The organism is Bremerella alba (assembly GCF_013618625.1).
Lineage (GTDB): Bacteria > Planctomycetota > Planctomycetia > Pirellulales > Pirellulaceae > Bremerella > Bremerella alba.
This window is the reverse complement of record NZ_JABRWO010000007.1, coordinates 1-385478: the sequence shown is the minus strand read 5'-3', so window position 1 is coordinate 385478 and position 385478 is coordinate 1. Positions and strand designations below refer to the sequence as shown.

300 protein-coding genes, 4 tRNA genes and 2 pseudogenes are annotated in these 385478 nt (G+C 54.0%); 150 read left to right on the top strand and 156 right to left on the bottom strand.

The window, feature by feature from the left end:
* Positions 1–572: 572 nt before the first annotated feature.
* From HOV93_RS14245 to HOV93_RS14235, 3 genes are all read left to right on the top strand, one after another.
* Positions 573–950, top strand: a complete 378-nt coding sequence (locus HOV93_RS14245) for a thioredoxin family protein (RefSeq protein WP_207397168.1) — start codon at positions 573–575, stop codon at positions 948–950.
* 388 nt (positions 951–1338) lie between these two features.
* Positions 1339–1758, top strand: coding sequence for a DUF2314 domain-containing protein (locus tag HOV93_RS14240; RefSeq protein ID WP_207397167.1), 420 nt, complete (start codon positions 1339–1341; stop codon positions 1756–1758).
* A 91-nt stretch (positions 1759–1849) separates the two neighbouring features.
* Entirely contained in the window at positions 1850–2830 is a 981-nt protein-coding gene (locus HOV93_RS14235; protein WP_207397166.1) for a sugar phosphate isomerase/epimerase family protein, read from the top strand.
* A 55-nt stretch (positions 2831–2885) separates the two neighbouring features.
* Here HOV93_RS14235 and HOV93_RS14230 read toward each other — a convergent pair whose 3' ends face one another.
* Positions 2886–4082, bottom strand: coding sequence for a helix-turn-helix domain-containing protein (locus HOV93_RS14230; protein WP_207397165.1), 1197 nt, complete (start codon positions 4080–4082; stop codon positions 2886–2888).
* A 235-nt stretch (positions 4083–4317) separates the two neighbouring features.
* On the opposite strand from HOV93_RS14230, the gene HOV93_RS14225 reads away from it, so the two are divergent.
* From HOV93_RS14225 to HOV93_RS14195, 7 genes are all read left to right on the top strand, one after another.
* A complete protein-coding gene (locus tag HOV93_RS14225) occupies positions 4318–5337 on the top strand; it encodes a DUF1559 domain-containing protein (RefSeq protein ID WP_315853412.1) in 1020 nt (339 codons plus the stop codon).
* The gene (locus HOV93_RS14220) at positions 5327–5668 is read left to right on the top strand and encodes a hypothetical protein (protein WP_207397164.1); all 342 of its coding nucleotides are present in this window, start codon (positions 5327–5329) and stop codon (positions 5666–5668) included. The genes HOV93_RS14225 and HOV93_RS14220 overlap by 11 nt, the downstream gene beginning before the upstream one ends.
* A gap of 124 nt (positions 5669–5792) precedes the next feature.
* Positions 5793–6782, top strand: coding sequence for a DUF1559 domain-containing protein (locus tag HOV93_RS14215; protein ID WP_207397163.1), 990 nt, complete (start codon positions 5793–5795; stop codon positions 6780–6782).
* Between the two features lie 210 nt (positions 6783–6992).
* Positions 6993–7208, top strand: coding sequence for a hypothetical protein (locus HOV93_RS14210; RefSeq protein WP_207397162.1), 216 nt, complete (start codon positions 6993–6995; stop codon positions 7206–7208).
* A 349-nt stretch (positions 7209–7557) separates the two neighbouring features.
* Positions 7558–8475 carry a DUF1559 family PulG-like putative transporter gene (locus HOV93_RS14205; RefSeq protein WP_207397161.1) on the top strand — a complete coding sequence of 306 codons (918 nt, stop codon included), beginning with the start codon at positions 7558–7560 and terminating at the stop codon, positions 8473–8475.
* A 172-nt stretch (positions 8476–8647) separates the two neighbouring features.
* Positions 8648–9031 (top strand): hypothetical protein, encoded by a 384-nt coding sequence (locus HOV93_RS14200; RefSeq protein ID WP_207397160.1) that lies wholly within the window; start codon positions 8648–8650, stop codon positions 9029–9031.
* Between the two features lie 68 nt (positions 9032–9099).
* Positions 9100–9594 carry a DUF423 domain-containing protein gene (locus HOV93_RS14195; RefSeq protein WP_207397159.1) on the top strand — a complete coding sequence of 165 codons (495 nt, stop codon included), beginning with the start codon at positions 9100–9102 and terminating at the stop codon, positions 9592–9594.
* A gap of 48 nt (positions 9595–9642) precedes the next feature.
* Here the strand turns inward: HOV93_RS14195 and glmS are convergent, their stop codons facing one another.
* Positions 9643–11508 (bottom strand): glutamine--fructose-6-phosphate transaminase (isomerizing), encoded by a 1866-nt coding sequence (gene glmS / locus HOV93_RS14190; protein WP_207397158.1) that lies wholly within the window; start codon positions 11506–11508, stop codon positions 9643–9645.
* 229 nt (positions 11509–11737) lie between these two features.
* On the opposite strand from glmS, the gene kdsB reads away from it, so the two are divergent.
* From kdsB to HOV93_RS14175, 3 genes are all read left to right on the top strand, one after another.
* Positions 11738–12487 carry a 3-deoxy-manno-octulosonate cytidylyltransferase gene (gene kdsB / locus HOV93_RS14185; protein WP_207397187.1) on the top strand — a complete coding sequence of 250 codons (750 nt, stop codon included), beginning with the start codon at positions 11738–11740 and terminating at the stop codon, positions 12485–12487.
* A 185-nt stretch (positions 12488–12672) separates the two neighbouring features.
* Positions 12673–14334: a CTP synthase gene (locus HOV93_RS14180; protein WP_207397157.1), complete on the top strand. Its 1662-nt coding sequence runs from the start codon at positions 12673–12675 to the stop codon at positions 14332–14334.
* 79 nt (positions 14335–14413) lie between these two features.
* Complete coding sequence (locus HOV93_RS14175) at positions 14414–14827, top strand: DUF1844 domain-containing protein (protein WP_207397156.1); 414 nt, start codon at positions 14414–14416, stop codon at positions 14825–14827.
* A 232-nt stretch (positions 14828–15059) separates the two neighbouring features.
* Here the strand turns inward: HOV93_RS14175 and HOV93_RS14170 are convergent, their stop codons facing one another.
* A complete protein-coding gene (locus tag HOV93_RS14170) occupies positions 15060–15542 on the bottom strand; it encodes a division/cell wall cluster transcriptional repressor MraZ (RefSeq protein WP_207397155.1) in 483 nt (160 codons plus the stop codon).
* A 335-nt stretch (positions 15543–15877) separates the two neighbouring features.
* Between HOV93_RS14170 and HOV93_RS14165 the strand changes: the two genes are divergently transcribed.
* The gene (locus HOV93_RS14165; protein ID WP_207397154.1) at positions 15878–17158 is read left to right on the top strand and encodes a beta-ketoacyl-[acyl-carrier-protein] synthase family protein; all 1281 of its coding nucleotides are present in this window, start codon (positions 15878–15880) and stop codon (positions 17156–17158) included.
* 93 nt (positions 17159–17251) lie between these two features.
* Positions 17252–17527, top strand: a complete 276-nt coding sequence (locus tag HOV93_RS14160) for a hypothetical protein (RefSeq protein ID WP_207397153.1) — start codon at positions 17252–17254, stop codon at positions 17525–17527.
* 70 nt (positions 17528–17597) lie between these two features.
* Here the strand turns inward: HOV93_RS14160 and HOV93_RS14155 are convergent.
* Positions 17598–17682 (bottom strand) — tRNA-Leu (locus tag HOV93_RS14155).
* A gap of 93 nt (positions 17683–17775) precedes the next feature.
* Positions 17776–19173 carry a PP2C family protein-serine/threonine phosphatase gene (locus HOV93_RS14150; protein WP_207397152.1) on the bottom strand — a complete coding sequence of 466 codons (1398 nt, stop codon included), beginning with the start codon at positions 19171–19173 and terminating at the stop codon, positions 17776–17778.
* Positions 19174–19695: 522 nt separating this feature from the next.
* Between HOV93_RS14150 and HOV93_RS14145 the strand changes: the two genes are divergently transcribed.
* Complete coding sequence (locus tag HOV93_RS14145; RefSeq protein WP_207397151.1) at positions 19696–20196, top strand: hypothetical protein; 501 nt, start codon at positions 19696–19698, stop codon at positions 20194–20196.
* Between the two features lie 8 nt (positions 20197–20204).
* Here HOV93_RS14145 and HOV93_RS14140 read toward each other — a convergent pair whose 3' ends face one another.
* The 3 genes from HOV93_RS14140 to HOV93_RS14130 all read right to left on the bottom strand — a co-directional run bounded on the left by HOV93_RS14140 (position 20205) and on the right by HOV93_RS14130 (position 23423).
* The gene (locus HOV93_RS14140) at positions 20205–21611 is read right to left on the bottom strand and encodes an NAD(P)(+) transhydrogenase (Re/Si-specific) subunit beta (protein ID WP_207397150.1); all 1407 of its coding nucleotides are present in this window, start codon (positions 21609–21611) and stop codon (positions 20205–20207) included.
* Between the two features lie 80 nt (positions 21612–21691).
* A complete protein-coding gene (locus HOV93_RS26710; protein WP_315853411.1) occupies positions 21692–22204 on the bottom strand; it encodes an NAD(P) transhydrogenase subunit alpha in 513 nt (170 codons plus the stop codon).
* Positions 22194–23423, bottom strand: coding sequence for an NAD(P) transhydrogenase subunit alpha (locus HOV93_RS14130; RefSeq protein WP_207397149.1), 1230 nt, complete (start codon positions 23421–23423; stop codon positions 22194–22196). Before HOV93_RS14130 ends, HOV93_RS26710 begins: the two co-directional genes overlap by 11 nt.
* 485 nt (positions 23424–23908) lie before the next feature.
* Here HOV93_RS14130 and rplM point away from each other — a divergent pair, with 485 nt between their 5' ends.
* Positions 23909–24370 carry a 50S ribosomal protein L13 gene (gene rplM, locus HOV93_RS14125; protein ID WP_207397148.1) on the top strand — a complete coding sequence of 154 codons (462 nt, stop codon included), beginning with the start codon at positions 23909–23911 and terminating at the stop codon, positions 24368–24370.
* 79 nt (positions 24371–24449) lie between these two features.
* Positions 24450–24992, top strand: a complete 543-nt coding sequence (gene rpsI, locus HOV93_RS14120; protein ID WP_207397147.1) for a 30S ribosomal protein S9 — start codon at positions 24450–24452, stop codon at positions 24990–24992.
* 237 nt (positions 24993–25229) lie between these two features.
* Here rpsI and HOV93_RS14115 read toward each other — a convergent pair whose 3' ends face one another.
* The 4 genes from HOV93_RS14115 to HOV93_RS14100 are packed head-to-tail and all read right to left on the bottom strand — an operon-like array spanning position 25230 to position 30216.
* A complete protein-coding gene (locus tag HOV93_RS14115; RefSeq protein WP_207397146.1) occupies positions 25230–26297 on the bottom strand; it encodes a DNA polymerase III subunit in 1068 nt (355 codons plus the stop codon).
* A complete protein-coding gene (gene tmk, locus HOV93_RS14110) occupies positions 26294–26935 on the bottom strand; it encodes a dTMP kinase (RefSeq protein ID WP_207397145.1) in 642 nt (213 codons plus the stop codon). Before tmk ends, HOV93_RS14115 begins: the two co-directional genes overlap by 4 nt.
* A 55-nt stretch (positions 26936–26990) precedes the next feature.
* The gene (locus tag HOV93_RS14105) at positions 26991–27992 is read right to left on the bottom strand and encodes a helix-turn-helix transcriptional regulator (RefSeq protein WP_207397144.1); all 1002 of its coding nucleotides are present in this window, start codon (positions 27990–27992) and stop codon (positions 26991–26993) included.
* Positions 27919–30216 carry a TolC family protein gene (locus HOV93_RS14100; protein WP_207397143.1) on the bottom strand — a complete coding sequence of 766 codons (2298 nt, stop codon included), beginning with the start codon at positions 30214–30216 and terminating at the stop codon, positions 27919–27921. The genes HOV93_RS14105 and HOV93_RS14100 overlap by 74 nt, the downstream gene beginning before the upstream one ends.
* A gap of 234 nt (positions 30217–30450) precedes the next feature.
* Here HOV93_RS14100 and HOV93_RS14095 point away from each other — a divergent pair, with 234 nt between their 5' ends.
* Positions 30451–30798 carry a hypothetical protein gene (locus HOV93_RS14095; RefSeq protein ID WP_207397142.1) on the top strand — a complete coding sequence of 116 codons (348 nt, stop codon included), beginning with the start codon at positions 30451–30453 and terminating at the stop codon, positions 30796–30798.
* An 86-nt stretch (positions 30799–30884) separates the two neighbouring features.
* Here the strand turns inward: HOV93_RS14095 and HOV93_RS14090 are convergent, their stop codons facing one another.
* Positions 30885–31376, bottom strand: coding sequence for a YciE/YciF ferroxidase family protein (locus HOV93_RS14090; RefSeq protein ID WP_207397141.1), 492 nt, complete (start codon positions 31374–31376; stop codon positions 30885–30887).
* A 162-nt stretch (positions 31377–31538) separates the two neighbouring features.
* Positions 31539–34352: a glycoside hydrolase family 38 N-terminal domain-containing protein gene (locus tag HOV93_RS14085; protein ID WP_207397140.1), complete on the bottom strand. Its 2814-nt coding sequence runs from the start codon at positions 34350–34352 to the stop codon at positions 31539–31541.
* Positions 34353–34831: 479 nt separating this feature from the next.
* On the opposite strand from HOV93_RS14085, the gene pilM reads away from it, so the two are divergent.
* The 6 genes from pilM (at position 34832) to HOV93_RS14055 (ending at position 47493) form a co-directional block, all read left to right on the top strand.
* Complete coding sequence (gene pilM / locus HOV93_RS14080; protein WP_207397139.1) at positions 34832–37138, top strand: pilus assembly protein PilM; 2307 nt, start codon at positions 34832–34834, stop codon at positions 37136–37138.
* Between the two features lie 3 nt (positions 37139–37141).
* Positions 37142–38773: a hypothetical protein gene (locus tag HOV93_RS14075; protein WP_207397138.1), complete on the top strand. Its 1632-nt coding sequence runs from the start codon at positions 37142–37144 to the stop codon at positions 38771–38773.
* 71 nt (positions 38774–38844) lie between these two features.
* Positions 38845–41046, top strand: coding sequence for a hypothetical protein (locus HOV93_RS14070; RefSeq protein ID WP_207397137.1), 2202 nt, complete (start codon positions 38845–38847; stop codon positions 41044–41046).
* 377 nt (positions 41047–41423) lie between these two features.
* Positions 41424–45578, top strand: a complete 4155-nt coding sequence (locus HOV93_RS14065; protein ID WP_207397136.1) for a hypothetical protein — start codon at positions 41424–41426, stop codon at positions 45576–45578.
* A gap of 189 nt (positions 45579–45767) precedes the next feature.
* On the top strand, positions 45768–46241 hold the full coding sequence (locus HOV93_RS26165) for a DUF423 domain-containing protein (protein ID WP_207397135.1): 474 nt from the start codon (positions 45768–45770) through the stop codon (positions 46239–46241).
* 28 nt (positions 46242–46269) lie between these two features.
* Complete coding sequence (locus HOV93_RS14055) at positions 46270–47493, top strand: AI-2E family transporter (protein WP_207397134.1); 1224 nt, start codon at positions 46270–46272, stop codon at positions 47491–47493.
* Between the two features lie 124 nt (positions 47494–47617).
* On the opposite strand, the gene HOV93_RS14050 is transcribed toward HOV93_RS14055, so the two are convergent.
* The 3 genes from HOV93_RS14050 to HOV93_RS14040 form a co-directional block, all read right to left on the bottom strand.
* On the bottom strand, positions 47618–47809 hold the full coding sequence (locus tag HOV93_RS14050) for a hypothetical protein (RefSeq protein WP_207397133.1): 192 nt from the start codon (positions 47807–47809) through the stop codon (positions 47618–47620).
* A gap of 431 nt (positions 47810–48240) precedes the next feature.
* The gene (locus HOV93_RS14045) at positions 48241–49383 is read right to left on the bottom strand and encodes a cysteine desulfurase family protein (RefSeq protein WP_207397132.1); all 1143 of its coding nucleotides are present in this window, start codon (positions 49381–49383) and stop codon (positions 48241–48243) included.
* Positions 49383–49664, bottom strand: a complete 282-nt coding sequence (locus tag HOV93_RS14040) for a hypothetical protein (RefSeq protein ID WP_207397131.1) — start codon at positions 49662–49664, stop codon at positions 49383–49385. Before HOV93_RS14040 ends, HOV93_RS14045 begins: the two co-directional genes overlap by 1 nt.
* Before the next feature lie 275 nt (positions 49665–49939).
* On the opposite strand from HOV93_RS14040, the gene HOV93_RS14035 reads away from it, so the two are divergent.
* Entirely contained in the window at positions 49940–50956 is a 1017-nt protein-coding gene (locus tag HOV93_RS14035) for a DUF1559 family PulG-like putative transporter (protein ID WP_235990322.1), read from the top strand.
* 144 nt (positions 50957–51100) lie between these two features.
* Positions 51101–51550: a tRNA adenosine(34) deaminase TadA gene (gene tadA, locus HOV93_RS14030; protein WP_235990372.1), complete on the top strand. Its 450-nt coding sequence runs from the start codon at positions 51101–51103 to the stop codon at positions 51548–51550.
* 3 nt (positions 51551–51553) lie between these two features.
* On the opposite strand, the gene HOV93_RS14025 is transcribed toward tadA, so the two are convergent.
* The 3 genes from HOV93_RS14025 to HOV93_RS14015 form a co-directional block, all read right to left on the bottom strand.
* Positions 51554–53065: an FHA domain-containing protein gene (locus HOV93_RS14025; protein ID WP_207397130.1), complete on the bottom strand. Its 1512-nt coding sequence runs from the start codon at positions 53063–53065 to the stop codon at positions 51554–51556.
* A 309-nt stretch (positions 53066–53374) separates the two neighbouring features.
* Entirely contained in the window at positions 53375–54829 is a 1455-nt protein-coding gene (locus HOV93_RS14020) for an oxidoreductase (protein WP_207397129.1), read from the bottom strand.
* Positions 54830–54838: 9 nt separating this feature from the next.
* Entirely contained in the window at positions 54839–57130 is a 2292-nt protein-coding gene (locus HOV93_RS14015; protein ID WP_207397128.1) for an ATP-dependent helicase, read from the bottom strand.
* Between the two features lie 252 nt (positions 57131–57382).
* Here HOV93_RS14015 and HOV93_RS14010 point away from each other — a divergent pair, with 252 nt between their 5' ends.
* On the top strand, positions 57383–57667 hold the full coding sequence (locus HOV93_RS14010) for a DNA-directed RNA polymerase subunit alpha C-terminal domain-containing protein (RefSeq protein ID WP_207397127.1): 285 nt from the start codon (positions 57383–57385) through the stop codon (positions 57665–57667).
* Between the two features lie 54 nt (positions 57668–57721).
* Here the strand turns inward: HOV93_RS14010 and HOV93_RS14005 are convergent, their stop codons facing one another.
* On the bottom strand, positions 57722–58984 hold the full coding sequence (locus tag HOV93_RS14005; protein ID WP_207397126.1) for an outer membrane protein assembly factor BamB family protein: 1263 nt from the start codon (positions 58982–58984) through the stop codon (positions 57722–57724).
* Positions 58985–59133: 149 nt separating this feature from the next.
* Between HOV93_RS14005 and HOV93_RS14000 the strand changes: the two genes are divergently transcribed.
* From HOV93_RS14000 to polX, 5 genes are all read left to right on the top strand, one after another.
* Positions 59134–60447: a hypothetical protein gene (locus HOV93_RS14000; RefSeq protein ID WP_207397125.1), complete on the top strand. Its 1314-nt coding sequence runs from the start codon at positions 59134–59136 to the stop codon at positions 60445–60447.
* Entirely contained in the window at positions 60444–60884 is a 441-nt protein-coding gene (locus tag HOV93_RS13995; RefSeq protein WP_207397124.1) for a hypothetical protein, read from the top strand. The genes HOV93_RS14000 and HOV93_RS13995 overlap by 4 nt, the downstream gene beginning before the upstream one ends.
* The gene (locus HOV93_RS13990; RefSeq protein WP_207397123.1) at positions 60871–61488 is read left to right on the top strand and encodes a hypothetical protein; all 618 of its coding nucleotides are present in this window, start codon (positions 60871–60873) and stop codon (positions 61486–61488) included. Before HOV93_RS13995 ends, HOV93_RS13990 begins: the two co-directional genes overlap by 14 nt.
* 235 nt (positions 61489–61723) lie before the next feature.
* Positions 61724–62893, top strand: coding sequence for a hypothetical protein (locus HOV93_RS13985; protein WP_207397122.1), 1170 nt, complete (start codon positions 61724–61726; stop codon positions 62891–62893).
* Positions 62894–63035: 142 nt separating this feature from the next.
* The gene (polX, locus tag HOV93_RS13980) at positions 63036–64769 is read left to right on the top strand and encodes a DNA polymerase/3'-5' exonuclease PolX (protein WP_207397121.1); all 1734 of its coding nucleotides are present in this window, start codon (positions 63036–63038) and stop codon (positions 64767–64769) included.
* Here polX and HOV93_RS13975 read toward each other — a convergent pair.
* The 7 genes from HOV93_RS13975 to HOV93_RS13945 all read right to left on the bottom strand — a co-directional run bounded on the left by HOV93_RS13975 (position 64766) and on the right by HOV93_RS13945 (position 71700).
* Positions 64766–65674 carry a sugar phosphate isomerase/epimerase family protein gene (locus HOV93_RS13975; RefSeq protein WP_207397120.1) on the bottom strand — a complete coding sequence of 303 codons (909 nt, stop codon included), beginning with the start codon at positions 65672–65674 and terminating at the stop codon, positions 64766–64768. The two genes, polX and HOV93_RS13975, sit on opposite strands and share 4 nt — an antisense overlap.
* A gap of 42 nt (positions 65675–65716) precedes the next feature.
* Positions 65717–66715 (bottom strand): hypothetical protein, encoded by a 999-nt coding sequence (locus HOV93_RS13970; RefSeq protein WP_207397119.1) that lies wholly within the window; start codon positions 66713–66715, stop codon positions 65717–65719.
* Positions 66716–66731: 16 nt separating this feature from the next.
* Positions 66732–67400 (bottom strand): hypothetical protein, encoded by a 669-nt coding sequence (locus tag HOV93_RS13965; protein WP_207397118.1) that lies wholly within the window; start codon positions 67398–67400, stop codon positions 66732–66734.
* Positions 67401–67664: 264 nt separating this feature from the next.
* Positions 67665–68201, bottom strand: coding sequence for a hypothetical protein (locus HOV93_RS13960; protein ID WP_207397117.1), 537 nt, complete (start codon positions 68199–68201; stop codon positions 67665–67667).
* Between the two features lie 441 nt (positions 68202–68642).
* Positions 68643–69284 carry a hypothetical protein gene (locus HOV93_RS13955; protein ID WP_207397116.1) on the bottom strand — a complete coding sequence of 214 codons (642 nt, stop codon included), beginning with the start codon at positions 69282–69284 and terminating at the stop codon, positions 68643–68645.
* Positions 69285–69406: 122 nt separating this feature from the next.
* Positions 69407–70906, bottom strand: a complete 1500-nt coding sequence (locus HOV93_RS13950) for a hypothetical protein (RefSeq protein ID WP_207397115.1) — start codon at positions 70904–70906, stop codon at positions 69407–69409.
* Positions 70907–71142: 236 nt separating this feature from the next.
* Positions 71143–71700 (bottom strand): hypothetical protein, encoded by a 558-nt coding sequence (locus tag HOV93_RS13945; RefSeq protein WP_207397114.1) that lies wholly within the window; start codon positions 71698–71700, stop codon positions 71143–71145.
* A 265-nt stretch (positions 71701–71965) separates the two neighbouring features.
* Here HOV93_RS13945 and HOV93_RS13940 point away from each other — a divergent pair, with 265 nt between their 5' ends.
* Both HOV93_RS13940 and HOV93_RS13935 read left to right on the top strand, forming a co-directional pair.
* Positions 71966–72514, top strand: a complete 549-nt coding sequence (locus HOV93_RS13940; protein WP_207397113.1) for an ATP-dependent Clp protease proteolytic subunit — start codon at positions 71966–71968, stop codon at positions 72512–72514.
* A gap of 70 nt (positions 72515–72584) precedes the next feature.
* Entirely contained in the window at positions 72585–73910 is a 1326-nt protein-coding gene (locus HOV93_RS13935; protein ID WP_207397112.1) for a hypothetical protein, read from the top strand.
* Here the strand turns inward: HOV93_RS13935 and HOV93_RS13930 are convergent.
* Positions 73901–74866, bottom strand: coding sequence for a cytochrome c (locus tag HOV93_RS13930; RefSeq protein WP_207397111.1), 966 nt, complete (start codon positions 74864–74866; stop codon positions 73901–73903). The two genes, HOV93_RS13935 and HOV93_RS13930, sit on opposite strands and share 10 nt — an antisense overlap.
* A gap of 110 nt (positions 74867–74976) precedes the next feature.
* Here HOV93_RS13930 and HOV93_RS13925 point away from each other — a divergent pair, with 110 nt between their 5' ends.
* Positions 74977–76080, top strand: a complete 1104-nt coding sequence (locus tag HOV93_RS13925; RefSeq protein ID WP_207397110.1) for an FAD:protein FMN transferase — start codon at positions 74977–74979, stop codon at positions 76078–76080.
* Positions 76081–76087: 7 nt separating this feature from the next.
* On the opposite strand, the gene HOV93_RS26425 is transcribed toward HOV93_RS13925, so the two are convergent.
* Positions 76088–77839 carry a DUF1598 domain-containing protein gene (locus HOV93_RS26425; RefSeq protein WP_207397109.1) on the bottom strand — a complete coding sequence of 584 codons (1752 nt, stop codon included), beginning with the start codon at positions 77837–77839 and terminating at the stop codon, positions 76088–76090.
* 224 nt (positions 77840–78063) lie between these two features.
* A complete protein-coding gene (locus HOV93_RS13915) occupies positions 78064–78546 on the bottom strand; it encodes a hypothetical protein (RefSeq protein ID WP_207397108.1) in 483 nt (160 codons plus the stop codon).
* Between the two features lie 412 nt (positions 78547–78958).
* Between HOV93_RS13915 and HOV93_RS13910 the strand changes: the two genes are divergently transcribed.
* The 3 genes from HOV93_RS13910 to ygfZ all read left to right on the top strand — a co-directional run bounded on the left by HOV93_RS13910 (position 78959) and on the right by ygfZ (position 81529).
* Entirely contained in the window at positions 78959–79285 is a 327-nt protein-coding gene (locus tag HOV93_RS13910) for an Hpt domain-containing protein (RefSeq protein WP_207397107.1), read from the top strand.
* 82 nt (positions 79286–79367) lie between these two features.
* Complete coding sequence (locus tag HOV93_RS13905; RefSeq protein ID WP_207397106.1) at positions 79368–80600, top strand: lactate racemase domain-containing protein; 1233 nt, start codon at positions 79368–79370, stop codon at positions 80598–80600.
* Positions 80601–80620: 20 nt separating this feature from the next.
* The gene (gene ygfZ / locus HOV93_RS13900; protein WP_207397105.1) at positions 80621–81529 is read left to right on the top strand and encodes a CAF17-like 4Fe-4S cluster assembly/insertion protein YgfZ; all 909 of its coding nucleotides are present in this window, start codon (positions 80621–80623) and stop codon (positions 81527–81529) included.
* Here ygfZ and HOV93_RS13895 read toward each other — a convergent pair.
* On the bottom strand, positions 81517–83205 hold the full coding sequence (locus HOV93_RS13895; RefSeq protein WP_207397104.1) for an HD-GYP domain-containing protein: 1689 nt from the start codon (positions 83203–83205) through the stop codon (positions 81517–81519). The genes ygfZ and HOV93_RS13895 overlap by 13 nt on opposite strands.
* Before the next feature lie 372 nt (positions 83206–83577).
* On the opposite strand from HOV93_RS13895, the gene HOV93_RS13890 reads away from it, so the two are divergent.
* Positions 83578–84594, top strand: a complete 1017-nt coding sequence (locus tag HOV93_RS13890) for an SDR family oxidoreductase (RefSeq protein WP_207397103.1) — start codon at positions 83578–83580, stop codon at positions 84592–84594.
* 6 nt (positions 84595–84600) lie between these two features.
* Here HOV93_RS13890 and HOV93_RS13885 read toward each other — a convergent pair whose 3' ends face one another.
* From HOV93_RS13885 to HOV93_RS13875, 3 genes are all read right to left on the bottom strand, one after another.
* The gene (locus tag HOV93_RS13885; RefSeq protein ID WP_207397102.1) at positions 84601–85728 is read right to left on the bottom strand and encodes an aminopeptidase; all 1128 of its coding nucleotides are present in this window, start codon (positions 85726–85728) and stop codon (positions 84601–84603) included.
* A 76-nt stretch (positions 85729–85804) separates the two neighbouring features.
* Positions 85805–86185, bottom strand: a complete 381-nt coding sequence (locus HOV93_RS13880) for a hypothetical protein (RefSeq protein ID WP_207397101.1) — start codon at positions 86183–86185, stop codon at positions 85805–85807.
* 186 nt (positions 86186–86371) lie between these two features.
* Entirely contained in the window at positions 86372–86797 is a 426-nt protein-coding gene (locus HOV93_RS13875; protein ID WP_207397100.1) for a hypothetical protein, read from the bottom strand.
* A 408-nt stretch (positions 86798–87205) separates the two neighbouring features.
* Here HOV93_RS13875 and HOV93_RS13870 point away from each other — a divergent pair, with 408 nt between their 5' ends.
* The 4 genes from HOV93_RS13870 to HOV93_RS13855 are packed head-to-tail and all read left to right on the top strand — an operon-like array spanning position 87206 to position 91519.
* Positions 87206–88093 (top strand): hypothetical protein, encoded by an 888-nt coding sequence (locus tag HOV93_RS13870; protein WP_207397099.1) that lies wholly within the window; start codon positions 87206–87208, stop codon positions 88091–88093.
* Between the two features lie 42 nt (positions 88094–88135).
* Complete coding sequence (locus HOV93_RS13865; RefSeq protein ID WP_207397098.1) at positions 88136–89353, top strand: formylglycine-generating enzyme family protein; 1218 nt, start codon at positions 88136–88138, stop codon at positions 89351–89353.
* On the top strand, positions 89350–90255 hold the full coding sequence (locus tag HOV93_RS13860; protein WP_207397097.1) for a TRAFAC clade GTPase domain-containing protein: 906 nt from the start codon (positions 89350–89352) through the stop codon (positions 90253–90255). Before HOV93_RS13865 ends, HOV93_RS13860 begins: the two co-directional genes overlap by 4 nt.
* A 13-nt stretch (positions 90256–90268) precedes the next feature.
* Positions 90269–91519, top strand: a complete 1251-nt coding sequence (locus HOV93_RS13855) for a GAP1-N2 domain-containing protein (RefSeq protein ID WP_207397096.1) — start codon at positions 90269–90271, stop codon at positions 91517–91519.
* A gap of 4 nt (positions 91520–91523) precedes the next feature.
* On the opposite strand, the gene fliM is transcribed toward HOV93_RS13855, so the two are convergent.
* From fliM to HOV93_RS13790, 13 genes are all read right to left on the bottom strand, one after another.
* A complete protein-coding gene (gene fliM, locus HOV93_RS13850; protein ID WP_207397095.1) occupies positions 91524–92555 on the bottom strand; it encodes a flagellar motor switch protein FliM in 1032 nt (343 codons plus the stop codon).
* 42 nt (positions 92556–92597) lie between these two features.
* Positions 92598–93872, bottom strand: coding sequence for a glutamate-5-semialdehyde dehydrogenase (locus HOV93_RS13845; RefSeq protein WP_207397094.1), 1275 nt, complete (start codon positions 93870–93872; stop codon positions 92598–92600).
* A gap of 153 nt (positions 93873–94025) precedes the next feature.
* A complete protein-coding gene (gene folP, locus HOV93_RS13840) occupies positions 94026–94943 on the bottom strand; it encodes a dihydropteroate synthase (RefSeq protein ID WP_235990320.1) in 918 nt (305 codons plus the stop codon).
* Between the two features lie 44 nt (positions 94944–94987).
* On the bottom strand, positions 94988–95539 hold the full coding sequence (gene lptE, locus HOV93_RS13835; protein ID WP_207397093.1) for an LPS assembly lipoprotein LptE: 552 nt from the start codon (positions 95537–95539) through the stop codon (positions 94988–94990).
* A 23-nt stretch (positions 95540–95562) separates the two neighbouring features.
* The gene (locus tag HOV93_RS13830; protein ID WP_207397092.1) at positions 95563–96849 is read right to left on the bottom strand and encodes a tetratricopeptide repeat protein; all 1287 of its coding nucleotides are present in this window, start codon (positions 96847–96849) and stop codon (positions 95563–95565) included.
* 38 nt (positions 96850–96887) lie between these two features.
* Entirely contained in the window at positions 96888–97640 is a 753-nt protein-coding gene (recO, locus tag HOV93_RS13825; RefSeq protein ID WP_207397091.1) for a DNA repair protein RecO, read from the bottom strand.
* Between the two features lie 54 nt (positions 97641–97694).
* Entirely contained in the window at positions 97695–98990 is a 1296-nt protein-coding gene (locus tag HOV93_RS13820; protein WP_207397090.1) for a hemolysin family protein, read from the bottom strand.
* Between the two features lie 3 nt (positions 98991–98993).
* On the bottom strand, positions 98994–99476 hold the full coding sequence (gene ybeY, locus HOV93_RS13815; protein WP_207397089.1) for an rRNA maturation RNase YbeY: 483 nt from the start codon (positions 99474–99476) through the stop codon (positions 98994–98996).
* Between the two features lie 10 nt (positions 99477–99486).
* Entirely contained in the window at positions 99487–101772 is a 2286-nt protein-coding gene (locus HOV93_RS13810) for an HD family phosphohydrolase (protein WP_207397088.1), read from the bottom strand.
* Positions 101773–101775: 3 nt separating this feature from the next.
* Positions 101776–102738, bottom strand: coding sequence for a PhoH family protein (locus tag HOV93_RS13805; protein WP_207397087.1), 963 nt, complete (start codon positions 102736–102738; stop codon positions 101776–101778).
* Positions 102739–102922: 184 nt separating this feature from the next.
* Positions 102923–103840 carry a phosphatidate cytidylyltransferase gene (locus HOV93_RS13800; RefSeq protein ID WP_207397086.1) on the bottom strand — a complete coding sequence of 306 codons (918 nt, stop codon included), beginning with the start codon at positions 103838–103840 and terminating at the stop codon, positions 102923–102925.
* Positions 103822–104616, bottom strand: a complete 795-nt coding sequence (locus HOV93_RS13795; protein WP_315853410.1) for an isoprenyl transferase — start codon at positions 104614–104616, stop codon at positions 103822–103824. The genes HOV93_RS13800 and HOV93_RS13795 overlap by 19 nt, the downstream gene beginning before the upstream one ends.
* A gap of 105 nt (positions 104617–104721) precedes the next feature.
* Positions 104722–106032, bottom strand: a complete 1311-nt coding sequence (locus HOV93_RS13790; protein WP_207397085.1) for an adenylosuccinate synthase — start codon at positions 106030–106032, stop codon at positions 104722–104724.
* An 84-nt stretch (positions 106033–106116) separates the two neighbouring features.
* Here HOV93_RS13790 and HOV93_RS13785 point away from each other — a divergent pair, with 84 nt between their 5' ends.
* The 3 genes from HOV93_RS13785 to HOV93_RS13775 all read left to right on the top strand — a co-directional run bounded on the left by HOV93_RS13785 (position 106117) and on the right by HOV93_RS13775 (position 112677).
* Positions 106117–107862, top strand: a complete 1746-nt coding sequence (locus HOV93_RS13785) for a C25 family cysteine peptidase (protein ID WP_207397084.1) — start codon at positions 106117–106119, stop codon at positions 107860–107862.
* A 218-nt stretch (positions 107863–108080) separates the two neighbouring features.
* Positions 108081–111176, top strand: coding sequence for a PSD1 and planctomycete cytochrome C domain-containing protein (locus HOV93_RS13780; RefSeq protein ID WP_207397083.1), 3096 nt, complete (start codon positions 108081–108083; stop codon positions 111174–111176).
* Positions 111177–111213: 37 nt separating this feature from the next.
* Positions 111214–112677: a DUF1501 domain-containing protein gene (locus tag HOV93_RS13775; protein WP_207397082.1), complete on the top strand. Its 1464-nt coding sequence runs from the start codon at positions 111214–111216 to the stop codon at positions 112675–112677.
* 168 nt (positions 112678–112845) lie between these two features.
* On the opposite strand, the gene HOV93_RS13770 is transcribed toward HOV93_RS13775, so the two are convergent.
* A complete protein-coding gene (locus HOV93_RS13770; protein WP_207397081.1) occupies positions 112846–114129 on the bottom strand; it encodes a hypothetical protein in 1284 nt (427 codons plus the stop codon).
* Positions 114130–114505: 376 nt separating this feature from the next.
* Here HOV93_RS13770 and HOV93_RS13765 point away from each other — a divergent pair, with 376 nt between their 5' ends.
* Positions 114506–115213 (top strand): alpha/beta hydrolase family esterase, encoded by a 708-nt coding sequence (locus tag HOV93_RS13765; protein WP_207397080.1) that lies wholly within the window; start codon positions 114506–114508, stop codon positions 115211–115213.
* Position 115214: 1 nt separating this feature from the next.
* Here HOV93_RS13765 and HOV93_RS13760 read toward each other — a convergent pair whose 3' ends face one another.
* The gene (locus HOV93_RS13760) at positions 115215–115988 is read right to left on the bottom strand and encodes a VOC family protein (protein WP_207397079.1); all 774 of its coding nucleotides are present in this window, start codon (positions 115986–115988) and stop codon (positions 115215–115217) included.
* Between the two features lie 204 nt (positions 115989–116192).
* Here HOV93_RS13760 and HOV93_RS13755 point away from each other — a divergent pair, with 204 nt between their 5' ends.
* Together HOV93_RS13755 and HOV93_RS13750 are read left to right on the top strand one after the other, a co-directional pair.
* Complete coding sequence (locus HOV93_RS13755; protein WP_207397078.1) at positions 116193–116687, top strand: FKBP-type peptidyl-prolyl cis-trans isomerase; 495 nt, start codon at positions 116193–116195, stop codon at positions 116685–116687.
* A gap of 122 nt (positions 116688–116809) precedes the next feature.
* Positions 116810–118651, top strand: coding sequence for a UbiD family decarboxylase (locus HOV93_RS13750; RefSeq protein ID WP_207397077.1), 1842 nt, complete (start codon positions 116810–116812; stop codon positions 118649–118651).
* 63 nt (positions 118652–118714) lie between these two features.
* Here the strand turns inward: HOV93_RS13750 and HOV93_RS13745 are convergent, their stop codons facing one another.
* On the bottom strand, positions 118715–119866 hold the full coding sequence (locus HOV93_RS13745; RefSeq protein ID WP_207397076.1) for an FG-GAP repeat domain-containing protein: 1152 nt from the start codon (positions 119864–119866) through the stop codon (positions 118715–118717).
* Positions 119867–120146: 280 nt separating this feature from the next.
* Between HOV93_RS13745 and HOV93_RS13740 the strand changes: the two genes are divergently transcribed.
* The 4 genes from HOV93_RS13740 (at position 120147) to HOV93_RS26420 (ending at position 126979) form a co-directional block, all read left to right on the top strand.
* Positions 120147–121553: a sensor histidine kinase gene (locus tag HOV93_RS13740; RefSeq protein ID WP_207397075.1), complete on the top strand. Its 1407-nt coding sequence runs from the start codon at positions 120147–120149 to the stop codon at positions 121551–121553.
* Positions 121554–121558: 5 nt separating this feature from the next.
* Entirely contained in the window at positions 121559–122977 is a 1419-nt protein-coding gene (locus HOV93_RS13735) for a sigma-54-dependent transcriptional regulator (protein WP_207397074.1), read from the top strand.
* Positions 122978–123082: 105 nt separating this feature from the next.
* Positions 123083–125725, top strand: a complete 2643-nt coding sequence (locus tag HOV93_RS13730) for a M1 family aminopeptidase (protein ID WP_207397073.1) — start codon at positions 123083–123085, stop codon at positions 125723–125725.
* A 261-nt stretch (positions 125726–125986) separates the two neighbouring features.
* A complete protein-coding gene (locus HOV93_RS26420) occupies positions 125987–126979 on the top strand; it encodes a hypothetical protein (protein WP_207397072.1) in 993 nt (330 codons plus the stop codon).
* A gap of 221 nt (positions 126980–127200) precedes the next feature.
* On the opposite strand, the gene HOV93_RS13720 is transcribed toward HOV93_RS26420, so the two are convergent.
* A complete protein-coding gene (locus HOV93_RS13720; RefSeq protein WP_207397071.1) occupies positions 127201–127443 on the bottom strand; it encodes a hypothetical protein in 243 nt (80 codons plus the stop codon).
* A gap of 17 nt (positions 127444–127460) precedes the next feature.
* On the opposite strand from HOV93_RS13720, the gene HOV93_RS13715 reads away from it, so the two are divergent.
* On the top strand, positions 127461–127919 hold the full coding sequence (locus HOV93_RS13715; RefSeq protein ID WP_207397070.1) for a hypothetical protein: 459 nt from the start codon (positions 127461–127463) through the stop codon (positions 127917–127919).
* 32 nt (positions 127920–127951) lie between these two features.
* Here the strand turns inward: HOV93_RS13715 and HOV93_RS13710 are convergent, their stop codons facing one another.
* The gene (locus HOV93_RS13710) at positions 127952–128221 is read right to left on the bottom strand and encodes a VF530 family protein (RefSeq protein ID WP_207397069.1); all 270 of its coding nucleotides are present in this window, start codon (positions 128219–128221) and stop codon (positions 127952–127954) included.
* A gap of 242 nt (positions 128222–128463) precedes the next feature.
* Positions 128464–129882 (bottom strand): ABC transporter substrate-binding protein, encoded by a 1419-nt coding sequence (locus HOV93_RS13705; protein WP_207397068.1) that lies wholly within the window; start codon positions 129880–129882, stop codon positions 128464–128466.
* Here HOV93_RS13705 and HOV93_RS13700 point away from each other — a divergent pair.
* The gene (locus HOV93_RS13700; RefSeq protein ID WP_207397067.1) at positions 129881–130021 is read left to right on the top strand and encodes a hypothetical protein; all 141 of its coding nucleotides are present in this window, start codon (positions 129881–129883) and stop codon (positions 130019–130021) included. The genes HOV93_RS13705 and HOV93_RS13700 overlap by 2 nt on opposite strands.
* A 29-nt stretch (positions 130022–130050) precedes the next feature.
* Here the strand turns inward: HOV93_RS13700 and HOV93_RS13695 are convergent, their stop codons facing one another.
* Complete coding sequence (locus HOV93_RS13695; protein WP_207397066.1) at positions 130051–130554, bottom strand: TrmH family RNA methyltransferase; 504 nt, start codon at positions 130552–130554, stop codon at positions 130051–130053.
* Positions 130555–130643: 89 nt separating this feature from the next.
* Between HOV93_RS13695 and HOV93_RS13690 the strand changes: the two genes are divergently transcribed.
* A complete protein-coding gene (locus HOV93_RS13690; protein WP_207397065.1) occupies positions 130644–131276 on the top strand; it encodes a TlpA disulfide reductase family protein in 633 nt (210 codons plus the stop codon).
* A gap of 78 nt (positions 131277–131354) precedes the next feature.
* On the opposite strand, the gene HOV93_RS13685 is transcribed toward HOV93_RS13690, so the two are convergent.
* Positions 131355–133172, bottom strand: a complete 1818-nt coding sequence (locus tag HOV93_RS13685; protein ID WP_207397064.1) for a phospho-sugar mutase — start codon at positions 133170–133172, stop codon at positions 131355–131357.
* 209 nt (positions 133173–133381) lie between these two features.
* On the opposite strand from HOV93_RS13685, the gene glmM reads away from it, so the two are divergent.
* Positions 133382–134728, top strand: coding sequence for a phosphoglucosamine mutase (gene glmM / locus HOV93_RS13680; RefSeq protein WP_315853408.1), 1347 nt, complete (start codon positions 133382–133384; stop codon positions 134726–134728).
* 318 nt (positions 134729–135046) lie between these two features.
* Here glmM and HOV93_RS13675 read toward each other — a convergent pair whose 3' ends face one another.
* The gene (locus tag HOV93_RS13675) at positions 135047–135889 is read right to left on the bottom strand and encodes a formylglycine-generating enzyme family protein (protein ID WP_207397063.1); all 843 of its coding nucleotides are present in this window, start codon (positions 135887–135889) and stop codon (positions 135047–135049) included.
* 226 nt (positions 135890–136115) lie between these two features.
* Here HOV93_RS13675 and HOV93_RS13670 point away from each other — a divergent pair, with 226 nt between their 5' ends.
* Positions 136116–136535 carry a hypothetical protein gene (locus HOV93_RS13670; RefSeq protein WP_207397062.1) on the top strand — a complete coding sequence of 140 codons (420 nt, stop codon included), beginning with the start codon at positions 136116–136118 and terminating at the stop codon, positions 136533–136535.
* A 192-nt stretch (positions 136536–136727) separates the two neighbouring features.
* On the opposite strand, the gene serS is transcribed toward HOV93_RS13670, so the two are convergent.
* Both serS and HOV93_RS13660 read right to left on the bottom strand, forming a co-directional pair.
* Positions 136728–138008 (bottom strand): serine--tRNA ligase, encoded by a 1281-nt coding sequence (serS, locus tag HOV93_RS13665; protein WP_207397061.1) that lies wholly within the window; start codon positions 138006–138008, stop codon positions 136728–136730.
* Positions 138009–138163: 155 nt separating this feature from the next.
* Positions 138164–139534 carry a dipeptidase gene (locus HOV93_RS13660; RefSeq protein ID WP_207397060.1) on the bottom strand — a complete coding sequence of 457 codons (1371 nt, stop codon included), beginning with the start codon at positions 139532–139534 and terminating at the stop codon, positions 138164–138166.
* Between the two features lie 102 nt (positions 139535–139636).
* On the opposite strand from HOV93_RS13660, the gene HOV93_RS13655 reads away from it, so the two are divergent.
* The 8 genes from HOV93_RS13655 (at position 139637) to HOV93_RS13620 (ending at position 147107) form a co-directional block, all read left to right on the top strand.
* Positions 139637–140080: an ATP-dependent Clp protease adaptor ClpS gene (locus tag HOV93_RS13655; protein ID WP_235990318.1), complete on the top strand. Its 444-nt coding sequence runs from the start codon at positions 139637–139639 to the stop codon at positions 140078–140080.
* Between the two features lie 148 nt (positions 140081–140228).
* Positions 140229–141509, top strand: coding sequence for a tRNA (N(6)-L-threonylcarbamoyladenosine(37)-C(2))-methylthiotransferase MtaB (mtaB, locus tag HOV93_RS13650; RefSeq protein WP_207397059.1), 1281 nt, complete (start codon positions 140229–140231; stop codon positions 141507–141509).
* A gap of 128 nt (positions 141510–141637) precedes the next feature.
* The gene (locus tag HOV93_RS13645) at positions 141638–142591 is read left to right on the top strand and encodes a chemotaxis protein (RefSeq protein ID WP_207397058.1); all 954 of its coding nucleotides are present in this window, start codon (positions 141638–141640) and stop codon (positions 142589–142591) included.
* A gap of 189 nt (positions 142592–142780) precedes the next feature.
* Positions 142781–143908, top strand: a complete 1128-nt coding sequence (locus HOV93_RS13640; RefSeq protein WP_207397057.1) for a hypothetical protein — start codon at positions 142781–142783, stop codon at positions 143906–143908.
* Between the two features lie 135 nt (positions 143909–144043).
* The gene (gene rdgB / locus HOV93_RS13635; RefSeq protein ID WP_207397056.1) at positions 144044–144685 is read left to right on the top strand and encodes an RdgB/HAM1 family non-canonical purine NTP pyrophosphatase; all 642 of its coding nucleotides are present in this window, start codon (positions 144044–144046) and stop codon (positions 144683–144685) included.
* A 134-nt stretch (positions 144686–144819) separates the two neighbouring features.
* Positions 144820–146175 (top strand): M20 metallopeptidase family protein, encoded by a 1356-nt coding sequence (locus HOV93_RS13630; RefSeq protein WP_207397055.1) that lies wholly within the window; start codon positions 144820–144822, stop codon positions 146173–146175.
* Entirely contained in the window at positions 146172–146555 is a 384-nt protein-coding gene (locus tag HOV93_RS13625) for a hypothetical protein (protein WP_207397054.1), read from the top strand. The genes HOV93_RS13630 and HOV93_RS13625 overlap by 4 nt, the downstream gene beginning before the upstream one ends.
* A 96-nt stretch (positions 146556–146651) precedes the next feature.
* Complete coding sequence (locus HOV93_RS13620) at positions 146652–147107, top strand: hypothetical protein (protein WP_207397053.1); 456 nt, start codon at positions 146652–146654, stop codon at positions 147105–147107.
* Here HOV93_RS13620 and HOV93_RS13615 read toward each other — a convergent pair.
* Genes HOV93_RS13615 through HOV93_RS13595 form a run of 5 tightly spaced genes read right to left on the bottom strand, consistent with a single transcriptional unit; the run spans position 147104 to position 153250 of the window.
* Positions 147104–148123, bottom strand: coding sequence for an ABC transporter ATP-binding protein (locus HOV93_RS13615; RefSeq protein WP_207397052.1), 1020 nt, complete (start codon positions 148121–148123; stop codon positions 147104–147106). The genes HOV93_RS13620 and HOV93_RS13615 overlap by 4 nt on opposite strands.
* Positions 148124–148147: 24 nt before the next feature.
* Positions 148148–149206, bottom strand: coding sequence for an ABC transporter ATP-binding protein (locus HOV93_RS13610; protein ID WP_207397051.1), 1059 nt, complete (start codon positions 149204–149206; stop codon positions 148148–148150).
* Between the two features lie 10 nt (positions 149207–149216).
* Entirely contained in the window at positions 149217–150389 is a 1173-nt protein-coding gene (locus tag HOV93_RS13605; RefSeq protein WP_235990316.1) for an ABC transporter permease, read from the bottom strand.
* 24 nt (positions 150390–150413) lie between these two features.
* The gene (locus HOV93_RS13600) at positions 150414–151337 is read right to left on the bottom strand and encodes an ABC transporter permease (RefSeq protein WP_315853407.1); all 924 of its coding nucleotides are present in this window, start codon (positions 151335–151337) and stop codon (positions 150414–150416) included.
* A complete protein-coding gene (locus HOV93_RS13595; protein WP_207397050.1) occupies positions 151334–153250 on the bottom strand; it encodes a peptide ABC transporter substrate-binding protein in 1917 nt (638 codons plus the stop codon). The genes HOV93_RS13600 and HOV93_RS13595 overlap by 4 nt, the downstream gene beginning before the upstream one ends.
* Before the next feature lie 573 nt (positions 153251–153823).
* Here HOV93_RS13595 and HOV93_RS13590 point away from each other — a divergent pair.
* The 3 genes from HOV93_RS13590 (at position 153824) to HOV93_RS13580 (ending at position 157121) form a co-directional block, all read left to right on the top strand.
* Entirely contained in the window at positions 153824–154312 is a 489-nt protein-coding gene (locus HOV93_RS13590) for an ArsR/SmtB family transcription factor (RefSeq protein WP_235990314.1), read from the top strand.
* A 212-nt stretch (positions 154313–154524) separates the two neighbouring features.
* Positions 154525–155910 (top strand): excinuclease ABC subunit UvrC, encoded by a 1386-nt coding sequence (locus HOV93_RS13585; RefSeq protein WP_207397049.1) that lies wholly within the window; start codon positions 154525–154527, stop codon positions 155908–155910.
* A 188-nt stretch (positions 155911–156098) separates the two neighbouring features.
* Positions 156099–157121, top strand: coding sequence for a helix-turn-helix transcriptional regulator (locus tag HOV93_RS13580; RefSeq protein WP_207397048.1), 1023 nt, complete (start codon positions 156099–156101; stop codon positions 157119–157121).
* Here the strand turns inward: HOV93_RS13580 and HOV93_RS13575 are convergent.
* The 10 genes from HOV93_RS13575 to HOV93_RS13530 all read right to left on the bottom strand — a co-directional run bounded on the left by HOV93_RS13575 (position 157106) and on the right by HOV93_RS13530 (position 173794).
* Complete coding sequence (locus tag HOV93_RS13575) at positions 157106–157519, bottom strand: gamma-glutamylcyclotransferase family protein (RefSeq protein WP_207397047.1); 414 nt, start codon at positions 157517–157519, stop codon at positions 157106–157108. The two genes, HOV93_RS13580 and HOV93_RS13575, sit on opposite strands and share 16 nt — an antisense overlap.
* A 1-nt stretch (position 157520) precedes the next feature.
* Positions 157521–161066, bottom strand: coding sequence for an AAA family ATPase (locus HOV93_RS13570; RefSeq protein ID WP_207397046.1), 3546 nt, complete (start codon positions 161064–161066; stop codon positions 157521–157523).
* On the bottom strand, positions 161063–162322 hold the full coding sequence (locus tag HOV93_RS13565) for a metallophosphoesterase family protein (RefSeq protein ID WP_207397045.1): 1260 nt from the start codon (positions 162320–162322) through the stop codon (positions 161063–161065). Before HOV93_RS13565 ends, HOV93_RS13570 begins: the two co-directional genes overlap by 4 nt.
* Positions 162319–165483, bottom strand: coding sequence for a UvrD-helicase domain-containing protein (locus tag HOV93_RS13560; RefSeq protein WP_207397044.1), 3165 nt, complete (start codon positions 165481–165483; stop codon positions 162319–162321). The genes HOV93_RS13565 and HOV93_RS13560 overlap by 4 nt, the downstream gene beginning before the upstream one ends.
* On the bottom strand, positions 165480–168308 hold the full coding sequence (locus tag HOV93_RS26415) for a PD-(D/E)XK nuclease family protein (protein ID WP_207397043.1): 2829 nt from the start codon (positions 168306–168308) through the stop codon (positions 165480–165482). Before HOV93_RS26415 ends, HOV93_RS13560 begins: the two co-directional genes overlap by 4 nt.
* A 113-nt stretch (positions 168309–168421) precedes the next feature.
* Positions 168422–169594, bottom strand: a complete 1173-nt coding sequence (locus HOV93_RS13550; protein ID WP_207397042.1) for a glycosyltransferase family 4 protein — start codon at positions 169592–169594, stop codon at positions 168422–168424.
* 146 nt (positions 169595–169740) lie between these two features.
* On the bottom strand, positions 169741–171504 hold the full coding sequence (locus tag HOV93_RS13545) for an Nramp family divalent metal transporter (protein ID WP_207397041.1): 1764 nt from the start codon (positions 171502–171504) through the stop codon (positions 169741–169743).
* A 276-nt stretch (positions 171505–171780) separates the two neighbouring features.
* Positions 171781–172014 (bottom strand): hypothetical protein, encoded by a 234-nt coding sequence (locus HOV93_RS13540; protein ID WP_207397040.1) that lies wholly within the window; start codon positions 172012–172014, stop codon positions 171781–171783.
* 195 nt (positions 172015–172209) lie between these two features.
* The gene (locus tag HOV93_RS13535; RefSeq protein WP_207397039.1) at positions 172210–172983 is read right to left on the bottom strand and encodes a cytidylyltransferase domain-containing protein; all 774 of its coding nucleotides are present in this window, start codon (positions 172981–172983) and stop codon (positions 172210–172212) included.
* A 145-nt stretch (positions 172984–173128) separates the two neighbouring features.
* Positions 173129–173794, bottom strand: a complete 666-nt coding sequence (locus tag HOV93_RS13530; protein ID WP_207397038.1) for an HAD family hydrolase — start codon at positions 173792–173794, stop codon at positions 173129–173131.
* 179 nt (positions 173795–173973) lie between these two features.
* On the opposite strand from HOV93_RS13530, the gene HOV93_RS13525 reads away from it, so the two are divergent.
* A tRNA-Leu gene (locus HOV93_RS13525) sits at positions 173974–174055 on the top strand.
* 463 nt (positions 174056–174518) lie between these two features.
* On the top strand, positions 174519–174842 hold the full coding sequence (locus tag HOV93_RS13520) for a hypothetical protein (RefSeq protein ID WP_207397037.1): 324 nt from the start codon (positions 174519–174521) through the stop codon (positions 174840–174842).
* Between the two features lie 27 nt (positions 174843–174869).
* Here HOV93_RS13520 and HOV93_RS13515 read toward each other — a convergent pair whose 3' ends face one another.
* Entirely contained in the window at positions 174870–176075 is a 1206-nt protein-coding gene (locus HOV93_RS13515) for a HEAT repeat domain-containing protein (protein WP_207397036.1), read from the bottom strand.
* 278 nt (positions 176076–176353) lie between these two features.
* Here HOV93_RS13515 and HOV93_RS13510 point away from each other — a divergent pair, with 278 nt between their 5' ends.
* Positions 176354–177301 carry a hypothetical protein gene (locus HOV93_RS13510; RefSeq protein WP_207397035.1) on the top strand — a complete coding sequence of 316 codons (948 nt, stop codon included), beginning with the start codon at positions 176354–176356 and terminating at the stop codon, positions 177299–177301.
* Here HOV93_RS13510 and HOV93_RS13505 read toward each other — a convergent pair.
* Complete coding sequence (locus HOV93_RS13505; protein ID WP_207397034.1) at positions 177298–181146, bottom strand: MFS transporter; 3849 nt, start codon at positions 181144–181146, stop codon at positions 177298–177300. The two genes, HOV93_RS13510 and HOV93_RS13505, sit on opposite strands and share 4 nt — an antisense overlap.
* 205 nt (positions 181147–181351) lie before the next feature.
* The gene (locus HOV93_RS13500; protein ID WP_207397033.1) at positions 181352–181747 is read right to left on the bottom strand and encodes a response regulator; all 396 of its coding nucleotides are present in this window, start codon (positions 181745–181747) and stop codon (positions 181352–181354) included.
* Between the two features lie 323 nt (positions 181748–182070).
* On the opposite strand from HOV93_RS13500, the gene HOV93_RS13495 reads away from it, so the two are divergent.
* Both HOV93_RS13495 and HOV93_RS13490 read left to right on the top strand, forming a co-directional pair.
* Positions 182071–182373, top strand: a complete 303-nt coding sequence (locus HOV93_RS13495) for a hypothetical protein (RefSeq protein ID WP_207397032.1) — start codon at positions 182071–182073, stop codon at positions 182371–182373.
* A gap of 397 nt (positions 182374–182770) precedes the next feature.
* Positions 182771–183163 (top strand): hypothetical protein, encoded by a 393-nt coding sequence (locus HOV93_RS13490; RefSeq protein ID WP_207397031.1) that lies wholly within the window; start codon positions 182771–182773, stop codon positions 183161–183163.
* A gap of 487 nt (positions 183164–183650) precedes the next feature.
* On the opposite strand, the gene HOV93_RS13485 is transcribed toward HOV93_RS13490, so the two are convergent.
* Complete coding sequence (locus tag HOV93_RS13485; RefSeq protein WP_207397030.1) at positions 183651–184568, bottom strand: hypothetical protein; 918 nt, start codon at positions 184566–184568, stop codon at positions 183651–183653.
* 283 nt (positions 184569–184851) lie between these two features.
* On the opposite strand from HOV93_RS13485, the gene HOV93_RS13480 reads away from it, so the two are divergent.
* The 4 genes from HOV93_RS13480 to HOV93_RS13465 all read left to right on the top strand — a co-directional run bounded on the left by HOV93_RS13480 (position 184852) and on the right by HOV93_RS13465 (position 186672).
* On the top strand, positions 184852–185268 hold the full coding sequence (locus HOV93_RS13480; RefSeq protein WP_207397029.1) for a hypothetical protein: 417 nt from the start codon (positions 184852–184854) through the stop codon (positions 185266–185268).
* A gap of 221 nt (positions 185269–185489) precedes the next feature.
* Complete coding sequence (locus tag HOV93_RS13475) at positions 185490–185849, top strand: STAS domain-containing protein (RefSeq protein ID WP_207397028.1); 360 nt, start codon at positions 185490–185492, stop codon at positions 185847–185849.
* Between the two features lie 162 nt (positions 185850–186011).
* The gene (locus tag HOV93_RS13470; protein ID WP_207397027.1) at positions 186012–186437 is read left to right on the top strand and encodes an ATP-binding protein; all 426 of its coding nucleotides are present in this window, start codon (positions 186012–186014) and stop codon (positions 186435–186437) included.
* Between the two features lie 162 nt (positions 186438–186599).
* Positions 186600–186672, top strand: a tRNA-Asn gene (locus HOV93_RS13465).
* A gap of 146 nt (positions 186673–186818) precedes the next feature.
* Here HOV93_RS13465 and HOV93_RS13460 read toward each other — a convergent pair.
* Together HOV93_RS13460 and HOV93_RS13455 are read right to left on the bottom strand one after the other, a co-directional pair.
* Positions 186819–188339 carry a DUF1254 domain-containing protein gene (locus tag HOV93_RS13460; protein WP_207397026.1) on the bottom strand — a complete coding sequence of 507 codons (1521 nt, stop codon included), beginning with the start codon at positions 188337–188339 and terminating at the stop codon, positions 186819–186821.
* A gap of 116 nt (positions 188340–188455) precedes the next feature.
* Complete coding sequence (locus HOV93_RS13455; RefSeq protein WP_207397025.1) at positions 188456–190792, bottom strand: arylsulfatase; 2337 nt, start codon at positions 190790–190792, stop codon at positions 188456–188458.
* Positions 190793–191009: 217 nt separating this feature from the next.
* Between HOV93_RS13455 and HOV93_RS13450 the strand changes: the two genes are divergently transcribed.
* The 8 genes from HOV93_RS13450 (at position 191010) to HOV93_RS13415 (ending at position 203325) form a co-directional block, all read left to right on the top strand.
* Positions 191010–191978, top strand: a complete 969-nt coding sequence (locus HOV93_RS13450; RefSeq protein ID WP_207397024.1) for an AraC family transcriptional regulator — start codon at positions 191010–191012, stop codon at positions 191976–191978.
* Between the two features lie 317 nt (positions 191979–192295).
* The gene (locus HOV93_RS13445) at positions 192296–193873 is read left to right on the top strand and encodes an arylsulfatase (RefSeq protein ID WP_207397023.1); all 1578 of its coding nucleotides are present in this window, start codon (positions 192296–192298) and stop codon (positions 193871–193873) included.
* 1169 nt (positions 193874–195042) lie between these two features.
* Positions 195043–195582 (top strand): response regulator transcription factor, encoded by a 540-nt coding sequence (locus HOV93_RS13440; RefSeq protein ID WP_207397022.1) that lies wholly within the window; start codon positions 195043–195045, stop codon positions 195580–195582.
* Positions 195583–195609: 27 nt separating this feature from the next.
* Complete coding sequence (locus HOV93_RS26615; protein ID WP_390814341.1) at positions 195610–195720, top strand: winged helix-turn-helix domain-containing protein; 111 nt, start codon at positions 195610–195612, stop codon at positions 195718–195720.
* Complete coding sequence (locus tag HOV93_RS13430; protein ID WP_207397020.1) at positions 195714–197189, top strand: sensor histidine kinase; 1476 nt, start codon at positions 195714–195716, stop codon at positions 197187–197189. Before HOV93_RS26615 ends, HOV93_RS13430 begins: the two co-directional genes overlap by 7 nt.
* An 8-nt stretch (positions 197190–197197) precedes the next feature.
* The gene (locus HOV93_RS13425) at positions 197198–198481 is read left to right on the top strand and encodes an efflux RND transporter periplasmic adaptor subunit (RefSeq protein WP_207397019.1); all 1284 of its coding nucleotides are present in this window, start codon (positions 197198–197200) and stop codon (positions 198479–198481) included.
* 65 nt (positions 198482–198546) lie between these two features.
* A complete protein-coding gene (locus tag HOV93_RS13420) occupies positions 198547–201624 on the top strand; it encodes an efflux RND transporter permease subunit (protein WP_207397018.1) in 3078 nt (1025 codons plus the stop codon).
* Positions 201625–201825: 201 nt separating this feature from the next.
* Positions 201826–203325, top strand: a complete 1500-nt coding sequence (locus tag HOV93_RS13415; protein WP_235990312.1) for a TolC family protein — start codon at positions 201826–201828, stop codon at positions 203323–203325.
* Positions 203326–204067: 742 nt separating this feature from the next.
* On the opposite strand, the gene HOV93_RS13410 is transcribed toward HOV93_RS13415, so the two are convergent.
* Positions 204068–205132: an integrase core domain-containing protein gene (locus HOV93_RS13410; RefSeq protein WP_207397017.1), complete on the bottom strand. Its 1065-nt coding sequence runs from the start codon at positions 205130–205132 to the stop codon at positions 204068–204070.
* Between the two features lie 355 nt (positions 205133–205487).
* Between HOV93_RS13410 and HOV93_RS13405 the strand changes: the two genes are divergently transcribed.
* Positions 205488–206462 (top strand): terminase large subunit, encoded by a 975-nt coding sequence (locus HOV93_RS13405; protein ID WP_207397016.1) that lies wholly within the window; start codon positions 205488–205490, stop codon positions 206460–206462.
* 266 nt (positions 206463–206728) lie between these two features.
* Here the strand turns inward: HOV93_RS13405 and HOV93_RS13400 are convergent, their stop codons facing one another.
* A complete protein-coding gene (locus HOV93_RS13400; protein WP_207397015.1) occupies positions 206729–207352 on the bottom strand; it encodes a sigma-70 family RNA polymerase sigma factor in 624 nt (207 codons plus the stop codon).
* Between the two features lie 139 nt (positions 207353–207491).
* Between HOV93_RS13400 and HOV93_RS13395 the strand changes: the two genes are divergently transcribed.
* Positions 207492–209819 carry a hypothetical protein gene (locus tag HOV93_RS13395; RefSeq protein ID WP_207397014.1) on the top strand — a complete coding sequence of 776 codons (2328 nt, stop codon included), beginning with the start codon at positions 207492–207494 and terminating at the stop codon, positions 209817–209819.
* A 195-nt stretch (positions 209820–210014) separates the two neighbouring features.
* On the opposite strand, the gene HOV93_RS25810 is transcribed toward HOV93_RS13395, so the two are convergent.
* The gene (locus HOV93_RS25810; protein WP_235990383.1) at positions 210015–210299 is read right to left on the bottom strand and encodes a hypothetical protein; all 285 of its coding nucleotides are present in this window, start codon (positions 210297–210299) and stop codon (positions 210015–210017) included.
* Here HOV93_RS25810 and HOV93_RS13390 point away from each other — a divergent pair.
* The 12 genes and pseudogenes from HOV93_RS13390 (at position 210180) to HOV93_RS13335 (ending at position 227458) form a co-directional block, all read left to right on the top strand.
* Entirely contained in the window at positions 210180–213443 is a 3264-nt protein-coding gene (locus HOV93_RS13390) for a WD40 repeat domain-containing serine/threonine protein kinase (protein WP_235990349.1), read from the top strand. The genes HOV93_RS25810 and HOV93_RS13390 overlap by 120 nt on opposite strands.
* Positions 213444–214460: 1017 nt before the next feature.
* Positions 214461–214862 carry a recombinase family protein gene (locus tag HOV93_RS26610; protein WP_207397175.1) on the top strand — a complete coding sequence of 134 codons (402 nt, stop codon included), beginning with the start codon at positions 214461–214463 and terminating at the stop codon, positions 214860–214862.
* 336 nt (positions 214863–215198) lie between these two features.
* Positions 215199–216494, top strand: coding sequence for an FG-GAP repeat domain-containing protein (locus HOV93_RS13380; protein ID WP_207397012.1), 1296 nt, complete (start codon positions 215199–215201; stop codon positions 216492–216494).
* Positions 216491–217861 carry a tetratricopeptide repeat protein gene (locus HOV93_RS13375; protein WP_207397011.1) on the top strand — a complete coding sequence of 457 codons (1371 nt, stop codon included), beginning with the start codon at positions 216491–216493 and terminating at the stop codon, positions 217859–217861. The genes HOV93_RS13380 and HOV93_RS13375 overlap by 4 nt, the downstream gene beginning before the upstream one ends.
* A gap of 175 nt (positions 217862–218036) precedes the next feature.
* Positions 218037–218441 (top strand): carboxypeptidase-like regulatory domain-containing protein, encoded by a 405-nt coding sequence (locus tag HOV93_RS13370; protein ID WP_207397010.1) that lies wholly within the window; start codon positions 218037–218039, stop codon positions 218439–218441.
* Between the two features lie 125 nt (positions 218442–218566).
* Positions 218567–218908, top strand: a pseudogene (locus tag HOV93_RS13365) (DUF1559 family PulG-like putative transporter); the annotation flags it as partial.
* 121 nt (positions 218909–219029) lie between these two features.
* Positions 219030–219539: a DUF1559 family PulG-like putative transporter gene (locus tag HOV93_RS13360; RefSeq protein WP_207397008.1), complete on the top strand. Its 510-nt coding sequence runs from the start codon at positions 219030–219032 to the stop codon at positions 219537–219539.
* 420 nt (positions 219540–219959) lie between these two features.
* Entirely contained in the window at positions 219960–221591 is a 1632-nt protein-coding gene (locus HOV93_RS13355) for a type I restriction-modification system subunit M (protein WP_207397007.1), read from the top strand.
* Complete coding sequence (locus HOV93_RS13350) at positions 221581–222891, top strand: restriction endonuclease subunit S (RefSeq protein WP_207397006.1); 1311 nt, start codon at positions 221581–221583, stop codon at positions 222889–222891. Before HOV93_RS13355 ends, HOV93_RS13350 begins: the two co-directional genes overlap by 11 nt.
* On the top strand, positions 222888–226049 hold the full coding sequence (locus HOV93_RS13345; protein ID WP_207397005.1) for a type I restriction endonuclease subunit R: 3162 nt from the start codon (positions 222888–222890) through the stop codon (positions 226047–226049). Before HOV93_RS13350 ends, HOV93_RS13345 begins: the two co-directional genes overlap by 4 nt.
* Positions 226050–226383: 334 nt before the next feature.
* Positions 226384–227001: a hypothetical protein gene (locus HOV93_RS13340; RefSeq protein ID WP_207397004.1), complete on the top strand. Its 618-nt coding sequence runs from the start codon at positions 226384–226386 to the stop codon at positions 226999–227001.
* Entirely contained in the window at positions 226976–227458 is a 483-nt protein-coding gene (locus tag HOV93_RS13335; RefSeq protein ID WP_207397003.1) for a hypothetical protein, read from the top strand. Before HOV93_RS13340 ends, HOV93_RS13335 begins: the two co-directional genes overlap by 26 nt.
* 61 nt (positions 227459–227519) lie before the next feature.
* Here the strand turns inward: HOV93_RS13335 and HOV93_RS13330 are convergent, their stop codons facing one another.
* The 4 genes from HOV93_RS13330 to HOV93_RS13315 form a co-directional block, all read right to left on the bottom strand.
* Entirely contained in the window at positions 227520–229532 is a 2013-nt protein-coding gene (locus tag HOV93_RS13330) for a sialate O-acetylesterase (RefSeq protein ID WP_207397002.1), read from the bottom strand.
* Between the two features lie 297 nt (positions 229533–229829).
* On the bottom strand, positions 229830–231014 hold the full coding sequence (locus HOV93_RS13325) for a sialidase family protein (protein WP_207397001.1): 1185 nt from the start codon (positions 231012–231014) through the stop codon (positions 229830–229832).
* Between the two features lie 190 nt (positions 231015–231204).
* Positions 231205–231618, bottom strand: a complete 414-nt coding sequence (locus tag HOV93_RS13320; RefSeq protein ID WP_207397000.1) for a hypothetical protein — start codon at positions 231616–231618, stop codon at positions 231205–231207.
* A 21-nt stretch (positions 231619–231639) separates the two neighbouring features.
* A complete protein-coding gene (locus HOV93_RS13315; protein ID WP_207396999.1) occupies positions 231640–232629 on the bottom strand; it encodes a DUF1559 domain-containing protein in 990 nt (329 codons plus the stop codon).
* Positions 232630–232921: 292 nt separating this feature from the next.
* Between HOV93_RS13315 and HOV93_RS13310 the strand changes: the two genes are divergently transcribed.
* On the top strand, positions 232922–234091 hold the full coding sequence (locus HOV93_RS13310) for an AraC family transcriptional regulator (RefSeq protein WP_207396998.1): 1170 nt from the start codon (positions 232922–232924) through the stop codon (positions 234089–234091).
* Between the two features lie 127 nt (positions 234092–234218).
* Here the strand turns inward: HOV93_RS13310 and HOV93_RS13305 are convergent, their stop codons facing one another.
* The 4 genes and pseudogenes from HOV93_RS13305 to HOV93_RS13290 form a co-directional block, all read right to left on the bottom strand.
* On the bottom strand, positions 234219–234986 hold the full coding sequence (locus tag HOV93_RS13305; protein WP_207396997.1) for an SGNH/GDSL hydrolase family protein: 768 nt from the start codon (positions 234984–234986) through the stop codon (positions 234219–234221).
* A gap of 229 nt (positions 234987–235215) precedes the next feature.
* Positions 235216–235626 (bottom strand): annotated as a pseudogene (locus HOV93_RS13300) (transposase); the annotation flags it as partial.
* A 263-nt stretch (positions 235627–235889) separates the two neighbouring features.
* Positions 235890–236630, bottom strand: a complete 741-nt coding sequence (locus HOV93_RS13295; protein WP_207396995.1) for an integrase core domain-containing protein — start codon at positions 236628–236630, stop codon at positions 235890–235892.
* 559 nt (positions 236631–237189) lie between these two features.
* Complete coding sequence (locus HOV93_RS13290) at positions 237190–238677, bottom strand: metallophosphoesterase (RefSeq protein WP_207396994.1); 1488 nt, start codon at positions 238675–238677, stop codon at positions 237190–237192.
* A gap of 335 nt (positions 238678–239012) precedes the next feature.
* Here HOV93_RS13290 and HOV93_RS13285 point away from each other — a divergent pair, with 335 nt between their 5' ends.
* Complete coding sequence (locus tag HOV93_RS13285) at positions 239013–239897, top strand: alpha/beta hydrolase (RefSeq protein ID WP_207396993.1); 885 nt, start codon at positions 239013–239015, stop codon at positions 239895–239897.
* A gap of 81 nt (positions 239898–239978) precedes the next feature.
* Here the strand turns inward: HOV93_RS13285 and HOV93_RS13280 are convergent, their stop codons facing one another.
* From HOV93_RS13280 to HOV93_RS13270, 3 genes are read right to left on the bottom strand one after another with little or no spacing between them, the layout of a single operon-like run.
* Positions 239979–241115 carry a hypothetical protein gene (locus HOV93_RS13280; protein WP_207396992.1) on the bottom strand — a complete coding sequence of 379 codons (1137 nt, stop codon included), beginning with the start codon at positions 241113–241115 and terminating at the stop codon, positions 239979–239981.
* A gap of 6 nt (positions 241116–241121) precedes the next feature.
* A complete protein-coding gene (locus HOV93_RS13275) occupies positions 241122–242516 on the bottom strand; it encodes a DUF1552 domain-containing protein (protein ID WP_207396991.1) in 1395 nt (464 codons plus the stop codon).
* A gap of 3 nt (positions 242517–242519) precedes the next feature.
* Positions 242520–244841 carry a DUF1592 domain-containing protein gene (locus tag HOV93_RS13270; RefSeq protein ID WP_315853406.1) on the bottom strand — a complete coding sequence of 774 codons (2322 nt, stop codon included), beginning with the start codon at positions 244839–244841 and terminating at the stop codon, positions 242520–242522.
* Positions 244842–245227: 386 nt separating this feature from the next.
* Here HOV93_RS13270 and HOV93_RS13265 point away from each other — a divergent pair, with 386 nt between their 5' ends.
* Positions 245228–246676, top strand: a complete 1449-nt coding sequence (locus HOV93_RS13265) for a Gfo/Idh/MocA family protein (RefSeq protein ID WP_207396990.1) — start codon at positions 245228–245230, stop codon at positions 246674–246676.
* A gap of 230 nt (positions 246677–246906) precedes the next feature.
* Here HOV93_RS13265 and HOV93_RS13260 read toward each other — a convergent pair whose 3' ends face one another.
* The 3 genes from HOV93_RS13260 to HOV93_RS13250 form a co-directional block, all read right to left on the bottom strand.
* Positions 246907–251829 (bottom strand): DUF7133 domain-containing protein, encoded by a 4923-nt coding sequence (locus tag HOV93_RS13260; RefSeq protein ID WP_207396989.1) that lies wholly within the window; start codon positions 251827–251829, stop codon positions 246907–246909.
* Positions 251830–252012: 183 nt separating this feature from the next.
* Positions 252013–253563 carry a LamG-like jellyroll fold domain-containing protein gene (locus HOV93_RS13255; RefSeq protein ID WP_207396988.1) on the bottom strand — a complete coding sequence of 517 codons (1551 nt, stop codon included), beginning with the start codon at positions 253561–253563 and terminating at the stop codon, positions 252013–252015.
* Positions 253560–254072, bottom strand: coding sequence for a sigma-70 family RNA polymerase sigma factor (locus HOV93_RS13250; RefSeq protein WP_207396987.1), 513 nt, complete (start codon positions 254070–254072; stop codon positions 253560–253562). Before HOV93_RS13250 ends, HOV93_RS13255 begins: the two co-directional genes overlap by 4 nt.
* A 178-nt stretch (positions 254073–254250) precedes the next feature.
* Between HOV93_RS13250 and HOV93_RS13245 the strand changes: the two genes are divergently transcribed.
* The 5 genes from HOV93_RS13245 to HOV93_RS13225 all read left to right on the top strand — a co-directional run bounded on the left by HOV93_RS13245 (position 254251) and on the right by HOV93_RS13225 (position 264366).
* The gene (locus HOV93_RS13245; protein ID WP_207396986.1) at positions 254251–257379 is read left to right on the top strand and encodes a PSD1 and planctomycete cytochrome C domain-containing protein; all 3129 of its coding nucleotides are present in this window, start codon (positions 254251–254253) and stop codon (positions 257377–257379) included.
* 51 nt (positions 257380–257430) lie between these two features.
* Entirely contained in the window at positions 257431–258909 is a 1479-nt protein-coding gene (locus tag HOV93_RS13240) for a DUF1501 domain-containing protein (protein ID WP_207396985.1), read from the top strand.
* Between the two features lie 145 nt (positions 258910–259054).
* Positions 259055–260491: an L-serine ammonia-lyase gene (locus tag HOV93_RS13235; protein WP_315853405.1), complete on the top strand. Its 1437-nt coding sequence runs from the start codon at positions 259055–259057 to the stop codon at positions 260489–260491.
* Positions 260492–260752: 261 nt separating this feature from the next.
* Positions 260753–263053 (top strand): DUF1592 domain-containing protein, encoded by a 2301-nt coding sequence (locus HOV93_RS13230; RefSeq protein ID WP_207396984.1) that lies wholly within the window; start codon positions 260753–260755, stop codon positions 263051–263053.
* Positions 263054–263088: 35 nt separating this feature from the next.
* Positions 263089–264366, top strand: coding sequence for a DUF1552 domain-containing protein (locus tag HOV93_RS13225; RefSeq protein ID WP_207396983.1), 1278 nt, complete (start codon positions 263089–263091; stop codon positions 264364–264366).
* Here the strand turns inward: HOV93_RS13225 and HOV93_RS13220 are convergent.
* Positions 264363–266126 carry an AAA family ATPase gene (locus HOV93_RS13220; protein WP_207396982.1) on the bottom strand — a complete coding sequence of 588 codons (1764 nt, stop codon included), beginning with the start codon at positions 266124–266126 and terminating at the stop codon, positions 264363–264365. The genes HOV93_RS13225 and HOV93_RS13220 overlap by 4 nt on opposite strands.
* A 304-nt stretch (positions 266127–266430) precedes the next feature.
* On the opposite strand from HOV93_RS13220, the gene HOV93_RS13215 reads away from it, so the two are divergent.
* A complete protein-coding gene (locus HOV93_RS13215) occupies positions 266431–271269 on the top strand; it encodes a PVC-type heme-binding CxxCH protein (RefSeq protein ID WP_207396981.1) in 4839 nt (1612 codons plus the stop codon).
* Positions 271270–271361: 92 nt separating this feature from the next.
* On the opposite strand, the gene HOV93_RS13210 is transcribed toward HOV93_RS13215, so the two are convergent.
* The 3 genes from HOV93_RS13210 to HOV93_RS13200 all read right to left on the bottom strand — a co-directional run bounded on the left by HOV93_RS13210 (position 271362) and on the right by HOV93_RS13200 (position 275502).
* Positions 271362–272801, bottom strand: coding sequence for a DJ-1/PfpI family protein (locus HOV93_RS13210; protein WP_207396980.1), 1440 nt, complete (start codon positions 272799–272801; stop codon positions 271362–271364).
* 143 nt (positions 272802–272944) lie between these two features.
* Positions 272945–274894, bottom strand: coding sequence for a serine/threonine protein kinase (locus HOV93_RS13205; RefSeq protein ID WP_207396979.1), 1950 nt, complete (start codon positions 274892–274894; stop codon positions 272945–272947).
* Between the two features lie 26 nt (positions 274895–274920).
* Complete coding sequence (locus HOV93_RS13200; protein ID WP_207396978.1) at positions 274921–275502, bottom strand: RNA polymerase sigma factor; 582 nt, start codon at positions 275500–275502, stop codon at positions 274921–274923.
* A 206-nt stretch (positions 275503–275708) separates the two neighbouring features.
* On the opposite strand from HOV93_RS13200, the gene HOV93_RS13195 reads away from it, so the two are divergent.
* The gene (locus tag HOV93_RS13195; RefSeq protein WP_207396977.1) at positions 275709–277568 is read left to right on the top strand and encodes a DUF5060 domain-containing protein; all 1860 of its coding nucleotides are present in this window, start codon (positions 275709–275711) and stop codon (positions 277566–277568) included.
* A gap of 69 nt (positions 277569–277637) precedes the next feature.
* Positions 277638–277934 (top strand): Rho termination factor N-terminal domain-containing protein, encoded by a 297-nt coding sequence (locus HOV93_RS13190; RefSeq protein WP_207396976.1) that lies wholly within the window; start codon positions 277638–277640, stop codon positions 277932–277934.
* Here HOV93_RS13190 and HOV93_RS13185 read toward each other — a convergent pair.
* Positions 277931–278887, bottom strand: a complete 957-nt coding sequence (locus tag HOV93_RS13185) for an outer membrane protein assembly factor BamB family protein (RefSeq protein ID WP_235990310.1) — start codon at positions 278885–278887, stop codon at positions 277931–277933. The two genes, HOV93_RS13190 and HOV93_RS13185, sit on opposite strands and share 4 nt — an antisense overlap.
* A 452-nt stretch (positions 278888–279339) precedes the next feature.
* Here HOV93_RS13185 and HOV93_RS13180 point away from each other — a divergent pair, with 452 nt between their 5' ends.
* Positions 279340–283782 carry a chemotaxis protein CheB gene (locus tag HOV93_RS13180; protein WP_207396974.1) on the top strand — a complete coding sequence of 1481 codons (4443 nt, stop codon included), beginning with the start codon at positions 279340–279342 and terminating at the stop codon, positions 283780–283782.
* 213 nt (positions 283783–283995) lie between these two features.
* Here the strand turns inward: HOV93_RS13180 and HOV93_RS13175 are convergent, their stop codons facing one another.
* Together HOV93_RS13175 and HOV93_RS13170 are read right to left on the bottom strand one after the other, a co-directional pair.
* Positions 283996–284838 carry a TIGR01457 family HAD-type hydrolase gene (locus HOV93_RS13175; protein WP_207396973.1) on the bottom strand — a complete coding sequence of 281 codons (843 nt, stop codon included), beginning with the start codon at positions 284836–284838 and terminating at the stop codon, positions 283996–283998.
* A 475-nt stretch (positions 284839–285313) separates the two neighbouring features.
* Entirely contained in the window at positions 285314–285697 is a 384-nt protein-coding gene (locus HOV93_RS13170; RefSeq protein WP_207396972.1) for a hypothetical protein, read from the bottom strand.
* Positions 285698–286080: 383 nt separating this feature from the next.
* Here HOV93_RS13170 and HOV93_RS13165 point away from each other — a divergent pair, with 383 nt between their 5' ends.
* The gene (locus HOV93_RS13165; protein ID WP_207396971.1) at positions 286081–288006 is read left to right on the top strand and encodes an ATP-binding cassette domain-containing protein; all 1926 of its coding nucleotides are present in this window, start codon (positions 286081–286083) and stop codon (positions 288004–288006) included.
* Here the strand turns inward: HOV93_RS13165 and HOV93_RS13160 are convergent.
* The 14 genes from HOV93_RS13160 to HOV93_RS13095 all read right to left on the bottom strand — a co-directional run bounded on the left by HOV93_RS13160 (position 288003) and on the right by HOV93_RS13095 (position 304499).
* Positions 288003–288566 carry a cytochrome c oxidase subunit 3 gene (locus HOV93_RS13160; RefSeq protein ID WP_207396970.1) on the bottom strand — a complete coding sequence of 188 codons (564 nt, stop codon included), beginning with the start codon at positions 288564–288566 and terminating at the stop codon, positions 288003–288005. The genes HOV93_RS13165 and HOV93_RS13160 overlap by 4 nt on opposite strands.
* A 78-nt stretch (positions 288567–288644) precedes the next feature.
* Entirely contained in the window at positions 288645–289031 is a 387-nt protein-coding gene (locus HOV93_RS13155; RefSeq protein WP_207396969.1) for a cytochrome C oxidase subunit IV family protein, read from the bottom strand.
* 20 nt (positions 289032–289051) lie between these two features.
* Positions 289052–289960 (bottom strand): cytochrome c oxidase subunit 3 family protein, encoded by a 909-nt coding sequence (locus tag HOV93_RS13150; RefSeq protein WP_207396968.1) that lies wholly within the window; start codon positions 289958–289960, stop codon positions 289052–289054.
* A gap of 61 nt (positions 289961–290021) precedes the next feature.
* Positions 290022–291728, bottom strand: a complete 1707-nt coding sequence (locus tag HOV93_RS13145; RefSeq protein ID WP_207396967.1) for a cytochrome c oxidase subunit I — start codon at positions 291726–291728, stop codon at positions 290022–290024.
* A gap of 22 nt (positions 291729–291750) precedes the next feature.
* Complete coding sequence (gene coxB / locus HOV93_RS13140) at positions 291751–292752, bottom strand: cytochrome c oxidase subunit II (RefSeq protein ID WP_235990308.1); 1002 nt, start codon at positions 292750–292752, stop codon at positions 291751–291753.
* Positions 292753–292799: 47 nt separating this feature from the next.
* Positions 292800–293672, bottom strand: coding sequence for an SCO family protein (locus HOV93_RS13135; protein ID WP_207396966.1), 873 nt, complete (start codon positions 293670–293672; stop codon positions 292800–292802).
* 27 nt (positions 293673–293699) lie between these two features.
* Positions 293700–294083: a hypothetical protein gene (locus HOV93_RS13130; RefSeq protein WP_207396965.1), complete on the bottom strand. Its 384-nt coding sequence runs from the start codon at positions 294081–294083 to the stop codon at positions 293700–293702.
* Between the two features lie 12 nt (positions 294084–294095).
* Complete coding sequence (locus HOV93_RS13125) at positions 294096–295349, bottom strand: quinol:cytochrome C oxidoreductase (RefSeq protein WP_207396964.1); 1254 nt, start codon at positions 295347–295349, stop codon at positions 294096–294098.
* A gap of 5 nt (positions 295350–295354) precedes the next feature.
* Positions 295355–296812: a quinol:electron acceptor oxidoreductase subunit ActD gene (locus HOV93_RS13120; RefSeq protein ID WP_207396963.1), complete on the bottom strand. Its 1458-nt coding sequence runs from the start codon at positions 296810–296812 to the stop codon at positions 295355–295357.
* A 40-nt stretch (positions 296813–296852) separates the two neighbouring features.
* Complete coding sequence (nrfD, locus tag HOV93_RS13115) at positions 296853–298274, bottom strand: NrfD/PsrC family molybdoenzyme membrane anchor subunit (protein WP_207396962.1); 1422 nt, start codon at positions 298272–298274, stop codon at positions 296853–296855.
* Between the two features lie 66 nt (positions 298275–298340).
* Positions 298341–301526 (bottom strand): TAT-variant-translocated molybdopterin oxidoreductase, encoded by a 3186-nt coding sequence (locus HOV93_RS13110; protein ID WP_235990306.1) that lies wholly within the window; start codon positions 301524–301526, stop codon positions 298341–298343.
* Positions 301514–302221, bottom strand: coding sequence for a cytochrome c3 family protein (locus HOV93_RS13105; protein ID WP_207396961.1), 708 nt, complete (start codon positions 302219–302221; stop codon positions 301514–301516). Before HOV93_RS13105 ends, HOV93_RS13110 begins: the two co-directional genes overlap by 13 nt.
* A 261-nt stretch (positions 302222–302482) precedes the next feature.
* Entirely contained in the window at positions 302483–303016 is a 534-nt protein-coding gene (locus HOV93_RS13100) for a response regulator transcription factor (protein WP_207396960.1), read from the bottom strand.
* Positions 303017–303113: 97 nt separating this feature from the next.
* Positions 303114–304499 carry an ATP-binding protein gene (locus tag HOV93_RS13095; RefSeq protein WP_207396959.1) on the bottom strand — a complete coding sequence of 462 codons (1386 nt, stop codon included), beginning with the start codon at positions 304497–304499 and terminating at the stop codon, positions 303114–303116.
* A gap of 80 nt (positions 304500–304579) precedes the next feature.
* Between HOV93_RS13095 and HOV93_RS13090 the strand changes: the two genes are divergently transcribed.
* From HOV93_RS13090 to HOV93_RS13080, 3 genes are all read left to right on the top strand, one after another.
* Positions 304580–305071, top strand: coding sequence for a hypothetical protein (locus tag HOV93_RS13090; protein WP_207396958.1), 492 nt, complete (start codon positions 304580–304582; stop codon positions 305069–305071).
* 146 nt (positions 305072–305217) lie between these two features.
* The gene (locus HOV93_RS13085) at positions 305218–306276 is read left to right on the top strand and encodes a 3-deoxy-7-phosphoheptulonate synthase (protein WP_235990304.1); all 1059 of its coding nucleotides are present in this window, start codon (positions 305218–305220) and stop codon (positions 306274–306276) included.
* A gap of 15 nt (positions 306277–306291) precedes the next feature.
* Complete coding sequence (locus tag HOV93_RS13080) at positions 306292–306633, top strand: Rieske (2Fe-2S) protein (protein ID WP_207396957.1); 342 nt, start codon at positions 306292–306294, stop codon at positions 306631–306633.
* Positions 306634–306657: 24 nt separating this feature from the next.
* Here HOV93_RS13080 and HOV93_RS13075 read toward each other — a convergent pair whose 3' ends face one another.
* Complete coding sequence (locus HOV93_RS13075; RefSeq protein ID WP_207396956.1) at positions 306658–307641, bottom strand: 3'(2'),5'-bisphosphate nucleotidase; 984 nt, start codon at positions 307639–307641, stop codon at positions 306658–306660.
* Positions 307642–307794: 153 nt separating this feature from the next.
* Between HOV93_RS13075 and HOV93_RS13070 the strand changes: the two genes are divergently transcribed.
* The 6 genes from HOV93_RS13070 to HOV93_RS13045 all read left to right on the top strand — a co-directional run bounded on the left by HOV93_RS13070 (position 307795) and on the right by HOV93_RS13045 (position 312881).
* Positions 307795–308682: an SMP-30/gluconolactonase/LRE family protein gene (locus tag HOV93_RS13070; protein ID WP_207396955.1), complete on the top strand. Its 888-nt coding sequence runs from the start codon at positions 307795–307797 to the stop codon at positions 308680–308682.
* Positions 308683–308708: 26 nt separating this feature from the next.
* Positions 308709–309842, top strand: coding sequence for a PA0069 family radical SAM protein (locus tag HOV93_RS13065; protein ID WP_235990302.1), 1134 nt, complete (start codon positions 308709–308711; stop codon positions 309840–309842).
* A gap of 73 nt (positions 309843–309915) precedes the next feature.
* The gene (locus tag HOV93_RS13060) at positions 309916–310293 is read left to right on the top strand and encodes a hypothetical protein (protein ID WP_207396954.1); all 378 of its coding nucleotides are present in this window, start codon (positions 309916–309918) and stop codon (positions 310291–310293) included.
* 115 nt (positions 310294–310408) lie between these two features.
* Entirely contained in the window at positions 310409–310633 is a 225-nt protein-coding gene (locus HOV93_RS13055; protein ID WP_207396953.1) for a hypothetical protein, read from the top strand.
* 178 nt (positions 310634–310811) lie between these two features.
* Positions 310812–311462: a 3-keto-disaccharide hydrolase gene (locus tag HOV93_RS13050; protein WP_207396952.1), complete on the top strand. Its 651-nt coding sequence runs from the start codon at positions 310812–310814 to the stop codon at positions 311460–311462.
* A 375-nt stretch (positions 311463–311837) separates the two neighbouring features.
* The gene (locus HOV93_RS13045; RefSeq protein ID WP_207396951.1) at positions 311838–312881 is read left to right on the top strand and encodes a hypothetical protein; all 1044 of its coding nucleotides are present in this window, start codon (positions 311838–311840) and stop codon (positions 312879–312881) included.
* An 82-nt stretch (positions 312882–312963) separates the two neighbouring features.
* Here HOV93_RS13045 and HOV93_RS13040 read toward each other — a convergent pair whose 3' ends face one another.
* Both HOV93_RS13040 and HOV93_RS13035 read right to left on the bottom strand, forming a co-directional pair.
* A complete protein-coding gene (locus HOV93_RS13040) occupies positions 312964–314322 on the bottom strand; it encodes a Trx7/PDZ domain-containing (seleno)protein (protein ID WP_207396950.1) in 1359 nt (452 codons plus the stop codon).
* Between the two features lie 53 nt (positions 314323–314375).
* Positions 314376–315632 carry a PQQ-binding-like beta-propeller repeat protein gene (locus tag HOV93_RS13035; protein ID WP_207396949.1) on the bottom strand — a complete coding sequence of 419 codons (1257 nt, stop codon included), beginning with the start codon at positions 315630–315632 and terminating at the stop codon, positions 314376–314378.
* Between the two features lie 179 nt (positions 315633–315811).
* Here HOV93_RS13035 and HOV93_RS13030 point away from each other — a divergent pair, with 179 nt between their 5' ends.
* The 4 genes from HOV93_RS13030 (at position 315812) to HOV93_RS26410 (ending at position 319808) form a co-directional block, all read left to right on the top strand.
* A complete protein-coding gene (locus tag HOV93_RS13030) occupies positions 315812–316402 on the top strand; it encodes an HAD family hydrolase (RefSeq protein WP_207396948.1) in 591 nt (196 codons plus the stop codon).
* 15 nt (positions 316403–316417) lie between these two features.
* Positions 316418–316846, top strand: a complete 429-nt coding sequence (locus HOV93_RS13025) for an acyl-CoA thioesterase (RefSeq protein WP_207396947.1) — start codon at positions 316418–316420, stop codon at positions 316844–316846.
* A gap of 485 nt (positions 316847–317331) precedes the next feature.
* On the top strand, positions 317332–318162 hold the full coding sequence (locus tag HOV93_RS13020; RefSeq protein WP_207396946.1) for a hypothetical protein: 831 nt from the start codon (positions 317332–317334) through the stop codon (positions 318160–318162).
* A 416-nt stretch (positions 318163–318578) separates the two neighbouring features.
* Positions 318579–319808, top strand: coding sequence for a HEAT repeat domain-containing protein (locus HOV93_RS26410; RefSeq protein WP_207396945.1), 1230 nt, complete (start codon positions 318579–318581; stop codon positions 319806–319808).
* A gap of 11 nt (positions 319809–319819) precedes the next feature.
* Here the strand turns inward: HOV93_RS26410 and HOV93_RS13010 are convergent, their stop codons facing one another.
* From HOV93_RS13010 to HOV93_RS12990, 5 genes are all read right to left on the bottom strand, one after another.
* On the bottom strand, positions 319820–320725 hold the full coding sequence (locus HOV93_RS13010) for an aminotransferase class IV (RefSeq protein WP_207396944.1): 906 nt from the start codon (positions 320723–320725) through the stop codon (positions 319820–319822).
* Between the two features lie 42 nt (positions 320726–320767).
* Positions 320768–321007 carry a FeoB-associated Cys-rich membrane protein gene (locus tag HOV93_RS13005; protein WP_207396943.1) on the bottom strand — a complete coding sequence of 80 codons (240 nt, stop codon included), beginning with the start codon at positions 321005–321007 and terminating at the stop codon, positions 320768–320770.
* Positions 321008–321141: 134 nt separating this feature from the next.
* The gene (feoB, locus tag HOV93_RS13000; protein ID WP_207396942.1) at positions 321142–323358 is read right to left on the bottom strand and encodes a ferrous iron transport protein B; all 2217 of its coding nucleotides are present in this window, start codon (positions 323356–323358) and stop codon (positions 321142–321144) included.
* A gap of 93 nt (positions 323359–323451) precedes the next feature.
* Positions 323452–323676 carry a FeoA family protein gene (locus tag HOV93_RS12995; protein WP_207396941.1) on the bottom strand — a complete coding sequence of 75 codons (225 nt, stop codon included), beginning with the start codon at positions 323674–323676 and terminating at the stop codon, positions 323452–323454.
* Positions 323676–323909, bottom strand: a complete 234-nt coding sequence (locus HOV93_RS12990; protein WP_207396940.1) for a FeoA family protein — start codon at positions 323907–323909, stop codon at positions 323676–323678. The genes HOV93_RS12995 and HOV93_RS12990 overlap by 1 nt, the downstream gene beginning before the upstream one ends.
* 186 nt (positions 323910–324095) lie before the next feature.
* Between HOV93_RS12990 and HOV93_RS12985 the strand changes: the two genes are divergently transcribed.
* Positions 324096–325355 carry a HEAT repeat domain-containing protein gene (locus HOV93_RS12985; RefSeq protein ID WP_207396939.1) on the top strand — a complete coding sequence of 420 codons (1260 nt, stop codon included), beginning with the start codon at positions 324096–324098 and terminating at the stop codon, positions 325353–325355.
* Between the two features lie 190 nt (positions 325356–325545).
* Entirely contained in the window at positions 325546–326370 is an 825-nt protein-coding gene (locus tag HOV93_RS12980; protein WP_207396938.1) for an SHOCT domain-containing protein, read from the top strand.
* A gap of 35 nt (positions 326371–326405) precedes the next feature.
* Here the strand turns inward: HOV93_RS12980 and HOV93_RS12975 are convergent, their stop codons facing one another.
* From HOV93_RS12975 to HOV93_RS12945, 7 genes are all read right to left on the bottom strand, one after another.
* The gene (locus HOV93_RS12975) at positions 326406–327383 is read right to left on the bottom strand and encodes a sialate O-acetylesterase (protein ID WP_207396937.1); all 978 of its coding nucleotides are present in this window, start codon (positions 327381–327383) and stop codon (positions 326406–326408) included.
* A gap of 102 nt (positions 327384–327485) precedes the next feature.
* Positions 327486–328292, bottom strand: coding sequence for a transglutaminase-like domain-containing protein (locus tag HOV93_RS12970; RefSeq protein ID WP_207396936.1), 807 nt, complete (start codon positions 328290–328292; stop codon positions 327486–327488).
* Positions 328293–328391: 99 nt separating this feature from the next.
* Positions 328392–330071 (bottom strand): FAD-dependent oxidoreductase, encoded by a 1680-nt coding sequence (locus HOV93_RS12965; RefSeq protein WP_207396935.1) that lies wholly within the window; start codon positions 330069–330071, stop codon positions 328392–328394.
* Between the two features lie 318 nt (positions 330072–330389).
* On the bottom strand, positions 330390–332141 hold the full coding sequence (locus HOV93_RS12960) for an arylsulfatase (RefSeq protein WP_207396934.1): 1752 nt from the start codon (positions 332139–332141) through the stop codon (positions 330390–330392).
* A 155-nt stretch (positions 332142–332296) separates the two neighbouring features.
* Positions 332297–332440, bottom strand: a complete 144-nt coding sequence (locus tag HOV93_RS12955; RefSeq protein WP_207396933.1) for a hypothetical protein — start codon at positions 332438–332440, stop codon at positions 332297–332299.
* Positions 332441–332536: 96 nt separating this feature from the next.
* Positions 332537–333532, bottom strand: a complete 996-nt coding sequence (locus HOV93_RS12950) for a bestrophin family protein (RefSeq protein WP_207396932.1) — start codon at positions 333530–333532, stop codon at positions 332537–332539.
* Positions 333533–333607: 75 nt separating this feature from the next.
* Complete coding sequence (locus HOV93_RS12945; protein WP_207396931.1) at positions 333608–334426, bottom strand: universal stress protein; 819 nt, start codon at positions 334424–334426, stop codon at positions 333608–333610.
* A 373-nt stretch (positions 334427–334799) separates the two neighbouring features.
* Here HOV93_RS12945 and HOV93_RS12940 point away from each other — a divergent pair, with 373 nt between their 5' ends.
* Positions 334800–335783, top strand: coding sequence for a LysR family transcriptional regulator (locus HOV93_RS12940; RefSeq protein WP_207396930.1), 984 nt, complete (start codon positions 334800–334802; stop codon positions 335781–335783).
* Between the two features lie 169 nt (positions 335784–335952).
* Positions 335953–336867, top strand: coding sequence for a polyphosphate kinase 2 (gene ppk2 / locus HOV93_RS12935; protein WP_207396929.1), 915 nt, complete (start codon positions 335953–335955; stop codon positions 336865–336867).
* Between the two features lie 267 nt (positions 336868–337134).
* On the opposite strand, the gene HOV93_RS12930 is transcribed toward ppk2, so the two are convergent.
* From HOV93_RS12930 to HOV93_RS12895, 8 genes are all read right to left on the bottom strand, one after another.
* The gene (locus HOV93_RS12930) at positions 337135–337569 is read right to left on the bottom strand and encodes a DUF6985 domain-containing protein (RefSeq protein ID WP_207396928.1); all 435 of its coding nucleotides are present in this window, start codon (positions 337567–337569) and stop codon (positions 337135–337137) included.
* 126 nt (positions 337570–337695) lie between these two features.
* Positions 337696–339309 carry a chaperonin GroEL gene (gene groL, locus HOV93_RS12925; RefSeq protein ID WP_207396927.1) on the bottom strand — a complete coding sequence of 538 codons (1614 nt, stop codon included), beginning with the start codon at positions 339307–339309 and terminating at the stop codon, positions 337696–337698.
* Positions 339310–339379: 70 nt separating this feature from the next.
* Positions 339380–339712, bottom strand: coding sequence for a co-chaperone GroES (locus HOV93_RS12920; protein WP_207396926.1), 333 nt, complete (start codon positions 339710–339712; stop codon positions 339380–339382).
* Positions 339713–340054: 342 nt separating this feature from the next.
* Positions 340055–340342 (bottom strand): hypothetical protein, encoded by a 288-nt coding sequence (locus HOV93_RS12915; protein ID WP_207396925.1) that lies wholly within the window; start codon positions 340340–340342, stop codon positions 340055–340057.
* 392 nt (positions 340343–340734) lie between these two features.
* Positions 340735–341043: a hypothetical protein gene (locus HOV93_RS12910; protein WP_207396924.1), complete on the bottom strand. Its 309-nt coding sequence runs from the start codon at positions 341041–341043 to the stop codon at positions 340735–340737.
* A gap of 132 nt (positions 341044–341175) precedes the next feature.
* Positions 341176–341577: a hypothetical protein gene (locus HOV93_RS12905; RefSeq protein ID WP_207396923.1), complete on the bottom strand. Its 402-nt coding sequence runs from the start codon at positions 341575–341577 to the stop codon at positions 341176–341178.
* Between the two features lie 42 nt (positions 341578–341619).
* Positions 341620–342663 carry a Gfo/Idh/MocA family protein gene (locus HOV93_RS12900; protein WP_207396922.1) on the bottom strand — a complete coding sequence of 348 codons (1044 nt, stop codon included), beginning with the start codon at positions 342661–342663 and terminating at the stop codon, positions 341620–341622.
* A 352-nt stretch (positions 342664–343015) separates the two neighbouring features.
* Complete coding sequence (locus tag HOV93_RS12895) at positions 343016–344509, bottom strand: rhamnulokinase (protein WP_207396921.1); 1494 nt, start codon at positions 344507–344509, stop codon at positions 343016–343018.
* A 267-nt stretch (positions 344510–344776) separates the two neighbouring features.
* On the opposite strand from HOV93_RS12895, the gene HOV93_RS12890 reads away from it, so the two are divergent.
* From HOV93_RS12890 to HOV93_RS12875, 4 genes are all read left to right on the top strand, one after another.
* Positions 344777–346411 carry a cation:proton antiporter gene (locus HOV93_RS12890; protein ID WP_207396920.1) on the top strand — a complete coding sequence of 545 codons (1635 nt, stop codon included), beginning with the start codon at positions 344777–344779 and terminating at the stop codon, positions 346409–346411.
* A gap of 245 nt (positions 346412–346656) precedes the next feature.
* The gene (locus HOV93_RS12885; protein WP_207396919.1) at positions 346657–347475 is read left to right on the top strand and encodes a phosphoadenylyl-sulfate reductase; all 819 of its coding nucleotides are present in this window, start codon (positions 346657–346659) and stop codon (positions 347473–347475) included.
* Positions 347476–347481: 6 nt separating this feature from the next.
* Positions 347482–347910, top strand: a complete 429-nt coding sequence (locus HOV93_RS12880; RefSeq protein WP_207396918.1) for an RrF2 family transcriptional regulator — start codon at positions 347482–347484, stop codon at positions 347908–347910.
* Positions 347911–347921: 11 nt separating this feature from the next.
* Positions 347922–348197 carry a hypothetical protein gene (locus HOV93_RS12875; protein WP_207396917.1) on the top strand — a complete coding sequence of 92 codons (276 nt, stop codon included), beginning with the start codon at positions 347922–347924 and terminating at the stop codon, positions 348195–348197.
* Positions 348198–348216: 19 nt separating this feature from the next.
* On the opposite strand, the gene ribA is transcribed toward HOV93_RS12875, so the two are convergent.
* Complete coding sequence (gene ribA / locus HOV93_RS12870; RefSeq protein ID WP_207396916.1) at positions 348217–349422, bottom strand: GTP cyclohydrolase II; 1206 nt, start codon at positions 349420–349422, stop codon at positions 348217–348219.
* Positions 349423–349573: 151 nt separating this feature from the next.
* Between ribA and HOV93_RS12865 the strand changes: the two genes are divergently transcribed.
* From HOV93_RS12865 to HOV93_RS12845, 5 genes are all read left to right on the top strand, one after another.
* On the top strand, positions 349574–350413 hold the full coding sequence (locus HOV93_RS12865) for an alpha/beta hydrolase (RefSeq protein WP_207396915.1): 840 nt from the start codon (positions 349574–349576) through the stop codon (positions 350411–350413).
* Between the two features lie 58 nt (positions 350414–350471).
* Positions 350472–351353: a hypothetical protein gene (locus HOV93_RS12860; RefSeq protein ID WP_207396914.1), complete on the top strand. Its 882-nt coding sequence runs from the start codon at positions 350472–350474 to the stop codon at positions 351351–351353.
* Positions 351354–352273: 920 nt separating this feature from the next.
* On the top strand, positions 352274–354139 hold the full coding sequence (locus tag HOV93_RS12855; RefSeq protein ID WP_207396913.1) for a 2-oxoacid:acceptor oxidoreductase subunit alpha: 1866 nt from the start codon (positions 352274–352276) through the stop codon (positions 354137–354139).
* Between the two features lie 98 nt (positions 354140–354237).
* Complete coding sequence (locus HOV93_RS12850) at positions 354238–355257, top strand: 2-oxoacid:ferredoxin oxidoreductase subunit beta (RefSeq protein WP_207396912.1); 1020 nt, start codon at positions 354238–354240, stop codon at positions 355255–355257.
* Positions 355258–355624: 367 nt separating this feature from the next.
* Entirely contained in the window at positions 355625–355828 is a 204-nt protein-coding gene (locus tag HOV93_RS12845; protein WP_207396911.1) for a hypothetical protein, read from the top strand.
* Positions 355829–356141: 313 nt separating this feature from the next.
* On the opposite strand, the gene HOV93_RS12840 is transcribed toward HOV93_RS12845, so the two are convergent.
* The gene (locus HOV93_RS12840) at positions 356142–357806 is read right to left on the bottom strand and encodes a hypothetical protein (RefSeq protein WP_207396910.1); all 1665 of its coding nucleotides are present in this window, start codon (positions 357804–357806) and stop codon (positions 356142–356144) included.
* A 281-nt stretch (positions 357807–358087) separates the two neighbouring features.
* On the opposite strand from HOV93_RS12840, the gene HOV93_RS12835 reads away from it, so the two are divergent.
* Positions 358088–358567, top strand: coding sequence for a thiol-disulfide oxidoreductase DCC family protein (locus HOV93_RS12835; RefSeq protein ID WP_207396909.1), 480 nt, complete (start codon positions 358088–358090; stop codon positions 358565–358567).
* 45 nt (positions 358568–358612) lie between these two features.
* Entirely contained in the window at positions 358613–358981 is a 369-nt protein-coding gene (locus HOV93_RS12830) for a hypothetical protein (protein ID WP_207396908.1), read from the top strand.
* A 116-nt stretch (positions 358982–359097) separates the two neighbouring features.
* Here the strand turns inward: HOV93_RS12830 and HOV93_RS12825 are convergent, their stop codons facing one another.
* The 3 genes from HOV93_RS12825 to HOV93_RS12815 form a co-directional block, all read right to left on the bottom strand.
* Positions 359098–361128, bottom strand: coding sequence for an ABC transporter ATP-binding protein (locus tag HOV93_RS12825; RefSeq protein ID WP_207396907.1), 2031 nt, complete (start codon positions 361126–361128; stop codon positions 359098–359100).
* Between the two features lie 207 nt (positions 361129–361335).
* Positions 361336–362256: a sialate O-acetylesterase gene (locus HOV93_RS12820; protein WP_207396906.1), complete on the bottom strand. Its 921-nt coding sequence runs from the start codon at positions 362254–362256 to the stop codon at positions 361336–361338.
* Positions 362257–362383: 127 nt separating this feature from the next.
* Positions 362384–362454 (bottom strand) — tRNA-Gly (locus HOV93_RS12815).
* Between the two features lie 253 nt (positions 362455–362707).
* Between HOV93_RS12815 and HOV93_RS12810 the strand changes: the two genes are divergently transcribed.
* Both HOV93_RS12810 and HOV93_RS12805 read left to right on the top strand, forming a co-directional pair.
* The gene (locus HOV93_RS12810) at positions 362708–363817 is read left to right on the top strand and encodes a tetratricopeptide repeat protein (RefSeq protein WP_207396905.1); all 1110 of its coding nucleotides are present in this window, start codon (positions 362708–362710) and stop codon (positions 363815–363817) included.
* Positions 363818–364287: 470 nt separating this feature from the next.
* Entirely contained in the window at positions 364288–364728 is a 441-nt protein-coding gene (locus HOV93_RS12805) for a hypothetical protein (protein ID WP_207396904.1), read from the top strand.
* A 248-nt stretch (positions 364729–364976) separates the two neighbouring features.
* Here HOV93_RS12805 and HOV93_RS12800 read toward each other — a convergent pair whose 3' ends face one another.
* From HOV93_RS12800 to HOV93_RS12790, 3 genes are all read right to left on the bottom strand, one after another.
* The gene (locus HOV93_RS12800) at positions 364977–366971 is read right to left on the bottom strand and encodes a redoxin domain-containing protein (protein WP_207396903.1); all 1995 of its coding nucleotides are present in this window, start codon (positions 366969–366971) and stop codon (positions 364977–364979) included.
* A 112-nt stretch (positions 366972–367083) separates the two neighbouring features.
* A complete protein-coding gene (locus HOV93_RS12795) occupies positions 367084–368214 on the bottom strand; it encodes a polysaccharide biosynthesis/export family protein (RefSeq protein ID WP_207396902.1) in 1131 nt (376 codons plus the stop codon).
* 21 nt (positions 368215–368235) lie between these two features.
* Entirely contained in the window at positions 368236–370161 is a 1926-nt protein-coding gene (locus HOV93_RS12790; protein WP_207396901.1) for a tetratricopeptide repeat protein, read from the bottom strand.
* A 352-nt stretch (positions 370162–370513) separates the two neighbouring features.
* On the opposite strand from HOV93_RS12790, the gene HOV93_RS12785 reads away from it, so the two are divergent.
* Positions 370514–372145 carry a diguanylate cyclase gene (locus HOV93_RS12785; protein ID WP_207396900.1) on the top strand — a complete coding sequence of 544 codons (1632 nt, stop codon included), beginning with the start codon at positions 370514–370516 and terminating at the stop codon, positions 372143–372145.
* A gap of 23 nt (positions 372146–372168) precedes the next feature.
* Here HOV93_RS12785 and HOV93_RS12780 read toward each other — a convergent pair whose 3' ends face one another.
* The 4 genes from HOV93_RS12780 to hisI form a co-directional block, all read right to left on the bottom strand.
* Positions 372169–372762, bottom strand: coding sequence for a hypothetical protein (locus HOV93_RS12780; protein WP_207396899.1), 594 nt, complete (start codon positions 372760–372762; stop codon positions 372169–372171).
* Positions 372763–372780: 18 nt separating this feature from the next.
* A protein-coding gene (gene prfB / locus HOV93_RS12775; protein WP_390814340.1) for a peptide chain release factor 2 occupies positions 372781–373891 on the bottom strand; the annotation gives its coding sequence in 2 pieces (ribosomal slippage) (positions 372781–373821 and positions 373823–373891; 1110 coding nt in all).
* A 90-nt stretch (positions 373892–373981) separates the two neighbouring features.
* Entirely contained in the window at positions 373982–374446 is a 465-nt protein-coding gene (locus HOV93_RS12770) for a RidA family protein (RefSeq protein ID WP_207396898.1), read from the bottom strand.
* 69 nt (positions 374447–374515) lie between these two features.
* Positions 374516–374905 carry a phosphoribosyl-AMP cyclohydrolase gene (gene hisI, locus HOV93_RS12765; protein ID WP_207396897.1) on the bottom strand — a complete coding sequence of 130 codons (390 nt, stop codon included), beginning with the start codon at positions 374903–374905 and terminating at the stop codon, positions 374516–374518.
* A 607-nt stretch (positions 374906–375512) separates the two neighbouring features.
* Between hisI and HOV93_RS12760 the strand changes: the two genes are divergently transcribed.
* Both HOV93_RS12760 and HOV93_RS12755 read left to right on the top strand, forming a co-directional pair.
* Entirely contained in the window at positions 375513–376142 is a 630-nt protein-coding gene (locus tag HOV93_RS12760; protein ID WP_207396896.1) for a glycosyltransferase family 2 protein, read from the top strand.
* A gap of 672 nt (positions 376143–376814) precedes the next feature.
* Positions 376815–377198 (top strand): hypothetical protein, encoded by a 384-nt coding sequence (locus HOV93_RS12755; protein ID WP_207396895.1) that lies wholly within the window; start codon positions 376815–376817, stop codon positions 377196–377198.
* A gap of 111 nt (positions 377199–377309) precedes the next feature.
* Here HOV93_RS12755 and fhcD read toward each other — a convergent pair whose 3' ends face one another.
* On the bottom strand, positions 377310–378194 hold the full coding sequence (gene fhcD, locus HOV93_RS12750) for a formylmethanofuran--tetrahydromethanopterin N-formyltransferase (protein ID WP_207396894.1): 885 nt from the start codon (positions 378192–378194) through the stop codon (positions 377310–377312).
* A 216-nt stretch (positions 378195–378410) separates the two neighbouring features.
* Here fhcD and hemG point away from each other — a divergent pair, with 216 nt between their 5' ends.
* Positions 378411–379823, top strand: coding sequence for a protoporphyrinogen oxidase (gene hemG, locus HOV93_RS12745; protein ID WP_207396893.1), 1413 nt, complete (start codon positions 378411–378413; stop codon positions 379821–379823).
* On the opposite strand, the gene HOV93_RS12740 is transcribed toward hemG, so the two are convergent.
* Positions 379809–380393, bottom strand: coding sequence for a hypothetical protein (locus HOV93_RS12740; RefSeq protein ID WP_207396892.1), 585 nt, complete (start codon positions 380391–380393; stop codon positions 379809–379811). The two genes, hemG and HOV93_RS12740, sit on opposite strands and share 15 nt — an antisense overlap.
* A 442-nt stretch (positions 380394–380835) precedes the next feature.
* Positions 380836–381972, bottom strand: coding sequence for a glycosyltransferase family 4 protein (locus HOV93_RS12735; RefSeq protein ID WP_207396891.1), 1137 nt, complete (start codon positions 381970–381972; stop codon positions 380836–380838).
* A 392-nt stretch (positions 381973–382364) separates the two neighbouring features.
* Here HOV93_RS12735 and xylB point away from each other — a divergent pair, with 392 nt between their 5' ends.
* Together xylB and HOV93_RS12725 are read left to right on the top strand one after the other, a co-directional pair.
* Positions 382365–383891: a xylulokinase gene (gene xylB / locus HOV93_RS12730; protein WP_207396890.1), complete on the top strand. Its 1527-nt coding sequence runs from the start codon at positions 382365–382367 to the stop codon at positions 383889–383891.
* A gap of 24 nt (positions 383892–383915) precedes the next feature.
* Entirely contained in the window at positions 383916–384875 is a 960-nt protein-coding gene (locus HOV93_RS12725; protein WP_207396889.1) for an ornithine cyclodeaminase family protein, read from the top strand.
* The last annotated feature ends 603 nt before the right edge of the window (positions 384876–385478 follow it).

Below are 385478 nucleotides of genomic sequence, written 5' to 3'. Positions count from 1 at the left end.
ATTTCAAAAAAATTGAACTAGTTTAAGTTCAAAAATGATCGCCTCTCCAAGATTGCGTAAACAATCTCAAAGAAGCACAACCACCTTCGTTCTCAAACAGAGGTCACTACCAAATTGTCAAAGATCATTGTGGTGCTTTCACACCGGCAAAAGCGATTTGCTTTTGTCCCTGGGAGCAATGTTGCCCCCTTGGGAAGAGATAAATACTACCAGAACCATCTGGGGTGTCAACGGGCAGGAGCGTTTCGGCGAAGGAAATTTGCAAATCGTGTGTTTTACTCGGGAAAATACGGGGAAAGAATCTTTTGATAGTCTTTGGTTTCCTCGTCGTTTGTTCTGGTTTCGATGAGAAATCCCTCGCTCTTGGCTGGTGATTAACGTTCGTGGAAGTCGCTTTTTGTCTCGAACATGTCAGTGGATGGGTTCTGACGATCATTTCGATTCCCATAATCAAGGAAGTGTCGGGGTTCGCGAATCTCAGAGAACCTGTAGGTATGGACCGAGCGATAAGCTTTATTTGAATAGGCAATGGCAGCTTATGGGCTGAAAAGCTATTTCAGAGGAAGAGTTTCATGCAGAAGGCAATCGTCGTCATCGTGGCAATGCTCAGCTTTGCCGCCCCGGTCTTGTTAACGGTGGCCTCTTATTCATCTGGTGGGTTTACTCCGGCCGATGATGTGAAACCTCGCGATCTGTCTGGGAAGATCTTGTTCTTTTCGGCGAGTTGGTGTCCCGCCTGCCGTCACGCTGAACCGGCCTACCAAGAACTGCGAAATGCCGGCTACCCGATCCGAAAAGTCGACGTCGATTCGAATTCTTCATTGGCCCAGAAATACGGCATTCGTTCGATTCCACAGTTTGTCTACGTTGTCGATGGCAACGAGAAACGCCGGGTGAGCGGTTCGGCGTCTGCCTCTCGTTTGAAACGAATGTATCAAGGTGGATGGTAGCTGTAACCTACTTCACTTGCATGGCTTAGGGGAATGCGGCGAAGTCTTTCTAAAGAGCGTTATAGCTGTTCAGAAGACAGCGTAACGGTTATCTCCTTCGCATCTCTCGAATTGAAGTGAACGACGAGAGACTCCTTACTCAGACTAGTTCGGACGAAACAAATTCGCCGGTTACATGTTGTAAGAGGGGCCCCCGCATGCGTTTCCATGGGATATGCCGTAGGCGAATGTGCTTGAGCTACTGGAGAGCACAGGGGAAGGGATGGGGGGGCTAGGTTCTGCGTAAGTTTATACGTCTATCGAATTGCGATCATCCTCCTGGGGTTCTATGCTGACTGGAGTGCATCTCAAGTCGTTCGTTCTCATCAGTTCCCTGGGATGAAATTTCATGCGTGCCCTGTTTCCTATCATGCTTCTGTTTTTGCTTATCCTTGGCTGTTCAGCACAGTCAGGAACGCCATCTCCGCACGACCGCGACCAGCAAGGCTCCGCAAATTCGGCGGAAGAGGCCACGTCGACAATTGATCAATTCATTGCCGCACTGGATAGCGATGACGGTCAGGACTTTGCCGTCAAGACTTCGATCGATGACGACGGACGCACAGAGAGCTTCTGGGTGACTGGTGTAACTTTCGATAGTGGCCAGTTCACAGGAACCGTGGAAGGCGATGCAGCCCTAGTCTCCAGCATTCAAACTGGTCAGGCGTGGACGGTCTCTGAAGGGGACGTCCTTGACTGGAAGTATCTACGTAACGGCAAAATCTACGGCAACTATTCCGAACCAGCGCAGAATGGGTCGTCCCCATAAGAATCGTTTTGGCAAGGGCGATTGCCACTTTTGCAGACGCACTTTGGACGGTCGTTTCTCACTTATTGGCTTCTCCAGGATTACTGCTTCGATGAATGCTTCCGCTGTTAAACCGAAATCTTCACGACGAAACTTTCTGGGACTTGCCGCAGCTGCGTCCATGATTCCACTTAGCCAGGTCTGTCAGGCTCAAGAGGCCAAGCCGAATGATGAAAGCGGCGCTCGGAAGACCTCGCCGATCGTCCTTTCGACGTACTCTCTGTGGCGATTTCGCAATGATGAGTTTCGTGATTTCCACAAGTGCATCGACCTTGCGGACGAGTACGGTTTCGATGGCGTTGAACTGCTGCTTTATCAACTGCAGCAAAATGAAATGCTGAGTCACTCGAAAATGATGTCGTACAAACGCCATGCTTTGCGGCTCGGGCAGCCGTTGGTTGGGCTCTCGACGCATCAAGGCTTCGTGACGCCGGACCGCGAAAAGCGAAAAGAAAATATCGATCGAACGATTGGTCAAATCGAGATTGCCTACCAATTCGGCATTCCTGTCATGCGAGTAAATACGGGCACCTGGGGAACGTCGGCCAACTTTGACGAATTGATGGCCAACCGCGGGATTGAATCGCCGTTAAAGGGATACACGGATGAAGACGCTTTTCCGTGGGTGATTGAATCCTTGGAGAAGTGCCTGCCAACAGCCGAGAAGTGCGGTGTTGTTCTGGCGTTAGAGAATCACTGGGGCTTAGGGCTGACGCCGGAGGGTATCTTGAGAATCGTTAACGCGATCGATTCCCCCTGGCTGCAAATATGCACCGATACAGGAAACTTCCTGGACGATCCTTATGACCGTCTGGAGAAGATCGCCCCTCAAACGATCTTCGTTCAAGCAAAAACGTACTACGGAGGAGGGCAGTGGTACACACTAGACCTCGACTACAACCGCATCGGAGAGATCCTGCGTAAGCATAACTATCGAGGCTATATTTCCCTCGAGTTCGAAGGCATGGAAGACTATCAAACGGCAATACCACAAAGTCTAGCATTGCTGCGCAAGGCGTTTGCTCGAGCCTAGCTGCTTCGTAGGGTGGGAACGACTCATATCACCTTGTCGTCGTTTGTCTGCGTGCCTAATCCCCGGTTTGCTTCGCCTTATTGCGGTACTCGTTAGGGGTTTGCCCTACTTCGCGGCGGAAGAAGTTGACGAAGTTCGCAGGCTCTGGAAAACCGCAAAGCTCGGCTACTTTTGTGACACTATGGTCAGAAGTGACCAGGATTTGCTTCGCTTGTTGAACTCGCATGGCCCGGATCTTCTTGCCAGGGGTGATGCCGTACTCTTGTTGGAAACGGCGATTGAGCGTGTTTCGAGAAACGCCCAGCCGCCGAGCAAGTTCGTCGACGTTGATGCCCTGACATGCTTCGCGTTCGATAATACGATTCACCTGGGCGACAACAGCGTCTTTCACTAACTCAAATCGAAACGTATCGCGTTCGATGAATTCAAGACGCACCTGCTGCACCTGAGGGAATTCCGCCTGGGGTGACTCTAGTCGCTGCCGAACCATCTGGAAAGCTTGCCGACCTATCATTTGGCCGTGAATTTCAATCGAAGAGATCGCCGGTGAAGCAACCCGTGAGATGGTGAAGTTGCCAAAGCCCATGACGGCCACATCCTGAGGAATGCGCAAGTTCAGGTCTCGGGCAACGCGGCATACCAGCGCCGCGAGATAGTCGTCGTCGCAATAAATGGCTGACGGGTGGGGGAGGTTTTCCAGGAATTTAATGATCTCGGCTTCACGAGTCGGCTTAAACATTCGCTGACGTTCTTCGCTAGGAATTCCCGGGGCAACGAAGAACTGGGTTGTGATGTTGTTCTCATTAAGGCGCTCAATCAGACGGTCGAGCCAAACGGTCTTGAAGGGGTCGTTGCCAAGATTGTGGGAAACGATGGCCGCGTGTTCTCTTCCCAAGGAAGCAAACTTCTCCACCAGATCGTCCTGCAGCTTTTCCCAGTCGAACGCTACCGAAGGAACCCCCTGGCGTATCCAGTTGCTTCCGCAATTAACCACCGGAATGCCCATTTGCAGTAGACGTTTGGCCCAAGAAGACTCGTTATAAGCCCAGATAATTGCGCCGTCGAATTCGATCTCGGTGAAATCGTAATCGAATTCTGGCTGAGAATCGTCGTAGGGCCATTCTAAGAGCGTGATATGCGGATGCTCGCCCGCACTCATGGCCGCTCCGGCGGTAATTCGAGCCGACTGCTCGTGCCCATGAGGCAGAAACAAGGCAATCGTTTTCGTTACGAGATTCGTGTGATCAATCATCCCTAGTTGCCCCGAGGCAGGTTTTTCCCGCGTGCAACAAATTGAAAATCTCAATAAACGGAATTAGCAATGATTCATATATCTAAACAATACACAATAATTCTCAGTAATCCACTCCATCATGCACCGTGGGCACTAAAGAAGTTGGCTACCAAAACGAGTTTCATTTTGGGATGTCCGACCTCTTTGAGGGCCAGAAATCATCTATTCATTACGATCATGGAGTGGCTACTATATGTCAATGACGAGAAAGAGGGGGTTTACCCTCGTGGAACTCTTGGTGGTGATCGCCATCATAGGTGTGCTAATAGCATTGCTTTTACCGGCCGTACAGCAGGCTCGGGAGGCCGCAAGACGCTCTCAATGTTCGAATAATTTCAAGCAATTAGGCTTGGCTCTCCACAATTACCACGACACCAACGAAGCTTTTCCATCTCGTGCCCAAGGTGGGGGCGGCTGCGATTCCTGGTATGGCGGGGTCAGTGCATTTGTTCCGCTAACGCCGTATCTAGAGCAAAATGCCGTTTATGAACTGTGGGCACCTCGCCTCAGTGGCAACGGCGACTGTTACATCAATACCGAGTTTGAAGGATCTCGGGCTCAAATTCCAGGTCTGCTCTGTCCTTCGGATAACGATCTCAGAACTCATCGCGAATTAGGACTAACCAACTACGCTACGGTCGTTTCCGATCACTGGATGGAGACCACCGGTTCGCAAGGGGAAGATAAACAGCCACGGGGGATGTTCGGTTGGAATTCTTTCTTCAACATCGCGGACTTGAAGGATGGATCGAGCAACACAATTGCGATAGCTGAGATTATTCGCCTGGCATCAGAAGGGGCTCGGGGGGATACCGCAATTATCAATTTCTCGAAGCCTAGTGACTGTTCGGCAAGCACTGTCTGGCTGGGGAATAAATTCGCCGATGGTTTGACGTTTCAGCCGTTGGTCGACAAGCACGGCTATAGTTGGCACCCCGGCAATATAATCTACACCGGTGTGACCACGATTATTCCTCCCAATGGCCCTTCATGTGCCCGGGAACAAAACTTCTGGACAGAAGCCATGATGACATCGAACAGTCGTCATCCTGGCGGGGTTCAGGTTGTCTTTGCAGATGGATCGGCTCAGTTCATCAACGAAACGATTGATGCGGGCAATCAGGACGCAACACCCAATTGGAATGGCGAATCAGCCTACGGTGTGTGGGGTGCGTTGGGGACTCGTTCCGGAGGGGAAATTCATGATTTCTAGATCACGTTCCCTATCGGTCCTCAGCGTTTTGGTGCTGGTTGTAGCCGGCTGCAGCATGTCTAGCAGGTTTCCTTCCGATGCTGGAAAAGCTGGTGACGATGGGACAGGTATGTTGAAGGCGTTTCTGACTCAGATTGCCGATCCGAATTCACCTATGCCAGAGATGTTTGGCGCGGAACCGGCTTTCGAGAGTGCGCTACGAAGCTCGCCCGATAAAGTCACTCCGCTTCGACCTCTCTATCTCAAACTAAAATCCGCCAGCGGCAATACGCAGCGTCGTAAGGTCGCGGAAGAAATGCTGCAGAAGCTTTCTGAGTCGAGCACTGGCTAAGACTGCCGGATTCGCAGGCGCAGAGAAACGCTCTTCGATCGTCGCATCGCGTGACCGTCGAATTGATCTATCTATTTTCGTTGCCAGCTATTCTCAATAGACCATAACGAACAAGGAAATAATCATGATCTCGAAGCGGTACTCAGGTTTTACCCTAGTCGAACTTTTGGTTGTCATTGCCATTATTGGCGTGTTGATTGCACTTCTTTTGCCGGCTGTTCAGCAAGCCCGTGAGGCCGCACGCCGCATGGAATGTAAGAACAACATGAAGCAAATTGGCTTGGCGATGCACAACTATCACGACTCGTTGGGCTCATTCCCGCCCGGAGCGATCTCTACAACCCCGATCGCAGACAACAACCTTGGAAATAGCGGGAGTTGGAGTGCGGATATGTCGCGGGCTCCGTGGACCGTATTGATTCTGCCCTATGTGGAAGAGTCCGCTCTGCACGATTCGTTTGACTTCGGTAAGACGTTTGCGTGGGCATTCAACCAGAACCTTTCCGTTCACGGTGCTTCCAGCTACGACACGCCGACGAACGACAATCACATTTACCAGGCCAAATCGATGCCGAAGTATATCTGTCCATCTTTTACCACTGGTCGGTTTCCAACGCTGAGCTACCACGCCGTATGCGGAGGAGGGCCAACGCCCACCGATCAGGATCAGTACAACGGACACAACGGTTACAGCGGTCGCGTTTACTTCAATAACGGGGTGTTCTGGAGAAACTCTAAGACACGTTTCGCAGACATTACCGATGGAACCACCAACGTGCTTATCCTGGGGGAAACAATCTACTCTATGAAGGGAAACACCTGTTGCGAAATGACCACGTGGGCTTCGGGATATCGTCACTCAGCCAATGATCCGCTGCTTGTTGGTACCTCTGCGGCCGTTCTTCAAATCAACAGTGGTCCGGATGTCAATGGAAACCAGGTGAATACGTTTAACTATGTGACATCGACCTTCGGTAGCGAGCACCCCGGTGGAGCGCAGTTTGTACTTGGAGATGGGTCGGTCCAGTTTCTCAGTGAAGTAATCGACATCAATGCGTATCGCCAATTAGCCGTTCGGGGAGATGGGCTTCCGATCGGCGGACCGCAGCTTTAAGGATGCCTGGCTGCAAGTGATATTCAGTGCGAAAGGTGTGACATGCGGTATTTGATTGTGATAGCTCTATGCTTAAGCGGATGTGCCGAATCTCCTTCGGATGGGCCGTCGAGATATCAGATTTCAGGCGAAGTTCTTTTGGATGGAAAGCCCGTGGTGGTGGGGACTATTCAATTCGAGCCGGACGCGTCAAAAGGGAATAAAGGCCCGATGACGATCGCAGAAATTCATGAAGGACGCTACGAAACGGACTACGGAAAAGGGGTCGTGGGGGGGCCGCAGAAGATTCTCATCGAGGCCTTCGATGGTAACGGAGAACCTGGAACCTCGTTAATGCTGGGACGTCCCATCCCCGGTGGGCCGTTCCGTACGCAAGCGGACATCCCTAAGGAAAATGGGAGCTTCGATATCAGCGTTCAATCGTAAGCAGAAGAGTCCTGAGAAAACTAGGGGCGGGCGATCGATACTAAGGGATCGATCGTCCGCCCCTATCTCGTTTGCAGGGGTGGAAAATGTTGCAATCGCAGCAATCTGGAAAAGTACTATTCAAAGTGGAACAAATTGAAAATGGGAAAAATATGAATTAGCAATGAATTTTGATGCGTGTGTTGTCACAATAAGTCTCAATCTAACCACCACTCCTTCATGCATCCGGTGGGCAAGACGATTCACACGCATTGGAAGCAACGACTCCCCCAGTCGTTTTCTGTTGGATAGCGTTGAGTTCGACATGCTCGATATTTCTTCTTCGATACTTCCTACATTGGAAAGAGACATGTCTAGAACCAAGGCAAAAGGATTTACGTTAGTCGAGCTATTGGTGGTGATCGCCATTATTGGGGTGCTGGTCTCGCTGCTGCTTCCCGCGGTGCAACAAGCTCGAGAGGCCGCTCGACGTATTCAATGCACCAACCACCTGAAGCAACTCGGGCTGGCGATGCATAACTATCACGATACGTTTCAGAGTTTTCCGGTTGGCCAGTTTAACGGTCAGCAAGAAGAAGACACCTCTCAAAATCCCAATCGTTCGACCTGGTTTATTGCTTTGCTTCCCTTTGTGGAGCAATCAGCAATGTATGACACGGTAAAGCCGAGCATGGGGACATCCTCAGCAAATACATGGGATGCCAATGTACGTAATACGGTTGTCTCTGGTTTTGTTTGCCCGTCTGATCCGTGGGGCGGCAAAGTTGGTGTCGACGGATTCCAGGGGAATTACCTGGCCAACGCTACACACGAGGTCATGGGACGTTGGAACTCGAAAGAGGCGTCGATGATGAGTGGGCTCTTCTTTGCCGGTTCGCACATCAATTTGAAGGACATCCTTGATGGTACGAGCAATACGCTAATGTTCGGCGAAATCCGTCAGAGCCCGCAAGAGAATTGCACGATTGGCAATTATTGGAACGGATGGGCGATGGAATCGATGTTCTGCACTGTCTTCGGTGTGAATTCGCCGGCTTTCGACTTCGTGCCCTCCGGAGCAATGGCAGATAATGCCTGGAGATTGACGCAAGAGATACCCGTGAGTCCTGGGGCAATGACTGCCTATCCATTACGAAGTGCTCACCCCGGCGGCGCGATGGTTACGCGTGCCGATGGGTCTGTATCTTTCCTTCCAGAGACGATCAACACGGCCAATCTGCAGAATCTCTCCAATCGTGCGGACGGCAACGTGATTACCTCCTTCTAGGTAATAAAGCATACTAGGTTTGCCAAAACGGCAGGCGAATACGCCTGCCGTTTTGGTGGACTCTGCTTCATCGCGCGCAAATGTTCTTGGGGCAAAATAGTCAGTGAAGACTACGCCAAATAGTAATTCGATTTTTCATTCATACCGCGAAATATTCGCAAGGATTGAACCCATGAATTCAAGCAGCTTGGTAGGGCGATGCGGAATCGTCTTTTTAGTCGTTGGTGCCATGATGACATTCGGGTGCTCGAGCGAACCATTGAAATTCACCATCAACGGGCAGGTCACTCTCGATGGAGTTCCCGTTCATGATGGGAGCGTGATTTTCTCCCCATCGGACGGAAGCAATTTGGTGGCTACGGGCAAAGTGATTGATGGAAATTACGAGTTGGAATGTATCCCGGGCGAAAAGAACGTAAAGATCGCCGGCTTCACATCAGAGAATAAGGTCATTCCTTGGACCTACGTCACCGATCCCACGGGATTATCGGCTTCTGTGAACGAAGACGCACAGGTCAACTTCGAGCTGTCAAGCAAGATGAAGCGGCGTCGGTAGTTCTTCTCGATTGGACGAGCCTCGTTGCTTTTCACATTCATAACGATCGATTTCGAAAATTCGATAATATGGCGAAATACAACCTTATCGCGGGGGCACTGTTCGGAATGGTGCTCGTAATTGGCGGTCCCATTGGGGAGCCTTATGCAAAGATTAAATTCAGCGACGCCCTGAAAGAGAAAGCCGTCATGGTTCCAGGTCCGCTGCAAGCTAATGGGACGCCAGGGCAACCGGTAATGGAAATTAGCAACGTCGACCGGCAGGAAAGCGCAGAACGCTGGCAGCGGTACCAAGATGGTCTGCGATATATAGCCATTCATGCTCTCGCGTTAGCGGTTTTAGGCCTTTCTGCCACTGCCGGCTGGGGGCAGATTATGGGAGGCATTGGCTTTACCGGCGGGACCCTGCTGTTTGGATGCGGAACGGCTATAGCTGCTTTAGTGGACGCGCCGACTTTTGCGATCTTTGCGTCTGTGGGCGCGATGTTTTTATTGCTTGGCTGGCTTGGGCTGCTCGTAAGTGCGATTTCAAGCAGTCCGTTGGCCAAGACTGCAGAGGTTTAGTAGATCTGCCAGACTAGGTTCTGCTTCCTGAATAATGGATGCCGTAAACTATTCCACGGTCACACTCTTGGCCAAATTCCGCGGCTTGTCGACATCACAGCCACGCAAGAGGGCAATGTGATACGCAATAAATTGCAGCGGAATTATCGAGACGATCGGCTGTAGGAACTCTTCCACCGTCGGAATGCGAATCACGTCGTCGGCGTAGTTGTCGATCTCGTGATCGTCTTCGCTGGCGATGGCAATCACCGGGCCGCCGCGAGCTTTGATCTCTTGCAAGTTGCTCATTACTTTATCGTAAACGACCCCCTGCGGCATGATGAACACGCTGGGGGTATTCTCGTCGACCAAAGCAATCGGTCCGTGTTTGAGTTCCGCGGCTGGGTACCCTTCCGCGTGGATATAGCTGATTTCTTTCAGCTTGAGCGCCCCTTCCAGGGCCGTGGGGAAATTGAAATAGCGGCCTAAGTACAAGAAGTTATTGGCGGCCTGATATTTTTCAGCGACCTTTCGGGCCTGATCTTGGGTGGTCAAAGCTTTGCGAATCACATCCGGAAGGGCCTGTAATGCGCGGATGATGCGGTAACCCTGGTCAAAGCTCAGGTGATTGAGTCGGCCGAAGTAAAGCCCGAGCATCGCTAGAACAACGAGTTGGGACGTATAGGCTTTGGTCGAAGCCACGCCGACTTCCGGGCCTGCGTGCAGATAGATCCCACCGTCAGATTCTTGGGCGATGCTGCTGCCCACTACGTTGCAAATGGCCAGCGTTGGATGGCCTTTGCGTTTCATTTCTCGCAGGGCGGCAAGCGTATCGGCTGTCTCGCCACTTTGGGTAATGCCAAATACCAACGTGCGACGCGGTACCGGTGGATTGCGATAGCGAAGTTCCGAAGCATATTCCACTTCCACGGGAATTCTGGCCAGCTCTTCAATGAGGTATTCCCCAACCATTGCCGAGTGCCAACTGGTTCCACATGCGGTAAGAAGAATTCGATCAACTCCGCGTAGCTCTTGGGACGATAGGTTCAGTCCTCCGAACACGGCCGTCGCGTTGTCGAGATTCAAGCGACCCCGCATGGCGTTTTCAATCGACTGCGGCTGCTCGAAGATTTCCTTAAGCATGTAGTGCTCGAAGTCGCCGAGTTCGACATCTCCGGATGCGATCTCGAGCTTCTCGACGCTGTGTGTGATTTCGCCCAGATCTCGGTGAGCGATCTGCAGAGAGTCGGCTTTGATAATCGCGAGTTGATGATCGGTCAGGTAGACGATCTTATCGGTAAAGCCCACCAGGGGAGAGGCATCACTGGCCAGAAAGTGGGCGTCTTCCGATACGCCGATCACAAGAGGACTGCCCAGTCGTGCGGCGATAATTAGGTCGGGGCGACTTCGGAAGAGGATACCAACACCGTAAGTCCCGCGAAGTTTGGCCAGGACTTTCTGGACCAACCCCACGAGGGCCTCATCGGTGGCGGCTTGGCCTGGTGGGATCGAAAGTTGCTTGAAGCCATCTTCGAGCATGAAAACGATCACTTCTGTGTCGGTTTCGCTTTTGAACTGATATCCCTTTTGTTGCAATTGATTCTTGAGCGACGCATAGTTTTCGATAACCCCATTATGAACCACAACGATTTCGCCATGCGGCCCGGCATGAGGATGGGCATTGGTTTGTGTGGCGGGACCATGCGTGGCCCAGCGGGTATGACCGATGCCGGTGGTTCCTACTGGCATCTCTTCAGCCAGTCGGTTGGCAAGAGAATCGATCCGGCCAGCCGTTTTCACGATGTGAATATGGGAATTACGATCTACCGACGCAATGCCTGCACTATCGTATCCGCGGTACTCCAGACGCCGCAGTCCTTCCAACAGGAAGTCTGCTGCTCGGTGATCTCCGACGTATCCGACAATGCCACACATGGCCCGTTTCCCTTCGGCTTGGTGAGATAAATTCGTCAATGCTATCGCCGGAAAGCATAGCAAAGTCGAGGGGTAATACGAAGATCGATTGAAGTTGGCGGCGGGAACTGCCCTTCATCTTTTCAGGCCAAACCGCTTATGCTGAAGAAACGTTCGCGTGCCGATCACGCAACATACATCTATAGAATGGATTCGACCGATGGCCATGGAACGTGCCGTAGCTCTTGCTCTGAACAGTCTCGTAGTAATCCCTGCTCGGCTGCAATCAACACGACTGCCCAAAAAGCTTTTATTATCTCAGACCGGCAAGCCGCTCATTCAGCACACCTACGAAGCTGCCTGCCAGGCCCAGGGAACGTGCGGAGTGATCGTGGCCACAGATCATCAATCCATTGAAAATGCTGTCGGCGCGTTCGGCGGCGACGTGGTGATGACCAGTGAATCATGTGCGAGCGGTACCGATCGAGTGGCGGAAGTCGCCAGGGCTCGGCCTGATGTCGACATATTCATCAATGTCCAAGGGGACGAACCCGAAATCACTGCCGAGGCGATCGAACGGGTCCGCTTTCTGCTGGAGGTAAACCCGGATGTCTCGATGGCAACCCTCGCGACCCCCATCCGATCGCTAGAAAAGTTGCGGGATCCCGCGTGCGTGAAGGTCGTATGCGGGGATAACGGTCGTGCCCTGTATTTCAGCCGCAGTCCTATCCCCCATGTGCGTGATGGTTACGAAAGTGTGCTACATGCCGAAAAGCCTGCCTTTTTGCAACATTTGGGCATCTATGCCTACCGTCGCGACTTTCTACTGAGATTGGCGACCGCTCCGCCGTCAGATCTCGAACAGCTGGAAAAGCTCGAACAACTGCGTGTTCTTGAAATGGGGGAGACCATTTTGGTGGGGACCATCGCCGAACCAAGCATCGGAATCGATACCCCCGAGGATTATGCGGCGTTTGTCAAAAAGATGTGCAATCGCTAGGATAGTGGTTTCACGCTAGCGGCACTTCTTTGGTTTCTATGAGGTTTCATTTAATTCCCGGTGGTCGGGCGTTAAGTGGCTTTAGTGGCTCGGATTTTTAAATTCAGAGCAAGCCTGGGGGGTTGTATCGCGGCATGTTTCTTTCTGCTCCGATGCATGGAAGGTCTCTGGGCCCAAGCAACTTCATGGCAAAACATATTTTCGTTACCGGCGGTGTTGTTAGTTCACTTGGTAAAGGTCTGACCAGTGCCTCGGTCGGGATGCTCCTTGAGCAGCGCGGTCTTAAGGTCAAGATGCAGAAGCTTGATCCTTATATCAACGTCGACCCAGGAACCATGAGTCCGTATCAGCACGGCGAAGTCTATGTGCTGGATGACGGAAGCGAGACCGACCTCGACCTGGGTCATTACGAGCGTTTCACCAACAGCCCGTTGACGCGTGACTCGAATTACACGACCGGCCAGATCTACATGTCGGTCATCAATAAAGAGCGTCGCGGCGAATTTCTCGGTAAGACAGTCCAGGTCATCCCGCACATTACCGACGAAATCAAATCGGTGATTCGCAAGCTAGGTGACGACGATGCCGACGTGATTATCACCGAAATTGGTGGTACGGTGGGTGACATTGAAAGTCAGCCGTTTCTCGAGGCGATCCGCCAATTTCCCCAGACGGTTGGTCGTGAAAACTGTTTGTTCATTCACCTTACGCTCGTTCCTTACCTGAAAGCGGCCGGGGAACTGAAGACCAAGCCGACTCAGCACTCTGTCGGCCAGCTTCGCGAAATCGGTATCCAGCCAGATATTTTGATCTGCCGTACCGAGCGTAATTTGAGCCGGGACGATCGTGAGAAGATCGCTTTGTTCTGCAACGTGCCGATCGAGGCCGTGATCGAAGAGAAGGACAAGGATTTCTCGATCTACGAAGTGCCGATCAGTCTGCACGACAACAACTTGGATGATCTCATTGCCGGCAAGCTAGGGCTTCCGCAGGTTTCCTCGATCGACCTGACGCCTTGGCAAGAGATTCTGCATACGCTGCGTTATCCCGACCACGAGATCAGTATCGCGGTCGTGGGCAAGTACGCCGAGCACAAAGACGCCTACAAGTCGATCTACGAAGCGATCGATCATGCTGGCATCGGGCACCGGTCGCAGATTCGTGTGGGTCGCATTCAAAGCGAAACGCTCGAAACCGAAGGTGCCGAGCGGATGCTGGCTGGGTTTGACGGAGTCTTGGTGCCTGGTGGCTTCGGCGAACGTGGTATCGAAGGGAAAGTTGACGCGATTCGATATGCGCGTGAGCGAGGGATTCCATTCCTAGGGATCTGTCTCGGGATGCAGTGTGCCGCCATCGAATTTGCCCGTAACGTCGTGAAACTAGAAGGGGCGCATTCGACCGAGTTCGACAAGCACACGCCTCACCCGGTGATTTGTTTGCTGGACGAGCAAAAGAATATCACCGACAAAGGTGGCACCATGCGACTGGGCACGCAGCCTTGTTCCTTAGCGGAAGGCACCTATGCCCACGAAGCGTACGGGGAAGCGGAGATCAACGAACGGCATCGTCATCGCTACGAGTTCAATAACGTGTATCGCGACCAGTTCAAGAGTCACGGTCTGCGGTTTTCGGGGCTTAAGCCTGATAATTCGCTCGTTGAAATTCTTGAAATCGAAGAGCATCCGTGGTTCGTCGCGGTTCAGTTCCATCCGGAATTCAAGAGCAAGCCGATCCAGGCTCACCCACTGTTTGCAGGCTTCGTTGGGGCTGCCATTGCCCGTCGACGACGTGAAGCGAATAAGGACAATCAATCAACGAAGCCTTCTTCCGAGCCGGCGGACGCTTAGTGGCAATTAGCCTAAGCATTAAGTTTGAATCCCCCATCCAAGCTTTTCCCCTTGAGTGGGAGAGGCCCGAGGTCAAGCGATGACTGACGAGCAAGATCCAGAAAAGAAAATCGTAATCGATAGCGATTGGAAAGACCAAGTTCGCCAAGAGAAGGAGAAGCTTCAAGGGGAATCCGAGGCGGAAGCCCCTGTGAAATCGCCAGAACCAGAGCCGGAATCGCCTGCTTCCGCTGATATGGGGCAGTTTCCACCGGCTGATTTCACGCTCTTGATTTCTATGCTTGCTACCCAGGCCTTCTCGGCCATGGGGCATATCCCCGATCCGGCGACTGGGAAAGCGGCCAAGCAGCCTGAGGTCGCCAAGCACATGATCGATTTCTTGTCGGTGCTGGAAGAAAAGACCAAGGGAAATCTTGATCCCCAAGAGAAGGCTGCGCTCGAAAGCGTTTTGCACCAGCTGCGGATGGCCTACGTGGCTGTGAATCAAGACTAGAGTTCTTCGCCGGTAATCTCGCCAAGTCTGCGCACAAAAAAAGCCCCGCGGTTGAGTGGACTATTCTCAACCGCGGGGCCGTAGTTTGCTTGGGAATCTAAAAGGTAGGCATCCATGCCTGAAAGGCCATCCCTGGTATCTTGTGATTGATCCGAGTCGTCGACGGAACAAAACAGGGTTAACGACGGTCGATCAATTCCCTAGCAAACAAGTGACTCCATGTGATTTGGTGTTAGCCGCTGAGTTGATCCAGTAGCGATCGGAACTCGGGCATTTTTTCTTCGAGATTGTTGAGCCAAGCCTCGGGCTTCCAGATTTCGACACACACGGCGGCCCCGACGATTAAGACTTCTCCGCCGGCTTCGACCCCCAAGAATTCCCGAAATCCCTCCGGTATCAGCAATCTCCCTTTGCCAGCCAGCGTGACGTTGCGTTGTCGTGTGGAAAGTAGTCGACCCAAAAGTTGGACATCCGCAATTTTGTTCTCCAGTTTGCCGGCGGCGATCTTCGCGTGAACCAGGTTCACTCCGGCATCCAGCTTTCCTTGCCACTGCGGCCCATTCCATAAGCTCAAACATCCCGGTCGTTCTTTGACCAGGATCAGGTCGTCCCCATTCGGCGAAATAAGGTCGGTTATCTGCGTAGGAATCGACAACCGAAATCGGTCATCCAGCGTTCGGCTGTATTCCCCGAGAATGAACTCGTCCGACCCCATGCGTTTTCGTTTTCATTCAGGAAAACCACCAAACGCAGTTTTGGGTTAGTTTCCCACATCAGTTATGTGTTTTAATCTTCAGTGGGTCAAATTCCCACAGCAAAGAGTTTACCCGGCGCTCGCCGTTTGGCAACCTTTCTTGAGTGAAATTTGGCAATTCTTTCCAGATATGCGTTTTCCTCGGGCATTTCCTCGATATCGCCTTCTCAAGAAACTGAGCTGGAACTGAAAACCGGGATTGGGTAACTTTCCCACACGATGGCTTCGACAGCCCGCTCGATAGGGAGATCAAGCGGCGGAGCGGCTATGGCACTCAAGCGGTTGGACTACGCAACGTGACCAAAGAAGACGCAAAAGATCCGGTGGTAATTACCGGAATTGGACTGATCACCTCGGTCGGAAAGGACCGAGAGTCGACCTGGGCGTCGATTCAGCGCGGAACGTGCGGAATTCGCCGAATGACCGGCATTTCTCCCATTGAAGACAATCTAGTTCTGGGGGCCCCGGTCGATCTGCCTGAAGGCTATGAGCCCCGGTTGAAGATTCTCACGCTCAACGAGATCGCCGCCGCTGAAGCACTCAAGGACGCTCAAGTTGACTTGAGTAACACGGATCGAACACGTTTCGGTTGTGCAGTAAGTGCCGGCATGGGGGATGCTCGGTCGATTTTCAATGTCCTCGATCTTCCCGGTGCAACTTGGCCGGTTGCCGGCGGGCTCCCTCACGAGCAGTTTTTTCCCTGCACGCCGTCCTATCATGTAGCCCATACATTTGGTCTCGAAGGTCCGCGTCTTTCGCACTCGACAGCTTGTGCCAGCGGTTTGGTCGAACTCGGCTGTGCGGTACGTGCGATTCGTGACCGTCAATGCGATATCGCCTTGGCTGGCAGTGCAGAAGCCATCGATCCATTGTTTGTCGCCGGCTTTCGTAAGATGCGCGTCTTGTCAGACGACGCCGATCCGACACGGGCATGCCGCCCATTTGATAAAACCCGCAACGGTTTTGTCATCGGGGAAGGGGCCGCAATGTTTGTGGTCGAGCGGCTCAGCCACGCCCTTTCTCGTGGAGCGAAGATTTATTCGGAAGTCCTTGGTTGTCGCATGTTAGCCGAGGCGCACCATATGACTGGTATCGATATGAAGAGCGACGCTTTGGAGCGTCTCTTGCGGATCACCTTGAAGTCGAGCGACTTGGGTCCGCGTGATGTCGACTACATTAACTGCCACGGTACCGGCACGCAGCAAAACGATGTCAACGAAGCTCGCGGGATTCGCGCCGCGTTTGGTCCTTTTACCAATCGGCTTTGTGCCAGCAGCATAAAGTCTATGGTCGGCCACTCGTTAAACGCGTCAGGCAGCATCGAATTGGCAATGACGGCGCTAGCACTTCGTGATGGCTTCGTCCCGCCGACGTCCAATCTTAGAAGTATCGACCCCGAGGTCGATATGGATTGCGTGCCTCTGGTCGGGCGTGAGCAGAAAATCCAGCACGCATTGAAGCTTTCCGTAGCATTTGGCGGGCACTTGGTAGCCGTGGCTTTACGCCGCTGGAACGATTCGCAAACTGGGTTTGCCTATCCAGAACGCCGTGCGGACGATGTTCGCCGGGCAGCTTAACGAAAATGTCGCCGCGTCAGCTGATTTCTTAAGTCGGCCATGTTACGATAGAAGTTCTAGGTTATCACCATTTCTGTCGACGGCGAATCTACTATGTCAGAGTTCAAACTCCCCCCGCTCAAGAAGCCGAAGAGGGGGGAAGCTCCAAAGCTGAACGATACGGGTCTGCTGAGCAAGCGGACTGTGAAGCAGGTCGAATCGTATTTGCCGATTATTCTGACTCGGGTCAAAGCTGGACAAGACATGGAGAAGGTCGTCCGCGATATCGGCACGCATGCAGGTGTCGAGCCGGACATGGTGGCCAAATACGTTCAAGCCGTGATTAAAGCCGGGTCGACACAAGCCGCGTCTGGCGGATCGTTGCTCTGATTCGTGACTTAAAAGGGATTCGCGCATAAAAAAGGGCTTGCAGTACATTGTACGCAAACCCTTGTTTAAGTGGGCCCGACTGGAGTCGAACCAGCACGTCCTAAGCGGACACTAGGCCCTCAACCTAGCGCGTCTGCCAATTCCGCCACGAGCCCACAATTTTGGCTTTTCACCAAAGAAAGCAGTCTACGCAAAAGCTTCGAAAGGTCAAGTAGGGGACACCTGAGACCTTGCGAAGTTCGCGCGAACTAGTTGTCCTCTTTGCGTTTAACGAAAACCAGCGTTTTATCGAGCGAGATTGATATGGCCGCTCGATTGAGTCGCTCTTGAACTGCCCGCAGGATCCGATCAGAAGGCAGGTCAAGGTGGCGTACCACCAGATCGCAGAACTTCGTCTGCCAGTTATTGCCATCAAGTTCCCGGAATGTTTCAATCAGTCCGGAAGAGAGCAGGGCCATGACCTCGCCGGGTTGAAGCATCGAAGTTGCCAGTTCTGGTTCGACTTCAGGGCCACTTCCCAAGGGCCACGAGTTATTCCATAGCGGCCTAACCGAGTTTTGCTTAAAGGCAAATCCCTGTACGTGACCACACGAGCCGGCTTCCATCGTGCCGAGCATTGGGTCGAAGATGGCGTAGGCAAGCGAAGCGAAATGATCGCCAGCCGATGCCGCCCAAAAGGTTCGATTCACCCGATCGAGCATGACCTCGGCCGTGTGGGCAATCCGGCAATTGGCTTTCACGGCAGTCGCCAGACTGGTGGACGTCATCACCGCGTCGAAGTTGTCGTCCATCGCATCACCGACGAAAATTGCCAGCTTGCCGTCCTCGATGACCGCCCAGTCGTGGAAGTCACCTCCCATTTCTTTGCCCTGCTGAGTCCAGGCCGAAACGTCCCAGCCTTCGACTAAGGGTTTCACATTGGGAAGTTGGGCCTTTTGGCGATCGGCGATTTGATTCTTCTGTCGAGCGAGCTTCTGCGTCGAGCGACGTTCGGCGATCAGCTGATCGCGTTCCAGGTCAACGGCCAGTTTGCCAGCGATGATCTCCAGAAGATTGGTTTCACGATCGCTGAAATCACGAGAGTCGTCTGCAAAGATCCACAGCGTACCCAAGGGGGTCGTCGACGTAGCCACGGGAATGCAAGCAGCAGACGGGAAGTCTTCGGGGCATGGCCAGTGAGGAAGTAGCTTCGTGTCTTCCAAGACGACCGCGTTGCCAGACAAGGCTTCCAGGTCGGCCAGGCTTCCTTCAAGTGACCGCGGTGGATCTAGGAGCCTGCTTTGCGGAAGGTTGTGGGCGGCGCGAAGTTTGAGTTCGCTCGTCGCATCGTCCAGCACGTAAAGTCCTGCTGCACATGCGCCGGTTACATCTACGGCGGATGCTAGAGCTGCCTCGAGTCGATCGGCCAGGTGGTCGACATCTGGGTGCGCCACGACCGGAATGTGTGTGGCCAATTCGGCTTCTTGCTGGCGGACTGCAACCCGAAGTCGGTCGATTTCGGCCAGCAGGAATTCTAGCCCGCCAGCCACTCCGCCGAGATTCTCCAGCATCGCGGGATCATCGGCGGTGCTTGTCTTGGCACCCTCGTGCGAATGAAGTTCAAGCCGGGCCATTTTTCCGCCCCGAGTCACATGTTGCTGCGACATGCGTTTCCCCTTTTGGGAGGAAGGATCTTCGCGAAGGGCTAGTCCGAATCCCGTGAGGCCTTTCAGCGCTTGTGAGATATTTGACAACCCAGGGTAGGCTTCTTGCCTATCAGAGCTACGGGCTTGCGTTTCTTCGCGGTGAACTCGCAAATATTTGGGAATCTGTCGGGGCATTGATTGGGCCACGTACTGAAGTAATGGGAATCGTTTCTTCATCCGTGACCAGGGTGACAAATGCTTAACCATCCTCCTCGATGGCACACATTTGTCGCGGTGGTATCCATCGCCACCTAGGTTTCGAATCGTCACCCTTGCCGCTACACATTAGCTAGTCTTCGCAGTTTCTCGTACTCGCGCTCCGATTATGCAACCTGGGGGAAGAGTGCCGTTGATACGGTCGAGTAGCGGCCAAACGCTTCACCATTGTTTAACGCGTCTCGGTCTATCGAGTGACCTAACGTGTCCGGAAGGTCACTGAACATCAGAACAGTAGTCTTGGTGAACCTTCTAAGGAGTAAGGACATGTTTTGGCACTACACGACCGGGCGACATATCGACGCCATATTTGAAAGCGGAAGATTAAAAGCGCAAACTCCCCGGTGGGCGCCTGGCGGAATGCCTGCGGTCTGGTTTTCGACTAGCGATCAATGGGAGCCTAGCGCGAACTGCGCGTTCGAACGGCTCTCGACGCGGCATCGATTGCTCGGCACACGTGAAATGACGGACGTGCTTTGCGATGGGCTGTTCCGGATTTCGGTTCGCGCCAGCGTGGGGGTCATTACCTGGGGGCAGTACTGCAGTGAAGGGGAGCTTTCGGCCCGCAGTATGGAGGGTTGCCGAAGTGTCGCCGCGATCGAAGGGTCGCACCCTGGAAGATGGTTGGCCTGCCTGCGCGAGATACCGTCGGAGGATTGGCTGCAAGTCGAACGCTGGTACGGCAGTCAGTGGGGTGTAATTGAAGGGATGAAAGAGGTGCTTCCAAGTTGGAATGAATCGGAGTTTCAGTTGCAAGCAGCAGGGTAAGCCTGGCTTTAAAGCTCCTTCACTGCCGTCACGATATCGAGCACCGCCTTCTTTCCGTCTGAAAAGAACATGAGCGTGTTTTCAGCTGCGAATAGGGGGTTGGGGATTTTGGCGAAGCCAGGGCTCAGGCTGCGTTTAATGACGATCACGGTGCGAGCCTTGCCGACTTCAATAATTGGCATGCCGGCAATTGGGCTGTTGGGATCGGTATTGGCCAGCGGATTTACGACATCGTTCGCCCCAATGACAATCGCTACGTCGACCTGCCCCAAGGTTGGATTGATGTCATCCATTTCTTGAAGCTGGTCGTAGGGCACATCTGCTTCAGCCAGCAGGACGTTCATATGTCCTGGCATGCGACCAGCGACAGGGTGAATTGCATATTCAACAGCAACGCCCTTTTCTTGCAACAGATTAGCCAGGTCACGTACGGCATGTTGGGCCTGGGCAACGGCAAGCCCATAGCCGGGAACAAATACGACCCGCTGAGCGTTATCGAGGATCATGGCGACATCGTCCGCTGAAGTAGATCGTACGGTAGCGTAGAGTTCGTCGTCCGAGCCCGCCGGTCCGCCGCCCGGCTGCATGGTACCGAACAAGACGTTGACCAGCGAACGATTCATCGCCTTGCACATGATTTGCGTCAGGATAATACCAGATGCCCCGACCAGCGAACCGGAGATGATCAGCACGTTGTTATCGATCACGAAACCAGTCGCTGCGGCAGCCAATCCGGAGTAACTATTAAGTAGGGCAATCACTACCGGCATGTCGGCCCCGCCGATTGGCATGACAAGCGTAAAGCCCAGGGCTGTGGCGCAAAGAATAATGAGAAGAAAGGGCCAGCCCATGCCAGTCGTTGCCATGATGGCAACGAGAACCAAAAGCACGACCCCTAAAACGGCGTTAAATGCCTGAGGTGCGGGAATGGGAAGCGGCTTCTCAAAGAGGTCGATCTCTTGCAGCTTTCCGAAGGCCACTAGCGATCCCCAGAACGTGACGGTTCCGATCAAACCCGAGATGCCGATCGCCAGCATGACATCGGGAGTTGCTTCTGCATCGGTGAGCCCGAGAAGCTCAGCACTCGCCACAAAGACGGAGGCACCACCACCTAATCCATTGAATAGGGCCACAAGTTGCGGCATCTGGGTCATCTCGACCTTCACCGCCAGGAAGACTCCGATTGCTCCTCCGATTGTCAGTCCGATACCAATGAGCAGCCATCCCGCCCACGTGGCGTTTCCATCGGCAAAAACAAGATAGGCCGTGACGACGACCGCAATCAGCATAGCAATGCTGCTGATCATATTGCCGCGAACGGCCGTGCGTGGATGGGCAAGCATCTTCAGGCCGAAGATGAACATGACGGCGGCGACCAAGTAAACCAAGTTCACGATGATGTGGGAGTCGAGCACGGCTGCTCCTTCTTGTTGCTAAAGTCCGACCACATTGGCACGAGCCGATCTATAAAGGCCGTGCACTCCGACATCTCTTTTTATCGCTTTTGGAACATCGACAGCATGCGGTGAGTCACCATGTAGCCGCCCACGACATTGACCGTTGCCATAATAATGGCCAATAGGCCTAAAAGCGACGCGAACCAGTTCGCGCCCAAAGCCGTTGATAACAGCGCCCCGACAATGGAAATCCCTGAGATCGCGTTCGAGCCTGACATTAAAGGTGTATGCAGGGTCGGTGGTACTTTGGTGATAATCTCGAAACCGATAAATATGGCCAGCACGAAGATAGTGATACTGGCAACTAACGCAGTCCACTTGGTGTACTTGGGGCCTATGGCCGCAGTTTCTTCTGGGCTCTCTACTTCGGTTGGCGTGACCGACGTTGAATCATCTTTTGCGTTTTCTTTTGGGGATGCTTGGTCGGCGTTGTCCTGATCGGTCTCCGTCACGTTGATCGCGTCTTGATTATCTTGTGCGATTGAACGATTCAGGCCTAGGCTGCCCGCTAACGAGATCACGATTGCGAGAATCAGCAGTTTACGAATCACCTGGGCTCTCCTGTTCGGGGGACTCACGGTCCGGTTCAGCTTCGGGCAGGGAAGGCGGAGCAAGAGGAGGCAACTCCATCATTTCACGCAAGCGACTATTCACGACGTCCCCTTCGTTTGTTGCGATGGTTCCCGCGATGATATCGTCATCCATGTTTAGGTGAAGCTGTTTTTCTTTCACCATATTGAGTAGGAATTTCGTGATGTTATGCGAGAACATCTGGCTCGCATGATTGGGGATTTCACTCGCCAGGTTTGTCGGTCCTAGGATTGTGATTCCGTCGAGTTGAACGGTTTGGTCTGGTTCGCTCGCTTCGATGTTTCCGCCACGCTCGGCCGCCAGGTCGATAGCGACGCTGCCGGGGGGCATTCGCCGGATGCCGTAGGTCGTAACTAGTAGCGGGGACTTACGTCCCGGGATTGCCGCAGTTGTAATGACGACATCGCTTTCCGAGCAGATCTCGCCCATGAAGTCGCGTTGCTTGGTATAGAACTCTTCGCCGAGATCTTTCGCGTAGCCCCCTTTGTCTTGGGCTCCTTCTGCGTCGAGCTGAAGCTGAGCGCACTTGGCTCCCAGGCTTTCGATTTGCTCCTTGGCCTCGGGGCGAACGTCGTAGGCTGTGACTACCGCGCCCAATCGTTTCGCCGTGGCGATTGCTTGAAGTCCGGCCACGCCGGCCCCAATCACAAAAACTCGGGCGGGAGAGAGGGTCCCAGCCGCCGTCATTAACATGGGGTACATCTTCGGCAAATGAATGGCAGCCAGCAGGGCCGCTCGGTAGCCAGCAATGGTTGCTTGAGAGGATAGCACGTCCATGCTCTGAGCACGGGTGATTCGCGGAATCATCTCTAGAGCGAAGAGTTTTGCCTGTCGCGAGGCGACTTCCTGGATTGCCGCCAAATTACCCAGCGGGTCTGCCATGCCGATGACAATTTGCCCAGGATTCATGTAGTCGAGGTCGGCTTTGCCCGCTTCGGGATTGGTTCCAAAACTACGGACCTGGAAGATAACGTCGGCCTTTTCAAAGGCTTCCTGACGGCTCTCGACGAACTCAGCACCTTTATCGGCGTATTGCTGGTCAGGGAAACCGGCAGCTGCGCCGGCGCCTTTTTCAATCAGAACGATCGCTCCGGCCTTCGTAAGATTAGGGACGGAGCCTGGTACCAAGGCAACCCGCTGTTCACCTGGGAAGTTTTCGCGGACGACGGCAACAATCATGGTCGGCCTTTCAGGGGAGCACATGGTGTCAATCAACGATCCAACATTCTCATGCCGGGATCATTATTAATATCATCCCAGGCTGGCGGTATTCCGCTAGGCGCGAGCGTCATTGTCGAATTGTCCCACACCGTTGGGGCGTTGTGAACCCGGAGATTCACTCAGTGAGTGCCCTTAAGTCGCTGGGTGGGAAACTGTTAGCATTAGGGAAAATAAACGAACCGATCGCCTTAGCCCTACGCTGGAAGCACTGGACCTGCCTTGGTGTTCTATTTGTCATCCGCACCATTTTCTTAATCCGGTCCCTTGTAGGGTTTCATTGGTCGCGGTAAGATACGTGTTTCTAATTCTCCCAATGTTGCCGACAGTAAGTGTAAGGCCTTTTGGGGACTTAGGTTACGAAAGCCACGCGGTTTTTGTGGTTCGAGCCACCCGGCGAGTTGCAGGATGCCGGCTTGAGCCCCAGTAGTGAAATTAGCAAAACGATGACGACCAAAACTTTTCAAGCCAAAACAGGCCAAGTCGAGCAGAAATGGTGGCTCGTCGACGGCGAAGATCAAATCGTCGGGCGTTTGGCCAGCGACATCGCTGTGCGTCTGATGGGCAAGCATCGCCCGATCTATACTCCGCACGTTGATACCGGCGACTTCGTCATTGTTGTCAATGCTGAAAAGGTGAAATTCACCGGCAGCAAGTGGGAAAAGAAGCGTTACACCTGGTACACCGGCTACACAGGTCAGCGTAGCGAATCTGCGGAAGAACGATTGGAAGCCCATCCCGATCAAATTCTTCGTGAAGCAGTTCGCCGTATGCTTCCTAAAAACAAGCTTGCCACCAAGATGCTCGATAAACTGAAGGTCTTCGTAGGCCCCGAGCACAATCACCAAGCTCAAAACCCGGAAAAGCTGGAAGGCCTAGGTCAGGTCCGCCAGAAGAAGCGTAAGTAGTTCCAGCAGCCGACGGTGTTATTCGCCAAGGCCTTTTTCCGATTTTCCCCCAATCCATCTGGTCAAGAGTTAGCAAGTTATGTCGACTGCGGATCCTCAAACCGAAGACGTGCAAAACGAAGGCACCGAAGCTGAAGCCACTGGTGTAGAAACCACGGACGTAGAAACCACTACGACCGATACGGTAGAGGCCACGCCAGCGCCGGTTTTGCATATTGTAAAGACTGACCCCAAAACGGGCGAACATCTCGGCACCGGTCGTCGCAAGTCGAGTGTTGCTCGCGTCCGCATTAAAGCCGGCAGCGGCAAGATCGTCATCAACGATCGCGAACTGAACGAATACTTCCCGCACGAACAAGATCAGAACGCCGTCATGGCTCCGATCCGCGATAGCGGTTACGAGGGCAAGATTGACGTCCGTATTTTGGTTACCGGTGGTGGTCCAACTGGTCAGTCCGGTGCTTGCCGCATGGGCCTTGGTCGTTCGCTGTTGAGCATGGACGCAGACGTCGGGCACCAGTTGAAAGACAATGGTCACCTGACACGCGACAGCCGTATGAAGGAACGTAAGAAGTACGGTCTGCACGGTGCCCGTCGTGGTACTCAGTTCTCGAAGCGTTAATCGCCGAGATCACATTCAGAACAATTGGAAAGAGCCTTCGTCTTCGGACGGAGGCTCTTTTTTTGGTTTCATTGCCTCACATGTAGTACGAAGGTGGGCATGCACAAGCTCTGCCTGAACGCGATTTTATATCGGTAAATGGTTGACGTCGTGCGAAGCGATGGGCTCGAATTCCGTCGAGTAGAAAAAGTTTAGTCCCATCTTCCTGGCCCCACCCATGCGAGAGGTGAAAGCGTCTTAGAGCGTCTCCACGAAGCCTGTCCGTGATGCCGTGGCTAAGTCGTCCAGCCAGGCCTCGACCAGAGTGGCAATATTGGCGTTTGCATTGAGCTGGATTTCTGCCTCGGCGCATCTCTCTAGACAGGCCGCGACTCCGTCTAGGCCGGCAGGGATGGCCATGACTGCCGAGCGAATCGCTGGTTCAGTCGATGCTTCTTCGGTCCCCAGCTTCGTCAGATAGACTAGTTGATTCCGATAGAAGTCGGCGGCCAGTTCAATCAGGTGAGACAGTGCCTCGCGTTTCTTGGGGGCGTCGTCTCCCATCTTGGTGAGATAGTCGGAAACGTCTTTGGCCATTTGAATGCTGTGGAAATCACGCTTCGCGAGCGTCGAAAGTAAGACTTCCGCTATTCCCTGCAGACCTTCGTCGCGTAGTTGATCTGCCCGGGCCAGGCTTCCTTTGCTTTGCTTGGCAAGCTTGTCAGCTTCAGACTTGTCGGCCACCCATTGTAGCTCTAGCAATAGATTCGAGACGATTTCATCGGGCAGAGGCGCGAAGCGAATGATCTGGCTACGGGAGCGAATGGTGGGCAATTGCCGCTGTTCGCTTTGGCTGATCAGGATGATCACGCTATCGACCGGTGGTTCTTCGAGTGTTTTCAGCAGGCAATTAGCTCCTTCCTGGTTCAAGTCGTCGGCATCGTCCAGGATGGCCACTTTACGTTGTCCCCGGAATGGCCGCATGGCGATGTCGTGGCAGAGGCCTGACTCCATTCGATGTTGCCCATCGCCAATCAAGAGTTCAATCGGAATGCGGGTCTTATCTTTCGGCTTAGAAACCGTCAGAAGGTCGGGGTGTGTCTGCGCATCGACCTGTTTGCAGTCCTCGCAATTGCCACAGGGACGCATGTGATAGGCCGGCACATTTTGGCAAAGTAGCGTCTTGGCCAGCATCAAGGCTAATTTGCGTTTGCCGATGGAGGCCGGTCCGACAAATAAAAACGTACTAGCCAGACGGTTTTTGGTAAGGGCCGTCGCGAACATCTCTCGGATGCGATCGTGCCCTAGCACGTCGTCCCAGTTCATTTCGCTAACTCCTTGAGTCGCTCGGCAACGGCCTCGCGAATGGCGGCCTGGATTGTGTCGATTTCCTGGGTTGCGTCGATGACCGAGACGTGTGGGTAGATGTCGGACTCCTTAAGGAATCCTTCCCTCACACGATGCATGAACGCGACCCCCTTGGCCTCCATACGATCCAGATTCTTGCCGAGTCGTGGGAAGGCGACATCTTCAGGCAAGTCGAGCAAGATCGTCAGATCTGGCATCACGCGATCGACCGTCACTTTGCCCACGTTTCGCACGTCGTCCAGCTCGATCCCGGATGCATAGCCTTGGTAGGCGATGTTGGCCAACAGAAAACGATCGCACAGGACCGTTTTGCCGGATGCGATTGCGGGACGAATGACGTCGTCTACTAACTGAGCCCGAGCCGCCATGTACAGCAGCATTTCCGTCCGCGGGTGAAGGTCGAGTTCCTTGCGGTGCAGTAGAAGGTCACGAACTCGCTCGCCAACTTCCGTGGTGCCTGGGTCGCGGCATAAGACGACTTCGTGCCCCTGTTGCGTGAGCCACTCGGTCAATAAGTCCCGCTGCGTTGATTTCCCGGCCCCGTCGATACCATCGAAAGAGATGAAAAGGGGGCGAATTGTTTGCGAATTGGTCATGGCTAGGATTGTACGGGACGGTCCCCACTCGGCAAAGCACAGCGAAGTAAGTCCCCTAGTTCTCTCCCTGCGAGTGCGAGGGGACTGGATTGTTGTAATTTTCGAGGATCTTGCGGGCATGGCTGGCGATCAACTCTTTCAGGGATTCCGGCTGAATGACCTTGGCGCGGCTGCCATAGCCTAAAATCCACCAGCTGATCTCGCGAATGCCGCTGACTTTCACCTCGAAATCAATGCTGCCGTCCTCGTTCCAGTGAATCTCTTGCGACTTGTGCCATTGAACTTCGGCCACATTCTGGGCGACCAGTGGATCGAAGCGGATGATGATCTGCTGATCGGGGCCAGGCTCGGGGATCATGTGCCAGGCATTTCGGAGAAAGCGGTCGACCTGGAAATTCTGGGGGATCTCAAAGGGCTCGTCGAGTGTTTCGATTTGCTCGATCCGGTTGACCTTGAACGTTCGCACGGCGCGATGGATCGAACTTCTGCCGATGACGTACCAACTGTGTCGGCTGAAGAGCAGCTTGTAGGGGGAGATCTTGGTCTGGATGACGTCGCCATCGAAGATACTACGATATTTGATTCGCACGTTCTGACGATGCCCCGAAGCATCGACCAGTGATTGGTAAGCCGACTGGGCCTCTTCTGGTTGAAGGACGGGGTTAAGCTTGATTTCAACCGAGCTAGACATCTCACGAAGCTGTCGCTTCATGTGTTCGGGAAGGCTGTTCTCGAGCTTGGTGGCTGCCCGGCGAGCCGAAGAATAATAGGGAAGTCCCGTGCCGTCCCCCAGTTCGTGGCAAAGCACCATAACCGAGAGGGCTTCTTCCGAACTGAGATTGGTGGGGGCCAGGAAGTAGGTTTCCGGGATATGAAAACGCTGCCCATTCGAATCGAAAGCGAGCGGCACGCCGGCCGCTCGCAATGTTTCCAGATCTCGAAAGATGGTGCGACGACTCACGCCGCACGCATCGGACATCGAGTTAACGTTTTGCGGCCTGCCACCCTGAAGCAGTTGCAGTAGTTTTAGCAGGCGTTGGATTTTGGCCAGATTCATGTGAGACCGACTTTAGGGCCCGGCTCGACGTAGGCTTGGTAGCTGGCGTCGGTTGTGGGACACTTTTCGATTGGCGAACTTCCGAAACCAGTTCGTTCAGTCCCAGTTTATTCCAATCGAGTTCGCTTTTCGATTGGGCTGGTTTGCTGGCAACCCGGGTTGGGGTAGGTGGCTCTAGGCTGACTGCGTCGAGCGAGGTAGGCATCTTGGCCGGGGTTGGCGTCCCGATCATTTCACCTTCGACAGGGGCATCTCCTTCGTAGATAATTGTGCCTTCTTCGACGTGACCGTGGCTGATGCTGCCTTGCGGCACGCTGCCCCGGCTGATCACACCTGGTCGGGTGTAGCCGTAGTCGACGTAGTGGCTGGCCGAGCGGCGTCGGGCATGGCCTTTAGCGTCGAAGTATGCTTTTTCTGGCCATGGTCCTTCAGCAAGGTACACGCCGTTGTAGTCGAGCAGGCTACCCTTTCGCAGGTGAACGTCTTTGATCGCGATGTTGTATTCAATCAGGGCCTGGAAGTAGGCGATCTGAGCATCGCTGCGACGTCGCTGGGCGTCGAGCAAGAGGTCGAGCGTAACGGTTCCAGCGTCGTAGGCTGCTTGTACCGAGTCGACTTCCTTATCAGCGGCGATCAAACGGTTCAGGTTTGTCTGGACCAAGCTGTAGTTTGAGTCCAGGTCGCGGATGGTATCGGTCAGTAAGTGGGAGACTTCTAGTTCCATATCTTCCATAACCGCTTTCTCGCGAGCGATCTGTAATTGGACATTTCGCACACCGGCGAGTTCTTGACGGAAGCCAATCGGCATCGAGAATTCCACGCCTAGCGTATATTCCTGGTAGTTGCCTTCGGTCAGCACGTCCCAGGCCTTACTGTCGATTTCGTTGAAGTTCTTGCCATCACGGTTTCCACTGATCAACTCGTCACCAAGGCCAAGGAAGCGATACAGAGCGACGGCATCCAATTGTGGCAGGAGTTGATTGCGAGCAGTGATCATTTCAATCTCACGCTGTTTGATACGCCAAGACTGACGACGCAGTTCCGGGGTTCGTGACAGGGCTTCGTTGTGGATCTCGAACCAGTCGAAAGCTACCCATGCGTCGGTAGGCTCGGAGGTTGGACGAATCAGGCGGCCATCGGTGGCGGACAGGCCCATGAAGTAGCGAAGGCTGCCTTCAGCTTTGTACAGGTCACGCAAGGCACCCTCGGTGCGACTGCGGAACTCGAAGTATTGTTGTCGAGCCTGGGCTTCCTTTTCGGCTTCACCCCCTTCGGCACCGTTAACCATCAACGCGTGAACGCGTCGCCAGGTGACCAGGGCACTGTCGCGACCGGTTTTGGCGGCCTCAAGGTTGTGGTAGGCGAAGTAAAGCTGCCAGTAGGCTTCTTCCACGTCGGAAACGAGGTTACGAACGTTGGTTTCAAAGTCGGCCAGGCTGACGTCTTCCCGGATACGGGCCAACATCACGTTGACACGGTTGACCTGGACTCCACTTCCGCGAAGCAGCGGATGACGGGCTTCCATTTCTACATTGGCCAACCACGAACTCGGGTAGAGCAAGCTACCGCGGTTGTTGTAATCGTAGGTGTTGTTCTGCCGCAAAGACCACTGTGTACCGGTTGCCGCAAGTTTGGTCAGTTCGACATTGGCGGTTGCCAGGTTCTGTCCGAATTCGGAAAGAAAGAACGGGTTGCCGCTGGCAAAGTTTTGAGGTCGATCGACGCGATCCCAGTTGAAGTTGGCGTTCAACTGTGCATCGAATTCGCTCAAAGCGGCCTCGACGCCGAATTGAGGATCGGATGACACAAGAGCCGGATCGTAGATTGTCGGGATGGCATCGTTACGCGTCGTCAGGTTGGTCGGAATTGCCTGGGAGGTCAGCGTGGTGCCAGGAATAACCCGGAACACAGCGTTACCACCAGCGGTGCGTATCGCCTTGCTGTTCTTCATCGAGTTGGCGACAGCTTCCTCAAGACTGAGGTTCCAGATTCGCGACTCATCCATTTCAAATGGATCGGAGATCGTGAACGGTGCTTCGGTATTATCTACCTCGTAGAGTCGGCTGTGATCGACATCGGGGTATTCGATGTCGGTTGCCTTATCGAGGTAAAGGCTCAAATCGCCTGACTCTTTGAAGTAAAACGGTTGAGTCGGCTGACAACCGGTGAAAATCACCGTGCCGATGAGCACGAGCATCCAGGCTTGATGGAACTGGGTTTTCATGGGATACCGAGTCCTGATGCGTAGCGTGCACGTCCTTGTGCACGACACTTCGGAAGAAGTAAATCGCTGTTAGTTAGGATGACCAGCCAACGGATTAAGGTCAGCTTGGTCGATTCGTTTGTCTCGGCCCCCCCGGGCCTGAATCTTCACCTCCCGGAACGCAGACGCACCGGCATGAGAAAATTCAGTACTAGGGTTATCGTCGTCCTAACCGGCAAACTTTGAGAAAATTGCGTGACCCGCAAAGTTTTACTTCTTGGGGCTATCACTGACAGCGGTTTTCAGGCGACGAATTCAATGGATACGGCGGAAGAATTGATGCTTCATGCAGGCCAATTGCTGGAAATTCTCGAGAAAGGAGAGCCTTTTGCCCCAGAGGACCTTACCGACTTGGTCCATCACGTTGAGGTGTTCTGCGAGCACTTTCCTGCTAGCGAGGAAGTTCCTCGAAAGGTCGCTCGCATGCTTACCGAGCTAGTGCCAGCACTGGATGCAGCAGGCCAAAACTATGGAGAAGCGGACGAAAATCGTATTCAAGACGCAGCTGGAGCCTTGTTTGTTGTGATGCTGGAGAAGCTATAGCATCGAAAAAGCCTCGGCAGAAAAGACTTCCACCGAGGCAATGTTGATGATTCACGGGGTCGAGAAACTCTCCAAGCATGATCCAACTAGGCCATCGCGGCGGCGTTGATCTTCTTCTTGGCAAGCTTCGTCAGTTTTTTGTCGGCTTGCTCCTCATCGTTTAGGTTTTCACCAAGCAGCGAGTGGGCACTGGTGTAGCCGAGTTTCTTAGCCCAGGTGCAAAGCGTTCCGTAAGTGGCAATTTCATAGTGCTCGACCTTCTGAGCCAAAGCGATCAGCATCGCGTCCATCACATCGGGATCGGCGTCTTCCTTCATCTCTTGGGAAGCTTCTTCGATTAGGCCAGCCATCGCTTCGCACTTCTTTGCACGAGCGGCCTTGCCGGTCTCTTCAAATGCTTTTTCCGCGCGCTCAACGTGTTGCTTGGTTTCCTCTAGGTGTTCTTTAAACGCGTTCGCAAGGTCTTCGCTGCTAGCCTTCTTGGCCATCTTGGGAAGTGCTTTGAGAAGCTGCTTTTCCGCATGATAGATATCACGAAGTTCATCGTAGAAAGCGTCTGCAAGACTATTCATGGACATATCGAGTCCTCCTCGGCTTGAATGGGTTGATAGAGCTACACCCATTCCCTTTGCAAGCAATGTGCCAGTGCGTAAATGACCCGAAAAGACTTAAAATGGGGGAGCACTGTTGTCTGACGAAAGACCAGAGTGATAGCACGCCGTCCATTCATGCCGAGGGCATTAGGCCCACTGCACTTCCAGCGGATACCACTGCCCTGGCGCGAGTTGGAAGATGATGCGATCTCCGTCAACCTTGCATTTCGAGATACGATTGCCATGAAAGTCACATAGATGAGCTTCGCGTACTTGGCGAAAACATCGCAGGGCCCCTTTGGCATTACGCCCTTCGGTTTCCAGGATCTTGGTATGACAGCCAATCACGTTGTCGTTCTCGTCAGTTAATGACTGTAGACTGGTCAGGGCGACGTTCTTGGCTTCCAAATGAAACAGCCAAGAGGAGTTGCCTGGGGCAGGCATTGAAGCGGATTCAAAGACAGGTTGCGGTTGATACATGAATTCGCGCGCAGCTGGCAGGGAGTATGGTAGATCGAGCCCAATTCCAAGACGGAACTTTCGCCGAGTTTCGCCATGCGGAATCAGGATGGTATCGAGCATGTGCCCGTGATTGCGCAGGTGAAATGGGATGCCGGCTGTTAGTAACGTGGTTTTCCCATGCGACGCGTTGATCTCAACATAGTTGGATGCTTCGATACGCCGACCGCTACATCGTGTGCGGACCCACTGTACATCGTGATACGCAATCGCCGTTTCATCCCCCCAGGCCAAGCGGCAACAATAGTGCGAGTCCCATGGGAGCGATTTGGGATCTACCTGAGGTTCAATTTCGATATCTATTTCTAGCACGCGAGATGCTCGCCACAAGCGGTATGTTTGCTTGTAAGTAGCCATGATCTCGTTTTCTTCACCCATTAGGTTGCCCTGGGTGTGAATCTCGCCCATCGCCGGAGAATTGGTCGCCGGATCGATTTGCGTTACTTGCATTTGACTATAAAAGGCCGTCGCATCGGGACCGAGGTACCGTTCTCCGGTTGCTTGTTTTTTGCCAGGCATTCTCAGCGATAGCTGCTGCGATAGGCGGTTGCCCCGCGTTTTGTAGTCGTAGATCGACTTGATGCCGCCTGTTTCTGGATGAATGTGCACCTCCATGAACTCGTTGCGCAAGACGTGGCCATCGAGCAGTGATTTTTGCTTACTGGCGATCGTCTTGGCGTCTCCTGTGATCCAGGCATATCCACATCCAGGCAGATCGACTGCGGCAAATTTTCGTTTGCTATCATGGCCGCTTGCAATTACCGGTTCGCCTGCGGTTGGAAGGTCGGCTAATTCTGAAACAAACACGCCGCGCGTACTAACCGAGTTCAGCGTGTTCAGGCTGAGATAGGCGTGTTGAGGTGATTGCTCCAGGCGTGGGAGAGCGGCAGCAAGATTTCGGCTCGCCGCACGGACCAACGCATCAGCCTCTTCCGATTGGCTGATGCTGGGGTTGGCTGGATCTTGAAGAGAACGCTCTAGGCGCTGCTGTGTTTCAGGATCGGCCTTTCCCGACATTAACTCAGCAAATGCACGAAGTTTCTCGCCGGCTTCCAGTTGAGCGTTGAATCGCTCACGCTCGGCATGTTGCGAGACTGGCCCTTCTTGCCGACGAACAATCGACTGCTTGAGCCAAGGCGTACGATAATCTTCCGGCTTGAAGTTGCCGTGGTAGGTCGCGGTGTCGGTTTCTTCGAAGTAATGTTCTACCGTGACGAATTCACCCAAGCTATTTCCATAGCGGGCAATCGTCTTCAAATCTTCGTACCAGGGTGATGTCATCTGCGGCCAATGGGCGAAAGCGAGCGTTGCGACGTGCTCGCCATCCATGGCTTCGCCAAGTTTGGAAAAGAGAGAGAGGAAGGTCTCAGGCTTAGTGGCATCAAGCGGAAACTTCGCCAAAGTATCAATCGTGGAACCATCCATTCCTTCCCAGCGTGCTTTCCCTTGATTGCTGACCGGAAGCTTTCCCTCGTCGAGGGTTGCATGAATCGCTCCGACGTACCCCAGTCCGCGAAGGATTTGCGGTAGAAAGGCTGTCATCCCAAATCTTCGGCGGCCAAATACTTTGGGAGAATCGCCGAATGCTTGCTGATATGCCTCGTGACCGCGCCGGAAATTAGCTAGCAGCGATTCTGGATCGAGCAGGTTCAGGGGGCCCTCCACCCACTCTCCGCCGACGATACCCAACTGCTTGGCCACGATTTTCACGGCAATCGCTTCCTTTAACTCGGGATGGCTATCCGCAATCTTCGTCGCCAGTTCGCCTGAGATCCAAAGGTTCGTGGGAAGTGGGCTTTTGACATCCGCTAGCAGTGCTTCGTTGAGCGTCGAATCTGCGACCAGTGTGAAGTCGAGCAAGCTTGCGTCGACCGAATAATACTGATTTCGCTCTTCCATCAGGACGTCGAAGCATGCTTGAAGGCATTCCGTAGCTACTTCTTCGTTGCCCTCTATGGCTGCTTTCGCCGCTTCAATGGTCTTATTTTCGAAGTAGATTTCGTCCAGGCTACTTGAGTAACGCATCTGCCGCGTCAAAAGCTCTACCTGCAGATAGCAATATCCTAGCGCATAGAAATCGGACGCCAGTTTCGCCGCCACCTCGTGGATATCTCCTACGCGGTCAAGCAGTCGGGTCACAATTTCCTGGCGATCGGTCAAACCTTTGACTAAGGTCGCTCCCGATTCCTTTGCGCGTTGTGAGAAGCCTGCGGGAAGTTCTGATTTGCAAATGGAAGGAATAAGCAGTGCGAGCCCATCCAGGCTCTCCGGCGGAGAGTCTACCCGATGCCACTGAGGATTTTTCCCTGCCGAGGCCAAAAAAGCCGGGTGCCACATCGCTGTCCAATTGGCCAGGATGCTTTGGGCTTCGTCTCCGGTGTGGTAGGTGGGAAAGTCTTCGAAGCTATGGCAAGGAAGCAGAATCGCGATTTCCTGAATCATTGTCCGTGGGCCTGAAAGGAGGAGAGGGGCGATTGAACGCAAGTAATTACCCAATAATAAGTTATAGGGTATACTCTAGAGGCATCCGAGGGCCAGGGTGGACCTTGTTATGGGGGGCCTGACCACATATTAGCAACAGGAATGGTGGACAACAGCGAACTCTGATGCGGATTCAGATCCCCATGGCGGGGAGGTTGATTGCGCCCTATCTTGTTATGATATAGTGGTTTACATAAATACGTGTAAATTGCAAATTCGTTGACATTCTGGAGAAGTTCACACTAGAATGAGGATGTTGGCTAATTGTTGTGAGCGAATTTCACGGCATTGGCAACACACCCTTTTCGATTAGTTTGCTTGTCTTAAACCTGCGATCTGCGGAGCGTGCTTCTTCGTTGGCTGAAATTGCCGGATAATTTCTAGCTGTTTGGTGCCAAACTAGATGAAACGCAACGTGGTGATTGCTGTGAGGAACAGAGATGGCTGTTGGTAAAGCCGTTTGGGGCATCGACATCGGTCAAAGTGCGCTCAAGGCCCTAAAATGCCGAATGCACGAAGACGGATTCTGGATGGTCGCCGAAGCATTCGACTTCATCGAGTATCCCAATCCGTTGAATCAGGCTGGGGCGGGCTCGGAAGGTTTGATTAAGGACGCGTTGCGTGAGTTCCTTTCGCGGAACGATATTCGTAACGACACGATCAGTATTTCCGTTCCAGGCCAGGCTGGGCTTGCGCGTTTCTTCAAAGCACCTCCGGTCGAAGCCAAACGCATTGCGGACATCGTTAAATACGAAGCGAAGCAGCAAATCCCCTTCCCGTTGGAAGACGTGATCTGGGATTATCAGCCGATGCCTGGTTCGCACGAAGAAGAAGGCATCTCGCTCGAAACCGAGATCGGTATCTTTGCGATGAAACGAGATCAGATCTTCCGATCTCTTCAGCCTTACCTGGATACAGGTATCGATGTTGATTTTGTCCAGCTGACTCCGATCAGTTTGTACAATTTCGTTGCGAATGATCAGTTGACGATCAACCCACTCAAAGAAGAGTACGATCCCGCGAATCAGCCCAATTCGTACGTGATTGTTTCGATGGGGACCGAAACGACCGATCTGGTGATTACCAATGGTTTCCGTGTTTGGCAGCGCAGTCTGCCCATCGGCGGCAATCACTTCACAAAGCAGTTGACCAAAGACCTTAAGCTGACCTTTGCCAAGGCCGAACATCTCAAACGCCACGCTTCCGAGGCGGAGAATGCGAAGCTTGTTTTCCAGGCGATGCGTCCGGTGTTTAACGATCTGGTCACGGAAATTCAACGTTCGATCGGGTTCTTTCAGACCTTAGACCGCAAGGCAAAGATTTCTCGAATCATTCCGATTGGTAACGGGATGAAATTGCCTGGTCTGGTCCCTTACCTGGGTAAGAACCTGGGTTACGACGTTGTCGAGCTTGATGGCTATCAAAAACTAACTGGAACAGAAGTCACTTCGGCTCCTAGCTTCCGCGAGAACATGCTCTCGTTTGCAACGTGCTACGGCTTGTGTCTGCAAGGGCTCAAAAAATCGGCGTTGCGAACCAATCTGCTGCCGCAGGAAATTCTGGTTGATCGAATTGTCCGACAAAAGAAACCTTGGGCGGTTGCTGCTTTAGCAAGTCTATTACTCGCTTGTGCTTTGAACTTTGGCTTCCACTGGCAGGCCTATAATTCCGCTCATATCCCGGAATTTGAGGACGCGATTCGCAAGGTCACTGCGGTCGAATCGACTAGCCAAAGTTATAACTCGACTGATACCCAGTTGATGACGGAAAAAGAAAATCTAGAGATGATTGGGCGTTACGTCGTTGGTAACGAAGAAAACCGTCGACTATGGCCCGAGTTGATGAAAGCAATCACGGTTTCGTTACCCACGGATCCAGAATTAGCGCTCGGTCGGGTTTCAGATAAGCCCATTGATCAGCGGCCTGACCTGCAGATCGAGGCGATCGAGTCGCAGTATTTTCCTGACCTTTCGATGTGGTACACCGAAGCTGTCAAAATGAAATACGCGGTCACCCTGGAAACGCGTAAAGTCATTCTGCGACGTCTAGAGGAAGGGAAAGAAGCCTCACCTTCGATCGATAAAGAACTCGCAGAAGAAGTAGCCGCAGAAGCCGCAGCTGCAGGGGAAACTGCTCCTGTGGAAGAAGAAACAGGCTCGACCGAAGGGACGGCGGCCGAAGAGGAAGCAGACGTCGATCTAACCGAAGTCGAGGGAGAAGCCGATCCGGAAGACGAACTTGCTGGCCCATCTGCCGAAGAAAGTGGCTGGGTCGTGCAGATCACCGGTTATCACTTCCACAACAGCCCGGCTGCTCGTGAAAACATGGGTGCCCAGTATGTGCGTAATACGCTGATCGATCAACTCGATCGCGGCAGCATAGAACTGATCAACGAGAACAACGAGCCTGAGATTGTATCGATGAAAGAACTGGGCATATCACATCCCATCATCGCGATGGACGAGGTGCCGAGAACGGTTCAGATTACGAATCCGAAATACGATCCGCCTGCGATGGGCAGTGGTATGGGGGACGAATATGGTGGTGGCAGCTACGGAATGAATTCTGAAGAGCCGATTGATCCCAGCAAGATCGAACCACCTACGATTCAAGTCAAGGTTTATCGATTCACCGTTCAATTCTGTTGGCGTGAATCGCCGCTCTCTAAGCGAGAGGAAGTACGTCGTGCTGCGGAACTTGCCGAAGCGGAAGAGAATGCCGCCAATGCGGAAATGGAGAACTACTAAGCCATGGATAAACTACGACCAGCGATCGCGTTTTTAAAGAAGTATTACTTCTGGGTCTTCTTGCTCATGGTTCTATTGTTGGCCGTCGGCGGGTGGATAATGTCAATCTCCAGTCTAGATGAAGATTATCAGGCCCGTCGTCAGGAGATCGACACACGCCTAAGCTCGGCTAGGCAAATTTCCAGCACGGCCAATCACCCCAATACGCAGTATCAAGAGGAGATGCAGACTTGGTTGACGCAATATCGCGACGACATCGATCAGGCTTGGCAGAAGAAATGGGAAGCTCAGAAAGGGGTGCTTACTTGGCCTCCGGAATTGAACGTTGGCGGCTCCGATTTTACGGATATCGTCAACGGTATTCTCTTGGGCCGTCCTATTGAAGCCCTGGCCGAAGAGGACAGAATGTCCGTATCGAAGAGGGAGCTCTACCGCGATTATATCAAAGAAGAACTGCCGAAATTAGCCGAAATTATCCATGCTCGCTGGGCTCCTTCGGGCAGTGGCGGGGGCGGAGGCGGTATCGAGGCATTCGATGGTGGCGGCGGTTTTGAAGGGGGGGGGCGAACCGGCATTGGTGCTCGCAATCCTAACAATGTCGAGAAGCCACCGCTGGTTTCGTGGAATCCTACCAATCAAGCCAATATCCAGTCCAAGAGTTTCGACTGGTCTGGGGCCAACAGCAACCAGGGAATTGGACCCGGTGGGCCAGGCGGAGCAACCGGCGGTGTGAGTAACGTTCCCACAACCAAAGAAGTTCTCTACGCTCAGGAAAACCTGTGGGTGTTGAAGAACATTATGAATGTCATCGCGAAAACCAACGGCGACATTAGCAGCGCCCACCAAGCCACTATCAAGGCGATTGAAACGATCGAGTTTGGTCGTGAGGTCATGCCAATTCAATCCAGGGTTGTTATCCCTCGTTCTCCATTGGTCACAAGCCAGGACGAATACGGGATGATGGACGGCGGAATGATGGATGATCCCTACGGTTCCGGCATGATGGACGAAGGCATGGGAATGGGGATGGATGGCATGGGCATGGACGGAATGGGCCCAGATGGTATGCCCATGGATGGCATGGTAATGGATCCAGGCGATTTCCGGTATGTCGACAAAGACTATAAAAAGCTAATGGTCGACGACTTGCGTGCCGCTACCACCGAGCCAACTTCGGAGAACTACTATCTTTCCGTAGCCAAACGTTTGCCGGTCCGAATGCGACTGCTTATGGATCAGCGCGAGATCGATAAATTGCTGGTCGAGTGCGGCAATGCCGATCTAATGATTGAAGTGCGCCAAGTCCGCATCAATCCCGAAACCTCCGGAGTCGGTGGTGGCGGTGGAATGGGCGGTCCCGGCATGGGTAACTTTGAAATGGGCGGCGGCATGGGAATGGGCGGCGAGTTTGGCGGTGGAATGGGCGGCATGGGCCGTGGCGGCCAAAGTGGCGATAACCTGGATCAGGCCGAAAAGATCTTTGACGCTCCGGTCGAAATCTACGGCATCATTTACATTTACAATCCGGTGAATCGCGACCTGTTGTGGCCTGAAGGTTCGCGACCAGTCGACGACGACTCGGCAGCGGATGATACCGCGACGGAAACCGCCGGCATGTCCGCGACCACGCGGTAAGCGGACATTGCCCCAGACCTCTTCTCTTCTCACATTCGGATGGTTCGGAACAGAATAAGGATGACTCAATCATGAAGAAGCTGGACTTACAAAACGGTGGGCTCAAATCAAAATTGATCCTCCACGTTGAAAAGCTTGTCTTCGGATTGGCTATTGTCCTAGTGGTTGTGTTTGTTTACCGCGGGACTCAACAACGATCGATCGAAACGACTCCTAACGATTTGGTTAGCGCTTCCGAAAACGCTCGCAATAACATCGAGCTTCAAACCTGGGAAAAGGTCGAGGAAGAACGTTGGGTGCCGCCGGAATATCAAACGGCTGCCACGCGAGCAAGTAAGCCGATCCCCTTGGCACCTTACGAGACTCCTTCGAGTTTTCGAGTTCGTCATAAGGAAAGTATCGAGAAACGACCAGATCCGGCTCTATTGCCGCTTGCCAGTATCGAAGTGACGCCGGGATTCGCTCCTTTCGCGTTCCTGAGCACTCAGCAAGCTGGCCAAGGCGGAATGGGAATGATGCGTGAAGGCGGCCCCGGCATGATGCCTGGTGGATCGGGATACGAGAGCTACTCAGGTGGTGCATATGGCGGAGAGATGGGAATGGCCGACGCGAACGCGCCACCAACATTAACCCCAGAGCAGTTGTTGGAATTTGGTCAGGCCCGCGGCGGTACCGGTAGCAAGATCGAAGGCAAGTACTTCGTGGCAATTACCGGACTTGCTCCGCTGAAGAAACAATTGGACATGTACGAAGCCGCTTTCAAAGATCGAGCGAACTACATGGAAGGTCGAGACTATCCTCGTTATGTCCACTTTGCTATCGAACGCCGCGAACAGAATCCAGATGGTACCTGGGGCGAGTGGGAAAAGTCGATCAACGTGAACCAGGAGCGACTAATTGCTCGTCATCGTTGGGCTTTCATGCCTGATGAAGTTGCACCGCCTGAGTACCTTGATGCGACGCTCAGTTTCCCCATGCCACCGATTCTTCTGTTCAATCCCGGCGATTGGGGGCTACATTCGACGGTTCCCAAGTATGAACCAAGAGAGCAAGGCTACGGCAATGAAAGCATGATGTCCGAGGAGATGGATGGGATAATGCTTCCAGAGGCCAGCGGCGATCTGCCTGGTGATGTGCCAGGGTTTATGGGTGGGCCTGGTCGAGCGATGGGTGGCGAAGGCGACGGTGGCTTCATGGGGCCCTATGGTCGCCCTGGTCGTATGCCTGGGATGGGCGGTGCTGGCAACAACATCATGACGCCTCCTCCAGGAATGATGCGTAAACCAACCGGGAACCGTGGCGGTGGCATGAGCATGGCACGCGGTGAAGGGGGTGGCGGATATGGTGGTGGTTCGTCCATGTTCGATGCTGAGAACAAGATGTTCCGCTTTTACGACACCTCCGTGGTGCCCAATAAGAACTACCAATATCGAGTGCAGTTGTGGCTAGAGGATCCTAATAATCCTCAGAACATTCAGGAAGCTCCACCAGCACGTGCTTTGGAAGGAAATGTGCTTACACGTCTGAAGCCGGAACGTGACAAAATCATGAAGCATCTGCAGACTCAGCAGGGCGGCATGACAAGTCCCCGTGGTGGTCAATCCGGACAAACGGGACCACAATTTAAGTTCTGGCGAACGACTGAATTTAGTGAGCCAAGTGCCACGGTTCACGTCCCACCAAGTGCGGACGTGCTGGCTGGTTCCGTTGATGCTGGACGAACGGTTTACAACCGAAATAATCAACGCCAGATTCTGCGAACGGCTGAGCCGAACGCAACGGTGTTGGCCATGAAGTGGGACTCGAAGAAGGACGTCAATGCCTTGGTCACCAAGGAATTGAAAGAAGTCACTCGTGGCAGTATGGTCGAGTATAACGGGGATCTGTGGATTTTAGATCCAGCTACTTATCAGTTCCGAAAGCCTTATCCACTTGAAACGGATAAGAAGGATCAAGAGTACACACTTAGGACAGGCTACACGCTTCTCGACGTACGTGGTGGCGAGGATACCATCGGTCGTTACACCGACGAGAACAACAAAAAGTTGCGAGTCCCCGGTGAAATTCTGGTGCTTGATGAGTCTGGAAATATTCACATCAAGTCGGAGCTTGACGAAGTCAAAAAGTTCGCCAAGTTCAATTTCGCTAAGCCTGAGGTCAAAAGACCTCGAGGCGGGCGGGATGCAGACGACCCTTATTCGATGGAAGGTGGCTCTGGTTACGATGATTACGGCGGAGGCGGCGGGCGAAGAGGCCGCGGTCGAGGCGAGTAATCGCTGGATTCCAAGCTGATTTTCCCCCAAGGCGTTCTTCGGAGCGCCTTTTTCTTTGCGCGTAGAGAAACATCTATTGAGTCGTTTCTCAGATCTCGGTACTGTACTGCCCGGCGATTTTTGCGCTGCCAGCGAGGAGACCTCCTGCTGCTAGCAGCGTAACTGGTCTGATTATCAAAAAAGGTTGAGCAAGTCGTCAAAGCGACCTTGACCTGTTTGGGAACAACCAGTAATTAACCGCCTCACCTAGAAATGCAAGGATGCAGATTCACCAGTGCGCGCGGCACGTGGACAGGGCAGGCGATCCCAATTAAGGATTCGTTTGCGGCTGTTCCTCGTCAGAAACGTGTCGCCGTAAGGGGAAGGATAGGAACACCATGAATCATTCTCGGACGATCCCAGAACTCACGGATCGCAGGCTGCCACAAGTTCAGACAAGGAGAGTCGCGTTGAATTTGGCCACGCGTGTGCTTACAGCCGGTCTCATTGCCGTGCTGTGCTTCAGCACTGGAAAAGGGGTTGTCGCAAATCCGTTGACCGAGATTGAGCTCGTCACGTCAATATCGGCGACAGGTCAACAACAAGGTTCGCTGTATGATCAGCAAAAGCAAGAAGGGGTTCTGAAGGCAGCTCGCGATGCGATGCGTGCCGGAGACTACCAACGTGCTCAGTCTCTGATCGAGCAAGCCAAAACGTTCAATGTTCCCTCAGATCCGGCTTTCAGCAAATTTCGGGATACCCCGGAAGCTGCTGCTCGTGATCTGGCCGATCTGACGGCTGCCCAAGCCAATCCAGACTATGTCGGGCAAAAACTGCTCGGACAGGAACCTGGCATGGAGCAGAAGATTGCGGCCGAAGCTCTTGCTCGTGGCAAGGAAGCTTTAAAAAGCGGCCAAACGATGTCGGCTTTGAACTACTACCAGCAAGCTTCCAAAGCGGGCCCAGACTTCCAGTCAGCCGGCTACTCGGTCATGGCTTTCCGTCGAGACCTGGAAAACGCAGGCGTTCGTCCTTCGATGCTTGGTGGTGAAGTCGCCGCTGATGGTCCTGCCGCAGGAACCAGCCCAACTCGCCTTCCGACGGTCAACCAGACGCCTGATCCTGCGATGACCTCCAATCCCTACGCTGCAGCGACCAGTACGCAAGGCAACGCCGAGACATCTCGCCGGATGTTGCTTCAAGCTCGTCTGGAACTCGCACGTGGGAATGTGGCCCTCGCAGAAAAGCTCGTACGTCAAGTTCAGGGCTTGGGGCTCGTCTATCCATCGCACCAAGACTCGCCTGAAAATGTCGAGTATCTGATTCGCTCCGTAAATCAAATCTCAGCCTCGCCGGTTGGTCCACAGTCGGCCTATCAGTTTGGTGAAGTCTTGCTTCAACAAGCAGAAGGCTTGATGCTCTACGGGCAATACGATCTGGCGGAACAGATGTCTCGTCAGGTTCAGTCGATGAACCTCGATTTCCAGAGAGCTCGTGTTACTCCGGACCGTTTGCTGACTGAGATCACGCGACGCCGAAGTGGCGGTTCCGGTGCAAACCAGGTCGCTCCGAATGTTTCTGAGAATATCGCCGGCAACGCCCGCGCTAAAGAACAAGCCATCCTTGTTCAGGCCAAAGCAGCCCTAGATCGCGGTGACATTGGGACGGCCGAAGCGTTTACCAAACAGGCTAACACGTTGGGTAACCGAAGCTATCAACAGGGCGACCTTCGCCCCGATATGCTGATGTTAGAAATCTCGCGAGCGAAAGCTTCCAGTCCAGTACGCCAAGCCAGTGGATCGCAAGGTCCTATGGATGCAGGATTCCCTGTTTCGCAAGGGATCTACAATCCTCAAAACGATGACACTCGCAATATGCCCGCTTCTGCCCAGCAAGACGCTACCGGCCAGGCAGGCACGCGATATTTGCAAGAGGGTGAACAGGCGTTGGCTTCCGGCGACAAGATGAAAGCTCGCAAGCTGTTTGAAGAAGCCTGGAAGTACGAGAGCCAACTCGATCCAACCGCACGCCAGCGTTTGCAAGACTTCCTGCAATACCAGACTAACCCGGTGACCAGCGGAGTTGCTCAGACCAGTAACTCCTCGCCTTTGGCCGAGGTTGACGCTCGGCAGCAAGTGCTGCTGCGGCAGATGATTGCTGAAGTCACTCGAGAGCAATCGCAGGCCGACGCAATGCGTGAGGTCGATCCAAAAAGTGCCTTGGACAAGCTGAAGAGAGTTCGTGTCACGGTAGATGAGTCGTCGATCGATGCCATTGCCAAGAAGCAACTGCTCTCTCGTGTTGATCGCAGCGTCGAATCGCTCGAGACCTACATCGATATGAATAAGTCACAGATTGAACTCGACGAACGCAACATGGCGATCAAGAGCGAGATCAAACAAGATCGTGACGTTAAGCTTGAAATCGATGGCAAGCTGGCCGACATGACCAATCAGTTCAACGAACTGATGGATCAACAGCGTTGGCAGGAAGCGGAAGTGATTGCCCGCCAGGCTCGCGAAATGGACCCGGAAAACCCGGTGGTCCAAACGTTAATCTGGAAGGCCAAGTTCGCACGCCGTACCTATCAGAACATGGCTCTGAAGGACGACAAGGAATCGGCCGTTTGGCAAGCCTTGCATAACGTCGATACTTCCTCGATTCCGTTCGATGACAACAATCCCATTCAGTTCGCAAGTGCGAAGGAATGGGGAGACATGACCGAACGCCGTCGACGCTGGTTGACAGAGAACTCGCAGATCTCGGAAGACGAAGTCGAGATTCGTAAGGCTCTTAAGACCAAGGTCGACATCAAGTTCAACAAACAGTCGCTGCAAAGCGTCATGGAAACCTTGGGCAACATGGTTGGTATCAACGTCATGTTGGACCCACGCGGCCTGCAAGCCGAAGGGGTGACTTATGACACTGAAATCAGCATTAACATGCAACAAGCGGTTCGCCTGGACAGTGCTTTGAATCACATTCTGCAGCCACTACGGTTGAGCTATGTGATTCGCGACGAAGCTCTGGTCATTACCAGCGAATCGTTCCGCAGCCGCAACGTGTACCAGAAGGTTTACAACGTAGCTGACTTGGTGCTTCCAATCCCGAACTTCGTACCGAGCTACAACATGGGCCTTCCGGGTGCCATTAAGGCTGCCTACGAAAGCCAAGGGATCACGGGTTCGCCAGCAGGAACGATGGGGGGATCGAATCCCATGTCATTGTTCGCCCAAGGCGAAGACATCAACAGTTCGAGTGCACTGGCCCAGGTGCCTAACGGATTCATCCCTGGTTTATCCGGTGGCGGTCCTCCGGTTTCCGGCCAATCGCAAGGTAACATGGGCTTCGGTCCTGGCGGTGGCGTAGGAGGTGGTCCTGGTGGCTTCGGTGGTGGTGTTCAGCCTGACTTCGATCAGCTGATCGAACTCATCACAACGACCGTCGAACCGGAATCGTGGGAAGAACTGGGTGGCCCAGGCTCAATCGCACCTTTCAGCACGAACCTTAGCCTGGTGGTTAGCCAGACGCAGGAAGTGCACGATCGACTCGCTGACCTTTTGGCTCAGTTGCGACGTCTGCAAGACCTTCAGGTTACCATCGAAGTTCGCTTCATTACTTTGAACGACAACTTCTTTGAACGTGTCGGTGTCGACTTCGACTTCCAGATTCAGGACAACACCACTGGACTGGGTGCGAATCGTAATAATTCGGGCAGCCCGAGTGTAACGGTTGGTATCGACCAGGATGGTAACCCGACCGGGGACTTGGATCTGCAGTTCAATCAAGAATTGTTCAATAATACGGTTCCATCGGTCGGTGGCTTGATCAATCCAACAACCGCAGGTGCGACGTTCGGATTTGCGATGTTATCTGACATCGAAGCCTTCTTCGTGATGCAGGCCGCACAGGGTGACTTGCGATCGAATGTGATGCAGGCTCCGAAGGTGACCTTGTTCAACGGTCAAACGGCATTCGTCTCGGATACCACTCAAACCCCGTTCGTCACGAGCGTGATTCCTGTTGTGGGTGACTTTGCTGCGGCTCAGCAACCGGTGATTGTCGTTCTAAACGAAGGTACTTCACTTAGCGTGCAAGCGGTCGTTTCTCCGGATCGTCGGTTTGTACGCCTGACCCTGGTGCCGTTCTTCAGCCGAATCGGTAACGTCGAAGAGTTCACCTTCGAGGGGACTACAAGTACTCGATCTGATTCGACCGTTCAAGATCCGGATGCAGCAGATGGTGGTACGACTAACGATGAAGAGGAAGAGGTAACCTCTGGTACCACGATTCAGCTGCCACAGTTCTCCTTTGTGACGGTGAGCACGACAGTGAGTGTGCCTGATGGTGGTACAGTGCTACTGGGTGGTATTAAGCGTCTAAGCGAAGAACGTCGCGAACGCGGTATTCCGGTCTTTAGCAAGCTACCGTATATCAATCGTCTGTTCCGAGACGTAGGTATCGGTCGAGAAACGCAGAGCCTGATGATGATGGTGACGCCTCGAATCATCATCCAAGAGGAAGAAGAAGCGAAACTCGGCTTCACGCAGTAACGCCGTACTTCGCAAAAAGACTATGACCTCCTGCCGCCGTGAGACGTCTTCGGACTTTCACGGCGGTACTTTTTTGCGCCATGTCGAAGATTGGCGTACAATAGAACCTTTGTCCAAGAGATACGTTCGCACGGTTATGTGCGATTTGTCTCTTTCCATTCTGTAAGAGCATCTCAGAGGAAGTGTCTTGTGGCCAAGTTTGTGCTAGTTCTCGGCGTTCTTTTCAGCGGGACGGCTGTCATCGCAGGTGCGATGGAGCATACGGTGCGAGGGATGATTGTGTCCGATGTTTCCGGTGCCGACGCCGACGCAGTCGGAGATGAACTCTCCGACCCTGCTCCCAACCCAGCAGTGGCGAAAAGGCTCTCCCAATACGAAACGGGGGTGAAGTATCAGATGTATCATGGCCTGGCGATGATCGGGCTGGGTATGATAATGGCCTGTTCCGCCCGAGGCCAAGCATTGGGAATGGCCGCTGCAGTGTCTCTGGTTCTCGGCGTCGTGCTTTTCAGTGGGACGCTCTATCTCATTGCCGCCATGGGAATGTCGCAACTTACGATGCTAGTCCCGGTGGGTGGAAGCATCATGATATTGGGATGGATTCTGTTTTTGATTACCGTTCTATTGTTCGAGCCGCTAGTAGATCGGGAAGATCTGGAATGAAGGCTGCAAACTAGAACCGAAGGTCTTTATGTCTCGATTCGCATCGATTGAAACGGAAATGCGCCGGCAAACGATTTGTCTGGCGATAGCCGTAGGTGTTCTCGCGCTGTGGTCTCTCTATTGGCTGCAGGCGGTGTTGATCCCGTTTGTCTTGGCGATTTTTATCGTCAGCGGTTTGACGCCAGTATTGTCGAACATACAAAATCGACTTTCCACGACCCGCCTGGTTGCCGTCCTGATTGCTTCCCTCATCGGGTTTGCCTTGGTGTTTGTGCTCTGGAGCATCATTTGGCTTTCCGTTGCACAGCTTCGGCAAGACGGTGGCAAGTATGTTCAAGGAGCAAAAGCATGGGTCGATTTGGTCCCAGAATGGGTGAGAACGCCTGAACTTGCCTTTCAAGGCCTTCTGTCCGGAAGTTCACACGCAAGCGATGTCGCAGAAGCCGTAAATACTTCAAGTATTAACGACGCGGCTGTCCCCATGGCAGGAACGCTACAACAGCAGAATTCGGCATCCCAGCAAGATGGTCCTTCGCATGATCTTCTATCGCAATTTCTAAATGACACCGTAAAGCATAGCTTGAATAAGCTTACCGATTCGATGTGGTATATGCTTCAAACGAGCACGATGGTCGTCATCTTCCTCTTTTTTCTACTGCTAGGAAGCTCGCAAGCTACGCTCCCAGAAAATACCTGGCAAGAGATTGACGCCAAAATCCGAGAATACATTCTCACCAAGTCGCTTATCTCGTTCTTTACTGGCCTCGCCTTTGGCTTCACTTTGTGGCTTTTCGGAATACCTCTGGCGGCTGTTTTCGCCCTGTTGGCGTTCTTATTCAATTTCATCCCGAACATTGGGCCCATTCTAGCGTGCCTGTTGCCTTTGCCATTAATCGTATTCGATCCGGAAATGGCTTGGTGGGAAATGACGATCGTGATCACCCTCTCATCTGCCGTACAGATAATAAGTGGGAACGTCATCGAACCCCGCATGATGGGCGATTCATTCGACGTTCATCCGATCGCGATCTTGTTAGCGTTGATGTTCTGGTCGCTGATCTGGGGCATGATTGGCATGTTCTTGGCAGTTCCCATGACAGCGATCATGAAGATCTTGTTTGCCAAGTTTGAAATGACTCGTCCGCTGGCAGACTTGTTAGCCGGAAGAATCGATAGCTTGAGCTTCAAGAATTTCAATTTCGGAAACACGTCTTCCGAGAATGGACCAGACGCGAAGAGTGCTCAAGCTTAATTGCCTGTTCGCTTCAATCGCTTCGAGTCTTGAATAGACGGAAGCTGCTGACGCGCTTGGCATGTCCATCTGCACCTAAAATAGCGCAGATTGCTTTTGGCGGAAATTTGCTAGGCGGCTACGACTAGTCATCACCCTCGAGCCGAAAGGCGATCTCGTCATCTTCCTCTAAGGGAGATTGGCAGTTCTCGCAGACAATCCCATTCGCAGAACCTTTCGTGCCGTGTACGACATTGTCGCACTTCAAGCAGCGATACATTACCGCGAAGGCAATTGAATCGGTATCGATCAATACGTTTTGTGATTTGACGATCATTTCGGAAGCCTCATTTCGTTGCTGGCAGGCGAAGGGGCCTCTACTCCTGTGCATTTGCCCAGAAGTGGATTCGTTAGCGATGGAGTAATCTTGAATTGGTATCTACAGTACGCGAAAAACGCAAAATGAAACAGGAACGCGACCGGAACGCATCAGCATAAAACCATGCGTATTGGTGAATTGCAATCCTCACAGGTGGCAAGCATGGTGTTAAGTGGTGTTTTAAGGTTCCATTCACCCGAGTATCCGCTCTACGGTTTGTCTCGTAACAATGGAGTTAGCGACTGCAGGTCTAATCGTGGGATGGAGTGAAGTGTTTCAAATTTGCAATTCGAAACGAGCCTGAGGCCCTCGCAGAGTCGAGGAATTTGGCGTTTCCGGGCAATTCTGGGGAGAGCTACGCAACCTTGAGGTAATCGTTCGACAGGAAATTAATGCCTCAAAGATTCCCAAGCATGAATCAGTAGGTCGGCGGCTTGATCGATTTCTTCCTCAGAGGTGTACCATCCGAGGCTAAGGCGAATTGTTCCCCTTTTATCCGTCTCGCTGATTCCCATCGCCCCCAGCACAGGCGAAGTGTTTCCCCCCCCCACGGTATCGCTACAAGAGGTTGCCGCACAGATTTCGGGAACGCGTCTAAGCAGCTCTTGGCCGGAAACTTTTGGAAAGTTGATGCATAATGTGTTCGGGATACGCTCGACTTGTGATCCGTGAATGACAATAGGCTCAGGAATCGATTCCATGAGCCGGTGGCCGAGTCTTCGAGAAAGTTGCGTGAGCTTTTCTGCCGCAGCATCGATACTGCGACCCACTAAATTTGCCGCTTTACCCATACCAACCCAGGCCAAGACGTTCTCAGCTCCGGCCCTTAATGAGTGCTCGGCCCCGCCTCCATGGATGATGGGCTGAAGGGAAGTTCCTTCTTTAACGTAGAGGGCCGCGGCGCCTTTGGGGCCGTAAAATTTGTGGGCACTGATGCTTAGTAAATCGACGCCTAACTGTTTAGGATTGACGTGAATCTTTCCGGCAGCCTGGCACGCATCGGAATGTAACAGTAACTCATGTTCCTGACATATCTTAGCCAGCTCGCTTATCGGCTGAATAACGCCAGTCTCGTCATTGGCCAGCATGATGGATACGAGCTGCGTATCCGGGCGTATTGCCTGCAAGAGAGCATCCGCTGTCACGATTCCATGGCGATCGACCGGGACAATTGAAACGTCGCAACCCATATTACGGCAATGACTTGCCGTTTGGGCTACTGCCGCGTGCTCGATGGCGGAAATGATGATGTGACATGGTTTTCGTTGCGCAAGATAGCCATAGGCGACTCCCTTAATGGCCTGATTGCAGCTTTCGGTACCGGAAGCGCAGAACACGATTTCATCGGAAGTTGCCCCAAGCAGGTGAGCAACTTGTCCTCGGGCATCTTCTAAAGATTCGTCGATGGCGCGGCTTCGCGCATAAATCCCGTCCGGGCAGGCAAAATACTCCGCCATATAGGGGAGCATTGCCTCTTGGACGCTCGGTGCAATGGGCGTCGTCGCGTTGTAATCGAGAAAGATCGATTTCATCAGACTTTGGGTAACGCTCCCTTAAACCCAAACTCTGTATAGGCTTTAGGAGGAACAATGGCCGTGATTTTGAGATAGCTGATCGAGTTGAAAGGAATGATGGCCTGACGAGCTCCGATTGCGTCGGGAGTCTGACGTTGTACGACCACCATATTTTCGTCGAGCGCGAAACCAACGAAAGGGATCGATTCGTTAAGCTCCGACATAATGACCCCCTTTTGGGGCATGTCTTTGGGCCAACGCTCAAACAGGTCTAGCCACATATTTTTTTCGGGGTTCACAAGTCATTCCAAGCTAAAAGATTTCGTTGGGACACCACTTCATTACAAAGTGTCGGAAGGTAAAAGGTTACCTTTGCAATAAACTTCCCCTAGGTTGCGAATTCAAAAAGCTTGTTGAATTCAGCAAAATCGTTATCTCAGAACGGTTTGCGACATCTTCGTGCGACTTACAAAGTACTCGACATTTGAACGGGAATGGGTGATACTTAAAGTGGCCTAGCACTTCAAAAAAACACGCTTGTCAGTGACTTATCACGCATTAAGGATTTTCGGACATGATCAACCGCCGAAACGGCTTCACGCTGGTGGAATTGCTAGTTGTGATTGCCATTATTGGAATTTTGGCAGGCTTGCTACTTCCAGCAGTCAACATGGCCCGCGAAGCGGCCCGCCGAACCGAGTGCATGAACAATATGAAGCAGATCGGTTTGGCCGTGCAGACCAAGATGAATTCGCACCCTCGTAACGAGATGCCTCCGCATCGTTCGTGGGCGAAATCGGTCACGAACGCCAATAAGGCTAGCTATAATGCTTATGAAGTTGTTGGCTGGGCTGTTCCGCTTTTGAATCAACTCGATCGTGCGGATCTTGCCGAGTCGTATATCGCTGGTAATCCATCGGCATCGATTGGTCCTTACAATCCAGTCATTCTTGATAACAAGATCATTCGAGCATTAGTATGCCCAAGCGATCCACTCGATCCCGATGAGACCAATCCGCTCAGTTACATCGCCAATGGTGGTTTCGAAAACAACACGGATCCTGCCGCTCTGGATGACCCACTTGACCTCTCTGAAAATGGTGCCTGGAGCGATCTGAGCAATCTTATTGATGGGACAACGCAAGACGAAGTCCGGATGACTGGTTCGAAATTCAAAGACGGAATATCGAATACGCTGTTGGTTAGCGAACGTGTTCGCGTTCCCAACTTTGGTGCAGCCGGTACTGGTTTGAAGTGGAATGAAGAAAGCGATGAATCAGAATCCGCTCTCTTGTGGAACGATGCGTTCTATACATCTGGCTGGGTCCTTTCCCAGGGTAATCTGCAGGATACGCTGGGTGGCAACTACTTGCCTTCTAGCTATCACGGTGACACGGTACTGATGACTTTCGTTGACGGTTCGACCAAGGTGGCGAGCACCGACATGGACGCTCACGTCTATGGGCGATTGATATCCAGCGATGGTCGTGATGCTCGCCTACGCGGGGCGGCATCAACGTATTTCGCTAACGCAAATACGACAACCGATGGCTGGCAGCAAGTCACACTAAGTGAAGGTGATCTCCCATAGGGGCGTGACGCATCTGGCATCGTTCAGTACATTCAGAGACATCCTTTCTTTCGCGAAAGGATGTCTCTTTTTATTTCCGTAGAAAGTAACCGCGTGACCGATTCCGAGATTCATGGTCAGTTCGAGCTACCTCAATTGCACCAAATGTTCATGCAGATGGCGCTTCAACAGGCCGACCAGGCAGCTCGTAGCGACGAAGTGCCGGTCGGTGCCGTCATCGTACGCGAGGGGAGCATCATAGCCGCTGCTCATAATCAGAGAGAGATGTTGCGAGATCCAACAGCCCATGCGGAAATGATCGCCATCACTCAGGCTGCCGAGGCGGTAGGGGGCTGGCGTCTGGAAGATTGCATTTTATACGTCACCCTTGAGCCATGTCCCATGTGTGCCGGGGCGATCTTGCAAGCACGAATTCCAGTCGTGGTTTATGGAGCACCCGATCCGAAAGCGGGGGCGGTTACGTCACTTTTTGAGATGCTTAATGACACTCGACTGAACCATCGATGCGAGGTCGTTTCTGGCGTGCTACAAGAGAGGTGTGGCCAGATCCTAACGGATTTTTTCCGGCAGCGTCGGGCCGAAGGAAAGAAGTAATTCTTAGTCAGAACTCTCTGGTTCATTCAGTACGGAAGGCTTCGACGGCAGGTAGCCTAGCCGATTCAGTCGTGAAATGAAGTCGGTTTCGCAAAGCAGACGCCAGCGTTTTGGGTCTGTGTGTTGAATGAAAATGGCTTCCGCATTGGGCATGAGCTCAGATATTCGATCTGGGTGCTCACATAGCCAATCGATCCAATCGCCGGCACTGCCAAAGTCGGGAGCGTCTGAGTCGGGAGCGTCTGAGTCGGTTTCTTCGCGGTATTTTGCAACCGCTTCGGGATATGCGGAAATGACTTCTTCTTTGCCTTCGTGAGGAAAGATGAAAGCGAAAGCATCTTTGCCCCAAGCTTCTCTGACCTCGTCAACGACCTTCTCGATGTCTGCGATGTGAAAAACTTTTGCGTGCGACCCGTCGCAGTCAAAGGTCCCCTCAGAGTTGGATTCCCACGGTTGTGACTTCACTTTAGAGGTATCGACGATCGCTCCCACATCGCGATGGCGGGCAAGCCGGCGGAGAAACTCGATGGGCAGCGGTTCGACACCCACGGCATCGACCAGATGGTAGTTTTCTCCAACTTCCTTCGCAAAGAATGTCGCGAACTTACGTCGAACCAGATCCTCAAAGACCCAAGTTCGTAAGGGAGCATCAGGAGCTTCTTCGCCCCCGTCAATCGTGACATGAAACTCGGTTTTACCCGCTAGGAATTTGTCCCCGGTGTAGATCGTAGCATAGGGAACGTCTACGTCATTTAGCTTGGTACCGTTTTGGCTTTGCAGATCACGCAGTCGGCATCGCTTCTCTTCGCAGTCGAGACCGAAGTGCACACCTGAAATCGAGGCATCACCAACGACTGTGACATCGGCCATTTGATTTCGTCCAATGATGACGGTTTGGCCGGGAATCAGCCAAACGTGGCGTTTGCCACTGGCGTCTTCAAAGGTGACATTCAGACGAATAATGCGTATGGAATCCCATTTAGATGGAGCATCCGAGTCGACCTTCTCTGTGCACTCGTTCTCGACTTCCGCAGAAATCTGCTGGGCAAGTTGCTCGACTTCCTGGCCAAAGTCATTTGTCGATTCTAAGGTCGCGGGGCTCACGGCCTGAGCCGCTGGGGCGAACGGTTTTTTGCCGGGTTCCTTTTGTGAGTCTTTCTCGCGGAGACGTTGGATCTCGGGATACATGAGCGGATCGACAACGGTGGTCGTGATCTCGCCCTCAAATCGGACTTGAAACTCTGAGCCGCCAGCGCGAATCGTATCGCGGTCGTGCAATTCAACGAGGTTAACTCGAATTCCGTTGACGAACGTACCATTCGTACTGTTCAGATCACGAATTCGGCAGCGTGATTTATCGCAAAGCAGGGCAAAATGAAGTCCCGACATGGCTCGATCATCCGAGATGGATAAGTCGGCATTAGCCTGACGCCCAACTCGGAACATCGAGCCTTGCTCGGCTGTGATCATTTCCCCTTGGGCAGGACCTTCCTGGACGGTCAAATAGGCGCGCATGGCTGGTCTATCATTCCTGTAGTTACGCTCTCAGTCTGGCGACAACGTTCCACTTGACGTGAAGGAAATTAGTGGTCAAGTGGTTGCCCGATCCTAGATGTGATTTCGCTCCCTTTAAAGCGAAAGAACACCTGGCACTGAGTATAACTCTGAGATCCGCGCGAATCACCCATTGGGACTACGAAACCCGTAGAAAAGTGGGCAATTCACATTCCGCACTTATCTTGGCTCATCATGATGGGAAATAGTCCACCGCAGCACGTGATAGCCAAGGCGTTAGAAGAGATTATCGATCTGTCTTTCGCAGATCTATTTCGTAGCAGCCGACTTGGCGTCTTTAAGCTTCTGGAACTCCGGCAACTTCTTATAAAACGGATCGAGTGGATAGCACCCAGAGATGATCCCATTTCGTGGCGCAGACGTACAGTCGCTGAAAGTTCGACACACTTTTTTCCTTGGCATTGCACCTTCTTCGAGCGTCACTTGGGGCAGTTCAGGAAGAGAAAGGACCATGCGGCCCAAGCCAACACTATCGACCCAACCAGCTCGGACCAAGGCCTGGGCTACGTGGGGAAGGTACTCTTGCAGGTAGGTATAGCCGGTACCAACCATCAACATTTCCGGAACGGCTTTCTTGCACTCCCGAACTGCTTCGATTTGACGAACTACCCCCATCAGCGGGTCTTCTGGAGGTGGGTAGCCATCGCTTGGGGGGAAAATTGCCGGGCGTTGGATGTGAGGATTATAGTAGGGGCTTCCGGCGGAAAGGTTGACGGAGAAGACGCCTGACTCGTAGAGCAACTTGATCAGGCGGATCGGTTCGTTTAAGTCCATCTCCAAAGGGTTCTCGGCACTAACACCGAAGCCATACTCATAGGGCAGCAAATTTTGGAAATCGATTGGTTCTCCGGCCTCGAGGCCAGCATGGAATGGAATTAAGTCGAACACACTCATTCGTACACCGATCATCAATCCGGGGCATTCTTGCTGAATACGGCGAATGATGGTCAGTAAAAGTCGTGTCCGCCCCTCGAAGTCACCGCCGAACTCACCGGGACGAGATCTCGCACTGAGGAACTCATGTAGTAAGTAGCCGTGGCAGCATTTCACGTCCACAAAGTGAAAACCAAGCTGTTGGGCGATCTTCGCAGAGCAGACGTAATTGTCGATCAGCTCGTGAAGCTGTGCGTCGGTCCAGACGGCTCGATCATCTTCCGGATCAATACCTACCCGGCCATCCAGAATTGGGTGATGATAAGCGATCCGAGGTTCTGCGATCTGTTTCTGATTAGGGCGGCTGTAACGGCCTGAGTGAGTCAGTTGAAGGCCAATCATTAAGTCGGAAGGATCGCCGATCTCGTTTTTATGCGTGCTGACGAGCGCATCGTAGAGCTTTTCTAAACCAAACCGATTCGACTCGGTGCCCAGCGTTTGATTTGGGTTCGCACGTCCATCTTCCTGCACCGCGGCGGCTTCACCTCCCCATATCAGCTTTGCTCCGCTTCGGCCGAAGTTTTCCCAACGCCGAATTGTAAACTCGGTCGGTGTTCCGTCGGTATTTGCGTCCCATCCTTCCATGGGATGGATACACCAGCGGTTACCGATCGTAAAACCATCCGTTTTCATTGGGGCTGCCATAGGCGAACCCTGGTCGCGCGTAAGTATCGAATCATCGCATGGCAAGCTGAGCCCCAACTGCGTTAGGCGATCGCGAAACGCTTCGACGGTTTTCAGCTGGGCTACTTTGATGAAACGATTACTCATGGGTTAATCTCAACTGGAAGAGGCTGATCGAAGTTCTGAGTAGGCGAGAACGAATTTCTTTTGATCACCGGTGACGAATTGAACCGTTGCCGTGCGTTTGGCACCTTCGCCACTCATGGCAATAATCTTGCCTAGTCCGTAGTTCGGATGAATAACGGCCATGGATTGATGGAATTGGTCCGGATTCAATTTCGGTGCCGACGAACTGGGACCCTTCACCATGTCGGCTGCGGTAATCAGCATTCTAGTATGGGATGAAGGAGAATTACTTGGCGAGTCGTCGGAAATATTGCCCGATTCGCCAATCTGACTGAAGTCGTCCGGTGGGATATCATGGACATCCTCCCATTCTTGTGATGTCGGAGCATATCGTCCCAGTGCCGCTTGGAAGTCCATTTCTTCCCGAGGCAATTCGAAGAGGAATTTACTGGGTACCGTCATCATGCGTCGCCCGCGAAAATCGCGTTGGTTCGCCGTGCTTAGCTCTAGCTCTTCCTGGGCTCGGGTGATCCCCACGAACATCAATCGCCGTTCTTCTTCGAGTTGGGCGTCCGAGTCTTTCGAGCGTTCGTGCGGCAGTAGACCTTCTTCGATCGCTACCATAAACACATGCGGAAATTCGAGGCCTTTTGCCGCGTGGAGTGTCATCAAGGTGACGCGGTCCAGGGCCGTGTCGAATTCATCGGTCTCATTGACCAGCGCTTTGTCTTCCAGGTACTGCTCGAGGGTACCATCCTCTGGGTGCTGGAAGTCGAATTCCCGAGCTGACGAGAGTAGCTCGTCGATGTTTTCCAGGCGGGAAACGTCCTCCTCGTCGTCGGAGTCTTCATATTGGGCTCGTAGACCTGTCTCGCTCAGAATTGCCCCTAGAATCTCTTCCACCGGCTGGTTGATCTTCAAGGAGATCCGATCGAATATCGCGACAAATTTAGCCACCGCTACGGCGGCTCGCTTATTGAGCGAGTCGATCATTCCTGCCTCGCGGGCAGCATCTAGCATGGAAATACCGTGGTCCAACGCGTGGACCTGAAGTTTGAGTATTGTCGTCTTACCAATTCCGCGGGTAGGCGTATTCACGACACGAGTGAACGCGACATCATCGCGCGGATTATTCACGAGCATGGCATAGCCAAGGACATCCTTGATTTCCTTGCGATGGTAAAACTCGACACCGCTCACGATCATGTAGGGTATGCCCTGCTGGCGGAGAGCTTCTTCGTAGGCGCGGGAGAGCGCGTTGACTCGATAGAAGATCGCGAAGTCTCGCGGTTGGCGTTTTCCTTGAGCCACATAAGTCGCAATGCGTGTCGCGATAGCTTGCGCTTCCTCGTGACTGGTCACATAAGACAAAAAGCGTACCGGCTTTCCTGTAGGATGGTCGGTGAAGAGTGACTTTTTTTTGCGCCGCTTGTTGTGTCCAATGAGGTGATCTGCCACAGAAAGAATATTAGGCGTGCTCCGGAAATTCTGCTCCAGGCGAACGACCTTTACCTGGTCAAAGTCTTTTTCATAATCAAGAATGTTATTCAGGTTCGCCCCACGCCAGCCGTAAATCGATTGATCGGGATCCCCGGTAACACCTAGGTTAGGGTGCTGTTGGGAAAGGGAACGCACTAGAAGGTACTGCACCAGGTTCGTATCTTGATATTCGTCGACCAGGATATAACGAAAGCGTTCGTCGAGCGCGGCCCGCAGTTCCGGGTTCTCTTGCAGCATCTGGGCAACCAGCATCAGCATGTCGTCGAAGTCAACGGCATTGGCAGCGCGAAGCTGACGTTGGTATTCCGGGTAAACGTCCTGCACGATCGAGCTGATTGCGTTCGCGGAATTCGCTTCGTATCGTTCCGGCAGAACCATGTTGTTTTTGGCCCAACTGATTGCCTTGGCGACTTTCTCAGGCGTTGCGTGCGTCATCGATATCTCTTCGGTCTGAAGAGCACGCTTAAGAATTTGAAGAGAGTCGGATGTGTCGTAGATGGTGTAATTCGGCTCGAGTCCAACCAGATTGGAATAAGCCCTGAGCAGCCGCGCGCAAAATCGATGAAACGTACTGACCCAGACAGTGCTTTCCGGGGCCAGCCGTTCGACTCGGGAACGCATCTCTTGCGCTGCTTTGTTGGTAAACGTGAGCGCAACGATCTGCGACGAATAGACACCGCTGCGAAGCATGTACGCGATGCGATGGGTGACAACTCGCGTCTTTCCACTGCCAGGGCCGGCCAAGACGAGGATTGGTCCGTCGACATGAGAAACAGCGTCACGCTGGGCGCTAGTCAGTCCTTCAAATAAGGAATCGGTCATCCATCAACCTATCGAAAGAGTGCTAGCGTGTTTGGCGAGCCAAGTTCGCTAGCACCGTTGAGGTAGTTTCCGTAAATTTTTCCGAAACTGGTATTCAATTCTAAAGAAATGAGTATAGTAAACGCGATCGCGTCGCGAGACCCTCGGCCAGGCTCTAAAGCCTCGGTTGAATGTGGAGCGACCACGACAAAGTGGTTCTAGGGATGAACCGCTACCATTTTCATTTTTTCATTTGCGATAGGGAGGGAACCCATGCCACGAATTCCTCTAAATTCAGTAGACCAACAACATGACGATCTGTTGGCCAAGCTGGAAATGAGTACGGCGGAAATCGGTTTGACGGTCCGCACGACAAATTGCCTTGAGGAAAAGGGCATCTTCACTGTTCGCGATCTGCTTAATTGCACACCAGCCGACTTGTTGAGTATTTCCAACTTCGGCGAAAAGACTCTCGACGAGGTCTACTCGGCACTTGAGGGTGTCGGATTCTATCGTCACACTCGCCAACTCGCTCGTGCCACGGCCGTTGCCGTTTAACGAGCCTCCAAACGCTCGCAGCTAACTCTTGGTGTCCGTGTAGCGATTGATTGGCTATGGGGACTTACCAATCTGGAAACAGCGAACCGGACCGCCCCCCGTACCCGTTTCGCGCACAAGCAAATAGCCTTCGCTCAGCGCGGGCAACGCACGCACAATGTCGTTGCTCGCGCGGAAGCGGCTGACTTCTGCGAATTTCTTTTCATTCGGAAGAAACAAGATCCCGGTCCCTTCATTGGTCACGGCGATTAGCTTCTTATCCGCGTAGATCAGGTGCGCCGTTCCTGGCAGTAGTTCCGACCACATGAGTCTGCCAGTGGCGAACTCGACGCATCGCAGCTCAGGAGACCCTAGGTCTTCGCGTCCGTGGATTCCGTACAAGTAGTCTCCTACCAGCACAGGCGTATTGTATTGGCTGGAGAGGGTGTCATCGTTTTCCCAGATTGGCTTGATTTGGGTCTTGTCGAGTTCCACCAGTTTCGCCCCCACGCCATAACTGGCGGTGACAAACAGTTTATTCTCGGAAACGATCGGAGTCGCGGCATTCACTGTGGGGCCCCTGGCACCGAACGGAAACCCATACAACACGTTGCCGGTGAAGGGATCGATCACAACCGTTTGCATTCGAGTCACGAAAACGGCATAGGGTCGATCGGCAATCGTGGCCATCACCGGCGAAGAATAACTGGCCGCATCGTCAACCGATTTCCATTGAAACTGACCATCTTTCAAGTTAACGGCTACGATGCCTGCCCCGTTGCGTCCCCCCACGTTCACAAGAACGGACTTTTCGTAAACGATCGGCGTGCTTCCCGCACCGAAGTATCCATCAGGTGCACCGAAGTTTCCGGCCAAGTCGACTTCCCAACGTAATTTTCCTGTTTGACGATCAACGCTTCGCAAGATACCTGCCGCGCCGTAGACAATGACAGAATCCTTAGTCACGACCGGCACGCAGCGGGGACCATCATCAGGGTTGACCGAAGGTCGATACGAGGCCCGCATGTCGCGCGACCAGATCTTCTTGCCGGTCTTCAACTCGACCGCTTCGAGTAGTTCGGAACTGCCCTCGCGATGAAATAAGTAAACAACACCATCTGCGACCGCGGGGCCTGCGTAGCCGCTTCCGAGGTCCTTTTTCCAGACCTCTTCGGGGCCTCGTGGGGGCCATTGTTTAAGTAGTGTTTCGTTTTCGGCGTGGCCATTTCTGTGGGGGCCGAGTATCTGAGGCCAATCTCCAGCACGGGCCAATGAGGCAAAAGAAGCCATGCCGAGGACCAGTCCTACGGTTTTCAAGCAGAAACGGCGAGTAATCATGAGAGAAACCTAAGGGGAGTCGGTGCCGCGAAGTGGTGAATCTAGTTATATTTAGCATGGTATCGCGCGAAGGTACCGATCGCCAAACGGATGGTCTTCGCTCCACATTCCTTTGACTGGTTGCTTCTTCGGAAATCTGAAGACATCATATGCCTCGCTGGTTTCGCATTTGGGAGAAAAAACGCGGTTCACGCCGTACGGTTTCGCGTGTCGTGGCCAGCGTGGGAGAAACGTTCTTCTTCTCGGCGATCTTCTTTTTCGGCGTCATTTTTACGGCAATGACCGTCGCCTCGACCGTGCTGGAAACTTGGCCTATTCGAACGATGTTTCCGGAAGTCGCCTATGTGGAAGGGGAATGTACGGTCCAGGAAGTTCGAGTTGTCAGCCTCGGAACCGAAGATTATCCGCGTTATCAGCCCGAAGCACTCGTTTTGCTGGATCTTCCTGAACGACAGCACCATCATTGGTCGTTGAGGCGATCCCCTCTTTTTTATTCCACCCAAGAGGCGGCATGGAATCGGCTGAACGGGTACGAGCCAGGCTGGATCTATCCATGTTGGTTCGATCCTGACAGTCCCGGTCAAAGTGTCGTTCTTGAGCGAACTCCGGCTTGGGGCTTGTGGGTCATCTTTCTGGTCCTGATCTCGTTCATCGTGATTGGTGGGATCGGCCTGATTTATACATTACTTCTCATGGGAACTTCCGTCGAACGCCGGTCGGCGTTTGCGAAAAAAGCGAAGACCCTGGAACTTTTACGCGAGGCGATGCCGGCCACCACGTATCCGTCCATTCCCAACGATGCGAACTTGACCAACAGCCCCGGTGTGCGTCTGGCGTTTCGATTGCCAATCGAGGTTTCTCCTGGCTGGTGGCTGTTGGCCACCCTCATTTTTAGCTTGCTTTGGAGTGGCATGGCAGGCGTTTTCTTTATCGCCGCACTGGGTAACCACTTGGCTGGAAAGCCTGACTGGATGTTGACGATCATTTCGTTACCAACGATCGGAGTGGCTTTGGCGGCGATCTCACAGTTCCTGCGCGAGGTCACTGCGCACACGCGCGTGGGACCCACAGGCTTGGAAATCTCCAATCATCCGCTCTATCCTGGAAAGGAATACCGCGTTTTCGTAACCCAGGCTGGTAAAATGAAGGTCCGGCAACTGCAAATTTTGCTTATATGCGAAGAAGCGGCAACTTTCCTGCAAGGGACGGACGTTCGAAGCGAAACGAAACGTGTGGTGGAGGAGGAAGTTGCCGCGGCGAAGGGTTTTGAAATCAAGCCGGGGCTCCCGTTCGAGGCGGACTATCAACTCAAAGTACCCGTAGGTTGTATGCACAGCTTCAAGTCAGATCACAATGCGATCCACTGGAAACTAGTCGTGCAGATCAACGCCGAACACGGTGCGCAGTTGAGTCGTAGCTTTCCGATCGTCGTTTATCCGGCTGAATTAGAGGTTGACCGATGAGTATCGAGCCCAAAATTGAGATCACGCTCGATCGTCCCGGCCGAACCTATCTGCCCGACGATGAACTGATCGCTAGTTTCGAAATCAAAGGGACCCGTCCGTCTGACGTGCAAGCGATCGAAGCATCCGTATTATGGTACACCGAAGGGACCGGAGAAGAAGATCTGGCAACCCATGACTTTCGGCGTCTCTTACCAATTGATCGCAACGATGCTGACCTGACCAAACGCCGTAAATTTCAAACTCGACTGCCGCGCAGTCCTCTTTCTTATCAGGGATTGATCGTCAAGATTCGTTGGGCGATTCGTGTCCGACTTTTCATGCAGCAAGGGAAGGAATACATGGAAGAAGTTCCTTTTCACCTGGGTGACCTCGAACCGGCTATACCCCTTGCGACGAAACGATCGTCGAGGAAAAGTGCCGATGATGCAGCGTAATCCCTTTTCGACTCGGTTCACGCGTCCGGGAGAAATCCCCTTTGTTTTTCCCACCGGCCATTCGCTAGACACATTGATCGCTGCTTTTCCGCACCCAGGTGCGCAGGGTGCAATCGTCGGACCACACGGAAGCGGCAAATCAACGTTACTGGAAACTCTCAGCCAGCATTGGGGCCTACGCGGTTTTGTCGAGCAACGTGTCCGGCTGACAGCGTCCAGAAAACGGGAGTCCATACCACTTGGCAATCTCGATGCAAAGACACTGTTGGTAATCGATGGTTTCGAGCAGCTTTCATTTTGGAGACAGCGGTGGGTTCGCTGGCGCTGCCAGCATAATAAAGCTCGCCTGCTGGTCACATGCCATCGCGATTGTGGATTGCCGGTCATTCTTCGCACGCAGCCCGATTGGTCGTTGGCACTCAAGCTGTCTGCGATGCTTCTTACTTGCGACGTAACACCTTACGAATCGGATCTTGAAGCCGTGTGGAATGAAGATCCTGGCGATATCCGTGCGTATTTTTTCCGGTTATACCACTGGTGCGAATTGCACGGTATTTACTTGTCTTCCGGGCATGATGCGTATCGACAAGGGCTACCTGTCTGATTTTGATAGCCGATTCGGCAATCTTTCGCTGCTTATAAAGGCTTCACCAGGCAGCATGCGTGTCGGCTTGATTGGCCAAGTTGACGAAATCAATGAGATTTTTTCTGTTCTGGCTTAAGCCTGTGATCTATTCTTCACCGTCCCTTTTATAGATGCGAGGCAATGGAAGCCCGAATTTTGGAGGTTCGAAGGATCGACGACCTGACGCGTTTTCAACCGGAAGGACCTTTCCCGGATGACTGCTTCGCCGATCAAGACCATTCTCACCCTTGTGGTGTGCAGCCTGACACTGTTCAACAATCCCAGCCTGGCCCAGGCCTGCTGGCTGACTGATTGGATGTGGGGCAATGATGAAGCGTATCCAGTTGCGCCTCCGGTGATCACCACGAATTATCCCGTCTATCCAGCAACGGCCGGTTATCCAACCGTTCAGGCTAACTATCAGCCTTCGGTAGTTGGCTCCTGTCCCGCGCCGTCCCCTGTGTCGACGGTTGGCTACGCGCCTCAGATGAATTACAACTCGCAGGTACAGCGTGTGCCGGTGACGGTTTACCGTCCGGTTCCCGTTTATCAGCAAAACACGGCAGGCGTGCCTGTGGTTGGCTATCAGGGATGCACGACATCGCGAACCCAAGTTCAACGCGTTCCGGCCTTCGGGGCTGCACCTGCTGCGTCAGGTTGCGGTTGTGCTGCGACAGGATACAACGCGCCGATCGCCCCTTCGACCGGCGGAGCCATCGCTTCACCTCAATCAGGCCAATGGGTTCCTCGCACGGAACAGCAACCGATGCAATACTCGCAGCCTCAGCCCCAAATTCAGCCTCAGCCACAGTATCAACCTCAACCACAACCGCAGATTCAATCAGCTCCGGCGTCTCCGTCCAGTGGTTCTAGCGGGTCGATTTACTCGCCACAGCCTGGGGCACCGGCCACGCCGCAGTACCAACTAGGGCCTCCTCCTTCGCAGGGAGGTCAGCCAGCGGATACGCGACCATCACTGCGACCACAAATTGAAGGCCCGACACTGAATGGTTCGTCTGGAGCGGCCATCGAAAGTTCGACGAGTGCTCCTCCGTTGAATCGATACATTCCGCAGCCAGTAACAAGCCAGCGTCCGGCTCCAACGACCAACGTCACGCCATCTTCAACCGCTCCGGCACCTTCTGGTCAATGGAAAGTAACTCCGGTTACTCCGATTCCGGATCCACAGTTTTCCAACTCCGGTTCGGCCAGTGAAGCACCTCGATTGCTCGATCCTCGCGACAAAACCGCAGGGCTTGATCAGCGAGCCCAGGTGATTCCGGTTGGCTACGAGATGCCGCAGGAGCCACCGCTTCGATCCTTTTTGCCGCCAACGGCTTCCATTCAAGCCGACAACGATGGTTGGTACTCGCTGAAAAAGTAGTGCAAAAATCGAATCAAAAGATTGAAAGGGGCTCTTAAATCAGGACCCTTTTTTTATGCGCTCGATAGGGGGAGTTGATCAATCCAAATGGCAATCGCTACGCTGAATGAGGACACAAGGTACTCTTTCAGCGAACAACGTTATGAACAATGCTCAAATCGCTGCCAAGTTTGAAATATTGGCAGATCTTCTCGAGTTTCAGGGAGCCAATAGCTTTCGCGTACGAGCCTATCGAAACGCGGCTCGTACGATCGAAAGCCTCTCGCAACAAATCAGCGATCTTCTGAACGACTCATCGCAGAAACTGACGGATCTGGAGGGAATCGGCAAGGATTTGGCAGACAAGTGCAAGGTGCTGGTCGAGTCAGGCAAATTGCCACAACTGGATGAGCTTCAAAAGAAGGTTCCCCCTTCTGTGTTGGCCATGTTGCGTATCCCCGGCTTGGGACCGAAGAAGGCCGCCGTGATCTATAAAGAACTGGGGATCTCTACGCTGGAAGACTTAAAGCAAGCATGTCAGGACGAAAGAGTCCGTGCGCTCAAAGGTTTCGGTGCGAAGACCGAGCAAACGATTCTCAGCGGAATCGATCTCGCAGCAACTGCCGACCAACGTGTTTACTGGGCAAAGGCCGATAAGGTAGTGCAACGTCTCCGAAAGCATTTGGAGAGTGTGGAAGGAATTGAAAAGCTCACCTTTGCCGGCAGTTATCGACGCGGTAAGGAAACCGTGGGCGACATCGATATATTGACAGTCGCTGAGTCCTCGACCGAAGCGATGGATCGTCTGGGAGAGTTTCCCGAAATAGAGGAAGTGATTGCTCGGGGAGATACCAAAATGTCGATTCGACTTGTAAGCAATATGCAGGTCGATTTACGCGTGGTCCCTGCCAAGAGCTACGGTGCCGCGATGCAGTATTTCACGGGCTCGAAAGAGCACAACGTAAAGGTGCGCGGGATCGCCAAGCAAAGAGGCCTGAAGATCAACGAGTACGGTGTGTTTCGCGTGGACGATGACGGTAGCGAGAGCTATCTCGCCGGAGAAACCGAAAAGGAAGTCTACGCGGCCCTGGAGCTGCCCTGGTTTCCGCCTGAGCTTCGGGAAAACCGAGACGAATTCAAGCTTGCCGAAACTGGCCTGCCTGAGTTGATCACGGTGGACGACATCGTCGGGGACATGCATATGCATACCGATGCCACCGACGGCCTGAATACATTGGAAGAGATGATCGAGGCATCGATTGCAAAGGGATATCAGTACATCGCGATTACCGATCATTCAAAGCGAGTCAGCATGGCCAACGGATTAGATGCTGAACGCCTACTCGATCAATGGAAGGCAATTGATAAGCTGCGATCGAAATACGACGGCAAGATCCAAATTCTCAAAGGGCTCGAATGTGATATTCTCGAACAGGGGGGGATGGATCTGCCGGACGATATTTTGGGACAAGGGGATTGGATTATCGCGAGTGTTCACTACGGTCAGAACCAGTCCCAGCAGCAAATCACCGACCGAATTGTGGGTGCGTTAGAAAACCCGAATATCTGCATCGTTGCCCATCCGACAGGTCGTTTGATCAACCGACGTGAACCGTACCAAGTCGATATGGAGGCCGTTTTTCAGTCTGCAAAAGAGAATAATAAGTTCGTCGAACTGAACGCCAACCCGGCTCGCCTGGACTTGAACGACATCTATTGTCACGCGGCAAAAGAGCAGGGGATTCCCATCGGCATCAACAGCGACGGGCACAAGATCGAAGGGCTGGATGTCATGCGCTACGGTATCATGCAAGCACGCCGAGCTGGTTTGACCAAAGCGGATGTCCTTAACACGCGATCTTGGAACGACATCCAAAAGTTGCTCGGGCGTGTCTAACCCATCGCTTCGCGAAGCACCTCGATGAATTTAGGGCATTCTTCGCGAGGATCTTTGTCTTCTTCATATTCCAAGACGACGAAGCCGCGATAGTTGGCTTCACTTAGGATGTCAAAGACACGCTTAAAGTCCGTGGGAACTTTCTTTTTGTCGGGGCCTGAGACGACGACTTTGATCTGGGTATTCAACGCATAGGGAGCAACCTGGGCCAACTCTCCGTAGATATCGTCGCTATGGAAATTGCCTGAGTCGAGGTTCACTCCGAACCAATCGCTTTCGACGTCGTGTACTAGTTTGAGTAATCCTTCAGCGGTTGCCGTTGGGCCGCCGTGATTCTCCAGGGCTAGAAATACGCCGTGCTTTCCAGCAAACTCGCATACCTCGGCCAAACCGTCGACCATCAAGCGATGCGTTTGTTCGGCTGAGATGTCTTTCTTTTGGTGTCCGGCAAAAACGCGAATGACAGGTGCCCCGAGCTTGGCGGCATTTTCAATCCAAGTCTTGGTGTGGGCAATCTGCTTGTCGCGTTTCTCACCGGGCGGATACCCAAAGTCGTTTCTGATGGCCGTGCCTGATACGCTGAGGCCTTGGCGAAACGCATGAGATTTCAGGTCGTAGAGGAAGTCGGCATCGACGTCTTGGGGGAAGTAATAGGAAGTCAGCTCGGTCCCATCCAGCTGCATCGCGGCGCAGTCGTCGATAAAGGTCTTTAACGTGACTCCCGAGTTGGCGTCTTGCAGTAGTTTACGGTAGCTGTAGGCGGCTAGACTAAGTTTAAACTTCGGAGCACTTCGATCGGCGATCGGCTGCGCAGCGTCGGAAGATTCGGCCACGACGCCTGCTGCTGCGAGGCCAGCGGTTCCCAACATCCAGTTCCGGCGAGTGAATTTCGACGATGATTCCATTTGTAGGACTCCTCTCAGGCAGGTTTGTGGAAGGAAGAGAGACTAGACGCCGGCATTGATCGGTTCTTGGGCCGGGCTTTCTTGTTGTTGGGAACTGGCCGAATCCTGGGAGGCGATCTCCAAAGATTCCCAGGGGGCGAATGCCAGGCTCAGCCCGATCATCAAGATAGCAAATTCCCAGTTGCCGGTAACGAGCCCCAGACCTGTCCAGTGGAAGACGGCCAGCGTTGTTAGTAGGGGACGCCAAATTCGGAACCAAATCAACAGACCGAAGGCCAATTCAAAAAAAACAACCATGTGGGACCAGGCGAAAACGATCAGACGCGATCCCTCACTGCCTCCCAGGAATGTTAGATCCACCAGGCGGTTGTCGGGCTGGGCGATCAGCCACCACATCGCTTCACCGTTCCACCAAACCGGGTTGCCAAGCTTGGCGAATGCCATCATCCAATAGAACGCAACTACGTGGACTTGGATCAGCCGAGTCGCCAAATGCGAGGTGAAAGAAGCCGGTACTTCTAGTGTGTCTCCTTTTCGCCTTCTCAACCATGCGTCGACAGAAAAATACGCACCACACGGAGCCAGGCAAAGGTAGAGCATAACAGGGCAGAGCAGGGGTTCGAGCACGCCCATCAGCATCGGTGCTCGTTCGGCATAAGAAAGAACAAACACGGTCGCGATAATCGAGGTGATTCTCGTTTGCAGTCCGGTCGCAAACAGCAGGATCGAAATCAATCCAACCGCGTGAAGTACATACAACTGCATGGAATTACGGGCGAAGTAAAAGATCGACCAATAGAAGACCCGGGCAGAAGGATCCGCTGCGCCAGTCAAGCGATAGGTACGATCAACCGGCAGAACTCCGCCGTCGGCAAACCAAATTGCCAATTCCGAGGTAAATGTCAGGGCATAAATCAATGCCACCGCGCCAACCACGATTCGCAGGCAACTTACGGTCTTTGGACTTTCCCGCTGGAACCAAAACTGATTCCAACCAGAGGAAATGGCGTCGGTGAATTGATTGAAATAGGTACCAAGCACGCGTGGAATTCCTGTGTTACTCGACCGGGGCGACATGTTCGGCCGCCATTTCTTTGATTAGCTGGAATGACCCTTCAGAGTCAACAAGGACGGTTGCTCGATAAAGCTCTGATTCGTAGGAAGGGTCTCTGGGATCAGCGGCGTAAACCTGTCCATCAATTTCAAGCTCCATCGGTTGAGGTCGCCGACGGATACAGCGGACGGACACTTTATTACTGCCCGTTTGACGAAGGAAGTACTGGCCGATCCCTTTGGTGATTTCTGCCGGTAGTGTGTCGTCGCTAATCTCCGCTTGGAGGGCAACAATTTTTGCCAGTCGCTGATAACGGTATGGATCCCTTGGGCCAGATCCAAGCATAGGGCCGGGTACCTGGTAGGTGTTGGTTTCACCCGTTGGCGAACTCACTTCAACACGAAAGAAGTGTTCGTAGTCGGCCGGGGTGCCGGAGTACATGCTGTAAGGCGAAGCTCGGACTTCCAGGTTTAAAGGCTCCGTATAGAGCTGGAAAAGATTTAAGAGCTTCTCATGCAACAGTGATGAATATCCACCCCCCAGCGAACTGGAAACAACGACCCAGAGACCAAACAGGTAAACGAACAAGACCAGCGAGATTGCGCTGCGTGTGGCTGGACTGATAATTTCCGAATCGGATGGATTCGGCGGAGGGGATTTCGATTTCGACATACAGACACTCTTCACCGTGACGTCAGGCAGGAATACCTTCTAATTGTAATTACATGCACGTGGAACAACGAATGGTCTACGAAAAATGCTTACTCGGTAAACCACCGTCACTCAATTGAAAAGGCCCGGTCTTCTAATGAAAGAAGACCGGGCCTTTTATTGAGTTATCTGAGGGAGAGCGGGTAACAGGGCAAATCCCGCACACCTTCAGTTTCTTCCCTGAGGTGACGCAGGCCTGGTCACCTTAAGAGAAGAGAAGCCCAATTAGGCTTCTTCAGCTGCCGGAGGAGCCGGTGGGGCTTCTTCCGATGGCGAAGCTTCAGCTGGAGTCGGAGCAGCAGGAGCAGCTTCGGATTCCATGTGAACTTCAGGAGCTGCACAGGTTGGTTCTGGAGCACAGGTCGTGCAGCCAGTGTCACAACCACCGCAAGCGGTGCCACAACCCGAGTCGCAAGCGACTGGTTCTGGTGCACAGCAAGTCGGTTCTGGAGCGCAGCAGGTAGGTTCTGGAGCACAGCAGCTACGGCGAGCCTTCAGGCGTGCGAACAGACCACCACCACAATGCTTCTTACGACCGCAGCAAGCGGGTTCAGGAGCACAACAAGCTGGTTCAGGAGCACAACAAGTTGGCTCAGGAGCACAGCACGAAGCCTTGTGACGAGCGAACAGGCCGCCACAGTGCTTACCACCAAAACAACCATGGCAACCGAAAGCAGCGTCAACTTGACGTTCGCCACCGATCAGGGCCATACCAACGACCGCGAAAAAGATCGCGATACCAAGAGTGAAAACACGATTCATTTAAGAATCCTCCAAACTTCACGTACCGAAGTGCAAGGGAGCAAAACACGAAGACGCCGTCCGATTTGATCCCCCGAACACGACGGCACAACGTCGGAGGACAATTCCCGGCAATTTATTAGGATTGCCGGATATCCCACGAACCGTCTCAGCTTACCCTGTTGTGAAGCTGTGGCGATTACGAGGAATTTATGCGTTGCATAGCATAGGTGGTAAAGCTACCAAGCCTGAAAGCTAAGTCAAGCGGTGGGAAGGGGATTTAGAGTGTTTAGAGAAGATTTTCCCCGCGTCTCACACGGGACTAGATGGTTGTGCTTGACCACAATATCTTCTCGGCTACCCGTCATCATGAGGAGATACCCACGGAAAAAGCCTCGTTGTAATGGAACGTAATCCATCACTACGAGGCTTAATGTGATAAACGATGCCAGTGTGGCCGGTTTAGCGGTTGAGACTAGAAGCGTGTGAAGCCGGCATTACCTGTGGGCTTTCGCTCGTAGCATTTCCCCGACGGGTCAATTCGAGCTCGGCTCGTTGCTGCTGAGCCAGCATGTCCAGTGGGTCTTCAAAATTCATCACCAGAGGGGCTTCTCCAGAAAATAATTCGGTCGCCATGCCAGCTACCGCCCATCCGGCGTGTTCTTTACGTAGTATCCAGACGATTTCGTAGGTCTGGCGACGTCCGGCGTCATCCACATCGGTCCAATTGGATTCGACATGGCATATATCGTGGGTTTCCGTCGTGTAGATGGTTTGACCGACGACAAACTTTGCCGTTTCGCTGCCTGGTGGTCGAACGACCATATCATGCTTGGCAGTTTCGGTTCGTGCTTTGGTGGTTAACAGCCGACTAGTCGTAGTCGCGTCGCCATGCCGCAAGGATACGAGAAACAATTCGATGACGGCCTTGGGATCTTGAGAAGCCTTTTGGACTTCGTCCTTAACGGTCTCGACAACAATTTGATCGCTGCCAGGGCCATTAGCCGAGTCGTTCTGAGCGGTGCTTGTTGGATTGTCGGACTGATTGCAACCAAAGAAGACGATCGCGATCAGCAACAGCCACGCGTGCTTGCTTCCTTGCATGACGCATTTTCCTTACGAGTAATACGTACCGAGCGATTCAATTTCGCTCTGGCTAATTCGAAGATTAGCAGGAAACTTCCCAAATAGCGCCGAAAGTGTCAATGTCGATTTCCGGCCAATGTTTAGCCAGCACCTAACCCGCGGTCAAACGCGTCTTGCTCGCGAAGGTAAACAGCCAGAGTCGACTCAAACGTTTGGCTGGAGATCTTATAGCTAGGATCTTGATCCGTGTAGTTGTTGCAGTGAGCGACTAAGAGGCGATAGAGGAACTTGAACAGATGCCGCGGAACGCGGAGTTGGCGAAAGGCCTCGAAGATTCGTTGCTTCGAGATACTTTCGTCGAACAAGTCCTGCATTGACGGGGCCTCGCCATTGGAAACCGCTTGGATTCGAGCACTCGCCACATCGTACAACGCTTCGCTTGTCCATTGCAGCGAAGGAATCATATTTTGCTTATCAAGGCGAGCCCGCTGATAAAACTCTTTGTTCTCTCGCTCGATAAATTGCTGCAGTTCGATCGGCAGCAATAGCTTCACACCGAATCCTGATTGCTTGAGGAACTTATTGTCAAGCATTGGCCACAAGAGCAGACGCATCAGTTCAGGTGAACCGTTGATCAAGTGCGGCTCGTCTACCCGGTCGACGATGACGATAATGCCTGTCACATCGAGTGATCGTAGGATCCCTGAGAATTTGTTCAGCATCGCGTAGCGGTCGTCCGTTCGCGGATGCATGGGCAGTGGCTGGGACGAAAGCTCGCTCATCGGAAAAGTCATCAGCGTTCGCGCTAGGGCGATTCGCTCGTGATTGCTGACCTTCACGTTGCGGTAGATACGATGGGCCTTCCAAGTGGCTCGCAGGGCTTTGATCAACCATGGCATCCAGCCTGCAATGAAAGCAATCAGGTAGACCCACCAAGGGAAATAAGGGGTTCCAGACCCGATCATCAACGTCGTGAACAGGGCAATAACACCAACGGATGTGCCGACTCCCAACGAAAACGCCCCCCAAGATTGGAGGGACCAAACGCCCAGTTTCTTTCGTAGTGCAGCCCAGCGAGTCTTGAACGTTTCGGTGGTGGATTCGTCGTAACAAGCCGCCAGCAGCAACAGGTCGCGTGCCTGATTCTGGTCGAGCTTAGCCACACTAGAGTCACTGATTTCGCAGCCAGGCGTTGCCATGCTGTTGCGTGTGGCCAGGACCCGGTCGATAAGGCTTGTCACGCCAATCATCAAGATGGCGTCCATGTGATCCCAAAGCATCCATCGCTTGAGGGTTCGGTCTGGCCGTCGGCCGCGGCCGATCTGGTGTTCACGAAATCGATCGAGGTAAGGATTGAAGTCGTCGTATTCGATCACGTAGATTTGCTGTGTGGGATTCTCGCGATTATAGCGAGCAATGTGATCGACGATTTGCAGCCGCATTGCCGTTTTTCCGGCACCCTTTTCGCCAAAAACAATCGACGTAGAGGGATCCTGGGGATCGCCATACACCTTTTGCCAGGAAGGGTGATAGGTGGTATCGATGCAGCCACTTTTGAAGACGGTGTCGGTTTGGGCGTCTTCGACGGCGAAGGGATTCGACTGAATTCCGTAGTGTTCCAGGAACTGATGGATCTTCATGGATGTCTGCGTCGGGAAAAGAAATCGGCAAATTCGTTAACGTCGACGAAACCCCGAAAATCGATCGGGTTTTCGCCCTCTACTCTTACTAATATAGCCCTGGCTTTAACTCGGGACGATTGGGGCCGGGAATTACCAAGAAGCTGTGCAACAACTATATGAATACGGCATGAAAAAAAGGAGGCGAACCGAATGAATCGCCTCCTTTAATACGGTGATTAGGGGATTGGCTCAGGCTATTTAACCTTCAAGCTCTTTACCATGGTGGTGAACTTTTCCTTGTTTTGGTCGATCGTTGCCGTCGGACCATAGAACTTGAGGAAGTAGTTCCCGAGCTTCTCGGTGGTGATGATGGCAGCCAGCATGGTGTAGCCTTCTTTCACTTCGGCTGGTGCGAATGGACCACGCTGGTCTTTGAAGTCACCTACCAACTCGACCAAGTGGACCTTTTGCTCGGCGATGGTTTCTTCCTTCACTTCGGCGTCCTTGGTCATTTTGACGAACTGCCCTTTCCAGCGATCGATATTAGCATCGATGCTGCCGCCGGCTCCCATCAACGTGGCACGACCGTCGGTTCCATCTCCTTTGGCAGCGGGGATTTCTAGCTCGACGTCGATGATACCAACGCGGGGTTTTACGGACTTCCATCCTTCTGGCTTGGTCATCTCAAAGTGGCCGTCACCAAAGGAAATCTGTTCGGCTTGCTTTTTATCGCCATCGGATTTGTCGTCAGCCATTGCCGAAAATGCGGTCAACAGGATCAGAACCAAGCAAACCGGCGAAATACGTTTCATCACGTCTAGCTCCAAAATTGGGGGCGAATTTCGATGAGAGGGTACCTGTAATGATATCCCTAAAGTTGAGTCAATTCATCCATCTTGCCCGCCTGAAAGGGCAACACTGGTGAATTTTACGTCGATTCTTGGCAGTTGTTCAGCAATGAGACACTCTAACGCGATATAGGAGCGGCGTCTTAACGCAAAAGTCGCTTGCGTTATCATAAACGTTATAGGTGGTACGCTCTGAATTGGCTGTTACGAAAAGGTGCGAAAAACTTTTATGGCGAAGTCTCAAAAGTCGGACAGTTCCGACGATTCCCAGCGTGAAGAAGAAGCTGGTCCGCAAGAGATCGTAATCTCTGGCGAGTTCGGCGAGGCGTGTACCGAAATCTACGAGAAAATCCTGGAAGTTCCTGTTGAAGGAGAATGTACCCTTTATTTCGACTCTCCAGGTGGCAGTTCCTATGCGGCAATTGGTTTGGTGAGCCTTCTTCGTATTCGCAAGATTCAAGCCACCGGCATTGTCATCGGTGAATGCTCTTCGGCTGCCCTGTGGCCATTTGCCGCGTGCAAGAAGCGTTATGTGACACCTTGGAGTGTTCTCTTGTTTCATCCGATGCGTTGGCAAAGCGACGAGAACATCCCGGTTACCGAGGCCGCCGAGTGGGTACGGCATTACAATCATCTTAATTCAGAAATGGACTCATTGTTGGCAAGCCTTTTCAAAACCAAGCCTGAGTTGATTGCTCAGTGGACGCATCCTGGCCGGTTCGTAACCGGGGCAGAACTAGCTGAGACGGGGCTTGCCGAACTAATCGAGCTTTTCTGATTCGCATGGTCACAGATACGATACAGCTTATCCATCGATAGTGTCTGAAGATCCCCGGAAGCGTCCCCATATGTCACGATTCTATTCTCTCAGCTTTTTGATCTTGGCAAACATCACCTTGTGCGGATGTGGCCAAGGCTCGCCTGCCGATCCGTACGGTCAAGGGACCACGCCGGCAGATTTCAGTCAACTGAAATTATCGAAGACGGTGAACGATCCGAGAGTAAAGAATGAACTAGATCGACTTGAGGCCGAGAAATCGCTCCCTTCCCAAATCGCCGAATCCTATCGTGATCAAACCGATGAGACGTCCGGGGAACCGATCTTCAAGTTCCTACGCGGAACCGATGCCGAAACGGTAAATCAGGCTCTGGCCGATAGCGCCCACTGGTGGAATCCAAAATCACCTGGGCGCGATCTGCTGGTATCCGCACAAGGTCAAGACTTTCTTGGGGCCTGGGACGTGCAGCGGAAAGCAGGTCGAAACATCCTGCTTCAACCTAAAGCACGCTTTCCAGTCGATCTTGAGTCAGGCATTCTGGCTGATCCAAGCTGGACATCAACGATTCACTGCCTGGCAAGGGCCGAGTTGTTGGAGGCCGCCAGTCAGGCGCGTCTCAACAACATGAGTGAAGCCGTGACGGCGATCGCTTATGCTCTCGCGTATGCCGATCAATTAACCGAGGTCCCGACGCTTCCGGCACGCAATACCGCCGCCGCAATCCGAGAAGAGACGCTGCTGACGATGCGGGCCCTGCTACGTCACCCGCAATTTTCTGCCGGCCAACTTCGAACACTCGAGACCGTAATCAAGCAGACCATGCAGCGATGGCCTAAAGATACCGAACTCTGGAAAGCGGACCGTGCCAGTGGGTTGCATTTCCTGGAAATGATTCGGGCAGGGCATCTGGCATCGTTGCTCACGCGTGAAGAATACGAAGCAATGATGGCCAGTGGAGAGTTTGCTAAGCTTTCCAGCTCGATTTCCAGAAACTTGACGACCGATCAGGCATTCTACCTGGACGCGATGAAAGACGTCGTAGCGTCTGCAGAGAAGCCCTATTATCAGCGTGCCGAGGGGTTGGCTGCGATCTCGGATGCACTGAACATTGCTCAGATGACCCCCCAGTACCCGACCGTTTCCGGTGACTTTTTGCTAAGTGGTATGCACGCTCAGCACGCCAGCTTTTCGAAAGATAGATCGCGAATGACAATCTGGCTCGCGGCTGTTCAAGCAGCCAATGGCCACCTCCCTGATGAAATGCCGCTTCTCGATTTCTCAGGCAAGCCCGTCGCAATTCAGGAGGAGGCTAATCAAGTCATTGCCAGCTTCGAGGGAATTCCAGGCGACCTACCGGACCTGGTAATTCCCAAGTTTGGAACGGATCAGCGATAGCTTTCGTGGCATAACGTACAGGCCTGACTAACTTCGCCGGCGGCAGTACGGGCCGCGTCGGCGTTGTTTTCCTTGACGGCCTTAACGACTTTCAACGCGGCTTCTTGCATTTGTTGGCAATAGCCGATGTAGTCCTCGTCGTCATAGTATTCGAACCCTTCTTTCTGCATCGCATGACCAATCGCGGCAATAAGCTCGGCTTCATGCAGAATGTCTTCGACGTTGTCTTTGAACTCTGATTCGCTGGCGGTCATGGGCTTAAGACGCTTCTGATAAGCGATTTCCAGACGTTGCATCAATGGTGGGCGATCTGCGATCGCCTCCCAGGTTGCCTTGGGATCTGCTTCACGGGTTTCGAGTGATCCGCCACGTACGAGTTGCTCTAGGTCTTCGGCCCGGAGCTTGGCTTCTTTGAATGAGTTGTCGGTGCCTACTTTGGAATTGAAGCCCGCTCGGGCAAACCCATCGCGTGCGGTCAGGGCAAATTCTTTCCAACGAACGTCACCGTCATGTTCAGCCACAATTTCAAAGAGCATCGCAAGTACGGAGAAATCTCGTCGAGCTTCCTCGAAACCGCCACCGTTGAATTTTCGAACATTCTGAACGGTTTCAGCCAGCTGATTGTTAAGACGTTTGACCTCGTCTTGAATGGTGGTCGGTGAGATAATGTCGGCCCATTCCCCCGCATTGCCACTTCCTGCCGCGGCTGGCGATTGCATGCCGCCGCCCGGAGAACCTGGTGCCATCGCAGGGGCCTGACTGTTCTCGCTGAGAATCTGAGGACGTTCTCCTTGCAGACCTTCCGCGAAGACATCTTTGAAGAATATGATGCTGGTCGTAGTGTTGTTAAATTCCGGAGCCTTGGCTCGGCGTTCTGCTTGTTGGGCATGCAGCGAGGAATTGCCCAGTAAAGTTGCAATAATTCCGACGGCAAGGATAAGACTGAATTGACGCATTGATGTTGCCTCCTGGGGACGAGCGTTCACAATTAGTATAACCCTGAACTTGATTCAGGGACAGAATTTCGATTCCTAGAACCCGCTACCAAAGAAATCCAGGACAAGTCGTGACATCTGAAGAGGAAAGACTGGCCAGCCGCCGCAATTTTCTGCGTGGAAAAATTCATTCAGAAGAAGCAGCCAAGACTGAAGCAGTCCCTAAAACGGGGTTGTCTTCCGCCGCGTCGACCGCTCCGGGAGCCTATTTGATTCAGCTTACCCGAAAGGCTATGGCCTGCCAGTTTGAGGTCTACTTGAATGCTGTAGGCCCGGGAACGGAAACAGAAGCGGGCGTGGCAGCGTTGGACTTGGTGACCGAGTTAGAGCAACAGCTTTCTGCCTATCGCTACGACAGTGAGATTTGCATGTTGGGAGCTACTGCCTATCTGCGACCCCAAGTTGTCGAATCACGACTATTTGAACTGTTGGAGCTTGCGGTCCAGCTTTATCGTGACACAAATGGTGCGTTTGATATTACCGCAGGGCCTTTGATCAAGGCTTGGGGATTCTTTGATCGCGAAGGGAAAGTGCCCGGCGAAGCCGATTTAGCATCGGCTATGAGTCTGATCGGCAGCAATCGTCTTACGCTTGATGAAACACATCGCACGATTCTCTTCGAGAAAGAAGAGGTTGAACTAAACCTGGGAAGTATCGGGAAAGGATACGCGTTAGATCGCTGTCGAGAACAGCTTTGCGAAGCTGGCGTAGCAGATTTCTTAGTCCATGGGGGAACCAGCAGCGTGCTTGCTCAGGGAGTGCGTCGCGATGGAACACAACGCGATGGTTGGGAGGTCGGCGTCCCTCACCCGCTGCGGCCAGATCGCCGGATAGGAACGGTGCATTTGAAAGACGAGGCATTGGGAACTTCCGGTGCGGCGTTTCAAGCTTTCTTCCACGAGGGGAAGAAATACGGGCACGTACTCGATCCTCGGACAGGCCAGCCGGCGACTTCGGTGCTTTCGGCAACCGTGATTGCGTCCTCTGCTGCTCTGGCAGATGCCTTAGCGACGGCATGTTACGTGATGGGACCGGAAGAGACCGAAGCCCTGCTGACGAAGTACCCTGACGTGTCTGTCTTGCTGGTCAAAGAAGGCCGACGCCGTGGGGGTGTCGAAACCATTTTGCTGGGCGACATGGACCAACGCCTGGCCCTCGCCCCGACCTCGCAGTAACTCTTGTTTAGTCCCACCACCAGCTATGATGCTTAATGGACTTGGGGATATTGCTGGCTTCACGTTCCGCAGTCATGAGCCCGTACTCGTCGACGGAGGTCTTTTCTTCGGTAAGCATCCCCGAAGGATCGAAGCTGACACCGCCACTTACGCCGGCGATGATGAACCTCTTGTCGATAACTCGCATATTCATGATCGTATCGACGACTTTGGGGGCCGAGCCAGTCGTTACCTCGTAACCACCGTCGGGACCAAAGTGTGTCATGTTCCAGTCCACTTGATCGGCTAGACGCTCTTTTTCGATCAACGAACTAATCATCGCAAGATCAAAGACGTTCTTTAGCTCGGCATAAATCGGATACTTCACGGCGAGCGCGGGATAGTTGGTCGAGAAGTTGCGGGCGAACGTGGCATTGAGCGCCGTGCTGGTGTTAGTATGGATTCTTTGGCCTTGTGCGTCGAGGTGCTCATTTTCGCTTAATACCTTCACACCGGGACCTTGCAATGCGAATGCGTCTCCCGTTTTGGTGACGCTGATATTGCGGTAATCAAGGGTGAACCACCACCGCAAGACATCCATCGGAGGCGGGCTTCCGCCGGGAGGAATCGTGACCATTTCAAGGTAGCTCGGAACGCCGGCTGTGCCGTCTTCCAAGCCCATCCCAATGCGCTTCATATGGTAGTCGGCCTCAACGATGATCTGGCCGACCCGCGTTTCTGGGGCGACGCCATGCACGGTGATATCTTGTTTGCCGACGGATTTTCGCAGGCCTTCCAGCCATTGATCACGTAGTCGAGGATGCAATGGTTTGTCGGAAGTGGCGTCGATGTACTCTTGGGCACTCTTCAGGCTGTGCTGTTTCGGTGTGATCGCGCAACCAAACTTACCGTTTTTCTCGATGGCGTTGCGGAGCAAGACTACCAAGTCGTCCAACTGAAGCACGGGACGCCCTGTCGAGACGTTGACATGGCGTCCTTCGGCGTTGGTGTGCCAGGGACCAGCCGGACCAGAGATAACGATTTCGCCTGTGTCGGGATAGACAAGCAGATACTTGACTTCATAGATACCAGCCATATTCCGCATGGTGTCTGTTGGATCACGACCGATTGCCCATCGAAGCTGAGCTTCTTTTTCTAGCCGGGTCAGCGAGACCTTACGCAAGGCCGACTGCGTCAAGAGATCTTGATTCGCGGCGACGATCTTAGCGGAGTCATGGATCCCTGACAGTAGCGAATCGTTCGATAGCTTCGTAACCCGCTTCAGCGTTCCCTCAGAGTCGACATAGACGCCGGTAGGGAAGGGGGCAAGGGAGCCGGGGCCGCCTAACTCTTCCCAGCTTTCGGGCTCGACGGTAGTCGTAATCAAGTCGATCAACTGATCGAAGTCTGGCGTAACCCCCCCACCACGGGCCATTGGGGATTGGTTTCGTACGGACGATGCTTCCGATAGAACCTCAGAGCGATTCATATCGTCCGCAATGTAAGAAGCGGTTTCGACAGCCGCACGGATCAGGCCGGCCTTCATTTGCATACGTGCAATGGTTGAATGGGCTTGGTCGCGAAGCTCTGCATCTTCGACCTTATCGATTTGCTCGAACGCGCGACTGAATTCGCCCACTTGGCTGAATGCCTGGACTTTGCTTAACGTCGTATTCGAGTTGGACTCTTCCTGGCCGTAAGCTGTTTGGCAGAAGGAAGTATGCATCGACAGAGCAAGAATAAGACTTGCCACCATCCCCGCCCGGATAAGGTTGAGCACGGGAAATATCTCCAGATTAGCGACTTCTCTAGGTTCCGAAAGAGAACCCTAGAATCTCTTGTTTTGCTAGTTTCGTCAAGCAATTAGTCCACTTAGGAGATCGGTTTCAGCCATTTAGGTGGTATTGGGGCCAAGAAATGAAAAACAGCCAGAGCTTCCCACAGGAAATTCTCTGGCTGTTTTCATATTTCATACTTAGCGACCGAGCGTCGCTCTCAAAACGACTAGCCGCAGCAGGTCGGTTCTGGAGCACAGCAGGTCGGCTCTGGTGCACAGCACGAAGGCTTGCAGCAGCTACGCAGCTTGTGCTTCAGGTGGTGGAAAAGACCACACTTCTTGGCACAAGGATCGCAGCACGATGGTTCCGGAGCGCAGCAAGTTGGCTCTGGAGCACAGCAGGTCGGTTCCGGAGCACAGCAAGTAGGCTCAGGAGCACAACAGGTTGGTTCTGGTGCACAGCACGAAGGCTTGCAGCAGCTACGCAGCTTGTTCTTCAGGTGCGAGAACAGGCCGCACTTGTGACCGCATGGATCACAGCAGGATGGTTCCGGAGCACAGCAGGTCGGCTCAGGAGCACAACAGGAAGGTTCAGGTGCACAGCCACAACCGTGCGAATGGAAGCCGAACATACCGGCTTGGGCGGTGGAGGCAGCGGCGAAGATCAGACCGACAACCAACAACGCAGGGAAAGCAAAACGGGCATTCATCGAGAGGACTCCAACTTGACTCAATTACCACCAGAAAAAACGAACTCTTGCGGGCTAATCGCGTTAGTGCATCGGGAAAACAAAACCCAGTGCTAGCCACTAGCCATGCAAGTAACTTTCCTTGGATAGGAACTATCAATCGCTATCGACACCCTAAAACGGAACCCTCTACGAAAATACCCATATTACGTAATGGCCTTAAGTTCTCAGGTCAGATCGTAACGAATGGTATGGCTGTGCTATCACCTGATGCTTCATCGCATCGCAAATACCCATTCCCTAGTTCCCAGGCTGCAATTCGAAACCCACGGTTGGATAGTGACTTTTCCATTAGTTCACATACAGATTCGGAGGCGTTTAGCGAATAAACGCGAATCCACCACTGATTTCACAGTACGCAGGGGCAATTGATATGACGATGACAAACCAACAGTTGATTTATTCTGAATTCGGCGATGATGAAGATCTGGGCGAGCTTGTGGAAATGTTCGTTGACGAAATTCCTGACCGTGTTCAAACCATGCTCGAAGCGGCCGAGACCTCTAACTGGGAAGAACTCGGTCGGGTTGCCCACCAAATGAAGGGGGCTGCAGGTAGCTATGGTTTTGGTGAAATCACGGCAATTGCTGCCGTCTTGGAAAACGCCTGCCGCGAGAGTGCGCCTGCCGAGTCGATTCAGCGCGGTCTGCAAGACTTGGTGAGTATGTGTCTACGCATGCGTGCGGGAACTCCTGCCTAACTGGCGTCCCGTTGACCGTGCGGCTAGCGAAGTCCTATGATTCGGGAACTGAATCCATGTCTCCCGAATCATTAAGGTATCGATGTCCCTCTCGACTCCGTTTGGCGACAATGTAACTTCGCAGTGCGAAATAGATGCTCAGCATCTGTTGGCAAATCTTCAAGCCGATGCTTTACCCGCGTCGGATCTTGCTGAGACGATCGTTACTGCGCTGAGCCATCCCGTAGGCTTTCCGGAATTAGCAAATGCCTCGGTTCCAGGCGATACAATTCTGTTTGCCTTTGGCAAAGAGGTAAGCGACGTCGAAGGGGTTGCTCGCGGCGTGGTGCGGTATGCCCAACAATCTAATTTGTCGGATCGCCAGTTCCAGTTTCTCTTACCCTGCGACGCGCTGACGCCTGTTGTCGAGTCTTTAAAGCAGGTTGTTTCCCCCCTGGGCGAGTCGGTCGAAGTTCTGGTGCATCAGCCACAAGATCAGAAGTCCAATTCGTTTCTCACTTCAACCCAAGAAAACCGAGCCATTATTCTGAATCGTCATTTGTGCGATGCCGATGTGGTGGTGCCGGTTGGTGTTGCTCGTAGGGAAGGGGGATTCAACACGTTCGGATGTTTCTCGTCGCTATATCCAACGTACTCGGATATCGATTCGCAGAAACGCTGGAACTTGCCGCTGTTCGTCACTCGACCGCAGCGCCGCAAACGCCGCGCGGCCGAGATTGAAGAAATTGGCCAGCTGCTGGGGATTGCCGTCAATTGTTTATTGATGCCAGCTCGGGGAGGCGGCTATTCGCATGCTGTATTCGGCGAGGCATCGCAGGTCCAAGCATTGGCCGGCCAGCAATTGGCCGAGCATTGGCAGGGGAACTTACCGAAATTGGCCGGAGTCGTCATTGCCTTGGTGACCGGTGGTCAGCTTGGCCAGACTTGGGAGAACGCGGCCAAGACGCTCGCGAACGTAGAAGATCTCGTTCGGCCTGGCGGTGCGATTATCCTGGCGACTGAGATACGCCAACGTCCAGGCACGGCGATGGCGCAAATGGCTGAATCTCTCGACTTTACCGACTTCGAGACCATCATGCGAAAGTCTCGTAGCGAAGATTCCGCCATTGCCTTGCAGTTCGCAAAGACGTTATCCCAATGCAAAATCTACTTTCGCAGTGCCTTGCCTGAGGACATCTTAGATCAGCTTGATCTGATCCCCGTCGAGTCGGACGTCGAGTGCCGTAAGATCTGCGAGCACTATCAAGATGTCGTGATCGTACACGATGCACAATACATGTCGCTTCGTCTGGCCGAGTCTGGCCTGCCTTCCTAATTTTCTAAAGTCGAGAGAGAATGAACGACACCATCTCTTGGGTTCCATCTCCGCTGAAATGTCAGATTCAAATCAGTGGCCCCAGCCATGTGCGATTCTTACAAGGCCTTTGCTCCAATGACGTCGTGCAACTGGAAGTTGGCGCCAGTTGCGAAGCGTATATTCCTTCCGTGCAGGGAAAAATCCTCGCGCATGGCTTTCTGAAAAAATACGACGATCGGATTGTTTTTCTAGGGCTGGGTCAACAGCGTGAGGGGTTGCTTCCTCATTGGCTGAAATACGCCATGATCGAAGATGTAGAAGTGGCAGACCAAAGCGAGACGAAGAATGCCATCTTCGTTTGGGGTGAAAATGTCTCAGCATGGCTACGAGAAAAACTGAGTGTAAGCGATCTGCCTGAATTGCTTCAGCATCGACCACTGGACTGGGGGGGAGCGTCAGTCGATCTTTTCCGAACGCCTCTTTTGCAGCAAGAGTCTTACGAGATTTCTGGTCCCGACGTCCAACGCCTCATCGAGGGAACCGAGCCGCAGCCATTGGAATTTGAAAAGCGTCGAATCGAGAACCGCTTTCCGATTCATGGGGTCGATATCGGGGCCGAACACCTTGCTCAGGAGGTCAATCGTGACGATCAGGCAATAAGCTTCAAGAAGGGGTGTTATCTCGGACAAGAGACCGTCGCGCGAATCGACGCAATGGGGCACGTCAATAAGAAAGTCGTTGCAGTTCGGTGGCTAAGCGATCAGATCCCGGAAGAGTTGCCAGCGGCGATTATCGTAGACGGAAAGGAAGTCGGGCGACTCACTTCACTTGCCGATATCGACGGTCAGCAACTAGGCCTGGCTATAATCCGGCGTGGATTGAACAACCCTGGGGCGCGAATTGAATCGGAAATAGGTTCTCTGGAAGTCGTCGGTTATTCGTCTTGAAGCGACTTAATCCAGTTGCTTACGTCAAATCCCAGGCCAGAACGTTCTTCGCTCATGATGTTGCCAATGTCTTCGCGTGCGGCAAAGAAGGCGGCGATAACTTCCGGGTCCCATTGGGTTCCAGAGCCTTCACGGAAGATCTGATTGACGCGATCCTCAGGCATCCCTTTGCGATAAGGCCGATCGCTCGACATCGCATCATAGGCATCGGCGACGGCGGTTATTCTTGCAAGCTTCGGTATCGTTTCGCCAGCCAGCTTATGCGGGTATCCGTTGCCGTCCCATTGTTCGTGGTGGTGTAATACAACCGGGAGCACGGCTTCCAATTGCTTCAGTCCAGACAAAATATTGCAGCCCAGTTCGGGGTGCAATTTGATGTGCTCGTATTCTTCGTCCGTCAGCCGGCCAGGCTTTCTAAGGACGCTGTCGTCGATGCCGATCTTACCGACGTCATGCAGTAGTCCGGCCATGTAAAGTAGATTTAGGGTCTCGCTGCTTAGGCCCATCTCTTGTGCCAAGCGGACCGCAAGACGTGCGACGCGATCGCTATGGCCACATGTGTAAGGGTCTTTTGCGTCGATCGCCGATGTCAGAGCACGAACCACGCTAGTGACGAACTCGGACTGGCGACGATACAGTTCGATATTCCCACTATGAATGCCCAGAATCGTTCCGACGCTGCTTAGTAAGCTCGCTTCAACGGTTCCGAAACCTTTGTCTTCGTTGTGATTAACGGCGAACAGCCAGCCAAAGATGTTTTCCCCTTCAACCAGGGGTACTGCGATGACCTGGCGGATCTCTGGGCAAGGCCAGTCAGGCCGCTCAGTGATTCGCTGATTGGCGACAAACGCGGACCTTTTTTCATTCAGGTTCAGCTTCTTAACCAAATGCGAAAGCATCTGAGAGTCGACAGCGCATTCGCCAACCGAGAGCAAATGGGGCTCGTACGTGGTACTGGAAGATTCGTTTGGATTGCCGCGACGCCCCGGCTGTTGAAACAAAATCGACAATCCGCGACACGGGATAACTTCTAGCAACCAATTTAGCGCCAAGTCGCCTAGTTGCGAGTCACTGCTCGAGATGCGAAGGTTTTGAGTGAGGCCGTATAGAAGGCTAATTTCTTCGTAGGTTGACGACAAACTGTCTGAGACCTTGTCAATCTCTTCGGTCAGTCTTTCAATTTCTGAGTCAGACGTAATTTTGCCGACGACGGTGGCCGCCATTCGCTCGAGGGCCGGGATGGTCCACTCGACTTGTGCCTGATGCCAGCGTTTGGATTCCTTAGGAGAGCAGCCTAATATCTGGGAAAGCTTCCCAAATTCAGGCGATGCGTTGCCCGAGATGGACAGGCGAAATGGGGCTGTTCCGATATACGTGTTAATTCCATCGCGGAGTGGAATCGCCAGCACGGCGCAGCCAGTTTCTTCCGCGACGATGGCCGGGCTGCCTTCTCGGTGGATACCAGGGCAAAGTGAGGCAAGCAGTGAGTCGTCCCCCAAGATGCCGTCATCGGCAGCTAACATCAACTCGCCTGTATTGCCGTCCCGCAGACAAAATGAGGTACCGAAGTAGTTTCGAAGTTCCGTGCTCATCTGTTTCAAGCGGTGACGTACCGCAGGCACAAACGTACCTACCGCGTTACCGGTGAGTGAGAGAGCTGCGGGAGGCAACGACATGGGGAAATTCCTATTAGCATTTCGTGCGAGCATATTTAGGCGGTTGATAACACGCCTTTTCCAAACTTAGGTCATAACCCATGATTGCGCATGGTTTTGAATGTAAGTCCGGGGTACCAGATACACGGCAACGTTGGGTTATGCCGAACTCGACGGTACTTTATCTACAAGTCCATTTACCTAACCCCATATCGGGGCTATCGAATTTGCCGGAAATACTTAACATGCGGAATGTAAGATCCGCTCCGTCCGCTGCATGATGGGGGGAAGTAATTCACCCACCCGATATGCTACTGCAGAAGATCCCTAGAAATTCACAGCTTGCCGTGTAGAACACACTGCACGTTTCGCGCAACTTGATGATAAGCAGCCATGTCCATTGGACTTCCTTTGTTAATTACCGGTGTGCCAGGGGTTCCTGGTTACAACGCGATGTATCACTTCCGCCACAAATTTCCTGGTGATGTTGTCGGAATTCGTCCTGCCGATAATTGGCGACTTGAAGGTGAACAGATTGTTCCATGCGATATGGAAGACATCGATGCTCTTAAGCGTCTGTTCGACGAATATCAGTTCAAGTCGGTTTTACATTGTGCCGGAAGTTGTGCGCTCAAGTCGTGCGAATTGGATCCGGCCATGGCATGGCGAATCAATTTGGAAGGCACGCGGAATCTATTGCATATTTTGGAAGGTACCGATACACGCCTGATCCACCTTTCGGTCGATCTCGTCTTTAGTGGCGAGTCAGGCGAAGGCCATATGCTGGAAACGGACTCGACCGATCCGGTGACCGTCTATGGAAAGACGATGGCTGCCGCCGAGAGCTTGGTGTCTTTGATTCGACCTAATGCAACGATTATGCGGATTTCGTTACCGATGGGGGTCAGTTTCAACGGCCATGCTGGGGCCATCGACTGGATCCAATCGCGTTTCAAAAAGAACCGCCCAGCAACACTCTATTTCGACGAGGTGCGTACGCCCACCTATACCGACTGCATGAACCTGGCATTCGAAGAGATTCTCTCACGAGAGATGCCAGGGATATTTCATGCCGGCGGACCGGTTCGGCTGAGTTTGTACGAGATCGCCCAAATCGTGAATCGCGTTGGCGGATATGACCCTGAACTGCTCATGGGATGCATGCGAATCGAAGCTGGCCCCATTCCACCTCGGGCCGGGAACGTCTCAATGAACTCCGAGAAGCTTACGGACCAACTAGGATTTGGCCCGTTTCATGGTTGGCCTTTTGACGAGCGTTACATTCCCACGCATCGCGAGTGGCACTACGAGCGACCCGCGAATGAATCGGGAAATCCCGAGGCACTCAAGAATATGCTCTACTGCAATCCGCTCCGCAGCGAGGGTATCATTCGACCCCCATTCCCCTAATGTCGCTTAGGTGAGTGGTTGGGGAAATTCAGGATTTAAGAATCTTCCATTCTCACTGATCAGTTCCCCGTCGACGAAGATCTGACCTCCTTGGCGTAAATCGCAAACCATATCCCAGTGCAGGCCAGACTCGTTCGTTCCGCCCGATTCGGGATAGGCTGCTCCTACCGCCGCATGGAAGGTACCGCCGATCTTTTCGTCGAACAGCGTGTTCTTGGAATAATCTTGAATAGCGTAGTTAGTGCCGATGGCAATTTCGCCCAGCACGCGTGCCCCGGCATCCTGATCCAGCATGGCGATCAGGAATTCTTCTCCTTTCGACGCTTTCGCATCGACGACACGGCCATCGCGGAACGTCAGCTCGATGCCATCCGATTCGCGTCCGCCATGCACGGCCGGGAAACTGTACTTAACGATCCCTTGCGTTGCCGTTTCGATGGGGCCTGTGAAGACTTCCCCGTCCGGGAAGTTTTCGTGACCGTCGCAATTGATCCACTTACGTCCTTCGACGCCCAGCGTCAGGTCCGTTCCCAGGGGGGTTACAAAGCGGATTTCCTTCTTGGTCATCAGGTAGTCGGCCAACTTTTGTTGCGCAATGCTTAGTTTTTTCCACATCGCGACGGGATCGTCTTCGTTGAGAAAACCACCTCGGAAGACGAAGTCCTCGTACTCTGACAGCGACATCTCGGCATCTTGCGCCGACGACTCGCAGGGGAACTGGGTTCCCACCCAATTCATTGATCCGTCCGCCGCGCGTCCGAGAAATTTCTTGAAGTAAGTCTTTCGGGCTTGGCTCTGCAGAGTGCTTTTCTCCGGCGAAATGGTCGAAAGCGCTTTTGTATTCTTCTGACCCCACAAACCAATCGAGCAATCAATGGTATCCACAGCGTGCAAGAGCAAGGGGTTTTCGTACGAAAGCTGTTCGTCGGAGCCCTCTTCCAGCATGATCCGTTTGCACTCGTCGGGAACGATCGCGATCTCGGGATGAGCCCCCGCTCGGACGACCTCTCGATACACGGCGATCATCAGGGGTTCCGTCACGGTGGCCCCGGTAATGCGTACGAGTTGGCCTGGCTCGACTCGGCCGGAGTATTGCACGATTACTTTGGCGAGCTTTTCAAAACGGGGGTCCATACAGACCGATCCTTTCACTTTCGTGGCTATTTGAAGTTGGCGAGGGGCAACGCCGAGAGGATAAAATAGTTTCGCATTAAGAGCGGGCCACCAACAGTGCCAGCAAAATCCAAGGAGAAATGGCTATCGCAAGTGCGGCCCTTTGAAGTGACTTGGGGGCACGTCGCTTACGCTGCGATTGGACAATCGGTGTCAAGATTCCACCGACGCTTCCGCTGATGATTGCCGAGAAAAGCAGCAGGTCAGCAAAGCCTGTCCAGGTGTTACTCGCATTCTCGGCTGGTTGCCAGAAGGCCACCGAAACTCGAAGAAGCAAAGCGGCAACCACCAAGACTAAGGTGGCAAAAATACACAGACTCCAAAAGACCGTCAGCGATTCCACTGCTTGTGGTTCGCTCGGAGGTTGATGGACCTCGGGACGCGACAACTTCTTGGAGCTTCGCCGCTTCTTCGACACGATGGGGCCTATGCATGCTGAGGGGGATGGCTATCGACCTTCAGTATGAAGCGGCAAAATCAATTGGTCAACGATCTTCCTTCTTCAATCGTGCGGACCTTTGCAAAAGAAACAGGGCACCTACAAGGAGGTGCCCCATGTCTCTGTATCGATTTGTCGACACCAAGCCGTATGCCAATTGGCTGTTTACAAGCCGTAGTAATGCACGTCGACATGACCACCGTGCTTGAAGACCATTTTGATCTTGAAGCCGCAGCACCACTCGTATTCGACAATACCACGCTTAAACAAACCGCAACGGCTGTCGATCTTGGGCATGTCCTGGCAACAACTTGGCAGACAGACAGGGACATCGACAAAACAATTGAAACGTGGGTCGACGACCTGCAGGATGGCCTCTACTGGGGGACCGCAATCGCAAGGACATGCCTTTTTGGCAAACAATTTGTGTGTCTTATAGCGAAAGCACGGCTCGTAACAACAAGGAGTCGGCGGCTGTGGGGCACAACAGGTTGGTTCCAGGTGCTTGTTTGCGGCGGCAACTTGACCAGCCGATACAAGCAGTACAGCAGCGGCCAGCAGGAAGGGAACGGTCTTGGTGAGGTAAGTCATGGTGGCAGACTCCGAAAGTCCAGAAGGCGATTACGCGAGAATCCTTCGCAAACTGTGCCCGCATTCCCAGCGAGCGCAAACACTTTCTTTCAGCCTAACATCTGTCTGGATATGGGCAACTGGGTTGTTTTTCCCGAGTGTTTGGCTTACTAGGATCCTGTCTCCTGGGTGTTTTGCGATGTATTGGATGGCAATTTCGCGGGAATCTTTTGCCTCTCTGGCTGTTTCGACCTAAGTTTTCAATGGCGGTTGGTGAACTTGACCAGCTTCCCTTCGACTATTCCCCAGGAAACCGTGGTGTTTTCCTTTACGACTAATTTCAATTTGGCCCCGTTTCCCACGGCGTCCAGTCCGGACAGAGACTCATGGCCGAGTTCCCACCAATGAATGGCGGAAGGCAGGGTTGACGTGAATGCTCACGCAATGGCATCAGAAATGAGCCCCGACTATGCGCCGCTCGATCAGGCACTCACTCAGCTTCGCCATCACAATGGCGAATTGGAGAGGTTCATCGACCAACTTCTTCAAGAGATTGCCAACCTCGGGCAAGAGGTAGAAAAGCGCGCATCCGACTTGATGAACGCTCGACGAGAAATCGACCAGACATCGCAAGTATCGGTGCAAGCCGCAGAGGAAAACCTGCGGCTTTCTCGACAAGTTGTTGAACGAGAAGAAGCGTTGACAAAGGCCAACGCCGAGATCGCTCAGCTTCGCCAGCAACTCGCCGAATCTGCGCAGTCCTCTACTAGCGACCCCGCGAGCCAGCAACGTATCGCCGAACTGGAGCGACAACTGCAAGTAGCACATTGCCCAACGGAACCTGATGCGGAAGTCCTGGCAGAAGTAGAACAACTTCGCCGTGACCTGGCAGCGACCAAACTAGAACTGATGCGTCGCGACGAAGCCCATACGATCATTCGCGAAGACGCTGACCAAAATTCGTTAGTCGAAAGAAATCAGGCCCTCGAAGGAGAACTGCATCAGGCCCGGGGGCACGCGATGCAACTGACCGACACGATCGATCAACAACGCAAAGAACTCAACCAACAGAAGTCTGCCTGGACCGAAGAGCTTCAGGCAATGCGTTCTCTTATGGAGCGACGCACCACGGCGCCAGGCGAACCAACCCAAACTCAGTCCTTTGCCGATACTTCTGTCATTAGCGATACCGCGACCGTCTGTCGAGACGAAGTGGAGTATCGAGCCAATAACAACAATACTGTTGTCGATTCCGTGATGGCGCAATTTGCCAAATTGCAACGAGACGTGAACAAACGCCGTGGCCAGCGTCGTTAGTTTGCACCCCCTTTTCATTGATTCCTCCTCAGGACACATCTCATGAATCGCTATGTAGTAGGAGGAGCCGGCGTAGCAAGCGTAGTCGTATTGATGTCGCTAACGTGGCTCTTCGGCAGCTTCTCGTGGGCTCTAGCCACGACGGTTCTCATGGCTGCTATAGGCGGAGGTTACTATGCCTACCGACAATTCCAAATTAAGTTCGCTGACCATCTAAACGCTGACCAGTCGAATCCAGAAACATCAACGTCGCGAACATCTGCCTCGCCGACCAACACCAGCAATGCCAACGACTCGCAGTCTCTCGCTCGGAAAATGTTGGACCAAGGGCGATACACTTTGCTATTGCGCCCACAAATTGCCGAGAGCATTCCGCCTAAGTTGTTGCAGCGTGCCCAGACCATGCTCGATGACGAAATGACGCTCGTTCCCGGTGGAGAAACCATTGTTGGTAAGGGAGCTAACGACTCCCCTGATTTGCCTGATCATCTCGATGGCCGGATTGTTCAAGTCGAAGGATTCTATCTCGATCGGTACCAGGTCACCAACGAACAATACCATCGCTTCGTCGAGAACGGAGGATACGAACAAATCTCGCTGTGGGACCCGGAGATTGTTCCTGCACTGCTCGACTTTGTCGATCTCACTGGCGAACCTGGCCCACGTTTTTGGAAGAACAGTAAGTACCTCTCGGGACAGGCTAAGCATCCGGTTGTAGGGGTCTGCTGGTACGAGGCCGCTGCCTATGCTCGGTGGGTCGGGAAACGTTTGCCGACCGATCCAGAATGGGTTAAGTCAGGAAGCTGGCCGGTTCCTCTGCCAGGTGCCCGACCAATACAACGCAAATTTCCCTGGGGCGAGGCATTCGATCAAAACAAATGCAACCTGTGGGGTAGCGGTCACGGGGCAACCTTGCCGGTCGATAAGTACGATGACGGAATGAGTGTCGGTGGCGCCAATCAACTCATTGGCAACGTATGGGAATGGACTTCCAGCCGCTTTGGTGCCTGGCAATCCAATTCCTCACCATTGGTGCTTGATGCGTCAATGCGAAGTATCCGTGGCGGGGCGTTCGACACCTATTTCGAGACCCAGGCCACATGCGATTTCCAAAGTGGCGACAAGGCCATCGCTCGGAAGCGAAATGTGGGTTTTCGTTGTGCAATCGGAATCTGTGACCTGATCCCTGACCAGTCGATGCAAGCCGAGGATTTTCCGGCCCAGGTCGAAACTCATGAACTTGCTGAGGTGGCCCAATGACTAAGCGTGTCCTCGTAGCTATGGATTCGTATCGACTCGCGGAATGCGCTGTTCCGTTGGCATGTTACATCTGCGGTGTCGATAACAACTACAACACAGAGCTTTGCCGCCATTGTGCCGCGCCACTCGCTTTGTCGCATCAAGCACGCACCCAAGGTGTTCGTCCCCAGATGGTGGCCGTTTTGGGGACCGCAGCAGCTGGCAAGACCGTTTACTTGGGCATGTTGCTAGACATGCTGACGCGGCAAAATAGCCGCGTCCAAGTCCTTGCCCGTGGTGCGTTTTCAATCACGTTACAGCAGCGCACGATGATGGCGTTGTCGACTTGCCGATTCCCGGAAAAGACACCCAACGAGCCTGATCGTTGGAATTGGGTTCACTGCCAGGCAAAGGTCAACTCGAAAAAGAACGCCATGGAACTGATCATGCCCGACATGGCCGGGGAAGCGATTCTGGAAGAGATCGACCATCCCAATGCCTATCCGGCGATTCACTCGTTCCTGGAAAAGTGTTCGGCGGTCATCCTCTTGGCCGATACCGATCGGATCGAGCGAGGCGGAGCAGAACAAAACTATTTCCTGATGAAGTTAATCACCTATCTCAGCGAGCAAGACAACCGGCAAAACCGCGGGAAAAGTACCCGACCGGTCGCGATTGTCTTTTCCAAAGCAGATCGCTGCGAACCCTGTTTCGACAATCCGGAACTATATGCACGCGAGAAGACGCCAAATCTGTGGCAACAGGTACAGCAGCGTTTTACTAACTACGGTTTCTTTGCCTCAGGCGTCGCAGGCTCGGTTGGCTTCCGCGAAGAACCTGGAGAAGGAACATCAGCCGTACCGCTGCGGATTGAGCCGCGCGGCATTGTAGAACCGTTTGAATGGCTCGTACGCAAAGTATAGTTGGTCACAACCTATGGCTCCGCTCTCTCCTAAAGATCTCCAAGTTGCCCCTGCTCAGCAAAAACAACCATCCGGAACCGTCTCCGTCGAACAGGCCATCTTTACGTCGGCTCGTACGTCGTCCAAAGATGGCTATCAGCTGGTCGCTTGGAGCCCCGGTATCGGCAGTGACGATGCCCGTCAACTGGCCGTTTGGGGCCCCGCTCACGATTCGATGATCGTGGAAGATCCTACCGACGTGAGCCTGAATTTTCATCCGTTGGGGGATCACAAGTATTGCATCTCTCGGACGGTGCTTGGCGCGGCTGAATACAGCGGACGGGGTGGTCGTCAGGTTTACACGCACTGCTTTGTGCTGGATGCTGCTTCGTTCACGAAGTTTCAGAACGATCCGTTTCGTGTGTTATCGGCGGCACTTGCGATTCATGATCTACGACCAGGGGCGAAGCTTCCCAGCGATCTTCCTTCGCTGAAGATGCTACCGTCAGGCCCCCCTGTCGATGCAGGACTGATTCGTTTCTTCGATTCTCCCGTCCAGCAGCAATCGTTGGTGGCTTGGACGCATCATGCATTAATGTCGAAGAAGTTGATGTTCACCGGTGGCTATAACGACCGGTTTCTAACGGTCTTTTTCAATCTTCTTCCCGTATCGATTCGGCCTGAGTTTTCGTTCTCGACGCGGCTTAGATATTCGCCTCGCCGCAATTTTCGGTTGATCGGCTTGGCCAATGACATGGAAGAACAAAAGAGAGCCGCCCGGCAGGAAGGCTGTAGTGTGTTTCAGTTTGATTCGCCGGCGCGTACGCCCGAGGCCTCGCGTCATCCTTGGGCCACGTGGGTTCAAGTGGCGCTGTGCCATCGCGAGCCCGACGAAGCAGCTCGGCTCATCGGCGAAGTCCCGCTGACGACGCGATTAGAAGACCTTTCTGCGATCGGAAACCGACTACGAGTGGCGATGTCCGGCAAACGGATCAAAGAGGCGGCTGCTGCCCCGGCCGCCTCTTCGCCACTGGTAGTTCCGGAAGACAATACCGATCGGGGCGAATTATTGGTGCTTGTCGAGCGTGCGTTAGAAGGTGACGTGACCGCACTGGAACGGCTCAATGCCACATGGTGTGCTCAGCCAGATCGACAACTGGAAGCATTGCGTCAAGATTGCGCTCGCCACTTCTTAGGTCTTTCGCGTGATAAGCGTTTTGAGCCAGGATCGAAAGGGGCCGTCGCGGTCGAAATTCTTAGCCTGATCCTGCGAGTGAGTCCCTAACGCTCTAAGGCCCAGGGCGTTTACGCTCGTAGCTGCGTTCGATTTGAATTGCCTTCCGTCCTTTAAACGCACCTGCGAATGCCTGAAACGTGGGCGTGCCATTTACATTGACCTGCAATGGCGTACGCGAGTCTTTCTCGGTCGTAATCACGTCGCCAACGCGTAGGTCTAGCAGTTCTTCCATCGTGATCTTGGTCTCAGCCAGAATCACGTCGAGCGCTACCTGGGCTTTATCGAGGTGAACCCCCAACGTGGCCTTCGATTCTGGGGTCGCTTCGCTACTCCCATAGGCGAACCAAGTGTTTGCCGTCAGTTTATTGCTGATGCGCTCGATCGAGTTGAACGGGATGCACAGGTTGATCATGCCGCGCACATCGCCGATGGCCAGCTCGAAACTAACAAGCACAACGACTTCGTTTGGTGGAACGATCTGCACCAACTGAGGATTGCTTTCGACGCGGACGACGCGAAGGTCGAGTGGCAGCACGTTCTCCCAGGCATCTTTCAGCTCGATCAAAAAGAGATCGGAGATCCGCGAAACGAGCGTGAGTTCAATCTCGGTGAGAGGGCGTCGCGAGGCAGGCGTACTTTCTTTGCCGCCACCCAGCAAACGGTCGATGATGGGATATAGAATGGAGGGATTGATGTCGAGAATCAGGTTCCCTTCCAGCGGCTCGGCAACCAATAGGTTAAAGCAACTGGGATTTTCCAAACTGAAAACGAACTCGCTATACGTCAGCTGATCGACGCTGGTGAGCTTGACTTCCACAATCGAACGCAAGAGCGCTGAGAGAGCAGCACCGAAATTGCGGCTAAAGCCTTCGTGCATCGACTGTAGGGCCCGCATCTGGTCCTTGCCGACACGTTCTGGCCGTTTGAAGTCGTATGGAGTGACTTTTTCTCGCCCGCGCATGCTGCGCGAGGGGGCCCCGGCATCGGCTACCGCAGCGGTTGGACCTTTGTCCGGTTCCGCGGTGGTTTCCATCGCGTTGAGAAGGCTCTCGACTTCTGCCTGACTCAGTACGTTGTCTGACATGAATCACTCCCTTGATTCACGAAAATCAGTCGACGTTCGACTCTATTGGCGAACGTGACCTTCTCCCATGACGATGTATTTGTAGCTGGTAAGGGCTTCGATTCCGCACGGGCCGCGGGCATGGAATTTATCGGTACTGATTCCGATTTCCGCCCCGAGACCGAATTCGCCGCCGTCGTTAAAACGGGTACTCGCGTTGACCATCACGGCTGAACTGTCGATCTGTGCTGAGAACTTTCGACTGGCGGCCAAGTTCTCAGTCACGATTGATTCGGTGTGCTTCGAGCTGTACTTATTGATGTGGGCAATCGCGTCATCGATGTTTTCAACGACTTTCACTGAAATGACAGGGCCCAGGTATTCGGCACCAAAATCCTCTTCAGATGCCTGCGTGGCGGTCGGTACGATGGAGCACGTGGCTTCATCTCCGCGCATCTCGACTCCTTCGGTCGAGAACGCTGCGGCGACCAGTGGCAGAAACTTGTCCGCGACATGCTTGTGCACGACCAATGATTCCGCCGCGTTACAAACACCATAACGATGACACTTACTGTTGACCGTAATCTGCAGGGCCATGTTCAAGTCGGCGGCTTGGTCGACGTAGACATGACAGTTACCGGCAAAGTGCTTGATAACCGGCATGGTGGCTTCTTCGCTGACGCGGCGAATGAGGCCTTCGCCTCCGCGCGGAATCGCGACATCGATAAGTTGATCGAGTTTCAGGAAATGGCCCACCGCAGCCCGGTCGGTCGTAGAAACCAACTGCAGGGCATCCGCGGGAATACCGAACTCGACCGCTTGAGCCTGCAGAATGCTGACAATGGCCTGCGAGGAATGCATCGCTTCTTTGCCGCCTCGTAGGATCACCGCATTGCCGCTCTTCACGCAAATGGCGGCTGCATCAGCGGTGACGTTTGGGCGCGATTCGTAGATAAAGAAAACGACCCCCAGAGGAACACGAATCTTTTGAATTGCTAAACCGTTCGGACGAACCGATGATTCGATCGTGGCCCCGATGGGATCGGGGAACATGGCGATCTCTTCCAAGGCCGAGGCAATTCCTGCAACCCGATCCTTGGTCAATCGGAGCCGATCGATCTGGGCGTCTGACAGGCCGTACTGGGGTGCGTTGGCAATGTCTTTTTCGTTGGCCTGGGCGATGCTTTCAAAGCTGTTTCGTAGCGCAGCAGCGGAAGCACGCAGCCAGTCATTCTTAGCTTGACCTGAGACTGTGCCGAGCACACGTGACGCGGCTTGCGCTTTTTCAGCCGTTTCTTTGCAATAGGTGGCTAAGTCGAGATCGTCAGCAATCGCCATTATTCAAACCTTGAGAAACAATTCGTCCAATTTCGGATTATCCCTGGAAAGGGACATTGGGTCAATGCGAAAGGTTCGTATTGCTCGAGACATGGGCAAGCACTAACGGTCTGCCCAGTAACGGCTTATGGCGATGAATTCATCTTGCGGCTACTAGGCTTCGGGCAATTCTCGAGGGACACCGTCGACGCCCCCAGTAGCGACAAACGCTTCCAGGGATTCCTTGTTGGCTTTCACATTGTGCACTCGGATGATTTGAACTCCGAGCCGAGCCAGCGTGAGCGTTGAGCCAACGGTTGCCAACGTACGGTCTAAGTCCTTGTCACCGAGAATCTTAGCCAGGAACCCTTTCCGGGAATGACCAACCAGAATCGGGCAATTCAGCGCGTGGAATTCGTCGCACTGGGCCATCAAGTCCAGGTTGTGCTGATGTGTCTTGCCGAATCCAATGCCAGGGTCGAGGCAGATCTTGCTGCGCTCGATGCCTGCCAATCTTAGCTGGCGGTACCGATCCTGCAGATAATCGAAGATGTCTAACACAACGTCGTCGTATTCGGGATCGTCCTGCATCGTTTGCGGATTGCCTCGCATATGCATTGCACAGACGCCCACGCCCGTTTCTACCGCCAAAGGAACCATGCCTGGGTCCGCTTCAAGTCCGCTGACGTCGTTGATGACCTCGGCCCCGGCGGCAATTGCTTCCTTGGCCACGATTGCTTTCGTGGTATCGATCGAAATAGGAATGCGGAGCGACTCGGCCAACGATTGGATAATGGGAATGATGCGTCGGATCTCTTCCTCAGCAGTCACTGGCTCTGAGTAAGGGCGGGTGCTTTCTCCTCCAACATCAACGATATCCGCCCCTTCGGCTTCCATTTGGAGGGCTCGGTCGATTGCGGCTTGTGGATCGATCCATTGTCCCCCGTCTGAAAAGCTGTCCGGCGTAACGTTCAAGATTCCCATAAGCTTGGGAGTACGATTGAAACGCAGCGTACGTGTGCGAAGTTGCCACGTGAGAGCACGGTAAGGATAACGCTGTGCTAAGGTCGTACTGTGGGGAGTAGATCTCATTCCAGAATTTTAGCAAACGCTTTCGTACGGACGTATCCCGGGTTCTACCAGGGGGTCTGCATATGACGAACCAGTTCCCGAGCGAATTGGTTAATCGCGTCTTGTTGTGCCGTTACCATCGATTGCCCCGGTTCCGGATAGAGAATGCCGGTGGCGGTGAGAGTCTCGCTCATCAAGACGGGAGCCAGCGAGAGCGCCCCAGGCTGCCGAACGAGTTGACCTCGTTGGTCGATCCACTCGTAGTGAATCTGGAAGTTCTCTTGCAAGATACGTGGATCATCCAGGCTGTTTTGACCCTGAACGAGCTTGTTCTCGGTCACCAGACTTCCCCGTAGAACACTATCGGCTGATTGAGCGTCAGCGATTTTATAGGGAGTGGTAGCTTCTATTTCCTTGATCACCGCTTCGGTTATGCGTTCGCCCAGGTCACGACGGTAGATCAGTGACGTGAAAATCGGGACATGAACCGTCCGGATATCAGGCCGATACAGACTTCGGTTGCCAATCTGATAATGAACGCAACCAAATTGACTTGCCGCAATCAGTATGAAAGCGGCAAACAAAAGGGATCGGGTTAGTGTCAGCGGATGTCGCATGAGTTCTCAAGGTCTCGAAGAGCCTAACGCGTTTCCGTTTCGTCGTCCGCGCGAGTCGCGATATTTTCAACCGGTGTCTGAGATGGTTCCGGTAAATTAGTCTTGCGATCCATCCAACCGTAAAGGAACTCAGCAGGAGGCGTGGGAGTGCCAGGACGTCCCTTGATCTCGGTAATACGTTCCTTCGCCGCATCGGCCATGTTAGATGACGGGAATTTTTCGATGACTTGCGAGTAATAGTGATACGCGCCTTGGTATTCACGACGCCGATCGTAGAACGCGGCTTTGTTCCATAGTCGCTCAGCCTGAGCGGCACGAATGTCGAAGTCCAGTTTCTCAATGACCTGCATGTTCTCTTGCGTCTTATCCGGGAACTGACGCTTGATGCGGACCAAAAGCTTCTCGGCGTCTTCCAATGGCTTGCCGTCGTATTCGGCGCCTTGATAGACCTTCAATTTGGTCACTACGCCCAGGTAGTGGGCGGTGAACTGGTGTTCGCTAGTCGGAAAGTTTTCGCGTAGATCGGTGTAGAATCGATCGGCCGATTCAAAATTGGCTTCCCGGAAGTGGGCATTCGCCGCAGCCAGGGTCGCGTCATCGGCCAAATCGCCGGTTGGATCGTCCAATCGAATCAAATCGAACAGTTTGATGGCATTACCAAAGCGATCGAACAGCGGCAACTGCTCATCCGTCAGGTTGGGCTGGAGAGACCAGGTACGCTCTTTGGTATGGCGATCGAGCCAATATCGGGCCAACTTAAAGCGTCTCGCCCCAACGGCATCGAGGTGTTTCGAGTTAGGATACTTTTTGACTAGTTGGTCGTACTGCTTAGTCGCATCGGGATAGTTGTCGAGAAAAAAGTAGCACTCGCCAGAGTACATCAACGCGTCTTCCTCAAGGGTTGAATCCTGGTGATAGACGCCGGCCCGTTTAAAGATTCCGGCCGCTTGATTCAGCTTGCGGTTTCGCTCGTTCCCTTCGGCGGCCATTCCTTGCTCGTAGAGGCCCTCGGCCTCGGCAAATAGCCGCTTGGCAAGTGCCCGGTTTTCGGACGTGTTGCCGGTGACCTCTAGTGTTTTCGCACCGACACCGCTTGGGTCCCACCACGAGTTGCCGGAGGCAGCCTCAGGCTCAGGCGACTGACCCCGCTGCACTCCTTCTTCTTCGTAGCTAACTTGCGTTATCTGTCCTCCGGAAGGGCTGAACGCTGTCGACGGCGGCACGGGATCGCGCTGGCCGAAGTTTGTACAGCCGATAGCCGAAGCGGTCGACAAAATGCCGAGGGTGACGATCGTGGTGGTTTTCATCATCGAGGACTTCCTTGCCCTATGCGTGGTCCAACCCGTGCTCAAATCGAGAGAATCTGCAGGTATTCTCGCAATCTGGGTGTCTTGCCCAGGGTATGGCTGAGGTATCTATTGACGAGTGCCCGGACCTCCATGGCCAGACGCGAGGGAATTTCCGTACGCTTCCATCGCTCGTCTTCCGCGGCATAAATCGATAGTAGCTGAAGCGTATCCACTGCCACGTCAATGACCTGACGATGTCCGCTACGGGCCTTTCTCGAAAGTACGCCACCAGCGAGCAGTCCGAAGGGAGTACGTCCGCGCTCGGCAATTGGTTCTCCTGTTTCGACGCAATGTGTCAGTTCAGGCAATTGACCGAGATGGCGTAGTAACATCATCTCGAACCGCAACACCAAAGGAGCAACGGCCTCGTACTGATTCAGCTGCGAAAGGATTTCGTCGGCCAAATGGAATAATTCCGGATGGGGATCAGAGTGGTCCGTCAACTGCGCTAGTAGCTCGGCCAGGTAATAACCGGCGTACAGATGATCGGAACTCTTTTGCCCTGCTCGGAAACGTCGTTCGACTTTCGCTTCGGTCAGCAAATCAAGGCTGTCGCTTTTTTTGTGGAGGAAGACTATTCCACTTACGGTCAAAACGTCAAGAGCAGACTCGAATGGGCTCTTGGGACGCTTGCACCCTTTGGCTAGTGCTGTGATTTTGCCGAAATCCTCGGTGAATAGCGTTGCGATGCAAGAGGTTTCGCTGAAATCGACGGTCCGTATGACGATAGCTAGCGATTTTTCCGCCGACATAAGATGAGAGATTTCTTATAGGAACTTCGAAAGCCTGGGCGAAAAACGTGCTAGCTACGCTGACTGAACCTTATTTTGCTTCGAGCGAATCAGCCGCAACTGATGAATCCGGCGACGATCGGAAGCGACCACTTGGATCGAAACGTCTCCCACTTGAAGCTGTTCGCCCGGCTTAGGGATTCGCTTCATCTCGTGGATGACCAGACCGCCGATCGTATCGTAGTCGTCTTCTTCAGGAAGTTCCATGCCCAGAACCTCGTTGATGTCTTCGACATGAGCTTTGCCGGTCACGTCTGCTTCTTCATCCGAAACCTGGATGATCCCGTTGTCGGCTTCATCGATATCATGCTCGTCGACAATCTCGCCGACAATTTCTTCCAACACATCCTCGATTGTCACCAGACCAGTCACGGCATGGTATTCGTCAACCACTAAAGCCAGGTGCGTTCGCTTTCTCAGAAAGTACTTCAACAGTTCGCTAACGGTCATGCTCTGCGGCACGTGGATCACAGGACGAGCCAGGTCCAGCAGCGACTTGCGGGTAGATTCAGGACGGGCAAGTTCCGGCAGCAAGTCCTTCACGTACAGAAGCCCGGCAAAGTTATCGCGACTGCCATCCCACACTGGGATGCGTGTGCGGCCCGTTTTGGAAATGAACTCAACGATTTCCCACCAAGAGGTCGTCGCCGCCAGAGAATCGATCTCGCTGCGAGGCGTCATGATGCTGACTGTTTCCGTATCGTCGAGGTCCATGACCCCTTCGATCATTTCTCGGGCATCTTCTTCAATATGACCTTCGCGAATGGCCTCAGTCACGATGGTCCGGATTTCTTCTTCAAATTCCTCTTCTTCGTCGGGTGGCTCGTCCACAATACCAGCGGCCCGCTTCATCACGCTGCCCAGGAAATCGACCCCGTAGGTTACCGGGTAGAAGACGGTGCTCACGGTCGACCAGATGGGCCACGTGAAATAGATAAATGGAGGCCCAAAGTGTTCGGCGACTGCCCAGGGCAACCAAACCATCGTCACCATCAAAACCAAGGTCACCCCAGCAACATCGCCTGTAAAGATGAACGCATCGAGCAGTGAGCCTTCGCGTAAGCCGAGCAGCCATGCCTGGCTGGAAATCAGGAAGATCGCCAGGCTCAGAACTTGCAGGGCCTGGGCAGCCAAGGCGGCAATTTCATGGTGCTCGTGAATGGTGCTGAACAGACGCAGACGATCGCGTTTCTCGCAGTACTCTTCCAAGTCGTGCCAGAGCATGTCAGGCAGAATGGTCGCAGCAATGGATGACAGAATCAGAACCAACCAACTAGAGGTAGCTAGCCAGATGAAAAGCGTCGGTCCCATCGCCTAGGTTGCTCCGTGACTTGAGGAATCGGCAGCCGACGACTGGCCAGCATACGCAATATCCAGCTTGCTAAGGTAGTGCTTTTCGAGACGCCGCATTTCCTGGCGGTCGTGGTCTTCGTGATCGTCGTAGCCAGCCAAGTGCAAACAGCCATGCACGACGTACAACGTCATCTCTTCTTCGGTTTTCCAGCCGTGTTGCCGGGCTTCTTCCGCCGCGTACTCGGCACTTAACATGATCTCGCCAGACAGGAAATCATCGGTCTGATCCATCGGAAACGTAATGACGTCGGTGGGGTAATCATGCTGAAGAAATTGAACATTACAGTCATGTATCTCAGCGTTATCAACAACGGCGATACCGACTTCGCCTCGCGGGTAGCCTTCGCCGGAAAAGACTTCCCGGACGGCTTTTTCCAAGAGATCCTGTGGAACAGGATGTTCTGTTTGGCGATTGGAAAGATTTATTTCGTAGTCCGAGGACATCGGTCTCGCTTTATGCAGGTTGCGAACTAGGGTATTTTACGCGGCCATGGTAGACCGCCGTGAGGCTCTTGGTGACGCTTGATTGAATTTGACGCAGTTCGCTCAGCGTCAGGCCACATTCGTCGAACTGCCCGTCTAATAATCGCTTCATCGAAAGTTCTTCCACCAGGGCTTCAATTCGGGAAGCCGTCGGTTCAACGAGTGTCCGGCAAGCACTTTCGACCGCATCGCAAATCATCAGGACAGCGGCTTCTTTCGTTTGCGGTTTCGGCCCTGGGTACCGATAGATGGTTTCATCGACCTCTCGCTCATCCGGGTTGGCTTCGACCTTGGCGCTCGCCACGCGATAGAAGTATTCGACCAGGGTGGTGCCGTGATGTTGTTCGATAAAGTCGATAATAGCCCGCGGCAGTCGATTCTGACGCGCCAAGTCGGCGCCGTCTTTCACGTGGGCGATGATCACCAACGTGCTGATCGCCGGATTTAAGCCATCGTGGCGGTTGCTGGAAGCGTTCTGGTTTTCAATGAAGTACTCAGGCTTCATCATCTTGCCGATGTCATGGAAATAGGCACCGACACGCACCAGCAAGCCATTGGCTCCGATCGAATCGGCCGCGGACTCGGCAATCGAGGCAACTGTGATCGAATGATTGTAAGTTCCAGGAGCACGTTGGGCCAGTTTCTGCAGCAGCGGATGCGCGGCATCGCCCAATTCCAAAAGACTGATATCGGTCAAGATGCCGTATGCCTTTTCGACAAACGGCAAGAGACCAGTCATCAAGAAGCCAGCCCCCACGGCATACACGCCTTGCCAGGCCGCCGCTTGAAGCAGCGCCATCGTCGCTGGCTGACCCGATACGATACTCACGCCGTATTTGGTGGCAAAGGCCACTAGACCAGCCCACAGGCCCACGAAAATCAACTTGTTACGGCTTCGAATCCGGTTCATCGACAACGTGGCCGCGCTACATGTGGCGGTGATCGTGACGAAAGCCACCAGGCTGGAACCGCTGGTAAGAACAATCGCCAAGCTGACACAGGCGGTAACTAGAAGCGCAAACTCCTGTCGGTAGGCGATCGAAACGGTCATCGCCAAAATCATCACTGGGATGAGTTCCGCTTGCCAGCGATCGTCAAACCAATAGCCCATCGCAATCGTCGTGCAGGTCGGTACCAGGAACAGCAAGTACTCGTTCAGGTCTCTCAGGATACTGGGGCATTTGAAAACTAGGTAAATCGCACACAACGCCCCCAGGGCATAATACATACCCAGAATGGCCAGCGAGTAAATCGTCTTGGAAAAGAAACTTCGTTGATCGATGTAGGCGCGGTGTTCGGCGTGAAGCAATTTGATCTCAGTAGGATCAAGTGGCTTTCCAGGCAGAACGACGGCGTCCTTGGTCGAATAGATATGCATCACCGGCTCTACGGCGGCCACCGCATCTTCGCGCTCCGTGGCGGTAGCTGCTTTATCGATGAAGAGTGTACCGGGAAGGTTCTTGTCGACCCAATAATCGACCGCTTCGACGAGGAAGTTAATGTCTTCGCCTTTGGCGAGTTTCTCAAGTTCAATTCGCAGGCTGGTGCGGATGTTCTCGAAGACTTGCGCCTTCAAGACATCGTTCTGCGAGATAATTTGCTTATTCGCATTCGGGCCGGGAGTCACGACGATAATGCTTGCCGCTTGCCCTTGTTTTTCTTCGAGTTGCTCCGGCGACATGATTCCGCGGGAGGCGAACGGCTTGAGAGCGGTCGCGATGTTTTGCTCAAAAGCATTCAGCATATTCTCGCGATTGAACAAGGCCTTGAGCCGTTGAAACTGTTCTTCTCGCTCCATGGGGCTTAGCGGGGAGACATCGTCATCGGCAATCGGAAAGAACTCGTTCCAGAGCCGCTCGACTTCCACATCGAACTGCTTGGCCGTGGTGAGCTGTACGATGATCGACTGCAAGCGGGAACGCAACTGATCGAGTCGAGCCGGCTCGTTCAGGTAGACCGACTTCGCCTCGTTTTCGGCGTCTCGTTCCGCTTTGGCGGTTGCCAGCGGGTCGAGGACCGAGAATTGCACACGCGGGTGAATTTCGGACGGAGGAACGAAGCCTGGGCGGTATTCCATCGGCGGATTCCACGCCCCGGTTACCAGCCACAATGCGATGGCCGCGAACAAGGCGCAGGCCAAGTAAAGCAACTTGTCAGGATGCGACAGTTCCGAGATGAAGCGTCTGAAGGTTCCCGGAGGAAGCTCTAAGGTCGCGACATGTTTCGCACGTTTTTTTGACTTGCCTGGCTGCGCCATGAATTAGTTGCCTTCGCCGGCGGGCTCGTTGGGCGAGTCCGTTTCGTAGGCATCCACAATCTTTTGCACCAGCGGATGACGCTGGATATCTGCGTTGCTTAACTCGACGCGAGCAATACCATCGATATTGCGGAGGCGATATAACGCATCTGTCAAACCACTTCGCACACGAGGCGGCAAGTCGTTTTGTGTCGTATCGCCGCTGATGACCATTCGTGAATCCTTGCCCATACGGGTCAGGAACATCTTCATTTGCGAGATTGTCGTGTTCTGCGCTTCGTCCAAAATGATGAAGGCATTATTTAAGGTACGTCCCCGCATAAACGCAAGCGGAACGACTTCAATGACATCGGTCGCCATGTACTGCGTAATGAGATTCGACTCCATCATTTCGGTGAGTGAATCGAGCATCGGGCGCAGGTAAGGGTTGATCTTCTCATACAACGTACCGGGAAGGAACCCAAGCTGCTCGCCTGCTTCGACGGCGGGACGCACTAATACAATCTTTCCGATTCGGTTCTCCAAAAGCGCTTCGACTGCCATGGCGACGGCCAGGTAAGTTTTTCCCGTGCCGGCAGGACCGAGCGCAAAGACCATGTTATGGTCGCGAATCGCTTCCACATACGTGACCTGCCCTGGCGTACGCGGTTTGACACCGCCACCTTTTTGGAAAGTCGAAATAGGAATCGTCTTGCGAAGGATCGATTCGCCATTAATGACCGCCAGCGCTTCGTCGAGGTCTTCAGAGAACAACGCACCGTTACGTTCCAAGCGATGCCGCAGGTCTTCGACGACCTTCATCGCCTTGACGACATTCCGCTCGTCTCCCGAAATGCTAACCCGCTCGTCACGATGCGTTATCGTGACGCTTAACGAATCGCGAATTCGGCGAAGGTGTTGATCGCGGCTGCCGAATAGCTGGAGGACCGATGCGTGGTCCAAAAATTTGATCGTCGCTTCGTACATCGATTGGGCAATACCTATTGCCTTATCCTGGGAAGGGAGAATTCCTATGTCAAAATATAGACAATGTTTCGGGCATGGGAATCATCATTATGTCCCCGTGGATTGTAACTCTTTACTCAGTATGAGTTTAGATATTTGTAGAGAATCGTGTTTCGCCGTGTCGAGTTTGCGTATTGTGCTTAAGTTAACGGCCAGGGCCGATAATACCGACTTCCCAGCACAGCAGAGCCATGGGCGCGCCAAGCAGCATCGAGTCCAGCACATCCAGTACGCCCCCCAGACCTATCAGCCAACGGCTCGAGTCTTTCGTTTCCATGTCTCGTTTGAACATAGACTCTGCCAGGTCTCCGAGCATACCGGCCGGCGAGACAAGCAGCGCAAAGATCAGCCAGCCAAAAGGAATCGAAGCCACTGGGCCGCCGAGCATCCACGGACCAACCCACTCGAACATCACGTAGCTTCCCAGGCACGAGGCCGCTAACCCGCCCAGGGTGCCTTCCAATGTCTTGCCAGGGGATAGCCTAGGGACAAGTTTCGTGCGTCCGAAGTTCGACCCGATAAAATAAGCCCCGGTATCCGAAATCTTGACGACAACAATCATCGACAGCAGTGCCAACATGCCGTAAGCGTTATCGGACTCTGTCCCTTGCTGTGCCAATCGTAGGCGAACGATAAAGCTCAGCAGTCCGCCTACGTAAAAGATCGAGAAGATCGTCAGGCCCAGGTGAATCATCGACTGGCCAGGCTTTTCGTAGCGGCGCATTTCTCCGAGGATCGAGAGCACTACGCCAAACGCCAGTGCGTAGAGCGTCCCTTCTGCCTGATCCGTTTGCGAGGGGACATTGCTCGACGGCCACCAGATCGGCAAGCTTGCCGCCATGATTACGATGAACGTTCCTAGGTGGCACGACCAGCCAATGGGGCGCAGCTGCTTGGCACGCAGCAGGTCAAGCACTTCCTCGGCGGCCAGCACCCCCAGCAGTAAAACCAACGGAAGCAGCCATAGGCCTGGACGTCCAAAGTTATAGTTGTAGTCGAGCCAACAAAGTCCGCAGAGAGGCAGAATTATGGCAATCGCTCCAATCAATCGCCACTTGAGCACGCGTCAACTCCTGAAGACCCTGGTTTGGTAAGACCGCCAAATCGGCGATCACGTGAAGCGAAATTCTCGATGGCATCTCGCAGAGTCTCTTCACGAAACTCAGGCCAACAAAGATCGGTGACCCACAATTCTGAATAGCTTACTTGCCATAGCAAGAAGTTACTGATTCGCATTTCTCCGGCGGTACGAATCATCAGATCCGGGTCCGGCATACCGCGCGTGTAAAGATGCTCGGCAATCGTTGCCTCAGTGATATCTTCCGCTTTTAGGCGTCCCTGCTGAACTCCTTCAGCAATACACTGTACCGCATCGACCATCTCGGCCCGGCCGCCATAGTTGATCGCCAGGCACAGCGTGGTGCCGGTGTTGGCAGTGCTCAGCTCAATGGTTTTGTCCATTTCGCGCTGAACCTGATCGGGGATGCCATCGCGGCGACCGATAATCTTCACGCGGACGTTTTGCTTCATGATCGTCGCCCGCTCTTCGATCATGTACTGTTCGAGCAAATGCATCAGAAAGTCGAGCTCGTGCTGGGGCCGCTTCCAGTTCTCGCTGGAAAGACAGTAGAGCGTGAGCTGGTCGATCTTCAGTCGAGCACACTCTTCGACCGTTGCGCGGACCGAATGCACTCCTCGCCGATGCCCCTCGATGCGAGGCAGCCCTTGCCGCTGAGCCCACCGACCATTGCCATCCATGATCACAGCGATGTGCTTGGGAAAGCGATCGCGGGGAATCTCTTCGATCGGATGTCGCGCTGTCGTAGCCGTTTTTGACACGTCGCTAAATTGGGCCAAAGGGGTCGAAATATGGGGGCGTTGGAACGATTCCCTATTATGACGCGTCCCTCGGATGCATTTCAACGCGGGATTGCCAGATAAAACTTACGTTGTCGCCAGCTTTAAAACGTCGGAAGTAAAGATCGTTTGCTTCCGATCTGGGCCGATCGAAACCACACCCACCGGGAAACCGACCAATTCTTCCACGCGACGGACATAGGCCAACGCATTCTCGGGAAGATCGTCCAGCGAGCGAGCCCCGGTGATTTCTTCCTTCCAGCCAGGAAGCGTTTCATAAACGGGCTTCACGTTGCGGATGTCGTCGACATGCGAAGGGAAGCGGGTGATCTGCTCGCCATCGAGTTCATAGGCAACACAGATTTTTAGTTCGTCGAAGGTCGAAAGAACGTCCAGCATCATTAAGGACAACACATCGATACCGCTCAGGCGGGCCGTGTAACGAACGGCAACCGCATCAAACCAGCCCGTTCGGCGTGGTCGACCAGTTGTCGTGCCGAACTCGTTGCCCCGTTTGCGGATCTTCTCACCAACTTCGTCGTGAAGTTCAGTCGGGAATGGGCCACCACCCACGCGTGTGCTGTAGGCTTTGGCAACCCCGATGACCTGATCAATGTGCTTGGCTGGCACCCCGGCACCGGCCGAAGCCCCCACACCAGAGCTGTTACTGCTGGTGACAAAGGGATAGGTACCGTGGTCGACATCCAGTAGCGCGCCTTGGGCTCCCTCGAAGAGAATCGTCTTCTGTTCATCCACTGCGTTCAGCAAAACGTCGGTTGAATCGCACATAAATGGACGGAGACGCTCGGCATACCCGGCAAATTCTTCGTAGATCTGCGCGGCGTCGAGAGGCTCGAACTGGCCGTCCTCGTACATGCTGGCGATCGTGCGATTTTTCTTTTCGCAGATCATGAAGACCTTCTCTTTGAAATTCGGTCGCATCATGTCGCCTAGGCGAATCGCGTAGCTGCGTCCCACCTTATCGCGGTAGCAGGGGCCAATGCCACGTAGCGTGGTGCCGATGTTTTCGCCGTCGGCTGTGCCTTGGTTCATCGCACGATCTTCGGCAATGTGCCAAGGGAAGATGATGTGCGAGCGGTCGCTCAGCTGCAAATTGTCGATCGTCACGCCGCGGTCAGTCAGGCCGTCCATCTCGCCTAGTAGGATTGGCGGGTTAATGACCACCCCAGCCGTAATGACGTTTAGGACGTTGCTGCGAAGGATACCACTGGGAATGTGGTGCAGCTTATAGACGTTCTCGCCGTCGACCACTGTATGGCCGGCGTTGGCACCACCCAAAAAGCGGGCCACGATATCGTGTTGCTGGGTTAAAAGATCGACGAGTTTCCCTTTGGCCTCGTCACCCCACTGCAAACCAATAACACACGAACCAGCCACAAACCTTCTCCAGTGATAGCAGTCAATTCAAGACGAACCCAACTAGTGTAGCGCGAAGCAGGGGAGTCGGTCAACGAGGCGGAAGTGCCCTCTGGTGTCATTCTGGGGGAATTCGGCTTCATTCCTGGAGTGCAAACCGATACACTCCCCAGTGTCGGGCATTTTCTGACCAGATGGCGAAAAGTGCTCAAATTCACCATTTCCCCCTTTCTCGATCCCGCCGCGATGACTTCCATTCTTGTTCTGGCACTCCTGATGACTGCGCCGGAAGCCTCGTCTACCGAAGGCTTCGATACCCTGGTTGTTTGTCCCGAGGCCTACGTCACGGCAATGCGTCCTTGGCTCCAGTACCGCATGCAGCAGGGGCACCGCATTGGGGTGGTGACCGATGTGAGTTCCAAGGAGAAGATCCGTACCACGATTCGAGACGCCGCCCAATCAGGTCCCTTAAAACAGGTTCTGTTGGTCGGCGATGTCGTGGCCGACAAGTCCGGCGGCATAGGGGTCCCGGTGCATTATCAGGAAGCCGTGGTGAACGTCCATTTCGGATCAGAGCCTGAGATCCCCACCGACAACTACTATGCCGACCTCGATGACGACCAAATTCCGGACCTGGCCGTCGGAAGGTTTTCGGTCGCCAATGAAGAGGAACTGAAAACGATTGTCGCCAAGACGATCGACTACGAATCAAAACTTCCGCCAGGCGACTGGCAGCGTCGATTGCACTTTGTCGCTGGCGTGGGTGGCTTTGGTTCCGTTGTCGATACGATGATGGAAACGATCACAAAAAAGTTCCTTACCGACGAGATACCTGCCCACTTCGAGGCCAAGGTGGCCCAAGGAAGTTGGCGCAGTATCTACTGTCCTGATCCGCGAGAGTTTCGCGACGAAGTCGTCCGGCAACTCAACGAGGGGGGGCTGTTCTGGGTTTATATGGGGCATGGGCATGTCGAAACGCTCGACTATATCCGTGTTCCCAACGATGCCTACCCAATTTTGACCAATCAGGATGTCGCCGCGCTGCGAAACGAAACGTCGAGTCCGATTGCGATCTTTCTGTCGTGCTACACCGGCGCATTCGATGCCCCGCGAGACTGCCTGGCGGAAAAGCTTCACCGTGAAAAAGGGGGCCCAGTCGCCGTGTTTGCCGGATCGCGGGTGACGATGCCTTACGCGATGAGCGTCATGGGCACCGAGATGCTGCAGCAGTACTTCAATGAAAAGCAGCCCACGCTGGGACAACTTCTGTTGCACGCCAAACGCGAAGCCATGCAACAAGGCGGAAAGTTAGGCAATCGTAAGATGCTCGATACGATGGCCGCGCTGGTCAGTCCTAAGCCAGGGCTTTTGCGGGAAGAACGACTCGAGCATATGGGCCTGTTCAACTTATTGGGTGATCCACTGCTAAAGCTTCCCCATGCCTCGCCGGTCGAGGTTTCGGCCCCAGGAGTTGCGCATCCCGGCTCGTCGATCGAGATCGTGGGCAAGACTTCGCTGCCAGGCAAAGTTCGTGTCGAACTAGTTTGTCGCCGCGATGGATGCGTCGCTCAGCTTTCCAAACGTGCGACCTATCAGCCGCTGCATGACGAACTTGTCCAGTACACCAAAACTTATCAGTCTGCCAACGACCGGCTGTGGCATGTTGTCGATGCTGAGCAGGCGGACGGCAAATTTCAGGTGAAACTCGATATTCCGGAAGCTTGTCACGGACCATGTCACGTGCGAGTCTGGGTCGAAGGGGCCTCGCAAGTCGGTCTGGGATCTCAAGATATCGCGATTCAGCCACTCCAGGTTGCTGAGGGAATCTTGGAAGGGCAAATCGGGGAATAATTCTCGTTTTCGCCGTTTAGTGCATAAGGATTTCGCCTTGCGAGCGGCTTTCGTGCATTTGTACCACAAAAACTCTTGATCGGTGGTGTAGAATCAAGGTACAGTGAATTGCAAATCGGGCAAGTTTTGCCGGATTGGTACTTAGGCAAGTTGCTATCACTCGAAAGAGCTTGCCGTCCCGCCTGAAATTTCACTCCTTCCCAGAACCGGACGTTCTTATGATCTCGCTGCAACTCACGAGCATCTCGCGGCAGATGCTTCTCGGTGCCGCGTTGGCTCTCTTGGCCTTGGCTCCCCAGGTAAGCTGGGCGGAAGAGTCTTCGGAAATCGACTTTAATCGCGATATCCGTCCTCTGCTATCGGATCGTTGCTATGCCTGCCACGGACCGGACGAAAACCATCGCGAAGGAGGAATACGTTTCGACGACGCCGAAAGCGTCCTCGGCGAAGCGGATTCCGGCATGCTGGCCATTGTGCCAGGCAAGCCGGACGAAAGTGAAATGATTGCGCGTATCCTTAGCGATGATGAGTCGACGGTGATGCCGCCGGCTGATTCCAATAAGAGCCTTACCCCCGAAGAGATCGCCAAACTCAAACAGTGGGTCGCCGAGGGGGCCAAGTTCCAAGGGCATTGGTCCTTTGAAACGCCGCAGAAGACCGATCCTCCGCAGGTTGATTTTGCCGAGTGGAATGAAAAGGAAATCGATCAATTTCTGGGTTCAGCCCTCAAGAAGAAAGGGCTTGCACCGAGTGAGCCTGCCGACAAGTTGACGCTGATTCGCCGGGTAACGTTTACACTGACCGGTCTTCCGCCTACGGTGCAAGAGGTCGATGCGTTCCTGAAAGACGAGTCGACAGACGCTTACGAGAAAGTCGTCGATCGCTTATTGGCTTCTCCCCAATACGGCGAGCACATGGCTCGGTATTGGTTAGACGCTGCTCGCTATGCCGACACGCACGGCCTGCATTTGGACAATTACCGCGAGATGTGGATGTATCGCGATTGGGTCATCCGAGCGCTCAACGACAACAAGCCGTACGATGTCTTTCTGACCGAACAATTGGCCGGCGACTTGTTGCCCAATTCATCGTGGGAACAGCAAGTTGCCTCTGGCTTCAATCGGTGCAACGTGACGACCAATGAAGGGGGCTCGATCAAAGCGGAAGTAAAAATGCGGAACGTGAACGATCGTGTGGTCACAACCGGGACGGTGTTCATGGGGCTAACCATGGACTGCACGCGTTGTCACGATCACAAGTACGATCCCCTCAAGCAAAAAGACTTCTACTCGATGTATGGGTTCTTCAACAGCATCGATGGAAGCGCCATGGATGGTAACAAGAAGGATCACGCACCCACCATTTACTCGAAAGAAGCAACCCAAGAACTGGCTCAACTCGATCAACAAATTGGCCAAAAACGGGAAGAGATTAAATCAACGTTGGCCAAGGTCGAATACCAAGACCCAGGCCCCGGCGTTGATAACCCCAAGATCGAACCCGAAGAGGTCGTCTGGGTCGAAGACGGCGTCCCGGGGAAAGCCAATATCAGTGGTGACTACCACTGGGTGACCAAGCCTGAGCCTGTTTTCAGTGGCGAGAAGTCCGCCAAACGAACGGCCAAAGGGAACGACCAAGCCTACTTCAATCAAACGGATCAGACGATCACGCTCTTCAAAGGGGATACGCTGTTCGGCTACGTATATCTCGATCCCAAAAATCCGCCGAAAGAAGTGATGTTCCAGTGGAACGATGGGGACTGGGATCAACGAGCCTATTGGGGTGAAGACCTGATTCCCTATGGCAGCAACGGCAAAACCAAGCATCGTATCGGCGACCTGCCCGAGACCGGCAAATGGGTCCGGCTGGAAGTGCCGATTGAAAAGATCGGTTTGAACGAAGGGGCCAAGCTCAACGGTTGGGCGTTCACTCAGTGGGACGGCACCGTTTACTGGGACAAAGCTGGCTACGTCACTAAGCACGGCAAGCAGCCTCAATTCAAGTCGCTACAGGATTGGACCGAGTTCGCTGCCAAATCACCAGCTTCCCTCAATCCCGAAAATAAAAAGGTCACCGAGATTCTAAAGAAAGAAACCGGCAAACGCAGCGAAGACGAGACAAAAACGCTTCGTCGTTACTTTCTTGAGTTTGTCTGTCTCGACACGCAAGAGACGTTCAATAAATTGCGTGGCGAACTGAAAACGATGACCGACAAGCAAGCCGATTTGAAGAAAAACTCGCCAACCACGTTGGTATATAAGGAAGCCGCCAAGCCGGTCGCTGCTCATGTCTTGATTCGGGGCGAGTACGATCAGATTGGCGAGGAAGTACCTCGCAAAGTGCCAGGCTTCTTGCCACCGATGACTGAAGAAATGCCCAAGGATCGGCTCGGGCTATCGATGTGGTTGTTAGATCCAAGTCACCCATTAACCGCACGTGTGGCAGTCAATCGGTATTGGCAACACGTCTTTGGTGTTGGCCTGGTAAAGACCTCGGAGGACTTCGGTTCCCAAGGTAGTGTGCCTAGCCATCCGCAACTTCTGGACAATCTGGCACTCGAGTTCCGCGAAAACGGCTGGGATATCAAGCAGTTGATGAAACGGATGGTGATGACATCCGCTTACCGTCAGTCGTCGACCTTGACGCCTGAACTGTTGAAGAAGGATCCCGAGAATCGTCTGCTCGCGCGTGGACCTCGCTATCGTTTAGATGCCGAGTCTCTCCGCGATCAAGCGTTGGCACTGAGTGGCCTTTTGGTCGAAAAGATCGGCGGCCCATCGGTCAAGCCGCCGCAGCCTGATGGGCTCTGGAAAGCCGTGGGCTATTCCGGCAGTAACACGGTGCAGTTCAAAGCCGACGAAGGCCACGAAAAAGTCCATCGCCGTACGCTGTATACGTTTATTAAGCGGACGGCATTGGCTCCTCAGATGGGCACTTTCGATGCTCCCAACCGCGAGTCGTGCACGGTTCGTCGAGAACGCACCAATACGCCACTGCAAGCCCTCCTGCTGATGAACGATCCGCAGTATGTCGAAACGGCGGTCGCGATGGCCCAACGCGTGATGGACGAAGGGGGCTCGGATCCTGTTTCCAAGGTGAACTATCTGATTTCGCTTTGCTTACTGAATCCTGAAAACGACGTTCAGAAAAAAGAACTGGAATCGTTGTATTTCGATAGCCTTACCTACTTCCAGAAGAATCCGGAAGCCGCCGGCAAGTTGGTTGGCAAAGATGAGACCCCCGCAGAGTTAGCAGCCTGGGCGATTGTCTGTAACACGCTGCTCAACCTCGACGAAGTCGTCATTCAACGCTAATTCACCTCTACCTAAGAACGCATCAAGGACCAATTCGATGGATCCTCGTAACGACTATATTCAAGCGATCACCCGCCGGCACTTCTTTCAGAAAGGGGCCCTCGGGCTGGGGGCCGCAGCGCTGGCATCGATGACCGATCTGCCTGCCCAGGCAGCCAAACTTCCCAGTTCCGGCGTGGGCGGTTTACCTCAACTGCCGCACTTCGCCCCCAAGGCGAAACGGGCCATTTACTTGTTCATGGCCGGGGCTCCCTGCCAAATGGACTTATTCGACTACAAACCGCAAATGAACCAGTGGTACGACAAGGACTTGCCGGAATCGGTGCGGCAAGGGCAACGTCTAACGACGATGACCTCTGGGCAAAGCCGATTTCCGATCGCTCCGTCGAAGTTCAAATTTACGCCCCATGGCGAAAACGGCACGATGGTCAGCGAGTTGCTTCCTTACCACGCCAAAATGGTCGATGACATCGCGTTGGTAAAGTCGGTCCACACCGAGGCGATCAATCACGACCCGGCCATCACGTACATCTGCACCGGGAACCAACTCCCCGGTAGGCCTAGCTTGGGCTCCTGGCTGAGCTATGGCTTAGGTTCGATGAATGAAAACCTGCCGACCTTCGTGGTCATGACACCCAATTGGAGCGGTCGTCAGCAAGCCCAGGCACTCTATAACCGTCTGTGGGGCGCCGGCTTCTTACCTTCCAAGCATTCGGCCGTCACCTTAAGAAAGTCAGGCGATCCGATCTTATTTCTGTCGAATCCGGAAGGTGTCGACAGTTCGCTCCGCCGGCGTATGCTCGATAGCGTTTCCAAAATCAACCAAGAGACCTACCGACTTTCAGGCGATCCGGAAACACAATCGAGAATCTCGCAGTACGAGATGGCTTTTCGCATGCAGTCCTCGGTACCAGAGTTGGTCGACTTGAAGCAAGAGTCGCAAGCGACGCTCGACATGTACGGGCCCGATGTTAGTAAACCAGGTTCTTTTGCCGCTAGTTGTCTGCTGGCTCGCCGCATGGTCGAACGCGACGTGCGTTTCGTGCAGATCTTCCACCGTGGTTGGGATCAACACGGTAACGTGGCCCGAGATCTTCCGGCCCAGGCGAAAGACGTCGATCAAGCCGCTTGGGCATTAATTCAAGATTTGAAGATGCGTGGTCTATTGGACGACACGCTGGTAGTTTGGGGTGGCGAGTTTGGCCGCACCATCTACAGCCAAGGCGGGCTATCCAAAGACAACTACGGTCGCGATCATCATCCACGGTGTTTTACGGTGTGGATGGCCGGCGGTGGTGTGAAGCCGGGGGTAGTTCATGGCGAAACAGACGACTTCAGCTACAACATCGTGAAAGATCCGGTTCACATTTCAGACCTGAACGCGACGATCTTGCACTGCCTGGGTATCGATCATAGCAAGCTGTCGATCTCGACTCAGGGGCTTGATGTTCGTCTAACCGGGGTCGAAGAGCGACACCCGGTAAAGCAGTTGCTGCTGTAGCCAGGATCGGAAGTTATTTCCGATCCAAGCCGCCGACGTTCTTCTTTGGGCATTCGCTCACCGAGAAGAGGAGAGCCACGTTTTGCCACGGGGGCAAGCGAATGTCCCATTGGTTAGCCACGGTTCGTCGGCGGCTGGGGCAAGCAGGGGGCGATTGCACTCGCCAGGTTACTGAGCCCGACTGATGTACATCGGAATCTTCAGCTCAGGCTGCGAAGATTCGATCATCTTCTTGGCACGCTCTCTCGCACTAACCAGTTGGCTTCCATCTTCAGGAGCCGTGATTTGGCGAAACTTGGCGGCCAGTTGCTCTACCGCTGGTTGCATCAGGACGATCTCGGCTAGTTGCGATCGCAGGTCGCTCGAGCTGCCTAGGACAGCAACCATCGTTTTGTTGAGGCCAGTCACCAAGTCGACATTTTCTACCAAAGCCGGCACACAATCGTCGAGACGGACAACCTGGTCTTCGATCTGATCGATCTTGTGCAGGTTCTCTTGGGCTTTGGCAATCTTCTCGTCCTGCGAGTTCAGGAAGTTAACCAACCAAGCCAGTTCGTCCATGTTCTCTGATGCCGAAGTGGTTTGCTCTTGAACGTCTTTGATACGTGCGTTCAGGTGAATCGCTTCGTAGGACAACTCGGTTGCGGAATCTAGCGTATCGGCCAGCTTCTGAACCTGCAGATCCATAGACTTCTGGTCGTCCAAGATCGTCTGCACATTCGACAGAACCAAGCTGGACTGCTCGGTGTCGATCGCCAACTGCTGCACGAGGTTCTGGTTGTTGGACAGCGAATCAATCGCACGGTCCGTGGCGTCGGACTGGGCAGCTAGGTCGCAGATTGCGTTCTGCAGTTTCCAATGCGAATCAACCGTAGCGGTTAGTTCAGGAATCAGGCACTGCTGGTTGATCAGTTGCTGTTGAACCAATTCCATAGACGACAGCGAGTCTTTGGCCTTGAAGATGTCCGCGCCACTTTGAGCCAATCGGGCAGCCAGTGATTCCAACTCGTCGACACGCTGCTGGGCGGCTGTCAGCTTCAAGTTGGCTTTGTCCAAATTCGATTGCAAGCTGCTAAGCTTGGCGGCCGCTGTGTCGGCCGTGTTCAACTTAGCCGACAAGCGGGCGATTTCGTCGTGCAGACGATCGGACCGCTGAATGGTCTGACCTGACTTGTAGAGCATGCCGCTCTGGTTTTCGAGACGCGATAGAAGCGAGTTGGTTCGCAGGGTGGCATCGTTGAACCCCGTCAACTGGTTGAGCGGGTGATGGGTTGCTTTGACTTCCTTCTCGACTCTAGCGAGCTGTTTCACCAGATCTTGCTGCAACCAGAACTGGGTGATCCCGACACCCAACGCGATTCCTAAAACAAGACAAAAACTTCCAATGATACCCGGGTTCCGCGTGGCCCAGTTGTAACTCGTATCATCCGCATAATGATCATTAATCGGCATATGAATCTCCTCCGTGTTTAATTGGCAATGTCCGTGCTCCTCGTGAGCACTTATGTTATCGAAACACACACCGTCTCCGGAAAAGTCATCCGCAAGTGATTCCCAAAGGTTTACTAGCACCCTGCACCCATCACCCAAATAACCGACACAGCCCGACCGTTGTGTTAAGAGGTAGCGAAAGTCTTTACCTGAAGGTTAAACTTGCCATTTCTTAGCCCGGATAGGCTTCGCAAGCGAAAAGTGTAGACCAACCGCTAAAATTGAGCTGAGCATTTTCTGGCCATTGCACTGTTCGCGTAAAGAACAAGGCAAGTTTGGCCTGCTTGCGATCACCGTATCGCGTGTTGAGCTTTGCAATAGTGGACTAGCGATTTTGATGACGAAGCTTTACTCGAACTTGCTGTATTTGCTTGTGGTTCTGACGGGTTGTTGGAATCAGTCCGACTACAAGGTGATATGTGCAAAGTTCGAGGATATGGACGAACCGTTCAACTGTCGGATTGTTGTTCCGAATGACCTTTCTGGCAAAGTACCGCTGGTGATCGCCTACCATGGCGTAGGGGATACGCCCGAGTCGATGGCCAACTACTCGAAGTTAGATCAACTGGCGGCAAAACACCGTTTTCTTTTGGTCTATCCCGATGCAAAAGGAAGATTGTGGAGAGTACCGCGAAGTGACGATCCTGGTCACGGCGAGAGTCGGGACTTGGATCGATTTGACTTGATTCTCCGGGAAATAGAATCGCATTATGCGATTGATCCCAAGCAAATCTATGTCGTTGGAATGTCGCAAGGAGCGACTTTTGTACACGGGCTCATTCGTAATCGTCCGAATCTTGTTGCCGCCGTAGTGGCTCACTCAGGTACGCCGTCAAAAGGCACTGATTTCTCCAAAGGCATGACCCCCATTCTCTTGATCGCTGGCCAGAATGATCTGGTTCATGATGCGATGGAAGCCGCTGCCCAGGAGTATCACGACGCGGATACAGCAAGCGAATTCGTCTCGGTTCCCGGACTAGGGCATGAATGGTCAATAGACCATAACGAAGCCATCTGGACATTTTTAAGTGGAATTCGTCGTTGAGTTATCGGTCGACGAGAATCACACTACGCCCGTCTGGGTCTTGGACAATCGCTTGAACACCCCAGGCAAACGCTTTCGGCTCGCGCACAATCGTTGTCCCTGAATGTCTAAGCTGCTGCACCAGCGTACCTATCTCGGAAACCTCCAGCCCTATGCTCGTAGATGAGTCGATTGGTTCGGCCGACTTGGCCGGATAGATTTCCAGCACGAAATCATTCGTATCGCTTGCCCAGTGTATGGGGCCCTGGTCGTGTTGCTCTTCTATCAAGATGAGCCCTAACGATTGATAAAACCGGACCGTCACTTCTGGATCACGCGAGCGCAGGGCAATCAAGTTCACCCGCGTCTGGCAGGAGTTCAGTCTCGGCATTGCCTGCAAAACATCGTAGAGCAGGGCTGGGGAAACATCGTGCGGCCCCTTTTCGGTGAGCTTCAACAGCGAGGCTTCGAGCGTCATGTCTTTGACTTGTGCAATCGCAGCTGCGGCGACTACCGGAGATCGGCTCATTCCGGCGCTGCACGCAATGATCGTCGGACGCTTCGCTTCGACCAACTTGGCGACCGTTTCGATGCAGGTCTGAAGCAGATATTGGGGATTGCCGGTGCCATCTAACAGCGGAAAACGGCAATAGAGGATGTCTCGCGGAAACGCAATGGGACGCTCTTCCATGGCCAAGTCGACTATCGCGGTTGCTCCTGCAAGCAAGGTCGCGCGAATGTCACGAACCTGCAGTGCATTGGCGATCCAAAGCTCGTTGGGGGTGATTTCACGCATATTAGACAATGGCCTTTCTAAACGGTTTCATCCGTACACTCGTTGTAAACGCGACAAACGCAGTGTGTCTAGCCATAATTCTTTTCTACATAACCAGTTAGTTTCCCCTAAGCCGAGATTGAGCCCAACCCCCTCACGCAGTATGCTGAATCTATCGCCCCACTTGATATGTAAAGCCCATTGGGCACTGCCTGGGATGAATCGATGAAAGTTGCTAAGAATACGGTCGTTTCCATTACCTATACCCTCAAAGATTCCGATGGGAATCTGCTTGATTCGACCGATGCGTCGGACCCGCTTGCATATTTGCATGGCGTAGGGAATCTGATTTCGGGGATGGAGAAGGCGCTCGACGACCGCGACTCCGGTGAGACGTTCCAAGTCATCATTCCGCCGGAAGATGGCTACGGTAAGTTCGACGACGATTTGGTCTGGGAACTGGAGAAGTCGCAGTTTGCCGAGATGGGTGAAATCGAAGAAGGGACGCAGTTCGTTCTCGAAACGGAAGACGATCAGGTTCTGGTGACCGTCGTCGATATCCGCGAAGACATGGTCATCGTCGACGGCAACCACGAGTTGGCCGATGAAACGCTCCATTTCGATATCACCGTCGTCGAAGTCCGTGATGCGACACCTGAAGAGCTTGAACACGGCCACGCGCACGGACCTGGTAGTGCGCACGATCACGACCATGGTTAAGAAGTGTTGGGCTGAGGTGCCTTGTTGCGAAGCCGACCGCTTAACGGTAACCTCCTGGGGTTGCCGCAAGTGCGGTGCATCCCAACCAGGCCGGACTCAACCTAAGCACACCATCACCAATTATGGGCTATCGAAATCTACGGGCCTGCGTTGACGATTTGCGTCGAGCAGGCCATTTGCTAGTGGTAGAAGATGTCGTCGACGCGCACCTGGAAGTCGCCGAGATTCAACGACGCGTCTACGCCAACGATGGTCCGGCGATACTGTTTGCCAACGTTAAAGACTGTCGCTTTCCGATGGTGGGCAATCTGTTTGGCTCGATCGAGCGGGCTTGCTTCATCTTCCGCGATACGCTGGAAACGGTGAAGCGGCTGATCGAACTGAAGATCGACCCGAACCAACTGTTCAAATCGCCGCTACGTTACGCCTACGCTCCATTGGGGGCGATTTCGATGTTGCCGAAAAAGGTGCGTAGCGGGCCCATCTTTCAAAACGAGATCCCATTAACCGACTTGCCTGGGTTGGTCTCTTGGCCGGACGATGGCGGCCCGTACGTAACCCTTCCGCAGGTCTATACCGAAGACCAACGCGTCGGCGGACTGAACCATTCCAATTTGGGCATGTACCGCGTGCAGATCGCCGGCAACGACTACGATCCGGTCGAGGAAGTCGGCCTGCATTATCAAATTCATCGTGGCATCGGCGTACACCATGCTGCCGCGATCGCTAAGGGAGAGCCGCTGCGGGTCAATATCTTCGTCGGGGGCAATCCGGCCATGACGCTCGCCGCCGTGATGCCGCTGCCGGAAGGTCTTTCGGAACTCGGTTTCGCCGGAGCACTCGCCGGGCATCGCATTCCCATGGCCATTACCCGCACGAAATTGCCGATCTACGCCGAAGCCGATTTCTGCATTAGCGGAACCATTCATGCCGGCGAAGAGAAGCTGGAAGGCCCCTTCGGCGATCACCTGGGTTACTACAGCTTGAAGCATCTCTTCCCCACGATGCGGGTCGACAAGGTTTATCACCGTGATGGAGCGATCTGGCCGTTCACCGTCGTCGGTCGGCCTCCGCAGGAAGATACCACCTTCGGTCAACTAATCCACGAGATCACCGGGCCGGTCATTCCCACCGTGCTGCCTGGCATCAAGGAAGTTCACGCAGTCGATGCTTCCGGAGTCCATCCGCTTCTGCTGGCGATCGGCAGCGAGCGTTACGTCCCCTACGAAGAACGCCGGCGTCCCAAAGAACTGATGACCCAGGCCTCGGCCATCTTAGGCCAAGGGCAGATGTCACTGGCGAAATACTTGTTCATCGCGGCCGAACAAGACGACCCCGATTTGAACCTGCACGAGATCTGCCCGTTCCTGCTGCACATGTTGCGGCGTGTCGATTGGCGACGCGACATCCACTTCCTGACCGAGACCACTATCGACACGCTCGACTATTCGAGTGGCCAGTTCAACCACGGCTCGAAGGCCATCATCGCCGCCGTCGGGCCACCCATCCGCGATCTGCAATCCGAAGTGCCAGGCGACTTGCAGTTGCCAGACGGCTTCCACAAACCGAAAGTCGCCATGCCCGGCGTGCTGGTCGTAAGTGGCTCCCAGTACGAAACGGCCCTTCAGGAAGCAGAGCCAGCAATCGAACGGTTCACCTCTTTCTATTCGTCGAGCGACCCTATCAACAAGTTCCCACTAGTGATCATCGCCGACGAAAGCGAGTTCACCGCCCAGACAATGAATAACTTGTTGTGGGTCACGTTTACCCGCAGCAACCCAGCCGCCGACGTCCACGGCATCGCCAGCAGCACCCGGCAAAAGCACTGGGGCTGCGAAGGCTCGCTGGTCATCGATGCCCGCCTAAAACCCTGGAACGCCCCGCCGCTGATTGAAGATCCTGCCGTGACGGCGAAGTTGGATGCGCTGGCCGCCAAGGGTGGACCGCTGGCTAAGTATTTGTAGCGTCCCAATACCTGGGACAACGGTACCAGGTCGAATCGATCGAAGCCCTAAGGTAATGTTGCTCTAATCCTTCAACGGATTGAACAAGATCTGCGTACCATCTTTTCCGGCAACAGCAATGTCGATATCGCCATCACCGTCGATGTCCGCCGTGCGGATTTGCAGGCCGATACCGACGTCCCCACGGTTGATGATGTGGCTGGTGAACTTGCCGCTGCTGTCCCAGGTGTAGTAGTTCAGCACTGGTGGTTCCTTCCCGCCGGGGTCGTTGCCGTTGTGGGCTCTCACGCGTTTGCCGGTGATCAGATCATCTTTGCCGTCGCCATCCAGGTCGGCCAGGTGCAGGGCGTGGGCTTGGCTGAAGGTGTCGTCGATTATCTGTTTGTCGAAGTTTAGCTTGCCTTCTTTATCGGTGCCGGTGGCGAGCCAGGCCCAGAGGCCGAAGCCGTGCGCTTTGCTGGCGAGGATATCGTTCTTGCCGTCGCCGTTGACATCTAGAACTAGCATGGGGCAAGGGAGGTGTTCGTTCCAATCGGCGTGGAAGGTCCACTCGCTCGACCAGGGGCCACCTTCAGGGCCTTCGTACCAGCCTTGGCCGACAAGGATATCGGTGCGGCCATCGTTGTTGATGTCACCCACGCCGATGCCGTGACCGTTTCGCCCACCGATTTTGAAGGAGGTCAGCTGCGGTTCGCCCTTGTCGTTCTTGGTGAACCGGCAAGCAATCAGAGGGTTCTTCGGATTCCATTGATTGGTGATCCATTCCTCGACACCGTCCCCATCCAGGTCGACCATGATGGTCGCTTCATTGGTGGTCAGCTTGGTGTCGATCAGGTTGTGCTCTTTCCAAAGGTAGCCTTGCAGGTTGGCAGGCGAGCCAGGGTTTTCGTACCAGTTGACTTTCCCCTGAAAGAAGTCGCCAGCAACGACGTCGATCTTGCCGTCGCCGTTGACATCTCGGGCAAAATCGCCGTTGGAGTGAACGTACCCGTTGGCATCTTCAAACAAGCGAACCGGTCGGGGTAGCCAGTCGCCATTGCGGTACCAATTGCGGCCTGCGATCACATCGAGCTTGCCGTCGCCATCGAAGTCGGCGATGTCGCAGCCTTCGTTGGCATCGAAGCCAAGTACCTTCACAGTGAAGTTTTCAGGGGCTTCGGCTAAGGCCAGGCAGGGCAGGGCCAGCAGCAAAAAAAGACTGAAAAGGCTACGCATGAGTGGTTTTCCTGAGGAGGGGGTGTCGAGGGAGATCAGCCGCCGCGATTCGCTGAAGGAAGTGAATTTCACGCTTCCACCAACGAGTATGGATTCCCGGCAAGCAACGATCAAGCTCACTTATCGCTTTGCGGCAGAGGGGCACCAATTTCCGTGCTGAGTGACTTGCTGGCCATGAAATCAATACCAGCTATATGTCCCAAGCACGTTCTTGCCTCTTCAGTCTACAATAGATAGTCCGACGAAACGATTGTATCCCGTAAATGCCTGAAAGACGCCGATGCGTTGGCCCCTCATCTATCAAGTGACACTGCCGCTGACGCTGTGGACGTTGGTCACCGTTTTCGCGCTCTCGTTTTTAAATCTCTGGTACGCCCAGGTAGAAACGGGAGAAGAGATCGAGGCACGTCTAGCCGCGATCAACGAGCAATTGACCGAAGTTCGATTCCCCCTGTCGCAGCCGGTGCTCGAACAAATTGAAGGGCTCACCGGCACCGAACTCGCCGTGACCGACAACCGTGGCAAGTTGATCCGGACTACCACCGAGATTACCACCGATGAACTCTCTTCGCTGCTGCAAGACGATAACCTAGGCGTTGTCGATCTGGCCGAAGTCATCAACCTGGCAGGCGTCAGCTACTTTCACAGCACAACGACGTCCCGCTTTTCCGGCAGTGGCGACGTGACCGTTCATCTGCTGTTTCCTAAGGCCAACTACGACCGACGAGTGGCCCAATCGTTCTGGCCGCTGATGCTGCTGGGGCTGGTGGCTGTCGGTCCTATGCTGTTGGTGGCTACGGTGCTGGCGGTCAGAATTACTCGTCCGATTGCTCGGCTGCAGAAACAGGTCGGAACGATTGCCGAAGGAGACTTCATCGAGCTTCCGCCTGGCAAGACGAACGACGAACTGCGGGATCTATCGCTGGCGATCAACCAGATGTCGCAGCAACTTCAACGCTATGAAACCAAGGTCCGCACGATGGAACGTGCCCAGGTATTAGGGCAGATCGGGGCTGGCTTCTCGCATCAGATCCGCAACGCGATGACGGGTGGTCAAATGGCCTTGGGACTACATCGACTCGATTGCAGTATCCCCGATTGCGAGAGCCTGCAAGTGGCTCAGCGTCAGATGGCCATGGTCGAGCACATGGTGCAATCGATGCTTCGGCTAGGCAGGAAGCAGGGCCTCGATCGTCGCACGATCAGTATTTCGCAGTTGATTGACGCCACCGTGATGATGGTTGAACCGCAAGCCCATCATCATGGTGTGACGATTCATCAGCAAATCGATTTCCCTTCACAGGCGACGATGCATGCCGACATGGTGCTGTTGCAAACGTGTCTGATGAATTTGCTGCTTAATGGGATGGAAGCGGTTATCGGGGCACATGCTTCTCACGTATCGGAAAACAAACAGGCCGCCGAATCGGGGGGCCTGGCGATCGAGGCCACTCCGCACGATGGGGAACAATCGATTACAATTCGAGTATGCGACGAGGGAATGGGACCGCCAGCAGAGATCGCGGATCAATTGTTCGAGCCGTTGGTGACGACCAAGCCGGAAGGAACCGGGCTCGGGCTACCAGTGGTCCGCGAGATTGTCGAGCTACACGGGGGAACGATCGAGTGGTACCGAGTCGAAGGGAAAACCTGCTTTCAAATCACGTTACCTCGCCGAGTTAAATAAACCCAATGGCAAGCATCCACGTCATCGACGACGAATCCAGCGTCTGCTGGGCGATCGAAAAGCTAGGCACCAAGCTGGGACACGAAGTCCGAGTCGCCTCGACGGCTGAGCAGGGCCTCGATCTGTTAGAAGATAATCGGCCTGACCTGATGTTTCTCGATGTCCGCCTGCCAGGCATGTCAGGCCTCGAAGCATTGCCCAAGGTAAAGGAGATTTCACCTGGCACACCGGTCGTGTTGATCACGGCCTTTGGTGACTTGGAGATCGCTGTCGAAGCGGTCCGACAGGGAACGTTCGATTACCTGGTCAAGCCGTTTTCGGTGGAAGACATTCAGACGGTTATCAACCGTGCCCTACTTCAGCCTGCCGCTGACGAACAAGTGCGGCCAGAGCGTGTCTCGGCCGATCTCGTCGGTACCTCTTCGGCGATGCAGGAAGTCTTCAAACGCATTGCCCTCGCGGCCAGCAGCGCGGCACCCATCGTGATACAAGGGGAAAGCGGTACCGGTAAGGAACTGGTCGCCCAGGCCATTCATCGCTACGGTCCGCGGCATGATCAACCGTTTGTGGCCGTCAATATCGCCTCGCTCGCGCCGTCGTTGATCGAAAGCGAACTGTTCGGCCACGTTCGCGGAGCGTTCACTCACGCGATTCAAGACAAGCCAGGCTTCCTGCAACAAGCCAACGGCGGCACGTTGTTTCTGGACGAAGTCGCCGAGGTCCCTTTGCCGACCCAGGCAAAACTACTGCGCGCACTCGAGCAGCGCGAAGTCGTCCCGGTAGGCGGATCCGCAGGCGAGAAAACCGATTTCCGCATCGTCTGCGCGTCGCATCAGGACCTATCCGAGTGCGTCCGCGAGGGAACGTTTCGGCACGATCTGCTGTTCCGGCTGAACACCTTTCAAATCATCCTGCCACCGCTGCGCGATCGTTGCGAGGACATTCCGCCGTTGGTACATCACTTCATGCATCTACTAGAAAAGGAGTACCATCGCCCCCTGCGTATCTCTGCAGCAGCGCTGGAAGAACTGAAGAAACGGCCGTGGTACGGCAACGTGCGAGAGCTGCGAAACGCGATCGAGCATGCTCAGATTCTGGCTCGCAGCGGCGTGATCGAAGCCGAGCATCTTCCCGTGCCGGTGGATCGAGCATGGTTTACCGGGGCGTCCGGCGAGACGTCGACTGTCGGTCGACTCGAGGCCAATATCCGAGATTGGACCAAGGCTCAGCTTTCCCAAGAGGAATCGGAAAATTTGTGGGCTCGATTTCAATCGTTAGCGGAAAAAGAGATGCTTGCCGTATTGCTCGAGCAATGTGACGGACAATATCTGGCTATTTCCCGAATTTTAGGTATTCACCGCACCACGGTAAAAAAGAAGTGTGAACAGTATGGACTCCTTTCGCCTGACCAAAAAGATGATTAGGCTGGAGTTAACTGTTTTTACGAAAACGCGCACGTGTTGTTGCTCACGCGTAATCCAGGCGTGAAGTCGCTACGGCGTTGGCTTTAACTTCTTGATAACTTCGCCATGAAATCTTTCCAAATATTGGTCGTCGCCGCAGTCGTCATGACCGCAGCTGCCGCATCTCAGTCGATTGCTTGGGCTGAAGAAGCGCTTTGCACTTGTCGCTATTGCGAGTCGACCGTAGTCCGGCTCGGGTTTGGAGTCGACCTGGGAGGGGACGGCCCGCACTACGCCCCAATTCGTAAGGTCGACGTGCAACATATCAAGCTCGACATCACGCCCGACTTCCAAGCGCGAACCGTCGGCGGCACAACTACCATTCGCTTCGTGCCGCTACGCAAGCCGATCGATGTACTTAAGCTAGATGCGGTCGACCTGTCGATCACCAGCGTCGAAGCATCGACGCCGGTTTCGGAGTTCGATAGTACCAACAGTGACCTGACGATTGCGTTCGCCGAGCCAATTCCCGTCGGGCAAGAGAGCTGGGTCAAGATCGAACATCATTGCCAGCCGCAAGGTGGTTTCTACTTTCGCACCGCCGAGATGGGTTACCCCGAAGAAGATACCCACTGCTGGACCCAGGGCGAATCCCACTATGCCCGGCAATGGTTCCCTTGTTTCGATTATCCCAACGAGAAGTCAACAACCGAAGTCATTTGCCACGTGCCGAGCGATATGACCGTGATCTCCAACGGGCGAAACCTGGGAGAAAGCATCGACCCGCGCACGAACCTGAAGTCGGTCCATTGGCTGCAAGACAAGCCGCACGTGAACTACCTGATCTGCGTTGTCGCTGGCTACTTCGACAAGTTGGAAGACACCGCCGGCAAGATTCCCCTCGGCTTTTATAGCCAGCCAACGCTCTCACAGCATGCGGCCGCGTCGTTTCAGGACACGGCGTCGATCATGGACTTCTATCAGAAGGAGATCGGTGTTGCTTACCCGTGGCATAAGTACGATCAGGCCACCATTCGCGACTTCATTGCCGGTGGGATGGAAAATACCACCATCACCACGTTGACGCATAACACCATCTTCACCCCGGCCACCGAAAACATCCGCTCGTCGCGAGGCCTCGATGCCCACGAGCTAGCGCATCAATGGTTTGGCGATTACGTCACGTGCGAAGACTGGAGTCATTTGTGGCTCAACGAAGGCTTTGCAACCTATTACACGCATCTCTACGAAGGCGAAAAATTCGGTCGAGATGCAACGCTGTATGGTCTTTACCGCGACGCGACCAACCGCGTTCTGCGAAACGGGGCCAATGACAAACGCCCCATCGTATGGAAGAAGTACAGCAACGCAGGCGACCAGTTCGACTACCGCGCCTACCCCAAAGGAAGCTGGGTGCTGCATATGCTTCGCAGCCAATTGGGCGAAGACATGTTTCGCGACGCGATTCAAAGCTATTTGAAAGAACATGCCCTCACGACCGTCACCACGCCCGAGTTGCAAGCGGCCATCGAAGAAACCAGCGGACGGACGTTCGATCGGTTCTTCGATCAGTGGGTTTATCATGCCCGCCATCCCGATCTGAAGATTCGCTATCGCTACGATCCGAAGCTTTCGCTGGCCCATATCACGTTCGAGCAAACCCACAAGGTGGACGACGACGTGATGCTGTTCAACTTTCCCGCGACCTTCGCATTCCTCTGTGACGGCGAGCTGGTCCTCCACACCGAGGACATCACCCAGGCCAAACACGAGTTCTACGTCTCGCTGCCCAGCAAGCCCGAGATGGTACAGTTCGATCCCGAGTACACGCTGCTGGCCAAGGTCGATTTCGATAAGCCGGAAGCCCTATGGGTCAGCGAACTGGCCAGTGCCGAGCGAGCCACCGGCCGTATCCTGGCAATCGAAGCACTCGCCAAAAAGAAGTCCGACAAAGCGATCGATGCCATTCAAGCGGCCTTAGAGACTGATCCGTTCTATGGCGTTCGCGTCGAAGCTGCCGAAGCCCTAGGCAAAATCAACTCGGATAAGTCACGAGCCGCATTGCGAAAAACGGCCACGCCGAACGATGCCCGCGTTCGTCTGGCACTCGTCAAAGCGACCGTTGGAGACTATCAACCGGAAGAGGTCGTTGCTTTGCTTGAAGGAGCCCAGGCCGAAAAGAACCCGGCCATCGTCGCTGCCTGGATCGAAGGCCTGGCCAAGTATTCCGACGAGCCCATCACGCAGTACTTGCGAGCGTCGTTGGAAAAGGAATCGTTCCGCAACGAAATTGCCGAAGCGGCCATCGAAGCGATGCGCAAGAGTGGTTCTTCGCAGTATGTCCCTGACTTGTCGCATCAGGTCAAGTTGGCTTCCGACCGCTACACGACCCGCGGCCTGACCAAGCTGCTCAAAACGCTCGCCACGTTGAGTGATGAAAAGGAAGAGAAGCAGCAGTCGTTGCAGCAGATCGCCCCGCACTTAAACGATGCCCGCGTCGCCGTCCAAAAAGGAGCGATCGAAGCCCTCGGCCAACTCGGCCTGGAACAGGCCCGGCCAATCCTGCAAGCCTACGCCGACGCCTCGCACAACAAAGACCTCGCGAAAGCGGCCGAAAGTGCCCTGGCCGCATTAACCAAAGACAGCACACCCCAACCAACCGAACTGATCGAGCTCCGCAAACAAATGCAAGACCTCGAAAAATCGAACGACACGCTAAAGAAGAAGCTCGACGAATTGGGGAAGAAGCTCGAGGCGACGGAGGAATAGGAAGAGGACGTCTGACACGGGTTCAACTCAGGGTGGTCCAGGTTTCTCTAACTGGATCGGCGGAGCCGACAAGCGGCTCATGGATCAACGGTGACGAACCTGGCGGGAATGCTTCCGATTCTCGCCTTGCCAGGTGAATCCCGTTACCGAGAATTCAGCTAGCAGCCCAACACCTGCAACTGATGTTTTCGCTCTACCATCGCGAAGCTATATTTTCTCAAACACGTCTCAGGCCAAACGAATCGCCAGCGGAGCTTTCCCGTGCTTGAAAAAACGCTTCCCTTGCTCGTGCTCTGCTTGCTTCCGACCATAGTCGTTAGCCAGCCTCCTTCTATCACGCCTCAGGGGGCCGCTCCTTCAAGGCCGTTTGGCCCAACTGCTGAATCGGAGGAAAAGCAGCGTCAATCTGTCGAGCAGCTGCAACAGCTTGTCGAGTCGCCAGAGTCATTGACCAAGGAGATTCAACGTCTCCGTAAGCTCACCGGTAAGCATGAGCAGGTGGTTGTCTCCGTCAAGGTTTGCGAGTTGTCGCTCACCAAAGCCCAGAATGTAGTTTTCAACGTCGGCGATATCGACGCGAAATCACTTCGCCCGAACGGATTTGGAGCGACACTATCGGCCGGAGATCTCGATGCCCCGGCTCAGGCTTTCGATATAAAACAGAGTGACAACTTAAGGGAATCCGTTTGCATAAGAGTGATCGAAAACGACGCAACACTCAAGAAGGTCGTCGCTGAATTGGAAAAATCTGGCGCGCTGAAGGTTCTGACAGAATCAACTTTAGTAACGGTCAGCGGAAGGCCAGCCTCTTTGCATATAGGAGGCGAATTTCCAACTCCAGTTGCTCAGCGCAGCGGAGATTCGGCCATTGAATTCAAAGCATTCGGCACACAACTTTACCTCGCTCCCGAAGTTCTCAGTCAGAAAAGAATCCGGCTTGAGGTGCGACCCACCATTAGTGAAATCGATCCCAGCCATAGCGTCAAAATGGGTGACGTGACGGTGCCGGGCTTGCGAGTCCGGGGAGTCTCCACGAGTGTTGAAATGGGTGATGGCCAGACGTTCGTACTAGCCGGGCTCGTACAGCGACGCCCCATTCTGAAAGCACGTGAGAAGTTAGATCTGCCAAGCGAAGCACCAGAACCAAGCTCAAGCCAACAGTCCGACGACAATAACGATGATCCCTGCCAAAACGAAACGGAAGAGACCGAACTAATCGTTATGTTTCGCCCAGAAATTGTTGAAGCACTTTAAGTTAAAATTTCCAGCGTGCTAAAAGTGGAGCTGATCGGGATTGAACCGACGACCTCTGTATTGCGAACAAGTATTGAGATCGCAAGAGGGAGGATTTGTAGTGTCGTAAGTTATTTAGGGAAAACGGTTTAGGTTTGTTGAAATGTGATACGATTTGGGTCTCCATTCGTGATACGATTTAGACGAAATCAGGAGCAAAAAACGTCCATTTTGGGGCGCGGTTAGAGGCTCGTCGACAGTGAGGATTTAGAAACCAGAAGCTGTCGCATATGAGGCGACCACGGCGTCACTGAAGCTACGCTGCTAGTGGTGGCGTCTTCGGTAACCGAGACGACTGGATCACCGAGGCAATCGAGCGAACGTTCCTGAAACACCTCGACCAAGGTCTTGACATTCGCATTGCCTCCTACCGTCAATCCGATCCTGCCGTCGCCGAACTGGTCAGCCGTCTGAGCGGCAGCCAAGAAACGAATCACCCATCATGAAAGCAGCTACGATCAGCCAGTTGAAGAAGGAACTGGTCAAGTTGGATCACGATGATTTGCTGGACGTTTGTCTTCGGCTCGCCAAGTTCAAGGTCGAGAGTAAAGAACTGCTGACCTATCTGCTGATGAAGGCGGACGACGAGATCGGATATGCCGACGAATTATGCGACGAGATCGACCAACTGCTCAGTGTCCCCGGACAGATACACAAAAAAACTCTTCGCAAGGTGGTCCGCTGGATGGAAAAGTCGCTGCGGTTCTCGGGCGACAAAGGAACGGAGCTGCGGGTTCGGGTTCACTTCTGCCGACGCATCAAAGATATGAATATTCGATTTGGCAGCTGTCGAGTCTCCGCGAACATGTATGCCACCCAACTGAAGAAAATCGACAAGGCGCTCGACAAAGTTCATCCGGACCTGCAGTTCGACTTCAACCGCCAGATGTCCGGGCTTTAGTCCTGACCTGCCCGATCTCAATCGCTATCGATCTAACTCTTCCTTTCATCAACGTCCTTGTGGTGTTTGCGATGCCGCTCGTCGTAACTGATCGAATCCAAATATAGCCGCTCCACCTTGGCACGAGCCCAGTCTGTCTTGCGAAGGAATTTTAGACTGCTGTTGATGCTCGGCTCGTGGCGAAACGAATCAATCGGAATACGTTTACCCAATCGCTCCCAACCGTACTCGGCGACCAAGTATTCGAGCATCGCTTTGAGCGTGATGCCGTGCAGCGGATTGTTGGGCTGGGATTGATTCATGGTTATTGTGAAACTAATTATTCGTTCTAGTAATTTGGCAATGACCGGCTCGGCTATTTCCGACCGTACTGACAGAGCAATTCAGCACCTTGCAGCACCGTTTCACTCGCTTGCTTTTCCATCCGAATGTGCACACAGATTTTATCGGTTTCCAGTTTGCCAACCAGTGCTTGGCTGAGACTGGCAGAACAAGGTTATGAGTGAGCGTTCGGCTAGTTGAGAATCGGGCACATCGTGCCTGTTTAGAAGGCCGTTTCGCCGATGCCTTGGCTGTTGCGGAAGGCTTTGATGTGTTTTTGTTCACCGGATGTTTGGGACAGCTTGTCCCAGCTTTGGGCTGCTTCCTGCCAGATGGTTTCGATGTTTGCGGGATCGGCGGCCATTGTTTTTCGCATTGCCTCGCGGATGACGTCTTCGTAGGCTTCGCGGTTGGGGATACGCAGGGCCGATAGGTGCCTGGGGGATTGCAGCTGCGTAAGACTAACCTGGGCGTATTGCCGCAGCGCGGTGCCTGGCAAGTTGATCGGCATCCAAGCTTCGGCCTTGGGTAAAGACGAGACTCGGCAGAACGTGGTTCGCTCGGAAGCCGGGGAAATCAGCGAAATCAGTTCCGGGCCGGTTAACAGAACGAGCAAGTTTGCTGCGTTGATGGTCTGCCCTGATGCGGCCGAGATCGAGCCGACCATGCCAGAGCTTGAAAGCAGCGGGACACTCTCAGGCTGATTGTCGAGGCGGGGGATCCACTGATTTTCAGGCGTTTGATAGGCCTGTCGCGAGCCAGGCAGGGTCACGAATTGGATGTCCTCAGGCACCGTTTCCGGCACGATGGTGTGCTTGTTAATCCAGCCAATCGCCATCACCGATTTGCCAGCGAGGAAGGCCTCGGCGGACGCTTTGGGGTCTAACGAATTAAATGCATTGGGTATTGTGTCGGCGACGCTGGCCAACTGCTGGGCTGCCTTGGTGAAGCCAGGCGTGTCGATGCGGGCCTTGCCGGTGGCAAAGTCGAAATAGGTGGAAAGGTTTTCACCATGTTTTACATAGGCCGCACTACGGGCCAGCCAAAGGTTGGGCAAGTAAGCTGCGTCGAGTGGTTCTAGCGTGGCCGCAGCGAGCGTATGGCCCTCTTTCAGGAGGTCGCTTTGGTCGATCGTTTCAACGGCGGTGGCGTACTCGTCCCAGGTTTGGGGAACGTCCAAGTTGAACTGCTTGAGCAGGTCGGTGCGAACCATCAGCATCAGCACGGGGCTTCCCAGCGGCAAAGCGTATGGCTTCGACCCCCAACGCGTTTCAGTTTGCAGGATGCCCAGGGCCACGTCGTCGAGGTTCAGTTGCTCGTTGCCGAGTGTGGCTGTCGGAAGGGGGACGATCCAGTCCCGCTCGATCAATTCGCCCATCATTGCCGGGGGATAGATGAGCACGTCCTTCGTGAATCGCTTCTCGTTGAGCAGCACTTCACGCGTGACGACATTGACGGTGATCTTCTCTTCGGTGCGGGCCGCTAGTTCGCGACGGACCGCTTTGGCCAGGCCTTCGTCCCCAACGATGGTGACCGAAAGAGGCGGAGTTTCGATCTTGGGAAGCTGCTTTTTCTGGGAACCATTGCATCCCCAAAACAGGCCAAAAACGAGAAGCAATAACAGGGAGATACGGAATGTCATGAGTTCTACTTGCGACAATCAAAGAGTCTCGGCATGTTTGCGAAACCGCATGGTAGTCGGATTACCAACAGGCGACAATCGCTCTGTCGGCGGAACCACGCCGCCTAAGCGAAGTTATGTGAAGTTGCGAACCGATTGAACCTGAGGTTCGTATAATGCCACTCGCCGTTAACCTTCGGGAAATTGCCGACAAAATTCGTATAGAGCCATGCACGTGGCGGTGGCTGCGTTATAGCTATACGGCATTCCATATACGGGGATTTCAACCGTCGCGTCGAGCAGCACGAGGATATCGTCGGTGATGCCTTGGCGTTCATTGCCGATCACCAAGACGGTTTTTCGCTGAAACGGAAAGTGATGAATGTCTTGTGAATTCGTGGTTTGCTCGAGACCAACGAGCATGTAACCATCCTTTTTAAGGTCACGCAGCACCGGTGCCAGGCTGCGATGGCGTGAGACAGGCAGGTTCTCGGCACCATCACGGGCAATTTTTGGATCGATTTTAACGTTGCCGCAAACGATCACTTTGCTGATCGCACAACAGGAGGCGGCCCGCACGATTCGCGAGATGTTCACGTTGCTTCGCATTGGGCAGCAAGCCACGATCAACTCGCGCGGCTGATCGAGGGCCGTGGGGGGCTTATGACGTAGGTGTTCGAAATCAGAATCCATGGCAATTGCGATCAAAACGGCGGCCCTGGTTGCTAGGGCCCCAGCGACTGGGATACAAACGGGGATGGGAAATCCCCAGGAATATCGTAATGCTTGAACTTCAGAAAATGGAAGCGGGTCAAACTATGAATAGGCGTTGGTTAATACTGGGATTGCTGTTGGCTGTATGGGGGTGTGGTAAAGGAGCGTCTCAACCGGAAATGGCTCCGCCGGTCGAAACGGTTGATGTCACGCCGGAAAAGCCCACCGAAGTCACAACGAAGGTCATGGACTACCAAGGCATTCAAATGTTGGTCGAGTCGTACCGCGGGAAAGTGGTGGTTGTCGACTACTGGTCGACCGATTGCCCACCATGCATCAAGGAACTGCCAGGGCTGGTCGAAATGCACAACGCGTTTCCGGCTGACGATTTGAAATGCATTACGGTGAGCCTGGATTACATCGGGCTGGCTGACGAAGGCCCTGAAACGTACCAGGACAAGGTCATGCCTATTTTGAAGCATGTCGGCGCGACGTTCGACAATATCATTGCCGCGGATGACTCCGAAACGATGCTGAAGAAGCTCAAACTGGCCGCGCCACCGGCCGTATTGGTCTACGACCGCGACGGGAAACTGGCCAAACGCTTCGATAACGAAGAAGCGGCTAGCGAAGCGGATGGTTTCACTTACGAAAAAGACATCAAGCCGTTGGTAGCCGAACTCGTTAAAGCGAAGCCCTAAAGCGGGCCAAGCTGCAATACCGGGTTCACACGGCTGGACGAGCCAGCCGTGGCACCCGACGAATTATTGATGGCCCTGTTAAATGCTATCGGCGAAGGCCTGGAGGTCTTTCTCGAACGCGTCGAGCCGCTCTTGCATTTCCTCTTGGGCGGCATCGAGCAGCGAAAGTTGCTCGGCGGCGACGTAGGTGAACATGTAAAACTTCACCTTAGGCTCGGTCCCAGAAGGACGGACGGCGACGTAATTGTCCTCTTCCAGATCCAAGATCACCATGTTGCCGGTGGGGCCGTTCAAGTGGGTGACCTCACCGTCTGGCGTGGTGATGGTGTCGTTCAGGTAGTCGCGCACTCGCAGTAGTTTCAGGCCGCCGACCGTTTGGGGTGGCTCTTGGCGAAATTTGCCCATCAGCTTCTGCATGTTGGCCATGCCTTCGCTGCCAGGCATCTTTTGATTAAGCAGGCGTTCGGCATGGTAACCGTGCTGCCACCATAGCGATTCCAGCTTTTCGTGCAGCGATTTGCCTTCCTGCTTGCAGTTGGCGGCAAGTTCGGCAAGCAGCATCGAGGCGACTGCGGCGTCTTTATCGCGTGCGTACTGACCGACGAGGTAACCGTGCGATTCTTCGCAGCCAAAGAGGAACTTGTCGGGGCCCTCGGCGTCCATCGTTCCGCCAATCCACTTGAAGCCCACTTGCAGGTTACCACAGGTTCGTACCCCGTAACTATCCGCAATTCGACGGGCCATCTCGGTTGTGACGAGCGTCTTGACGATGTAATGCTCTGGCGTCAGACCGCCTCCCTTTTTTCGTTCGGAAAGGACGTGATCGCAGAGCAACGCGGCAATTTGATTTCCGGTGAATGTGCCCCACTCGCCTTGGGTGTCCATTGTCTTCGGAGCGGCACACCCCAGGCGGTCGCAATCGGGGTCGGTCGCCAAAATTAGTTCGGTACCGTCCTGCTTCGCCTGATCGATGATCGCATCGAACACGGCCGGGTTTTCCGGATTGGAAACATGCTCCGGGACATTCGGGAAATCGCCGTTGGGTTCTTCATGGGGGCCGAAGATCGAAACATCGGTGAAGTTATCGGCTTTGAGCGCCGGCATTACGGCCGAAGCCCCCACGCCGTGCAGCGGTGAGTACAGAATTTTGACATCGCGTGGGCCATCGAACTTCTGTTGAGCGACGTTGCTAATGAATGCTTCGTCGGTCTCTTGGGTACAGATGACGACTTTGCCGTCGTTGACCTCCGCATCGAATTCTACGCCTAACGGTATTTCCTGCACGTTCATGACGTTTTCGATGATCTTTTTGTCGTGCGGAGGCATCACCTGACCGCCGGTCGACCAGTAAACCTTCACGGCGTTGTCACTGGGCGGGTTGTGGCTGGCAGTGACCATGATGCCGCACGAGCACTTTTTGTAACGCACCAGGAAAGAAAGCTCTGGAGTGCTGCGGTAGTCGTCTAAAAAGTAGACGGTGAATCCGTTGGAAACCATAATCCTGGCACACAACTCGGCAAACTCACGCGAGCGATGCCGGGTGTCGTAGGCGATCGCGCACGAATGGTCGCCTGAGACGTTGCTTTTCACATATTCGGCCAGACCCTGGGCACTTTCACCGATGGTGCGTTCGTTGATCGCATTCGAGCCGATTGGATACATCTTGCCGCGACGGCCACCGGTGCCGAAGGGGATGATTGTCCAGAAAGCATCGTCCAGTTCTTTCCACTTGCCCGACGAAATATGATCGGCTACCTGACCGGCGTACCGTGCGTATCGGTCTTCGGTCAGCCAAATTTCGATATTGTCGGCAGCGCTGGCTGTGATCTTTGCGTCAGCCGTCGCTTGTTTGACTTGTTCGAGAAGTGCTTTGGTGTCGATGTCGCTGCCGTTCATGTTCGTCCCTTTGTTAGATCTACAGTTATCACCCGATTTTAAGGTAACCCCTCCTTGATCTTCAATTGGGGCGACCGCTAGGGCGTGAATTCTTCACTTTCATGTGGCTACGATCAAAACGGTCACGCCAAGAGTGCCCATTATGTTTTATAGTAGGGGGGCCCACGCAATTGCCCCTGCAACCCATCCCTTTGCCAAGCTGACCTAGCATGATGCAAGAACCGATTATCAGCGTTTCCGGATTACGCGGAATTTTAGGATTGAGCCTCTCTCCCGAGATCATCAGCCGCTATATTTCTGCGTTTGTCGAGCAACTTCCCGAAGGTAATGTCCTCCTTTCTCGCGATGGTCGCCCAAGTGGTGGAGCGATGGGGGATATCATCAAGGGGACCATCAATCTGCTAGGCCGCGACGTGATCGACGTCGGCATTGCCGCGACCCCCACCGTGGGCATCCTGGTCCGTGAGAACCGTTGTACTGGTGGGATTCAAATATCTGCCAGTCATAATCCGCCGGAATACAACGGCTTGAAGCTGATGGGGGCCGACGGGCGAGTTATCTCTGCGGAAAAAGGTGCTCATGTCAAAGCCGCGTACAAAGGCCAGCCGGTGACGTGGGCGCCCTGGGACGAAATCGGCATCACCAGTTCCTGCCCAGACACCACGACGCCCCACATCGAAAAGGTTCTCAATACGATCTCTGCCGAGCCTATCCAGAAGAAGAAGTTCAAGGTACTTCTCGACTGCAATGGAGGCTCCGGCAGTATTGTCGGCGTTAAGTTGTTGAAGCAGCTCGGCTGTGAAGTGGAAGTCATTGGTGGCGATCCTAACGGTGTTTTCTTGCACCCGGCCGAACCGACCGAAGCGAACCTGAAGTCGATTTCCGATTTGGTCTCGCAGGGGAAGTACGATGTCGCTTTCTGCCAAGATCCCGACGCCGATCGCCTGGCCGTGATTGACGAAAAGGGACGCTATATTGGCGAGGAATATACGCTCGCGTTGTGTCTGCAAAACGTCTTGGCACATCGCAAGGGGGCTGTGGTTATCAACGGGGCTACGAGCCGCATGAACGAAGACGTGGCGGCTTCCTTCAAATGCAAGCTCTTCCGCTCTGCGGTCGGCGAGGCGAACGTCACGCAGGAAATGATGGTACGCGACGCGGTCTTCGGTGGCGAAGGAAACGGCGGCCCAATCGATCCCCAGGTTGGCTACATCCGCGATAGCTTCGTCGGAATGGCTAACATCTTGGAACTGATGGCCAAGAAGAAAAAGCCAATCAGCAAACTGGCTGACGCCTTGCCGCGTTACGAAATTGTCAAACATAAGGTCGAAATGGATCCTCAGGAATTGCCAGGGGGATTCGATCGTTTGAAGCATCAATACACCGATGCTCAACTCGACGAAGGGGATGGCCTGCGTTTTATGTGGAAAGACCGTTGGCTGATCGCCCGGGCAAGCAATACCGAGCCTATCATTCGCGTGATCGCCGAATCGAAATCGCACGCTCAAAGCGAAGACATGTGCGAAGCGGCAACCCGAACACTGCGTGGGATTTAGTCACCCTGATTGAGCACCGACACGATATTCTCGTCTTCTAGGGCGTAGGGTGCCGAGTAGCGAAGCGAATCGCACCATACACAACGTTGTCGTGTGAACATATGCTTTTCCTCTCCCCCCGCGTCCCCGCACCCGGGGAGAGGGGGCAGGATAGAGAGCCCTATGTTTTGCGTGGAGATGGCACCTCTGATCAGGAGTGATCTGACGTGTGGGCTTTCAATTTAGAGAGATAGTGATTCAGTAAGACAATCCGCGCGAGAGATTCTTTTGGCGAGGCCCCGAATACGCAGTGAAAGGCGCTTGTCGTCCGGACTGGGGTCAATCCTTAGAAGGGCTCGTCAAGACGACGCGAAATCCGATTTTGTCTTTCTTTTCATTGGCCGGGTAACCGAACCGGAACATCGATCGGGCGTGCGTGTTGCTATCGTGCCAACTCCCTCCGCGAATCACATGCGTGGCGCCACTTTCGGGACCCGTCGGGTTGTCTACGGAAGACTTGGCATAGTAGTCGGCGGCGTGGAAGTCGTGACACCATTCCCAAACATTGCCGTGCATATCGTAGAGACCCCACGGATTGGGTTTCTGTCTTCCAACGCGGTGGGCGTACTGTTGGTTCACGAGGTTCGCGTTTTCCGCAAACCAACCGAAATCGACCAGCTCGTCGCTATTGTCACCGAACGAATACAATGTGTTGGTCTCAGCGCGACAGGCATATTCCCACTCGGCCTCAGTCGGCAGTCGATAGGTTCGTCCCTCCTTCTCACTCAACCGACGACAGAACTCGACGGCGTCCTCCCAGCTGATATAACTGGCCGGAAACTGCGGACCTTCCTTTACCCTAAGCTGCTCGTGCCAGGGCCGGGTTGCCATGACGGCTTCCCACTGCTGCTGCGTGACCTCGGTCATTGAGATGGAAAAGGATGCCAGATGAACCTTATGGGGCGGCACCTCAGTGCGAATCGCTCGATCCACGCCAGCGTAAATCAAGGTGTGATCCAGCACGTACTTATAGGACTGCTCGCGCCCCATTTGAAACTCGCCAGCAGGAATCGACTGAAACGTCATCTCAATACTGTTGATGAACTTTTCGGTATCCTGAGCACTTGCCACCGCAACCATAAAACAGCAAACCAGAAACGCAAACATGAGCCGAATAGGCATGGTAATGGATTTCATAAAGGTTTAACGGGAATTCCATGCGTTGTTGCTTTTTATTGTCTCAATAACGTGTCCATTCTTTCAAGAGTTTTCCGTAGTATTCTTACGTGTTGCGCAAGAATAACCAGCTAATAGGTCGCTCTCTTGTCGCCAGGGTCGCAGCGTTTTATTCGCTGTTTTTATTTTGTCTCGCGGCAGTTGTAAATGTGTAACTAAGCTCAAAATGACGATGTATTCTCATATTTTAACGGCCACGTTCGCAGTCCTATGCGTATTGCCTGTTCTTGGTTGTAGTCCTGGCAACAAGTCAGGCGAGGTTGAAGTGAGCGGCACCGCCACCATCGACGGCGAACCGATTCCTGCCGGTTCGATCTCGTTCGTGGCGACCGACAAGTCGGCTCCGACCGGCGGTGGCGTGATCAAGGATGGCCAGTTCACTGGATTCACGATGCCTGGAACGAAGAAAGTGCTGGTCGTTGGTAGCAAAGTGGTCGGCAAAGAAAAACTGTACGACACGCCAGACAGCCCGACACGAGACAAACTGGAGAGTATCGTGCCGCCCAAATACCAATCGATTCAAACGACGCCGCTGGAAGTCACCATCGAAGGTGCGCAACAAGATTTGCTGATTGAGGTAAGCCGAAAGTAAGACGTGTTGCGCCTTCTTTTTAGGCAGACCTTCTTCAGGAAGAGACGGTCCAAGCAATCAATGCTGAAGGGCTGAGGTACAGCGGCGGCCAAAGATTTCCGCCGCAGGAACACTGGCCACATCGATCTCTGCCGAAACTATGACGGCGATTCTGATCGTCTGATGTGGCTGAATGGCATTAAGATAAATGGCTTAGCGTGGTCCAATTTTATCGATCCCCATATACGGCCGTAGCACTTCTGGCACATCGATAGTGCCGTCGGCTTGTTGGTAGTTCTCCAGCACGGCGATCAAGCCGCGGCTGAGCGCGATGGCGGTTCCGTTGAGGGTGTGGGCGAAGTGAGTTCCCTTTTCGCCTTTGACCTTATAACGGATGTTCAAGCGGCGGGCCTGGTAGTCGGTGCAGTTCGACGTGCTGGTCACTTCGCCCCATTCGCCTGAATCGCCGCGGCCTGGCATCCAGGCTTCGAGATCGAACTTGCGGTAGGCGGGCCCGCCTAAGTCGCCGGTAGCCGTATCGACCACGCGGTAAGGGATCTTCAAGCCGTCGAAGATCTGACATTCCAGATCGCGGAACTTGTTGAGCGTGGCCTCGCTGTCCTCGGGCAAGGTGAACGCGAACATCTCGACCTTGGTGAACTGATGCACGCGGTAAAGTCCCCGCGATGCGCGACCGGCGGCACCGGCTTCGGTGCGGTAGCAGTGGCTGATCCCGCAGAACAGTTGCGGCATGGTCTCGGCTTCAAGCGTTTTGCCGGCGTACATGCCGCCGAGGGTGATTTCGGCGGTGGCGACCAGGTTCAGGTCGGTGTTTTCAATGCTATAGATCTGCGTTTCGGGACCACGTGGAATGAAGCCGACGCCGTGCAGGATCTCGGTGCGGGCCATATCCGGGGTGATGGTCGGGACGAAGCCTTCCTTCATGAGGACGCTCAGCACGTATTGCTGCAGGGCCAGCTCCAGTAGTACAGCTTCGTTCTTCAGGTAATAGAACCCGGCGCCGGCTACCTGGGCGCCTGCTTCGAAGTCGATTAGGTCGAGCTTTTCGCCAAGTTCGACATGATCGAGAACTGGGAAGTCAAACGTGCGGCACTCGGTGGCACCCCGTTGAATCTCGAGGTTGCTCTTGTCGTCTTCGCCGATCGGTGCGGCAGGGTGCGAGAGATTGGGGATGACGCGGAGGATCTCGACGATCTGCTCTTCGAACTTGTCGACTTCGCTCGAGGCGTCGTCCTTCAACTGACGAAGTCGCTTGCCTTCGGCGATGATATTGGGACGCTCGTCGGGCGAGGCCTTGCCGACGAGCTTGTTGTTCTCGTTGGCCTGACGGTTGAACTCTTCGGCTTCTTGGAGCTTAGCCTTGCGAGCCGTTTCGAGCGAGACGATCTGATCGACGTCCGCTTGAACACCACGGTTCTCGCAGTTCTTTTTGACGAGTTCGACGTTTTCGACAACAAACTTCCGGTCGAGCATGGGTTGTGGTCTTTGGGGTTAGCGTATCGGTGTGCGTTGTATTTTTCCGGGTCCCTCGCCCCTGGGAGGAGAGGCTTAGGGGGCGAGCCGGGTACCTGCTGCCCAACCCTCACCATAGCCCTCTCCCTTGGTAAGGGAGAGGGGACATAAGTTTTTTACTTTTCAATCTTGGCCAGTTCGGCCCACAACTGGGCGCTGGCGGCGATGCCGCGTTGGAAATCGGCCAAGTTGAATTTTTCGTTCGGGCTGTGGGTGTTATCGTCATCGAGTCCCCAGCCCAACAGCAGAACATCAGAGTCGAGTTGCTGGGCAAAGTTGGCGACGATCGGAATCGATCCCCCTTCGCGAATCAGAACCGGAGCGTTGCCGAAGCCTTGTTCGATGGCGGCACTCGCGGCTTTGACGTAGGGACTATCGGTTGCCACGACGAAGCCTGGCGAGCCGTGATGTTCTTTGAACTCCATCTTGATTCCCGAAGGACATACCTTCTCGAGATGCTCGCGGAGTGCTTTGCCGATCTTGTGGGGGCATTGGTCTGGAACCAGGCGGCAGCTGAACTTGGCAGACGCTTCGCTCGGCAAAACGGTCTTCGCCCCTTCGCCTTGGTAACCGCTGGTCAGACCGTTGATATCCAACGTCGGTCGAGCCCAGCGACGTTCGAGGGTCGTGTAACCTTCTTCACCATGGACAGCGTCGACGCCCAATTGTTCTTTGAATTTTTCTTCGTTGAAGGGAAGTTCGGCGAAATTTTCTCGTTCGTCACCGGTAATCGGTTTGACGTCGTCGTAGAAACCAGGGATATGAATCCAGCCGTGCTCGTCGATTAGCGTGCTGAGCATTCCGCAGAGGGCGTTGGCCGGGTTCCGTACACTGCCGCCGAACGACCCGCTGTGCAGGTCACGGTTCGGACCGATCAGCTTCAGTTCAAAATAGGCGATTCCCTTCAGCCCATAAGTGATCGCTGGCTGTCCGGGGGCAAATTGGCTGCTGTCGCTGATAACGACTACGTCGTTGGCTAGCAGCTCTTTGTTTTGCTCGATAAAAGGGCCCAGATTGGCACTGCCGATTTCCTCTTCCCCCTCGATCAGAAACTTGACCTGAATCGGCAATTCGCCCATCGACTTCATCCAGGCTGTCGCCCCGAATACATGAGTCAGCATCTGGCCTTTGTCGTCGGTCGCACCGCGGGCCACAAGATTGCCGTCGCGCTCGGTGGGCTCGAACGGTGGGGTGACCCATAGGTCGAGTGGTTCTGGCGGTTGGACGTCATAGTGTCCATAAACGAGGGCTACGGGCTTGCCAGGCACCGGTGGGCTTTCGGCGTAGACGATCGGATGCCCCTCGGTAGGGATGATTTTCGTCTCTAGGTTCAAATTTCGAAAGCGATCGGCGACCCAGTCGGCGGCAGTCTTAACATCTTCTTTATGCCGACTGTCGGTGCTCACACTGGGAATTCGGAGCAACTCTTTGAGCAACTCGACGAAGTGACCGCGATTCTCATCTATAAAAGTTTTCTGATCCGGCATGTCTTATCCAATTGGACTTGGGCGCTGCATGGTTTAGCTTTTGAAACGCCAAAATTACCTTCCGACCCGCAAAGCCGTACAATATAATACGACTCGCAGTAAATGGACATTCCACCCATGCCGCAGGCGGCCATTTCGAGGGATACGCTGGCGGATAAACTCCTGTCGAATTTCGAGAAGATATCAGTGGGCGACTCAAACACGTCTGTAGCGGATCCTTGGGAAGCGACGACGGTTACGACCAAGACGAAACCCAAGAAGAAGCAAAAACCAAAACGCCAGCCTCGTTACCATGTCATGCTGTGGAACGATGACGACCACACGTACGAGTATGTCATTTTGATGATGCACGAACTGTTCGGGCACCCGGTTGAAAAGGGTTTCCAGATTGCCAAGATGGTGGATGCCGACGGCAGAGCGATTTGCCTGACCACCACCAAAGAGCACGCCGAGCTGAAACGCGACCAGATTCATGCCTATGGCAAAGACGATCTGATCGCCCGTTGCCGCGGTTCGATGTCTTCCACGATCGAGCCAGAGTGCTAAAATATCGTGCTATCTCTCCCATTGATGGAGAGAGATTGGGTGTTGGGCCTTTCGCGTGCTGTGGTTCGCCGTTCACCCTAACCCTCTCCCCTGAGGGGCGAGGGGACAAGATTTTACGAAGCACTCTTTTAGTCCCCACCATCTGCTGATGAGCGATCTCAAGCTGAAGACCGTCACCCTGGGGTGTAAGGTCAATCAATACGAAACAGAACTCGTTCGCGAAGGGCTATCTCGCGGCGGTTATCGCGATGCGGTCGATGATGAATCTGCGGACGTATGCGTGGTGAATACGTGTACGGTGACTAACGAAGGGGACTCGAAGAGCCGTCAGACCATTCGCCGGCTGGCACGCGATAATCCAAATTCCCGGATTGTGGTCATGGGCTGCTATGCCACGCGGGCCCCAAGCGAGCTCAAGCAGCTTCCCAACGTGTCGGAAGTGGTCATTGACAAACGCGAGATCCCCGATTTGCTCGGCCGGATGGGGGTGATCGACATTCCCAATGGGATCTCCAAGTTCGGCGATCGTCATCGCGCCTATGTGAAAGTGCAAGACGGTTGCCTGCTTCGCTGCAGCTTCTGCATTATTCCCTACGTGCGTCCCGAGATGTACAGCCGGCCTTCCGGCGAGATCGTCGAGGAAGTGGCTCGCCTGGCTGGCAATGGGTTTCGTGAGATCGTACTTACCGGCATTCATTTGGGGCACTACGGTGTCGATCTGAATAAAGGGAAACCCAAGGCCGATTGGGTTCGCCTGGCGAAGCTTATGGAGAAGCTCTCGCAGATCGACGCGGACTTCCGCGTTCGTCTTTCGAGCATCGAAGCGACTGAGGTCACCAAAGAGTTGATCGCAGTCATGGCCAAGTACCCCGACAAAATTTGTCCTCATCTACACATCTCGATGCAAAGTGGCTCCGATTCGGTTCTGCGGCGGATGCGCCGTCGTTGGGGTAGCCAGCGTTTTATCGATCGCTGCAAGCTGCTGAAAGACTCAATCGATAAGCCGTCGATCTCGACCGATATCATCGTTGGTTTCCCTGGCGAGACCGAAGCTGAATTCCAAGAGACCTGCCAGGTTTCGGAAACGGTCGGCTTCTCGAAGATTCATATCTTCCCCTTTAGTCCCCGCAAGGGAACGCCGGCTGCCGAGATGCCGGACCAGATACCCGGCGACGTGAAATCAGACCGCAGGGCTCGTTTGGCAGCTGTCGAAGACAAGACCCGCGAAGCGTACTATCAGAGTCTTGTGGGTGACACGCTCGATGTCTTGATCGAAGCCGAGGATCGCGACGACGCGAGTGTCGCTTTAGGCACCTCTTGCCGTTATGCTCCGGTTTATGTGGATCGATCTCAGGTCGAAATTGGCGAGCGATATCAGGTAAAAATTGACCGGGCCCAATCGCAGCGTGTCATGGGAACGCTGGTTTAATCGATCCAACCCACATATCTCCCCAGCTTACCCTTTCTATGTCGCTGGGATGCTAGCAATGCCGATTCTTGCATGGTTGAGTTCTTTTTGAAAAGCGGCAACCAAATAGCCAAGCGGGCAGCGGCACCATGAATGCGCAAAATTCAAGTCTAGGTATCAATACCGGAATTCTTCTGGAAGCAGGCACCAACGAGGCCGAGATCCTCGTATTTGAAGTTGGTGATCAGGCCTATGGCGTGAATGTCGCCAAGGTTAAGGAAGTCCTCGGGGTTACTAAGGTCACCAGTCTGCCAGAAGGCCATTCATCGATTGAAGGGGTTGTGCGAATTCGGCAAGATGTGGTGACGCTAATTCACCTGGGGCACTTTCTTTACGGAGACGTGCCGGAGGTTGCCTCGAAAGATAGCGACTGCCTATTGCTGTTGGAATTCAACCAGCGTCCACTCGCGTTTCGCGTGAATCGTGTGCACCGAATCTATCGTGTCAGTTGGAAAGCTACCCGGCCCCTGCCGATGACGCCAGGCATGAATGCCCCGATCACAAGCGTTGTGCTCATTGACGGGAAACTGGTTCAGATTCTCGACTTCGAGTCGATCGGTGCGGCGGTTGCCGGAATCGGGGATGAAGCGGTGAGCGATTCGGGCGTATCGCGAATTGATGCTCCCAATATCCCGGTCGTGTTCGCAGAAGATTCTCGCATGATTTCGGAAATGATTCGCGATCATTTGCAAGACGCTGGATTCACCAATTACCACGGCTTTGTCGACGGGCAAGCGGCATGGGAATATCTCGAGGATCTGGCCGAGAATGAGTCGGTCGAAACGATTCGTGACAAGGTTGGTATTCTGATTACCGATATCGAGATGCCGCGGATGGATGGCTTTAGCCTGGCCAAACAGGTTCGGATGCACCCGGTGCTGGGTTCGCTTCCGATCATTATCTTCTCGTCGCTGGTTTCCCATGACAACGAGAAAAAGGGAGCCCAAGTTGGTGTCGATACCCAGGTTCCCAAACCTCGCTACGGGGAACTGCTGGAAAAGACACGGCAGATGGTTGGGCTTTCGGAGCTTGTGGAAGCCTAGAACGCGTCTCGATCAGTACGACTTGGCTAGCACTCTGGACAACAATTCTGATAATCGCAGGGGAATTGTCTCAAGATTCCTCTTGTCGTAACCGACGCCAAGTTGTTAATGTTCCCCGACCATTCCCAGCCCAAGATGGGCTCGGGATCGATCGATGGATTCGTTGTCCTATGAGGGGAACAAGCAAGGATGTTTGTCCACAATAAATTGCGTCTGGCCTTGGCAATGGGCCTTATTGCCGCTGTCACTACCACGACTTGGGCCGCTCCACCTTGGGCCAATCTGATTCCGTTTCAGCGCGTGGAAGCGAGCGCTGAAAAGTCTTACGAACTAACCGAGGATCACGGTCCTTGGCTAATCATGGCTACCAGCTTCACAGGGCCTGGAGCCGAAAAGGATGCCAACGATCTCGTCCTGGAACTTCGCAAAGACTATGCGATGCAGGCCTACACATGGCACCAAGACTACGACTATACCGATACCGTGGTCGGCAAAGGCTATGACCGATACGGCGGACCCAAGAAGATGCGATACATGAATGACGTGAGCTTCACCAGCTTCGTTGTGATGGTTGGCAACTTTGAAACGGTCGACGCAAGCGGCGTGGAAAAGACGCTCAATAAGATCAAGACGGCCAAGCCGAAGGTCTTCCAAGAAAGCTACACTGTCAAGAATGACACGATCAAGACGATTCGCCAGAAACTGCGCGAAGCGATCGCTGCAGAAGATGACAAAGAAAAAGGCCCGATGGGCAACGCATTCGTTACCCGGAACCCTCTGCTGCCCGAAGAGTATTTCCGTCCCAAGGGAATGGATGAATTGGTCCTAAGCATGAACCAGGACAGCCAATACAGTCTGTTGAATTGCTCCGGCAAGTACACCGTGCGTGTGGCCACATTCCGCGGTGCCGTGGAATTGGACCAAAAGAAAATTGAAGAGATCGAACAGAAAAACATCGTCAGTGGACGGCGTTTGGCTATTGCCGCTGAAAAGGCAGAGAAGTTGGCCGGGGCGTTGCGTAAGCAAGGCGTCGAAGCCTATTCCTTTCATGATCGATCGGAAAGCATTGTCACCGTCGGGGCGTTTGAAACGATAGGCACCCCGCGTCGCGACGGAAAGATTGAGATTAATCCTCAGGTCAAACGTATCATGGACGGCTACAAAGGCGGAACCGGTACCGCAACCATTGAAGGTGGTGTGTCCCCCTCGTACAAGCCCAAGTCGCTTAACGGGGTTGTCTTCGACGTTCAGCCAGTACCTGTTGAGGTCCCCAAAGTGAGCATCGCCGCAGATTACGCGAGACGCCCTTTGCGTTAGGCCTGAAGCCGGTAGCTCTCAGATAAGTCACCCTGGGTTCCTCGCGCGTCGTGGAACCTTTTTTATGCGCTGCTTTCTCGTTACGATGTCCTGTGCCGATCTAAGTAACTTTCAGCCCAGCTAGAAACGAGCGAGATGTCTGACAACCGGCCAATGGTGCTTGGCACTTACAATCAAAAAAAGAGAAGCGAACTGCAGCGTCTTTTGCTTCCGCTCGATATTCAGCTGAAAACTCTTGAGGAGTATCCTGCGGCAATTGAAGTTGTGGAAGACGGAACTTCCTTCGCCGAGAACGCCGCCAAAAAAGCAACCCAACAGGCAATCACGCTCGGCGAGTGGGTCTTGGCAGAAGACAGTGGACTTTGTGTCGATGCGTTGAAAGGGGCCCCAGGAATTTATTCAGCCAGGTTCTCCGGCGAAGACGCAACTGACGAGAAAAACAACGACCTACTACTGGAAAAGCTGGCAGATCTGCCCCCGGAAAAACGCGGCGCCCATTACGTCTGCCATATCGTGCTTGCTAACCCTGAGGGGGAAGTTGTCTTGATCGCGGAAGACAAGTGCCATGGCCGAATCGTGAGAAAGCGTCGTGGCACCAATGGCTTTGGTTACGATCCCCTCTTCGAGCTTCGCGAATACCATCGCACGTTCGGTGAGATGGGACCGGCCATCAAGAGTTTGATCAGTCACCGAGCCAAGGCTTCCCGGGCATTCGTCGAGAAGCTGAGAGTGATACTGGCGAAGAATCGAGCACTTTTCGCCCAAGAAAAAAATTGAGCAGACGCCGTTGGATGATTCGCGGACGTCTGCTCGTATAAATTTAGACCGTGTTATAATCTAACTAAGAATGATAACCGTTATCTGTCTTTAATTGCAAGCCGTAATTCGCGTCTTTTGTGAGATATTGATCCATGGTTCGGGCTCGTGCTGTTCTGATTGCCGTTATTGGCCTGATTCTCACCCTCTGGGGCGTGCTTACCCCGGCAGACGTCAGTGCTGATCCCCCCGGTCAGCATTCCGCCGGAATCGAACAGTGGGTCAACGATCAGGTCGACTCACTGATCGAAATCTACCAAGACTTTCACGCACATCCGGAAGTTTCCTTTGAAGAAGCGAAAACCGCCCAGCGGCTCGCCGGTCTCCTCAAGTCGGCCGGGTACGAGGTAACGACCGAGATCGGAGGGCACGGCCTGGTTGCCATCTTGCAAAATGGCGAGGGACCTACTGTTATGCTACGGACGGACCTCGATGGTTTGCCCGTTACCGAGAACACCGAGTTGGTGTATGCATCGAAGCAGACCGTCAAGCTCGACGATGGATCTCAGTCGGGCGTGATGCATGCGTGTGGTCACGACATTCACATGACCAACGTGGTTGGTACTGCTCGATATATGGCGGCGCATCGAAATCAGTGGCACGGCACGCTGATGATCATTGGGCAGCCTGCTGAAGAGAAAGGGCAAGGGGCCAAGGCGATGCTGCAGGATGGGCTTTTCGAGCGTTTCCCTAAGCCTGACTATGCGATTGCTTTACACGTCGATCCCAACTTGCCGACGGGAACCATCGGCTATCGAAGTGGCTACGCGATGGCCAATGTCGATAGTGTCGATATTTACGTGCAAGGCCAAGGTGGTCATGGCGCTCATCCCGATGCTACCGTCGATCCGATCGTTCAGGCCGCTCAGTTGATTCTCGACTTGCAGACGATCGTCAGTCGTGAGATTAATCCGACCGAGCCGGCCGTCGTCACGGTCGGGGCCATCCATGGCGGCACGAAGCACAATATCATCGGCAATGAATGTCACCTGCAACTGACGGTGCGAAGCTACGGCGAAAAAGTTCGCAAGCAACTTCTCGAGGCGATTCAACGCAAGGCAAAAGCGGTTGCAATCAGCTACCGAGCCCCTGAACCGAAAATTGTGATCAGCGAAGGAACGCCGAGTCTTTTCAACGATAAGCACCTCACCTGGCGCATTGTCGAGAACTTCAATCGTACCTTCGGAGACGAGAAAGTCGTGCCGGTTGATCCTTCAATGGGAGGCGAAGACTTCAGTCGCTACGGTATCGCAGGAGTCCCGATCTTCATGTATCGCTTAGGTTCGGTCGATGCAAAGCGTCTGGCCCGCTACGAACAATTGGGGCAAGAGCCTCCCTCGCTGCATTCGCCACTCTACTATCCCGATGCCGAAGCTTGCCTGACAACGGGCGTGAATGCAACCGTGAGTGCCCTATTAGAACTCTTCGAGCAAATACCGGACGATCAATGATGCATCGGCCATTACTAATGGGAATGGCGGCCGGTTACGTCGTTCTTATGGGCGTCCTCGTCTTCGGGTTACTGCAAGCACGCGTGTGGGTGGCTCAGACGTACGATACACCGGAAGCGACCGAAAACTGGCAGAAGCTAACCCAATCGTTAGAGCAACGGCAGAATCAGGGCCGTTCGCCGGTTAAAAGACCGCGACAACGGAGCGACCAGCCCCCCATCAAGATTCTCTTTTCCGAGAACTTTCCGGCGATCGTTGCCTGGAGCCTCGTAATTATGAGTATCCTATATTGGAGTGTGGGAATAATGATCGCAGGTGCACTGCGAACACCTAGTCATCAACCTGCGTCCGCAGATGCTGACGCACCCCCACGAGTTTGACACTCAGGCAGCCCTTTCCCAGCAAGGGCCATTTATTGGCGAACCATGGCCCCATCTAGTCGGGAATTCGAGACGCACTCACCGGAGTTATCCTTGGTGCGTCTACCCATTCGTGATGACCATATCGCCCAGGGGACGACGGTCTTGTTGCTGATCGCGCTGGCGTTTCTGACCTATTCCGGAACGGTTGCGGTCTGGGTATCGCTGGTGGTCGTGCTAGCTTGTCTGACGGCAACTTGGAAAATGTTTGTTCCGGTCCGGATCGACCTCGGCCCGCGTGGAATCATTCAGAATTCGTTTCTCGGAAGCCGTAAGACACCATGGCGAGAAATTGCCCGCTTCGAGCCCCACGAGCAAGGCGTCATTCTTTACCTGACGCAAGACGATTCCCCGCTGGCCGGATTTGCCTCGATTGATCTTGCGTGCCGCAGTTTGAAACCCGAAGTCGAAGCGATCGTGCGTTTCTATATGGAATCGAGACGACTGCGTACCGGCTCGTCGATTGTGAAGATGGCCGACGACATCTCTAAATCTAAGTCCGCAGCCGGTTAGCTCTTTGCGGAACCCTCGATCGACATTTCTCCGGCGAAGAAGCATGCCGCAGGATGGGGTGTTCCTTCGAGCGGTGGCGGACTCGCCGTGCATTTCTCAGGCTGCACGATTGGGCAGCGATCGGCAAAAGGGCAACCGGGGTAAAACGTATCCGGCGAAGGCACTTCTCCTTGCAGCACGATCCGTTTGCGTTTGCGTTCGATATCGGGATCAGGCACAGGAATCGCGGACAGCAGTGCTTGGGTGTACGGATGCATCGGACGCTGAAAAAGCTCTTGCGACTGGGAGAGCTCGACGATTCGTCCCAAATACATCACACCAATTCGGTGCGAGATATGCCGGACGACGCTCAGGTCGTGGGCGATAAAGACGTACGCCACCCCTAGCTTCTGCTGCAGGTCCATTAACAGATTGATGACCTGGGCCTGAATCGAAACGTCAAGCGCGGAAATAGGTTCGTCGCAAACAATCACTTTGGGGCGTGCGGCGAGAGCCCTGGCAATTCCAATACGTTGTCGCTGCCCACCCGAGAACTCGTGCGGATAACGATTGATAAACCGTGGATTGAGCCCAACGACATCCATCAGTCGCATGACTTCCAGTTTTCGATCAAGGCCAGACTTCAACCCAAAGATCGAAAGGGGCTCGCCAATAATAGTGCCCACCGTCATGCGTGGATTGAGCGAGGCATAGGGATCTTGAAAGATCATCTGCAAGTCGCTGCGATGATGCCGCATCGACGCCGGTGAGAGATCATCGATTCGCTGGCCGTTGAGGTGAATGGTTCCGGCGGTTGGCTTGACCAGGTTCATGATCGCCCTGGCCGTGGTCGATTTACCGCACCCACTTTCCCCCACCAAGCCGAACGTTTCGCCTGGTTTCACGTCAAACGATACGCCATCGACGGCCCGGACGTATTCTGTCTGGGACGCAAACCACTTGCCGCGACGAACCGGAAAGTGAACTTTCAGGTCGCGGACTTCAAGAACCGGAGAGGCGTCTATTACTTGTGACATGGATGCAGCAACTGGGCTAAGACGTTAGTTGGTGGCAGTCGGGGAAACCGGTGGATCAATCTGGGTAACGTCGCGAATGCACGCGTGCAGGGTACCGGTTCCTACTTGGACGAGCGGCGGATCGATCTTCAGGCAATCATCGATGTGATACGGACACCGCGGATAGAACGAACAGCCGGGAATATTTTCGCTCATGTCTGGCGGCTGACCCTTGACTGGTGAGAGCTCGGCTCCCACTTCTTCATCGATCCGTGGAATCGAATTGAGAAGTCCCAGCGTGTAAGGATGGCGCGGATCGGCGAACAGGTCGTGAACTTTGGCCTGCTCGACCTTACGGCCGGCGTACATGACCAACACGTCGGTGGCCATATTGGCGATCACACCCAGGTCGTGTGTGATCATGACGATCGCCGTATTGTGTTCCTGCTGCAACTGTTGCATCAGTTCCAATATTTGGGCCTGAATGGTGACGTCTAATGCGGTCGAAGGTTCGTCTGCGATCAGGATTTCGGGATCGCACGAAAGGGCCATCGCAATCACCACGCGTTGACGCATCCCGCCAGAGAACTCGTGGGGATAATTAAAGACGCGGCGGCTGGCTCCGGGGATGCCTACCTTTTCCAGCATTTCGATCGCGCGATCTAACGCCTCGTCATACGATAGCCCTAGATGTTTTCGCGTGACCTCGGTCAGCTGTTCGTCGATGGTGAGAAAAGGATTGAGCGTGGTCATCGGGTCCTGGAAGATCATCGCAATGCGGTTCCCACGGATCGTCGCGAGTTCCTTGTTGCTCATCTTCAACAGGTCTTGGCCATTATACATGGCCGACCCGCTGGTGATCTTTCCAGGAGGTTGAGGAATCAAGCCCAGCATGGCCAGGTTGGTTACCGACTTGCCGGAGCCGGACTCGCCCACGATACCCAGCGTTTCGCCGGCCCGTAGATCAAAGTTGACTCCACGAACCGCTTTGAATGTCCCATCGTCGGTGCGGAACTCGACGGCCAAGTCGCGTACTTCCAGCAGCACTTTGCCGGTGCCGGAAGGCTTGGTTTCGTTCGAGGCACTCGTCGTTTCTACAGTCACAAAGTTACCCTTATCGATTCTTCATTCGCGGGTCGAGCGCGTCACGCAGTCCGTCACCCAGGAAGTTCAAGGAGTACAACGTCGATGCCAAGGCCAAGGCCGGGAACACAACCAACCACCAGTAGATCTTCACCGGCGTGATCACGCGGAGGCCTTCCTCGGACAGCACGCCCCAACTAACCGCCGGAGCTTCGACGCCTAGGCCCAAAAACGACAGGAACGCCTCGAACAGCATCACCGCCGGAATGGTCAGCGTCAGGTAGACGATCACGATGCTCATGACGTTGGGCACCAGGTGCAGAAAGACGATTCGTAGTCCGCTGGCCCCGACGGTTTTTGCGGCGTCGACGAATTGCTCGTTCTTCAAACTGATGATCTGGCCACGCACCACGCGGGCCATCGTCAGCCAGTACACGGCCCCAATCACGATATACAAAATGACAATGCGGCTGATGCCGTAACTTTCGAGCCACTTTTTGACTTCGTCTTCGCTGAGGATCGTAATCAGAAACAGCACCAGGAAAATGAACGGCACGGAATACATGATGTCGACGATTCGCATCATGAGGTCGTCGACCATTCCGCCTGAGTAGCCAGCGATTGCCCCATAGCTGACACCGATGATGAGCGAAACCAGCGTGGCGACCAGCCCCACAATCAACGAGACCCGAGCCCCATAGAATAAACGGGACAGCAAGTCACGCCCCAGCAGGTCGGTGCCGCATAGGCTAGGCAGGCAATAGTCACCGAAGATTACAAGACGAGTGTTCAAAAGCAAGAGGTCGAAACCGGTCGGGTCGGTCCACAACTCTCCGACGCGGCGGTCGAATTCTTCCCCTTCGAGGTCCTGCAGGTGCAAGCTGACCGGAACGGTTTCTTTCTCGCCTTCGGCATTGGCCTGCTTGGTCTTCGAATGAAACTCCGGCGGCAAGGCCAAGCGATTAGCTAGATCTTGTTCTCTCGGCGATTGCAACGGAAACAGGGGAGTAAAGATGGCTGCCAGGGCCAAGAGCACAAGGAAGCTGAGTGCCGTCATCGAAACCCAGTCGCGGCGAAGTCGGCGCCAGGCATCTTGCCACAGCGAGATCCCGCGGATGTTTCGCGCCTCGTTGTACATTGCCTGATACTTTTCGATCGGGGGCAACGCGTCGGCGTAGGGGTCGTGCTTATTAAGGGAATCCAAGGCTTTGGCCTTCGCAGCGAGGAATTACTTGTTCAACTTGACGCGAGGATCGATCAAACCATACGAGAGGTCGACCAACGTATTCATCGAGAACAACAGAAACGTATAAATCATCACCACGGCCAGGCTGACGGGATGATCTTTCTGCTGAACAGCCTCGATGAAGTGACTTCCCAGCCCAGGTATGAAAAAGATGCGTTCGAGCACAAGCGAGCCGGTGAGAATGCCTGCGGTGGCCGGTCCCAAAAAGGAAACTACCGGCAGAATCGCCCCGCGAAACGCATGCTTCAGCACCACCGTCGTCGGCATCAGTCCTTTGGCATAGGCCGTGCGAATGTAGTCTTGCCCAAGCACTTCCAACATTCCGGTTCGCGTCAGTCGCGAGATATACGCCGCGAAGGGAGCCGCCAGGCAAAGCGACGGCAGCACCAAGTTGATCGGGCGTCCCCAGCCAGCGGCAGGAAACCAATTCAGTCCGAACACAAAGATAATGATTGCAAAGCCCGCCAACACAAAGTTGGGAATTGCAATCCCGAGCGTAGCGATCATGCGGAAGGTAACATCGATTACCGATTGTCTTTTTAAGGCCGAAACAATTCCGGTTGAGAAGCCAATCAGCATGGCAAAGCTAAGACCGAGCAGCCCGAGCGCAATCGAGATCGGAAGACCTTCCGAGACGATCTCGAAGACCGATTTATCGATCAGCTTCATGCTAGGGCCAGGGTTAAGTGTCAGATAATTGCCCATCGTGTTGAAGTACCGCGTCAAGAGCGGCTTATCTAAGCCGTAGTACTCTTCCAGGTTTTGCTTAATGGCCTCGGGAAGTTGCCGCTCACTTAAGAGCGCGCCTTCCGGAGAGACGGTCCACATCAAAAAGAAGCTAATCGTGAAGACAACCCACAAGGTGATCACCAACCACAATAGCCGCTTGGCCAAAAAGTAAATCACTCCAAACCCTCCCACTCGCGAATCTTTTCGCGTTGTTCTTCGTCAATATCGAGGATGTGCAGGGGATGGAGATCCTGCAAGTTGGGATAAAAATTCTTCACGTACGGTCGCACCATGTTGATCGAAACGTAGAAGTAGATAGGCAAAATCGGCATCTCATCGACGAGGATCTTTTCCGCTTCGCGAAGCATGGCAAAACGCTTTTCGGGATTGGCTTCACTGCGTGCCGATTCGATGAGGTCGTCGTACTCTTGATTGCTCCAGCCGGTCTCGTTATTCTCGCCGCCGGTAACGAACATATCGAGGAAGGTATTGGGATCAGGATAATCACCAATCCAACCTGCCCTGGCTACGTCGTAGTCCATCTCGCGGACTGTCGTAAGATAGACACCCCATTCGACGTTTCGTAGTTGCACGTCGATGTGCAGATTGCGCTTCCACTGCTGCTGAATCACTTCGGCGATCTGCTTGTGCCCTTCCGAGGTGTTGTAAAGGATTTGGATCGGACGCATCTTTTTGTCGCCCATCGCCTCCTTCAAGAGTGCCCTGGCACGCTCGGGATCGTAGGACTCGGTGGGCGGACCTTCATATCCGGTAATCCCAGGGGGAACCAGAGAGCCTGCCGGAATTTGCCCGCCACGGGTAACGAAATCCACGATTTCTTGCTTGTTGATCGCCAGGTTCAGGGCCTGACGTACCTTGGGGTTATCTAGCGGCGGCCGGGCCGTGTTGACGCGGTAGAAGTAGGTGGAAAGCATCGGGGCGATCAGTAGATCGTTGCGTTCTTTCTCGCGTCCAGGTTCTTCCTTTTTCTCTTTGTCCAACTCTTTTAGGTCGTCTAAGACGGAGTTCGGGATATCGGTCGCCCAGTCCATCTGGCCGCTCATGTACATGTTCAGCTGAGTTGTATTCGACTGAACGGCGAGTGCATCGATCGTTTCCAGCTCTACTTCATCGGCGTTCCAGTAGGTTGGGCTTTTGGCTAAGCGGATCCGGTCGCGGATACGGCGTTCCTGAATATGATATGGGCCACACGTCACAATGTTCTCAGGCTTGGTCCAGTCGGGGTAACCAAACGTTTCGATGCATGTTCGATTGACCGCATACATCGGATAGAATGAAGCGAGTTCCAGAAAGTACGGTGTCGGCGATTCCAGCTCGATGACTAATGTCTTCTCGTCAGGTGCTTTGATCCCTACTTCGCTGAAGTGCAGCAGTACGTGCCTTGCTTGTTCGGCTTGGGGATGTTTCGCTAAGAAGGATTGAGGGATGCCCGATTGATAGAAGACACGCTGGGTTGTTTCTCCATCCCACTGCGGTACGCCATCTTTCTCAGGCACACAGTCGACGGTGAATACTTTGTAAGATGCCTCTTCTTCGCCATGACCTCCGTCACTTGTTTCTTTCGACGATCCTTCCGGGTAGGTATCAACTTTTTTCAGGATGCCCGAGACCATCGTGCCGCGGGGAAACATCTGGGCGCTATCCTTGCGATCGGCCAATTCAACTTCGACACGGTCGCCTGGCTGGATATCGCCGGTCGTATAGCGTTTGGCGTTCTTGATGTACCACAGTTGATACCCGTACTGGGTGCCCGATTCCGGATGCAAGAAACGCATCCACGAGAAATCCCAGTCGTGGGCCGTTACCGGCTCGCCGTTGGTCCACTTGGCTCCTTCACGCATGTGAAAGGTGTATGTCTTGAGGTCGTCCGAGACTTCGTGCGACTTGGCCATCCCAGGCATGGGGATCATGTCGTTGGGGTCATTCGGATCGGGCATCTTCCGGTAGAGCCCCTCGAAGATAGCGTTGATGATCCGCCCTTCCGGGGCACCGGTACTCTTGGCCGGATCAACCGTTTGCGGCTCGGTCCCGTTAGAAAAAGTGAATTCAGCGGGGGGGATGGACCCCATCCGAAGCGCGGAAAAGAGAGCGACTACGAAGATTAGAGGGAAGACGTAAGGAAATAATCCTCGTATTGACCATTTCATTCGGTGATTTCTCACTCATATGGGCCATCGGCAGTGGTATGTGGGGTGAGTCGTCACCCAAGTTTCTGATCGTATCAAATTCCGCAAGAGATGACGATATGCTGATCTCAAACCGACCAGTCCGCTAGAAATGCGCAATGTTGACGTGCTGTTTTCGATTGAAATGTTGCAGTTTTGTGTGAATTGTCCGATACTCCGGGAATGAGCGAACCGCCTTGCCCGATCATCCGTAGGTTGGGGCGAGGCTCGATTGCAGTATGAGAGCCGTTAGCGCTTGGTTCACCTACTAGCAATTGGGTTTGCTCAACGTCATTCGATTGAACTTTACGCGTCTTCGTTGGAACCTGCCTTTCTCCGTTACGTCGATAGGGCGAGCGAGAGTTAAGCATTGGCCGCGTCAAGCTATCTCTCAGGGCGTGACTTATCCACTTTAGGGCCAGTTAACTTAACTTTTCAGTAGGGGCCCAAGCCTTACTAACACGGAGAAGATCTGCCATGATGTTCTTGGCTACTCCAGCCAATGGACACGCGATGTCCAAAGGGTACTACTCAGAAAACGAGAGTCCCTCGCACGTTTCCACGCCGGAAGGATCTGGCAAGGAAGTTTCCCCTTACGAACCCTTGGGCGAAGACGTTGCTCGTCAACTCGTCCAGCTCTTTAAGCTGTTAGCCGATGAAACTCGGCTGAAGATCCTCAGCTTCCTGCTGCAAGCAGGCGAACTGAATGTTCGATCGCTGTGCGATTTGCTTGATCAAAGCCAGCCGGCAGTCAGCCATCACTTGGCCCTGCTGAAAACCTGTGGACTGATCGAATCGCGACGCGACGGTAAGAATAATTTCTATCGCGTTATGCCCGAACAGTTCGGACGCTTCGCAGAAGTGTTATTTCGCAAAGTACCTGGTCTGGAAGACGACAAGATCGACTTCGGTGAAGCCATGGTACGCCTGGAAACCGAACCCCAGGCAGTCGCCGCTGTCGACTAAAGACCCTCACTCATCAAGATGAGGCTCGCAAGAAGGCTATCTGATCGTGTCCCAGGTAGCCTTCTTTTTTTGTTCTTGCCACAGAATCAACGAGCGAAACGTCGCTTCGTTCCTATAACTGCTATCAAATGCAGTTGTTTGTACTGCCAAAAGTTCGGGTAAGGGTTAGAATTCCAATGATGGAATCTTGTACACCTTAGCCCCCTAGGATCATGGCAGAGAATCTCGACGGCCCGCAGCCTGCCCAATCGCCCGAAGCGACCCCTTCCTCAGGAAAGCCAGCCGAACACGTTGCGTTTACGGTCACAGCGGACAAGGTTCGTAAATTTCCGACCACTTCCGGCGTTTACATCTTTAAAGACGACAAGGGCCGCGTGATCTATGTCGGCAAGGCCAAGAGTCTCCGCTCGCGTGCTAGCAGCTATTTTCTGGCCGAAGCGGCAGTCGATCAGCGGACCGGGTACTGGGTCAACGAAATCGCCGATGCGGACTATTTAGAGACGGAAAGCGAAGTCGACGCATTGCTCGTGGAATCGCGGCTGATCAAAGATGTCCAGCCGAAGTACAACAAAGAGCAAAAAGATGACAAAACGTTTCCCTATCTCATGATTTCGCAGCGGGAAGACTTCCCCCGTGTCGAGTTTACCCGCGAGCCTAAAGATAAAAACGCCAAGCTGTACGGACCCTTTGCCAGTGCGGGGGCACTGCGTGGAGCGATTCAAGTCCTGCAGCGCATCTTCAAGTTTCGCACCTGCGACCTCGACATCGACGAAAACGACGAGCGTTGGAAGTGGTTTCGTCCATGTCTTTTGGCCAGTATCGATCAGTGCACGGCTCCCTGCAATCTTCGTATCAGCAAGGAAGAGTACCGCAAAGACATCCGCCGCCTGCAAATGTTTTTAGAGGGCAACCGTACGCGGCTGTTGAAGCAACTCCAAGACGAAATGCAGGAAGCTTCCAAGAACCTTGAATTTGAAAAGGCGGGCAAACTTCGCGACGAGATCACGATGCTCGAGCGACTCGATGAACGGGGCGAGCTGGAAACGCATGCTCAGCCGGAAGTCTTTTACGTCGATCCCAAGAAGGGCCTGGCCGGTCTGCGCAAGGTCTTGGGCCTGGCGGAAACTCCTCGCACGATTGAAGGGGTCGATATCGCTCACCTGGGCGGAAGTGACACGGTGGCCAGTCTGGTGCAGTTTCTCGACGGGTTACCGTTCAAGCACGGTTATCGACGTTATAAGATTCGCGGCGTCGAGGGTGTCGACGACTTCCGTAGTATTCACGAGGTCGTGGCCCGTCGCTTCAAACGGCTGAGCGATAGTTCGGAGGTCTTCCCAGACATTCTGCTGATTGATGGTGGCAAGGGACAGCTCAACGCGGCCATGGCGGCTTTTCGTGATTTAAAGATCGAACCGCCGACGGTGATTTCGCTGGCCAAACGCGAAGAGGAAATCTACCGTCCCGGCCAAAGCGAACCCATTCGACTTAGTCGGCACTCGTTCGCTTTGCGACTATTGCAATACGTTCGCGACGAGTCACACCGCTTCGCCCAGCATTACCATCACCTGCTAAGAGACAAACGAACGTTCGACCGATAAATTGTGTTCCCTCTCCCTTCCCAAGAGAGAGGGCTAGGGTAAGGGGTGAGAAGCGGGTCCCCAGATCGCCCCTCACCCTATTCCTTTCCCCAAGGGGCGAAGGGACGATAGTGGAACAATAGCATCGTGCGAAGTCGTTGGTTACACTTGGGCTTCCGCGTCACCTATCCGGCATGGAGGCATTCACGATGGCACGCAACGAGCAACTCATTCGTCAGCACAAGATCTTGCAAATTCTCGAGCGTTATCGCTACGGATGCCTGCTGGAAGAGATCCGCGATGCGCTGGTCGATGAACTGGGACTTTCTTCGTTGCATACGCGAACCGTGCGCCGCGATATTGAATCGTTGCAAGCCGCTGGGCTCGATCTCGACGTGCACGATTCGGGGCGTGGGCGTGTTTGGAAGCTCGGAGCGAGTGGCCGCGGGATGCATAAAATCACCGCCACAGCGACCGAGTTGATTGCCTTATCCTTGGGACGCGATCTGCTGTTGCCGCTATCTGGAACTCCGTTTTGGGTGGGGGTCGAGTCGTTCTGGACGAAGATTCAAGAGCAACTTCCCGAAGGGACATGGGAGCATTATCGGAAGTATCGCCAGGTCCTATACGTGACCGGCCTGTCAGCGAAGAATTACTCTGCCCAGGAAGGGACGCTCAAAAATCTGAATCGTGCAATTCATCAGCATCGTATTGTCGAAGTCGCTTATCAGAAGCCAGGACAACCGTCGCCCAGCGGTCGGCGGCTCGAACCGTATGGTATCGTTTTTCACCAGGGAAGTATTTACATCGTAGCGGCCGCCAACGAGTTGTCAGAGGACGATCCCAATCGAATTCGGCACTGGAAACTCGATCGCTTTAAGAAAGCTGAAGTCACCGACGACTACTTCAAAGTGCCGAAAGATTTTGACCTGGAAGAGCACCTGGGCGGGTCGATTGGTATTTTTGCGGCCCACGAACCGATGGACTTCAAAATTAAGGTCACCGCGGCAGCGGCAAGTTGGGTGGTCGAAGACCCATGGCATGCTGAACAAAAAGTCGAGCAGCATGAAGATGGCAGTATTACCTTGACGGTCAAGGCAGCACACGAGCTTGAGATCATTCCTCGCGTGCTTGCGTTGGGGCCGGAAGCCGAGGTGTTAGCGCCCAAGTCGACTCGCGAAGCCATCAAGACACGCGTCGAAAAGATGGCCGAGGTCTACTCGAAACGCTGAGAGTTGCCGGTCCAGTGAACCATGCCTTGGGCATCGGCCGGAACTTCGGCATAGGTCGGCAGAATTGGTTTGTTGAATACGTACGTGGTTGCCGTGATCGCCTGGCCATCCAAGGTTTCGCATTCGACGACTTCCCGGGTATACAGCGTCGGGTAGCCTTCGACGTCGTCGAGTACTTCCAGCAAGCGTTCTTCCTGCTTCGACGAGAAGAGCCAGATCTCGCCGACGACGCGTGTCTCTCCCTCTAGCTTGAGCCCGGGATAATCGGCAACTTGCCACAGCGAGCCCGGCGTTGATCCACGCAGTACTGCCACCGGGCGACAAGGCCAAGAGTTCTCGCGGACCTCGCCCCGCATCAGGGTTCCGTAGGCAAAAAAAGCAACCAGTTCGTTAGGCATATTAAAACAAGCTTGGCGTTGAGGACTTTTCGGACGACTTCTTACGAGTGGCTTTCGCTTTTGCCGGGGGCGGTACGATCGGCTGACCGTCGATTCGCGTGACCTGAATCGACTCGTTGAGCGATTGTACTTTGTCGACCAGCGGCTGGTGACAGGTCAGCATGATAATCTGAATCTGCGGGTCGAAGTCCATGAGGACCTTCAGGGTCGCGATTTGGCGAGCATCGTCGAAGTTGACCAGAATGTCATCCATCAGCACCGGCAGTGGCTCGGCGCCTTCGCAGTAATGTCGAATGTATGCCAGCCGAATGGCCAGGTAAAGCTGCTCGCGGGTGCCGGTACTCAGCTCCGATGGCTTGCGACGAAGATCGTTGGGCCCACTCAGGATCAGGCCCCCTTCGTGATCGGGGTCGTGCTCGACCTTGGTGTAACGTCCCTCGGTCATCTGCTCGATCAGCTGGCTGATGATGGCAAGGAGCTGCCCCGAGTTCTCTTCGCGAAACGCTTTCATCGCGCGGTCGAGCATCTCTTGAGCAATCAGCAATGGCCCCAAGCGGTCGAGGCAATCGGAAAGCTCGGCCTGCAAGGCTTCGATCTTTCCCTGGGCCATCACGGCATGGCTGGTTTGATCGACATCTCGCAGACGTAGGTCAAACTCACCCAGCTGTCGATGGACCTGCTCTTGCTGCTGCTTGGCCTCGGCATGCTCGCTCGTTGCCGAGGTCAAATCTTGATTGAGGCCATCCACGTCGATCGCCTCTAATGCCTGTTGGAATGGTTCGAGTGGTTCCGATTCCCGAACGAGGGCCAACTGTGTCTCGATCTCGGCCAATTCCCGCTCAAGTTTTTGTTTCTCTTTCACGATTTGCGAAACGACTTCCAACTGATCGTCCGTCTCGGCATCGATTTGAGATCGCCACTGCGAAAGCCGTGCCTCGACTTCGGCTAGTTCCTTTTGGCTGTTCTCGAGCGACTCGGATTTGACTTGCCGCTTGATCTCCAATTCTTTCCGAAGTCCACGCTGATTTTCCGCTTCGGAAAGCAGGGTCCCTAATCGCTGAGCGGCGCTTTCCGGGGGCATGTCGCCCAGGGGCTCGCCGGTCGCCGTCACCACGGTATCGACTTGACTTGCGAACTGCGTCAGACCCTGCTCCATATCAGAGATTCGCTGCTGCATTGCTTCGCTACTTGCCAACTTGGCCTGTACCTTCTCGACGGCCTGAATCAGATCGGCGGCCGTTTCCAGGTCGACTCCACCGATGGTTTCAAAGACGGAAAGAATCTCGGATGCGTCACGTTGAATGGCGGCCAGTTGTTGCTGTCGTTTCTCGTTTTGACTGAACGCATTTTTGCGGCTTTCAAGATTCATCTCTCGCCGATGCTCTCGCTGCTCGCGACGTTGCTGATCGGCCTGGGCACGTTTGAGGAATGCCTCGAGCCAGATCGCAGCTTCCTCAGGCGAAATATCGGACGCCACGAGATCTTGCTCGTGCAGCAGTTGAATCGTCGCTTCGATGTGGCGATCGGCGCTGGCTATCTCTTTGTGGGTCTGTGAAATCTCGGACTGCGTCTCGACCAGCGTCAAATAGGTCGTTCGCCAAGGTAACATCTCTGGCGGAGATTTAGGAGTCAGCTCCACGGGCTGCCATTCGGCGGACCAGGCCTGCCACACTTCCTGACGGCTGGCCGTCAGCTGAGCAAGGTGCTTTTCGCGTACTGCCAGGCGTTCTTCGAGCGAACGGATACCGGCTTGAATTGCCTGCTGGTCGGCCAGGATCTGGGCATGATGATATCGTTCGTCCGCCAATTTGTCGGTCTGCACTAGTTGCTGATCGAACGCATCGGTCTGCGATGAAGTTTCTGCTGGCACGGGAGACTCTTCTGCACCGAGTAACTGGGCACGCAGAGCCTGCCACGATTGATCACGCTCGTTTCGGGCCGAATGAAGTTCTTCCTCCGAGACTAGTCGGGCACTCTGCTCCAGCCGCCGCAGTTCGTCATTCTTGGTCCCTAATTCGTCGGAAGTCTCACGGACGGAAACTTCCGCAGCACGAATCTGTTCGGCCAGCGATTGAAGCTCTGTCTCGTAGCGGGCTATTGTGGGCTCCAGTGGCAGAGCCAGAGGGTGGGTGAGGTCGAGCTGACGGCCAGCGATCGCGTCGATCGGCAGACGTCGCTGCTCGATTTGGGCTTTTAACTTGCGAACGTGAGCAGCCATTTCTGCTCGACGGGCAATCGTTTGACGCAGCGGGTCCACACTGGTTTGAAGTCGTTCGATGAACTCTGAAGAATGCTGGGGAATATCTTTTAGGGCCGATTCAATCTCTTGGATTTCGCGATCAAGCCGTTCGACCTCCGGCGTATGCGACTCGATTTCAGTCGTTAACTTCTGGTATGTCTTGGTGAGCTGCTTGATTTTGTTTCGCTGCGTAAGGGTAAGTTCAAACTTCGCGATCTGATCGAACTGAAGTTTGGGATCGATACTCCGAAGTATCGCATGCGTTTCGTCGAGATCGCGTTGTCGATCTTGTTTGCGGAGCGGAATATCGCGGCGATACCCTTGGACTTCTTTAATTCCGAACAACAAAGACCGGATCGCTTCGCTAGATTCGATGACTTGCGAATTAAACTCAATCGCTGCGATCTCTTGTTCTAGTTGCTTCAGGTCGTGCGTCAGAGCTTCGACTTCCGACGACAGCTTCGTCGATTGACGTCGTGTTTGCGAAAGCTCTTCGAGCGCATCGGCCGGAAACGATTGCGGGGCTTCCAGCTTGGACAGTTGCTGCTGCTTGGCTTGCCGCTGAATCCACAGGGGATGTGCTTTTCGGAGACGGTCTAGGTGTTGCTGCTTGCGATAAACACGATCTAGGGTCGTACTCAGCCGAGTCAGTTCTTCTTCGCAGCGGCGGGCTTCGGTGAGCCACTGCTCGTACTCGGTGGGACGAAGCGTCGATTGTTTGAGTTCCGTTTTGAGGGTTCGGATGTCTGCCAGGATCGAATTGATCTTCTGTTTTTGACCGCGGCTTTTGAAAAGACTTTCGGTCTCTTCTTCGATGTTTTTAAGTAGTTCTTTATAGTCGTGCAGTCGACCGAGGCCACCACCAAAAAGGGCTTCGTCCAGGTTGGCTTCTTTCAGGCTCTCTTCGCCGGTGGCGAGTTCCTTCAGGGAAAACCCGAAGACGTGCTCGTACAGTCGCTGGTCGGCTCCGCTGATCAGTTGCTTCCAGCGGACATCGTCAATCTCTTCATCTTGGTGAGTGCCGGACAAGGTGTTCTTGTTCCCTTGACGGCGAACGATTTGCAGATCGGCTCCGCTGGACATTGTCAGCTGAGCGGCGGCCTTCATCTTCTTCTTGGTCGAATCGGGCGCAAACGGATTGCTTTTGGCGTGCTGGAATCCGAACAACAGCTCGCGTACCGCTTGCAGTAGCGTCGACTTACCGGCCTCGTTGCGGCCATAGACAATCTGCAGGCTATGGGGCTCAAAAGCAAAGCTTTGTTCGACGTGAATGCCGTAGTGTTCCAGTTCTAGATGGCGTAATTTCATTCGCTTTTCGCCCCCAATCGACTACGGAGAAGTTCTTCGGCTGCCGTGATCCACTCTGGCAGACGCTCGTCTAAGGTGCCTTCGTCGCTCAGCGAGATGTGTTGGGCACTCACTTTGTCGAGAACCGGTTTAACGAGAGTTTCTAGCTGTTTGATCGCATCGGCATCGGCTTGAACGCGGTCGAATTGCTGCGAGATCGAACCCCACAGGTCGTGAGTGTTTTGCAGCGAAACCTGCGACTGGGGTCTCGTGTCGATGCGAACTCGCTCGATCCAAATTTCGTCGTCAATCGCTTCGGCGGCGTTATGAATTTCTAGCAAGACTTCATTGCGTTTGATGAGGTCGGACAATTGCTGGTGAACTTTTGTCGCGCCGCAGAAAGTGAGACGGAATGCGGACCCGAGCCCTTGATGCTGATCGTGACCGGCTTGAATTGCCGTACGTGCCTGGGCCAAGACACCTTCGAGTGACGTCTCCTGGGAGACGTCGAGAACCAGTTCCTGCCAACGTAGGGAGTCGGTCGGATGAAAGGTGACCTGCTTGAGCGATTCGCCTTCAAGCTCGGCCAGCAAGCAGCCTTTGGCGCCAGGCTCGCGAATGTGTCGCCCTTGAGGGTTGCCACTATAGGTGACGTATGGTTCGGTGCTCAGTGGCTCTGCGTTTCGCAGATGGATATGCCCCAGGGCCCAGTAGTCGTAACCGCGGCTGCGGAGCGTTTCGATGGTGGTGGGGGCGTAGGTGTCGTGATGTTCGCTGCCGGTCAGGCTTGTGTGCAGCATGCCCACGTTGAACATCCCGTTAACACGCTGAGGGTACTTGGCTGCCAGGTCGATCATCACTTCCCGGTCGGCAAAGCCTTGGCCGTGGATGGCAATCCCGATGTCTTCCAATGCAATCGTGATGGGCTTGTCGTGCGGTAGTTCGACGACGTTTTCGGGCCAGCGTATCTTGCGCTGAATCTGACTGACGGCGTCGTGGTTTCCACGAATGTAATAGACCCCAATGTCTGCATCGGCCAGGCGGCGGAATTGACCCGCAACCCACTGCCCAGAGTGCATGTCTTTCCAATCGCCGTCGAACAGATCGCCAGCGATCAAAACGAACGCTACCTGCTGCTCAATGGCCAGGTCGACGATGCGTTCGAGTGCGGTACGGGTTGCTCGCTGCACGCGACGCATCATTGCTTCGTCCCGTACGGCAAGGCCTCGCAGTGGGCTGTCGATATGTAGATCGGCCGTGTGAATGAATTTCGTCATTGGTTCTCTTTCTCTTGCCAGGCGACGATTTTCGGTCCGTGCACGAAAAGTAACGCAGCACGAATAGCAGAGATGGGGAGCTTGAAGATCTGGGCAACCGCTTGGCGATAGGCGTTTACCTGGGGTCGGTAATGAGCGACTTTGTCCTTCATCGCGGACTCGTTCTCGAAGGAATCGGTTTTGAAATCGATCACGTCGGCGGCAATTACCTGACCCTCACGTTGTACCAGAACCAGCCGGTCAATCGATCCCCGCAGGACCGAACCTTCGTGCGTGATCGCAAAGGGGAACTCGCGATGAACGCTTAATACATCCGCTGAACTTGCCTCAGGCCACCAGGCATTGGCCAGGTACTGGCTTTTGTTAAGGAGTGCTGTGGCTGAGCCAGATTCTAAGATCGATTGAAATTTCTCGAAGGCGCTTGCATCGGAAAACTCGCCGAACTGAGAACGGGCCGAGGCGATCATCTGCTCTCGTTGTACTACAAACGTTTCACTCCACTCGACCGATTCCATCCAGTGATGCATGGCCGAACCGTACTGCATTCCAGCTGTCACGACTTGCTGCTTGAGCAAGTCCTTGACCCGCCGCATGCGCCCCCCTTCAAGTGACGATGGCGAAACGAATTCGCCGAGGGCATCCTTCTGGGCCGGTTTGAGTTGAATGGCAGTCCGCACCTCGGCGGCAGCCTGAGCCGTATCGAGGTTCTCTGGCTGCTGCTTAGTCGACTCATACCACATGGCGTCGCCGCTTTGGTAGAGCACCTGATTCTCGACAGGGTAGGGGGCGTTGATCAGGCCATTGAGTATGATTCCCGAGAACGACTTGGACGGGCCATCGCCACCAGACTTGGGCATGGGACGCGGCTTGATGACCATGTGCAGCGCATGCACAGCGCGGGTCAGGGCGACGTACAGCACACATAGCGACTCGACCACATTCTTTTGCTGCGTCTCTTCGAAGATCGCTTGAACGGCCTCTGGCAACATCGGCTGTAGCGATTCCGATACGTAATGGGTGACACCGCTGATCGGTCCGATATGTTCGTCACGACGAAGCACGAAGCTATCGGCTTGCGGAGGAATCCGGCTGTCGAGTTCAGGCAGAAAGACGGCGTCGAATTCCAGGCCCTTAGACTGGTGTATATTCATCACCCGGACCGCGGCGCTCGACGAATCGCCCACTCGCTGCGATTGAATGAATTGCACGAAGTCTTGGCTGCGAAGAGTGGCTTTCCCTTGATAGGCGAAGGCCAACCGCTCGAGTTGTTCCAACCGTCGCAGTTCACGCGGTGTGCACTCGGGGTGCAGTAATTTGGCCCAGCGACTAATCGCGGCACCATAGCCATCGACGAGCAGTTCGCGCCGGAGATCGTTCGCGACCTCTTCCCACTGTGATTCCGTTTGCGTCGAGGATCCCACCAACACGGCCAACGGCGACTGGGCGACATGAAAGCGGGCCGCCGTATTGCCGGGATGATCGATCCATTCCATAAGGGACAACATAAGCTGCACCGCCGCAGAATCGGTGAGCGGGTTTCCCCCTTCTTCACTGGCCATCACATTGAGTTCGCGCAGAAGATAGATCATCGACGCGATTGTCGCATTGCGCCGAACGAGAACGCCAATCGAAATATGCGGAGCTTCACGATGAAGTTCGGCCACACGCTTGGCCGTCAGGGCTATGACTTGGTCGTCGCAAGGTTTCCCTTCGATGTCCAGTGGAGCGGACTCTAACGTGACATGCCCCGGCAATTCTTGACGGGCCGTCTCGTGCGGATGAAAGAATTTGAGCCAGTGATCGATCCCATTGCGTAGTTTGCCTGCGGCGGGAAAATCGCCAAGCTTGCCGAAGATGTGGTTTACTGTCTCCATGATCAGCGGTGACGAGCGGTAGCTTTTATCCATGTCCTCGGGGTTGATCCCGGGAAGCGTATTTTGAACGGCATCGAAGATTTCGGCGACACCTCCGCGCCAGGCATAGATGGCTTGTTTCATATCGCCGACGCACAAGATCGAGCGGTCCTTCGGCTGGGTGGCGATCTTCTGGGCGACAGGGCGAATGACATCCCACTGTACCGGCGAGGTGTCTTGGAATTCGTCGAGCAAGAGATGCTCGATCTTGCGGTCCAGGCGAAACTGATTTTGAATGTCGGCGCTGTTTTCCAAAGCGTCGCTCAGGCGTCGCGTCACGTCTTCAAAGCGATACCCCCGCTGCTGCCACTTGAGACGTTCGTAGTGCGTATGAAAACGATCCAGCAGTTGGTAGGCACCGCGATTCTGATCGATGGTGCGGCCGATCAAGATACTGTGAACGTAACGCACAAGCGTGTGATAAACGCGGGCCACGTCGTCAGGAATGGGTTTGCGGCTGTAGGTGTCTGCGCCAGCGATGATCTTGGGCGGAAGACCGGTATCTAGGAACTTTGCCCAAAGCTGCGCCCGAAATCGCTCGACGTCGGCCACCATCGCTTTCTTCAGGGCCTTTTGATCGGGCGGATAGCTGTCGAGAAATTCGATGGCGTCTTCTACATCCTTATCCTTCGGAGCAGCCGCCACGGAAAGCACCTGCCACGAGCTTTCGTCTGACTCGAGATAGACGCCATACAAATCGTTGACCACATTCATGACCAACCGCGAGACGCTCCGTTCCGAGCTTCCTTTGCTCAGCAAGTGCAGTAGCTGAATGACTTCGTTCGTTTCCGGGTGCGCGAGGACGCGGTTCACGGCATCCATGCGCAGGCGTTGGTCGTCGACGTCGTCGATGATCGTCCAGTCGGGCGGCAGGCCCAATTCAAAGCTGAAGCATTGAGCAAGCCGGATGAAATGACTGTCCAAGGTTTTGACCTGCAGACGATGCATCTGCTGCGGAATTTTATGCAGCGAGCGTAGGCAGTCTGCTTGCGTAAGCGGGGTACCTTCCAGAGAGCCGTTGAGTTCGTTCAGCTTTTTCGGGTCAATCGCGGCAAGGGCCAGACGCATCATGATGCGATCGAGAATCTCTCCAGCTGCTTTCCGCGTGAAGGTAGTCGCTAGGATCTCGTCCGGCCGACCGCTATGGGCGACAATGCCCAAGTACCGACTCGAGAGCCGGAAGGTCTTGCCGCTTCCGGCCGAGGCGCGAATCAGCGTGTTGGGAAAGGGAGTTGCATTGGGGCTCATTGGGCAGGCTCCCATTTTCCGAGAACGGTATCTTGGCAAATACGCGAGAATTCGTCTTCATAGCGGACATCGCCCGGCGGGAAGAACTTTCCGGCGCGGATATCTTGAATGGCTTGAACGATCGTGGCATCGGCTTCGTCCAGATCGCTCTCACCCCATTTGGCCTCGCGGAAACGGACTTCTTCCCCAAGCTTAGGCAGCGTGATATAGCCGAGCGAAACTTCTCCCCGCACACCCACGCTTTTCACCAGGTGACGGTAGAAGGGAAGTTGGACACTGACCCACTTCTTGTCATTGCGAGGTCCGATTTGATGATCTTTTTCAGGATCGCCGGTGCTGTCGCCGGTTTTGTAATCCCACACGGCCCATTGCCCTGATTCGGGATGATGGTCGATTCGGTCGATGCGACCTTCCAGCTCAATTTCGTTGCCGTCGACCAAGATGGTTGGATAGGGCCCGGCGACTTCTGCTTCGCAGCGATGAATGATCCAGCCATCTTGGCGATGCTGTGCCTGACCGGCAGCGAACGCCCTTAAACGTAGACGCAATTGTTCGATCTGAAGCTTGATCGTTGCCAGGGGGCTCTTGCCGTAGCGTTTGGCTGCCAGATCGCTTAGCTCGGCCGATAGGAAGTCGAAAATGACCTTTTCGTCTGCCGAGCCTTTCAGGTCGCTGGTGCCGAATGCCTGGAGTGTATCGTGAGCCAGGTTTCCGAACGCTCCGCCATCGAGCTCCGTGCTTGAATCATCTTCGCCCCGAAGCCGGAGGACGTACTTCAAGTAGAAGCGGTAGGGGCATTTCAGATACTGGTTGATTCGGGTTGCCGAGAAACGGTCCCAGGCAGGCATCTCGACGACCTCCAGCGAATCGGGCACGGGGATCGCGATTCGTTGCTGATGGTCTTGGGCGTCTTGGCCAGGCTGCTTGGCTTGGTTCTGGGGATCCTCTGGCGTGCCGAAAAACTTGTGCACGCGGTTGGCCAAATCATTCGTACTGCCGGTGAACAAAAGGCGACTTGGTGCCAGGGGGTCGCCGTCGGCACTACGTTTGGGAACGATCCATTTAACGACCTCTCGCGAGTGTTGGATGGCTTGGACCTGATAGGCATCACGGGCATAACGAATCGAATCGTCTTCCAGCCCGAGTAGGTTTCGCAGCGAGTTGGGCAGGAACAAGTCAGCCGTATTCGCACTAGGAATGAGGCCATCGTTAAAGCTGGTGACAACGCAGACCGGGGCATCCATCAAGGGAAGTTCCAGCCAGCCCAACGCTTCGATCGCCTCGGCATCGTGCTCGGCAGGAATCATCGACGAGCTTAGCTGGCTCTTGAGTACACGCAGCATCTCTGACGCACCGAACGCTTGCGAGAGCGTCTCAGGGATATCATTCCACTGCGTCATGGCTTCGTTCACGGCTTGCAGCGGGCGGGCCAGTTGGAAATTGGCCTCGGTGTCGAGGTCGATGGTCTGCGATCCGTACACCGCCAAGAGCAGCATTCGAACCTGATCGGCCCACTCCGGCAGCGATCGTTTCTCGCCGACAAACGGCGCGGCAAGTTCGTTGAGTTTGCCAACGGCCTGCGATACTTCTTCATTTTGTATCGAGTTGTCGATCACGTCCGGCAGGCGTTTGTTGAACCAGTTGTCGAGCTTCTCGATGCCAGGCTGGGCGAACGTCAGCGTCTGAAACAAGTCGGGATGACGCAGGGCGGCTGCCAAGGCGTTGTATTGCCGCGTCTGCGAGAGCTCGATGATGGTCTCGATCAAGCGAAAGGGAAGGGTGCTGACGACCGAACGTCCAGGCCCGAAACGGCACTTGAGGCCGTGCTGGCCGAAGATGCGACGGACCTCGCCCAGCAGGTGTTCGTCCGGTAGGCCGACGATAATATCCTTGGCCGTGTACTTTTTAGCGACCGAGGCAATTGCTCCGACGGCTTCGTCAGCTTGTTGTGTCGGACCGTCGACAATAGCGACCGATTTCCAGTCGAGTTCGATTGCTTCATCCGTCCAGGCATCGGCAACCAGGCAGCCATGTTCGTCGAAGTGATCGGACCAGCTATCCGGGGCACCCACAATCGCGGTGACTTTGCCCCCTTTGCCGGCTACCTGATCGAGCATCTGCCGTGTCGCACGATTGAGGTCGACCGTTGCGAGAAGAACGATATGCGAATCGCTGTGGCATTCGTCTTGCTTAATCGCATAGAGCCGCGCGGACTGCTTGTCCCACATTTGCAGCGTGTCGAGTCGTGCCAGGTAGGCGCTTTGAAGTTTCGCCAGAACGTCCCACCGTGGTTGTTCGGTGAAGTCTTCCAGCGAGTGGGCTTTCTGAGCGACCTCCGAGAAGTCGAACGCGTCGGAAACGAGTTCTCGGTAAACTCGCCGCACTGAATCGCCATAGTCGCGCCATGTGCCCAGGTCGTTGGCATCTGGCGGAAAGGGAATTAGCGGCTTGAGCTGATCGTTGCCAAACGCTCGCAGCGTTTCACCCCAGGCAAATTGCTGGGTCAACTCCGACGCGAACGGCAGCTTGGCTTCGTAGAGGTGTTCCGGCAGTTGGCCGACGGTAATGACGACCGGCGGAATCAGCGACCGTCCGTCGTGTTCGACCTTTTGGACGAGCAGTTCCACTAAGCGTCGTCCTGCCAGTCCGCCCGGCACCACGACCAGGCAGTGAGAAAGATCGACCAGTGGAAGATTTTCAGGAGAGACCGTAGCCGATCGGATCAGCCAATCGGCCGCCGAATGGAGGATGGGGCGGTCCCAGGTTACAAATTCGCGAGAAATCACCATCGAGCCGTCCATGGGGGAAGGTAGGGAACGTGCCACAGGTAGGATACCTCTCCTCGGTCCTGAGGTGAAGTCACCTAACGTAAACGGCAACTATCTCTAACTTCGTATCCCTGCGTGACACGTTCGGTCACGCGGCTCGGTTGGACGAACTATTTATCGAGAATCTGGTCGTAAACGCCAGCGACACCCCGGGCCATTGCCACGTCTGAGAAGTACTCTGCGTGGCGAGCAAGGGCCGTTGTGCGGATTTGACGCCAGTCTTCTCGGCCGGTTAATACGGCCTCGATCCGCTGGGCCAGGTGTTGGGCATCGTTGGGCTTGGCGATAATGCCGCTTTGGCCGTCAGTGATCGCTTCGGTGACCCCTTCCACGTCGGTGGCGACGACCGGGGTACCGGCTGCCATCGACTCGAGGACCACCATCGGCAGGCCTTCGCCAAAGAGGCTAGGAAGAACAAACAGGTCCATTTGAGAAAACTGAGCATTGACGTCGCGGGTAAAGCCAACCCAGTCGATTGCATCTTCCAGCTTCAGCTGTCGTACGCGTTCGAGGATGGTGGCTTCGTATTCAGGCGTCTCGAAAGGGCCCACGGCGCGTAGGCGAATCAGATGCCCTCGCTCTTGTAGGTCGGCCATCGCATCGAGCAAGACTTCCAGTCCTTTACGTGGTCGGAATAGGGCCACCGTACCCAGTGTCCAGGTACCACTAGGAAGCTCACGCTCAGGAACTTCGGTCCATTGTGGCACACCGTTATGCACGATCGACAGGCGGTTGTCGCCCACGCCGAGGCTACGCATATGACCGGCCAGGCTGTTGGAAACGCAAACCAGCTGCGATGCCTTCGCAATGGCGGTCTGCTCGATCTTCTGATTGACCCAGTTCTGCCATGGACGTGTCGAGTCGCGTGAAGTCGGACTATGCACGTGATAAACAAATGGGACACCGGTCAGGTAAGACGCTCCCATGGCCAGCATCGCCGTTCGGGGCGTATGGGCATGGATCACGCTGAATTGTTCCTCTTTGACCCGGTCGGCCAGATTCTTGGCCTGCCACAGGTCGAACCGGTGTCGCATGGGAAGGTCGAAGATAGGACACTGATCGGCCGCTCGTGCTTCGGCAAACTTGCCAGGCTTCACGCAAACGAAGCTGGCTTCATAGCCGAACTGGGGAAGACATTTGCCTAGCAAGTCTTGTACCCGTTCGGCACCCGAGTAGTGCTCGCCATTGATGACATGCACGACCTTGGCGAGCTTGACAGGTACGTCAGTCTTCGCTGGTGTGACAAGTTGTGTGACTTCAGTGGGGATCGCCGCTTGCGACATGTCAGGACCTTTACGCTTGAGTGCTGTTTCTCAAACGTAGGTTCTTGCCTCAGGACACGTCGCACTCAATTGCGCGGAGAGGGTAGTTTGCTATGTCTGGCACACCGGTTGTAACGATTTTGCAGCCGAATGATCGGTGATGTCCGTTAGTAGCTTATCCCCACCATCGCGCCAATTTCGGGAAGCTTCGCATAGAAGAGATAGCCACCGGCGATCAGCATTCCGAACGACGACGTCCATAAACCAATGTCCCACCAGATACCGGGGCGAAGTCGGGGGTCGATACGTCGATAGCGATAATAGAGTGCCGCAAAGGAAAGCATCGGCAGCATGATCGCTTGCATAACACCACTGAGCAGCACTAACTGAGCCGGCTTGGGGATAAAGGTATAGACCATGAAGCAGAAAAGCGGGAACGCGATGTTGAACGCAGAAACCGTACGGTGCAACGCGCGATCGGTAGGGGCAATGAGCCCGAACAGTCGCACCCCGTCGGCATCGACCCGAGCATGGCCAGCGTTGGCGACAAAGAACGTGGAATAGAGAACGGCAAACGCGCCAAACAAAAACAGCGTGGGTGCCACCGAGCCGAAGACCGGTTCGTACATCACACTGAGCGTGCGGATCAATTCCGTGCTCTCGGGATTCATGCCGGTTCTTCCGAGAATCGCGGCACCCAGCAGGTAAAACGCAATGGTCGCAAACGTGTAAACCAGCATCGAGCCCCACGAGTCCCATTGCATGACCTTTAGCCAGCCGGTAGCCCGGCGAGCCCAGCTATCGCTGTCGTCCCGTTTGCCGGTGAATCGGGCATACCCTTTCTCGACACACCAATAAGGATAAGCGATCAACTCGGCCGCACCGACACCGATGATGCCGAAGGTTGCCAGGGCCGTGATCACCGGCGTCGTACCGGCGATTGAAGCATCGGGCAGGCTGAAGCTCAGCCCCTTGAGAACTTCGCTTCCAGAAATGGCCCATTCCGGCGTGAACTGCAAGGCACACAAATTACCGATCGTGACAAGGGTAAACCCGGCTACCAAGACCGTCGAGAAGTTCTGAATAAAGTGATACCGACCCAGGTAAAGCAGCGCCGAGGTGAAAATTGCGATGACGCCTGCCCAGATTTTGTCGTCGATGCTTGCCACCGAGGACTTGATGCGACCCATTTCGAGGCGAGCATCATGAATGCGACTCTCGATCTGTTGTACGGACGAATCGTTGGATGCTTCAGCAAGATTGACTTGTTCTGTCTGAACGAGCCGGCGGAGACTTAGGTAGCGTAGGGATTGATCGCCCTGAGCCGCTTCTAGTTCCGCGATGCGAGTCTCGGCGGCCTGTTGGGCTTGCTCGTCACCGCGCTGCGAGGCCAACCTGACGAGCGTTTCTTGAACTTGAATGTCGGCTTGCGATTTGGCGAATTCGTTGAATATTCGCCCCTTTTCCGTCAGAGGAATGCTGATTTGAAGCGCCTGGCCGACGCTTCCCACAATACCGCCTAGTTGTGCCAGGCTGGCCAACGTCATCAGCAGCCAGTAGACCATCAGCCAGTTCACGCGGTACGGCTTGCCCCAGGCCTTGAACGAGATAGCCGGGCCGGGAAGTTCATTCAGGCCGGTCAGGGCCGTTTTTCCCGAGGTGATGGTATACCGGCCGAATTCTACTTGCACGAACACCTTGATCACGCAACCGAGAATGATGAGCCAAAGCAGCGTGAAGCCAGCCTCGGCGCCCGTTTTGGTGGTGGCGATCAGTTCGCCTGACCCAACGATAGAGCCGGCCACGATCAGCCCTGGACCGAGCCAGGAAAGCGTGGAGAAGAAGGTCGTTGGCGGCTCGACGGTGGTGGTAATATCGTCGATCGGGTGATCGTCTGGCGGGGGACCAGACGGTGCAGGTACATCGCTCATGTGGGGCAAACGAGGTGAGGGGATGGGGTCCCAGGGCATGTTGGAAGAGATCGGGGTACAAACTACCCCATTTTGACAGGCTTGAAAAGAAGTTTCCAAGCCCGACAACGGCATCCGCGTGAAGAGATTCTGCGGTTGGTGGCGAAGAGTGTTTCTACGGAATCAAGCTAGAGCGTTCCGCGAAGATCTTTATTCCACGGTCCTATCGAGCTGATACCGTTGGCCTGCTCGAGAGGATTGGTCCTAAGGCCGATCGAAATCGCTGGCCTTTGAACGCTAGTTGGATTCGTCGTAGTAGATGACTTCTTCTTCGATGATCTGCTGAGCAGGGACCGATTCGGTCACGATCGATTCCGATGTGTACGGAGAGAATGCAGAGCCTGCCCGATGCCCACTCATTTGCGCGTCGTCGTACGCGGCATAGGAGTAGTCGAACGGATGACTACACATGGAGCAACCGACGTTGGTCATCAGTGCTAGGGAAGCGAGTAGGGTAAGCAACTTTTTCATGGCATCGCAGCCTTGCAATGTGGAAGCTGATCGTCACAGGGAGTTCGTTCCCAATCATTTTCGACCAAACCGGTTTGGTAAATTGAGTTGAATTTGACGATTGTTTCGATTTTACGGCCCCAGGCTGCTAGCAAAGTAAAAGGGACGCCTGAGCGTCCCTCTGTGTCGAATCCACGTTTTTCTGTCACTCTGGTACTAAGCGATCAGTTTATTTCGCTTGGCCATACGCTGACGTATCGGGGGCTGGGCGTCGATGATCTGCACAACATCTTGCCACTGTAGGGTTTCGGCACCCAGGGCATCGACAATCGCAAGCAGTTCTTCCCAGTCCTCGTCATTGGCAACCGAAAAACGCAGGTCGGTTCGATTGAGAGAGGCAGGGACCGGCAGCAATTCCAAAGAAAACAGTTCGGGATAATTGAGAAACGAAGTATCGACCCGATAGGCATCCGCTTTTGATTTTACTTCGCGACTGGCCTTTTCTAGAGCCTCGCTACGGATCCATTCCGAGAACAAACCGATCGACGACTGAGAAGCGGGGCAACCATCTTCCAGGCAGTACCCTACGTAGTCTTTGTCGCTCCGCATTTGAGCTGTGATCGAGAGCCGATCAATCAACACGGGATCGCAGAACGGTGTTTCCAGCGGAATTCGTACGATGGAATCGGATGGGTACTGACGGGATGCGTCGGCCAACCGTGCCAGGGGTGTTTCCTTCTTGCTCAGGTGACAAGGGATGTCGAGTGGGATGAGGGAAACTAAATCGCGATATTGCGGCTGATCGGGCATGACCACGACAATACCTTCGATCAATTCCGCTTCCGAGATACGACGCACCAGCCATTCAATGAGTGGGGTCGAATTCAATTTCCGAGCGGCCAGTTTGCTGGGGGTTAGGCTGGCATCTTGGTGGGATCCAGGGGCCAACATAATTTCGTCGTCGATTTGGACGATGGCGAGATTTTTCATCGCGTCAATCCTTTATTGCGGGGGGGAGCAGTGTCCGACACTGTGCATTTTGGGGGTCGCACCCACTCAGTTTATAGGGGGGCGCGCATCTTCGTCAATCGACTTCTGGAAAGCTTAGATATCGCGATGCATCGCAGAGAAATAATTAGGTAGGAAATCGAATAGCAAGTTGTTCGAAGATACGTTGGTCGTGTAACGATTCAGCCACGAATTGCGCACCATCAAATAAATGTTCGCGGCTGTGGTCGCCTGGTACCGCAATGGCGTGCGTGCCGGCGTCGATGGCAGCTTTGCAGCCGGTATGGCTATCCTCAAAGACCACAATTTCGCTGGGTGAAAGCTCCAGACGATCTGCCGCTGCTAAGTAGATTTCTGGATGGGGCTTGCCATGCTCTACTTCATCGCCGCCAATCACAAATTGAAGTTCAGGTGTGATGTTGAAGCGACCTAATAAGTCGATCGCTGTATCTCGCCGTGCACTGGTACATACGGCGACAGGGTATTTGGCTTCCAGGATCGATTTAAACAACTCGGTAAAACCAGGCATAAGTCCGAGGGACGTTTCCAGGATGTCAGCGAAAATATCTTCCGACTCTTGGTGGAGCGTCTCGATGGAATCGGCCAAATCGTGCCAGTCAATCATGACTTGAAACGCTTTAGGAGCCGGTCGGCCCATCATCGCATCGGTAAGATCTTTCGTTAACGAGAGGCCTCGGCGACGAAGGATTTCAGTAGAAACCTGGGGGTAGAGCATCTCAGTATTCAAGATGGTACCGTCCATGTCGAAAACGACCGCATTTAATTCAGACATGCTTACTTGGCTTGTTAAAGACCTTACAAAGGAAATGCAATGGAGTGTGCTGAAGTTCCGTTTTCGCATCTTGATCGCAAATACCCAAGAGGGGCCACGTTGCCAAATCCGCATTCGAGATGATATACTTGTGATCTTCACCCAAGACGCGGTTAAAAACGCGTTGTTTTGGGTTGCCAGGGGATGTGGCGAAACTGGCAGACGCGCTAGATTTAGGATCTAGTTCCGCAAGGAGTGCAGGTTCAATTCCTGTCATCCCCACTTTTTTCTTTCGTATCAGACGCAGTTTTCAATGACTGTCTGGCCACTCGTAAGAGTGGGGTCTTGTTCTGATGTTCTTCCCATGGTCGTCAAACCACCCAAACTGTGCGCCCTGTTTAACGCTTCGGGGGGCCTGCTTTTGACGACGAGCGGATTACCCAAAAGAGTTAAGTGATATGCGTGTTTTAGGTAAATAGGACAATTGTTTTTCTTTCATGGGCGAAAGTGGCTACGAGGTATAGCACGAGGGTGTCCTATGTACATGAAAGCGATATAGTAAGGAACTACACTTCACCTGCAACTCAAGTCAGTGTGAAGTAGCGCCCCGAATGACTCCTAGATTGCTAGTTCATTGCGGTTTGTCAGCATTCTAGATAAACACAAGTCGACGATTAGGAAATGTGGGTCTAGACTAAGATTGGGCCTTGGGCGAGGCATACTGAAAACGTCATAGATTGAACTATTGGAAGTTAAAGTACTAAGCATGGCAAAACGAGCTACCAACAAACCATCAAAAGCAGATGCGATTCGAAATTTCCAACAAGATAACCCCGAAGCATCGCCTACCGTAGTAGCGGACGCTTTGAAGAAAGCCGGCTACAAGGATGTAACGCCACAGTATGTGAGCACCATCAAGTCGATGGACAAAAGAAAAGCAAATGGTCCCACAAAAAGTGGCAAAATCACTGCCGATGATTTGATGACGGCAAAGGAATTTGTGGACACGATCGGCGGCGTTGGCCGAGCGAAGCAAGCGATGGAAATGCTTAGCAAGTTGACCCACTAAATTCATAGTGTCCTGTTAACAGGCACACTATCTTCGAATTAATGCTTGAACTCGCGGACTGGAATCTGTTGCCATGTCCGCTTTCAAGCGTCTTAGCAGCCGTGGGTCGCTTGATGTTAAAAGAGCAGCCACGGCACTATACCTGACCCCCTCATCTGGGTCTTTGGTCATGTAGTAAAGCCAGTGAGTCCGATCATCCCGAGGCATGACGGGAAGTTCTCGAACGAGCTGTAGGCGTTGGGCTACATCAGGGTGGGTAAGTCTTGTCGCAAGTTCTAAGTCATCTGCGTTGAAGTTTCGCGACATAAGTGTTTCTCTAGCATGCTGTACCATGCGCGTATTTTGTAGATGCAACTTCCACATAATCTCAAGCGTGGTGAGACGACTTAAGTCGGGAAGCGACTCTGTCACGCGGGGACCAAGCGGAAGCTGTTTCGGACTTTCTGTCATGGTGGGTAACTTCAGCGGCTGATCGATTGCGACGCGCCGATTGGCTCGAAGTACCTCTGCGTCTTTGTGGACATGCCCCTGTTGCTTGGGAAGAGACCCGATCGAGTGGTGGATATCGCCTGGTATCGATTGCTGTTTCCATGGGAGTCCTCCGCGCAAGTCGACATCACCTAAGCGACTGAAATTGGCTGAACTTTCCATCGCAGTATCGCTAGGTTGGGTGCTTTTCAGGTAATCCAGCACCATCTGGTCGCTGGCTGCCAGATGAGCCGAGGGAGACGGTGGACTACTCTCACGAAGAATATCCTCTATCGCTAAAAGAAACGGCCCTTGCTCTGGCGAGGACGTTCCCAGGTCCCAGTTGGACATCTGACTTGCCATGCGATACACGCGGCTGCGAGTTGGCTGCTGATAGTTGGGCAGTTCTTCTTTTAATGCCTGGGCTAGGCGATGTGCCTGGTCGGCAATGGCTAATCCAGGCTGGGCCTGAAGTTGGTCGATCCGGAGCTGCATCTGGTGCGACGCTTCCAAGGCGAGGACGGTTCGGTTCGAGCCCATCCAACGAGCGATATCTTGATAGGGAGTCGAAGAGTTCTTCAGAGCGTTCTCCATTCTCACCCCAATCTCAGACTCGGGGGCGTTCAAAACTAATTCATCCATGCGCTCCGGCAGCCAAACCCACGTTGTCAGGATGCTGAATCCAACCGACGCCGCTAGCAGCATACCCAGCAGAATCGCCGTGGTTTTAATGGGGCGAAGTTGGCTCTCGGTTGGTTTTTCCATGGATTGAATTTAGCGAGGGAACGGCTCTTTGAAGCGGTATTTGCCGGAATCCAGCAAACGCTAGCACTTCGTTCGGTTTAGGAATCTAAGAATGATTGTGGCGATCATAGCGATTCAACCGATTTAAGGGTAAGGCCATCTCAGCCATCGCGAAGCCTATGGGGAATGCTTGCATGCCGATAATCCGAAATTCATCCAACCCAACTTGTCTTCTCGAATCGATTTTGCGCTCTTGGATGTGCATTGCGGGAGTCGTTCTTGTACTGGGATTGCTACAAGTGTCGCCGCTCAAAGCCGACGAACCGGAGGCTGAGTTAGTCAGTTTCGGTCGTGAAGAAAAGCAGGACGCGCTGCGCAAGATTCCCTTTTCACAGTTGCGACCTCAGGATCAAAATCGCGTATCTCAGGTTGTCAAAGATCCGAGCATCTTTCGACGACTACCGGTGCAGGTGATCGATTGTGATCCAGAAATATACGCATTTCTGGTTAGCTATCCGGAAGTGGTCGTCAACATCTGGGAACTGATGGGGATTACCAGTGTTCATGTGCAGCGGGTAAGCCCCACAACCTTTCATGCGAATGATGGCGCCGGCACTGTTAGCAATGTGGATATCGTCTATGCCGATGGCGAAACAAACATCTTCTTCGCCCAGGGATATTACGAAGGGCCGCTGGCACCCACCAAGATCGTAGCCAACTGCGTGCTCGTGCTTCAGTCAGGCTATACCAAAGCGGCTCAGGGCCAGACATTCGTCTCGAATCGCCTGGATGTCTTCGTCAAATTTGAAAGTCGTGGGGCTGATTTTCTGGCTCGCACACTTCATCCGCTGATTGGCAAGACGGCTGACTATAACTTTGCCGAGACGTCGTCTTTCATCGGGAAGATCTCACGAAACGCAGAAGACAACGTCACTGGAATGCACAACATGGTCTCGCGTTTACAGAAAGTCGACCCAACGGTTCGTAAGCAGTTTGGCGAGGTCGTGACACGCGTGTACCAGCGCAAGGTGGTTGCCGAACGTGGAGTCCAGCAGCAATTCGATAATACGCCTGACGATGAGCCACTGCCGCTCGCAGCGGCACCGGTTCGAGAGCCGGCTTTGTTGCCGAAGCAGCCTGAGCAAGTAGCCTTGCGTCCTATCGAACCGGCGGTGCCGGAAGAGGACGCCGCTTCCAGTTCCTTGGGGGCGATCCCTCGGAAGCGTTTTGCAGAACTGCGTCGCTAATTCGACTCGCTCTGAGAAGACGCAGCCGAGGCGTTGTCGGCGAATCGCGTCGTAGCGATTTCCTTGAGCTCTTTCAGGTCGAGCTTGCCGGTACCGAGAATCGGAATCTTTTCCACTTCCATGAAGCTCTCGGTGGATGGAATGAATAGGTTCGGTAGGCCAGCTTGCTTTAATCGCTGGCAGACATCCTGAGGGGTAAGCGGAAGGGGCGTGTGGACAACCACGATGCGTTCCCCTTTGGTGGGATGCTCGACGGCAGTGACGGCAACCGCTAGTTCTTCGCACTCGTTCGGGCCGAGAATCTGCTCGATTGCTTCTTCGATCCGAACGTGCGGGATCATTTCGCCACCGATTTTTGAGAAGCGACTTACTCGACCGGTGATTTTCAAAAAGCCGTCTTCGTCGATCAGTGCCACGTCGCCTGTTTTGTACCAGCCGTCGTTAAGGACTTCGGCGGTTTCTTCAGGTTGATCCAGGTAGCCCTGCATGACGTTGGGTCCGGTGATATAGAGCATGCCGGGTTCATTGACCCCTTTTTCTTCTCCCGTATCGAGGTCGATGATTTTCGCGGCAACGTTGGGAATCGGACGTCCCACGGTTCCTTCCTTGCGGTCGATCTGGAAGTTATCAACCGAGCGGGCCGGGGGAATGTTCACGGAGACCAACGGCGAAAGTTCGGTTGCCCCGTAGCCTTCGACGGGTCGGACACCAAACTTTTGCTCGAACGATTCGCACAGGTCAATGGGCAACTTCTCGGCACCGGCAACCACGATTTCTAAGGTCGCGAAGTCTTCCTTATCAACGCGGCGTAAGTAGCTGCGGAGGAATGTAGGCGTCACTAAGATCACGGTACCGCGGTGCTTCTTGGTAAGATTGCCGATCACCTTGGGTTCTAGGGGACTGAAGTGGTAGGCCGACTTCACGTCGATACCAAACATCGTCCATAGCGTGACGGTGTAGCCAAACGAATGGAAGAACGGCAGGACACCGACAATCACGTCTTGGCGATTCAGATGCACCATCTGTTGAATTGCCTGAACGTTGGACGAAATGTTCGCGTTGGTCAACTGCACGCCTTTGGGGACACCGGTCGACCCAGACGTAAAGATGACGGTGAGGGTATCGTCTGGCCCAATCTTGTTCAGTCCGTACGTGCGATCCAGCACCCAGCTAGGGATCACAAAGGACGTGAACGCACAGCTTATTTTGTCCCAGAGGGTAGGCTTGTCTTTCAGATCTTCAAGATAGACCACTTCGCAATCGAGGTCCCAGTTGAACTTCTCCATGAAGCGGCGACTGGTCAGCACCGACTTGATACCGCATTTGTTAATGCAGTGGTTCATCACTTCGTTGCTCGTCGTGTAGTTCAAGTTGACGGCAATGCGGTGATCGAGGGCCAAGGCTCCGTTGACCGCAGCACCAGCGACCGACGGAGGCAACAAGACCCCCACGTACTGTTCTTCGGCAGGTGAACGGAGGATATGTCGCTTGAGCAATCGACGGAGTACCAGGATGCGCGTCAGGAAGACGCCGCCGGTCAGGTCGACGCCGGTCGAGTCAGCCACCTTGGTCATGAATAGCCGACGTTTGCAAACACGAAGAAGAGTTTTGGCTGGGGGAATCACGCGTTCAACTCGTCGCTCGAAGGCGATCGCTCCTAGCTGCTGGACGGCCTGGCGGATGACATGAATGCCGTAAGGCGGGTCGATAGGCTCGCCGAAATGAATGGAGATGGGGGTCTGCCAACTGCGAGGAAGTTTCCAGAAGAACTTTCCGTCGCTGAATGTAAAGATACTCCCCCAGAGTTCGTCGATAAAGACTGGCACGACCGGGGCGGAAGTTCCTTCCACCATTTTCAAGAGGCCTGGTTTGAAGCCTTGGATTTGTCCACTTCGCGTGATGCCTCCCTCGGCAAAAACGCAAACCAGTTCCCCGTTCTCGATCGCTTCTCGTCCTCGTTGAAGCGCCTTCTGAATGCCTTTGGGGCCTTTGTCGATAAGGATGGCACCGTGGTACTCGACAAATTTGCGGAACCATTCACTTTTGAAGTTCCCACCCCAGACCAACATGCGAACCGGTCGGCTGCTGGTGAGCATTAACAGCACCCCGTCGAGCCACGAAACGTGATTCGAGACTAACAGTGCCCCCCCTTCCGCAGGCAGGTTCTCGCGGTCATGCACCCGAATGCGATAGAAGGATTCGCTGGCCAGCCAAACAAGGAATCGCAGTGAGTTCTGCGGAAGTAAGTACAGGATGTAGAACAAAATCGGAATGGTAACGACACCGCAGAGAAAGAAGATTTGACGCGAACTGAGTAGCGGCAAATTGGTCGCTTGAAAGTAGATCTCGGCGACAAGTTGTTTGTACTCGGGATACTTGTCGATGATTTCACTCCGATCAATCGGGTTTTGATCGGAGAAGGCCTGATGCAATTGGGTCATCAGCAGCGACGCAAACGCGTAGGTCTGCTCGTCTTTGTCTGACGCGATCGATTTCGCGATGTTTAACGGTGAGTCGTACTTCTTGCCTGCGATGATATCGGCGCGGAGCTGCTGAGTTTGCTGGGCGACTTGCTTTGAAAATTCAGGCGAGATCTCTAGTTCAGCAACTTGCTCGACATTGTTGACATTGCCTTCGTACACCGGTGTCCGAAGAATCGAAAACACCACAGAAATAACCAGGATGCCACCAAAGGTGATGAAATTAGTGGCGGCTAAGATTGTGCCACGTTTTTCAGCCGGAGCTCGATGTTGCAGGAAGGAAGCCAGTGGCACCTCAAACAGTCCAGCCGATAACCCCATCAAAAAGAGCAGGGAACTGGCCACAAAGAATACGAAGTTCCAGTGACCATCAGCACCGACAATCGGAGAAGGGCAGATGAATAGTAGGAACGAGCAAATGGCCAATCCAGTCGCCCCGAGCGGGAGGATCCCCATCTCGACGTGTCCTTGCGACCAGTATCCAGCCAAGATACATCCCACCGCGGTTCCTACGACAAGCACGGCGAGTAATGGTCCTACGTCGGCTTGGGTCGTGGTGCCGCTTTCGGCTGCGAACTGGTCGATATTCAGCTGCGCCAGCGCAGCCAACGTCCAGAAGAACGCGCTGCCCATCGCTACGTAAAAAATGGCCTTGTTAGCCCGAAGTTCTTTGAGATCCTTGACCACGCTGCGGAAAGGATTCCAGGGGAACTTAAGATTCGGCTGATTGCTCGGAAGATTTTGTATCCACAAGCTGGTCCCAATTCCGACCGCAGCGAACCCGACCATAATCAGTCCGGCCAGCCAGAGGTTGGTCTCTCCCTGGTGAGTCCAGTCGCTCAGCAAATTCCCTACGACGGTTCCCAGGGCTGTAGCTACCACCGTCGCGAGACCGATGATCCCATTGGCCGACGAAATATGCTTTGTCTTAAGTATCTCTGGGATGGCGCCAAGTTTCGCAGGCCCATACATGGCGCTTTGTGCGCCGAGAAAGAAGACCACGCTGAACAGCCAGAAGAGCTGCCCGCTCCAGGCGAGCATGATCCCGAGCATCATGATCACAATTTCAGCAATTTTGCACCAAATAATCACACTTCGCTTGCTGTAGCGATCGGCAAAGAATGCGGCGTGCGGCGCAAAAATCAGGTATGGGGCAACCATGCACGCCGTACCGGCCATCAGGATGGTACCCACGTGTTCAGGTTGTTGTTCTTTGCCGATGCCGATTGCGAACCAACGAAAAATGTTGTCGTTCGCGGCACCCAAGAATTGCGTCAATACCAGGCCAATAAAGCTCGACGACGACAGGTTACTTAGTTCGTCGTCGTGCTCTCGGATGGTGGGCTCATGGACGCCGGGGGCCATACATCTATTCCGCGCGATGATTGCGATGCTTGCAATTCCGTAAGACTAGCCGATTTGCGACGTTTAACCAACGCCACAACTCGTCTATCGGCCTCAATTGCCGACGCTTTCTTCGCGTATTTTCCTCGCTCGCAAGACACAAGCGTGGATAAGATTTTCCGATTTCCGCCGAAGTTTGCCCGTATGAAGATGGGATCGACAGGAATTAGGCCTGCAGATTGGCATCAATAAGTCGCCGCATCGTTTCTTGCAGCTGCTCGGGCATAAACGGCTTGACCATAAAGTCCTGAGCCCCTTTTCGCACCGATTCGGCGACCAGCGAGGTCTGATTCAATGCACTCACCATGACAACTTTGGCGTTGGGGTCATGGTCCATGATCTGCTGAAGCCCGTAAATGCCGTCATGCTCCGGCATGACAATATCCATGGTCACGGCATCCGGTTTCAGTTGCTGGTACATTTCACAGGCTTCCTTGCCATTCTGCGCTTCGCCGGCGAGCGTCCAGCCGTCTTCTGTCAGCGAATCGATGACAAGTTTGCGCATCAACATCGAATCGTCACAAACAAGCACGCGGCCACGTGATGGATTGGATGTGCTCATGGTTACTCTGTCCAGCTTGGAAAAATATTACCGACACGCAAGGTTTGTCCCTGCACGCTCCTTATATGGATAGGTCAAGGATCCGAAGCAAGCGCGGAGTGATGCGGTGGAATTGAAGTTCTTCGAGCCAGCATGGTCCCTTTGTCGGAAAATTCGCTACGTCCCCTATGTTCCGAGAAATCGATACAGCAGCGAGGATCCTTGGTTTGGCAGATAAGCTCAGACTGGCCACGTTTTTGTTTCGAAGAATAGAGTAACGGATCCGATCGTTGGGTCCGAATTTCACCACACACCAAGTTTTCAGCGATTCGGCGGAGCTGACCGTGGAAATCAATCGCAATCAATATTTCATGATCGGAGTTGTACTGCTCGCCCTGGGTATTCAATTCCGCATGGTCGACTCGGTGACCCTGACCCAAGAGGCGAGTCAATTTCTCACCAAGCAGTTCAACTCGAAGAAGGCCGATCCCAGCGAAGTGCCAACAGCCTTTGTTGCCGCCGCTGAAAACTCGAATATCATCTCGGCCAAGAAGACGATCAAGCCACCGCAGTGGTTGGGCTGGGCACTCATCTCGATGGGGGCCGTCCTCGTGCTTCATAGTCTGGCGATGCCCAAGCCTGGTTAGCTGCAATTGATAGGCGGCACTTCTTGCTTACCTGCCAGCGTTGCCATGGTGTGTTCACAGACTCCGCAGCGCCCCATGTCGTTGCCGATCTCTGCCGGGCAAGCTTGCCTGGGCTCTTGTTTCCAAAAGCAATTCGTGAGCACCTCGGAATCGAACCGCCGCTTTAGCGGGATGGTGATTGCGACGTTTATCGTTTCAAACGCCTCGTCGCGAAGGCTCTCTGGAGAGGGGAAAAGTAAGCTCCTTGCAATCGGTGTAAACGATACCGGAATTGTAAGGAATCACGCGAAACTTATCAGAATTGACATCCTCGTTCTTAACTGTATCCGAATATACTTATATTAGATCACTGATTTTCTCCAATGCAAAATTGGGACAGAGAAAGTTGTGATGGCTAATGCCAGCGCTTACCCCACTTGGGGCGATCAAGATACTTTCCAACAAACTACAGGTTCAAGAGTTTCCCGAATGCGAGGATGCCCGAGCACTCGAAGCCTTTCTCTATCTATGCGCTAGAATCAAGGGCTTGAGAAGCGATGCTGAACGCCAAGCGTCGTACCAAGAGGAATCACTTAACCAATGCCGCCACGAGTTCGAGTTCATTGAGCTGGTACTCGTTCGCTTGCGCACCTTCCTCGATCTCACGCGCCCGTTGGAGCCAATGGAGATCGTCTCGGCAATGTCAACGCTCCAGTTCTTGGCCCGCCGATTGACGGTTCCCTACGATGATTGGGATCTCGATCAACGCGATTCGCCCGATCTTGCGGAGTTATGCGTAGAACTTGAATAGTGCCCTGGTTTATTGGGGGGTGGGTCTATCCGTTCGCTTACATGCGTCTTAACGATGGATTTAAATAGAGACCTTCTCAGTCAACAATTGTTCCAAACTGAGAAGGTCCCCAGGAAGCGTCTCCTGCGGCCCTATTAATCCCAAGATGAGATCTGGATTATGTACAGGACATTTTCCAGGAGCAAGGCAACCTCGACGATGATCGTTTCTGTCCCACGTTCGTCTCGGGGAAGCCTGGCCGGCCGCCTTGTGCGGCCGGCCTCTTTTTCTTGGCACTAGCCTAAGGAACCGCAAAATCTGCTACTGACTGAAATCGCAAAAATCCAGTCATCTTCTTTAACGGACAAGGAAGCACCGCCACCAATCTGCAGAATAATATCGGCTTGACCGACAAGGGCGTTAGAATGATCAAACTTGGTGGATACATTCAGGCCATGTCGACTATCGTTTGTTCAGTAGTACTCAGATAGAGCTTGTAGTGATTTAACTACGGAGTGGTGTATGGCATATATCGAGGATTCTCATCTCCATAGAAACGCGAATTGCCACGTAGGACATTCGCATCGCGTAGGGAACTGTACGGTCGCAGGCGAACGTCTTCCATGCTGGCGGAGAACGTTCCTTGGCCAGGAACGACCAACTTGATTACCAACGTCCCAAGGGGCGAGACACTGCCATCGGTGGCCGGCGAGATCGCTTGATAGGGGAGTCGTGCGACGCGTGAGTCGTAACGCGGAATCGTTTGATTGAGCGGGATTCGCCAACTGCCGATCTTCATGAATCGTGCTCCTTGCCCATGCGGAACGCTCGAGAAAGAGGCCTTTTGGAACGTATAAAGTTCCGCTTCCAGATGACCCCGCGCCGCCGTAGGAAGTCCCTGCGAGTCCTCAGGCGTAAAGGTAATCTCTAGGCCGTCGACGCTCGGGTCGCTATCCCAGTTTTTGAACGTCGCCCAAGACGAGACACTGGAAACGGGGGCAGTCGTGGGGCCAGCTTCCATTTGCTCGACCGCCACTTCGTTTTCTCGAGGGGCGAGTGAAGGGCCGATCGTAATCACATCAACCGGCCCTTCAGGTTGACCTTCCATGGTCTGGACTTTCGTGATCAGCATTGCCAGTTTTTCAAACGAGGCAGGAAGTTCGTTGATCGTCAGATGCCGAATGGCTGTCCACGAGATAGGACGACTGAGAGCAATCGACCCGCGGTTCGTCGTGATATGAACGGTATTGAAGTCACTCTTGGGTGAGATCTTGCCGCGGAACGTTCTACCGCTAGCGGTTGTCAGCTCGACGATCGCGGAGGGATCGAGGTCTTGGGCAAGCACGTGCCCGGTTGCCAGGCTGAGGAAGCTACCAATGACAAACAGAAAAGCAACGCCAACCGGAGCGATCGAAATGGAAGTCATGGAGTCGTACATGGTCGTCTGCAATTCGCACTAGGTTCTAGAGATGAGGTTCTCCTTTCCAACTGCAGCCTGGGTGCCAAGCTTTCGAGATAAAAGTTGTCATTAGCTGTAAGTGACTATGTGCAAGTGGGTTATGGCTAGTCTTTATGGCTGCTCATTTGTTCCTAAAAGGCAACGAAGATGATTTTTCACACCGCGATGATTTCCTAAGTCATCACGATAATTCTCAAGCTACACTTTGGCAGTTTTTCGTTCGACGATACTGGTGACGTGAGATTCGGCTGTGAGAAAATTGCTACCGTGCCTGTTGAGTTTCTTCTGCGTTGTGATGACCTGCTTAGTCGCCATGGCTCCACCAGAGCGAGCGGCATTGGCCGAAGAAAACGTGGCCCCAGTGACCGACCGAATGAAGTCGGCACAGCAGTTTCAAGAAAAGATGAAGCGGCTTCGCGAAGGGGCGGAAATCGTGGACTCGGAAGGGACTTTCGAGTGGATCGGTGATCGTCTGAGCTTCGTACAAGACGGAGGAGATACGGTCCTCAAGATATTAGAAAATCGAATGATGGAACGAGTGGTTCTGGCTCAAGAAAGCTCGACGGGTGAGTTAGTTTGGGTCGTTTCTGGGACCGTTACCGAGTACCGCGGGGGTAACTTCCTGCTGATAAAGCACGTGGTGCTTACCGGTAAGCGGGGCGAATAAGTGATTGAAAAGGTCGGGATTCGGTGATCGGACAAGTTTCACGGAAACCTGCTATACCGTTGACAGCGCGTAAGTGGAAATTATCATAGGCTTTAGCGTTTGAGACGATTTTGGCGCTGAAGTGGCCTGTAAGATTCTCAGAATGCTCATTTTTCCTTTGTATTCGCGAATCGCGCTGCGTTAGAATTCTGCGAAGTCTTCAGGTAAAGGAATTGAAAGCAATGTCGGACCAAAAGCGCCTCAAAGTAACCGAGGTGGAGGACGTCACCGTAGTTGAATTCAAGGATCGCAAGATCTTGGATGACGTCCAGATACAAGAAATTGGGCAAGAATTTAGCGACCTGGTAGAGGTCGCTAAGAAGCGGAGCATTTTGCTGAATTTCTCACATGTTGAATTCCTATCGAGTTCGGCATTGGGGAAACTGATTAGCCTCGACAAGCAGGTGAAGCAGCAGGATGGGCATCTGAAGATGAGCAACATTCGCCCGGAGATTATGGAAGTATTTGCCATAACGCGGCTGAATAAGTTGTTTGATATTAAGGACGACGTTCCCGACGCATTGGCCGCCTTTCGTGGTTAATTGGGAGTCCCTGTTTTCCGTTAAGGGATTTTGTCGCTAAACTAGTGCTATCACCCGTCTTTCGTCGACGTGTCTAGCGGCCAGCAGACAATCAGTCAGGAAGAAGGCGTTCCTGACTGGCTTTTCCCGTAACACTCCTCCCATTCGTGATTGCGCTTAGTTATGGGCGATGACAACAACTGGCTTTGGTCTAACCAGGAAACAATTCCTAGTGATACGGCCGAAGGACAGCGTCTCATTAAAGAATTGCTGACCCAGCTCGACCGTGCCGAGTGGGCCACGCATGACTGCTTCGGCATTCACTTGGCAGCCGAAGAGGCCATCGTCAACGCGATTAAACACGGAAATAAGCAAGATCCCAACAAATCGGTCGAAGTCGACATGCGCGTGGGAAAAGAGCGTGTCCTAATTCACATTACCGACCAGGGCCCAGGCTTCACCCCAGACGCGGTCCCAGACCCCACGCTAGACGAAAATCTGGACGTCCCATCCGGCCGCGGCGTTATGCTGATCAAGGCCTACATGAGCGAAGTCTCTTACAACGAAAAGGGCAACTCGGTTCGGATGGTGAAAAACCGTTCCCAGTAGCCACCGCGAGCAGCCAATTTTCGATAGGAAGCAGAACCTTCTGTCAGGAAAATTGTCTTCTTCGATAAGACCGGAATCCTTTCTTGACATCCGCCTCACAACTTTCGTGATAGGTGCCCTTGAAAGGGAAAAGGAAAAACGTAAACTTAGCTGTTCCTCTGATCCCCTGTAGCTCAGTTGGTAGAGCAGGCGGCTGTTAACCGCCTTGTCGCAAGTTCGAGTCTTGCCGGGGGAGCTATGACCCCGAGTCATCCACTTAACAAAATTCTTATGGCCCTTTTCACTCCGATAAAGTTTGTCCATGATAGACGAGGAAAGGTTCTATCCCAGGACGGTTCGTCCTGGGCATGTAGATTTCCTCGCTGTCAATGTTACTTTCCATTATTCCATCTTCTCGATGTCGCCCGGCTTCCAACTGCCGTCCATCGCGGCTTTCTGCGGAACATAGAGCCGTAAGATCACAAAGTACCCACGTCCAGGTACCGTGGCCAGCCAGTTGTTCTCGCCTTCCTCCGGTGCCTTGGGGCTCAATGATAAGACGGTACTGCCATCATCCTCTTGAACGGGTTTATTGAGTTTCCCCAAGGAAGGAAACGGTTGCCCGTTGGCCAGCCCGGACGCGTTCTCAGCTTCATAAAGCGTCACTGACCAGAACAGTTCGGCCGGGATATTGGGAGGAAGGTTGAGCTTGTAGCTGTTCTCGCCATCGAGCCAATTCCCGTCTGCATCTTTAAAGGCAATCATATAGAACGCCCCTTTTCCAGGCGTCATCGAGACCATGCCTGGGCTGATGGAATAGTAGTCGGTGAAGAACCACGCTCGGGCATCCAGATTGCGATAGCCATGCTGGCTGTCGTTCCAACTCAGGTCGACAAAAGCATCAGGCCAGCGTGAAGAGACGTTATTAACTGGGTTGAGCCATTGTCGATCTTCGTAGACGTGGAAGTCGGTGTCTCCCAGCGTCGCCTCCATACCGATGACGCGTGTGGTATCGTAGCCAGACTTAGCCGCATTCGCGAGAATCTCTTGTGTCGTATCGTCAGGTTTGAATGGTTTTCCTTCGACAATTCCAAGTCCAGCCAGCATGCCGAGCCAATCGGGGCCTGCGAGATTCTTGCCCTCCGAATCGACGAGCCATTTGAGTTGCTCAAACGCGGTGAAGTCGGTTCTAGGTAGCATCTCGTGTCCGGTCTCGGAGGCGTCCTTGAACTCCATCGGTTTCGCTTCTTTCTTCTCGCCCAGTGGGTAAAGTACCGACTGCTTGAGGACATCCACTGCGGGGCTGATGTTGTCGAGCGACTGGTAGAAAGAACGCAGGAAGATGAAGACGTTGTTCGTACCAGAGCGATAGACGTAATATCCTTCCGGCACCTCACCTTCGTAGCCTGGCGGCAAAATCAGGAACTTGCCTCCCTTGCCCTCGTCAGGGCCTGGCAAACCAAGATCGCCAAAGTACTTTCCACCGTCCACGGGAATCGGCCGCTGCCAGAAGTCGAGGAGAATCCCTTGCAGCTTAGGGGGTGCTTCAAAAACGAGGGGACCTGTCTCGCCGACGTTTACAAAGACCATGCCGTAAATGAGGTCCGAGTTGGGCGTCGTGATGCGTGTCCTGGCGTCCAACCGTTTCGTCCAGATCGCCATGACGTTGTAACCAGTGCAGAACGACTCGTCGAAGCCATCACGCATGCCCATCGTGTTGAGTAGCGGCATAGCCCAAATGTAGATCTGCGATGCCCGTTGGAACAGCAATTCCTGCTTTAGCGTTTCCGCTGTTTCCGCGGTGGGACGATTTTTCTCGAAGGAAAGATTCGCCAAAGCATCGAATCGGTTCGACTGGGCATCAGCGGTACTCGTGAAACAAACCAATACAATGACAATTACGACATAGGCTATAATCTTCACAGTCATATTCCTGGAGAGCGGTCTAAATTCCAAACGTCAATGAGAGCTAGTGAGACGGGAACAGCAAGAGAAAGAGCACCCCGTTCGTGTTCAGATCGAGGTGCTCGAAACTGGAACTACTTAAGATCGATTGTGATGTCTTTGATCTCACCGGTGAATGCGAACGGGGGCTTATAGCCCTCGTTTACCGGAGCACCGAGATCCATGCCGACATCCATTGCGTCGAGTCCAAATCTACCCGCAACCGTGTTCTTAAGTTTTCCGGTACCGACCTGCTTGTCGTTCACGAAGAGGACGACCGTCGCTCCTTTGCCGGCTCCACCCCCATCGTAGTTGAAGTCGACACGGACGTTGACTTCGCCAGCAGGAAGTGGCTCGTCCGAGGTAATGGTGTAGTCCTCGAATTTGAACCAGTCGTAGAAGTAGACAAGTTTTTTGTCTTGGACATAGAGCGAGAACCCGGCCGTCCCGCCACCCATTGCCAGGATGACCCCCTCAGCGCCTTCCTTGGGAATGACGAGATTGGCGGTGATGCTGTGCGAGCGGCTCTTCATGTTCGGTGCCGAACCTTCCAGGAGTCGAATGGCACCAGGATAGAACGTAATCTTGTCACGTCCTGCGATGAAACTCGGCCGCAAGCTCACATCCGTTCGTTCGGCGAAACGATCGTCTAATGGGTAGACGTTATTCTTCTTCGCTTCGGAGTCGAACAAGGTCTGGAGTTCCTTGAGCTTCTCAGGTTGCTTTTCAGAGAGGTCGACGGCCTGGCTAAAGTCTTTGCTTAGGTCGAACAACTCCCATTTATCCTGATCAAACGGAACCGTCCCTGCGTTCACCCACGGAACTCTATTGTGGAATGCGGCAGCCATCCAGCCGTCGTGATAGATGGCACGGTGACCGAACATCTCGAAATACTGGGTATCTTTCGGGCTTTCCGCGTCCTTGCCGTTATTTGCAAAGGTGTACGCCATGCTCACCCCATCCATTGGCTTCTGCTTGATACCGTTGTACTCGTCCGGCGCCTCGATGCCGGTGACGTCCAAAATGGTTGGAACAATATCGTTGACGTGATGGAACTGCGAGCGAATCTCGCCACCATTCTTGATTCGCTTTGGCCATGAGATGACGGTCCCGTTGCGTGTACCGCCAAAGTGAGAAGCGACCTGCTTCGTCCATCGGAAGGGCGTGCTCATCGCCCACGCCCAACCAACCGCCATGTGGGGTGAAGTCTTTGGGCTGCCCCAGTCATCATAAAACTTCATGCTCATTTCGATCGTCGGGTTGATGCCGTTGAGGTTTAGCAGTTCATTGGCCGAACCAACAAGACTTCCCTCGGCACTGGAACCGTTATCACCGAAGATATAGATGATCATGGTGTTGTCCAGTTCGCCCGTTGTCTCGATGGCGTCAATGATCCGGCCGACCTCGACATCCGTATATTCGGCGAAGCCTGCGTAGGTCTCCATCTGGCGTTCCATGAGCTTATGAGCCTGGGCGTCGAAGCTGTCCCACGCCGGCATTTGTTCTGGCCTTGGGGTCAGCTTGGCATCCTCAGGAATCACGCCCATCTCTTTCTGCCGGGCAAAGGTCATTTCGCGTTCTTTGTCCCAGCCGTGTGCGAACTTGCCTCGGTACTTCTCTGGCCATTGTTTGGGTGGCTGGTGCGGCGCGTGGCAGGCACCAGGCGCGAAGTATAGAAAGAACGGTCGATCCGGTGCGATTGAGTTCTGGTATCGCATCCACTCGATAGCCTTGTCCGCCAGATCATGAGTCAAGTTGTACCCTTCGTCAGGCGAAGCGGTCTGGAGCACAGGGTTCTGGTTTTCGTATAGCGTTGGGTACCACTGGTCCATCTCGCCTCCCATGAATCCATAGAAGTAGTCAAAACCAAGTCCATTCGGACGCCCCTGGTAGGGACCGACAATGCTTGTCACGTTATCCGCGACGTTGTGATTCTTGCCAATCCACGAGGTACTGTAGCCGTTGGCCTGAAGGATCTGGCCGATCGTGGCAGTACTTTGAGGGATAATGCCTGTGTAGCCTGGAAAGCCCGTTCCCAGTTCAATAATATTGCCCGTCGAGGCGTTGTGGTGGTTACGCCCAGTGAGTAGCGCAGCACGCGTCGGAGAGCACAGGGCGGTGGTGTGAAACGCGTTGTATCGCAGCCCGGATTTCGCGACACGATCCAAGGTTGGCGTGGCGATGGGACCTCCAAACGTACTTGCCGCACCAAACCCGATATCGTCGATTAAGACGAGTAGAATATTAGGGGCATCCTTAGGAGCCGTTGGTGCGGAGAACAATTTGGGATCGGCTTTGGATTCATCGTAGGTAGTGCCAATCTCACCTTGAAATACAGGATCGGGCTTGGGAAGGCCTTCTTCGGCACGCAGGAGTCCAGGCAATCCCAAAATCAATAGCAGCAGAAAGAGCTTCGTAAGGTGTTGTCTCATTGTTCCGTTTTCCTGTTCCGCATTTTCAGTTCGTGGGGCGAAAGAACGTGTAACCATTTATCATTTGACTTAAGATAGAGCGAGTCTATCGACGATGGTCAGAGGTTCATGGTATGCGATCCAAGAGCCGGATCAATCTTTCTAGGCGCTCATTTAAGCTCACTTCATAAAACTCGCGCGAGTTGTGCATATGCACTTAGAGTTGTTTGATGCCAGGATGCTTTCTCCTTTAGTCCAGTTCTTGGATCAACAGGGGGCTGGTAGCCAGGCGTATCTCGATCGAGTGCATGTTCCTGGCGAACTGATTCACGAAGGTGGATGGATCACCAAGAAGCAGGCCTACGATTTCACGTACGACATCGTTCAGAGAACCGGTTGTCGCGAGGCGGTCTACTCCGCCTATCTGAATTTCGAGTTTGCTCATTTAGGCCCGGTCGCCGCAGCGATGCAGGCATGCAGGACGGTCAAGGAATCGCTAGAAGTTGGCTTGCGACTGGGCAGCGTGGCCTACGAAGGAAACGAATACTTCCTGCACATCGATGGTGACACAACATGGATCTGCTATCGCGAGCCTCGCGAGATTTCGCGAGGGCAAGAGTACATCAACGATATGACGATGATCGTCTACTATCAGCTCATACGTGGATTGATCGCCGAGCCATGGCAGCCTGAGCGAATGCTTTTACGCAAACAACTCAACGATCGGCATCACCTGGTTCGCCCGTTCGAGAATTGTCAGGCATCTCTCGATGCGAACGTCACGGCACTGGCAATACCCACTGGGTTTCTGAGCCAGCGACTTCCATCGTCTATTGAGACCGATGAAAACGGTGAAGAGTGGCGATTCGGCCCCGATGAAATGGCACCAACGGCCGAAAGGTTGTACCGTTTGCTGGCGTCCAGGTTTGCTTATCGCAGCTTGCCGACACTCGATCAACTGGCTGTTATTGTGTCCGCGAGCCCCGCTACTCTCAAGCGTTATCTGGCCGCCTCAGGAATAACCTATCGCGGACTGTTGGATCGCCTTCGCTTCGACGAGGCCTGCCAGATGTTGCATGAAACGGAGATGCCGATCAAAGAAATCGCCCAAGAACTGGGATATTCTGGAACGAACAACTTTACTCGAAGCTTTCGGCGGATGACGGGAGTCACGCCTGGTGCGTATCGCCAGAACAACTCCGTTTGACTAACAGCATTGTTAGATGACGCATAGACACCACGATGCGATATGAAACCACGCTTGTTCGCTCAGGAGGGCGTGTTCTGGGAATGAAAAAGGTCGGTTCATCCTGGAGCGTGCATGAAGTTCGAGGGCTCAGCTCATTGCGAGGGCATCCATGACATCCGCACCGTACAGGAACGCCCTGGTCAGAGTGACGTTAGGACGACGATGATTTATACTCATGTTTTGAACCAGGGAGGCCGCGGCGTCCGCAGCCCGGCTGATTTCGACGGCCTGGATTCCGAATAAACACTAGTTCGCCTATAGATGGATCCAAGCATATGACCAAGCACTTGATTCTTCTTGTTGCACTTTCGAGTGCAGCACCCTCATGGGGCCAGGAGGCGACCAAGTTCGACCGCTCGGTGATGTCCGCCGAGAACTTCGAAGCTCGCATCCCACGTCCTGCGCAGGACAAAGTCGCCGAAGAAAAACTCGCCGCACTGAAAGAGAAGACCAGCAAGAGGCCGAATATCCTATGGCTCGTGGTCGATGACATGGGCTTTGGTGATCCCGGTTGCTTTGGAGGCGGAACGCTCGCCGGCGCCTCGACGCCGAACATCGACAGGCTTGCGGCGGAAGGGCTCAGGCTCACTTCCTGCTACTCTCAGCAGACCTGCACGCCAACCCGTTCGGCCATCCTCACCGGTCGATTGCCAATACGCACCGGCCTGACAAGACCAATTCTTGCCGGCGACAAGATCACGGCCAACCCATGGGCCGACGAAGTCAGCCTCCCCAAGCTTCTCAGCGACGCGGGCTACTTCACCCTGCTCACCGGCAAATGGCACGTCGGCGAGGCCGAGGGCATGCGTCCGCACGACGTCGGCTTCGACGAATTCTACGGCTACTACCCGGCTCAAAAAGAGATCTCCCAGCGGGTCGATGTCCGACGCTTTCCGGGCCTTGTGCTTAATCCCGAGCGTCTGGCCGCGTTCGAGGCGGTCGGGCCAACCGACTATCTGACCCACGGCTTTAAGGGAGGTGAGACGAAAGAGCTGCAGCAGATCCAGTCGACGGAGGACATGAGCAAGGCTGATCAGGTGCTGACGGAATTCACAGTCGAACAGATCAAGAAACTGGCCGCCGGGGACAAGCCGTTCTTCATCGAGCATTGTTTCATGAAGGTCCATTGCGATAACTTCGCCCACCCCGAGTATGCCGGGAAGAGTGAGGCGAAATATCCCTACAAGGACGCCGTCCATGAGGTGGACTCCCATGTGGGCGATATTCTCCAAACGCTTGCCGACGCCGGTGTGTTAGATAATACGTTGGTCTTTTTCACCTCAGACAATGGCCCGCAAATGGACGGCTGGCCGGACGCGGGCTATACGCCGTTCCGCGGTGCGAAGGGCACAACCTGGGAAGGCGGCGTTCGCATTCCCGGCATCGCCTACTGGAAGGGCATGATTGCGCCCGGCCGCACCAGCGACGGGCTGTTTGATCTGATGGACCTATTTGGGGTCGGTCTCACGCTCGCCGGCGTCTCTACCGACAAGCTTCCGGCTGAAAGATACTACGACTTCGTGGACCAGACCTCGTTCCTGCTCGCCGCCGACGGCCAATCCAAACGCGAAGCCGTTTACTTTTGGTGGGGCAAAGAACTGATGGCGTGCCGTATGAAGGAGTACAAGGTGCACGTGAAGGTCGTCATGTCCCAAGCCCCGCACATGCACATCGACCTCGCCACGGTTCACGACGTCGGCCTCGCGCCGTGGTTTTTTAACCTCTATCTTGACCCGAAGGAGGAAATGACCGTCGGCCATCGCCTCGACCCGTGGATGGTGACCGTACTCGGTAAACTGAAGGCGCATGGTGCCACTCTCAAGAAATACCCGCCCAAGGACATCGGGCTCTAGCACAAGCTGACGAGCACAGCCAGGGATTTCGAGCCCCAAGGTACGTCGAACAATCCAATGCACCGGAGCCGCGAAGCCGGGGCGTTTTCAAATGGACAATCACTCGTCGCGGCCCGGTGATTGCGGGTGTTATGCCGAAAGACTCAGTTTCTGGTTGCAGCAACGGATTCTTCATCCGACCACAACGCGACGTCGACAATTTCGATGATCCACGGTTCAAACGAACAACATCTGCCCCCGAGTGTTTTCGCCAATCGACTTTGGACCGGGGCCCGTACATGCTTCGGTCGAACCAAATGTCCTTCAGAAAAAGATGCGTAAAGTGGGCGTGTCCTGGGTTAGATTCGAGGTCCCTTGACAAGCCATGCCGAAGGCTGTCATGAGTGAAAAAGGCACTACGACGATTAGCTGGGGTTTTGATGGTTCAATCGCCTGAGAACCTGCGTCACCCGTGACCGGCTGACCCCCAGATACCTTGCAAGAGCGGCCCGGTTTTCGACGATTCCGTTGTCGAGAAGAGATTGGTAGAATCGGGCACGAGCCAGCGGATCGTGTTTAGCCTGGGGAGTTTCGGCAGGCTCCAAGGCTGCTTTCAGATCGCCCCAGGGCAGTAGATGGACGTTTCGCGCCTTTCTGGAAGTCGTTATGAGGCAAAGACCTAGCTCGACAAACGAGTTATTTGCCGAGTGGCCGATTCGGGGAGCTATGACCCCGAGTCATCCACTTAGCAAAATTCTTCTGACCCATTAGATCGAATGAGGAATGTCGGTCATCGTCGTGGAGTCATTCTGCGTAAGGATGGTTCGTCTTGGGGTATCAGGTTATCGCCCCTGCAGTCACCACGAAAAAACATGATGCTGCTTCCGACTTGACTCTGAAGATCGTCTCGACTCCCCTGTTTGACGACTTGACAGTTGGCCTGCGAGTACCATTCTCCATCCTCCCCAGTACCTTGCTAAGCAGGGCTCCACCCGATGAACTGACGTCGTGGTAAGTGTTACTTTAGGGAGGCCAAAAACCAACTTTGGTTGCTTGACCTGGCTAGTTCACAAATCGAGGCGTTTCTTTAATTCGAGTTTATCTTCCGGGGCGTAACTTCATATTCAGCATAGGATCAAAGAGAATGAAGAGGAGGTGATATTACCACGAACGCAGTCAGGCAATTCCTTATGTCGCTGATCTTAGTTGTCGAAGACGAACCGCGACTATTGGCAAGTATCGTCCGCACATTGCAAGAAACTGGTTACTCGACGCATGAGGCGGAATCACTCGCGATTGCCACTGAGAAGATGTCGAATGAAGTCGACATGGTGATATTGGATTTGATGCTTCCCGACGGAAATGGCATAGATTGGATGAAGAGGCTTCGATCGAAGAAGGATGCGACTCCAATACTTGTCCTCACCGCACGCGATGCTGTACAGGATCGCGTCACAGGGCTTGATGCGGGAGCTGACGATTACTTAGTGAAGCCGTTCGCATGGGATGAACTCTTGGCGAGAATTCGTGTGATTCTGCGACGGGGACCTCATGAGGAATCTACGCAATTGTCTTTTGGTCCCATTCTCGTAGACCTCATTACTCGCCAAGCCCAGCGTGACGGTGTCATGCTCAATTTGCAGAACCGCCAACTAGAAATTCTGGTCTATCTGATGAAGCACGGTAACCAAGTGGTCACCCGAGAGATGATCGCTCGCGACGTCTGGTAAGAACCCACCACCACCTGGACGAATGTCATCCAGGTTCATATCAACCATTTGCGAAAGGAATTGGAGGCTAAGGATCAGGAGCCGATTCTCCATACGGTCCGTGGACAGGGATACGTGCTCGGAGACTTGCCATGTTGAAAATGCCGATTCGATGGCGATTGACGTTTTGGTATGCCTCCGCGTTGGCAATCATCCTGATTGTTTTCTGCGGCCTATTGATTCCGCTGAGCTATCGCCAACTTCTTGCGAGGATGGATGCTGAATTGCATGAGGAGCTTCAAGAGTTATTTCTAGAAGTCCAGATCGCCAATTCTACCGAAGAACTTGATTCCAGTTTGTGGGCGAGATTTCGCCAACATGAAACGTTCGACTTCATCGTATACGACCAGCAACAGGCAGTCCTCTTCGCAAGTGCCGATATCACTCCTAAAATTCAAGAAGAACTTGCAGAAACCGACACCGGCGCGGCGAGAGAGTCGTTCGAGACCTATGCCGTCGAGAGTGTTGCCTATTACCGTGTCGCTAGCCGTTCCGCTGATGGTCCTCGTGGAAAGCTAACAGTCAGGGTTTTGACCCCACTCGATCCGATCATTGCGGATATCGAAACACTCTTATTGTTGATGGCGGTATTATTGCCACTCAGCTTAGTGATCGCGCTTTTGGTCGGTTATTTTTTAGCCACCCGAGCTTTGGCACCCGTCGAACAAATCGTGGGAGTCGCGAATTCGATCTCCATTTCGCAGCTCAATCGACGAATCGAGGTTTCCAATCCCCACGACGAACTTGGGCATTTGGCTGGCACTCTGAATCGGCTTATCGCTCGATTGGAACATGCGGTCGATGAAATACGACGCTTTACAGCGGATGCGTCGCACGAGCTTAGGACTCCCTTGGCGATTCTTCGCTCGGAAGCTGAGTCCGCCCTTCGTAAGTCGCGCACCGAAGAAGAATATCAAGCAACACTTCGTGTGGTCATCGACGAGGCAACCCGTCTTGGCACGCTGGCTGACCAGTTACTGAATCTTAGTCGGCAGGACTCAGGTATCGATACGCATCGAGTCGATTCTGTGGAAATCGATCCAATCATGCTGGACGTGGTTGAGACGCTCAGGCCTCTCGCTGAGACTCGAAAAATAGAACTTCGGACGCGGTGCAAGTCGAACGCCGTCATCGCCGGCGAAGACATTCCACTCAGCCAAGCATTTTTCAACGTCTTGGACAATGCCGTCAAGTACTCTGTCAAAGGCTCGGTTGTTGAAATTGAATCGGTGAATCGCGGGAATCAAGTTCACGTAATTGTTCGGGATAATGGGGTGGGGATTTCTGCGGAACACTTGCCTCACGTTTTCAAACGTTTCTATCGTGTCGATGCCTCTAGAAACAGAGCGATTGGTGGCTTTGGACTTGGATTGGCTATCGCCAAGTCAGTCATCGCCTCTCATCGTGGAACCATTGAAATTCAAAGCAAAATCGGAACAGGTACCGAAGTAACCATTTGCTTCGAGATACTGATAAAGCAGAACAAACCGATTACCACTGGTGAGAATACCGGCGATCTTAATTCTTCTGAAATATCAAACTCACACGCACATGTCGGTGGCTCGTAGGGAAAAATATGGATCAAGAAGCAAATCCTCTTAGAAGTCGCGTTGTCCCGTTGGCATTGTTCATGGGACTACTCTTGGTGTCCGCTTGCAATCGTGACGTTTCCAAGAGCGACAAATCGTCGCACGCACCATCGAAGTCTACGCGTCCCGTATCTGAAACGGACTTAAACGTTGTTGAGCTTACGGAAGACGCAGTACGCCGTCTGGGTCTCGAAACGGAGGTCGTCCAAGAGCGAACAATGCTTCGTGTCCGACCCTACGGAGCGGATCTCGTACTTCCGTCGGATGCGTCTGTGATCGTTTCCGCCCCATTGGCCGGTACGCTTCAAAGCCCAAGCGATCAGACCAAGCTTGAAGTCGGAAAAAAAGTCGATCGCAGCCAATCCGTTCTCTCCATTCTTCCTCTGCTTTCGCCGGAGCGTTCAGTCCTGACGCCGGCCGAGCGGATTCGATTCGCGGAAGCGAAGAATACTTTGGCTCAATCACGCATTGATGCCGAAGGAGTTGTGCAACAGGCCGACGTGCAAGTCGAAGCTGCGAAGATCGCTTTAGAACGTGCTCAACGTTTGTTGGACGATATGGTCGGCACCGTCAGGGCTCTCGATGAAGCGAAAGCTCAACTGGAACTTGCCGAGAAAGGTCTTGCGGCAGCCAAACAGCGGCAGAAGCAGGTCGAAGGAGTCATCCTAGATGAAGAAGCCGGTACCCTCTCGGCGATCCCAATTCCCACACCGATCAATGGAATCTTGCGGAATGTCCAAGTTCAGCCGGGGGAAATGGTCGCCGCCGGGGCGCCGTTGTTCGAGGTAATGAACAACGACGTATTATGGGTGAAGGCTCCCGTTTACGTCGGCGACTTGCCTGAGATCGATTCCCAAAAGGAAGCTCGTATTTCGATGCTTGATGGCCGTCCTTCCGAGGAAGACTTGAATGTCAAGCCGATTGCTTCCCCACCGACAGCCGTGCCGACGGCTGCTGCGGTAGATCTCTATTATCATCTTCCGAATCCAGATGGCCGCTTTCAACCGGGGCAAAAGCTGGCACTGCATATCCCTCTAAAGGGCGAGGCAGTGCAGACTGCGGTACCGTGGGCAGCCGTGATCCATGACATCTATGGCGGTCAGTGGGTATACGAGCAAATCGAGCCACGGAAGTTCGTTCGCCGACGGGTTCAAGTTGCCTGGGTCGATGGTGAATGGGCCGCGGTGCGCCATGGTCCCGCGATAGGAGCCAAGGTCGTTACGGCTGGGGCGGCGGAATTGGCGGGAACCGAATTCGGATTCTCGAAGTAGGTAGAGTCCGACGAGATATTACACGCCGTCGCGCTTGAACGTTCGATACATACTAAAGGGTTATCATGAGCTGGCTGGTTGAATCTGCTCTGAAGTTGCGTGTCGCTGTCGTGGCACTTTCGATCCTATTGATCGTGGTCGGCATTCGACTAATTCCAGATCTGCCGCTGGATGTCTTTCCCGAGTTTTCTCCGCCGTACGTTGAAATCCAGACGGAAGCCCCCGGCCTTTCTGCTGAAGAGGTCGAAAACCTTGTCACATTTCCGCTTGAAAATGCCCTGGTCGGCACACCAGGACTGGAAACGATTCGGTCCAAATCGGTACTCGGTTTGTCGTCAATTCGTTTGTTGCTGAACTACAACGCGGATGTCTACCGCACGCGTCAACTCGTCCAGGAACGACTTGCCGCCGAGACTCCCAGACTGCCCGTGGTTGCCCGGGCACCAGTAATCCTGCAACCGCTCTCTTCACTCAGCCGAATGATGAAGATCGGAATCTGGTCGGACGAACTCAATCAACGCGAATTGACGGAATTGGCCGTATGGAGCATGCGGCCCCGATTGATGGCCATTCCCGGCGTCGCCAATGTCGCCATTTGGGGACAACGGGACAAGGAGTTTCAGGTATTGGTCGATCCCCAGAAGTTACGTGATCATCAGATCACGCTCGATGCGGTCATCAAGTCAGCTGGGGATGCTGTGGTCCTTGATGCAGGGGGCTTTGTCGATACGCCCAACCAAAGATTGGCGGTCCGGCAGTTGTCGCCAGTTCAGACCCCGGACGATCTGGCGCAAACAGTCGTTGCCTATCAAAGTGGCGCCGTGTTGCACCTCGGTGATGTTGCTGAAGTTAAAGTTGGATCGCCGCCACCTATCGGCGACGCAATCATCAATGATGTCCCGGGCCTGTTGCTGATTGTCGAAAAGCAGCCGGCCGCCAACATGTTGGAAGTCACTCGCCAGGTAGAAGAAGCCTTGGAAGTGATGAAGCCAGGTTTGAAAGGCGTGGAAATCGATTCGACGATCTTCCGACCGGCAACATTTATCGAACGGTCGATTAAGAATCTCACACATGCCTTGTTGACTGGCTGCGTACTTGTGGTGATTGTGCTGGTGCTGTTTCTCTTCGATTGGCGAACGGCCGTGATCAGCTTAACAGCAATTCCCCTTTCTTTGATGGCGACGGTTGTCGTGCTCTACTTCTGGGGCCTGACGATCAACACGATGATCATTGCTGGTTTGGTGATTGCCCTGGGGGAAGTCGTGGACGACGCGATTATCGATGTCGAGAACATTGTCCGGCGGTTGCGGCTCAACCGAGTCGAAGGACATCCCAAGTCGTCGTTTCGTGTCGTGCTGGAGGCTTCTCTGGAAGTGCGTAGCGCGGTCGTCTATGCCACGGCAATTATCATCCTGGTGTTCCTGCCAATCTTCTTTCTAGAAGGCCTGCCGGGAGCATTCTTTCGTCCCTTGGCACTTGGGTATGTGTTGGCCATTTCTGCCTCGCTGATGGTGGCCCTGCTAGTAACTCCGGCTTTATCGCTCTTGATTCTCCCATTCGGAAAAAAGGAAGCACACGAGCCACCATTAAGTCGCTGGCTACGCCGACCGTACCACGCGATTCTGCCTTGGTTCGCGCGTCGTCCGATCGGAGCAATCACGCTATTGGTAGTTTCGTTTTTGGGAACCTTCTGGCTGACTAATCAACTTGGGCAAGAGTTTCTGCCGAATTTCCAGGAAACCGATTTCCTGATGCACTTTGTCGAACGGCCTGGCACATCGATCGAGGCAATGGACCGAGTCACCATCGAGGCCAGCAAGGAATTGAGGGCGATCCCCGGCGTACGGAATTTCGGCAGTCATATTGGTCGTGCCGAAGCGGCCGACGAGGTGGTCGGTCCGAACTTTACAGAGCTATGGGTGAGCATTGATGAAGAGGCGGACTACGAGAAGACGCATGGAGAAATTGTCGAGGCAGTCGAAGGCTATCCCGGACTCTATCGAGACGTGCTTACGTACCTTCGCGAACGAGTTAAGGAAGTGCTAACCGGTTCGAGTTCTAGTATTGTGGTTCGCATCTACGGGCCTGACCTCGACGGTTTGCGCGAGAAAGCTAAGGAAGTGGCCGCTGCGATGGAAAACGTGGAGGGCGCTGCTCATCTTAAAGTCGAGCCGCAAGTTCTAGTGCCCCAGGTTGAGGTACGCCTGCGACCCGACGCGGCCGAACGGTTTGGGCTCACACCGGGCCAAATTCGTCGGGCGATCACCACGATCCTGCGGGGAACCAAGGTCGGGGAAGTCTATGAGAATCAAATGAAATACAGTGTGGTTGTTTGGGGGAATGAAGAAGCCCGTAGCGACCTGACCGCACTCCATGACCTACGGATTGACACACCGTCCGGAGGTCAGGTGCCGTTGCGAGACCTGGCGGATGTTTCGATTGTGCCTGCCCCCAACGAAGTCAAGCGAGAAGGAGGCTCACGGCGAATCGACGTAAGCTGCGATGCTGAAGGACGCGATCTTGGTTCCGTCGCAAGGGATGTCGAAGCGGCCGTTCTCGCGGTTCCTTTCGATCGCGGGTATCACCCGGAATTCCTCGGCGAGTACACCGCGCGGCAGCAGTCGCAGAACCAGCTATTTGCCCTGTCCGCGATCTCTTTGATTGGAATGATCCTCATCCTTTATATCGACTTTCAATCACTTCGGTTGACGATGATCGTCACTTTGACCATTCCCTTTGCATTGATCGGTGGCGTGGTTGCGGCCTGGATCGCAGGGGGCGTTCTCTCGTTGGGTTCTCTGATTGGGTTTGTGACGGTGCTTGGCATCGCCGCGCGAAATGGAATTATGCTGGTCAGCCACTACCGGCACTTACAAGCCGAAGAAGGAGAACCGTTCGGTTTGAACCTGGTCGTTCGAGGTGCCGAGGAACGCTTGCTTCCGATCTTGATGACGGTCCTCACGACTTCGCTAGCACTGCTTCCGTTGGCGATCTCCGGAAACAAGCCTGGACATGAGATCGAATACCCATTGGCCGTCGTGATCATAGGGGGGCTGGTCACATCAACGATTCTTAACCTCTTCATCTTGCCACCGTTGTATCTTTTGTTCGCAAAGCCGCATGATGTGCATGCCGACGAATAGCATTGCGGGGCGCAACCGGCACAATCGTCATAGTTTCAAAGCAAGAAGATTAACTCCGGTTTCCCACTACATTCGCTGCTACTGCTATGACCTGAACTCCGCCGAACTTAGCTCTAGTTGGCCGTAAAATGGCGTTTGACTAGCGATGGTAGTCACGCTTATCGGCCCTAAATCATGATGGCAAGCAAGCGGACTGAGACTATGAGCAAGTTAGGAACGATGATCGGGCTGGTACTTCTGGCGGTAGCAGGTTGCCGTTTGGGGACTGCTCCACCATCCTCTTTGACGGCAGCAGCCCCGGTTGTGTCACCTCCGGCGGACGCCATTACCACCAGACCGACCGAAGTCTACGAGAACGAGGTTTGTCCGGCCTCGGGAATTGAAAACGAATCATCCGTCATCACCCTGGCAGCCGCGCAATTCGAGCCAACGATTCCAGACGTGCCACAATCAACGACCGGCAGCAATCCGGTTGCTCTGCGTTACAATTTGATGGACTCGATTTCGCAGGCACTCGCCCAAAATCCGGATCTCGTGGCGCTTCGTCAGAACGAAAACATCGGGCTCGGAGTACTCGACGTCGCCCAGACCTATCCCTTCAATCCATTCGCGCAGGTTCGCGTGACTCCCTATCAGGACGCTGTCGGGGCTGGCGTGGGAACGACGTATCATTATGTCTTGTTGATGCAGCGAATTGAGTTGGCCCATCAGCAAAGATACCGTGAACAGAACGCCGCATCCAACTTGAACCAGATTCGCTGGTCGATTCATTCCGCTGAACTTCAGAACGTGGGGCAGTCGGCTCGACTATATTTCACGGCTCTTTATCAGCTAGAATTGCTGAATTTGGCGGAAACTGCTCACGACTATAATTTGCTATTGAAGGACACGCTTGAGAAACAACTCCAGGCAGGCCAGGCTTCGGGAGCCGACGTTGAAATCGCCCGCATCGATGCCCGAGCGACCGCCCAACAAGTTCGCTTAGCACAAGCTACTTTTCAGTCGTCGGTACGTGACTTGAAGCAGCAGTTGGGTTTTTCACCTGAGACTGATTTGCTGCTAAGCGATCGTTTAACAGAACTGAACTGGCGAATGCCAACGTTGATTGCCGATGGCGGCGGCCAGCCTTGCGAGATGAACGATCCGGCGTTACTTTCCAACTGGGCGGCATCACGACCTGACGTTCTGGCCGCTCTGGCCGACGTGGACGCGGCCCGGGCCAATCTTGATTTGGCTTCGGCTGCCAAGGTTCCAGATATGCAAATCGGTCCGTATTATCAACGAAGTCAGGATGAGTCGACTTTCCTTGGCCTCCAAGCCCAAATGGACATCCCGGTCTTCAACACGGGGGCACCGCTCGAAAGACAGCGAGTGGCGGAACTCAACCAACGGACGACCGCCTGGCGACAACTCTTTCGCCGCGCAAACCTGGAAGCGGAGGCAGCCTTGCAACGTTATCAATTGGCGTACGAAAGCCTGGAAGAGTCTGGCCTCGATGAGGCGATCGAAACTCCGCAGGCATTGGAAGGCTTAGAACGGCAATTCAGAGCAGGTGAAGTCGACATCATCCGCGTCACCCAGGCCCGCAACAGCATCCTGCAAAACCAACGAATCCGCATCGACCTCTACAACGAGTTAGCCCAAGCGGCTGCCGACTTGATTCAATCTGTAGGTTTACCGGTCGAAGAAGTCGTACATTGATCAAATAAGCAGCGTTAATTCACTGGAGTGGTTAATTTGTTCAATGATTTCTATTGTTTCGACATTGAAATATAGCCAAGGAGGGCGTGACCTGGGGTAGATGTGACACGAGGTCCGATGGCAATCAAGCCGAATGCTGTCGCGAGAGCAAAACTGAAGAATGATTAACCAGGATTTTGGTGGTTCAGTCGCCTAAGAACCTGCGTTACCCGTGACCGGCTGACGCCTAGATACCTGGCAAGAGCAGCCCGGCTTTCGACGATTCCATTGTCGAGAAGAGACTGGTAGAATCGGGCACGAGTCAGCGGATCGTGTTTAGCCTGAGGGGGTTTGGTAGGCTCCAACGCGGCTTTCAGGTCTCCCCAGGGCAGTAGATGGACGTTCCTTTCCTTTCTGGAAGTCGTTATCAGGCAAAGACCTAGCTCGACAAACGAGTTATTTGCCGAGTGGCCGATTCGGGGAGCCTTCGAGTTTTACGAAATTAGCCGAACGATGAGTTTACTGAAAACTCCCGCGTCGGCTCTTTTTTTGGGCTCGATCGTCTTGTGCAAAAAGTCAGAACACGAGTTGAAACCGGGACGTAATTCACAGAAGTCAACTAATCAAAGTCAAGGTAGGGCATGCCACGACGGGAATTCGCAACCGTAAATCAGTATTCGCCCAGTTGCGCAAGCATGAGCGCAGCAGGGCACGGCGGTTGGATGGGTTGGTCGTCAAAGGAGAAAGGGTGCACGAGCCACTTTCACGCCGCTTGGCGATGATAGTGTTTCAGCACACCACCGAGTCGTTCGTGGCATTTGACTGAATTGATCGATAGAATTTCAGCCTCAGGTTGGTCAACTGAAGTCAGCAGTTGGTTTTCTTTCCCCTGATGCGGTTGCTCTTCGTGATAGAAATCGACGAATTCGTGCACCAGATAATCCATGTGCTCCTGGCCAAACACGACAAAGTGATCCAGGCATTCCTGCTGCAGCGTTTGAATGAACCGTTCGACAAAGGCGTTGGTGTTGGGCGAGCGATAAGCTGACTTCACGACCCGGATGTCCATGGCTTGCAACGTGGCGTCGACCTTGGTGGTGAACGTCTTGTCCCGATCATGCATCAATGTCTGGACAGACAGTTCTTTTGACTTCGCATGCTCCAGAAACTTTTCGACTTGCAGCGTGGTCCATTCTTCGTTGGGATGGAATGTCGATGACGTGATGAAGACCTGACGCGAGTCGACGTGGAGAAACACGAGCACATACAGATCTCGCCAGCCTTTTAGGGTGAGAACTCGCTTAGAGTAGAAGTCGCATTGCCAGAGCGTCGCCGCGTGCATTTTCAGAAACTCATCCCATGTTCCCTCGCCGCGTTTAGGGCCCGGGTCGAGTCCGTTCTCCTTGAGGATGTTCTTCACGGTGTTTCGCGACGGTGGCTTGATCCCGAGCTTCTTGAGCTCGCCCATGATCCGCGTGTAACCCCAGTCGTTCTCACGTGCCATGCGAATGATCAGTTCGCGGATCTCTTCCTTGGTGCGAGGACGTCCTTTTCGTACCGGCTTGATCCCGCCTGGCTTCTTCGATTCGCGAATCCAGCGGAGTAGTGTGCTCGGTGCGACAATGGTGACGATCTCGTGGACCGCTTTTCCCAACTTGGCGCCGAACTTCACGAGCCGGTTCTTCTCCTGGGTCGTGACCGAGATCCGTTTGGGCAGTTTGGACCTAAGTACCTCGTTCTCAACCTTGAGGTAACGGATCTGTGCGGGCAGTTCTTTTTGGGTCGAACCGGCGATGAGTAGAAGCAATTTGTGGTAAATGTTCTTCATCGTGCTAAGATGCGGAAGTCGTTAATGACAATGGAGATATCTTCTTTTTTGCACCCCGCAGCGAGGGCTGAAAAGTCGCAAAATGGTTCCCGCGTTTAAATCTCCCAAACTCGCCGCCGGTCATAACAGATAGTCCAGTTGTGGCATATTTTCTCGGTTGCGGAGGGTTCCGTTCGGGGTCCGAAGCCAGCCCTCCGCAATTCAGTAAAGGGTTCGGTTCGCTCAGGGGTAGACCGAAAGAGACGCTGAATCGCTAAGTCCTTTTCCCCCAATCAGATAGCGCGAAAACCCAAACAGAGAACATTCACGAAGAGGGTTCTGCACGGGGAGAGGTGCTTCGCGGAGACAGCCACTGATGCTGGCGATTACGACCGCTGGCTACGATCGACTGAGTATCTGCTGGGAACAGCACGAATACGCTCGCCAGGTGCTGGAAGGCACGGTCGAGGACACGGCGTTCTTCCCCTACATTTCCGCAGCGGACGTTGAGGAGGATTGGAGCACGCCTGAGGTTTGGCAGAAGTCGAATCCGAGTATCGGTATTACGATCGACGCAGAACAGTTCGCTGAAGACTGCCGTGAGGCTCAGGAATCACCTGCCAAGGAAAACTCGTTCCGTCGGTATCGCTTGAACCAATGGACCCAGCAGGAATCGCGTTGGCTGAACATGGAAAAATGGGACGCATGTGATGATGCTCTCGCTGAACTGGATGGCCGCACATGCTTCGCTGGTCTCGACTTGTCTTCAACAACCGACATCTCAGCACTCGTTCTCGTATTCGAGGAAGACGATCAATACGACGTGCTGCCGTTCTTCTGGGTGCCAAAGGAAGGTGCCCGTAGGCGTGAGAAACGGGATCACGCTCCTTACGTGCCCTGGATCCAGCAACGGTATATCGAAGCCTCACCCGGGGAAGTCGTCGACTACGAACGCATCCGGGCGCGTATCAACGAGTTAGGCAAACGATTCAAGATCGAGCAAATCGCCATCGACCGGTGGAATGCGACTCAGTTGGCTACGCAATTGGATGACGATGGGTTCGAGATTGTATCGTTCAGGCAGGGCTACGCGAGTATGTCGGCGCCGACCAAGAAGCTGGAAGAGTTGGTGCTTTCACGAAAGCTACGCCACGCAGGTCACCCTGTGCTCCGCTGGATGGCTGGTAATGTGGCGATCGAACAGGACGCGGCCGATAACTGGAAGCCGTCGAAGAAGAAGAGTCAGGAGCGGATTGATGGGATCGTGGCGCTCGTGATGGCGGTGGATTTGGCGACTCGGCATGTGGAGTACGAGAGTATCTATTCGGAGCGGGGGATGTTGTTTTTGTAAATAGTCTCGAACCGTCGCTTGCCGTTACAGGCCTTGGCTTTCCGTCACTTTAGCACCAGATAAAGTTTACGAAGAGGGTTCCGCACGGGGAGGTGGTTCGCAAAACACAACCGGCGGATTTGCGCGTTCATTCGTATGATAATCTCTCAGACTATCGACGCCGACGATGTTTATCAGAATACTTGCACCTGCTGCTACATAATAAGGTGTCGCTCTAGCGGGTTGGTGAAGTCACATAAACGAAGAGCGGCGCAAAGTCAAACCAGTCACTGATCAGAATTATCTGACATAAATCGGCGAAGCCGTTCATTGATGAGGCGGTTTTTTCTTTCGATACGACTTAGGCTGCATTGCAGAGCGTTCGCGATTTCCCGCGTGGTCATGCCGGCGAGCCGCATTGACACAATTGTTTGCAGTTCGGACTCAAGCTGGGCAACTGCATCGTTCAATTCAATCTCGAGTTGCTGGTTCGTTGTTTCAATAACCAGCCCTTCAAATCTTGCAGTTTGATCATCACTGGCAAGGTTGCTGGCGTTTAATTCACGCCCTTCGCCTCGTTTCTGTGCGTGAATTCGTCGCCAATGACGCGATAGTCGGCGGCGGGCGATCGTCACCAACAACCGCCATAGCTCTTCAGTGGAGCCCGCTTCAAGTTCGGTATTTGAATCTAACTGCTTCCATAGGCTCACAAACGCACTCTGCATGATGTCGCTTGCCCCGATCTCGTTTTGCAACTTGGGGCTCAAACGATTCTCCACGAATTTACGCAAAGCAGGTTGAAACTGCCGACAAACCGTCTCGAACGATTTAGTCTGATCGTCGGCGACGGACTTAAGCCACCCATTGGCGTACTCAGCGAACTGCTCGTCTTCTTTCTCTGGTTCGCTCATGGCAGGAAGAATTCTGAAAATAAATGAAGGGTTCGCGAAACGGTTCGCCATAAAAGTCATGAAGACGCCTCGCTCCATCGGAAATCGCCGAAGCGTACGCCTTCATTTTACCTCTCGAAAACCCCTTAGAGTATTGCAAATGAAGTCATTTCACACGATCGCGCTATTGGGCCGATTCTCAATGATGGCCGTACTTACTACTTTTGCTGCCGCGGCCACAGGTTGCTCTGGTGGTCTCGACCGCGACCAAGTCACCGAGCTTATCCAGTCCAAGCCGGCGCATCAACTGCCCGTTTCGGATCGCCATATTAGCAACATCGAACTTGAACACCAACAAGGTAATCGCTGGAAGGTTGATTTTGATTGCACTGAATCTGCTGCTGCTGATTGGTTGACCGAACTAGATCCCGCCGCATTAAAGAAGGGACTTGCTGACTCCGTTGCGGCTTATGAAGCCGCCCTAAATCAGCATACGCAGGTGAGATGGCCTGAACGAGAACCGCTGGTCGCGATGAAAAAAGATATTGACGATTCACGACTGCCTCGATTGTTTCGCGCGGCAACGAAAGCTGGCGAAGAAATCAAATGGCGAGGAACAGCAATGATTACCGACGATGAGAGCGGTATGAAGATTTCGTCTGTTACAATAGTCAAACCTTTTCCTGTAGATTTCGATTCGCTTAGTACGAAGGGTGAAATGGGTGATGACGCCGCCGTTAGTGATGGCAGCTCTGCTGACCCCATTGTGAGGTTGCGAACACGTCATAGCGACTTTGTGAAACAGTTGAAGCAAGCAGAAGCAACTGTGAACTCTCGCCTGACTCATGAACGCACCGCTTTGAACAGCTTAGTGAATGGTGAGACTGTGGTTTCTGGACCGATGGTCGGAAGAACGAATTCTCCGTCGATGGTGACATTTCAATTTGAAATGAGTGATGAGGAAGGCGCCGTCAACGTGGTCGCCATCGACTCGCAAGATACCTTTTCGCGAGCCGTGTTCGATGGCATGTTGTCGCTTCCACCAACTCCAACAGCGAAACCACGTGTGAACGTAGAGCACGATGGATGGAAATTGAATCTGAACAACGCTGACTCTAGTCTGTCGCCACTTTCTCGCGTTGCCGCAGAAGGGCTCAACCTACATTTTGACCGCGCGAGCGGGCAGTACAATCTTGCCGATCAAACGCGATCTACGCCGCTAACTGCCAGTGAATCTACATCGGACGAACCGGTTTCAAAGCGATTAACTGACTTGCAGCAGGTGGGCGCGCAAACCAAGGGAACCGAAAGCATCTCTGGCTTTGCCGATCGGCAGCTTGCAATGACCGTAACGCAGTTCGATGAGCCAACAGGCAACCTGCGCGTGTTGTTTGAAGACAAGAGCTCACCGTTTACCTTTGCCGTGTTTGAGGGTAAGTATCGCACGCAGTCGCCACATCATTTGGGGCTGCCCATTCAACTGAAGCAAGTCACGTACGGCACCGCACATGACCGTTCCGCAGACGATTCCCAACTTTTCACGCGCGGCTCGAATTATACTCTCACTTTGTTGCCAACGGAAAAAGGGTTTATTGGCCGTTATCGAAAGGCGGAGTTGACGCTGGGCGAAACTACGGTGAACGAAAAGGTGATCGATGGCGCATCCCGCTGGAAGGACGTCGTCACAACAGGCTCAATCTGGCGAGGCACCAAGCAATGGCGATCTAAAGCCGTGGAGGAAGTTACACTTCGCGTTGCGGAAGTGCGAAACGAGGGCAAATACGTGCGGCTGTTGATGGAAAAGAAAGACAGGCCGCTTGATTTTGTTGTTTACGAAGGGTCATGGAACCAAACCCACGGTCGGATCGACGGATATAGTCTCACGACACTGCAAAAAGGCAAAAACACAACTACTGACAACGAGACTTTCGAAGTGTTTTTCAGCAGAACGGAAACGAATGACGCCAAGAAGTTTCGATTGTCACCTAGCGGCGAAACACTCTATGGGTTGAGCAAGGGTGGTGAAATTGCCACGTTGAAGCGAGACGATACAAGTGCACCTTCTGAAGCCTACACGACCGCAGCAATGATGAAGAAGTGGCCTGCTGTATTGCAGTCGGGTCGGGAATGGAATGGTCAGTATACTAATGTTAGAGTCAAAGAAACGACCAACATCAACATGAAAGTGTTGGAGTACGAACTTGAAGGAAAACGCGTGACGGTTGAAATTACCGCGGAGGCCGATCGCAGAGTAAAAGGTGTTTACCAAGGGAGCGTTAACCTTACGGACCCCGCAATAAACGGATTCACATTGGTGCTGGCTCGACAGAAAGATCACCTCAGCAAAATCACACTATTCAACAAAGATTGGGAAGAGAAGTTCGTACTGCGTTACGATGCAACCAATGAGCGGTTGATAGGCCGCAGCGGCGACTATCAAGGCTTGCTTTCGCACATGACCCTCAATTCCGAAACGAAGGAAGATTAGAATCGAAAAAATCGATAGGTGCCCTGATCGCCAACCCTATACCGCATCATGAATGACAACGAAATAACTAACCTGGAGTTGCTTGACGCAATTTCCGATCAGTTTGAATCGGAATGGTCATGCGATAGCCTGTCTCTCCTGGAATCATGCCTACAACAATGCACACCTGAAATAAGGGAATCGCTGTTTGGCGAGTTACTCAAGATTGATGTTGAACTTCGCACCGATCGCGGAAAGTCGTTGCGGCCAGAAGCGTATTTGGCGAAGTTTCCGGCGTATGATCGCCAAATACAAGAGATGCTGAAAGTCGAATCTTCGCCAGCGGAGACTGAGGCAATCGTGCTCGACAAGACAACGGGCATGAGCGGCGACGGCACTCAGAAAAGCGCCGAAAATTCGCCAGGAGATTGGCAGTTCGGCAGATTCAAAATAAAGCAAGAGTTGGGACGTGGAGCGTTTGGCATCGTTTTCCGCGCCCACGATCCGACTCTCGACCGCGAAGTTGCTCTTAAATTAGCCCGGTTTACTTCTGATGATCAGTTACTTGTCGATCGCTTTTTGTCCGAAGCACAAATCGCCGCCCAGATGCAGCATCCCCATATTGTCGCCGTCTGGGAGCGTGGCTGCGTCGATCAGCAGTACTATCTGTCTTCGTCCTTTGTGCGAGGGGTCACGTTAGAACAATCGCTCGCAGATTCTACTTCCGACCTCCTTCGGGATGTGGTGTGGGTTCGCAACCTCGCTGATGCACTCGATTATGCGCATCAAAAAAGTATCATTCATCGCGACATCAAACCTGCAAATGTGATGATCGATGAGCAAAACCAACCCATGATTATGGACTTCGGTTTGGCCAAGCGAACCGATCACGCCGTCGATCTCACAAGGGAAGGCGTAATCATGGGTACGCCGGCCTACATGTCGCCAGAGCAAGCACGCGGCGTGGCGAGCGAAATCGGAGCGCAAACCGACCAGTACTCGCTGGGGGTTTTGTTCTATCAGATGTTGACTGGCTCCGTCCCTTGGAGTGGATCAACAATGGAAATCGTTACTCATTTGCAAGGCTATCCTTCCCCGCCGAGCTTCGCGAATACAGCCAACGAAATTCCAGCCGATTTGCAAGCGATCTGCCAGCACATGCTTGAACCTCGTGCGGCGGATCGCTATTCCCGATGCCAAGGTATTGTTGACGACTTGAATCGATTCCTTGAGAACCGCCCCGTTTCGGTTAGACCGATCTCAGCGCTCGAAAGTGTAATTCGGTGGAGCAGGCGGAACCAGATCGTAAGTAGTTCGATTGGCGCAGTCGTCTTGACACTGCTACTTAGTTTACTGCTAGTAAGCGGTGCATGGGTCAATGCACAATTCGCCTGGAAGGAGGCAAACGCGAACCTTATCGTTGCCGATAACCAAAAGAAGAAAGCGAAAGCGGAAGAACGAAAAGCAAAACGACAGGAGCAACAAGCCAAAGCTGAACGCGCAATCGCTGAAGAACAAACAGATAAGGCGATTGAGGCGGGTATCGCGCAGCGAAAAGAAGCGTCGCGAGTTTCCATTCTGTTAGCGGGTCAAAGGGTTCAGCTTGGTCGCTTTTACGAAGCGGAAATATTGTTGAAAGGCGTAGCCCAAGAGGATCGCAATTGGGTGTGGCGTATCCAAAACAATCGGATTCCCAAAGCGGTTTGCAGAATCGATATCGGCTTTAACGAGGAGGTAAGCCCGAAGGTCATCTTCGATGGAACTGATTCCAGAGTGGTTATTGCGCTTCCCACAAGACTTCACAGCCTAATTCACAAAACCCACATCTTTGATGCAAAAACGGGAGCATTAATTGACAAAGTCGCCAGCGAAAGCCCTGATGTTACTCCTTTGGGCGGCGGTTTTACCAAAGGTGGGCGGTACCTGATAGTACAAACCGACTACAACAACAAGACGCTTTTGCGGAAGGTGTCCGCGTACGACACGAAGCTGAAAAAGCTCATTGGCAATCAGGTCGATGTGCAATCGTTTACTCCTTTGACGGATCGCAAAGACGAGGTATTGCTCGTCAAACCTTCTGACAGCGAATCAGAGTACTTCTTGTGGAACTTTATTACTGATGAATTGAAGAGTTTGGGCAAAGATTTAAAACAATGTCGAGTTTATAACTACAGCGTAAATGCCGAACGTACCGAATTGACTCTGCGAGATCGCCAAGGCATTACCATTGTGCAGGTCGCTGATGGCGAACGCGTTTCTAAGCCGATTTTAGAGCGACTTGACGCCACTGATTTCAACATGTCGCTCGACCGAAAGCTGGTTGTCGGTCGACTTCAAGAAGATTGGCCCTGGAACGCTCGTGGACGATACGTTGATAGCGGCAATGTTGCTGTGGTTGCTTTACCCCGAACGATGACTGCCAAATTGGAATCGACGCCAACGCATCAACCGCTTGAGGGTTCAGGGGGAGCTCGTGGCTACATTATTTCAAACAATAATCGGTATGTATGCCTTGATCAGGTGCATCACGGAGGATTTGCCTCAATTACCCGTCCCATTACATGGTGGCGGCGCGACACTGGTGAGTGGCTCGGGCATACGCAGGGAATTGCAATTTCGCCTAGCGGCGGGCTATACGCCACCAATGAAGAAAACGCTGTGGTGGTTCGACCAGCTCCTACGCTGTTTCGACGATTTGCATCTTCTCAAATCGAAGAAAAACTCGCTGATTTGCGTCCGGTCACACCGACCTGGCAATCTAGGCCAATGGTCTTCTACGACCAAGAGAAACCATGGCTATTTATTGCTCATAGCAATGGAAGAGATGTGGTCGAAGTAGATACGAGAATCATCAGTTTGAAACCGAAAAGTCCGGAATATAGGTTCAAGCCTCGTCGCGCGGTGGTGCATCATGACACCCACCGCGTGGCCTTCATGAATGGTGAACAAACAGTCGACATTCACTCTCTGAAAACTGGAGAACGAACGCATCAACTACCTTGTGATTCGAGCCCAAATACATCTTCGCTTGCGTTTCACCCCAATGGAGAACTGTTTGTAGCCGGACACTCTGGAGGATTGGTGGTATGGTCAATAGCGGAACAAAAGATCGTGAAACATTTGCCCAAAGTAAAAAGCTGGGGAGGGCAGCATGGTCGATTGAGTTTTAGCGCCGACGGCAAACTTCTCGCCGTCGGCGGAACTAATGGGCTGGCTATGGTGAATACTGCTGACTGGTCGTTGCGGTGGCGGACGTGGGTAGGGAAGATGGCATGGAAGGCGTCCATTTCGCATGATTCACGCTACGTTTGCGTCAACGGGAACTATGGCGAAATCGCGATTCATAACGCTGCCGATGGATCGCTTGCGAAATCTATAAAAACGGACTCGCGAATGGTCCATCCAGTCTTTCATCCCACTCTTCCGCTGCTACTGGCAGGTCGCAATGATGGTCAGCTTGTAATATACGAAACCCGCAGTTGGCGACCGGTGTTCGACGAATTCGTTGGCTACGGCAGAATTGACGAATTCAATTTCAGCCAATCCGGTGACTCCGTGGCCATCGGCATGGAGTGCGGCTACAATCGGCGATGGTTTGAATTACGTGGCGGTGTAGAAAGTCTGGTGGGGCTACCCGAAGAGTAACGACCTAATCGCACGGCTTGCCGTGATTTGAAACCCGGCATTGTCATGCGCCACTACATTCGACTTCCGTTTCGATGGCGCCGCTGTGTGCTTCAATGAGTTTTTTTGCAATGGCTATCGTCCTGTGCAAAAAATAAATTCGCGGTAGTTGCTTGGTTTTGAGAATTCCCAAGATCATCTCCTCAATGGCAAGAGACGGATGTACTGACGAGAATTTTCAGCCGTGGATTAATGTTTCGACTGCTTTCTGAGGCAGGATCGCAGCAGGGCACAGCACGAAGTGCTGGTTGATTGTCGAAGAGGATGAATCGTCTCCAACGACTCTACGCTGCTTTCGTCGAGATTCCATGGCCGGTCACAACAGATAGTCCAGCTGTGGCATATGTTCTCGGTTCGCAAAGGGTTCCTTTCGGGGTCCGAGCCGAACCCTCTGCAATTCAGAAAAGGGTTCGGTTCGCTCAGGGGTAGACCGAAAGGGACGCTGAATCGCTAAGTCCGTTCCCCGGAATCAGATAGTGCGAAAACCCAAACAGAGAACATTCACGAAGAGGGTTCTGCACGGGGAGCCTTCGAGCTTTACGAAATTAGCCGACCGTCGAGTTTACTCCAAACTCCCGCGTCGGCTCTTTTTTTGGGCTCGATGTATCCGCAATTCGGCCAAAGATTTACGTCGACGAGAGTTTGCCGTTTCAAGTGTGAGAGCGCGTCAAACGTTCGGTTAGCAGGCTACCTGCCACCACTCGCGATATAGTTCTCTCGCTCTCCGTTTGCAGATCGCGTTCGGTTAACAGCCAGAGCTGGTATCCATGCCCTTGGGTAAATTATCGAACTCTCGCCCGGTTTTGAGCGGTTCCACTGAGGTATCTCTCTCGAACCAAGTCTATCATAGAATCCCAGCGTTTTCAAAAAAAGCAAAGAGCAAGCCGTGGCTCCTTGGAACGATGATCTGGAAGATCAAATTAGATCGACCTGAGCCTAACTATGCGAGAGGTCATGACACGCGAGTCGTCTACATGAATTCGGTGTGCCATCTACACTCGTCAGTCGCGAAGTTCAAATAGCGACTTTTCTTCCTGCCAGGCGCAATTCGAGGTTTGCCGAGAGTTCATCCAGTCGCAGGAGAGCATGGGCTGGACGTTCGATGGATTGCATTATGAAGACGAAGGCGAGTCAGGTGAGAGTCTCGATCGGCCAGGACTGAGGCGGTTGCTGGACGATGCGGAAAGCGGTCGGTTCGATCGGATTGTCGTGCATTGCCTTGACCGACTTTCCCGGCGGGTAGTCGATTGTGCATCTTTGCTCGCACAGTCTTGGGAAAAAAGTAATCTTCTTCGTGTACTCCCAGGCGGCAAAGTGCGCAAGTGGCACTATTGCCCGAAGTCGTCGAGGATGAGTCGACTCGGATCCGAATGCTATTAGGCACCTGTTGAAGACTTCTGGCTCGATAGGCAGAGTATAACCCATTGCCGAAAAGGGGCACTCAAGTCCCTGTCTTAAGCAGTGCTAATCAGTTGACCTATCATCCTTTCTGCCGCCCGAGGCAGTAAAATGCAATCGAAAGACTCCATGACATAGGCACGCTGCAACTCACCGAGGCCAATAATCGGTCGGGGCCGTGTGGTTCTAGGCTTGTCGACTTCTACGCTGATCTGCCAAAATCCATAGTTCACCTCGCTTTGCTGCTCAACATCTAGTTCCCTTGATGTGGCAATGTGGGATACTTTCGGGACGACCTCTTGCCGCGACATCTTTCCCATGCTGTTTCGTCTTAGTGCCTTAATTCTCTTAGCTGTTGCTATACCTTTAGTTGCCATGCTCGTGGGACCATCACTGAGGACTCGGCTAGACTCTGATGAGCTCTACTCGAAGATCGACTCGTATAGTCCTTCGGAATTGCCCTTCAAGTACCAGCCCACTCAGACGGACGTGGCGGGCCTTCCCCAAATCACAAATATTCAAATCGTTGACTTCAATAGAGATGGAAAGAACGATTTGCTGGTCTGTGATGCCCTCGGAAGTCGGGTCCTTCTGGTTGAACGTGATACCGACGGCAACTGGATTGAATCGACCCTGGTAGCCGATGTCGCCGCGCCGGCCCACGCGACGGTCGTCGATATCGATCAAGATAACGACAATGACATAATTGTCTCGGTTTTAGGTAATATCATGCCTGACGATCATGTCATTGGCCGGGTCGAATTGTTTGAGAACATTGACGGGGAATTCCGCCGGCATGTGATCCTCGACGATGTGCGGCGTGTTGCCGACGTGCAGTATGGAGACTTCGATGGAGACGACGATCTCGATCTTGTGGTTGCCGTGTTCGGGTACTCTCGCGGAAATGTGCTCTGGCTGGAAAATCAGGGAGATTTCAGGTTTCGCGATCACGAACTTCTGAGTGGGCCTGGCACCATTCACGTTCCGGTTGGCGACTACGATCAGGATGGCGATCTCGACATTGCCGCGATTGTGACCCAAGATGAAGAAGAGCTATGGGGCCTAGAGAACCTCGGAGGGGGTAAGTTTAAGAAACGACGACTGTGGATGACAATCAATCCTGACCTGGGAAGTGCCGGGCTGGTTCAATGCGACCTGGATCAGGATGGCGACTTGGATCTAGTTTTGCCGGCAGGAGACAACCTGGAAGACTTCGATGCCTACCCACAGCCATACCATGGTTGCTATTGGTTTGAAAACCATGGTAATTGGCAGTTTGAAATTCATCGCATATCCGAGTTAGGGGGCACTTACGCCGCTGCTGTGACTGATCTTAACGACGACGGAAACGAGGATATTGTGTTGGTGAGCTTAACCAACAACTGGCTCGAGCCGAATAATGCCAGTATTGTCTGGTTGGAAAATGATGGGCAGCAAAACTTCAAGACTTGGCAAATTTCCGCAGACCCACTGCACTTGGTGACCGTTGCTGCGGGGGACCTGGACGGTGATGGACTGCCCGACATTGCTGCTGGCAGTTTCAATGTTCGGCGCCCTCATCGAAAGTTAGGGAGAATCAGCACCTGGCTCAATCGCTTTGAGGCTAAGCCATGAGAATTACTTTCACAATTCTTGTTACCGTCGTGTTGGTCGAACTAGTGGCAGCAGGCATCTACTTACAGCAAGAGGCAGCCATTACCATTCCTCTCTTGCCCAGAGAGCATCTTACCGATCCTTCGATCATCCCACAGCTTGAAGTTCTCGCGGCTGCTGCGGAGTCTGGCAGCGTTGATCAATGGTATCGCTTGGGTGAAGGTTTGCTGGGAAAGGGATTTTACTCCCATGCCGAGTTGGCCTTTCGGCAATCGCTTCGAGAAGATCCTTCCCATCTAAAGTCGCAATTCGGTTTCGCGTTTTGCCTCGATCGGACTGGCCGTATGGAGGAAAGCAACGTCGCCTATGGCAAGGTCGTGCAAGGGGCAACGCTGACTTCTGAAGATCAAGCGATGCAGGTCTATGCTTTGTATGCCATGGGGCGCAACGCGATTCGTATGGAGGATGCGGAACAAGCCCACCGGCTTTTTCAGCAGAATTCGGGCTATCCGGCAGCCGATTATCAGCTGGCGAAGCTATGGGTTCGCTCCGGAGATACCGAAAAGGCGCTGCCATTGATTCGCAAAAATCTGGCAAACATTCCGTTTTCCCTGGGGTTTCACTTTCTCGACCAGCGCGCCCAAGATGCCCTGGGCGATCGACGAGCCGCTTTTATGGCCAAGTCAATGGTGGACCGCTCTGCCTATCTCGTTTCGCTGAACTTCAATACAGACTACGTCGCTCCGCTGAACGCTCAGACCGGAATCAATTCTCGGGTAACCGATCTGACAGTAGCTCGCGAAGATGAAGACTGGGACCGGGTTGAGGTCATTGGTAATGAAGTGTTTTCCCTGATTGGCGATTCGAGCGTGTTCGCTGCCAAACCGTTTGTCGATGCCATGTTACAAGCATCGCTCCATAAGCAGCATCCGCAAGAGGTGCTCGACCTCGTGGCGAAATTGAAATCCGAAGGCCGAATTGACGCGATTACCTTAGAGGCTGCTGGCGATGCCTACCTCTTGTTGAACGACCCAACCCAGGCCATCGCATACTGGCAACGTGCGTTGAGGCTGAATCCAAGTATTTCGCTACACGAGAAACTTGCCGATCACGGAAATGTTGGGGAACGCTTTCATCGCAGTCAGGTGGCGCTCAAACAAGGTCTGGAGCACTATCGTCGAAACCGACTCCGCTCAGCCATTCCCAAGTTTCAACAAGCGATCGATATCAATCCTGACTCTGCCGTTGCATGGTACTACCTCGGCGAGATGTATTTTCATTTAGATCAACTTGATGAGGCCGCGAAAGCATATCAGAAATGCTCTGAGCTCGATCCACAGCGTGGGAAAGCGTTCGATAAGATCGATTACCTAAGACAAAGAGAATAGCAAATCTCGCATATGACTTACCATGTGCGATTAGTCCTGATTTGCCGGAGGTAAGGCGGTTTTTCCATGTTTTCTATACTTTACAGGTAATTCCGATTGAAGTACTATGATATCGTCCGACCGTACCCTTCTAGCGGTCTAAGGTTGTTTTTCCTGCCGTTATGAGACCCACTCCATGCAGAAGTCAGCAGTTTTTTTCCTTTGGGTTCTATTTGCGCTGACGTTCAACGAAGGGTGCGCCAGTCGAGATGACAGCCTGCCTAACCTGGGAGAAGTAAGCGGAACCGTCACCCTGAATGAAAAGCCGCTAGCAAATGTTTCCGTTTCCTTTGAATCGGAAGGTGGGCAAGTATCGTTCGCCAAGACGGACGAACAAGGGCACTACGAGCTCAAGTACCGTGACGGAGTGATGGGTGCCGAAGTTGGTACCAACAAAGTTCGAATCGAAACTGTTATGGATGCACCTCCGGCGCCGGGATACCGCGATCCGATTCCTCCGAAATACAACCGTGACACGACTTTGACCGTCGATGTAACGGAGGGGGAAAACACCCACGATTTTAATCTCGTCTCCAAATAGCACGTGGGTTACGACCGTGAGACAAATGCTCACTGGCTGAAAGATGGGCCTGATTGTCTCGCTCGATACATCACTTCATTTTGTTTACTCCCAACCTGCATCCTGTCTTTCCATAGGTCATCCTTATGAACGTCCGAATACAACGTATTCCGTCTGGGAAGTTTGGCTTCACCTTGGTGGAGCTTCTAGTCGTCATTGCCATTATTGGTGTGCTGATCGCTTTGCTCCTACCTGCCGTTCAGCAGGCAAGAGAAGCCGCACGTCGAATGAGCTGTACGAACAATCTAAAACAGATTGGTTTGGCAATACACAACTATCACGATACGTTCAACATTCTGCCGCCTGCGTTTGTTGACACAAATCCAGATATGAATACCGACGTTGATTCGGTAAATAATCGAAACGGGCTTGCTTGGAACGTGCTAATCCTGCCTTTCATTGAGCAGAGTGCTTTGCACGATCAGATTGGAACGGAAACGGGCGGATTTGCTTTCAACTGGTACGACAAGAATCACGACGACACCCTGAGCGACCCGATCGACTCGTCGAAAGTCGGATTGGAGGCATACAAGTTGTCCCTCAGATGCAATGCCGCTGCTGAATAGCCGCCGCGGAGGTTTTGGTAAATCAAACTACAAAACCAACGCCGGTATCAACGCGGCCCGCGACAAAAAAGGGGTAATGTGGGCGGATTCCAAACTAGGACTCCGTGACATCACCGATGGGACGTCCAATACAATGTTGGTCGGTGAGGCGTGCGCCACCGAGCAAACGGGGGTCACGAACTGTGGAGGTGAGGTCTGCAAATTTTCCGGTGGTCTTTGGATTGGGGCCCGTAAGGCAAACAGCGCCGAAACATGGCATCCCGGCGTAACGTCTCACGACATTGTCAGCTTTGGGGGGTCGGGCGCAAATATGCTTATCAATCGATCTGGTGCCAATTGGGGGGACGACTGGATCGGCAGTAGCACGCATCCCGGAGGGATGATGTCGGTCCAGTGCGACGGAGCGGTTCGGTTTCTACAAGAGACGATTGAACTGGCAACCTATAGTCACTTACGCGAACGAAGCGATGGCAAGGTATTAGGCGAGTATTAACCGCAATGCAAGAGGAAGTCTTGCCGTCAGTTGAACTATCTTCTTAAGTCAAAACGCCGAGAGTGAAAGCTCTGGGCGTTTTTTCGTTTGCGGTTATCTCGTATGAACTTGCGTCTTGTTGGGTTCTCGCGGAAAGTTCTCTGCCGATCGCACGCGTGCATTTGTTAATGACAAGCTGCCACTCTCGACGGAGAAACTCTCTCGCTCTCTCTTTTATCGCCGCCTTGGGTTAACAGCCTGCTTGGGAAAAGCTCGCGGATCGAATCGGTTGAAAGAGCACGTTCGGCCAGAGTCTCAGGCAATCTACTATCCCCTCAGCAGACCCCGTCCTGAGTGTGTTAGAATACCACCAATCTGGTACCCTTCGTAGACTCATCTGCGACTCACACGACGTTGAAACCTAGTTCTCGATAGACATCTATGGCCAAGAAATCGACCACCAAAACTGCAACCACCCCCAAAACTCCCAAGGCCCAGAAGAAAGAATCCAAATCGAAGAAGTCTTTTGAGCAAACCCTGTGGGATACCGCCGATAAGCTCCGTGGCAGCGTTGAATCCTCGGAGTACAAACACGTCGTCCTCTCGCTGATCTTCCTAAAATTCGTTAGCGACCGGTTTGAGAAGCGCCGGGCTGAGTTGGTCACCCAGGGCAAAGCCAACTATGTCGACATGGTTGAGTTTTACACCATGCAGAACGTCTTCTACCTGCCGGAGGACTCGCGCTGGTCGACCATCGTCAAACAGGCCAAGCAGGACGACATTGCCGTCCGCATCGATAGCGCCCTGCATGCGGTCGAAAAGAACAATCCATCCCTCAAAGGAGCCCTGCCCGACAACTATTTCTCGCGGATGGGGATCGACGTTGCCAAGCTTGCTGCCCTGATCGACAGCATCAACAACATCGATACGGTTGCCGACGAGCAGGGGGAATCGGAACAAGACATCGTCGGGCGGGTCTACGAGTACTTTCTGGGCAAGTTCGCGGCCACTGAAGGAAAAGGGGGCGGCGAGTTCTATACGCCCAAGTGCGTCGTCAATCTGCTGGCCGAAATGATCGAGCCGTACAGCGGCAAGATCTATGACCCTTGCTGCGGCAGTGGCGGCATGTTTGTCCAGTCGGTGAAGTTCATCACCAGCCACAGCGGCAACCAGAAAGACATCTCGATCTACGGGCAGGAACAAACCAGCACGACCTACAAGCTGGCCAAAATGAACCTGGCCATTCGCGGCATCTCGACCAACCTAGGGGAAGTCCCGGCCGATACCTTTTTTAAGGACCAGCACCCCGACCTGAAGGCCGACTACATCCTGGCCAATCCGCCGTTCAACTTGAAAGCGTGGCGTGGCGCCGACGAACTAACCGACGATCCGCGCTGGAGCGGTTACGACGTGCCCCCGGCAGGCAACGCCAACTACGGCTGGATCCTGCACATGATCAGCAAGCTATCCGAAAACGGCGTGGCCGGTTTTGTGCTGGCCAACGGTTCGATGTCGACCAGCACCAGCGGCGAAGGGGCCATTCGGCAGAAGATCATCGAGAATGACTTAGTCGATTGCATGATCGCCCTGCCGGGGCAGTTGTTCTACACAACGCAGATCCCAGTCTGTCTCTGGTTTCTGACCAAGAGAAAGAAGGCCCGCCAAGTGAAAGGGCATAGCGAGTTGAACCAGCGAGACCGAGTTGGCGAAACGCTGTTCATCGACGCGCGGAACCACGGCACCATGGTCGACCGGACGCATAAAGAGTTGACCGAAGCCGACATCTCGGAGATTGCTCGGACGTATCACGCCTGGCGAGGCGAATCGAAAGATGGCGAGTATGAGGATAAGCCCGGTTTCTGCAAAAGCGCGACCTTGGCCGACATCCAGGCCAACGACTACGTCCTGACGCCTGGTCGTTATGTCGGCGCGGCCGCGATCGAAGACGACGGTATCCCGTTTGAAACCAAGATGAATGACCTAACGGCGACATTGTATCAGCAGATGGAAGAGACGCAGAAGCTTGACCAAACGATCCGGAAGAATCTGGAGGCGTTGGGCTATGGAAAGTGAGTGGCAACGACTCAAATTGTCTGATGTCGGGGTTTCATTGATTGACTGCGTACATAAGACACCCGCAGACGCTGGGGAGGGAATTCCATATATCGGAATTCCGCAAATGAAGGATGGGCGAATCGACTTTGACGCGGACCCGAGGCTGATTTCAGAAGCCGACTATGTGGAATGGACAAAGAAAGCAAATCCGCAAGCAAACGATGTTGTCCTCTCGCGACGGTGCAACCCAGGTGAAACGGCAGTTGTCAAAGCTGGTGAGAAGTTTGCACTCGGTCAAAATTTGGTTTTGCTGCGTGCGAAAACAAATGCGGTTTTTCCTGGCTACCTCCGCTGGGTCACGAAGGGTCCCGAATGGTGGGCGCAAGTCGGAAAGTTCCTAAATGTGGGAGCTGTTTTCGACAGCTTGAAGTGTGGAGACATTCCCAACTTCGAACTTACAATACCACCGCATTCCGACCAAAAAGCAATCGCTCACATCCTTGGCACGCTTGACGACAAGATCGAGTTGAACCGTCGGATGAACGATACGCTGGAGTCGATGGCTCAGGCGTTGTTCAAGAGCTGGTTTGTTGATTTTGATCCGGTGATCGACAATGCCTTGGCCGCCGGCAACCCCATCCCCGAGCCGCTGCGAGCCCGAGCCGAAACGCGTCGTGCTTTAGGGTCTCAGCGTAAACCGCTTCCTGATGAGATTCAGAAACTGCTTCCTGATGCGTTTGTATTTGACAACAGAATGGGTTGGATTCCGGATACTTGGACTGCTGGTACGCTAGAAGATATGGTCATTCTTCAAAGGGGATTCGATTTGCCACAACGGCTGCGGATTGATGGCGAAGTGCCATTGATGGTTGCGAGTGGTCAAGATGGAACACACAACATACCGAAAGTGAACGGACCTGGAATTACGACTGGAAGGAGTGGCAAGCTGGGTGTTGTAAATCTTGTGCTGCGAGACTTTTGGCCCCTGAACACGACCCTTTGGGTAAAGGAATACAAGAACTCCTCGCCTTACCACGCACTGTTCTTGCTTCAGTCGCTTAATCTGGAGAATTTCAATTCTGGATCGGCAGTCCCTACGCTGAATCGAAATCACGTTCACAATCTCTCGTTGCCTGTGCCTCCAAAGCCGATCGTTAAGGCGCACGCTAGGATTGTCGAGGGACTATATGAAAAAATCCTATTCAATAGCGAACAAAGTGCGTTTCTCGCTAAACTCCGCGACACCCTCCTCCCCAAACTCCTTTCCGGCGAACTTCGCATTCCCGACGCCGAAATGCTGGTGGCAGATAGCTTATGAGCACGACGCAACTATTCACCGAAGCCAAGCTCGAAGAGGCGATCATCCAGCTGTTGGCCGATCAAAGCTACTCGTACACGCTTGGCAGTGACCTTGCGCGTGATCCCAGTGATGTTCTGATTCGTGCTGACTTGCGGGCCTTTCTGGCCAAGCGATATTCGGCCGACAAAATCACCGATGGCGAGATCGACTCGATCATCCGCAAGCTCGACGCTCTGAACGCCGCCGACCTGTACGACTCCAATAAAACGCTCTGCAAATGGGTTTCCGACGGCTTTCTGCTCAAACGCGAAGACCGCAGCCAGAAAGACCTTTACATCCAACTGATCGACTACGAGGCGGTAGACCCAGCCAGCGACACCAACATCTACAAGGTGGTCAATCAACTAGAGATCGAAGGGCGCGAGAAACGGATTCCTGACCTTATCTTGTACATCAACGGGTTGCCGCTGGTTGTGTTTGAGTTCAAGAGTGCCATTCGCGAGATCGCGACGCTGCACGATGCCTACAAGCAGCTGATCCTTCGCTATGCCCGTGACGTGCCTGAGCTGATGAAGTACAACGCGCTGTGCGTGATCAGCGATGGGGTGAACAACAAAATGGGCTCGCTGTTTGCCCCCTACGAGTTCTTTTACACGTGGCAAAAGATCACCGGCGACGAGGTCGTTACCAAAGACGGTATCAACTCGCTGCATGCCATGCTACAGGGCCTGTTCGACCAGCAGCGACTACGGCAGGTGATCCAGAACTTCATCCACTTCCCCGACGTTTCCAAAGCCCAGGTGAAGATCGTCTGCCGCTACCCACAGTTCTACGCGGCCCAGAAGCTGTATAAGCACATTTTGGAGCATCGCAAACCAGGCGGCGACGGTAAGGGGGGCACCTACTTCGGCGCGACCGGCTGCGGCAAAAGCTATACGATGCTATTTCTGACGCGGCTGCTGATGAAGAGCCTCGAGTTTGAGAGCCCCACGATTCTGCTGATCACCGACCGCACCGACTTGGACGACCAGCTCTCGAAACAGTTCACCGATGCCAAGAACTTCATCGGGGACCAGACGGTTATCAGTGTGGAAAGTCGAGAGCATCTGCGTGAGCTTTTGGAAGGCCGCAAGAGCGGGGGCGTGTTTCTCACGACGATCCACAAGTTCACCGAAGATACGCAGCTGCTAACCGACCGTACGAACGTGATCTGCATTTCCGACGAGGCTCATCGCAGCCAGATTAACCTGGACCAGAAGGTGAAGGTGACCGAGTCAGGCGTCAAGAAGACGTTCGGGTTCGCCAAGTACCTGCACGATTCCTTGCCCAATGCGACTTATGTCGGTTTCACGGGAACCCCGATCGACGCGACGCTGGATGTCTTCGGCGAAGTGGTCGACAGCTACACGATGACCGAATCGGTGCGGGACGAAATCACGGTGCGGATCGTCTATGAGGGACGCGCCGCCAAGGTGCTGCTGGATAATCAGAAGCTGGAAGAGATTGAAGCGTACTACCAGAGGTGCGAGGACGAAGGCGCCAGCGACTACCAGATTGAAGAGAGCAAGAAAGCATCGGCCCAGATGAACGCGATTCTGGGAGACCCCCAGCGCATTCAGGCCTTGGCCGCGGACTTTGTGGCCCACTATGAAAAACGCGTCGCAGAGGGTGCTACGGTCGTGGGCAAGGCGATGTTCGTCTGCAGCAAGCGTGAAATTGCCTGGGCGTTCTTTAAAGAAGTGATTGCCCTACGCCCCGAGTGGACTGAAGTCCGCGAGTGTGCCGAGGGGGCCAAACTGACCGAGGCCGAGCGGAAGAAGATCAAGCCGATGGAGCGGATCAAGATGATCATGACGCGCGGCAAGGATGACGAGAAGGAGCTTTACGATCTGCTGGGAGGTAAGGATTACCGCAAGGAGCTGGACCGCCAGTTCAAGAACTTGAAATCGAATTTCAAGATCGCGATTGTTGTCGATATGTGGCTGACCGGATTCGACGTGCCAGCCTTGGACAGCATCTACATCGACAAACCGATTCAGCGCCATAACTTGATCCAGACCATTTCACGCGTGAACCGGAAGTTTGAGTCGAAGCAGAAAGGCCTGGTGATCGACTACATCGGGATCAAGACGCAGATGAATCTGGCGATGGCGCATTACAACAAGGCCGACCAGCAGAACATCGAGGAGATCGCCCAGTCGGTCGTCGTGGTGAAGGATCATTTGGATCTGCTTCGCCAGGTGTTCCAGAAATTCGACGCGACCGATTACTTCCAAGGCAACTCGGTAGAGCAGTTGAACTGCCTGAACCGAGCGGCCGAGTACGTTCAGCTAACCGAGAAGATCGAAAAGCGATTCATGACGCTGGTCAAGCGGATGAAAGCCGCCTACGACATCTGTTGCGGCAGCGAAGCACTGAGCGAGCCGCAGCGCGATCAGATCCATTTTTACCTGGCGGTACGTTCGATTGTCTTCAAGTTGACTAAGGGGAACGCGCCCGACGCAGCCCAGATGAATGCCCGGGTGCGTGAGATGATTGCCGAAGCGCTGAAAAGCGATGGCGTCGAAGAGATCTTCAAGCTGGGCAACGTCGACGGAATCGACATCTTTGACGAGGACTACCTGGCCAAGATCGAGAAGATCAAGCTTCCCAACACCAAGATCAAACTGCTACAGCAGATGCTGGCGAAAGCGATCGAGGATTTCAAAAAGACGAACCGGATCAAGGGAATCGAGTTTGCCAAGAAGTTCAGGGAGTTGGTCGACCGATACAACGAGCGAAGCGAGGAAGATGTCTTGAGAAGCGAGGTATTGGAGGACTTATCGAGCGAGATCGTCGATATGTTCCGAGCCCTAAAAGACGAACGTGATTCCTTCGGCGACCTGGGCATCGACTTGGAAGACAAGGCGTTCTACGACATTCTGAAAAGCCTGGCCGTCAAATACGACTTCACCTACCCGGAAGACAAGCTGATCGAACTGTCCAAGGCTGTGAAGCTGGTCGTCGACGACAAAGTGAAGTACACCGACTGGAGCAAACGAGATGACATCAAAGCGGAGTTGAAGGTCCACCTGATCCTGGTGCTGGCAGATCATGGCTATCCGCCGGTGGACCGGGATGAGGTTTACAAAGAGATTTATGCTCAGGCTGAGAATTATAAGAAGAACAGGATGTGATCGTACTGAAAAAATTGGTCCGCCAGAATTAGCCCGCCACCAAGATCCCACCGGGCGGCTGCCTGGACTGCGATGTCATACGAGGTAAACGCGTGAAGCCCAAAAAGCCCATCCCCACGTATCCCGCCACTCAATCAAGCAAACAGCCGGTGCCGATCTCCCCAGCAAGCCAGCCGGCTGCGCAACGACTGCCCACTGGGCCTGGCACCAAGAGAAGGCCTCCCCTTACCCTATTGATGATGTGGAGGATCCTCCTCCCATTCTTAATGAGTGGCCCGAAGACTCGAGCGAGCAAAAGTCACCGCCACGGAAGTATTTCATGCGGGGTGACGAGATGATCTACCTAGACCAGCGTCGAAGACTTCCTCGTCTCAGTCCCAAGGCCCAGCACTTAGAAGGCATTGTTGCTGGAATTGCCGATGCCGTGGGTGGCGACCACACCACCGATCTCTCGCGTCTCATGCGGCTCCCAGGCACATTCAATCGCAAGGACCAGCGTAACGGCCAAGAGCCGATCCCGACCGAATTGATTCAGTGCGACTCGTCACGGCGTTACTCGTTGTCCACGTTTGAACCACTTAAGAAGAAAACAGCGGCAGTCGAACGGGCTGAAAAAATTGCCTCCATGCCGCTATCTCGCCCACGCAAGGTTTCAGCATCAAAAGCTGACAAGCTGGATGATCTCATTGCCGCCAGCGGTCTTGCAGAGCCTGGTCTTCGCTCGGAAGCCGACTTTGCTGTTTGCTGCTTTGCCGTACGAAACGGCGTCGACAAAAATGAATTGTGGCGGCAGGTCGAATCGGTTGGAAAGTTTGCCGAAGGTGGAAGCAGGTATTTCGATACGACATGGGAGAACGCGGAGGATCATGTCCGAACCCAGAAATACGAGAAACTGAATGGAAAGGTCAGCCAGAAGACCTCATTCGATGAACGTTCCAGATGGTTTTCCTGAAGACGATACCAATCCGACGATTCGAATCGATCCTGAGATAACTCCCGTTGCCATCACGATGGGGCAAATCACCGATCGTATTCTTAAAGTCGGTGGCTGCTATGTTCGCGTCGATCAGTTGACGGTGATCCGCGGTGGCGAGATTATGCCCATTCTGTCGTCCGCCGAGTTATCTGGCTTTCTAAATCACCACGTTGAATTCCTGTGGGTCGATGACAAGCGGTCCCAATACAAGCCATTGTCCACATCGTATGGCAACACCTGGCTATATCACCCAGGGGAGCGAGAACGGCTACCGGCGATTGAGCAGGACGTGGCCGATAACTGGAAGCCATCGAAGAAGAAGAGTCAGGAACGCATTGACGGGATCGTGGCGCTCGTGATGGCAGTCGATTTGGCGACTCGGCATGTGGAGTATGTGAGTCCGTATAGCGAGAGAGGAATGCTGTTCTTGTAATAAACGCCATCTTTGCGGATCTTTCGATGAAGGTTCGAGTCCTGTGCGGGGAGACCGCAATTTAATGATTGTTGGAAACCGTCTCCTGACCCTGCGATATAACGGTTGTCAGACGTCGTGTATCCAGCGTACGTGTAATTCTGAAGATACCTGCGGGGCCATTGGGGTGACCGCTGTAGATGAAAATGTGTTGGACGCCTTTCTTCTCATCGATCACGGCACCTGCGGGATGAAATCCATCGGCGGTTTGATAAAACTTGCCTTCGCATCCCAACAATCGACATTCTCGGGTCCACTGCCCCGTTTCCCAATCTTTGGGATCGATACTCCATAGCCACAGTTCCATGTGGTAACGTTCGCTTCGTACGATTTCGAATCGTTTGGTGACAGGGTTAAAACTAAAATCAACGGTGTCGACATAGCGTGGATTCTTGAGGTTCGTGTCGATGACGATCGGATTTCCTTCTTTGTTCCATGCCATTTGTTTGTGGGAACGAACCTTGGTTTGGTCTCGCGTGACGAATAGCACTTCGTCGTTGAATAATAATGCGGCAGGTTCATATTGAGGAAATCCCGCCGGGCGGTCGTCGGTCGTCCAGGTCTCCCCGCCATCCTGCGAACTGAGGATGACGAGCGAGTTTTGTAAGGTGTGAGCCGTGTTGACTTCGCCAAACCAATTTCCGAAGGCGAGCAATCCGCGCTGCGGATGGTCGATGATTCGGGGGCCTAAGTTGACCATTTCGTGGGGAAACGTGTCCTCACGCAGGGCCTTGGGAAAGTGTTTCCAGGTTCGGCCTGCATCCTCCGAGCGGAAGACGCCATGATTGTTGATGGCGACGATCGCGCCATCACGCGTGGTACCAATCGAATGCAGGTGAATCTTGTAGCCCTCGGGGGACATGTTTTTCGGATCGAATTTTGCTCGATGAGAAAGGGGGACGAGTCCTCCGCGCGTACGATTTTCGGGAGACATGCAATCGCGAAGGTCGTAAGGCGAAGACCATGTTTGGCCGCCATCTTCACTCCGCAAGACAATCCCATAAGACATCGTATCGTCAGGGGCTCCTGCTCCCTTGCGGTTGTGGCCTGGGATACGCCGGTGCATGACCACAATGGTGTCGCCGACAGTGGTGGCGATAGGCCAGCCAAAATGATTGCAATCTGAATTGTCTTGCTGCGGTAGATTGACCGGGGCGATATCGAGGAGACCCGCCGTTTTCGCACGATTCACTTGGGCCACAGAATTGGTGGTCAGGGGAAGAAACGACGAATAGGGAGCGACGGAGCCAGCCTTTGCCTGAAGATCTATCATGGCGGCGGCATAGCGTTTTCCGAACGTTCGAAGCGAAGGCGTATCAAAGTGAACAGAGTCTCCTTGATCGGATAGGCCTACGGACTCCACGACCGCCACCGAAGTATTCCTCTGGGGCAAGTCGGCAATTTGACGATTGACCATTTTCCAGTGGTTGGTCTTCCCTTTTCGCATGTCGGGGGCAAAGTCGCCGACTTGGCCTGCGACGAAGGGGAGTTTGGGCATCGACAGATCGGTTCGAAGATCTTCGATCATCGTCGAAAGCCGTTCTCCATAGCTCGACGCCAAATCAGGGTCCAACGCGTCGGTCTCGCCTTGGTGCCAGACGATACCCTTGAGCTTTCCGGCTGGCATGGCTGCCTGGATACGTTTCAGGGTTCGCTCGTATAATTCGCCCCCCTTTTGCCAGCGCGAAAGGGGTGTTCCACCCACGGCGCAGGGCACAATTCCAATTGTGGCCATGGGTTTGGCCTCTGCCATCTCCTTCGCGAACGATGCGCCCAGTCCGGCTCCTGCCAGATGCGGATTGTCGTTATGAAGAGGTTCGATCGCCGGTTCCCATTGGTTCTCGAACGTCAACATCTGCACCCGCGGGTGGATCGGTTCCGGCGTATCTTCCAATTCGCCGCGACCTGCCATGTTGGATTGTCCCATCAATACGTAAAGCTCAAGATTCTTTTGAGAAGCTTGTTTCGTTTGAGCTTTGGCCGATGTCGCGAGGACGAGGAGAATCAGTGTGAAATGGAGGATACGTAGAAACATAGCAGCACCAGTTATCGATAAAAGAAAGGCGTTCGTTAAGAGACAAGCGACGGGCGTTTTGTGGGCATGTTGGGTGGCCGGGATAGCTCGTCTATCCTGGCGGACGAAGTCCGTGGGAAATAGCAGAGAAGAGGTGAGAAGTTCCAACCCAGTTTCGCTAGAAACTAAGTTTGCAGTACCCACTTCTTGCTACGAATTCCCAACGGCTGCGCCGACCAGGATAGACGAGCTATCCTGAACATCCCTGATGTTTTGCTAAAAAGGTACGGCAGGAGTGTTGGCCGTCATCCTATCGATCTACTCGTAAAATTGATCGATCTTATAGATCCTTTGCGTGATCTCCGAATCCCGTTTCCACTTGGCGGAACGCGTGTAGTACGTAATCAAGGCCTCGTCATCCACGAAGGTTACGGAAGGATACGCGGCGTCAAAGTTCTTGCGGTTGTCGATATCTTTGACATGCTTCCAAGTTTTAGCTTCATCGTCGGAAATCGCGACGCTGAGAGGCGTTCTAGGCCAATTCGATTTGGAACTGACGTTGTTCCATAACACCAGCAGGTCGCCTGTGGTGGGGATTCGTTTCAAAATGGCCGGCGACTCAGGCGAGGTCAGCACAGTGGGTTCCGGCTGGGACCACCTTTCGCCGCCATCGCTGGAGGTGCTGAAATACTGCCTTTGATTGGTATTACGCAGCAAGCAGTAAAGACGGCCGTCTTTTAGCTCGACAATCGTTGGTTCGTGGCACCCTCGTCCCTCGGCGGTCATGCTGTTGCTGCTCGTTTTCCACGTTTGAAATCCATCGTCTGAATAGTAGACGAAGGAATGCAGGTCGCCCCCTTTGTAGCTTGTGCCCCCGATGTAACTTTCGTCGAAGGGACCATGCGCCGGCAAGATCACGCGTCCGGTACTCAGGCGAAGGGCCCGATCGGCGTTGTTGCAATACCAACCTAGTTTTGAGACCTGAACCTGATCTCCCCAGGTAGCTCCATTGTCGACGGAGCGACGCATGAAGATATTGCGGTTGGTAGGCGAGTCCCAGCCAACATAGAAGAACAGGATTTCGTCGCTGGTTAGCCGCACGAGATTAGGATGCTTGACGTTATGTTTCCACTGATTGGGTTGAAGTACGCGTCGATCGCTCCATGTCCGTCCCTGGTCGGTTGATGTCATGGCCGAAATCTGACACGAGACTTCATCGGTGGCTCCCGCCTTACCGATTTGTTTCGAAGGGTTTTTGGCTTTCGAGTAGTACTCGGACCAGACTAGCATGAGACGGTCTTGATCGAGTGGAAAGATTAACTGATGATCGTGACGCGGGTATCGGGGAGTCCATTCACAGACAACCTGATCGGAGACCGGAGACATCAATGAACGATCGGTACCATAGGATTCTGCCCTTGCCATGTGGGGCATTGTGGGAAGCATGACTGCCCCTGTCCCCATCGCGGTAGCTTTTAAGAGATCTCGACGGTTTAGATTCATGGGAACGATCTTTCTAGAACGATGGGGGGATGCGCGAGGAACTCCCAGCAGTACTCCCCCGAGGCTTGGGTGCCGCGGAGGAGTTCTGTTGGATCGCACTTTTAATTCGGAAGGGCAACAGATCGATAAAATGGTGATGGTGGCGGCTATTCCTGCTTTCGGTCTATCGATTGCAATTTCAGGAACCGAGTTAGTTGGCTTCTGAATTGTCCATGGGTAGAGAGAAATCCATTTCATCCGTTGAATCAGGAAGCGTTACGGTCGTTTCAACGGAAGAGAATAATGGATTCGGGGGAGCATCGGGATTGCTGGGATTGGCAATTCCATCGAATCCAGAAATTCGAACCATGCTAACCCCTCCGAGATGTCCACGGCCATCTTCAGCGGTGTCATATTCTCCGTCGCGAATGGGCGCAAACCCGCCTCCAATGCCGTTCCCCGAGGGTTCGAAAGAGATCATTCCCACGGGAACCGGTTTGCCTTGGAAGGTCACCTTACCGGATAGATGATGTCGTTCAATTTCGTTCGAACTTCCACAGCCTGTAAGACTAACAAGCGACATAATAGCCAAGGCTGTTAGGCTCAATTTGAGTTGATATTTCATGACAATTCGCCTTTTTCTTAATTAGAAGTTGCCTAAGGTATTGCCATCATTCGGCCGGAAAAGATTCTGCCAAACACGGTTGATCGCCGCAGGCGTGGATACGGCCTGATCTTCCATCCGAAAGAAGTTTGTGGAAGAACTGGTGGGGTAGCTTGTTATGCTATCCACGTTCTCGCTTACGAATCGGACCGATCCGTCGCAAAGAGAAATGTTGACGCCTCCGGGGTGCAAACTCGTATAGGCGGTCCGTGTGTTCAAGGGATCGGATGCCCCGGAAATACCATCAAATGTTCCGACATACGGAGTATTCGGCGGCCATGCTCCTCGACCTTGTACCTGGACTGCGCCGCCTGTGTTGCTGCGTCCGGCCCAGACCCCTCCCACACTTCGAAACGGCTTTTCACCCAGGAAACGTTCGCCGAACATGAGCGTATTGGTGAGCCCATCGGTGATCTGCGCCAGACGGCAAGGATCTTTGTAGGGACTATCGTTGTACTCGACCCAGAACACGCCTTGGCTGGGTAGATAGCTTGATTTGCCCAGATCGTTAAAGGCAAAGTTCACGTTGCCACCCGGATCTGAAGGGCACATGAACGCATCGATGGGGGTTGCCAATAGGGGCTCGGTAGCGACCGTTGGCAAACCGTTTCCTTGCGGATTTAACTGCTCGTGAAGGGCCGATTGCTCAACAAACGGCAGTAACAACGAAGTTGCCCCCCAGTGGGTCGTTCTTCCTGACTTCCAGATCTCGCAGGGGGGAATTACTTTGAACGTGTCGTGATAATTATGAACGGCCAGCGCGAGTTGTTTTAAGTTGTTAGTGCATTGCATGCGCCGGGCAGCTTCCCGAGCTTGTTGGACCGCCGGCAGCAAGAGGGCAATCAATACTCCGATGATTGCAATTACGACAAGCAATTCAACCAGGGTAAAGCCTGGTTGCGATTTCCCTAATATTTTGGCGTTCGCCTGGGGACATGTTTTGCTGAATCTGAAATACAATCGAGTTGTCATGGTGGGGAACCTCGAAAATAGATGGGAAAATAAGAACAGGAAAATAGAGCGTCTACTCAATTAACGCTGATCGGCAATTGATTCTTGCGAGCTAATCATGCCTTAATTGCTTCTCGAAGTACAATTCAGTTTTGCGAATACATCATTCAATTTTGCGTCATTGTTGGATTGCTAAAATGATCTTTGAGAATTAGGCTAGTCCTAGCGTAAGCGACCGCAGCGAATGATGTTGGCATGATGCGTTGGGTTCAGCTGTGGGCTTTTTCTCTTTCTTCTTCCCCCTTTGTTACCCATGACACCACGTGTTGCTCTGTTTGTAGAAACCTCTCGGGCCTATGGGCGAGGCGTTTTAAAAGGGATCTGGCAGCATGTCCAAGAACATGACAAATGGTCCATTCTGTTTCGACCGCGAGGTCTTGAAGAACCAACGCCTGCGTGGATGGCATTCTGGCGCGGAGATGGCATCATCGCTCATGTGACGAATCGCAAAACCGCAGTGTTATTGAGGAGATCGGCCGCACCTTGTGTCGACGTGCTAGGCGATATTGACGAATGTGAATTTCCTTTTGTCGGAGGAGATCAGAATCTCATTGCCGAAATGGCCTCGCATCATTTGATTGATCTCGGTTTACAGAATTTTGCAATCTGTGGCTTACGGCGTGGAAGTCGGCCACGCTTAGACGAACGTTGCGATTCATTCCAAGAGCATATGGATGCCGCTGGTTTTCAGTGCCATGTGTTTCAGCCGCGAGGAGGAGGCAGCATGGGCCCTTCGTGGGCAAGTGAACAGAAGCAAATTGTCGAGTGGATCCGAACTCTTCCCAAGCCCGTTGGGATTTTTGCCTGTAATGATACGCGTGGCCGAGAAGTGCTGGATGCCTGCGAAACGGCTGGGATCTCGGTGCCGGAGCAAGTTGCCGTGATCGGGGTCGGCAATGACGACTTGTTGTGCGAACTGAGTGATCAACGTTTGACCAGCATCGACGTCAATCCGATTCGCGTTGGTTACCATGCAGCCGAGTTGCTTTGTCGGATGATGGAGGGCCGTTCGATTCCCCAGGTGATCCGTATCGCCCCTCGCCGGGTGATCGAACGGCAATCCACCGATATGCTGGCCGTAGAAGATCCCAATGTGGCGAATGCCGTTCAGTTCATTCGCCTCCACGCGTGTGATGCGATCGATGTCAACGATGTGGTTAAGACGGTTGGATTAGGCAGACGCGTGCTGGAACGGCGTTTCCGTTCTATGTTGGGGCGTTCACTCAAATCGGAAATCGTTCGTGTGCGATTGTCACGAGCGAAAGAATTGCTTGTCGAAACGTCTCTTTCGGCAACAGCTATCGCGGATCGATGTGGATTCAGTAGTCCCGCATACTTTATGGATCATTTTCATCAACGGGTGGGAGTGACCCCCATCGATTTTCGGGAGGCTAATCGCTTGAAGCAATTGGAACTTGAGTGAAATAGCCCCAGTTCTACTTGGATCGCCTGAAAATAAGTCTGTCTCGTTCAGAACGCTCTTGATTCGCCCTAGTTCCTAGTAATAGGGCGAATCCGCAAATATACTTCCGCTTCGGATTCTGTCCCATTTATTTAGGAAGTTGCTTTTGAATTGCTTGTGCGACGGCCTTCGCCAGTACTTCTGCACCGTTAGATTTGAAGTGAACTCCGTCTGAAAGAAGTGTTTCGGCCTGTGGTTTCACCAAATCATAAAGGTCGTCGAGTGCGACGCCGGTCTTTGGAAGTATCTCGAGAGCCGCAGCATTGTAGGCGACAACGTCCTGATCGCGGCGATATCCGCGTGCCTCCGTTTGCTTTCCAATCGGGGTGGTCGTAGCCCAAATCAGCGATGCGTCCGTCTCTTGCAAGCGAGTGATCAGCTTACGGAAGTTGACTTGGTATTCGCCTAAAGGAACTTGCCGACTTCCCTTGGGAGGGGCCGCGACTTTTCCTGCATCGTTAAGATGAGTCACGTCGTGAATGCCCCAGTTAAAGTGAATGACGTCCCAATGCTTGTCGCCTAAGTACGTTTCGATTTCTGCCAGTGATTGGCGAGTCGAACGACAGTTATCTGGGGCTCGGTAGACATTCGCTTGTCCCTGCAGAAGTTTCCGCACACCGACGGTGTACTGCATGGAAATAGAGTCGCCGATCAGCAATACGTTTGGCAGTGCCGGGTCTTCCTGGACGAACTTATATTCGGAGCGAGTCTGATATTTCTTCGGCACAACCTGTCGCCAAGATACCTCGTCATGATAGGGAGAATTGTCGTCTGCCTTGACCGATGCTAGGCAGGCCAGCAGAAAGAAGAAACTACACATGACGCGGAAAGAGGATTTCGTTTGATGAGATGACATGGCTCTCTCGGAATTTGGATATTAGATGTGGAAGCAAAACAACAGATCATAGACCGGCTTTCGAACGACACAGGTGCCTATTCTGAATCACAAAGAAGACACTTGCTATTCAAGTTTGCAGCTTCACTATTCAGTTTTGCGACAATCTGATACCGTACAAATTGTACTCGCGACCAAAAGGAAGCAGGACTGCTCTGTAGCGAACTCAGAACCTGCGTTCTTTATGTTGTTAATAGGCGATCCTGGAGCAGGCGAGGGTGACGAACGACTCGAAGGTTTGTACGGTTCTTTCTCGGCGGGTGCCGATTCTGCGGTATTGTTTTAGCCAGGCGATCGATCGCTCGAGGGGCCAGCGTAACTTGCCCAGCCCGGTCGCTCGGTCTTCACCCCACTGCGGAATCTGGGGCCGAATCTCACACCAAGCGAAGAGATGCAGTAAGTCTTTCGACGTGTAGCCCGTGTCGGCTCGCATCAGGTACGGGGTTTCCAGCGGGCGGCCCGGCACGCCGCCTACCTTTGGACAGCGTTGAAAGACCAGCGGCAGAATGAAGTTCACATCGTGCCGGTTGGCCGCAGAAACCTCGACCGCCAACGGAGTGCCGTGCGGGTTGGTCATCACGGTTAGTTTGCTGCAAGTTCGGCCTCGGTCCGTCGGGTTGGGGCCGCATTTTCACCGCCGCCGGGGGCTTTGATTAGCCCGACCTGTGCAAAAACTAAAACCACGATTTCGAACCGGCGTGAAATTGCCGTCTGACATTCGATTCGTATCAAAAGCATACTGCTACGACGTCAAGAATTTGAGCCGCGTGTCGGCTTTTTAGGCTCTCGCTCAGCGGCTAGCGCAGCATGGGACCGTGAATCTTGCAGCTTGCTCGAAGGGTAATGGGGTTGCGAATAACTACTTCACGCCGCGTGGCGATGATAGTGTTTCAGCAAACCACCAAGCCGTTCTCGGCATTTGACAGAATCAATCGAGACGGTTTCGGCTTGTGGTTCATTTTCTGAATTCAACCGCTCATTCTCCTTCCCCTGATGCGGTCGTTCCTCGTGGTAATGCTTTAAGAACTCCTTAACTAGCACGTCCATGTGCTGCTCGCCAAATACCACAAAATGATCTAAACACTCCAGCTGCAGGGTCTGGATGAAGCGTTCGGCGTAGGAGTTGGTGTTGGGTGAGCGATAGGCGGTTTTCCGGATTTCGACATTGGCTGACTCGAACTCCGTATCAACCGCTCGAGTAAATTTCGTATCCCGGTCGTGCATCACTTTCTTCACTCCCTGGCCTTGTGACTCGGCATGCTTCAGAAACGCCTGGGCCTGCTCGGTGACCCACTCTTCATTTGGGTGAAACGTCGACGGCGCAATGTAAACCTGGCGTGACTCCACATGCAAAAAGATCAGTAGATACAGATCGCGAAAGCCCCGGGCCGTCAGTACCCGCTTGGCGTAAAAGTCACACTGCCACAGCGTAGCCGCATGCATCTTCAGGAACTCGTCCCAGGTACCTTCACCTCGCTTGGGGCCCGGCTCCAGGCCATGTTCCTTGAGGATGTTCTTCACCGTGTTCCGTGACGGGGGTGTGATGCCCAGTTTCTTGAGTTCACCCATGATCCGGGTGTAGCCCCAGTCGTTCTCGCGGGCCATGCGAATGATGAGATCGCGGATAGGTTCTTTGGTCCGCGGACGTCCTCTTCGAACGGGCTGAATACCGCCTGGATCATTTCGTCGAGAATCGAAGGCCGGTCATAACAGATAGTCCAGTTGTGGCATATGTTCTCGGTTGCGGAGGGTTCCGTTCGGGGTCCGAGCCAAACCCTCCGCAATTCATTAAAGGGTTCGGTTCGCTCAAGGGTAAGACCGAAAGGGACGCTGAATCGCTAAGTCCTTTCCCCGGAATCAGATAGCGCGAAAACCCAAACAGAGAACATTCACTAAGAGGGTTCCGCACGGGGAGGTGTCGTGCATTTATCGGAAGAACGATTAAGATCGCTTGAGGCGTTAAAGTGTTAGATCGAAGTAGATCTGAGCAATTTCAAATCAAAGCTACACTCACATGGTGGAGCGAAAGCAGCGCTGACTTGAGGACATCTCAAGGAAAAACATTGTCCTCCCTTGGGCATTTGCTATCGGAAACGGATCGACGGCATCTCAAATAACTCGGTGAACGAAATTAAGCACCGGAAGAGCACCCGCAATATTGCTTTCATGGCTGAGAGCGGGCGCCTGCATCTAGTCGGACTTCGGCTGGTTCATCGGCTTGCTTAGGCTTGGCTAGTCCTTGATTCTGCAGGCAAGCCGCAAACTGGGAGTAGGTCGCATTGAGGACCGTACACAGATAGACAGGCAAGTCCTTTGTGGCAATGACAGACGCATCCATGCTGTAGTGTCGGCGATATGAGGCCGCAAAGACCGAATCAGGGTGGGCATGCATGAACCGAAACAACTGTTCTACCGACTGAGCATTCAAAGACTCAAGTTGATAAGTGGTTCGGCTTTCATATTCCAAACGCCAGGGGTTTGATTTCTGCGAATCGGTAAGATTGAGCGAATAGGTTTTCCAGTTAGAGATAACACTCGTTTGAGGATCGATTTCAAACGCTTGAAAGCCGGGATTGTTTCCAAAGATAGGGCTTATCGCAGGAGCAATTTTATGGAGTAAGACCGGCTTTGCGTCGAGTCGATCGATGCGAAAGTCGTCCATGTGGGTGTGCCCCGTGAATGAAATGTGCAGGACATCCGCGTATTCTTCCAGCAATGACAGATAACGCTGCATGAACTCTGGTTTCCACATCTCGGCTGCAAGACTGTGTCCGCCAGATTTTACTTCGATGTAACTATCTAATCCTGGCGGAACGTGCATCAGAAGCCAGACTCGCTTTTGTTGCTTGCGGGCAAGTTCAAGTTCGGACGCCAGCCAGTCCATCTGAGCGTGTCCCGGCTTTGTACCCTGGTTTTCACACTCGCAACAATTTTGATCCTTGGGGTCGAAATATGACGAACAATAGCTGCCTGACCAATAGACCGAATTCAAAACGATCAACCGATTCGACTCAATGCCCGGAAGATCGGCGCGGTAAGCCCCCGAAGAGCGAAACGACTTGCCAAACGCGTTAGCGTCGATCGTCTCGTAGAGCATCGGCTGCCAGCGGACCGCGAATTCTTTGAGAAACATTCCTTTCGGCTGGATCCAATAGTCACCGCAGAAGGAGTCATCGTTGCCCAGTGTTGCCAGAACCGGCACGTCGGGAAAACGCTTGCGGAACTCGTAGGAAACGACTTCGACGGCTTTCATCGTGAATGCTCGGTAAGCCGCCGGATCATCAGAGATTGATTGCGGGGCAAGTTTCTCGTACCGCTCTTGCCATTGATGGGCTAGGAAGTCGCCGGGGTAAAGAATGAAGAGAGGATTTGGTGTATGGGTTTTTGCGGCATCTAACGCCGAGGCCATCAACAAGTAGTTGGTGTCGCTGCCGATGGCTCCCAACGATTGATTCTTTGAGGTGAGAAACTCAGGCCACTGACTGGCCGGCATATTCGCGAGGCGTTGGAATTGCGCTTTGTCTAAGCCTGTGAAAGGCTGAAAGTGAATATCTGAAATCACCAGGAACTCGGCAGACTCCGCCGGAGAAGCCAGACATGCTGCCAGCGTGCAGACCAGTAAAAATACGAATCGATGGTTTCCGCTTCTCATGCTTGCCGTTTCAATCTAGACAGGTACTTTATTGACGCCGACGCTGACAATCCAACAGGGCCTCCCAACAAAAGCCCGTGAATTCGTAGCAAATCGGTTCGACGCAGTGTTGGATTCCGTACGCAGACACCAATAAATTCGTTCTGCGTTTTACGCCGAGATTACTTCCGGCTTAATAAGAAGATACACTATAGCGATGCCATTGCTCTCATGGTCGCTGGGCAAAAAGCTCGGCAGGCAAGAAAGAGATTCTTGCAACCCAGTAGAAAAGTGGCTAATTTTGAATCGATCCTACCAGCGACCTAGTCTCCCTCCCACCTAAAGGAATTGCTTCTATGAAACGATTGTTGCTGTCGATTACTACCCTTTTGTTAATTCAGCAGGCAGTCCTTGCTGAGACCAAGCAGCTAAAGGACGTCCCCTACGGCGAGCATCCGCGTCAAGTGCTTGATTTTTATCAAGCAGAATCAGATGAGCCTACGCCGGTTGTCTTCTACATCCATGGCGGTGGATGGCAAGGCGGGGACAAAAAGACCAACCCCAAGGCGTTTCTTGATAACGGCATCTCGGTGGTCGCTATCAATTACCGCTATGTCAAAAACGCAGTCAAACTTGGCGTGAAGCCGCCGGTTAAAGCTCCTCTGGGAGATGCGGCTCGGGCCTTGCAGTTTGTACGCTCGAAAGCCGATCAGTGGAACTTGGATAAAGAGCGAATTGGTGCGACCGGCGGATCTGCAGGGGCATGCTCTTCACTGTGGCTGGCCTTTCACGATGACATGGCAGACCCTCAGAGCGAGGACCCAATCGCCCGCGAATCGACACGACTGTACTGCGCAGCGGTCAATGGTGCTCAGGTTTCTCTCGACCCCAAGCAACTGCGAGAATGGATGCCCAATTATCGCTATGGCGCGCACGCGTTTGGCGAGCCGAACCTGGACGCTGTTATGGAGAAGCGTGAAGAATTGATGCCGTGGATCAAGGAGTATTCTCCGTTTTCGCACGTCAGCAAAGATGATCCTCCGATTGCCATGTTCTACGGAGGCGAGGTTCCTGAACTAGGTTCTTCCCCGAAAGATCCTACGCATTCCGGCGTGATGGGTTTGACCTTGGCCGAGCGCCTGAAAGAGGTGGGCGTCGATGTTTACTTAAAGCATTCTGGGGTAAAAGATCCTCAGTATGGCAATTCCTCAGCGTACTTGATCGAGAAGTTGAAGAAGTAAGCCGAGCACGCACCATCGGATACAAAAAAGCCTCGCACATGTTGCGAGGCTTTTTTATTCGATTGACTTTGAGCCATCTTGCTAATCACGCTCTGGCCACAGCGTTTCTTCTTCTGGTAGCGCGACGATCGGCCAGCCACTTGGGAATATGCGAACGATGCGTCCTGGTCGATACCCTTCAAGCAGCAGTGACGTTTGGACGCGTACCTGGATGCCGCTACTGCCTGGTTGCTTTTCGATAGGATCGACCGAAAGAATCGGGCCCCCTTTTTTATCATTTACCTGATCATAGATCTGCAGCGTTGGTTCCGACACGCAAACCTGGGCAGTTGATTTAGGCTTGAGGTCATCGAATAGGCCCGCATCGATCCCACCAAAAAGTGTCACGGTCAGAATACGCTTCTGGTTGTCGACGGCATCAATAATACCAGCCAGTCCTCGGTCTTTTTGGTGAAGCCGATGCTGTGCCAACTGCTGAGCCTGAGCGATCTGTCGGCTTTCTTCGTCAAGCCATAGGTCGGTACATCGCCCCACGCCATAGAGTGTCGCCCAGGTCAAGTTGAACAGGACCTTCTGACCGGGCTCAATATCTTTCAGCGAAGCGATCTGTTTCCCAAGATATACTCTCGTAGCTGGCGTCAGGTCGAGTGCGATGACGGTCGGTTTATCCTCCCCTTCGGCTTGGCCAACCAGTTGTAACTTCATCTCCTTCAAGTCGACATTCTCAACTTGCCACAGACGATTCTTCTCTTGGTAATAAGTAAAATCATCAACAAGTCGAAAGACCTTGGTAAAGTCGGCTTCGATGCTTTTGCGGTTGTAGAAGAGAGACTTTGTCTCTTCCCCTTCATCCTTCACATACCAGAGGCCATGTAAGTGGGTGCCGATGGGGATGTCTTTTAACGTCGCTGGCGAACCATGGTACGCAAGTGAACCATAGGGCAAGAGACGGAAGTCGATGGGTAAATCCCAGTGACTGCGACGCTGCTTGTCGGTGCGGGAGACTCGGATGGTTCCGGTGCGGTGAACGTGATCCTTGCCGACCAACTCGCCGGCGAAATAGTGTGCTGATCCCTCAGGCGGAAACTGTCCTGGTTCGGTTTGATACCAGGGAAGCTTTTCGTCCTCGCTGGTATCTGTACGAAAGGTTTCCTCTGCCAAAATAGACGGCGTCGCACATGCAATAAGAAGTAGCAAACAAGTGAAATGAATACGCACCGCCAATTACCCCATTAGTTCTGTCATTACACGGTGGCTATCGCCGAATTGATCGACCTTGACGTCCATACGTTGCATCATCGTCAGTAGCAAGTTACTCAAATGAGCATCACCATCGACCGGACGCGAGCAGACGTGATAGTGCTTCTTCGACTCTTCCATGTTGTACTGCCCAAGTGTAGGCAGGTTATAGTCGACGTGCGATCCGTGCTTCAGGCCCATCGAGGATCCGCCAGCGAGCACCATCGGTAGGTTGGCATTTCCGTGACTGTGACCATACGCCATGCCGCTACCAAAGAGAACCATCGTGCTGTCGAGCAGGGTTTGGTTCTCTTCCTGATACGATTTCAGCCGATTTAGGAAGTACGAGAATTGCTGAACGAGGAACGTATCGGTTTCCGTTAGGCGACGTAACTGTTCCGGATCGCCGTTGTGATGCGAGAGTTCATGCCGTGATTGAGCGACCCCGATTTCAGGAATCGCCAGCCCGTTGCTTTCGCTGCCGCTCATGCAAGTGATGACACGCGTCATATCGGTACGCAAAGCGAGCACCATCAAGTCGTAGATGGTCCGGTAAAGGTCGCCGGCTTCCGTGTTGGGGATGTTGCGGGTCAGCTTGGCTTTGGTCTCGGCGGCTACCTCAGGCTTGGGAACTTCCAACCAGTCGTAGCTACGCTGCGTGCGAAGTTCGACATCGCGGACGGCATGCAGATATTCGTCGAGCTTGTTACGATCTTCAGTTCCAATCTTTCCTCGGAAACTGGTGGCGTCCTCGAGGATGGCATCGAGCACGCTGCCGCGGCGATTGAGCTTACGCTTGGCGACTTCCATGCCACCCTTTTCTACGCCAAACAGTCGATCAAAGATCGCGCGTGGTCGGCGTTCGGCAGGCAGGGGAATACCATCTCGGGACCAGCCCAACGTACCACCGGTTACGGCCAGTTCAAGCGAAGGGAATCGTGTGTGCTGGGAGGTAACTTCCGCCATCATCTGATCGGCAGAGATCGAGTTCCGGAAGGCACCCCCTTCTTGGCTGATCTTAGCGGAAGTAAGCCAGATTTTATCGCATTCATGAGCCTGGCCGATGCCATTGGGGTGATAGAGCCCGCTGATTGGAGTTATCTGCTGGCGATGCTCCTCAAGCGATTTCATCGGGCCGGTCAGCTCGTAGTCGGCTCCTGCTTTCTGGATTTGCCAGGTGAGTGTGTTAACGCCATTGGGCACATAGATGAAGACCGCACGCTTTGGTTGGGTTGGCCCTTGCTGGGAGGCCGACTTTTCCTCGGCCATTAGTTGGCCCGGAGCCATGCACTGCATTAGTGGCAAGGCCATACTGGCACCCATCCCCCGGAGCACGTGTCGCCGATTGATCTTCCATCGTCGTGAATTGAAGTTGGCCATGGGTCACCGTTTCTGAAAGAGGTCGGACAGGACGAACGTTTCAACTAAGTCACGCACCTGATACTGCTGGGCGCGGCTTTGGGCCGCAATGGCTGCGAGATCATCCCGATCATCGATAGTCATCGTGCGGCGAAGAGAATAGGTCGCGAGTTTTTTAATAAACGTGTTGTTGAAGTCATCGACGTTGGCCAACAGCAACTGACGAAACTCTTTCGGCCCAGCAAACTCACGTCCATCAGGCAGCACGCCGCTTGAATCGACTTTCGGGTTTGCGCCGGTGCCTGATTGAACGATCTCTTCGTCGCGCCATTGGCCGATCGCATTGAAGTTGTCAAACGCCAGGCCAAGGGGGTCGATCTTACGATGACAGGCAGCACAATTGGGATCGTGTTTATGGGCTTCCAACTTCATGCGGATGGTCGCCTTGGGAGAATCAACTGGGTTCGGTTCGATCGGTTCGACATTGGCTGGTGGGGGTGGGGGTGACTTGCCGAAGATCGATTCCATGACCCACACACCACGATGAACGGGACGGTGTCGCGTGCCGTCCGAGGTGAGCGAAAGAATTGCGGCCTGAGTCAACAAACCACCTCGGTGGTCTTCCTTCGCGAGCTTAACGCGTTGAAAATCGTCGCTTTCAATCCCGTCCATTTCATAGTGCATGGCCAGACGCGGATTCACCATAGTCCAGTCAGAATCGAGGAATTCACGAAGGCTGAGATTTCGGTCCAGCACTTCCTGGAAGAAGGCCGTCGTTTCACCTCGCATACTTCGTTCCAGATGAGGATCGTATTCCGGGTAAAGCTTTTGATCGGGAGGGAATACGCCGAGATTGTGCATCTGAAGCCACTGACGTGGAAACTCGACACTAAACTTGGCCGCACGCGGATCGGCCAGCATACGCTCTAATTGCTGCTTAAGAGTCGCTTTGTCCCGAAGTTTTCCGTCGTGGGCCAGCGACATAAGTTCGTCATTTGGCATTGTGCTCCAGAGCATGTACGAAAGTCGGTTGGCAATCTCAAAATCGTTCAGGTTGTCAGTTGGCTTCTCGGAGTTCCCTTCGACCAGAAACAGAAAGTCCTTCGAGCACATCACCGCCAGCATGGCCGTCTTGACGGCATCTTGTAGCTTTGCCCCAGACTCGAGTTCCTGGGCCGCGATGGCCACGTAACGCTGGGTTTCCACAGCGGAAACCGGACGACGGAACGCATCTTCGCAGAATCGTGTGATACTTTGGCGAACCTGATCAAGATTACCATCTTCGGTCGGCATGTACTTGGCTCGGTTGGCCTGGACTTCCTCGGTAACGATAGGCCCTTCCCATTCGATCCAGTCGACGATCAAAAACGGATAGAGGGGGATGCCCTCTTCGTCGGTCAGCTTAATTTGCCAAGGAATACGGCCTTGCTTAAGACTGAAAAACGGAACAGCTCCAGAGCGACCTGACCGCGGCAAATTCGAGGGGCCAGGGACATCGTTCGTCACTGCAAAGCTTGTGGCACCAGGTGGCAGATGGCATGTGAACTGGACGATCGTGGGTTCCTCTTCAGGAGCGAGAATGTCTTGCTCGAACAACAGGCGATCGATCTTCTCGGCATAGAATGTCAGGTGAGGTGCGCGACCTCCAGGCGGTTTCATGCCACTGACTTGCATACGAACTTTGAAGTAGCCACCGTTTTTGACCATCGCACTGCCAGGGCCAGGCCGACCGCCACGCAGTTGATGCCCTGGCCACATGTCGACGCGTACTTTATCGGCTAGGCCTTGCTCTTCGAGTTGTTTGCGTTTCTCAGAACTTGGTCCACCGCGAAGATCGAGAGCCGTCTTTCGCACAATTGTCGTTTCGATCGGTTTATCGGGATAGGCTTCGTCCAGAATCGCTTCGGCGGCTGCGTAGTACTTTTCGACATGGGAAGCGGAAAGCGAGAGAACCGAGCCGATGCGCTCGAAGCCGTGGTACTCGGCGTCCTCATTCAGTCCGCCTGGATCCGCCACGCCATACCGAACACCTAACAGATCTTCGACCGTATTGGCATATTCGACGCGGCTCAGGCGGTGAAACGAAACAGGTTCCCGCTTGGCCAATCGAGCCGAGCGGCCTTCGTCAATGCGGGCAGCCAACCACTCGACGACCACGGCACCTTGTTCCGCGGTAGGGCGATCGGGCTCGTCTTCCGGAGGCATCTCGCCATTGTTGATTTTTTCGATGACTTCCCGCCAACGCTTCGCCGAGCCTGCCGCACCGACATCTTCCGACAAGGTATCGACTCGGAAGTCTCCGTCTTGTGTCTCAGGGCCATGGCACCGGACGCAATGCTTCTGCACGAACGGCCCAATTTCTTCAGAGAATGGCCGATGTGCCGGTTCGGCGAGTCCTAAAGTAGGTATGCACAAACCAAGAAGCAGGGTCGAGGGAATAAGATGAGCTAGCAGTCGGGGCATCATCGCTTGGCTGGGTGAGGTCAGAAGGTAGGTCAGGGGGGCACGAGCCTTATTTGGGCGGGATGTCTTATATTAGATCGGCTTTTACGGATAGGTCAATTGAAAAAGATGCCAGAGAGCCGTTTTTACCTTGCAGATGACATTAATGCGCAAACTCAGAAATTTGACGTGATCATCAAGAATGGTCAGAATAGGGCTCACCTGCATTGAACATGCTTGCGAGCGTGTCCTTCCCACACAATTCTCATCTTCCTAATACGGAGCTTGCCATGACGTTGGTCAATCGTCGAACCTTTCTGCAGTCGAGTGCCGCCGGAGCGGGTCTCATTCTTACCGGAACGGCTGCCTCAGGGGCCGTTCAGGGAGCGAACGATCGAGTACGAATCGCCGTCGCCGGGTTGAACGGTCGTGGCAAGAGTCACATCGACGGATGGTTCGGCCAAGATAATGTCGAAATCGCTTATCTCATCGATCCTGATGAAAAAGTCCTTGCCCGCACGGTGAAAGCCGTTCAAGAGAGAGCCAACGGCAAGTTCAAAGTGAAAGGTGTTCGCGATGTCCGCGAAGCACTCGACGATCCGAACTTGGACGCCATTTCTGTCGCGACGCCCAACCACTGGCACTCGCTTATCACGATTTGGGCTGCCCAAGCTGGCAAGCACGTCTACGTGGAAAAGCCCATGAGCCACGATGTCGCGGAAGGTCGGGTCGCTGTCGAAGCCCAGAAGAAGTATGGCGTTGTGGTTCAGCACGGTACGCAGCGACGAAGTGATGCAGGAATAGCCGGATTGCACGAAGCCATTCAGGCAGGCAAGTGGGGCAAACTAAAGATTGCTTACGGTTACTGTTGCAAGCCACGTGGTGGAATTGGTTTCGACTCGGTATCGCAGCCTCCTGAAAACTTGGATTGGAATCTATGGCAGGGGCCTGCCGTCATCGAGGATTACCATGCCAACTATCATCCGTACGACTGGCACTGGTTCTGGAAGACTGGCAACGGCGACTTGAATAATCAGGGAACGCACCAGTTGGATGTTGCCCGGTGGGCCATCGATAAAGATCAGACGCACCCTGTTCGTGCGATGGCCATTGGCGGTCGTTTCAAATGGGATGACCAAGGCGAAACACCCAATACGATGTTTGCCATGGCCGAGTATCCCAACGGCCAGTACGTGTACTTCAATGTCCGCAATGTGAACTACGACAAGTATGAACGTCAGGTCGAAAACGAATACTACTTCGAGGACGGCGGACGTATCGTTCGTGGCCTTTACTATCCGAAGGGAAGTGACAAAGGCGAAAAAGTGAAGGTCGGTCGTGGCGATGTCACACCTGGCGGCAACTGGGGTAGCTTTATCTCCGCCGTTCGCGCCAACGACCCCAGCATGGCCAACGGAAACGTGGACGATGCCCACTATGCTTGCGTGCTTGGGCATTTGATGAACAATTCGTACCGCTTGGGCGAAGAAGTCCCCTTCAACGCTAAAGCAGGCAAGTTCGGCGATAACCAAGATGCTGCTGAACACTTCGGCCGACTGCATGAGGTCATGGACAAAGGGGTCGGCGTCAAAGACAGCGAGAAGTACACCGTTGGTCCAATGCTGACATTTGACCCAGAAACGGAACTCCACACCGGCGACCATGCTGAAGACGCCAACGAGCTTCTTAAGGATCCTAATCGCAAGGGATTCGAGATTCCCGAGGCCGCGAAGGTATAAGTCGGTTGAGGATCTCAATCAATTGAAAAGCATGAAACGCCGAAGTTAACCTTCGGCGTTTCTTTTTGTAGGTTGCTAGCCATTTCTCTCTGCGAAGGGTTGTCCTGGAATCGAAATCCTACCCAGGTGAGATATGCTGACATGTGATGGTCGGTGAACACAAAAAAAGTGCCTGCTGCGTATGGCACGCGGCAGGCACTTGATGGATCGAGTCATTGTCTTCGAAGCGATTACTTGTCTTGGAAGAGCTTGTCCTCTTCTTTGCCACCCGCCAGAACGAACGCAGCAAGATCGTAAATCTCTTCCTCGGTCAGCCAGTTCAACATACCGCCTGGCATAATCGTGGAAGCCGTGTTGGATCGCTCCTCGATATCTTCTTTCATGATCGTGACTGGCTTGTCAGGTTGTTCTGGATCCGTAATCAACACCAGGCGATCAGGGCGATCAGCGATCGCCATGCCGGAGATAACCTTACCGTCGATCGTCAGAATCGTTTGCATCTGGTATTTATCGTCGATCTTTTTAGCGGGATCAGCGATTGATTCCAGAATATGGGCGGCAGTTGCCTTATCCGTTCCTAGACGGGTCAGGTCAGGCCCGAAGTTGCCACCCTTGTCGTTGATCTGATGACACTGAGCACAGCCGAGGCGATTGAAGTAAACCTGGCCGACGACGAAGTTACGCTTGCTTGCGTCAACCTTTTTCGGATCCAGGTCTTCGTTCTTCCACTGTTTAACGAACTTGGGAACCCAGCTGTCGCCGGTAGATTCGATCGGCTTACGACCATCTTCCAGAGGATACTTAGCCATCAGGTCGTTGACGTGCCAGAAGTTGGCGTCACCGCGGTCAATCGCTCGGATCTTGGCGACTTGGGACGGAGTAATCGGTTTGGCACGATTCGACCAGGAATTGCGGACATAGGTCAGCACGGCCGCAACTTCCTCGTCATTCAAAAGCTGTCGGAAGCCAGTCATCGGTGGTAATGGAGGACTGCTGTAAGTCTTCCCTTTCACCTCGATGGTGCCGTGCATTCCATCCAGAGCCAGGGCGATCAGGCGATCTTCCGATCCGGTTGTCCAAAGGCTTCCGTCGATCGGAGGATAAAGATTCGGAAGGCCTTGGCCGTGCGGCTGATGGCAGGTAGAGCAGTGGCTCTCGCGTAGGAAAATCTCTTTTCCCATTGCCATCATTTTGGGATCGGCGGTTACAGGAATGCTGTTTCGCAGATCAACGAGTTGTCGATTGAGCGAACCACTGTTTGGGGCCACGCTCTTGGCGACAAGGGCTTCCCCGAGAGCAAGTACCTTGGCGTACTGCTTGGATTGTCGTTGGACTGGCGAGGCCTTGTCGGCTTGAATCAAAAGAGTAACCAACACTTTCGATTGATCTTCAGGCGAAAGTTTCTCGGCAACCGCACTAGGAGCAAAACTAGTCAATGCTTCTAAGCTGGCGGCCGTTAGCTCATCAGACTGCGATAGCTTGGCGAAGTCAGCAATCTTTTCGTCCTGGTGTCCTGGCCATGCCGTGATGGCTTGAATGGCGGCAACGCGAAGATCGGCTTGGCCCGCCGCACGAAGCGCGGAAGTGGGAATCACTTGCTTCTTGATGCCAGGAGCTTCCCACATCACCCGAAGCCCGTCCCCGCCACCATTGTCGAAGTAGGTCACGACAATCTCGTGAGGTCCGGCCGTCAGAGTGACCTTGCCACTTTTTTCGGACATACCGTGCAGACCGTCGTTGTTGATCAGCATTTTGCCGTTGATGTACAAACGCGAGCCGTCATCAGAGACAATGTAGAACTTGTAGTCGCCTGCCACAGGAGCAATGATCGAAGCCGTTTGCTTAGTAGCAAACGAATCTTTTCGTCCCTTGGAAACATACTTGTTAAAGTTGTCCATGCGGCCAGAGAACTTCGGCTTCTTCGCATTGAGCGTTTCAATGGCTACGTTCTTGGCCGGGTTGGGTTCGTAATAGTCGAATGCAACGGCAGGTCCGTCGCCGGCAATGGAGCCGCTTTCAGGTCGAAAAGACGCAGGCAACTCGAACATGAGCGGACGGATCTTGGCGTACAGCGGAGTTGCTTCAGCTGAGTTGCTGAGCGAGCGAGCTGTCTGTAACAGGTCTGCCATCTGGGCAGGCGACTGAGAGGCATGCTCCCAAGCTGCTTCGGCGGCCCCGCTTTGAATCCAGCTGGCATAAGCAGCCCGACGAACCACTGGCGATGTGGTTGTCGAGGCCAGTTTTTCTAGTAAGTCCTGTGACTTGATGAGGTCGGCCTGATTCGCTTTTGGAAGCATGTTTGCCAGGTCGAACAAACTAGGTAGATTTTTGCTTTCCGCGGTAGTAACCCACGCAACCAGCTCACCCATCGAGGAGCGATTGTTCTTGGCAGCCAAAACGGAAATCGCTTCTTCTCGATACTTAGCCCCAATTCCGCTGCGACTAAGAATCGCCCTGTAAACCTCGTCGGTGCGATCGAGTTTCAACAGTAGATCGGAGCTGGCTTTTTCCAAGGCATAGGTGGTCGCTGCTGGTGAAAGCTTATGACCCGAGCGGATCGCTTCGGCGATCATTTTATCGACGTCAATCTGGCTTTGGGCATACTGCAAGAGCCGCGATAGTTCCGGATCCATCTCTTGGGATGCAGCCAGGAAGACGGCTTCGGCAGCAGCTGGCCCGGTGAACGCGACAGCCGATTTGATCGCCTCGGCACGAACCAGCGGCGAAGGATCGCTCGCGGCGGCAACTAAGATGGGCTCCCAGCCATCGACGGAGTCGGACCAATGACCGAGCGTACGGATAGCAGCCGCACGAACACGCGGTTCATTGGCCTGAAATACCGTTTTAACCAGGTCGATGTTCGAGAATCCATGCCCTTCCAAAGTCCACAAACACTCAAGCATTGCTTGAGCGTCTTCTGGATCGTGAACGTCTTTTTCGGATACGAAGTTTTCAATGGCGGTTTGCACTTCTTCGGAATCGCGACCGCTCAGTTCGATGCGTGCACGATAGCGAGTCGCGTTTTCCTTCGCGTGAAATGCGGCAAGGACTTCCGGAAGTGGCTTGTCCTTGAGACGAACGGGTTCGATCAACGGGCGGTCCTTCGCCGTGACGCGAAAAATACGACCATGCTGATGATCACGGTTGGGGTCACGCATATTGTGCTGCATGTGACCAATCAAGGCGTTTGCCCAGTCGGCAACGTACAGAGCGCCATCGGAACCGATTTCCACGTCACTAGGGCGGAAGTTGGGGTCGGAAGACACGAGGATGGGATCGACTTCTGTTGCTCGAATATCGGCTCCGTTGTATTCAATCTTGTGATTTAAGACGCCCAGAAAACCGATGCAGTTACAGATAAGAAAGTTGCCCTGCATCTCCTCTGGAAAGTGACTGCTGCCCAGAATACCGGTAGCAGCGACGGGGCGTACGCGTTTGTCGAACCATTGCTTGTTGCTAATCCCCTTGCCAATATCGACGTAGGAACCGGTACCGGAGGTTCCGTCGTTTGCGAACTGATAACCCCATTGATCGATGACGTCACCGTGTGGATTCGGACCGATCGGGAAATGGAATTCCATCTCGAAGGTCCGCGGATTAAAGCGATGTACGCCGCTTTTGGTCGAACGATAGGTTTGCGTTGGCGTTTCCATGGTGGCGACATTGAAGATCCCTCGCGACCAATAGATCCAACCGTCAGGACCAAACACCATGGCATTGGCCGAGTGATGAGAGTCAGCACTGGAAAGACCCTGCAAGAGACGAACCTTAACGTCCGCTTTCATATCCCCGTCGGTATCCTTCAGGAACCACAACTCCGGTAGCGAGGCAACAATCATTCCGCCCCCCCAGAATTCAAAGCCGGTCACACTATTCAACCCATCGGCGAAGGTCACACAGCGATCTGCGACGCCATCTCCATTGTCATCTGGTAGGCAGAGGATACGGTCCCGGCGGGGCTCGGTTGGGTTCCAGTGGGGATAGCTCGGCCAGACCGACGCATACAAGTGGCCGTTAGGATCCACAGCTAGTTGAACCGGGTTGATCAATTCCGGGAACATCTCTTCGGATGCAAAGACGTTGGCTTGCAAGTCTTTGTGCATCTCCAGCTTCTTCAGGCCCTCTTCGGCGGTGTTATACGAAAAACGTCCGTCGGACAGGTCACCTTCGCGGTTCGATTTAACGACTAATTCTTCCGGAATATTGTCGTCCTTAACTTCCAGGTCACCCCCTTGGGCTACCGCCCACACGCGTTTATCGCGGTTGGCGGTCATCACGTCGAAGATCTCCATCTCGCGGAGCATGACGTCTGCATTCGATTGCCCAAACCAGGCCAGCTTGGAACGACCGCCGAACACGTTATATCCGTCGACAACACGATAACGACTAAACCAATAGTAATTCTTCTCAAGGATTGCTTCGCGTAGCTTAGCGATCTCGTCTGAGTTAGCATCCGGCACACCCTTGCCGAACAACTCGGTAGTGATCACCTCGGCAATCGCTCGGTTACCGTGATCCAGCAGGTGAATGCCGTTCATCGTGAGCGGCTTTTCTGCATTGGAGTACAGTTTTTGCGACGGGGTAAAGAGATCTACAAACAAAACTTCTTTGGCCTGACACACTTCACGCATGGCGTCGGTATAGAGCTTCAAGTTCGGATTGTTCTGCGAGCCATCGGGCAGATGTCGGCTATATAGGTTTTCGTGGGCGATCGGCGAGAACATGACGATCTTCGGGGCCGACTTGCCGTTGTATTTTTGGGAACGCATCCCATCAATGACTTCGGCCAGATCCTTCTTGAAGCCGTCTACTGATTGCGGGCCCTTGAGGGCCTCGTTGTAGCCGAAGAACGCGAACACGACATCCGTTTTGCTTTTCGCGAGCCACTCGTCTGGACTGCCAAAGTTGTCTTCACGCGGCCGAAGCTTCAACTCGTCGCCTGGGAAGGCCAAGTTACGAAACGTCAGGTTCAATTCCGGATGGGTCGCCTGAATGTAGGTTTCTAGCCAGCCGTGATGTTGCATGCGATCGGCTGTCGTGTTGCCGATGATGGAGATGCGATCTCCTTTTTCAAGTGGCAACGTCTGGGCATGACCTTGCCCCGACCAGCACAGGCCAAGACAAACTACAAGTGAAAGGATTGTTTTACGCATGGGATCCTAATTATCGAAGGCTTTGATTACGGTTCTGAGGGGGGAGGTTTCGAGTAGGTGGGATCAAGGGAAAAGCGCGAGTCTATACTAACTATAGGCTCTGGGCACGACTAGGTATTGCTAGATTTCGTGCATCGTTGTTTTCAGGAAATCTTGGGATGGTGAGCGAAACAGGTTTAATAACTATTGAAAGTTACTTCCGGCCTCGTAGGCTTCGCGAATCTCAGTGACTGAAAGGATACGACTAAACAAAGCAATTTCGTCGATACGGCCTCGCAGGTCACGGCTGTAAACGACCTGGCCCGAGCGATTGGTATGGCCCCAGGCCCCGATCGTACTAGGACCATAATGAATAGGAATAGTGGACGTCCACTTCTGTCGGCCTACTTCTTTTCCGTTGATGTAATATACGGACTGCTTTGCTTGTGAATCAATTTGGGCAGCAACATGCGTCCAATGATTTCGAGGAAGGGTTTGCTTGCTCGTGAGATCGTATTGGCTGGAAAGGCCCATCCGCAGAGACCCTCCCCGCGTCAGGTTCCAATGGTGCTGGCCAGGTACATAACCGATTGTGTTAAACACCGTCTGCAAAGCAAAGTCATAGCGATTGATTTGGACCCAGCCCATGATGGTAATCTGGTCATACTTTCCTGGTATGTTCAGGTCGATGCGGTCTCCGGTGTTCTCGAAGAGCATCGCTCCTTTTTCGGGCCAACGCCCCGTTGCCCAAATACCACTGGTGAGTTGCCCGTTGTCGACGATTCCGGTCGTAGCCCGATTGATGACTTCTGTGCTCTGGCGAGAGACGGTCTCGAAGTCGAAGTAGAACAACGCCGAGGGGTCTTGGCGGAGCTTCAAGCTATGGTCGAGCCACCGCTTGTAGCCAATCGACATGCTGGTCGCGAAAGCACGATCGTCAGGGGTGATCGAGTGGCGTTTGGTGTTAGTGGCCCAGGCAAGTGCGGAGTTTTCAGTGAGAAGCTCCGGTGGCAAGTTCTTCTCGTGAAGGCGTACCTCTCCGGCAAACACATGCAGTTCCTGGTTTTGCTCGTCGTTGACTACTACGCCGAATTCCGTTCCCAGATCTTCAACCACCATCGTGGATGTCTCGATTACGAACCCGTGCCCTGACTCAGGTACAATGGCACGAGCACGTCCATGATCGAGTTGCATCCGCATTGGGTCGATGATCGAGAAGTTGGCAGGGCTTTCAAGCGAGACAGCCACGCCGTTCTGAAAAATTAGCGTGACTTCTCCCTCGGTCAAACGATATTCACCTTTTGGGAACTCGCTCCCTTCAGGGGCAAAGCCGAGCTCAAAGCGATGATTATGTCCGACATCTAGTTGAGCGATTGTCGTAACCGAAACAGATGCCGGCAAAGGACTTGTATCCGTGGCAACCGGACCTGGTATTTGCTGAGGATTCGCCGGCCGATTGATGTAGCCTAAGAAGCCGACGAGTAATAGAGTGGCCGCAATAGCGAGAATCCATTTCGGCCAGGCATCTCCCTGCGACGAAGTCGATGCACTCGTTACCGGGGAGAACTCTGCACCGCTCGATTCAAATCGCAATTCCGCATCAATGAATGCGGCACCGCGAAAACGGTCGCGTACGCTGCGGTTTTCCTGTAACGCGCGAACGAGCGCTGTCTGCTCGGTTTCTGAGAGGGACTGTGGGTCGAGAAAGTATCGCTCGATCAACTCATCGGTTTGCTTGGACGGTTCGCTGCTCATGAAGTGGTTCCCAGTTGCATCCGAACACAGTCGTGCAATTTTGTACGTAGCCGTCCCAGTCGCTTGTATAAACTGTTGGCCGTTTTTCCGGCGGCTTCGGCCATTTCTTTGACTGCTTCTTCGCGTGTATAAGGGGCCAGCAGCAACTTTTGATGTTCTGGGGAGAATCTTCCCAAACATGCCCGGATTGCCGTTCGTTGCTCTTGGACGTAGTCGGAAGTCTCGTCCTTTGCTTCGATGGCGATGAGCGCTACCAAGTCATCGTCCAGCAATAAGCGGTCGCGGCTACAACTACGGCGGTACTTCAACACCTCGAACCGCAACACCATGCGAGCCCAGGGTATGAATTCGTCGTCGGCTTGAAGTTGATCGATCTTCCTCCACATCACCAGACTGGCTTCCTGCAGGACATCGTCCACGGCATTCCAATCCGGCAGTGACGCCCTGGCAATTGCTGCCAGTTCTCGTTCGTGCTTCAGGAATAGAGTGAGAAATCGATCTTTTTCCACGATGGAACCACATTCACGGTGTTTTCGCTCAACCTACATACTCCCTGGTGGAAGCATACCTGCCGGAAATTCTTTGAAAAAACGATTCTACGAAATTGCGCGGCAGGTTATTGGCAAATCGGGAGTATGATAGGCAGACCTACCATGATTTCCCATCAAATCCCAGGCAAGAAGCTCTATGTTCAGTTTACGGTATTTTGGGCGAAAGTTGATTGAATCTCTGGGATTACTCACCGTTCTGGTGATTTCCGGAATATGCCAAGCTGAAGAGAAGATCGATTTTCGCAGCCAAGTGCAACCGATCCTCTCGGACCGTTGCTTCCATTGCCATGGGCCAGACGCGAAGAACCAGGAGTCTGCGTTCCGTTTAGATAACCAAGAGAACCTGCTGGCAGACCTCGGGGGGTACGCGGCTGTTGTGCCTGGGGATTTAGAAGCCAGCGAACTACATGCACGAATTCAAAGCGATGATGAGTTCTCGAAAATGCCTCCGCCGGACAGTAATCGCACCCTGTCCGAAGAGGAGAAACGAATTCTGGATCTGTGGATTCAGCAAGGAGCCGAGTACCAGCGGCATTGGGCTTTCGAGATCCCACACCGCGCAGCAGTGCCAAACGAAGCCATCGAGTCGGCTCCTTGGCCTGAAGCAACCAAGGCTCACTGGTCGACCAATCCGATCGATGCGTTCATCGCGCGGCGACTCGTTGCTGAAGGGCTTTCGCCATCCCCTGAAGCAGACCCTGCGACACGCCTGCGTCGTGCATCGCTCACTCTGACAGGGCTGTTGCCGCCTAGTGAAGTTCAGGAAAAGTTTCTCGCCGATCCGAGCGATTCTGCCTATGCCGAAGCTATCGACACATTAACTGATTCGATGGCCTATGCCGAGCACCAATCGCTGCGTTGGTTGGACGCCGCACGGTATGCGGACACGGACGGGTATCAGAACGACAACGAACGGACCAACTGGCCATGGCGCGACTGGGTGATTCAGGCCATGCACCAGAACATGCCGTTCGACCAGTTCACGATCGAGCAGTTGGCTGGCGATATGTTGCCCAATGCTACCGACTCGCAGCGGCTGGCGACCGCTTTTAACCGTAATCACCGCCAGAATGCCGAAGGTGGCGCGTTGGCCGAAGAGTTTCTCGTAGAGAACGTCATCGATCGCGTCGAGACGACCTCCACCGTTTGGCTAGGGCTCACCATGGGATGTGCGCGTTGCCACGATCATAAGTACGATCCTTTAAGCCAACGCGAGTTCTATCAATTCTACGGATACTTCAACAACATCGGCGAACGCGGGATCGGGCGCGGGATTGCCGCTGACCCGACGATGAAAGCAAGCTCACCCTTGGCAAAAGTCACGCCGGCTACGCTTACCAGCTATGACGAAGCGAAGAAAGCAATGGAAACCGCCCAGGCCGGAATACCTGATCGTCTGCAGCGTTGGCTTCGCGATTACCAGGTTTCACCAGAGATTGACACCATTGCCTGGGTTCAAGCCACGCTTGAAGAGGCACAACTCGAAGGTGACGGGGACCTACGCATCGAAGAAGACAATACCGTTCGATACTCTAGCGGAAACAAGGCGTCCGAGATTACTTATCGCATCACGGTTCAGCCGCAGCAGAAGCAGCTTACCGCGTTGCAATTACGGGCACTTCCGGATGATGTATTCGCCAAGCCACGTCAACTCGCCCCCAGCGTGAATGGGAACTTCGTTCTGACGAGCTTGGCCGTGCTTCAGCATGGAGAACCGATTGCCTTGCAATCGGCGACGGCATCGTTTGAGCAAGATGGCTACCCGGTAAAGAATGTATTGGATAACAAGCCGAATACCGGTTGGGCGGTGTTCGGGCCTGACGTGAAACCAGAGTCGGTGACCGCCGACGTTCGATTTGCCGAGCCCATTGCCCTCAAGAGTGAAGAGAAGCTCATCATCGAATTGAAATTTGAGAGTCAGTTTTCCAATCACGCGATTGGAAAATCAATGCTCTCATTCTCTGACCATGCCAACGCGGGGAAGATCTCCCAGCCGGGGCTAACGGAGGAAGTGAAAGATGCCCTGACGAAATCCGCAAATGAGCGAAAACCAAAAGACTTAGATGTCATTGGTAAGTATTACGAATCAATTGATGAGCCCTTGGCGAAGGCACAGCTTCGGCTGAAAAAAGCAGAGCAGCAGTTTCGTCGCGAGGCGGGGCCCGAGGTTAGCGTCATGGTCATGCGTGAGCGGCAAGGAAAGGACGAGCCGATCTACTTGCTCAATCGTGGGCAATATAATGAACCGGTTAAAGAGGAAGCACTAAAACGAGCTGTGCCTGCCGAGCTAGTGACCGGCCAGTCTTCGTTTCAGCCAGCGAATCGATTGGAATTGGCCCGGTGGTTGGTTTCCCGCGATAACCCTTTGACCGCCCGGGTGATCGTGAATCGCTTGTGGCAAGATCACTTTGGTGTTGGCCTGGTAAAAACGGTCGACGATTTTGGGCTACAAGGAGAAGTACCCAGTCACCCCGAACTGCTCGATTGGTTGGCGGTCGAGTTCATGGACTCTGGCTGGGATATGAAAGCCATGCACCGCTTGATCGTAACCAGTGCCACCTATCGCCAATCTTCGGTTCATCGGGTTGAACTGAAGCAACGCGATCCGGAAAACCGCCTGGTCGCACGCGGACCTCGTTACCGTGCCGATGGTTACTCGATTCGTGATGTGGCTTTGCAGGCCAGCGGGCTGCTTACCTCGAAAGTCGGCGGGCCGTCTGTGAAACCGTACCAGCCAGCAGGACTCTGGTCGACCGTCGCTTCCAGTGCTGGTATCCGGTACAAGCAGGACGCAGGGGAAGGTCTGTATCGCAAGAGCATGTACACCTATTGGAAACGGGCCGTCAATCCGCCACGGCAAACGATCTTTGATGCGGGAAGCCGGGAAGTTTGCACCGTTCGTGCGACACGTACTAACACGCCGCTTCAGGCGTTGGTATTGATGAATGATAAGACGTTTCTCGAAAGTGCCCGGCATCTTGCGAAACGATCGCTACAAGAGGAAGCGGCAGATGACCGTGACCGAGTTGCCAGGATGTACCGCCTGGCGATCGCTCGTGCAGCGGACGAAGAAACGATTGGCATCCTGCTAGAGAACTTGCAGTTTTTCCGCAAGCACTTTGCTCAATCGCCGGAAGAGGCCAAGAGGTTACTGGCAGTCGGCCAATCGCCGGTTGACACTTCGTTTGACCATGTCGAACACGCCGCACTGACAGGCGTGGCGCACTTGATTTTGAACTTGGACGAATTCGTGACGATCGAATAGTTCTAAGTACCTCCTTAATTTCAACGTGACGAGTTCACGGAGTGATGAAATATGAATCCATTGAACGATGCAAACCAGCATCGGATGATGCTGACCCGCCGGCATTTTTTTGGCAGATCGGCCTCCGGTATCGGGGTGGCGGCTCTTGCTTCGATGTTGGGTAAGGATGCCTTTGGCGAGCCGGCTACGTCCGCAGATGCTGCCCCTCGTGGTGCGCTAAAATCGTTTCATAAACCACCCAAAGCGAAGCGTGTCATCTACTTGTTTCAAAGTGGGGCACCGTCGCAGCAAGAGCTTTTCGATCCGAAACCAGCTTTGCGAGAAAACGAAGGCAAAGAACTAGCTGACTTTGTCGAGATGACACAGCGGGTCACGGGTATGACGGCGGGGCAGAAGTCGTTCCCGCTGGCCGGATCGCGGTATAAATTTACCAAGAACGGCAAGTCCGGCATCGAGATCGGGAGCGAGCTAATCCCTCATATCGCTTCACTGGCAGACGATATGTGTCTAATTCGCTCGATGCAAACCGAAGCGATCAACCATGATCCGGCAATGACCTTCTTTCAGTCGGGGCATCAATTGCCTGGCCGCCCGAGTTTTGGGTCGTGGCTCCATTATGGCCTGGGGGCGATGAACCAGAACTTGCCCACATTTATCACCATGGTCTCTCGCGGCACCGGTCGGCCGAACTGTCAGCCACTTTACGATCGCCTGTGGGGAAGCGGATTTCTGCCATCGACCTACAGTGGCGTGAAGCTGATGAGTGTGGGAGACCCCGTCCTTTACCTAAGCAATCCAGATGGTTTCGATCCTACGGCTCGCCGCCGAATGTTGGACGACCTGGCCAAGCTGAATCAGAAGAAGCTGGAAGAGTTCGGCGATCCTGAGATTCATACGCGAATCCAGCAGTATGAACTGGCTTACCGGATGCAAACATCGGTGCCTGACTTGACCGATTTCTCAGACGAACCCCAGCACGTGCTCGATGCCTACGGGCCAGATGTCACCAAGCGTGGGACGTATGCCTATAACTGTCTGTTGGCCCGTCGTCTGGCCGAGCGAGACGTTCGCTTCGTTCAATTGTTTCACATGGGCTGGGACCAGCACTTCACGCTTCCCAAGCAGTTGCCGGGGCAATGTCTTGATACGGATCAGCCAACCAAAGCCCTGGTCAACGACCTGAAGCAACGGGGCATGTTGGACGATACGCTGGTTGTCTGGGGAGGTGAATTCGGTCGAACTTCTTACTGCCAGGGAACGCTGAACGCTCAAACCTACGGGCGAGATCATCATCCCCGCTGTTTTTCGCTGTGGATGACCGGGGCTGGTATCAAACGCGGGTTCACCTACGGGAAAACAGACGACGTGTGCTATAACGTCGTCGAGAACCCCATGCATGTGCACGATCTTCATGCCACGATGCTGCATCTGTTGGGGATCGATCACGAAAAGCTGACCTATCGTTTCCAAGGTCGCTACTTTCGTCTGACCGACGTACATGGTCACGTCGTGAACGACATCTTGGCCTAGCAGTGGTTTGCCAAGTCGAATTCGCTCGCTTCCGCGTTTTTCTCTGACGAAGAATTGATTATTTGGAAGAAACGCCCTTCACGAGGATTGCGCGATAGTCAACAATTCCTAGTGGCGCCCCATTCGCTTTCTGTAGGAATACTGTGTGACAACGAAGCCTGAACAGGTCGATAATTCACTGCAAAACAACGAGCAACAAGCATTTGTTGGGGTTTTCGATTTGTTCAAAATCGGAATCGGTCCCTCTAGTTCACATAGTGTTGGTCCGATGCGCGCGGCCGAGATGTTTCTGGCTGCCCTGGCCAGTAGCGGCTTGTTAGAAACAGTAGGGCGAGTTGAGATCGATTTGTATGGCTCTTTGGCGCTCACCGGAATTGGGCACGCCACCGATATTGCCATTTTAATGGGGTTACAGGGAGAAGTCCCTGATCAGATTGATCCTGAAACCGTCGCTAGTAAATTAGAACAGATTCGCAGCGAAAAAGAGCTGAACTTGGCTGGCAGGCGAACGATTCCGTTCGATGAAAAGAAAGACCTGCTCTTTCAGCGAAAGACCTTCCTGGAAGGTCACCCCAATGCCCTTCGTTTTCGCGCGTTTGCCTCGCGTGAAAGTGAGGAGCCGTTGGCTTCCGAGACTTACTATTCCATTGGTGGTGGATTTGTCGTGAAGGAAGGGGATGAGGGGAAAGGGATTGCATGCCCGATGTCAGCAGTGCCATTCCCATTCACTTCGGCCGCGGAACTTCTGAAAATGGCAGAGGAGCAGGGCTGTACAGTCAGCCAGATTGCCTTGGAAAACGAAAAGGCATTTCGTTCTGAGACCGATATTCGCGAAGGAATTCAAAAAATCTGGGCAGTGATGCAGGCCTGCGTTGACCGAGGATGCCGAAACGAAGGGATTTTACCCGGCGGACTGAACGTGCGTCGTCGGGCGCCGAGTCTTTACCAAACACTTTCCACCCGACCGGAAGAGAACCTGCGCGATCCGCTCAATATTCTCGACTGGGTCGACCTCTACGCGATTGCCGTCAACGAAGAAAACGCCGCTGGCGGTCGAGTGGTGACCGCGCCAACCAACGGAGCGGCCGGGATTATTCCTGCGGTGCTGTGCTACTTCGACCGTTTCTGCCCGGAGTCCGCACCGGAGAAGATCGAGCAATTCTTGCTCACTGCTGCGGCGATCGGAGCCCTGTATAAGAAGAACGCTTCGATTTCGGGGGCAGAAGTCGGTTGCCAGGGGGAAGTCGGGGTCGCGTGCAGTATGGCGGCCGGAGCCCTAACCGAAGTGCGAGGCGGGTCACCACGGCAGGTCGAAGAAGCAGCGGAGATTGGCATGGAGCATAACTTGGGGCTGACCTGCGATCCCATTAAAGGTCTCGTTCAAGTTCCTTGTATCGAACGCAACGCCATGGGCGCAGTCAAGGCAATCAACGCTTGTCGTCTGGCCCTGCGTGGCGACGGAAGCCATTTTGTCTCGCTCGACCGAGTTATTCGCGTGATGAAGCGTACCGGCGCGGATATGTCTTCTCGTTATAAAGAAACCTCACGTGGCGGTCTGGCCGTTAATATCAGCGAGTGCTAAGGACTGACTCGCGATATCAGCCATCTGGAATAACGCAATCAACGTTTCGAGCAAAATTTGACGTAACCTTTTCTCGGGGCTCGTCATAGGTGAGAAAACGATCCAATCTGCTGACAAAAAAACGTCAGGAAATTGCCTTTTCACCGTTATACTTCAACTATGAAGAATCTTCACCTTTTCGCATCCGGCCTGCTGGGGCTGTCTGCTCTCGCATTTCACGCGAACTTTGCCGTTGCGGCTGATAATGCCCAAGTGCGCGCGATGTTCAAAACCCATTGTGTCGAGTGCCACGGCGCCGACACCCAGGAAGCGAGCTTGCGTTTCGACACGCTCGAGTTTCCTTCAGCGGGTCTCGACAACGCTCATGTGTGGTCGCGCGTCGTGCATGCCGTAGAGCGAGGAGAGATGCCGCCTGATTACCAGGAGCAACCCACTGACGAGGAAAGAAGCCAACTGATTCGGCAGATTGTCGAGACCGTTTCGCACGCCGTTGAGCGACCGATTTCACTGCGCCGACTCAATCGCCAAGAGTATGAAAATACGGTACACGACCTGCTTGGAATTGATGTTCCCCTGGTCGATCTTCTACCGGAAGATGGCAAGGTTCAGGGATTCGACAAAGGGATCGACGGGCTCAGCTTTTCTTCGGTGCTGTTGGAAGAGTATTTGAATGCAGCCAACGTTGCGTTCGATGCGACTATTCGTCGGATTGAACCTCTTTCGCCTGAAACCCGCCGTGCCGAACTGATGCAGATCAAAGAGAACATTGATTCGGTGAAAAAGAAAAAGGGGGGCGTCATCGAGGTCGACGGTTCGTTGGTTAAGTTCACACCAGGCTGGCCGCCGGCCCGGATCGACGACGCGCACCCCATTGAAGATGGCGTGTACCGATGCCGTGTAGCGATTTGGCCGCACGAGCCTAGCGATCGCACGATTTCGGTGGCATTGTATGTCGGCGCGCTCTTTGGCCCCGACACGCAAGACTTCATGGGCATCTTCGACGCAACCGGCACGCCGCAAGATCCACGAATTGTCGAGTTTACTTGTCGGATGAAAGCAGGGGATACGATCCACCTGGTGCCGCGCGTGTGGCCAGAGCATGTCACTTGGCGAGACAAACACGAGAAACGGCCAGGCGTCGGCATTGCCTGGGTAGAAACCTACGGCCCTATCGATCAGGCGTTTCCTTCCGAGGCGACAAAAAAACTGTTTGGCGACGTCAAGAGTATCTCGATGAAAGAACAGTGGCCGGTCTGGATGAGACATCGCAAGAACGTCAAAAGTCATATTGTCGAGTCTTCACAGCCCAGCGAAGATTTACAGCGGATGCTGAGAGACTTCATTCCACGTGCCTTTCGCCGACCGGTCTCCCCTGAGGAGATGCAGCCGTTTATTGACCTCGCCGTCGATCGTTTAGAGAGTGGACGTACTTTCGAGCAGGCTGCCCGCACCGGCGTTACGGCTGTGCTGTGTTCGCCGCAGTTCCTCCTTATCAACCGCGAGCCAGTCGTCGACGATTACGCGATTGCTTCGCGGATGTCGTACTTCCTCTGGTCGACCATGCCGGATGAGGAACTCTTAAAGCTTGCTGCCGAGGGTAAGCTGAGCGAGCCAGAGGTTCGCCGGGATCAAGTCAGTCGCATGATCGTGGACCCGAAAATTGAGAATCTGGTGAACGACTTCACCGCGCAGTGGCTCGACCTGCGTGACATTGAATTTACCACGCCAGATAAGAAGCTGTATCCCGAGTACGACCCGCTGCTTGTGGATGGGATGCTCGGCGAAACCCGCGAATTCTTCGAGCATGTTCTTAAAGAAGATTTAAGCGTGATGAACTTCGTCGACTCAGACTGGACGTTCCTCAATCGACGCATGGCCGGACACTACGGCCTGCCGGAAGTCGATAGCCACGAACATTTTCAGAAAGTGACGCTACCACAAGATAGTATTCGCGGCGGCGTGCTGACGCATGCCAGTGTGCTCAAGGTTACTGCCAACGGCACGACGACTTCTCCGGTGATTCGCGGCGTGTGGGTGCTCGATAAGATGCTCGGTCGCCCGTCTCCGCCGCCACCTCCTGGCGTGCCAGCGGTCGAGCCTGATATTCGTGGGGCGACCACCATTCGCGAACAACTTGATAAGCATCGTAATACTGCGGCTTGTGCGAGTTGTCATAAGCGAATCGATCCGCCAGGATTCGCACTTGAAGAATTTGACGCCATCGGCGGGCATCGCGATTTTTATCGATCGATTGGCGAGGGAGAGAAGATTCCCGGACGCAAGTCGTACCGTAAAGGGCCGGATGTAGAGTCTGCTTTCCAGATGGCCGACGGACGTGAATTCGATAGCTTCGTTCAATTTCGACAGCAAATGGTCGACGACGAACCATTGGTGGCTCGGGCGATTGCCGAGAAATTATTGGTCTACGCAACCGGTCGTAGGATGGGACTTGCCCAGCGGGATGCCGTCGACAATATCGAGGCCGCATCAGGCAAGAACGACCATGGTCTTAAGACGATGATTCAAGCCGTGGTGGAAAGTGATCTGTTCCTCGCTCCCTAAAAAGCTTTGCTCCTTGAGCATCTGAAGGATTCGCTATGTCGAACCAACTTAGTCGTCGAACGTTCTTGCGTGCCACTGGGATTGCGATGGGCCTCCCGCTACTTAGCAGCATGGGGGCGACTCGATTACTGGCCAAAGATCAGTCCGGCGAAGCGAGTGACGTCCGTCGCATGCTGGCCATCTGCGCGCCGCTGGGTATTCACACGCCCAATCTTTTCCCAGAAAAGTCGGGAAAGGACTATGAATTGACCCCCTATCTCAAGCCCATGGAAAGCTTGCGCAATAAGTTCTCGGTCATCTCGGGGATGATGCATCCGGACGTAGATGGTGGTCACGCGGCGGAGAAAAGCTTCCTGACCGGGGCCGCTCATCCTGGTCAGCCCAGTTTTCAAAACACGATTTCAGTCGATCAACTAGCGGCCGAGCAGCTTGGGTACAAAACGCGTTTGGGGTCGCTGACTTTGGCCGTCGATCACAGCAGTCTTTCCTACACACGTAGCGGCGTGCAAATTCCGGCCGAGAACCGTCCGTCGAAGCTCTTTGCGAAGCTCTTTCTCGAAGGAACGAAGCAGGAAAAAGAAGAACAGATGCGGCGGATCGAAGATGGCCAAAGCATCATGGATCTAGTGCAGGACCAAACGAAGAAAGTGACCAAGAAGGTAGGTCGCAAAGATAATCAAACACTTGACCAGTACTTCACTAGCGTCCGCGAATTGGAGCAACGACTTGTCCAGGCAGAGGCCTGGGCCACACGGCCGAAGCCAGAAGTCGACCGTAAACAGCCTGAAGATATTACAGATCGAGCCGAGTTGACCCAGCGTCTGCGGCTTATGTACGAGATGATCTTTCTGGCGATCCAAACCGATTCGACACGATTCATTTCGCTCGTCGCACCTGGCGGCAACGAAGTCGTGTCGCTCGATGGCGTGGACGACGGTTGGCATAACTTAAGCCATCACGGTCGCGACCCTGACAAGATCGAGATGCTCACGATTATCGAACTGGAAGAGATGCGGCTGCTGGCCGAACTTATGCAAAAGCTGGAAGACTCCCGAGAGGGAAATCGTTCGCTATTAGACCAAACGGCGATCCTATTCGGTTCTAGTCTCGGCAACGCGTCGAGTCACAATAACACCAATTTGCCAATCATCGCCGCTGGTGGCCATTTCCGGCACGGGCAACACATCGCCTATCAAGAAGACAAGGCCCCGCCTCTTTGCAATTTGCTGGTGAGCTACTTGCAGCATGTAGGACTTGAAACCGATCAGTTCTCGTCAGGCCGTAGCACGTTGACCGAATTGTCATCCGTTTAACGCGGTTTCAGCAGTTCGATATCAATACCGTGGACCGATTCTGGACGCACGTGCCACCAGGGGAATTGAAACTTCTCTTGGCACTTGCGACAGGTAACACGTTGTCCTAGGAACTTGGCCCCACCCTCACTTTCTAAACCGCATCCGGGGCAAGTCGCGAGCCACTCGGCTTTCTCGATATCGATTGTTTTTCCCTTAAGCGGGTCAAAAACTTCGAGCGGGATGTCTTCGCTTGTGAAGTCGATGAGAGCTTCTCGCGTGATGGTTCCTTCTGGTAGGGCGGCAAGACGTTCCGAATGCAGGCCTACAGCTCGCTCGAAAACGTTTCGGACGAATCGGGCATTGCCGAAGCGTTCGTCGCGCCCCTGATAGGCGGTCGTAAATAGAATGCTGGCGATCGCCCTGGCATCAGTCGTTAACTCGTACTGGGCATCGGTACAGAACTTCTCGAAAATCCGGCAGAGATCCGCGACAGCGAAGTCATCGAAATCAATGTATCGCGTGAATCGGCTTTCCAGGCCTGGGTTGGTTTCGATGAATTGCTGCATGAGACGTGGGTAACCGGCCACGATCACCACCAACTGGTCGCGGTTATCTTCCATTCGCTTGAGAAGCGTGTTGATCGCTTCCTGTCCGAAGTCATGTTGCCCACTTGGATTGGAAAGAGCGTAGGCCTCGTCAATAAAAAGCACCCCATCCAGGGCCGAATCGACGAGTTCGTCGGTTTTCAATGCCGTTTGTCCCACATAACCGCTCACCAAAGCGGCCCGGTCTCCTTCGACCAGTTTGGGTGTCTTCAAGATCTGAAAACCATACAGAATCTTACCGATGATGCGAGCGACGGTTGTCTTGCCGGTTCCGGGGTTGCCTTTAAAGACGAAGTGCAACGTTTGAGAAGATTGCTTCAGGCCATGCTCACGACGCTGCTTCTGAATTTTAAGGTAAGCCATGAGCCGATTAACTTCGGTCTTTACTGAATTCAAACCGATCAAACTATCGAGCTCTTCTCGGGCCTCTTTCAAGACCTGGTCTGGAGGCCCGTATTCTTCGATTGCTTCCTTCTTGAGTGGTTCTGGATCTCTCCGCTTTAATACGTCTAATGGTGAGGGGTTCTTTTTAAAGCGGCTCACGGTTCGAGATGTATAGGAACTTCTACCCAGACACGCTGCAAACATACGATCAAGTTTGTCGACCAGGTCGCGCTCGACGTCGGTCGATGGCCCCCACTCGAACACCGCGCCAACGATGGTGCGAATCATTCGTTCATAGATAGGCAGCAGATTTGTATCGCGGCCCAAATGGTGCACGATCAAGCAGAGCACCAGGCTCAAGTTGCGAGTCTCTTGGCAGTTTCCGCCAAACCACTCGCGATCGTTCATGAACGCGTTGAGAAAAACATCCCACTGGTTGCGATCGAGGGTGCCATATCGTCGAAAGCGAGAGAGTGTACAAAGACTACTGGCTAGCGGCATCGCCATCGAGAACGATATATCGAACTCGTGCTCTTCAATGCGATGATCGGCCAGAATAGCCATCCCCAAGTGATGAAGACAATCGCTTGCCAGTGCCATCCGCACAAGCGATTCCGGATAATTCCCTTTCTTGCGATAGGTTTCGGAAATCTCGTCCCAAGGGATCTCGCTAAATTCGTTGAATTCTCCGCGGAAATCGATCTGAAAACGGGAACCGTCAAGCTCTCGGCTGAGAGCCAAAAAAAGGTTGTTGAAGTCGTCTTCGATTTGGGGCCACAATTCTGCCACTAAGAGATTCCCTTGGTTTGCTGGCTAACGTTTGTCTGGCGATGATTTTATTCGCCGATGTGCTTCCGTTCTACAGCGAGGGATTCACTCAAGTCGCAAAAAATAGGTTCGATACAAGATTCATGTCGCAAAACAGACATCAAATGGGACGTTACGGCACCGTTTGGATAATTCCGAGAGAAATTTTGGCAGGATGAAGGTTTGACAGGTAGTATGAACCTGAGCCTTACTGACGCTTCGTTCAGGTTGGCATTCCCCCCGTACCCCTTCTTTTTCGATCCTCATATTCCCCATCTGATACAGCATGATTCGCACTCTTTTGTTGGCAATTGCGCTCGTCGTTTCTTGTGTTACGTTCTCCCAGGCCAATCCGCTCGTCTACGAGGGCGAGTCCGGTATTGGCAAAGGGAAACATATCGTGTTCCTTGCCGGTGATCACGAATACCGCTCCGAGGAATCGCTTCCGGCGTTGGCTCGAATTCTCGCCAAGCACCATGGTTTTAAATGCACCGTGCTGTTTTCGATCGACAAAAAGTCAGGCGAGATCCTCCCTGGTTCCAGCTATATGCCTGGGACCGAGGCCTTGAAAACGGCCGATCTGATGGTGATCTTCCTGCGTTTTCAAGACTTTCCTCCAGAGCAAATGCAGCCGATTGTCGACTACCTAGAGCGGGGCGGTCCTGTCGTTGGTATGCGAACGTCGACCCATGCGTTCAAAATCCCTGAAAACTCCGAGTTCGCTCGCTTCAGCTACAACTACAAAGGTAAGGACTACCCGCTAGGATTCGGGCGCCAGGTTTTAGGAGAAACGTGGGCTGGCCACTACGGCAAGAACCATGTGATGAGTACACGCCTGGATATAGTACCCCAACGAAAAGAACACGCCGTACTTCGCGGCGTGAAGAACCCCTGGGTTCAAGCCGGTGGCTATTGGACCGAACCGATGGAAGACAGCACGGTCTTGGCCATGGCTCAGCCACTTCAAACCATGGAAGCCGGCTCGCCTGCGGCCGAAGGTAAAATGCCTTGCCCTGGGGTTTGGGTGCGAAATTACCAATCTAAAAGCGGAAAGCAAGGTCGCGTCTTTACCACCACTTACGGAGCTTCCGAGGATCTGCTGAACGATGGCTTTCGTCGAATGATGGTTAACGGTTGTCTCTGGGCGGCGGGTATGGAGCAGCAGATCAAGCCTGACTTAAACATCGACTTTGTCGGACCTTATCAACCGGTCACATTTCGTTTCGGAGGCCACCGCAAAGGAGTAACACCAGCCGAGCTTCAAGGCTGGGATGTCCCCATCCTGCCAGACCATTCACAGGGTAGTAAAAAAAAAGTAACGGCAATGAAAGCTCCGCCTCGTGAGCAGAGACGCAATGCCAGAAAGCGAACGGTAAAAGATGCCAAAAACTCCCGGATCGAGAACCCGCCAGAGGTAACCGACGCTGACTTTTCCGCGTTTGCCATTTATGAAAAGACGGCTCCTCGGCCCAAATCCGCTGATCCTGTTCCCACGTCGCTTCCGCTGAAGTTGAAAAAGGGGGACCACGTCGCTCTCATCGGGAACACGCTGTTCGAGCGATCGCAAGATTTCGGTCATTTTGAAGCGATGCTGCAGAAGAAGTTTCCGCAGCATCAATTGGTGGTTCGTCACTTGGCATGGTCGGCCGATGCGATCGACGTTCAGCCGCGTCCAGACAACTTTGCCGACACTCAGCAGCATTTAGTACACGAGAACGCGGACGTCATCCTGGCAGCTTTCGGTTTCAACGAATCGTTCGCAGGGCCAGCCGGCCTGGCTGATTTTCGACAAGCACTGACGAAGTATCTTTCCGACCTCAAATCGAAATCGTTCAACGGCAAGTCGGCCGCGCGAATTGTTTTAGTTTCTCCGATCGCCAACGAGAACATCGATAACGTCCCTGCCGCATCACTGAATAATGCCAACATTCAGCTCTATATCGATGTCATGCAGGAGGTCGCCGCTGAACAAGAGGTAGCGTTCGTGAATGTCTTTCCGGCAACCGCTGCCGAGATGGACAGCCCTGGTACCGATCTGACAATCAACGGCGTGCATTTAAATCAGTCAGGCGATCAGGTCTTCTCGGCGGCACTCTTTCAGCAGCTATTTCAGGAAGAACCACCGGCAGTTAGCGAGTTGCTTCTCGACACGATTGTGGACAAGAACACTCAGTTCTTCCGCCGCTTTCGCCCGTTGAACACATTCTATTACACCGGGGGCCGCAACAAGGATTACGGCTATCTCGACTTTCTGCCAGCGATGCGAAACTTCGACATGATGGTCGCCAATCGTGATGAGCGAATCTGGGATATCGCTCAGGGGAAAGATGTACCAGCGAAGGTTGACGACTCGAACGTCCCGTCGTTGCCGATGACCAAACAGAGTCGGGGGGCAAATGAATGGATGTCTGCCGAGGATGAAAAAAAGGCGTTTGACGTCGACCCGCGTTTCGAGGTCAATCTATTCGCCGGCGAAGAAGAGTTTCCGGATATTGTCAATCCAATTCAAATGCGGTGGGATTCAAAGGCCCGTTTGTGGGTCAGTTGCTCGACCACTTATCCGCACGTTTATCCCGGTAACGAGCCAGACGATAAGCTGGTCATCCTGGAAGACACCGATGGCGACGGCAAAGCCGATAAATCGACGGTTTTCGCCGATAACCTGCACATTCCGCTTTCGTTCGAGTTTGGGGACGGCGGGGTTTATGTTTCCGAGCAACCTCACCTGTCATTTTTGAAGGACAACGACGGAGACGACAAAGCCGATGTTCATAAGGTTGTCTTGCGTGGCTTTGGCACCGAGGATTCTCATCACTCGCTACATGACTTTACCTGGACACCGGACGGCGATTTGATCTTCCGTGAATCAATCTTTCATCATTCCCAAGTCGAGACACCTTACGGCCCAGTCCGGCAGCAAAATAGCGGTTGGTTCCGCTTCGATCCGAAGGCCCAGCGTTTGATTAGTTTTGGCACGTACCACAGTACCAACCCCTGGGGCGTAACGTTCGACCATTGGGGCCAGCACATGGCAAGCCATCCCGTCTACGCGGAAGCACATCATGCGGTCGATCCGCCATTTCCGCTGCAGAACGATCGTCCCAAAGGATTACAGGCTTACTCTGGGGTCTGCGGTCACCATTTCGTGGACTGGTCGACCTTTCCTAGCGAGCTTCAAGGAACCTTTATCAAGGTGCGTTACAAGCCCACCAATCGCGTAGAGATATTGAACTGGAAAGAGGGACCTTTCGGCTATACCGAGGAGTACGTGGGGGACCTGCTGTTTTCCAGGAATCTCAGTTTCATCCCGGTCGATCTGCAATGGGGGCCTCGTGGGGCACTGTATGTCTGCGATTGGTACAACCCGATCAAAGGGCACGCACAATATTCCTTACGCGACGAACGTCGCGATCGCCATTCCGGACGCATCTGGCGCATCACGGCCAAAGGCATGCCGCTGCAAGATCTACCCAAGATTGCGGATGCTTCCAATGAAGAATTAATCGAGCTCCTTAAACGGCCTGAGTACGCCGTACGGTTTATGGCCAAGCGAGAGCTCGGTGACCGTGACCAGGCCCAAGTGAAACGCCTGCTCGATGCTTGGCTAAAGACACTTGATCCGAGTGATCCCGAGTACCGTCATCATCAGATGGAAGGGATCTGGACCTATCGTTGGATCGACGCGGTCGACATGGTTCCGACCGGGGAAGGGACTCCTGAAAGAGACCTCCCGGTTGCTGTCGGAGTTCTCGAAGATCTATTAGCGTGCGATAATCAACATGCCAGAGCAGCGGCAACCAAGCAGCTTCGCTATTGGTATCCGTATGTGCCCCAGTGGGAACAGCGATTAAAGACCGCTGCCAACGATAAGAACGCGATTGTTCGCATGCAGGCAGCGATCGCCGCCACATACATCGGCAGCAAACCGGCGTTTACAGCCATGCTCGATGTGCTTAAGCATCCTCGTGACGGGCACGTCGCGTATGCGATCACGAGCGCCCTGATGTCTAAGCCGATGCGGACCCACTGGGAAGGGAATCCACGCTATGGCATTGCTCGTATTCTCAAGCAGTCCGCTAAAGACTCGGAGATCAAAGAGCCCAAGCCAACGGTGGCCCAGGCAAAGTTCGATGCGCAGAAAGATCTACGTGAGGTCAAGATTACCTGCCTGGACGAGCGAATGCTTTTCGATGTGAAGCACTTCATGGTCAAGCCTGGTCAGCCCCTTAAGATCGTCTTTACCAATCCTGATGCAACGGACCATAACTTTGTCATTGTGCAGCCAGATGCTTTGGCCGAAGTTGGCATGGCGGCGAATGAAATGGCGAAAGACCCGACCAACGCAGACTCTGACTTCATCCCTCGCGAGAAAATGGATTTGATCATCGAGAACACGCCGATGATCGGGCCGACCAGGGCCGCCCAAATCGCTGTCCTTCGCTTTAACGCCCCAAAAGAGGAAGGCATCTATCCCTACGTTTGCACTTTCCCAGGGCACTGGGTCGTGATGAATGGCGTGATGGTCGTCGCTCAGGATGACGCGAGTGCTCAAGCACTCATGGATGCCAGCGTCCCTCAGGTGATCAAAGAATGGAAGATGACCGACTTCGCCGATTTTGCGGACCATCCGCGTCAGAAAGACGATGCGACACTCGTTCGCGGAATGACTGCGTTCGTGAAAGCACGCTGCAACCAGTGTCACGTCGTGGCCGGACATGGTACCAATCTCGGTCCTGATCTGACCGAGTCAGTGAAGAAGCTGAAAGGGAAAGAACTCTTGCAGCAAATGGTCGATCCATCGAGTCAGGTCAACGAGAAATTTCAGAACGTTCAATTTCTCACTATCGGCGGACGAGTGATTACTGGGGTCGTTGTCAAAGAGGATAAGGAAGCATTTCATGTCGCGACCAACCTTCTGACCCCCAATAGTTTGACGACCATTCCAAAAGATGATGTTGAACAGATGGCCCAGTCGAAGATTTCTCCGATGCCTGGAGGCTTGCTGAATACTTTGACCAAGCAGGAGATTTACGACCTTCATTCCTATCTGGAAGCAGGCGGTTATGAGATGCCAGAGCATCTGAAACATCTGCATAATCACGGCACTCACGGCGAAGGCAACTAGAAACCAAAAAGCCCTGCCAGGCGTAGCGAAGTCTTGCTGCTTACCTTCGCATCGGCCTGACAGGGTTGAGCGATCAACGCTGCCCTCGCTTACTAGTCCCACTCAGCGAACACGGCATCTACGTAATCTGGTTCGCTGACAAGCTGGCCAATCACGCTGCCGAACATGGCCGCCGAGTCATAGTTCTCGGCCGTGATGATTCGGCCATCGACGATCACGTCATCTTCCACCGTGGTGGGATCACCGACGGCGCCTGACTGAACCATCGTGCCACCATTGAGCTCAATATTCTGACGTGTCGAATTGATCGGTTGATCGGAATTCGGAGCCGCTCCAGCCCACGCAGAAACCGTTTTGCCTTCTAACAAGCTCACGCCATCGACCCGAGCATAGGCCAGGACTGAAACGCCATGGCAGATGGCGGCGACGTATTTGTCTTGGGCGACGAAATCGTTGATTAGGTCGTTGACTGCAACTTTCAAAGCCTCGGTGCTGTTGTAAGCATTTTGGTTGTAGGTCCCCTCAAAACCATACTGGTAGCTAGAAGATCCCCATCCACCGATAAAGACGATCGCAGAGTAGTTCTCGGCCTCGGCTTCCATAAGAGCCAGATCAGGCGTAACCAGTCCACCGTCCGCCCCTTGGCCCGAATTCCAGTGAGGGCTTGCCACTTCTGTGGTCGTCGCTGCAACAACAACTTCCAGACCAGCAGCTTCTAACGACTGTCTCGTGTCGCCGTATTCCTGGTAGTAGAAGTCTTGGTTAGCGATCACCATCAGAACGGGAAGGGGCTCGTTGGCTGTCGGATCTTCTGGTGGATCAATTTCCGGAAGCGACTCGGCGACAGCAACCATTACAGTTTGGCTTGCGTTATGCGTTCCATCGGTTGCACCGATTTCAACCTGAAAGCTACCGGTGTAGTCGACATCCGGCGTGATAACGAGAACGTCCCCTTCGACATGAACGCTGGCATCAATCGTTTCGGGCTCGGCGATCAGGTCAGGGTCGTCGTAGTGGGTCGAATCAAAATCGGCCAGCAGCGTGCTATTGCCGAAGGAGCCTTGCCACTGATAGAACTCGCCGGACGGCATCACATAGAACCAGCCTCCATTGGCCGAGCGAATCCAACGTTCGTTATTGCCTAGGCAGTTGGTGTGATAGTCATCTGACTCGACCAGATCGTACTGGGCATCCAGTTGCTGCTCGATGGTAGATACAATGGAAGCCGAAAAGATCAACGCTTCCGTTTCCACTTCGCCGCTGACGGTTAGTATCGTTTCTAGGGATTCGCCGCTGGTGGCTTCTAAATCAACGATTGGGTCGAGCGTCCATTCCGTTTCGACGACCGGGTCGAGTGTCGATGTTTCGACAAACTCAGACTCCAACGGCATCAATTCGGCGGTCGCTACGTCGCCGGCCATCATGCGACGATCTTCCAGGCTCTGCAGATGGCGGCTCAGTCGACGGCGATTACGATGGGACGAAGCCGTTTGACGTGGCTTTTTGGGGGTGAAAAGGGTTGGTCGTGGCATTGTGTTTCTCCAAGTCTGTTCCCGAAATGATGGTTGCGTTTCCGCTGGCTTACCGAATAAATGGCAAGCCGGCGAAAAACCTTTCACATAGGACCAAAAAAAAGAAAGAAACGTGGCCAACTGCCCAAGAGGGCGGTGAGATATCAGTTCGAAACAGGCCGCAGACGCACCTGGTGAAAGGTCGTGTCGCTGTCGTAAGCCCCTAGACCCAAAGAGTTTGCGGGCAGTCTCCAGAGATCCAGCAGGGTTAGATCCGAGCCGTCTCCTTCGTAGGTCGACAGCAACTGGCCATCCAGAAAAGCTTGCACCTGGTTTCGACGAACACGGACTTCGGCCCTGTAGCGGCGTCCGTTCTCCAGGACAACGTTATCCACTCGGGTCGCGTTGGTGCGGATATCCGCGCCGTCGATATTCTGAATTCCGCCCAGATTCTCGCTCCATCCATCAATGTCGAAGGATGCAATGCCCTCTCCATCAATGAAATGCAACGCGATCGATTGTGAGCCGCTATTGCGCGTAAACTGAACATCGAGGTCATATTCGCGCGGTGGTTGAAACGGCAACATGATTCGTGCACCCGGACCCTCGTCGACGTGCAGTTGCCCGTCAGGAGTGACTTGCCAATTTCCCGCAACGGCGTTTGCAGGAAGGTCTACCCTGGAGATCAGATCCACCCACTCCTGAGCGTTTGCAGGTAGCGGCGATGGATGCTGTTCAGGAAATGGAATTGAACCGACATCGAATGGAGTACGCGGGTTGTCATTACCAAAGTTGCTCAGTAATAGAATCGCAACGATGGCCCCCACGATAGCGCCGCCACCTCCGATCAGATATCGATTCTTTCTTACCCACCGGGAAAAGGGACTGACCTGCGGACGAGGTTTTGACTTGGAGCGCTGCGTTGGTGTGAGCTTGTTTGGCTCGGTTTTAGGTGCCGAAAGCATGGGATTTGATATGCTTGGCCGAGTGGTAGTCGTGTCGCTGGCATAGAGGGAGTTAGGGTGCCCGAATGGTTTGAGATGCTCGACAACTTCGCCTGGGGTTTGGTAGCGGTCATCTGGTGACTTGGCCATCATCTTTTCGACGATGGCAATGACTTCAGGTGGGATGTCATCACGAATCTCAGATAGAGGCCGCGGCTGGCGTTCGCAATGGCCGATAACTTTCTCGAACGCCGTACCCTCGGGAAAAGGAGCATGTCCGGCGAGCAGAAAATAGAGCGTGCACCCAAGGCTATAGAGGTCTGCTCGAATGTCTGCACGCTTGGAATCGCGAGCTTGTTCTGGGGCCATGTAGTCAGGCGTGCCGAGCGCAGTAAAGTCGGCCGTCAGTCCAGGGTCGTCTGGCGATTGCTCTGACTGGGTGGCAAAGCGTGCTAAGCCAAAGTCCAGAATCTTGATCGTTCCGCGTGTGGTTCGCATCAAGTTGTGGGGCTTAATGTCTCGGTGAACCGTACCCCGCTCGAAGGCATGTTGCAAGCCTTGCGCGGCCTGAGTCACGTAGTTGCACGCATGCAATACGGGTATCGGCTTTCGTCGGGCCACCAGTTGATCAAGACTGATTCCGTCGATGTATTCCATGACCAGAAAGTGCATTTCGCCTGCTTGTTCTGCATCGTAAGCAGTAACAATATTGCGATGCGAAAGCTTGGCCGCCGCTTTAACTTCCTGGTGAAATCGTTCGACTGCAAGTTCGTTCTTCATGAGCCGCGAACTGATTACTTTCAGGGCGACCACGCGTTCCATCAGTTTGTGCTCGGCTTGATAAACAATTCCCATCCCACCTTGGCCAAGTTGACGAATGATGCGGTATCGTGGGTGGTCGAGCAAAGCGGTGGGAATCGTTCCGGCGTCTTCCTCTTGGAAAACCGGGGTGGGGCTACCAACCGGCGTCAGTCCATCGTCGATGCTGCTGGTCGCGGCGTGAATTCGTTCAACGAGTGGGTCGTGTGGAATCGTGCGCAAGACATCACAACAGGTATCGCACTGGCCGATGTGGTCTTCGATACGCTGGCGATCTGACTCGGCAAGGGTGCCATGAAAGAACGATTCGAGCTCATCTGGCGTTGGGTGCATCACGCTAGTCTCGTTCATGAGCCGATCGTCGATAGTGTTGATTTCTAATCAATGAGTCCCAGTCCTCGTTGACGCAATCGAGAAAGCACTCGCGACTTGGCCACAAAGACCGCATTCACTGAGATTCCTAGCTCTTGGCTCACATCGTCCGCGCTAAGGCCATCCAGAGCAAAACGCTGAAACGCAGACCAGGTCTTCTCGGTGAATGCGGGGCGTACTTCCTGCAACAGGTATTGTATCACGTGGCGATCGTGCTCTCGATTCCATTGAGCACTCAAGCCGCTCTCGGGATCTTGAAGCTGGGCTACGACCTGACCAAAGTCGCTGCCGCCAATGCCCGGGGGCTGTTTGTTCTTCTTACGCCAATGGTCTCTCAGGCAATTCGCCGCAATGGTTCGCAGCCAGGCGCGAAACGCTCCGGGACGGGGTTCACGCCGAAATTCAGGAAAGCGACGAAATACGACCGTTAGCACTTCCTGGGTGATGTCTTCCATGTCGTCCAGCGATGCCCCATACCGCTTGAGCCAACCCCGAATCAGCGGAGAGTACATTCCCACCAATCGCCCCCATGCCTCTTCATCGGAGGTATATTGCAGCGAGTCGAGAAAGCTGACCGAGGTGTCCATTTGGGCATATTTGCTTTGTGGAAGTACAAGTCAAAGGAATTTGTCCTTATCGTACACTTCTTACGCAGGCCCTGCCCCTGCGTATGCTTTAATTTTTGAAGAGACAAAATATCTCGCACAAAACGTGTTCTTCTTGGAAATCCGATCGGGACCGAATATCTTGGACGGTGCCCCCTGCTTTTCTTTTCTATGCCTGAGGTTTCGTCATGCGATTGCTTCTCTCGCTTTCAGTTATTGTTGCGGCATGTTTTCAGATTGGTGCTGTGTATGCTGCGGAAATTAGTGGTCAACCGATGGCATGGCATAAGCTCACGCTGACCGTCAATGGACCGCAAGCGAGTGAAACGGATACGAAACCCAATCCGTTTACCGACTATCGAATGACAGTCACGTTTGCCCATGAAAGTGGTGAACCGAAATACGTTGTCCCTGGTTACTTTGCCGCCGATGGTCAGGCCGCAGAAACATCTGCCGCGGCAGGGAATAAGTGGCGTGCTCACGTCTCGCCGGATAAGCCTGGTAAATGGACATACCAGGTTTCATTTGTGCAAGGAAATGGCATTGCCGTCGACGGCAAGCAGGAAGGTAAACCGGTAGCAGGTGCCAACGGAGACGCTGGCGCATTCACCGTTGAGCCGAGCGATAAGTCGGAACGTGACTTCCGCGCCGAAGGCAGACTTACCTACGTGGGTAAGCACTATCTACAGTTTGCCGGCAGCAAACGATATTTTCTCAAAGCGGGCCCCGATGCCCCCGAGACGCTGCTGGCCTATGAAGATTTCGATGGGACACGGGCCAATAAGAAGAATGTCCCACTGAAGACATGGCAACCTCACGTCCAGGACTGGCGGGAAGGGGACCCTACCTGGCAAGCCGGCAAAGGCAAAGGACTGATCGGCGCTATCAATTATCTGTCTGCCAAAGGGTGCAATTCGTTTTCGTTTCTGCCTTACAACGCCGGAGGAGATGGCGACAACGTGTGGCCTTTTGTCAGTCGCAACGACAAGTTTCACTACGACTGCTCGAAACTTGACCAGTGGCAAGTGGTTTTTGATCATGCCCAGGCCCAAGGTTTGTATCTTCATTTCAAGTTGCAGGAAACCGAGAACGATGATAACAACCATAAGGGGAAGGGGACGGTTCCCACGGCGTTGGACGATGGAGATCTCGGGCCTGAGAGAAAGCTCTATTGCCGAGAGATGGTTGCCCGTTTTGGTTACGAGTTGGCACTCAATTGGAACCTGGGGGAAGAGAACACGCAGTCTTCGCAACAACAGCGTGACATGGTCGCCTATCTGAAAGAGGTCGATCCGTACGACCACCTGATTGTCGTTCATACGTATCCTAATCAGCAAGATAAGGTCTACCCGGAGCTACTGGGCAATCGGTCCGAGGTAACCGGGGCGTCGCTGCAAAATCCCTGGAATCAAGCCCATGAAAGGACATTGAAGTGGGTTACCCAGTCGCGCCAGGCAGGACGTCCCTGGGTGGTTGCCAACGACGAGCAAAACCCGGCCGGCCTGGGTGTGCCTCCGGATGCTGGGTATCAAGATTTCGACGGTAAGGCGGGCGATGGCGACAAGGCTTATGATCGTCACGATATTCGTCAGCAAACGTTATGGGGAACGCTACTGGCAGGTGGGGCTGGCGTCGAATACTACTTCGGTTATAAGCTGCCGCAGAATGACCTCATTTGCGAAGACTTCCGGAGTCGTGATCGAGCCTGGGATGATTGCCGCATCGCGATCGACTTCTTCTCTTCGCACGGGATTCCCTTCTGGGAGATGAACAACGTCGATTCGCTCGTTGAGGGAGTTGCCCGGGATCGGACGTATGGGTTTGCCAAACCGAATGATTTGTACCTGATCTATGCCCCATCTGGTGGTGATGTTCAGCTTAACTTAAAAGACGTGAAGGGATCGTTTGCTGTCCAATGGTTCAACCCTCGCGAAGGAGGTGAGCTTCGGCGAGGAAGTATAACTTCTGTCGAAGGCGGCAGTTTGGTCTCACTGGGTCAGGCACCTAGTCAACGAGATCAAGACTGGCTGATTATGGTTCGCAAATAGGCACGCCATTCGCGGGTTGCTCTGGTTGATCGGGGATTTTTAACCAACCGATGAATAAGGAGTTGTGCCATGGCTGAGTGGACGGCAAAAGACGAACGGCAATACGATAAAATCCGCGAAAGCAATCTTGATCGTGGAATGAAACAAGAGCGAGCCAAAGAAGTGGCTGCTCGAACCGTTAACAAACAGCGGCGAAAGGATGGGAAGACGCCCAGTAGAACAACACAGGGTACCGGCAATCCTAATACGTCCTTGGAGGAGCGAACCAAGGACGAGCTTTACAACATCGCCCAAGAGATGGACATCAATGGTCGAAGCAAGATGTCCAAGCCGCAGTTAGTGAAGGCCATTCGCGAGCGTCGTTAGCGAATGACGTCTGCCTCAACGCTTAGGAGCTGCGAATTGGGAGCCGAGTTGCCGAAGACGTCGAATTGGTCGAATTGCCAAACGACCTTCTTGGTCTTCGGATCGACCTCGACCAGCAGCGGGTTATCAGGGCCGGCGTGGCAGTTGCCGATAACATAATGGCCGTTGGGTAAGACTTCGAGCGTCGTGACCCATGCTAGCGTGATGCCGGGCAAATCGTTCTGACCGATCTTCCAGACGATTTCCTTTTCAGGTGTCACTTCGATCACGCTATGTCCATTGCCGGTGGCAATGAGTGTGTGTCCATTTTTCAAACGAACAGCCGCGAAGGCCTTGTTGCCAAAAGCTTCCGGGCCGTGGCCTCCTCGCGGTTTTTGGTCGAACATAGGGACTTCATAATCCCAAACTACCTTGCCCGACTCGCCGTCATATTCGCGGATGTGGCCGTCATTTTCGTGGGCTACCAGGTAATTGCCGTTGTCTAGCTTACGTACTAGTCGTGTATCAGAGTGGGGGTGCGGGTTGTCCAACTTCAGCGGAACTTCTTTCAGTAGCTTGCCATCGCGGTTGACTTCAATAAGTCGCCCGGCACCTGACTCGGCAATCATCACGTTGCCGTTTGCCAAAGGCTGAAACGCGTGGACTTCGATGCGTTTCCCTTCGTTGCCGTTTCTCTTGGCAGAGTCGTACGACCACACGACGTTCTTGGTTTGGGGATCGATTTCAGCAATCTTTGCCGCTCCCTGCTGAACCATGATATGGCCATTGCTCAGCACGTGAATGTCATGAATCCCACCCCACGGCATTTCCCACTCGATGTCTCCCTGATGGTCGACGATGGCCAACTTGTTATTGCCTTGGATTACCAGGCGAAATGGGCCTGCTTCCAGAATCGAAGAGGAAATCGAGAGACTAGCGGCAACCAGGGTAGCGAGAAGCGACATTCGCAACATGAGATTCTCCTTGACGGGCATAAGACGGGGGAGGGCAGGGGCAGAAGTACTGTTTTGAGTATAGACTTGCTGGCAGCGATCCGAAGTAGATCTGCCAACGGTCTCATTAAAAAGAAGTGTCTTTCTCGCAGAAAAACGCCTCTTTAGTAGTCAAATTGAGAGTCCTTACGCTTACGGCAGTTGCGCGACGTCGCTGCTCCTTCAGATGCCCATGCTTCCGAGTTTCCCCAGTCTGACCGTATCGTTAGGAAAACTGCGATAGATCGATGAAACTAACTGGCAATCTTGCAAGCAGTTGCGTCGTTTGTAACAATAGCCAAATCAGGATCTGAGAATCTGAATCGGGGGATTTACGCTCAGTCTGTGTCCTACCATCTTGGCTTGAAATCTGACGCTTCTTCCCCGGCTTTCCTTAGAACGAACGACCACTTGCGTTCGACCACTGGAATCTTATGGCACATGCAGAATCGACCGGAGAACCGGATAGCGGTCGAAGTTCCGGCAAATCTCGACAACCGCTTTCCATTGTCGGAATTGGCGCGTCATCTGGAGGGCTAGAGTCCCTTAAAAAGTTCTTTGCTGCTCTGACTCAATACCAGGGAATGGCCTTTGTGGTCGTACAGCACTTGATGCCGGACCACGAGAGTCTTCTTCCGGATATCCTTTCTAAGCATACCAACCTGAATGTCGTATCCGTCGAGCAAGGACAAGTCATTCAGAACGGCTATGTCTATGTTGCTCCACCGGGACAGGATGTGGCAGTCCAATCAGGCGAGTTCCAGGTAACCCCTTCGGCCGAATCGCGGGGCTGGAGGCATCCGATCGACTATTTCTTTCGTAGCCTGGCACGGGATCAGCGTCAGGATGCGGTCGCTATCATCCTGTCTGGCAATGGTAGCGACGGGACGCTTGGTATCCGAGAGATTAAAGAGTGCGGCGGCATGGTGATGGTACAGCATCCGCACGAAGCGGGGTACGATTCGATGCCGCTCAATGCGATGGAAACGGGGCAAGCCGATTACGTTCAGCCGATCGCTAAATTGGCTAAGTCGCTAGAGAGCTATGTCGATCACAACTCCATCTTCAATGATTCGACGATCGACCCTGCGCAGTTTTTGGCCGAACTGGAAGAGATCCAACATTTGCTGCATTTTCACGCAGAGTACGACTTTCGAAATTACAAACACACAACGTTACTAAGACGTGTTCAGCGCCGGATGGGTTTAGCAGGCGTCGCTGATATCCGCGAATATGTCCATCGGCTGAAAGATCGCCCTCAAGAAGTAGAAGCACTTGCCCAAGATCTCCTGATCTGCGTAACACAATTTTTGCGGAATCCTGAGGTCTGGGAAAAACTGTCCGAGTTTGTGTTTCCGAGACTCATTGAAAATAGTAGTGCAGACGACCCTATTCGTGTGTGGATTCCCGGTTGCGCAACCGGCGAAGAAGCCTACACAATGGCGATGATGCTTTCGGATGCGCTCGCCGAAAAGCGTCACCATCGCATTCAGATTTTCGCGACCGATATCAGCAATCATGCTCTGAAGAGAGCGCGAGCGGCCATTTATCCAGAAACAATTGCCGCCGATATCAAGCCTGAATGGGCCCGGAAATATTTCACGCGAGAAGGAGATATCTATCGTGTTTCCAAAGCAATTCGCGAGAAGGTTGTCTTCGCGTCCCATGACCTTAAAGGCGATCCCTCATTTTTCCGACTCGATCTGATCAGTTGCCGTAATTTGCTGATATATCTCGAGCCGGAAGCTCAGGCAAGCATTCTGCGAAAATTTCATTTTGCGTTAAATCCCGAAGGCTTTCTACTCTTAGGCAATTCCGAAACTTCTGGACGATTTGATCAAGGGTTTGAACCCGTCGATACGCATGCCCGTATCTTTCGGCGTGCAGCCAATAGCGCAACAAACGACTTTATTCGTCCGGCTTCCCAAACTCCGACGCGCGTCATGCCGCAGCGACCAAGTTTCCGTCGGCCCCAGCCGCCAACTTTGCGAGAACTGGCCGCCGAGATGTTCTGGAAGTCGACTGGTGCCGTCGTCTTGATCCTCAACGAAAAGCTTCAGCCGATGTTCGTGGGGGGAAGTAGCGATCGCTTCTTGAAGATCCCTGAAGGAGAACAACGCTACACGGTGTACGAACTTGTCCGACCCGGTTTGCATTTAAAACTGCGTGCCGCGATTGGCCGACTTGAATCCACAGCCGAAGCCTCCTTCGATCGGGCCAAGCTGAGTCAAGCTGACGGCTCGACGATTGTTGTCCGAGGGTACGTTCGTAAGATAACCGATCCGGAAAGCCAGCGGCAGCTCATTTTCATTCAGTTGGAAGAGGAAGTGGCTGCGAAATCTTCTGGGCTGTTGAATAATTCGAATCCGTCGAATGACCATGTTGCTCTCGCTCCGGTGGATTCTCAGGAAGAACTGGTTAAGACGCTTGAGCGGGAACTCATGGAAGCCCGCGAAGAACTAAGCCACACGATTGAACAACTCGAAGAAGCCAACGAAGAACTGCGTGCATCGCACGAAGAAGCGATGAGTGTCAACGAAGAACTGCAATCCGGAACCGAGGAGCTAGAAGCCTCGCGGGAAGAACTGCAATCGCTCAATGAGGAACTGACGACCCTCAATGTTCAGTTGGAAGACAAGCTGTCCGAGCTAGAATCAACCAACAACGATCTAGACAACTTGATTTCGAGTACCAGAATCGCCGTGGTGTTCTTGGATACGGAATTCCGAGTTCGCAATTTTACGCCAGAAGCGATCGACTTGTTCAGTTTGATTCGGACCGATATCGGGCGACCCATCAGCGACCTGGCTCACAAATTTATCGACGGATCTTTTCTGGAGGATGCTCGCAAGGTCCTCAAGTCATTGGTCATCGTCGAGCGAGAGGTAATCGCTGAGAAAGGTCAAGTGTTTGTGCGTCGCTTGTTGCCTTATCGGACGCACGACAATCGGATTGAAGGAGTTGTGGCAACTTTTCAGGACATCACGCAGCTCAAAGAGACACAAGAACAACTGGATCTTCAGCGAACGCAGCTCTCTTTAGTCGCCGACGCTATGCCGGTCTTGTTGGCATATGTCGATACCGATCAGCGATACCAGTTTGCCAATGCCAGCTACGAGGAATGGTTTGGCATTTCCGTGGATGAAGTGATTGGCAAACCGGTCTGGGAAGTCATCGGCGAGAAAGCGTTTGAAGTGACTCGCGACAATGTCGAGGCCGTACTTTCGGGAGAACGTATCGCCTGGGATGGTGAACTTCCTTATCACCACGGATCTCCGCGATTCGTCCATTTAGAGTACATTCCGCACTTCGACACGCAAGGTCAGGTTGTGGGTTACTATGCCTTGATTCAGGATATCTCGAAACGCTACGAGGCCGAAAAGCTGCTTCATGAAAGCGAATCGCGGTTCCGTGATCTTGCCGACAATATTGATCAGTTGGCGTGGACTTGTGAGACACTGGGGGTAGTGACCTGGTACAGCCGCCGCTGGTACGAATTTACAGGGCAAACGTTTGAAGAGGCCAAGCATCTCGGCTGGTCCAACGTGCACCATCCCGACCACATTCAACGGGTGAACGAGAAGATCGCAATATGTGCGGAAAAGGAATGCGTTTGGGAAGACACTTTTCCTCTTCGCCGACACGATGGTGTCTACCGGTGGTTCCTCTCTCGCGCGGTTCCTATTCGTGATGAAGCTGGCCAAGTTATTCGCTGGTTCGGCACTAATACCGATATCACCGAGCAAATGGAATTGGAGCATGCTCTGAAGGAAGCGGACCGCCGCAAAGACGAATTCCTAGCCATGTTGGCTCATGAACTGCGAAATCCGCTTGCCCCGATCCGCAGCGGCATCGATTTATTGATGATGGACCCACGCAGTCCGCAAGAGCCCTTAGAAGTCATGGAAGAGCAGGTTCGGCATTTGGTTCGTTTGGTGGACGATTTGCTCGACGTCTCTCGGATCACTCGCGGTAGAGTGGAATTGCGGAAGGAGAACATCCAACTTCAAAAGGTTATTCACAAGGCCCTCAACTCGATTGAACCGTATGGCGAGAAAAAGGGAATTACTTTTTCGAAGCAAATACTCGAAGATCCCATCTGGCTCAAAGCGGACCCGGTTCGGCTCGCCCAGGTGTTCGAGAACCTGTTGATCAATGGAGTGAAGTATACGGAAAACGGCGGACATATCTCCGTTGGCGTGGTTCGCAATGGAAACAAGGTTCAGGTTTCCTGCAAAGACAACGGGATTGGTATCGACCAAGAGCTTATGCCTCGCGTGTTTGAGTTGTTTACTCAATCGTCACGTTCCTTCGATCGCTCGCCTGGCGGTCTGGGGATCGGGCTCACAATTGTAAAAAGCCTGGTAGAGCTCCATCGAGGAAGTGTGGAAGTCAAAAGCGAAGGTAAGGGACATGGAAGTGAGTTTATCGTTCAGTTGCCAATTCTTAAGCAGGCACCCAATGCACCTGCCGAAGCGAAAGAATTCCAAGACGCAGGCACCCAAAAGATCCTAATCGTAGATGACAACAAAAGTGCCCGGCATTTGCTATCTCGGCTGCTTGCGGCTTTAGCCAACCACGAAATTAAATCTGCGGCCACTGGTCGAGAAGCTCTCGACAAGATAAGTGAATTCAAGCCGACTGTCGTCATGTTGGACATTGGCCTTCCAGAAATGGATGGCTACGAAGTGGCACGGCGAATCCGTGGTATCGATCCTGATAATCGAATCTTGCTGGTAGCGGTCACTGGCTACGGTCAAAGCGAAGACCGAATTCTATCGGAAGCGGCTGGCTTCGATATGCATCTGGTCAAACCGGTCGGCATCGATGAGCTGCGTACGTTGCTGGCCCATCCAAAGCTTTGCAAAGAAGAGTAACGGACGCCACGTCACGAAAACGTGACGCCCGCTCTTGGATTCTTAAATTCGGCGGATAAGTAAACTAGCAGGAACGGCTCCGGCGGGAGTTGCGGTAGGCCATTGATGTGCCCGATGAGGCCGTCTCGACCAAGCACAAAGGGAGGGGAGGGAAACGAGGCCTACGCTCTGATGTCGTGACCGTCGTTTGGGGGACGAAGCTTTGCTGGACTTTTATCGTCGCAGCGAAGCCACGAATTCGTTGGCAGAGTCGTCCGGTACAGTTACCTGTGTCCGCAAGACAACGCGATCATCTTTCTTTCGCACCAACTCAGCGATTGAGTCAATGACCATGTCCGGTTGGTAGGGATGCTTGGGGATATCCTCTAGACGGGTGCCGCCGGTAAGCACCAGGATCGTCTGGTAGCCCATCTGTACGCCACCGAGAATATCGGTTTCCATCGTATCCCCGATCATCACGGTCTCGGAGGTTTCCAGGCCTATCTCCTTGCGAGCCATACGCATCATCAATGGGCTCGGTTTGCCGATGCTTAGCGCCTTGCGGCCGGTCGCTTTTTCGAGAAAGGCGATCGTCGCCCCAGCACCGGGACGCGTACCGCGCCAGGTGGGGCAATTCGGATCGTCATTGGTCGCAATCAGTTTGGCCCCGTCCAGTATCATTTGGGTTGCCGTTTCGACCATGTCCCAGTTCAGCGTGCGGCCTTCACCCACAACCACAAAGTCTGGATCTTGGTCGACGACCGAGTATCCATTTTGGTGAAGCGCGTTCAGCAGCCCACCTTCGCCCAGGACATACGCGGTGCCGTTAGGCTTCTGCCCGGCGAGAAAACGAGCGGTCGCCATCGCACAGGTAAAGACCTGTTGCTCTTCCACATCGATTCCCATGCGGGACAATTTGGTTACGACGTCGCGTCGCGTTCGCTGACTATTATTGGTCAAGAATAGAAACGGGGTTCCATCATCTCGAAGCTGTCGAATAAATGTATCGGCGCCAGGGATCATCTGGCCCCCGCGATACATGACGCCATCCATGTCGATCAAAAATCCCTTACTCATCAGTTACCTCTTACGGGTAAAAGTTGCGGTTCGACGAACTTACCTCCGGGCCAGTTTCAAGCGAACCTAAAACCTCTTTTCAATTCCACTCGATGAATTGGCAAGAGTCATGCCAAGTTTTCGGTAAGGGAAGAGTCTTTTGTGACCACTTGAAGAGTATGCGGGGAAACGACATCACAGTTTTAATTAGTGGGGGAGTATCTCACTTACGCAAAAAAGTACGTTTTGCGTAATTACCTGGTTGGTCGTTATGCCAATGCAATGTGCGATAAGCGTGCTGAAGGAGGCAGCAATGCGTGAACGCAACGAAACCACTCGGCCCCAGAGCGAGGTGCTAGCGAGAATTTCCTCAAAAACCGAGACCTAAAAACGACACGAATAATAAAGAAGTCATAACAGAATAGTACGCACTGCATGATCACTTGTTGGATGAAGTGCGTAGGCACGGGCGATTGCGTTTCCTTCTCCGTTAGTCTTATTTCTCAGGAAAGATCACTTCCAGGTCTGGAAACTTCTCGGCCATGAACTGCAGTGCCATCCAAGTATGACAATGGCGAACGTCAGGATTCTTCTTGGTCGGGCAACTACAGCCGAGGTAAACGTCTTCGTTGAAAGCCAATTCCGCCAGGTTATCGAACTCGGATCGATCGTCATTCCAACGGGCAGTTAGAAGTTCCCGATACGATGCCTGAAACGTGGAAAACCCCGTTTCATTAGGATCGGCTAGATAGGCTACTACCATCATCTGCGTCGGGCGGACGATATGCTTGGTGCGATGGCGGGTGTCTTGCCGGATCCCTTGCGGTAACGGGGACGCATCCGGCGGACGTCGTCGGTAGATGGTGTAACGAGAAATCAATTGTGCATTCCTGGGAAGAGTCGTGCGAAGAAAACCTCAATTACGGCAACTCACCATCTTTCCCACCGTACCTGCCCGATCGATGCAAGGCAATTCTCGCCCTTAATGCGGCCTCGGTCATTGTTTGAACAAGATCAGCCCGGTGGAAGTTGAACCCTGAAAAGCGGTTTGGCAGACAGTTGCTTGACCGTTTGGCTTTGCCGCTGGATGAATAAAGGAACCTGCGGCAGGTAAAGGAGTTCGCTGGGACTTCATTTGTCTGTGAATTGTTCGCTGAGAACCTGACCCCCGGCCTTTTGCTAAACGTCGATTTCCGCGACGATAGAGGACTTGGAATCCTAGGAAATCGCCCCTTTTGCCTACCCCTTGGGCTACTGACATTTATGCCGCTGATCACACTAAAAAACGTTCGCCATGCTTACCACGACCGGCCCCTGTTCACGGACGTATCGTTCGTCCTGGAGCCAGGGCAGCGGGTATGCCTGATGGGGCGAAACGGGGCTGGGAAATCAACCCTGATGAAGATCCTGGCTGGCGAGGTCATACCGGATGATGGCGAAATTGCCCTGGCAACGGGGCTGACGCGAGCCCAAATGGCTCAAACGGTGCCTACTGACGACCGTGGGACGGTCTACGATGTGGTGGCCGATGGCGTCGGTGGCATGGCCGAGATTCTACGCGAGTACCACGCGATTACCCATCAGTTGGCTGAGAATCTAACGGATGAGACGGCCAAACGCCTGGATGAGCTGCAACACGAAATCGACACCCAGGATGGCTGGAATTTACAGAATCAAATTGAGCAAACGCTGACAAAAACCGGCCTCGACGGAGAGTTAGTCTTTCAAAAGCTGTCTGCCGGGATGAAACGGCGGGTATTGCTGGCTCGAGCCTTGGTCAACGATCCAGACCTCTTACTGCTGGACGAACCGACCAACCACTTAGACATCGATTCGATCCTGTGGCTCGAAAAGCTATTAACGAATATCTCGTGCTCGATTGTTTTCGTAACGCACGACCGGGCATTTGCTCGGAAGCTGGCGACTCGCGTTATCGATGTGGATCGCGGCCGGGTGACAAGTTGGTCCTGCGGTTACGACGAATACCTAAAACGAAAGGCCGCTGCGCTCGAGGCCGAGGAAAAGGAACAAGCACTTTTCAATAAGAAACTGGCCCAGGAAGAAGTCTGGATTCGCCAAGGAATCAAGGCACGACGTACGCGAAACGAAGGTCGTGTTCGTGCACTGAAGGAAATGCGAAACCAATACAGCGACCGCCGCAAGCATGTCGGCAGCGTGAAAATGGAAGCCCACGTCGGCGATCGTTCCGGTCAGTTGGTCTTCAAGGCCGATCAGCTGGCGCATCGATTTGGCGACCTGCGAATTGTGAACGACTTTTCGACCGTGATTATGCGGGGTGATAAGGTCGGCATCATTGGACGCAACGGTATCGGCAAGTCGACGTTGCTACGAATCCTTCTGGGGCAAATGAAGCCTGACCAAGGTGGAGTTAAGATCGGGACGAACGTGCAGATCGCCTACTTCGACCAGCTTCAGGCTCGGCTCGATCCAGAGCAAACTCTGCGCGAGAACATTGGAGAGGGCAACGAGTTCGTCAAAATTAACGGGAATTCAAAGCACGTGGTGGGATACTTGCAAGAGTTCCTCTTTACCCCAGAACAAGCCAATCGTGCCATCAAGTATTTGAGCGGTGGCGAACGTAACCGGTTGCTGTTGGCCCAATTGTTTGCCAAGCCGTCGAACGTGTTAGTGCTGGACGAACCGACCAATGACCTCGATTCAGATACCATGGAGCTGCTGGAAGATCTGGTCGTAAATTACCCCGGCACCATTTTGGTAGTAAGCCACGATCGTGAGTTCCTCAACAACGTCGTGACCAGCACGATCTCATTCGAGGGGGACGGTGTTGTCCTGGAATACGCAGGCGGTTACGACGACTATCTGATTCAACATAAGAAAGACACAACTCCACCGTTCGAGCCTGCCAGCAATGAAGCAAAGCCTGGCGAGACGCCGAAGCCGACTGCCGAAAAGCAGGAGCCCACGAAACCCCGCGGTCGAAAGTTGAGCTACAAAGAGCAGCGAGAATTAGACGGCCTGCCTGAGAAGATCGAAAACCTGGAAGCGGAACAGGAAAAAATTCAGGCCCAGATGGCCGAGCCGAGTTTCTATCAAAAGCCGCAAGATGAAATCAAACAGGTCTCGCAGAGCCTGGAAGCAGTCGGCGAAAAACTGATGACTTGCATGGAACGGTGGGAAGAACTTGCCACGATTAAAGAAGCAAGCTAACGACCCAATAGAAACGTACCAAGCATGACGATCCAGACGACATCTAAGAAGTGCCAGTACAACGCACAGATGTCGACGCTCCAGTGTTTCTCATGGTCATAGGCATCGTGGCGAGCCCGAACCAGGACACCACTCAAAAAGGCGATGCCCCCGACGACATGTAAGGCGTGGATAAACACAAGGAAGAACATCAGGCCAAATTGCTTGGTGACGCCTTCATCAAGAGCTGCTCGATGCATATCTAAAAGCGAGTGCAGGCCCAGCGATTGAAAAATAAGGAAGACGACCGAAATCACTGCAGCTGTAATCAGCCATCGCCGGAAGCGTGCCTGCCGCTCGCGGCGTACATTGATCACGGCCTTATGCATAGCGAAGCTAACGCCCAGCATGCTGATCGTACTGGCGACCAGACTCAGCGGAAACGACCCAAGCGAGATAGCAGGCGCACCTGAAGTACCGCGAATAATTCCGTAAGCGGCGAGACTGGCGAGAAAAAACATCGTCAGCGAGGCGATGAAAAGGGCAAACCCAAACTTGGCCTGATATTCATCGCGCCGCATTGAAACCGCAGAGTAAGAATTCCTGAGCATAGTCGCTGTCAGGGCTCAACCGCTGACTCTCACCGGTTCGCATTTTGCTTATTGAGGGGCTGGTGGTTCCGTCACGGTAACGGTCGTCGTCGCCTCGTAGAATTCTTTGATTTGTGGTTGGTATTGTTCCGAGTCAAGCAAAGTAATGCCCAAGAACAATGCCACAAAGCCTAGGCTGAACAAAAACAACAAGACGTTAATTGGCTTGTCGTAGCGAAGATGCATAAAGTATGTCGCGACGAGTCCAGCTTTCAGAGTGGCGATTGCTAAAGCAATCCAAATATCGATTTCACCCAGATCCTGATCCGCGATAAAAACGGTCAGACCGGTGAAAAAAAGCAGTGTCACGAAGGTCCCAAACAGGATCGACAAAGGCATCACGTGGCCTAAGCCATGTTCGTGATCATCAGAATGGTTGGTCGAATGGTCAGACATATCAAGCATCCCGGGTGGGGTTAGGAACGAATGAGATAGAGCAGCGGGAACAGGTAGATCCAAATCAGGTCGACCAAGTGCCAATAGAGGCCCACGTAGTCGACAGGACCGAAATACTCTCTGTCAAAATCGCCGCGGATAGAGCGGAATAGTAACCATCCGATCGCGACCATGCCAAACAAAATATGGAAACCGTGAAGCCCGGTCATCATGTAATAAATGCCGAAGAAGATTTGCGTGTTTCGCGGAGCATCCAGGAACTGTTCAGGGCCACCATGGCCGTGCCCGTGAGAGTCACCTTGTCCGGAAGCGTGCTCGTCTGCATGCTGCTCAGGATGCGCGTCCTCGTGTTCGGCTTCAGCAACCGCGTGTTCTTCTTCTTCTTTGTGCTCAGCTTTTTCGTGCTTCTCGGCAGCGATTGCCGAATTGTAAAGCTCTTGGTTGTGTTCGCTTTCGTCGGGATGTTGAAGCTGGTACATCACATTTGCCTGACCGGTATACAAACCGATATCAAACTTGTGCGTGTATTCGAAGTACTTAACGACCAAAAACACGCCAGCTAATGCCAGGGTGGCACTAAGCATGAAGATCAGCAGTTTCTTCTGGCTAAGCTGAGCAGCACGAACAGCCCAAGCCATCGTCAAGCTGCTCACGATAAGCACGACCGTATTGATGGCGCCCATTGTCGTGTCGAGTTGCTTGTGAGCGTACAAGAACACTTCGGGGTGGTTATATCGGTAGATCAGGTAGGCACAAAAGAGCCCGCTGAACATCAGGATTTCCGTGAACAGAAAGAGCCAGATGCCAAGCTTACCTGCATCGAACTGCTGCTGCATCGTTTCGAAGTGGTGAGCCTGGAAAGGACTGTGACCGTGATGATCACCGTCCTCATGATGGGCCTGATCTTGGGGTTCGACGGCGGCGCTCATAGGGCAATTTCGTCTCTTATCGTCGTCACGTTAAGTAATAAGTAGTAACCGAGGCTCGCGTTTAGTGTTGATCCGGCGGGGTCGTCTTAGACGCGTTAGGATCTTTCACGTAGCCGCCGATTCGGGCGTCGTATTTCAGGTCGCTATAGTCGTAGGGGGAGCCTACGTGCGGTGCATGTGCAAAGTTGTAATAAGGAGGTGGGCTGGTGCAGGTCCATTCCAAAGTCGCCGCACCCCATGGATTGGCCGGAGCCTTGCGTCCGTTGAAGAGCGAAATGACTAGCACGGCAATCGCGCCCACCATCCCGATACCCAACGTCAACGCACCGATCGTGGAGAGGACGTGGTAAATCTGGTACTCGTCAACATAAGTGGCATAACGCCGTGGCATCCCGCGCGAGCCCATCACGAACTGCGGAAGGAAGGTCAGGTTGAATCCGAAGAAGACCACTGCACAAAACAGACGTCCGAAGAATTCGTTGTACATCACACCAAAGATCTTAGGCCACCAGTGGTACAGACCGCCGACGAACGCAATGACCGTTCCGCCCATCATCACGTAGTGAAAGTGAGCGACGACAAAGTAGGTGTCGTGCAAGTGAATGTCAGTTGCCAACGCACCCAGGAACAAGCCTGTCAGGCCGCCGATGGTGAACAGGAAGATGAACGACAAGGCGTAGCACATGGGCGTCGCCAGATTGATATTTCCTTTGTACATCGTCGCGGTCCAGTTGAAGACCTTGATCGCCGACGGGATCGACACGCTAAAGGTCAAGCCACTGAAGATCACCGCCGCCATCGGACTCTGACCGCTGACGAACATATGATGCCCCCAGACCAGGAAGCCCAGCAAGGCGATCGCGATCGAGCTGTAAGCAATGAACGTATAGCCGAAGATAGGCTTGCGGCTGTAAACCGACATCAGTTCGCTCATGATGCCCATCGCTGGAAGAATCATGATGTACACGGCCGGGTGCGAATAGAACCAGAAGAAGTGCTGGAACAACACAGGGTCACCGCCCATGCTTGGATCGAAGATTCCGATACCCAGAATACGTTCGCCCATAAGCAATAGCAGCGTAATACCCAGAATTGGCGTCGCCAAAATCTGAATAATGGCCGTGGCGTAAATGGCCCACATGAACAGCGGCATCTTGAACCAGGTCATGCCTGGGGGCCGCATGGTGTTCACGGTGACGATAAAGTTCAAACCGGTGAAGATCGAGCTGAAACCGAGGATGAACGCCCCGATGGTCGCGGCGATCACGTTGGTTTGCGTTTCAATACTATATGGGGTGTAGAAGGTCCAACCGGTATCCAAACCTGTGGTAACCAGGGCAATCAAGAAGAAGATCGCACCGAAGACCCACAGGTGGAAGCTGGCCAGGTTCATACGTGGAAACGCCACGTCCTTTGCGCCGACCATCAGTGGAAGGACAAAGTTACCCAGAGCGGCTGGAATGCTAGGGATGATGAACAAAAAGGTCATCACCGCACCATGCAGTGTAAACAGCTGGTTGTAGCGGTCGAGAGAAACCCAGTCGCCAAACAACCCATTGGGAACCAACAGGTGCAATCGCAACAAGAGAGCCAGCACGCCCCCTAGAAAAAACGAGCCGAAAATCCCAACGAGGTACATCACACCGATCCGCTTGTGATCGAGTGTAAAAGCCCACGACATGAATCCAGAAGAACTAGTAAGGTAGTTCGAGCTGGGGTCGTCGTTGTGACCGCTGTCAATTTGTGTTTCAGGTGTAATCGTGGACATGGCTTGGCTGCCCTATTAATTTCTACTTAAGTGTTTTCAAGTAGGCGATGATCGCCGTAATTTCTTCGTCTTTGAGCAGCTGCGGCGTGAAGACGGTCATGCCTGGCTTGCGTCCGACGACGATCTCAGCGTTAGGTTGACGTATCGATTGACGAACATAGTTTTCGTCCATCTTAACTGTGATCGGAGAACTGGAACCTCGCGGAAGGACTTGTCGATCTGTGCCCCATTGGCCGTTGAGTGGCGGACCAGCGTACTTGGCGGAATTATCACCATCCAACGAGTGACACTGAGCACATCCCTTTCGCTTGAAAAGGATCTCACCGGCCTCTTCTGGCGTGTTGTTCTCCAGAATGTTAGCCGCTTTTTCGACCCATAGTTCAAAGTCTGCCGTTTCGTGAACGTAGACTAAAGCACGCATTTGCGAGTGTTTCTGACCGCAATACTCAGCACAGAAAAGGTGGAATGGGTCGTGCGAACTGTCATCAATCCCACTACCGGTCGTATCCGTTGCTCTGGCCCAAGTCCAGGTGTAACGGCCTGGAACGCAGTCCATTTTGATGCGGAACGCAGGGATATAGAAACTGTGAAGAACATCTTGCGACTGCAAAAGAAACTTCACGTCTCGATCGACCGGTATATGCAAATCGCTCGATTCGGCCCCGTTGGGATAGCGGAACAACCAATTCCATTTATTGGCGATGACTTGGATTTCATAGGAATTCTCAGGAGCTTCTCGCATGTTGAGATACTCAGTGAAACCGAAGAAAAAGATCACGCCTACCAAGATGGAAGGAATAATGCTCCAAGTGATTTCCAACGCTTCGTTGTGCGAAGGGGAGGGCGTTTCGGTATGGCCGGGGCGTTGATAATACTTCAGGACGAAGTAAATCATGAAACCGACGACCAGAACGAAGAAGAACAACGACAGGTAGTAGATAAAGTCGAACAACCCGTCTACCGTTCCAGCGACCGACGACCGCTCGGGCGGGAAGAACATGGTATCCGCCAGGATGGAATACATGGCTGAGCCTATTTCTGGGACCATCTCGTCTCTGTCTGGTTTCGTATTTAAGTCGCATTGGACGGCAGGTGGCCGTCCATCGAATTGGAATTAAAAGCCGCTTCGTTCGTGGCCGTTCTGCGCCGGAGGACCCAGAACGGAATCAGGCCGATCAGCAAACAGGCCACCGTGGTGAAACCTCCAAGCTGCATCAACCGAATGGCCTGGGGACCGTAACGACCTGCCGTCTCGTCGTACATAAAGCAGGCCAAGAGGATCTGATCGACTGTCGTTCCGATCTTCCCTTCGCTCGCTTCGACTAAAGACAACCGCAAAGTTGGCTCGTCGAATTGAACACCGTACATGTAACGTGAAATTCGCCCATCCGGCGTGCACAACATCAGCACAGCGTTATGGGCATATTCTTTTCGCTCTGGGACATAGCGGTATTGAAAACCGGTCGCTTTGGCAACGGCCATAATCGACCGAACATCACCTACCAAAAAATGCCATCCGTTGGCTGTGCCTGGGCGGTCATATTCCTGATAGTACCGCATACGCGTTTTATTTGCTTTTTGGTATGACTCGCGTGGGTCGATGCTGATCGAAACCACGTGAAAGTCTTCTCCGACGCTGGCATCCATTTCGCCCAATGTTCTCACGAGACCATTAAGCTGTTGTTGGCATAGCATCGGGCAATTCGAGTAGTTGAGCGACAAAATGACCGGCTTCTCGCCGTCAAAATACTCGCTCAAACGAATCAAAGCACCGCGATCATCGGTAAAAGGCGTATCTAGGGGAAGTAAATCGTTTAAGTGCTCGGTCACTCCGAGTCCATCGACAGCGTCGGGAGTCTCATCAATCTGAGCCTTTGCCGATGCGGCCAGAGCCAGGCAGATGATGACTGCCCATGCCCAACGAAATGTCCCTAAACCTGGCATTCTATCCGTGTTTAATCCCGTAGGGGGCTAATTCGATTCGTACTTGTCTGCTACCACCTTCATGGCCTGCTCGATTGGCATGCCGATGGTCTTTGTTTCCTTGTTGACCCAGCTGTAACCGTCGTTCAACTTGGCCTTTTGAGCACTCAGGATGCTGTCTTCAACTTCTAGCTTAACGTTGACGACCTTATCTTCGTACTGCTGTTTCTCGAACTGCAGGTAGGCCGCTTGCAGTCCAATGATGCTGATGAACGTGACCACTGCACTGACGAAACCCACGAGGGCAATCATCGGTGTGTTCATGTCGTCGTACATCGGGGCGTCGGAGACAGGTTGTGCCTCGGCCTCGGGAGTTTCGACGACAGCGTCATTTGCGTCTTGTTCAGGAGTCTCTTCAGTGATTTCCGTCATCAAATCACCTTATTAATGATTCTGAAGTGCCAACGATTCGCTGAGACGTGGGTCCTTAACCGGAACCAACGGCTTATCGGTGGCGAACCAGATCAACGAACTAATATATAAACCGCCAATACCGACGATACAGCACACATCAATCAGGCCAAAACTTGGAGCAGCCGTTCCGTGGGCAACCTGAGGCATGACAATGTAGTAAAGGTCTACATAGTGCATGATCAGAATGAACACAGCCCACCCGGTGAGGAGGTATTTGTTGCGGCGAACATGCCGTGACATGACACCAAAAAATGGTATGAAGAAATGGCCGAAAATCAAAAGGATTGCCACCGTAGCCCAGCCATTCTCTTGTCTCCGCAGATACCAACCGGTTTCTTCCGGAATGTTCGCGTACCAGATCAATAGAAATTGACTGAAAGCAATGTAGCCCCAGAAGAGCGTGAAACCGAACGTGTATTTACCCAGGTCGTGGTAATGCTCTTTGGTGATGATGTTGACCATCTTCCCATCCTGTTGAAGCAGGAATAGGACGACCGTAATAAAAGCGAAGAAGCTCAGTGCACTTCCGGCAAAGAAGTACACGCCAAAGATGGTGCTGAACCAATGTGGATCGAGCGACATCAGCCAATCGAACGACGCAAAGGTAACCGTCAACGCGAACAGCACAATCGCCAATGCACTCCACTTCTGAAGCTTCAAGGTGATCTGCTTGTCGCCGTTACCGTCCTGCTCTAACGAGTTCAGGTAGAAGTAACGGGCAATACAGATCCAAGTCCCGAAGTAGATGATCGCGCGGATCGTGAAGAAGATGGAATTCAAATAGCCGGACTTGTGGGCGATCAACTCATCGTACTGCGGAGAGTCGACGTTCCACTTTGCCGGGTCATTCCACTCGAACAGCGTGTGGCTGCCGAACAACATGGGAAACAGAATCACCAAAAACAAGATCGCCATGGGGATCAAGTTCTGGCTCAGCAATTCCGCCACGCGTCGAACGACGACACTCCAGCCGGCTCGGGTTAGGTGGTGGATCGGTACGAAGAACAACGCACCGAGCGAAATGCTCAGGAAGTAGACGAAACTGGTTAGGTAGGAATGGAAGAAGTAGGAAGAGCTTTCCTGCGTCATTCCGATTCCCATGGCCAGTAGCAGCGCCAAGACGCCAACCGCCATCGCCACCAATCGCACCGACTGCCAAGCCGGATTGAGGCGGATCGATTCGTCGTCCGTCACTGTGATCGTTGGTTTGTGGTGACCGCCCATGTTGCTTACTGACCTTTAATTTCCAATTCTTTCATCTCAACAGCTGGAATCTCTTCCGGCGTACCGGTGCGTGTCTTCTGCAATGCTCGCACATAAGTCACTATCGCCCAGCGATCTTCGGCGGGAATCTGGTCGCCGTAACCCTTCATCTTGCGGATACCATGCGTGATGGTGTTGTATAACTTGCCATCAGGCTGGATGAGCAGGTAATCGGTATGCAGGTTCGTGGGAGGAATCCAGGTAGGCTGTTCCATTTGCAGAGCACGCTGCGAAACCAGCCCGTCGCCATCCCCGGCCAGACCGTGGCAAACGGAACAGTAGATGTTGTACCGGTTACGTCCACGCTCGAGCGTAGCATTGGTCACGTTGATCGGAGCGATCTTTACCCAATTCGGTTCCGGCTCTTCAGGTTGAGCCGGAGCTTCACCCTCAACTGGATTCTCTTCTGCAGGATCACCCTCAGCTGCTTTTGCGTCGGCCATGGGCTCTTGATCAGCAGGCTCTTCGGCTTCTGGCTTGTCTTCCGCCGGTTGATCGTCGGCGGGCTTTTCTTCCTCGGCCGGTTTCTCTTCGTCTTCGGCGGGGGGCACTTCATCCTGTAGGAACAGGACGTTTTGCTCGCCTGCTTCTGGAACGATTCCGGTCAGCATGATCGGATCGACCCATTCACCACGAGCGACGGTTCCAGGAATGCGAGGACGCATCGTGCGACCGTCGGCGAAGACAGGGCTCTTGGTTTGTGTGTCGCCACGTAACTGGATATCCATGTCACGAATCGGGTTGATACGTGGAACGGTCGATGTTTGGTAAAGGGCTCGCCACAGCAAGATCGGAGGAATCAAGGCCACGACGGCCGCACCGATGCCCACGAACTTGATGATCTTCGGAAGTTCAGCCGGGGTCGGGTCGTGAAAGACCTCGATGACATCGGTCTGTCCCAACAGTCCGTCGAGCAGTTCACGCGTCTTGTTGGGCTTGTACTTCTCGTCGGTGGCATCAATGGTCAAGAAGAACTTGTCGTCCGTTGCCCGAGCAAACTCAGGTACGCGAAACAGTGGATTCGAGAACGTGGGCAGCTTGTTCAAAAACAGCATGCCGATGAACACGGCAATCGCCGCATGCAAAATGACCAGCTCGAAGATAACCGGAATATTGGCCGGCAAGCTCCACACAGGCTTGGCTGAAATGATGAACGGGTACCAGTCTGCGTTGGTAACGTACTGCAGACCAAGACCTGTAAACCCACCAATAATACCAAGCGTGAGGACAATCCATGGCAGGATGGTCGGCTTGATTCCGAGCGCTTCGTCGATGCCATGCAGGGGAAACGGCGTGTAGGCATCGGTCTTGGTGTAACCGGCCTTCCGCACTTTCTCGCACGCCGCCAACAAGGAGTCGGGGTCGTCGAACTGCGCCATCAGTCCGAGCAGCTTAGGTTCCGAGTTGTTCGCTTCTTGTGACATCTATTTATGGCCCTGCTGATAACTCAGGGAAAATGACTTGTTACGCGTGGTCTGCTGCCGCTTGAGGATTGTCGTGAACCGGGGAATGCGGGTGAGGCATCACCGATTTGACTTCTGCCATTGCGACGATAGGACCGAAACGGACGAACAGCAAAAACAGGGTGAAGAACAACCCAAAGCTGCCCACGAGCATTCCATAGTCGACCCATGTAGGCTCAAACATGCCCCACGAGGATGGCAGGAAGTCTCGGGCCAGCGAGGTGACCGTAATCACAAATCGCTCGAACCACATACCAATGTTCACGAAGATACTAATGGTGAACATGAGCCATGGTGTCGTGCGGCATACTTTAAACCAGAACAACTGCGGGCTGATCACATTGCAGGAAACCATGATCCAGTATGCCCACCAGTAGGGACCGAATGCACGGTTGATGAATGCGAAGCCTTCGTACATGTTGCCGCCATACCAGGCGATGAAAAATTCGATCGCATAGGCATATCCGACCATCGTACCGGTCGCCAGGAGAATCTTGCAGACGTTTTCCAGGTGACGAATGGTCACAACGTCCTTCAGACCAAACAATTGCCGGGCCGGGACCATCAACGTCAGCACCATCCCGAATCCAGAGAACACCGCACCAGCGACGAAGTAAGGAGGGAAGATGGTCGTGTGCCACCCGGGAAGCTGCGAAACGGCAAAGTCGAAACTAACGATCGTATGCACCGAAAGAACGAGCGGTGCCGCCAAGGCAGCGAACAGCGTGTAAGCTTTTTCATATCGCGACCAGGCACGAGCTGAACCGGTCCAGCCGAGCGACAAAATCGAGTAGACGATACGGAGAATCTTGTTGTCGGTACGATCTCGCAAGGTCGCCAGATCCGGAATCATGCCGGTGTACCAGAAGATCAACGAAACGGTCGCATACGTCGAAACGGCGAACACGTCCCATAGCAGCGGGCTACGGAACTGAGGCCACATCGACAGCTGCAAACTGGGCAGTGGAAATAACCAGTAGAAGACCCATACACGACCGATGTGAATACCAGGGAACAGGCCTGCACAGACGACCGCGAAGATCGTCATCGCTTCAGCAAAACGGTTGATACTCGTCCGCCAGTTCTGACGGAAGATAAACAGAATCGCGGAAATCAGCGTTCCGGCGTGACCAATACCGACCCAGAACACGAAGTTCACGATCGGGAAACCCCAGTAAACCGGGTTGTTATTACCCCAGACACCGACACCGGTGAAGATCAGGTAGCCGACCAGACCGCCCAGCATGCCTAACAAGCTCAACGACGCGAGCATGGCGACATACCACGCAATAGGCGTCTTGCTCTCGTTGATGCCGCACACCAACCGGGTAATCGAGCCGTAGTCGTGCCCGCCAATCACAAGCGGCGTCCGGTTGCCCGGATCGTCGATCGTGGTGTCAATGACTTCGTTTACGGTGGCCATTCGTACTCTTGGTTATGTGAACTTTGGCTTACTTCTGAGGGATTATGAAAAACGGTTGAAAAGCGATTACTGCTTCTCTTCTACTTTTTCGAGGTCATGATCGTGGTCGTGATCACCTTCACCATGCTCGTGGGCGTGGTCTGAATCATGATCACCGTGACCGTGATGGTCCGATTCTTCCGGAGCCAACCAAGGATGCGGGTTGGTGATCCGAGCCAGGTAACGCGTGCGTGGCTTGGTATTCAGCTCGGCGAGCATCGAATACGATCGCGGGTTAGCGTGGGCCTTGGCGACCTTGCTTTCGGGATTGTTCAAGTCGCCGAACTCGATCGCATTGGAAGAACAGGCTTCCTGACAGGCGACCTGAATTTCGTTCGGTCCAATGGCTCGGCGATCGGCTTTGGCTTCAATCTTCGTGTTTTGGATTCGCTGCACGCAGTAGGTGCACTTCTCCATCACACCGCGGTTACGCACGGTAACCTCAGGGTTGAAGATCAGCTTGGCTAGTTCCTGGTTGCCTTCTTCAAAGCGGTTGTCACTGGCACGCCAGTCGAGGTAATTGAAGCGGCGAACCTTATAGGGACAGTTGTTACCGCAGTAGCGTGTACCGATACAGCGGTTGTAGACCATGTCGTTCAGGCCTTCATCGCTGTGAACCGTGGCTGCGACGGGGCAAACACTTTCACAAGGAGCCGTTTCGCACTGCTGACAGGTAACCGGTTGGGTGACTGCCTTGGGATCTTCCATGTCGCCGCTGAAGTAGCGGTCGATACGAATCCAGTGCATCTCACGTCCCACCGAGACTGCTTCCTTACCGACGATCGGAACGTTGTTTTCCGATTGGCAGGCAATCGTACACGCATTGCAGCCGGTGCATTTGGTCAGGTCGATCGACATGCCCCAAGCGTGGCCGTCGTACGATTCCTTCATCCATTCCTGCTCTTCCCACAGGGATTCAAGCGGTGGATGGTGAACGACGTGCTTGGCGAAGTCTGGATGGTGTTCGTATTCTTCGACGGTCCCTTCGCGGACCAGTTCGCCGACACGACGACCGATCTCTCGCATGCCGAGTAGGTCGATCGCGAAGTGATCTTGAGTCGTGGCCAGTTTGAACGTTTCACCAGTCCCGTTGACGGTCACACCGGTGGCCAGGTTCATGGTCTCTTTGGTGCGTAGCGGACCCACATTCACCCCAACCGGAGCGATATCAGCTTCCACGTTGCCACCCACGGCACCTGCGTGCGTGCGGCCATAACCGAGACCCACGGCCAGTGTGCCGTGTGCTTGACCAGGTTGAATAAAGACCGGCAGCGTCACCGTGTTGCCGTTCGCCGAGATTTCCATCAACTCGGCCTGACCGACGCCGATCTTTTCGGCTGTCTTGGGGCTCATCGTGACGACGTTGTCCCAGGTCACCTTGGTGATCGGCTCCGGCAGTTCCTGGAGCCAGCCGTTGTTGGCAAAGCGACCGTCGTAGGTGCCGGCGCCTGGGTGGAATATCACCTCATAGGCATCGCCCAAACCTGTTCGCCAAGTGGAAACGGACACGTTGCCCAAATCCAACGCGGTGTCGACCGTGACACTGGTGGCTTCCGAGGCAGAGTCGGCAATGAATCCATCGTGTAGCACTTTGGTCCATGCAGCTTCGCTTACCGAGCCGGAGAACGCGGAGGCGACCGTCTGCTTGACGGCTTCCAGAGTTTCACTGATGGGCGAACCAGCAATGATGCTGAGGAATTCAATCGGATTCTTGGTCTTGAAGATCGGCGAGATCAGCGGCTGGGCGATGCAGAAGCTGCCATCGTAGGCGATCGCGTCGCCCCACTGTTCCAATCCATGCGAAGCGGCCACGTGCCACGAGCACTTCTGGGAAGTCTCGGTTTCGTAATTACCAAAGTAGACCTGGGTGTTGGTCTTATCCATTGCGGCGTTGAAGTCGACATCGGTAGGAGCATCGTAGATGGGGTTACCACCCAGGAAGATAACCGTATCGACTTGGCCGGCGTTCATTGCCGTGGTCAGATCTTCGATCGTACCGACGTTGTCGCGAGCCAGCTTGGGTTCTTCGATGAAGGTGACGGTCTGGCCGAGGTTTTCCAGTTTGTTGTTGATTCGCCAAATGCGGGCCTGGGTTTCGGCGTCGAGTGTTTCACCACCGACGACGAGGCTCTTGCCTTTGTGGCTGATCAAGTCGTTCACCATGGCAGCGACCACGATGTCGATCTTTTCAGCGGGTGGCTCTTTCGTTTCGCCGTTTTCGAGGGCGGCGTCAAGCTTCTGTTCCAGGTCGGCCACAAAGCTGGGCATCTGGGAAGCGGAGACCGCCAGGCGGTGATCTGCGGACATGCCGGTGGTCGAGAAGCGGCTCTCGACAACGTATAGCCGGCTCATCGGGCCATCTTCAGGCGTGCGACGCTTGGCGAACTCGCGGCTGTTGATGCCGTGGCTCACATGCTCGCCCAGGATGTCGGCACTCAGATCGACGATGATGTCCGCCGATTCAAGCTTCAACATTGGACGCAGTTTCTGGCCGAAGGCCAGCTCGGTTCCTAGCGTGGTGTTGCCGGTGATCGGCTCGTACTGAAACCACTTGGCTTGCGGGAACTTCTTCGCCACTTCGTTCATCTGGGCGAGAACGGTCGGCGAGGTGTTGGTCTGGTGAAGGATAGCCAACTTCGACGAGTTGCCACCTTCGAGCTTCTTGGACTGCTCTTTCCACCAAACGGTGAATTCGTCCCAAGATCGCGTATGTTGGCCATTGACGTCCCGTTCGATCGGGTACTGGCTGCGATCGGGGTCATACAGGTGCAAGAGGGTGGCCTGGGCGTAGGCATCGGCACCAGCAACCATCGGATGCAGTTGGTTGCCGTCAATTTTGATCGGACGGCCATCGTAGCTGGTGGCGACGACAGGGCAGGTCTTACCGGCGACGGTTAATGTCGTGGCGAACTGCTCTGGCTTGCCAGGAATACGACCATCAGGGCGTCGCGAGAAAGGAGCGATCTCTTCTTCCGGGTAGCGGAAGCCGATCACTTCTTCTTCTGGGTAGCGACAGCCGGCGGCACCGGTGGCTAGGGCCAGCGAGGCACCCATCAGCTGCATCCAGCGACGACGCGGCAGACCGGTGGGAGCCTCTTCGGCAGCTTCCGGAAATTCTTGTCTCAGGAACTGCTCGAATTCAGGGGTTCCCTCGAGTTGATCGAGGCTACGCCAGTATTTCGGTTTTTTGTTCTCAGGCATTATCGATGACATGTCGAGCAGTTGGTCGATGGGTTAATGTTCAACTCTTCACGCAGTTGCTTGCCGAGCAGACGCTTCTCTTCTTCCGACATCTCGTTGCCGCCGGCCTCGGTTCCCCAAGCCAGATTCGTGACTTCATCAGCTGGGCGAATGTGCGAGTCAGGATTGCGGTGACATTCCAGGCACCACGACATCGAGATCGGCTCCATCACCTGGACGACGTCCATCTTGTCGACGCGTCCATGGCACTCGACGCAGGAAACCCCTTGGGTTACGTGAGCGCTATGATTGAAGAAGACGAAGTCAGGCATGTTATGTACCCGCATCCAGTCGATCGACTCGCCGGTGGCCAGGCTCTCGCGAACCGGCTCAAGGGCGACGCTCGTCGCGTGGACCGCGGCGTACTTGGAAGCCCCGGTCGAGTCGGCACCGCTGTGGCAGTTACCACACGTTTCCGTCGGAGGAACCGCCGCGTGGCTGGCCTTCTCAACCGTGTTGTGGCAGTAGCGGCAGTCCATTTTCAAACGCCCAGCGTGAAGCTTATGGCTGAAAGGAACTGGCTGCTCTGGTCGGTAGCCCCGATTGAGAATCTCGGGCGACGTGGTGACAAAAAGCACGGATCCACCATAAGCGGCGCCAACAAGCACAACGCCAAACATGAGTGGTACGAACTTATTTACCCATCTAGGGAATAGAAAGCGGTCCATGACTTTCTCAGTCGTTATTTGTCTCGCAAGGAGACACGGCGACGGAAAACTGCCAAGCCCAAGGGCCGTCCGGAGCTAGGCATCCGGCCAGAACTCAAGCAAAGCAAATTGTTGATAATTGCAACGTTGTTAACAAAAAGCCGTTGTCCGAAGAGGAGTTTCAGCTTGTTGCTATCAGCGTGTAAATCCTAAAATAACCATCACTTTCGTACGACGTGACAATAGGTCGCACTAGAATGGGGGGCGTGGTTTAAATCCACCTTAAGGAGCGAGTTTCTTTAGTTTTCGCTGAAGCGTTCGTCTCGGTATATCCAACAATCTTGCCGCTTCCGATAGGTTGCCACCGCAGTCGTTCAGGACTCGGTGAATGTGTTCCCACTCGGCTTCAGCAAGTGATTGTGGGTTGTATGATTGGCAGTTGGTGTCTGGTGTTGCTGCTTCTTGATTGCCAAAAGCAGCTAATATTTCATCCACATCTGCAGGCTTGGTCAGGTAGTTAACCGCTCCCAGGCGAACCGCTTCAACCGCATTGGTGATGCTGCCGTAGCCGGTCAGGATAACGGCCTGCGTTACGGGAGATACTTTAAGCAGATCTTTGAGAACTTCAATCCCTGAAGTTTCTGGCATCTTCAGGTCTAAGACGGCGCGGTCGGGCTGAGCCTCTTCTGCCTGCGCAACGGCATCCTCTTTGGTCTTGGCAGCGTAAACATCGAAGCCACGTGACGAGAACGCCCGGGTCAGTCGGTTCCGCAAGATATCGTCGTCATCGACGAGGAGAATTGTGGGTCGCAGCATGGTCTCGCCGATTCCGGAATGCGTAGCTAGGTGCTGACCTGACTAGTCATGGCGGCGTCAGAACATTGACTATAGGAAATACCGAAGGAAATTCCTATCAGTCACTGCGAGGGTTCGGCAGGGTTTTTTCATTATTTATGGTCGCAATGCGAGGGATTCGCACGATCACTGTCGTTCCCTGGTCAGGCACCGAATCGATGGTCACGTCGCCGTCGAGCTTTTCCACGACGTTTTTCGCTAAAAACACACCCAGCCCCGTACCAGAGCCGGGCTCTTTAGTGGTGAAAAAGGGTTCGCCGATCCGCGCCAGGATATGAGGTGGCATCCCCATACCACGATCTCGGATCGAAACGATCAAGCTTTCTTGCGTCGCACCAAGGTGCAGCTGAATCGACTCGGTGGCTGGCGTGGCGTCGATGGCATTCTTTACCAGTCCGCGGATGGCCTGCGAGAGGAGGTGAAGTGGAGCATTGATTTCCACCTCGGGGATGTTGCGATCGACGTTAATGCGGCGTCTATGCTGAACATCGATCCGTTCGGTGACCTCTTCTAGCAGTTTACCCGCCGTAATGCGAACGATGGGTTCCCCGGTTGCCTGGCCGGCGTCGGTCGACATCTGATCTAGAATTGCCCTACAGCGATCGAGTTCGCTACGTATGAGCGAGATATCCTCCTTGATCTCTGCGGTTACCTCAACCTGTGCCAGTTCTCGCTGTACTTCTTTGGCTACGACGGCAATGGTGGCCAAGGGGGTCGACAGTTCATGAGCCGCGCCTGCCGCTAAAGTGCCCAAAGCTTCTAGCTTCTCGCTACGTGCCTGCTTCATTTCGTTCAGTCGTAGGCTGGCTTCTTTTCGCTGCAGCTCGACGTTTAAGCGTGTGGTAAAGTACACCACGACCATGGCACATGTGACCAGGGCGACCGAAGTTCCAGCCAATAGGACATGGACCGGGATCGTGCTTGTAGCCAAAATGTCGATTTGCCAGTTTCCCAGAATCTTCAGCGGAAAACTGGCCAACAGTAGCAAGCCGATACACCCCACCGTCACCAAGGCGAGAATGCCTATGTTCCTGGGGGTCAGCACGATTGCGGCCAGGGCCAAGTTCACCAAGTAAAACACAGCAAACGGGTTGGTGATGCCTCCGGTAAAATAAAGCATCGCAGTAAGAAAACCCAAGTCCATCAGCATGACGGCAAACAAAAGGGATTCCCAGGAGGTTAGGCTTTTCAGGTCACGAGATCGTAGAGATTCGAATAAATAGGTGAGCAGCAAGTTGCTGCTGGCGGTTAAGAAGATAATGGTGGCCAGAGGTTGCCAGCGAATCTCGATGCCCAGCAGAAACATGGCCGTTGCGATCGTGATCCACTGACCGAATGCCGCCACCCAGCGTAATTTGATAAGCCAGGCCGTATTGATCGTCAGTCGTGCCTTGCGCCCTTCCAGGAGGGGACGGCCGTTATCAAAATGGGAAGTTTGCGGCATGAGGCGGGTAGCCGGCTTGTGGGTTGGAAGCGAAAAATAGTAAGTAACAAGGCAGTGCTTGCCTGAGGACAGATTAATTGATGAACGAAATCGCTCAAGATCCCAATACGCTTCGGCTTTCGAGATTCGGACTCACGTGCTTTCTGGCCGTGGTGATCTTGCTGCCTATCTCGATGCTGATTTTTCTGTGGATTTCTCTCCCTAAAAAGTCGGATAACGTGCTTCCGCTGGTCATTCGTATCGCGGAAGTCGACTCAGAAATGGCGTTGATCGTGAAAAACAAGTCCGATAAGCCTTTGGCTAACATCGGAATTACCCTCAACGATGCCTTTCACTTCTACAGCAAAAATGAACTTCCCGGCGGGGAAGAGATGATCATTGCGCTGGGTGCGTTCAATCGCAAAAATGGAATTCACTTCGATCCCGAGAGCCATCAACTGACCGAAATCGGTGTTTACGCCAAACTGGAAGACAATTCGCGAGGCGTTTTGGAACGACATTCGAACCAGCTATTGAGCGAACTTCAGGCTTCTGCTGAGGATGACAACCAGAATGAGGCCCCCGGGAAATGAATAATATTCCCGCTTAAATCGGCAAAATCCCTCCTTCCACCTCCGATTTTATCCCCCCTGGCTACTAGCCGCCTAGGAGAATCGTAGGTGTTGATACATGATAGAGGTTTCCCTCGTTCGATTAGGCGGCCCTTGTAGGCAGGATCATGCACCAGACCGACAACATCAACGTTCACCGAATTGAAAAGCTGGCTCCACCGAGTGAGATCAAGCGAGAATTTCCTAGCTCGGAGGCTGCCCAGGAATTTGTTTTCGATTCGCGTCAGCATATCCAGAAGATATTGGCTGGGGACGAGGATCGCCTGATTGCCGTTGTGGGCCCTTGCTCGATTCACAATGTCGACATGGCCATTGAATATGGAAAGCGACTAAAGAAGCTTTCCGATCAGGTTTCCGATACCATGCTCGTTGTCATGCGGGTTTACTTCGAGAAGCCTCGCACGACGGTTGGCTGGAAAGGGTTGATCAACGACCCTCACCTGAACGATACCTTCGACATGGTCGAAGGGTATCGAATGGCTCGCAGACTGCTGTTGACGCTCGCGGAGATCGGAATTCCGTCTGCCAGCGAAGCGCTTGAGCCGATCTCGCCGCAGTATATCGCCGACCTGATTTCGTTGGCTTCGATTGGTGCGCGAACGACCGAATCGCCCACGCATCGTCAGATGGCCAGCGGATTGTCGATGCCGATCGGGTTCAAGAACGGAACCGACGGCGACTTGCAGATTGCTCTCGACGCCATGACCTCGTCGAACGCCCCTCACAGTTTTCTGGGAATTGATCCAGAAGGTGCGACTTGCGTGGTTCACTCGAAGGGGAATCCTTGGGGGCATTTGATTCTGCGTGGTGGCCGTTCCGGCCCGAACTATTCGCGCGAGTCAGTGGAAGAAGCCATTGCCGCGCTGAACAAGAGAGACTTGCCGGCCAGATTGTTGGTCGACTGCAGTCACGGAAATTCGCTCAAGGATCATACCCGGCAGGCCGGCGTCTTTCGCGATGTCCTCGATCAGCGGATGGAAGGAAGTCGTGCGATTGCCGGTTTGATGCTGGAAAGCAATCTCATGGCGGGCAACCAAAAGCTGACCGAAGACCCCAGCAAGCTTGAGTTTGGTGTCTCGATCACCGATGCCTGCATCGGCTGGGACGAGACCGAGCAGTTGCTTCTTGAAGCACACGAACGTCTCAAGTCGCTAGTCTCTGCTTAGGACGACTATTTCGTCGTGTCTCATTTCGTCCCACTCGCGACGATGCCTGACCTTCCCCAGCAAGGAGGAAGGTTGGTCGTTGTCGACGACCAGTGGATTGGCTTGTTCAAAACGGACGAAGGTCTCTTCGCCATCGACGCGATGTGCCCTCATGCAGGGGCCAATCTTGCCAAAGGGGGCATATGCGATGGGGTTGTGTCGTGCCCGGTGCATCTTTGGCGATTTCGACTCTCGGACGGCAAGTATCTTGATGCGGATGCCGAGCGTTTCAATGTGAAGACGTACGTGGTCCGTACCGATGACGATCAGATCTTGGTCGAGCTTCCCGCCGTACCCAGCACGGTACGGCTGATTTAGCAAGTCGTTTTGACGAATAATCGCCTAGGTTTCGACCTTCTTCACAGCAGAGGTAACCGCCGAATGCAGCGCGCCGTTGGTGGCGATGATGCCCTGGTTTTCGGAAAGCAATGCACCCCGCGAAAAGTCGAGCGGATGGCCGTGGATGTCGGTGACCGTCCCGCCTGCTTCTTCGATCACGAGCGAGCCTGCCGCATGGTCCCAGATCTTTTCGACATAGCCAGGCTTGGTCGGAAGCCGTAAGTAGATCTCGGCCTCGCCGCGGGCAACGACGGCATATTTAGCCTGACTATCGAGTCGAACCGAATCACGCGTGATCCCCAGTTCGTGGGCGATCTCCGACGACCAGCTGTGATCGCTGTGCCCCGACTCGACCGATTCGCAGAAACGTGCGTCACGCCCGATGATGCATCCGGATGTCGTGATTCGGGTACGATCGATGGGGTCGGACAGCGGAGAAACGTAGGCGCCTTCACCCCGAACGGCTGTAAAGAGGTAGCCGATTTCGTCACTTTCAATCGTGCCGAGATTGGGACAGGCAAGTGCCGCGACCTTCACCTGGCCATCGACCAGCAGTGCTAAAGCGATCGCGTATTGTTCGTTACGCAGAAAACCTTTGGTGCCATCGATAGGGTCTAAGGTCCAAGTCCGCGGAGCCGGATCTCGCGAGATGCCTTGATCGATCCACGAGAGAACTTGTTCTTGGGTGGCGTCGGGAACAAGCGTGGCGACTTCTTTCACCACCCGGTTGAGCACCGAAACCTGATCGGGCAGACGCAGCGCCGCCGAGTCCTCTTCTGCAATCATCGGGTCATCCGGAAATGCCTCGGAAATTGCTTTGCAAACGACGGCCTGACTGCCAAAGTCTGCGACGGTGACCGGACTGCGGTCGTTTTTCGACAACTCCGCAAAGTCCTCCGTCGATTGGATATGACGGCAGATCTTGCTGGCTTCGACGACGGCATGAACGGCGACGCGAAGTTCCTGAGTGTATTGGCTATCTGCCATAGGGCTGCGACTTGGGGGGCTGGAGGATGTCCTTGCAGATCGCGGCTGGTCAGCCTACGATCGGCGGTCTGGCTTGATTGACAAGCAACTCCATATTTTAAAAAGTCTTACCGACGTTTCACAACACCCCATAGCGGACCGGCGGATAATCTTATGCAGACATATGAAGCTCAGTGCGTTCTCGATATTCAAGCGACGCTCGGAGAAGGTCCTTCCTGGGATGCCACGACCGGAAAACTACTGTGGGTCGATATCGAAAACAGCCTGGTGAATCGTTTCGATCCTGAAAGTGGAAAAAATGAGGCCTGGACTGTCGAGAAAGAATGCAGCTTCGCGATTGCCTCTTCGCAGGGAGATATTGTTGTGGGCACGCGCGAGGGAATCGTACGCCTGAATCCCCAAACGGGCGAGATCGCCAAGGTGGCTAACCCCGATACTAACTCGGCCACCACTCGATTTAACGACGCAAAATGCGACCCAAGGGGTAGGTTGTTTGCCGGCACGATTTCCGACACACGCACGCCAGGTGACGCCAATTGCTACCGTTTCGACAGCCAATTTAACTACGAAACAGTTGTGCCAGGCGTCGTGAATAGCAACGGGCTTTGCTGGTCGCCTGATCACAAGCTGTTCTATTACATCGATACGGCCACGCGGAAGATCGACGCATTCGACTACGACATCGAGACCGGTCACATCAGCAATCGGCGCATGGTGGTCGATATTCCGGAATCGCTGGGAATTGGCAAGCCGGACGGAATGACGATCGATGCGGAAGGAATGCTGTGGACCGGGATGTGGGGTGGCGCAGCGGTTTGCCGTTGGGATCCGCGCTCTGGGGAACTGCTCGGGAAGATCGAAATCCCCTGTCCGAATGTTACGTCGTGTTGCTTCGGGGGAGAAAACCTCGATCAACTCTATATCGCCACGCCCCGCAAAGGCTTAAGTGACGAGCAGCTCAAGCAGTTTCCCCAAGCTGGAGGCATTTTTCGCTGTCAGCCTGGACTCAATGGAGCGGCCACATTTCCATTTGCCGGTTAAATTGACTTGGCAGGGTGCATGTACGCATGTATACTTATGGTGCCGTCATCATTCATCTTCATCGATGGTACCAGGCAATGGAATCTGCCCGAAAAGCTGTAGGACGTGGGACCAGCGAAAATCCCACCAATCGATTTGAGCGGTTGAGTGTTGCGCGGGATTTGGAACATCTCGACCCGACCGATACCCAGGAGTTCGCCCCGCGGAAGGTACCGACCGAGTACTTTGCCGACCTCACGCAGTCTCTGATCACTAAGAACGACAGTCCTGACATTCTCTTCACCTATAGCTTGAATCCCTATCGTGGCTGTGCGCACGGATGTAGTTACTGTTATGCCCGGCCATATCACGAGTTTCTCGGGCTGAGCAGTGGCCTCGATTTCGAGACCAAGATCATGGTCAAGAAAGATGCCCCGCACCTGTTTCGCAATTTCCTGCGTAAGCCGATCTGGCGATGCGAAGTGATCGCCATGTCAGGCGTGACCGACTGTTACCAACCGGCAGAACGCGAGTTTGAAGTCACGCGGGGATGCCTAGAAGTCGCTCTTGAAGCGCGGCAACCGATGGGGATCATCACCAAAAACGCATTAGTCCTGCGTGACCTCGATTTGCTCTCGGAGATGGCCCGGCACAATCTAGTCTGTGTGAATCTGAGCATAACCTCTCTTGATCAGAAGCTGACACGACTGATGGAGCCACGCACATCCAGCCCTGCGGCTCGGCTTGCGGCGGTAGAGCAACTCACCGCCGCAGGCATTCCCGTGAATGTAATGGTCGCCCCTATTGTGCCGGGGCTGACTGATTCCGAGATTCCAGCGATTCTTGAGGCCGCATCCCAGCGAGGAGCCGTTAGTGCCGGCTACACGCTGTTGCGCTTACCACACTCCGTGAAAGAGATTTTCGTTACTTGGCTTGAGGAGCATTTGCCGGAGCACGCCCAGCGAGTTCGTTCACGCATTGAAGCCTGTCGGGGAGGACAACTTACCGATTCACGCTGGGGAACCCGCATGCGCGGAGAAGGGGGGATCGCCGCTACGATCGCCAAAACGTTCTCCTTGTTTCAGCATCGCTATGGCCTCGATAAGCGTAAGATTCCGTTAGATACGTCGCAGTTCCGCGGCCCGGGTGAAAACGGAAAATCACAACTACGGATGTTCTGAGCGAACCGTGGTAGCTTGACTTTCGTATTGAGCAGGTAAGAATACATCGCTTCCTCCAAGGACCCACACGCACATGCATCGCATTTATACACCAACCCTGATTCTCATCCTGGCCACGCTGTTGGCAGTGGGACCAGGGTGGTGTCGTTTGCATTGTGCCGCTTCCAATGACTTCGGGGATGCGCCGGTTGTATCGTGTTGCCAAGCGAAAAAGGCGAACACCTCTCAGCAGCAGCACGTTCCGACTAGCCCCGATTGCCGCTGTCAAATTCAGCCGGTTACTTTCGAAGTTCGTGCCCTGGCCGTTGACCAGGTCCCGGTCGTCTACGTTGCCGACCTCTTTGCGTCGCGTACGATCGCTGCTCTGCCAGTGCTTATGCCGAGCGTGTCGATTAGCGACACGAAAGCCTCGGTTCCGATTCACGTTCTGAAGTGTGTCTGGCGCTGTTAACGACGTTCTGTCGACTGCCATTAATTAGCTATCTCAAGATCCGTGTGCGCGGAAAATCCGTGCCACAGCGATCACGCTGACACATAACATTCATTTTGAAAATAAGGACGTGACTATGATCACTAAAATTGCATTTGGTTCTTTGTTGGCTTTCGGACTGGGTTTCGGAGCTTTGGCTGTTCCTGGCACCTCGGCAGCGACGGCGTCTCAAGCCGACTGCTGCACCTTGGGTCTGGCATGCTGCGAAACTCAGGAAGCTTGCTGCGAGAAAGATAAGCCTGCGTGCTGCGAAGAAGGTCAGGCTTGCTGCGATGCCGTAGCCGCCTGCTGCAGCAAATAGGGCCGACTTAAAACGAAAGTCCGAGTAATGACGGGCCCCTTTTCAGGTTTTGACCCTGAAAAGGGGCTTTTTCTGTGCAATTGCGACACACTTGGTTGAAGCAGGCAACCAGGGTAGGAATAATAGACTTCCCTCTCTAAACCCCCATCCACTCACTCAACTTAGGATTTTTCTACCCATGCAAAAAACGTGGCTCATGCTCGGTCTGTTGCTTTTCTGTTTCACAGCAACGGTTCAGGCCGAAGAAGGTTGGACAGAACTGTTCAATGGCAAAGACCTAACCGGCTGGACGCAGAAGAACGGCACCGCGACTTACGAAGTAGTCGACGGCACCATCCTCGGCACGACCAAGACCGGCAGCCCTAATTCGTTCCTTTGCAGTGACAAGGACTACGGCGACTTTGAACTTGAGTTCGATGTCAAAGTTCACGATCGCTTGAATTCGGGTGTGCAGATCCGTTCGCAAACCAAAGGCAACACCAACGAAGGTCGCGTGAACGGACCACAGGTCGAAATCGAAGCAGGCAAAGCGGAAGCTGGCTACGTCTACGGCGAAGCAACCGGCCGCGGTTGGTTGACCCCGAAAGAACGTCTCAAGCCTCACTCGCACTTCAAAGACGGCGAATGGAATCACTTCCGAATCGTTGCCAAAGGCCCACAGATTCAAACCTGGATCAACGGCGAACCAATCGAAACGCTGAACGATGCCGAGATCTACAAGACCCACCCTAAAGGCTTCCTTGGCCTGCAGGTGCATGGGATCGCTAAGGATCAAGGACCTTACACCGTGGCTTGGAAAAACATCAAGCTCAAGAATCTCGACGACTAGTTTCGCCGTTGATTCGTAGCCAAATCATTAGGAGGCCGTTCCATCTGGAACGGCCTCTTTTTGTTGAACCGGGAAGCTCCACGGTGATTGCCGCACGACCATTGTTACCCATTACCATCTCGGTTCCACGTTGAGGGAAGTACCGAACAATCAAGGAAATTGCGGGCTATTCAGCACAAACTCCTTTCTAGAAGCACCTTTTCTTAAAGTGGTGCGCAATTTGGCATGCCCATTGCCATTAACCTTTTCTAAATCAATTCGTGAATAATCGTCATCTAATAACGGATGACGAAATTTGAATGCGTTTGCAACTGTGTCGTAACAACGTATTCACGAACTTGGAAGTTCTCTGTTCTCTTGAGAAAGGACATCAATATGAAAATTTCGTCTAGTAATTGGATCTTAGGTCTGGTCGCGGCGACAGGCTTGGCGCTGGCCGGCTCGTTGAACGCCCAAGATGTGGGCGGAGCCGTCGAGGCAGCTGGCGATTCCGCTAGTGGCGCAGTCGAAGCTGCAGGAAACGCCGCCGCTGGTGCGCAAGACGCTGTCGACACGGGTGCTCAGGCAGGTGCCAAAGCAGCCGGCGAAGTCAGCCCACCCAACACCCCCGAAGCACCGACGCAAGGGCTAACCGACTCGATCGAAGGGGCTACCCAAGGTCAAGTTGATTCGTCCATTGACGCCAGTGCTCCGAACCTAAACGACAACGTGCCAACGCCGCCTCAAGCGGATGTTAACGCCAACGTCGATGTCGATGCCGAAGCCAATCGTCGCGGTGCCGCCGACGCTCGCGTAGATGCCGATGCTCGAGTCGACGGTGACGCTCGTATCAACGCCGATGCTCGGATGCGAGATCGAGATGGTCGCGACCGAGGCGACTTTGATCGTGATGATCGAATCCGTGACCGAGACGACCGCGTCCGTGATGGTCGTGACCGCGATAACTACGATCGTCGAGATCGTGACCGTCGCGACGACGATCGATCCGCTCGCTGGCGTTTCAAGAACCAGAACGGCGTGTGGTGGTATTGGACCCCAGCCAACAACTGGATGGTTTACCGTAACAACGGTTGGGTTCGTTATAACGGTCCAGGCTACGGACACGGTGGCGACTGGTACGACAACTACCAGCCACGTCGCTCGACCGGTTACCGCGGTTCGCCCTACAGCGATGGTTACTACTATCGCGATAACGACGGCACGCGTTTCTATTACGAAAATGGTCGTCAGCACTACTACGACAACAACGGTCGGTACTACATGGACGGAGGTCGACGCAACTACGATCGTCGATTTGCCGATCCTGATGTCCGCCGTGGTGCTGGCATCGGAGCCGGCATTGGTGGAGCCATCGGTGGTCGAGAAGGTGCCCGAATCGGCGCTGGTATTGGTGCCGCCGTCGGCGACGCCGCTGACTAGTCGCTAGTCGACTAACTAAGAAATCTGGATGAGAAGGCCCCGCGAAGAGAAATCTTGGCGGGGCCTTTATTATGCGCTCGGCTTACTTCTGCATTCCCAGCGAAAGCGACATCGGTTTGCTGCCGCGAATAAGGTCGATCTCTACCTTTTCGCCTGGCATGCAGTTTTGCACGGCATACGCCAGCAAATCGGTCTCACGCAGAAGGTCATTGCGGCCATCGAACGCGACCAGGATGTCATCGACCTTGAAACCCGTTTTCCTGGCCAACCCATGTTTGCCATGGCGACCTGCACTGCGTACCCTCAAGGCCATCTTCTGTGGATCGGTGATTCCTGCACTCTTACGCTCTTCAGGCGTCAATTCTTCAAGCTTCATGCCGCCCAACGCCATGGCCCGCATTGGCCAGGCACCCACGCGCCACGAAAGGTCATCTTGTTGACGCCATCCTTCGGTAAGCTTGATCGGCTTGATGATGCGTTTGCCATCGCGGACAATCTCGGCCTGCAGGCTGTCTTGGTCCTGAGCATGATGCAGCACCCACTGGATATCGGCGATCGAGAGAATGACTTGCCCATTCAAAGCAAAGACCTGATCGCCCGCCTGAAGACCGGCCTGCTCGGCAATCGAGCCTGAAGCGACTTCTTTCAGGGTGTTCATCTCGCTCGGGTCGATAATCATCCCCAGTGTTTTAGGGTGCGGATAGGGGAAGACAAATTCATCGGGAATCGCTTTCCCGCGATCTCGAAAAACAGACTTCTGAGCGTCGCCAATCTGATGGCAGTGAATACAGCTTTGAACCACATCCCCTTCATAGTTCAGCGTGTCGGTGTATTTGTCTTTCAACGAAGGAAACTTCTCAGGCGACGAATAAAGCGGCTTATCGCCATGCTTGCCGGCAAAGTAGGCTTTATTGCCAGGGTAGTTCGCATGCAGCTTGAGGCCCCCATCGAGTGCCTTGGCCAGGCCTTCAATCGAAACGTCGCTGGTCCAGTCGGTACGGTGCGAGCGTGTGCCGAAACGTCCGTAAATCGTCTTGTCGGCATTCATCAGAAACACGGCAAACGATTGGTCGTAGTCGTACTGAAACAGATCGAGGTCAAGACCGTTGGTACCGACGATCCGCACACGAACGTACTGATCGAGCAGCTTCCGTAGGACAGGATCCTTTTCCATGATCTCTTCGTCGAGCTTGACGCACTCTTCGCACGGAATGCAACGCAAGACAACCAGCAAAGGCTTGCCGGTCTCTTGGGCCTGCTTGACCCCTTCTTCAAAGCCGTTGTAAATCCAATAGCCGTCCGATAGAACCTTTTCGCGGTCTCCTAAGACCTTTTCTTCACGCGTTTGGTGGACTGAATTCTTTCCGTCTTCCGCCAGCAAGGGGACTCCGCAGACAAGGCTGATCCCCATTGCGCAAACGGAACGTAAAACGAAATTCATCAAAGGTCTCCCGGGAACAAAATGAGTGAGGCGAAGCGTCTAACGGTAGCCAGTTACGGCTTGGGATGGCGAAAGCAGTAAAGCCCGTCAACGCTTCGTAAGTAGAGCGAGTCGTCCAAGGGGACGCCGGATGCCTGAAACCCAGAAGGGAAGTCGGCCTGGCTGACTTCGATGTACTCTTCTGGCGAAGCCTTGAATACGGTTGCGTGTCCGTCGTCGGTAAAGGCATACAAGTTCTCGCCGGCGCAGATGAGCGAGGCCCGGTAGTTGCCGCCGATTCGTTTGATCCAGTCGACATCCCCCGTTTTCGCATCGCGGCAAGAGACCACGCCATCGTCATCCAGCATGAAGATCTTGTCGTCAATAAACACGGGGCCAGGCCGCAGCGGCACGCCTTTGCCGGCGCTCCACTTCAAGTGGCTCGCGGTGATGTCGCCACTGCCGGACGGATCGACAGCCACGATCAAATTTTTGCCATGGCCGGGGAACGTGTAAACGAGCCCGTGACGATAGATCGGACGAATGGCCGCGTTCATGCCGCCGTGCTTGACGCTCCACAGAATATCGCCCGTTTCGGGATCGAACGCCTGAGTCTCGGCCGCGCTGGGATAAATCAACTGGCGTCGACCATCATGCGTGATCAACAGGCCGGTCGAATATGCTTTCATCCAGTCGCCGTTGTCGGTGTTGTACTTGATGTTGCGATCGGTTTTCCAAACCGTTTGGCCGGTCTTTTTATCCAACGCAACAACGTACTGCACGTCGAATCCATCGAAGGCCACGTACATGTTTTTGTCGTCAACAATAGGAGAAGACGCAGGCCCACGGTGGTGGTCGCATGGAAGGTCGCGACGCTCCCACAGCTTTTTACCGGTCTTCGTGTCGAGACATGCCGTGCCGTATCTGCCGAAGTGGACATAGATGCGTCCCTCTTCAATCGCCGGCGTGCACGAGGCATAGCTATTGGTCAGATGCGCTTCGTCGACTTCGTCGTTCTCGAACAACAGGATGTCGAACTTTTTCTCGCCCGTGTTTCGGTCGTAGCACAGCACCGATTGCTGCTTGCCATCTTCGGTGGCGGTGGTAATCCACAGTTGATCTCCCCAGACTACGGGCGACGACCAGCCTCGGCCGTGCGGCTCGGCCTTCCAGGCCATGTTGAGCGGTTTACTTAAGTCGGTAGGAACCTTGGCTGAAAAGTTGGCTCCGTTACCATCCGAGCCACGAAATTCGGGCCAATGGTTCTCGGCCGACAAAGTGTTCCACGAAAGCAGTGTCAGGCAGAAAGAAACAATAATCGGCAGACGCATTCAGCAATACCCTTAACGAGGTTAGAGCGGGGAGGATCATTGCGCTAGGCGGTGGGAAGCCATATTATCGTCGGCATGCTCTAGTCGAGTCAACTCAATTGCCCTTCATAACCGAGACATAGCATCTACAATAGCGTAACCCGAGAAGAAGCACTTGCGCACCCTAAAGAGAGATTCCAGTGGGATTTGAAGGTTATATTTTCGACTTGGACGGCACCCTGGCCGATACCATGCCCGCCCACTATTTGTCGTGGCGTCAGATCACGCAGAAGCATGGGCTGGATTTTTCCGAAGATCGCTTTTATTCGCTAGGGGGCGTTCCTACCGAAAGGATCTTCAATCTTCTGGCCGAGGAACAAGGCGTCTCGCTCAATGCGAACGAATGTGCTCACGAGAAGGAAAATGCCTTCGTCGAGTTGCTTTCGGAAGTCGGCCCCATCGAGCCGGTTGTGGAAGTGGTCCGACTGAATCATGGCAAAGTCCCGATGGCCGTTGCCACCGGAGCAATGCGGTGGGTCATGGAGCGGATTCTCACCCAGTTGGAAATTACCGACTATTTCCAGGCTTTTGTTTGCTCGGAAGATACCACGCGACATAAGCCATTTCCGGATGTCTTTCTGGAAGCGGCCACGCGGCTAGGAGTCGCTCCGGAAAAGTGCTGCGTCTACGAAGATGCCCAACTCGGAATCGAAGCCGGTCAGGCGGCCGGAATGCACGTGATCGACGTCCGAGAATTTCATACCCCACGGCGGATCACGGCCGGTGCTTAGGGGCCGTTAGGTTTCATGCTTACCAATATCTATCATCACAAAATCGATGTCGTAACCGACGACATCGACGTCCAGGGACACGTTAATAACCTCGTCTACTTGAAGTGGATGCAGGATGCGGCGGTGGCTCATTCCTTGGAAAAGGGATGGGGGCATGACCAGTACGGCAAGCTCGGCTGCAGTTGGGTCGTCCGGGCCCATCAAATCGAATACCACTTTCCTGCGTTTGAGAACGACCAACTCGTAGTCGTTACCTGGGTCGATTCATTCCGACGCGCGTCCTGCATTCGCAAGTACGAAATTCGCCGCGAAAGCGATCAAAAGAATCTCGCCATCGCCCAAACCAATTGGGCGTTCGTCAATCTAGAAAAACGCATGCCGGCACGCGTCCCGCAAGAGATCATCGAAGCATTTAAGTCGGACGGAATCGCCCAAACCTCGTAACGCCAGTTCGAGCCGCGTCACAAAAAGAAGCCCTCACGCCCCGGGCAAGTCAAACCTCAGGTACCCACTTTCTCTCATGGGTGGCTCAGAAATTCATCTCTGAGTGGCCAATGGCCACAAGCGGCTAATACAACCGGCCTGAACCCAAAAGCAAGTATCGATCAGTAAGGCCTCACGCGAACGCGGGTCGAACGCCTGGTCCCCGGTTCCGCGCGAATCCAAAAAAATTTTCATTTGAGCACTATACATATGCTACACCAGGCTGGTATATCTAAATCATGCCCAGGGGACGCTTCCCCGGCACCATGCCTATTTTCTTTTTAGGCATACGAAATCCGTACCCAGTTCGCTGCTAGATAAGCAGCAAACCGTAGGGCCCCGCGCGAACGCGGGTCGTATACCGGGTACCCGCTTCGCGACCCGCGACACGCGGGCCCTACTAAACTAACCCATCACTTTGCACACAAATATTTACGAGTACCATTATGTCCCATCACCACGAAAAACCTGAAAAACACGAACCGGGCGCCTCCGCGCACGGTTCGCAGGTTGCCGTGATCGATGGCAACCGACTCCTATGCCCCTGCTGCGGAGAAGTCCTGGCAATACTGGCCGACGAGCCTCCGAAAGAGCCACCCTTCGAGAACCCCATGCACCGGGCCGAGTACGGCAACGATCCGCTGGGCCGCCCGCAAGGGGCGACCTTGAGCGCGATCATTCGAAGGCAAGAAGCCCAAGAGGCGATCACACGTGAGCCCAAAGAACCCCCGCAAGTAACCGAAGAAGAACACTTCACACGGCTTATGGACGAAGCAGGTCCCAGTTACCGGGCAGATCCGTTGGTCGTACGCATCGATCCCGAGATCGAAGCGTACGAATTCCCCAAGGAAGATCCGCCCGAGATCCCGAAACCAAAGAAGAGCACGCCTCCTAAGCTTCCACCACTGGAGCCTAGACCAAAACGCGAGCGCCAGCTTCACCATCGTTACCGCGAGCGGGAAATCCGTCGCAGCAAACAACCAATCCAAGAGCCGTTGTCCTACCAAGAGAAACGGTTCTTTGCCTGGACCTACTACCGCATGAAAGCACTCAACCTGCAACTGCAGGGGGAAATATGCGCCAAGCAGGAAGAGATCGACGCGTTAGAGCGTGAACTCAACCGCCCGAACGATACGCCCTCCACCAAAGAATACCCAACCGCCCAGCCAACAAAACGCCGGGTGCCATGCCCACGTCTTCATGGGCATGGAAAAAGGGTCATCCAAAACAGAAGACGCGACCGAGTACGTCAAGCCAAAGAACGCGGTCCACCCTAACCCAGGGTAGGGTGTGAGCAGAGACGCGAAGCGGAACGTATCGCACCAAATACGGTCTCCATCCCATGGCAACGCGACAACGTTGTGCATGGTGCGACTGGCTGCGCTACTCAGCACCCTACGGCAGAAGAGGGCTCTCTTGTCCCCTCTCCCCTGAGAACGGGGGCGAGGAAACCGGAGATGCGCATGGTAACGCGACAACGTTGTTCATGGCACGGCTGGCTGCGCTGTTGGCCTGACGGCGTAAGTAACGCCACCTAAACGAAACCGTTTTCACCCCATTCAGCCCCAAAATAGGCCTTTTCTTCCTTACTACCCGCATTTTCTGATTTCTGGGGTCAAATCTTGGAATCGAAGCTAAGCGGTTCGTATACTTAGGGATAGGTTTTCTTTTTCTTTCCCGCTGGAACGTGCCTGTGCCGAGCCGGAGCCATCACATACCGCGATGCGCGTCGCTCGTCATCCTAGCGATGACGAGCTTGGGCTGCTGCGCGGTTGCTCAGGCCGAGATCTTTCACTTGGCCAGTGGCGGAAGCGTAGAAGGAACCTTGTTGAATCCCGACGAATCGCCTCGGTCGACGTACCAGGTTCAGACCGACAGCGGAACGCTTGTCTTGGGCCGCACGACGGTTCGCGAGGTCGTGGCGTTTTCTGCTCAGCTTAAGAAGTACGAAGAATTTCTGCCTCGCATGCCAGACACCATCGAGGGCCAATTTCAGATGGCCAGGTGGTGCGACCAAAACAATCTGCCTGACAAACGCGACTACCATTATTACGAGATCCTGAAACGCGAGCCGGACAACGTCGACGCGCGTAAGGCGTTGGGTTACGAACGCTTTCAAAAAAAGTGGATCATTCGCGACGACTGGATGCGGAACCAAGGTTACGTTCGTGATGGCGGACGATGGCGATTTCCTCAAGATCTCAAGATGATGGAGAGCGATCGCAACATCGAGGACCAACAAGTCGAGTGGCGAAAGCAGATTCGGATTTGGCGATCGTGGCTCAAGCGTGGCGGCGACAAGGCCCAGGAAGCTGCCCGAGAACTGCAAAAGGTTGACGATCCCAATGCAGGGCTGGCCGTGATCGAATTGCTGAATGACGAAGACCATCCGGCCGTGCGAGAATTGCTAGTCGATGCCCTGTCGAACATAAAAACGCCACAAACGACGATGGCCCTAGTGAAGCTGGCCGCTAACGATCCGAACGATTCGATCCGCGACCGAGCGACGATTGGCCTTGAGAAACGCGACTATCAAATGGCCGTGAGCTATCTCATCGGGCAGCTAAAAAGTGCCAACAACACGACCGTTAATCGTGCGGCGATTGTCCTGGGGCGTTTGAAGCATCCGGCCAGCATCCTTCCCTTGATGGATGCATTGGTGACGACGCACAAGTTTCAAGTGACCCGAGGGTCGCAGCCTGGCCGGACAAATGCCGCGTTCGATAGCACCGGCGGCGGGGGGATGTCTTTCGGTCAAGAGAAGGCCAGGATCGTCGAGCAAGATCTTCAAAATCAAGGCGTACGCGTCGCTTTGAAACAGGTTCTCGAAGAGGAAGTCGACTATCATTTCAACGAAGCCGGCTGGAAGACCTGGTACGCGAACAAGAAGATGCCGCTGGACGTCGATCTTCGCCGAGATTAGTCGCGTTACACCTACGCGAACCGCTCGGCCTGTTTGCGAATGTCCATCCCTACCATCTCTTCCCAGGCGGCAATCAACCGCTTAAAAATCGGCCCAGGCTTGCCTACGCTGATTGGCTTGCCGTTCCATTGATTGCACGGCACGATGCACGGCGATGTGCTGGTTAACAAGACTTCATCGGCCGTGGCGAAATCTTCCGGCGTGAGCTGCCGGTGCGTTACAGGAATGGCCAACTCGTCGGCCAGCTTTTCGAGGGTCGCAATGCTGATGCCTGGTAACACCAGGTCAGCCGGCGGAAGCTCGAGGCCGGTGTCGGGGTGATACTTTGCGATGTTGGCCGTGGTGGCTTCCATCACGTAGCCTTCGTGGTCTAACAGCACGGCCCTGGCGGCTGGGTCTTCGCGTTTGGCTTCCAGGTCGGCCAGGTAATAGTGCACACGCGAGCGGACTTTCAATTCACGCGGCCAGCAGTCGACCGGCGTCTGGCGTGTTTTGGGAACGACCAGCGGCTGGCCAACTTCGTACAAACTGGCGAACGTATCGAACGCAACCATCTGGGTATGAACGCCCAGGCGACCTGTTTTATGAGAGCGATAGGCCTGATCCATCGAACCAGGCGTGATGAAGATGGTAACGCCCAAGTCCGAGCCGGCAGGCAGCAAGGGGTAATTGTGCTCGATGATCTGATGGATCACATCGGTGAGCGATTCACGCGATTCGGGCGACTGGACATCAAGAATCTCTAGGCTCTTCCAGAGTCGATCGAGGTGCTGATCCAGTCGAAAGACCTTGCCGTTAAAAGTTCGGCACTGCTCTGCGATGGTCGTTCCCAGCTGAAACCCAGCATCGTTCAAGGGAATAGTCAGCTCATTGCGTGGAATCCAAGTTCCTTCCCAATAAGCGATCGGCGGAGCCATGGGAGTTGTCCTTTCAATGCGGGAAAGCAATTGCCTCGATCGTCACTGCGACCGAGACGAGCTTACCGCAGATGGCTCTTCGGGGGAAGTTGACGCCTCGTCGTCAGGGGACGTGGCCGACGTCAGTTGAATGAGGTTGTCTGGTTGAGACTTGGAACCACACCCAGAACCGCAGCCCCCGCCACACGAACCGGCTGCGCCCTGAATCCCTCGAATGACGGTCCAGCCAATGTAACCAGCAGCCGAAGCAACTACGACCAAGACAATTAAGTTCTGCCACATGGAAAACTCCTTGATTCAATCGTTACCAAAGGGCAGGGAAAGTCAAATTTGGGAGAGTGTGAAGTTTGAAGTGTTCAGTTTTCAGTAAGACAAGAACACCGTCTTAACTGAACACTGAAAACTTCACACTGTATCTATCCCAACATTATCGCTGCGGATACCTGGTAGGTTATCAGGGCTCCTACGTATGCTAGAACGGTCATGTAGACGAAGGTGAAGATGGGCCATCCCCAGCTGTTGGTTTCTCGTTTGATCACGGCCAACGTGGCGGCGCATTGGGCACATAAAGCGAAGAAGACCATGATCGACAAGGCAACCGGCACGTTGAATACGTTGCGGTCGGTCCCTTCCCATTTGGCACCTTTGATGGTATCGCGAAGCGGAGCGGACTCTTCGTCTTCGTCACCACCCAGGTTATAGAGAACGCCCATCGTGCTGATGATTACCTCGCGAGCTGGGAACGAAGCGATCGCGGCGCTGCCGATCTTCCAGTCCCAACCCAGTGGCTTGACGACCGGCTCGATCCAGTGCCCTGCCATGCCCAGGAAACTACTGCGAAGCAACTGGCCATCGATCTGGTTGTTGATTTCGGCCAGGCGTTCGTCAATTTGTGCGGCTTGTTCCTTGTTGGCTTCTTCACGCTGCGTTTCAAGCTGAGCGATTTCATCGGCAAATGGCGCGGTGACGGCTTCTTCGTTGCGTGGGAAGTACGACAAGGCCCACACAATGACCGTCATGGCGAAGATCAGCGTTCCGGCCCGTTTGACGAACGCCCAACCCTTTTCCACCATCACCAGCAGCACGCCGGTGATCGACGGGAATTTGTAGCTGGGAAGCTCCATCACAAACGGAGGCGTTTCGCCAGGAAGGATCGTCCGGCGAAGCACAAAAGCCACGCCCACGGCCGCGACAATCCCCAGCAGGTACATACTGAGCATGACTAGCGTATGCAGCGAGAGGACGCCACCGTACGTTTCATCGGGAATGAATGCCGCCGTCAGCAGCACATAAACCGGCATGCGAGCACTGCAACTCATTAGCGGAGCGACCAGGATGGTAATCAAGCGATCGCGGCGATTTTCGATCACGCGTGCTGCCATGATGCCAGGGATCGCACAGGCAAAGCTAGACAGCAGCGGAATGAACGACTTACCGCTCAGGCCAATTTTGCTGAACAAGCGATCCATTAAGTAGGCTGCCCGAGATAGGTATCCGCAGTCTTCCAAGATCGCAATGAAGAAGAACAGAATGCAAATCTGCGGCAGGAAGACGAGCACGCCACCGACGCCAGCAATAACGCCGTCGATCAACAGCGACTTGAGTGCGCCATCGGCCAGGCTGGCATCGACAAAGCCGCCGATGATCTCGAAGAACCCTTCGATGTACTCCATTAGATTCCCCGCCACCAGGTCGCTGAAAACGGCCTGAAACATAAGGGTCATGATGAAGATAAAGAATAGCGAACCGCCGATTCGATTGGTCAGAATACGATCGATTCGGTCCGACCAGGTAACCTTGCGGGTTGCTTCACGCGTGACGATTCCGTCCAACACACCTTGCACCCACTGGTAACGTGAGATCGCTTCGATGGCCGGTACCGGCTGGCCTAACTCGGCGAGTTGATTACGTGACTCGACAATCCAGCTGTGCAGTTCCTGACCGCCGCTGGTGAGTTCCTGCTCGAGGTAGCCGCTGGTATCCAGCAGCAGGCGTTCGGCCAGGTACCGCGTCGCTTGCGGATCGTGCTGCTGCAACTTGGTATGCAGCTGGCCGACCTTGTCGCAAAACTCTTCGGGGAAAGGGCTTTCAACCGGAACGGATTCTCGGTCAAGCAGCGAAACGATCGTGTCGCGCAGTTGGTCGAGGCCTCCGCGGCGATGGGCCAGCGTGGCGACGACCGGCACGCCGAGTCGTTGTTCGAGTTTCGCGACGTCGACCGAGATTCCTTTGTCCTGGGCGATGTCCCCCATGTTCAGCGCTACAACCGTCGGCAGTCCAAGCTCTTTGACTTGACTGACGATGTACAAGTTGCGCTCAAGATTGCTGGCATCGACAATCACCAGCACGGCGTTGGGTTTGGCTTCCTGGGCCTGGCGTCCGAGCAAGACATCGACCGTTACCATTTCGTCAGGCGAACGCGGGGCGAGACTGTAGGTGCCTGGCAGGTCGATCAGTTCGACCTTCTGCCCGTTGTGAGTGAACGCGCCATGCTTCTTCTCGACGGTCACGCCGGGGTAGTTGCCCGTTTTTTGGCGGATGCCAGACAACGCGTTGAAGAGGGTCGACTTGCCGGTGTTGGGGTTTCCGACCAAGGCAACATTTAACGTTCGAGCGGGTGCGTCGACAGACATGCGGCAGGCTATTGGGGGTTGGCTGTTCGAGGGATTCGAGACACGTCGCGATGGACAACATGCGGCGCGGCGAGATTGGTACTTGTTACAGAGTTAACTCACGAGTTCCACCAGGTCGGCTTCCGTCTTACGCAGGCTCAGGTGGTAGCCGCGAATCTCCACCTCTAACGGATCGCCGAAAGGAGCCGAGCCAATCATCTTGACGCTGCTGCCGGGAGTCATGCCCATTTCCATTAGTCGCACGGCCGCCACGTTGGTGGCATCGATCGAGGCGATGACGGCTTCCTGACCGACTGCAAGCTGCGACAACTTCGACATTATGCTTTGTCCGTACTGACCAAAATGTTCAATATGTCGGAAGGCCGAAAGCAAAGCTTCGACTGACCGACACGAATGATGCAAGGACTGCCGCTTTGCAGCATCTCGATTTCCGTTCCGGCCTGAAGACCCATCTCGGCCATCCGCTTGACATCGTCTTGCCCGCCAACGACCTGAGAAATCCGCACCACGGACCCAGGCTGAATCATGCTCAGGGGAATATCGGGAAACATCGCTTGCCTGCTAATTGAGAGTAGTTCTCAGTAGAGAAATCTTAACTGAGGCACACGTTTGTGGCAAGATGCCGAATTGTTGGGTCCAATGGGTAGATGGAATGAAAACCCGCAAGAGCCGTTGATCGTCTCGTTTTATGGCGGACATTACCACCACGAGAAAAACCATCTCGGAGCCATACCAGCATGAACGCACCTGCTTTTATTGCCGTTGTTATCCTCGGGCTGACGGCGGTCGAATCGTTCGGACAGAATCCATTTCAATCCGCCGACAAACAAGCGGAAGAGCGACGGCAGGCCGAGCAGCGAGATGCCCAACTGCAGCAGCGACCGGCACTGCCAGAAAAGCTGCGAGAGAAGCTCGACCAAATCCACAAAAGCAGGGAGCTTGCTGGTTCCGGAGGTGGACGGGATTCCGCTTACTATCACTACCATGTTCTCTACTTCGATGTGCTGAAACCCGATAGCGATGCACTGTTCGACACGCAGGGGCTGCAGGCAACGATGACGCAGCATCTATTAAGCATGTGCGGACTGGGCGAGGCGAAAGAGCCGCCGCAGTTTCCGTACGAGACGGTACTCGTCTTGAGCGAACTGCGAAAGAACCAGATGGCCCACGAGCTAACGCAACTTGCTCAAGACCCATCGCAGCCTACGGCGGTCCGATATGCGAGTATCTTTGCTCTCTATCGAGCCGGAGAGCCTTTTCGCGCGGACGACATGATCTCGATTTTAGAAAAGGAAACCTCCCACGAGTATCGAATCATCGGGCTGATTGCTTTGCTGTATGGCGGCGAAAAATGCGTTCCGACGCTGCTCAAAAATTTGGAAGACGAGAATGTCCAAATCGCCACGGCGGCCGCGTGTGGTCTCTACTATGCAAATCCTCCGGAGGCCCTGCTGCTGCTGGACGCGGCCTATCGTCGCCATGCTTACGGCAGCCCGCCACTTCTGATTTTGTCTGCGTTGGAACATTATGAAAATGAAGCTTGCCGCAAAGTGCTCGCCGACATGGTGCAAGATACTTTGGATGGCAAAATACCGATGCAAAATATGTATCGGATTCTAGGGGCGTTTGCCGGAGCGTGCGACCAGGACTGGAAACGCATCGCAGGCATTAAGAAGTTCGATCCGGTAGTCGAAGCCGAAGCAGCGCTGAAATGGTATTCGCAGCACGTCGCGAAACTGGGTCAAGAGTCTCGAATCCTCTCCGCTCAAGTGAACAATGCCCGCAATCAGTTGCACGTCGCCAAACGTGTGGAGCATCTGCGGCATGAAGAATACAAACGTCTCTTACTGCTGCAAGGCGACGAAATCGTCACGGCCGAAATGTCGTCGGCTGCCTATGCCAAGTGGCAAGCGGTGAGAGTGGAAGTATCGCAGAGACTTCAAGAGTTGAACCAATACGAGGCCCAGCTTAAGGGGTTGGATGCTCAGAAGCGTTGAGTTGGTCGCATCCAATACCTGCTTGATTGGAAAGTACTAGGTAGAATAAGGGCGAGATTGTCCGAAAGATTGAGGGCCTTAAGGCTTTGCCCGTCCTTTCCCCTTAACCGGCAACGCTTATATTCTTCACATTTGTGTGGTAAACTACCGGTATTTCCATTTCTACCCCGATTTTACATAGGGCGATTCGATGCAACAGCTTACGCCGGAAGGTAGCCGAATCGTCAACGATTTGGCCCAACGATATGGTTTCAGTACCGATGCCGTGACCCACATGATGATTGCCGTGCTCAATGGTAACGGTGGCATGGCTCAGTTTAGCCATCCTGAATTCGGCGGCTCTGGGCAGTGGATGCAGGGCGGGATGATGATGTTGGGCGATATGTTCAACTACGGCCTGAAGAACTCGGTAGGGGGGCTGTGCCAAGAGATCTCCAACATTCTGGCCAACCAGCCTGGGCTGTTGCGATCGGGCAGCTTTCAGTCGCAAAGCCAAAGTGGCGGCGGCCAGCAGAATCAAGCCAGCGGTTCGCCGATGGGGCAGTCGAGTCTGTTTGTGCCCGATCCGAATCAGAATTGGTGGCCGCAAGATCTCGGTTCTCCCAGTTCGACCGGATCGCAGAACAACGTACAGTATGCCTACTTCCCGAATATCTGTCGTCTTGCCGTGAAGACCGGTGGCGACGTGTGGGTGTACGACACGCAGAATCATCAGATCGGTGGATTCTCGCAGCAACAAGGGATGGGCAGTTCGATCACCTTCTCGAGCCAGTTCGGTACGGTGAGCCTGGGCACGCTGCCGGTCGTTTCGCAGAATGGTCAAACGCCACAGCCGCCTGCCCCTCAAGCGTCGACACCGCCACCTTCGCAGCCGGCTCCATCGTCGACGAACTCTTCGGCCAACGAAGCGAGTGTCTTCGACGCGATCGCCAAGTTGGGTGAGCTTCGCGACAAGGGATTTCTCAGCGACGACGAATTCAACTCGAAGAAGTCCGAGCTGCTCGGTCGGCTGTAAAGCCGAGCGTCGCTGCTAAGGGAACCAGCCGCGGATTACGGCTGGTTCAACTTTAGCATCGCCTCGCCAAACGCGTGACCGATGTGGAAGAACGTGTCGGCCCGGCCGTAGTAGTGATAGCCGCCGTCGAACGACTCGCCATCCGACACGATGTAAGGGCTCGTTTTGACGAACGCGACGTTCCCTTTGAATTCTGGCAGTTTGGAAACATCTTCCTGCATTTTGCGAAATGCGAAGTGCTTCTCGGCGTGACGCTTTTCAGGTTCGACCCCTTGTTGCCCGAGTTCGCCGATGACAAAGGGGAGCTTCGGGGCGTCTAAATCTTTGCGAACGTCGCGCACCAGGTTTTCCAGGTTCTGGCCATACTCGTCGACCTTCTTCTGGTCGATAACGTCGTTGAAGCCTTGAAAGAAGACGAACCCGGACAGCTGATAGCCTTCCTTCTGGTTGTAGTCTGGCACAATCTGATCGATGTTGGCCAGCGTCTTTTGGACGATACGGATCGTGTCGCGATACGCTTCGCCGTAGGTTTCCTCTGGCAGCGGTACGATCTCTTTCGTCTGGCGGTTTCGCTGGGTGTAATCTCCCTTGCCAGAGCTTGGCGGGCGAAAGCGAACTGCCAAGGCGCGTCCGCCCCAAGCACATTTGATGATGAGCACCTTCTCGTCCAATGCATTGCCGACGACGTGCCCGAACTCGAGTTCGGGGCCAAACCGATTGGTAGGCGTGCCGTAGCCCAGGCCCAGTTTGCCTCGCCCGCGATCGTCGTTGTATTGGATGAACACGTCGTCCCGTTCGACCCAACCATTGTCGTCACGCAGATGCTGATACGTTTTGGCCGTAGCCGGATCGGCCAGTAGTTGCTCGAGATGCTTGATCGCCCCTTTGCCTTCCATGTTGGATTGGCCGCACAGGATGAACACTTTCACCGGCGCCGCTTGCGATGCCGATGCAAGGAAGATTAAGGCGATGCTGGCCAAAGATGGAAAGGCAAAGGATGAGGAAACGTGCATAGGAGACTCCGAGACATGATCGCTTAGGACGCGTGAGCTATGTCTATTTTTTGTTAAAATACGCAACGATGCAAACCGACAGGAAAATGGTTCCCGGGGGTTCTACACTTCGTCTGCCCAGACTTTGAAGTCCTTTAATTCGTTCACGCCGAAGGTGGTCGTGAGTGCCACGTCGGCCGCATCCCGGCCACGGGCCATGAGGACTCGGCCAATGCGGGGTTTGTTGTTTCGTGCATCGAAGGCGTACCACTGGCCGCCTAAATAGGCCTCGAACCAGGCACTGAAATCCATCGGGTCAGCCGCTGCAGGCACACCGATGTCGCCCAGGTATCCGGTGCAGTAACGGGCCGGGATGTTGCAATTGCGGCAGAACGTAATGGCCAGATGCATATAGTCGCGGCAGACACCGACGCCTTCGCGATAAACGTCGACCGCCGTCCGATTGGCTCGGGCTTGCATGTAGTCGAACGTGATATGCTCGTGGACGAAGTCGCAGATGGCCTGCACGCGTTGCCAGCCAGGTGGTGTTTTTCCGAAGAGCTGCCAGGCGATATCCTTTAGCTCGCTGTCGACTTCACAGTAACGACTGGCCAGCAAGTACATGAGTGTCTCGTGGGGCAGGTCCTGAACTTGTGCCTGTCGGGCCTGAGGTGCTTGCAGGTCGGGTAGCCCGCTATCTTCGACAACCGCCGTGTTGCGAAAGGTGACACGGCCAGTCGGAGCAACCACTCGCCCGCAACGATTTCCGTACATGTCGTAGTACTGAGAAATCGGTAAGGAGGGTGTCGTTTGCAACAGATCAGGTTGCCGTGTGGTTAGCTCTCGAGTGGGATGCAGATAAAGCATCAACAACATCGGAGCTGGCTGCGGGGATTCAAAAGCTATTTCATAACCAACGCGAATGAGCATGGTAATCCGTTTTTGTTTTTCAAGTTGCGCCTAGTCTGATCGTAACAGGCGAACGAGCGGATTGCCCGACAATTTCAAAAACGGAGGAAGGTTTCCCTATTACTTAGGGGGCGAGAACGGTTTCGGCTTTCCGGCAGGCACCAGTTGCTGGCCGTCCTTTTCCAGACGAGCCTTGAGGTCCGCATAAGGGAGCTTCTGCAGTGCGCAGTCTTGATCGATCGCCAAGGCCGCGGCCGTTGCCGAGCTTTGCCCTAAGATCATGAAGACAGGCTCCATGCGGATGCTGCCAAACGCGATATGCGAACTCGACAAGCAGCACGGCACCAGCAAATTGGTGGCTTCCCCTTGTTTAGGGATCAAGCAGCGGTAACTGATGGCGTAACTACCGCCGGTGGCAACTTGCACGTCTCCTTCGTTTTGCACGGTACCGTCCGTGGAAACGAATCGCTGCACATTATGAGAGTCCATGTTGTACGAACCCAGGCCGACGCTGTCTTCGCAAAGACGCAGCCGACGACAATCGTGTTCCGTTTGCACGTAGTCGGAAACCATGCGGCGTGCTTCGCGGACATAGATTTGATAGGGCCAGTGGTCGTTGTCGACGAATTCATCTTGGGCCAATCCCCACTGGGCCATCTCGTCGCGAACCTGCTTGGGGACCCGGGCATGATTGGCGAGGGTCCACATCAGACCTTGTTGGTAGGTGCGATGCTGCGCGAGGATTTGCTCTCGTTCTTCGTAGCTCGCTTCGGGGTAGTCGTAGTTCATGCCGATGTTGTCGGTCGAGAAGGCTCCGTTATTGTTGGTATCGGTCTTGCCGTTAGGAGCCGGGGCAGGGTGCAGCGGCAAGCGAGGATCGCCGGCTTCGTAGTTGCGAAATAACAGCTCGTAGACGCTCTCGTCGTAGCCTTCAGGCTTGCGAAAGGGAACGCGGTTCTCCGGTACTCGTGACATGCACATGCGGTAGCAATAGGCCTGCACGCGATGATCGCCAGCACCTTCTTCGCCGGGGCCTTGGTCGTGCACGCCCCAAACCAGGCCGCTGCTGGGGTCGCCAGGGGTAACGTAAGGATCGACCGGAACGCGAAAGCGATGGTTCTTGACGTTCTTGGCGACCTCGACTCCATTGCCGATCTCGTCGTACTTCGCGTTGCTTTCTCGGCCGATGGTGTACGTTACGCCGGCGGCGGCCATGAGATCGCCTTCGTAGGTGGCGTCGATAAACATCTTTCCGGCCAGCGTCTTGCCGGAAAGGGTGGTGATTGAAACGATACGCTGGCCATCCATGCCCACGCCATGGTCGCGATCGAGCCATTGGTCGCGAAGGACTTCGATGTCGTTCTCGGCAATGAACTGCTCGAAGATGTTCTCGGCAACGTGGGGCTCGAAGACCCACCAGGTTTTGTTCTTCGAGTCGGAAGCACCGTGGGCTTCTCGTTGGGCGAGGTAGGCTCTGGGTGTTTGGTGGGGCCACGACTGCGGCTTGGCGTAATGCTGATAGATGCGATGATAGAACTCTTTGGCGATCCCACCGATGGCGTTCTGGCGACCACTGTCGGTACGGCCCAAGCCGTTGCTGGATAGCCCTCCCAGGTGAGTGTCGGGGCTGACGATCACCACCGACTTGCCCATCTGCTTCGCCTGCACGGCGGCGGCCACGCCGGCGCTCGTTCCGCCGTACACAACCAGATCGTACTGCGAGGCCTGCTGCGCGTAGCTGGGTGTCTGAGAGACCAACAGAGTGAAGAGCAGGGCGGTGAGGATATATCGTGGTATCATGCGAGCAAAATCCAGGATTGAGGAATCAGCGGGGATTGCGAGCGGTGGGAGAAAGACGACTTCCAACCGAAGTTGGGACTAGATTGTGTCAACTAGTTTGACGTATCTGAGCGTGAATGTCACCACATAAAATCCCACATGCCAAAATCTGTGGCGAGTCGGAGCAGGCTCAATGCATCTGGCGCCAACGAGACCGATCGTCGCGGAATCGCTGCTGACGACCGACGGCAGAAGCAAAAAGAAAACGCCCCGCCGCAGTTTACGGCAGAGCGTATGGGTTCGGTTCTCGTTCGATCACACGAAAGTACATCGCGTGATTTACTTCTTATTCAACCAAACGTAGCGAACTTCAATCGCCCCTTCGCCGGGGATCTTTAGCGCCGAAAGGGTCAGCGTATCGCGTCCTTTGGGTAGCGTCAGCGTCCCGAGCGAAAAGGGTTTGAAGTCTTTCACGGGGGATTCCGATCCACGGTCGAAGCGGTCTCGCTCGGGTCCGTAGCTTTCAGGATTGTGGGCCTCTTTGATCGTCGCCGCAGTCTTCTGGCCGAGCAGCTGGGCTTGGATTTCGACGCCGACGTTTTCCGGCGGACAGGTATAATAAACGATCGCTTCGTACTCGCCGGCCTCGCCCACTTCGACGTCCCAGGTCACGGTGCCATCTTTCGATTTCCAGTTGGTGAAGTACGAGCAATTCGGAGCCCTGGCACTGCGCTCGATGCCGCCGTGTCCGTTTCCATCGCGAGCTGGTAGCGGCGTGTTTTGTGTGTAGCCAACGGTGAAGGGACGCTTGTCCTGATTGGGTAGCATCTCTGAGCGATACTGCTTGGCGACCTCCTGCAGTTTGGCCTGTACTTGGGGATGCTCCTTGGCAACGTTGTTGCGCTGCCCACGGTCCTTCGTGATATCGAACAGTTGGCCCTTGCTATCGAGACGGTAGGTTTGATTGCGGACACTGACTTGATTGCCACGCGAAGCGATCATGTATCGCTCGCCTGTGGGAACGTCTCCGCTGGTAAGCATTCCTTTCAAGCTGATGCCGTCGATTGGCTTGGGGTACTTGGCCGAGATGCCTGCGAAGTCGAGCAGCGTAGGCAGCAGGTCGACGGCACCTGCGATCGAGTCGATTTTGCGATCGGCCGGAATGTGACCAGGCCAGCGGACGATGCACGGCACGCGGGTTCCGCCTTCGTCGAGGGATCCTTTGCGTCCTTTCATGTCGCCATTCCAACGGAAGCTATTAGGACCGTTGTCGGCGAAGTAGATGACGATCGTGTTGTCGGCTAGATCGAGCTGATCGAGCTTCTTCAAAATGCGGCCGACGTTCCAGTCGATATTTTCGCACATGGCCAGTGCGGCCCGCGTCATGCCGAGTTGTTCCTTCTGAGGATCTCGGTTCTTCATCTCTGGGTCCATCTCGGCGAACTTGTCGAAGTACTGGCCAGGTACCTGCATCGGCGAGTGGGGCGTGCAGTAGGGCACATAGCAGAAGAACGGTTTGTCTTGGTTGTCTTCGATGAACTGCATGGCCCGGTTGGTGAAGTCGTCGGTGATGTAACCATCTCCGCGAACGAGCTGATTGTTGTGGTCGAGTTCTGGGCTGAAGTAATGTCCCCAGTGGCCAGAGCAGAATCCGTAGTACTCATCGAAACCGCGGGCATTGGGGTGGTAAGGAAACTGCATGCCGTTGTGCCACTTGCCAAAAGCGCCGGTCGCGTAGCCCGCCTCTTTAAAGTATTGGGCGATGGTCTTCTCGTCGAGGTTCAGGCGTTCCTGCCCGGTCGAGACACCTCGCACACCGGTTCGTCCAAAGAAACGGCCGGTTAGCATTTCGGCCCGCGTTGGTGCGCAAAGATGGCAGACGTAGAAATTCTCGAACAGTGCTCCCTCTTTCGCGAGTTGATCGATGTTGGGCGTGGCAAGGTTTTTGTTGCCGTGCACGCTTAAGTCGCCCCAGCCTTGATCGTCGCTGAGGATCATCACGACATTCGGTTTAGGCGTCTCCGCGGCATGGACCGCCGTGGGAAGAAACAGACCAATAGCGAGTAATAAGAGAGGAAAAACGTGTGGCATGATGAACCCTTCAGTCGAGCAGACGCATAGGTTGGTGGGGGCAGACGCTCGCTATTGTCCTCGCCGGGAAGCGGCTGGTCAAATTAGGGGTAAGGGGAATTCGGTACTTGCGCCCTGTTTTTTACAGAAATCTCTCGGCCTAGGGCCACGAATTGTTAGGCGTCGACAATCAAGAGAAGCGTAGGAAGATCGTGTCGAGCGAAGAAGCATAAAAAATTGTCGACCTTGGCGTTACGGCGGACGCCAAGGTCGACGTGATTCGCATCGATAAAAAGAGGAAACCCATCGATGCGAATCAAGGTTTGGTTCTTTCGAGGGAACACCGCAAACGGTATTGGGCTCGTTGCTTGAGCTGACTCGAGAGACCGAATAGTCGAGTGACCAAGTGACTTTCTCTAGGACTCGGCAGGGGCAGGAAACGGATAGGCGGCGTAGTCTTCTGCAGAGTAAGTTGCCGGAGCATTCTGTGGGTGCGACGTTGTCCGGGGCAGTGGCGAAGCATTGTGCGGAATAACCGGGGGTAATTCCTCGATCGATGCCATCAAGTTGCCGCAAATCGTTTCTGAAATTTGATTCAGGGGGAGATGGTTCAATCGCTGTTTGCTGAAGGGGTTTTCCAGTTCGACACCGATTTGGTCGAGAGCAAGCAGCGGATAGGCGACCAGGAAGACGATCAGCGGAGTTGCCATCCCTGCGGCGTCGACAATCGCAACCGGCAAAAACATGAGATAAAGGAACAGAAATCGGCGGATTTTGATCGAGAACGCCGAGGCCAACGGCGTACGGAGAATACGCTCGCAGCCCCCGATGTGATCGATAAGGCGGGCCCGTTCGCTTTCGGCTTGCAGAAAGTAAAACCGATCTAGCTTCCCAGACTCGACCGCTTCCTTCAGCAGATCGGCGACCCGGCGAATCGCGTACATCGGCATGTGTTCGGCTTGACTGAGTCGATGCGTTTCGGCCGTACCGACAATCTCGCACATCTTCTGGATCTCGTTGAACTTCTGCTCACCTCGGAGGCTATGGTGACAGGTGGCAGAAAAAGCGGCCACCCAGCGAGCATACGAGTTTCGCCAGTCAGAATCCGAAGGTCCGTAAACCAGTCCGATTTGGGCCAGGTTACGAGACTGGTTGACGATACCTCCCCAGATCTTTCGTGCTTCCCACCAGCGGTCGTATCCGGCGTTGGTGCGAAGAACTAAGAGCAGCGCCAGGACCACACCGATATACTCGTAGTGCGCTGTCGCCAAACCGTTCGTCAAATCAAACGCTTGAAACAAAGCGTAGATAATCGCTCCGAACGCCGTGAATCCTATCAGTCGGCCAAAGACGTAGGGAGTCACCGATCCGTTGAGTTGGAATACTTCGGTCCAAAAACCTTCTCGTACCATGATTTTGCTTCCTTCTTCCGTCTGATCGTTATGTTGGAGTCGTTGGCATGGTTGTTGACGCGGCGGTTTGCCTGGTCACCCCATCAGGTACAGATCTAGTTGAGTTCGATTGAGAAAATCTAAAGCGACATTCCCGCGGATTCTTCGCCACAGTCCGGCAGCCCGCGGGACGCCCATGACAACGACATCGGGGTCCCACTTCTGGGCGTAGGAAATGAGTGCGTTGCGAGTCAGGCCAGGCAGACGACCGACTTCCAGTTCAGCGTGTCTGGCCTCGCAATATTCACGCATCGATGTCAGCAGCTTCGAGTTCGAGTCGGCAGCTGTGCCTACTCCTAACAGGCGGCAGTGTGCATCTTTGATTGGTCGTTGGGTAAGGAAGGTGCGAATCGCTCTCGCGGAAGATTCTGTGCCGTCGTAAAGGAGCAATGCTCGGCGGGGATTCGCGTTCTCCCCGCGTGAGATGTAAATCGGTTGTCGGCTCTGAACGACAAGCTCTATCAGTTGCGAGGCATTCAATTCGCCTGGGCAATGACGAGCCTGATCGGTGGACCGCGTGATCAACAGGTCGTGGTATTGCGCTTCGCGGACGAGGCTTTTGATGGGATCGCCTTCGATTCCTAGCGTATCGAAATCGAGTTGATAGCGCTCGCCGACATGCAGCATTTGTTCGTGCGAAATCATCTGCCTCCGCTCGGCATGGGTGATCCGGTAGGACTCAGAAACCGCATGGGCGGCGGAAACCAAGTGTCCCGTATTTCGAAAGCTGGCGGTGTCGAGAATTGATAGTCCCCGAAGTCTGGCGGAAGTGCGATGCGAGATTTGGGCGCCAAGCTCAATAACTTGGTCAATTCCAAAAGAACCACTTAAGTGAAGTAGTACTCGCCTGAGCATAGATTGGCCTCTTACGTCCTAATGAAACGTGCAATCACAATGACTGCTGCTGGTAACGTCGGCGACCCAAGCTTGGCTCGTCGCCTGTAGAGTTATACGGAATAGTCACCGCGAAAAGCCCCACTTTCTTTCGTTGCTTTCCATTCAAAATTTCTATGCCGGTGTCTGTCTTAGCGAGGCATTCAAAATTTCTATGCAAGCTGACCAACCGAAGAAAAGAGTCCCTTTTCTTTGATCAATTGACCAAGCAGACGCGTACAAATAAGACGTGATAGCTAGAATTAACAGCCGCCCCTCACTGGCCATTGCTGCTAAGGAATCCCAAGGATGTCGCTACCCCACGACAACCACGGAAACATTGGAAAAAGCACTGATGATCGAGAGTCTCCAGGATTTAAATTTCCTGCATTTGTTCTATTTTTGGGTTGCAGTGCGTCAGGGCAGTATCACCGCTGCCTGCGATCATCTGCATCTTTCTCAGCCGACGGTAAGTTCGCAGATTAAGAAGCTCGAGAAGTCGCTCAATCACGAGCTGTTCGATCGCAGCGGTCGCGAGCTTCAGCTGACCGATGTGGGCTCGACCGTCTTCGAGTACGCCGATGAGATCTTCTCGGCAGGTCGCGAGATGCTCGGGAGTCTTCGCGGGATGCCATCGCAGCGCTCGCTGCGGCTGACGGTGGGTGTTCCGATGTACGTGCCCAAGCTGATCACCTACCGACTGTTGGAAGTCGCGCTGAAATTTCCAGAGCCGGTTCAGATCGACTATCACGAAGCCCCGATGGAACAGTTGGTGGCCGACCTGGCCCGTCATCGACACGACGTGATCATCTCGGATCGTTCGATTTCGTCCAACGGAAACAAGCGATGTTTCAATCATCCGCTAGGAGATTGCGCGATCGCATTTTGTGCGATTAAGCCCATGGCCGACCAACTGCGGGCCGACTTTCCCCGCTCGCTACAACGTGCCCCGTTGCTCCTTCCATCGCCCTATACCGAACTGCGACGAGGCCTGGATCAGTGGTTTGATGAGAACGATATTTGCCCCAAGGTTGTCGCTCAATTCGATGACAGTGCAATGCTGAATGAATTTGGCAGCGGCGGTGCCGGCGTGTTTCCCGCACCAGCGGCCGTGTTGGATCAAGTATGCCGTCAATACAACGTGGAAGTTGTGGGAACGCTTGAAGGGGTACGTAGTCATTTCTTCGCCATCACCGCCCAGCGGAAACTTTTGCATCCGGTGGTGATGGCCATCTCGGAAGAAGCACCGAAGATTCTGCTGGATATTCGCAACGGCACGAATCTCTCGCACGAATTCGATTCTCGAAAGATTGTTACCGAGACCTCAAACTCGCAGTAAATTAACAATTATCTAGTCACTACTTCTGGTAGACTTCATCATCGCAGGCATCTTCGTGCGCCGACGCGTGATCGCTTTTCTTAGGCTGAAAGCCGCGCAGCCGTTGGCATCGAAGAGGACAGTCCTGCGATATCAAATCCCTTTTGTTGGTTCTCTGTGGAATAGTCGTATGAGCGAAACCGATCCCAGCTTTGACCATGAACGCTTGCACAATGAAATCCTCGATTCGTTAGATGAAGAATTCGAAGCGGAGCTGGAAGACGCGATGATGGAACGCGTGGGCTCGCGCGAGGAAGTGAATGCGGAAGGCCAGTTGCCGCGCCGCGTTTACTTTCGGGAACTGCTGCGTCTTCAACGCGAACTAATCAAGCTGCAAAGCTGGGTCGTCGAGAACAAGGCGAAAGTCGCGGTCGTTTTTGAAGGGCGAGACGCGGCCGGCAAGGGGGGCGCGATCAAACGGATCATGCAGCGATTAAATCCGCGTGTGTGTCACGTGGTGGCCCTGCCGGCCCCGAGCGAGCGCGAGCAAACGCAGTGGTATTTTCAACGCTACATCCAGCATCTGCCAGCGGGTGGCGAGATCGTGCTGTTTGATCGCAGTTGGTACAACCGCCCCGGAGTCGAACGCGTGATGGGGTTCTGCAACGAGCAGCAGTTGGAAGAATTCTTTCGCACGGTGCCCGAGTTTGAACGCATGCTGGTCCATTCGGGCATGTACCTGATCAAGTATTGGTTTTCGATCAGCGATCAGGAACAAAAGTTCCGCTTTCAATGCCGTATCGATGATCCGCTCAAGCAGTGGAAGCTTAGCCCTATGGACCTGGAGTCGCGCCGTCGTTGGGAACAATACACCGTTGCTAAGGAAGAGATGTTTGCCCGCACGAATATCTCTGAAGCGCCCTGGTGGGTCGTCGAAGCAGACGACAAAAAGCGTGCCCGACTCAACTGCATCCACCACTTTCTGCAGCAGCTTCCCTACACGGAAGTACCGCAAGCGCGGATCTCGCTACCGCCCCGCGAACACGAAGAAGGCTACAAGCGACAACCCCTGCCGGAAGATGTGATTGTGCCGTCGGTTTATTAAAACCTCGGGCCGGATACTCGCCTATTGGTTACCGTCCTCGTTCGCACTGGGGCGTTTTCCAGCGGTGAAGTTTCCGGAGGCCTGGAAGGCCGGTCGAACCTAGCCAGGTGGCGAAATCCCCTGGCAAGTATCTGGGCCTCCGACCCTTAATATGAAGGAGATCGGAATCGGAGTCATCACCGGTTTGTTGGTGGCTGATGGTCCGATCAATGGCGAGCTTAACGACTTCCGCCGGTATGGATGCGTTGCAAAGAGGTGAGCCGCGCTCTAGCCATCGACCGAGTGCATATCACACTGGCCGTCTTCGACATAGAAGGTGATTTCGTGATCATCTTCATCGGCTTGCCATTCGAATTGCAGGGTCACTTCAAAATCGATTTTAGAAACAATGTTCAATCCGAGAAGAAGCTCGGTGCCCCATACTTCTTGAACCGAGTTGAACTTCGGAACCCCTTCCACGTTGTCGGCGTAAGGCTCGTAGTACTCCCAAACTTGCGCTTCGATAAGCGAGAGGACTTGTGGCCAGTTGGCCGCGATCCACTCGTATCCTTCTAACGACTCGGGCGACGGGGCATCTTCAGTTCCGTTGGCAAAGAACACGATGATCTCGCCATCGACAAAATGAGGCGTCGCGTCTTCATTGAGCCAGATGTTGAAATCGAGTTCAAATTGGCCTAGCTCAGGATGCTTGTAGGTGCTCATGGATCAATTTTATAAATGAGGGAAGCGGGTGCCATCGCAGTAATGTAATCTCGGCTATGCCACAAAAAAGCCCGTCGAAGTCTCCCTCGACGGGCTTTCTTATTTTCAAGCAAGTACTAAATCGGTTTAGTACATGTCGTCGTGGCTATGGCCACCCTTCTTTTCGCCCTTTGGCTTTTCAGCGATCAAAGCATCGCTGGTTAGCAGCAAGATGGCGACCGAGGCGGCGTTGGCCAGGGCGGTCTTGGTGACCTTGGCTGGGTCGATGACGCCAGTCTTGACCAGGTCTTCGTAGGTGTCGGTCAGAGCGTTGTAGCCCTGGTTGCCCTTCGAGTCCAAGATCTTTTCGCAGATGATGCTGCCATCTTTACCAGCGTTGGTGGCGATCGTGGTGATCGGAGCACGGCAAGCGCGGGTAACGATGTTGAAACCGATTTCTTCGTCGTGGGTCAGGTCGTCTGCTTTGACCTTGGACGAAGCACGAAGAAGAGCAACACCACCACCAGGCAGGATACCTTCAGCGGCAGCGGCACGGGTTGCGTGCAGTGCGTCTTCGACGCGAGCCTTCTTTTCCTTCATTTCGCTTTCGGTCGCAGCACCGACGTTGACCTTGGCGACACCGCCAGCCAATTTGGCCAGACGTTCTTCCAGCTTTTCCTTGTCGTAGTCGCTGGACGAATTGTCGATTTCGCGACGGATCTGAGCGATACGATCTTTGATGTTCTGGGTTTCGCCAGCACCTTCGATGATCGTGGTGTTGTCCTTGTCGATGATCACCTTCTTAGCACGACCGAGTTCGGCCAGGCCAAGGTTATCGAGCTTGATGCCCAGGCTTTCAAAGATGGCCGTACCACCGGTCAGGATGGCAATGTCTTCCATCATGGCCTTGCGGCGGTCGCCATAACCAGGAGCCTTAACGGCGGCACAAACGAACGTGCCACGCAGGCGGTTGATCACCAAAGTTGCCAAGGCTTCGCCATCGACGTCTTCGGCAATGATCAACAGAGGCTTGCTCTGCTGGACGACGGCTTCCAGAACCGGAACCAGGTCCTTGATGTTGCTGATCTTCTTTTCAAAGACCAGAACATAGGCGTCTTCCAATTCGACCTGCATGCTGGTCGGGTTGGTGACGAAGTAAGGAGAAAGGTAACCGCGATCGAACTGCATCCCTTCGACCCATTCGACTTCCGTGGCAAGCGACTTGCCTTCGTCGACGGTGATGACGCCGTCCTTACCGACCTTTTCCATGGCGTCGGCCAGCAGTTCGCCGATTTCGCGATCGTTGTTGGAAGCGATGGAGCCAACGTTGGCCATTTCTTCCTTCTTCTTGATCGGAATCGACATGCCGTTGAGTTCGGCCGTGATGGCGTTGACGGCCTTCTCGATACCCGACTTCATCTGAATTGGGTTCACGCCGGAAACGACAGCCTTGAGACCTTCGTTGAAGATCGCTTCGGCCATCAGCGTGGCAGTCGTGGTACCGTCACCAGCGACGTCGCTCGTCTTGCTGGCAACTTCACGAACCATCTGAGCGCCCATGTTTTCATAGACGTCTTCCAGTTCGATTTCCTTGGCTACCGTCACGCCGTCTTTGGTGACGGTTGGGCTGCCGAAGGATTTCTGGATGATGACGTTACGACCCTTGGGGCCGAGCGTCGTTTTGACGGCTTTGGCCAACTTGGATACGCCGCGACGGATGGCTTCGCGGGCTTCCTGATCAAAGGCGATGATCTTTGCCATCGGTGGTATCTCCTAAATGTTTCGATTCGTCTGAGAATATGTACGAGAATGCAGGACCGAAGGTCGACTTCTAGCCTTCGACGACGGCCAAAATGTCGTCTTCGCGGAGCAAGATGACTTCTTCGTCGGCGACGGTGAAGGTATCGCTACCGGCGTACATGCTGAAAACAACCTTGTCGCCTTCTTTCACTTGCAGTGGGCTGCGGCTGCCATCTTCTAACAGACGACCATTGCCAACGCTCACGACCACGCCACGCGATGGCTTGTTCTTAGCGGTTTCTGGCAGGAAGATCCCGCCTGCGGTCTTTTCTTCCAGCTCGTCGCGACGGACGACAACGCGGTCGCCCAGGGGCTGCAAACGTTGCTTGGTGCTCGAAGCCTTCTTTTTCGTAGCCGTTGCCATGTATGCCTTCCTTCAGAAAACTAGGGGCTTATGTCTCCTGAACCCAGGAGACGCCGATGCGGGATATGAACGGTTGGCTTCTCGTGCCACGGTCTGTATGAACCGGACCCGACTGCCATTGTTGCGCGAACAATTGCGTAGTCGCTCCATGTTGCAAGTGGCGTGCCAGAAAGTGTCCGTCAAATCGCAAGTCTCTGCAGCGTAACGGTTTGAGGAGAATGTTTTTCGCTGCGTGCCGGCCAGAGATGGCGAGCCAAGGCGGGGCTGCCATTATGACAGAAAAAAAGGCCGTCCCGGATTGGGGACGGCCTTCTTATATTTTTGAGTTGTCGGGTACGACAATTAAGCCGCTTGGCCGCCAATTAAAACTTGTCCGATAATGTTGAGGATGACGCTCCCCACAATCGCCCCGGTCCAAATCAGCATCAACTGGCTGGCGTTGTACTTACCAGCATTGATCCAGCCCATCACAAACGCGATCAGACCGCCAATACCGCAGAATATGGTCACGATACAGATGATACCCAATGTCGTGTCATCGTTCTGAAACATTTTGACAATGATCAGGATGAAACAAACAAGGCTTACAAGGCCTAAGATGCCGGCTAAGCCGAGAAACAGAAAACCCATGGTGCAAACTCCCCCACTTGACTGACGAAAGCACGTTTCACCCCGAAACGCCATTTAAAAAAGTGTTGTACCAGCAAGAGTTAGCCACAATCAAGGGATTTCCACAAGCTTTACCCAGGGAATTCAGAAGAACTAACTAGAACGCTCCTTGCCAGGTATCAGAAGCCCCTTAACCGGAATAACTTGACACCCCGCTAGCGATGACGGGTGTCTTTACTGCTGGTGATCCAGATCAAAAATTCAAAAAGGGCTTCCAGTAACAAGGCTACCAACTCGACCAGCGAACTGACCGCATCCATCGACCGTACCCCCCTTTGAATGATCTCCGTTTACCCGAAGTCATTCGCCGAGGCCGACGCATTATTGGTTTCCAGGCAGCAACTTACGGAAGATTAGTTCAGAACGCCTTCAACTTGAAGCTGAATCAGGACGTAGGCGATGGCGAACATAAACTGGGCGAAAGTGATCGCCGACCAGAAGCCCATCAGCTTGAGTGCGTCGTATTTGGCCACGTTCATCCATCCGGCGATAAAGCCCAGCAGGACCCCCACGCCTGAGCAGACGGTCAGCAGCAAGGTAATCCCTGCCAGCCCGACGTCCTCGTAGTGAAACATCTTCGCAAGGACCATGATGAAGCAGACGATGTTGACGGCCCCTAGTAGCCAGCACAGGCCCAACAGAACAAGCGAAATACCTTCCATCGAATGTCTCTCCCCCCAACAGCGCTGATCGCGAACGCTCCCCCGTCGAAACATTCGGCCGTAGCTATCTAGGTTGCGGGAAGTGCGCAGTCAAGCAACTTGGCAGAGAATACCGCGATCAGGCGATCTGGCCTACGGCGTTGCTGTTGGCATCGGGGGCAGCGATAGCCTGAACAGCATAATTACACCCACCCACACTCCAATTCGGGCGAGCAGTAGAACCGACAGTAAGATCATGCGTTTGGTCACATCGTACTTTCTGTGGCGAATCCAGCCGACGATCAGGACAGCGATCATCCCCACAAAAGCACACACTTCGAGGATAAGCTTTAGTCCAGGTAACAAGCTCCCGAGCCAGCTATCGACAATCGGCACGAAGGCAACCACAGCAGTCACCCAGCCCCAGGCATGGTCGCCATGATCGAACATGCGATTCATGAGCCCGATGAGGCAGAACAACTGCGCCAGTTCGATCACCACCGTGGCAATAACGGCGGCCTTGAGCAAACCCACGAAACTGTCGGCGTCGAGCACGGCTGGACCCTCTATTAAAACGGTTTATTGAGGGGAACGCGTTTAAACGCGAACCGTCTTACCTTTGGCCACCGAGTCGGCTTGCTTCTGGCAAAGTACCAACGCATCGACTGCCAATTCGCCACCCAAGATATCGGAAGGCGTGCCGGATTCAATGCTCTTTTGCACTTCCTTCAGTTCCGCGGCGAACGAATCGACCGGGTCGCCCCCTTTGAGCTTCGGCTGCTTCGACTTCCCCTTTTTGGGCAGCACTGTCAGCGGCATGGCCGCCACCGGGGCATCGTCGATCACTGCGAAGTCCATTAGCAACGTGGCATTCTCGTAGTGGATCTCGAAACCATGGGTGAAGCTGCGAGCCGCTTGATGCAGCACGCCGCTGGTCGCCGTGACGACGTAGCTTTGATCGGCGAAACCGAACTGCGTGGTGCAGTATTCTACGCAGTCTCCCCGCATGCGGCCGCTGCTGGTCACGTTGGTCGGCATGCCGAACATCAAACGAATGAAGTGGGCGTCGTGAATGTGCAGGTCGAGCAGGGGACCGCCGACCTTTTCCAGGTTATAGAAGTCAGGGATCCAGGTCGGATCGTTGATCAGACGCTTGAAGTGTCCGCCCAGCAGTTTGCCAAACTTACCGCTGCGGGCCGCTTCCAGGGCGAAATTGAACTCGGCAAAGAAGGGCAGCACGTGGGCGGTCAACAACAGCTTGCCACTCTTGTCGGCTGCTTTTTGCATCCGCTTGGCAGCGGCAGGGCTCAGCGCGATTGGCTTTTCTACCAGCACGTGCTTGCCTGCTTTCAGCGCCGCAATGGTCGCTTCTTCATGCAATGCCGGTGGGAGGCAAATATCGATCATGTCGATCGAGTCGTCGGCCAACAACTCGTCGAGCGTTCCGCAGACGTTTAGCTTCGAGACATCGATCTGCTCGCCAGGAGGTCCGAAGTTGCCTTTGATGTTCCGCCAATCCCCTTTTTGCTTTTTGACATCGCGCGAGCAGAAGCCGGCCACACTCATCCCTCGAACCTTCTGGTAGGCGAGGTAATGAATCCAACTCATAAAACCGACGCCAACGATGCCAACTTTGATCATGGTGTTACTCTTGTGCAGGTAGGAAATGGTGGAAGGTATAGTGCGAATGGAAATATTGGACTGTATCTACGACCGGCGTGCAGTCGATTCTCGTCCCCTAGCCTTCGCAGGGAGAGGGCTAGGGTCTTTGGGGCGACGCATGTCGAAAGTGGGATTAGCCACATCAGGATAAGCCACAGAGGTCACCGAGATAAGAATTTTGTGACCACTGACCGGTGTTTGGTTCTCTTATCCGTGGTTTGTCTTCTATCTTCTCTGTGTCCTCTGTGGCTAATCCTGTCCTAGTAAATACCAAGACGCGATGCGATGCACGTGTCAGCTTCAAAAAAGACGTCTTCGAAAAACTTCGAACTCAGACGTTACAGGTCTTTTCAAAGCGGGGGAATGCATCGTCCCACATCGTGGAGTTCTTCGGTTCGTACGTCACCACGGGGAAGCTGTTGCGGATGACTTCGCGTCCCTCGGCCAAGCTGCCGATGTCTCCGGAAGCAACCGCTTGCAGTACGAGATTCCCAATCGCGGTCGCTTCGACAGGCCCGGCCACCACCTGGCAGTTGCACGCGTCGGCGGCCATCTGGCAAAGTAATTGGTTCTGCGTTCCCCCGCCGACGATGTGAATCGTATCGATCTTCGTGCCGGTCAGGTCTTGCAGTTTGCGATGCACTACGCGGTACCGCATCGCCAGGCTTTCCAGTACGCAGCGAATCACGGCTCCGTCGGTCTCGGGGACCGTTTGTCCGGTGCGCTGGCAGAAATCGCGAAGCTGGGCCGGCATATCTTGAGGCGCGGCGAAGTCAGGGTGATCGGGGTTCACAAACGAAGCCAACGGCGTCGCTTCCTGCGACATGCGAACCAGGTCGGAATAACCGTACTCGTGGCCGCCCTGCTTCCAGATACGGCGGCATTCCTGCACGAGCCAAAGTCCGGCAATGTTCTTTAGTAGCCGCGTCGTGCCGTAGACGCCTCCTTCGTTGGTGTAGTTAAACTCGGCGCACTGATCGTTGATGATTGGGTGCGGCGTTTCGACCCCCATCAGCGACCACGTCCCGCTCGAGATATAGCACCAGTTGGGCATCTTGCCAGGCGAACTTTTCGCGGGGACAGCCACTACGGCCGATGCCGTATCGTGCGTGCCGGGCCGGACGACGTTCGTTCCGCTGAGGCCAATCTGGTCGAGTACCGCCGTGCGTAGCGGACCCACCACCGTGCCAGGGTCGACGATATCTCCGAAGATGTGCCCCGGCAGGTTGAAGCCGTCGATCAACTTCTGCGACCACTGCTTGGTTACTGGGTTGAAGAGCTGCGAGGTCGTCGCGTTGGTCAGTTCGTTCCCTTTTTCTCCGGTCAGCAGCCAGTGGAACATATCGGGCATCATGAGGAAACTCTGAGCCGATTCCAGAATCGAACTGTTCGCATCCCGCATGGCGAGCAGCTGGTACAGCGTGTTGATCTCCATGAACTGCAGGCCGGTCTCGGCGAAGATCTCTTCGCGGCTGACCTGGGCAAATGCCCGTTCGAACATGCCGTTGGTGCGGGGGTCGCGGTAATGATAGGGATTGCCCAGCAGTTCGTCATTGCGACCGAGCAGGGCAAAGTCGACCCCCCACGTATCGACCCCGATGCTGCTGATTTCGCGGCCAAACTTCGTGCCGGAAGCGGTAAGGCCATCTTTGATATTTTGCCAGAGCCGCAGTAGATCCCAGTGTAAGTGCCCTGCCATGGCAACTGGGCCGTTCTCGAATCGATGAACTTCCTCGAGTTCCAGCTTCGTGCCATCGAATCGGCCACCGAGAACGCGACCACTGGAAGCTCCCAGGTCGACGGCGAGGTAAGTCTTGTTGGACATAGATTGGGCTTTATTGCAATTGCAGGATGGGGAACCGAAATTGTGCCAGGCAAGTGAAAAGGGCCTGTCAGGGCTTAATGGGATTGCAGTTTAATAGACGCAGGCAAGGTCAACAATGATCGTTTTCTAGGTAGTTTCTCTAGAAATTGCCCCTGGCCCCAATCGCTAAAAATGCCCTGTCCGCTTAAAACTAAAGGCTGTCCGGTTGAAACAAAAATATGACGATCTCTCACGTTCCTTCGCCATTTGCTCCTGGGATCAATGCCTGTGGACCCGCTTGAAATCCTGGCACTCAACCTGATTATTATCCTCGCAGCAGGCTTCATTTCTGGTGCGTTCTGTCGTTTTTACCACCTTTCGACGATCGTAGGCTACCTGGTCGTTGGGGCCATCATCGGCAATGGCGGGTTGCAGATCTTGCAGGCCGAGAACCACGATCTGAAGCATCTCGCGGAAATGGGAGCGTTATTCCTCTTGTTTTCGATCGGGACCGAAATCTCGTGGGAAGAACTAAAGCACGTTGGGCCGTGGATTTTGATCGCCGGCTTTATTCAGTTGATTGCGGTAAGCGTGCCGGCCAGCTTTTTGTTCGTGTTAATCGGAATTCCCTGGCAAGGAGCCGCGCTTTTGGGGGCGGCCGTGGCGCTCAGTTCGACGGTGCTCGTATTCCGTGCGCTGCATGAGCTGAATGTCGCTTCTTCGCCGGCCGGGTTGCGCAGCGTGGGGATCCTGCTGTTTCAAGACATGGCGATTGTTCCTTTGATGCTGGCCGTTCCGTTGCTGGCAGCTACCGGCAAAAACTCTAGTTTCGAGTTTATCCGACTGGCCATCGTTTCGCTTTTGTTTGTCACTACGATCCCGGTCCTCGCGTATGTCACGCGTCGATTTGCATTGCCTCTTTTTTCACTGCTCCGCAGTCGCGAGTTGCTTTTGCTCTTCGCGTTGGCGCTGCTGGGGGGCGGCTGCTTTGTGGCCCATATGCTGGGGCTTCCCGCCGCGTTTGGGGCCTTTGGTGCCGGGCTGATCCTCGGGGGAAATCGCTTCACGCAGCAGGTTGACGCGCTGACGCTACCGTTTCGCGAAAGTTTCGCGGCGGTGTTCTTTATCTCGCTCGGTGGGCTGCTCGATATTCAGTCCTTGCTTCGTGATCCGATGCTGGTGCTGATCGGGTTCCCTTTGATCATCGCCGTGAAAACCCTCGGAGCAGGGCTCGCATTGAGGCTCTCAGGGATGAAATGGAAGGTCGCCTTGCTGATGGGCTTGGGCGTTTCGCAGGTCGGCGAATTGAGCTTTCTGCTTTTGTCGGAAGGAATGGAAGCCGAACTCATTAATGGTTCGCACTATAACCAAATGTTGGTGCTGGCCATCGGAACGATGATACTGACCCCCAGTTTGATCAAATGGGGTGTTCGTAAGCTAGGAGACGAACCGGAACTGCATACCAAGAAGGAAGAAAAGCCAATCGAGGCCCGCGAGCGGATTCGTGAGGCGGTGATTATTGGCGTGGGGCCGGTCGCGCGGCAGGTGGCTTCCCGCATCGAGACCTCGGGAGCTGAAGTCCGTTTTATCGATCTGAATTCGGTAAATACGTATCCCCTAGTGCAAGCCGGTTTCCGGGCCGTCACCGGCGATGCCACCAAACGCAAAACGCTGGAAGAAGCCGAGATCGCCCATGCCAACCTGGCATTGGTGGCCGTGCCAGATGACGAAGCATCGGTGCAGATCGTCAAGTCAATCCGGGCAATGAACCGCCACTGCACTATCCTGGCCCGCTGCCGCTATCAGCGCAACCGAGAACGTCTACACCTGGTGGGGGCCGACTACGTCACCGACGAAGAATCGCAAACGGCTTTGATGCTGATCGGGATGATTGAGAAGCTGGCCGAGAGTGAGTCTTTTTAAGTGGTTGGTTTTATGCGGCCAGCTTAGTTTTCAGTTTGAAGTTTTCAGTTTTCAGTGGGGACGAAGGAAGCTCGCCAGTCTTACTGAACACTGAAAACTTCAAACTCCCCCACCTTCCTCACAACCGTCACAAATCATCGTGAAGTTCACCACCACCCGTAACCGATGAAATCTTTCAGCATCGAACCCATTGTTGACTAAGTTGGTCATGATAGTTAACAATGAACCCATAGGACGCATAACCTATGTCAATAACTAGCCTTACCTCGGTAGTCCCGATGGAAGTGAATGCCATGTCGGCCGGTGAAGTAACTCCAGAACAGCAAACAACTTCCGAAATGCTTCAGCCCACGCCAGAGCTGATGGCAGAGTTGGCGGAAGCCTCGGCGCGGTTGGAAACGGCCAGCCCGGAAGAGATCATCCGCTGGGGCGCCGAGCGTTTCGGCATGAAGTTGACTATGGGCACCGCCTTTGGGCCTGAAGGGTGTGTCATCCTTTACCTGCTTTCCCAGGTTGCCCCGGAGACCCCGGTTTTCAATCTCGACACGGGCTACCAGTTCCAGGAAACGCTCGACGTCCGCGATCAGATTCGCGAGAAGTTCGGCATCGATGTCAAATTGCTCAAGCCGGAACACACGGTCGAGCAGTACGAGCAAATTCACGGCGGGCCACTTTATAAGTCCAACCCCACGCAGTGCTGCTTCGATCGCAAGATCAAAGTCCTCAAGCGGGGAGCAGCCGGCAATCATGCTTGGATTAGTGCGATTCGCCGCGATCAAAGCGAAGACCGGGCCAAGTCTAGCATTGTGGGTTGGGATAAGAAGTTTGGCCTGGTGAAGATCAACCCGCTGGCCAACCAAACCAAGAGTTGGGTTTGGGGAATGATCACCGACCACGGCGTCCCGTACAACGTTTTGCACGACCAAGGTTTTACCAGTGTCGGCTGCTGGCCGTGCACGCGAGCCGTGCTCGCTGGCGAAGACGAACGTGCCGGTCGATGGAGCGGTACCGGTAAGACCGAGTGCGGTTTACATACCATGGAAGACGATAGCCCCAACGCGTAGGCAGCCATGACCGTCTCGGCGAAAACCGAATACGCGTGCATCGCGATGATTGAACTGGCGGCCCGGTTTGAAGCCGGTCAGCCGGCTCGTCTGCGCGAGATCGTCGAGGCTCAGGGGATTCCGCAGCCGTTTCTCGTGCAGATTATGGCCCAACTCAAAGCGGCCGGTTTGGTGCTGACATCGCGCGGCGCCGCCGGCGGCTATCGGTTAGCCCACTCTCCGGATCGCATCACGTTGGCCGATATCTTTCAGGTCATCGAAGGTGGGGGCGACCAGACCGAATCGAACCTGCAAAAGCCAACCCCAGCAACCGAAGCGCTGTGCGGCGTGTGGGGGCAAATCTGCCAGGCACGCACAAAGATTCTGGAAGAGGTTACACTAGCGAACCTGGCGGCGCGCGTCGCCGAACAACCCGACGAAATGTTTTACATCTAGGAGGGGTCTCGATGGACTCGCAAACCGTCCCCAAACAGTGGCTCACCGCGCAAACCACGCTGCAAGAGATCATGGCCACGTGCAATAACGAAGACCCACAAATTGCCGCGGTGGCGCAGCATTACCTCAATCAGGCAGCGCCCCTGTTAAAGCAGATGCAGCCAGAGGATGAACTTTGGAATTACTCGTCGCCTACCAGCCACTGGGAAAGTAACCGTGGTGACGCAGGCCTGGCCATCGTGCGGAATGACGAAGTCATCGACAGCATGTGCATGGTCCGGAACTAAATGATCTGGCAGCTTAGTGCTACGGCAGCTGATGCCCCATCTTGTCTCGCTTCGTGTCCAAATACTTCTGATTGTGTTCGTTCGGTTCTGGGTGAATCGGAACCTGGTCGACCACTTCCAGGTCGAAGCCGCCGTAGATGAATGCGTCGGTTTTCTTCGGATTGTTGGTCAGCAAGCGGATCTTAGACAGCCCCAGGTCCTTCAAGATTTGGATGCCGACCCCGTAGTCGCGCATGTCGCTCTTAAAGCCTAACGCGTGGTTGGCTTCGACCGTATCGAGCCCTTGGTCTTGTAGGGCATACGCGCGAATCTTCGCTTTCAGGCCGATGCCGCGTCCTTCTTGGGGTAGGTAGATCAGGGCGCCGACACCTTCTTCGCTGATCTTTTGCAGGGCCATCTTCAACTGGTCGCCACAATCGCAGCGCAAAGAGTTGATCAGGTCGCCGGTGAAGCAGCTGCTGTGCAGGCGAACCAGCGGGGCTTCGACCGAAGAGAGGTCTCCCATGGCGATGGCCACTGGTTCCTGCGTTTCATATTTCACGTCGTAGACGATGATGTCGAAATCGCCGAAGGAGGTCGGCAGCTTGGCTTCTGCGCCGCGTTCGACCAGTTTCTCGTTGACGCGTCGATGAGAAATGAGCTGCTCGATCGAGATGATCTCAAGGTCGTACTTCTCGGCGATGTCGAGCAGCTCGTCACGCGAGGCCCGGTCACCCTCTTCGTTGAGGATTTCGCACAACGAACTAGCCGGCGTGAGGCCTGCCATGCGAGCCAGATCGACCGAGGCTTCTGTATGTCCCGCGCGACGCAGGACGCCCCCTTCTTTGGCCAGCAGCGGATAGACGTGCCCTGGCCGGACGAAGTCGTCGACGGTCGAGTTTTCGTCGACCATCGACATGATCGTTTCCGAACGCTCTTTGGCCGTGATACCCGTCTTGGCGTTGATGTGGTCGATGGGTGTCGTGAATGCGGTACGAAGTGGGGCGTTGTTGTTCTCGACTAACGGCGTCAGTTCGAGCCGCTCGCAAACATCCGGCAGGCAGGCCGCACACAGAAGGCCACGTCCCTGGGTGATCATGAAATTCACCACTTCGGGGGTCGTTTTCTCGGCAGCGGCGACGAAATCACCTTCGTTCTCGCGATCTTCGGCGTCGACAACAATGATCACTTTGCCAGCTTTGATCGCATCGACGGCCGCTTGCACGGTGGAAAATCGGTGGCTCACGGGAAGCACTCTCCTGAAATACACGGGGCAGCGCCGATGAAAAAAAGAATGCCCGATACGGTCCTGGGGGTTAATATTGGGCAACGTCGGCGGAATTACTCATTATAGGACCCGCGATTGCGCGGCATAGTTCACCTTGACGGAGTCCGTAGTGGCTGTCTGGAAAACAATATTCGTTGCAGTTTTTACTTTCGCGGTCTTGGTTGGCCCTGCGGTAGCTGAAAATCCGGCCGTCCGGCTCGTGCCTAATCAGGTTTTCGCCGAGCGCGAAGACAAGACCCTTAAAGCCGATCTGTACCTCCCCCCAGGCGAAGGGCCGTTCCCGGCGATTCTTATGATTCATGGCGGGGCCTGGGCAGGGGGTTCGCGCAGTCATATGACGACGCATGCCATCTATCTGGCCAATCATGGCTACGCGGTAGCGGCAATTACGTATCGTTTTGCCCCGAATCACCGGTTTCCGGCTCAGTTAGAAGACTGCCAGGCCGCGCTTAACTGGTTGGTCGAGCATGCCGACGAGTTCCAGATCGACACCGAAAGAGTGGGGGGCTGGGGCTATTCAGCCGGAGGCCATCTGGCCTGTCTTGTGGGGGCGATCGAGGCCGAGAAGGGGCCTAGTGCGCCTCAACTGAAAGCCGTTGTCGCCGGCGGGGCTCCGTGCGATTTCACGAACGAACCACCCCGTAGCGAACGGCTGAAGTTCTTCCTCGGCGGTTCGCGTGCAGATGTCCCGAGCACCTATAAAGAAGCGTCGCCCCTTTCTCATGTGACGGCCAAGTGTCCTCCGATTTTCTTTTTTCATGGGACCAACGATAGTGTCGTTCCCATACGAAATGCCGAGGTCATGTACGACAAGCTGTCCACCTTGGGCATCCCCACAACCTTCTATAAATCGCAGGGGCGCGGGCACCTGACCACGTTCATCGATCCCCAGGCCAAACGAGAGGCATTGAAATTCCTGGACGGACATCTCAAACTCGGGAAGTCGTAACTAACCGCTTCCCCTCTGGAAACGGGTCATCCTTAGCCGAGAAAGTTGTTCGCATCGCATGAGTGACCAGACGCAGTCATCTGCTGAATTGGAAGCTGAAGAATACGTCGAGCAGCGGCACTTCTTCGAGGGGCTTCAGGCAGGGCTGTCCGATAACCGCCCGATGCAAGAGATTTTGTCGTCGGTGCGAAACGAGATTCTCGTGACGACGAAGTTGCCGATGGCCATCGATTTCATGGCGGCCGAACTACGGCATAGCGGCCAATTTTATCCGGCGATGAAGCGTTTATCGCACTATTTCAGCGGCTTTCAGACCTTCATTATCGAATCGTCGGAAGACGATCGGGGCCGTTTCGACTTTCAAACAGGCCTCGAAATCTTAAAGTCTGAGGTCAAACTACGGGCAGACCATGCCACGCCCCAAAGTTTGTTTCTCTATCAGTTCGAGACCCTCTGCCGTCATCGCCTGAAGTACGACCATGGCTTTATCGCTATGGCGGCCGATCCGCTGTACGACGAGCATTGGAAGAAATTTCTGGAGGTCAACCGGCGACGCATCGGTTTGATCGACATCGCCGACATGATTTACGTCCGAAGCGAGCACTACATCACGCAGCAGGTTCGGCGTGGAGGCAAGCTGCCGGGTGCCGACTTTCCGCCGCTGTTTGGCGAGCGGGAAGGGCGGATTGCTCTGGCCAATCGCAAAAGAGATCCGCTGCTGCTGTTTTCTGCCTTGCAGCGACAACTGGGCTATCCCAAGGTTCCCTCGAAAAAGAAGATCGAAGAAGAGCAGTTCCTTATCCCGCAGATGATGCGGCGAATGGAGCGCATGGAGGCCCGGATCAAGCTACTCGAGGAGGAGAATCGAGGGGGGATCGATCTCTCGAAGTTCTACGAAAAAGAAAACCGTCCGCCCACGTTTGGGGACATCGACGACTAGTTTTCCTGTCTTATGAAAACGAACCCATCGGCTGGGTGCCAACGCTGGCTCGTCCAGCCGTGCAAAGCGGGTTGAGACAATCCACTGCTGGGCAAGTCCGCAGTGTCCCCCCAAGGCATCAGTAGTTTGCTGTCAGTGCTTGCTGTTCCCCAAGGTGTTTTCTCGGAAGTCACCCTTTTAAAGTGGATCCATGTGTCCACTAATGGGTTAAAAGCGATAAATTCTCCCGGTTTTACCCAGGTTTCGCAGACACGCTTGTTCTACCGATTGGGGGACATTGTTAGACTATACGGGTACGTGAACCCCGAAAAATCGGCATAACCGGCAAATTTGCCTCATAATAGGCGGGGGACACCGTCGAAATTTCATTTAGTCAGCGCATGATCGCGAGGCTTTTGAAAGTTCGGAAATCAACAGACAGATCGACAATGGACCACTGTCAGTGATAGCAGCGGCCAACGTCTTTCGCCCCACAGGCCATGAAGCACGAAGCACAGTCCGTTCGGCCCCGGCGAGTTGTCCGACCTGCGAACCCCATCGCAAACGACAGCATCCGGCCGTTTCAAGGAGCCCCGATCGCAACGTATCGGTGGCCCACTCACTTCGTCGACTTCCGCAAGGTAACCCGATTTGCAGGCGACACCCAGTTGCTGGGTTGTGATTCGCCCGTTTCGGGAAAACAGCCTCTCTTCTGCCAGCGGACTTCCCGTATTGGGAGGAATGCCAGCCCAATTTGCGTGGCAGACATTGATACCATTTGTTTGAGTAGTAAATCACGAAGTTTCGAATTGTTCACGCAAAGTCTGTCATCACAGCAACCACCTGAATGAAAGCTGCCCACTTGCGAAATTTGCCGCGAGTTCGCACTTCCCCATAATACCCATAGAAACCCTGTTGTAGCTCGGATTGCCCGATAAACCATGTCTACTACTACTGACGAAACCACTGTCGTAAAAGATATTCAGCCCTTGGAAGAAGCGACCGTTCGCTTCTGCGGAGACTCGGGCGACGGCATGCAGTTGGCCGGCACGCAGTTCTCGAACACTTCGGCGCTGGCTGGCAACGACGTCGCGACCTTTCCCGACTTCCCGGCTGAAATTCGCGCGCCGCGCGGAACATTGGCTGGGGTGAGTGGTTTTCAGATTCACTTCGCTTCGCACGATATTTTCACTCCGGGTGAAACGGTCGATGCGTTGGTGGCCATGAATCCGGCGGCCCTCAAAACCAACCTTACCGACCTCCGGCGAAACGGCGTGCTGATCGTCAACAGCAACGCGTTCGACAAAAAAGCATTGGGTCAGGCCGGCTACGAAGCCAACCCGATTGATGACGACTCGCTGAGCGGGTACCAGGTCTTCTCGGTCCCCATGACCAGCATAACCCGGGGGGCCGTCGAAGGGCTCGACCTGAGCGTGAAGGAAGCGGATCGCTGCCGCAACTTCTTCGCGATGGGCTTGGTCTTTTGGCTGTATGGTCGCTCGATGGAGCCGACCTTGCGTTTCATCGAAGCCAAGTTCTCGAAGCTGCCGGCGATTGCCGAGGCCAACCGCCGCGCGCTCAAGGCCGGCTATAGCTTCGGCGAAACGACCGATGCGTTTCGCAGCAGCTACAAGGTCGAGAAAGCCAAGCTTCCGCCGGGCACTTACCGCAACATGACCGGTAACCAGGCCTTGGCTTGGGGGCTGATCAGCGCGGCGAAGTTGAGCGAGAAGAAGCTGTTTCTCGGTTCCTACCCGATTACGCCAGCGAGTGACATTCTGCACGAGCTGAGCAAGTTCAAAAACTACAACGTGCTGACCTTCCAGGCCGAAGACGAAATTGCTGCCGTGTGTGCGGCGATTGGTGCGGCCTACGGGGGCGAAATGGCCCTCACCACGACCAGCGGCCCCGGCCTGGCCCTGAAAGGGGAAGCCATGGGGTTGGCCATGATGCTGGAACTGCCGCTGGTGATTGTCGACGTGCAGCGTGGTGGCCCCAGTACCGGCCTGCCTACCAAGACCGAACAAGCCGACTTGCTGCAGGCCATGTTTGGTCGCAACGGCGAATCGCCGTTGCCAATCATTGCGGCTCGCAGTCCGGCCGACTGTTTTGACGTGGCGATTGAAGCTTGGCGAATCGCGACCCGGTTCATGACCCCGATCGTCATCCTGACCGACGGCTACATCGCCAACGGCAGCGAGCCATGGCGAATTCCGAGCATGGCGGAACTTCCTAAGATTGAAGTCACCCATCCTGGTCCACGCGACGAAGACGATCCTCCGTTTATGGCCTACGAACGCAACGAAGAACTGGCTCGGCCCTGGGCGATCCCAGGCACACCTGGCTTGATGCACCGCGTGGGTGGGCTCGAAAAGCAGGACGGTACCGGTAACGTCAGCTACGATCCTGAAAACCATCATCACATGGTGATGACCCGGGCCCAGAAGGTTGCCAACATTGCCGAAGCCGTTCCGCCGCAGGAAGTCATGGGCAGCGAAAGTGGCAAAGTATTAGTGGTCAGCTGGGGCGGAACCTACGGTTCGTGCCGCACGGCGGTCAATCGGCTGCAAGCCCAAGGCAAATCGGTCAGTCACGCACACGTGCGTTACCTCAATCCATTCCCGCGAAATCTGGGCGAGTTGCTTTCGAGCTTCGACAAGGTTTTGGTACCGGAACTGAATTTGGGCCAGCTGCGTTTGCTGCTTCGCGATAAGTATATGGTCGACGCAGTCGGGCTGAACAAGGTGCAAGGCAAACCGTTCACCACGACCGAAATCGCCGAGAAAATCGAGTCGATGCTGACCTAAATATAACTGTCCCCACGCCCCTACGGGGAGAGAGGGGGCCAGCGTGAAACTTCAACACACTTAATTGCAATCCTTCAATGATAGAGAAAAGATCCACCATGGCATCCGCAGAATTGCCTGTATTGAAGCCCGCGGATTACGGTACCGACCAGGACGTGCGTTGGTGCCCAGGATGCGGTGACTATTCGATTTTGGCCCAAATGAAGAAGGTCATGTCGAACCTCCAGATGAGCCGCGAAGACACCGTCTTCGTCAGTGGTATCGGTTGCAGTAGCCGCTTTCCGTACTACATGAACACGTACGGTATGCACAGCGTGCACGGACGTGCTCCGGCGTTTGCCACCGGACTGAAGTCGTCTCGGCAAGATCTGACAGTCTTTGTCATTACCGGCGACGGCGACGCACTTTCCATCGGTGGTAACCACCTGATGCACGTGCTGCGTCGTAATGTGAACCTGAACATCATTTTGTTCAACAACCGCATTTATGGCCTGACCAAAGGGCAGTACTCGCCGACTTCCGAAAAGGGGAAGGTCACCAAGAGTACCCCGATGGGCGCGATCGATAACCCGATTCACCCGCTTTCGGTGGCCATCTCGTGCGAGGCGACGTTCGTAGCTCGCTCGGTCGACGTGCATATCAAGCACCTGTCGCAAACCTTGGAACGCGCCGTCGCCCACAAAGGCGTGTCGTTCGTCGAGGTGTACCAGAACTGCAACGTGTTTAACGACGGCGCCTACAAGTGGGCGACCGACAAAGACACCAAGGCCGAAACGGTGCTGGAACTGGAACACGGTAAGCCGCTCATCTTCGGCAAAAACCGTGACAAAGGCATCCGGCTCAACGGCATGACGCCGGAAGTGGTCGAGCTGGGTAAAGGAATCAGCGAGGACGATCTTCTTTTCCACGACGAAAAGACAACCGAGCCGACCCTCGCGTACTTGCTTACCCGCATGTCGCACCCCGAGTTCCCTGAACCGATCGGCGTCCTACGTGATATCGACGCGCCTTGCTACGACGACGCGATCAACTATCAGGTACAGCAAGCCAAAGAGAAACGCGGCGAGTCCGATCTGGACGCGCTGTTTAATTCTGGCGATACGTGGGTCGTGGAGTAAAGCCGATCAACTCTGGTTCCCTCGCCCCTTTGGGCGACTGGGCTACGGTCAGAGGCGAATCCCGATTTCGCTGATCAATCATCTCGCCGCACGAAATGAATTTCGTGCGGCGATTTTTTGTTTCTTGCCTTGCGTAAAACCCCTCACCCCTCGGGGAAGAGGGGACTAAGGAGTCGGGAAACTTTTTGCGTGTGAGGGGGCATAAAAGGGGTTATAACGCCTGCGCCCGCAAGTGAAATTTCACGCTAGCGATACCCCGGTATCTGGCCGATAAGAGTGACAACGAATCATTCAGGCGCTCGATCGCGCCGCGGTCTGACTTGTCTCAGGCCGAATTGGTAGGCATGGAGGAAAGAAGGGATTTGCCATGTGGCGATCGCTATTTTTAGCAGTCGGCATCACGTTGATCATCGTCGGGGCGGAGTGCCTGATCGTTGATTCGGCCATGATGGCCGCTGAAGGAGGCCCCAAGGCGTTTACGCCTCCGGACTGGGCACCCTGGAGCATGATGTCCACCGGGGCCATCATTATTCTGTATAGCTTCACCATTCCCAAGCGGATGAACGGCTAGAGCACATCTCCAGGCAAAAGGCCTGTCCAGGGATTCTGGACCGCAAAGAAGTTCCGCAGCGGGTCGCCTGAAGACAGAAGAAAACTCACCAGCCTGCTTTAAGCCAACACCGGGGTGGCCCAGAGATTTATCTCTGGGTGCCGTAGGCACAAGCGGCTTGTGAGTTGGGTTTGAATCCGATGGAGACTTAGCTGTTGGTTCGCGTTCTTGCATTAGCCGCTTGTCGGCGATGCCGACCCAGAGATGAATCTCTGGGCCACCCCCTGGGGGCTTTCGGTCGCCGTCTGCGTTTGCATCGAATTTGCGAATCGCTTTATCGCCCTTCACGGACCATATCGAAGTATTCCTGGGCGTTCTCTTGGTGGTCTTTCGAGAGTCGCGTCTCGGTCAAGGCGTCGCTGCTAAGGGAAGACTCCGATTCCATCGCCGACTTGATTTCAATCAGCGTCTGCCCGGCTCGGTTTTTGCCGTCGACATAATCGACGATCACTCCGCGTCCCGCTTTGGGGTCGGCGCGAACCTGAGATTCGTACGAGCCTGTTTCGTTTTCTTCTTCGGGGCGATCACCTTGCCCTTGGCCCTGGCCCATGCCGTTACCCGGTTGCTGGCCCATTTGTCCCATCTGGCCCATTTGCCCCATCATTCCGTTCTGGCCACCCTGGCATGCTTTGCACATCTGATTGCGAGCCATTTCCATTTGGTCCATGGCTTCGTCCATCATTTCTAGTTCATCGAGCTGGGCTTGCAGGTCCTGCATTTCGTTGGCCATCTGGTTCAGCTGATCGGCCGCTTGCTTCTGTTGACCATTTTCTAACGCTTCCGAGGCCTTCGACAGTTGGTTGCCCATCTGCTGCATGCGTTGCATTTGGGCGTCTTGCATGCCCATCTGGTCTAGCTGCTTCTGTAGACGCTCGGCTTCGGCCTCATTGCCGGCCTGTTGGGCCTGTTTGATCTGTTCCTGCAGGTTCTTCTTGGCATCTTCGTGGGCCTTGGCGATGTCTTCCATCTTCTTGCCCATCTGTTCCAACTGCTTGGCCAATGCTTCTCGGTCTTCTTTCGAGAGGTCGCCGTTGTTCATTTTGTTCTGCAGGTTCTTCATCGCTTCCAAGGCTTTTTGTAGGTCGCCTTTCTGCATGGCTTTGGCCAGTTCCTCGGCCAGTCCGCCTTTAAGGAGGTCTTTCAGCATTTCGAGCTTCTTTTTGAACTCTTCACTGGAAGCCAACTCGTCGCGGCGTTTCTTCAACTGTTTGGCCAAGTCGTTCAGTTCGAGCAAAGTTTCCTTTTGATCGACCTTGTCCTTTTTGGCGATATCTTTGGTCCCTTCTTCGAGCTTCTTAAACAGATCCTCTGCTTCCTTGAGGCCCTTTTCTTCGGCCTTTTCTTTGCGTTCTTTCAGCTCTTTGCGTAGTTGGTCGGCCGTCTTCTTCACGACCTTGGTTTGTTCGGGATCCAGTTGGGTGGTATTGGCTTGGGCGGTGTTCGGGTCGAGCACCGCATTGGGCACGAAGAGGGCGATCAGCAACGCTCCGACGATGATCGCCACCGGGGCCAAGCCGTTCCAGCCGCTACGTACCGGGAATCGATCGTTGACGTCGATACGTTCGACCTGTCGCGTGGCGTCTTCCATCAAGGCCTGACCCCATTGGGTCTGACGCGACTGTTCGTCCATCGAAAGCGAGCTGGAAACGCGTTCCTTCAAACCAAACCGAATGTCCAACTCGATGGCGGCTGCCAGCGCAGAAGCTCGGCTGAGGTAGGTCCAAGTAATTGCCGCAATCAGACCAACCGCTACTCCACCCCCAAGCCAGCTCCACATCCAGACACTCGGATCGAGCCCCATTGGCCAGACCTTGGGCAGAATGACCGCAATCGCGGCCAGCGTCAGCGTCACCGACAGGCAAATGATCAGTCGCCCGACGAATTGCTGTAACGTCATGCGCCACTGGGCTTTGCGGATGTGCTTCTGAAGAGTTTCCATGGATCGGCGTCCTTTTGAAATCGACGGCACGCGGGGGATCTGCACGGGTATTTCGCCGCTGAGATCGGTTCATTATTAAGTGTACCGGAATTTGGCCCGGAAATCCTACTTATTTTCTCGGGAAATCGCCCGATTTCGGCGTTCAAGTTGCAGTGGTATTACACTTGAATTTACGGGTAGTATAGAAACACCGTCGTGTTGCCTATGCCTGATAAGACGAATGGACCGCTCTGGTCGATTCTTGCGTCCGGTCCACCCGGCAACTCAGAAATTACGAGTCAATGAGTACCCAAGCACAATCTCAGACCCAGAACGAAAAGAAGAGCCTGCCTAGTCCTGCGGATCGGCCAAATACCGATATCGTGATTTACGATGGTCAGTGTCGAATCTGTACCGGGGGCGTGCGAATTCTTTATCGGCTCGATCTGGGGCAGCGACTTTCGTTCCTCTCGCTGCATGACGCGAAGGTAGCCCAGGTCGCTCCTAATTTGACACACGATCAGATGATGGAAGAAATGTGGGTCGTCGATACGCAAGGTGAGCAACACAGTGGTGCGCTCGCGTTTCGATATCTCACGCGTCGTATTGCCATGTTGTGGCCGGTGATGCCGCTATTGCATATCCCCGGTTCGCTGCCACTATGGAATTGGCTCTATCAAAAGGTTGCCGCCGCACGCTATCGATTCGGCAAACGCGCCGACGATGACTGTGGCGATGCCTGTGCGGTTCATTTCGGACCGAAGAAGAATTCAGACACTTAGACTCAACGCACTTGATCGTTGATTTCAGGAAAAGGAGTCCTGGCAATGTTCGATCTCCGTAAGCACGCTTCCCATGGAACGGGGAAACCGAAATCAATCCGACGTGCCGGCATGCAATCGCCGCTGGTCGAGAGTTACCTCGATTACCAGATCGAGATCACCCAGCGACCGGCTAGCCCGATCTCGGCGCGTATTGCGTTCAGTGTCCGCGTCGATGGTGGCGAACCGCTACTGCAGTCTTATATCACTGGTTTTCTCTCCGAGAAGTCGGCCCGTGCTGCTGCCCATGCTGAAATCGAGAAGCTAGAGTTCAAATACGGCCAGAATCCGTCGCCGATCGCCGGTATTCTTTCCAGCTTGAAGCGGCAGCGAGCGGCCAAGAAGCTACAAGAGAATCACCGCAAGAGTGCCTAACTTCGGGTAGAAAGCGTCGATCTGGGCCAGCCAAAGCATGCGGTTTTAAGACGCCGCTGCTAGGCTTATTGGCACGACTGGACATGCCTGGCCCAGGCAGCCAACCCCATGGGACGTTAGGCTGCCGAGCGTTTCTTAGTCGTCTGGTCCACGCTTTCCGGCTCGTCCTCGACATACAACCGGCAGTAGGTCGAACTTGTCTGGATAAGCTCTTCGTGAGTCCCGGTTGCTTCGATCTGGCCGTGATTCATCACAATGATTCGGTCGGCCAGTTGCAATGTGCTGGCGCGATGCGTGATGAGGATCGCGGTTCGACCGGCGATGCAGTTTTTCAGGCTCTCATGAATCAGGCGTTCGCTATCGAGGTCGATCTGGCTGGTTGCCTCGTCCATGATGATGATGTCGGGGTCACGCAGCAGTGCCCTGGCAATCGAAATTCGCTGACGCTGACCACCGGAAAGGCTCGAGCCATCGGTGCCGCAAAGCGTGTCGTATCCATCGCTCATGTGCGACTCGATGAATTGATCGACGTAGGCCAGCTTGGCCGCTTTCATGACCTCTTCATCGGTCGCGTCCATGCGGCTGTAGCGAATGTTTTCGAGAATCGATTCGTTAAACAACACCGTCGACTGGGTGACTAGTGCAATCTGCGATCGCAGGTCGTGTTGAAGGAATTGGCGAATGTCAGTTCCACCTAGCTCGACCGTGCCTAGATCGGGCTCGTAGAAACGCATCAGCAGGTTGATCAACGTGCTTTTGCCGCAGCCATTGGGTCCGACGATTGCGACCGTCTCGCCTTGTTGGATGGTCAGATCGAGATTCTTTAGTACCGGCGTCTTGGGAACATAACAGAACTGAACTTCGTTGAACTTGATTTCACGTCCGACGCTGTTGATCGGGACCGGATTTTCGGGGTCTTTAATGGGGTTCTCGAGTTGCAGCAGCGGGTAAACCATTTCCGCAGCAGCGATCCCTGTTTGAATGGAACCGAATACATCTCCCAGCTTTCGTAGTGGGTCGGTGCAGCCGATCAGGAACGCATAAAAGGCAAGGATTGAACCGAGTTCCATCGGTTTATCCGCCAAAGGAATACCAAAGATGTGCGTCTCTTGGTTGAGCACCAGATAGCCGCCGGCGACCATCGACAGGCAGACCATGCCCAGACCGAGCACTTCATTGTTGACGCGGACCATCGAATTGAAGAACTGAATCTTGACGTGTTCCCAATAGGCCTCGCGCGATTTGGCCTCGAAGCGTTTTCGCTCGTAGTCTTCGGTGCCGTATGCCTTGACGACGTAATAGCCGCTCATGATTTGCAGGAAGAAACCGGTGATCCGGGCCTGGATTTTAATCGACGACTTACTCAGGTTTTTGATCGTGCGGGCAAGCTTATACAGAACGAACGCCGCAATCGGGGCAATCAACAACGAGAGGATCAGCAGCCGCCAGTTGATATAAGCGGCCCCAGCAAGACAGGCGAACATCTTCACTGGTTCGCGGATCGACTTACCGAACAAAATCTCAATCGCAGCGCCGATCGATCCGACATCGCCATTCATGCGGGTCGTCGAATCGCCGGTAGAAATGTTTGTCTTGCCCAGACGAATGTCTAGGAGCTTAACGAATACCTGATGCTTCAAGTCGAGCGTGGTCAACTGCGTTGCCCGAGCGACAAGCATCATGCTCATCGAAAGGAACACCCCTTTGGCCAGAGTGCCAACCATCAAAAAACTGACAATCAACAGCAAGGTGCTGAAAGGACTGTCCGGGGCATAAGCATCGATCCATGGTTGCGACTTCTCGATATTGGCGAGCTTGTCTTCCCAGCCGTTCATCGCGCTGTCGTCGCGGCGCAGAAGCCGATTGATTTCTGCTCGTTTGACGGGGTCTTTGGTTTGGACAAGTTGCTCGTCGTATCCATCAATGTTTTTGCGCAGCAGGGCAATTTGTTCCTGGCAGTTGACCGTTTCTCGCTCGGCCCACTGGTGCATACTCTGCCCGTCGAAAATAATTTCGGCGAACGGATAGACAGCGCCGATATTCGCGCCCCAGAGAACCCCCACCATCAACGAACAGATGACAGAGCCAACGATGGACCAGCGGTAACGGGAAACACAGTGGCGAATCGCGAGCAGCAGATACTTCATGCTTCGGGTCGTGCAATCTCGGTAAGGAGCACGCCAGATGGCCTTGGCCGCTGGGGTGCCCTTGGGGAAACTCGCCGTCGCAAACGCACATCCATTGCGCAATAGCAGGCACGGCGAATGAGGAACCGAAGAAAATTACAACGATTCGCCGTTGCCAGCAATATCAGTCGCCCAGCGGAATCAAATTCCGGCCGGTGCTAGCTGCGATTATTCGGGATCGTCCTGTGCAGCGACCATCTGCATCTGGTTTGTCGCCTCGAGAACCCCCAAGGCGAAGGAGGTTCCCAGCATCAACTGGCCCGTCGTGTCGTAGTGGACCGTGTCTGCTAGCAGCGGCATGCCGTCGGTCGGTACATTCCACACACCTCGAATTGCCAACGCCGATCCACTTCGCATGTCGGCATCGGCCTGGGCCTGGCGGATCTCGTCACGATGGGTAAAGCGATCCATCCAAGGAATATTCGGCAGGACCTGTCCCATGGCGAAGGGGACCGGACCACTTTGACAGTCTTCTTCCATTCGCGACTTGAGCAAGGCAATTGATTGATCGTAGGTCGTTGCGGAAACTTCCTGCTTGGCGTCGGCTTCTCCTTGCATCCAGGCAATCCCTTTCAGCTGCGGAGTCTTCCCGGCCTCTTTCAGCGCGGCGAAGGCCTTGGTGAATTGGTCTCGAAGTCGCTTGTAGTGGTTCCCCATATTAGGATCTTCCGGCGATGTGCCAGGGTAAAAGGTACCGCGATTGGCACCCGGCTCAGCACCCATCCACTTCGCTCCGTTGAACCCAGCATGCAGGGGCTGGCCGCTCAGTGCGAACTTGACGACGTAAATCGTCTTGCCCGGCTGTAGCGAAGCCATCGTGGTTGCAAAGCCGACTTCTGGACCGAAACGCTTATCACCATTGAGGTTCAACTTCAGCGGATCGAAATCGACGAACTGCTTGCCATCCCAGTATTGGACAGACGGCAAGGGAGTCGTCCAACGCTCGGTTAGCTGCGACTTGTTACCGCTGCCGGCCATGTTCGACTGACCGGAAAGAATATAAACGTCGACCTCTTCCGCTGCCGTCGCTAGAGACGATGCGAAGAATACGAAGGTCAACACAAGCAGGGCAGGCGTACGGACGAGCATGGCATTTCACCGGTGAAAAGTTTTCAAGGCAGGATGTGAAGGGTCCACCCATCGTACATGGGAAACGCCTTGGAAACAAAAAAACGCCGCCAAAGGAGAGACCTTTGCGGCGTTTTATCTTTTTGAGAGCGGGTGAAGGGAATCGAACCCTCGTAACTTGCTTGGGAAGCAAGGGCTCTACCATTGAGCTACACCCGCGAGACGTTCCTCTAAATATACCGCACGGACGTTGGGGGGCAAGGATCCGCCGAAATGTATTTGAATTCCATCGAATCGGCCAAGTTTTGATCGCTTGGCAGGGCAGGGCGACCGGGTCGTACGGGTTTCCACGACTCTGAGGTTTGGGCAAGGACTGCGTGTGGGAAAAAAGCGGAAACGCTTTACGCGTGCCAATAGCCAGCGCGCACACTTAAGAAACTCTCCCGAGAACCAAATCCCGGCCGGTGGCGGTATGCTTCGAATCTGGAAGGAATCTGATCGCGTCCTTTGGATGCTGATTCTGCTTTACCTGGCGATCATGACGATTGCCTCGCTACCTGCACTGCGGCAGGCGGCTGCGGCTAGTCGACCAGCAAACTTGCTGGACATGGCCTGGGCTGCCGAAGGGAATCTAAGCGAAACCAATCAAGCGACAGCCCAACAGAGGCTGACCGAGCATCTGACGTGGATGGAAGACAACCTTCCACGACAATGGGGACGATACTCGCTTGAAGAACGGGCCGCGTGGGTCTTCCAGGCGATGCACGATCGACTGCTAAATGGTCAGTACGACGAAGATCAGAACGCACTGAGCATTGCGTTGATCGAAGGAAACTATAACTGCGTTTCGGCCACGATTCTGTACCAGATTCTGACCGACCGAGCGGGCCTGCCAACGGTGGCCATGCAAACACGTGGCCATGTCTGGTGCCGACTTCTCAGTCGACCGGAACTCGATATCGAAACAACCTGTGCGACCTGGTTTTTGCTCGAGCCGCACGATCAAAGTCAATCGCCGGCCATACAAGCCGCTGGGGAAGCGCAAACACTTTCGGCTCGTGGCCTGGCCGCGAAAATCCCCTACAATCAAGCCAGCCTGGACGCTGCCAAAGGGGACTACCCAGCGGCGATCAGGCATCTCGACTTCGCTTTGTCGTTGGATCCTCAAGACTCGGCGGCCATGCGAAATCGTAGTGCCATCTTGAATAATTGGGCCGTAGCATGCATTGCGGAGAAAGACTGCCAGACGGCACTCGATATCCTCAAGCGAATGGAAGACCAACGTCTGCATGACCCCGACCTGGAAGTGAACCGACGGAAGATCGTCGATGCCGTGATCGATCAGTGGTGCCGCCAGGGACGGTATTCACAGTCGCTACGTCTCTTGCAAGAGCAGAGCGACCAATCACCAAGTCGGCATTCGGTGCGTTCGATTTACCAGCAATGGATCGAAGACGCAGCTAACCGCGGCGATTGGTACGAAGCGAAAAACGCGTTACGCCTGGCCATCTCGGCCCATCAAGAAGATCCACTGACGGTCGCCCAACTGCGGCGAAAGTATCGCCAGCTGAGTTCCAGCTAAACCGGAAGCTCGAAGACCCTTCGGGAATAATTCGAACCGGTTGGCCCAGAGATTTATCTCTGAGTACCGCAGGCACAAGCGGCTTGTGAGTTGGGTTTGAATCCGATGGAGACTTGGCTATTTGTTCCCGTTCTTGCACTAGCCGCTTGTCGGCGATGCCGACCCAGAGATGAATCTCTGGGCCAACCCGCAAAGAGGAGCTTTCAATCGGTCGAGAGCGTTTTTTCCTGTTCAAGAAAGCTTTCCCGCAGACTGCGTTTCTTTTTCCTTGCCCATCGTCGAATCATGACCTATTTATTTAAATAGTTCTGGGGCAAACATTGTGGGATGGTCCGCGCAGACCGGTTATACCGATTGCTCGGTCGTCAATTGCTCTTCTGAACGTCCTCCTTATCCACGTAGAACCTCGTGAGCAGTCTGCTTTACGAGCCCATTTCTTTTCCGTTTTGTTATTCCTCGAGGTTGAATCTATGCCAAGCTGCGCAGCGACTACTTCTGAGTTTGCATTCACCACGGTGCCCAATTGCTCGGAAGAGAGCGATGCCAAAGTGCGTGCAACGGTAGGTCAGCTGATCAGCCGGATTCTGCCCAAAAAGATCACCAACGAACGACGCCGCGACTTTCGCTATCCTTATCCGCATCTGATCTACCTCACGCCAGTCGATGCATCAGGCGAACCGTTGAACGAACTATCAACGGTTGTCGTGGGCAAGAACATTACCGAACGCGGAATTGATTTCTTCCATCGCGAGCCTTTGCCGTATCGGCGTGTGATCTTGACGCTGGAAGCGGAAGATGGAGCCCGAGCATCGGTAGTGACGGACCTACTTTGGACCCGGTTTACCCGCCAAGGCTGGTACGACAACGGGGGACGTTTCCTGCAGATCCTAACTCAGAACGGCCCTAGCTAAAGCAAGCCGGTTCGCGAGAGGTACGTCTGCTCAACCAGGCGAGTACGAACAAGAGTGCCCCAGAGTTTTATCTCCGGGGCCACAGGCACAAGCGGCTTGTGAGTTGGGTTTGCGCCTGATGGAGACTTAGCTACCTGTTCACGTTCTTGCACTAGCCGCTTGTCGGCGATGCCGGTCCAGAGATATATCTGGACCACCCGATGAGTTGAGGTCTACCTGGGTGCGTTGGTTTGCACCCGGTGGGTTACTTATCGGATCATTCGCATCACGGCGGGGTACTTCTGGAAGATGTCGATGAGTTCCTCGCGGGTGACCGTTTTATCTCCGTTGTTATCGAGGCGATCGAAGACGTTGTGTCCTTGGGCAGGCACTTCGTCTCGGGTTACCTCGCCATCATTGTCGGTGTCGAACTTGGTGATCAACTCGTCGGCTTTGTCGAGCACTGCCTGCGAGACTTTGCCGGGCTTGGATTGCTGGGCCAGTTTCTGCGGGTCGGCTGGAATAGCGACGTCGAAGTAGCCAATCATCATCTCATCCCATGTTTGATCTCCCCAGCGAACGGTCTGGGTTGCATCCGGGTTGAAGGGATTTTCTTCCGAGTTGTCGAAGTGAGCGATGGCGTGCACGTACGAGCCTTGGGGCATCTGCATGGGCTCGGTCAGTTCGTAGGCTGTCTGCCAATTGAAGTCGTACGCCGGGATGTCGATCAGGATTTCTTCCTGGCCATCCTGGGATACACCCACATAACGAAACGCTTTGCCGCGAAGGTGCATATGTGGCATGAAGCTTAGGATCACGGTGTCATCACTGGGGGAAGGCTTCGACTTTGCTTCCACTTTATAGTTGCTGTCTCCTGGCGGAATTTTAAGACGATGATTGACCGCACTGGTCGTTTTGACTTCGTACTTCACGTCGGCAGGGTCCATGAAGGTAAAGCCGATTTGGCTTTGGTCTTCCTGCGGAGATCCGATCGGTGTGTAGTGCATTTGAAAGACGAGTCGTGACCCGGCCGGAATGCGTTTGGCCATCCCTTCCGGGTAGTTTCTGGCGATCTTGCCTGGCACGTATCCGACCAAGAAACCGCGAGCACCTCCTGCGAGGTCCTTTCCATCCGAGCCCGGTGGCAGGGCGAAGCACAAGATGTGATGGACAACCTGGAGGTTGCCTGCTTTAAGTTCGGCTCCTTTGATCCACTTGTCTTCTTTGAAACCAGGATCGGTGACGAAGTACTTGTACTTCACTTCGCCCTCGGCCGGAACCGCATAAGGTTCTTTCGTAATATCAAGGATGAGTTCCGGCTTCTCAGGCAGGGTCCAGCCTTCGACATATTGAACCGGTTCCGGCAGCTTCTTCGCGTCGCCTTGCGGGGCACCTGCTTCGACCCACTTCAAGATGATGTCTTTCTCTTGTGGGGAAAGATGCCGGTCATTGGAGAAGTGCCCATACTTGGGATCGGCATGCCAGGGAGGCATGCGTTGGTCTTCGACCACTTCCGCGATCATCTCGGCCCAACCGACGACCTCGTCGTAGTCGGTCAGCGCGAACGGAGCGATCTGACTCTCGCGATGGCACTCGACACAACGCTTTTGGAAGATACGTGCAATCTGGTTCGAGTACGTCACCTCCGAGCTTTCGTCTGCTTCGAGAATGCGACCGATATGACATCCGACCGGATCGGTCTCTGGCACGCTGACCTGCTTGCCGGCCAGGACTTCTTCAATGGCGATCTTCAAGTCATCGCGGGTCGCTCCGTCGCGAATGTTGCCGACCAGGAAGTGATCGTCGATACGGCCCCGATAACGGATGGTTCTTGCTTGATCGAGCAGCACCACCTCTGGCGTGCGCTGGGCACCGACCTGATCGGCCAGGCGATTGGCCAGGTCTTTCAGGAACGGAATCTCCAGCGAGTGCGTTCGGGCAAACGAGGCCATCTCGGTGATGGAATCATGCTGGTTGGCATCTATGGCCAAAATGGTGACTTTTCGGTCTTTGAACTCGCCAGCCAACTGCTGTAGGGTCACCGAATATCGCTTGGCCACGGGGCATTCGCAGCCGATGAACGCCAGAACGACGACGTCGCTGGCCGAGTAGTCTGAGAGCTTATGCGTTTTACCACGAAAGTCCTTCAGCTCGAACGCTTCGATCTTCTTGCCGATGGGCTGAGGTTCGATTTTGGATTCACGTGCCCAGCCTGGCGAAACCAGGAGGCAACTGAGAGAAAAGACAAGGATAAGGCGATACACGGCGTGAGCACTCCCGAAAACAAAAGCCAGGCGAGCGAATTCCTACCTCGTAAACTGTAGTAAACAGAAGGAAGTTTCGCCTAGCTCGAATTTTTCAGGTTTTTTGCGCGAACTAGAAGTTGCTCAGCCGATTGACGCTGATGTTCACCCCTTGAAAGGGGACTACGCCGTAGATGCCGCGTGTGAAGACTAGTTCGATGAACTCGTCCGCCCACAAAACAGGGGCCTTGGGCACGATCACGATGTCGGCATCGCGAATCCAAAGTTCGTCCGACGGGGCAGGGCGTTTGCCGTACAGGGCCCCCTTCAGATCAAGCTTGGTAGCTACCAGACGCCAGTCTTCCGCCCGGCGGAAAACGACGACCTCGCGGAGGTTCGCACCGATGTTCCAGCCTCCGGCCATGGCGATGCTTTGAATTGCGGTCGTAGGGCCGGTCAGTTCGTAGCGGCCTGGGTTGGGAACTTCGCCCAGTACGTAGATGTAAGTGGGGGCTCGTTGGATCAGGACCGGAGTCACTTCGATCCCTTCAATCTCTTGTGCATACCGCTGATCGATCTCGCGCTTAAGTTCTTCAAGCGTCATCCCCTGGGCTGGCACGTTGCCAATGGCCGGAAGCTGAATGGTACCTTCTGGCGTGACGCGGCTACTGCGTCCCTGACCACCGGTCCCAGCTCGGCTGTCGACCGTCGCCCGCAGGTCTTCCAGCTTGGTGTTGACTTGCAGCGGTGTCACGGTGATGGCAGGGACCTTGTAGTACTCTTTGTACTTTTCGTCGAGCGTGGCCCGAAGCTCATCGACGGTCCGCCGTGCGGCATGGATTTGTCCCAGCAGCAAGACGGTGATGGTGCCGTCGGGCTGAATCACCAGGTCGCGGTCGAGATTCGGATCGGTGAGCGATTCCAGACTGACCTTGTCGCCCACGTTCAGACGATAAGGACTGGTCGTCTCTTGCCGCGTCAGGCGGTAAACGAAATCGAGGTCGTCACCGACGCGCAGTCGATACTCCGGCACATGAGCCGTTCGTGCAGGGCCAACGTATTCTCCCTGAGCGAAGACTTGCCAGGGGATCGGTCGCCGTGCGTTCCAGTGAGGTTCGCCCTCGCAAACCGGATCGGCAGAGTCGACGCCAACGAGGACTTGGCGATCGTGCGGGTTGTAGTTTGGGGCCATCATTTGTGCCCAGGCCGACGATGTCAGGCCGGCAATCATCAAGCCGCAAATGATAAGTTTATGAGTATGCATCAGGTCGAATCCTTGACCAAGCTATCGAATCGATCGAGAGGGGGTACGGTGCCGCTGGGCAACCGGCTGGCTTGTTGCTTCCGGTTGCGACTGCTTGAGTCCAGTTTCTCCGCGGCCATGTTGTGCCATCTGCTGAGGCGAAACCCATCGAACCGCAGCCAGGCCAGCGTTGGCGTCGGCGAACTGATGCGCCGCTTCGGCCTCGATAGAGGCCCGTCGTGCCATTTCGACTTCCCCCAACGATTGATGTACCGAGGCCAGGTTCTGCCAGATTTCAGCACGCGGTGCCGCCGTTACCCCTTGAAGCAGCGCCTGCTTCGCGTCTTCCAGTTGCCCGTAACGAGCTAGCAGGACGCCCAGTTCGTTGGCGGCCTCGTAGTTGGAACCGTCGATCGCGAGCGCCGTTTGGAACAACGCAATAGAGCGAGGACCAACCAGTGTACGGTTATCTCCGGTCGATTTGTTGAGGTACTGCTGAATACGCCCCAGGCCAACCAGTGCCCGAGCGGTTTCCGGCATGCCACCGCACGCAACGTTCAAGCGATCTTGAGCGAAGGAGAAGTAGGCTTGGGCTGCGGTCAGGGCCGTTTCGTGTTCCAGATCTTTGCCTTTGAGGACCGGAGTTCGATGCGCGTCGACCACCAGGTTCAGGTCGACATTGGCTTCCAGGCGAGCCCCAGCCGGAATGAATTCGCCAGCTTCATCGAGTGCCGCAATGGCGTCGGCTAACGCTTCGCTGTGGCGATGGGTTCTCTCGGCGGTGTCTAAGGTTTGCGTTGCCAAGCGTAGGGCCTGAACGAACTCGGCACGTGCCGAGTAGTACGCACCTCGCTGGGCCAGGATCAATCCATGGTCGACCAGGGTGGCCATCCGTCCGCGGACGGCGAGCATGGCATGGTCGACCTGAACAGGCCTTGGCGCGGTTGGCACAATGCTCGGAGTCATCGACACCGAGCGAGGTGTGCTGGTGCGCGACTGCAGGGGCATGTCGGCAATGTCCACGACTTGCTGCTTGGCCGGATTCAGCGAAACGTCTGCTTCAGGTGCCGACGGGGCGAGACTTATGAACTTAGAGCGTGGACTTTCAGGCCGCTTGGTTGCTTCTGCTTTGGCTTGAACCTTGTCTTGCTGGGGCGACTCGGCAAGGAAGTTCGGCATGACCGGGGCAGGGGGAATCTCTCGCATTGCAGGGGCACTGATCGGCTGGTCCTCTACCTTAGGCAGAAGTTGGATCTCGGGCTGTGCGTGTGCCAGGGGTTTCTTTACCGGTGGTGGTGGCAGTTTTACTTGTGGAGGCGATTCGTTTCTGGGCGCTTCAATCTGCGGGGGATTGAGCGCGAGTGGTGCCAGTTGACGACTCGGTGCGACTGGTTTCTGTGGTTCCGGTACGACCTTCGCGTTCTCGTGTTTGCTGGGTGCCGATTGGGCTGGCATCGGCTCTGCGAGGATCGGTGCCGCTAGTTCTGGCTTCTTCGGTGCTGGGCTGGGCTGGGCAATGTTTTGTTTGGGGCTGGGGATATGAGCAGGGGGCTCTAGTAAAAGCTCTTCCGGCTCGCGAGGCTTCGAGGGTACCGACTGAGAGGACGGTTTCTGTTGTGGTGACTTTTCGGTTGGTTCCGATTTTTCGATTTTGAGCGGGAAGCGAATTGATTCGAGTGGGGTTGGTTCGTCGGCTGTCTTGGGTTTGGCAACCGAAGGAAGACGCTTGGGATTAGCGTATGGGTTGCTAATGATGTTTTCGTGCGCTTCGCTGATTTCAAGATGAGCGGCGAGCTGTGCCATCGGACGAACGTCAGCGGGCGCATGAAAACGATTCGGAGCGGCTACCTGCGACTTCTCGTCGCGGTGGTTGGCCACCTTCGAATTGCGCCCACAGCCGACGATCATTAATATCGTCAAACTCAGTGCAATCCCAGCTCGGCTGGTTGAGGGCAGAGGTCGATCCATCGGTTCATCCATGAAGTTTCAAGTGATGCAGCACACTGCTATCCGTGCGGTGGCGCATCGATACCTAAACACGAAATCGACCAATCGTTTTCATTGCAATCACTCAAACCGCTCACACAACCGATGCAAGTCGACGGGTGGAGAGTCAAACGTGTTACATGCCATAGGAGGAGAACCTTCCGGATAACCGTTACAGGCGAACTTAGCCTACACGGTAATTCCCGCGAGTCGTCCTGAAAATGAATATGGGTTTCGTAGTAATTAATCTTTCTCTCATTGGAAAACGTAATCTACCTTTGGTTAAACCGAACGAATCTGTGGCTTCGTTTAAAGCGAGTGAAAGAGCACGAAATTGACTCCCGACACCGTAAATCCACCCGATCCTAATTTGATTCGCAGCCATGTGTTGGTTGTTGATGACGACAGGCTCATTCGAACTCTCATTCGCGAGTTTCTATCGCGAGAAGGTTACGAAGTGGTAACTGCTGAAAGTTGCCGGGAAGCGTTGGAGGTACTGGAAGAGGAAAAGCACCAGTTCAAATTTCTGGTTACCGATTGGGAATTGCCCGATGGTTCGGGGATCGATCTGATCCGACACGTGCGACATGTCGTTAGCTCGCACTATATGTATATCGTGATGGCCACCTCTCACGGAAACCGTGAGAATCTGACCCGAGCTCTTAATGCCGGGGCCGACGACTTTTTGGCCAAGCCGATCGATCGCGGTGAACTGGTCGCACGAATGCGATCGGGGCAGCGAATTCTGGCATTGGAAACCCGATTAACGCATCTGGCCAATAGCGATCTCCTCACCGGCTTGCCGACGCGCCGCGTGTTTGAAGAGATGATCGCGAAGGAGTGGAGCCGGGCTCGTCGCTATCGCTTGCCGCTCTCGTGTGTGATCTTCGATATCGATTACTTCAAACGAATCAATGATGTCCATGGCCATGCTTCCGGCGATCAGGTTTTAAAGGAAATCGGTCGGATATTCTCAGACTCGGTTCGCAAGTCAGATATTATTTGCCGCTACGGTGGCGAAGAGTTTTGTGCCATCTTGCCGGAAACCTCGACCGCTCAAGCTTGCTTGTGGGCCGAGAACCTACGTAAGCGAATTGCCGAAACCGACATTGTCCTCGACTCGGCCGTAGTGAATGTCACGACAAGTTTAGGCGTTGCCGAGACGCTTGCTGAAATGGAAGAGCAGGAAGAACTGATTGATATCGCCGATCAGTGCCTGAGCGAAGCCAAGCAAAAAGGCCGCAACCAGGTTGTCTCCTTTAGCAATCTGCAAAATGCGGTGTCAAATAGCGCCTCAGAGCAATTCGATTCGGTATTTGGCAGAGCCGTCGCAGCCGATGCCATGACCCCTGTCGTCAGTACGGTGACACCTGAATCAAGTGTCATTGAAATCAGTCAGTTCTTTTTAGACTATCGAATTCCGTCGGCACCAGTTGTCGATCGCGAAGGCAACCTCGTTGGTATTGTCTCGGAAAAGGATTTGATGTCTGTCGCCACTCGACCGAATCCTCACGAGATTACGATCGGCGAAGTGATGCGAAAGAATCTGATCTGTTACCCGCCCAATATTCCCTTGCGTGTTATCTGGGAATTCCTGAACCGTGTTTCGATTCGCACGGTTCTGATTTCCGAGAATGGCAAGGCCTTAGGGGTCCTCAGCCGACAAAGCATCCTACGCTGGTTAGGTAATACCACGTGGAAGCAAGACGGAGCCCCGCATCAGGTGGATAATACCGGGTACGCTTCCCCAACACGACTGGAAGCAGCCGCCCAGATGTTGGCCGACACCTCGCGTCAACTGACCAATGACGTCGAAATGCGCAGCGAAGAGGAACACGCGGCCATGGTCATTGGTACGGTCTCGAAGATGCAAGATCTAATGACCGATCTCTTGGAAACCGTTCGCGGTGGTTCCGGCTCTGGCGCATTAAGCGTTGGACCTCCGTTCGATACCACCGACTTTTAACGCGGTTCCATTCTTGCTAAACGCTACCGAACCCAAATCTTGTAGCGCCACTGAATGGTTTTGGGGAAGGGCTCTCCATCGAGTGACGCGTTCACCTCGAACCCGCTCGCCGAAGCCGGAACTTCTGGCGTGGGAAATTGTTCCTGAGCGATCACGTCGACACATACCTCGACTTCGTTGATCTTCCAGACCCAAGGGCCGTCGCGTTGCAGGGTCGGATCGATCGTTTCTTCCAACGCACAGCCATATCGGCTGCAAATCCGCATCGGGTAGTCCTTCATGCGGCAGGCCACCGAGAAGTGAATGCCACCTGGTTCGTCCATGGGCTCGACGGCGGCAGACCAGTGACTGTCGCCGGCCATTCCGACCAGCAGGGCGACGGTTCCTTCCTTTCGCTCTTCCATGTGAATCTCTTGAAAGGGAGGACTCTCAGGCCACGGCTCCTCGTCGTCTCCTTCGATCGAAACGAATAGCGGAACGCATTCGTCTCCGTCGACCAACGCAATTATGTGACCGAAGCGATCCTTCTGCTTCACAAAATTGATGAATAGGCCCACGCCATCGTCACGCATGGATTCAACGAAGAGGGCTTCGGGATCGGGTGAAGATTCTGACACGAATGAAGTTCCTGGTTGCTAGTTTTGCGACGATTCTTGGCCCACTCGCCACCGTAAGTAGGCGTCGAGGAAACCTTGGATTTCGCCGTTCATCACACTGTTAAAGCTGCCCACGTAAAAGCCGGTTCGGGCATCCTTCACGCGTTGATCTGGGTGGAGGAAGTAATTGCGAATCTGCGAACCAAACCCGACCTTGGCCTGGGTTTTGTACTTTTCGGCCTGCTCGCTTTCTCGGCGTTCTTCTTCGACGCGCGCGATACGTGAACGCAACATCTTCCAGGCCAGGGCCCGATTCTTGTGCTGGCTACGCTCTTGTTGGCACTGCACGACAGTGCCGGTCGGAACGTGCGTCAGGCGAATGGCGCTATCGGTCTTGTTCACATGCTGACCACCAGCACCACTGGCCCGGTAGGTATCGACGCGGACGTCCTCTTCGTCGATATCGACTTCTTCGCTATCGGGGATTTCAGGCGAAACGTCGACCGCCGCGAAGCTTGTCTGGCGTTTTCCATCTGAGTTGAACGGGCTGATCCGCACCAGACGATGCATGCCCGTTTCACCTTTCAAATAGCCATAGGCCATCGGGCCGCGAACGACGAAAGTGGCACTGTTGATGCCGGCCTCTTCGTTGTCGGTACGGTCGAGCAGTTCGACGCTGTATTCGTTTTGATCGGCCCAACGCCCGTACATGATGAGCATCATTTCGGCCCAGTCGTTGGCGTCGGTACCACCATCGCGGGCATTGATCGTGACGATCGCACCACAGTTGTCGTAAGGCCCGTCGAGCAGGGCTTTGAGTTCCAGCGTTTCGAGATCGGTCTCCAACTTCTCGAGCGTACCGGGAACTTCGTCGGCCAGAGAGTCGTCTTCCTCGGCCATCTCGAGCATCACATCAAGATCTTCGATACCAGCTAAGCACTGTTCCAGCGGCTCGACAAGGCTCTTGAGTGACTTCATCTGGCCGACTGTTTCCTGGGCTTTCTCTTGATTGTCCCAGAAGTCGGGCGCGGACATCCGCTGCTCGATTTCCTTCAGTTGTTGCTCTTTGGCGGCGTAGTCAAAGAGAGTCCTTTAACTGTAGGAGCCGCTGACGGATACTTTCTGCTCGATCGTAAAACTCGCGTTCCATGGTGGATCCGAGAAAAGTTTATGGAGTGTTTTATAGTGGATAAATCTAGTCCCCCTCTCCCTTGAAGGAAGAAGGGGACTGAAGATTGGTTTAGTCGTTCAACTCGAAAATCGCTTCGACTTCCACGGTCATGCCCGCCGGTAAGGCGTTCACCCCGATGGCACTGCGGGCAGCGATTCCGTGCTCTTCGCCGAAGACTTCCTTCATCAGTTCGCTGAAGCCATTGATGACGGCCGGTTGTTGGGTGTAACCATCCTGGCAGTTGACCATGCCAAAGGTCTTCACCAAACGTTTGACTTTATCGAGGCTGCCCAGGTGCGCCTTCAAGGTGGCGAGCATGGCCAAGCCGGTTTGGCGAGCGGCCGCGTAGCCCACTTCCTGATCGACATCGACGCCCACTTTGCCCAGTTGAAGTGTTCCGTCGGTGCTCAAGGGACCATGCCCCGAGAGGTAAAGCATGTTGCCGACTGTGACCGCTGGCTTGTAAAGACCCATGGCCTTAGGGGCAGGCGGAAGTTCAACGTTCAAAGCATCCAAGTTGGCGTCGAAACTCATGATAATTCTTTCGGTTAAGTGTTTGTTCTTAGTCCCCTTGCCCTTGGGAAGGGAGAGGGAACTGGAACGTTATTTTTTATACACGTCTTCTGGGTTTACCAGACGCTCTGCAACGATCTTGGTTTCGCTGGGGCCCACTTCACGAAAGAAACAGGTTCGATAGCCTTCGTGACAGGCGGCCCCTTTTTGATCGACCTTCAATAGGACCGTATCTGCGTCGCAGTCGACTAAGATCTGACGGACCTGCTGTTGGTGACCGCTTTCTTCCCCTTTACGCCACAACTTGCCGCGGCTACGACTAAAGTAGACGGCACGTCCGGTGCTGAGTGTTTCCTGAAAGGCCTCACGGTTCATCCAGGCCATCATCAACACCTCGCCATTTTCGGCATCTTGCGCGATCGCCGGAACCAGACCGCCGGCCTTGTCAAAATCGGGCTCACGGGGCAAAGAGATGGACATCGCTTCGTACTCTTGATCACTTGGCCGGGTAAAAGGGAATCAATTCGGTTTAGTGTGGCTGTTTCTGCAACAATCGGCAACCGGGTAACCACCCTCCGAAGCCATGCCGATCAAGACGTGCAGGTGGCACCTTGATCTCGTCCCCTCGCCCCGGATACGGGGGAGAGGGGATGAGAAAGAAGAGGCCTGTTCTGCCGTAGGGTGCTGAGTAGCGCAGCGAATCGCACCATGCACAACGTTGCCGCGTTGCCATGCGATGGAGGCCGCATTCGGTGCGATACGTTCCGCTTCGCGTCATTGCTCTTACCCTACGTTGGATTGGGGCGGCATCTTGTTGTATTGTTCGCCTCTCCCCTATGGGAGGCGGGGACCGGAAGCGAGCCTAGGTGGCGTCACTTTTCCTTTCACGGTTCAAACGGCAGATTTAGCGCGCTGCGATCAATCGATCTTACCGGAAGACCCAGCACATTCGGACCGAGTTCGCTAGCGGTGTAGTCAGTGGAAGCTGGATGCCGAATCGTAGAGTGTTGGGCCGCCACTCCGGCGCTTTGGTACCACCCATCGCCAGCTGCCGTCGATCTCCCCCATGTCCTGCTGAGGTTCCGTCGTGAAGAAGTCACTAAGTATTGTCATTCCGGTCCACAATGTTCAGTCGAGCATCGTCGCTGAGGTGGATCGTTTGTTAGAGATCGTGGCCGATCTGACGAACGACTTTGAATTGATGATCGTCGACGATGGTTCGACCGATGGTACCGAAGAAGTCTTGTACGAAATCTCGTGCCGATTTCCGCAGGTCCGCTCGCGCCGTTATACCCCGCAGCGTGGGAGAGCGACCGCGATTGATTTGGGACTTGCCGCGGCCGCCGGCGAGATTGTGATGATCCAGGACATGGATCACAAGTTGACGACCGAAGACATCCATTCTTTATGGGCGATGCACTTCGACGCGTCGGCAGCTCACTCTCGGGCCATGCCACCGCGTCCGGCACCGCAGCCGGCGAAGCCTGAGCCGGCCAAAGCACTGCTGCCTAACGACCCACAGCCGCTGCAGCAAGATCTTTTGTCACGACTTTCAAGCTGGGGAGCGGACATCAGCGAGTTGGAATCGCTTACGGAAGTTTCGCTGCCCGAGATGAAAGCCTCGGTCGGTCCCAATGAAACGGTCGAGCCGCCGGCACCGAAGCTGAAAATGCCTCGGTTCCTTCGCCGAATCCAGAATTTCGCCACCGGCGAATAACAGGCAGTCTGAGAAATGTTTTCCGTTTGTCTCGATGGTGTCCCTTACGGATAGAGTTGGGGCGAATTATTTTCCGATAAATGATACAAAGTCTTGATTCGATCGGAACCATTCGATAGAATCAGCCAGTGCCTTCAAAATGTTTCAGGCGATAATATCCTCATTTTCACACCAGGGTTAACTTTCCGGCATTGATTGCCTGAAGAGAGAGCCTCTGGCAGCTTCGGAATCATTCCGATGCTTGAAACGTTTTCAGGCACACTTATCACGAAGTTCGGTCGCGTCCTGATTCTCCTCGAGGGCGTAGCTAGACTTCCAAACAGGGCTTAGCAGACGGGATTAGGCACCCCAGCTATTCGGCCTTAGATCGCAGTAAACGGAACAGACAAGAAGCATTCCAACGATACTCGCTCTTGGTGCCCGCGCGCTTCCAGTGAGGTTGCTGTGGTATTGTCTCGACGTTGCTATCGACTACGGCCCTACGGCAGTCGGTTAAGCCTCCGGAACAAGGGAGGACTTCTCATGGCAACGGTTCCATTCACTATGGACCACGCGGTATACGCGTACGCGCCTTCCGAGACGGGCAATAGGTCCCCTCGTAAGTTGCATCGCATCCGCGAACTTCGTAAACAACAAGGAGTTTCGCTTCGCACAGCATCTAGGAAGTTGGGCATGCCCGCTTCTCAGGTTCGCGAAGAAGAGAAACCCGACACCGACCTATTGGTGTCGCAACTCTCGCAATGGGCTGACATCCTTGATGTGCCCATCGCGGACCTTCTGGAAGAACCCCAGAACAATCTGTCGTCGCCGATTCGTGAGCGTGCCAAGCTGGTTCGGATCATGAAAACGGTCAAAGCGATTTCCGAACGGACTCAGGAAGCCAACATCGGAATTTTGGCTGAAGTCTTGACCGATCAATTGGTTGACCTGATGCCCGAACTGGCGGACATCAATGCCTGGAACAATGTAGGCCAGCGTCGTTCGTTGAACGATCTTGGTCAGATCGCCGAACGGCGCATTTCCTGTGATTCCATTGTCGGCGCGATGCGAGACTAAGTTACCTATCCCGCTTCGACGAACGATCTTTCCCCTGGTACCCAGGCTGCTCGGATGCGGTCTGGGGCCTTTTTTATTTCTTGCCAGAGCGACGGATCCGAAATAGCCGAACTAGAGCAGATCTTTCAAGTGAAAGTGGAACTTGCCGAGTTTTCCGCCGTAGTTGCCGGCAGAGATAACCAGCACACCATGTATCGCCGCCGCATTCATGGCGGCTTTCATGCCGTCGGCAATGGCCTGCTCGCTGGTGCCATCTAAGACAATTTCCAGCACGCAGTTTGCCCCTTCCACGACCTGGGACTCGACGCGACCGCGAAGAGTCGGGCAATTGGTATCAGAGGTCGAAGCCATCAGGCTCTTATATTTCGACCCGACCTTACTACCACTACGTGCGACGCCGCCGGGGAAGGGGGCAATCACATCGGCCAATGGGGCTAATGCATCGACCGCTTTGCGGGCCGCAGTTAACGCGGTCGCCTGATCAACGGCCTGAAAGATGATGTTTCCGCCGGCGACTCCCTTTTCAATGCCGAGCGATTCAACGCAGAAGAACTCTCCGTCCATGACCGGGATGCGCCAGTAACGCGTCCCGTCGATGACCTTGCTTTTCTGGAAGCCGTCGCCGAAGTAACGGAGCGACTTGCCCAGCGGCATTCTTTTTTCGGCTTGGGCAAGACCATCGAAAACGGCCGTCGATGCACAGGTCATCACGCATTGGCCTACCCGTTTGGTGACCGCTTTGGCAAGGGCATCGGCCGAGAAGCCAAACGCCAGAACCGCAGCACCTGGCCGACCGTCGGGGGATTCTTCGGCGGAAAGCAGTCGCTCGACCCCCACTTCCGCATCGCAGGCAATCACGCTGCTGCCATAGCCGCACACTTCGTTGGTCGCGGCACGCAGCCAATGATCGTCGAACGCGGTGATAACCAGCCGGGTATAGACCATGCCAAACGCTTCGGCGAACGTATCAACGATCTGCGTGTTGCCAATCTGCACAGGTGCTTTTCCTGGGGCTAAAAAGTTACAAGAGGTGCTATTTTCCCCCGACCTGCGAACGTTGCCAACCCCGCACCACCTGGAGGGCTCACTTCGATGCAATAGAAGGACTTGTCACAGAGACAGCCTACCGGATGCCTGGGTAACCATATCGGTGCCGGGGATCTACAATAGAGAAATCGTGTTGCCTCGCCCCCTCGCAGAATTTCTGATTGCATGACTGACCCGCAAGTTTCCAGGCCTCGCGTTGCCGTTGTTGGTGGTGGAATTTCAGGACTAGCCGCTGCGCATCGGCTGCTGGAACTGAACCCCGAGTTTGAGGTTCATCTCTTTGAAGCCGACAGCCGCCTGGGTGGGGTTCTGCAAACGACGACGACCGATGATGGTTATTTGCTGGAAAACAGCGCTGATACCTTCATCACCAATCTCCCGTACGCAGTCGACTTATGCCGCCGATTGGGGATAGAAGAGGAACTGCTGCCGACCAACGAGGCCCTGCGTAAAGCGTACGTTGTTCGCCGAGGCAAGCTGTATCCGGTCCCAGAGGGCTTTGTGTTGATGGCCCCCAGCAAGATGTGGTCGGTGGTGACGACACCCATTCTGAGTTGGTCAGGGAAGCTGCGGCTGGCTCAAGAGTACTTCGTTGCGAAACGGAAAGACACCACCGACGAAAGCCTGCAGGCGTTTGTCATACGCCGCTTGGGAAAGGAAGTGTACGAGCGCCTTGTTCAGCCCCTTATTGGCGGGATCTATACGGCCGATCCAACGAAGCTCAGTATTCATGCAACGCTACGGCAGTTCGTGGAAATGGAGCAAAAGCACGGCAGCTTGATCCAAGGCATGCAGCATCGCAGCGATGGGAAGAAGAACGAGAGCGGGGCCCGGTACTCGATGTTTGTGGCACCCAACCACGGCATGGGGCAGTTGATTGAGCGGCTTGCAGATCGTCTTTCTGGGCAGGCGATTCATCTGAATACGCCGGTCTCGGCTATCGAAAAAACGGGCGATCATTGGACTTTGCAAGCGGCAGAGCAAACGCATGCGTTCGACGCCGTTGTCATGGCGCTTCCAGCTCCTCAGGCGTCGCAGGTGCTGGGCGGTTTTCCTGTCCTTGCCGAGAATCTTCAGGCCATTCCCTATGCTGGCTGCAGCGTGGCGATCTTGGTAGTCGACGAAAAGCAGATCGGTCGTCCGGTCGCTGGATTTGGTTTTGTTGTTCCTGAGATCGAGCGCCGGAAGATCTTGGCCGGCAGCTTTTCCAGTGCCAAGTTTCCTGGGCGTGCTCCTGACGGAAAGGTGGTTATCCGCGTTTTTGTGGGTGGTGCCTGTCATCCAGAGCTGGCCGATCTTGCAGACGACGCGATGAAGCAGGTAGTTCTCGAGGAACTGAGCGAGTTGATTGGCTTGACGGGCGAGCCTGAGAAATTCCTCGTCACGCGTTGGATGGGAAAGATGCCGCAATATCATCTCGGGCATCTCGATCGCGTGGCGGCCCTTGAAGCGGAAGCTGCCCGACTGCCTGGTTTAGAACTCGCTGGCAATGCCTATCGAGGCGTCGGCGTTCCGCAATGTATTCAAAGTGGTGAACAAGCGGCACAGCGCGTGTCAGATTATCTAAGCGGCCGCTAGTTGGAAGCTGGCCACGCGACCGTCAAGGAAGGTGACATCGAGGCCGGCAGGCTCTTGGTTCGCTTTTTGTAGCGTGCTCAATGCGGCTTCGGGATCGTCGTTGTACTGTTTGGCAAATGCTTGTTGATTGGTTGCTGCCTGGATGGCTGCCGTTTGTGCGGCAATATTCGAGAGCAATTGCTGGGCTTCTTGGGACTGCTGCAGAAGACCTTGGGCCTGCTCTGCGAAAGAATGGGCCCCGTCGACGGCGATCTGGCCATTTCCATCGATCTGCAGTTGGAAAGACTCGGGCAAGTCTTGACCAGCCTCGTGAAAGGTGCGGCGAAGGAGATCTTCGAGTTCTTCCAGCGAGCGGCCGAGTTGATCTTGAAGTTCGCCAGCGTTGCCTCCCAATAGGCCGCTTGCTGCCAGAAACGAATCGAGGGACGCGGCATCTGGTGAAGTGGCTTCGGGGCTCGTTTCTGCTTCGCCCTGAAGCAGCGAGAAAACCCCTTCTGATAGTTGCTTCGCCGCTCCGGCTGCCATCGACGCGGCACCGATTCCTAGTGGTAAAGCGGTCGCAATATTCATCCGCACATCCCTGCTGTAGTGACAGTTCCCCCCGTCTCTGTTGTTATCGGCGCTGCTGGCATATCGACTTTAACGATTAGATCGTTTGCAACGAGGGGAAGATGCCGTGTGGACCAGCGTGCGGTCAAGAAAAAGAAAAAGTTCCCATTACCTACGTTCGCATAGCGAACCGACCTCTAGCTAGTATCTGTCGATACCCTGCCCCAGAGAAAGGCTTTCGTTAGGTAATGGGAACAAATTCTATAGTGGTTAAAGCGGTTTTCCTGGTAGCGAGGGTTGGATCAGCCAGCTACGATCCTTCGGAAACCCGCAAAAAGGAATGTTGATACCTTGTTATATCGTGAAGATTACCTTTTAGCTTGAGCTCAGTCAAGGAAAACCCCCGAAATGGTCTGTCAAAGGTGCCCCATCCGGCTTTGTGCCTAAATAAGGGGGTGCTTACTCATGCTGCGGCTAGGGTTGGGAGGGAACGCTCTACTTCTTCCATCTGCAGGATTCTTCGGTAGAGGTCGACGTACTGTCGTGCCGACTCTTGCCAGCAGAATCGTGCGGCGGCCTGTTGAAGGAGTTGTGCGTATTCAGGCGAGGCGTTGAAGATCTGCATGCCTCGCTGGTAGACGTCGAACATGTGCTCTGCGGTGAAGTCGTCCCAATAGAACGCTCTTTGACCGCCAATTTCAGGCAAGCTCGTGCGTCTTGCCAGGAAGACAGGTTTGCCGACGGTCATCGCTTCGATCGGGGGAAGGCCGAAGCCTTCGGTGAGAGATGGGAATACAAACGCTTCGCAGTTTTCGTAGAGCCACTGTCGCTGTTCGTCGCTGACTGGCCCCGGTATCGAGACGCGGTCGGAAAGGTTGAATTCTTCAATCGTGCGACGCATTTCACCGGCATACTCGGAATCGTTCTGGCCGGCGATCACTAGCTGGTGGTTTGGTAGTCGCTGGATCAGGTCGAGCAGGACGTGGAAATTCTTCTTCCGGTCGATAATCCCAATGCTGAACAGGAAGGGACGGCTGGCATTGAGCCACGCCGGTTGCTGGGCGACGTACTGAGATACGTCTGGTCGGCCATTATAAATCACTTGTAATGGCTTGTTTTGTAGGTCGAAGTGCGACTGAACTTCCCCAGCGACGAATTTCGAGATGACCGTGACCGCATCGGCCCGTCGAATCAAACGTGCGATTCGGCGATGCTCGCGTTCGATCTTGGGACCCTTCTTTTCTCGCAAATAATTCAGATCGTGAATCGTCAGCAAGACGCGCGTCTTCGAGTTCAAGGGAAGGTATTTGGCTTGTTGATGCGTTGCATGCCACAACGCGTACGCCGGGGATCGCCCTGATTGGGTCCAGCGATACCAGCGCTGGAAGATTTCTTTTCGCCACAGCTTTGCCTTGATGGCATCCGGCGTACTGAAATCGTTGACCTGGGCAGCGCTTACCAGGGGAATCGGGTGCAGGCCGCAGTCGCTCATTTCGGTGGTCAGCGCACGTCCGAGATTGCGGGCAAATTGCCCCAGCCCGGAACAAGCGTTCCGAGACTTCTCGAGATCAAGGACAATACGTGGTGCTGGATTGAGCATGAAGTCGCGTCACCGGGAACGACCGCCTAAGTCGTTCGATATTCCCTGGAATAACAGAGCGAATGTTGTTTGTTTCACAGCTTGCAGTCTCAATTTCTGGAATAGGAGACGTTGCATCGACAAACGTTGATTGCATCGTATCCCCCAGAGGACGAGAGAGTACCTATTTCCTCGGTGGCATGGAATAGCGATCTGAGATAAGAGATATTTGTCCTTATATTTCGCCTAATCAGATCGCAATCACAATAACCATAAGAAGTTAACAACACGAGCCGGATGAGACCCCCATCGGCTTGGTTCTGCCGGTGAAATAGGGCAAAATAAGGCCTTCTGCTCATCTAAATTCCCTTATTCGTCGCCCCAACATAACGCCCTCTCGAGGATTTGCCCCTGTGAATATCTACTTGGGAATCGATATCGGTACTTCTGGAACCAAGACCATCGCCATGGCGGAAGATGGTTCCATCTTGGCCGAAGCATCTGCTAGCTACCCGGTTCAGCACCCCAAACCCCTTTGGAGCGAGCAAGACCCCGAGCTTTGGTGGAAAGCGACCGTCAAGACAGTCAAAAAGGTGGTGCAGCTTGCCAAGGCGAAGCCTGCGGACGTCAAAGCGATCGGTTTATCGGGGCAGATGCACGGTTCGGTCTTTCTCGATGACAAGGATGAAGTGATTCGTCCGGCACTGCTGTGGAATGACCAGCGTACCGCGGCGGAATGCGAGGAAATTGAATCTCGCGCTGGTAGCCGTAAGAAGCTGATCAAAATGGTGGCCAACCCGGCTCTAACCGGATTCACGGCTCCTAAGATTCTGTGGCTACGCAACAACGAGCCGAAGAACTTCGAGCGACTCCAGAAGGTTCTGCTTCCCAAAGACGAAATTCGACGTCGTCTGACCGGCGAGTATGCCACCGAAGTGAGCGATGCGAGCGGAATGCTGTTGCTGGACGTATCGAAGCGGGCATGGTCGACCGACCTTCTTTCCAAGCTAGAACTCGACCCCGATCTGTTGGGCCAGGTTTACGAGTCGGAAGATGTCACCGGAAACCTGACCAGGCAGGCCGCCAGAAAGTTGGGGCTGACGACCGAGTGTGTTGTGGTCGGCGGGGCAGGGGACTGCGCTGCAAATGCACTGGGCAATGGGGTCGTCAAGAAAGGGATCTTGGCGAGCAGTTTGGGCACAAGCGGGGTGATGTTCGTCCATAGCGATGAAATGGCCGCCGATCCGGAAGGACGTCTGCACACATTTTGCCATGCCGTTCGTGGCAAATGGCACATGATGGGAGTCACACTCTGCGCCGCCGGCACACTGGAATGGTTCGTCCAAAAGCTATGCGCCGAGATGCGCGGCCCAGGCGGCAAGAGCGATCCTTACACCGCGCTCATGAAAGCAGCGGAAGCGATTCCCGCAGGCAGCGAGGGCTTGATGGTCCTGCCTTATCTGGCCGGCGAAAGGACCCCTCATGCCGATCCCGATGCACGCGGCAGCTTCATCGGAATCACCTTGAAGCACGAGCGAGCCCATCTCACACGAGCGATCATGGAAGGGGTCACCTATTCGTTGCGGGAAAGCCTGGAAGTGCTGAACCAGATGGATATCCCCGTTCGCCAGGTTCGCGCCGGAGGTGGTGGCGCGAAGAGTGCGTTCTGGCGACAGATGCAAGCCGATGTGTTTGGTAAAAAGGTTGTTAAGCTGAATGCAGAGCAAGGGCCTGCGTTCGGGGTCGCTTTGTTGGCGGCAACCGGGGCCGGCGCCTATAAGAATATTCAAGAGGCCTGTGCGGCGACGATCAGCGAAGTTGCAGAAACAAAGCCGGATCGCGCGGCCAAGAAGTACTACGATAAAGCATTCCCTGTGTATCAAGACTTGTATCAGTCGCTCAAAGAAGACTTCAAAAAACTAGGAAGCCTCGACGACTGATCCCGTTTGCAAAGAGGTGGTGACATGACGTGCCGATTTTATCGCGAGCAGGAAGTTGACCAACTGCTCGACATGGCAACAGCCATCGAGGTTGTGGAAGAAAGCTTTCGGCAACTCGGTACCGGGGGCGCTGAAAACGTCCCTCGGCATCGTGCAAACGCCCCGGGATTTGTCCTGCATGGGATGCACGCCTCGGCCGAATATCTGGGAACCGCCGGCTGGAAGATGTACACCACCACGCGGATTGGTGCCAAGTTTGTGGTGGGGATCTACGATATCGACAGCGGGCAGATGGTCGCCTTGATCGAGGCCGATAAGCTCGGTCAAATGCGGACCGCCGCTTCGTCGGCCGTGGGGGCGCGTTACCTCGCGAAGAAGCCGATCACGCAGTTGGGACTCTTCGGTACCGGCTGGCAAGCCGAGTCGCAGTTGGAAGCCATGGCCACCGAGTTTCCGCTCACCCAGGCGTTTGTTTATTCTCGCGATCAAGAGAAGCGAGAAGCGTTTGCCGAGCGCATGGCCGATAAGTGCCAAATTGAAATCGTGCCGGTCCACAACCCGAAGGATGCCGTGGAAGATCTTCCGCTGGTCATCACGGCCACAACCAGCAAGCACCCTGTGTTTGATGGCAACCTACTTGCCGAGGGAGCCCTGGTCTGCGCGATGGGTGGGAACTGGGCGTTTAAGCGGGAAATTGATGTCGTCACCATTCGCCGGGCCGACAACTGGGTCTGCGACTCGATCGAAGCTTGTCAGGGAGAAGCGGGCGAATACCTACAAGCCCACGAAGAAGGCTACTTCGATTGGGAAGTTGCCGTTTCCCTGTCGGATGTCATCGCCGGCACCGTCATCGGACGCAACAATACCGACAGCATTGTGGTTTACAAGACAGTAGGCCTGGCGGTTCAAGACGTGGCCCTGGGAACCAAGTTCCTGCAGTTGGCCGCCGAACATCCCGGAATTGGGACCGCCCTGCCGTTTTAGTTCACGCCGTTCTCAGTTCTTATTCAGGTGCTAAGAAAGTCCTGCTGCCTTTGTTTTGCTGACACCTTTGTTCCGCCCCATGCGCTCTCTGCTGGAGCCACGATAATGCAGCGACTAATATCCTTTTCTGCTATGGCCTTGCTGTCCGTGGGGGTGTTTCAGGCAAGCCAATTGTCTGATTTTTTAAGTAGCGTGACGGGTGGAGGAATTATTTATGCATCCCCTTTTATTGCTTTGTCGCTTGTCGCTCTGCTCTTTGGCCCGAGTGTGTTACGCCTTGTGTGTGGGGCGTCGGCTGCGATATTCGTAATCGCTGCTCATTATGCGATTACGTCATGTGTACTTTTGCTCAGTACACCAGGAGATCCTAATATTGGACTAGGTATGCTCATGTATGCTATGCCATTGTTTCTGTGGACGGCTACATGGCTGGGGTATGAGCACGAGGGAAGAAAAGGGGACGGGGGTCTTTAATCTGCCTTGGGGGTATGATACACTATTCGGTAATAGTCCACGATCCCATTTGCTGCTCGGTGAAGTGCCATGCCTCGACAAAAGCGTGCCGATGAGGGAGGTTCGATCTATCATGCCCTGAATCGTGGG

Excerpts from the sequence above, each read along its gene's own strand:
- HOV93_RS14085 (WP_207397140.1), bottom strand. The coding sequence starts at position 34,352 with ATGATTCAGGAAATCGCGATTCTGCTTCCTTGCCATAGCTTCGAAGAC.
- HOV93_RS12940 (WP_207396930.1), top strand. The coding sequence starts at position 334,800 with ATGATCGAGAGTCTCCAGGATTTAAATTTCCTGCATTTGTTCTATTTT.
- HOV93_RS13395 (WP_207397014.1), top strand. The coding sequence starts at position 207,492 with ATGAAGTCATTTCACACGATCGCGCTATTGGGCCGATTCTCAATGATG.
- nrfD (WP_207396962.1), bottom strand. The coding sequence starts at position 298,274 with ATGGCCACCGTAAACGAAGTCATTGACACCACGATCGACGATCCGGGC.
- HOV93_RS13155 (WP_207396969.1), bottom strand. The coding sequence starts at position 289,031 with ATGTCTGACCATTCGACCAACCATTCTGATGATCACGAACATGGCTTA.
- HOV93_RS13005 (WP_207396943.1), bottom strand. The coding sequence starts at position 321,007 with ATGTGGCAGAACTTAATTGTCTTGGTCGTAGTTGCTTCGGCTGCTGGT.
- HOV93_RS13185 (WP_235990310.1), bottom strand. The coding sequence starts at position 278,887 with ATGTTGCGAATGTCGCTTCTCGCTACCCTGGTTGCCGCTAGTCTCTCG.
- HOV93_RS13820 (WP_207397090.1), bottom strand. The coding sequence starts at position 98,990 with ATGGGACCGACGCTTTTCATCTGGCTAGCTACCTCTAGTTGGTTGGTT.
- HOV93_RS12825 (WP_207396907.1), bottom strand. The coding sequence starts at position 361,128 with ATGAAGTATCTGCTGCTCGCGATTCGCCACTGTGTTTCCCGTTACCGC.
- HOV93_RS13625 (WP_207397054.1), top strand. The coding sequence starts at position 146,172 with ATGATGCATCGGCCATTACTAATGGGAATGGCGGCCGGTTACGTCGTT.
- rplM (WP_207397148.1), top strand. The coding sequence starts at position 23,909 with ATGACGACCAAAACTTTTCAAGCCAAAACAGGCCAAGTCGAGCAGAAA.
- tadA (WP_235990372.1), top strand. The coding sequence starts at position 51,101 with ATGTTCATGCAGATGGCGCTTCAACAGGCCGACCAGGCAGCTCGTAGC.
- HOV93_RS13335 (WP_207397003.1), top strand. The coding sequence starts at position 226,976 with ATGAACGTTCCAGATGGTTTTCCTGAAGACGATACCAATCCGACGATT.
- HOV93_RS12975 (WP_207396937.1), bottom strand. The coding sequence starts at position 327,383 with ATGCACGTTTCCTCATCCTTTGCCTTTCCATCTTTGGCCAGCATCGCC.
- HOV93_RS13930 (WP_207397111.1), bottom strand. The coding sequence starts at position 74,866 with ATGCGTCAATTCAGTCTTATCCTTGCCGTCGGAATTATTGCAACTTTA.
- HOV93_RS13655 (WP_235990318.1), top strand. The coding sequence starts at position 139,637 with ATGGACATTCCACCCATGCCGCAGGCGGCCATTTCGAGGGATACGCTG.
- HOV93_RS13750 (WP_207397077.1), top strand. The coding sequence starts at position 116,810 with ATGGGCTATCGAAATCTACGGGCCTGCGTTGACGATTTGCGTCGAGCA.
- HOV93_RS13120 (WP_207396963.1), bottom strand. The coding sequence starts at position 296,812 with ATGTCACAAGAAGCGAACAACTCGGAACCTAAGCTGCTCGGACTGATG.
- HOV93_RS12900 (WP_207396922.1), bottom strand. The coding sequence starts at position 342,663 with ATGATCAAAGTTGGCATCGTTGGCGTCGGTTTTATGAGTTGGATTCAT.
- HOV93_RS12990 (WP_207396940.1), bottom strand. The coding sequence starts at position 323,909 with ATGTTTCCCGATATTCCCCTGAGCATGATTCAGCCTGGGTCCGTGGTG.
- HOV93_RS13575 (WP_207397047.1), bottom strand. The coding sequence starts at position 157,519 with ATGCCTAACGAACTGGTTGCTTTTTTTGCCTACGGAACCCTGATGCGG.
- HOV93_RS13810 (WP_207397088.1), bottom strand. The coding sequence starts at position 101,772 with ATGGCGCAGCCAGGCAAGTCAAAAAAACGTGCGAAACATGTCGCGACC.
- HOV93_RS13440 (WP_207397022.1), top strand. The coding sequence starts at position 195,043 with ATGTCGCTGATCTTAGTTGTCGAAGACGAACCGCGACTATTGGCAAGT.
- feoB (WP_207396942.1), bottom strand. The coding sequence starts at position 323,358 with ATGTCTGTCGACGCACCCGCTCGAACGTTAAATGTTGCCTTGGTCGGA.
- rpsI (WP_207397147.1), top strand. The coding sequence starts at position 24,450 with ATGTCGACTGCGGATCCTCAAACCGAAGACGTGCAAAACGAAGGCACC.
- HOV93_RS12945 (WP_207396931.1), bottom strand. The coding sequence starts at position 334,426 with ATGCTCAGGCGAGTACTACTTCACTTAAGTGGTTCTTTTGGAATTGAC.
- glmM (WP_315853408.1), top strand. The coding sequence starts at position 133,382 with ATGATGCAAGAACCGATTATCAGCGTTTCCGGATTACGCGGAATTTTA.
- HOV93_RS13595 (WP_207397050.1), bottom strand. The coding sequence starts at position 153,250 with ATGGGGTCCATCCCCCCCGCTGAATTCACTTTTTCTAACGGGACCGAG.
- lptE (WP_207397093.1), bottom strand. The coding sequence starts at position 95,539 with ATGCGACATCCGCTGACACTAACCCGATCCCTTTTGTTTGCCGCTTTC.
- HOV93_RS14090 (WP_207397141.1), bottom strand. The coding sequence starts at position 31,376 with ATGTCCATGAATAGTCTTGCAGACGCTTTCTACGATGAACTTCGTGAT.
- HOV93_RS13975 (WP_207397120.1), bottom strand. The coding sequence starts at position 65,674 with ATGGAATCATCGTCGAAATTCACTCGCCGGAACTGGATGTTGGGAACC.
- HOV93_RS13960 (WP_207397117.1), bottom strand. The coding sequence starts at position 68,201 with ATGAATCGTGTTTTCACTCTTGGTATCGCGATCTTTTTCGCGGTCGTT.
- HOV93_RS13705 (WP_207397068.1), bottom strand. The coding sequence starts at position 129,882 with ATGACATTCCGTATCTCCCTGTTATTGCTTCTCGTTTTTGGCCTGTTT.
- HOV93_RS13545 (WP_207397041.1), bottom strand. The coding sequence starts at position 171,504 with ATGAGCGATGTACCTGCACCGTCTGGTCCCCCGCCAGACGATCACCCG.
- HOV93_RS13675 (WP_207397063.1), bottom strand. The coding sequence starts at position 135,889 with ATGCCTATTCGGCTCATGTTTGCGTTTCTGGTTTGCTGTTTTATGGTT.
- HOV93_RS13845 (WP_207397094.1), bottom strand. The coding sequence starts at position 93,872 with ATGGCGATTGCTGACGATCTCGACTTAGCCACCTATTGCAAAGAAACG.
- HOV93_RS13585 (WP_207397049.1), top strand. The coding sequence starts at position 154,525 with ATGGCAGAGAATCTCGACGGCCCGCAGCCTGCCCAATCGCCCGAAGCG.
- HOV93_RS13405 (WP_207397016.1), top strand. The coding sequence starts at position 205,488 with ATGCTGGCGATTACGACCGCTGGCTACGATCGACTGAGTATCTGCTGG.
- HOV93_RS14010 (WP_207397127.1), top strand. The coding sequence starts at position 57,383 with ATGCCACGAATTCCTCTAAATTCAGTAGACCAACAACATGACGATCTG.
- HOV93_RS13100 (WP_207396960.1), bottom strand. The coding sequence starts at position 303,016 with ATGCTGCGACCCACAATTCTCCTCGTCGATGACGACGATATCTTGCGG.
- HOV93_RS14000 (WP_207397125.1), top strand. The coding sequence starts at position 59,134 with ATGCCTCGCTGGTTTCGCATTTGGGAGAAAAAACGCGGTTCACGCCGT.
- groL (WP_207396927.1), bottom strand. The coding sequence starts at position 339,309 with ATGGCAAAGATCATCGCCTTTGATCAGGAAGCCCGCGAAGCCATCCGT.
- HOV93_RS13485 (WP_207397030.1), bottom strand. The coding sequence starts at position 184,568 with ATGACTTCCATTTCGATCGCTCCGGTTGGCGTTGCTTTTCTGTTTGTC.
- HOV93_RS14200 (WP_207397160.1), top strand. The coding sequence starts at position 8,648 with ATGAATTCAAGCAGCTTGGTAGGGCGATGCGGAATCGTCTTTTTAGTC.
- HOV93_RS13765 (WP_207397080.1), top strand. The coding sequence starts at position 114,506 with ATGACGAAGCTTTACTCGAACTTGCTGTATTTGCTTGTGGTTCTGACG.
- HOV93_RS13935 (WP_207397112.1), top strand. The coding sequence starts at position 72,585 with ATGTCACGATTCTATTCTCTCAGCTTTTTGATCTTGGCAAACATCACC.
- HOV93_RS12875 (WP_207396917.1), top strand. The coding sequence starts at position 347,922 with ATGGACTCGCAAACCGTCCCCAAACAGTGGCTCACCGCGCAAACCACG.
- HOV93_RS13645 (WP_207397058.1), top strand. The coding sequence starts at position 141,638 with ATGAATGCGCAAAATTCAAGTCTAGGTATCAATACCGGAATTCTTCTG.
- hemG (WP_207396893.1), top strand. The coding sequence starts at position 378,411 with ATGACTGACCCGCAAGTTTCCAGGCCTCGCGTTGCCGTTGTTGGTGGT.
- HOV93_RS13285 (WP_207396993.1), top strand. The coding sequence starts at position 239,013 with ATGAAACGATTGTTGCTGTCGATTACTACCCTTTTGTTAATTCAGCAG.
- HOV93_RS13355 (WP_207397007.1), top strand. The coding sequence starts at position 219,960 with ATGGCCAAGAAATCGACCACCAAAACTGCAACCACCCCCAAAACTCCC.
- HOV93_RS13940 (WP_207397113.1), top strand. The coding sequence starts at position 71,966 with ATGGCGAAGTCTCAAAAGTCGGACAGTTCCGACGATTCCCAGCGTGAA.
- HOV93_RS13490 (WP_207397031.1), top strand. The coding sequence starts at position 182,771 with ATGCCAGCGCTTACCCCACTTGGGGCGATCAAGATACTTTCCAACAAA.
- HOV93_RS13955 (WP_207397116.1), bottom strand. The coding sequence starts at position 69,284 with ATGCAAGGAAGCAAGCACGCGTGGCTGTTGCTGATCGCGATCGTCTTC.
- HOV93_RS14065 (WP_207397136.1), top strand. The coding sequence starts at position 41,424 with ATGAATCATTCTCGGACGATCCCAGAACTCACGGATCGCAGGCTGCCA.
- HOV93_RS12880 (WP_207396918.1), top strand. The coding sequence starts at position 347,482 with ATGACCGTCTCGGCGAAAACCGAATACGCGTGCATCGCGATGATTGAA.
- HOV93_RS13380 (WP_207397012.1), top strand. The coding sequence starts at position 215,199 with ATGCTGTTTCGTCTTAGTGCCTTAATTCTCTTAGCTGTTGCTATACCT.
- HOV93_RS13685 (WP_207397064.1), bottom strand. The coding sequence starts at position 133,172 with ATGAACGGCAGCGACATCGACACCAAAGCACTTCTCGAACAAGTCAAA.
- HOV93_RS13985 (WP_207397122.1), top strand. The coding sequence starts at position 61,724 with ATGACTGCTTCGCCGATCAAGACCATTCTCACCCTTGTGGTGTGCAGC.
- mtaB (WP_207397059.1), top strand. The coding sequence starts at position 140,229 with ATGAGCGATCTCAAGCTGAAGACCGTCACCCTGGGGTGTAAGGTCAAT.
- HOV93_RS13160 (WP_207396970.1), bottom strand. The coding sequence starts at position 288,566 with ATGCGGCGCGATGAATATCAGGCCAAGTTTGGGTTTGCCCTTTTCATC.
- HOV93_RS13105 (WP_207396961.1), bottom strand. The coding sequence starts at position 302,221 with ATGGACCGCTTTCTATTCCCTAGATGGGTAAATAAGTTCGTACCACTC.
- HOV93_RS14025 (WP_207397130.1), bottom strand. The coding sequence starts at position 53,065 with ATGCGCGCCTATTTGACCGTCCAGGAAGGTCCTGCCCAAGGGGAAATG.
- HOV93_RS13295 (WP_207396995.1), bottom strand. The coding sequence starts at position 236,630 with ATGGCCCGCGAGAACGACTGGGGCTACACCCGGATCATGGGTGAACTC.
- HOV93_RS12805 (WP_207396904.1), top strand. The coding sequence starts at position 364,288 with ATGCCAAGCTGCGCAGCGACTACTTCTGAGTTTGCATTCACCACGGTG.
- HOV93_RS13710 (WP_207397069.1), bottom strand. The coding sequence starts at position 128,221 with ATGAATCAATCCCAGCCCAACAATCCGCTGCACGGCATCACGCTCAAA.
- HOV93_RS13990 (WP_207397123.1), top strand. The coding sequence starts at position 60,871 with ATGATGCAGCGTAATCCCTTTTCGACTCGGTTCACGCGTCCGGGAGAA.
- HOV93_RS13375 (WP_207397011.1), top strand. The coding sequence starts at position 216,491 with ATGAGAATTACTTTCACAATTCTTGTTACCGTCGTGTTGGTCGAACTA.
- HOV93_RS12980 (WP_207396938.1), top strand. The coding sequence starts at position 325,546 with ATGCAACAGCTTACGCCGGAAGGTAGCCGAATCGTCAACGATTTGGCC.
- HOV93_RS13180 (WP_207396974.1), top strand. The coding sequence starts at position 279,340 with ATGGCACATGCAGAATCGACCGGAGAACCGGATAGCGGTCGAAGTTCC.
- HOV93_RS13630 (WP_207397055.1), top strand. The coding sequence starts at position 144,820 with ATGGTTCGGGCTCGTGCTGTTCTGATTGCCGTTATTGGCCTGATTCTC.
- HOV93_RS12960 (WP_207396934.1), bottom strand. The coding sequence starts at position 332,141 with ATGCCACACGTTTTTCCTCTCTTATTACTCGCTATTGGTCTGTTTCTT.
- HOV93_RS13345 (WP_207397005.1), top strand. The coding sequence starts at position 222,888 with ATGAGCACGACGCAACTATTCACCGAAGCCAAGCTCGAAGAGGCGATC.
- hisI (WP_207396897.1), bottom strand. The coding sequence starts at position 374,905 with ATGTCCATCTCTTTGCCCCGTGAGCCCGATTTTGACAAGGCCGGCGGT.
- HOV93_RS13240 (WP_207396985.1), top strand. The coding sequence starts at position 257,431 with ATGAATCCATTGAACGATGCAAACCAGCATCGGATGATGCTGACCCGC.
- HOV93_RS13865 (WP_207397098.1), top strand. The coding sequence starts at position 88,136 with ATGAATCGCTATGTAGTAGGAGGAGCCGGCGTAGCAAGCGTAGTCGTA.
- HOV93_RS13905 (WP_207397106.1), top strand. The coding sequence starts at position 79,368 with ATGTCCCTCTCGACTCCGTTTGGCGACAATGTAACTTCGCAGTGCGAA.
- HOV93_RS13535 (WP_207397039.1), bottom strand. The coding sequence starts at position 172,983 with ATGAAAAATCTCGCCATCGTCCAAATCGACGACGAAATTATGTTGGCC.
- HOV93_RS13085 (WP_235990304.1), top strand. The coding sequence starts at position 305,218 with ATGCACCAGACCGACAACATCAACGTTCACCGAATTGAAAAGCTGGCT.
- HOV93_RS13570 (WP_207397046.1), bottom strand. The coding sequence starts at position 161,066 with ATGAAATTACGCCATCTAGAACTGGAACACTACGGCATTCACGTCGAA.
- HOV93_RS14225 (WP_315853412.1), top strand. The coding sequence starts at position 4,318 with ATGTCAATGACGAGAAAGAGGGGGTTTACCCTCGTGGAACTCTTGGTG.
- HOV93_RS13315 (WP_207396999.1), bottom strand. The coding sequence starts at position 232,629 with ATGACAACTCGATTGTATTTCAGATTCAGCAAAACATGTCCCCAGGCG.
- HOV93_RS13195 (WP_207396977.1), top strand. The coding sequence starts at position 275,709 with ATGCGATTGCTTCTCTCGCTTTCAGTTATTGTTGCGGCATGTTTTCAG.
- HOV93_RS13860 (WP_207397097.1), top strand. The coding sequence starts at position 89,350 with ATGACTAAGCGTGTCCTCGTAGCTATGGATTCGTATCGACTCGCGGAA.
- HOV93_RS13055 (WP_207396953.1), top strand. The coding sequence starts at position 310,409 with ATGATCACTAAAATTGCATTTGGTTCTTTGTTGGCTTTCGGACTGGGT.
- HOV93_RS13910 (WP_207397107.1), top strand. The coding sequence starts at position 78,959 with ATGACGATGACAAACCAACAGTTGATTTATTCTGAATTCGGCGATGAT.
- folP (WP_235990320.1), bottom strand. The coding sequence starts at position 94,943 with ATGAGATCTACTCCCCACAGTACGACCTTAGCACAGCGTTATCCTTAC.
- polX (WP_207397121.1), top strand. The coding sequence starts at position 63,036 with ATGAACAATGCTCAAATCGCTGCCAAGTTTGAAATATTGGCAGATCTT.
- HOV93_RS14235 (WP_207397166.1), top strand. The coding sequence starts at position 1,850 with ATGAATGCTTCCGCTGTTAAACCGAAATCTTCACGACGAAACTTTCTG.
- HOV93_RS12770 (WP_207396898.1), bottom strand. The coding sequence starts at position 374,446 with ATGAGTTTCGACGCCAACTTGGATGCTTTGAACGTTGAACTTCCGCCT.
- tmk (WP_207397145.1), bottom strand. The coding sequence starts at position 26,935 with ATGACCAATTCGCAAACAATTCGCCCCCTTTTCATCTCTTTCGATGGT.
- HOV93_RS12845 (WP_207396911.1), top strand. The coding sequence starts at position 355,625 with ATGTGGCGATCGCTATTTTTAGCAGTCGGCATCACGTTGATCATCGTC.
- HOV93_RS13325 (WP_207397001.1), bottom strand. The coding sequence starts at position 231,014 with ATGAATCTAAACCGTCGAGATCTCTTAAAAGCTACCGCGATGGGGACA.
- HOV93_RS14050 (WP_207397133.1), bottom strand. The coding sequence starts at position 47,809 with ATGATCGTCAAATCACAAAACGTATTGATCGATACCGATTCAATTGCC.
- HOV93_RS14210 (WP_207397162.1), top strand. The coding sequence starts at position 6,993 with ATGACGATCGCAGAAATTCATGAAGGACGCTACGAAACGGACTACGGA.
- HOV93_RS13400 (WP_207397015.1), bottom strand. The coding sequence starts at position 207,352 with ATGAGCGAACCAGAGAAAGAAGACGAGCAGTTCGCTGAGTACGCCAAT.
- HOV93_RS13760 (WP_207397079.1), bottom strand. The coding sequence starts at position 115,988 with ATGCGTGAAATCACCCCCAACGAGCTTTGGATCGCCAATGCACTGCAG.
- HOV93_RS13640 (WP_207397057.1), top strand. The coding sequence starts at position 142,781 with ATGTTTGTCCACAATAAATTGCGTCTGGCCTTGGCAATGGGCCTTATT.
- serS (WP_207397061.1), bottom strand. The coding sequence starts at position 138,008 with ATGCTCGACCGGAAGTTTGTTGTCGAAAACGTCGAACTCGTCAAAAAG.
- HOV93_RS13415 (WP_235990312.1), top strand. The coding sequence starts at position 201,826 with ATGAGCAAGTTAGGAACGATGATCGGGCTGGTACTTCTGGCGGTAGCA.
- HOV93_RS13410 (WP_207397017.1), bottom strand. The coding sequence starts at position 205,132 with ATGAAGAACATTTACCACAAATTGCTTCTACTCATCGCCGGTTCGACC.
- HOV93_RS13390 (WP_235990349.1), top strand. The coding sequence starts at position 210,180 with ATGAGCGGCGACGGCACTCAGAAAAGCGCCGAAAATTCGCCAGGAGAT.
- HOV93_RS13090 (WP_207396958.1), top strand. The coding sequence starts at position 304,580 with ATGAACGAAATCGCTCAAGATCCCAATACGCTTCGGCTTTCGAGATTC.
- HOV93_RS12915 (WP_207396925.1), bottom strand. The coding sequence starts at position 340,342 with ATGGGTTTTCTGTTTCTCGGCTTAGCCGGCATCTTAGGCCTTGTAAGC.
- HOV93_RS13025 (WP_207396947.1), top strand. The coding sequence starts at position 316,418 with ATGCTTACCAATATCTATCATCACAAAATCGATGTCGTAACCGACGAC.
- HOV93_RS13885 (WP_207397102.1), bottom strand. The coding sequence starts at position 85,728 with ATGGACCCCCGTTTTGAAAAGCTCGCCAAAGTAATCGTGCAATACTCC.
- HOV93_RS12985 (WP_207396939.1), top strand. The coding sequence starts at position 324,096 with ATGAACGCACCTGCTTTTATTGCCGTTGTTATCCTCGGGCTGACGGCG.
- rdgB (WP_207397056.1), top strand. The coding sequence starts at position 144,044 with ATGTCTGACAACCGGCCAATGGTGCTTGGCACTTACAATCAAAAAAAG.
- HOV93_RS14195 (WP_207397159.1), top strand. The coding sequence starts at position 9,100 with ATGGCGAAATACAACCTTATCGCGGGGGCACTGTTCGGAATGGTGCTC.
- HOV93_RS14205 (WP_207397161.1), top strand. The coding sequence starts at position 7,558 with ATGTCTAGAACCAAGGCAAAAGGATTTACGTTAGTCGAGCTATTGGTG.
- HOV93_RS13995 (WP_207397124.1), top strand. The coding sequence starts at position 60,444 with ATGAGTATCGAGCCCAAAATTGAGATCACGCTCGATCGTCCCGGCCGA.
- HOV93_RS14230 (WP_207397165.1), bottom strand. The coding sequence starts at position 4,082 with ATGATTGATCACACGAATCTCGTAACGAAAACGATTGCCTTGTTTCTG.
- HOV93_RS13060 (WP_207396954.1), top strand. The coding sequence starts at position 309,916 with ATGCATCGCATTTATACACCAACCCTGATTCTCATCCTGGCCACGCTG.
- HOV93_RS13425 (WP_207397019.1), top strand. The coding sequence starts at position 197,198 with ATGGATCAAGAAGCAAATCCTCTTAGAAGTCGCGTTGTCCCGTTGGCA.
- HOV93_RS13290 (WP_207396994.1), bottom strand. The coding sequence starts at position 238,677 with ATGAGAAGCGGAAACCATCGATTCGTATTTTTACTGGTCTGCACGCTG.
- HOV93_RS13805 (WP_207397087.1), bottom strand. The coding sequence starts at position 102,738 with ATGTACGAAGCGACGATCAAATTTTTGGACCACGCATCGGTCCTCCAG.
- HOV93_RS13445 (WP_207397023.1), top strand. The coding sequence starts at position 192,296 with ATGACCAAGCACTTGATTCTTCTTGTTGCACTTTCGAGTGCAGCACCC.
- HOV93_RS13135 (WP_207396966.1), bottom strand. The coding sequence starts at position 293,672 with ATGCCAGGTTTAGGGACATTTCGTTGGGCATGGGCAGTCATCATCTGC.
- HOV93_RS14245 (WP_207397168.1), top strand. The coding sequence starts at position 573 with ATGCAGAAGGCAATCGTCGTCATCGTGGCAATGCTCAGCTTTGCCGCC.
- HOV93_RS13945 (WP_207397114.1), bottom strand. The coding sequence starts at position 71,700 with ATGAAACGTATTTCGCCGGTTTGCTTGGTTCTGATCCTGTTGACCGCA.
- HOV93_RS13065 (WP_235990302.1), top strand. The coding sequence starts at position 308,709 with ATGTATACTTATGGTGCCGTCATCATTCATCTTCATCGATGGTACCAG.
- HOV93_RS13855 (WP_207397096.1), top strand. The coding sequence starts at position 90,269 with ATGGCTCCGCTCTCTCCTAAAGATCTCCAAGTTGCCCCTGCTCAGCAA.
- HOV93_RS12855 (WP_207396913.1), top strand. The coding sequence starts at position 352,274 with ATGTCTACTACTACTGACGAAACCACTGTCGTAAAAGATATTCAGCCC.
- HOV93_RS13670 (WP_207397062.1), top strand. The coding sequence starts at position 136,116 with ATGTATTCTCATATTTTAACGGCCACGTTCGCAGTCCTATGCGTATTG.
- HOV93_RS13560 (WP_207397044.1), bottom strand. The coding sequence starts at position 165,483 with ATGAGCCCCAATGCAACTCCCTTTCCCAACACGCTGATTCGCGCCTCG.
- HOV93_RS12820 (WP_207396906.1), bottom strand. The coding sequence starts at position 362,256 with ATGCTCGTCCGTACGCCTGCCCTGCTTGTGTTGACCTTCGTATTCTTC.
- HOV93_RS14180 (WP_207397157.1), top strand. The coding sequence starts at position 12,673 with ATGGCAAAACATATTTTCGTTACCGGCGGTGTTGTTAGTTCACTTGGT.
- coxB (WP_235990308.1), bottom strand. The coding sequence starts at position 292,752 with ATGTATTCCATCCTGGCGGATACCATGTTCTTCCCGCCCGAGCGGTCG.
- HOV93_RS13150 (WP_207396968.1), bottom strand. The coding sequence starts at position 289,960 with ATGAGCGCCGCCGTCGAACCCCAAGATCAGGCCCATCATGAGGACGGT.
- HOV93_RS13110 (WP_235990306.1), bottom strand. The coding sequence starts at position 301,526 with ATGTCATCGATAATGCCTGAGAACAAAAAACCGAAATACTGGCGTAGC.
- HOV93_RS13540 (WP_207397040.1), bottom strand. The coding sequence starts at position 172,014 with ATGAAAAAGTTGCTTACCCTACTCGCTTCCCTAGCACTGATGACCAAC.
- HOV93_RS12930 (WP_207396928.1), bottom strand. The coding sequence starts at position 337,569 with ATGAGCACCTACAAGCATCCTGAGCTAGGCCAATTTGAACTCGATTTC.
- ygfZ (WP_207397105.1), top strand. The coding sequence starts at position 80,621 with ATGAACGACACCATCTCTTGGGTTCCATCTCCGCTGAAATGTCAGATT.
- HOV93_RS13730 (WP_207397073.1), top strand. The coding sequence starts at position 123,083 with ATGAAATCTTTCCAAATATTGGTCGTCGCCGCAGTCGTCATGACCGCA.
- HOV93_RS13830 (WP_207397092.1), bottom strand. The coding sequence starts at position 96,849 with ATGATGAAAACCACCACGATCGTCACCCTCGGCATTTTGTCGACCGCT.
- HOV93_RS12965 (WP_207396935.1), bottom strand. The coding sequence starts at position 330,071 with ATGATACCACGATATATCCTCACCGCCCTGCTCTTCACTCTGTTGGTC.
- HOV93_RS13950 (WP_207397115.1), bottom strand. The coding sequence starts at position 70,906 with ATGAAGATCCATCAGTTCCTGGAACACTACGGAATTCAGTCGAATCCC.
- HOV93_RS13310 (WP_207396998.1), top strand. The coding sequence starts at position 232,922 with ATGACACCACGTGTTGCTCTGTTTGTAGAAACCTCTCGGGCCTATGGG.
- HOV93_RS12755 (WP_207396895.1), top strand. The coding sequence starts at position 376,815 with ATGCCCGCTTCTCAGGTTCGCGAAGAAGAGAAACCCGACACCGACCTA.
- HOV93_RS13915 (WP_207397108.1), bottom strand. The coding sequence starts at position 78,546 with ATGAATGCCCGTTTTGCTTTCCCTGCGTTGTTGGTTGTCGGTCTGATC.
- HOV93_RS13045 (WP_207396951.1), top strand. The coding sequence starts at position 311,838 with ATGAAAATTTCGTCTAGTAATTGGATCTTAGGTCTGGTCGCGGCGACA.
- HOV93_RS13210 (WP_207396980.1), bottom strand. The coding sequence starts at position 272,801 with ATGCCACGACCAACCCTTTTCACCCCCAAAAAGCCACGTCAAACGGCT.
- HOV93_RS13010 (WP_207396944.1), bottom strand. The coding sequence starts at position 320,725 with ATGGCTCCGCCGATCGCTTATTGGGAAGGAACTTGGATTCCACGCAAT.
- HOV93_RS14005 (WP_207397126.1), bottom strand. The coding sequence starts at position 58,984 with ATGATTACTCGCCGTTTCTGCTTGAAAACCGTAGGACTGGTCCTCGGC.
- HOV93_RS13745 (WP_207397076.1), bottom strand. The coding sequence starts at position 119,866 with ATGCGTAGCCTTTTCAGTCTTTTTTTGCTGCTGGCCCTGCCCTGCCTG.
- HOV93_RS12725 (WP_207396889.1), top strand. The coding sequence starts at position 383,916 with ATGACGTGCCGATTTTATCGCGAGCAGGAAGTTGACCAACTGCTCGAC.
- HOV93_RS13755 (WP_207397078.1), top strand. The coding sequence starts at position 116,193 with ATGAAAGTTGCTAAGAATACGGTCGTTTCCATTACCTATACCCTCAAA.
- HOV93_RS14150 (WP_207397152.1), bottom strand. The coding sequence starts at position 19,173 with ATGTCGCAGCAACATGTGACTCGGGGCGGAAAAATGGCCCGGCTTGAA.
- HOV93_RS13690 (WP_207397065.1), top strand. The coding sequence starts at position 130,644 with ATGCTTGAACTTCAGAAAATGGAAGCGGGTCAAACTATGAATAGGCGT.
- HOV93_RS13470 (WP_207397027.1), top strand. The coding sequence starts at position 186,012 with ATGGGCGATGACAACAACTGGCTTTGGTCTAACCAGGAAACAATTCCT.
- HOV93_RS13205 (WP_207396979.1), bottom strand. The coding sequence starts at position 274,894 with ATGAACGAGACTAGCGTGATGCACCCAACGCCAGATGAGCTCGAATCG.
- recO (WP_207397091.1), bottom strand. The coding sequence starts at position 97,640 with ATGTCGGCGGAAAAATCGCTAGCTATCGTCATACGGACCGTCGATTTC.
- ybeY (WP_207397089.1), bottom strand. The coding sequence starts at position 99,476 with ATGTCCTCGGACTACGAAATAAATCTTTCCAATCGCCAAACAGAACAT.
- HOV93_RS12790 (WP_207396901.1), bottom strand. The coding sequence starts at position 370,161 with ATGGATCGACCTCTGCCCTCAACCAGCCGAGCTGGGATTGCACTGAGT.
- HOV93_RS14145 (WP_207397151.1), top strand. The coding sequence starts at position 19,696 with ATGTTTTGGCACTACACGACCGGGCGACATATCGACGCCATATTTGAA.
- HOV93_RS14020 (WP_207397129.1), bottom strand. The coding sequence starts at position 54,829 with ATGAGTAATCGTTTCATCAAAGTAGCCCAGCTGAAAACCGTCGAAGCG.
- HOV93_RS12850 (WP_207396912.1), top strand. The coding sequence starts at position 354,238 with ATGGCATCCGCAGAATTGCCTGTATTGAAGCCCGCGGATTACGGTACC.
- HOV93_RS13700 (WP_207397067.1), top strand. The coding sequence starts at position 129,881 with ATGAGTTCTACTTGCGACAATCAAAGAGTCTCGGCATGTTTGCGAAAC.
- HOV93_RS12970 (WP_207396936.1), bottom strand. The coding sequence starts at position 328,292 with ATGCTCATTCGCGTTGGTTATGAAATAGCTTTTGAATCCCCGCAGCCA.
- HOV93_RS13200 (WP_207396978.1), bottom strand. The coding sequence starts at position 275,502 with ATGGACACCTCGGTCAGCTTTCTCGACTCGCTGCAATATACCTCCGAT.
- HOV93_RS13370 (WP_207397010.1), top strand. The coding sequence starts at position 218,037 with ATGCAGAAGTCAGCAGTTTTTTTCCTTTGGGTTCTATTTGCGCTGACG.
- HOV93_RS13260 (WP_207396989.1), bottom strand. The coding sequence starts at position 251,829 with ATGCGTAAAACAATCCTTTCACTTGTAGTTTGTCTTGGCCTGTGCTGG.
- HOV93_RS14215 (WP_207397163.1), top strand. The coding sequence starts at position 5,793 with ATGATCTCGAAGCGGTACTCAGGTTTTACCCTAGTCGAACTTTTGGTT.
- HOV93_RS13550 (WP_207397042.1), bottom strand. The coding sequence starts at position 169,594 with ATGTCGCAAGCGGCGATCCCCACTGAAGTCACACAACTTGTCACACCA.
- HOV93_RS14055 (WP_207397134.1), top strand. The coding sequence starts at position 46,270 with ATGTCTCGATTCGCATCGATTGAAACGGAAATGCGCCGGCAAACGATT.
- HOV93_RS13020 (WP_207396946.1), top strand. The coding sequence starts at position 317,332 with ATGTCCCATCACCACGAAAAACCTGAAAAACACGAACCGGGCGCCTCC.
- HOV93_RS13515 (WP_207397036.1), bottom strand. The coding sequence starts at position 176,075 with ATGGAAAAACCAACCGAGAGCCAACTTCGCCCCATTAAAACCACGGCG.
- HOV93_RS14035 (WP_235990322.1), top strand. The coding sequence starts at position 49,940 with ATGATCAACCGCCGAAACGGCTTCACGCTGGTGGAATTGCTAGTTGTG.
- HOV93_RS14175 (WP_207397156.1), top strand. The coding sequence starts at position 14,414 with ATGACTGACGAGCAAGATCCAGAAAAGAAAATCGTAATCGATAGCGAT.
- HOV93_RS12840 (WP_207396910.1), bottom strand. The coding sequence starts at position 357,806 with ATGGAAACTCTTCAGAAGCACATCCGCAAAGCCCAGTGGCGCATGACG.
- HOV93_RS13455 (WP_207397025.1), bottom strand. The coding sequence starts at position 190,792 with ATGAGACAACACCTTACGAAGCTCTTTCTGCTGCTATTGATTTTGGGA.
- HOV93_RS13890 (WP_207397103.1), top strand. The coding sequence starts at position 83,578 with ATGTCCATTGGACTTCCTTTGTTAATTACCGGTGTGCCAGGGGTTCCT.
- fliM (WP_207397095.1), bottom strand. The coding sequence starts at position 92,555 with ATGTCAGACAACGTACTGAGTCAGGCAGAAGTCGAGAGCCTTCTCAAC.
- HOV93_RS14075 (WP_207397138.1), top strand. The coding sequence starts at position 37,142 with ATGGATAAACTACGACCAGCGATCGCGTTTTTAAAGAAGTATTACTTC.
- HOV93_RS13580 (WP_207397048.1), top strand. The coding sequence starts at position 156,099 with ATGGCACGCAACGAGCAACTCATTCGTCAGCACAAGATCTTGCAAATT.
- HOV93_RS13040 (WP_207396950.1), bottom strand. The coding sequence starts at position 314,322 with ATGAATTTCGTTTTACGTTCCGTTTGCGCAATGGGGATCAGCCTTGTC.
- HOV93_RS13740 (WP_207397075.1), top strand. The coding sequence starts at position 120,147 with ATGCGTTGGCCCCTCATCTATCAAGTGACACTGCCGCTGACGCTGTGG.
- HOV93_RS13175 (WP_207396973.1), bottom strand. The coding sequence starts at position 284,838 with ATGAGTAAGGGATTTTTGATCGACATGGATGGCGTCATGTATCGCGGG.
- HOV93_RS13095 (WP_207396959.1), bottom strand. The coding sequence starts at position 304,499 with ATGCCGCAAACTTCCCATTTTGATAACGGCCGTCCCCTCCTGGAAGGG.
- HOV93_RS13305 (WP_207396997.1), bottom strand. The coding sequence starts at position 234,986 with ATGTCATCTCATCAAACGAAATCCTCTTTCCGCGTCATGTGTAGTTTC.
- HOV93_RS13225 (WP_207396983.1), top strand. The coding sequence starts at position 263,089 with ATGTCGAACCAACTTAGTCGTCGAACGTTCTTGCGTGCCACTGGGATT.
- HOV93_RS12735 (WP_207396891.1), bottom strand. The coding sequence starts at position 381,972 with ATGCTCAATCCAGCACCACGTATTGTCCTTGATCTCGAGAAGTCTCGG.
- HOV93_RS13780 (WP_207397083.1), top strand. The coding sequence starts at position 108,081 with ATGATCTCGCTGCAACTCACGAGCATCTCGCGGCAGATGCTTCTCGGT.
- HOV93_RS13965 (WP_207397118.1), bottom strand. The coding sequence starts at position 67,400 with ATGTCGAAATCGAAATCCCCTCCGCCGAATCCATCCGATTCGGAAATT.
- HOV93_RS13590 (WP_235990314.1), top strand. The coding sequence starts at position 153,824 with ATGATGTTCTTGGCTACTCCAGCCAATGGACACGCGATGTCCAAAGGG.
- HOV93_RS13215 (WP_207396981.1), top strand. The coding sequence starts at position 266,431 with ATGATTCGCACTCTTTTGTTGGCAATTGCGCTCGTCGTTTCTTGTGTT.
- HOV93_RS13320 (WP_207397000.1), bottom strand. The coding sequence starts at position 231,618 with ATGAAATATCAACTCAAATTGAGCCTAACAGCCTTGGCTATTATGTCG.
- HOV93_RS14115 (WP_207397146.1), bottom strand. The coding sequence starts at position 26,297 with ATGAACTGGGACGACGTGCTAGGGCACGATCGCATCCGAGAGATGTTC.
- HOV93_RS12835 (WP_207396909.1), top strand. The coding sequence starts at position 358,088 with ATGAGTACCCAAGCACAATCTCAGACCCAGAACGAAAAGAAGAGCCTG.
- HOV93_RS13230 (WP_207396984.1), top strand. The coding sequence starts at position 260,753 with ATGTTCAAAACCCATTGTGTCGAGTGCCACGGCGCCGACACCCAGGAA.
- HOV93_RS13420 (WP_207397018.1), top strand. The coding sequence starts at position 198,547 with ATGAGCTGGCTGGTTGAATCTGCTCTGAAGTTGCGTGTCGCTGTCGTG.
- HOV93_RS13050 (WP_207396952.1), top strand. The coding sequence starts at position 310,812 with ATGCAAAAAACGTGGCTCATGCTCGGTCTGTTGCTTTTCTGTTTCACA.
- HOV93_RS12895 (WP_207396921.1), bottom strand. The coding sequence starts at position 344,509 with ATGTCCAACAAGACTTACCTCGCCGTCGACCTGGGAGCTTCCAGTGGT.
- HOV93_RS13125 (WP_207396964.1), bottom strand. The coding sequence starts at position 295,349 with ATGGGCGGTCACCACAAACCAACGATCACAGTGACGGACGACGAATCG.
- HOV93_RS13245 (WP_207396986.1), top strand. The coding sequence starts at position 254,251 with ATGTTCAGTTTACGGTATTTTGGGCGAAAGTTGATTGAATCTCTGGGA.
- HOV93_RS12995 (WP_207396941.1), bottom strand. The coding sequence starts at position 323,676 with ATGTCGAAGTTGTCGCAGCTTGCAGTCGGTCAGGAAGCCGTCATCGCC.
- HOV93_RS13500 (WP_207397033.1), bottom strand. The coding sequence starts at position 181,747 with ATGAGCACATCCAATCCATCACGTGGCCGCGTGCTTGTTTGTGACGAT.
- HOV93_RS14160 (WP_207397153.1), top strand. The coding sequence starts at position 17,252 with ATGTCAGAGTTCAAACTCCCCCCGCTCAAGAAGCCGAAGAGGGGGGAA.
- HOV93_RS13475 (WP_207397028.1), top strand. The coding sequence starts at position 185,490 with ATGTCGGACCAAAAGCGCCTCAAAGTAACCGAGGTGGAGGACGTCACC.
- HOV93_RS14015 (WP_207397128.1), bottom strand. The coding sequence starts at position 57,130 with ATGACCGATTCCTTATTTGAAGGACTGACTAGCGCCCAGCGTGACGCT.
- HOV93_RS13430 (WP_207397020.1), top strand. The coding sequence starts at position 195,714 with ATGTTGAAAATGCCGATTCGATGGCGATTGACGTTTTGGTATGCCTCC.
- HOV93_RS14220 (WP_207397164.1), top strand. The coding sequence starts at position 5,327 with ATGATTTCTAGATCACGTTCCCTATCGGTCCTCAGCGTTTTGGTGCTG.
- HOV93_RS13275 (WP_207396991.1), bottom strand. The coding sequence starts at position 242,516 with ATGGCCAACTTCAATTCACGACGATGGAAGATCAATCGGCGACACGTG.
- HOV93_RS13735 (WP_207397074.1), top strand. The coding sequence starts at position 121,559 with ATGGCAAGCATCCACGTCATCGACGACGAATCCAGCGTCTGCTGGGCG.
- HOV93_RS13070 (WP_207396955.1), top strand. The coding sequence starts at position 307,795 with ATGCAGACATATGAAGCTCAGTGCGTTCTCGATATTCAAGCGACGCTC.
- HOV93_RS13565 (WP_207397045.1), bottom strand. The coding sequence starts at position 162,322 with ATGACGAAATTCATTCACACGGCCGATCTACATATCGACAGCCCACTG.
- HOV93_RS14045 (WP_207397132.1), bottom strand. The coding sequence starts at position 49,383 with ATGAAATCGATCTTTCTCGATTACAACGCGACGACGCCCATTGCACCG.
- HOV93_RS12910 (WP_207396924.1), bottom strand. The coding sequence starts at position 341,043 with ATGGAAGGTATTTCGCTTGTTCTGTTGGGCCTGTGCTGGCTACTAGGG.
- HOV93_RS13615 (WP_207397052.1), bottom strand. The coding sequence starts at position 148,123 with ATGTCACAAGTAATAGACGCCTCTCCGGTTCTTGAAGTCCGCGACCTG.
- HOV93_RS12920 (WP_207396926.1), bottom strand. The coding sequence starts at position 339,712 with ATGGCAACGGCTACGAAAAAGAAGGCTTCGAGCACCAAGCAACGTTTG.
- HOV93_RS12810 (WP_207396905.1), top strand. The coding sequence starts at position 362,708 with ATGCTTCGAATCTGGAAGGAATCTGATCGCGTCCTTTGGATGCTGATT.
- glmS (WP_207397158.1), bottom strand. The coding sequence starts at position 11,508 with ATGTGTGGCATTGTCGGATACGTCGGAGATCACCGAGCAGCAGACTTC.
- HOV93_RS12885 (WP_207396919.1), top strand. The coding sequence starts at position 346,657 with ATGTCAATAACTAGCCTTACCTCGGTAGTCCCGATGGAAGTGAATGCC.
- HOV93_RS13350 (WP_207397006.1), top strand. The coding sequence starts at position 221,581 with ATGGAAAGTGAGTGGCAACGACTCAAATTGTCTGATGTCGGGGTTTCA.
- ppk2 (WP_207396929.1), top strand. The coding sequence starts at position 335,953 with ATGAGCGAAACCGATCCCAGCTTTGACCATGAACGCTTGCACAATGAA.
- HOV93_RS13775 (WP_207397082.1), top strand. The coding sequence starts at position 111,214 with ATGGATCCTCGTAACGACTATATTCAAGCGATCACCCGCCGGCACTTC.
- HOV93_RS13450 (WP_207397024.1), top strand. The coding sequence starts at position 191,010 with ATGCTTTCTCCTTTAGTCCAGTTCTTGGATCAACAGGGGGCTGGTAGC.
- HOV93_RS13145 (WP_207396967.1), bottom strand. The coding sequence starts at position 291,728 with ATGTCCACGATTACACCTGAAACACAAATTGACAGCGGTCACAACGAC.
- HOV93_RS13255 (WP_207396988.1), bottom strand. The coding sequence starts at position 253,563 with ATGAGCAGCGAACCGTCCAAGCAAACCGATGAGTTGATCGAGCGATAC.
- HOV93_RS13265 (WP_207396990.1), top strand. The coding sequence starts at position 245,228 with ATGACGTTGGTCAATCGTCGAACCTTTCTGCAGTCGAGTGCCGCCGGA.
- HOV93_RS12740 (WP_207396892.1), bottom strand. The coding sequence starts at position 380,393 with ATGAATATTGCGACCGCTTTACCACTAGGAATCGGTGCCGCGTCGATG.
- HOV93_RS13505 (WP_207397034.1), bottom strand. The coding sequence starts at position 181,146 with ATGGCCCCCGGCGTCCATGAGCCCACCATCCGAGAGCACGACGACGAA.
- HOV93_RS12830 (WP_207396908.1), top strand. The coding sequence starts at position 358,613 with ATGTTCGATCTCCGTAAGCACGCTTCCCATGGAACGGGGAAACCGAAA.
- HOV93_RS13895 (WP_207397104.1), bottom strand. The coding sequence starts at position 83,205 with ATGTCGTTGCCTCCCGCAGCTCTCTCACTCACCGGTAACGCGGTAGGT.
- pilM (WP_207397139.1), top strand. The coding sequence starts at position 34,832 with ATGGCTGTTGGTAAAGCCGTTTGGGGCATCGACATCGGTCAAAGTGCG.
- HOV93_RS13695 (WP_207397066.1), bottom strand. The coding sequence starts at position 130,554 with ATGGATTCTGATTTCGAACACCTACGTCATAAGCCCCCCACGGCCCTC.
- HOV93_RS13875 (WP_207397100.1), bottom strand. The coding sequence starts at position 86,797 with ATGACTTACCTCACCAAGACCGTTCCCTTCCTGCTGGCCGCTGCTGTA.
- HOV93_RS13340 (WP_207397004.1), top strand. The coding sequence starts at position 226,384 with ATGATCTACCTAGACCAGCGTCGAAGACTTCCTCGTCTCAGTCCCAAG.
- HOV93_RS13715 (WP_207397070.1), top strand. The coding sequence starts at position 127,461 with ATGAAAGCAGCTACGATCAGCCAGTTGAAGAAGGAACTGGTCAAGTTG.
- HOV93_RS14100 (WP_207397143.1), bottom strand. The coding sequence starts at position 30,216 with ATGAAAACCCAGTTCCATCAAGCCTGGATGCTCGTGCTCATCGGCACG.
- HOV93_RS13035 (WP_207396949.1), bottom strand. The coding sequence starts at position 315,632 with ATGCGTCTGCCGATTATTGTTTCTTTCTGCCTGACACTGCTTTCGTGG.
- HOV93_RS14130 (WP_207397149.1), bottom strand. The coding sequence starts at position 23,423 with ATGATTGTTGCCGTCGTCCGCGAAAACTTCCCAGGTGAACAGCGGGTT.
- HOV93_RS13075 (WP_207396956.1), bottom strand. The coding sequence starts at position 307,641 with ATGGCAGATAGCCAATACACTCAGGAACTTCGCGTCGCCGTTCATGCC.
- HOV93_RS12795 (WP_207396902.1), bottom strand. The coding sequence starts at position 368,214 with ATGCATACTCATAAACTTATCATTTGCGGCTTGATGATTGCCGGCCTG.
- HOV93_RS13130 (WP_207396965.1), bottom strand. The coding sequence starts at position 294,083 with ATGACGGAAATCACTGAAGAGACTCCTGAACAAGACGCAAATGACGCT.
- HOV93_RS13190 (WP_207396976.1), top strand. The coding sequence starts at position 277,638 with ATGGCTGAGTGGACGGCAAAAGACGAACGGCAATACGATAAAATCCGC.
- HOV93_RS13770 (WP_207397081.1), bottom strand. The coding sequence starts at position 114,129 with ATGCCGATTAATGATCATTATGCGGATGATACGAGTTACAACTGGGCC.
- HOV93_RS12860 (WP_207396914.1), top strand. The coding sequence starts at position 350,472 with ATGAGTGACCAGACGCAGTCATCTGCTGAATTGGAAGCTGAAGAATAC.
- HOV93_RS12950 (WP_207396932.1), bottom strand. The coding sequence starts at position 333,532 with ATGGTACGAGAAGGTTTTTGGACCGAAGTATTCCAACTCAACGGATCG.
- HOV93_RS14105 (WP_207397144.1), bottom strand. The coding sequence starts at position 27,992 with ATGAATCTGGCCAAAATCCAACGCCTGCTAAAACTACTGCAACTGCTT.
- HOV93_RS13360 (WP_207397008.1), top strand. The coding sequence starts at position 219,030 with ATGCCGCTGCTGAATAGCCGCCGCGGAGGTTTTGGTAAATCAAACTAC.
- HOV93_RS13330 (WP_207397002.1), bottom strand. The coding sequence starts at position 229,532 with ATGTTTCTACGTATCCTCCATTTCACACTGATTCTCCTCGTCCTCGCG.
- HOV93_RS13660 (WP_207397060.1), bottom strand. The coding sequence starts at position 139,534 with ATGCCGGATCAGAAAACTTTTATAGATGAGAATCGCGGTCACTTCGTC.
- HOV93_RS14170 (WP_207397155.1), bottom strand. The coding sequence starts at position 15,542 with ATGGGGTCGGACGAGTTCATTCTCGGGGAATACAGCCGAACGCTGGAT.
- HOV93_RS14070 (WP_207397137.1), top strand. The coding sequence starts at position 38,845 with ATGAAGAAGCTGGACTTACAAAACGGTGGGCTCAAATCAAAATTGATC.
- HOV93_RS13165 (WP_207396971.1), top strand. The coding sequence starts at position 286,081 with ATGCCGCTGATCACACTAAAAAACGTTCGCCATGCTTACCACGACCGG.
- HOV93_RS13530 (WP_207397038.1), bottom strand. The coding sequence starts at position 173,794 with ATGTCTGAATTAAATGCGGTCGTTTTCGACATGGACGGTACCATCTTG.
- HOV93_RS14240 (WP_207397167.1), top strand. The coding sequence starts at position 1,339 with ATGCGTGCCCTGTTTCCTATCATGCTTCTGTTTTTGCTTATCCTTGGC.